Here is a 461,373-nt window from a genome sequence, read left to right on the forward strand (position 1 = left end):
AATATAACTTTTTATCTCAGCATTATTCGCTAATTACTTAAGTCTGATAAACCCCGCCTTCTCTATCAATTGTTGTCCCTGACTTGTTAATAACCAATTGGCATAGGCTTTTCCTGCTTGCTCGTCTATTTGACCATTTTGCTTCACAATCACAAATAGATTACGGGTAATTGGATAGTCGCCACTACGAAAAACGGCAGTATTTAACTGGTTACGCTTATTAGGGCATTCTGATTTAGGTATATATGGTTCCTGATATGGAACGATAAATCGTTGACTATCACGACCTATTGGTAGCGTTTTTATATCACATTGAGGTATTACCTCTGGTGCAGAAGCATAATAAATAGCACCATCAATTTGAGCTACTTTTCTTAAGGCTTCTGTAGTTGTGTCTATATAGCTAATATTTTTACCGAAACTGGTATTTTCCAATACATTCTCGATAAAAAACTCTACTGTACCCCCGGCAGCTTGACTGCGAGTGATGGGAGTAATTGGTAAATTTGGGCCGCCAACTTCTTGCCAATTAGTAATTTTACCTGTGTAAATACCTTGAATTTGGTTAATAGTTAAACCTGGAATATTCAGTTTGAGATTAACTGCAATTACAATGCCATCAATTGCTACAGGAATTTCTTGCAAGCCAAAACCTCTGTTTTTGGCTGCTACATTTTCTTCACCTTTAACTGAACGCGAAGATTGAGAAAAAGCTAGCTGATTAGCAATTAACATCTTAATTCCAGTTCCCGATCCTGGCTTTTCTGTTGCTGGCTGAACATAACGTAAAACAAAGCGAGGGCAAGTTTGTTGTAATACAGAGTCTACATCTTTACGAATAGGAGCCCAGGTGGTACTACCACCATAATTAAAGGTTCCTTCGATTGAAATATCACATTTGCTTGGTAATGACTGATTATCAATATTGTTAGCGTTGCTAACAGTTGATTTAGGTTGCCATATATCTCTAAAAAACCACAAACCACTAAAGATTAAACAAACTGGGATAATAATTGCTAAAAAAAGGATAAGAGTTTCATTCTTTTGAGACATATTATCTACTAATCCCAAAATTTTTTACATAATCCGAGATAGGAATTGATAAATCAGACGAAATAGGGCTGTAGCAGCGATCGCTATCAAAGCAGCAACTAGAGAAATAAAAATAACTTGTGGTACAACAATATCGGGAATAAATAAAACAATACCAAAACTAGTTGCGGCAATAATTAATAAATTTAATTTTGTTAGCCAACGTTTTGTTTGAGCAAATATCAATAAGCTCAAAAAGCAGGTGGCAAGAATAAAAGAAATTATGGGTGATTTAATCAGACTGAACAGGGCGATCGCAATTAATCCTCCCTCAAAACCACTAAACGCTGCACCAATCAATAATTCTCCAATAGAAAAGGCACTTTGAGTCTTGCTAATACTTGCGCCTGGATGAGAAATTGAGGTGGGAATGATTGTTGGCGGTGTTAAATATTGACCAAGAGCATCCAGCACCTGATCGGCTGATTGAAAACGCTCATTAACAGCAGGTAGAAGCATCTTGTCTAGGATGTAGCGCAAACTTGGATTAATGTTAACTTTTTTCCACCATGTCCATTTATTCATGTATGGATCAAAAAGTTCGCTAGGGTCTTCACCTGATAATAAGTTGAGAACAGTTGCAGCTAAGGCGTAGATGTCGGTAGCAGGAAAGACTCGATTGCCTGATATTTGTTCAGGTGCGGCATACCCAACTGTATAAATCCCAGTGGTAGGGCCAGAAGAAATAGAAGCGGCTGCAACTTGTTTAACTGCACCAAAATCGAGAAGAAACAGTATGCCATCTTGACGACGCATAATATTAGAGGGTTTGATATCTCGATGAATAATTCCTTTGTCATGGATAAACTTAAGAATTTTCAGAACTTCCTGCATGACTTCTAGAACTTCTTGTTCAGAGAATTTCCCCTTATTGACTAATTCCTCTTCTAAATTCTGCCCTTCGATGTATTCCTGCACTAAATAAAAAAACTGGTCTGTTTGTCCTGATTGCTGGCTAGAAACCAGTATGGGAAAATAAGCAAACAATTCAGGTATTTGCTTGTGTTCTTTACCTATATAAGCTAAAACTTCTGCTTCTGTTTCAAATAGTCTTTCTGCTGTTTTGAGTTGATCTGGTGTTAAATTGCCAGCAGGTTGTAACTGTTTGACCACGCAAAGAGGCATCCCTGGAATGCGGCGATCGCGTGCCAGGAAAGCTGCTCCAAAACCACCCCTTTTAAGTAAATCGATAGGCACGTATCGACCATCCAGCAACAATGGCATACCGCAGCTAGTGCAGTATTTTTGCGGCGTTGTCTTCAGCGTTGCCATATCATCCAAATCAGGACAATTGTTATTTGGACGCGCACAGCGTGGACGAGTACAGTAAACTTTCATTTTAGTTTTTAGTTCATAGTCATTAGTCAATAGCCGATAGTTCAATAGTGCATAGTTTTTAACTAATGACCCTTACGGGTGCTGCTTTGAAAGTCGCTAGAGCCAGTTGCGTTCTATGTCAGAGTAATACCAACTTGGAAGCAACCCTGCTCTCTTAGCTTCTGTAAAATAAGAAGGCGATTGCTCACTAATGACTAATGACCAAAAATTTAGATGTCGTCTACAGTTTCAGGTATGGCTGCATCTAGTACGTTTACTAGGAGTTTCTTTTGTGCCAATTTTAACACATCCTCATTCCACTCAGGCGTGGCGAATTGGGGTAATATTTCTTGGCTAAAAGCTTCTGCTGCTTTGGAGCGATAACGATTGGGGTTGAAAATTAGCCATAGCGTTCGTTTGACAACTACGCCTTCGATGGGAGTACAGTGGAGGACACCCATTTGCAATTCTTTGGCGATCGCACTTGTAGAAACAAAAGCTGCTCCTAAGCCTGACTGCACAGCATTTTTAATCGCTTCAATGGAATTTAATTCCATTTCAATTTTAAAACGCCTAGTATCAATCTCGCAGCGAGATAGGACTTGATCGATAACTTTGCGTATGGTGGATTGAGAATCTAAAGCAATGAATTGGAGTTTGTATAAGTCTTCTTTTTGAATTGTTTCCTGTTTAGCGAAGGGATGAAATACGGGCAGAATTAGGGCTAGTTCATCTTCGGCGTAGGGAATAATCTCTAAAGATTCTGTCAGTTCACCGGGAATTTCCCCACCAATGATTGCCAAGTCCACCTGTCCGTTAGCCACACTCCAAGCTGTACGCCGAGTTGAGTGTACGTGCAGTTGTACAGCGACATCGGGGTATTTTTGGCGGAACATGCCGATCATTCTGGGTAGTAAGTATGTGCCGGTAGTTTGAGATGCACCGACAATTAAAGTACCTCCTTGCAGATTTTGTAAGTCCTCAATCGCGCGGCAAGTTTCTTGACATAAACTGAGGATTTTTTCACCGTAACTGAGTAGTAGATGTCCAGCTTCGGTTAATTGAGCGCGACGGCCGCCACGGTCAAATAACGGGACATCTAACTGCCGTTCTAGGTTCTGCACTTGCAAACTTACGGCAGGTTGGGAGACATAAAGACTATCAGCAGCGCGCTTGAAGCTCCCTTCTACAGCGATCGCTTTGAGGATACGTAACTGATCTAAAGTGAAAGGAAGGTCAGACATAATGGCTCAACCCACAAATGAAAGGAGCAACGTTAGCAATAAATCATGTGACATAGCTTTGACATTAAGAATGATTTCTTGCATCTTAAACTGGAAGGCTTGAATCGAAAAAGACAGTACCACAACATGGGGGAAAGTCAACATTCAAGCAACGAGACTATGCAGATGTAAAGGGTGCAGGCGGGTAAGGGTTTCGATTTACCCCATACCCTTCCCTATACAATTACAAAAACCTTTAAATTTTCATTACTCATGCGTCAACCCTAAAGGTCTCTGTTGAATACTTTGTGGTATTGGTTGTATGGAATTAACTTTTCTTTAAATTACTTCACCTGTGTTTATGATGCTGAATCCTTGGTTGACTCCGAGCCATTTTGTCATGCTGGGGTTACAATTAACTTTCGCGATCGCCCATAGTGGCGGTGCGGCACTGCGCCCTTGGGCAGAAAAGTACATTGGGCCAAGGCTTTATCGCATTGTTTTTGCATTAGTCAGTTTACCTTTGGCTGTCATATTGATTGTTTACTTTTTTAATCACCGTTATGATGGCTTACGACTATGGCAGGTACAGGAAGTACCGGGTGTAAAAGAAGTAGTTTGGTTGCTCTCAGCGATTTCGTTTTTATTTTTGTACCCTGCCACTTTCAATCTACTAGAAATTGCTGCCATTCAAAAGCCCCAAGTACACTTGTATGAGACGGGAATTATACGCATTACCCGCCATCCCCAAATGGTCGGGCAGGTTATTTGGTGTGTTGCTCATACTCTGTGGCTAGGTACAAGCTTTACCCTGGTGACATCTTTAGGGTTGATTCTGCACCATATATTTGGTGTTTGGCATGGCGATCGCCGTTTAAGTAACCGTTATGGCGAAGCCTTTGAAATTGTCAAACAACGCACATCAATCATTCCCTTTGCAGCAGTTATTGATGGTCGTCAATCTCTCAAATGGCAGGAATTTCTTCGTCCTGCTTATTTAGGCGTGGCTATCTTTGTCGCTTTATTATGGTGGGCGCACCCTCTGTTACTTGTAGCGACTAGTAGGCTAGACTGGTAGTTTTGCATGATCCCCACTATCACAAGAAAATCCTAACTCAATGAAAATTTCTACTTATCAATTGCTACAAATCAATGTAGGATAAATGGAAACAGCTGTTAGTGGGGGTGTGCTGATCCGTTTTTAAACTTTTATAGTGGTATGTTACCAAGCAATAAAATCTCTTGGGGAGTATTCGCCAAGCAGTCAAAATACTCTCTCCAGCAGAAATAATTGCGAGGCTAACCGCCTAAAATCAATTTTTAGAATCTCCTACTTTTTTCCCAATTAAAAGCAAAGTTGAAAGACAGCAGCTATAAAACCTTAACTAGCTTGCTAACTTCTTCTGCTGATAGCTAGTTTGATAGTAAAACCCTATAGGTCTAGAAGCGTCATGGTGTTGTCGGTTAGTGAGCGGACATTTACTCAAGAAGTTTTAGAATCTCCAGTTCCGGTTTTAGTAAATTTTGAAGCGCCTTGGTGTGGGTTGTGTCGCATTATCCACCCCCTGTTACTTCAGTTTCAGTCTCAATGCGGCGAACAAATTAAATTAGTTAGGATCAACGCTGACGAAAATTTTAAACTTTCTAATACCTATCGCCTAAAGTCCTTGCCCACACTACTTTTGATTGAAAATGGCATAGTTCGCCATCGTCTAGAAGGATTTCGTGGCAGAGACGACCTCAGGTTGGCTTTAGAAGAAATCAAACTCAGCTATACCAACCGTCCCAAAGCTTACAGTAGTTCTAAAGCAGCAGATTTAGAATGTCAGACTGTGTAATGGGAAGTTGGGGACTAGGGAGTGGGTACTGGGTTAAATTGTTTCTCAGTTCCTACTGCCTACTCCTTGTTTCTTATTCCTCAAATCTAAAACCATGCTTAATACCCCACCCAATTGTTATCGGGTGGGGTATTTTATCCTCAAGGGTGTGTGTCACAATTATTAACAGTTCCGACAAGTTAGTCAAGAATCCTAAAAGTACCCGTCAGTGATGGAAGTAATCTATGAATATGCCTGGCTAATTCCAGTATTGCCGCTTTTAGGGGCGATGCTGGTCGGTGTCGGCTTAATTTCGTTCAATCAGACGACAAACCGCCTGCGGCAGCTCAACGCTGTTTTAATCATTTCCCTCATGGGTGCAGCCTTGGGTTTGTCGTCGGCCTTGCTGTGGAGTCAACTCCAAGGACATCCAACTTATCTCCGCACTTTAGAATGGGCCGCAGCAGGCAATTTTCACCTGAGTATGGGCTATACCGTTGATAATCTCACAGCTTTAATGCTGGTGATTGTCACATCGGTAGCATTCCTAGTCATGGTTTATACCGATGGCTACATGGCTCATGACCCAGGCTACGTCAGATTTTATGCCTATCTGAGCTTGTTTGGCTCCTCAATGTTGGGTTTAGTAGTCAGCCCTAACCTAGTCCAGATTTATATTTTCTGGGAATTGGTGGGGATGTGTTCTTACCTACTGGTGGGCTTCTGGTACGATCGCAAATCAGCAGCAGATGCAGCCCAAAAAGCCTTTGTGACCAACCGTGTAGGTGACTTTGGGCTACTGCTGGGTATATTGGGGCTGTATTGGGCAACAGGCAGCTTCGAGTTCAACATAATGGGCGATCGCCTAGCCGAACTCGTACAGACAGGTTCTATCAGCAATTTCCTAGCTGTACTGTTTGCCATTTTGGTCTTCCTCGGCCCAGTGGCTAAATCTGCTCAATTTCCCCTCCATGTCTGGCTACCAGACGCGATGGAAGGCCCTACTCCCATTTCTGCCTTAATCCACGCGGCAACAATGGTGGCGGCTGGGGTTTTCCTCGTTGCCCGGATGTACCCAGTATTTGAACACGTTCCTGCCGCCATGAACGTGATTGCCTTTACAGGGGCATTTACGGCATTTTTGGGCGCTACCATTGCGATTACCCAAAACGACATCAAGAAAGGCTTGGCTTACTCCACCATCTCCCAGCTAGGTTACATGGTGATGGCAATGGGAGTAGGCGCTTACAGTGCAGGATTATTCCACCTCATGACCCACGCCTATTTCAAGGCGATGCTGTTCTTGGGTTCCGGTTCTGTAATTCATGGCATGGAAGCAGTTGTGGGTCACGACCCGGCTTTAGCGCAGGATATGCGCTTGATGGGCGGCTTGCGTAAGTATATGCCTGTAACTGGATTGACATTCTTGATTGGTTGCTTGGCAATTGCCGGGATTCCTCCCTTTGCTGGTTTCTGGTCAAAAGATGAAATTCTCGGTGCTGCGTATGCCTCTAATCCATTTCTGTGGTTTATTGGTTGGGTAACTGCTGGAATCACTGCTTTCTATATGTTTAGAATGTATTTCTCAACATTTGAAGGCAAATTCCGGGGTACTGACGAGAAAATCAAGAACAAGCTGCTAAAAGCTAAATCAACCCTTCTCGAAATAGATACGCCAGAACTCGCGCCAACTTTTGGCCCTGGAGCAATGAAGAAAGGCGAATTAGCTGCTACCGATGGTCATCATGATGGTCACGGTCATCACAGCAGTTCTCCCCATGAGTCGCCCTGGACTATGGCTTTACCGTTGGTAGTTTTGGCGATACCTTCAATTTTTATTGGTTTGGTAGGTACACCCTACAACAATTATTTTGAAAGGTTCATCTATTCGCCTACTGAAAGCCTGGCGGAAGTTGTAGAAAAAGCGGCTGAATTTGATCCCCATGAGTTTTACATCATGGCGGGTAGTTCAGTTGGTGTTTCCTTAATTGGGATTACCTTAGCTTCCTTGATGTATCTACTGCGGAAGATTGATCCGGCGGCGATCGCAGACAAAATCAAGCCACTCTACGAACTATCACTCAACAAGTGGTATTTCGATGACATTTACCATCGTGTATTTGTGCTTGGTTTACGCCGTCTTGCTAGACAAGTTATGGAAGTTGACTTCCGGGTAGTTGATGGTGCTGTTAACTTGACAGGCTTCTTCACCCTCGTCAGTGGTGAAGGTCTGAAATATCTGGAAAATGGTCGGGTTCAATTCTACGCCTTGATTGTATTTGGGGCGGTTTTGGGCTTAGTTATCTTTTTCGGTGTTACCTGATTTTTAATAGTAAGGGGTGGGCGCTTGTCTGCCCCTAAGTTTTTTTAAGAGTCTAAATTTAGACTCATTTTTTTTCTTAAAAATTTATTTACAAAGTAAAAATAAAATTCCGGTAGGGTGTGTTAGGCGCGTATGTCGAGATGATTTGTTATGAAAAACAGCATCTAAACGCCTAACGCACCTTTTATATGGCGGTTCTACTTACTGAATATTTATGTTATAAATGATTTTTCCTATCACAGTAATTCAATATTTAAGTCTTCGTTTGTATCATCGAGCGGCTTAAACACAATACTGATTTGAAAAATAAATGTGATCAATGGATAGAGAATATCCAAATACCAATAAGCTGTTTCTATCTTCAAGCCTAAAATCCAAAATAGAAAATATCAAAACTTCCCTTGAGAATAGTTTGACATAAAAATTTAGAGTTTAAATTTTATAAGAAATCAAAAATATGAATGAGGAATCTGGATTTTCAGTTAGTAAGCCCGTTAAGTTTTGGAACAAGAGTATTAATGCTGATTTTAAAGAATTATTTAAGTCTCTAGGTAAAGCTGGAATAGATGGCGTTTTAGGTAACTGGGCAGAGGTAGCTAAAGGTTTTTTAGAAGCTACAGCAGCACTTGGACTAGCAGATAAACTTGAAGAAATCGCTTGGTTATTGATTTATCGTTCTTTAACACAGGCACTATTTGATTTAGTAGAAGGTAACAAAGAGCTATTAATTCAACAACCAAATCCGAGCGATTTTGAATTATTATGTGACACACTCAACGAAACTTTAGAATCTAAAGAAGTACGTATTGATCAACAATTTTTTAGTAATCCCAAAAATTTATCTATCATTCAATATATACAAACAGCTTTAATTGATTGGCTAAAATATTTTATTGTTAACGAAAATCAAGCAACAACGATAAGTTATCGTCTGCCCACATATTTTATTTTCTCTCTACATAAAGAATGGTCAAAGCATCCAGACAAGTATGCTTGTTTAAAAGAAGAAATAAACACACCATTTACTAAAGCTGCTGAAAAAGAACAAGCATGGCAGCTTTATTTAGCATGGTTACAAAAGCAGGTAGAAGAACCTATATTTGATGAAGCATTTGGATTAAAACAAGTTTATGTCCCCCTACGCGCCTACTATCAGCGACGAATTGAAGCTAAAAGAGATGATGATTTAGCTTCGAGGGACAGAGATGATCATAACTATGAACGAATAGTTATTGATTTAGAACATGAATTAACAACTTGGTTAGAAAAAACTGATTATGATGATGCTATTCGAGTAATTAGTGGTGGGCCTGGTAGCGGTAAATCTTCCTTTGCTAAAATCTTTGCTGCTAATCAAGCTGAAAAAGAACAACCAGTATTATTCGTACCCTTACATCAATTTGAACCATCTGATGATTTAGTCGATGCTGTGGGTAAATTTGTTCGTGATGATGGGTTTCTTCGCTATAATCCACTAGAAAAAGATAAATCAGAACCAGAGTTATTAATTATCTTTGATGGTTTAGATGAATTAGCTATGCAAGGCAAAATTGCAAGTGAAACTGCTCAACAATTTATTCGGGAAGTACAGAGAAAAGTAGAGCGATTTAATGATCGTGGTGAAACTCGCTTAAAGGTATTAATTAGTGGTAGAGAATTGGTCATCCAAACCAATAGCAGCGACTTTCGCAAACCGCAACAAATTTTACATATTCTCCCCTATTTTGTGAATGAACAAGAGAGAAATAATTATATTGATAAGCAAAACTTGTTAGAGAAAGATCAAAGGCAGGATTGGTGGCAAAAATATGGCATGGCTAGTGGTCGGCAATATTCTGGTTTACCCGAAGAATTGAATAAAACAAATCTCACAGAAATTACTACCCAACCTTTGCTTAATTATTTAGTTGCTTTGAGTTATGTAAGAGGGAGAGTCGATTTTTCTCAAGAAGATAGTAACCTCAATCTTATTTATGAAGATTTGTTGAAAGCAGTATATGAGCGTGGTTGGGAACGACATAAGCATCGAACACTACAAGGCATTGAGGAGAAAGATTTCATCCGAATTTTAGAAGAAATTGCTCTTGCTTCCTGGCATGGAAATGGACGTACTACCACGGTGAGGGAAATTGAAACTCATTGTAACAGTGGTGGTTTAAAAAATCTGTTAGAAAATTTTCAAGAAGGAGCGAAATTAGGTGTAACTCGTCTTTTAGCTGCTTTTTATTTCCGTCAAAGTGGCACTAATATTCAAGGAGATAAAACTTTTGAATTTACTCATAAGAGTTTTGGTGAATATTTGACAGCGAAACGTATTGTTAGGGAAGTTAAACTTATCCATAAAAAACTGGAAGACCGCAAATATGATCCCGATGAAGGATGGGATGACAAAGATGCTTTAACGCGCTGGGCAATTCTTTGTGGTGCATCTCCTATGGATGAGTACATTTTTAAGTTTATACTTGATGAAGTACGTTTACAAAATATATCTGATGTGGGGAGATGGCAAGAGAATTTATCTCACCTGATTGGTGTTATGTTGCGTCACGGAATGCCAATGGAGCGGTTGAGTCCTAGACCTGATTTTCAGGAAGAAAACCAACAGGCTCGAAATGCAGAAGAAGCATTGTTAGTAGTCTTGAATGCTTGTGCGAGAGTAACAGAAAAAGTGTCAACAATTAAATGGGATTTTACAGATACTTTTGGAACATGGATTTCCAAAATTCAAGGACAAAGAATAGGCCCTGAAAATGCGCTCATCATGAGTTGTCTTAGCTTCTTAAATTTGTCAGAATGTATTTTGCATATAAAAGACTTTTATAGGGCGAATCTTGAAAATACAAATTGTTGTAATACAGGTCTTGTTTTTGCAAATTTTTGCTTTGCTAAATTGAGAAAAATAAATTTACAAAAGGCAGATATTCAAGAGGCAAATCTTCAACGGGCAAATCTTCAAGAGGCAAATCTTCAACGGGCAAATCTTCAAGGCGCAAATCTTCAACGGGCAAACCTTCAAGACGCAAATCTTCAAGGCGCAAATCTTCAATGGGCAAATCTTCAAGGCGCAAATCTTCAAGGCGCAAATCTTAAAGAAACAATACTTGAAGGTAAAGATTTAACACATTTGACTCATGATAAAGATTCAGACTCAAGTGATAGCAACTCTCAGCCTTAATGTCTCAATTAGCCAAAGTCTAACTCCCTTCCAGTCAAAGATTAATATAAATTTCCTTCTTTGCTTCTTTGCGACTTTGCGTGAGCATAAAAATTATTTTTTAATATCATCCCAAAGTTCTGAAACTGGGAAAGTTTATCCTACTTTTGCTTGTCTCACGGACTCTTGCAAATAAGCTAATATTTGTGGTTTAGGCTCTTGTTCATCAATTCAAGCTAAACTGCTAAATTCATCAGAGTTAACAGAACTTACCAACTGTTGCCAAAGTTCTATAGGCACAAGTACATCTGTTGTCTCTCCGTCTGCATTAGTAACATAACGAATCTGACTTTTCATTTGTGCCATCATCTCCTGTCATGCTTTTTTGACAACTACCCAATAGCATGATGTATTCTAGTAATGCCTGGGTTGTAATAGGCGATCGCATCAGTACAATTTTCCTTCAACAGCTTTCTTTAGAGATTATTTTTAAATTACATTTTGTAACAGGTATTTGACCTCGCTACAGAACCCGCCGTTTATAGAAATAGAGGGCTAAAAACCCTCGCTCGAAAATACCAATTTGATTAAATCAACCTAACAATAAATGCCAAATCGTCAAAAAGCTGCTAGTTAATAAGCTAGTGGCTTTTTGGCAAACATGAATTTAATAGCAGACGAATTGTGATGAATACAGCTAATTTCCCGTGGCTGACGACGATTATTTTATTCCCAATAGCCGCGTCGCTACTGACTCCCATTATTCCCGATAAGGACGGTAAAACCATCCGTTGGTACGCCCTTATCGTCGGGTTAATTGACTTCGCCCTGATTGTTTACGCATTTTCTACCCAATACGACTTCAACAATCCAAACTTGCAATTGGTGGAAAGTTACCCTTGGGTTCCACAATTGGATTTGAACTGGTCTGTGGGGGCAGATGGCTTGTCTATGCCCCTAATTCTTTTGACTGGGTTCATCACTACCCTAGCCACCTTAGCAGCCTGGCCTGTGACCTTAAAGCCCAGGCTATTTTACTTTTTACTGCTGGCTATGTATGGCGGTCAAATAGCAGTGTTTGCTGTACAGGATATGCTGCTGTTTTTCTTGGTGTGGGAATTGGAACTTATTCCCGTTTACCTGCTGCTGGCAATTTGGGGTGGTAAAAAGCGGCAATATGCAGCCACAAAGTTTATTTTGTATACGGCTGGCGGTTCGCTGTTTATTTTAATCGGCGCTTTGACAATGGCATTTTATGGCGATACAGTCACCTTTGATATGCGATCGCTTGCAGTCAAAGATTACGCCTTGAATTTCCAATTGTTAGTGTACGCTGGTTTCCTCGTTGCTTACGCTGTCAAGTTACCAATCATTCCCCTACACACTTGGCTACCAGATGCCCACGGTGAAGCTACAGCCCCCGTACACATGTTGCTGGCTGGTATTCTGCTGAAAATGGGTGGTTATGCCCTAATTCGCATGAATGCAGGCATATTACCTGATGCCCATGCTTTATTTGCACCTGTACTGGTGATTTTGGGTGTAGTGAATATTATCTACGCCGCCTTAACATCCTTTGCCCAGCGTAACCTGAAGCGGAAGATTGCCTACTCCTCAATTTCCCACATGGGATTCGTGGTCATTGGCTTTGCCTCCTTCACCGATTTAGGATTAAGTGGGGCAGTGTTACAAATGGTATCCCACGGCTTAATCGGGGCGAGTTTGTTCTTCCTTGTCGGTGCAACCTATGACCGTACACACACCTTGATGTTAGATGAAATGGGTGGTGTCGGTAAGCGGATGCAGAAGATTTTTGCTATGTTCACTACTTGTTCAATGGCTTCCTTAGCATTGCCAGGTATGAGTGGTTTCGTAGCAGAATTGATGATATTTGTCGGCTTTGCTACCAGCGATGCTTATAGCCCTACATTTAAGGTCATCGTGGTATTTTTAATGGCAGTTGGGGTGATTTTAACTCCCATTTACCTGCTGTCAATGTTGCGGGAAATATTCTACGGTCAAGAAAACGAAGAATTAGTTTCTCATCAAAAACTAATTGATGCCGAACCCCGCGAAGTCTTCATTATTGCTTGTTTGTTAGTCCCAATTATTGGTATTGGTTTCTATCCCAAACTGCTGACTCAGGTGTATGACTCTACAACAGTACAAATGACAGCAAGGTTGCGTGATTCTGTACCAACTTTGGCGCAGGAAAAACGTCAAGCAGCAGAAGTTTCTTTAAATACACCAGTAATTGGTAATTAACTGGTAGTTAATCATTTTTACCTATATTCTTGTAAGAGTGGGTTACACACCTGCTCTTTTTTACATATTTGTGTACGGAAACAGATTTTTCATAACAGCTACAACTAACTAAAAATAAATAAAATTTTTTATTAAAGTTAAGACAAACGAAAATTATACTTAGAGAATAGAACTTATGTTAAACTACAACCCGTTACACTGTTTACCATCGTCTGAAGAACTAACCGATTCTGATGATACGCCTGTGGATAATGAAATACAAGATTTAATTCCTAGTTTGCTGAAAGCTACGCTGGCTTTAGATTGGTCAGATCGTTGGGATTGGTACTTTGGTGTAGATATGGGTATATACTATGACCCAAATAAGCCAGCTATTGTACCAGATGGTTTTCTCAGCGTTGAGGTTAACCGTTTTATTGATGGAAATTTACGCCTGAGTTATGTACTCTGGGAAGAGAAAAAGCCCCCAGCTTTAGTTTTGGAAGTTGCTTCGCCAAAACATTTAGGAGAATATAGTACTAAGAAAGAATTGTACGCCAAAGAGCTAGGTGTTTTGTACTACGTTGTATACAATCCTTTTCGGCGTAAAAAATCACCTCTAGAAGTTTATCGATTAGAAAATGGGGAATATATCCTCATGTCAGGAAATCCCATTTGGCTACCAGAAATTGGTTTAGGAATTGGGCGAGAACGAGGGATTTATCAAGGTATAGCGCGGGAATGGTTGTACTGGTATAACGAGGAAGGGGAAAAGTTGCTTACCCCCGAAGAACGTATTGTAGAAGCAGAACAACTAGCAATGCAGGAAGCGCAGCGTCGTCTAGAAGCTGAAGCACAAGTGCAAGTATTGAGGGAACGGTTGAAATCTTTGGGTTATGAACCTGAAACCATAGTATAAAAAACTGCCAAAAATGTTAATTGGTTTGCTGATAAGGGAATTATGTAAATAAACTAACCCTTTCATAGTACATTCTCTGTGTGACGGACACTTTGCTCAAGTCGGCAGAGCCGCCCACGCAAGTGTCCTCCTCTGTGTCTCTGTGGTGAAAAACCTTTAAACACACAGGCTCAGAGAATTATATTTTTCGGTGAAAGGGCGAGTTCTCTAAATTTTTATCTTCAAACCAAGCATGGATGTAAAATTAGGATTCGGCTCTATCCCCAAGCCTCAATATGTTTTTGTTAGCAGAGAAACTGACCATTGTTGGTATATGCTCTCAGATGATGCTAAATCAATTCCTATTTATGACCGTGCTTTAACAGGCGTAATTACCGGAATTGAGGTTAATAAGAAAATTGAAACTTCTTATGGGGAAGCTGGAAAAACTGATTTGCATATATTAGCGGATAAACCTTATGTCATCCGTTCAGGTAGCGAGTCTTATTTTTCTAAAAGTTTATTACTAGCACTTGATGTCATTACATGGGAGCAGTTGCGTCATCCTTTAACTATTGCAGTAAGTCCTGGCGAGAAAACAATTGTTTTTTGTACAATTTATAATCCTGTTACTTACCGTTCTGTAGATATTAGTTGGGATGGACACAAGGAAATAGATTGGCAAGTTTTGGGACAAAAGGTTAGTCTGAAGATTAATGGGATTCAGAGTGTAAATCAAGTGTCTGAAAATAGAGATGTTTTTATTGCTCAAACTGACACGTATTTAGCTCAATTAAATTGGAGTCCAGAAAAGGGGAAGGAATTTTTACAGCAAAAATATGGTAAAAAATCGCGTCAACTTCTCTCTGATACTGAATTGGTGGAGTTTACTAATTATTTGCGATCGCAATTATCTAGGAGTTAGTTTTAAAACGCGGAGGAGCGCAGAGGTTAGCGCGGAGGTACGCGGAGGATTTACCCACTAAGGTTGTCTGTTGAGACTGGGTGTAAGGGTTTTGAAGACTTACACCCTTTACCCTTATACCCTTCTCATAGGTTTAGGTAGTTGTGAACGATGTTTAATATACGTTCGGCTGCGTGTCCGTCACCAAAAGGGTTTATGGCATTAGCCATTGTATTGTAAGCTACGGGATTACTTAGGAGTTCACTGGCAGCAGAGGCGATGGTTTGGCTGTCAGTACCAACGAGTTTGGCTGTACCTGCTGTAACGGCTTCTGGTCTTTCTGTGGTTTCCCTTAATACTAGTACTGGTTTACCCAGGCTTGGGGCTTCTTCTTGTAAGCCACCAGAATCAGTTAGTAAGAAATGCGATCGCCCAATCGCACCTACTAATTCACCATAATCTAGGGGTTCTGTTAAAAATACCCGTGGATGATTGCCTAATAATGCTTGCAGGGGTTCGCGGACTGTGGGGTTACGGTGTAAGGGTAAGAGTAAGGCTGTGTCAGGAAATTTATCTAATATTTGTAGGAAGCCTTGGGCGATAGCTTGTAGTGGTTCGCCCCAATTTTCCCGACGATGCACGGTAGCGAGTAGTACACGATATTCATTCCAGTTTAAACCAGTTACATTACAAGCTGGGGCATTAGCGGCTACGTATAATAAAGCATCTATAACGGTATTACCAGTTAAGTGAATTTCCCCTAAAACACCGGAACGCTGTAAGTTTTCTACCGCCAAGGTTGTTGGTGCAAAATGTAGTTGGGTGATTTGCGAAATTAACCGTCGGTTTGCTTCTTCGGGATAAGGGTTAAATAAATCATCGGTTCTTAACCCAGCTTCTACATGACCTACAGGAATTTTTTGGTAAAAGGCTGCTAAACTTGCCGCAAAGGCGGTTGTTGTATCTCCTTGTACTAGAATTAAATCCGGCTTACTTTTGATAAATAATTCTTCCAAACCTCGTAAACTGCGACAAGTAATATCACTCAGAGATTGTTGAGGCTGCATAATCTCTAGGTCATAATCTGCCTTGAGGTTAAATAACTGCATCACCTGTTCAACCATCTCACGGTGTTGTCCAGTGAGAATCACTTGTAAATCAAAGTCTGGAGATTTTTGAAAGGCTTGTATTACCGGAGCTAGTTTAATTGCTTCCGGGCGGGTTCCTAAGATGATGCAAACTCGTTTTTTAGTCATTAGTCATTAGTCATTAATCATTGGTAAGTATCATAACTAATGACTGATAATGTCACCAATTGATAGTTGATAATTGATAATTGACAATTATTTTATTCAAGGTTTAAAACCTTTGTTTTCAAAGAGAAAAAATAAAAAAGTTCCTATTCTCCAATTTTCTCACTTCTAACGAGAGGTAATTGTCAATTGTCAATTGTTAATTGTCCATTGTTGACAGTCCTAACTCTTCAGGAAAACCCAGCATGATGTTGAGGTTTTGAACGGCTGCACCTGATGCGCCTTTGCCTAAATTGTCGAGACGCGCAATTAGTAGGGCTTCTTTGGTGTTGTCGTTAGCAAAGACGAAGATTTGCACAATATTAGTGCCGTTAACTGCGATAGCATCTAAAAATGTCCCGTCACGTAACAGGCTAGCATCTTTAAAGGGAGCTACTTGGACAAATTTTTCCCCTTGGTAATATTGGGCGATCGCTTGATAAATTTCCTCACCTGAAGGCGGATGATCTAATGTCCACAGGGGTAAGGGTATTTGTACCAACATTCCCTGCTCAAAGTCACCCACAGCAGGGACAAACAATGGCGGTGATGCTAATCCAGAATGCTGGTGCATCTCTTTAACGTGTTTATGCCCAAACTGTAAACCATAGATACCCAAAGGATAATCTGAGGTTACTGCTTTTTGCTGCTCATGAAAGCTATCATATTTCCGAATCAGATTCTTACCACCACCAGAATAGCCAGACACCGCATTAATTGTTACAGGAAAGTTAGCAGGAAGAATACCTTGAGTGATTAATGGACGGATACAAGCTAAAAATCCTGTAGGATAACATCCTGGATTGCTGACAAATTGAGCATTAGCGATTTTCTCACGCTGTCCTGGGTTGAGTTCTGGAAAACCATATACCCAACCTTCAGCCGTGCGGTAGGCTGTACTCGCATCTAGAATCTTTACCCCATCACTGTTAACCAAGCTAACAGCTTCCCGCGCAGCATCATCGGGTAAACAAAGTATGGCTAAATCAACAGAATTAAGTAATTTTGCCCTTTCTTCCGCATCCTTGCGCTTTGATGCTTCGATACTAACTAGCTCAATATCACCTCGTTGGCTGAGGCGGGAGTAAATCTGTAAGCCTGTAGTTCCCGATTCCCCATCAATAAAAATCTTTGGTTTATTCATAATGGCTTCAGCATTCGTATACTGAATTTTAACTTACTCTGCTTCATCCTCTGGCACTTGAACGTCTGCCAATAGTTCATAACTCATCGTCTAATTCATTTACATAATAATGCTCTGTACAGTTTTCAAGAACGCAGTCCTTGCTGTTGTAATATTTCTTTTGCCCAGATAGTATCACTTTCTCGCAGGGGTGGGACTGGCTCACGAGTATAATCTATCGCTAAATCAAAGCCGGCGCGATCGTATACGCCATGTATTAATCCTTGTAAGTCTACGACTGGTTCTGTATCACCCCGACGTAAAGGTAATAAAAAAGCTGGTATCGGTTCCGGTAATTGAAAAGGGTAAAGCTCTGCTTGAGGACGATAATTGCTACGACTGACTAAAATCCGGTAATCAGACTCTATTTGCTTACCTAAAATCGGCATAGGTTCACCAGTACGTAACAAGTCAATTTCTACCAAATGCGTCAAGCTACCTAATACCTGCTGACGTTTGCTTTCATAAGCTTTTCTTCCCTCACCAGGACGCTTGTTTTTTGGAGAAAGCACTTCAATTGCCGTGACAACTTCCCCTGTTCCCACTTCTCGCACCTCTAAATATCCCTCGCGTACTTCCTCTGGTATGGGAAGGTTAACAGTAAGGGGTTTCGCTGGTGGTGAAGCAACAGCAATATTTAAAGCTTCTGGTTGTGTATTTGCTAGAGAACGTCCTATGACAACATCCGGTATCCCAACTAAAACAGAATTTTCATCTGTCATTTGATACACTCGTTTCTCTACTGCTACTCGGTATTTTGGACGCAGTTGAGGAATTAATAATTCCGCAATTGCCGTAATTATCCAATGATGAACTTCAGGCCAAAGATCAGGATTTTCAAAGTAGGGATTCATCCCTGGAAACGGTGAGGGCATAGGAAAAAAATGATGGAATGCTTATTGCTAATCCTAGCAATCTACTATGCCTTACAATTTTGCTTATAAAAACTATATTGTTATTCTTAGCATGCGCAATGCACAAACTTGGTATATTGTCAAGCGTAATATTGGTAATTGCGAAATTATCCCCGGTGAAGAAGTTGGGGAAGGTAATTCAGATGTGGTTGAACAGTGGGGGCCTTTTGATTCACGAGAGGAGGCGATCGCTCGTCGCATCGGGTTAATTAGATCGGGCAAGTGCCAACCGCAGTAATATTGGTGAGTAGAAATCTCAGTTATCAGATGATGTTAACTGATAACTGATAACTGATTGACCTACTTTTTCTCAGCCGTTGGTGTACCCTTAGCAGCAATCTGTTTACCCAAGACCTCTACTGCTTTAGCAAATTGCTGATCCTCTAGTGTACCGAGTTTGTCGCGATCGCGCAGCCATAGTTGTTGGCGTTGGGCATCAGTTAATTCCACTTTCACATCTGGATCGATGCCATGCTTGTTAATATCTCTATCGTTGGGTGTGAGGTATTTAGCGATTGTTACAGCCAAGCCTGAACCATCATCTAGAGGACGGACTGATTGCACCAAACCCTTACCAAAGGTTTGAGTACCCACAATAACAGCACGCTTGTTATCCTGGAGTGCGCCGGAAAGAATTTCACTTGCACTGGCTGAACCTTTATCTACCAAAATTACTAACGGCTTTTCGGTCAAGGCACGTCCATTTGCTACTTCACGTTCTCGCACGCCTTGACGGTCAACAGTGGAAACGATTGTACCTTTATCGATCCACATACGGGCAATCTCTACGCTGGAGAAAAGTAAGCCACCAGGATTACCACGTAAATCGAGGACATAACCAGCTACTTGTTTCTTTTCTAAATTGCTGATGGCATCCTGCATCTCTTTGCTAGCATTAGCGCTGAACTGGTTGAGACGAATGTAGCCAAGTTTGCCAACAGGAGTTTGCTTCTCAGAATAACGAACCGGATGAATTTCAATCCGCGCCCGTGTAATTTTAAACTGTTTTTCTTGATTGTTGCGCTGAATTGTCAAGGTTACTTGTGAGCCAGCTGCACCTCGGATTAAAGATACTGCTTGGTTAGTATCCATCCCTTTGGTGCTTTTGCCATCAATTTGGAGGATGACATCCTTAGCTAATATTCCGGCTTTAAAAGCTGGTGTATCTTCAATGGGGGCAATTACGACTAATTGCTTAGTTTTTTCATCTTGGCTAATGGTGATACCGATACCTGTAAGTTCTCCAGAGGTATCCACCTGCATATTCTTAAATTCCTCTGGGTCCATAAACCGGGTATACGGATCATTTAGCTTCTTCAGCATTTCCCGTATGGACTTATAAGCTTCCTGCTGATTACTGTAGGACTTATTCAAGTATTCCTTACGAACAGCCTGCCAATCCACTTGGTTAAAAGTACCGTCTACGTATTGGCGCTGAACGATTTGCCAAACTTCATCTACTAATTCCTTGGGACTTGCTTTAAATAAAGCTTGACCGCGAGAGTGAATGCCAAGGCTAGTAACTGCGATCGTAGAGAGTGTTACTGCCGTAGCACCCAAAACAAGCCTACTTTTTGTAATCACCATATAATGACAGTTGCGTCAGAGGAAAAAATTTATAGTCGGTATGCTCAATCTAACACAGGGTAAACTGTAAAGACCGAGTATGTAGTCCTAACTTCATCAAAATACCTCAGAATCCGGTGAGGTAGCTGATTGTTGTTTACAGAAAGTTTATTAAGGGGAGTGGGGGGGAGAGAAGATAGTAAGGGGAGTAGGGGGAGATGAGGGAGATAATAATTTACTTATGCCTCCTGCTTTCTCTAAGGGTCTACCCAACGGCCGTCTGCCTTAATTAAGTCAATCAACTCTTCTACGCCTTTGTCTTCTGGGACTTTTTTGATTTCTTCTCTGCCACGGTATAAAGAGATGAAGCCTGGGGTTTTGCCTACGTAACCATAGTCAGCATCAGCCATTTCTCCAGGGCCATTAACAATACAACCCATAACGGCAATATCTAATCCAGTGAGGTGCTTGGTGGCCTCTCGGACTTTGTGTAATACTTCCTCTAAGTTAAATAAGGTGCGTCCACAGGAAGGACAAGCTACGTATTCCACCATTGTTTTCCGCAAACCTAAAGCTTGCAGAATGCTGTAACAGACCGGGATTTCTTTTTCTGGTGCTTCTGTTAAGGAAACTCGGATGGTATCCCCAATACCATCTGCTAATAATGTGGCAATACCGGCTGTGGATTTAATTCTGCCATATTCGCCATCGCCTGCTTCTGTGACTCCCAAGTGTAAGGGGTAGTCCATGCCTAAATCATCCATACGTTTGGCCATGAGGCGATAGGCGGCTACCATTACGGGAACTCGTGAGGCTTTCATGGAGATGACGATATTACGGAAGTCTAGAGATTCACAGATGCGAATAAATTCTAAGGCGGACTCTACCATTCCTTCTGGAGTATCGCCGTAGGTAAATAACATTCTCTCAGCTAGGGAACCGTGATTGACACCAATACGCATCGCTTTACCTTGGTCGCGTAAGGAAATTACCAATGGTGCTAGAGTTTCGCGGATTTTTTCGCCAATTTCTTCAAATTCGGCTTGAGTATATTCGGTTCTATTAGGGTTTGGTTTTTCAAATACGTATAAACCCGGATTAATCCGTACTTTTTCTATGTGCTTGGCAACTTCTAATGCAATTTTCATGCCGTTGTGATGCACGTCAGCAACAATCGGTACATCTTGGTAAGTCTTGATGAGTTTTTGTTTAATTTCTCCCAAGGCTACCGCATGAGCGATACTAGGTACTGTCACTCGGACGATTTCACAGCCAACTTCGTGTAAACGTCGAATAGCCGCTACAGAACCATCAATATCTAGGGTGTCTTCGTTGATCATCGATTGCACCACTACAGGATAGCCACCGCCGATGGTGACATTTCCTACTTTGACTGGACGGGTTTTACGGCGTTTGATTTTGGTGTCAAAGGTGGGCTGACTTGTTGTGTTAGTCGAGGTTGAAGGATTCGGCAGGGTTTGCATAACCTTATAAGTGAATTTGCTGTCGTTAAAGTATGAAATTTAAAAGTGTCTGTTTTTCAGATTGCCACAGTCAGGGCTTTTTTGAACGATATGATGAAAAAAATAAGATGAAGCAAGGTTAACAAGCTCAACTATGGTGCTTTTGTTGATTCCTTACTCCACAATTATTCAATAAATTTGCCTCTAAGTTGTAATTTATATAAACAAGAACTCAATGGTACTGATTGAGTGAAGGCAATAAATATTTCGATATATTTTGTTAATCTATAGGCGAAGTGGGCGATCGCCCACTTCGTTGGTTACATTAGAGCGGAAATTAGGCTAGCCGATGCCTGTACTAATCATATAGATGTAATATGAGCAATCAAATAACGGTGCAATCATCTACTATACCGCCTTACTTTAACCCTGCCAAAGTCGGCGAAGTCTGGCGCGTACCTTATCAAGAACGAGCAGCCGAAGCAGAAGCATGGGCAAAAGAACATAATGTTCCACCAGCCGCTTTTGATCAAAAGCGCATTTGTCTATTGTTAATAGATGTGCAGAACACTTTCTGCATCCCTGGATTTGAATTATTTGTTGGTGGTCAATCGGGTAATGGTGCAGTAGATGATAACCGCCGAATATGTGAGTTTATTTATCGTAATTTAAACACGATTACTAAAATTATTCCTACGCTCGATACTCACACTACCATGCAGATTTTTCATCCAATATTTTGGGTGAATCATTTAGGTGAACATCCCACACCATCAGCTACTAGTATTAGTCTAGCAGATGTAGAAAAACGGATTTGGAAAGTTAATCCAGATGTAGCGAATAGTTTGACTGGTGGCAATTATGAATTATTAGAAAAACACGCTTATCATTATGTCAAGCAACTTAGTCAAGATGGTAAATATCCTTTAATTATTTGGCCTTATCACTCAATGTTGGGTGGTATTGGTCATGCTTTAGTTGCTTCAGTTGAAGAAGCAATATTTTTCCATTGTATTGCCCGTCAAAGTCAAACTCAATTTGAAATTAAAGGTGATAATCCTTTTACAGAAAATTATTCTATTCTGCGTCCAGAAGTCTTGGTTAGTTTTGATAACAATCCTTTAGCTCATAAAAATCATCAGTTGATTCAGCAACTTTTAGAATATGATACTGTAATTATTGGTGGTCAAGCTAAAAGTCATTGTGTAGCCTGGACAATTGATGATTTACTAACAGAAATTAAACAGGTAGATGCTGCACTTGCCCAAAAAGTCTATCTACTAGAAGATTGTACTTCGCCTGTTGTTGTGCCGGGGGTTGTAGATTACACACAACAAGCCAATGAAGCGTTTACTAGATTTCAAGCAGCAGGAATGCACATTGTTAAATCTACTGAATTGATTGAAAATTGGCTAATCTAAGACTTCTATCTGCATCAAAGCTTGAAACTCATCTGTATGACGTATTATATCAAAGTCAGGGTCATTTTCGGCTGCGGCAATGAAGGTAGCATCACCAAAATTTATAGCTTGTTGTAAGTTTTTTATAGCCGACTCTACATGACCTTGTAAGGCATAACAGCAGGCTATATTATAAAATGTATCAGCGTCATTAGGGTTGACTTCTAAAGCTTGGTTGTAACTAGCGATCGCTTCCTCATAAAGAGCTAATTCATGTAAAATAATGCTGCGGTTTTGCCATGCAGCGAATTTGTCATCTAAAAGTGTAATTGCTTGTTCGCAAGAGTTAAGAGCTTCTTCTATTCGACCAAAATGAATTAATACCCTAGCCCATTCGTACCAAGCAACTTCACCTTTATTGTTACACTTAAGGGCATTTTCGTGACTGGCGATCGCTGCTGTTATATTGCCTATTTGCTCTAAAGCTTCCCCTTTATATGACCAAATTTCACAGGCATCTGGTTTAAGTTCCAATGCTTTTTCATAACTAGTAATTGCTTCAGAATAACAGGTTAAACTTTCTAATACCTTGCCGCGTTCACGCCAACTGATATAATCTTCAGGGTTAATTTCTAGCAACTTTTCATAACTTGCTAGAGCTTCATCATAACAACCCATCTCAAATAACATGCCACTTCGTTCATGCCATACTGCACAACTATTAGGGTCAATTTCTAAAGTTTTATTGTAGCTGGCAAGGGCTTCCTCATAGTGACCTAATTGATATAAGGCAAAGCTTCTATCCCACCAAACATCGTAATCATCAGGTTTGATATTTAAGGCTTGTTGAAAACTCAACAAAGACCCATCATAATCACTGAAACGTTCTAACTGAACTTGTCCCAAACGATGCCAAGCTGAGAAATTATTAGGTTCAATTTTTAAAGCATTGTCAAAGCTAGTAAGTGCGGCGGCTGTGGCTTCCGCATTGTCTAACAAAAAGAAATTCCAGCCGCGCTCAGTCCAAGCATCTGAGGAATCTGGTTGTATTTCTAAAACTTGATTAAAGCAGGCGATCGCTTGTTCGTATTCTCCAGTTTGGGTATGCTGTAACCCCTGATTAAATAAAAATTCAACTTCTGAATTGATGCTTTGGCTCATAAAATTTTTTAACTATCCCCTGTCTCATTATTTAAGCGATCGCCTAACTTTGTTATGGTTTCAAATAATCTTTAGGATTTTCTGCCACCCATCCTAAAGATGAACTAGTACGCACTTCAAAATGGAGATGGGGTTGTTTGCTTGTTGGTTGTCCAGTAGTGCCAACAGTCCCCAAAACTTGACCTTTCTTGACTAGCTGACCGACTTTAACATTTATGCTGTCAAGATGGGCGTAGCGGCTTTGTAGCCCGCCATCGTGGTTGATAATGACCAAATTACCGTAAGTACCCTGTTCCTTAGCAAAAACTACCTTACCAGATGCGATCGCTACAACAGGCGTTCCCACAGCTGCTAACAAGTCCACCCCACTGTGGAAGAATACTTCACCTGTATTTGGGTTAATTTGCCAGCCATAAGGCAACCCTATTTCCGCAGCTTGAGAAAAAGGATAGCCAGCTAACCTAACAGCAGCAGTTGCAGTAGAAGGTCTAGGAGACTGAGTAAAGGAACCGTTAGGCGACCAATTAACCCCAGGCACAAAGACTATTCTGGGGTTGCTTTGACAGCCGTTAACTTCAAATAAAGTATCAGGACGAACCTTAAATTTTGTCGCTACTTGTCGCCAAGTTTGACCTTGAGGTACTTCCACTACAACCCCATTGTAGGGAGGAATTTGTAGTTCACTGCCGACAGTCGGGGAAGAACCATCGTGGAGAGATGGGTTCATCCCAATCAGCGTTTCCGGGCTGAGGTTGTAGCGTTGAGCTATTGTGACCAACGTATCACCACGAACTACTTTATGGCGCTTGAATCGAGATAAAGCCGAAACCGGACAAACCGCCTCAGCAGCATTAACTCTGTTCAATTTGGGCAGGATGGTGGTCAGTCCAATAGTGCTGACTAAACTACAGAGTAAAAGCAGACGGTAGGAAACTGTCATGTTTACAAGTTCTGAAAACCTTAATTCTAGATTTTAGTTTGGGAATTGGGGAATGGTGAGGAGATGGGGGAGATGAGGGAGAGTAACTATGGACTGTTGACTAATGACTAATGACTAATGACCAATAACTAATGACTATTGTTAAATTTACCTGTCCAGTTGCAGATTGCTTGACTACACTTAGAAATTAGCAACTGCATTGCTGTCCTTGAGTGTAGTCATTATGAATTTATCCCTAAAGCAACTGGCCGTTTATCTGTCTCTACTTGTAGTTGGAGGTAGTGCAGGTTTGTTAGGCAGTCGCTATCTACTTCCTCAAAATCGCTCGTTCCAACAACTGAGAAATGTTACGACGGCTTTGCCCTCAGAATCTGTTGCGCCTAATCCTGTAACTGGTTCTGTGGCGAATGCTGGGGGAGATAATGTAAATTTTATTGCTAGTGCGGTACAAAAAGTTGGGCCGGCTGTGGTGCGGATTAATGCCACCCGTAGAGTCGCCAATCCTATTTCTGAGGCGTTAAAAAATCCTCTTTTGCGGCGTTTTTTTGGTGAAGATGAAGAACCACTTCCTCAAGAACGAATCGAACGGGGTACAGGTTCAGGATTTATTTTAAGCGCCAACGGGCAATTGTTAACTAATGCCCATGTAGTAGCTGATACAGATACTGTACAAGTAACTCTCAAGGATGGTCGGACTTATGAGGGGAAGGTTGTAGGGGTTGATACTGTTACAGATGTGGCTGTGGTGAAAATTCCTGGAGAAAATTTACCTACGGTGAAGTTGGGTAATTCTCAAAATTTGATTCCGGGACAGTGGGCGATCGCTATTGGCAATCCTCTAGGTTTAGATAATACTGTAACTATCGGTATTATCAGCGCTACAGACCGCACCAGCGCCCAAGTTGGTGTGCCTGATAAACGAGTTAGCTTTATTCAAACTGATGCCGCAATTAATCCTGGTAACTCTGGTGGGCCTTTATTAAATGCTCAAGGGGAAGTAATTGGCATTAATACGGCTATTCGTGCTGATGCTCAAGGGCTTGGTTTTGCTATTCCCATTGAAACAGCCGCCCGTGTTGCTAATGAGCTTTTTACTAAGGGGCGTGTGGAACATCCCTTTTTGGGTATTGAGATGACGGACTTATCTCCCACCAAAAAGCAGCAAATCAATACTGAAAATCAGTTAAATATTCAACAAGACACTGGCGTTGTCATTAAAAGTGTCCTGGATGATTCCCCAGCCAAAAAAGCAGGGCTGCTCCCTGGTGATGTGATTCAGAAAATTAATGGTAAAACTGTTAAAACCTCAGCCCAGGTGCAAAAATTAGTAGAAGCCAGCACAGTTGGAGATATTCTTGCCGTTGAGGTTAACCGCAGTGGCAAAATTATCAGTTTGAAGGTGCAGTCGGGGGTTTATCCGAAACGGTAGTCAGTTGACAGTTGACCGTACTAATTTTAGATTTTAGATTTTAAATTTTGGATTATTTTTGGTTCAAGCCCTGCCCCTAGTGGGCAGAACAAATCGCGCTGCTTCGTCAATCCAAAATCTCCAAGCTGCATCGCCTTGTGGGTGCAGTCAATCCAAAATCGTCAATCCAAAATCTAAAATTGTTTGACAGTTGACATTAGCCCGTAGTTAATGGGCTAATGTCAACTATGGACTATGGACTATTGACTGTTGACTATTAACCGTTGGATAAATGGTCTAGCTGCATTCTTTGTTCCATTTGGCGTAGGAAGTAACCAGTCATCATTGCTGATGCTAATAGACCCGCTAGGTTTTCTTTGTCTGTGGTAATTTGGACATTGAAATTCTCGGCGGGGAGCATTCCCACTAACCCTTGGACGTTTTGGGAAATAATCTGTTTAATTTCCGGGCTGACAGACTGAGCGACGCGGGCTAGAACTTCTGGAGACTGATGTTGTAGATAATTAAGTAACTGATTTGGGTTTTCCCCAAAGTTATCAGAAAGAAGTTGGTTAGGGTGTTCTTCGGAATTGTCGTTTAAGAAGTCAGGATCAAACACCATTGGCAATTTTTTTTAGCTTAGTTGCTAATTCTACTTTAAACCATAGTACAAGGGTAGTGCTTGAGTCGGTTGACAGTTGACAATTGACAATTGACAGTTGACAGTTATCAAAATTATTTCCACTGTTCACTGTTCACTGTTCACTGCCCCTACGGCTAGGTCTAGTTCTAGTTGCTGTTCTTTTTGTTCACTGTCGAGGAGTTGGGGAAGTTGTTCTATTTGGAAGTATTGATGAAATTTTGGTGTTACTTGTAGTGAATAGGAACGAGATTCATTATCGCGGCGTTTGCGGACGAAGCCGAGTTCGACTAGTTCGGGAACGTGTTGATATACACCAGAACCTCGCAGGTTAATTAAATCGCTTTGCAGGATGGGGCTGTTGAGGGCGATCGCAGCTAGTGTCCGCAATGCTCCTAGTCCTAATTCTACGGGAATCAGCGTTTGCACTAAATCTTGGAAGTCTGTGCGCAGTTGCAGGCTGTAACCATCGGGGGTTTCTACAACTTCCAAGGCGCTATCTCGCCGGGCATAGCTGTCCATTAGTTCGATGATGCCTTCTTCAACGGTAGCGCGATCGCAGGCGGCATACTCGGCAATTTCCCCGGCTGATAAGGGTTTACCCTTCAAATAGAGAATTGCTTCTATCTTAGTCGCTGTGGCTATGGTCATAATTCAAATTCAAAATACCCTGCGGGAAGCTAAAGCTACAAAATTCAAACTTGAAATTTTGAATTTCCCTCTTGAATTTCCCATGAGATTGGATAAAGGATACTTAATAAATGTGTGGGATTATACACGTTTAATTAAGATAAGTCAAGTAGATAATTTTTGTCCCTACTTTCTACTGCTAAGGATAAATTCAGCGATCGCCAAATCTTGAGGAGTGGTAATTTTTAAATTTGTTTCCTCACCTTCCACAATTCGCACTTCGATACCGCACTTCTCAAATAAAGCAGCATCGTCTGTCACTTCCCAACTTTGGCGAACACCTTCAGCGTGGCATTGTTTGAGCAATTCAACGTTAAATCCTTGGGGGGTTTGTGCTGCCCAAAGATTGCGTCGGTCTGGTGTACTTTGAATTATGCCACTTTCTTCCACAACTTTAATCGTGTCTTTTACCGGGACAGCCGCAATTAAACCAGAACATTGACGAATGGCTTGGGCGCAGGAGTTGAGTAAATTTGGTGTTACCAAACATCTAGCGCCATCGTGAATTAAAACTTGCTCTGCGGTGGCTGGTAGCGCCTGTAAGCCGTTGTAAACAGATTCTTGTCTAGTGGAACCGCCAATAATCAATTCAACTGGCTTAGTGAGGCGTAAATTAGCGAGAATAGATTTAAAATCTGGCCAATCAATGGGTTGAGAGATAATGCCAATCCAGGTGATTTCGTCGGCTGCTTGTGCAGATAGGAGAGTCCAAGCGAGAATGGTTTGCGATCGCACTTTCAGTAAAAGTTTATTGCGATCGCTCCCCATTCTTTTGCCAACTCCGGCGGCGGGGATGAGTAAATACACTGTGTTTTAATGTCAAACTAGGGAATGAATACAGGAAACCTTAGCTATCCTCCAATTCAAAATTATGGATTGAAAATGACTAAGTTTTGAATTGTGAATTTTGAATTTCCCGTATTCCCCTAAAATAAGGAGCGATAAGCGTCAATAAATATTATGCGAGTAGTAGCCCTTGTACCTGGCGGAATTGGCGATCAAATTCTGTTTTTTCCGACTCTAGACGATCTGAAGCGCTATTACCCAAAAGCGCAGTTGGATGTTGTTGTGGAACCCCGGTCAAAGGCTGCCTACCGGGTGAGTAAGTCAGTCAATGATATACTGACCTTCGATTACAAAGACCGAAACAGCCTAGCCGATTGGGGAAATCTGGTCGGCACGATGCGCGATCGCGAGTATGATGTGGCGATCGTTGCTGCACAAAGCTGGTTAGTGGGTTTAATGCTCTGGTTGACGGGTATTCCCACACGTATCGGCTACCAAGGCAAAGGTGCGTCATTCCTTACCAAAACTGTACTACCGAAATCTTCTCAGTATGGGGCGACAGTTTACCACGATTTACTTAAACCAATCGACATCACAACCCCTACGCCGGAGTTAGCGGTAAATGTGCCGAAACCTGATATTGAATGGGCAAACAACGAGCAAAAGCGCCTGGGACTTAATGATACAGGTTACGTTCTGATTCATGGCGGCTCTAGCTGGACATCTCAGTCTAAGACTTTGGATACAGTTTACCCTGTGGGAAAATGGCAAGAAATCATACAAGATTTTCGCCAAAAGCAGCCAGATTTACCTGTAGTGGTGATACAAGGCCCTGATGATGAGCAATTTGTGCGATCGCTGCGAGATTCTTCGTTAGAAATTAAGGTTATATCTCCTGATAATGTCGGTAAACTAACGGCGATAATTGCAGGAGCTAACTTAATGCTGACTACCGATAGTGCGCCACTACATTTAAGTGTGGCAGTACAAACCTATACCATTGCATTGTTAGGCTCAACAGAACCTACAAAATTGCTACCAAACAGCGATAAATTTTTAGGAATTAAATCTCCTACAGGTAGGGTAGCTGATATTGCACCCAAGACTGTGTTAGAGAAAGTTTGGGGAGGTTAAGGGGGAGATAGGGGAGATGAGGGAGACAAAGGAGATAAAAATTCTCTACTCAGCACTCATTTCTCCCTATCTAAAACATTTCAAAAAACGCATCATCTAATTCGTAACCTAGCATTTGTGCCATAGATTTAAGGCGTGATTGCCAGGGTATATCTTGTTGTTTTAACCAATCGCTTAAAATAAAGATTTTGTGCATCAAAAAGATTTCTAATGCTTCGGGGTTGTACTGAATGCCCTCCTTGGCGCTGAATTGATGCGGTACAAGCATGGCGGCGTAACGTCCCAATTCGCCTGCTTTCCAGTCTAGTAAAAATGGCAACCAAGGATATTTAGCATCTAAGCGGATAAACCACAGCCTTAATTCGGGAATTTCTGGCAATTCACGGGGATCGCCAGGTTCTAGGGGATAGTCAATAGCAAAATTTAACTGCTGTTCGTGGGAAGCGATGGTTCCATCTAGCAGCAGTGGCTTAATCACCGTATGGGCTGGTGATAAATCAAGGGTATTAACAGCGTCAGTATTGATTGCGATCGTAATTGTCATGGACTCATCAGCTACTTTTTTATGCTCAGTAGTATGCTTGACAATCAACATTATCAGCTTTCTGCTACTGACGCTACGTTTTATTAGTGGGGAATAAGAAAAATTTTTGAGTAGTGCTGAGTAATTATTTTCTCCTCCGCTCCTCTGCTTCCTCATTTCCCCAACTTCAAAGCAGCTATCTGTTGTAATTCCTGACGATTAACTTTACCTTGGGCATTACGTGGTAAGTTATCTATGGAAATCCAATGTTTAGGTATTTTAAATCTACTGAGTTGATGAGAGAGGATAGTTTTGATTTCATCAGCAGATGTGTTGTTATCCTTGGGAATATAAATTGCTGTTAATGCTTGTCCCCATTGTTTATCAGGTATGCCAAGTACACAAACATCAACAACCATTTGTGTAGCGCGTATCACTGATTCTATTTCTATAGGATAAATATTTTCTCCACCTGTAATTATTTTATCGCTGTTTCTACCAACAATATTTAGATAACCTTGCTCATCTAAAAAACCTATATCATCTACCTGTAAATAATTCTTTTCTTCAATATTTGGATAATAACCAAGTGATAAAGATTGAGCCTGAATTGTAACATTACCTATTTGATTGGCTGGTAAAATTATCCCATGTTGATTACAAATTTTTACTTGAGCATGAGGCAGTATTTGACCACTGTTAATTTTACCATTTAAAAAATCATCTGGTTTAAGAGTAGCTACTTGAGAGGCGGTTTCTGTCATGCCGTAGGTAGGCGCTAATCTAATATTGTAGTATTTGGCTTTTTCTAATAATTCTTTCCAAGCAGGCGCACCACCTAAAAGCACAGTTTTAAATTTAGATAACCATGCAGTTAATTCGGCGTTTTCTAGTAGCCTTTGTAGTTGTGTTGGTACTAAAGATATAAAAAAATCTGTAGGTTCAATTTGGTATATTTGATATTTTTCTAATGCTTTGAAAGGTAAAATAGCTAATTTACCATCTGTGGTAAAAGAACGCATAAACTGCATTAAGCCACTCACATGGTATAGCGGTAAAACACAAAATGAGTTAACTTGCGCAAGTTGAAAATATTCTTTAAATCCTTGCACAGAAGCTATTAGTGTTTCCCATGTGTGGATAGCAAATTTAATTTGTCCTGATGAACCACCTGTGGGAATCATGATTGATGGAGAGTGGAAAGTGGGGAGTAACTCACCCCTAACCCCTCCCAGGAGGGGAACAGAAAGATATGAGGTGAGATTTCTATATTTTGAATTGATTTGTCCCCAAATAATATCTGGTTGTACTAAATTAAATACTTGATGCCATTCTTGTTCACCCCAGTCTGGATTACAGAGAAAAATATGGCAGTTAGCAGCACAGGCAGCAATAAAACTTGCTAGAAATCTAATAGGTTGATTTTCAGATATGATAATTTTTGGTGATGTATTCCTTGCTGATAATTGTGTAAGTTCTTTATATAGTTGTGTGGCTAGTTGATGAAGTTCACGGCTGTCATAACCAATCAGCCAATCATCATAATTTTGGTGGTTAAGATAGGCTAAAGGTTGTTTCATAAATCTAGAATAGTTAGTAATTCGTAATTCGTAATTATTAAAATAGTTATTGTGATTGTTAGAATAAGACGTTATTTTCACATTCTTCTGCGAAAAAGTGATTAACGCCAAAACCAACTGCCCTTTTGTAACGAGATAATTCTGCTGCTAGTTTTAAGGCTGCTTGTCTGGCGATCGCAGTTTCAAATACAGATGAGAATACCGCATCAATTTCATGCTGTTGACAAAACTGTCGCAGGCGTGAGGGTGAACCAATAATGGCTGGTTTGATCACAAATACATCCCGCCAACCTTTCTCATAACAATCAGCAAGTTGCTTGAGGGTAGCCACAGATTCATCTAAAGCGATCGCAGTGCTATAAGCTTCACTCAATACCAACATTTGAGAAAATTTATCCACTGACAATGGCTGTTCGATAAATTCGATTTTTATGGGTAAATTATCACAAGCCTGTAGCCATGTGTGAGCTTGGTGATAACCAAGTCCACCATTTGCATCTAGCCGCAGTTTCGCTGTTGTAGGTAAACTTTGGATCAATAATTCAAAAATCTTCAATTCTTGGGCTATCTCACCCACGCCAATTTTCCATTTAAACGTGCGATATCCCTCGTTCCATAAGCTATGCCATTGATCTAGTGCTGCTTCTCCTGCGGGGAGTAAAGCGCTATAGGTGAGGTGGGGAGGTGGGGAAGATGTAGCTTTAGCTTCCCGCAGGGTGGGAGATGAGGAGAAATTATTTAATTTTGAATTTTGAATTTTGAATTTTGAATTTTCTATCGCTGATTCAAAGCCAAATTGACAAGCTGGTAAACTATCGGGAATTGAGTAAATGATTTCTTGGGTGATTTCTTGGGGTAGTTGGTGACAGAAATCCAACGCCTGTTCTAAAGTCTCAGAACCAAACCAGCTAATAGGTGCAATTTCTCCCCAACTAACGTTACCGTTTGTATCTGTAAGACGAAGAATAATTGCCTCGCGTACTTCCCAAATACCATGACTAGTAACTAGCGATCGCAAAAATTTTCTAGCTATGGGGCGAAATTCAAACTGATAAGCCATAGGTTAGTTGACAGCTGACAATTGAAAATTGACAGTTGACAGTTGACAGTTATCAGTTATTCTCCCCTGCTTCCTCATCTCCCCCCACTCCCAACTCCCAACTCCCAACTCCCCACTTAGCACTCTCACACTCCCGCAATTACAAACCCCAAACCCAACAACAAGCAAGCCCAGAAATGCACGGCTACGGCGATGAATTTACAGTTGCTAACTTTTTCTGGTTGGTTGTGGTTTTGATGAACGTGGCGACATAGCTTGAAGGCGTAGGGTAGACTCAGCCAACTCAACAATGTCCATACGGGGAAAAATCCCAACAGCACAAACAGTAGGGTGAAGGGATAAATGCTGGCTGTGAACCAAATGAGGACTTTTGCACCATTAGCTGTACCTAAACGGACAATGGGCGATCGCTTGCCGGCGGCAATATCATCTTTAACTTGGTGGAAGTGTGAGCAAAATAAAATTAGGCTGGTGACAATACCGACAATTACTGAGGCTGCTAAACTCGATATTGACCAAGTTGGGGTTTGGCTGTAATAGCCTGCGGATACTGCTAAAGGCCCGAAAGCAAAGAAGCAGAGGATTTCCCCTAAACCCTGATATCCTAGACGAAAGGGAGGGCCTTGGTACATATAGCCCAAAGCACAACACAGCAAAATTATACCGATGACTGTCGGGTCTTTTTGCCAAATGGCGATCGCTACAATTCCCAGTAAGCCAGAAATTAAACACAAATTTCCTAACCAAAATACTAAGGTCTTCTTACCTGTTAAATTCACCAGAGAATGATGCTTATTTATATCAATTCCTGTTTCGGAATCGAATACATCATTACTGATATTTTCCCAAGCCAGAATTAAGATTGCGGCGGCTATAAAAGTAGCAAATATTGTTAAATTAAATACTTTTTTATCTGTAAAAGCTACTGCACTTCCTACCCAAATGGGCATGATGGCAACACTATACATAGGCGGCTTAATTGCCGCCATCCATAACTTACTTTTGGGACGGGAAATTTGCTTTGTAGTCATTGGTCTTGGTAAAGATTTAAAATGGCAATTAAATACAATACTTCAATCAAATCTTAACGATTTCGGTTTAACATAAATGTGGTTTTTCATGCTGTTTCAATAGTAAACCTCCTAATAAATATTTTTACACTCTCTGCTGACTGCACACAACTAGCTATGGTTTATGAGCGTTCAGGAACACCGCCAACAAGGGAAACCATACTCTGGTGAAATGGTGACTGAATATGTTACCTGTAGAAATACGACCATGATTAATTACACTTTGGAAGATAACTTAAAAAAAATTTACTATTTTTAGATCCATGACAGTTTCACCATGTCGTCGTAACTCCTTTGTTGAATACAAAGATATATATAAATTTTTGTTAAATGTTCAAGAAAATTGCCTAAAAAATGATTGTAGGCAGATTGTGAGTATCTCCCTAGAAATTGACTGGGTTGATCCTCTAGCTGTATTAGATAAATTAGCGCAAGAAAATGCAATAAATTTTTACTTTGAGAACAGAGGTAAAGGGGAAGCGATCGCTGGCATTGATGCAGTCACAAAGTTACAAATAAATGGACAAGAACGCTTCCTTAAAGCCGAGTATTTTATTAAGACAAATTTAAAAAATATCATTAGTTTTGGCAGCACTAATCAAGCTTTTGCGGGGCCGCATTTTTTTTGTTACTTTAGTTTTTTTTCAGAAAACACTCAGATAGAATACCCCTTTCCTTCTGCTACTGTTTTTTTACCACGTTGGCAAATATCTGTAAAGAATCAGTGCTGTACATTAGTGATGAATACAGTCATTAACTCTAGTGTTAACATTCAGATATTATTACAAAATTTACGTAACAAAATAGAGTTTATCAATTCTTTAGAACCATATTCTTCAAATGTTGATTATTTACCTGCTAACCTGAGTAAAAAATTTGTTGCGAATGGACAACGATATAAAAGCTCAGTAGCATCAGCATTAAAGAAAATTGAGACTAATGAATTAAGTAAGGTAGTGTTGGCAGATATTTTAGATGTGAAATCTAATCAGCACTTTAACTTATTTCAATCATTAAATAATCTCCGAAAAATTCATCCTAACTGTTATGTATTCTCTACCAGCAATGGTAAAGGGCAAAACTTTATTGGTGCTAGTCCAGAAAGATTAATTACCATTCATAATCAACAGTTAATTACTGATGCTTTAGCTGGTTCCGCGCCGCGAGGAAAAACCCCGGCTGAAGATGCAGCTAATGCAAATCGCTTACTCAACAGCGAAAAGGAAAGGCACGAACATTTGTTAGTAATGGACTTCATTACTCAACGCCTCACCCAACTAGGGTTGTTACCCCAGGTATTACCACCGCGTCTGCGACAATTATCTAATATTCAGCATTTGTGGACACCAATTAACGCGATCGTACCCGCTAATGTCCACCCGTTAAAAATTGTCGCCCAACTGCACCCAACACCAGCCGTAGCAGGTGCAGCCAGGGATGTTGCCTGTGAAGAAATTCGCCGCTATGAGCCATTTGAGAGAGGCTTATATGCTGCGCCTCTGGGTTGGATAGATTCTCAAGGTAACTGTGAGTTTATTGTCGGGATTCGTTCAGCACTAATAGATGGCGATCGCGCTAGACTTTACGCAGGCGCAGGTATAGTCGCCGGTTCCGATCCTGAGCGAGAATTTGCGGAAGTGCAACTTAAACTTCAAGCCTTACTCAAAGCATTAATTTAAACTCTGTGTCTCTGTGGTAAAAAAACACAGAGACACAGAGGAAACTCTACCACTTGTATTTAATCCAGTCGTAAATCTCTAGATATTCTGCACCTGGATGATTCCATGAATAGTCATAGTTCATCCCTTGAATCGCCAATTTTTGGAAATCTTCAGGAGATTTGTACCATAAATCAATTGCCCGATTCATAGCAGATTCTAAAGCGGGTTTATCAGATTGATAGAATACGTAACCATTGCGTTTTTCTGGCGGGAGATTCTCATCATAATCTCTATCAAATACTGTATTTACCAGCCCACCAACACCGCGCACAATGGGAACAGTACCGTATTTCAAACCAATCATTTGGGTTAAACCGCAGGGTTCATAATTGCTGGGAACAACAATCATATCTGCCCCGGCATAAATTAGATGGGATAATTCTTCATTAAATCCCAGTTCTAAATGCACATCTCGGTTGGTATGTAAAAATCCTTTTTCATGGTGGAAATGAGCATTAATTCCGGCTTCTGTGGCGGAACCAAGTAATACGAATTGTGCGCCTTTATTCAAAGCATGATAAATGGCATGATGGACAAGGTGAACACCTTTTTGAGCATCTAAACGTCCGATATAAGCAATGATTGGTTTATCAGAAGCTTGAAGTGATAAACGCTCGCGTAAAGCTTTTTTGTTATATTGTTTTTGTTCAAAATCTTCTTGACTGTAGTTGTGGGGAATGTAACGATCAACTTCTGGATTCCAGAAATCGTAATCGATACCGTTGAGAACCCCTTTAAATTTGTCTTTGTGCAGATACAGCGTATGACCTAAACCACTGCCCACATCTGTATACTGGGCTTCTAAGGCGTGGTTAGGTGAAACTGTCGTCACCGCATTGGCGTAAACAATTCCCCCTTTCATGTAGTTGATAGCGAAGGGGTTAAAGTTATCCTTGAGTTTATCGTCTTGGAAGTAATAATCCTCTCTATTTAAGCCTGTCGCCCAGAGAGTTTTAGCACCACCAATTCCCTGATGCTTAAAGTTGTGGATGGTGTAGCAAACCCGTTGCGTATCCATGCCATGATATTTATAAATCTCATACAGCATTACAGGAACTAAACCTGTTTGCCAGTCATGACAATGGATAATTTCAGGACGCTTATTGCTTTGGTGGAGAAATTCTAAAGCGGCTTTGCTAAAGAAGGCAAAGCGCATATCGTCGTCATCACAACCGTAATAGCAGCCACGATTAAAGAAATTGTCTTCAGAATGGGGTTCGATGAAGAAACACACCCGTCCATGAACCCAGCCGCAGTACACAGAACAATGAATTGCTGCACCAAACCAGGGAACCCAAAGGTTTAAGTAAGCCTCATGTAGCCCCCAAATATGGTCGTAGCGCATACAATCATACTTGGGTAAAATTAGCTCGACGCAGTTACCCCGAATCTCTAACTCCCTACTTAGCCCGTAAACGACATCCCCTAAACCCCCTGCCTTGATTACTGGGGCGCATTCCGAGGCAATCTGTACAATGTACATCTGTAGTCCTCGCTTCACAAAAGTTTATGTTTACTATATTAATGGGTACATGAAATATGTACTCATTGACAAGTGACTTAGGGAATGTTACGCCAGATTTTGACTTAAAACCTTGATTTAGGGAATATCTATTCAGGATTTCGTGACTTTCTGGAGTTAAATTTTGGCAAAATCTTCTAAGGGTGCGATCGCGTATCTCCCCTGTTCATCCTGACTAACCAAACCTAAAGCTAGTAAATCTCTATCAATAAATAACTTAGTGGCTTTACCGCCTGCGTCGATTTTGGCGTTAATTAGCTGCATAGCGTAGCAAATCGTATCGTAAACCCGTTGAGGATTTATCGCTGTGGTTATAGGCTGATACCTACCTACAGACTCACACAACCGATATACACCATGTGTTGGCGACTGGGAATAACCATAGTGTTTGACAGCACGTTCTAAAAAATAACCAGCCGTGATTGGTTTTTCTCCTGAAGGACGCACACAAGTATAACTGCAATTACCTGGTGTATCGGCTGCAAAACTCCCAGGCATAAATCGTAGAATATTAAAGTTGAGAAAATCAGGGTTACATTCTTCTAAACCAAAGCGAATTGCACTTAAATCATCTGCTAATGTTGTGGGTTCGTAGCCTATGATTTCAGTTTTATCAGTATTTAACTTGGCTTTTGGTAGCCCTAAAATTAAAAAATAACTACTGGGTAATCCAGCTTTATTCATATCTTGAAATACTTGTTTAATTTTCGCTGGATAATCCAATGCTTGTTTAATTTGACTTTGAATAGAGCCATTAAATTTATGATTGGCTAATGAAACTTCTGGTAAGGTATGTTCAACCCCAAAAAACATATACACACATTTATGCTTGACTAGATAGCACATCTGTTCATAATCAATCTTGTCTATTCTGGTATTGGAACCCCAAACAAAACCCTCTTGCTGAAGAATTTCCGCCTCTTTTTTAGCTGCTGTTGGGTGGGCTGTAAAAGTATCAACATCAAGGTATATTGCTTCATATCCACGCTGTTTTAATTGTCGGAGTTGCCGACGGAATGAAGTTTCACTTAATCTGACAACGTGATTATTTTCCTGGCTTTTATTACAGAAACCACAACCCCAAGGACAACCCCTTTGGGTAAACATCTGTGCTGTTTTTAATTGTCTACCATCTTTAGTTTTAAAAATGTCCATATTATGGACTTTAGGAATATGTCTTAACCCAAAGTTCTGGTCTATTTCATCAAAATTAGTAACTCTAGATGCGGTAGAGCGATAGAAATTAGCAAGTTTGTTATTATCAGTATTAGCACAGTAAAATCCTTGGTTTATTTGGGTAAAACATAATCCAGGCAATTGTTTCATATTTCTATGAAAATTCCCTTTGGCAACTGCATGGGCAATTTCTACAATTGAATTTTCACCCTCACCGTCGCAAAATGCTGTTATCCAAGGGGTAATACTAGCTATATCTTCAACGCTTTTGGTAGCATAACCACCTACTAAAATTGGTACATTTTGTCTACCATATTCCATCAATGTGGCGAATATTTTCTTACTATGTGCATCAATTTCCTGCCACTGGGTGGTTAGACAACCTGCGAAAATAATTAAATCAGCATTTTGAACTTCCAGCAGAACATCATTAATAGACAAATCATCACGTTCTAAGTCTAGTTGCACAACTTGATTGAATCCGGCGTTCACTAAACTAGAAGCTAATACAGGTAAAGCCTTATTTGCTCCGTTAAAAGTTCTATGTTTAATATATTCTCCAATGAGAATTATTTTGATAAAATAATAATGGTTTGTCAAAGCTTGTTTTAATGTTAATGGTAGTGAAAAAAGTTTTTGCGTATCTACCATACTTTGCACAAAGCCAAATAATTGAATAAATTTGTTTTGTTGATAAGATAAATTTAAAACCACTGGTTACACCTACCTTAATAATTTTTATAGGTGGTGATGCACTTCTGTCTTAAATGAATGATAAAAATTGCACATTGAATAAATAACCATAAATATTCCCTCATACTCATATATCTATAGAACTATTTAAAAGTCTTAATCTATTGATTTATGTATAAAAAAGTTATCTCCCCGTTTTGATATAGAACGAGGAGATAGTTTCGGTACTACTTAAGTTTTTTCTACTGCACCCAACATTTTTAATGAGGCTTTCTCAGCATCGGTGATACCTCTGATATCAGTGATGTCCATATCTTCATATAAGCGAGGGGATTTTAGCGATCGCAATAGGCTACGATTTTGCATATCCCACAGTTGAACCATTTCATCCTCACTACCACTAGCAAGTAATTTGCCATCAGAACTAAATGCAACAGTGCGGATGGCGGCTGTATGTCGATGCTGGAGGGTATCAATACATTCACCTGTGCTGACTTCCCACAATTTCACAGTAGTATCGGCGCTACCACTGGCTAAAAACTGCCCATCAGGACTAAAGGCGACTGAGTGAACCTGTTGCTTATGTTCTGTTAGGGTATGGACACAGGTAAATGTCTTAAGATTCCATAACTTAATGGTTTTGTCTTCGCTACCACTAGCCAAATACTGCCCATCTGGACTAAATGCTACTGACCAAATCATGCCCTGATGGTCTGTCAAGATTTGTAGACATTCACCACTAGCAACATCCCAAATCCTAATTTCACTTTCCGCACTACCACTAGCTAGGGTACGCCCATCTGGACTAAAAGCAACTGTCCACACCCAATGGCTATGTCCTTTAAATTTTCGGAGACATTCACCTGTAGTAATGTCCCACAAGCGGATAGTGCGGTCTTCGCTACTGCTGGCAAGGGTGTTTTTATCAGGGCTAAATACTACCGTCCACACCCAATTACTATGTCCTGGCAGGGTGCGGATAAGTTTATGACGACGAATGTCTGTCACATACCACAGCTTGATAGTATTATCCGCGCTACCACTGGCGAGTATTTGCCCATCAGGATGAAAGGCTACAGAACGAATACGTCCTTGATGGCCGCGCACAGAGTAAGAGTTGTCAGCTTTTGTACTTAAGTCCCATAAGACAATAGTGTGGTCATCTCGACCACTAGCGAGAATGCGGCTATCTGGACTAAAGGCGACTGAATAGACACCACGGGTATAACCTTGGAGGATGTTCAAGGGTTTACCTGTGGCTACATCCCAAAGCCTAGCTGTTTGGTCATCACTACAGCTAACTAGTGTAAGTCCGTCAGGACTAAATGCGATCGCCCAAACTTGACTAGTATGTCCTTTGAGGATGTGGAGGCATTCACCCTGTGCAGTATCCCAAAGCCTAATTGTTCTATCTTCGCCACAACTAGCCAAGGTTTTCCCATCTGGACTAAAGCGGACAGAATAAATATTTTTGCTATGTCCTAATAAAGTTTGCTGACATTTACCCGTTTTCACATCCCAAAGTTTAATAGTGCTGTCTTCGCTACTACTAGCTAGAGTTTTTCCATCAGCGCTAAAGTGGACGGAATAAACTTCTTGAGTGTGACCTTGTAAATTCCAACATTTACCAGTCGATATATCCCACAGTTTGATCAGACTATCAGCGCCACTACTAACGAGTAGTAAAGATTTATCATCAGCTGTAAATGGTCGGAAGGTGACTGACCACACCCAGTCATCATGACCAACAAGGGTGTTTTGACAAGTTCTTGTTGTCATATCCCACAACTTAATGGTTTTGTCTTCACCAGCACTCGCTAAAATTTTGCCGTCGGGACTGAAGGCGACTGAATAAACTTTATTGGTGTGACCTTTGAGAGTTTCTAAACACTCTCCTGTTTCCACATCCCAAAGTCTGATTGTGTAATCTGCGCTACCACTAGCTAAGATTTTATTATCTGGACTGAAGGCAAATGCCCACACCCAAGCTGTATGACCTTTATATATACGTAGTTGTTTATTATCAGCAGTTTGCCACAGGCGAATTTCCCCATTCATCAAACCAGTAGCGAAGTATCGACCATCAGGGCTGAATCTGACTGATACTACACTAGACATGGTTTCTTTAAATAGAGAACTACTCAGGTCAGAATAGGCAAAGATAGTTTTCCGTAGCTTGACATCTTGAAAATAAGCTTGCCAAATAGTTAAACCAGAAAAATCACGGCGACTTAAATCAACTGAAGTATCGTGGGGAAAATGATTAATCTGTAGTTGACGTAAAAGATTAATTAAATTTCCAGCAGCATAACCCTTTTTGGAAAGAGGGTCTTTTTGTAAACCCTTGAGAATTTGTACTAGATGAGTTTCTAGTTGAGTGCCAAAAATATTCAGTAACTTTTGCTTGACTGGTTCTAAAATCAACCTTTCTTGTGTTTGGCGGATTTCATCACGAGATCGCGCTTTCATCAAAGGATAGGTATTGATAAAATCAAGTTTATTATTCTGGTCAATTTTATTATTCTCACCGATTTCCTCTGACGCTTGTTCTATTATCTGTTCATTGACATATTCCATTACCACAGATTGCAAGCCAAATTTGCTGGCATCTGCTTTCTTCTCTATTAGAGAACGCCTTAATAAAGACTCTAAAACTTCTAAAATTTTAATTGCCGATTCTGTTGATGTTAAATCTTCCCTAAGTTGATGAAAATAAATAAAGTCCCGATTAATTGCTAGCCAGTACATTACTTGTTTTTCTAGTTCAGACAAACGATTAAATTGTTGTTCTAATAAAATGCGAATGTCACCATAAACAGCACTTTCTTGGTCGATCTGACTTAAAAAATCTTGAACTTTATTATTAAACAAATCATAAAGGGTAGTGGCAACAATCTTTAAAGCCAAAGGATTGCCTGAATACCTATCTACTAATTTTTTTAACTCGGCATCAGTGCAATTACAACCCTTATCTGATAGTATTTCTCTAGCTGCAGTTAAATGCAAACTAGAAAGCTGTAACACCTTGACAGGTAAATTTTTACCTTCTAAAGCTGCAACTTCTTTCGGTTTTTCTCGGCTAGTTAATATTAAACAACTATCATGGGCGGCTTCTGCTACTTTTTTAAATAAGTAACCGTAATTTTTATATTCTAGTTGATACTCACCAGCCCATTCTTGAGTTTTACCTTCACCACTACGTAGAATTGATTCCACATTATCTAAAATGATGAGGCATCTGTGCTTTTTTAAAATTTCTATCAGCCGGAGTATTTTGTTATTTTCGCCATCTGGTAAATAATCTTCATTATCATTTGGTAAAAATCGCAAAATCTGTGTGAGAATATCCTCTAACTGTGGAGCATTACGCAGCGATCGCCAAATTAAATAATCAAATTTTGGCTGTACCTTTTTTGCCACCATCGCTGCTAAAACAGTCTTACCAATTCCCCCCATACCTAACAAGGTGACTAACCGACAAGGGTTATTACCAGTTATCCATTCTTCTACATTTAAAAGTTCTTCTTCCCTTCCCCGAAATCCCTCTACATCAACAGCTTCCCCCCAATCTTGATGAGATGGGTAATTTTTAGGAACAGCATAATATTGCTGAGACAATTTCTGCCTTAGTTCATAAATTTTCTTATTATAAGTACCTGTGATACCCAATTTGCGGTAGCTTTCACCTAATCTTTTTCTCACAGCAGGTTGAGAAATTCTCAGCTTATCGGCAATCTCTGCACCAGAATGATTATGTAACGCCAAAATTAAAGCATCTAATTCTGTTGGCGTTACACCATATTTATTTGCTACGTCGGTAATGAAATCATCTGGAGGCTGGAACATATCAGCGCTCATCATTTCATTCTTAACTCCACGTAAGATATTTATAGCTATGTGAGATAACCTTTATAGCACTGTCAAGTGATTTGGAAAAGGGTATTTATACATGTTTCGCAAGAAATACATAAATATAATGGTTAATTTTAGCTAAGTTTCACATAACTAATTTTTGTCAAAGTTCATTCCCTGTATTTGAAGCTATTTTTATACTTTATCCATGTATTAACACGTAGTAAATCTGCATTATATATAGCTGATTCACAAAAGTGCCAAAGAAAATGCTGATAAATACTTGCGCTTTTCCCATCTTTATCTTATACCTAAATATAGATATGTGAGATAGGCGGTACATATAAATATCAACAGTCAACCTCACGGAGCATCTACATATGGATCAATTCTTCTCAGACTTCATCAAGGGTACTAAATCTATCACCATACAATTGAAGATAGAAGATAAACCCTGTAAAGCCTTACCCACAAATAAGCTAGAGAACGGAGGAAATCAAAAACTCTATCTACCATACAAGACAGTTGAGTTACCGCCTGTGTTTTCTCACATGAATTTCCGGTTGATGGAAATTTTATCAGCTACTAGACATGGAGAGTTTGTTACTCGTAGCAAACAGGCTAATTACGAAACTATCGTAGAACTGGGTGGATATATTAATCACCGCTACGGTTTGACTCAACAAGAAGTAGAGGAAATCAACAAGACATACAACAAAATTATAGAAATGTGCATAGCGTGGAGGTTGGCGAACAAAAAAAGTTAATTAGATAAGCCCTCCATAGCTGCTTTTGGGTAGAGAAGATAGGTAACTATGTGAGATGACGATTACAACTAAATAACCATAACTTTCGATACATTTGGCTTTCGATAAATGAGAAGTTTACAAGCCGGGGGTGTAATTTTACACTGACCGGCTTTTTGCGTAAATATGTTTTCTCGGGAGGAAAAGAAATGAAATCTAATTTCGACAACAACAAAAATCCCCTCTTAATTTGGGCTGGAAAAGGGCTGAAATACTTCCTACTCATGCTGGTTGGTTTAGCGATCGCCTTCGTTATCTCACATACCTTTAAAGTCATCCTCATACTGGCGCTACTGCAATCCCCAGATGTATGGCTGTGGATTGCGCGGATGGCGATTACGCTATTTTGCTTATTTGCGATCGCCATGATATTTGAATCTTGGAGTTGATTTTGCCCCTCGATTCCACATGAATTTGAACTTACCGCCTTTGGCTCACTTTCCCCAGCCAAAGGCTTCACAATACTAGGAGGTATAAGCATGACAAACAACTTCAAAAATGACACACTCTCACCCGTATTAATTATCTTAGTTGCAGGGTCAATTTCTCTAGCGATCATCAACAAAGAAAACCACCAAGCGTACTTCGACATCGTAAAAATAGCTATGGCTTACAGCTTTGGCTCACTTAAATCTCACAACCAATCTAAACCGTCTCATAACCACGAAGATACAGACACAGACCTAAAATAAAATTAGCCAAACTCACATTAGGTTAATCTAAGTGGTAAAGCAGCAAATTAAGGATATAAGTAAAAGCCGTCTTGTTTCACCCCATCGGGTAAAGTAATGCACACTCAACAAATATACCAAGACCTTTGCTATATACCTTAATTACGTAGGCGCAAGCCTTCTCTACGAGACGCTACGCGATGTCACAGACTATTACGAACTACGAATTACCCATGTCCCAGGTATTAGAACAATCAATTGAAATTAACGCCACAGCCAGCGCGGTAGAACGCTGTCTTACCGATTTAACCCTAATGCACCGTTGGTTAAATCCCGTACTACGCTGCGAACCAGTAGGAGAAAGATGGAGTACAGATATTGGTAGTAAAAGCCGCTTCATCATCCAAATTCCCATAATGCAACCAACCCTTAACAGCGTTGTAGTAGAACGCCAACCAGGGTTAGTAGTATGGGAATTTAAAGGATTTTTCCAAGGACGCGATCGCTGGGAATGTCAACCCCAACAAAAGGGAACGCTGCTACTCAATCGCTTTGAATTTGACATCCCTAATCCCATAGTTAGCTGGGGCTTCAACACCTTCGCCGCCACCTGGACAAAACAAGACATGGAAACACAACTCAGACGACTAAAAAGGGTAGCGGAAGAGAGTCAATAATTAGTTGACAGTTGACAGTTGACAGTTGACAGTTATGATTAGGTTCTCTTCCCCACTCCCCACTCCCTTACTTCATCTCTCCCAACAAACGCCGGATAGTGGCTGTATCTTCGGCGTTGGGTACATTTGCTAGATAGGTTTCTAGGTCATTGGTAGCCTGTGGATAATAACCTAGTTGGTAATAGAGTAAACCGCGATCGCGCAATTCTGAAGTTGCTTCAGGAAATAGCAATAAAATTCTCTCAACGACACTTAAGCTTTTTTCTATATCTTGCTTTCTCAGGTAAATATATTTCAGATTAGTCAGCATTCTTGCCAAAAATTGGCGCTTGCTGATAGTCGCTAAAAATTCTGGTCGTAAAGTTACCGACTGCTGAAACATCTGATTTAGCTTATCCTGACAATCCTGAGCGAACAACACCTCACCGCGATTGAACGCATCAACAAAAATCTCCATATCAGAGATAGCTGGACGAATTAAGAAATGTCCAGGTAAACCTACCCCCTCCATCGGAAAATCACTCCTCTTGGCAATTTCCAGGTAAACCAAAGCTAAAGTAATCGGAATACCCACTCGGCGGTCAATTACTTCATTCAGAAAACTATTGCGTGGGTCATAATAATCTTGTTGATTCCCCGCAAACCCCAAATCATCGTAGAGATATTGATTAATAGCCTGTATCACCCGTAACGGATACCGTGAAGATGGTAAACGCTCCTCAACCTCCATCGCCATAGTATCCAGAGTGTTGAGATACTCATCCGTATCCAATCTAGGATATTCTTCCTGAGCAATATACAAAGCTGCCCTAGCTAGGTCAATATCCTCCTCAGATTTCTGAACCTCTTGATAAAAATATTGTCGTGCTGAGGAGAAATTCATAAACCAAGCCTCACTGAATTAAGTTAAACCTCTGCGCCCCTCCGCGCTAACCTCCGCGACCCTCCGCGTTTAAAATTCCCACCAAAAGACACAGAGAACAAAAAAGAGGTCTAATAGACCCCTTCCCTAACTTAACTATAATAATTTTTGACCTATAGAAATTAAGACAACCCAGTATTAGCGCCTTGTTTACCAGTTGCCAATTCCACTTTGATAATTTTGCCCCCTGCTTTTTGGATACGCTGTTGTTCGCGGAACCAGTTTTCATAAGGAACTAGCTTGGTGAAATAGGTGTTTTGTAGTTCGCGTTGGGTACGAGTTCTGCTTAGGCTAGGAACAAGAGCTGTAATTTTAAACAAACGGGACATTTGAAAATCTCCTAATCAGTATTTTGGGAAAAATTCTTTATCTCAAAAATTTTGAGCGTTAATTATTAATTAATTATTCCAAGTCTGGAAATCAAGCATCAATACTAGACCGCTAATACTCATCAATCTAAGCAATAGAACGTCCTAGCACTCACGATTGATTTCCAGACCTCATCAAGCCGCACCTAAACCATTAAGTGCGCAACTGCTCTTAGCTCAAGCCAGAGGAGATGTAGTCTAGGTAAACACCCATTTCTTTACCAGCGTCAGCACCAACTAAGCTAGCGGTTACTTCTTTGATAGCTTGAATAGCTTGTACGGTAGCGCCGATGGGTACACCCAAGGAGTTGTAGGTTTCTTTCAAACCGTTTAATACACGCTCGTCGAGGATGGAAGGATCGCCAGCTAACATAGCGTAGGTAGCGTAACGCAAGTAGTAATCCAAGTCACGGATACAAGCAGCGTAACGGCGGGTGGTGTACATGTTACCACCGGGACGGGTGATATCAGAGTACAACAAAGATTTAGCTACAGCTTCTTTAACGATCGCAGCAGCGTTAGCGCTGATGGTTGTAGCAGCACGAACACGCAGTTCACCAGTGGAGAAGTAAGCTTTTAGCTTTTCTAAAGCTGCGGTATCGAGGTACTTGCCTTGCACGTCAGCAGAGTTAATGACGGCGGTGATTGCATCTTGAGCCATTGTTGTTAATTCCTTATTTCCAACCTTATTGCAATATTCCAGTTCCAGCAGGGAAACTAACGACTATGACAACGCGCCTACTACGTAGTCAAAGTAAGAGCCTGCTTCAGCTGCATCTTCAGCAGAAAGAAGGGAAGAAGCAGCATTTTTCAATGCACGTACACCTTCACCAACTGCTTCGATAGGAGTACCGAGAGATTTGTACATCTCACGAACACCGATTACACCGATTTCTTCAATAGGAGTAACGTCGCCAGCAACAATTCCGTAGGTAACAAGACGGAGGTAGTAGTCGAGGTCACGCAGACAGGTAGCTGTCAATTCTTGACCGTAAGCGTTACCACCAGGAGAAACAACATCAGGGCGCTTTTGGAACAATTGATCGCCAGCTTGCTTTACCAAACGTTCGCGGTTGTCGGTCAAAGCTTGCGCGATGCGGAGACGTTGTTGACCACCAGCAACAAAGCTTTTGATCCGATCTAATTCGCCAGGGCTGAGGTAGCGGGCTTCTGCATCAGCATTCACGATGGACTTCGTGACGATACTCATTAATGGATTCCTCCAGTACGAAATGAAACCAGAATTTGATTAAACTGGTGCGATTTTAAATTTGGGTGACTGAGATTAATCTCTTGTCTTGTACGCACAGCAGTAAAAGAAGTGACTGTAGTGATTACATTACAAGTTTGCTTGAGTTAATACAACTACACAAGCTTTAAAACTCAGCTACCTTACGCAAAATATTGTCCGGCATTATGTTGAGCATTTATGACTGCTCTTAATACTTTGTAATATTTGTTTCAGATTTGCTATGTTCGCAACAATAGACACAGCAAAGCGAGGGATTGGATATTGTTTCTTTTACCCAGTCCCTCATTTTCTTAGAGCTTGTTTTCAAACTACTCGTAGCGACATCAAGTATTTTTAGACCCCCCTAAATCTCCCTTAAAAAGGAGGACTTTAAGACGCTGTTAGCCCCCCTTTTTAAGGGGGGTTGGGGGGATCATAGTATTTGAAAACGTACCCTAGCTTTGCAAATTAGCGATCGCTACCTCTACCAGTGAGTGTAGATGGCGACAAGCTAGACCAAGATTGTTTCACCAAGTCGGCTGCTGCTTGCACACTACCCAGGTAGTTACCTGCGGGTAGCGATGGGTAACGTGGGTAAGGAACCACATCTTCACCAAAGTAGCGGCTGTATTCAGCACTTTCAACAATTGCTTCCACAGCAGCACGCAAACCGTTATCAGCTAACAGCTTGTTGTACTGACGAATTTCGCCTTGGGTAGCTGGCGCACGTCCCAACAGGTGACGGAATAAGAACTCAATTACCTTGGTGTTGGGATATGGGGTGTAGAAGCGTTTGCGGTAGATTTCCGAACTAGCCAATTCCCGCACGAACTCACGTACAGAAATTTCTCCGTTACGCAGTTTGCTATCTAGTTCTGTGCGGCGGTAATAGTCGGGTACTTGTCCGCTAAATACATCCAGCACTTGACGGTAAATAGCGTTAATTACCAACTGTCTTTCTGCTTGGGTAGTACCATCAGTCAGACGGTAAATACGCGCAGGTTTACGGCGTGTTGTACCGACACCCACTTCCACAGACTGTCCGCGACCATCGTTATAGGAACGACCCAATTCAATAAACAAGGGCTTAGTCTTGTCGATTTGTCTGGCTTGGGCGGCTAAATCTGCGATCGCCTTCGCTAAGATTGGGGTCTTATCAGAAGGTATCCGCGTTTCTACAGGCTTAAAGCTGGGGATAACCACATCATTATTTTGCTTAGTCAGTTGGTTATACAGCTTCTGGGTATTGGGGAAGTTCGCCGCAGGTAAGGTTGGGAAGCGTCTGTAAGGAACAGTATCTTCACCAAACACCTCACGGTACTCCTGAGAGTTCACCAAAGCATTGATGAAAGCACGAATCCCTTGGGTAGCCAAAATTTGGTTATACTTGCGGATTTCTGCTTGATCAATTGGTGCGCGTCCCAGGAAGTGCTTAGTTCCCAGTTCAATTACCTTGGTGTTGGGGTATGGGGTGTAGAACTCCTTCAGGTAGAGGTTAGAGTAACCCAGACCTTCAATAAATTCCTTGACGGTAATTTCACCGTTACCCAGTTTGCTTTCCCATGCGGAAAATTCGTTCTGAGCAATGTATGGTGCAATATCACGCTCAAAAATTTGCCGATAAGCAGCACTAATTACAGTTTGGACAGCCGCTTTATCGTTGTTACCAGCTACCAGCTTGAATATCTTGGTTTGTTCACGCTGCTTAGTAACACCTTGGTTGATGCGGAAGTCAATATCTGGCTGAGTCCGGTTTTCCTTAACAGTACCCAGTTCTACAAAGCGTGGTGTTTCTTGTTTTTCAACTTTCGCACCTACATCTTCGCGGATACTACCAACCCGTAACTGTCTAAGGGCGACACCCGCAGGAGTCAGATAACGTTCGTAAGGAACTGTATCCTCACCAAAAGCTTCGGTGTACTCTAAGCTGTCAATAATTGCATCGACAACAGCGTAAAAGCCCTTCTTAGAAGCGATATCGAAGTACTTGTTGTTTTCTTGACGACCGTAGGTAGGACGACCTAGCAAGCGACGGTGGATGTATTCAATCGCTTTACAAACATACAACTTTGTCCAGTAAAGGTTACGGAATAGATCCGACTTCGCCAAGGCTCTGACAAACTCCCGTACAGAAATTTCGCCGTTTTCCAGCTTAATTTCTTGTACTTTTAGTCGTTGACCTTCGTACACATCCCGACCGATTACTTGCAAGTAAATAGCTCTAATTACAGCTTGAGTGCTGCTTTCAGAGAACTTGACACTTGCACCCTTAGCTGCCTTTCTGCCGATAGTACCTGGTAGTTGATCCAACTTGAACACTTTAGGTCCAAGAGAACCAGGAGCGACACCTCTAGCACCGGGGTTACTAACTTGGTTGTTAATACCAGGGCCTTGGTGAATTAAGATCCGTCTGGTGTCCTTACCAAAAGGTGCAGGGCTGGTGCTGGGGTTGCGAGTTTCTTTCGGGAAAATCGCCCCAAACTGAATTTCTAATGGGTCGTTACCGGAACCGTAGGGGTGTTGATCTGGTAATGGGCGATCGTAAGCCGCGAATGTGGTAATAAACTGAGGTACTTTCCTAAAAGGCGCACTGTAATTAAACAGGTCTTGCTGTGGCCCCCAGTTGCGACATTCTTGAGCTTCTTGACCCAGACCGCGCAAGTATGGTACTGTTTCTTCCCCAAAGTAATCGCTGTACTCAGCCGAATCTACTAAAGCATCAACTAAAGCTGGTAGACCACCGTTAGAAACAATCGAGAAATATTTTTGTACTTCTTCACGGCTACTTGGCCCCCGTCCCAAAATGTGACGGAAAGCTAGTTCAATAACACGGCTGTTAATAAAAGGTTGGTAAAACTGTTTTTGGTAAAGGGGAGATTTAGCCAAACGACGGACGAACTCTTTCATCGAGATGTCGCCGTTTTTAACTTTGGATTCCAAATCAGAAACCGACAAGCTGTAAGCACGGGTAATATCGCGCTCAAAGATTTGCCGATAAGCTGCTTTAACGACCTCATTTTTTTCTGTAGCTGACAACCCAGTCTTCATGACAAACTTGGGTCTTCTTTCAGCAGCATTAAAGTAAATTTGGGGTAGTTGTAACCCTTGTTGGTCGCCAGAGGGACGTTGACGTACTTTATTAGAAGGTGTGGGTGCTTTGAACTCAGTGATCAAAACATCCATGTACTGGTTAACAATCTCTGCTGCTTGGGTGTCTTTGCGGAAATAGGAAAGTGAGGCTGCTTTGATTTCCTGCAAAGCGACGATAGTAGCTTCACCAGAGCAAGCATTTTCAATAATTTCTCGCAGACCCCTGGTATTGACAACAATAATGTTGGGGTCGCCAGCCACGATCGCATAAGTAGCATAGCGTAAGAACCAGGACAAGTCCCGTAAGCTCTTAGCCATGTTGCTGGGGCCGTAACGAGCAATGTTAATTGGTCTAAACCCTGGCGGGGTTGGGCCACTGGGAGAGGAATTAAAGATGGAACGTAAGTTTTCTAGGAAGCCACCACGAGTTTCTACATAGGTGACAGTTCCTAACTTCATCCCTTCTGTGACATTTCCAGCAGTAGCACCAGCCATTGCTAGTTCTTGTTCTCTGGGCTTTTCTAAGAAAGCCATCGGTGAACCACCCACAAATATGCGGTTAGCTGCACGAGAAACAATAATTTCTGAATTTTCTGTGAGAATTTGGGCAATTTCTAGACGTTTTGCACCAGATGCAAAATAACTTGCTAATTCATCTAGTTCACCCCTACCCAAAAAGCGGTCTTGCTGCTCCGCTTGGGTAATTGTTGCCACAGCTAGAGTTTGATATAGTTGCGGGCGCGCAACCGAGCTTCCACCACTCGCCTTAACACTCATCGGATTTGTAAAACTCCCATCATAATTATTTATGTGTTAAGTCTGGGTCGCTTTGAGGCTTGACACATCGGTATACCTATGCTCTATGAGTAACGCCTTCAAAACTGCCAGTAAATTTAACCCAGTCAGCTTTTAGATTAGAACGTTTTGCGTTTACGCTGGTGATTTATTAAGAACTATGTAGATTTTGTTGCTGAGATCCATGTATTTCAAGTAGCACATACTATTTCTGGGTTAACATAAAATCTAATTTTTGTTACGGTTCTTAACAAAAACTCACCACCGTTTAATTTGCTTAAGTCTCTAACTTTTATTTGAACATAAAAAATAAGGGAGCTAGGAGTGGGGGAGAATTTATTGTTACCTTGTCTCACATCCTACCTGAAGCCAAAGTCACATCACTCTCATCCTCCTAGTCAGAAAGCAGGAGGTATAAGGCAGAATTTCTTAATTTTGGATTTTGCGGAAAGTTGCGGTGCGGGGGTTCCTCCCGTTGAGCAAACTTTCCAAGACGAATTTTGAATTGATTACTCCCTCATCCCTGTCTCACATAAGCATTCTCCGTGAAAACAGGTACACAATTGCTGATATTGTAAGCTGCGGCGATTTCCACGTCTGACTCATACCCTTTCTCAATCAGTTCTTTACCAGAACTGCATCGCTGCAAATAACAGAGTAAATCCTTTTGGAAAGCCTGGAATGTTGTTACAGCAACTTCAGCCTCCGGTGATAAACTACCTTGTAAATAACTGAGAATTGCCCCAGCACCTAGCAAATCTTCAAAAGCAGGACGTAGGCTGTTGTCATCTTTCCACCTTTCCCCAGCCGGAATCACAGCAATTTTCCTACCATAACTTTGAGCAACCCTAGCTACAGCTTCGCAATTACGTAAACACCCAGCCAAGGTTGGTGTAGTTCCAGTTTGCAAGGTAAGAAAAGAACCATTCGGTGAAGGTAAAACTAACCGAGTTCCAGCCGGAATCTCAAGTAAAGATTGAGGCGATAGAGAGTAACCAGTTATTGTCCAACGTTGTCGATAACTAGCTAATTCTGCTTGTATTGACTTGGCATAATCAACAACTGATTCATCCTTCATTGGGTATGGAAAAATGATTGCACCGTTATTAGTAGCAACCTCTACACAAGTAGAAAAAGAGAGAACATCAACTATCACAACTACATCACTAATAGGCGCAAGTTGAGCAACACCTTGTATCCCCCACTCACAGCGCAAATCAAACTCAGACTGATCGTAAATCATAAGTAATCATAAGTGTGATCGCCCAAAACAATATCCAAGTTTGTAGTCAGCCCTAAACTGCTACTCCAAGGGCTAAAGCTCTTACTGCGAACTAATATCAAGGTATAATTTAACAATAGTTACAAATACTGATACCAACTTTCATTATTCCCCTTCCCAATCTTCAATCTCTAATCCTTTAACTCGACTAAATTCTCTAACATTGTGAGTAACTAAAATTATTTTGTTTGCTAAAGCAATAGAAGCAATTTGTATATCATTTGAACTTATAGGAGTTCCAATTTTTGATAAATCAGCCCGAATATTGCCATAAATTTCAGCACAGCAATCATCAAAAGGTAAAGAAACAAACTGTTCTACAAACATCTTTTGCAGAGTCACAGCTTTTTGAGGATTATTACTACGCATAGAACCATAAAATAACTCAGCCTTGACTACTGAACAAACCACCACTTTTTCAGGTTCTAAATTATCAAGATGATGATTAATACTAGAAGATTTTCCCTTGAGATACATGATACATACATTAGTATCTAGTAAATAGATTAAAGAACTATTCATCAAAGACACCAATTAAATCATCATCTGTTTCAGGAGAAATACCTAATTCATCCGTTGCAAAATCAATATCAGCACAAGTACCATACAAATTAAGTAAGCCTGACGAATGCAAAATATTTTTTTGTTTCAAAAAATCCTTAAGTTCAGCATCAGAAGCAAAATTTAGTAACTCGTTCAGTTCATCAAAATTAATTAATCCTTCTCGAAATGCTTCTAACACAAGATTATTGATAATTGTTTGCGGTAAGTTCCCCCATTTATTGATAAGTTTCTCTGTTAATTTATCTGGTAAATCAATTGTTACTTGCATAACTTTTAAATCTCCCAATTCTAGTTTTCTAACTATTTTATTCTCAATTAGTCGTTGTCAATGTTAATTATTATTTATCTTTTATAGTAAACATTAAATTGTAGTTGCGTGGCAAGGCTAAAATATTGCCAGAAATGTGGAAGAAATTAAGCACCGATAAACACCTTATCCATTGATAACCGTTGGCGTAGCCTCTCGTAGAGAAGTAATGAGCAAGATGAGCGATTTTTCGCTAACGCACCCTACAGATACTTTGAGGAATAAAGTCCTCACTACGAACTAATGTCAGCAGTTATAATTAACATAACGATTAAATGATAAAAATATGATGAATTTAACTATCCAAACTTATCCTAAAAATACTGCATCCAAGTTAACCTATGATATTTTAATTGAAAACGAACCAGATGGCACAGTGAAAGCAACATTGTTAGGTTTACCAGATTATCAATGTTTTGGTGATAATCAAGAAGAAGCTTTATCTAATCTTATTAAACTTTTTGAGGAACGAAACCCTAAAATATTTATTTTAGAAGAAATCAACTCTGCTAAAATTGAATATCCTTTAATAGAAGTTGCGGAAACGTTCAAAGTTGAGGGTAATGCTTGGGATGTACTAGAGGCATTAACCGGAACAATTGAAGCCCCAAGTGATTGGTCAAGTCAACATAATTACTATTTGTATGGTATGCCTAAAAATACTGATGAGATAAGAGAATGAGTCAAGAAAGATTATTTTTAGATACAGTATTTATTCAGGCTCTACTAAACAAAAATGACCAATATCATCATCAAGCTAAAGCATTATTTCCAAGAGTGAGAAATGCTTATGAAGTATTGGTGACAGAAGCAGTTTTGATAGAAGTTGGTAATGCTCTAAGTGCAGTGAACCGGACAGCATCAGTTCAGTTTATTAATCAGTGTTATCAAACAGATAATATTAAGGTTGTTAGTGTAGATACACAGCTTCTCATGCGTGCGCTAGAACTTTATCACAGTCGTCAAGATAAAAGTTGGGGTTTGACAGATTGTATATCATTTATTGTTATGAAGGAGCAGAGTTTAATTTATGCAGTCACGGCTGATATTCATTTTGTACAAGCTGGGTTTGTAGCCTTATTAATGTCAAAATAAAATTTACAATTTTTTGTTTATGGGTATAATCAATATTTAACTTAAAGGTTAAAAATATCATGAGTTTATCTAGAAAAATAACGGTTAAGAAGACAGCACCTCAGTTAAATTATGATGTGTTAATTGAAAATCAACCAGATGGTAGAGTGAAAGCCACATTATTGGGTTTACCATACTATCAAAGTGTTGGGGCAACTGAAGAAGAAGCTTTAAATAATCTCATTCAGATTGTTCAACAACGGAAACCAGAAATAGTTACATTAGAAATTGAACACGCCGAAGAAGCTGAACATCCTTGGATGAAATTTGCGGGAATGTTCAAAGATGATCCTCAACTTGATGAAGTGATGAAACACATAGAAGAATATCGACGTGAATTAGATGCAGAAATGGAGGATTATTATCAACAAATTGATGAATATAATAAACAAATTGATGCTGATATAGATGAACACGCAAAGTTTACAGGAGGAGATCGTAATCATGCTCTTGTTAGGAAGGCTGTTTTTGACAGTATGAAGGCAAATAAAAATGTAGAGGATAAAATACAGTGAATAAGTTGTGGATATTAGATACAGATCATCTATCACTTTTTCAACAAGGACATCCAGAAGTTACACAGCGTATAAAAATAAAAAGACCTGAAAATCTTGCTGTTACTGTGATTACATTGGAGGAAAAACTTCGCGGAAGGCTTAAAAATATTAATGAATATAACAATAAACCATTGAAATCAGATAAATTGATAGCAGCTTATAAAAGATTGGCAGATGAAATTGAATTTTTCAAAAATATCAGAGTTCTTGATTTTGATAATCGTGCTTTTGAAAAGTATGAGTTATTAGTTAAGGAAAAACGTCTAAGAAGTGGTATACAAGATTTACGCATTGCTGCAATTGCAGAATCAGTTAATGGGATTTTAGTAACCAGAAATACTCAGGATTTTGAAAAAGCATACTTACTTTTAGAAGATTGGACTGTTAAGCTGCTTACATAAAAAATGTCTTAGTATTTTATTTTCTGCATTTTAAACAATAAATGCTATATTTTATGATAATAGATTTTTATGGGTTTGCATTATCCTATCTCTTACTTCTTGGTATTGAGTAAATGAAGTTACTGAAACTTGCAATTCTGAACAAGAAAAAAGAATCTTCCAACCTCTTCCTCCATTGTATTCCCAAATTCCACTAAGAGTCAAAACCCCACCATTTCCCCAAACCAAACCAATCGGCAAGTGGCCTTCAGGTGCTATTATATCAAAAGTTAAGTCGCCATAGTAATACAACCAGAAATTCTTAGGTATCCATCCAACCTTTTTTCCAAATTCAATCCATATTTTGTGATCTTCGTCGTTTGTTCCTCCCAAACTCTGATAAATACGCTTCTGTACAGAAAATCCAAAGCGACCATTACTATACTTAACCCATAAATTGTCAATAATATGGATATCTTCACAAGGAAAACTATCAACAAATTCAAGATATAAACGCCCTCTTACTGTCTTTTTGATTACTGCAAGCATTGCCAATGTTGTAAATTCGTTTGCTTCTTTCCATTTACCCTCAGCAAGTAAATCTCGTAGCTTAGTATAATCCATACCTGAAGATGATCTAAATTCCCCATCTTGTATGTAGCTGAATATATTTTGAATCACTACAACTGTTAAAAATCCTCCAGCAGCTTGCAAAAAACCCCGCCGGGAAACTCCTGACAAATTTGCAGGCTGATTAGTTTGTGATAATTGGGATTGGGTTTGCTTAACTGAAGATGAATTATTTGTAGTAGTAGATGTGGCAGTTGGTTGACTTATTACAGCTTGATTCTGAGGTTTAGAAAATGCTGATTGTGAAACCTGATATTGAGTTTGTTGAACTGGCATTCTATTGATAGATGTCCCAGCTTGCCATATCTTGATAGTCCCGTCATCACTCCCACTGGCAAGAGTTTGACCATCGGGGCTGTATATTACAGAAGTAACCCACCTAGAATGAGCAGTCAGAGTTTGGAGTAGCTCTCCTGTAGTTACATTCCATATCTTGATACTTTTATCTCCACTTCCACTAGCAATAGTGTGACCATCCGGGCTGAATGCTACAGAATTAACTGAGTGAGAATGATCAGTGAGGCTTTGCAGTAGTTTTCCTGTAGTGACATTCCACAGTTTGATTGTTTCGTCCTGACTCCCACTAGCAAGGGTTTGACCATCGGGGCTGAATGCTACATAACGAACCCAGTTAGAATGACCAGTGAGGGTTTGCAGTAAGTTTCCCCTGTTCACATCCCACAGTTTGACAGTGTTGTCATCACTTCCACTAGCCAAGGTTTGACCATTGGGGCTGAATGCTACATAACGAACCCAGTTAGAATGACCTGAAAAACTCTGAAGCAAGCTTCCTGTACTGACATTCCATATCTTGATAGTGTTGTCATAACTTCCACTAGCAACAGTGTGACCATCCGGGCTGAATACTACAGAATTAACTGAGTGAGAATGATCAGTGAGGCTTTGCAGTAACTTTCCTGTAGTGAGATTCCAAAGCTTGATCGTTTTGTCCTGACTTCCACTAGCAAGGGTTTGACCATCGGGGCTGAATGCTACAGAACTAACATATTTAGAATGACCAGTGAGGGTTTGCAGTAGCCTTCCTGTACTGACATTCCATATCTTAATAGTCTCGTCCCCGCTCCCGCTAGCAAGGGTTTGACCATCGGGGCTGAATGCTACAGAACTAACATATTTAGAATGACCAGTGAGGGTTTGTAGTAGCTTTCCTATTACGTCATTGTTAATAACTGACGGTTGTGATGTTGATTCCACAACAGCAGATGCTTTTGCTTTAACAACACCTGGAAAAATATCAATACCAAGCTTTGTAGAGCGATCGCACCAATAACATTTAAGTAAGTCGTGGAGAAAATTTATAAGTATGTAACAAAGAATTAAGCAGAAGAATAAGAGTTAAATTTTACACGTTGCGTACTGTAGTTTCCCTTTTCTCCTCTATTTTGAACTCCATCAATGACAGCATAGGCAAGGTCTAATTCATCCTCAAAACTTTGAGAAGCTAGTTCATTTTTTTTCAGGTGTTGCCACTCCAATTCAATTGGATTCATCTCTGAGCAATATTTAGGTAAAAAGAAGATGTACAAACCCATCTCTTCCCACTTTGTCCATAATTGCTGAACTTCTTTGCACCGATGTATCGGGCCGTTGTCCTGAACGATGACTCTGATACGACCTGCTTTTTGGGCTTCAAGTGCTTCAAGCTCCATCATTTGAATATAGGATTTGCGTGAAACGCCACCAATCACTAGACCGTACACAAAACTAATTAGGGGTTGAAGAAACCCAATAATACTTAACCTTCGACCCCGACGCTTACTCTGCTCCAGGCGTTTTTGCTGACCTCGGAAGTAGTAACTGTAACTGGGTTCACTCCAGGCACAAAACCCTGATTCATCCATATACTTTAAATCGATTTCTCCAGCAGCAGCAGATAATTCCAACATCTCTAAGTCTGCCTGTTTGATTTGCTGCAATACTTTGTCTTGCTTTCCTTTGTGGCTTTTTCTAGTTCGCTTCCAAATGACCCCCTTTTTTTGAGTACCTGCCTTAACCAGTCAGGACTCAATTTCACGGAGCGTTCTTGCTCTAATTTTTGGGCTAATTGAACACTATTATATGTACGTGGTTCTTGCTCCAAGCATTTTTCTAAGAACGCCATGTCAGCTTCTGCCCACCTTGATTTTCCTCCCCGCCCTGCTTTCTCCCACAGTCCTTCTAGACCTTGTTTTTCCCATCTATGCAAAACTTCTCTTACTGTTTGGGCAGTCCAGTCAAAGTGATCTGCTATCTTCTCTACGTACCAACCATGTGCGCTTAATCTGATCACTTCGGCTCGGTCTTTCACTTTCTGGGGTACATCTGCCGTTCTCAGGTTGAACAAAATTTTATCTTGCTTAGGAGTCAGAAATACCCTTAAACGGCTGCCCATATCCCTGTTACCTTGGTAGACACATTTATGTATTTACTTATCTTTACACACTTTGGTTTTTTCACCTTGTTCTACTTACTATAAGTTCGGCTATAGTAGTGACTGTCTACCCTGCCACATATAGTTAAGCTCTCATTCCCTACTTTTAACGCTTCTAACCACTCTTTAGCAGTAGGGCGTAAATGAGGATGTTTATGTCCATCGTTAAAGCATCTGAGAAAACATTGCTGAATCTCTGGATGAACAATTGCGAAAGAAATTGTTCTCTCTACAGGTTTAATTAAACTATTTGGTGAATACAGCCATAAACCATGACGGATAAGTTCGTTAGGTTGTGGTGTTTCCCCCGCACCCGTCCATTTTCCCTGAAATGGAGTTTCACCAGGAAATAACAATTGATAGATAATTACTGCTAACCGAAATCTATCATGTATTTCCGTTTGTTCAAGGCTATAAAAATCTTTACCAATCAATTCTGGTGGTGTATATCCTTCCGAACCTACTAAACAACGATAAACTTTACCATTTTTAGGATTTTTAACCTGAAAAGAATCTGTATCAATAATTGAGGCTAAAGCTCGATTATTAACCAGAATATTTTGTTGTTTAATATCACCCAATACATAACCAGCTTCATGAAGTGCAGCAATAATTGAGGAAATATTTAGAGCCGTTGTATGTAGAAAACGCCAATCAATATCTAGTTTTAACGCCTTTCGGCGCTGGGGATTATAAATATCAATCAGTTCTTTTCCACCTTTAACTTCTGGCATTAAAAAGCCCTTAATATCACCTTGAGCATTTCTCAAAGCTGACTTAGGCCAAGAGAAAGAAATATGATGAAGGTGAGCATTTGGTTCTGTGGGTGGATTTGCTATCATCAACCCTAATTTTTGCAACCGTTCAGGTGTTGGTGAATGATAAATTTTAGCTAAATAACCGTTTTCACTAGTACGGTAAACCTTAGCTTCACCACTATTAGCTATTTCATTCAACAGAGTAATTGATTTTCCCGTACTACTACAGATGAGAAGCGTCATGGAATTTTACTCTCTTTCCCAACGACACAAAAGCAAAGTTTTATCATCATCAGTGCGAGTATTTAAACGTTCAGAGTTGAGAAAATTGATTACATATTCAGCTTCTTCTTCTGGGTTTGAGGTTAGCTTTAAGTATTCTTCAAAAGGTTTAAAAAAAGGCGAGAAGGCTTTCCAATCTTGAAAGCGAATGGCGACTTTTTCTAGTCCATCAGTAGAAGCACAAATAAACTCTTGCTCTCCTAATATGACATCCACCTGCATTTCGTGTAGTACATTCTCTGAAGTTATAAAAGTTGTTTCATTGGCAAACTCACCTTTATCTGGATGAAATAATAATTGATATTCTTCAGAGTTTTTAGAACGCAAAACAATAAAACCATCGCCAATTTGCATAGCTGCCAACCAGTTAGGAGTAGCTATAAAAACCAAAAGAGTACAAGCTAATTCATTAACAGAGTAATGTTCCTCTGAGGCTTTTTTGCTTAATTCTGTAAAAACTAGGTTAACAATTTCAGCAAACAGTTTTTCAACTTCCAATTTAGATAATGGTTGCGATAATTTTCTGTCTGTTTCTCCCTGCTTATCAGGAGATTCATTAACATCATCAAACAATTCTAGTACAGTTTCTACCGCTAACTTAGAACCAACATCAGCATACTTAGCACTACCAGCACCATCAGCAACAGCGCCAACAATTACATCATCTTTAAAGAGGCGATAATGACCGTAATCTTGACAAGGTATTCCTTGGTTTAGATGACTCGTTCCTATCTCATAACGAGCAATTGCTTTCCAACCCACAATAAATAAATCCTTAAAATCTAGGTTGTAATTTGACCCCATCCCACAGGCGGTAATGCTACAACTTCGCCTACTTTGCCACTAGAAACCCGTTTCATGGACGAAGAAAGCCAAATAAATAGAGATCGAAAATCTAAACCATTCAGCATCATCGGTGAACGTTGAGGAGGTGCAATTTGTCTAAGCTTGTTCATATCCGCACCCTGAACAGCGACGGTAAAGAATGACAGCCTACTACTTTCTTCCGCTTCCCTCACTCTTTGCGCTGCACCTTCCCAAAAATCAGTCGGCGCACCATCAGTAATTAAAAATACCCAAGGACGATAGTAGAGAACACCGTTATCCTTATAGGTCTGTTTGCGATTTTCCAACAAATCTAAAGCGTACTCTATTGCCTTACCCATTGGTGTTACACCATCCGCTTCTAACCTGGGTGCTATAAACTGATCGATAGTTACAAAATCTTGTATGAGTCGCACAACCGAGCCAAAGGTAACAATAGCAACCTCAACACTAAGAGAGGCTTGAGCATCTTTCAGCACATCCTCCTTAAAAGCCGCCAACCCTCGATTTAACTCTTGTATTGGCTGACCTGACATAGAGCCAGAGGTATCAACTAAAAGAACAACCGGGCAACGATTTTCTGGGTTTTCTACAAATTCAGGCAGTCCTATCGACATTCACTACTCCTGATTGAGGTAAATTTTAATACTAAATATATAAATTTATTCTATTAATTTACTGATACTCGAACAATGGTGTTTTTACTGGGGAGTTAATATTGCTATTCTTTCTGGCTGAGAATATCAACGCTTTGCCCTAATTACCCCTATCCGCTAAACTCAGAAATGCTGCGTTGTGCCTCATCATGTCTGACTCTCAAGCTGTAAGTAGTGCTGTAGCCAAACTCTACGATACATACCCATTCCCGCCAGAACCCATCCTTGATGAACCGCCACCCGGTTACAACTGGCGCTGGAATTGGCTAGCGGCTTACAGTTTTTGTACAGGACGCAAACCAGCAAAGCAAGATATCCGCATTTTGGATGCTGGTTGTGGTTCAGGTGTGGGGACAGAATATTTAGTACACCTCAACCCGCAAGCGCAAGTAGTAGGAATTGATTTAAGTGCAGGTACTTTAGCCGTCGCCAAAGAACGTTGTCAGCGTTCCGGTGCTGACCGTGTGGAGTTTCATCACCTGAGTTTGTACGATGTGGAACAGTTACCGGGTGAGTTTGATTTAATTAACTGCGTGGGTGTGTTACATCACTTACCTGACCCAATTCGGGGTATTCAAGCTTTGGCGAAAAAATTAGCTCCCGGTGGGTTGATGCACATTTTTGTGTATGGGGAGATAGGACGCTGGGAAATTCAACTGATGCAAAAAGCGATCGCACTCCTGCAAAATGAAAAGCGGGGCGACTATCGTGATGGTGTACAAGTCGGTCGACAAATATTCGCTTCTTTACCAGAAAACAATCGTCTTGTCAAACGTGAAAAAGAGCGTTGGGCGATGGAAAATCAACAGGATGAATGCTTTGCGGATATGTACGTTCATCCCCAAGAGGTTGACTACAATGTTGATACTTTGTTTGAATTAATTGACGCTTCAGGATTAGAGTTTATTGGTTTTTCTAATCCCGGTTTTTGGAATTTAGATAGGCTATTGGGGAAAGCACCAGAGTTAATCCAAAGGGCGGGAGAGTTGAGCGATCGCCAACGTTACCGTTTAATAGAATTACTCGACCCAGAAGTCACCCATTACGAATTTTTCCTTGGTCGTCCACCCATCACCAAAGCCGACTGGTCAGATGATAACGCTTTACTACAAGCAATTCCTGAACTAAATCCTTGTACTGATGGATTTCCTAGTCAGGTGTTATTTAATTACGATTACCAAGTTGTGAACCTATCAACGGCAGAATTTGAATTTTTACAGAAATGTGGTGGTAATTCCACAGTGACAGATATATTATCAACTGTGCAAATAAGCTTAGATGAGGTTAGAAACCTAATTAAACAACAGCTAATCATCCTAACACCAGCTTAATTGTGCTTTAACCAAGCAGTATCAAGGTTATGTAGAAACTAAAACCCCTACACCCTCCTAAAAAACGTTCGATGACTTCTCCGTGTCGGAAAAGAGTTTAAATACGCTGTAACGGCGAACAAAAAATAAAGGTTTTAAAGCCTCTCTCCTTGCAGGGGATAGGTTTGGAGAGGGGTTTGTTTATTCATCGAACTTGCGTGAAAAATAACGATGGGCGATGGCGTAAACGCCCAGCTTCCCTACGGGACTCTCCGCGAACGCTGATCGCCTACAACCCGTTTTCCTAAATCTCATGTAAAGTAGAAGTGTGTCTAGTAGTTGCCAAGCCAACTGGGGATGTAAAACTCTACAAGTCGGAGTTGATGAAAATTTAGCATTAGTGTGATTTCGCCTCGAACACTAGCTGATTTTATAAACTCTGGCTCCATCAGCACTCGCTAGACCTTACGTAATAAAGATTGGAGGATAGTTAATCATCAAAATTAGGCAAATCTGGGATTTTCAGGAAACATGAGAGGCTAGAAAAAATAGTCTGTATAAAATGGGACAATAATGCCATGCAAGCCTCTACCTCAAACTGCTAGCTCCTAGCCTCTAACCTCTAGCCTCTCCCTATGACCTTGAAAAAGAAGTTAATTGTTTTTTTCTAAAGTATTGTTACCGGATCGTGATATGATTCAGCTGACTGAATGTGCAGTCATAATAAGTTAGCTGTACTGGTTTCAAGTCCCGTGAGCTTGTCAGAAGAACCAATTGCACCCACTCCGACAACACGACAAGAGACTCAAGCTGGTTTTGAGGACACAGAACCAGCAAACTCTTCTATGCAGGAGTTTTATCAACTCTACCAAGAGTTGTTGTTAATCACGCTTGTTTTAACAGGGGTTGTCTTTGTCTCTGTGTGGATTTTTTACTCCTTGAACATTGCCCTGAATTATTTATTAGGTGCGTGTACAGGTGTGGTTTACTTGAGGATGTTGGCAAAAGATGTTGAGCGTTTAGGTAGAGAAAAACAGTCGCTGAGTAAAACTCGGTTGGCGTTATTGATAGTGCTGATTTTGCTGGCATCGCGGTGGAATCAACTGCAAATAATGCCCATATTTTTGGGATTTCTCACTTACAAAGCAACGCTCATTATCTATGTAGTTAGGGTGGCGTTTATCTCTGACCCGCCAAAGCTCCGGCAACCTTAAAAGGCTCCTATTCTCCGGTTAATATTAACTTGGAGAAGCAATCGAAATGGAAGGAAAATGTTGAATTTTCTGAACTTTTACTCTGTTCCACTTGCCGAATTGGAAGTGGGAAAACATCTGTACTGGCAAATAGGAAACTTAAAATTGCACGGTCAGGTATTTCTCACGTCCTGGTTTGTTATTGGCGTGCTAGTTATAGCTTCTTTGGCTGCAAGCAGTAACATTAAACGGATTCCTGGTGGCATACAGAACCTCATGGAGTATGCACTGGAATTTATTCGGGATTTGGCAAAAAACCAGATTGGCGAAAAAGAATATCGCCCCTGGGTGCCTTTCGTTGGCACTTTGTTTTTGTTCATTTTTGTGTCAAATTGGTCTGGAGCGTTAGTTCCCTTCAAGCTAATTCATTTGCCAGAAGGAGAATTAACAGCACCGACAAGCGACATCAATACAACTGTTGCATTAGCATTGTTGACATCTTTAGCATACTTTTATGCGGGATTCAGCAAGAAAGGATTGGGGTATTTTGGCAACTACGTTCAGCCCGTATCGTTCATGTTGCCCTTCAAAATTATTGAAGATTTCACCAAGCCCCTGTCCCTAAGTTTCCGTTTATTCGGTAACATTTTAGCTGATGAACTTGTAGTCGGCGTACTGGTATTACTAGTGCCTTTATTTGTACCTCTGCCAGTAATGGCTTTGGGGCTATTTACTAGCGCTATCCAGGCACTAATTTTTGCTACTTTAGCTGCTGCTTACATCGGTGAAGCGATGGAAGATCATCATGGCGAAGAGCATGAGGGACATCATTAGCATTTGTCATTAGTCATTGGTCATTAGTAATTTGTAAATGGCATCGACAACTGACAACTGACAACTAACAACTGACAAAACCATTCGTTTCATTAAAGTAAGGAAAGAATATCATGGATCCATTAGTTTCTGCTGCTTCCGTTTTAGCTGCTGCTCTAGCTGTTGGTTTGGCTGCGATCGGCCCTGGTATTGGTCAAGGTAATGCAGCAGGACAAGCTGTAGAAGGTATTGCTCGTCAGCCCGAAGCAGAAGGTAAAATTCGCGGTACATTACTACTCAGCTTGGCGTTCATGGAAGCGCTAACCATCTACGGTCTAGTAGTTGCTCTAGTATTGTTGTTTGCTAACCCCTTCGCGTAATTCAGTACTGAGTGCTGAGTAAATAGTTAGGAGTTAAGAGTTAAGCGTTTAACTCTAACTCATAACTTACAACTCAGACTCAGGGCTAACATAGTAGATAGGAACAAGCAAACATGATACATTGGATCACCTTATTGGCGGTGGAAGAGGTTGCAAAGGAAGGTGGGCTGTTTGATTTAGATGCTACCTTACCTTTGATGGCAATCCAGTTTCTAGTGTTAGCTCTGATATTAAATGCTACTCTCTACAAACCTCTGGGTAATGCTATTGATGGACGGAATGAGTATGTCCGTAACAATCAATTAGAAGCCCAAGAGCGTTTATCCAAAGCTCAGAAATTGGCAGAGTCATATGAGCAAGAGTTAGCAGGAGCTAGACGGCAAGCACAAACAATTATTGCTGACGCTCAAGCTGAAGCCCAAAAAATCGCTGCACAAAAAATAGCAGCTGCTCAACAAGAAGCTCAAGCACAAAGAGAACAAGCTGCTAGTGAAATTGAGCAGCAAAAACAGCAAGCTCTAGCTTCTTTAGAGCAACAAGTGGATGCGCTAAGTCGCCAAATCCTAGAAAAGCTTTTAGGAGCCGATCTAGTAAACCAGCGCTAACTCAATACATTTAGTTATTAGTCATTGGTCATTAGTCATTTGTTAAATGATGAAGGATGAATGACAGAAACCGACAGCGCAGTTGTGGATGAAAAATCATGGGGACTTTTTTACTGTTGATGGCGGAAGCCAGCGCCGTTGGAGGTGAATTGGCAGAGGGTGCGGCTGAAGGTGGTTTTGGTTTAAATACCAATATTCTCGACACCAACCTGATTAACCTGGCCATTATTATTACTGTGCTGTTTGTTTTTGGTCGGAAAGTGCTGGGTACTACCCTGAAAACTCGCCGCGAAAACATTGAAGCAGCAATTAAAAATGCAGAACAACGTGCCGCAGATGCAGCAAAGCAACTGAAAGAGGCGCAACAAAAGCTAGAGCAAGCACAAGCGGAAGCTGAAAGAATTAAAACAGCCGCCCAAGAAAATGCTCAAGCTGCCAGCAAAGCTATCATCGATCAAGCTGCTGTAGATATTGAACGCTTGCAACAAGCAGGCGCAGCAGATTTGAATGCAGACCTAGATAAAGCGATCGCCCAGTTGCGGCAACGAGTAGTTGCTTTAGCACTGCAAAAGGTCGAGGCGGAACTGCAAGGCGGTATTAGTGGTGATGCTCAAAAAACTTTAATTGACCGTAGCATCGCACAAATGGGAGGCGAAGTATGACAAGTAATGTAGCAAACACTGAGGTAGCCCAACCTTACGCACAAGCACTGTTGTCAATCGCTAAATCCAAAAACTTGACGGAAGAGTTCGGCGAAGATGCGCGTACTTTGCTGAACTTGCTTTCGGGAAATCAACAGCTACGAAACTTTATTGACAACCCCTTTATTGTGGCTGAGAACAAAAAAGCTCTCATCACGCAAATATTGGGTGAAGGTGCTAGCCCTTACCTACGTAACTTTTTGCTGTTGTTGGTAGACAAACGACGCATTTTCTATTTGGAACAGATTCTCAAGCAGTATTTGGCGTTATTACGGCAATTGAATCAAACCGTATTAGCGGAAGTCACTTCTGCTGTGGAATTAACCGAAGAGCAACAACAAGCAGTTAAAGAAAAGGTACTGGCAATCACCAAGGCTCGTCAAGTAGAACTGGAAACAAAGGTAGACAGTGACCTGATTGGTGGTGTGATCATTAAAGTAGGCTCTCAAGTAATTGACTCTAGTATCCGGGGTCAGCTACGTCGCCTTTCCTTGCGCCTCAGCAATAGCTAGAAAGTTCAGAGGATTAAGCTAGTATCGCATTAGCTTTAACACCTCCAACTAAATGCAGACGCGACAAGTAATATCGCGTCTATTCAATATGTTCCGTCTCGCAAGAAAAAAAAGATACACACATGAGCATATCAATTAGACCTGACGAAATCAGCAGTATTATTCAACAGCAAATCGAGCAATACGACCAAGATGTCAAAGTTGCTAACGTTGGTACTGTATTACAAGTTGGAGACGGTATCGCCCGGATCTATGGTCTAGAAAAGGCTATGGCTGGCGAACTTCTAGAGTTTGAAGACGGCACAGTTGGTATCGCCCAAAACTTAGAAGAAGATAACGTAGGTGCGGTATTAATGGGTGAAGGCCGCGAAATTCAAGAAGGTAGCACCGTTACCGCTACTGGAAGAATTGCTCAGATTGGTGTAGGTGAAGCCCTAATCGGTCGCGTTGTCGATGCTTTGGGTCGCGCTATCGATGGTAAAGGTGATATCAAAGCCAGCGAAAGCCGTTTGATTGAATCTCCAGCACCCGGTATTATTGCCCGTCGTTCTGTACATGAACCAATGCAAACCGGTATCACCGCTATTGACTCGATGATTCCCATCGGTCGCGGTCAACGGGAATTGATCATTGGCGACCGTCAAACAGGTAAAACTGCGATCGCCATTGATACCATCATCAACCAAAAAGGCGAAGATGTAGTTTGTGTTTACGTGGCGATCGGTCAAAAAGCTTCTACCGTTGCTAACGTAGTCCAAACCTTACAAGAAAAAGGTGCAATGGACTACACAGTAGTAGTTGCTGCTAGTGCCAGTGAACCCGCTACCCTGCAATTCTTAGCGCCCTACACCGGTGCGACCATTGCTGAGTACTTCATGTACAAAGGCAAAGCTACCCTAGTAATTTACGACGACTTATCTAAGCAAGCACAAGCTTATCGCCAAATGTCCTTGCTGCTACGTCGTCCACCCGGTCGGGAAGCTTACCCCGGAGACGTATTCTACATCCACTCCCGCTTGTTGGAACGTGCTGCTAAACTCAGCGACGAATTGGGTAAAGGTAGCATGACCGCGTTACCAATTATCGAAACCCAAGCTGGTGACGTTTCCGCATACATTCCTACCAACGTAATTTCTATTACAGACGGTCAGATATTCTTATCTTCTGACTTATTTAATGCTGGTATTCGTCCGGCTGTAAACCCTGGTATCTCCGTATCCCGTGTGGGTTCTGCGGCACAAACCAAGGCGATGAAAAAAGTTGCTGGTAAAATCAAACTTGAACTGGCACAGTTTGACGACCTCCAAGCCTTCGCACAATTTGCTTCCGACCTAGATAAAGCTACCCAAGACCAGTTAGCACGGGGTCAACGCCTACGGGAACTCCTCAAACAGTCCCAAAACCAACCCCTTTCTGTAGCTGAACAAGTAGCTATTCTTTACGCTGGTATCAACGGTTACTTAGATGATATCCCAGTTGATAAAGTCACCACCTTCACCAAAGGCTTTAGAGATTACTTGAAGTCAGGCACTAACTCCTACTATCAAGACGTACAGTCTAAGAAAGTATTAGGTGATGACGAAGAAAAAGCATTGAAGGCTGCTTTAGACGAATACAAAAAGACCTTCAAAGCTACAGCTTAGTCATTAGTCATGGGCTTCGCCGTGAGCGTCAGCCGAAAGGTCATTAGTCATTAGTTAATAACTTAATGGCTTTTGACTTTGGACTATTAACTATTGACTATTGACTCGGAACTTAATACTATGCCTAATCTCAAATCAATACGCGATCGCATTCAGTCGGTCAAAAACACCAAAAAAATTACAGAAGCCATGCGGCTGGTAGCGGCGGCGCGTGTACGTCGCGCACAAGAACAGGTAATCGCTACCCGTCCCTTCGCTGACCGTTTGGCACAAGTATTGTATGGCTTGCAAACTCGTCTGCGGTTTGAAGATGCAGACCTACCACTACTGAAAAAACGTGATGTGAAATCAGTAGGGTTGTTGGTAATTTCAGGCGATCGCGGTTTGTGCGGCGGTTACAATACCAACGTCATCCGCCGTGCTGAAAACCGCGCCAAGGAACTCAAAGCCGAAGGTGTAAATTACACATTTGTCATTGTTGGGCGGAAAGCTGAACAATACTTTAGACGGCGTGAGCAACCAATTTCAGCTTTTTATACTGGCTTGGAACAAATCCCCACTGCCGATGAAGCTAATAAAATTGCTGATGAGTTGCTGTCCTTGTTCCTTTCAGAAAAAGTAGACCGCATCGAGTTAGTTTACACCCGCTTCGTCTCCTTGGTAAGTTCTCGTCCTGTAATTCAAACCCTGCTACCTCTCGACCCCCAAGGTTTAGAAGCAGCAGATGACGAAATCTTCCGCCTGACAACCCGTGGCGGTCAATTTGAAGTCGAACGGCAAACCGTGACTAGCCAAGTCCGTCCTTTGCCCCGCGACATGATTTTCGAGCAAGACCCCGTACAAATTCTCGATTCGTTGTTACCCTTGTACTTGAGCAACCAGCTACTACGGGCGCTACAAGAGTCAGCCGCTAGTGAATTAGCTGCGCGGATGACAGCAATGAGTAACGCCAGCGATAACGCCGGTGAGTTAATCAAGTCTTTATCGCTGTCCTATAACAAAGCCCGTCAAGCCGCCATTACCCAAGAACTGCTTGAGGTCGTCGGCGGTGCGGAAGCGTTGACTTAGGAACAACTCAATTGTTAACTATAACAAATAGCTAATTGCTGGTAGATTTCAAGCCTAGCAATTAGCTATTTTGCTTTTGAGAATTTCACGACAGCTTGATCGATGAATAAATTTTGTTGAGTGGACAAGTACATAGAAAAGTTATAATTATTAGCCTAGTATCTAAGTATATTTCTACACACAAGGTATGGAGAATCAAATAGTTCTTTATATATATTCCTTTCCTTCATACCTGGGGGAAAAGCCACAAGTTAAAATAGGCAGGACTTCTGGAAGTATTTCTGCTGAACCTACAGAATTAGCATTACAGCGCATACGTACACAAATAAAAACCTCGCATCCAGAACCACCTCAACTATTAGGTGCAGTCAAAATACCAGGCAATTGGGTAGAAACAACAATTCATTCGCAATTGAAAATTCAGGGATATCACATTGCAGATGCACCTGGAAGTGAGTGGTTTCAATTTCCAGATCGAAAAAAATTACAAGATTTTCTAGATAAACTTTATCGAGCTGTAATCATTGATGATTTCTCAGAATTAGGCGGGGGACGCAGTGATATTCAGGGAGACTCTTTCGAGTCTATTGTTGCTGCATTTGGTGTGAGGAAGCTGAACGGTAGAGATTTTAGGCATGAAAGCGAACTAATCAAAGTTCTTGTTGAAGAATTATCTCCGCTTTATCCAGGCTTTCCTAAATGGTTTGATAAGACAATGAACAGTTTAGACACTGTGTTCAACGTAGCTTATAGAGATAGCCAAGCTATTGGTGTTGCTATTTGGAAGCCAAAGGGAAACGGAATAGTTAAACTATCAACTCTTTTTGTTACTGAGGATTATCGACGTAGTGGTATCGGCAGAAATTTAATCTTAACTTGTTTTGAACAATGGAAATCAGAGCGAATTAGGAGAGCTTTTGTTACTACAGCTAAAACTTATCTCATTGCATTTTTTGAGCGTTACGGTTTCTGGGTAGAAGGTATCGGGAGGGAAATCTATGAGCGTGAAGCTCATCAACCAGAATGGTTTTTAACAAAACTATTCTTTTATGAATCTGATGAGAGTATTTTGAATACAATCAACAAAGCAAAAATTCTATTCCCCTCAATAATATCAACTTCTCAAAATCCGGCAGGTAGAGAAGAAGTAGAACAAATTCAAGTTAATGATGCAACAGTTCAGCTAATAAGTTCTAATGGTAATCTCATTAACAAGTTTTCTCTACATTCTTGGCTCAACTTGACTTATCCAGCAGAGTCAGTGTACACTCCACCAACGGCTTACGTGATACCAATTCGTCCTCAATTCTTGATTCAGATATTTCAAGCTGGCAAGACAATATACTACGGACGACCTGTTTGTATACGAGATGATATGAGAGGAGCATCAATATTATTTTATGCTAGTAGTCCTATATCAGGTGTTGTAGCCACTGCCAGAATTGTTGCCCGATACATGGGTACACCTACTGAGCTTTACAGCAGTCTGGGTATGAAGGGTGTTCTTACATTACAACAAGTTGGTACTGAAGGACAACGACGACAAGCTGTAGAGTTTGATTATTTAATGCCACTTCGTGAAGTAGTTTCTATGGATAATTTACGCAGCAATGGTGTTCTTAATGGGCCACCACAAACAATGCACAGCCTATCTTTAGAACGTTATAAAAAAGCAGTTGAACTTGGAGGTATTTATGCAGGCTAAATATATTAAAGCTCTAAGTATTAAACGGATTTATGCTGAACGTATCATTCATGGTAGTAAAAAAATTGAATTGCGTAAGCGTTCAATTGGAATGGAATTAGGTGATCTTATTCTCTTGTATGAAACTACACCAGATTCTATCATACGAGGAGGCTTTATAGCGGATAAAACTATATCCTTACCTGTTTCTAAGATGTGGAGCAAGTATCACGATATTATGGGAGTAGAGAAAGATTTCTATGACACATATTTTGAGAATTGTGAATTTGCTTACGGTACTTTCGTATATGAAAGTTTTGCTTTTCCTTCAATTTCTCTGATACAACTAAACGAACTGTGTCCTAAATTTACACCACCGCAAGCTACAATTAATTGGCGTGAGAACTGGTATGTTCAGCCTGAATGGACTGATGCACTTAAAAAGGGAAGAAATCAGCTAATGCAGGAAGGTAAACTAGGTCAACAGTTGAGTCTATTTGTATTTTAATAGAATCTATTTATATTATTGTAAGCGATCGCACCCATCATCTTGTTGAGTAAAATCGGTGACAATAGGATGATAGTTTAGGTAGTGCGATCGCATCCTGGAAAGTGATTGCAGTTTCTACGACAAAGATTAAGCAGACTGTCAATCAGAATAGTGGTAACGGCAAGCAATAATCGTTAAGTACTGATCATCCACCGCATAAACTAACCGATTAGTATCATCAATGCGCCGCGACCAAAAGCTAGCTAGGTTTTCTTTCAAGGCTTCTGGCTTACCTATCCCCTCAAACGGTAGTCGCATTGTCGCCTCAATCAGCTTGTTAATTCGTTTTAATGTTTTCTTGTCTTGCTCTTGCCAATATAAATAATCGCTCCAAGCCTCATCTGTCCATACTAACTTTCTACTCATCTAACAATTTGCGCTCCACCACTTTCCCCTGCTTAAACTGAGTAATAGAACGCTCCAAATGAGCAGCATTAGCGGGTGACTTGAGTAAATGAACAGTCTCCAGCAAACTATTAAATAACTCTAGCGACATCACAACAGCATCCTCCGCATCCCGTCTAGTAATGATGGTATAGTCTGCATCTTCCACCACTTGGTCTAAAACAGCCTTGAGGTTATTTCTCGCTTCGCTAAAAGAGACAACTTTCATTTACTTTACACTTGTACTGTTTATTGTATAAGTATAGCCCACCAAATCGATATTAAACAATAGAACAACTTTATTGTCAGGACAATGTGTGTATGGTAGCTTAGGTATAGAGTCTAAAATCTATATACGTTGAAATTATGAGCCACTCACCAGAGTCTAGAACTGAACGGATAGATATTCGCACAAGTCCTAGTGTGAAAAAACTATTGCAACAAGCTGCGGCTGCAAGTCATAAAAACGTCAGTGAGTTTCTGTTAGAACAAGGTTTAATTGCTGCTCAAAATGCTTTGACAAATCGTAAAGTTTTTGCACTAGATGATGAGCAATGGCAAGCTTTCCAAAATGCCCTTGATACTCCCACAACAGAAAAGCCTCGTTTGCGTCGTCTATTAACTGAGCCGAGTGTATTTGAGTAATTACCTTGAATAATCTATATATTGAGAAACTATCAACTACTCACAATGTTCAAGACTTTGACTGTGGGAAACCTGCTTTAAATAATTTTTTAATTAATTACGCCTTACAAAATCAACAATCCGATAGTTCAAAAACTTATGTAGCTTGCATAGATAATAATTTAATTGCTTACTATACTTTGACTGTAGCCTCTGTTATTCATCAAGATGCGCCACCTCGAATTATCAAAGGATTACCAAAATATCCTGTACCTGTAGCTCTTTTAGCACGTTTAGCAGTTAGCAAAGATTATCAAGGTCAGAGAATAGGGAGTGGTTTATTAAAAGATTGTCTCAAACGAGTTAATGCAGCAGCAGATATTTTAGGAATCCGTGCTTTACTAGTTCATGCTAAAGATGAGCAAGCAAGAACATGGTATGAAAATTTTGATTTTGAACCTAGTCCGACTGACCCTTTACATCTATTTTTAATGTTGAAGGATATTCGAAAAATCTTGGAATAACTGCACCTGAGCAAGTTTGAATTGATGGTATGCTATCTGTCATCTTTTAAGTAAAATCGGTGACAACAGGATGATAGTTTAGGTGGTGCGCTGCCTGCGGCGAGGCGTAGCTGATCGCTTTTGTTTAAGAGGGCTACGCTTACACTGTTTATATAATCTGTCACTCAGATAAAAAACTTTATATCTTCTCATTAATGAAAGTTTAAGATTTCTTTGTCATCACGTAACACATTTCCCCAACAGAGAATTATAATAGTGATATATCGCAAGGGTCCGTAACGGTTTCGACAGGTTGGCGAACGCTACTCTGTGATTCAGGTCGAGAGTGAGTCTCCTCTCGAAAATCAAAGGCTCAAAAAAAAGTAAATGCGAATAACATCGTAAAATTTGCTCGTAAGGACGCTCTAGTAGCTGCCTAATAGCCTCTTATAGGTTCGAGCGTCTTCGGTTTGACTCCGTTAAGGACTGAAGACCAACCCCCAACGGATGCTCTAGCAAGTGTTCTCTGGTTGGCTTGCTAGCTAAGATTTAATCAGAGCATCCTACGTTCGGGATAATGAACGATTCCCGCCTTGAGGGTCAGAAAGGCTAAACCTGTGAATGAGCGGGGGGTCAATACCCAATTTGGACAGCAGTTCGACTCTGCTCGGATCCACTAAACATACTTAACAAGCCCATCTTTAATAAGGTGGGCTTTGTTTTTTAATATATTTACTTGCTCAAAGGCAAGACCTAAGTTATTTAGGAGAAATATCTGTGGCAAAAGAAAAATTATTCTATATCACCACATAAGTTAGAATAATTTGTCAACATATCATGAATAATAGGAAAAGCAGAGATCATTTTTTATAAATTAAGGTATGATTTTGAGTTAGTTTCTCAGTGTTAAAAGAAACATTGAAAAATGTTGCATATTTGCTTTAAAGCATTAAAGCTTGTTATGACTGGCACAAGTTTTAACAGACAACGCAGGAAGACAAATTACAAAAATGTGTTCTATTCACTGTAGTATGTAGAAGTTCTATAAATATTAGTGAAAAGCTCATTATTGTGGATAATTTGAATATATATTATGGAGGGTTGTACAGAATTGAATAGCATTGCAAATGTTGAAAATTACAGAAAAAATTGAATACAAGCTCAACTATATTGCTAAGTAACAAAATTATAGATAGCTAGATTTGAAGTTTTTAAACTAAGATTTAGGCTGTTATTAAAGCATTAAAATTACAGGTTTTTATATTAATACTTTATCTCAACGCATGTATAAAGTATTTGTTTAATAGCCTGAAATTTTTGTGTGCCTATTAAAGTATTAATGAATAGCAAATATTTTTGTTATTTTGAGTAGGTTTTCTGAGATGATTTAGAATCTCTAATCAAACTAGAAACTAAGTTGATTAATGCTGCAATTAAGGAATAAAAATAATGAGACTGATAATTCTTATAGCTAAAGTAGTTACCTCTTCTGCATTAGGTTTGATATTTCTTTCTAATTTTGTACTTGCACAAGAAGCTCAAACTTCTCCAAGGAAAAACACTATACAGAAGATTTGCTCCTTAGATCCAGTAGAGAACTTGCTACCTCCATTACCAGGGCAGAAAATAACTGGTAATAAACTTTCATATCTTGCAGAACAAGGCTTCACACAAAGCGAAGATGGCTCTTGGGTATGCTATGTGAATGACTCCAAAAAGGAAGGACGCTACTATACTTTATTTAAGGTTCAAGAAGTTAATGGCAAGCTAATTGGTAGCTCTTTCCTAGATGGTGGCAGCTTAATTGCTGGACAAGACAGTCGTAGTCTGAACTTCTTTATGACTCTGATTGAACGCCATACCAATATCAATCCAGAGAATCTTCAAAGTATACGTAGATATTTAGCAGCCTTTATTGATTTAGTAGGAGAAGGCAAAATACAACCTTCTCGTCGTGGTTTTATTTTCGATCAGCCTAACCGTGCATTAGTTATATATCACAAACTGACGGCTGGCGAACTTAAAGGTACTGCTATCACACTAAATTTACAAGGACTAAATAACAACACTTCTCAACAAAATCGTCTACCAGCCTCTCTACAAAATATTTTGAAATCAAATCAATAATTAATTACATCTGCAAGATGATTTTTTTGCCTAATTAGTTTTGTGTCGTCTACCAAGCGTTTATGAAATTTATCCAGAATATTTTCATTCTATTGTCATCTATGGCAACAGTAATAACTGTATGCCAGACTGCAAGTGCAGGTAAAGTAGGACTTAATGTTGGTGATAGGAGAATTACACCAGGGTTAGAAAAAAATTACCTCGAATACCAGATACAAAATAACAGTAATGGTAACAAACCAATATTCGTTATTCCCGATAACTGTATTGTAGGATTTGGTTTGCGCTGTAATAAAACAGGCACAGTTCTTGAGAAAATCCTTGAATCTCAAGGTGGGCCTACCTACCAGCAAATGTTAATAAGAGCGGCTGGTGGGGAGAATAATTATCGCCAGTGGGAGACATTTTTAGGCAATCGCAGCGATAACAACCTATATCCATATATGTCCGTCTGGAGAAATTATTCTTCCAAATATCTAGATGCGGCTCAATATAGTTTGGGACGAACTCTAGACCGTAATCCTGTGCCGGGTTTAAGTGATGTAACTAAAAATTTCTTATGGCAACCTTTCCGTGGTGACAATCTACGCGATAGCTTTGTAAATTTTAAATTGTCTTACGGTCGTTTGCTATTACAGGAAATATCAAAAATACCGAATATTCGACAAGAAATCCTTAAACTTCCCATAGGGGAAAGTATGAAAGCTTTTTATGAAAAGCGGGTTTTGAGTGGTTTAGATGCTTTAGAAAGCGGAGATAATAGACGACTTCAACATGAGATTTTTGAAATACTCTCTCATCCCTACAATTCTGCATTACCAGATGATAATCCTTTCCAAGGACGTAACGTAGCCACGATTGAATCAATGCTTCAATCTGGGGAAATACAGTTAGGAGAAGGTTCTATTATGAAAGATGGTTTATTTTTAGGGGGGGGATCGGAGTTTGAAAATGCTATCTCGATTGCACAAGGCACTGAAATACTCTCTGCACCTTCGGAAGGCTTTCCTGGCTACTTAATAGCAGCTCCATTGTTATTGTTAGTCATCTTGTTCTTGGATGGTAATGGCTCAAATGGCTCATTTAACAGCTCATCTTTAAGAACACCAAGTCTGCCAAATCCATCAACTACTCCTCCTCTTGACAATTCCTGTGATTTTCTTAACCCTGGTACACCAACAAATGGAGGATTTTGTGAAGCACCTATTACTCCTCCAACACAAGTAAGCAGAGTAAGCGAACCATCAAGTGTAAAAGGTCTGTTGATACTGACTCTGATATTATGCTTAGTCCGTTATAAATATAGACGCGCTCAAGTAAGGTATTAAACCAGTTATTAGTTATCAGGTTATGTTTACTGTTTCCTGGTTACTGGTCACTATTAAACTCACAATAAAATAACTTGTTTAATATGCTGATTTATTCAGATACTAAAGAGAACTCTAATGTATGAGTTGCAGCTAAAGTTCATGGATATACATATATAACATTTTATTGGACATTGGGCGGAGCGATCGCGTAACCGTCCATCCAGCATAGCTGATCGCGCTAGTATTAGCTAGTTATTGTCAGTTGGATGATGTTTGTTGCGCCCATGAAGGGGGAATTTGCAACGTAGTTGACCAGTTTAGAAGTCTGTGCAGAGGTTTTTAGAGTTGAATTGAGTGTGGTGTATTTAGTTGAAATTTTTATTCACATCTATTAATTTTACTCATATAACTAATATAAATAGTATTGAGTTATGTTAAGATCAAATGATGAATCTTGCGCTGTAGAAAAGGCAATATTAGAAAGCTTTAATCGTCAGTCTCTACTATCAAACGACAATTCAGATTGGAGTGGCATCCGCTTTCAGTTTACTTATAGCAGAAGTGCTAGTGCCTTACCAGAGGAAATTATCTTTCCAGAAAATGCAATTCATATTTATACAGATGTACCTTTTGATTATGCAGTGGAATCGCGGATTAATGGGAGATTACAAAAAAGTTCTCTGGTCACAGGTCATAGTCTAGTTATTCCACGCGGTACAACTTATTGGCAATCAGATAACCATGAAAGTAAAGGTATTACTTTAGGGTTTCACTCCAGTTTTATTGCTAATACGCTGCGTGAATCAATGGGCTTATGTTGTCTTGAACTCCATCCTCAATTTCCAATATTTGACCCACTAATTTATCAAATTGGTCTGGCATTGAAAGCTGAACTAGAAAAAAATCGGTATTCCAGCCGTTTATATGCAGAATCTGCTGCGATATTTCTTCTGACTCATCTTTATCAGAATTACGCTTTTAGCAAACAAAAGGAACAAATCGTAACAAGCGGTTTACCCAAATACAAATTACAACAAATTATTGATTATATTCATGCCAACCTTGACTGTAATATTGGCTTGACTCAATTAGCTGATTTATCTCAAATAAGTTTGTCTCATTTCTCTCGATTATTTAAACAATCAACAGGATACTCTCCCCATCAGTTTGTCATTAAGTGCCGGGTTGAGCGTGCTAAAGAACTTCTCCTGAAAAATGAGGAATCAATTACTGATATCACTTATAAAGTCGGTTTTGCCAATCAAGGGCATTTCACCAGTCATTTTAAACGTTTAGTTGGAGTTACGCCAAAAGTTTTTCGAGATAAATAGTAGAAATCTGTAAAAAAAGCACAAATTTGTAAGACTGATTCAAAGTATGACCGCTAAGTTGGAAGCTAAGATGTAGCGCAAATAGCACCTGTTTGCTTGCTAGATATTGGAAATAACTCTTGTATTCATCGAGATTTGACCTAGATAGTATTCACACTATAAATTGAACATCCAAGAGGAGATACTGTATGATTACAAAATTCACTGGCAGTTGTCTGTGCGGCTCTGTCCGCTATGAATGTTCAGCCCCGCCTATTGCGATGGGAAATTGCCACTGTCGAGATTGTCAAAGGGCAACTGGAAGTGCCTACGCCTCTGCTGTTCTCGTACCTCAAAATGCAGTTACTATCATTGGAGATGTGAAATATCATGAGGTGATTGGTGATAGCGGAAGCATTGTTGGTCGAGGTTTTTGCCCAAATTGTGGTTCCCGATTATTTAGCAAGCCCCCCATCCCTGAACTTATGGGCATTATGGCTGGGAGCCTTGATGACCCAAGTTGGTTTTCCCCAACAATGGATATTTATACAGCCAGTTCTCAACCGTGGGATTACATGAATCCAAATCTATCCAAATTCACCAAAATGCCACCTATGTCGTAGTTATACCAATTCAAAATTCAAAATTCAAAATTAAGGAAGTGAGACATAACACAGCGTTACTGGTTTACATCTGTATCATATTTTTTGTGAAATGGTATCAGAGACATAACCTCTATCAGCAAAAATTTTACTAAATAGATTACTTTCCTTATTCCTAACTGAGGTTAAGTAGCTTGAAAATAAAAATCTCTCAGCCGTTCACTGAGAGATGTTACTTTTTAATACTTTTCACATGAAATATATCCCACCCTTACAGCATATCTATACTTTTAAAAGTGAGTGTGCCAAAATGCCTAATTGTTATGTGTCCGTGAAAATAGTATGACTAAGCTCATTGAATACGACCAAGCTAGTGCAGAAGTAAAGGCAGTGTACGACGATATCCGCGCTATTCGTCAGACTGAGTATATCAATAATTTCTGGAAAGCGATCGCTAACCACCCTCCCACCTTAAAACGAACATGGGAAACCATCAAAGAAGTGATGGCTAGTCCTGGGGAAATTGATCCACTAATGCGAGAGTTGATTTATATTGCTGTCAGCGTCACTAACGGCTGTGATTATTGTATTTCATCCCATACAGCCGCAGCCCGTGGCAAAGGCATGAGTGATGCTATGTTTGGTGAACTACTAGGAATTATCGCCACGGCTAACACAACTAACCGCCTCGCCAATGGCTACCAAATTCCTGTCGATGAGATATTTAAAAGTTAGTTTAGTAAATTAACTCTCTTTTTCTCTGTTTCTGCTCTAATGGTATGGGTGAGACAGGCAAATCTTACTCCAAAACAGGCAAATTTTTATTTAACAACTCATTAACCCGAAATTGCAATCGTTGTTGAAATTGTTTAGCACGCTGATAAACTACTTTACGTTCTTGAGAATCACTGCTCAATTGGGTTTCCATAGGCTGAATAAAATAACGTAGACGAGTTCTCATCGCCCAAACACCCATAGAAGGGAACAGAATCAAAGCAAACATTAAAGGTGATATCGGACAAAATGGTAATTTAGTAAGTTTTTGTAATCCTTTGAGATTAATAGTCCAAGGATGCAGATTTTCACTGCCAATACAGACAACTGGGAGAATGGGAATATGATAGCGATCGCTCAACTGTAAAAAACTTACATTAAACTTTTGTAGTTGGTAGCGTTTGCGCCAACCTTTAAGCGGCCCCCGTAACCCTTCTGGTGCATATAACAGAATTTTACCCTGTGCCACGGCTGCTTCAAAATCGCTAAACTCTGCCCGGACTGCACCTAAAACCTGCGACCATTTAGGAGGTAGCCACCAAACCATCCAAGGATGTTCAAATAATGACCCCTCGGCTATGGGATGGGCTACCCATCCTCTTGTTTCACCGAGTAAATACCCCAAACTAATAAAATCCCACGGAAAAGACATCCCTGCATGATTCATCGCCACAATCATCGGCCCAGTTGAGGGTAAATTCTCAACTTGTTGCAACTCTCCACGAAAATAATGCTGCACAATTGGGGCGAGAATTTCTGCACGAAAAGCCTGTTGATAGCTAGGGTTAAATTCTGTAGCTTCTATTCTGGGTGAACGACAACCCAGACGTAACCATCGACTCAAAAATGCTAGATAAAATCCACCAGGAATTAAAAATAAAAGATATTCTAACCAATTCCAACCATCTGGGTCTTGATGATAATGTTGCCAATGACGGTTAAATAAAATTAACCAGCCTGGGGGATACCACAAGCAAAACCAATCAAACCAATTAAATTTATACCCTTGGTTTACAGTTGGCTCTGAGTGTGAATTTATCAAAGTTTCAGATTGTTGATTAATCACAAATATTTAATATAGGGGATGAAAATATTATTAAAGAAATATCCTAGCTTGTTAAATTTAGCATTAGTATCTGACTAGAGACGTAAAATTTACTACAGTATTTTAAAATTTTGAGTTTGTAACTTTGAGCTTGCTGAGTATTTAAAAATCTCTCTATAACCTCTGTGGCTCTGTGGTAGAAAATAATTTATTCGATTATCTAAACACAGAGAGAAATACACTAAGATATGTTCCCCTCATCAAACAAAAACGATCGCCCTAAAATAAGAGCGATCGCATAATTCACTTGCTTAGTTTACGCTGGATAAATCCGTAAACGGCGATTTGGTTCTTCCCCAAAACTATGGGACTTGAGCCGATAGTGTTCTACTAACTCATGTTGCATTTTGCGGACTTGTGGAGAACGGGGTAATAACTCCACAGGCTGTCCTTTGGGAATGACGATTTGCTCAACAGCTAGTCTTGCTTCTTCTAAAGCATCCATTTCGTCGTCACTACCATTATGCAGGAACAGTTGCAGTTCTTTGTCATCGGCCATATCTGGATCATCGATATTCAACAACCGCCGCAACCCACGGGTAATTTGCGGGATAGTGCTGGACTTGATTACATGGATGGGTACGTGACGCGCCTTGGCCATTTGCCTTAATTTGGCGTGATTTTTGACATGCGATCGCAATGCCAAAATTGCATCAGCACTATCAATATCTTTTGTCAATACTACAGGCAAAGTCAGCACACTAATTACCTGCTCCAGTTGATGTCTACTGACACCATAGGGGTAAATGTGCATCGGCAAATCTTCCCCATTCGGCCCTGGTTGTCTGGGGCTGCTGAAATCAACAACTTCTGGGTAGTTGAAAGACTCATCTAGCAAGCGGTCAAATTCGCTTTGTCCAGCAACTCTTTCCCGCTCTACAGTTAACGATGGTACTGCTAACATCTGACCTGATGAGCGCCAACCATTTGCTTGTCTAGCGGGTGCAAAGGACTCCTCCTGCGTTGCCAATTGTCCACCACGACCATTAACAACAGCTAACTGCCGTGTAATCGAGACTTTACCTTGGTCATCTACAGTGCGTGTTTGTGGACTAGCCTGACGACCGCGTAACAGTGTATCGACAGTATCCGCGACGCTTTCATGTACTACCCACCGTTGCCGTTCTAACATTTCTACAGCAATCTCGAAGGTAGGAGGCGCTTTCCGTTCCAGAACGGTTTTTTGGCTACCTCTGCGTCTTGCTTCATCGTCTCCCAGTGTCACAGCTTGGATACCCCCAACCAAGTCAGACAGTGTGGGGTTCTTGATGAGGTTTTCTATCTGGTTGCCGTGGGCAGTACCTACTAACTGCACACCCCGCTCGGCAATGGTACGGGCGGCTAAGGCTTCCAGTTCTGTACCAATTTCATCAATGACGATGACTTCAGGCATATGGTTTTCCACTGCCTCAATCATCACTTGATGCTGCTGTTCTGGATGAGCTACCTGCATCCGCCTAGCACGACCAATGGCAGGGTGAGCCACATCGCCATCCCCAGCAATTTCGTTAGAGGTGTCGATAATGACCACACGTTTATTCAATTCATCAGCTAGGACGCGGGCAATTTCTCTTAAGGCTGTGGTTTTGCCTACGCCTGGACGGCCTAGCATGAGAATTGATTTACCAGTTTCTACCAAATCGCGGATCATGCCAATAGTACCGAATACCGCTCGACCAACGCGACAGGTAAGACCGATTATCTTACCAGTGCGGTTGCGGATAGCACTGATCCGGTGCAAAGTTTGCTCAATTCCTGCCCGATTATCTCCACCAAAGTTTCCAACTCGCTGAATGCAATCATCTATTTGTGCTTGAGTAACAGGGGTTTCGCTCAGATACTCGGCTCCTTTAGGAAAGCGAGCTTCTGGGCGACGACCCAAATCCAAGACCACTTCTACTAAACTATCTCGCTGAGGATGATTCTCTAGTACTTGTCGCAGGTCTTGGGGCAAAATGTCTAATAACTTTTGGAGATCGTCTGTAATCGTCATGCTTTCTATGGTGACGTTTTGAGAGATAACGAAGAGCGATTAGCGCTCGTGCTGTGACTTGAGCTGAGAGACGAGAGAATGTGCAAGCTCTACAGCTTGCCAGAGCAATTGGGGTTCTTCTTCCAGGCGAATTGCCTTAACACTGTTACTATTTACCTCCTTTTCTAACTGTTCAATAATCGGTGACAGCATCACACGGGCGTAGCTACCGTAGGCAACTCCGGCAATTTTGGATTTTGGATTTTGGATTTTGGATTTTAAATTGGCTTCTTCTAATCCAAAATCTAAAATCGGCAATCTAAAATTCTTCAGTAGTCCCATTGCCTTTAACTTAGCAACTGTGTAGCTGTTAGTGCCACCTGCTAGCTGTACATATCCTGGTAATTTAGCTGCCAAAACCCTCTGCCCTAGTTTCACGGCTGCTAAAGTTGTACCGTCTCCAATATCACCGCTCATGGGGCGGCCGTCTGTTTGCCAGATTAAGGTGGTACGGAGTGGTGATATTAGCTCATAAATCGATTGGAGATACTCAACTAAATCTTTGCCATCGGGGCAACTGATAGCTAATACTTTCAATTGCTCTGCCCACGGTGAAATTACTTGCCATAATTGCTTGAACTGAGTCAAACGTCCTACTTTTGTATGGATTTCTACGGCATCTATCCCTGCTGACATAACCAAAGGCGCGATCGCCTCTGGTTTGGACATATACGAATTTGTATAAATTATATCATAAGGACAAACTGGCAGACAACGCCCACAACCGTAACATTTCTGAGATTCTACCCCAGAAAAATTATTTTTTTTATGGTTAAAAACAATTGCCTGAGCAGGGCAAATTTTTTCACAAGGTCTAGGACAATCTTCAGGACATTGACTAGCATCAAATTCAGCTTTGCGAAAATGAGGGTCTTCGCCATCATTTAAGCTCACCATTAATAAAGGTGCATCACCTTGATAATGCAATCCTCGCGCTTGGGCTTGCTTTACCAGACTTCTGGCTACTTCTATTGCTTCTTGAGCATCTCTAATCACCGCCGGATCAGCTGCGACATCTATGCAGTCAGCACCTGCCAAGGTATAGGCCAATGTTAAACTTCTGACAGCAGGTAGGTGCTGGAAACTAGCTCCGCAGATGAGCTTGAACCAGTGACCTTGCTCTAAAGATTGTAAAGGGGCTAACAGATCACTCACTCTTCTATTATGCTTTTTTGTCACAGAAAATAGTAGTCTCTGTTGGATAAAAATCGTGATTTCTTGATTATTGTTTTCAGGGGAGCAGGGGAAGATTATTAACTCCTAACTTCTGGCTCCTGCCTTTTGACTATGGACTAATGACTAATGACTCTGCTCAATAGGAATTGTGATCACAAACTCTGCCCCTTGACCTGATGATGAGGAACAGCTAATTTGCCCTTGATGTTTCTGCACTATTATTTGATAGCTAATTGATAGCCCTAAACCACTACCTTTGCCTACTGTTTTTGTGGTGAAAAATGGGTCAAACAGGCAGGAGTGACATGATTCATCTATACCAACGCCATTATCGGCGATCGCAATTTTCGCAGTCTTTGCATCTAGCATCTCTGTACTGATCCGAATTTGCGGGTTTTGGGTTGCAGTTTCTTTCCTGACTCTAAGTAATCCTGATGGCTGTAAATTCGCAGTGGCTTGACGAGATGTTAACCAAAGCGGATCTACTCGGCTAGTTTGTAGGCGAAATTTGGGACTAACTCGCACTAGTTGAGAATTATTTTCTTCACTTATCTCTAAAGCATCTATAGCATTATTTAACAAGTGCATAAAGACTTGGTTTAATTCGCTCGGATAACAAGCTATCAAAGGCAAATTTCCATATTCTTTGACTACATCAATTTCGGGACGATGTGGTGTTGCTTTGAGCCGATGCTGTAACATCAGCAGAGTACTATCTATCCCCTGATGAATATTTACTAGCTTCATTTGGGCTTCATCATGGCGAGAAAAGTTTTGTAGTGCTAAGACAATTTCCCTAATGCGATCAGAGCCTCTGTACATTGCACCCATTAAATTTTCCAAATCTTGCATGACAAAATTCAAGTCCGTATCTTTAACTATTTGTTGAATCTTGGGTGTTGGCTCTGGATACTCTTGTTGATAGGCTTCAATAATCTTGACTAAATCTTGGATGTACTGATTAGCATATTGCAAATTACCATAGATAAAGCTGATGGGGTTATTGACTTCATGGGCAATTCCAGCAACTAATTGTCCTAACGCTGCCATTTTTTCATTTTGAATTTGTTGGACTTGGGATTTCTTAAGATTATTGAGAGTATCTTGCAATAAAAAATTCTTTTCTTTGAGTTTTAGCTGTAAAGAACGTAAATTGATTTGATTTTCAATCCGAATGATTACCTCTGCGCCATGAAATGGTTTAGTAATATAGTCCACACCGCCAACATCAAAAGCTTTGACTTTATCTAGTACATCATCGAACGCACTAATAAAGATTACAGGTACATCACAGGTGTGGGCATCAGCTTTAAGTTGCTGACAAACCTGATAGCCATCCATGTCTGGCATACTAATATCAAGTAAAATGACATCAGGTAAAACCATCTGACATGCAGTCAGTGCCATTTTACCGTTTAAAGCTTTGCGGACTTCAAAACCTTGGGCAGTTAACATGGCTGACAATAACCGCAGATTATCCGGTGTATCATCTACTACTAAAATATTAGCTTTATAATTATTATCTAAAATCATTACAATTTAAAATTTTTCTTTCTTATAAGAAATATATTAAATTGTATCCTCATATATACAAATAAATATTTAATAAACTCAGCAAAATAATTTTGTTAACTTCCATCTTTAATAATGGCTCAAAAATAAACAACCATTATAAATTTTTGATTAATAAAATGTGAATACTGTAAAGAATTACCATTGAATTTTTGATGTAATAAAATCCATTACTAAGTTTTGGGGAATTGGTTTAGAAAACAAATATCCTTGAGCAAATTCACATTTTAAACTTTTCAATTGTTCAAGTTGTGCTTCGGTTTCTACACCTTCTGCGATCGCAGTCATTCCCATAGATGCAGCAATGCTAATCATCGCTGGGACTAAACCCATATTTGCTTGGTTATCTAACATACGACTGACAAAAGACTTGTCAATTTTTAAGGCATTAAAAGGAAATATATGTAAGTAACTTAATGATGAATAACCTGTACCGAAGTCATCCATAATCAGTTTGATTTTTCGTTCTTTTAATTGCTGAAGAATTGTTTTAATCTCATTACTATTTTTCATAATTACAGTTTCTGTAATTTCTAGTTCTAAACTAGAGGGATTTATTTGAGTTTCTGCAATAACTTTATCAATCTGTGATAAAAAATTAGATTGTAGAAATAATTTTGCACTTAAATTAACACTAATAGTAATATCTTTTGGTGTTGCTGGATGAGATTGCCAAATGCAGAGTTGCTTGCAAGCTGAATGTAATACCCAGAGGTTAATGACATTGATTAAACCAGTTTCTTCTGCTACAGGAATAAAGTCTATGGGAGGAATTAAACCCTTGATGGGATGCTGCCAACGCACAAGCGCTTCAAATCCCGAAATTTTGCCTGTAGTTAAGGAAATAATTGGTTGATAATAGACGACAAATTCTTGTCTTTCAACAGCCCGACGTAAATCATTTTCTATTTCTAAAGTTTTGATGACTTCCTGGTGCATTTGAGGATCAAAAAGATGATATCTAGCTTTACCTAAGTCCTTGGCACGGTACATGGCTGTATCAGCATCTCGCAACAAATATTCTGGTTTTTCATAGTCTTTATGTCCCCAACTAATACCAATACTAACGTTTATAAAAACTTCGTATCTAGATAACTTAAAAGGCATTGATAGTTGATGCAAAATATGATCAGCAACATAAATTGAGGCGCGAATATCTTCTATATTTTCCAACAAAATCCCAAATTCATCGCCACCTAATCTTGCCATTGTGGCATCTGGTGTGAGGCAAGATTGTAAACGGTGAGCCACAGCAATGAGTAATTCATCACCGACTAAATGCCCTAAAGAATCATTAATAAATTTGAAGCGATCGCAATCTAAAAACAATACAGCAAACTGATAGCCATCTTCCTGTTTAGCACGATTTAAAGCTTTCTCTAATCGTTTGATAAACATGATTCGGTTTGGTAAACCAGTAAGCGCATCGTGCAACGCCATCTCTAGTAATTTATTTTGTAGTTTTTGACGCGCATTAACTTCAATTTGCAATTTTTCTAAAGCCTTTTCTAATTCCCAAGTGCGCTGTTTCACCCTTTGTTCTAATTCAGCGTTGAGAGTAAGTATCTCTAGTTTTGCTGCACGTAGTTCCATTTGGTTTTGTACGCGCACCAGTACTTCTGCCAAATCAAAAGGTTTTGTGATGTAATCTACTCCACCAACTTGAAAAGCCTTAACTTTGTCAAAAACATCATCTAAAGCACTAATAAAAATTATGGGAATATCAGCAGTAAGTTCCCATGCTTTGAATCGTTGGCAAACTTCATAACCATCAACATCTGGCATCATGATATCTAGTAATATCAAGTCTGGCAATAATGTTTGACAAGCAGTATAGGCCATTTGCCAGTTTAAAGCTTTGCGTACATTGTATCCTTGGTTAGTAAGAATTGATGACAAAACACGCAAATTATCGGCCATATCATCGATAATCAAAATGTCTTTTCTGTATGGATTTAATTGCTGATAATTCATTCTGGATTGATTTATTGATTACCCTGAGCTTTTTAGATTGATTGTTAATCGCCAGATACTTAAAAATAGAGAAAATATAGCTTTTTCTTAAGAAACATATTGTATTAAATCTATAATGACTAGCCAAAAAGTCTTATAAGAAAAAATAATGCAAACTGGCTATGACAAAGTTCTTGTTAATTTAGCAATAGCAAGACTTGTTTGTAACAACTTTTCTTAAACATCTTCAAGACACTAACTATATATCAGCCACCTTAAAATCAAAGATGAGTATTGTCTACAATATCAGAAATCATCAAGCAAGTAGCTGACACCAGTATAAAGTACTACTTTTTTATCAAAGTCCATATTAATGGGCTATGTATTGCCAATCTAAAGGGTTAAACTTTTTTATAACACCATAATTTGTCTAATTTCATCTGACAATACACGAATATGTATTATTGGATAAGCACAGTAACATATTCACCCTCAGTAACCAAAAGCTTTTTCATACTATAATTTAGTGCTAATTAGCTCGTAAAATCATCATATTGTCGTAGTAGTTGTAAAAAAGCGTTTTGGGTAAATTTTTAACTGTTGGCGCATAGATCAGGTAAAGCAAAAATTCATTACAGAAGAAAGTTATGAGACTTGCGCATGACAACGAAAAATTAAGGGTTTAGACAAAGGTATAAGGGTAGATGAGTATGAATCTTTCAAACCTTTACACCTACTCTCAACAGATAACCTTGGTGCGTAAGTCCTAGTTAATGCCTTCAGATGGCATAGAAATGCTTACAGGTTTTTCTAATTCAAATCCAGCGTAAATTCTACTTTGTCCCCTATTTTGATCAGTTTCCCTGTTTCTGAACTAGGTAATTGTGTATTGACGCTTAAACTATAAAAATGCTTAAACCGAGATGAAGCAACCCATTGCGGTAAAGTTGCTTGTCGCTTTTGAATAAAGATTTTCTGAAAATTTGAATAAGCCTCACCTGAGCGGGAATCTCTTGTAGGGACTACACAACGCTGACAGGGGTTTACTCCGAAAAATTGTACATCTCCGATCCGAAAAGAAAGTAAATCACCTGATTCGCTGAATAATTGGTCTTCCCAAAATGCAGGTACACCACCAATTTCCAGATTTGCACGCATTCGACGACGCATTTCATCGACAGTTACATCAGGAAACCAAGAAGCCACCTCTGTTAAGGTGGCGGTGCTAATTATGGTTGGGCCTGGTGATTTTAAATCATCAGGAAAGCCGACTACAGAGTTTTGCTGTAGCGTTACAGCAAACCCAAAAAAATCACTCAAAATGTTTGTTAGTGCTTGTCTTTCTTGGTCTAAATGAAATACAGTCGTTGATTCTTGGCCAGGAAGTTGTAGCGAGATAGTTCGTTGGGGGATGCTAAATTGCGAGTGCAATTGATGAATTGATGAATAACGCTTGCCATTCACTACCTTAGACTTTTCATCAAATAACGCAAATTCGCGGTCATGTTCTAATGCGCCACTAGCAAGAACTCGCCCTTGCTCTAGTTCTACCCCATCTAATGATTTAATGGGGTAGATGAAAATTTTGGCTAGGTAAGGCATTGTATTTTTAGTCATTAGTCATTAGTCCAAAGTTTATAACTCATAGACTAAGATTTATATGATATGACTGTAGCAATTTTGAGATCCGCAAATTTTAGATGTGTGGATTTGTTTTTCATTACCAACCCAGTTAATCTAAAATCTAAAATTCAAAATTGATTGACTACTACCTGATTCTAGTCTTTCACTGTGGATATAACGGTGATTTATCGATTCCACCTACGTTGTTAAGCGGCCAGAAGCGAAGCACTGCACGACCAATAATATTTTTACGAGGAACGACACCCCAGCAACGGCTGTCGTAGCTACTATTACGATTATCTCCTAGCACTAAGTAAGAATCTGGAGGTATTGTTTGAGGTTTTGCTAAGAAAGCTGGTTGCTGACCTGATGTACAAACATCAATTACTGTAGTTTGTTTAGCACTAAGATAATTTTTTTCGTTTAAAGGCTTTTTGTTGATATATACCTTACCGTCTCTTAGTTCTACTGTTTCTCCTGGTAAGCCAATGATTCTTTTGATAAAAGCATCTTGATATTGTTCTTTTTGTAATTCTTCTGTAGGTGAGAAAACTACAATATCTCCCCTGTGGGGTTGAGCAAATCTATACTTCAACTTATCTACAATAATCTTGTCTGCTTCCCACTGGTTTGGAGTACCGTGGAGAGTGGGTTCCATAGAACCAGAAGGAATCCATCGTGCTTCAGCCACAAAGGTACGAATACCCAAGGCAAGAACAATACTTAATACAACTGTTCTACCCAACTCTCCGATCCAAGAGTTATCAGGTTGTTTACTAGAATTATTTTCAGACACTTGATTTTGCATGAAATTAGTGAAGTAATAAATAGTGTAAGTAATTAACTCGCTCAGAGAGACTATATTCTTTAATCTTAGCGAGAGGAGTAGACTAGTTCATTGACTTAAAACCTTTATTTTTGACAATTAACTTGGGCAACTAGGCTGATTCATAAGTTAAAAATAAACTTTTTTTTCACATAGTGCAAAAAATTATTACAAATACTGCTGACTACATTGCCCTAAAAGCATAGTTTTTTATAGTCTATAGCCCCGGCTGGGAAAAGTGTTAGCCTTATGTCATCTCCACAAAGTTTACTAATTCGTCGCGCTCGCATCATTCTACCGAATGGTGAGTTTTTAGTTGGGGATGTGTTGACACGCGATCGCCAAATCGTGGAAGTAGCGCCAACAATTGCCAACAATACGCCAGCTACAGAAATTGACGCGGAAGGACTGACTTTGTTGCCGGGAGTCATCGACCCCCAGGTACATTTCCGCGAGCCAGGTCTAGAACACAAGGAAGACCTATTCACAGCTAGTTGTGCCTGTGCAAAAGGAGGCGTAACTTCTTTTTTAGAAATGCCCAACACACGCCCCCTGACAACTAATCAGGAAGCTTTAAATGACAAGTTACAACGTGCTGCCCAAAAAAGCTTAGTCAATTATGGCTTTTTTATTGGGGCAACGGGCGAAAATACCCCAGATTTAATCTCGGCACATCCCACACCAGGAATTAAAATTTTTATGGGGTCAATGCACGGTCAATTGCTGGTTGACCAAGAAACTATACTCGATTCCATATTTGCTCAAGGTCAGCGCCTAATTGCCGTTCATGCGGAAGACCAAGCCAGAATTAACCAGCGCCGTCAACAATTCGCAGGCATTCAAGACCCAGCCATTCACTCACAAATTCAAGACAACCAAGCTGCACTTTTAGCCACTCAATTGGCATTAAAACTTTCTAAAAAATATCAGCGTCGGTTACATATTCTGCATATGTCTACAGCCGACGAAGCTGAGTTATTGCGTCAAGATAAACCTAGTTGGGTGACAGCAGAGGTCACACCCCAACATTTAGTATTGAATACTAGTGCTTATGAGCGTATCGGTACATTAGCACAAATGAATCCGCCATTGCGATCGCCCCACGATAATGAAGTTTTGTGGCAAGCCTTGCGGGATGGGGTAATTGACTTCATTGCTACAGACCACGCTCCCCATACTTTAGAAGAAAAAGCACAAACTTATCCCAATAGCCCATCTGGGATGCCTGGGGTAGAAACATCCTTGGCGGTAATGTTAACGGCGGCGATGGAGGGGAAATGTAGTGTTGCCCAAGTTGCCAATTGGATGTCTACATCTGTCGCTAAAGCCTATGGTATCCCCAATAAAGGAGCGATCGCTCCTGGTTATGATGCTGACTTAGTGCTTGTCGATTTGCATACATACCGCCCCGTCCTGAGAGAAGAACTATTGACCAAATGTCGCTGGAGTCCCTTTGAAGGTTGGAACCTTACAGGATGGGCTGTCACGACTATAGTTGGCGGTGAAATTGTCTATGACAAAGGCAAGTTAAATACTCAAGTACGGGGTCAAGCTTTAAATTTTGTGTAGCTAATAATATTCTCATTTTACGTAGAGTAAAACTGTGGGTGAATGTTGAGGCGCGGTAGAGAAGCGTTGAAATTGCCATATTTGTGGAAAACTATGATTCTTTCTCTGCTTCTCTAAGCTGTTAAACCTTTAATTTGCATAATAAGGGCGTTCATAATGCCTACTCCACAAGAGTTTGATTTAATTACCCTATGCAAACTAGATACTTTTCCGCTTACCTCTGCCTTAGCCTTTCAACTTCCAGTGCTGAATCTACCCTGAGAAAACTACAATGGCCTTTAAAATTTTGAGTTTGGATGGTGGCGGTATACGCGGTGTTATTACAGCAAGCATTTTAGAAGAAGTAGAACGACAGATTCAACAGCGTCATGGTAAATCTTTACACGAATATTTTGATTTAATTGCTGGCACTTCCACAGGATCAATATTAACAGCCGGAATCGCCACTAAAAAAAATAGTAGTGAGCTAATTAAACTCTATAAAGAACAAGGTAAACGAATATTTCCCATTCATCGCAAAGAGCGTTATCAACCTATTCCGTCGCCTTTGCCGCAATTTATGGAAGTAGTCTCACCACCTAAATATTTACACCAAGGACTAACTAAAGTCTTAAAAAATGTTTTAGGCGACAGCAAAATTAAAGACATTGAAAGCCCAATAATCTTGATTTTGGCTTATGATACTCTCTACCGTAACACTACATTTTTTACTAATTGCCATCCAGATATAGGTGATAGATGGTATGACGATTGTTATTTATGGGAAATTTGCGCCGCCTCAGCCTCAGCACCTACCTACTTTCCACCATATAAATTAGAGCCTGTCAATAAAGAAAAATATGGCAATTGGGTATTCCCTCATATTGATGGAGGCGTTGCTGCAAATAACCCAGCTTTAGCTGCACTTAGCTTAGTCATGCGGTTATCTCAATCTTCAATTTCTCCAGAAATCAAACAAAAATACAATTTAGACTCTGTTAAAAGTTTAGAAGACATCGCCATCTTGTCTATTGGTACTGGTCAAACCGGTGAACCATATGAATTTGAGCAGATAAAAGACTGGCGTGGGGTGAACTGGGCGCAGCACCTTGTTGATATATTTATGGAACCGACATCTGAAGTTAGCAGTACTATCTGCCGTCATCTTATGGGTGGCTATAACTCTCAAAGATATTTGCGTCTTCAGTTTGATTTGAATGAGAAATTCCGAGCTAAAAAAAATGAAACATATAAAGATACTCGTGAACTTCTTAAACCAGAGGAGAGAGTCAACAAATTTACAAAAACTCAACTCAGTGAAGAGATGGATAACGCCAGGGAGAGAACTTTGCAGAGTTTAATTGATGCTACGTCAAAGTTTATTGAGTATGGGTATGCTTTTCAAACCAGAAATGATTGCGGATCTCAAGTGAAAGAGGCGATCGCTGCTTTTATTCAAGCTAATTAATCGTCTCATCAGGAAACTTCTGTCAAATTAAAACTTTAGATTGTTTTAAACAAGTCCTTTTCTGGCTCTTATAACGAAAAATCAAAGGTTTTGCTTAGGGTGTAGGTGTTCAAAGCGCTTACACTCTCAGATTATTCATCGGTGTCAACTCAAATCTAGGCGAAGAAAATATTATCTATCATAAGATAGACTTTAATTTTACTCTTATATATTAAGTTCTACTTATAGCTTCATAATTAGTAACCCTACGGGTATATATCCAAAATTTTTTTGGGAATACTTAAGTACCAGGATAGATTAAGCAACTAGTACGGAAAGTAGTAAGCCTTTTACTTACCCCTATGAGCTTTTTGCATTTAACTATCCGGATTTTTTAGCACATAACTGTAGAGAAAATTAGGGTTAAGTAAACGGGTCAATTTTCATGAAAACAATGTTTTATACATATAAAAATTTTATATTCACTTAAATTGTACGTTCTAAAAACTTATTTCTGACATCTCTGCTTGTTTAATGCTGCGAAACGTTTGACTGCTAAGGATATTCATATTACTTAGCAAAACATAGATAGAAACACTAAATCAGTATTTGTTCTTGCATAATTAAGCACAAATTTTACAGAGATAATCTAGGAATAGGTAAACAAGAACAATGATAGTGCAAAAAAATAAAAAGAATTTTCCAGTATTGACTGATTTATCAAATGTCTGTTGTAAGCCTGATTAGATAAATAATTCGTTAAAGGAACAGTTTATGTCAATGTTAAAACCAATTTAATTTTCACCAAAAGTATTCAAGAAATCTTGCAACTCGCCAGATATTACTTGTACACAAACTTTGAAAACACTTAGATTTCAGTTTTCATCCATCTACAGAAAGATTAATTCAGAGCATACGCAATCTTAGCTAACCTCAATCAATAAATCAGTAGATGGCATCCATAGATAGCAAATGCAATCAAATTTTTTGTTGAAGAGTAATTCACCAATTTTACAAATATGAAGGCAATTATGTTAGTGAATTTCTGTGATGAGCGCGGTAGTGGTAGATAGCATGAGTAAAATATTCTTCCTCATCTATCGGTAAAAATTTTGTCTTAAATAATGTGGAGATTAATTAGGTATGGCGCTGATATACTGTGGAATTTAGGATAATTCTCATGTGATTTGGGGTAAATTTTTACCGTCTTAGCCAGTGCTAAACATCCCTAATATTAATCAAGTGCTAGGCAGTGTTTTTACCTAATTTGAGCTAAAGCTGTTCAGATAGTAGTAATAGACTCGCTGATAGTGCAATTGAAAGGTATAATCTCGGCTTGACGACTGCCCTCATCGCCATAAGTTAAAAGCACATCAATATAAGAACTTGGCTTGTAGGGCATCCGTTCTGACCACTCGATCGCTACAATACCCGGAATTACCTCAATACCTTCCCAGTAAGTTTCTAGGTTTAAATTGACAACTTCTTGCGGATCTAAGCGATATAAATCTAAATGGTAAAGGGGGATACGTCCTTCAGTATATTCATTGATCAGCGTGAAAGTAGGACTGACAATGGGTTCAGTAATATCTAAACCTTTACCTAAACCTTGTACTAAAGTAGTTTTACCCGCACCTAAATCACCAGCCAGTAAAATTACAGTACCGGTTGTTAAAGTTTGCCCTAGAAAAATCCCCAAATTTAATGTTGCTTGTGTATCTACAAGGTGAATTTTCATTGTTTGGTCATTAGTCATTAGTCATTAGTTTTTCCTGACTCCCTCATCTCCCCTCACTCCCTACTTCCCATGATGTGCGCCACTGTACCATTTCAATAGGACTTTAGCTAACTTTTGGGGATTGTGACGCACGAAGCCTGTTTCGTCTTCGTATAAGACATTAGCTAAAACTATTCTTCTTCCAAGTTGGGCTACATCTTCCCTATCTAAAAATACAGGATGGGAATTTTGTTGTGCGTAACGGATGAGTGACTGGGCTGAGGGTGATTTTTTGTGTACTAGTACAGCATCAAATAACCTTCTGCCATCACAAGCCGCATCAATGGCACGGATGTGGTCAGCAACAGTGTACCCTTGAGTTTCTCCTGGTTGAGTCATGACATTGCAGACATAAATACTTGGGGCTTGAGATGCGGCGATCGCATCTGCAATGTCTGATACTAATAAGTTAGGAATTAAACTGGTGTAAAGGCTACCAGGGCCAATAATAATATAGTCAGCTTCTTTGATAGCTTTAATCGCGGCTGGCAAAGCTGGAGGGTTGGCAGGAATGCAACCAATCTTGACAATTTTACCGCCAGCCTTGGGAATACTCGATTCACCCTCAATGATGCGGCCATCGGCTAATTCTGCCCAGAGACGAACATCGCTGAGAGTAGCAGGCAAAACTTGCCCTCGCACCGCCAGAACTTTAGAACTAGCAGCAACAGCTCGTTCCAAATCTCCGGTGATATCGCTCATAGCAGTTAAGAACAAATTACCAAAACTGTGACCAGTCAAACCATCCCCAGCCCGAAAACGATATTGAAATAACTCTGTTAATAACTTTTCTTCATCTGCCAAAGCTGCCAAACAGTTGCGAATATCCCCTGGTGGTAAGACACCAAATTCTTGACGCAACCTACCAGAAGAACCACCATCATCAGCCACAGTGACGATCGCGCTAATATTAGCACTGTAAGTTTTTAACCCTCTAAGCAAAGTAGATAGCCCAGTCCCACCACCAATAACAACTATTTTCGGCCCCCGATACAAGCGACGATGGGCTAACAGTACATCAATCAGTTCTTCTTCCGCACCTGGTCTTAAAACCTGAGTAATTGAGCCAACAGTGCGAGTCTGACCCCAAAGCAGCAATAACAAGCCGCCCAAAATTACCAAAGGGCCACTGATATAGTTGGGTAAAATGTTGGCTATGGCTCCTAAAAAACCTCTAATCAACTCCATCAACCAAAAAATGGGGGTTAGCTTAACCCAAATAGCTAACCCCAGCATCGACAGTAGAACACCCCCAACACTAATTAGCAGCCAACGTTTGATCGAAAGTCCAGGGGATAACCATTTGAACCACTGGTTCACCCGATGGGACGTTCGACTAGGCGACTGCTTTTGCAGCGCGTTAAGAGCTTGTCTGAGAAAACCGATTGACATACCTAATTCGGAGCCGTGGTACAAACAATAATTAACAGAAAATGTACACTAACTGGTTTTAACACCAAGTAAGAAATTATGGAAACTTTTTTCTACTTGGTTATTAGTCATTGGTCATTAGTCATTAGTCCATAGTCAACAGTCAACAGTCAACCATCAACAGTTAATGGAAAAACGCATTTTAGGATTAGACCCAGGATTGGCTATTTTAGGCTTTGGTGCAATTACTTGCAAACAAAGTCCCACCCAAATTCAAGATACGATGGTGAATATCTTGGATTTTGGCGTGATTAGAACTTCGGCAGATGTGGATGTAGGACAACGCTTGTGTACTTTGTTCGATGATTTGCACACCGTGATTGACCAGTTACAACCTGATTTGGTTGCAGTGGAAAAATTGTTCTTCTATCGTATGTCAAGTACCATCCTTGTGGCACAAGCTAGAGGTGTAGTTATGTTAGCATTGGCACAGCACCATTTGCCTTATGTAGAGTTTACCCCAGCCCAAATTAAACAAACTTTAACAGGCTATGGCAACGCTGATAAATCTGAAGTACAAGAAGCGGTAGCACGAGAATTAGATTTAGAGGAAATTCCTAAACCGGACGATGCTTCCGATGCTTTAGCAGTTGCTTTAACAGCCTACATGTTGACAGTTGATTAAATCATGAGAGATATAGCACTGATATTTGATTGATGAAATATACGTAGGGCGTTTTAGTATTAGCGTAACGCGCCTCGCTCCATGCTTTAGGTGCGTTATGGCTTAAGCCTAGTACAGCCTACATAATACTGATATTTTTCCAGCAATAAAATCTAATTCCTGTATCAAACTGAAAACATTAAGTAAATTTGAATTTATTAGTAAATTTGAATTTATTAATTTTGAGTTGTTATAGCAGTAGCCACAATTGTTAGGACATTTCTCTGTTCCCTGTTCCCCGTTCCCTATTCCCTTGAGAGCAAAATATGATGTCCTAACCAATATGTCCGTTGCTATAAAAAATAATCTCCAAATGCTTCATAGCATACTGGAGAGATATTTATAAATATGTACTTTAATCCAATTTATTACAAATGCAACCTAACTCAGTTCGGTCTATTAGATTTCAAATCTAGGACTACTTGACATTTTGTAGCTTTTTGTTGCGCTGGTAAAGGAAGATACTACCCACCGCTAGCATCCCTAAAGTAACACCAGGTTCTGGAGTAGATTGGAACGCCCCACTACCAATCTGAAATGTGTGGTTATCAGATTCAAATCCACCGCCTCCAACTTGGGAAAGCCTGATTTCATCAAAGTTGTCATCGAAACCCTGAGATAAAAACTCATAAAAACCATTCTTTTCGCCGTTCTGGTTAGTACCCACAACCTTTGCAACTGCGTTTAAAGCAATGTAATCCCATGAGCCAACTACTGTACCTCCCTTGAGTAATTCAAAGGTATTACCACCGCTTAAAGCACCTGCGTTAATACCAAAATAATTAAAAACACCTCCATTCTTAGCTTTAATGCTGACAGAGTTACCATCAAATACTGCTAAATAATTGCTCTGATTTACTTCTCCTTTAACACTAGCAGGAGCCCATTGATCATTAAAAATACCTGTACTTCCAGGAGTAGTTGAATAGCTGCCTCCAGAGAAGGTGTATTGTACTAGATCGTTGCCCTTAAAGCTATTGTCAGTTATGCCATTGAAATCGATGGTAACAAAATTCTTATTGTTGACATTTTCAGAGAAAGCACCTTCATTCTTAACATTTTGGTTACGGTAAGCACCAGCACTGTAAGTCATCTTAACAGCATGGGCAGAACCAGCGTAAGCAACAGAAGTAACTACGGATGCGGAAAGAACTGTAAAACAAGCAAGTTTTTTAAGAGATAGCATTTAACTTTTCGATTCGTAAGTTTTGTAAGTCAATTTTGTAACTAATCTCTACTAAAAAAAATGATGTAATTACTAGATTTTGATAAGAGCATCAAAAATAAAATTCTGTAGTGTTTTTAGCAATGCTTGAAGATGAAAATACTGTGATTACAGAAAAAAATATGAAATTTATATTCTTTCTTAATGAAGAATGTAAAATTGCTGATGAAGTAATTTATGGTAAATAAAAATATTGTGTTTAAGATAGCAGTAAAGTAAAGAGCAGATGAAATTGGTAACGCTGAGGTAGTTGTAAATATTCGGAAGCATTTACTTTATTGAGTAAAGTAGCTGTAGCTTAGAGATGTGCAGAAGTCAGGGAAGTTTTGAGTAGTGCGATCGCCCCTGGTAAAATCATAGAAGCGATCGCCACCATTAACTACACCTCAATAGGATTTTTGGTTGTTTGATGCTGTGCTGTAGCAATTAACCATTTACCACCGGAGGGTGCTAAGGTAACACCACGGCGGATAGGTTTAACTGGATAGTTATCAACTAATGCTAAATCCAGATTTTTTAATACTGTTGCCAACACCAATTTCATCTCATACAAGGCAAAAGCCATACCTACGCAGCGCCGATTACTGCCACCGAATGGTAGATACTCATATAATGAATACTGCTTTTCTAAAAACCGTTCTGGGTTGAACTCTTGCGGTTGGGGATATAAATCTGGTCTGATGACTTCTTTGGTAATATTAGTAATGATATCGCCGTAGGCTCTCATGCGATCACCATGAAAAGGCGGCGTTAATAACTTGCGCTGGCGTTGGTGAGTTTCCCCAGACAGCAATAGTAAAGAGTTTTCACCCAATAAAGGTTGGAGAATTTGGGCTGATGCTTTAGCGTCTAACTGTTCTAAAGGAAGAGAAAAAAGTTGCTGCACTGCTTGAGGATTACTTAAAAACACCATTGGCTGTTTATTTGTGAGCCATAGTGTAAAAAAATCACCGTGAGCTTTGGCAGATGCTTCCATCAATTGCAATGGCTGATAAATCCACTGCAATAACTGCATGAATTTGGGTATCTGTGGACTATCTGGAAGTTTCATGACAAATGCTCCTATTAGCACTATCTTCACTAAGCTAACAGAAGTAGAAAAAACTGGAAGAAAACTTTATAAAATCTATCCCTAGATATTTTATACAAATCAGCGATCGCCACTAGAATAACTGAGAAGATTTATTTTTTTATACATAATTTATATGGTAGACAGTTATGTTGTTGAACTATTTGTAATTGGTCTACTTTTGCTAGCTGTTACATTAGGTTCGGGTTGGATATCGCGTTTACCTCTATCATTCGCACTGATATATTTATTTGTAGGTGTAATTCTTGGCCCTTACGGCTTTAATTTGATTAAATTACGGCAAGATGATGTATTTAATGCCGCATTACTTGAGAGAATCACAGAATTTGTAGTTATTGTTTCCGTCTTTAGCTGTGGATTAAAAATTATAAATCCATTTAGACGTGGTGTTTGGGATATTACAAGCCGTCTCATCGGCTTTTTAATGCCTATTTCAATTGTTGGCATAGCCCTTGTAAGTAAATTTTTATTAGGCATGGGTTGGGGAGAAGCTATTTTATTAGGAGCCATTCTTGCCCCTACTGACCCAGTGTTAGCCTCGGAAGTTCAACTAACAGATATCAATGACAAAGATGAATTACGTTTCGGTTTAACTTCCGAAGGTGGACTAAATGATGCTTTAGCTTTTCCCTTTGTTTATTTTGGACTTTTTGCCATTAAAGATAACAATTGGAATAACTGGTTTAAACAATGGGTAGCAGTTGATTTAATTTGGGCGATTGCTTCTGCTTTGGTAATGGGTTTTGTTGTAGGTAAAGCCATAGTTTGGATTGATCAAAAAGTGCAAAATCGCCTTTCTGCTGATGCCTTGATGGAAGATTTTGTTGCTATTAGTGCAATTTTATTAACTTATTCTTTGACAGAATTTGTTAATGGTTATGGATTTTTAGCGGTATTTATTGCTGGTTTAGTCGTCCAAGATAGTTATAGCAACCCTGAAAGACCAATAACACAATTAGAATTTGTTGAACGATTAGAAAGACTCTTAGAAATTGGTACAATTTTATTATTAGGTTCAATATTGCTATGGAAACCAATAGTTGATTATGCCTATCAATCATTTATTATCGTCATTTTCCTATTCTTAATTATTAGGCCTGTAGGAGCCTGGATTAGCACCATTGGCAAACGTCCTTTAGACTCCCACCGCCGCAACTTCCATCCGGGAACCCGTTGGTTATTTGGCTGGTTTGGTATTCGTGGTGTTGGTTCTTTATATTATCTTGCCTACGCTTTAGGTAATGGTTTAAAAAATGAAGCGGGCGAACAAATTGCTTGGATCACTTACACCACTGTTGTAGTTTCTGTGATTATACATGGCATATCTACTACACCCTTAATGAATTGGTACGAACGCAGCATTTCTAAAGAACAGAAAGCATCTGCGCCGGAAACTTTGAGTGAGGTTGAGTAGGAGAATCAATTCAAAATTCAAAATTCAAAATTCGTCTTGAAAAGTTTCCTACGGCGGGAAACCCGCCTACAGAACTTTTCGCAAAATTAAGAATTTTTAATACTCCTGACTCAGCACTCATTTACTCAGCTTGGATGATTTCCTCGTCTACAGAGAAATCTATTTCGGCTTTATCGCGTCCATTTACTAAATAATCATTTTCATAAGCATAAGCTAATCCAGAAATTAAATCATATTGGGGTTGCCAATTTAACTGAGTTTGTGCTTTATTTACTGATGCAAAAAAATGTTGCACCCGCATGGGAAAGGCTTTGCGTTTGCCAAAGTCGAACTTTTTCGGGTCGTAATGGATAATTTTAATGTCATCTGGCGCTTTACCTACGGCTTGGGCGCAAGCACGGGCTAAACCATCAAAGGTGACATAGCGATCGCCAGAAACATTATAAACTTGTCCAATCGCCTGCTGATTCCCAATCACCTGCGACATTGCCGTGGCTAAGTCTTTGACATGACCTAGTTGAGTGATATGTAAGCCATTACCGGGAATAGGAATCGGGCGATCGCGTACAATGCGATCAAAGAACCAGCTTTCTAAATCGTTATAGTTACGCGGCCCGTAAATGTATGTAGGACGAATCGAAGTAAAGGGTAATCCTTTTTCTTGTAAATAGGCTTCGGTTTCATGTTTACCCTTATGGCGGCTTTTGGGGTCTACTTTATCCCCCTCAATGTGGGGTAACTGGTCAGATTTGAGATAAACCCCCGCAGAACTCATATAAACAAAATGCTGCACCCTATCTTGAAAAATTTCTGCCAGTGGTTGAGTATCACTTAACTCTCGCCCGTTATTGTCAAAAACGACATCAAAATTTTCTTGTGACAATTTATCTTTAAGCTGCGTGGCATCCGTGCGATCGCCTATAATTTGTCCTACTCCCTGTAAAGCTGGTAGCGGTCGATTACCACGATTAAAAAGGACTACTTCATGTCCTTGTTCCACCAGAATTTGAGTTAGATAAACCCCAATGAACCTAGTACCACCAATAATCAAAATTCGCATACGTTACCATCCCTGTGTTTTTTAGAGGCAGTTGACAGTTGACAGTTGACAGTTGACAGGCTAAATTCACTGTCCACTGTCAATTGTCAATTGTCCATTGTCCACTCCCTACTCCCTAGCCTCTGATTTGAGGTTATCAGGTTGCTGTATCCCTCTGGAACATCTTGTGAAAGAATTACGTCTTAAGGTTTTATCTGGGGGCTTCCTATGTCTTCGTTACAAAGGGAAACTTTGCAGTTAACCTCACACATTGCTTAAGTTATCTTCTACATCTTAAAGTTAGCTGTGCCCTTGAAATATGCTCTTGTTCATGAGTGGCTGACACCAAAAGCCACTGGCGGTTCAGAACTCGTGGTGCGAGAAATCCTGAATCATATTGATGCCGATTTATACGCCCTCATTGACTTTGAGTCTCAAAATCCTGAAAGTTACTTATATCAACGTCAGATTGGCAAAACTTTTCTCCAACACTTGCCATTCGCTCGTAATGGTATCCAAAAGTACTTGCCATTTTTACCTTTGGCTATTGAACAATTGGATTTACGCCAGTATGACGTAATTTTATCTTCATCCCATGCCGTAGCTAAAGGAGTTTTAACTACTGCTGACCAATTACATATTTGTTACTGTCATAGTCCTATGCGTTACGCCTGGGACTTAACCTTCGATTATTTACGGTATAGCAAATTAGGGAGTGGTGTAGCTGGTTGTATAACCCGATATTTGCTGCATCGCCTCCGCCAATGGGATGTGTTAAGTGCAAATCGGGTAGACTACTTCATCGCCAATTCCCATTACACAGCTCAAAGGATCTGGCGTTGCTATCGGCGGGAAGCCACAGTTATTTATCCCCCCGTAAATGTCGCAGAATTTCCTTTTATACCCCAAAAAGAGGATTTTTATCTGACAGTTTCCCGGTTAGTAAGTTATAAACAAGTATCTCTCATTGTTAAGGCGTTTAATAAATTACAAAGACCATTAGTAATTATCGGTACAGGTGCGGAAATGCAAGAGATTCGCCAGCTAGCTAACTCTAATATTCAAATTTTGGGATGGCAACCTGATGATGTAGTTAAAAAATACATGGCAACAGCCAAAGCCTTTGTCTATGCTGCCCGTGAGGATTTTGGCATAGCTTTGGTGGAAGCACAAGCTTGTGGGACTCCAGTAATTGCTTATGGCATGGGGGGTGCCACGGAAACTGTAAGAGATGTACGATCCTATAAAGATACAGGAACAGGTATATTTTTTAAAATGCAAACAGAAGCAGCTTTGGTGGAGGCAGTGGAAAAATTTGAAATGTATCAAGATGCTCTTGACCCTGAGTATATGCGATCGCACGCTGCGGAGTTTTCCCCACAAAACTTTGCCAAGCGCTATCTAGATTTTGTAGACCAGTGTTATCAAAAAAAGCCTAATTTAGCCAGTTAGGCAAAATTTTTTGTAATTGTTTTGTATGCTTTTGGCAATTTAACCCCAGATGCGCCTCCTTTTGGCTTTAAGATTGGGACTATGTGTGGTGTGGATTATTAAGGAGTATGATGACTGCCCAGAGTTCACTCCTCTCCGGCAAACGACGCTTACAGCAAAATGCTAGCTCGTCTATGCGTTCTACTGTCAAGCGTGGTCAAAAAACAAAGACACCTAAAATCAAACCCAAAGGTTTGTCTTTGCAAGGTATAAACGGAGAGTTTGCGAAAAGACTTTTCGATATCGTATTTTCGTTGTTGGTGTTGATTCTGTTCTCACCAGTCTACTTAATTTTGGCCTTGCTGATTGCTTTAAGCTCAGAAGGCCCAATTTTTTATGTCCAAGAAAGAATTGGTCAAAACTACAAACCCTTTAACTGCATTAAATTCCGAACGATGGTTACTAATGCTGACGAGATTCTCGTACAGATGATGGAAACATCGCCTCAGTTGCGGCAGGAATTTGAAAGCAGCTTTAAGCTCAAAAAAGACCCCAGAATTACTAAGATTGGCAGATTTTTGCGAATTACTAGTTTGGATGAATTTCCACAATTCTGGAACGTTTTAAAAGGGGATATGAGCGTTGTTGGCCCCCGTCCTCTAGTCGCAGAAGAACTACCAAAATATGGTCATCATATTGAGCAAGTTTTGACAATAAAACCAGGCATTACTGGGTTATGGCAAGTTTCTGGACGTAATGACATTCCCTATCCCCGGAGAGTGCAAATAGATTTACATTATGTTAAATCTAGAACTCTTTGGTTGGATCTATGGATAATATTGAAAACAATTGATGTAGTAATCATGCCCAAAAATAACGGAGCGTACTAACAAAAACGTTTCTTTTAGTTAGGGGCATTACTTGCCCCTTAATCAAAATATCTTTTGCACTTTAGATGATTGGTAATAAATTAATAATTTACCTATTAAACATTAATTAGAAGATATATAAATCAAACAAAATCTAATCTTGTTATCTAGCTCTAAAATTCAAGACAATAGCTCTTTCTCTAAAAACAAGGTTAGTATAATTAATTTTCGCTTAATAAAACTACCATCAGTATAAAGTTTTGACAAAGAAAATATTCATCAAATCTTTAAGAACATGGCTAAAAAGCCCTAAATAACTTGATTTGTCAACCTCAAGGTTTCATTTTTCGGGAAAACTTACACTTTGTTAAGTATATTTATTTACGATACAATCCACCTGTTCATTAAAACACGTAAGTTTACCGTTAGGTAATTGAGAGATTACCTGCTAGGTTGTATCAATTGACCTGGAAAATTTCATAACAGAAAAAGGAAATAGACAAAGCATGAGCCAAAATAAGCGTGCATTAATCACAGGGATTACTGGTCAAGATGGTTCATATCTAAGCGAATTTTTATTAGAACAAGGTTATGAAGTACATGGTATTATTCGCAGGACTTCTACCTTTAACACAGATCGCATCGATCACATTTATGAAGACCCCCATAAAGAAGGGGTGAGGTTATTTCTACACTACGGTGATTTAACCGACGGCACGACGCTACGCCGGATTTTAGAAGAAGTTCAACCTACAGAAATTTATAACTTAGGCGCTCAATCCCATGTGCGAGTCAGCTTTGATTCACCAGAGTATACAGTAGATGCTGTAGGCATGGGGACGCTACGGTTATTAGAAGCCATTCGTGACTACCAGCACCGTACAGGCACTGAAGTACGCTTTTACCAAGCTGGTTCTTCAGAAATGTATGGTTTAGTACAAGCTGTACCTCAAAGCGAAACCACACCATTTTACCCACGCAGTCCCTACGCTTGTGCAAAAGTTTACGCTCACTGGCAAACAGTAAATTACCGTGAATCTTACAATTTGTTTGCTTGTAACGGTATTCTTTTTAACCATGAATCTCCTCGGCGTGGAGAAACTTTTGTTACCCGGAAAATTACTAGAGCAGTTGCCCGTATTGTTGCCGGCAAACAGAAGAACATCTATATGGGTAATCTTGATGCCAAGCGAGACTGGGGTTACGCAAAGGATTACGTCCGGGCGATGTGGTTAATGTTACAGCAAGAGCAACCAGATGATTATGTGATTGCTACAGGCGAAACCCACTCTGTACGCGAATTTTTAGAGTTGGCGTTTAATCATGTAAATCTCAACTGGGAAGAATATGTAGAGTTTGATGAGCGTTATCTGCGCCCCGCAGAAGTAGATTTATTAATTGGTGATCCTACTAAAGCAAAACAAAAATTGGGCTGGAAACCTTCTGTCACCTTTGAGGAACTGGTGGCATTAATGGTAGAAGCAGACTTACAAGCCCTTGGTCAGACTTCACCCAACGGTAATGGTTCACTGCTACCACAGGATCTTGCTACTATTCGGCAAGAACTGGGCGTACTCCACTTCTGATTAATCTGCCAAGGATGAAAATATGACTTCCTTAGAACTGAACAATAAACGGATTCTCGTCACTGGTGGGGCAGGGTTTTTAGGTCGTCAGGTGATAGATCAGCTGTGTCAGGCTGGGGCTGATACGGAAAAGATTACTGTACCGCGATCGCGTGATTTAGATTTGCGTGTGTGGGAAAACTGCCAACGTGCAGTAGATCAACAAGATGTCATTATCCACTTAGCAGCCCATGTCGGCGGTATTGGACTTAATCGGGAAAAACCCGCCGAGTTGTTCTACGATAACTTGATCATGGGAACTCAGTTAATCCATGCAGCCCATCAAGCTGGAGTAGAAAAATTTGTGTGTGTAGGTACAATTTGTGCCTATCCCAAATTTACCCCAGTACCATTTAAAGAGGATGACCTATGGAATGGTTATCCAGAAGAAACTAATGCCCCATATGGAGTTGCGAAAAAAGCGCTTCTAGTGCAGTTGCAATCTTATCGTCAGCAGTATGACTTTAACGGTATTTATTTGCTGCCAGTAAATTTATATGGGCCGGAAGATAACTTTGACCCTGGCAGTTCTCATGTCATCCCAGCCTTAATTCGGAAAGTTTACGAAGCCCAAGTCAGAGGTGATAAACAACTTCCTGTCTGGGGTGATGGCAGTCCTACCCGCGAGTTTCTCTATTCTGAAGATGCAGCGCGGGGTATTGTCATGGGAACTCAGTTCTACAATGAGTCTGAACCCGTAAACTTGGGAACAGGTTACGAAATTTCCATCCGCGATTTAGTTACTCTTATCTGCGAATTGATGGAATTTAACGGTGAAATTGTTTGGGAAACCGATAAACCCAATGGTCAACCCCGTCGCTGCTTGGATACCGAACGGGCAAAGCAAGCCTTTAATTTCACTGCCCAAGTAGACTTTAGGCAGGGATTGAAGAATACTATTGATTGGTATCGGCAAAACGCTAACTAGGAAGTGGGGAGTGGACAATGGACAGTGGACAATGGACAGTGAAATTAACCTGTCAACTGTCAACTGTCAACTGTCAACTGTCAACTGTCAATTGCCTCCTACCTCCAATACGGAAAATTGAACCAAGCAAGTAACTATCAAAAAACTAAAGTTGAACTACGCCGGGATTTAATTAAAACTCGGCGGTCTTTTTCTGTTGGGGAATGGCGAGAAAAAAGCGATCGCATTTGTACTCTGTTGCAATCTTCCCCTCTTTTTACTCAAGCAAAAACTATTCTTGCTTATTTCAGCTTTCGTCAAGAACCAGACCTCAGTCCTTTATATGCCATTACTACACACCGTTGGGGTTTTCCTCGCTGCGTTGGTGAATCCCTACACTGGCATAGTTGGACACCTGAAGCACCTTTATTTACTAATGCTTACGGTATCAAAGAACCATCACCGCAAGCGCCAATTATTAATTCTGCTGAAGTTGATTTAATTCTCGTTCCCAGTGTTGCTTGTGACTACCAAGGATACCGTTTGGGGTATGGCGGTGGATATTATGACCGCTTGTTGAGTTCTCCAGAATGGTTAAACAAGCCTACTATTGGGGTTATTTTTGATTTCGCCTATGTACCCCAACTGCCTGTAGAAAGTTGGGATCAGCCTTTGCAAGGGGTCATAACGGAAAATCAGCTAAGGCTAACACAAATTCAACACAGATAATTTAACCTTCACAAAAGACTACCCGTGTTAACATCCTTACGGGATAAAAATTTTATTGCCATCAAAATCTCTCAATTTCTGTTTCAACCGAAGAACTCGGATTTGAAGCCTGGAAGTTAAGGGATATCATTCCTACACGGAGTACCATTCAATGAGTAATCCACCTATATCTACGACTGAACAGGAAGCATTGACTGATGAGGTGCTAGCAAGTAGCTTGCAATCTCAAATGCAAAATGGCCCAGACTTACGGCAAATTCATACTAAAAGTCATGGTCTGATTTGGGGAGAGTTTATCATCGAACCCAATCTTCCTGAAAATCTACAAGTAGGTTTGTTTAAAACACCACAAACCTACCCAGTTTGGATTCGCTTTTCTAGTGGTGGTGCGCCAGAAAAGCGTGGTAAGCTACGTTCTGATAGCCAGCCTGATGTCCGGGGTATTGCCATCAAGGTGATGAATGTAGATGGTGTCAAGGTGTTGGATGATGAAGAAAAAACCCAAGACTTCATCCTTAATAGTTTCCCTACCTTCTTTACCAAAGACATTCGTGACTACGCCGATATTTTTAAAGCTGGTAGTGGGTTGCTTAGTCCAGAACGGACACAAGAACTTGCTTATGCTTTTGCTACTTTACAAAAAGTTGTCAGCAGAAAAGTTGCTAATCCCTTGTTGACTCAATATTGGAGTATGTCTCCCTTTAAGTTTGGAGAACGCATTGTCAAATTTTCTGTGAAACCGCAAGAACCCGAACAACCGCCAGCCACACTACCAGAAGCAGAAAATTATTTGCGGGAAGCAATAGTTAAGTATTTGACTGAAGAAAAACGAGAGGCATATTTTGATTTTCTCATTCAGTTTTATGTAGATGAGGAAAAAACACCGATTGAAAATCTCGTTCAAGAGTGGCAAGAAAGCGACTCACCTTTTATTAAAGTGGCAACAGTGCGTATTCCTAGCCAGACGTTTGATTTTGAGGAACGCAAACGCTTAGATGAGGGTCTGTTATTCTCTCCTTGGCATACAATACCAGAACATGAGCCTGTAGGTAGCGTAAATTTGTCTCGCAAAAAGCTCTACAGTGAGTTGGCGAAAGTTAGACGCGAACAAGTAGCGCAACGCTTACGGGAACCACAACCTTATGATGTAGTTCAAGACCAGCCACTATAATTATCAATTCAAAATTCAAAATTAAAGACATATTCAGACGGGATTAAAATCCGGTCTGAATATGATAATACGATACTACGTGTAGATTTAGCGCAAAATAAGAGTGCCGGAAGTCGGCGCTCTTACTTTGTAGGAAGGGGTATTAAATCCTTTGATTTGCGATAATTAACTTGTTATAAAACTAGTTAAACTTGGTTGATTGGCTTGGTAATTTCGATGGCAGGGAAGCTGATGAATTGGAAAATGCAAAACTCAAGGTGGCGAATCCTGGTAATGTATGGGTTATTAGGTACGATCGCCTTACTCACTCTTTTCCCTCTACTGTGGCTCATCAGCACTGCTTTAAAGTCGCCTACAGAAAATATTTTTCAGTCTCCACCCCAATTATTACCACTGCAACCCACTCTAGATAACTTTCTTAAGGTGTGGAATGCTTTACCCTTTGCTCAATACTTATATAACAGTACCTTAGTAGCGGTGCTGACTGTAGGCTTAAATCTGTTATTTTCTGCTTTAGCGGCTTACCCCTTAGCACGACTATCATTTCCGGGGAGAGATTGGATTTTTATTGCGATCGTTTCTACGATTATGATTCCCTTCCAAATAGTCATGATCCCACTGTATATTTTGACGGTGCAGTTGGGATTACGTAACACTTATTTGGGAATGATTTTTCCTAGCTTGGCTTCTGCTTTTGGTATTTTCCTTTTAAGGCAAGCTTTTATGAGTGTCCCTAAAGAAATAGAAGAAGCTGCCAGAATGGATGGAAGTTCGGAGTTAGGGTTGTGGTGGCACATTATGTTACCAGCCGTCAGACCAGCTTTGGTAACTTTAGCGATTTTTGTATTTATCGGTTCATGGAGTGACTTTTTGTGGCCTTTAATTGTCATTCAAGATGAGAACTTGTATACCTTACCTTTAGGTGTAGCAAAATTAGCGGGGACGTTCTCTCTTGACTGGCGGTTAGTGGCGGCTGGTTCAGTAATTGCGATCGCACCTGTGCTAATACTATTTCTAATCTTGCAGCGTTACATTGTAGAAACAGATATTGGCAGTGGTGTTAAAGGTTAACTAACAAGCACCGCTTTTTTTTATCACTACCCAGACTGTTTTAAGTATCAAATTTAAATCATAAGTTATAGACCATTTACGTTGATAATCTAAATCCATCTGTACAATAGTTTCAAAATCCTTGATATTAGAACGACCTTTAGTTTGCCATTCTCCAGTCATCCCTGGCTTAACTCGTAATCTTTGCCAATGGTGCGGTGCATAATGAATCACTTCATCAGGCGTAGGTGGCCGAGTTCCTACTAAACTCATATCCCCCAGCAAAACATTCCAGAATTGGGGAAACTCATCTAAACTAGTACATCGCAGAAATTTACCTATAGGTGTGATACGTGGGTCGTTCACCGATTTAAAGATGTGACCTTGAGCTTGATTTTTGACTAAATGCTTCATCTTATCGGCATTTACCACCATAGAACGGAATTTCCAAATGCGGAATTGTTTACCGTTTAAACCACAACGAACTTGCGAGTAAAATATTGGGCCGGGGTTACTAATAATTGTCAATATGGCTATAGGAATTGTAATTATAGCTGTAATCAAAAGTCCTATAATAGCGCCTAAAATATCAATTAATCTTTTAGTAATACTAAGACTGGAAGGGTGTAAAGGTTGTTGTCCAAACCTTACACTCATCTGATAATTCACAACAGCTAATCCATCTACAGCAAAACTTTTGGATGTAGGATGAGAATCATGTACAGACATAACTGTATGTTAAATCTTACTATTTTTTCGACGGTTAAGATAACTTTATCTTAAGTGTCAATATACCCCGAAAAGTTTCTTTTATTAAAAAGGTACTCTAAGGAGTTCATACAATCTTTTAATTTAATTGAGACAGTTTAAGTTTTGATGATGTTTTAGTGAAGCTTGGAGAAAAAATCTTGTAGGCCTGGCGATCGCCAGAATTAGAAGAGTGGGGTGAAATAGCTATATTCAGGCTGGCATATTGATGAGTATTAGTCAAAATAACCTAAATAAACTGAGTCAGTTTAGATAAGTCGTTACCTCAAAAGAAAAATATTGAGTGAAAGTCAGGGGCTTTTGCTATCTATAGAGTCAACATTCATTGTAATGTTGATAAGGCTAGTTTTATTTTCTGCGGCTACTACTGATACCTTTACAAGCTGTTGCTAACAGAATATATTGATTTACTGTTGACTAATCGTTACTCACAAGGTTAAAGTATCAGCTTTAATTCCTTGAGTTTGCAGTGGAACTATCTGAATCTGTGAACGTCTCGATGTCAGAAAATAGCCTCAACTATCACTTTCCTACAACATTTCCGGAACAATTAAAAAACGCCGGGAAATATGTCAAATCATCTTGTAGCTCCTCACAACTCACACGCATGAAGTCACCTTTTCTCTTACTCGGTCTTGTCAGCACAATTCTTTTATCTACTCCAGCAAATGCAGCTCGCTTAGAATCATGGAAGTTTGACCCAACACAGAATCAACTCAATATCACCACTGACTCAGAGGTCAAACCAACAGCGTTTTTGATTAATAATCCAGACAGAATTGTTATTGACCTTCCGGGTACAAGCTTCTCAACCAACACTCAACGTCGGAACTTTGGAGCCGCAGTACGAGAAATTCGGTTAGGTAAAGTTGAAAATAATACTACAAGAATTGTTGTTGAGTTAGCACCTGGTTATACAACTACCCCCGATAAATTAGTCATTAAAGGTGATTCCGCCTCACATTGGATTATCAGCTTCTCCGCTATTAAACAAGAAGCAGATAATACAGCATCAAGCGAAGAAAAAATTAATATACCTGTAAGCCAGAATCTAGATTTTGCGGGAGTTGTGCCTTTAAGTAGAGAAATATCCCAACTAGATTCGCAAATTAAACAATTGATGAATCGCTATAGTTCTCTATCACCCGGTATGTTTTTCTTAGATATGGAAACGGGTGAATATTTAGACATTAATGGCGAAAAAACTTTTGCCGCAGCCAGCACAATCAAGTTTCCGATTCTGATTGCTTTGTTCCAAGAAATTGAGGCTGGTAGAATTAACCCGAATGAAACTCTAGTGATGAGACGTGACTTAATGGCTGGTGGTTCGGGAACCATGCAATATAGCAAAGCAGGCGCTAAATACAGCCTGATGGAAACTGTCAACAAAATGATGATTATCAGCGATAATACCGCCACAAACATGATTATTGATCGCTTGGGTGGTAAAAATGTATTGAACCAAAGATTCCGTAGTTGGGGATTACAAAATACTGTCATTCGCAATTTATTGGGAGACTTCAAGGGAACTAACAAAACCAGTCCTAAAGATTTAGTCCGGTTAGCAGCTTTGATATCTAACAACAAGTTGATCAGTTCTACCAGTAACGCTCAAGTTATGGATATTATGAGCCGTTGTCATAACAGAAGTTTGTTACCTGTTGGTCTTGGTAAAGGCGCAACAATTGCACATAAAACAGGAACTTTAGGAAGAGTTTTAGCAGATGCAGGAATTATCCAAACAGCTTCTGGTAAGCGTTATTTAGCAGGTATTATGGTAGCTAGACCTTTCGGTGATGCTAGAGCCAAGACTTTTATCAATCAAGTTTCTCGCTTAGTATATAGCTATATTGACCAACCAAAATCAGCCAGCAATTTTTAATAAACTGTTTTACTCGATAAGTTCGGAGTAAAGACTTTAGTCTGTATGACTAAATAAAATTTAGAAGTTAAAAGCCAAGAATCAGAAAGTTTCAACTATGATTCTTGGCTTACTCATTTTAGTTTTTACTTCACAATTGATAGTGAGGCACAAGCAGACTATGGAGAAAGGAAAAGGATAGTAAAACTACAAACCCTATGATAAGCGTTCTTTTTCCAAAGTCTGAAGTAATTTACTTACATATATTTCCAACTCAGAATTGCGTCGTTGTGGCGACTCAATTATCGGTAGACTATCGGGTAAATTAATAACATAGCCACCTAATTTAATTCCTAATGGTTTTAAATGACCACCTGCTAAATTATTTTGTAAATCTGCTGGGGGTTTTTTGAAGGTATTAATAAACCACTCACAAGTTGATTTTGCAAGCTTGTCTGATTTAAAACTAACTAATCCCAGGAGATTAAAAAGATTGGTAGCCTGAATTAAAGCGAAAGTTTCTTGAGGACTAGGTTTAACTCCTAACCCTAACTTATCAATAAACTTGGCTAAAAATTTAGGAATCGCACTATCAGTCCCACTATTAACAGGAGCTAAAAGTATTGATATCTGACCTTTAATGAAGAGGTTTTTGAAGTAAGTTCTATCGATATTTGGGTCTTCTATTCTGTCCCAGTAAGTATCTTGCTCTTTGCCAAGATAGTACTTAATTAATTGAGTAGCTCTAGCGCGTCTTTGTTTAAGGTCATTAATTAATGATTCTAGGTTTTGAACGATAGTTTGAATCTTACGTTCATTTTTGGCAGTTGCCGATGGATTTGATGTTTTGGTGACTATATCTCGAATAACAGCTTCTAGTTGTTCGGGTTCTCTAGGTAAGGCTGAAAAGGCTTCTAACAGAGTAACATACTTGCAGCCAATACTATGACCAATCCATGAGAAATTGCGATCGCTTAAATAAGCGTCATAATCATAACCGGCAAACTTTGCCCTTCTGACTAGCTCTGGAATAATTTCGTATTCTTCTTTGAGGAGGAAACCAGATTCTACATAATGATCAAAGGTAAAGTTAAAGGGCAAAAGAATAATAGTATAGCCATTATCAAACAAATATCTGAGCAAATAGCGATAGAATAGCATGGGGCCAAAAGTACCAAAGAAAGCCCCACCAATAAATTGAATGACACCTTTGGGTTTTGGATGTAAAGCAACCCAACTATGAGATACAGGTTGAAATCTTAGTTTTGTTTTCATAATTGTTAATACCTGATAAATGTCACAAATTGAAGTCATTCTCAATCTTGAGAAGACAATGATATTGAACTATTTACAACTACTTCTGGAATCCTCAAACTAATAGCTATGCCAAGATTTTTGGTTACTAAAAACTATTAATCCAGAAGTAAAATATTTATGTTTGGCTGAAAATGTGCTGATCAAGTCATACTTGAGACTAAGTAAAAATGCCAATTATTCGTGATTATTATTTACAATTTCTCAGTAGTTACCCTTGGCACATAGCCCAAATCATATGTAAAGCTTAATAAGCCTTGAAAATTTATGCTTTTATTGATGTTGATATCGCCTGATTCAGCTTGTAATTTTTATACCGATGCGAAAATTCGTATCAGATTACAAGCGGCGATTTCTCTGATTTTCCCTAACTCCTGATAAAATTTATTTACGGACAAGTGGTTATACAGAAGCAGAATCACCTTTTCCAGAAATTTATCCAATTAACTAAGTAGAATTTTTCTCATTCTCTACGTGAGGTTGCGCTAGTTTAAAGAGAATAGGCCATAAAAACATCTGTTTGCTAATAAATACTGACAGAATATCCATTTACTTGTAAGTGATAATTTTGGATATTTAGCATCTCTACTAATTTTTTATTAGATAGATTAGTAATCCTTAATTAAAGATAAATAAATATTTATATTATGTTCAGTAGATGATTAAAAATGACATTTATATGTGTTTTTAAACAATTAGCTTAAAATAAGTTAATTCAAATTTGATTCTGGGAACAATAAATTTGGGTGGATACGAGAATCTTTACTTGTTGATAAATAACTATTGAGTTTTGGAGATTAGAGATGACAACAGGAATTAGTCAAGTTCCCTGTATTAACGGCTATGAACTAAGAAAGAAAATTTATCAGGGGTACAAGACAGAAGTTTATCGAGCCATTAGACTTGCAGATCAGCAAGGCGTTGTCATCAAATTATTACAGCTTGAATTTCCTACTTTCAACGAACTGCTACAATTTCGCAATCAATATACTATTGCCAAAAATCTTCATCATCCTAATATTGTCAAGCTTTTAAGCTTAGAACCTTATGGCAATAGCTATGCACTAGTGATGGAAGATTATGGGGGAATTTCCCTTCAAGAATATACTAAGACTAACCAATTAAGTTCATTAGAGTTTCTCAAAATAGCCCTGCAATTAACGGATAGTCTCGATTATCTCTATCAAAGTTGTGTTATCCATAAAGACATAAAGCCTGGAAATATTCTTATTCATCCAGAAACTAAAAAAGTCCAACTTATAGATTTTAGTATAGCTTCTTTACTGCCAAAACAGACTCAAACAATTGTCAGCCCCAACGTTTTAGAAGGAACTCTGACTTATTTATCTCCTGAACAAACTGGACGCATGAACAGAGGAATAGATTATCGCAGTGATTTCTATTCCTTGGGTGTGACTTTTTTTGAACTACTAACAGGACAATTACCATTTGTTTCCTCTGAACCGATGGAGTTGGTACATTGCCATATTGCTAAACATCCGCCTGCGATGAATGAGATTAACTCTGCAATACCCGAAGTTTTGGGTGATATTGTGAGTAAATTAATGGCTAAAAATGCCGAAGACAGATATCAAAGTAGTTTAGGTTTAAAATATGATTTACAAAAATGTCTATCTCAGTTAGAGACCACAGGAAGGATTACCTATTTTGAAATTGCTAAAAGGGATATTTGCGATCGCTTCATTATCCCCGAAAAGCTCTACGGTAGGGAAGCAGAAGCCAAAGCTTTACTTGCAGCTTTTGACCGCGTTGCCGATGGTAGCACAGAATTAATGTTAGTGGCTGGTTTCTCCGGTACTGGTAAAACGGCTGTAGTCAATGAAATCCACAAACCCATTGTGCGGCAACATGGGTATTTTATTAAAGGGAAATTTGACCAGTTTAACCGAAATATTCCTTTCTCGGCTTTTGTCCAAGCCTTCCGGGAATTGATGGGACAGCTACTTAGTGAAAGTGATACTCAATTACAATACTGGAAAACGCAAATCCTGACAGCTTTGGGTAATAATGCACAAGTAATTATTGACGTTATTCCTGAATTAGAACAAATTATCGGTTCACAACCTCCAGTTCCAGAATTGTCTGGTAATGCGGCTCAAAACCGCTTTAACTTGCTGTTTCAAAAATTTATTGCCACTTTCACAACCCCAGAACATCCTCTAGTTATTTTCCTAGATGACTTGCAATGGGCAGATTTAGCTTCCTTAAAATTGATGCAGTTATTGATGAGTGAAGCCAATGGAGGCTATTTATTAATTATTGGCGCTTATCGAGATAACGAAGTTTCTGCTACTCATCCTTTAATTTTCACTTGTGATGAGATAACAAAAACAGGGGCGACTGTCAACACAATTACCCTAACAGCACTCCATAAATTAGACATTAACCAATTAATAGCTGATACCCTTAGTTGTCCTGGATTAGTTGCTTTACCTTTAACGGATTTAGTGTATCAAAAAACCAAAGGTAATCCATTTTTCAATAATCAGTTTCTCAAAACATTATATCAAGAGGGATTAATTACATTTAATTTTGAATTAGGTTATTGGCAGTGTGATATTGCGGAAATTAGCACTCTAGCCCTGACTGATGATGTAGTTGAATTTATGGCAATTCAGTTGCAGAAATTGCCAAAGCCCACCCAAGATATTTTGAAATTAGCCGCTTGTATTGGCAACCGATTTGATTTAGAAACTTTAACTATTATCTGTCAACATTCACGCATTGAAGTGGCAGCCGATTTATGGAGTGCTTTACGGGAAGGTCTAATTTTACCTACTAGCGAAGTTTATAAGTTTTACCAAGGTTATGGAGATGATGCCAACTATAACAATTTTACCGATGCTGATTCACAAATTGCCAATTATAGATTTCTACATGATCGTGTACAGCAAGCAGCTTACTCTCTAATTCCTGAACACAAAAAACAAGCAACTCACTTAAATATTGGCTATTTACTACTAAATAATACAGATGGGCGAGAACTTGAACATCGTATATTTAATATTGTCAATCAGCTAAATTTAGGGATTGATTTAATTAAAGAACAAGGTCAGAAATATCAATTAGCTCAACTGAACCTCATAGCAGGTTCTAGAGCAAAATCAGCTACTGCTTATGCGGCTGCTGTTAGTTATTTTGATCTTGGCATGAAGTTGTTAGCGGCTAATAGTTGGGAGCAGGAATATGAACTAACTTTAGCACTTTACGAATCCGCCGCAGAATCAGAATATCTCAATACTAACTTTGATGCTTCCCAAAAATTGATAGACTTGACTCTACAAAAAGCCAGAACAGCTTTAGAGAAAGTCAAAGTCTACGAAATTCAAATTCAATCTTACACAGCCCAAAATAGATTTATCGAAGCAATAGAGGCTGGTAGAGAAGCTTTGAGTTTATTAGGTGTAACTTTACCGAAAGACTGCGATCGCCAAACTACCATCAATGAACATGAGCAAGTCAAGCTCCTACTAGGCGATCGCGTAATTCAAGATTTAGCCAATTTACCAGAACTCAAGGAGCCTAATCAACGGTTTGCTTTACAAATCCTCTCAGGTTTGTTTGCACCAGTTTACATCGCCCAACCGGCTTTGTTACCCTTGAAGATTTTCACAATGGTAAAAATATGTATTCAATCTGGTAACTCTCCCCAAGCTGCGATCGCTTATAGTCTTTATGGCTTATTGTTATGCGGTATGGGCGATATTGAAACTGGCTACCAATTTGGTGACTTAGCTGTAAAAATGTTAGAGCGTTTTTCTGCTAAAGAACTAAAAAGTAGAGTTTACCTTACGTATAGTTTATTCATTAAGCATTGGAAAGACCCCATTAAATCTGCTTTAAAATTGTTCCAAGAGGGGTTAGAAAGTGGTTTAGAGACTGGTAATTTAGAATATGTTGGTTATTGTGCTAACTGCTATTGTCAGTTTTTATTCTGGTCAGGTGAATATTTAGAATTTGCCGAATCGGAAGCACAAAAATATTGTAAGTTAATGGCAGATATTAAACAGGAAGTTTCTTTAGTTTGGGGAAATATTTGGCGACAAACAGTTTTGAACTTGCAAGGTAGCGTTGATGAACCAACGATTCTTTCTGGTACTAGCTTTGATGAAACAGAAGATTTAGCAGGATTAATTGCTAATAGAAATATTAACGGTATTTGTTATGTCTATTTAGCTAAAACTTTACTATCGTACTTCTTTGAAAAATACCAAGACGCTGCTGAGTTTGCCAGCAAGTTTGAAGAGTACGAACAAGGTGCAACTGGCTTAGTGATTATTCCTTTGAGAAATTTCTATCAATCTTTGAGTTTACTGGCGCTTTGTGACATAGCTGATGATGTCGAAAGACAAGAATATCTGCAAAAAGTATCAGCCAATCAACAACAGATGCAGAAATGGTCAGAGTTTGCCCCAGCTAACTATCTACACAAGTACAATTTAGTAGAAGCAGAATTGCAACGGGTTTTAACACAGAACTTTGCAGCTTTTAACTTGTATGATACTGCGATCGCCCAAGCTAAAGAAAACGGTTACATTCAAGAATTAGCTCTCGCCAACGAACTCGCAGCCAAGTTCTACCTCAACTCTGGTAAAGAACAAGTCGCCCAAGGCTATATGCAGGAAGCTTACTACGGTTATGCTCGTTGGGGAGCTAAAGCCAAGACAGATGATTTAGAGAAGCATTATTTACAACTACTTCAACCTATCTTGCAACAACAAGAACACCGTTTCCGTCCGTTTACAGAAACTCTCTCAACTATAGGCTTTTCAGGAACTTCCGCATCTACGCACACTTCCAGCAGTAGTATTTCTGAGGCGCTAGATTTTACCTCTGTTCTCAAAGCTGCTCAAGCAATTTCCAGTTCCATCGAAATTGATGAACTTATTGCCAACCTGACTCAAATTATTTTAGAAACTTCGGGGGCGAAAAAATCTGTACTGATGCTTCCTCAAAATGATGTTTGGCAAGTCAGAGCAATTACTTTCATTGATAAGCAGGAAACTTCTCAAACTCAAGTACGAACTATCCTGGAATCACAAACAATAGATGAGTGTCAAGAAATCCCTAAAAAAGTCATCTATTATGTGAAAAATACTCAACAAACAATCGTCATAGACAACTCACAAACTGACATTCCTGGGGTAATTGGGGAATATATGTTAACCCATCAACCCAAGAGTATTATTTGTACACCAATTATCAATCAAGGGCATTTAGTAGGCATTCTCTATTTAGAAAATAAACTTACTCAAGGGGTGTTTACTAATGACCGCCTACAAGTCATCAATCTATTATCTTCGCAAGCTGCTATCTCATTAGAGAATGCCAGGATGTATCAGCAAGCTCAACAAGCATTGCAAGATTTACAACAAGCTCAATTGCAAATAGTTCAAAGCGAAAAAATGTCTGCACTGGGTAACTTAGTAGCAGGGGTAGCCCATGAAATGAACAATCCCTTGGGTTTTATTTCTGCTAGTTTGGAGCAAGCTCAACCAACAATTACTGATATAGTCGACCACTTGAGATTGTATCAACAAAGCTTCCCCAATCCAGGAGATGAAGTTATCGACCATGCCGAAGAAGTTGACTTGGAATATAGTTTAGAAGACTTGCCTAAGATAGTTGATGCAATGATGATAGCTTGCGATCGCTTGAAGAATATCAGCACTAGTTTAAGAACTTTCTCCCGCGCCGACAAAGATTATAAAGTCAAGTTTGATATTCATGAAGGCTTTGACAGCACAATCTTAATTCTCAAACATCGTCTCAAAGCTAACGAACAACGCCCAGAAATTGAAGTCATCAAAAACTATGGTGATATACCTGCAATTGAATGTTTTCCTGGACAATTGAATCAAGTATTTATGAATATTCTTGCCAATGCAATTGATGCCTTAGAAGAATCAAACGCAGGACGAAGTTTTAAAGATATTCAAGCAAAACCCAACCGCATCACCATTACAACATCAATGGAGGACTTAAATGTCAAAATCATCATCGCTGACAATGGTACAGGCATGAGCGAAGCAGTCAGACAAAAGATTTTTGACCATTTATTTACTACTAAAGGTATAGGTAAAGGCACAGGTTTAGGACTAGCGATCGCCAGACAAATCGTTGAAGAAGTTCACAGTGGTAAATTAAGTTGTATTTCTGCACTTGGTGAAGGAACACAGTTTATTATTAATCTGCCTGTTTAGTCATTAGTCATTAGTCAACAGTCCATAGTCAAAAGGCAGGAGGCAAAACTCTTTAATTTTAAATTTTGAATTGGTATCAATCTTTTAAGATAAAAGTACATAGGAAGATAACTTTCCTCTGTACTTTTTATAATAGGCCTGGGGTAATGGTGCGCTTAAAAGTGTGGCAGTGGGTGGTATTGGCAATGCCGATCGCCTCAATCGTGATTTTCTTGCTAGTATCCGCAGGAATGCAGATTCATGAGTGGGGAATCAATTGGATTTGGGGTGTCTTCACTCTGATATTTGTGCTTTGGCGTTGGTTGCTGGTGAAGTGGACAAAACCAGCCATTCAACAAGTAGAAGCTGCATTAGCAGATGTTCAAGAAGAACTGCAATCTGCCGCACAGACTACCACACCAAGCATAAGTAGTGAGACGACACAACAAGTAGAAACTGCATTGCAAGAAGTCCTGACAGCCGCGCAAAGCGATCGCCCAATTTGGGAAGATTGGACAACATTTTGGCAACGTTGTCAAGATTTAGTGCGAGCGATTGCCCTCATCTATTACCCGGAGGCGCAGTATCCCCTACTGAATATCTATGTTCCCCAAGCTTACGGATTGATTCGGGGAACGGTAGATGACTTAGATCAATGGATGCAGAAGTTATCACCAGCACTCAATCAGGTGACGATTGGGCAAGCATACCAAGCTTATGAAGTCTACCGCAAGCTAGAACCATCAGCAAGGAAAGTATTACGTGCTTGGAACTGGGCGCAGTGGTTTTTAAATCCTGTGGCGGCGGTGGCTAACCGGGCTACTAAGGGAACGAGTAGTCAAGCCAATCAGCAATTATTGGTGAATCTTGGGCAATTGTTACGGGAAGCGGCTTTAAAAAACTTGTGTCGGCAGGCGATCGCACTTTACAGTGGCACTACACCACCTATTCCCACAGCCACCGTTTCCACCCCAACCTTACCTAAAACCAAAACTCAAACCCTAGAAAGTATTCTCACCCAAGCCAAACCTGTTGAAAAAGTAGAACAGAAGCCAGTCAATATTTTACTAGCAGGAAGAACAGGGGCAGGAAAAAGCAGTTTAATTAACACCATCTTCCAAAGTCATCTGGCAGAAGTGGATGTGTTACCCAGCACCGCAGAAATTCAAAATTACCACTGGCAAACCCAAGATGGCGAAACCTTAAATTTGCTGGATACACCAGGGTATGAACAAGTTAAACGAGGAGATTTACGAGATTTAGTCCTCAAATACGCCACAGAAGCCGACTTATTACTGCTAGTCACCCCTGTACTTGACCCTGCTTTGCAAATGGATGTGGACTTTTTGCAAGAAATCAAAGCCACAGTTGCAGACATTCCGGCGATCGCAGTTGTTACTCAAGTAGACCGTTTGCGTCCCATCCGTGAATGGCAACCGCCTTATGATTGGCAAGAAGGTAATAAACCAAAGGAAATTGCCATCCGAGAAGCTACAGAGTACCGTGAGAACTTGCTGGGAGACTTTTGTAATTTAGTTCTGCCCGTTGTCACCAGCGATCGCCAAACGGGTAGACTTGCTTGGGGAATCGAGGCTTTATCCTTGGGATTAATAGAGGCGATCGCACCAGCAAAACAGCTAAGACTTGCCCGTTTCTTACGTAACCTAGAAGCGCGTACCGTAGCAGCCGCCAAAATTATCGACCACTACACCTTGCAAATGGCCACAACCCAAGGACTGACAGCATTACTTAAAAGTCCTGTGCTTCAGTTCATCTCTACCATTTCCACTGGTTCCCCAACCTTGGCTTACCTGTTAGCAGAACAAATCCCGGTAGAAAAGTTACCTATTGTCATCGGTAAACTGCAAATGGCTTACGATTTATTCTCACTGTTAAAAACAGAAGACTCCAACAATGTCAACTTTGATTTATTATCTCTATGGCCGCTACTGTTAGAAAACCCAACTACCCCAGACCGCAACGCTTGGGCTTTTGGTCACGCCATTGTAGAATACTGGACGCAGAATTTGACGGTTGAGCAATTGCGTCAGCGTTTCGACTACTATTTACAGCAAGTTTAAGGATAGGCTAAAGTTAGCGATCGCTGTAATGATAACGAGCTTGAATAAAAGATTAGGTTACATTTATCAGCGTGTATCGACGGTTAATTTTATCCAAATCTATTGCCATATTTTAGCCTTGCCACGCCACTACTTCAGAGTTACTCTCTAGTAATATACGTTTGAATTACCGTAATTATACTTAAAGATTAAATGATAAACCTTTAACCCTTGATGAGCTACACCGTAAATTTACTAAAACTCTGTCAAAAAATTAAGATAGCTTTGAATAAAGTGATTGATACTGGGGTTTATTGAGGGTAAGCTAGCAGTACAGTCAAAACAAGTCTCTGGTCTTGATAATTTCCATGACCACAAATAGTTTTCTTAGCATTATTGAAAATCAAGATACTTTTACAGGCAAGTCTTCAGAGTCAAGTTTACAAGCTGTACAAGAGAGCCTTTACAGCTTTTTGATGCAGCTAGTAAGCATATATCCTCCCGATGAGGCTTTAATAGAATTTAAACAGTTATTTATCAAATGTCTGGAGCATGGCGATTTATGTGCTGTGCCAGTCATCCAGAAAATTGTAGAGTTCAATAATCAAGAGGAGTTTTACTATACTCTCAAACGTTCTTGCTATATTTTAATTAATAATTGGGCGACAAGAAGAAAATATAAATATATTCAAGAGTTAATAGATTTATTTACGGAATTACCTGTAAATAATATAGGATATAATTCCCAAGAATTAATTACGTATCAAATATGGCTAGAGAATTTTGTTCATAGCCAAGATTACGAAGAACTCAAAAAATTTACTTATACAAATACTACTAGAAGCAAAGAGCATTGGAGCGATCGCTATACTAATTATCTACTAGTTGCTCAATCTTTAGATCCAGATAAACCCAAGGAGCAACAAGAAGCAGCACATAAGCTGTTCAAGCAAATGAAGGACAAGTATAAGTTTGAGTTAGCAATGTATATTGCTCGTTCTCAGTCTGCTGCTTCCAGTCCCACACGCTATAAAAATCCTAGCATTTTCGGCGATGAGGTGCTGCGCCTCATTAAAATGATTGTAGTCAAAAAAGGTCAATTCAGTTATGAGAATGTAGCGCATATATTCCTGAAACAAACTGAAGATCAAACCATCAAGCAATTTAAAAAAAGTGTAAAAACATATTTATTCTTTTCTGTAACCAATCAAGCGATCGCAGAAATGCTCGGTAAAATCTTAACCGAGAAACTTTTATCTTGGAAAATCGAAAAGGATAATTTAACCTTAAATAAAGATTTGTTATTAAGGATTTGTAAGCAATTAATTAATTTCCTCACTACAGAAAATCGCCAGGAGCCTTCAGAGTTATTTACTTTGTTACTTTCACATGGGCATCCTTTAACTTTAGTAATTCTCCTCCTCAAGATTATCTATATTTGTAACAACGCCCGTAGCCATTTAGAAAGTCGAATTGCTGACTTAATCAACTTTTATAAAGATAAATCAGAGGATGAATGTCAATGGGTAATTAATTTTATCGAGTTTTATAACATTACCTTTGCCATTTATGCAGAAGACGTAGAATATAATTTACTAAAAATGGCAGAAGCAGATAGTAATTCACAAATGAATTTAGATACTTATCGTGTGTTCTCTCAGGTGAAAGCAGATAGAAATAAACTAGATTAAATTTTTGCTTGAATACTGGTATCGTTGGTAGAGGTTGGTAATTGGTAATTGGTAATAAACAATTATTGCCAAGATAATCATTTAGCTAGACCTTCATCTAACGCAGCTAAACCAGCGCCGGCTGTTTCCGCAATAATGCTAATTAGACGATATAAGGCGATCGCACTAATGACAGCCGCCGAAGGAAAGCGACTTTGCAAAAGAGCGATCGCTGTTGCTTCAAACACACCTAAACCTCCAGGCGCACCGGGAACCAAAAACCCTAACAACCAAGAAAAACTAAAAGTCCCTAATAATAAAGGAACTTGGCTCATATTCACAGGCATCAAAGCAAACAGAGTCAAAATAAAACCTATCCCGCGTATTAATAAAAATCCCAACTCGCCTAATAATGGTCGTAGGGGATAGCGTTCCACACTAAAAGCCGCTTCTGATTGAGTAGCAGATTTTTTAGCCCTTAATTTATATACAAATTTAATAACTGGATTCAAAAATCGCGGATGTATGCTGACAAGTATAATTACCAAACTGAGTAATTGTAATATGCGTACTGACCAACTATTCGTATTAATAGCAAATCTTCTACCAAATACCACAACAGTAATTAAAGCCGCAGCCGCCAAGAGTAATGCTTCTAACAGCACACTCAGAGTAGCCGCACCAGTGGCAACATTGGCATTTTTTAACGCCAAAATCCGCCGATAGTGATGCCAAACATTTCCAGGTAAATACTTAGCAATATTAGTTTTGAGATACACCACAATAAATTCAGCAGTTGGAATTGGTTGATTGAGATCCCGTAAAATCCAAGTCCAAATCCAACCCGCCCAAGTATGCGCGAGTAAAGTTACACCTGTGGCGATCGCTAAAATTGCCCATCCCACTTTATCAATGCGGATAGCCGTCACTCCCAACCAGTTAGACTTGAGAGCATTAGCTAAAAAAATTAGCGTTATCCCTAAAATTACCCAACGTAAAATTTGCTTCAATTTTATCTTCATTCAACAGCTATCACACCCAAAGCTGAATATCTCAAATCTTATGCTACATCAGCTACAGACCATAATTTTACAAAAATTTCCATACAGAGAAAAGATATATGTTTTCCTCTAAAAATTAATATTAGATGTCCATTTTTACACATTATTTGAACTGAGTAGATTTATTAGTATTTAAGCTAATTTAAAATACAGTAACTGCAAAATTTTACTATCTTTCTTAGGACAGATATACATTCACTTAATATTTAATTAACTTAGTAATTTATTAAGAATTTTCATCATCTAAAAAACGTTAAGCAATATTAAGGTTTCTCTCTCTGTAGTTAGATAACAATGACACATTCTAGCTCTAATTAATGTGACTTACGCTAGATGTAAAGCATTTTTTTAATCCTTAATATTAAAAACTGTTGGGTGAATAATTAGTCACCCCAGAAGAACACAAAACTTTCGCTTGTCTCAAAAATATTCAGCGAAAGAAATTCTTATGAATAATAAGGAGGAACTAGTGAACCATTTAATTAATGTATGGAAAAGACTAAGACTGCGCCAGATTTTAACTGTATTTCTTGCTGGTCTATTGTTAATAGTTAGTACCGCATGTACTCAGGCTAATGCTCAAGGAGCTAATCCAAAAAACCCTGCCGTACAAGCTGGTGGAGCTAACAATCCTTATAAGAATGGTGGAGACGGATACGTTAATTCTCAGTTTTCTACCGACCCCAAAATTACTAACCCTGGCAGTAGAAAAAACCGCGATCAAGCAAACTTACCCAGCAATTCAAACGTATTGATTGCTGTGAATAGTAACAGAGATTCAGAAATCCTCTACCCAGGTGCAGAAACCCCAGCCGGGAGAATCGAGAAAGAAAACGAACTTCCCATCATTAGAGAAGAAGACTTCCAAAAGCCTGAACCCGGTGGTTTGATTCAACGTGAACCAAATGTAGGAACTCGGATTAAAGAGCGTCTGGAGACTGTAACAGAAAACGTTAAAGAAGCTTCTAAGTTCATCCCTGAAAAAGCCGATGAAGCCAGCGCTAGACCAGAATTACAAAAGAATCCTGCTGTTGGTAGATAGGTTTTTGTAGCTTCATTAAAAGTTTCATCGCGTAACAAAAAACAAGGAGTAGCATTATGAAAAAAGTCATTAATTGGCTAAAAAATCTTCGTCCTGTGAAGATTGTCTCAGTCTTTGCATTAGGATTCATCCTATTGTTCACCCAAGCTTGTTCAGGAGCAACTGCTGCACAACCACCACAGCAAAAAGCTGAATCAGCATATATTCAAAGAAACGACCCCACCAAAGAATATCCCCTCAATGCCCCTAGAGGTGGAATGAACAACTTTAGCGATGTAGATCCTAGAGGCGAAGCAGGCGAAAAAACCGCCGAAACCAGAGCTAAAGCTTTGCGTGACAACTCTAAAAGAAATATTGACGAAAAAGGTATCGACAGCACAGAACAATATAGTCGCAATTACCGCCAAGGTACACCTTTGCCAGAGAGAGTCAAAAACTTAGGCGAAGACATTGGTAGTTCTACAGAAGAACTAACAAAAGGTGTTGTCAAAGGAACTCAACGTGGTATTGACAATATCAAAGACAATGCCAGCAATGCAGGTGATGACTTGGCTAGAAAAGGTAGAGAAACCACTCAAAACGCATACCCTAATAAGTAATCTAGCATTGCTGAATTAATAGATAATTCCTGTAGGGTAGGCATCTTGCCTGCCCTATAAATGTAAACTAGGACGGGCATCTTGCCCATCCCACGGGAGAATTTATTTTTAGGGAATCCCTGACGAATTATGTTCATGCCAACGCTGCAATGCCAATTGCTGAACTTCCCGCCAGGGAATTTTGTGTTTACGGGCTAATTCTGCACAATCTTCGTATTCTGGCTGCGCGTTGGCAATAACTTTTTCTGTTGATTGTCCTAGCCATGCTACTTTAATTCGCACTGTGCCGTATTTTGTTTCTACTTGTTGAAATTCTCGTTGTAGGGTGGTGCGTTGCTGAGTAGTGCGGCGGATTCCCAAGGTTGTAGTTTCGCGGAATAACACAGCTTCGCAATCAGATAGCCTTTCTGGATGGCAAATAACAGTGAGGAGAATCCCAGGACGGGATTTTTTCATGCCTATAGGCTGGGTGAAGACATCCAACGCACCCACAGCAAACAATGCCTCAAAAACATAACCGATCGCCTGCGGATTTAAATCATCAATTTGCGTTTCTAGTACAGAGATTGTCTCTAAATTTTGATGATTTGCCGCAGAATCCGTAACATTAAGCCTTGTAGCCGCACTTTCACCCAGCCAGAGGCGTAGTATATTAGGTATAGGTAGATTAATAGTACCAGCACCCAATCCTACCTTGTTAATTGTTATGGGTGGTGGGCTGCCAAAATCTCTGGCTAAGGTAGTGGCGATCGCCGCTCCTGTGGGTGTCACCAATTCCCTATCTATACCGTTGCTATAAACTGGACAACCCCGCATTTCCCACAATTTTAAAACAGCTGGTACTGGCACTGCCATTTGTCCGTGGGCAGCGCGTACAGTTCCCCCACCAGTAGGAAAAGCCGAGCAATATAGCAAAGGAAATCCAGCATCATCACTATCAATTCCCAGCCAATCCAAGCCTAAACAAGTGCCAACGATGTCTACAATCGCATCCACCGCACCCACTTCATGAAAATGAACCTTTTCAGGAGCAATCCCATGCACAGCCCCTTCAGCTACAGCTAATTGCCTGAATACAGCCAAACTCCAAGCCTCAGCCCTTGGCGGTAAACTAGCTTGCAAAATCATCTGCTCAATTTCTGGCAAGTGTCGCCCGTGGTGATGATGGTGTTCATGATGATCATGATGATGATGGTCTAATAAATCCACATGAACTTTAGTAGCTTCTTGAGCGTTCCGTTGTACCAACTCTGCACTTAACTTATATTCCTTGGCAATCCCTAAATTATTAAGTTTCTCTGTTAGGTAATCCACAGGCACACCAAGACTAACTAAGGCTCCCAGGCACATATCACCCGAAATACCCGTCGGACATTGAAGGTAGACAATTTTGTTCATAATTCGTAATTCGTAATTGGGATACTCTGCGGGTAGGCGCAAGTCTACGTAATTCATCATTAACACTGCTAAGTAAGTATTACGCATTCGTATTATTAACTACGAATTATGTGACTTACCAGTAAAAATATGTATCTACAGTTTAAGCAATTGCTTCTGTATGTAAATATATGCAACGCTTAATTGTACATAAACTCGATAGATAAGAGGTAGAGAGTTAGGGGAGATGAGATTCACCAACTGGGGGATGAGGGAGAAAATTTTACTCAGCATTCCTCACTCCCCACTCCCTACTCCCTACTCCCCACTCCCCAACATTCCGTAACCCAAACTTCTATGGCAAAAATTATCCCTGTCCATCCTGATAATCCCCAGACTCGCAGAATAGAAGAAATAAGGTCAGCGCTTGCTAGTGGCGCGGTGATGCTTTATCCGACTGATACAGTTTATGCGATCGGTTGTGATCTAAATGTCAAGTCTGCGGTGGAGAAAGTGCGACATATCAAGCAGTTAGCCAATGATAAACCACTGACGTTTTTATGCCCTTCACTGTCAAATGTAGCTACTTATGCCTTTGTCAGTGATACGGCTTACAGGATCATGAAGCGGCTAATACCAGGAACTTACACGTTCTTGCTACCGGCGACTAAGTTAGTGCCGAGATTAGTCCAAAGTCCTAAACGTAAAACTACTGGTATTCGCGTACCAAATCATACCGTATGTTTGGCGCTACTAGAAGCTCTGGGAAATCCGATTATTTCGACTTCTGCCCACCTGCCACCAGATGAAGCAGATAATGGCAAAGTCGGAATCATTTCTGAATCCATAACCTCAAGGGCTGAATTGTTTGACCGCGTGGATAAATTAGTCGATGTGATTGTAGACACGGAACAGGAACCAACTTATGAGGTGTCTACAATTGTAGATTTAACGGGAGATGAACCAATGATTACTAGGCGGGGGTTAGGCTGGGAAGCAGTTACAGCTTGGGTATAATAAGAAGCAGATGGATTGATAGAAGCTAGATGTATTAATAAATTTTCAATCCAAAATCTAAAATCTAAAATCCAAAATGGTATATGCTTCACATCCTTCCTTATCGGTTTCGCAAGATGACTGCAAAAAAGCTCCACTTTCATCAGCGTCATACGTAAGTGTAGCGTGAGTGGATTTGACGAAACGCCTGTATTGCTTAACACATTAAGCTTTTTAGCATTTTGGCAGGCAAAGCTAATAGGTGTGTGTTAACCTCGATTTGGTTGCGGATAGAAAAAGCGACACAATAGCTTATCTGTAACTTTTTTTGATTGCGTACAGTCTTATATATAAGCAGTGCTTGTATTAGGCCTTGTGGATGAATGGTTTATTCTCCTGTGAAGCCTGGTTGCAAGTGCTGTTTGTGCATTGTATTTAAGGTGCAAGACCAAACCCAGGAAAATACATGAAAGTAAACCTTGCAAATCTACCAACCTCTACATCTGCTTTTGCTAGCAATGTTGTTGCTGCGGAATTACCAGCTACAGATGCAGTAATGCAATTTTTATTTCAAGAAATGCAGGCTCAAGTCAAAGCATCGCCCAATTGTATACAAGCTGTAGCTCTTCGTATTGCTAAAGAAGTAAATCGTATATGCGATAAAAGTTCTCGCATTCAAACATCTGGGGAGGTTCACTCTTGGCAATTGAATCTATGTCGTCATCGTCTGCAAAAGTGCCTACATTACTATCAATTAGGTTCCAGGCGCGGAAGGGTAGAGTTACATAGTAGTTTGGGCGCTATGGTTTACCGTCATGTAACAATAGCAGGTTCAGATTTGGGTTTTGACGGTCGTTACAGTTTAATTGAAGATTTTTTACAAGCGTTTTATATTGAGGCTATTAAAGCTTTCCGGCGAGAAAATGAACTGCCTGAAGATTATACGCCACGCACTCAGTTACAACTAGCAGAGTATATGGCGTTTACTGAACAATATGCCAAGCGGCGGATTAATTTACCTGGGGGAAATAATCAACAATTAATTATATTACGCGCTCAAGGTTTTGCCCGTCGTCAGCCTCAAGAGACAACTGTAGATATTGAAATGGCAGTAGAATCTGCCAAAAGTGAGGAAGCAGAATCTTACCAGCGTAACTCGGCGGTACAACAAATCCGATCGCAGATGACTGCTCAAGCTAATTTTGATCCCTCAGAAGAATCAGAGCGCGATCGCATCATTGCCGAATTAGTTAAATATCTCGAATCCCAAGGACAATCCGACTGCATCGACTATCTTACCCTCAAGCTGCAAGACCTTTCCGCACCAGAAATCGACCAAATTCTTGGACTCACCAGCCGTCAGCGCGACTACCTGCAACAGCGTTTTAAATATCATGTACAGAAGTTCGCTAAACAGCACCAATGGCAATTAGTCCATCAATGGTTAGGTGCAGGTTTAGAACAGAAATTAGGCTTATCCGCCCAGCAGTGGGAAACGTTGATGAGTACAATTTCTCCCCAACAGCAACAACTTCTAAAATTAAAGCTTGAGGGACAAAATGATCAGGCGATCGCTAAAACCTTAAAATGCACACCCAAGCAATTACAAAAACGCTGGACTGAACTATTAGATATAGCTTGGGCTATCCGCAATGGCAATAATGAAATGCAAACAGGCTGACAATTCAAAATTCAAAATTATGGTTTTTGAACCTCTTCCTGGCCTCCCTTGTCCCCTCACTCCCCCATAATTTAAAACACAATTGTCCAACCTTGCTTCTGTGCCTGTTTTCTGGTGTAGGAGACACCATGAATCTTGATGCCTTTGTCATCTAGGAGGGTAATAATACCACCATTGTTGTCTAGTTGGATACTATCGCTATCAATAGTTACTCTGAGGACTTCGCCTGGATTAATTGCACCCTCTAAAGGTTGTTTACGCTTGGCTCTATCTGCTAGGAACCAACCATTCAAATCTACTGTTTGCTGTGAAATATTAATTAAACTAACAATACCTTAGCCAATTTACGAGGGTTCAACGCCTGTAGAAACGTTATGAATACGTCCCAAAGAAGTAAGTTTGGCAAAAATCTGAGTTAATAAAATAGGCTCAGGTATTTCGGGAAGCATTTTTAAAATTTCACGGACATATCGAAAACCACGATAGTGAGCCTTAAGGTCAAGGATGCCGGAGTCGGGATTAAGGAGACGAAAATCCGCGAGAAGATGATGGGATAAGTTGACCATAAAGAATGCTAGATTAGCAGCATTAGTTACAGCAGTTTGACTTAAGTTCATAAAATCTTCCAATCCCCAAAATTGCTTGGCATCTCGAAAATTGAATTCGATCTGAAAGCGTAGCTTGTAGTAGTCAATTATTTTTTCAGATGACAATTTTAGATCACTAGAAAATAGAATTACATGACTACGAGCATGAGTTTTAAGATTGGTTTTGACGAGAATAACTACATTTAGAGATTGGGCAAATTCTTTGTGAAGTAATGTAACTTGATAAACGTCAGTTTGGATATCATCATCAACGGTACTTTGACATAAATACTTCTTAGGTATGTTGTTGTAGTCAATTTTGTCTCCGTATTTACGACGAGAGCGACTATTGGGGTCAGGGTGTTGATAAGGTATATATAATGCTGAATCAGAGCGAAGCTTAGAAATTATATGCAAGTTAACTTGACGAGCCATCTGCAAGGCATTATTATTCCCAAAGTGTCCATCCAATACTAAGTAAGTAAGGGGAATAAATTTAGCTAATAACTTAAATAGCGACTTAATCATCTTCTGAATTCTGAGTAATTCAGATGTGAGAACTACCTGGGTTTTATTCTTGTTTTTACTTCCCTTTGGTCGCCCACGCCCACGTTTTTCTTGCGGTTTTATTTCTTTGGTTGGTGACGAGCTACTTTTTTCTATATCGCTCTTTATCACCTGTTCTATCTGAATCGGAAACGAGTGCCTTTGCTCAACACTGACTAATGATAATGTAAAAAAAGATAGCCCTGATATGGGTTTACCAGCCAGGCTAGAAAAAAATCTATCCAGTCCATAAGTTTGTTTTCCTGATTTACTTATCACAACTTCATCTCCCGCTAGCAAATATATCTCATTCGGACGAAATAAATGCTTGTGAAAGAATAACCAAAACAATGTCGCCCAAGGTATTACCGTATGAAAGAATCTCAACATCGTTCGATAACTGCCACCACTACCTGTCCAACGAGAAATTCCCAACATCGTCACTCGGCCACTCATTGCTAACATGGCCAGGATTATCTGGTTCAATTGCCGCATCGTCGTAGCGTTTATCTGCGGCAGGAGGCATTGCAGGAGTGATAAGATATCGGGCATGGGTTGATTGTGGCTTTTGAGTTGTCGTTTGGGAAGACAATAACTCTACTACATCAGCCCTCTCTCTTCACCCTCTTATTTTGGCTAAGGTATTGAACTAACTGTCTCTTTATTTACATATTCTCCTGGCGGATTCACTAATGCCGCCACAATCTGAACTGCCCCAGTGGTAACAACTGATGTGATGATATCTGTGTCATCTATTCTGTTGCCTGTAACATCGTCTGTGTGGAATGCTTGAGATTGGAATGCTAGGAATATACCTACCCATTGATTTCTGGTTGGGTAGTAAATAAGTAGTCCACCATCTTGCCAAATGCCATTATCCCTTTGAAATTGGGCGGCGTTACCCTGGTTCATGTGGATGTCGTGAATACCATTACCTGGGAGAAATCCAAAATATTTGTCTTTAACATCAATTTCTGGCCCCCATCGTTCCCCAAAAGAATAGAGGACTGCATCGGTGGAGGCGATCGCTCTGGCAATATATAATTCTAGTAATTCATTCAAATCGTTGTCAGGCCCAGGCACATTATAAGGCAAAGGCCTCATCTGTTTAGGGTCAAACAAATTTCCCCGGATATAATCTAAAGCAATTCCCCCCGGCTGGCGTGGTAACTCATAAAAGCCAAAATCTAACTCTAGCAATTCTTTAGTCATGGGATGGGAGAAATTTTCATCCACAAGATACAGCAATTCTGAAGGGCTTTGCTGCGACTTAACATTGATAGCAATTCGGTGCTTTTGCTTGTTGTCGGTTACAAGTACTTGGTAATGAGGACTAGAGCCTTCACCCAACTTACGATTTAGCGCACGGCTTTTCAATACACCGTAATTCTTTAAGGGCATTTTCTCTCCTAGTTTTCTGAGTATGAAACGCGACAACAGGTTAATTGCTGGTTAAGTTAGATAATTACTATATATAGCTATATAGCTTGAATTTGCTAGTATCCTGTAGGATGATATTTGAAATTCGTCAATTAGTAATACATAGCCCTAGCCAATGGGGATACGCATAAGAATCTGTAGCAAGTAACTTTAATTTTTCATAAATATTGAATACTGTGTTGGCTGTCGCTTGCAGATTTGCCATTACTCTGTCATCCTCACCATTGGCTTCTAAAGCTAGACTCCACCAAGGCTCATTTTGAATATGCAATTGGGTAACTTCCAAACTGCAACCATTATCAATACACTCTTCATTAGTAGGTTGTACTGAGAAATCAGTAAAAACTTGATAAAGCTGCAAATACCGTACTTTCTGTACTCTTACCCAAGAAGTTGTGCCTAACACTATTGCTGGTTGAAAAGCTTCTCCTGTGGCATCATTACAAGACCACTTAGTCCATTTTTCAGCTTTTCCGCTTACAAATTCCCCAAAACTGACTATCCCCAGTTCTGCTGTTCGCCATTTAATTTCCAAACTACCTTCTCGAAGCTTGATTCCCAAAAAATCAGATCCTGGAATGTAGAGATACACATCTTCTCTTTGTTGTGGTAATTGCTCGTGGTCAATTAAACAATACTCATCAAACCAAACTTTGATACCATCCGGTATCCTACCAGGATAAAACCAACGTAATTCGTTACTTATAAGCATAATTTAAAGTGCTGTTAGCGGTAGCGGCGCGTTTAGCGCGTGCTGAGTGCTGAGTTAATAATTTCTCCCTTATCTCCCCCATCCCCCTCTCCTTTTCTAGCCATGCGTTCCAGTTGATGGGACAATGAAAATGAGAAATCATGCTTACTTAAATATTGCTTCCAGCCTAAAGGAATCTGTAAAGATGTGGAAAAAGATTTTATTCATGTTGCTGTTGGTGTTGAGTTTTAGCCTCAGTAATCCTAATGTAGCCCAGGCGGCTGGATTCAAAAGCTTTGTAGATACTGCTGATGGCTATGAGTTTTTATACCCTAATGGCTGGTTGCAAGTAAAAGTTGCTAACGGTCCCGATGTGGTATTTCACGATTTAATCGAAATTTCTGAAAATGTCTCTGTAGTAATTAGTCCAGTTCCAGACAACAAAACTTTAAAGGAATTGGGTACGCCCACAGAGGTAGGTTATAAACTAGGAAAAGCAGCCTTAGCACCTCCAGATTCTGGTCGTAAGGCTGAACTAGTTAACGCCTCCGAAAAAGAAACAGAAGGTAAAACTTACTACAAGCTTGAGTATTTAGTAAAACTTCCCAATCAGAAAGAACGTCATAACATTGCTAGTGTAGCTGTTAGTCGTGGTAAGGTTTTCACCTTTAACGCTTCCATTCCTGAAAAACGTTGGGGTAAAGTTAAACGGGCGATGGAAGAAGTTGTAAATTCTTTTACCGTATATTGACCAAATAATTCGTAATTCGTAATTCGTAATTAAAGAGGGTTTGAGCCAACACTAAATCATTTGACACGTTCCGCGTTCGCGTAAGCGTCTTGTAGAGAACGTAGAGAAGATTTGGTGATGCTTGTGAGTGGTGGGTTTCAGCTAACACTGATTGTAACTACGAATTACGAATTATCAATTACGAATTATGTTGATGTATAAGCAAAATGTGCAACTGTTTATGACAACTCCGCAATTCGTACTAGCCTCTGCTTCTCCAGCACGTCGTCGTCTGCTGCAATCTGTTGGTATTGAACCGATAGTTAGCCCTAGTGATTTTGATGAGTCGCAAATCCAAGAGACTGAAGTTGAACAGTTGGTGCAAATTCTCGCTAAATGTAAGGCGGAGACTGTAGCACCACAGTTTCCCTCAGCTTTGGTGATGGGTTGCGATTCGGTATTAGCTATTGATGGTAAGATTCATGGTAAGCCAACCGATGCTAATGAAGCGATCGCTCGTTGGCAAATGATGCGCGGTAATATTGGCGACCTCTATACTGGTCATGTTTTAATTGATAATGTACAAAACCTGACTATAGTCAAGCCTCAAGTTACAAGAGTTTACTTTGCCAATATTAGCGATCGCACCATTCAAGCCTATGTCGCCACAGGCGAACCCCTCAAGTGTGCAGGTGCGTTTGCTTTAGAAGGTTTCGGTAGTTTATTTATAGAAAAAATAGCAGGTTGCCACAGCAATGTAATTGGGTTGAGCTTACCCTTGCTGCGGCAAATGCTAGAAGAATTAAATTATGATGTCACTGATTTTTGGAAAATTAGTCATTAGTCAACAGTCCATAGTCAAAAGGCAGGAAGCAGGGACAAGGTAGGAAATACTTCTTTACTCACTCAACACTTCCCACTCCCTACTCCCTACTCCCCACTCAGCACTCTCTAACTTACTCTTTCGATTGACGCTGTGATTGCCTAAATGCTTGATACATATCTGGTAAGCGGCTATAAATACCAGCTATTTTCAGATAGAGTTTGTGCGGCATAGCTGGAGAACCGGAAACAATCTCTCCTGGCGCAACATCGTTGGCGATACCAGCTTGTGCGGAAGCGATCGCACCATCACCAATTTTCGCTTTATTGGCGATTCCTGTTTGTCCGGCTAAGATGACGCGCTTGCCTAATTTTACCCCTCCAGCCATACCAGCTTGACCTGCGATCGCACAACCGGACCCAATCTGACAGCCGTGACCGATTTGTACTAAGTTATCAATTATAGTATTGCTTCCTATGCGTGTTTCTCCTACAGCTGGACGATCAATAGCTGTATTACAACCTACTTCTACCTTATCCTCTAATACAGTGTAGCCAGATTGTTCAACTTTGTACCAACCAGTACGAGTAGGAACAAAACCAAAACCTTCTGCACCGATGACAGCACCACTATGAATGACGCAATCTGCACCTATTTGGCTGCGTTCGTGGATGGTGCAGTTGGCGTGTAAAGTAGTGCAATCGCCTATTTTGACATCGGGATAAATGACTACATTGGGATGAATAATCGCATTATTACCAATTTCTACGCCTTGCTGAATTACTGCATGGGGGCCAATGTAAACATCATTGCCAATTTTAGCGGTAGGGTGAATAACAGCACTGGGATGAATTTCTGGGGCGGGGCGATATGGTTGGTAGAATAAAGCGATCGCCTGAGCAAACAGTAATTTCGGGTCTGGTGTCGTAATCCAAGGCAGACCTACTTCTTGAACTTGAGCTTGGATTGCTTCATTTATTGGCAAAATTAAAGCACTAGCATTTGTCTGGCTGATAAAGAAGGCAAATTTCTCGTTTTCTACATAACTGAGAGTCCCACTGATAGCTTCATCAATAGCTGCCATCCCTGTAATTTCCGGGTCTTGATTTGGATTTTGAATCAGGCTATGGTCAGCAATGTTATCATTTAATTGATTAAGAATTTCGCTAAACTTCATGTTTAAGTGTGTTCCGCTCTACCAAGATTTAAGCATAGAGAAGCATCATAGAACACAATTGGTCACATTTTTCTGTTCTTTGCATCTTTGGGATTCATACTTGATTTTGAAATAGACGTAGGGGCCACTGCATTGGGCAGGTTAAGCGATAATCTTGCAAGTGGTAATCCAATCAATTATGTTTTTCTACCAAAGTATAGATGCAAAAAATTATAGTAAACTTTTTTACACACATTAATAAAAATTTAATTTTTTATCCTCTTTTTATTGTATATGAGCGTTTATCAGAGACTATTTATAAAGTAAATCTTAAGTTGGGTGCATTATGGCTTCAGCCTAACGCACCGTTAGATCAGATGGTGCGTTAGGCGCTTCTATCAGATTTTTTATGAGAACCTATAGTCAAAGTCTGCGCCTAACACACCCTACAAGAATTTTATTTCTACTTTATAAATAACCTCTAAATATATTTTTCACCTATTAGCAAAATAGGTACTTAAACTTCATGAGCTTTTTATATTTTTTATTTCATGGGGTTATAGAATGAGCTTTCTGGTAGGTATAACTTATATTCTATGGCAACTATAAACCATAGTGATTTTAAATATAAATGATTTGTTTAAACTCAGACTAACATTGTTATTTGCTATGACTATTAGCAGCTTTTTTGGTATTATTGAATAGAATTTTTAATAGGATTAATGATCGGTCTTTTCAAAAGATAGTTCATTCTAAAAAATATTTTGATAGGAGAAAGAATATTAATTGAAAAGTTGATTAACTATAATTTAAAACTCAAGAAAACTGTTTAGGAATGAAACTATATTTTCATTTATGCAGGCGAATTGGCTGGCTTAGGTAAAAATCGAATAGTTTAAATCAATAAACCTGTATTTGGCATATAAGTTTAAGGTTGTGATGATTTGTTAGGATGATAGTATATTATTTTTTTAACGTTTAATAATGTTTTTACCTGACAGTGAAAGCCAACGTTTAGAAGCGCTATATCAATATCACATGTTAGATACACCACCAGAGGAAGTGTTTGATGAACTGGTAAGTTTGACTGCTGATACCTACAATACACCAATTGCTTTCATCAGTCTGTTAGATTCACAAAGAGAATGGTTGAAAGCAAAAGTAGGAATTAGTGAATCAGAGATAACACGCGATATTTGTTTTGCTAACCATACAATCTGGCAAAATGACATCTTAATGATTCCTGATACTTGGCAAGATGAGCGATTTGCCGAAAATCCCCTTGTAAGAGCGCAACCATACTATCGTTTCTATGCAGGAGTTCCCTTAATTAACGCCGATGGTTTTGCCTTGGGTTGTTTATCTGTCATGGATTTTATTCCCCGTAGCTTAACGTCAAGGGAGCAAAGGATACTAAAACACTTAGCACGTCAAGTAGTTAGACAATTAGAGTTACACCGACAGCAACGTAGTCCTGAGAACAGTTTGAATGCTCATCTTTTATTTGCAAAAAATTCTCGTCCCATGTGGATATGTGAACGGCAAACATGGCAAATTTTGGATGTAAATCAAGCTGCTGTGACTCAATATGGCTATTCGCAACAAGAGTTTCTGCAAATGCAGATGACACAAGTTTTTTTGCCTGAGTTTTCGTTAACAGGAGAGATACAGCAAGCAAACTTTGATTTTCCATTACTTGTAGAATGTCAACATCGCCTGAAAAATGGCACAGTTATAGATGTAGAAGTGGCGATAAATAATATAGAATATGCTGGTCAATTAGCTTGTTTAGTAGATGCTGTAGATATTACAGAACATATGCAGATAGAGAAAAATCTGCAAAAAAGTGAAACTAGATTGAGAACAATTCTTGAGTCAATTCCTGTACCCTTATTTATATCTCGCGTTGATGATGGGTTAATTTTATATACAAACTCGGATTTTTGGCAAACCTTCCAATTATCTGCGAGAAATTTAGCTAATCTCAATATTACTGATTTATACCAAAATCCCGAAGATAAACAACAAGTATTAGTAGCTCTAAGTCAACATGGAGCGCTACAAAATTATGATATTCAATTTAAAAGGAGTGATGGTAGTTCCTTTTGGGCGATCGCTTCAATTCAATACTTAAATTTCAATAATGAATACGCCATTTTAACTGCTCTCTACGATATTACAGAACGTAAAAATGCCGAAACTAGACTCCAAGAACAAAATACTCTCTTAGAAAATATTTTCACAGGCATACCTTTGATGATTGCCCTAATTAGTCCCGAAGGAAAGGTGCAATGGATCAATCAAGAATTAGAGCGTCTTTTAGGTTGGAGTTTGCGAGATTATCAAACCTTAGATATTTTTGCTCAGTTATATCCTCAGCCGGAAGACCGTCAACTCGTGATTGATTTTATGCAGGATACAGAAGGCGTGTGGAGCGATTTTAGAACTCACACACGACAAGGACAGGTAATAGATACTGCTTGGACAAATTCCAAACTGCCAACTGGGCAAATTATTACTATCGGCAAAGAAATCACATCCCGTAAGCAAACAGAGCGTGCTTTAAAGGCACAGTTAGAGCGAGAACAGTTAATGCGTGCTGTAGCTCAAAGGATTCGTCAATCGTTGAATTTGCAAGATATTCTTGATGCTACAGTCAAAGAAATCAAAGACTTACTTAGGGTTGATCGGGTTTTAGTTTATCAGTTTGCCTCAGATATGAGCGGTAAAATTGTCGCAGAATCGGTAGAGCCTGGCTGGAGAATTGCTTTAGGTGCAGAGATTGAGGATACCTGTTTTCAACAAGGATATGGAGCCGATTATCTTCAAGGGCGTAAAAGAGCGATCGCTAACATCTATACAGCCGGACTAACTGATTGTCATCAACAATTATTAGAACAGTTTCAAGTTAAAGCTAACCTGATTGTACCGATTTTGTTAGAAGTGAGTGAAGTTCATGCTGTACCGCAACTTTGGGGTTTATTAGTAGCACATCAATGTTCCGCTCCACGGGATTGGGAAGACCACGAATTAGACTGGCTTGATCAATTAGCTGTACCAATTGCGATCGCCATTCAACAATCGAGTATCTTTCAACAAGCCCAGAATGAATTAGCAGAACGGCAAAAGGCAGAAGTTAAATTAAGAAGTGCTTTAGCAGAGAAAGAAGTTTTACTCAAAGAAGTTCACCATCGAGTAAAAAACAATTTACAAATTGTTTCTGGGCTATTACTGCTCCACTCTCAAACACTCAAAGACCCAGAATTGATTAGAACTCTCCGAGAAAGCCAAAATCGTGTTGAGTCCATCTCTTTAATTCACAAAAATTTATATACTTCTCCTAACATTGGGCAGCTAGATGTTGCTGAGTATATCAATAATTTAGCCAGTAACATTATGATGTCCTATCAAGTAGAACAGGGCAGAATAAATTTAGAAACTAACATTAGTCAAATTACCTTGAATGTTGACCAAGCTATTGCCTGTGGCTTAATTATCAATGAATTACTAACTAATTCCCTGAAACACGCTTTCCCCCAGCGAAAAGGCAAAATCAAAATTGACTTACAAAAGGTAGATGAAAATATTGAGATGACAATTCAAGATAATGGTGTCGGTTTACCAGATAATTTAGATTGGCGTTATACAGATTCTTTAGGTCTTTCGCTAGTTTATGACCTAGTAACAGAGCAACTAGAAGGTACTGTAAGCGTCGTCAGGCAACCAGGAACTACATTTAAGATTCAATTTCCGCATTAATTTGGGCAATCGTAAATTAACAATGGAGCAAGTCAAGATTTTAGTTGTTGAAGATGAAGTGATTGTAGCTAGAACTATTGCTAGTCAACTTAATCAATTAGGATACACTGTTGTAGGAACAGCTTCCTCTGGTAGAGTAGCGATCGCTAAAGCATTAGAAACTAAACCAGACTTAGTTTTTATGGATATTATCCTCAAAGGCGAGATGGATGGTATCACAACGGCTAGTTACATTCGGGAACATTTAGATATTCCCGTCATCTTCTTAACTGCTTATGGTGATGACAACACTTTACAACGGGCGAAATTAACACAGCCATTTGGATATATTGTCAAACCATTCACCTCCAAAGATTTACGTATTGCCGTAGAAATTGCTTTACTCAAACATCGTTTAGAGCGAGACATTAGAGAAAATCGCGATCGGTTAGCAACACTATTAAACTCAATTAGTGATGCTGTGATTGCCACTGATGAGACTGGCAACGTTACATTTATGAACCCAGCCGCCGAAGTGCTGACTGGCTGGCCGCAAGTAGATGCTATGGGACGTGACATATCTCAAATTTTTCATCTTGTTGATGAAGTCACAGAAACGACCATAGAAAACCCAGTCACAAAAGTTCTCAGAGAACAAAAAGTTGTTTATTTGCAGGAATACACATCTTTAATTACTAAAGATGGTAAAAGAGTACCGATTGGTGATAGTGCTTCCCCAATCATGGCAGTTCCTAACCAAATTAACGGGGTAGTAATTGTTTTTTGGGATTTGAGCGAACGGCGACAAACAGAACTTTTAGAACAAGCACTGCAAAAAGAACGCGAACTCAACAATCTCAAATCGCTATTTATTTCCACTGTTTCTCACGAATTTCGCAATCCCCTAAGTGTGATTCAAACAGCAATAGAACTTATAGAACTACATGGAGAAAATTTAACAGAAGTCAAAAGAAATACATATATTAGAAGAATTAAAGGTGCAGTGCAATCCATGAAGTTACTCATGGAAGACGTATTATTTATAGGTAAAGCAGAAGCAGGAAGACTTGAATCTCAGCCGACATTATTGAATTTGAAAGAATTTTGTCAAGAGTTAATAGAAGACTTCACAACTGTAGAAATTAGCGGACATGAAATTATTTTTAATTGTTACGGCGACACTACAGATGCTTACATGGATGAGCGGTTATTACATTATATACTTGTGAACTTACTTTCTAACGCTATTAAATATTCACCCCACAAGGAAACTATTAGGGTTGAATTAAGTTGCGATCAAACTCAAGGCATAGCAATTTTTCAAATTCAAGATGAAGGTATAGGCATTCCCGAAGCAGACCAAGCCCATCTATTTGAATCATTTTATCGAGCTTCTAATTCCCAATCAATTCAAGGCACTGGGCTAGGTTTGGTAATAGTTAAAAGATGTGTTGAAGCTCACAATGGGCAAATTTCTTTTACATCTCAAGAAGGAGTTGGGACGAAATTTACTGTGACGTTGCCTTTAAATTGTCAGTAGTCAAAAGGCAGTTGACAGTTGACAGTTGTTTTTTCTCCTCATCTCCCTCATCTCCCCCCACTCCCTCATCTTTCCAAAACTACCGACTCACCCCACCCACAACTGGTCTAACATCAGAAAATGGATCTGCGCCGCCATTCCAATTAAAGTCACTAATGCGGATGCTTAATGCACCGAGTCCTAGTACTGGGTTGTAGCGTAGCGTCAGACCGTAGGTGCGTCGGCTATATTCAAGCAGGTAGTCGGTGCTGCTTTCTTCCCCAGTATCTAAGTTAATTGATGTTTGAAAGCCTATACGCAAAGGGCCGTAAATTTGTTGTGAAATACCAGCACTTAATACTTGGGTATCTACGTAGCGGTCGAATAAAAAGGGTGAAAGTCCACTGGTAAGAGCTTGAGAGTAACTAACATTAAAAGCGGTATAGTCTAGGAAGGGGCGGGAAAAGTGACCAAACTGACCGACTAAACCAACTGTACCAGTAAGGCTGCTTTGGTTATCGCCACTGGTGTAGTAACTGGAAGTACCAGTAACACCTGCAAACGCCTGTAAGTAGGGAACTACAGGTGTGGGTGTGTATCTCAAACCTTGTGTGGCGGTGGGTGGTAGTGGTTTACCTTGCCACAGTAAGAAGCCCCTACTCAGGGCGGCGCTACCTTGGAAACGACCGAGGGAAACTCGATCATTGGAGCGAATTGGGTCTAGCAAGTCTTGGCGGTCGGTATTGGCGTTAATATATTGTGCGCCTGCTTGATAGCTGAGATTAATGCCACTATTTCCTAGAGGAATGTTTGGGGAAATAAGTACACCACCCAAACTGCTTTGGACTGTTTGATAGCCAAGGGTTCCGTTGTAGAGACGATCGCGGTAGCTATATTCCCAGTTAATTATATGCGGATTGCGATCGGCTAAAGCTTGGCGTAAACGCAAACTTGCTTTTAGGTTATCCTCTACATCGTCAAAATTAAAACTAGTGAGGTCTGCTTTACCTTGCAGCACTGAACGAGAACTCAACACAGAATTTAATCTACCCCTGACACCGAATAATGCTGATACATCATCACCCCCTTCTATGGCTCTCTGGACATAAAACTGGGGTGTAATCTGCAAATTAGTACTGTCTGTTCTAATGGGTGTAAAACTGCGCTCAATATAAAAGCCACCCCGTTTATCATCGTCGAAGCCAGGGGAGACAATAAACGGTGAAGTATCCCGTTCTCTGCGATCAATTGTCTGCTGATTTACGGGAATAGGTAAAGTCAAGCCTTGGTCAAATACTAAGCGCTGTCTTTGTGTGGTTACGCGATCAACTAAGGGTGCTTCCCGCACTGAAGTGACTGTATCTGCCCGTAATTCCAGTTCTGGAGGAGAAAATGGATCATTTGTGAGGCGAACATTTCGGGCTTGCCAACCACGGGGGTAGAAATTAATTTCTCTAGCTTCAAACCTGACACGCTTCACCTCACCCCCACTTTTTGGGGGAGGAAGATTACTCGCACCGCTTGTACCTCCCACTGTAACATTAATGCCACCAGGACTACTGACGTTACCAAGTGGTTGGTTGGCACGAATGTTATCGCTTGGCAGTTGCTGTGGTACACCACCGGCTGTCACATCACTAGGTAAGAAAGCAAAATCTTGCGAGGCCGTGGGTATATTTATCTCGCCCCTACCGTTTTCTAATACCCCATTGTCTTGGACTAAATTATAGGTAAAGCGTTGTCCGCGTAATATTTGGTCGCCCCTAGTTAAGACTACATTCCCATCCCCAGCCGCAATCAAATTATTCAAGTTTACTTGCACGCGATCGGCATCAAGTATCGCCCCATCAAATCGCACTATGACATTACCTTCAGCAGTGATGATGCGTCTTTGCTCATCATAATCTTGTCTATCTGAAGTCACTTCGACAATTCGAGGTTGGGTTGGCGGTGTATTGTTGGGTGTAGGTTGTGATTGAGTTGGTATTTGTAACTGTGCCTGTGCAGTAACAGATGATGGTTTAATTGTTACTGAAAACTTCTCTGCTGAGTTACGTGACCTAAACTCAATCAGATTTTGAGTTTTTTGATTAGTAGTTACCTTGTCACTACTCGATACAGAAGAGATGTTAATGTTAATGCCAGCTTGTTGTAGAGTAACTTTGTCTTTCTGCTCTTGCTGAGTTGCAACTGGGATAGTTGATGTTTTTTGAGAGTCTAAATTTTCGGTATCTGTCACCGCCGTCGGGAAAACTTGAGGATTAGTGTTTGTTTCGTTCTCAATTGATAATCCTACTGCCTGGGGTTTTCCTAAATTAACAGCGCTACTAGAAGCATTAATAGGAGAAAATTCTGACGTAAAAGTTTCTGGTGTACTAGGCTTAGTTAAAACAGGAGTAGCAATTAAATTATCTGTCTTATCACTAATAGAATTTGCTAACTGCGAAGAATCTTCTGTTTTCTCTACAGTCGAGTCTGGAAACTGCTTCTGCGCCAATTTAATACCTTGCTTTTTTTGGCTGGGGATATCAATCTCGCCAAAAGAAGGAAGTTGACTGTCACTAGTAGATGGGGCGGAATTTGCAGGTTGTAGGGGTTCAACAAGGGGAGGCGGTGCAGGCGGCAGAACTGGATGAAGCATATTTCGGACACAATCAACCTAACAAATAGCCAATTAATAGCCGGAATGAATCCACCTTTGCTTGAGTAATCTCCCTGAAGGGAGACACTACACTGCAAAATCAGTTATCAGTTAGTACACCAATTGCTGGTTGACGATAGTGGTGGTTGTCAATCTTCCACTATACGCCTGATAACCGTTGACTGTTGACTGTTGACTGATTTTACAAGTAGTGCTTTTGGAATTTGGTGTTTTCTGGCTTCCGGCAGTCACAGATAAATTGTCTGGCTTTTACTCTAAATCCCGACGACCGGGGTTACGAGCTGGGTCATTAGACAAAAATCCGAAGACAAAGATCGCCAAAAAGAAAGCAACAACAATATAAACAGCGATTTTTAAAGTGAGCATCTGCGATATCTCCAAAGGGTAGAGCTTCGTTCTCAGTATCTGCCATGCAGAAAAGGTAGCTTCTTTATATTACCTGTATCTAGTTCTTTTTTGAGAGGGCTATAGCAGTGTTTGAGACTATCTTATTGTCAACTTCGTCAGCTTTAGCTGTGAGATAGTTGGGTTTCCTCACTAATGCTCATTTTTTGACAAATCTTGTAGATGACCCTGACCCAATTGTTGTTGACCAGTTCATTCTGTGACGTTTTTTTTCAGGCAGAAGTTTCCAGAAATTAGCATTAGTTATAGTTCACTGCTTCCTTGTCTCCCCCAGCCCCTAATCCCCAGATGCGACTAAACTTTGAGCAATACGGCTTTTGATGACTCGTGCAGGTGTACCTACAGCTACAGAGAATGGCGGAATATCTTTAGTAACTACTGCGCCTGCACCAATGACACTGCCTTTACCGATAGTCACGCCATCTACTACTGTCACTCCATGTCCTAACCAACAATCATCTTCAATCACAATGCCTTTGCAAGTTACACCTTGATATTTAATTGGCAACGTAGGATCTATAAAAATGTGATTGTTTGCATATATACCTGAATGAGCCGCAATCATACAACGCTTACCAATTCTGATATCCCCAGGCCCAGTAATACAAACATTGGTTGCGATGAAGGTTTCCTCATCAATGTGAATACGAGTATTTTCCAAACAACCTATATCAACATTGCGCTCAATCACTACTCCATCTGCTAAATAGATTTTATTATTTGGATGTCCTTTGGCATCTAAACGAACATCCTTAAATAGATATACACCATCGCTAATTTCAATATTACAAGCGTTGACAAATTCAACTCCATGTTGGATATATACTGAGTTACCTAAGTGTGCAAAAATTGTTTTATATATAAAATTTCTTAACTTTGCCCCTAGTAATAGTGCGGGAATATTGCCAAACACGGTAATTAGGGCAAGTTCTTGAAATCTCTGAATTTTTGCAGAATATCTCTGATTATTCATAATTAAACTATCTGATGAATGGTATGACAACTTTTGCTGACGCTTTGAAGATGTATCGTGTATTTTGTAGTGCCAATCATCCTGATATTTATCCAGCATTAAGTTTCATGGGTATTGATATATAAAAATACTCATGTTTCTGGATATATTTAAAAATCTTTTCGAGTTGGAATTTAGGTTAATCGCATCTGTAATACTTCAGGCAAATGACAAAATTAATATGCAGTTTCTCTGCATGACAATTTTGTTAGCTATGTTTTAGTAAAGATACCTCTTAATAGGAATCACCTATCAATTTTGGCAAGGTATCATTTCCACTGAGTTAGCTAATACAGAAGCTCTGAAGTAATTGCAGCGTCTAACCTGAGACTATTTAATTTTGAATTTGGGTGCTGAAGATAGACAAATGTAACTATTGTGAGCTAATAGCAACAGCTCACAGTATTACTGTTTAGTCTGGTATACGCTTGATAGCGAATTATTTTTAAACAACCAAATTTAACAAGCTTCTATCAACAAAACTACATCTTGTACAGGCTAATCCCCATCGCATCAAAGAATTTGCCTCTACACAAATAAAAGTGTAATTTATGTTGAGTGATACTTGGTATTTTCCATTCAATACAACCAAGTTATGGTGGAGTATCTCCAACTTCAGCCATTACATTAAAATTTACCATTGGTGCAAACAAGTAAGCACTTCCTCGATTGCTATGGCGACTTTCCGACAATGAATTTTTAGAGTATGCTGCTCTCATCATGTTGCACACTGATGATTTACGAACCAACCCAATCATGCTTATAGTCACATGAAGGTAATTTGACATTAATTGCTCACCAGCATAACACATTTTATTTTTCGTATCTCAGTCTTGAGAAGTAGTTTATTTAATATTGTTGATAGCGGATAAATGTAATGTGTAATCAACAACAAAAATAATATTTTATGCAAATAATTTTATACATTTATAAATGAATTGTCACCCAGTATTACTTTTAGTATAAGTGTTTCATTGATGACGCGATCGCTCCTATACTCTCAACAAAAAATCAAGCGTCTACTTTTTAACTAAATAAATCAATATATTATTTTTTCAAGGTTTTCTAGGCTACTTCAGGAACATCAAACCCAACCCTATTAGATCCTCAGAATAATTTCTGTAGCTATCACTGCTAACTATTTTCAACAGATATCTGTTGACTGGTAAAATATACTCACCAAATTATGAGTATATTGTCATGACTGCTGAAGGTAATGTAGTAAATTCTGAAACTAAAGGTGCTGATGCTATTGATGAAGCGATCGCTCAAGGCATCGATTTTGATGGTACACCGATTCCCCCTGCAAAGCTAGAACTTTATACCAAAGTCATGGCATTGGAAGCCAATAGACAGCGTAGTGGTGTATCTAATACTATGCGATCGCGCATTGTGCGGATTGGCGCAAAACACATCCCTCAACCAGAACTCGATAAATTACTAGAGGAAGCAGGCTTCGCACCCCTGAAAGAAAAAGAGATTGCCTTTTTCTACGGCGGTAAATAATTTTGTGCGTAGGCCTAGCCTACGCATCAATTGAGCTATATTCTACTAATAATCCTTCATGCGTCGGGATTCAATTTTTTATAAACTATTCCAACAATCTCCTGCTTTATTATTTGAACTTTTAGCAGATCCTCCAGCAAACGCGGGTGGATACAAATTTGACTCGGTAGCTGTCAAGGAACCGAAATTTGAAATTGATGGGGTATTTTTACCACCAGACAATGAAAGTCCGGGTACTGTGTATTTCTGTGAGGTGCAGTTTCAGAAAGACGAAAAGCTCTATGAGAGAGTATTTGCGGAATCTTCACTCTATTTCTACCGCAACCGTGACAGATTTAGCGATTGGCAAGCTGTAATCATTTATCCATCACGTAGTATTGAACAAGGTAATATTTACCCGCATCAAACGCTACTCAACGGCAACCAAGTACATCGGATATATTTGGATGAGTTGGGTGACATTCGCGCCTTACCCTTGTGGGTGGCGGTGATGGTTTTAGCTACTTTAGAAGAAGAACAAGCACCCTCACAAGCTCGGTATTTATTAGCCAGAGCTAGTCAAGAAGCTTCTTTACCAGAACGTCGTGCGATAATTGAAATCATCACGACAATCATAAGTTATCGATTTGAGCAACTGAGTCGAGCGGAGGTGGAGTCAATGTTGGACATCACACTTAAGGAAACGAGAATTTATCGAGAAATTAAAGAGGAAGGAAGAGAGGAAGGAAGAGAGGAAGGAAGAGAGGCAACAGCTAATTTTATTATTCGACTGTTGACTAAGCGGTTGGGAGAACTGCCCCAAGATGTCCGTTCTTCGGTGGCGGGTTTGCCATTGTCAAGGCTGGAGGAATTGGGTGAAGCATTGCTGGATTTTACCAGTTTGGCTGAGTTACAGGCTTGGTTGCAAGCGCGAATTAATTAACCTACTGTCTGTGACCAGAGTAGGCGATCGCCTATAATATCTACAAAGTCCTGACAGTTAAAACCTGTGGTGGTGTAGAATCTGGTGGATAAATTACATCTACCTGCAAATTACGCTTAGTAGATGGTGGCATGACAAACTGTACCAACGGTTCTAACACCTGTCCTGTTCTATGCCATAGATGCACGTAACGAATTTTTTCTTTTCCTTGGTCATCAAAGTAACGTAGTCTAACTGTACCCCGGAAAAAGGGAAAGTCTAGGGACGGTTTACGGAAGCGCACACCACCTTGAGAAAGCTTATCTTCCTTCAATGGAGTTTCTAAAGTTACTGTCACTTTTTGAGTTTGGTTAGTATTATTTTTTAAAGGCAAACTGAGTTTATACTCCACCCCATAATTACCATGCGCTTCATATGCCGTATCAGGGTATCGTACTAGCATCTTGGCGGTTTGGTTTTGTTCTGTACCTAAACGACCACCCCGTAAGGTAACTATCGGATACGAAATACCCTTGCCAGCTTGTGGTATTGTGAGAGTGGTAGTTTTAGGGTTATCTGTGAGGGTGGCTTGCCATTGGGAACCTTGCGAAACACCAGCTACACGCCCATAAATCAAAGCCCCACCAGTAGCATTCGGTGGAGTCGGTGTTTTATCCCTTGGCCCAGCAAAGTTACCATCGTTGAGTAAAGCTTGCCATTCAGCTATTGTAGGCGCACGGTCAGAACCATCAGCGTTTTTCTTAGCAAACATTGCTAGGCTGGCTGCATATACTTTATCGCTACTCCGCAAACGCAGAAAACTAGAGCGACCATTGATAGGCTTTTCCAAATTGCGTACAGGAATGGGATGATTGAGTACCATCCGGCTTTGTCCTGGGGGAATAACTAACTTGGCGGGAAAATCGGCTTGTCGCACACCCCGCAGCACATCAGCTACAGCCCTCGCCCCTGGCCCGGAATAGACTTTACCATCATTGTTTTCTAAATAAGGGGGTAAGGTGACAAAGGGTGCATCCTGCATCAAATAACTAGCACCTTGCAACACTTCAACTGTAACTGGTTTTTTTCCAGGGTTATTGATAATTACCCCCAGATATAAGGTTTGTAAATCTTTGGGGGTGTGGGTGTAGTGGTGGGCAAATAAATCAAACCGACCTTGAAAGGGAAAATTGAGGTGTGCTGTTGGTGTTTTTTTACCGTTTGTTGGGAAGGTAGAAAGTAAAATGCCCTCAGTTTTAATCCATTCTGGGCTATTACTGTTAAAAACGGGAATGTTATCTAACTTTCCTGGTAAAGCCCTAATTTCTCCAGGTTGAACAATAATTTGGGGTTCCGTTTTGGGTGGTGTTTGGGCTAATGCAGAATCATTTTGCTGCTGAGTACCACCAACGGTTTGAGTTAGGGTGAGTCCTAATAAAAATATAAATAAAGATGATGATAGTTGATTTGGCATGGAAAATGCAGTGTGGAAAGTCACCTATACTAACTACACCTTCAGTTATGATGATTTCTGAGGACGATGACCTCCGGTCGGTCGTAGACCAACGCTATTTTACTCATAAAATAAATTAGCCTTAAATCATCACTATGAGAATACTCAATTCTCTACATTTATAAGTTAAATTTGAAGTTAGTTTAGGGTTTCATACCTGTAATTAGATAAATGGAAATACTTATTGAGTCAACAAAAGAATTTGAGCAAGATTTAGAAAGTTTTAACAATAAAAATAAATTTAAAATAATTAAGAAATTAAATCGATATGTAGAGTTATTATCAAAACACAAAAACTTTTTAGAAAATCAAGCTTTTAAATTAAAAGATATAAAACTCAGTGCAGATTATGAATCTTCTCTATATGCTTTGATTATTGATAAAGATATCAGATTAATAATTACTATTGACGATGACCCAATATTTGATGCAACGGTAATTACTTTATTTAGAGTAGTCCATACTGAAGATGCGGCAAAAGCCTACGCTTCAGTAGCAGAATCTCTCTACCAAGATTTTAGTCCACAAAATCAAGAACTTGAGGTTCGCTCTAACTAATGCCACGGATTAAACCACTTTTGGATGAACATGGTGTGATCCATGAAGCTATGGATATCTTACCTGATCATTTAAAAATTGATTTTTTAGAAGCTTTGGCTGAACTAGAAGATAATGAGTGTCATAGAACTAGGAGTTTTCCTAAAACAAGACTTCGGAAAGTTAAAGGGATTAAGCAGGCAATTTACCGCGCTGATATTGATAAGTTATCAGGCTGGCGGATTCACCTTCAATATATAGATGGTAAGATACATTTAAAAGATATTATTGATGGTCAACGTCATGATGACGTTATTGAAGTAATTAAATCTAAAAAACATCGGTACGATTAATAATAGAAATAAATATAGTAGGGGATCGATTAATATTAAGAATTTTCGTTAGATATCGCTTTGAGTTTTGAGGTGAAAGACTCAGAGCGATCGCTTGTTTGGGGGGTAAACTGGCCGATAGGCGGATGAGTCACTGATATAGGTAACAGTTTTGTTGATAGATCAGAGTCTAGTGATAGATGCTCTGCATAATTCTCATGCTGCTTTAAACTGACCTCAACACTAGCAGCCACACTTACCAGCGCCAACTCCTTTTCATCTGGCTGTTCTTCTTCTGGGCTAATTGGTTCCTGTTGTGGGAAACTCAGCAATTGTATAGACTGATTATTATTGATCCCCGGTTCTTCATCAATCGGCTTAGATACAGGAGGCAAAGCTGGTGCAGCCATTGCAGTCAAGGTTTCTGGGAATTTGCTACAAATCAGACGTTCAAATTCCATGTTGAAATGATATATCTCCTGACCCCGCCTTTGCCAAAACGCCAAGATTTGCTGCACAGAAATACCCTTGTAGCGACCTTGATATAGGGCTTCAATGACAGCTAAATGCAGCCAGTGGCTAGGATAATACTTTTGCCAACGGTTAACTAACTCATCGGCATTGTAACCACTGAGGTCAAAACTATAGTGAACTAGTAGGGCTTTTGCCAGTTTGGCACAAGTGTTTGGTACTGATGTTGACATAAGACCTTTGGCTGCTGGCAATAGGTTAAAATCATCGACCCATCGCATATAGCCTAGCGCGTTTTTGGCTGTAGGATTTATCACCAAGAGTTTCCCGCCTGAAAAGCAGTGTTTCTCATTTTACTAGGTCAATTGCTGAGTGTCGAAATAATATAGGGTGAGTTAATACTTGGCGCTCTTTGGATGGCGGCTAAGGCTTGATAAACCATTGCGGCTACTTCGGCCCTTGTGGCTTCCCTCGTTGGCGCAAGCTGTTTTGGCTCTGGATAGTTGACAACAATTCTTTGTTGTGTGGCTGTTACCACAGCTTTTTTAGCATATTCAGGAATATTATTATTGTCAGTGTACGGGAGTACATTATTGCTATCAACTGTCGGTAGGGCTAGTCCGTTGACTAGAGAAACGATGACCTGTAGCCTTTGGACATTTTGATCGGGGCGAAAGGTGCGATCGCTAAATCCACTCACAAAGCCCCCACTAGCAGCAATTTGTAAAGCCCTATATGCCCAGAAATCCTTGGGAACGTCTACAAAATCCGTGGCTGGGCGTTTGGCGGGGGGGTTAAACGCTACCGCCACCATCGCTGCGTATTGGGCGCGAGTCATAGGTTTATTAGGTTGATAGCTACCATCAGCAAAACCATTAGTGATCCCCATGCTGGCTAAACCGCGTATAAATGGTTCTGCCCAATGTCCTGCTAAATCAGTGAAGGCAGGAACATCAACTTCGGCGCTGACTATATATGGTGAGGCGATCGCTTTTTCTTGTCCAGTTGTCACTAAAGCCTGATAAATTAAGGCTGCAATTTCAGCACGAGTAATATCCCGTAGTGGTTCAAGTCTATCTGTTTGGGGATAGTTCACCACCAAACTCTGCTGCGTCGCAATAGCAAGAGGATTTGTGGCATAACTGGGAATTTGGGCGCGATCGCGGTATACACTCAACAAATTCGGGCTACCTCCGCTTAGTTTTAAACCATTGACAACCGAAACTATGGCTTGAACTTTGGTTAAGTTCTGCGCGGGGCGAAACGTCCCATCAGGAAAACCGCTAATAAATCCCATTTGGGCTGCTTTGGTAATGGCGGCTGCCGCCCAAAAATCTGGCTTAAGATCAGCGAATTTAGGTGGTTGATTATTTGTAGGTAACTGAAAAGCCTTGGCAATTACCGCCGCATATTGAGCGCGGGTGATGGGTGCATCAGGGGCGAATGTGCCATCGGGAAAGCCACTCAGGAAACCCTTATTAACTAATGCTTCCACAAAAGCGGCTGCCCAATGCCCAGGTAAATCAACAAAATTAGTGTTAGCAACAGGATTTTCTATCGTCGCCGCCGGCAAGTCCACCTGTCCCTTAACTTGAGTGGGGTTTAATTGGTTGCCTACAGAAATTAATTGCTGTGTTGTGGCATTTTGAATATCAAACTCGCCATTTTTACTAAAAATATTGCCAGCCGCATCTTGCGCGTTACCCAAATCAGGCACGGCGCTTTCATTGACCAACAAGCCACCTTGGGTATTTTTGAAGATAAAATTATTCCGTAATACAGGACGAGCATTGCGAGAGAGAGCGATCGCTGTCCGATTTTCAGATAACTTGTTATTAGCAATTAAAGGTGCAGCAAAATCACTAATAGCTATCCCCAAAGGATTCTTCTGAAAAATATTCCGCAGCACTTCCCCTTTACTGTTGCGTGCCATAAATAAACCACTAGCTGCATTCTGCACAAACACATTATCTAAAATCGCAGGTTTGGCAGTACCGCTAGTAAATACACCTTCTCGACCACAATTAGTAAAAGTATTGTTAGCTATAGTAGGGGCTGTTGATTCAATCCACACACCACTACCCTTAGCTACAGGATTAGTTACAGTCACGCCCCTAAGACTAGCTTTGTTGAGTACAACTAACGTGACATTCTGCACGCTAAAACTGGGGCTTTGGTACTCGCCACCCCCAGAAATTAAAATTCCTGCGCCTTTATTAGCTTCATTACCTACCACTATTACCCCTTCTGGGATAACCAAGGGAAACACTTCTTGATTTGCAGCGTTATAAGTTCCCGCAGCTAAATAAATAATTGCTGGGGGAGTTGTTTTTAAAGCACGAGTGAGGGTTTTGAACGGACTCTGGCTGGAACCCGTATTAGCATCATTCCCACTTGCGGGATTAACATAGACTGTGGTAACGGGCGTAGTGTTCACCATTAATGATTAAGCAGCAATTATGGAAATTACGTCCATCATAAGACAACACTACTTATAGCAAATCGAAACTCCCATATCGCCCGTTTTGGCAAAAAAATCACAAATTTTGTATCAGCCGCTAGAAATGACCATATAAGTGTTGCACTTTAAATGCTAAATCATAAATTTTTCTCTCCTGAAATTGATGATAAGACGGTGTAGATTGATGTGGGTTTTGGGTGATGTGACGTACAATCTTTTATCTCTAAAAAATTATTCAATATACAAATTAATTGAGATAATTATTGAATATTACATAACAAACTTTAATATTGCGATTGCAGTTCTTCTAAATATTCTCAAAACCTTGAATATATTATTTCAATTATTGATAACATTTCTTAATAAATAAGCAAAATATTCTACACTGTAGAGACTAGCCATGTCTCTAGATCATTTATTTGGTGTAATTTCATAGAGAATTAGTATAAGTTAGAAATAAAATATTGTTCTTTGTGGCACTTTGCCTTTGTGGTAAAAACCACACAGACACAGAAAAAACTATGACTTCTAGACGTGAGATTGTTACAATCCAGTTATCCTCGTAAACACTCACGCAGAACGTCAGCAAACACGCGATCGCTATGCTTCAGTATCCCAGTCTCGAACAGGCGCTAAAATATCACTTCGGTTACGATAACTTTCGCCCTGGACAACGCCAAGTAATCGAAGATGCCTTACAAAATCGAGATTTGATGGTAGTGATGCCGACTGGTGGGGGAAAGTCTTTGTGCTTTCAATTACCTGCACTGATCAAGCAGGGATTAACAGTGGTGGTATCACCTTTAATTGCTTTGATGCAAGACCAAGTAGAAGCACTGCGTAATAATAATATCTCTGCAACCTTTCTTAATAGTAGTTTGAATGCCTATCAGGTGCGATCGCGGGAAGAAGCCATCCTCAATGGTAGGGTAAGATTACTCTACGTCGCCCCGGAACGCCTCCTGAGTGAAAGGTTTCTGCCATTTCTCGATTTAGTTAATGAAAAAGTTGGCATATCTATATTTGCAATTGACGAAGCCCATTGTGTTTCTGAGTGGGGACATGATTTCCGTCCAGAATATCGTCAGTTAAAATCTCTGCGCAAACGTTACCCTAATATTCCCGTCCTCGCCCTTACCGCCACAGCTACAGACCGGGTTCGTGCTGATATCATTCAACAATTGGGGTTAAAACAACCAAGTATTCACCTTGCTAGTTTTAATCGCCAAAATCTTTATTACGAAGTTCGTCCTAAAACTAAACAAGCTTACGCTGAAGTATTAGAGTTACTGCGAGAAACTGAAGGTTCAGCAATTATTTATTGTTTAACTCGTAAAAAGGTTGAAGAACTAACATTTAAACTACAAAAAGATAAGATTGTTGCCTTACCTTATCATGCGGGATTACCTGATGATGAACGGAGTAAAAATCAAACGCGATTTATTCGAGATGATGTGCGGGTAATTGTCGCCACAATTGCCTTTGGTATGGGCATTAATAAGCCAGATGTGCGCTTAGTTGTCCATTTTGATATTCCTCGCAATTTGGAAAGTTACTATCAGGAGTCAGGTAGGGCTGGTAGAGATGGGGAACCATCACGCTGTACACTGTTTTTCAGTTTTGGTGATATTAAAACTATTGAATGGAGTATAGACCAAAAAACTGACCCCCAAGAACAGTTGATTGCCAAACAACAACTGCGACAGGTAATAGATTACGCTGAAGGAACAGACTGTCGCCGCACAATTCAACTGGGTTATTTTGGCGAAAGATTTCCAGGTAATTGTGATAACTGTGATAATTGCCGTTATCCCAAACCGATGCAAGATTGGACTATTGAAGCGATGAAGTTCCTTTCTTGTGTGGCGCGGTGTAAAGAAAGATTTGGGATGCTACATATAATTGATGTGTTGCGGGGGGCAAAAAAAGACAAAATTATTCAATACGAACACGATAAACTTTCGACTTACGGCATAGGTAAAGATAGGAGTTTAGATGAGTGGCGAATGTTGGGAAGGTCGCTTCTACATCAAGGTTTACTCGAACAAACTAGCGATGGTTATTCTGTCCTCAAATTAAACGCTCACAGTTGGGAAGTGATGCGGCGACAACGCCAAGTATTTCTGTCTGTTCCTGTAGTCCAGAAAGTAAGTGCAATACAGGAAAGCCCCAAATTTGAAGAAGCAGAAGCATTGTTGCACAAATTGCGATCGCTACGTAAGCAACTCGCCGATGAGCAGTCTGTACCACCATACGTTATCTTCCATGATTCCACCTTAAAGTTAATGGTACAGGCGCAACCCCAAAATTTACTGGAATTTTCCAAACTTTCTGGCGTTGGTAGCCACAAATTAGCCCAGTATGGTGAAAAATTTATCGCTGAAATTCGCGCCTATCGCCAAGAAAAATCCTCTCAAGAGAAACCTGCTTACCTCACACCTTCTGCAAGCATAGTTTCGGATACTGAATTACAGACATTGCATTTACATCAACAAGGCTTAAGTATTGCCGAAATTGCCCGTAAACGTAAACTTAGTCCCGCCACAATTTCTACTCATTTAGAAAAATTAATTGAAAAAAATCAACCAGTAGACTTAAGTATATTGGTTCCTTTAGAACATCAACAAAAAATCTGGCAAGTCTTAGAAGTACTGGGTGATATTGCGTTGACACCCATCAAAGAACAGTTGGGTGAAGGCTATACCTTTGAGCAAATTCGCCTAGTGAGAGAAAAATGGCGAAGACAAAATAAGAAGTAATCTATATTACAGTTATTTTTTCTTTTGTTCTACACCCGAAGACGCTAAAACTATATCTTCTTCATTCCCCAATTCTCTACTTTCTACTTCCCAACTATCATTTTCAGGTGACGTATCTAGATAGTCGTTAATAGTAGAATCTGCTGATTTTGGTGCAACACTTTGAGGTTTTTTCTTATTAAAAATTACAGATAAGAGCCTTGGTAAAGCGATACAGATAATAGTGCTTACTAGAGTCAAAATGATGCTGTCTATTAATCTCATAATACACCTACCTACCCTGACAATTTTTTATGTTCTTATACCTAGTGTGAAACACTATTGGTCTGATTGATTACATTAGATAATTTGAATTTCTTTTGCAATGGATAAGATTATTCTATATGTATTTTTGTTAAGCAAAATTTTCTAGTTTTCTATGCCAAAAGGTAGAGTCAGAAATCCTTTTTATGTTAAGTTCTCTTAATATTAAAGGAACAATTATATCTAGTAGCGATCGCGTTTTTAGAGTCAGACAATTGCCAATATAATCAAAAAAAGCTTTCGATCAGATAAAAAACATCCAACCAAAAGCTTTTAGAAACTGTAAACTTATAGCTAATTAAATTCCCCGTAAATATTGATAGGAGAGAGGAAAGACAAAAGTTAATCGAATTGATGTAAGGAACAATCAAGCTTGAAGTATACAAAAACTACAAGTTGAAAAATCATCAATTTGCAGAACATTTAGCACAGAAATGAGGACTGAACTTACAGTATTGGCTGCCGGTTAAAGAATAAGTAGTACAGTAGGGAAAACTGGTAATTCCAACACTGCTTGGTAACGATGCTAAACCCTGAGATACTCTGTATTTACTTTTAGGAGGAGAAAGAAGCCAGGAGAGAAGTTTCGGCATTGCCAAACAAGCGCTAACATTAATCAGCGTTAGTAGGAAAGCATCTAGTAAACCCATAGGTAATCACCGCCATTACATAATCAGGTGGTCTCTTGTGGTTTCTGCTAATTGAATGCAGTAACTCATTAACCCAAACCATCAAGTTTAAGTTATATAAATTAACTTTAGCATAAGTTTTTATCAATATAACCGTGGAGGTCAGGAAACTGTATATACCAATGTGGTGTAGATAAGGAAAAGCGATATTCTAACGTAATAGCAGATGCAATTAAGAAAAAGAAAATTGTTCAATTTGAAGGAATTGTGATGACAAACAGCCAACAGGATGATTTTTTACTAGCTGATATTACAAAAGAACAAAGTAAAGAAATACAACGCTTAGTAGATTATACAAATATCGAATCTTTACCAGAAATTTGGCCGATCGCAGCGAAACGATTCGGTGATACTGTCGCCTTACACAATCCCCACGCTAAACCAGCAGTAGAAATTACTTATCAGCAATTAGCCGAGAAGATACAACTATTTGCATCTGGTTTGCAAGCATTGGGAGTCAAAGGAGGCGATCGCATTTCCTTAATAGCCGATAATAGTCCTAATTGGTTCATTGCCGACCAAGGGATTATGACGGCTGGCGCAGTTGATGCGGTGCGTAGTTCCCAAGCCGAGAAGGAAGAATTACTATATATTGTTAGTCATAGTGGTAGTACTGCCTTAGTAGTCGAAGACTTGAAGACATTTAATAAGCTACAAGATAGACTCCCAGATTTACCAATTGAATTTGTAGTCCTACTCACCAAAGAAGCTCCACCGACAGAATCAAGTCTCAAAGTATTAAACTTTCCTCAGTTGATGGAACTAGGACAAAATCATACTTTTGTTCCAGCGCCACAGAAACGCGAGAATTTAGCAACATTAATTTATACTTCAGGAACTACAGGAAAACCTAAAGGTGTAATGCTCAGTTACAGCAATCTCTTACACCAAGTCACAAACTTCCGTGTAGTAGTACAACCACATGTAGGCGATACTGTTTTGAGTATTCTACCTACCTGGCACAGCTACGAACGGACAGTAGAGTATTATTTATTATCTCAAGGTTGCACTCAATTTTATACCAACTTGCGTTCGGTTAAAGCCGACCTGAAGCAATATAAACCCAATTACATGGTTGCTGTACCGCGTCTGTGGGAATCAATTTATGAAGGTGTGCAGAAACAGTTCCGCGAACAACCAGCAAATAAGCAACGCCTAATTAAGTTCTTATTGGGCATGAGTGAAAAATATATTCAAGCCAAACGCATCGCTGAAGGTACAAGTTTAGACCATCTCCACGCTTCATCTGTCCAGAGATTAACAGCTAAGGCAATAGCATCTACTTTATTTCCCTTCCATGCACTAGGCGAAAAATTAGTTTACGGTAAAGTGCGGGAAGCCACAGGCGGAAGATTTAAACAAGTAATTAGCGGTGGCGGCGCACTACCAAGACACATAGATACATTTTTTGAAATTATTGGCGTACAGATTTTACAAGGTTATGGTTTAACAGAAACATCACCTGTAACTAACGTGCGTCGTCCTTGGCGGAATTTTATTGGCACATCTGGACAACCAATTCCCGGAACAGAAGTTAAAATCGTAGACCCTGAGACTCGCCAGCCTTTACCCGTTGGACAACGAGGCTTGGTGTTATTGAAAGGGCCACAAATCATGCAAGGCTATTACCAAAACCCAGAAGCAACAGCCAAAGCCATCGACCCCCAAGGTTGGTTTGATAGCGGTGATTTGGGTTGGGTAACACCAGATAAAGAACTAGTGCTGACTGGTAGGGCAAAAGATACAATCGTTTTGACCAATGGGGAAAATATCGAACCACAACCAATTGAGGATGCGTGTTTGCGATCGCCCTACATCGACCAGATAATGCTAGTAGGACAAGACCAGCGTAGCCTCGGCGCTTTAATTGTCCCCAATATCGAAGCCTTAGAAAAGTGGGCAGAAAGCCAAAACCTCGTCTTGAGTCTTGAGAACAATAATTTAACCTCCGCGTCCGGTGAAAAAATAAACCTGGAGAGTACAATAATCCAGGGTTTATTCCGGCAAGAATTGAATCGGGAAGTGCAGAACCGTCCAGGTTATCGCCCAGATGACCGCATTGGGCCGTTTAAACTAATTCTGGAGCCATTTTCCATTGAAAACGGCTTATTGACACAAACGCTGAAACTGCGGCGACACGTTGTCACAGAACGCTACCGCGATATTATCAACGCCATGTTTGCCTGATAATTCCACACCAACCTATTTAGAGTGAACGCGAATTTTTATGACAGATGTCTCCAACCCTCAAATGCTTTTGAAGCGTGCCGTTAACGTCAAAGTTATCGTTACCCCCCTGTGGAAAGAGGAAGTGCAACAGCAATTGCAAGCACAAATTAACCAAATTGACCAACAATTACAACAATTAGACCTAGAAGGGCAAAGAGCAATTTCTGCCATTCAAAAGCAAAGTCTTCAGCCACCAGGCCCCCAAACCCTGCAACAAATCGACAACATCCAACTACAAGTAAATCAAAAGAAAAGCGAATTTCTCGAACAAAAAAATCAAATGCTGCAAAACCTCCAGCAAGTACAATTACTAGAGTTGGATCAAGAAGTCAATCAATTTCAACTTGAAGGCTTTTTCCGCGTCGAACGGGGCGATAACTTGATTAGCAAAATGCAGGTAGAAATCGTCATCCGCGATGGTGTTGTGGAAGATATTCGTGGCGACATTTAAACGTTGCGCTGAGTATTAACTTTTAATTCCTCACACTACACTGTTAATACATCTAATCACAACGTTGATTTAAATGATCTAAGGGTTGGTTGCCATTTCGACAAGATATTTGGGAACCAACCCAAACTATTTGCCAGATAGGGGGAGAACTGGCAAAGAGCGATCGCCCAAAACTGTTCATTTCTAACCGATATTTAATTTCCTCAGATGTATCCTTGCTTTTTAGGATTTGCGTCACCGTGACCAAAGCTTGATTCTGTTGGGGATAAGCTACCACTACCTTACGCTTACCGCTAACTGTGGTAAAGTCATCTAAAAAATTTAAAGCCAAAGTTTTCGGGTCGCTACCTTGAAGTGGAGAATTGATACTTTCTAAAGGTATATTTTTATATTGAATCCGTTCTGGATCATACAAAACTTCCTGAGAGTTTTTCACAACAGCCAATTGCTGTGGCTGGCTATTGCTGTTATCTATAACTAATGTAGGAGGATGGAACTGGTGGAGATAAACACCAGCACCCGCAGCGCCAAAAAGACTAAGCAGCAAAACTAAAAACAACTTCAATTTTCCTGACATAGAATTAACAATTATTGCAACAACACTAAATTCTCTATCCGGGTACTTAATTGAACTGAAACTCCTATACCCTATCATCTACCTTGGGATAGCACCTGTGTAATATTGATGAGTTATCAGCAACACAAATACACATATCCTAGACTTTAACTTGGGTGTGAAGTTCCAGGGCAGAGGATGAGGGGGATGAGGGAGATGAGGAAGATGAGGGAGATGAGGGGGATGAGAGAGTTGTATCTTTAGATTTCCCCAGGGTGAGAGATAAGGGGATATAGCTTAATTTCCTTCAGAGTCAAAGACAGAATACCTAGAAATTCTCCCCCCACTCCCCCTACTCCCCCCACTCCCCAATCCCCATTACCAAAAACCCTCGTACCAAGATACAATTCGATCTGGCAAAAGCTGTTAAATTCCTTAAACCCATTGATTCTGAAACCACCCTATGAGCATTCACGAAATATTCATGCCGGCGCTGAGTTCCACCATGACCGAAGGCAAAATTGTCTCCTGGGTGAAATCGCCAGGCGATAAAGTGGAAAAAGGCGAAACAGTGGTGGTTGTCGAGTCAGACAAGGCAGATATGGATGTAGAAACCTTTTATGAAGGATATCTTGCCCATATCATTGTAGAAGCTGGTGATAGCGCCCCTGTAGGAGCTGCGATCGCCTACGTAGCTGAAACCGAAGCTGAAATCGAAGCCGCCAAGTCTTTAGGTAGTTCTGGTGGCGCTGCGGCTACCACCACATCTGCCCCTGAACCAGTTGCCGCCACTGCCGCCGTAGGCGCACCAGCCACCGCTTCACAAAATGGTTCTAACCACCGTGAGGGAAGGCTTGTAGCTTCACCCCGCGCCCGTAAGTTGGCGAAAGAATTGAAAGTCGATTTGACAAGTCTCAAAGGTAGCGGCCCCTACGGTCGCATTGTTGCCGATGATATTGAAGCGGCTGTAGGCAAAGTTAAGCAACCAACCACCGCACCTACTGCACCTACACCAACAGTTACCCCAGTCGCGCCTCCACCAGTACCCAGAACTCCCGCGCCAGCACCAGCACCAGTAGCAGCTGCACCTGGGCAAGTTGTCCCATTCAACACCCTGCAAAACGCCGTAATTCGCAACATGGTGGCCAGCCTGGATGTGCCTGTGTTCCGTGTAGGTTACACAATTACCACCGATGGTTTAGACAAACTTTACAAACAAATTAAATCCAAAGGCGTAACTATGACAGCGCTACTAGCGAAAGCTGTAGCTGTGGCATTACAAAAACACCCATTATTAAACGCCAGATACTCAGACCAAGGACTCGTCTACAATCCCGACATTAACATTGCTGTAGCTGTGGCAATGGATGATGGCGGTTTAATTACCCCAGTATTAAAAAATGCCGATAAGGTAGATATTTACTCACTATCACGCACCTGGAAATCTCTTGTAGATAGAGCCAGAAGCAAACAACTGCAACCAGATGAATACACTGGCGGTAACTTCACCCTGTCCAACTTGGGAATGTTCGGTGTAGATACATTTGATGCCATCTTACCCCCAGGACAAGGTTCAATTTTAGCGATCGGTGCATCTCGTCCGCAATTGGTAGCCACCGCCGATGGCTCGTTTGGTATTAAACAGCAAATGCAGGTCAATATTACATCCGATCACCGGATTATCTACGGTGCTGACGCAGCAGCATTTTTACAAGACCTAGCTAAGTTAATTGAGACTGACGCTCATTCTTTGACGCTCTAAATCAGTTATCAGTGAACAGTTATCAGTGAACATCACCTGTCAACTGATAACTGTCAACTGCTTTATCATAAGTATTATTACTTCAGATAATTGAGAGACTAGGGCGATGAAGCAAACAAACCAGATGGAAACAAGATTTGTTCAACCTCTTAGTTGTTTAGCACTGAGTGTCATCACATCCATTGGTATATTGCCTCCTGTAATAGCACAAGAATCATCGCCAGCTAAATTAGCCTGTGAGGCAACTTTAAGTAACGCACAACAAAAACCTCGCCAAAAACAGGCACAAAAAATAGCACAGTTTGCTGATCCTCAACAAGAGCGATCGCAACTTATTCAACAAGCTAATGCCCAATTCAGTCAAGGCGATTTACAAGGTGCGGAAGAAAACCTCTGTAAATTCGTAAAAAAGTACTCTGATGATGCTTTTGGAAACTTCCAATTAGGCAATGTCTTCTTCCGTAGCAAAAAATTTGAACCAGCAATCAGTGCTTATCGTGAAGCCATCCGCCTCAGACCACAGTATGCTGTAGCTCATAATGCAGTTGGTATGGTGTATGCTAGTCAAAATCGCTGGAGTGAAGCGATCACGGAATATCAAAAAGCCTTAGAAATTAATCGTGATTATGGCGATGCACTAACAAATTTAGCTTTAGCACTTTGGCAGACAAATAAAAAAGATGAAGCACTAGCGTCATTAGAAAAAGCTATCAATATTTTCAAAAAACAGAATAGGAACGAAAAAGCTAATCAAGTCGAGCAATTAATGCAGAGAATCAAAAACTCTGGCGATAATCTTTCATAACTGAGAATAATCAGTCCATAGTCCAGAGTCCATAGTCCAGAGTTTTGTACTAATGACTATGGACTATGGACTAATGACTAATAAGTAATATTTATATAATTTCTTGTGAAACATAGCTGCGGATTTGCTAGTCATCCAGTATAGTTTGGCAGGGGTTTTTAACCAGATATCTGCTAAATCACCCCATATACCCAATTAATCATCAGCAAATCACAGAAGCTTAAAATGACACATCAGGGGTTTAACTTTTCTTCATTAAGAAATTTATTCTCAGTTTTATCCTTACCAACGGGAATCACAGCTTTATTAATTGCTTCTAGCGGGTTCATGCTAGTACCCAATGCAGTCAAAGCAGGTGCAGCACCCACGTTAACAGCGCAAGTACCCACCACAGCACCAGTAATTTATGTCAACCCAACAACGGGTGCAGATACATCTGGTGCTGGTGCGACAGCCGCAACACCCTATAAAACTATTGCCTTTGCCCTGAACCAAGCGCAAGCGGGAACGGTTATTCAATTAGCACCAGGAAACTATAGTACACAAACAGGTGAACAATTCCCCTTGATTCTCAAACCAGGGGTAACACTGCGGGGTGATGAATCAGCCAGAGGGGAAGGTATTTTAATTACAGGCGGCGGTTTTTATACCAGTCGGACTTTTGCTCGTCAAGATGTTACCATTTTGGCTACTAATGATACAACGATCGCTGGTATCACTGCCACAAATCCTAATCAACGTGGCACGGCTGTATGGGTAGAATCAAGCAATCCGACAATTAGAAACAATACTTTTACCAATAGTGTCAGAGATGGGGTTTTTGTCACAGGTACAGGAAATCCCATCATTGAAGGTAATATCTTCGTCCAAAACAAAGGCAATGGCGTTTCCGTAGCCAGAGCCGCTAGAGGTGAAATTCGCAACAACTTATTCCAAGATACTGGATTTGGGATTGCGATCGGCGGAACTTCAACACCGTTAGTCACAGAAAACCAGATTGTCCAAAACCAAGACGGTTTATACATCTCAGAAACAGCCAAGCCTGTTTTACGTAAGAATGTCATTCAAAACAATAAGCGGGATGGCGTAGTTGCTACTATTGGTGCAGAACCAGATTTAGGTACTAATGAAAATCCCGGTGGTAATTTAATTCGCAATAACACTCGTTTTGATGTCAACAATGCCACTAAAACAGTCCGCATCTTAGCTGTTGGCAATGATATAGATCAGAAAAAGATTTCCGGTCAGGTAGATTTCGTAGCTGCTAGTGTTACTCCACCCTCTGGAGGAGGTACAGCCTTTACAGATGTATCTACAAATTACTGGGCAAAGGGTTATATTGAAGCCTTGGCTTCCCAAAATATTATTGCTGGTTTCCCTGATGGTACATTTAAACCGAACGAGCCTGTAACCCGCGCTCAATTCGCTACTATCATTACCAAAGCCTTAACGCCAGCAGCTAAACGCAACTCCATCGATTTCCGAGATGTTAGCAGAAACTTCTGGGCTTATGCCGCAATTCAATCTGCTTATCGGAGTCAATTTGTTTCTGGTTATCCTGATGGCACATTCAAACCACAACAGGAAATTCCTAGAGTCCAAGCGTTGGTATCCTTAGCAAATGGACTTGGCTTAACTGCCGATAATCAGAATGTAATTTCCATCTATTCTGATGCTAATCAAATTCCTAGTTATGCAGTTGGGCCAGTAGCAGCAGCTACGACAAGGCAATTAGTAATTAACTATCCGACAGTTAATCAACTTAATCCTAATCGTCCAGCAACCAGAGCAGAAATTGCTGCCTTTGTTTACCAAGCATTGGTGAACGCCGGACGCGCTCAAGCACTTCCATCATCTTACTTGGTTCAAGCTCGGTAGTACAAACTAGAAACAGCAGGGGAAAGCGATTAAGTGTCATTTCTCCTGCTGTCTGTGACTGGGTAATTACTAATTCGTAATTAATGGTATGGTTCCTTCAATTTTAAGTTCTGTTTTTAAAAAATAGGTCTAAGATATCTGACTTCTGCTCTATGCTCAAATGCAGCTTTTCAGATTCTAAATTGATTTTATAACCATAACTTAAAGGAATTTTGACTGTATCATCACAGCTAGCACTTGGTTTTCGATAGTTAAGCAAACTTTTTAGTTTATCTCTGGTTACTGTTGGTAAATAGCGATAATTATTATTTAAGAAAAAATCAAAACTTAGACTACCTAAACGAATGCGATCGCCATCTTTGAGTTTCACTGGCTGATATACTTGCTCACTATTCACAAATGAACCATTTTCGCTATTGAAATCAATTAAAAAAAATCCTTCACCTTCTACATATTGAATTGCTGCGTGATGAGAAGATAATAGTTGATCTTGAAGGCAGATACCATTGCTGCGATCGCGTCCTATTGTCCAAATATGCTGAGGTTGTTGTAAGGTTTGTGTTTGATTACTACATAAGTTAGTAGTGATATAAATAGCTGACTCATCTACCACGCCTTGCAAATGATATGGTTTTGTAGCAATCCGCAATCGCTGAGATAAATTATCTAATTGCAGAATATTATTAAGTAAATCTCTATGATGCTCATACAAAGAAACAAATACCTGATATAAACTTAAACGCTGTTCTATATCCTGACTTTTTAGCTGAACTATCATGTCATTATCTTTGATGTTTAACATGGGATTTTTAAGGAATTTGTTCAGTTTCCTGCACAGTCATTGAGATAATTTTTCTCTTACTTAACCACTAGTGAATATTCAGCTTATAGTTGAATAATTACAAAACTCAAATGCAGGAAAATATGTTTAAATCGCCAGCCTACTATCTAGTCTGCTGAACCTCGCTTATAAGCTTTTAAATTACTACTACATCCGCAACAGTATTAGTAGCGCTTTTAGAGCTAATTAAATTTTATTTTAATTACGAAATTTTTAAGGAAAATTTAATAATCTTGCTTCTCATAATAATTGAGAAATTTCCCTGAAATATAATATTTAATATTTTCTTTATAAATTTATTGACAATAGTAAAGTATGTACCTAATGTTTAATAGGTATCTATTTCATATCTTTATGTAAAGAGTAACAAATATACGTAGAATCACCCCCTAACTAATCAACAGTGTAGATAGCGGGATTTAAGTCTTGCAAAAATTTAAATCTTAGAGAATGGGTAAGTAAAAATAAAATTACCGTAGGGTGTGTTAGGCGCACATAGGGAGATGATGTCTGACGAAAAGAACAACTTAAGCGCCTAACGCACCGCTAAATCATACGGTGTGTTAGGCTAACGCCTTAACGCACCTTACTTCAGAATCCCAAATGCAAAAATTACAATAAACCTCTTTTGCCGTTGGGGCGTATAGTCATCCAGTTGGTTTTGGCTAATGCTATTTGCTCATCAGTAATCTTTGCACCAGTGAGATTAGCACCACACAAATTCGCTCCCCGGAGATTAGCATTGCTGAGATAAGCATGACTGAGGTCTGCACCACGTAGGTCTGCACCTTCTAAATCAGCCTGATTAAAATAAGCTTTACTTAAATTAGCGTCTCGGAGATTGGCACGAGTCAAACTTGCTTTGCCAAAATCACTGTTATGAAGATTAGCACCTTGGAGATTTGCATTTTGTAGTTGAGCAGAATGGAAATTTGTGTCTGACAAATCAACACCTTGGAGGTTAAGCAGGTTTAAATTGTGTAGGGCAAAATCTCGTCTTCCTTTCTGATAGGCTTTAATTAAAGTTTCGCTATCTAACCTACGTATAACCTTAGATTGTGAAGTGGGCGAAGCATGGGTATGACTGTGACTATTAGGTAATGATGATTTGGCGGCTGCATCTTTAGCTCTTCTAGCACGGATGGCTGCTGCTACCTGTGCTACACCTGTAGCCCCGACGGAAGGGTGGCTAGTTAGAAGTACAGAATCTTCTACACGGTTAGATGTCGGCTCTTTATCTGATTTAACTAATAAACCCTGAGCTAAACTTTCCAAGTATGGCTCAATTTCTAAAGCTTTTAATACATCTTTTGCCGTCTGGTAGCGACTGCGGACTGAGACTTCCAACATTTTCCGCAGTACACCAATTAAGTGGTCACTTACATGCACCAAATGTTCCCACATGACTTCGCCAGTTGTGGGATTGTATTCTAGGTCTTTGGGAGTTTTCCCTGTGAGTAGATAAATACAAGTAACGCCTAATGCGTAAATATCACTGGCGTATACTGGGCGCATGGCCATTTGTTCTGGTGGTGCAAAACCAGGAGTACCAATTGCATAAGCCGTGAATGCTGTGTGTGCTGATTGGTTAGCGGCGACTTGGGTAACTTGGTTTTTGACTGCACCAAAGTCAATCAATACCATTCTGGCATCTTGAGAACGGCGAATTAAGTTGGCTGGCTTGATATCACGATGAATTACTTTGTGTTCGTGGATATATTGCAGCAACGGCAAAGTTTCACTGAGAAATTGTTTGACCCCTGTTTCGCCAAAAGTACCGTTAAGTTTAACTTCCTGTTGGAGTGTGGAACCGCTAATATATTCCTGAACTAAATAGAATTGTTCTTTTTCTTCAAAGAAATCTAAAAGTCTAGGGATTTGGGGATGATTGCCAATTCTACCTAGTGTTTTGGCTTCCCGCTCAAACAATTCTCGCGCCATCTGCAAAACTTGTGGTGAAGTTCCTGAAGGCCGCAGCTGTTTGATGACACAGCTTGGTTCCCCTGGCAAAATTTGGTCGTGGGCTAGAAAAGTTGCACCGAAACCTCCCTGTCCGAGTAGTTTCATCACTCGATAGCGATCGCGCAACAGCAACTGTGAACCGCAAGCAGCACACCTTTGGCTAAATGCTATATTTTCTGGATTTGGACAGATAGGATTTAAGCAGTAGCTCATGCACTGTCAACTCGCTGCTCGAATAAATAAGTAATAAAAAGCGTGATGCTCTGTTTCAATTATTGAGATATGAAATCGACTTCCACTAGGTTAGTTTCGCTGGAACTCGCATAAAGACTTGCTAAAGTTGCACCGGGTTTATGTGCAGGGATTCTCATAATTGAATAACTTATTATACTGACGCTTACTAACAGTGTCGAGGTGAGACATTTGCCACTGTGGCGTGATTCCGCCCCACTTCTCTCAGTTTGCGGAGCGTGTCGTAGATAGACGCTACGCGAACGCTAACGCCAATTTGTCTACGTAAGTGTATATAAAGCTTGCTGCAAGATTATTTTAAATTCTCAATGTTTTCTGTACATACGTATAGGCGTATACATTGTTCCCTAATGCGATCGCCTGTTAGTTACATTTCATAAACTAATACTTGAATATCTGTTCAGATATTATATTGTAATCACAACTAAATACGGAGAAAACAATTATGACAACCGTAACTCAACTAAAATGCGCTTGTGATACTTGCTTGTGTGTCGTTTCTACAGACAATGCTATTGAAAAAGACGGTAAATATTACTGCTCTGAAGGCTGTGCTGAAGGTCACGTAACCATTAAAGGCTGTCAGCATAAAGGTTGTGGCTGCTGAAAAGGGATGAGTGCTGAGTTGCGAGTGCTGAGTTATCAAACTCACTCAGCACTCAGCATTCATGACTTAGATACTAGATAGAACCTCACGGGCAATGGCGATCGTTTGGTCAATATCTTCGTCAGTGTGAGCCAAAGATGTAAACCCAGCCTCAAATTGAGAAGGCGCTAAGTAAACACCATGCTCTAACATACCGCGATGGAACCGTCCAAACTTAGCAGTGTCAGATTTTTTGGCATCCTCATAATTATGAACGGGGCCAGAAGTGAAGAATAAGCCAAACATGGCGCTGATGTTACCACCACAAGCAGCATGACCAGTTTCTTGAGCTACTTGCAGTAAACCATCTGCTAACTTCTTAGTAATCCGCTCTAGGTAATCATAAGCACCAGGCTTTTGCAATAACTCCAGAGTTTTAATCCCGGCTGTCATTGCTAGAGGATTACCAGAAAGAGTTCCAGCTTGGTATACAGGCCCGGCTGGTGCAATCATTGACATGATATCTCGACGACCGCCATAAGCCCCCACAGGCAAGCCACCACCAATGACTTTACCCATAGTTGTCAAGTCAGGTGTAATGCCAAACTTTTCTTGAGCGCCACCGTAAGCAATGCGGAAACCCGTCATCACTTCATCAAACACGAGTAAAGCACCATGCTCGTGAGTCAGTTCCCGCAAACCTTCTAAAAAGCCAGCATCAGGGGTGATAAACCCAGCATTACCTACAACTGGCTCCAGAATTACACCAGCAATTTGATCGCGGTTTTCCTCAAACAAAGCCTTAACAGCTTCTAAGTCATTGTATGGGGCTGTGAGAGTGCTGCTAGTTGCAGACTTTGGTACACCTGGGGAATCAGGTAAACCTAGTGTAGCTACACCAGAGCCAGCTTTCACCAGGAACATATCAGCGTGTCCGTGGTAACAGCCTTCAAACTTGATGACTTTCTCCCGGCCAGTGAAAGCCCGCATCAACCGCAATACGGCCATACAAGCTTCTGTTCCTGAGTTGACAAATCTTACCATTTCGATACTAGGAACAGCAGCAATCACCATTTCTGCCAACACATTTTCTAAATATGAAGGCGCACCGAAACTAGTACCTTTTTCCAAAGCTTCATGCAACGCACTGATTACTTCGGGATGAGCATGACCGCAAATAGCCGGCCCCCATGTTCCCACGTAATCGATGTATTGGTTGCCATCAACATCCCAAATGTATGCACCTTTTACACGGTCAAAGACGATGGGTTGACCGCCTACAGATTTAAAAGCGCGTACTGGAGAACTAACGCCACCCGGCATGAGATTTTGAGCAGCAGCAAAAATTTCTTGTGATTTGGTGGTTTTAATAGTCGTATTTACCAAGGGTCTCTCCTAACAGTGGGCAACTAATCAAAAGCTCTATCTTGGGATAGGGTCAAAAATTGTCTAGAACTTCTATCGTATAAAATAAGCTGACCAAAAAAAATAACGATATGTTATACAAGTCCAACGAAGACTTGCCTTTAGAAATCCGCGCTCAACTGCCAGAAGAGCATTTAGACTTATACCGAGCCGCCTATAACTCGGCTATACACTGGTATGGTAACGTAGCAAAGGCCCATCATGTAGCCATGAGTGCGGTGAGAATGCAATCAGCAATGGGCAGAACTGCTGTTTTACAAGGATGAGCCAATACAAGTGGCAAAATTCCTATCGGCTGTACTGTTCAGGATGGTATCGTGAAACTACGAATCATTCTTATTCAATTTAGCTGGTATGTCTTTCACCGATTCACTCACACCGCAAAATGTTATCCCCGTGGAAAAAATTCGCTACGATGAACGGGGTCTAGTGCCAGCCATTGTGCAAGACTACTTGGATGGTACAGTCTTAATGATGGCGTGGATGAATCGAGAATCACTGCAAAAAACTATAGATACAGGGGAAACATGGTTCTGGAGTCGATCCCGACAAGAGTTATGGCATAAAGGCGGGACTTCTGGACATACCCAAAAAATACAAAGCATTCGTTACGATTGTGATAGTGATGCACTACTGATTGGTGTAGAGCAAGTTGGAGATATTGCTTGCCACACTGGAGAACGTAGTTGTTTCCATCAAGTGGAAGGAAAAATAGTCCCACCGCCAGGAGATACTTTGTCTCAGGTATTCCAAGTAATTTGCGATCGCCGAGATAACCCTGTAGAAACTTCCTACACCTGTAAGCTATTAGCAGGCGGTGATAACAGGATTTTGAAGAAGATAGGCGAGGAATCGGCTGAAGTCGTCATGGCATTTAAAGATGATGACCCACAAGCGATCGCAGGCGAAGTTGCAGATTTGCTATATCATACTTTGGTCGCTTTAGCCCACCATCAAGTAGATTTGAAGGATGTTTATAGGAAGTTGCAAGAACGGCGGAGGTAGGGATTGGAGGAGATGAGGGAGTAGGGGGAGATGGGAAATTTATTACTTAGCACTCATCACTACATCACGCGCTAAACGCACCGCTACCGCTAACAGCACTCACTACTCCCCACTCCCCACTCCCAACTCCCCACTTCCTAAAACCCTACCAAGGAGTTGCAAGATAGTAATGGCGATCGCTACGCTGAAGACGAAGCCTAGCCAGAGATTTTGGGCGATAATTTGGGGTTGGTCTAATGCCCAGCCGCCTAAAGGGGAACCGATAAATGAACCAGCAGCCCAGCAAAGGGAGTTAATGGAAAAATATACGCCGCGTTGGGATTCTGGGGCTAAATCGGTGACTAGAGAGGCAGCAGAGGGGGTGTATGCAACGTTTGCTATGGCGAATATACTCAAGGCTAAAGTTGCCCAAATCAACTGATGCGATGAGGTGGTGCTGGTAATCCAAACTAGGCTAAAGCCAATAGCCCAAAGTACAGCAGAGATTGTCAGCGCTAAGGTGTGGGAAAAGCGTTTAAGAAGACTGGTAACGGGCATCTGCCATATAATTGCCATGACAAGATGCCAAGCAAACAAGGTGCTGATTGTACTTTCATTGAAGCCTTGCATAGTTTCACCCACTTGGAAAGAGTTTTTGAAGTAGAGGGGGAGAATACTATGTATTTGCGAAATATAAATGGTGAAGAAGATATTGACTGCTATATATGTGAGGAAAATGCGATCGCTTAATGCCCCAAACCAAGCAGTAAGCTGTTGTGGTTTTTGTTCTGGCTGAGTTGGCGGTGAGTCGGGTTCTGTGATGGCGAAATAAGCCACTACGAAGAACACAGCAAAAGAAATGGCATCAATGACAAATAACCAACGGTAATTTTGGGTAATTGTAACTAATATTCCTGCCAATACTAAACCTATAGCTAATCCCAAATGATCAGCTAGTCGAGTTAGTGCAAAAGCCTCTCGACGATGTTCTACTTGGCTATTGTCAGCAATTATCGCTTCTGTTGCTGGCCAATAAAAACCGATGCCTAAACCATGAATTAAACTACCAATTACCAAAGTAGCAAAATTACTAGTGGTCGCTAAAACTAAAGACCCCATTGCCGAGATTGCCATTGCTAACAACAAGGTGCGGCGACGACCCCAACCCACAGTATCAGTAAGAGTACCACCCAAAACTCTTCCCAAAAAGCCAGAGGTAGCGGCGCTTGCCAAACCAATACCCACAGATGTGGCAGATAGACCCACTTGGTTAACAAAGAAGATGGGGGCGTAAAATGCTGTAAAACCTGACCCAACTTCAGATAAGAATCGGGCGATCGCCAAAACCCAAATTTGAGGATGTATCGCAGATAACCATGTTACTAACGGGGATGGCAAGGCAAGTTTCATGGGATTAATTGTTATCAAAAGATAATGTTTTTGTAATTCTTATCATTTGGTGGGATTTTCCTCACCGATTCCACAAGATTTCCACAGGAATTTTAGCAGTTTTCCACAGCCTCTCCACGAGGCAATAGGCTGTTGCCGTCTTACTGGGGATTTTCTATTTGGGTAAACAAGAATCAGTAAGGGCTGAGTTTTTGTTAAGTAATGTAACAATAATAGGCTTATAATCCTGATTCTTACGTCCGAGTCTGTTTTTTATACAATCGTTTTTAACAATTCGCAGCATTGACAAACCCACCCCCTGATACCGCACAATAATTCGACCTGGGTTTATAGTTTGTTGGTTGAAATCAAAATTCCACAGCTATGTATGTCCGATTATTATCGGCATCTAGTTGACTACAAATAATCTATCCCCTTGACTGAGCTTACAGAAGGAAAATGTTATGAACTCAACAGTCAGTATTTTTACTGAAATACCTGAAACTCTGCACGAATCTCTAAAAAATTACTTAGAAACACATCCCGATTGGGATCAAAATCGTGTATTGACCGCAGCGTTATCATTATTTTTACTGCAAAACGGAGATAGCGATCGCCGTGCTGCCCGTGTGTACTTAGAAACTTTATTTCACCACTGCTAAAGAGAAATGTTCCGTACCGATTTGCCACAAATAGCTAATGTACCAGTCATGCTCAAGTGCTGGTACGCACGGTACTCTCCCCACCTAATTCGCTCTATGTAGGTGGGCATTGCCCAACCTACCTATACTTAAATACTTGGTAAATGCCCATAAAAATATCGCTCATGTACTAAATTGACTGCAAGTCTTTGAGCGATTTGACTAATTTTATTTTTTATTTGCATACAATAAATAATTAGTCAAGGTTGAGATGCTGATTTCGGCACAACCTAGACTAGACCCTCAAGGGTATGAAAATCATTCTGTCTTAGCCTTACTCAAGCATTGGCTTCTACTTGGCTAGGGCATTCAAATTTATACCCTACACCCCGCACAGTCTGAATTAATGCTGGTTGGCTAGCATCTATTTCAATTTTCTTGCGGATTTGACCGATATGTACATCAACAACTCGTTGATCGCCAACATATTCATAGTCCCATACCTCCTGAATTAGTTCGGCTCGTCGCCATACTCGACCAGGATGACTGGCTAAGAAATGTAACAGGTCAAATTCTAAAGCAGTTAAGGGTACAGGTTGGCTATTCAATGTCACCTCACGCCGTACAGGATCAATCATCAGTTTTTCAAACGATAAGCGTTTTTGTTCTGCGGGATTGATAACGCGCTGTCTTCTTAAAATTGCTCCGACTCTGACTTCTAATTCTCCCAGACCGAAGGGTTTGGTGAGATAGTCATCAGCACCTTTAGCAAAGCCGCGAATCTTGTCAGCTTCATCCGCACGGCTAGTCAGCATCAGAACAAAAACACCATTACGGCTTTGCATTTCTTGGCAGAGGTTAAACCCAATCACATCTGGTAAGTTGACATCCAAAATTACCAAATCTGGGTTAAATTGCTCGAATAGAGACAAGGCTGTCTTTCCGTCTTCGGCAGCCTCTACCTGATAGTTTTGTTTTATTAAAAAGCGTTGGATTAAATTCCGAACCGCAGGGTCGTCATCCACTACAAGAATCTTGGCAGGAGCCATGACCATCTCTTTGCACAAAAATTATAAGATTAACAGCAGTATGGCGTAAAAACGCAGTTCCCATTCGGGATTTTTGAAAAAGTATAACAACCAGGAGTAAATCCCTTGATGATCCACATAATAGTGGAATCACAATACATAATAACCGCACCAGGAAGACTTTAGTAATTGTTCCTACATTTATATGTAGGGATTATAATTATCAACTTGATGTTCCGTTATTTCAGGGATTACGCCACGGCAGTTTTTTAACTAACGAGCGTATTTGCTTCTCAAGTTTAGTCTAAATTTAAAACTTTTCAATTTTAAATCTTTACCTGAATTGAGACTACTACCTAATTTACTCGCTCAAAGGTGAAAATGTCTTTAGGGTACTGTAAATTGCCAAACCTGGAAGATAAAAGTTATTTTTTTCATAAAATAGCTCTTAAGTATCCTTAGCTTAAATTCTAGAGTAGAGCCAGAATTAATCAACGACATGGGGGGATACACGGAGTTATAGCTATATGTTAAAGTTGCTATAGTTAAAATTTAAGGCTTAATCTAACTAACCCGTGTTAATATCCTGGTAGGGCATAAAATGCGGTCGGTACTTTTGTATTCGATCAAAATAAAACCTAAAATAGTTTCCTTAGATTAAAGTCTGCCCCCGACTAAGGCTGAAGTATAAACTCCCATGAGCGATCAAAGTCCCTACGAAAAACTTGGGGTATCGGAAGATGCTAGCTTTGATGAAATTCAGGACGCTCGCAATCGCCTATTTGAAAAATATAGTGGCGATAGCAAGAGTGTAGAAATCATTGAAGCTGCTTACGATGCAATATTAATGGATCGTTTAAGGATGCGCCAAGAAGGTAAAATCAAGGTTCCTGAACGTATCCGCTTTCCAGAATTGAGAGTGCAATCGCCTCCTAAAGAAAACATCAAGCCCCGTGAGCAGTCGCCTGCATGGCTGCAAAAAATTTTGGATCAGCCTTCAGGGACAGATGTGCTTTTACCAGGGGCTTGGTTTTTGGGTTTGAGCGCTATTAGCGTTTTTTACCCAGCAGCAGGCGATCAGGTTTTGCAGTTGACGTTGGTATTTGGGGTAGTAGTTAGTATTTTCTTTCTTAATCGTAAAGAAGGTAGATTTGGTCGAGCAGTGTTGTTTACTCTGGTAGGTCTAATCATCGGCTTAATTAGCGGTGGATTAATCGCCAGCTTGCTCTTACCGCAAATCCCCGCTCTCACACTCACCGCAAACCAGTTATCGACTGTACTAACTTTTATATTGTTGTGGTTGGTTAGCAGTTTTTTACGTTAGGTCAACCAATTTTAGATTTTAGATTTGCGATTTTGGATCAACCCCGACCACGTTAGCGTAGCGGGACAAAGTACGGGTACGAAAAATCCAAAATCCACAAGGTTGATTTAAGTTTAAAAGCAATACAACTAAAATATGAAGAAATTTAGCCCCTACCTATCGAGGAAGGGGTTTTTAGTTTAGTCAATAGTCAATAGTCAACAGCTATCTGATGGCAACAGATGACACAGGCACAGATGTTTTTGATTGGAAGATGATGTCTACAGCTGTACTCAAGTTTGGCACGATTAAATCTGGTTGATATAGTTTTAGTTGAGTGCGATCGCGGATACCTGATTCGACAGCAATCATTTTAATACCATGCCTTTTGGCTGCGGTAATATCCGCTTCAGTGTCTCCCACCATCCAAGTATCGGCTGCGGGTGGTAACTCTGCCAATGCTCTCTTCATTAACAAAGGCTTATCGTCAATATCGCGGGTTTTTATGTAGTCGTTGCTGAGACAATAACAACGATTTTCTGGAAAGAACTTTCCTAAATCATACCGTTCAAAAGCATAGTCTAACTCCCAAACGCGGCGCATTGTCATGACAACTAAATCAATCCCAGCTTGTTGCACTTTTGTCAACACATCCAACGCGCCGGGGATGGGTTTGTCGTACTGGAAATAAGGTTCGGTATGTACTGTTTTACGCCGCAATTGGGAAAATTCTTGTGCTTGAGCTTCATCTAAACCAGAACGGAGGGCGATGTCTCTTTCGGGAAGATGCGATCGCTTCATTTGCCAAAATTCTGCTTTAGATAGTTGCCGTACTGGCTGGCCTGGACGTTTGGTCTTTTCTAAGCAGAATAGGTACACCTGGTAGTACCTTTCTGAAACATCCATAATCGGCCCGTCAAAGTCAGTAATCAGTCTCAGCATCGCGCAACTAAATATTAATTATTATTAATATTATTTTACCTCTTGTGATGAACCGAAATCTGACTACAAAGAAATAAAAGTAATAAGTCATTAATAATTAACTATTAAGAAATGCCTATACCTTGAGGATTTAGTTCTGTGTCTTTCTAAGAACTTAAGTTCTGACTACAAACCTGTACAAGCCTTATGGTAGGTTTAAGTTACATTTATATATTGCGAAATATTACTTTACCCTCATGACTGGAGAGCATCACCTTGGGAATAGAACTACGCAGTTTCGTATTTCTCGACAGCCTGCAACCACAACACGCAGCCTATATAGGAACAGTAGCCCAAGGTTTCTTGCCATTACCTGGAGATACATCATTGTGGATTGAAATCTCACCGGGTATCGAGATTAATAAAATTACCGATATAGCCCTCAAAGCGGCTTCTGTCCGCCCTGGAGTGCAAGTAGTTGAGAGGTTATATGGTCTATTGGAAGTACATTCAGGCTCTCAAGGAGAAACGAGGGCTGCTGGTCAAGCAATTTTGGCAGCGCTAGGAGTCAAACGAGAGGAATGTCTCAAACCCCGCGTTGTTTCTAGTCAGATTATCCGCAATATAGACGCTTACCAAACCCAACTAATCAACCGGACAAGGCGAGGACAGCTATTACTAGCAGGGCAAACTCTATACGTGTTAGAAGTTGAGCCTGCCGCTTATGCGGCCTTAGCAGCTAACGAAGCCGAGAAAGCAGCCTCAATCAACATTTTAGAAGTTCAGGCTGTAGGTAGCTTCGGCAGATTGTACTTAGGTGGGCAAGAAAGAGATATTCTTGCGGGTGCGGCGGGAGCGCGAGCAGCCATAGAGAGTGTAGCCGGACGGAGTAATTCTCCGTTTGGTCGCCAGGAATAAAGGAGAGACAATGGCAAATTCAGAGCATCTAGCTTTATTACAAGCTGGTGCAGTGAGATGGACGGAGTGGAGACAAACAAATCCGCAAATTGCACCAGACCTCAGCACCGCTAACTTACAACAAAATAATCTCAGAGGTGCAAACCTCCAAGGGGCTAACTTGAGTCGGGTAGATTTAAGCTATGCTTTGCTTGTACGCGCTAACCTTAGTCGTGCTGACTTAAGTAGTGCGAATCTACATCAAGCTAAACTTAGTGATGCTAACCTCAGTTCAGCTAATTTTAGTGTGGCTAACTTGAGCCAAGCTGTGCTGATACAGGCAGATTTGAGCCATGTTAATCTGATTGGTTCTGATTTGAGTGGAGCAAAACTCAGAGGCGCTATTTTGGCAAAAGCAAACTTGATTGGTACTGACTTGAGCGGTGCTGATTTGAGAGATGCTGATTTAGGTGAAGGAAAACTCATTCGCTCTAATCTCAGTTTTGCCAATCTTATTTCTGCACATCTGAGTACGGCTGATTTCAGCGAGGCGAATTTATATGAAGCAGAAATTATAGGCGCTTATCTCTACAAAGCCAACTTCTACAAAGCTAATTTACATAAAGCTCATTTAGGTAGTGCATACCTATTTCGAGCTAACTTAACCGAAGCTGACTTGAGAGGCGCTGACCTATCATGGGCTAACCTTGTCAACGCTAATTTAGGAGGGGCTAATCTAAGTGGCGCTAACCTCAGAGGTGCTAAATTAAACGGTGCTAACCTCAATGGAGCGAATCTTCAAGATGCGATTATGCCTAGTTTAGAAGTATGCAAATGAGTTAAATTTTGATGAAAATAGAAAAGAGTTTCTCCAATTTTATTCTTGTGATTTTTCTCCAACCTCTTCAGCAAAATCATCTTTTTTTAAGAGAATTACTAGGCAAATATAAGTAATAACCAATTTAAATAAGCTCAATGATTGACTTTTTAAAATAATAAAACTTCCTAATCCCATTAAGACGAAGGGTATAACTTGGCTACTGTAGCGAGTTAGGATATTGGCTATAGTTTTTTGGTAAGCTAATTTATATGCTATGTAGCACCAAATACCTAAAAGTATAATAAATGAGCAGATAATTACAAAAAAATCTACTAGATTACTGTTGGCAAATAAGGGCAAATATACACTCACATTATCACTGCCGTTGGCAATAGTTATAGCAGCTACACCATAGGCTTGAGGAGTTAGTACTTCAGCAAGTGTCGCGGGTTTAGATGGTGTTATATCTGGCTGAAATTCTTCTGTAGCTTCTTCTCGATTTACTAAAGTGCTAATACCTATGATAATAGGTATTAAACCTAATAATCCAATCCAACGTGGTGGTAAAACTATGCCTCCCAAAAATCCCGGAAGACTAAAAAATATTAACGCTGTAAAACCTAGATACTGACCAGCTACTATTTGCCAAGGACGAAAGTTAGCATTTACTTGAGAAAAAAACAACAATAGAATGACAATATCATCAATATTTGTGGCAATGAACGCAACTATTCCTGTACTAAAGGCAGTGAATAATTCATTCATCTTTGTTTATCCTAAATTAATTGATCTTTAGTTATGCTATTAATTTATATTTTCATTTAAATTGATTCTTAAATTTATTAATTTAATGAGTAGGGCATTTTCATTTTACATAATTTGGTTATCTTTAGATAAGAGAACTCATCCTCTTATTTAGTCTTCAGCAAGACAAATACTACCGCCTTTTTGCAATTTCGATAATCTAGCATGAATCAGTTAGTAACGGCTTTTACGGAAAGTCTGGTTGCCTTCGCAGTCACAAATATTGATGACATTCTTATTTTACTGCTACTTTTCTCACAAGTAGATATTAATTTCCGTCGTCGTCATATTTGGCTTGGTCAGTTTCTTGGTTTTACGATCATCATTTTAGCCAGTCTTCCAGGATTTTTTGGTGGCTTATTTATTCAAAGAGAATTAATAGGTTTATTAGGAATATTACCAATAATTATAGGTATCAAACAGTTAGTTAAACCAGACAATGAGAATACACAAATACAAGCAGTAACTACTGAGTTTAAAGAGTCTTATCCTGCTAATCCTGTGTTGTCATTTATATTGAGTATTTTGCATCCTCATACTTATAAAGTAGCTGCGGTGACAGTTGCTAATGGTGGCGATAATATCAGCATTTATATTCCTTTATTTGCTGGTCAAAATTTGATCAGATTAGGAGTAATCTTAGGCGTGTTTTTTGTCATGGTGGCTGTGTGGTGCGCCATTGCTGACTTGTTGAGTCGTCAAACTGCGATCGCTTATATTTTAAGCCTTCATGGTAAAAATTTTGTTCCCTTTATTTTGATAGGTTTGGGGCTATTTATCATGTATGAAAGAGGTACATTTACTTGGCTGCTTAACCTGAAGCTTTGAGCCATATTTAATTTACACCTGATAAACTAACTTCCAACTAACCATCATTAAAATTGCATAAATGATAAATCTTAGAGGGCGTTGAGGTGTAATTTGACATACTTTTGCACCTAGTAATACCCCAGGAACAGAACCTAGCCAAATAGGCAATACTAAACTCCAATCAACTGTTCCCAAACTGAGATGTCCTAGCGATGTGAACAACAATAAAATTGCTGCTTGAGAAATGTCAGTTCCTACTAATTTACGAGCATCAAGACGGAAAAATCCAATTAGCACTAGAGCAAATAATGAGCCTGAAGAAACGCTAGTTAAACCAACTACGCATCCTAAAACGGCTCCTATAGTGATAGTAAAAATGCGACCCCAAGTAGTAGTTAAATCAAATTTTGGTAGTTCGGGTAAACTAAATTTAGGAAAGAAAGTCATTAGCAACAATTGTACTAACGCTAACAACGTTATTAATAGAATTGTTACCCCAAGTAAACGTAGCAAAATATGATCTAAATTATGTTCACCAGTATGTTTAATTAGATGCAGAATTGCTACACCAGATAGTGAACCTGGAACGCTTCCTAACGCTAGCCATTTTACAGCTTCTTTGTCTAGGGTTTCTTGTTGCCAATGCTTAACACTACCTACTACTTTCATTAAAGTAGCAGCTACAACATCGGAACTAACGGCAATTGAAGGCGGTACTTGAAAGATAAAAATCAACATCGGAGTAATTAAAGAGGCTCCACCAATACCCGTTAACCCCACGATAATGCCAACTAAGAAGCTTAAAAATGGTAGCAACAAATAATCCATACCTCTATTCCAGAAACAGCGTTTTCAAGACAATTAGCTCAAGACAGTAGTCGATTAAAGACAAAACTACGGCTCGATGGTAGACAAAAGCTCCTAGTAGCAATTTTGTAAATGCAAAACCAATTGAGAGATTTTTCAGAGCTTTACGGCAGAAATATCGATAGATAGCCTTTAGTAAGTATTTTTTAAGGCTTTCTTCTGTTAAGCTCATTTTTTGGTCAGTTATGGCAATTATACACACAAATTACGGTAATCTCATCGCCTTACCGTATTTTATCCATAATCCCGATCAAACGTCTAGAGTATTTTTTGGCGATCGCAATTTAACGTAAGTTCGACAAGTTTTTTTGACCTCTCCCTAATCCCTCTCGTGGTAGGCTATCCATTACCTACATCTTTCTTAACAATCAAAAACGAGAGTTAACATTACAAGGAAAGGCTTGATGGGTAGAGCAAACAGGACTTACGCACCAAAATAAGCTACTGATAGCATTTTGATTTCGTACGATCACCGTTAGCGATCGCACTCTTACTTCCATCACTCACTTTCTATTTATTCGGTGGAATAAGTCAATTTCTCATTTAGCTTCTTTTCAAAAATAAAAGCGATCGCCGACAGTGAAGGGAACGCCATCTCTGTCAGCTCGCTCGAAAATACCAAAGCTAATCATAGTTAAGATTAATTAATAAAATAACATACTTCTTTATAAAACTTAAGTAAAATTAGTAAAAAATAGATGAAATATCCTCAAACCCTCTCAGAGTAGGGATCAGAGTGAGATGCAGCAACTTCATCTATAAGCAGAAACCGCACAGCTTTGGGAACGAGCAGGTGCGGGAAGTGAAGAATCGCTGTGTGATTAAGGATTATGGGAAGGTGAATATTTTGGCAAATTCTACTCTTGTGGCGATGATGTTCCGCCCAGCGTAGCTGATCGCATCCTCTCAAAAACCTGATTAATCTCTAAAAGACGGGTATGAGTCTTCCCTTATATTCATTATTGATAAACTCTTTAACACTGGGATGAACAAGTAACTGGTTTAACTTTTGAATCTTAGGTTCGTTTTCTCTGCCCTGTAATGTAACTAATGCTAAAGCGTATTTCTTATCCTTCGCTGTTTCTTTGCCCATAGAATTAGGTTCTATGCCTGCAAGTGCCACAGTCTGAGCCGAGGACACGATAAAATCTACATCATTAATAGCACGTACAACTTGTACACCTTCAACTTCTTTAATTCGTAAATTTTTCGGATTAGCTGCAATATCTCGTTGGGTAACAAATTGTGGAGCATTTTCCTTTAGTTTAATTAAACCGTTAGCTGCTAATAAGCGTAAACCTCGGTCATTATTAATCACATCATTAGCAATAGTTACAGTGGCATTTTGGGGAATTTCATTAATTGACTTAAACTTTTTAGAAAAAAGTCCTAATGTGTTTAAATAAATTGTATTTAATGGAACTAAATTTATTTTGAGTTCTTTAACAGCATTATTCATGAAAGGTCTGTGCTGGAAAAAGTTAGCGTCTATAACTTGATCGCGCAAGGCTGTATTGGGTTGTATCCAATCGTTAAAAGTGACAACTTGAATTTCTAAGCCTTCTTTTTCAGCTAAATTTTTATTGACAAATTTCAAAATATCCTGAGAAATTATACCAGTCACCCCAACTTTAATTACTTCTTTCTGCTCCTTCTGGCTAATGGTTTGTGTATTGTTAGTGGGAGTTTGAGCAGATTGCTGGCTACAACTTGCAAAGATGAAAGAAGCAGTAAGAGAACCTAAAGCTGTTAGGAAAAATCTGCGTGTATTCATAATACTTATAATCAATATACTAAATTTATAGGGTTTTTTATTTTTAAATTGCTTCAACTTCCAGCGTTTGTTCAACGCTTTCTCATCCGTTGGGCAATTAAATCACCTAAAAATTGAATAATTTGTACTAGTGCAATCAAAACCACAATGGTGGAAAACATTACTCCTACATCGAAGCGTTGGTAGCCGTATTGAATTGCCAAATTACCTAATCCACCGCCACCAACAGCACCAGCCATTGCAGAAGAATTAAGTAAACTCACAACCAAAATAGTCATGCCTAATATCAATGAGGGTAAAGCTTCGGGAATCAAAACTTTAAGCACGATTTGCCAATAATTACACCCTATTGCTTGGGCAGCTTCTATTAGTCCCTTATCAACTTCTAAAATACTAGTTTCAGCAATACGTCCAAAAAATGGGATGGCGGCGAGAGTGAGGGGAACTAAAGCCGCAGTGCTACCAATGGAAGTACCAACAATTAGACGGGTGAGTGGTGTTAAAACGACAAGCAAAATAATAAAAGGAAACGATCGCCCAGTGTTGACGATCGCACCCAGCACTTTATGCAGTTGGGGAAAGTCCAATAAGTTACCTGGGCCTGTCATTACTAGGAATAAACCCAAAGGTAAGCCTAAAAATATGGCAACTAAAGCAGAGATACCTACCATGTAAAAGGTTTCGCCAGTTGCAAGCAACAAACTATCTATTAATTCTTGTCCTTCCATTTATATAGTTCTCAGATTTGAAGTGCAAAACTGCTAAACAATCCTCACGTTGGTAGTGGATTCAAAGCCTGAGTCCAGCTTGTTTGAGTAGTGGGAGAACATGCTTGCCAAATAAATCTAAATCTGGCTCAAAATCGTAGAAAGCAAGTTGAAAGCCATCAACACCAGCTTGATTTAGTTGCAGGAGTTGTTCGGCAATTTGTTCAGGGGAACCGATTAGCTGCACATTACCACCGATCGCACTGCCAACACCATGACGCAAATTTCCCTTCTGATGTCCTCTCCAAGCGTGGGCATCGCTACTGACGCGAGAACGGCCAGCTATTGACTCACGATCTGCATGGTCAATGATTGCTTGAGCATATTCTTCGGCCTCTTTTTCCGTTTCACGCACGACGATGAGCGGATTTAAGAGGGTGCGAATTTGTCTACCATTGGCGATCGCCGATTCTTTCACACGGGCAGTATGAGCGGGTAAGGAAGACAAGGCGCTTTCTAAATCTCCACCTGCTGGACTGGTGATGAAGACGATATCAGAATGGCGGCCAGCAAACTTAATCCCCGCATCCGAACCAGTGGCATTCACGAGGATGGGACGACCATAAAGCGGACGGGGGCTGATGTAGGCATCTTTGAACTGCCAAGAACTCTGACTCTTGTAAGAGAAATTCTCTGTTTCCGACCACAACCGTTTGAGGATGGTGACAAATTCGTCGGCGAGTTCATAACGGCGATCGTGTTCGATTTGACTCCAGCCGAACAGTTCATGCTCATAAGCCCTATGTCCGGTGACGACATTTATTCCCCAGCGACCTTGAGAAATGTGGTCAAGTGTCGCCCCAAATTTGGCTAGATGAATAGGATGCCAAGGCCCGTAGAGGACATGAATTGTGGAAATTAACAAAATACGTGAGGTAATGCTGGCAAGAGAAGCCGTAGCAATGAAGGCATCTAAACCAACTTCTGTGCGAGTCGGCCCCTGTCCGCCCTTTGGCTGCCATGTGGAGTAACCGAAGACTAAATCAAAACCTAACTCCTCAGCTTTTTTTGTCAACTTGGCATTGTAATCAAACGACCAGTCGGTAGTACGCGGTAGGGTTGATGAACTCCAACCACCATGATGAATTGGTAAGAATAATCCCAAAAGCACTGGCTGCTGGAGAGCCTGGGATAGAGGGCTTTCGGGATAGTCTGTAGGACTAGCGATCGCCTCTTGACTTGTTGTAAAAGAAGTAGTGTCAATTACACTCATAGTTCTCTCTACAGTTTTGCTTGACTGTAATTCCTAACTTCTCAAATACCCAAAGCACCTTATAAGAAGTCGGGAATCTGAACAAATTAGAAAAATCCTCGCTGTGGCAGTGGTGTACCGTTAATTTCGTAGTCCCCAATCGCACGAGCTTTAAAGTGATTTGGGTTGTGGGAGGATAAGGTACGGGCATTGCGCCAGTGACGGTCAAAGTTAGAGCTTTTCTTAGTTGTGGAAGCTCCACCAACTTCAAACAACAAGGTGGCTGAACGTAGAGCCAATTCATCAACAATCAATTTGGCTTTGGATGCACTCAGAGAAGTTGCAAGTGCCGCAGCCGTCTCTGCTTCCTCACCCTGAGCTTGAGCAGCAGGGAGGCGGTCAAGTCCATCTGCTGCGGCTAAGACAATCGCTTCGGCTGCAAAGGCGTTGGCCGCAATCTGCCCAACAGTCTGTTGCAATATGGGGTCATTTGCTGCTTGCTCGGCTACAGCATGGTAGAAAGTCCGGGGTCGTGTACGGATGAGGGTTTTGGCATCACGTAGAACGCTACGAATAATCCCAGCATTAATTGCTGTGAGGAATAATTGCGGGACGATGTTGTAGGGGAGGTTGTCTTTATCTGTGTCTGTATCTCGGATTACTTCATCCGCCTCTACACGAACATTTGTAAAGGTAGTTGTCCCCGTACCTGTAAGCCTTTGCCCGAAGCCATCCCAGTCATCGACTAGGGTAATTCCCTGACGGTTAGTAGGTATGAGAATAAAAGCTGTAGTATCTTCTGGTGTTAACACACGCACAAAAATCAAATCTGCATAAAGGCTGCCTGTACTGTAATACTTCGTCCCATTCAGACGATAACCATCTCCATCGGGTGTTAATTTCGTATTTACGACTTGACCACCGCCAGCACGCTTCACTTCCAGTTCGGTGGAAGCAAGTCCAATAATTGCCCCATCGACGACCGCCTTGAGCCATCGCTGATTCCTCTCGGTACGCTCAGAACGCAAAATTCGCTCGGTAACAGAGAAATGATTCCGTACAATGTGAGCAACATTAGGGTCAGCATCCCCCAAGCGAATCACAACCTCAAATAGTTCCCGCGCAGTGATACCAGCGCCACCTTCGGCAACGGGGATTCTCAACGCACCCAACCGAGAACGACGAATTAGTTCCACCACATCAAAAGGGAGGATACGATCGCGATCGCGCTCACTTGCCCCCAGAGCGATATAGTCGAAAAGCTGCTGGAGTTCCGGCGAGTTAGCCGTGACCGGAGCCGAAAACTGGATTGTCGTATCTGCAAGTTTCTCTGGACTCTTTATCATTTTCCTATCTCCAAATTTCCTTTTTTGAGAAAAGTTCTTTTAGTTCAGTGATGAGGCAATCTCTAGTTTTCGGCAGTGCATGGCATAACAAATGCTCCCAGAGATGAGGCGCTTACCTCTGGTAACAAATTCAAATCAATGACAATAAAGTACTAAAACTCGACCGAAATATCGTAGATTGATAGTCGCAAATTTTCTATAAGTTGTCAATCTCTTGTAAAGTCTTTTTGCAAAGGTTAAGAGACTTTAGGCGATGGGCTGCTTGCTATTGGCGATCGCACATTGCTTACAGTCCCAATCAGACAAGTTTTACAGCCAAGGATGTAAAGAAGTACTGGCCTTTTTACTCATCACTCAGATACTAACGTTTTTGATTAACCCATAACTGGACAGATGGGCGTTGCCATTGAGTTTTGGCGTATGTCACTAAATTATCTGGTACTGAATCGCCGTGTAAAATTAGACGATTGAGAGTTAGAGCCAAATCGACATCAGCGATAGACCACTGACCAAAGAGGTTTTCGGTGTTAGCAGCAAGTAGTAACTCGGCGGCAGAAAACAACTTTTCGGCTGCTCTTTGCGCCTTTGGTGAAAGCGGTGGCTGTTTTTCCCCCAGGAAGACAACTTCCGTAGGACGCTCTTGTTTTAAGGCTGTGAGATCGCTACGCAGCCAAGCTTGCACCTGACGCGCTCTTGCTCGACTTTGTGGTTCAGTGGGATATAAAAGTGTACCAGGAAAAACCTCATCAATGTATTCTGCGATCGCCGAAGACTCAGACAAAGAAAATCCATCATGAATTAAAGTCGGTACACGCCGAGTCAAGGACTTAGCTGCAAAGTCTGGCTCATGTTGGGCTTTAGCAGCAAGGTCAAGAGTCTGGATATCAAATTGCAATGCTTTTTCATGCAGAGCCACAAAAGCCGACAGCGCATAAGGGCTGATGTATTGGGCATCGACATAAAGAATAAGAGATGTAGATGACAAAATGTGTTCTCCTGTTAGAAATATTAACTGCTAACTGTTAACTGTTAACTGTTGACTGTTGACCAATGACCAATGACCAATGACTAATGACTAACTACTTCCAACTTCTCAGACTGGAAGAAACGGTTAGCAGGACGGGGGAGTCCGAGATTTTCGCGTAGGGTTTTGCCCTCGTATTCTTTGCGGAAAATACCGCGTCGTTGGAGTTCTGGGATTACTTTGTCTACGAAATCGTTCAACCCTTCCGGCACAAATGGGAACATAATGTTGAAGCCGTCAGACCCTTCCTCAACTAGCCATTGCTCCATCTCATCGGCGATAGTTTCGGGTGTACCAACAAAAGCTAGTCCGCCGTAACTGCCGATACGTTGAGCTAACTGGCGAATAGTCAGGTTTTCGCGTTGTGCCAGGGCTACTATCCGCTCGCGGGAGCTGCGTCCGGCGTTAGTTTCGGGAATTTCTGGCAAATGCCCGTCCGGGTCGAAGCTAGAAACATCGTAGCCAAGCGCACTATTGAGACTAGCAATTCCACTGTCATAATGTACTAAGCTATCCAAATGTTCGCGCTTGGCAATTGCTTCTGCCACACTTTCACCGACAACTACCAAAGCCCCTGGCAGAATTTTGATACTATCTGGGTCGCGTCCTATCGTCTGCGCTCTACCCTTAATGTCTGCAAATAGAGCCTTACCTGCCTCTAGATTACCAGCCGGTGCAAACACAGCCTCGGCAGTTTCGGCAGCTAATTGTCGTCCTGCTTCAGATGCACCCGCCTGAACAATGACTGGCCAGCCTTGGACTGGTCTAGCGATGTTCAACGGCCCCCGCACTGAGAGATACTTCCCTTTATGGTTAAGGACGTGCAGCTTTTCTGGGTCGAAATAAATCCCTGCTTCCACATCACGAATAAACGCATCATCAGCGAAGGAATCCCACAGACCTGTGACGACATCATAAAATTCTCTAGCTCGGCGGTAGCGTTCATCATGCTCGATTTCTTCTTCTAGACCAAAGTTGAGTGCAGCATCGGGATTAGCTGTGGTGACAATATTCCAGCCAGCCCGACCGCCACTAATATGGTCGAGAGAGGCGAAACGGCGAGCAATGTGGAAAGGTGCATCATAGGTTGTGGAAGCTGTGGCTACCAGTCCGATGTTTTCAGTGACGCTGGCGAGGGCAGAAAGTAAAGTGAAAGGCTCAAAAGAGGTGACGGTGTGGCTACGCTTGAGTGCGTTGATGGGCATATTCAACACCGCTAAGTGGTCAGCCATAAAGAATGCGTCAAACTTGCCCTGTTCTAGTTTCTGAATCAATCGTTTCAGTGTTGGGAAGTTGAAGTTAGCATCAGGTATAGCCCCAGGATAGCGCCAAGCCCCAGTATGTATACTAACGGGACGCATGAAAGCACCTAGTTTTAATTGTTTTGAGCTACTCATTAAACCTCCGGTTCATTGTTCTAAAATGTGCAACTCTGCGTTCCAATGGAATGAGTTGATGGATAGATATAGATATTAGAACACGGCGGCAATTGTGCCTTTAAATTTAGTATTAATGAAATCTTTTAGTTTGGGATCGACAAGCAATTGATTGAGTTTTTGGATATTTGGGTCATTTACTTTATCTTTCATAGTTGCTAAACCAACTGCATAGTTTTTGTTAGCCATGCCAACCTCATCTATCACAATTGGGGTGAGAGACACTTTAGCTTGAACAAGAAAGGTTGCAGATGTCACGGCTAAATCTAAATCCTCCAAAGCTCTGACTATGGCGTAGTTATCTAATTCCTTAATTTGGAGTTTTTTCGGATGGGGAAGGACATCTTTGAGGCTGTAATACTCACTAGATTTATCTTTTAAATTAATTAAGTCGATGTGTTTGAGAAATTTTAAGGCGCGGTCTTGATTGCTATCATCGTTAGAAATAGCAATAGTCGCTCCTACAGGAATTTCTGCAACTGATTTAATTTTTAATCGTTTTGAATAAAGTCCACTTAGGGTAGTATAACTGCGATTGAGCATCACAAAATCTGCATTGAGGCGCTTGGCGGCTTGCTTCATGAATGGTTCGTGCTGGAAAACATTAGCGTCAATTTCTCCATTTTTAAGAGCATCGTTAATCTTGACGGAATCAGCGATGGTGACAATCTCAAAGTCAAAACCTTAGCTAGGAGCTATTTCAGTTTTAATATATCTTAAAACATCCTCTGTTGTAGTATTTCGAGAACCTACTTTGAGTAATTTTGTCTTAACTGTTTGGGTAGTTGCTTGGCTAACTAATTGACTAGTTGATGAGTTTTGGTTTTGTGTACAACTGGCAAATAAAACAGATGCGATCGCCCACCCTGTTGTTAAGAGAAAATAGCGTCGATTTCTTTTTATATAAAACATGATAATAATTCGTAATTCTTAATTCGTAATTACCAGACTTAATTTAATGGACTTCTACCTCAAACTCTTCATCATGTAAATATTTCAAAGCTTGAGTGACTTTTTGACCTTTTAGTTCGATGTGGAATTGACCAACTCGGCGATCGCCTACTGTCTCTACACTGCCACTAAGGATATTCACATCCACATCAAAATTACGGGCGAGGGTGGCGAAAATTGGTTGACTGGCTTGTTCTCCAGCAAAGGCGATCGTGGCAAGAACAGCCCCAGGTTTGGGTTTATAACCATTACGGCGGGGAAAGACTTCCTGGGCAAGAAATGATTCCGGCTTGGTAATTAAGTCGGTAACATAACCCTTTTCCACAATTTTGCCAGCATTGAGTACAGCAACACTATCGCAAATTTGTTTGACTACACCCATCTCATGAGTAATTAACAAAATTGTCAAACCCATACGCTTATTCAAGTTACGCAATAAGTCGAGAATTGATCTTGTAGTTTGGGGATCAAGTGCTGATGTAGCCTCATCAGAAAGTAGCACTTTTGGTTCTCCAGCCAAAGCCCTAGCAATACCTACCCGTTGCTTTTGTCCACCAGAAAGCTGTGCCGGATAAGCATCTGCCTTACCTTGTAACCCCACCAATGAAATTAATTCTTCCACTTTGGCGCGGCGTTTAAGTCTGCTATAACCCATCACTTCCAAAGGAAAAGCAATATTTTCTGCAACAGTTCGGCAACTAAGTAAATTGAAGTGTTGAAAAATCATGCCAATATGTTGACGGGCGCGGCGTAACTGATTACCAGTAAGTTTGGTCATTTCCTCTCCATCAACTAAAACTGAACCCGATGTAGGTTTTTCTAGTTGATTGACACAACGAATTAATGTACTTTTGCCAGCACCACTTTGACCTAAAACACCAAAAATTTCCCCTGGTTTGACATGAAGACTCACGCCATCTAATGCCACAACTTTTTGTGTTCCTTGGTTGTAAACTTTGCGGACATCGGTAAATGTGATCATTTAGAAGTTCCTCCACAACAAAAGTTTTGTAGCAGTAAGAAGAGGATTTTTATCTATGGGATAGGAATAACTGCACCTTGATATTTTTCTTTAATGAACTGCTTAACCTTATCGTCAAGCAACAACTTATACAATTTTTGAATCCTGGGGTCGTTTTCTTTACCTTTTAATGTAGTGACAGTAACAGCATAAATTGGGTCTTTACCTGTCTCTAATGCCAAAGCATCTTTATCGGTTTTTAATCCAGCTTGGACAATCCAATTACCTGTAACTCCAGCTAAGTCAACATCAGGAAGGCTAGGAATTGCTTGCGCTCCTGGTATTTCTTTAATTTGGATGTTTTTGGGATTATCGATAATATCTTTTGGACTAGCAGGGCTAACATTTGGCTTGAGTTTAATTAAACCTGATTCTTCTAATACTTTTAAAGCACGATGGGCGTTACTAGGGTCATCAGGAATTGTCACAAGTGCTTTATTAGGGACTTCTTTAAGAGATTTATGCTTTTTGGAAAAAAGTCCTACTGGATTCAAATGAATTTGCGGGGTAAAAGCGTACATCTCGAAGTTATGTTTCTTGCCATAATCCTGCATAAAAGGAATATGTTGAAAGTAATTGGCATCAATTACCCCATCTTTTAAGGCAGTATTATTCTGTACAAAGTCATTGAAAGTAACTATTTCGATATCGAGTCCAGCTTCAGGCGCTAAATTCTTTTTGACAAACTCTAAAATCTCTCCGGCTGGTACTGGGGTTACACCAACTTTGATTTTTTCTTTGGTTCCAGTTGTGGTTGTGTTTGCTGCTGGGGTTGCTGATGGATTTGTGGTTGTATTAGTAGCTGAATTATTCTGAGGTGAACTACAGCTAGAGAAGATTGTAGAAGCTGTAAATGAGGTAAGGGCTATTAAGAAGAATCGACGGTTAAGATTGATGGGTAATTTCATGCGATCGCCTATTTTAATCAACTACAAAAACTTTACGATTATTTGTCATAAACCCAGTTATATTTCGGGTCACTGACATCTATTTTCTTGGGAATAACTTTGAGTTCATAAAAGGCATCAGCCATGCGTTGTAAACCTGCCAAAACTTCCCCGGTTACAGGTAGTACTTTACGTTCTCCACCACGTTCTTCGACAATCTCCATCGTCTTGATATCGGCTTTGTAGAGTTTGGATAGCAGTTGTGCCGAATCTTTGTAGTTGTTTTTAGACCAAACCCCAGCCTTTTCTATCTCCTCCAAGACAATCTTGACAATATCTGGATAGTCTCGGACAAACTCTGGAGCAGCATAATAAAATGCAGGACTTTCCGTTGCTGCTTTATCACCAAATACAGTAGTGTTATCTGCTAATAGACGAGTGGGAAGTTTACGTTCTGCTTCGGCGGTGTAAGGGTCCCAAATTACCCACGCATCAAAATCTCCCCGTTCAAAGGCGGGTAAAGCTTCTGCTGGTGTGAGAAACACGGGTGTAATGTCACTATATTTCAAGCCAGCCTTTTCTAAAGCACGCACAATCATATATTGGGAACTCGCGCCTTTAGCAAAAGCAACTTTTTTTCCTTTTAAGTCTGCAAGTGTTTTGATTGGTGAGTTTTCCAAAACCAGAATAGCGGAACTCCTGGTGCTACTGGTACTCGCCGCTACTCTAACAAAAGGTTTATCTCCAGCTTGAGCAAAGACACTACCAGTACCGCCACCACCACCAAACACAATCGCACCTACACCCATCCCCTCAAGTAAGGGTGCAGTCGAGGAAAATTCATTCCAAGTTACGGAAATTCCTTGAGGTTGCAAGCGTTTCTCTAAGCTTCTTTGCGCTTTGACAATATTTAGTAACGCCATTCCCTTTTGATGTCCCATTTTCAGCACTGTCAGCTGAGGAACTTGGGGTTTTTGTGCTGGCGCATCGGCTGAGTTACTAGGAGCGCAAGAGGCGATCGCCACACTCAAACCAACACCAAACACAAACAATAAGCCAAAGCTTTTTAGCCTTTGACCTCTACTTTTCAATACAGATAAAAATTGATTTATCAAGCGAGTCAACATTTTTTAACCCTTCGCCTTATGGCAGATTGTCTCAATTTAATTTCCGGTTCTTGTTAATATTTAATTTTTAATTCTTTACGTCAATTAACAGATAATTTTTCTACGCCAAAACTTTAAAATCGCTTTGCAGAAATTTTTCTTCCTATTAGATAGGTTATGATATAACTATTGCTTACAAAATTATTGTGTTCATGAGAACTAAATTTTAAAAATTGTCATATCGACAAATAAAATATTAGTTAACAGCAAAAACTATCACTAATCGTTAAGGTAATTAGTGATAGTTTTTACATGGCAAAATTTCACCTATCTTTATAGGTAGAGTTTATTTATTAATAGAAGTTAGTTGAGGATTGGGAATATCTAACAAGTAAGAAAGTACTTCTTTACGCCAAGAATCATATACTGGTTCAATACCTTGGGTATTAGCACCATTAAACTTTTCTGCATCCTGCCAACGTTGTTTGATATAAGCTGCGCGTCGCTGTTGGAGTTCTTCGTCCAATTCTAATAATTGTCCTGCAAGTTCCGCCCTTTCATTGGGTGAAGCTTGCTCAAACTTTTTCCGCCACCAATTGGCAATAGTTATACGATGAATAGCTTCATCATCGCTAAATCTCTCACTACTTTGTTCTGCTAAGACAGCATCACCAATTCGTGAGGTTAATTTATTAATCCAAACTTGGGGCAGAATATGATGTTCATAATGTAATTCCCAAGCCAAGAAACCTAACCAATTCCGGTAGGGTAAATCTTCTAAAAACTCCCAATGGAGTTGAGCTTCCTTACGAATATCATCAATCGGGTCGCGTCCGGTTAGGGCAATCACTCTTTCTCGAAATGCGATCGCATGAGCGCCGTCATCACCAATTTGTCTACTCAAAATTAAATGCAAATCAGGGTCAGCAATCAACCAAATAGCCTTACTAGCTGCTTGTACAATAGATAAGTCATGACCACCAGTAGCGGCCCAATACTGATAAAAACCTTCTTTTTCTTCTTCTGTAATTGGGGGAAGACTAGCGTGTTCACGAGTCAACGGCACATGAGGCGCGTGTTTACTAATTAGTTTTTCCAGATTTTCTTTTTCAAACTCTACAGTCCATTCACGGGTTAAAGTTGCACTCACGCTGCTTTGCTCCAAATTTAAAATTGGGTAGTAAATATGAGCTAATTATTTTCCAGACCCTAATCATTCACACTCACAAGCTTGGGCAGTTTAGATACAGGAATATCCAAGAAGTAAGATAGAACTTCTTTCCGCCAAGTATCATAAAGAACTGGCAAATCATCAACTTCAATCCCAATAGCTTTTTTGCTCAATTGCCAATGATCCCGGAGGTAAGGGTTGCGCCGACGTTGACCTTCTTCATCAACTTCTAGGACTTGTGCGATTAAATCCTCCTTCTCGGCTGGGGAGGCTTGATCAAATATGCGTTGCCACCAATCTACAACGCCTAAGCGGTGAACTGCTTCATCTGGTAAGATTCTTGCTGCCGCAAACTTAGCTGAGTCTGGGTCGTTGATTTTGCTGGTACGGCTATTAATAAATAACAAAGCCACTATATGAAGCTCATAATGCAACTCAAAAGCCAAAAAGCCTTGCCAATTACGAATAGGTAAGTCACCCATATAATCCCAATGCTTCTGTACTTGCTTTTGGATATCATCAATGGGGTCGCGTCCAGATATTGCTTGCGCTCTTAAACGAGTATTTTGAGCGTGTGCGCCATCATCACCCAATTGACGACTTAAAAATAGCTGTAATTCTGGATCAGGAATTTGGTCAATTATTTTGGCACAGACTTGCACAATAAATAGATCATGGGCTGCACCAGCTACACGGAAGCGATAGAAATTTTCTTTTTCTTCTTCAGTCTGCGGTGGTCTGGGTTCTTCTAAGCGCTTTTTCGGCAAATGGGGAGCGTGTTTATCCAACAGTTTGTCGAAAATTTCTAGTTCTAAATCAGTAGTCCAAGCTGGACGAGTTAATGTTGCGGTCATAGTTGATTCCTGTGTGGTTGGATATTTCGGAACTATGGCTGACTTAGCTGCCAATCTTTGATTTCAAAGTCAGATTTCCACAATTTTTGGTCAGCAAAGAGGAGAATAACTTTTGACTATGGACTATAGACTAATGACTAGCGATCGCTTCACTTTCTACTGTTAACTTCCGCACTCTTGGTATAATCTCCGCAGAAAAGCGTTCCATTTCTGTGGCAAAGGGTAGGAATTGCAACATGAACGTATCAATTCCTACCTTAGTAAATTCGGCAATACGATGAGCCACTGTGTCATAACTACCAACTAAGCCAGCAGCAGTACCACCGTTACTACCAACGCCAGGGTATTTAGCCATATTCTTAAACATGACGACTTCTGAATCTACGCCTTTGAGTAGTTCTGTGCGATCGTCTTGTGCCAGTACCATTGCTCTGAGGTTTTCATATTCTGCTTCCGCCTCTTGGTCTGTTGGTCGAGCAATGACAAAAGCTGACATAGCAAAGCCTAGAGGTTGAGAACGATGGTGAGCTTTTTGTCTGACCTGAGTAATAGTTTCTCGAATAACTTCAATCGGACGACCGTTAAGGAAAAATGTATGCGCTTCTTTAGCTGCTAGTTCGTGCGCCGGTTCTGACTCCCCACCCACATATACACGCGGATGTGGTTTGGCTATAGGTGCTGGACTCAACTTTAAATTATTGATGTGAAAATAATCGCCTTGGAAGTTAACTTTTTCTGCACTCCATAAGGCTTTTACCACCCTAATCCATTCATCAGAATATCGATAACGTTCATCATGAGATAGGAAATTGATCCCTGGTTTTTCCATCTCTGGCTTGAACCAAGCACTGACTAAGTTAATCGCAAAACGTCCACCACTGATAGCATCGATACCTAAAGCCATCTTGGCTAAGACGGCTGGATGAAACAATAAAGGTTTGACAGCTGCAATAATCTCAATCGAACTTGTTGCTTCGGCAAGTGCTGCTGCTGCTGTCCAGGTTTCTAACTGGTCAAGTTCTTGGTTCCTGGGATTGATGATATGTTGCGCTATTAAAGTTGTGGTAAATCCGCACCTTTCAGCCAACCGAATCAAATTCTTGGCTCGTGAGTAACTAGCATCACGAGGTTCAAGCGGATGGTTCATCACGCCGCAGTTGCCGTAGACAGGTATCCAAATCCCGTAGCGTGGCTCAGACATAGCTTTCTAGAACCCTTATAATAGGCGCTAATAGTAAATTTTGCACCAATACAAACTACGGTAAATTAGTCGATTTACTGTAGTATATTAAGAGGGTTGCACAGATAAGCGTAAAAAACAAGGGGGTGGGGAGAAATCAATTCAAAATTCAAAATTAAAGAGTTATGCCTGGTTGGTGAGCGCAGTCGAACCACTGTCTTTTCAACATGGACTGTTGACTATTGACTAATGACCAATGACTAAGTATGTCATTTTGCTAACACCTATTGCTTTTTTTAAGTAACTATGAGATTTTTTTCTCAGACAAACTACTGTTACTCGACCGATTTATCGTAGTTAAAATCTTGGAGAGCCAATTTATTGTAGTAATTTACCCTCTGCTATTGCACATAACAGTGGTAGCCAAGATGTGACTTGGTAAGGAATACATATCTTCATGAGACAAATACATCTAGCTGGTTTCCTGCTTGCTTCGCAGGTTGTTCACTCTCATGCGGTTTGGCGGCATCCCAGGACTGAACTAGGCTTTCTGGAGGCTGAATATTATCAAAATATTGCTCGTATTCTAGAGCGAGGCAAGTTTGATTTAGTCTTCTTCGCAGATTCTTTGACAATGCCTGATACTTACGGAGGGAGTTTTGCCGAGAGTCTCAAGTATGGCGCACAAGGAGCAGTAAGGCTAGACCCGTTATTACTTGCTACTACGATGGCAGTTGTTACCAAGCATATCGGCGTTGGTGTTACCCGTTCTACCACCTATTATCAACCTTATGATTTAGCCAGAGGATTTGCGACTCTTGACCACCTCAGCCGAGGAAGGGCAGCTTGGAACGTAGTGACATCAAGTAGGGCTAGTGAGGCGGGAAATTTTGGTTTTGACCAGCATCTAGAACATGATTTACGCTACGATCGCGCTGATGAATTTCTTGAAGTAGCCTTTAAACTTTGGGGTAGTTGGGAAGAAGGAGCCTTAGTTTTAGATAGAGAAAATGGCATCTTTGCCGACCCCACAAAAGTTAACTACGTCCACCATGTAGGGCAATGGTTGAAAGTGCGGGGGCCTTTGACTGTTCCCCGTTCTCCCCAAGGGCGACCACTAATTATTCAAGCTGGTGCTTCTAATAAAGGTAGAGAGTTTGCGGCTAAATGGGCAGAGTTAATTTTTGAAATTAGTCCCAATCTCACAGCCATGAAATCCTACTATCAGGATGTGAAAACTCGCATGGCTAAGTATGGACGCGATCCTGATAACTGTAAGATTTTACCTGCGGTCATGCCTTTTGTGGGAGAGACAGAAACCATCGCCAAAGAAAAGCAAACCTTTCACAATGAGTTAGTGCATCCAATGGCTGGATTACTAACTCTATCAAATCATGCAGGTATTGACCTATCACAATACTCTCTAGACCAACCCATAGAAAAAATTGATGTGCAAAGCTCGCACGGAGTGTTTGCCGTAGCGCAAAAACTAGGTGTAGAGCAAGGTTTAACTCTTAGAGAATTAGGCAAGATTTATGGGAGAGGCTTAGTTGTACCGCAATTAGTTGGTACTCCTACCCAAATTGCCGACCAACTAGAAGACATCTTTCATCAAGAAGGCGGAGACGGTTTCATCATTTCCCCCGCCTATCTCCCTGGAGCCTTTGAAGACTTTGTTGATTTAGTCGTTCCCGAACTACAAAAACGCGGACTGTTCCGCAAAGAATATACAGGAAATACACTCAGAGAAAATTTGGGTTTGGTCAATAGTCATTAGTCATTAGTCATTAGTCATTAGTCATTAGTCATTAGTCATTAATCATTAGTTCATCTCCCCACACTCCCCACAAAACTTGAGGTAAAAATGTCAGAACCACGCTACGGTATATGGGCCCCTGTTGGCGGTAACTTTGGCCCCCTGAATGCGCCAGATGAACCAATTGATGCTAGTTATGAGCGCACGCGATCGCTAGTATTAGAAGCAGAGCGTTTAGGATATGTCACCACCTTAGTAGCACAGCATCTTGCTAACCCGCGTAGTCTAGATTTAGACCAGTTGGAAACTTGGACAGCTTGCGCAGCTTTGGCTGAGGCTACGGAAAGTATAGAAATTATTGCAGCCATTAAACCTTTACTATTTCATCCAGCCGTCTTAGCGAAGATGGCTTTGGGAATTGATGCTATCAGTCAGGGACGTTTTGCTATCAATCTTATTAGTGCTTGGTTTCGTCCAGAAATGGAGCGGACTAATATTCCCTTCCCTCCCCATGATGAACGTTATCGCTATTCTGGTGAATGGTTACAGGTTGTCAGAGCCTTGTGGAGTGGAGAGCGAGTTAACTTTGAAGGTGAATATTTCAAAATTCAAGACTTGAGCCTGCGACCTTTTTCTGTCGCTCAACCCTATCCTCGGATTTATTTAGGAGGAGCATCAGACCCAGCGCAGATTTTAGCATCTCAACAAGCTGATGTTTACTTCATTAACGGTCAACCGATTGAAGATGTACGCAAAGTAATTAAGCAAGTTTTAAACCGTCCTCGTCCCTTACCCCAAGCAGTGCGCTTTGGTCTATCAGCTTTTGTTATCGCTCGTCCCACAGACGAAGAAGCACAAGCAGAATTAGAACGATTGATGGGACGGCAAAAGCTGGAAGAACAATATAAATTAAGTGTTGCTAAAGGTGTTGACCCAGAAGCGGCGATGTTTAAACTTTTTGCCAAAAATCCGGCTGTTGGCGGTAATGGTGGCACAGCCGCAGGGTTAGTAGGCAGTTACGATACTGTAGCAACTCGCGTTGCAGCTTTCGTTGATGCAGGTATCGATACTTTCATGCTGCAATTCAATCCTTTCGTCCAAGAGATGACACGCTTTGCTCAAGAAGTTATACCTCGCGTGCGACACTTACAAAAAGTGGCTTAAAGCGAAACTTGCAGGGTAAGCGCAAACAAACAAAGTAGTTTTGTGGATTAAATTCTCCCGCTACAATGCTTTAGCGTTGTAGCGGTGGTCAATAAAGAACCCTGGATTTTTAGTAAAACAGGGTTCTTTGTTGTTGAAGTTTTATTTTAGACGCTTGGGTGTAATTGCCTCATATATTTGAGTCGAAAGAAGTGCATCCCTGATGTTTATCTTGCGAGGAATGATTTTTTCTTGAAAATAGAAATCAGCTACTTTTTGTTGTTCAGTAATTATAGAAGGTGATAATCTTCTTAATCTAAATGTGCGTCGCCGCGCCACTTTTTCTAAAACTGTTACTTCTAATTTCAATTCAGGAGCAAAAGCTTTAGCAACTTCAGTAGGATTTTTTTCCGCCCATTCGCCCACCTTGTCGGCTTCTTCTAAAAACACTCGCACTAATTCGGGATTTTGATTCACAAATGCACGTCTACCCAGATAAAATCCGCCCAAAGTGTTAATTCTTGCCGCATTCCTTAAGTTACGGATAGGAATAATTTTTTCTACCAAAGCCAAAAATGGATCACTAGCCACCCAAACTTCCACTTTATTTTGGATAAAAGCATCGCGGGCTTCCGATGGAGTTAATCCCACAACTTGCACATCACTAATTTTTAATCCTACTTCTTGTAGAGCTTTTGCCAGTAGATAATGTGCATTTGAACCCCTTTGAAAGGCAATTTTCTTACCTTTAAGGTCAGCTACTTTTTTAATAGGAGAATTAGCTCTAACTACGATACCTTGGTTTTCTCCTCTGCTGGGTGTACGTCCTGCAATGTATATAACTTCTGTAATACCTGCGGCTTGAGAAAATATTGGTGGTGTCTCTCCCACATTACCAATATCAACTTTTCCTGCATTCATTGCTTCTATTAGTTGTGGCCCGGCTGGGAAAGGCCCTACCCAATTCACTTTCACTCCCAAAGCTTGAAAACGTGGTTCTACAACTTTTCTGACTTTAACGATATCTCCAGAAGTTTGATAAGCCAAGTTAATTACTTTAGAAGTAAATCCAGGTTTTGATTGAGCTTGAGTGCTTTGTACTAAACCACCTACTAAGGGAGTTGATAGAGCAAATAATCCTACTGTTGAATATTGAATGATGCGTTTGAAAAATGTGCGGCGTTGAGAAAAAAATGGTATCTTCATGGCTATTGATAATTGATAATTTAGAATTGACAATTGTTTCATTCAAGGTTTAGAAACTTTCTTTTCAAAGAGAAAGAATAAAATAGTTCCTCTTCCCAATCCTCTTATTTCCTCTAGGGGGGGTAATTGTCAATTGTCAACTGTTAATTGTCCATTTATCGGCTGCTAATACGCTGAGGCGTAATTGCTGCATATTGTTGAGAAGTCAACAATGCCTGTCTTATATCAATTTGTTTAGGTATTATTTTATTTGCGTAAAATAAATCTGCGATTCTCTGTTGTTCAGCAATTAGAGAGGGAGTTAGCCTTCTTAAGCCAAAGGTGCGTCGGCGGACAACAGTTTCTAAAAGTGATGGTTCGAGTTTGAGTTCAGGTGCTAGCAGTTTTACCACTTCTTTGGGGTTACTTTCTGCCCATTGTCCTAGTTTGTCTATCTCATCTAATATTACTTTCACTACTTCAGGATTTTGGACAGCAAATTCACGCCGAGCTAAATAAAATCCACCTTGAGTTGCAATTCTAGCCGCATTTCTTAAAGTACGAGCGCCAGCATTTTTTTGTACAAAAGCATAGAATGGGTCCCAAGTTACCCAAGCATCAATTTTCCCTTGTAGAAATGCGTCACGAGCTTCTGCTGGAGTTAAACTAATGGGCTGAATATCACTAAATTTTAATCCTGCTTCTTTTAAGGCAGCCAGAAGTAAATAATGTGAAGCTGAACCTTTTTGAAAGACTATTTTCTGTCCTTTCAAATCTGCAACTTTCTTGATAGGAGAATCTTTTCTGACTACGATCGCACTACCTTCACCCTTACTAGGTTTGCGTCCTGCAATATATACTAATGGTGCGCCAGCTGCTTGAGCAAATATTGGGGGAGTCTCACCCACTGAACCAATATCAACCCTACCTACGTTCATTGCTTCTAGTAGTTGTGGCCCAGCCGGGAATGGGGCCCACTCTACATTTACACCAATTTCTTTTAGTCTTGGTTCCAAAACTCCTTTAATTTTCACTAAATCCCCAGAAGTTTGATAACCAACTCGTACTACCTTGGTATTAACTCCAGAACGTCTTGCTTGCTGTTGAGCTTGAGCTTGTAATATATCTCCCAGAACCGGAGCAGTAAAACCAGACAATCCCAAAGCTGAATATGTTACTAAACCCTGTAAAAATCTTCGGCGTTGTGGTTGAAATTGTTGACTCATAAAATGCGCTTTTCTTCCTAGTTTTTAGATTTGGTATCTTACTTAGAAATCTGCGTAAGATTTAGGTAGATAGACATAGCTATTGGTGAGATGACTGGAATTTGATTGCTACCCATCATTTTGCAGATTTTGGGTTAGCTTATAGTCAGCCCTCATTTGGTTATATCTACTTATCAGAAGTTAGTAAATAACTTCCTAAAACACCAATTCATAGATAGCATTATGCTAATAATTCTATACCCAAGATTGGAGATATGCTTTGGTATATCTTGAGGTATTGTATTAGTGATAGTTGAAAAATTGATGTTTTAGGGATTTATTCAAAACTCGTCATTGAAAAACAACTCTAATATAGGAATCTGCTTTGATTCGTGAAGTTACTCGTGACAGACGGAAGGGAACAGGGAACAAAAATTGTACTGAGACTATTTCAGAAATCAAATATTAATCCTATGGAAAAGTGTAAATTTTATTGAGTGTGAAAATGTAAAATAAAATTTTATTCGACTCCATCTCTTTGTATATGCAATGTCATATTTTAACTGTTTGCATATATAAATAAAGTGTTGACAAACACAAATTATTAATAATATAATCAATTATTACTATATATTTATTTTAATGATTCAAGTTGAGTGAAATAAAAATATAAGCCTAATTAATTATTTATAAAAAGAAAAAGGAGTGGGTTTTCTCCACTCCAATTTAAAGCACGCGGTAGTTAAAATTGAATATTTAAAGTCTAAAAAGGCAAGTTTTTCTAGGCAGCAAGTTAACTCTGATAAGGACGGGGTAGTTGACGCAATTTGTGAGCAGTATCCTGTTCACTGTTGTTTTTTCTGCCATATCCCCAACCCAAGATGCGGCGATATTCGCCCATAATGCCGCTAGCAATTAACTCATCCTCATTGACTTGAATTTCGGTATGAGACTCAGGTGCAACATAGAGCGCATCCGCAGGGCAATATGCTTCACACATAAAACAAGTTTGACAGTCTTCCTTACGAGCGATCGCAGGTGGTTGATCGGGAACTGCATCAAAGACGTTAGTAGGACAGACTTGGACGCATAGATTGCAGTTGATACAGAGTTTATGGCTGACAAGCTCAATCATGATATGCTCCGGCTAGGACTTGGATACAGAGGGTGCGGTTTGGGTGCTTAAGACTGGTGGTGTAGCAATGGATTCCGTAATCCAATCGCGTCTTACCCACAACTTATCTAAACCGCCTGTGGCTTGGTAATAACGCTGATTCGGGTCGGTTTCAGGATAGTCCACACGGATATGTTCGCTACGGCTTTCTTTGCGATGTAAGGCGCTAAAGTATGCCCATCGTGCTACAGCCGTCAGCGCCGCAGATCGACGAGAAAATTCCACATCACGCACAGTATCTTGTTTTGGCTTCCCTTTCACTTGCTGCCACAGGGTTTCTAATTTGGCGAGGGAATCCAAAAGCCCTTGTTCAGAACGCAAGTAATTCTTCTCCAATGGGAACATCTGCGCTTGTACACCACGCGCGATCGCCTCATTATCGTAGGTTTCTGAGGAGGAAGAACGTAATCCCACCTGACCAGTAGGATGGGCAACCCGTTCATTGGCATGAGCGCCTAAACTCTTGGCAAAGGCTGCTGCCCCTTCTCCTGCCCATTGCCCTGTGGAGATTGCCCAGGCGGCATTGGGGCCGCCACCCCCAGAGGCTAACCCGGCTAAAAATTCCCGCGATGCTGCATCACCAGCAGCATACAAACCAGGAACTTTAGTAGCACAAGTTTCATCGATAATCCGAATCCCACCAGTACCCCGGACTGTACCTTCCAAAACCAGGGTGACAGGTACTCGTTCTGTATAGGGGTCAATGCCTGCTTTTTTATAGGGTAAAAAGGCTATGAAGTGAGACTTTTCAATCACTGCCTTGACTTGCGGCGTGGCTTTATCCAGACGAGCATAAACGGAGCCTTTCATCAAGGAATTAGGCAGGAATGCGGGGTCACGACGACCATTGATATAACCACCTAAATCATTGCCTGCTTCATCGCTATAACTAGCCCAGCCAAAGGGAACGCCTCTTGTCACCGTCGCATTGAAAGCGGTGGAGATGGCATAGTGATTAGACGCTTCCATACTAGAGAGTTCGCCGCCAGCCTCTACAGCCATCAACATGCCATCGCCTGTATTGGTATTGCAACCCAAGGCTTTACTCAAGAAGGCACAACCACCATTCGCCATAACTACCGCAGATGCACGCACAGTATAGGCGCGATGATGTTGCCTCTGTATACCTCTAGCTCCAGCTACAGAACCATCATCCGCTAATAAAAGCTCTAACGCCGGACTTTGATCGAGAATCTGCACACCTACACGCAAAAGGTTTTTACGCATTACCCGCATATATTCGGGGCCATAATAACTCTGACGCACAGATTCGCCATTTTCTTTAGGGAAACGATAGCCCCAACTTTCCACTAAAGGCAAACTCAACCAGGTTTTCTCAATAACCCGCTCAATCCAACGTAAACTAGCGAGGTTTTTGCCTGCACGATAACGCTCCCATAAAACCTTATCCCAATTCTCTGGAGAAGGAGCCATGATGCCATTACCACTGGCAGCCGCAGCACCGCTTGTACCTAAAAAACCTTTATCAGCAATGATGACTTTAACTCCTTGTGCGGCGGCCGCCCAAGCTGCCCAAGCTGCGGCAGGGCCACCACCAATTACTAATACATCAGTAGTTAGTTGTAATTCATCTTCTTTATATGCTGTTACCAATTCTCTTTCCTCCTTATACCTTGCATTATCGATATAATTTTTTTATGGTTTAGTTATTAGTCCACTGCTAATTAGGAGAATCTCAGCATGGCAGCCTTACAAATCGTGGACAAAAAGTTTTCACAAGTTCCCATAATTGATATTAGTGATCTGGTTTTTCAAACTAAAAATCCTGATGATAAAACACTAAAAGGTTGTGAGCTAGTTGCAGACAAAATTAGACAAGCATGTCAAGATTACGGCTTTTTCTATATTATTGGACATGGAGTTAATGAACAATTACAACAGCAATTAGAACATCTCAGTCAACAATTTTTTCAACAGGATTTGGCAACTAAATTGAAAATACGTATGGCTCATGGTGGTAGAGCTTGGCGAGGATATTTCCCTGTAGGGAACGAGTTAACATCAGGTAAACCAGACTTAAAAGAAGGTATTTACTTCGGTGCTGAACTAGCAGAAGAACACCCATTAGTAAAAGCTGGTACACCAATGCACGGTCGCAATCTTTTTCCATCGAATATTCATCAATTTAGAGAAATAGTGCTGGCATATTTGGATGCAATGACTCAACTCGGACACATCCTCATGGCAGGTATTGCTCTGAGTTTAGGATTAGAAGAATTCTATTTTGCCAACCGTTATACAAAAGACCCTTTGATATTATTTCGTATTTTTAATTACCCTCCTAATTCATCGTTATCTGGTTCTGAATGGGGTGTTGGTGAACATACAGATTATGGAGTTTTGACTATTCTCAAACAAGATAATATTGGCGGATTACAAGTCAAATCAAAATCTGGTTGGATAGATGCACCCCCTATTCCTAATTCCTTTGTCTGCAACATCGGCGATATGCTCGATCGCATGACTCAAGGACTTTATCGCTCAACACCCCATCGCGTTAAAAACCTCTCAACAAGCGATCGCCTTTCCTTCCCCTTCTTCTTTGATCCCAATTTCCATGTTGAAGTCAAACCCATTGAACTAAAGAATGTAGTAGTCAATGATGATAAAAGCGATCGCTGGGATAAAGCCAGTGTCCACGAATTTCAAGGCACATACGGCGACTACTTGTTAAACAAAGTGTCTAAAGTCTTCCCAGAACTCCGGCAAACAGTGCTTGAGAGTGGGGAGTAGGGAGTAGGGAGTAGGGAGTAGGGGAGCAGAGAAGAAAAAACAACTGTCAAGGTTGGTGAGCGTAGTCGAACCACTGTCAATTGTCAATTGCTCCTAATACACCGATGTCAACAGCCTATCTATCGCCGCGCGGAATGCTGTGGCTGCACCAGCACTCATATCACGAGGCGCACAGATGCGATTTCTGAGATAGGCAAAAGTAATCGCCCCCACAGCAGCGAAGATAGGATCAATATTGCTATTTTTACCACCAGTGCGACCACCCGGTAAATTTTCGCCATTGCCATGAATCAGGTAATCAGCCAGTTGTCGGAGGTGAAAATCAACGGACTCTTTAACTGTGGTAAAGTCACCGTCTGCTGCTAATGCTTGGACTCCAGAATTTTTGATAATATCTGCGATCGCAACTTCTCGGTTATCGCTGAGTCTCTCGGCTGCTTCGGCTCGGTATTGAATATTTTCGCTATCGGCTGCATCTAGAGGTAAGGGATTACCAATCGGTTCTACACCCCAGCGACGACGCAATAGTAAATTGTTAGTAATATTATCAGATTTGACTCTGTGATAAGCAGGGCGTTGATTCAGTGTCTCAAACCAAGCATTAATCCGAGGAAAGCGGGGATTTCCTTTGAGGTGATAGCCTCGATATACAGGTAAGTTAGCTGCCAACCTATCTAAATGAGGGCTATACATAATGTCTACTAAGCTAAATGTACTGACGAAGAAGGGGCCAGGGTACTTAGCTAAAGCTTGCTCAAGTTCATCTAACTTGGCTTCAAATGCTGCTTGTAATTTTGCCAACTCATCAGCGTCGATGGGTGCTTCTCGCAAGAATTTATAGGCAATATCTCTAAAACCGTTAGTCTCTGCTTCATCTACTAACTTTCTAGCAACGGCATTTTCTTCTGGATTTTCTGGTAATAATGCAGGTTGAGGAAAACTTGCTTCTAAAGCTAAAAGAATATCTTTGGATTCATATATTAAGTTCCCCTCAATTCTGGCAGCCGGGACAAGAGTTGTGGGAACTAAGTCTGTGTACCATTTGGGTTTATTACTTAAATCAATAAACTCTGTGGCAAAGGGAATTTCTTTTTCTTCTAGAGCAAACCAAACTCGCTCACAAAAGGGACACCAAGAATTAGTATCGCGGTAAAGCAAAACTGATGGTTCTGTGTTTGCTGGGAGTTTGTGTAAACTGCTGGGTATTGGTGCAGTAGAAGGAGCTTGTCCTGGTCTTTTTACTCTACGTGCAGGAGTATGATTTCTCGCAGTTTCTAATAATTCTTCCCAACTTGATAGTGTATGAATAGACATTTTTACCTCGCTCTATTCGGAACGCCAGAAAACACAAATAATTGTTGCTCTTTGGGTTGAGGTAAGTTTTCACCTTGATATCGATGAATACCTACTCCCATATCTCCTGTAGCTGTGAGTTTAAAATTTACTTCTGCAAATTCAGATGCACTTAAAATTCTGCGTACAGTGTCAGAATGAGCTATACCCTGAGAATGTCCGCGAGTCCAAATAACAAAAGCACCTTGTTTACTCAAAAATCTCAAGTTATCTAGCAAGCGGCTGAGTTGTGCTTCATCTGTTAGGTTGCCAAAAACACCGCAAACAATCACAATATCTGCTGGAACTGCACCAACATAGTTAGATGCGATCGTTGCATCACCATTAACGAACTCTATTTGTTTGGCTAAACCCAAGGATTCTATAGTTGCTCGTCCACGTTCTACTAGTTGGGGGTTTAGTTCTACCAGTCTGGCATAAACATCCTTGGCGCGGGGATGATTTTTTAAGGTTCCTAGTAAATCTCGTCCATCTCCAGCACAAACACTTACTACGCGAATAGTGCCATCTGGTGACGCATTTAAGCTATGGGTAATAAATTCCTGCACGATTTCTAGACGCTGCTGCAACCTTGGCTCAGTCTTGTAGAGGTCGTGCCATTCATACCAATCTTTTGGCATAAGCGGTGATTTCCATTTGATGCACGCTGTGTATCCATAAAATACGGTTAATCAATCAAGAAACTGTAGTTTAAGGATGAAGGCAGAGTATCACAGATATTTGTATAAAATCAAGGCTAATTCAGTTGACAGTTGACAGTTGACAGTTGACAGGAGGTTAAATACTTTTACTCAGCACTCATGACTCAGGACTCAGCAAATGATTTAACTGATAACTGATAACTGTTAAATCAATCTACTTTTTGCAGTTGTGCAACTCTAGGATCGATAATCTTCTGCCCCAAACTAGCGAACTTAATCGCCACAGATAGTTTATTACCTGCACCAAAAACGTGTGTTATTTCTCCAATACCGAAGGTTTTGTGTAAAACTCTATCGCCTACTTGCCAATCGTTAGCAGATGTTTGTTTACCATTGCTTGTTGAGGCTGATTTAGTATAAGCTTGGCGGACTTTGTGTTGCGTTGTTAATAATTCTGCGGGTAGTTCGTCGAGAAATTGCGATCGCAATGCGGGTTCTCTGGAACCATACAAGCGGCGTTCACGGGCAAAGGATAGATATAAGCGTTCTTGGGCGCGGGTAATGCCCACATAACACAGGCGGCGTTCTTCTTCCAAAGCTGCGGGATCATTCATAGAACGGTAGTTGGGGAATAGTCCCTGTTCTAAACCTACTAGGAAGACTACAGGAAACTCCAAACCTTTAGAAGCGTGCAGAGTCATGAGAGAAACGGCTGTTTGTCCTTCCTTGAGGTTATCTAAATCGGAACTGAGGGCTGTACTTTGCAAGAAGGCTGTTAAAGAAACATCTTCGTTTTCTTCTTGAAATTGCAATACGGCGTTGTAAAGTTCCTGCACGTTTTGGATTCTGTCTTCGGCTTCGTCTGTTCCCTGGCTTTGTAAATCCTGCACATAGCTAGAATCTTCTAAAATCCCCATAACTATCTCTGTAACTGGGGTTGTGGCGATTTGTTCTTGCCAACGTCCAATCATTTGGGCAAAACCATTCACAGATTTAGCCGAACGTCCAGCTAAGGTATTAACTGAGGTTTCATCACTCAATATTTCCCAGAGAGTTGTGCCTAATTGTTGAGAAGCGTTGATTAAATTATCGATGGTGGCTTTACCAATACCACGCCTTGGTGTATTTATGACTCGTAATAGACTAACTGTATCAGATGGATTAGCGATCGCTCTTAAATAAGCTATGACATCTTTGATTTCTTTACGGTCATAAAACTTCATCCCACCCACAACTGTATAGGGAATTTGATTTCTGACTAACAATTCTTCAAAGGGGCGAGACTGGGCGTTAGTACGATAAAGAATTGCAAAACTACCCCAGTTCAATTCAGGGTTTTGATGTTCTAATGTACGAATTTGCCTAATAACAAAATCAGCTTCTTCTAATTCATCATCTGCCTTGTGACAATAAATTTCTTCCCCAGCCCCCCGCGTTGCTTTGAGGATTTTATCTATTCTCTGGGTATTATTTTCAATTAGTTCGTTCGCCGCTTGGAGAATGTTTTCACAAGAACGATAGTTTTCTTCTAACTTCACCATCGTCCGCGTATCTTCATCTGGCAAACCATCACCGAAATCATTTTGAAATTCCAACAAGATGGTAAAATCTGCCATTCTAAAACTATAAATAGATTGGTCAGCATCACCCACAACAAATGCTGAACGATTTTGCCAATTCCATTCACTCTTTCTATCTTCACCGTTTGTTACTAACAGACGAATTAAATCGTATTGAGTACGGTTAGTATCTTGATATTCATCCACAAGGATATGGCAGAACTTGCGATGCCAATAACCTAAAACTTGCTCATTTTGTTGAAATAAGCGAGTAGGAATTAAAATTAAATCATCAAAATCTAGGGCATTATTTTCTGCCAGTTTATCTTGATAACGATTATAAACATCCGCAATTACTCTACCCCGATAATTAGGTTGGTCTTTTTCAAACTCTTGGGGTGAAAGACCTTGGTTTTTGGCATTACTAATGGCATAGCGTACAGAACGGGGTTCAAATTTCTTATCGTCTAAATTTAATTGCTTTGTAACGATTTCTTTAATAATACCCTGCACATCAGATTCATCAAAAATAGAAAAGTTGCGATTCCATTGTCGTCCTTTTTCATCTTGATATTTTTCAATATCAAAGCGGAGAATCCGAGAGAATAGACTGTGGAAAGTACCACACCATAAGTCTTTGATGATATCTTTGTAAACGCGCGATCGCAGTTTAGTTTGGTCATATTCTGGCAACAAATCTAACCGCGTCCCATGTTCTGACAGCGCCAACTGTTCAGCAAATAAACGTTGAATACGTTCTTTCATTTCCCGCGCAGCTTTATTGGTAAAAGTCACCGCCAGGATATTGTCCGGCGCGACGCGATGCTTGAGAATTAAATTAGCAATGCGGTAAGTCAGCGCTCGTGTTTTACCAGAACCAGCGCCAGCAACAACTAACAATGGGCCGCAATAATGTTCGACGGCTTGGCGTTGGCTGGGGTTAAGATGGCTGAGAAAGTCAGTAGTCACATTAGTCATTAGTCAATAGTCCATAGTCATTAGTTAGGAGGCAGGAGGTAGAAGGCAGAATAACATCTGACTCAGCACTCTGCACTCAACACTCCCTCATCTCCCTCATCTCCCCCACTCCCCACCTTTAACCATGCTCCTGGAGTGGTAAATAAACAGTGAAAGTAGAGCCAACTCCTAGTTGACTGTTGACGAGAATTTCGCCTCCCATCATGTTACAGAAATGACGGCTAATTGCTAAACCTAAACCCGTACCGCCATATTTTTTTGTAGTTGAGGTGTCGCCTTGAGTAAAGGGTTGGAATAACTGTTGTTGTTGAGATAGGGACATCCCAATACCTGTGTCCTTGACTGTGAATGTAATTACGCCAAGGGAAGCTGCTGAGGGGTCTTGTTTATCTATTTTGACAGTCAGTATTATTCTACCGTTTGTGGTAAACTTAGCAGCATTACTTAACAAGTTTAACAATACTTGCCGCATCCTGGTCTGATCTGCGTACATTTTACCCAGGTTCTTATCACAGTATATTTCTAAAATGTTGCCATTTTTTTCTATGGCAGGTTTGACTGTTAAGACAACATTATGAATAAGTGTGGCAATCTCAAATGTCTCTGGATAAAGCGTCATTTTACCCGCTTCAATCTTCGACAAGTCGAGGATATCGTTAATTAATTCCAGTAGATGTCTACCAGCAGAGTTGATGGTTTCTAAATCTCCTATGAAGTCTTCTGATAAATTGATATCGGCTGCATCGTCTTTGAGAAGTTGGCTTAAGCCAATCACCGCGTTTAAGGGTGTACGTAGTTCATGACTGACATTGGCGAGAAAGATACTTTTTGCCTTGCTGGCGGCTTCGGCTAGTTCTTTGGCTTGTTCTAATTCTTTGGTACGTTCAGATACACGCTCAATCAAACGATTGAGGGACTTTGCTAATAAACCAATTTCGTCTTCTGTGGTAACGGGGGCGCGTAAGTCAAAGTTATGTTTGCGGGCTACTTGTTCGGCTACTTGGGTGACAGTAATTACTGGTTCAGCGATCGCACGACTGGTGCGCCATGCGACAATGGCAGCGATCGCCACTGATACCAACATACTCGCCATCACGATTAATCTTTCAACGCTTTTAGCTTCCTCAACATCCTTTTGCCGGATACTTTCTCTTAACTCAGCAGTTTGTAAGATGTTGGATAACTTTCTCGATAGCTCATCTAAGCGTGTGGCTGTGTCACCACGCATTATCTCTAGTAATCTTCCCCGGACTTGGGCTGCTTGTTGGGGTGGTACAGGCTGCTGAATATCTATTAAAATATCATCTATTTGCTTGACGTAAGATTCCAAATAAAATCTGTAGTCCTGTAATAACGCCTGTAAATTGGAACTAGTTGCAGCTAAGTCCTTTGGTCTGCTATCAATAAATTTAAAGATTTTTGGCTCTAATGCCTTAGCTCTATCTACATTCTTGATGAACTCTGCTTTTTTAATTGGTAGACGTTGCGGATCGTCTAAAAAAGCCACAATGTTAGAACTATGCAGTTGCGCCCCGACAACAGCATCTTTGTAATCGTTTAATAACTGTCTTTGTTCTTGAGCTTGATTAAATATCCTGACTTCTCTACCTCGGTAGTAGTTAGCAATTACCAAGCCAGTTAGAGAGCCAAAAAAGCCAATCCCAATTGCCACAAAATATCCGTACCCGATTTTTTGATGGATACGCCAAGAACTTGCCTTGAGTTTCCCGCGTGAGGGAAATTCTATCGTTGGGAGTTCGTCTGTTGATGTTGATGGCTCTTCTAGTGACACTTCTTTGCTGTCTGAACTGCTGTCAACAGGGATTGGCTGTTGAGTTTGCATTCCTCAATTCTCCTTACCCTCCCGCAAGAATTACTAAATAAACTCCATTTGTATAAATACTACAAATGTGGATAAACACTTATATTAGCTTATCTAATAAAAATATAAGTAATAGCCTTTAGATAATTCTCATGACTTGATTGAATTTGTGTAGTTTTGATATGAATGTTTACATGGTGAGTGAACACCAAATAACAAACATTTCGTCTATTGCGTAGTAGTTTCCCTGATTGCAGATCAGAGTCTAGTTAGTGTAGCGGGGCGTTAGCCAATGCTAAACAAAGAACACTAATTGCTAGTCTCTAACTCGTAACATATTTTTTATAGGCGACGCTGGAGAAAAATTTTCAGCGATCGGTTTCTATTCTAGATGACAAACCAGTGTAATAACCAGTAATTTAGTGAAAGTGTTAAGTAAGGTTAGCCGTATTACTTAAACCCCTCTGGTACACCCACCGATGACAAGCCAGCGATCGCTCGTAAATTTTGGCAACGAATCAACGCGATAAAATCCAAGCTGGAACGCCCCTCTATTTTAGCTACAGCCTCAGTCGCCGATAATAAATGCCCTGCTGCTTCAGCTTCAGAATAACCACGGCGTTGAGCGACTTTAAGGGCGACTGTATCAGCGTTGAGTTCAGCATCTTGAGATTTGTTGCTACGCCAAATCCGCAATAGAGCAAGTGTACTTAGTCCGCCTGCGATCGCCACACCCACCACATCAGACTGGGCTGACTCTACCAGTCCACCCAAAAGCCCAGCTAACACCACACCCTGATAGATATCTGGTTTAAACCACTTGACTCCTGTTAACCAAGCCACTTTTTGCAGTATCAATAAATCTCGTTGGGGTTTTGTCAACCGCCCCCATAAATCAAAGTTGATATATATTAACTGTTCCTGATTCCAGGGTAAAGGAAAAACAGTCTCAATTATCTGAGCTTGTTCTGGTTTGCTGACAATTTTAATCGTCATTCTCCCAGAAGCAGGCATTACCTCAAATAAACGGCGGATTTCAAGATTTGGCTCCATAAATCAAAACCTAAGCTTCTGGTTCAACGCCGAGCGATCGCAATTGTGCAATCAGGCGATCGTTTCTTTGACGCTCCTGTTCAGCCCGCTGATGCTCCTGTTCTGCTCTTTCTTCTCCTGTCAGCAACAAATTACCCTGCAAATCCCACCAGCGTAACCACGGTAAATCCATATTCTGGTATTGTCCCTGCCATATACCTAACTCAACACCTAAAGGATGTATAGGATAGTGTCCGCGTTCATTTGCTGCCAATAATTGATACTGTCCATCAATGAGGTGATAAACTTCTACACTGGCTTTGTTGACTTCATAAATGCCATAAAAAGCCGGATGAATTACTTGTTCATAAATCCAAAATTTACCCTTCAAAGGGGTTTTGTCTCTTTCTTCACTACCATCACCAGAGACAAATTCTAAAGCAATTAATGGGGAAATAAACTCTCGCCACAACACATAAGACCTGCGAGTTTGCCCATCAAGCAAGGGCGGTACATTTGGTACATAAAACCAGTCTGGTGCTTCTGCGCCTTTTTCTGGGGGGTCAGTTAAACGCCAGTAGATACCGCTATCCTGACCTATGCAGTATTGTCCATCGGGATGGCGTTGTTGCAATACTGGTTTGATAGAGTCCGTGAGTAAAACGCTTTGGGGATGTTCCTGAAAGTTTTTCACAAATGTACCATCCGACTCTGGTAGCTGCGTATGGTCGGGGAATGGGATGAGGTCGGTTGCGGGGTTGGTTGCAGAGGTCATAAGACTACCTTTGCAGGGTAATGGGTTGTTTTTTAGTTTAGCAATGAAAGTGAAGAGGGGCGAGTAAATTCTTTGTACTAAGTTTTATATTTCACAGTAGGAAGATGACGACCAATATAGCCAATAATTACTTTTCCTGGTTCTTTTGGAAAGAAGTGAATTCGCCAGTTACAAAATTTTAATTTAATATGTCTCTCAAATAAACGTTGTTCACCATCTGGACAAAGAAATATTCTTTCATTTTTATATTTATTAAGAGTTGCTTCACTTTCTCCAGACTCATCAAGAGCATAATCTTTTAAACTAAATGATCCAGTTTTCCAGTTCTCTGTACATTGTTGAAGCTCACGCAATGTTTTTAAGATAGGCTGAAGCTCTAACTGTCTAGTGCGAATATTCTTTAACTGCTTCCCCAGAACCTCACAAAATTCTAAGTTGGGAAATAATTCTTTTTTCCGATCCCACATATCTTCGCCATCAAGAACGATGTCACGAATACGCTTTTGTATCCATTCTTTATGTTCATTAGCATGATGGCTGTAGCTAGAGTGTAGAATCTCTAAAATTTCATGAACTATTTCCTCATTTTCATTAAGTTGTATTGTATCAATTTCTATATTGCTACAATTCCAGCATTGTTCTGAGTTAAAACTTATTGCTATGGTATCAAGCAAATGAGCAATACCAAGTCCAATTGCTAGTTCTCCCTGATAATAAAATTCGCATAAGCCAGTATTATTTTCAACATCTTTAATATCAGAATTGTCTATATCTATCGATAAGGGAGCTTTTGTTGCAAGAGCTTTTATAAAACCTCCTTCTCTTTGATCAGCATCCTTAAACCAACGAGCTACAGGGTAATTAGGTGCAAGCATGATTGTATGAAACTTATCTTTAGAGCGAAGGTTAACCTTAACACCCTGTGCCGTAAAAGCTTTAATAGTATTAATTAATTCAGACATCCATTGTTGTGCTATTCGCTCATTTGGTGCTAGATGTCGTAGGGATAGTTCATTTAATATTAAATCAAGCTCCACACACTAATCTCCGGCAGCAGGTTCTAACAAAGCATCTAGACTTTTTTCCCATTCATCAAAAAATCCATCAGGCCATCGGTCAATTCTACCGTCTCGATCAATACGTGGTGAAACTACTTTTGTGTATACCTGTCCCTGTTTTTCTTCACGTTGAAGGTAATGTAATTGCACGTCTTCTGGTTTAAGCTTACCATCATGAACAGCAAGACGAATCCCATTTAAAACATGATCACTATGAGTTTCTATCACCACTTGAACACCGCAACTAGCAGCAATTGCTAACAATTCGCCCATTTTAGCTTGTCCTCTGGGATGAAGATGAGCCTCTGGGTTTTCAACTAGAATTAGTGTATCAGGTTCAGAAGCGAGTACTGCCACAATGATTGGCAAAGTATAAGTAATACCAAAACCAACATTAGTCGCACGGTAAGGGTTACTATCTCCATACGCGCATTGCAAATTTATCAAATCCATATCTGGGTTTGATTTTATCCTGATGCGTGTACCTGGGCTAATTTCTCCCATCCACGCTTCCACTTGATCTATTAAAGCTAGTGATTTTTCTTCTGGATCGTCGTCTTGTGGCTGTGAACTTTTTACCTCCGGGTGACTTAATTTTTGATTAGCAATAGGTTTCTTCTCATTAACTGCAAGAAAATTTAATGTATATTCACATCTAGCGCCCAGTGTTCCGAGTAATTGAACTTTGTCATATGACATTTGATTAAATGCTCTTGGCCCTATACGCTCTGCCTCAATATAATGAAAATTTTGATTAAAAAGACTGGACAATTCATATACTTTATCATCTACAAACTCTGAAGTAAGATGTAAAAAATTTGCTCCTATATCTTCTTCTTCATTTTTAAATTTCCATATACTTTTCGTGCCATTTTTCCAATAAATTTCAAATACTAACTCATCTTGTTTAGATGCACCCTCAAAAATAGCATCTTTAGCTGTACCAATATTAATTAAATCACCATTAAGTACCAAACCTTTTTCTAATAACGAGCCTTTTTGATAAGACTGCCTTAATAATAATAATGCTTGTAAAACAGAAGATTTGCCTGTGCTGTTAAGTCCAGATAAAAGGGTGAGTGGTCTGAATATAAGAGATTGATTTTGAAAAGGTTTAAAATTTGTGATCGTCAGGGAATCAATCATAAAAGTACCTTCTGAATAATTGTCTCTATAGTACTAAATCTATACTGTACTCTTTCTGCTGCCTGAGATATGGATTCTAGAAATAATTTATCATTACTTACATATTCTTTAAATATATTGATTAATTCTTCCTTTTTGTCTATCAAAACTTGAATTTCTTCGTCACTCAAGTTACTCAAAATTACTGACCAAGATTCAAATAGAGCTTTATTTATAGGAAACTGCTTCTTTTGGGAATTAGATATTTTACGAAAGGCATTTTTACCAAATATGTTCCAAGCAGCTACCATTGTTCTTCTAAAATTATCTTCAATTTTATTTAACTCTGCTTCAGAGAGTTTATTTGTTTTAGATAGTGCTTTCCTTAAAAAAGTATCTCTATTGCCAGCATAATTTTTATAAGGAGTCAAAGTAAAGGCTAGGAAACCTAGTATAAACTCCCGATCATCCATACGCATTTTTCGGTCATTTCCAAGCTTAACTACCTGCTGAAATTTTGAATCTGCCGCCAGGCGAGTTAAAAATTTTGTTCCTTTACCAGGATTAAGTGCATGACGTAATTCTTGAGGAGATAAAGCAAGACCTCCTGTATTAATTCGTTTAAAAATATTATATTTAATTTCTGGAGGTGTCCCTTTTTCGATCAAATATACCGTCAGTTGAGTTTCTTCAAGACGGCGTTGGTATCTGCGCTCAATTTGATCGAAAGTTTTATCTTCCAGATTGGTAAGATACTCTAATCCAGATAGTTTGAGTTTCTTGTCGAGAATAAAGCGCTTGAGTGCAAACAGACGCTGTAATCCATCGACTACTAACCATTTATCTTCATTCGTAGCATCTATATAAAATGCTGGTATGGGGATGCGGATAATAATAGATTCTATTAGTCTACTTTGAGCATCTTCTTTCCATACATTCGCATGACGTTGGAAATCAGGTGCTAAATCAAGGGCTTCTTCATTGATTCTTTTTAGCAATAACTCTATTGTAGGTTCCCTGGTTACAATATTAATTTTTTCAGGATCATACTGGAAAGTAATTTTTTCCTCTTGCTCTTCATCATTTTCTTCTTCTTCTAAAATTTCTTCATCAGCTAATTCTGGATTTTGGTTATTAAAATCTGCCATTTGGCTTACTCCTTAGAATGAACATATATTTATTCAGCTAATATCGATTTTTGGTATTATTACATCAACAAATGGGGATTTTTAACTTAGCTGTTTCCATTTTACTATCTCCCTAAATGGTAGAGACGCAAAATTTTACGCCTCTACCTAGCTAGTCTGTTACTGGCTTACCTGACCAACACCTGATTAACAGGCGCAACACCAGCCAAGTCTAAAATTTGGGGAATCAAATCTTCCCGCTTGACAGCCATCATGTGGACACCATGACACAATTGACGCGCTGTCTGTACTTGTTCGGCGGCAATTTTGACACCTTCTTCTAATGGGTCTTTGGCTTTTGCTAATCTATTAATAATGTGTTCGGGTATATTGACACCCGGAACGCACCTATTAATAAATTGGGCATTTTTTGCCGATTTTAATAAGAAAATTCCTGCCAAAATCGGCTTATTATAGGCAGAAGCTATCTTATCCATGAACTTTTCTAGTTTTTCAAAATCAGTGATTAATTGACTTTGAAAAAATTGCGCTCCGGCTTCTATTTTGCGTTCAAATCGGCTTTGTAAACCTGACCAACTCCCACATTGCGGATCTACCGCCGCACCGACAAATAAATCGGTAGCGCCATCGGTCAAAGGTTTATCGTTGCAATCAACACCTTGATTCATTTTGCGAATCAGTTGTAATAGTCGCACGGCTTCCAAATCAAAGACGGCTTTAGCTTCGGGATGGTCGCCTGCTTTTACTGGGTCGCCAGTCAAAGCTAAAATATTACGAATACCCAAGGCATGAGCGCCCATGAGGTCGGCTTGTAATGCAATACGGTTGCGATCGCGGCAAGCAATCTGACAAATTGGTTCAATACCCTGTTGCAGCAAAATCGCCGATGCTACCAATGAAGACATCCGTAACACCGCACGGCTACCATCGGTAATATTGACAGCATGAACTCTCCCCTTAAGAGTCGCCGCCATTTCAATCATGTGAGTAGGATTTCCCCCTTTCGGTGGTGCTACCTCGGCGGTAACTAGAAATTCCCCCGCTTGCGCGGCTTTACTGAAATAATTCAAAGCAGTATAGCTATGGTTATTGTCCATAACGTGATTTTGTTTGTTCTTTCTAAGGGTATAACGAATGACACATGAAAGAACAAGGGGGAGAGTGGGGAGATGATGGCTTTAAAGGGCAGGTTTTTTGAAGTAAGCAGATGTTAAGATAAACGATCATGGCAAAAAGCATGTCATGAGCAAAGATTTGGGATTTAACAGTTGGATTGCGATCGCTAGCCAAAAACTACCTCACCTAAGTCAAACAATTTTAGATTTTGGATTGACGATTTTGGATTTACTGCACCCACAAGGGGATGCAGCTTGGAAATTTTGGATTGACGATTGCGCGATTTGTTCCGCCACGCCACTTCTCTCAAGTCGGGAAACCCGCCCACGAGAGTGGCTCCACCAGGGGCTGGGCTTGAACCAAAAATAATCCAAAATCCAAAATTTAAAATCTAAAATTAGTACGGTCAACTACAAGCGAAAGTTTTGGCAATGTGGAGTTTTGGGATAGGAATGATGCAATCAACAGGTCTAACAAAAGTAGCAGTGTTTTTAGCACAACTGCTAAGTGAACAAGAAAACACAGTCCGGTAGAGATGACGAGAATGGTATCGAGATGCAAAGGATAAAAAAGGTAGTCAAGGACAACAAATAGATGTGACAAAGTGCTTTGCACCCTTATTAGCCTTTTTTATTAAAGTTGACAAAATCAAAGAATTAAGTAACAATTAGAAATTGTCGATATGCAAACCGCAAGCGGAACTGGCGGAATTGGCAGACGCGCTAGATTCAGGTTCTAGTGCCGCAAGGCTTCCGGGTTCAAGTCCCGGGTTCCGCATGTATCAGTGTTGAGTAATGAGTTCTGGGTGCTGAGTTTTTCAAAATTTAGGACTCAGGGAGAGAAATGGACATCTCCAAAATAGTGTATTTTGTGGTAAAAGAACATCAGGGTAAGTTTTTTAACACAAAAAGATGAGTGAGATACTGAAGTACATTGAAGAAAATTCTAAAGAAACACGAGGTTAATAGGTCTAGAATTTTCTGCTATATTACCTATTACTAACAAAGTAACCGTATCACAGGCAATTAGCCTCAATTGATATGGTAATAATATCAATTTTTAGTTAGCGATCGCCCACCTAACATAAGGTCGAGAAGTAGCTACAGTTTTATAAGTAATTTGCCTTCCGGGTTCAGTCATATTCCGTAAATCTACACGGAAATACGCTTTTTTATTCTTAAACTCTACATTGTAGAATCTATATTGCGGTGAGCGTGCTTGACCAACACAAGAAGCATAATTACTGCGTAAAGGCGCAACAAATTCTACAAAACGCTGATCAGTTGATGCAACTAGCTGTGCTTTATCTGCAAAGGCTGTAGTATTTGCCACTACTGTATGTTCTGCACCACCTTCATAGGGTAAACCTATCCACCATAGTCCAACTGTTTGCGGACAGCTTCCACTGGTGCGCTGCACTTGAAGGTTGATATTGGGCGAAAATTGCGGCCCTGGTGCTGGCTGTGCTGTAGCAGTGATACTATAGGCGATCGCACCTACGCTAAATATTGGGGCTAAAATCTTGCCCATTTTAATTGATTGCACCCAGTTTTTCATGTACTTTAGTCTAGCCAAATCATTCTTATAATATTGACTTTGCTAGTTGTATAAAAGTGTCCAAAAGTCAGAGATAAAAAGTCCTGTAATTTCTTAGAAAAATAAATCTAAAAGCCTTTACCAAACAATAAAACATTCTGCTAGATAGCGAATTATCTATTAAAACCTCTGCGTCCCTCTGCGCTAACCTCCGCGCCCCTCTGCGTTAAAAAAATATCTCATCTAACTTAAGAAACAAAAGGAATCAAGCGCCCAAAATATGAAACAGGCTTAGGCGGAGTTGGATTTTCAGATGGTGGAATACCATAGAAAAATAGGAATAATACCAGCACAAAAGCTGCAAACGCCCCAGTAGCTTTAATAGAACTTTTATTTAAAGGTACTTGTGCTTCTAATCCCAAAGTCCCAGCAAATAAATAACCTGCTACTCCCGCAAATGAGGCAGCTAAAAACCTGACTATTGCTAGAGTACCGGATTCCATCGCTCTGGGGTAGAGTACAAGAATAACAAACACCAGCAAAACTACTAAAGCCATACCCAGCGCTATACCTCGTTCAGCAGGTGAGTGTTGTGGCGATGGTTTGGGTGGTTCTGGTTGTGGTGGTGGTTCGCTCATAGGATTTTCCGGGGTATGGGGTTTACGTCGTCGTTCTCGCTCTGCTGCTGATTCTATGCCATCTAAAAGTTCTTTAACACTGATTTTTTGCGGATTCGGGCCGGGGGGAATGAAGCTAGTTTCGCCTAAATCTTCCAATTTTCGCAAATATTCATAGTCCACCACTATATTTGGTTGGTTGGGGAGGGGTACTACCTCTTTTGCGTTTAACCCTTTGATTGTTTTATGAATAGCATCAAACTGAGAACGAATCATTGCTAATAGTTCCCTTCTTGTAGAGAGGGAACCATCAATGGAGATGAAAATTTTCCGGTCTTCTCTATCACTTTTGATTAACGCACGGTTGTCTTGATATCTCAATACAATACCACTACGCCACCAAGTTCTTTGAGAGTGGTGGTGCATCCGTACAATAAAGCGCGAGATAATACTGGTGGGCAATACATTGTAATGATACTGGAAGGCTAAAACATCTTTCCACTTACCTGTATCAAGTTCTTCCTTGGGTAGCAAGTCGGGGATAAGAAATCTACCATCCTCCAAGGGAAAACAAAGTTCAAACTTCTGCATCATATCGACGATGAACAATTGCTTTTTTTGGGGATAGCGGGGGTCATTAAGAATACGGTTTAGTTCAGCACTATCCATCATGCCTTGATGCTTGGTTAGCAGTCGATTATCGTTGAGGATTTTATAGACAGCGTTTGTCATCCATTCTGGATTTAACACTCCCATCTCTGCTAAACGGCGATCGTCGGAAAAGTTGAGAATAATACCCAGTCGATGTAGAAGTTCAATTAGGGTAGTTTGACTAGTAGTATTAGCAATTTTTTCATCCTCACACAACTTTTCGTAATCACTGTAGGGAATATAATCTTTTTTTAGTTGTTCTAGGTGGGTTTTAACTTGAAACCAACTTTTGGGCAGTGGATCGTGAATATGTTCTAAATCAGCAATTTGTTCGGTGATAGCTGACCGCAATTTATCCAGTCCTCTGCCATCTTGACAAGAGACAGGGACAATATCTTTAATGTTAGGGTATTTTTTACCTAGTCCGGCTTGGTCGAGGTCTAGGGGATGTTGGTCAATCTTATTACCAACAATAATGATAGGGGAATCGCCTCCAAAACTTTGAATAATTTGTAGCCAGTATTCGAGTTCATTTTGCCGTTCATCTATACGTGCATCAATTACTAACAAGTAAAGGCTACGTTTGGTCAGAAAAAACTGATGAGTGGCGTGCATAATTTCCTGTCCACCAAAGTCCCACATATTGAGGCGGATAGACTGGTCATTGACGGAAATCTGCCAGTTTTTAATATTGATACCTTCGGTTTTGCGCTCTTGGGAGTCGTAACTATTTTCAATCAGTCGCTTAACAAGAGAGGTTTTGCCTACACTGCCTTGTCCTACCAGCAGTACCTTAGCTTCATTGAGGGGCTGTTGCTCCTCCGCTTGCAGAGAGAAATAGTAGTTGAGAATATTGGATGGTTCACCTAAGTTATCCCATGAACTTCCTAAAATTTCCGGTGGTATCTGCAAGTTAGCATTGCCATCACCGCGCAAATCTAACTTTTTGAGTTTAGTTAGTAGCTGTATTTGCGACGGCAGATTCATCAATTGATTATTTTCGAGATCCAGGGTTTCTAGATTGGTAAGTTGACCAATCACTGCTGGCAGCGTTATCAGTTGATTATTGCTGAGGGAAAGCTCGTTGAGATTGGAAAGTTGACCAATCACTGCTGGCAGCGTTGTCAGTTGATTGTCTCTGAGGTCAAGCCACCAGAGGCTGGTAAGTTGACCAATCTCTGCTGGCAGTGTCGTCAGTTGATTGCCACTGAGGTCAAGCCCTCTGAGGTTGGTAAGTTGACCAATTACTGCTGGCAGTGTCGTCAGTTGATTGCCACTGAGGTCAAGCCCTCTGAGGTTGGTAAGTTGACCAATTACTGCTGGCAGCGTTGTCAGTTGATTGTCTCTGAGGTCAAGCGTGCTGAGGTTGGTAAGTTGACCAATCTCTGCTGGCAGCGTTGTCAGTTGATTGCCACGGAGGTCAAGGCTGCTGAGGTTGGTAAGTTGACCAATCTCTGCTGGCAGCGTTGTCAGTTGATTGCCACGGAGGTCAAGGCTGCTGAGGTTGGTAAGTTGACCAATCTCTGCTGGCAGCGTTGTCAGTTGATTGCCACGGAGGTCAAGCCTGCTGAGGTTGGTAAGTTGACCAATCTCTGCTGGCAGCGTTGTCAGTTTATTTTCACTGAGGTCAAGGCTGCTGAGGTTGGTAAGTTGACCAATCTCTGCTGGCAGCGTTGTTAAGCCTTTGCCAGAAAGGTCTAATGTTGTGGCGTTGTCTCTGGCGGCTTGTTTGATGATTTGCAGCAGTTCTTCGTTGGTCATAGGTAGGGTTCCCAGCCAGTTAATGTCTGAGGCACAGATGATGATGCGTATTTACACCACCAAGAGATAGAGTTATTGAATAATTTAGCGTATATTAGCGGTTGCGTTATATCGATATGGAATATCTCAATAATTCAAGTTCTGAACAGTAAAATTGCAGGTAAAAACAGATAAGGTTAGTTGGGGAAAAATGAGCGGACTAATTAATATCCCCAAATCTTCTCAAAAGTCAGGGATACAATTTTTCATCTGTTAAGCCCAGTTACGCACGACAACAATTTTTAGACTGCATTTTTCAGAAAAATCATCATCTAGAGAACCAAAACGCTATCAACCCAACTCTCGTAAATCTCGTACACCAGCAAAGTTATCATCAGGAATAACGCCAAACCATTGACAATTTTCTTGATTCTGCAAAAATAAGTGCGTTTAGTATTAACCATGATTAGGGGATAAACCTCCCAAAATTTACTGATTCGTTACCATAGTTTTACGGCAGTTTTTCATTGTGAAGAGTTAGTTTTGTAACCAATGAGTTTATTACCTAATTTGCCAGAATCTACCAATGTTTCCCGGCGCACCCTACTTAAAGTGTTTGGAGTTGGTGCAGTTGCAGGAGTAACTGGATACTCCAGGTTTAGCAAGCCAAAACCAACCGTATTTCAAAAAGATACCTTAAATTTGCCACGGTTACTGAATCAAGCAAAAAGTGTTGTCGTGATTGGAGGAGGTTTGGCGGGTTTAGCTTGCGCGTATGAATTGAGTCAACGGGGGTTTGCAGTCACATTAGTAGAAAAGTCTCCCCAACTGGGTGGAAAAATCGCCAGTTGGCAAATAGAAGCTGCTGGCGAAACTTTCATGATGGAACATGGCTTTCATGGTTTTTTTCCCCAATACTACAACTTGAAAAGTATAGTTGCAGAACTGGGAATAAAAGAGAATTTTCAATCACTCAACTTTTATTCGGTGGTTTATCGTGGAGACAAGTACAAACCAGAAGTATTTCGTCCCAGCCATTCCGCCTTCCCTTGGAATATTGTAGACTTAGCGATCGCTTCTCCCAACCGCTTCCAATGGGGGATTAATTTAACTAAAATCAAGCACTTACAAGTATTTCAAGCCATCACAGGTTTTCAGCGCGACAAGAACTATCAACGCTTTGACAATATTTCTGTTGCTGACTGGGTGGAAACGGAATTTCCCCAAGGTTTATATGACTTATATTTTCTCCCCTTTGCTAAATCCAGCTTGAATGCACCAGATGTTATGAGTGTAGGGGAACTCATGCAGTTCTTCCATTTTTACTTTTTTGGCAACCCAGAAGGACTAGCTTTTAATGGTACGAAAGATGATATGGGTACAAGTTTAGTCCAACCCATTGCTATGAGTGTGAAAGATAACGGTGGTAAAATTATCACCGATGCTACAGTCAGCGAAATTATCGCTGAAGATGGAAAAATTAAAGGCTTAAAATATTATGTCGGTAGTAATCAAAATGATGTACCTTTTTGGGTAAAACGTAACTCAGTTATTACCGACACAAAAACAGAATACTTTGGAGCAGCAGATGAAGTATTCGCTTTAGAATCTGGTAACGAAACAGCAGTTTCTTTAACTTGTACTCATCAAGGTTGTACTGTCAAAAAATCAGCAAATGGTAACTTCCTTTGTCCTTGTCATGGGGCAGAATTTACTGCTGATGGTAAAGTCATAAAAGGCCCAGCCAAGCGCGATTTACAAAAGTTGCAAGTTGTACAGAAACAGCATGATGAATTACAACTAGTAGCTACAACTAATAATGCACCTTTACCTGAGACAATTAGCGCAGATTATTATGTATTTGCAACTGATGTGCCTGGGGTACAACAGTTATTTAAGCAGATGAATGGTGATGTAGATTCTACAGTGCGATCGCAAGTCGAAAAGTTAAGCATTGCTGATCCTTTTGCTGTGTGTCGTTTCTGGTTTGATCAAGATTTTGAGTGGGAACAAAGTAATTTTACTTCCCTGTCAGGCTATCAATTAACTGACAGTATCACCTTATATCATCGCATTCAACAACAATTTATCGACTGGTCAAAACGCACTGGTGGTAGTGTGGTAGAGTTACACGCTTATTGTTATAAAGAGAAACAATTCCCCACTCAAGAGGCTTTGTTAACCACCTTTGAAAATGAACTATATGATATAGTTCCTGACTTGAAACATGCAACACTATTACATCGAGAATTGGTGAATCAACATAACTTCTCTGGTTATCCACCAAATAGCTATGAAGAACGCCCCCAAACCAGTACAGCTATTTCTAACTTATTGTTTGCTGGTGATTGGGTAAAAATGCCATTCCCTTGCGGTTTAATGGAACGCGCTGTTAGTAGCGGTTTATTAGCAGCCAATGAAATTATACACCGCGAAGGTTTGCAGAGGCGATCGCTTTTCTCGGTGAATCCAGAGGGACTGTTACAAATTTAGCGAACTTATCCCTAATAGCATTTTACTTTGGGGTGTAGGGGTTTACGAATGATAGACTGATATTAAGTTGCGTTCAGACATAATTCTTACTCCCTACTCCCAGCCCAAGTTATTACCTTTGACTGCAACTCAGTATGAACTAATGGCTAAAAACAAAGTTTTAACCTGCACGTTTTTTGCATTATCATCTGGTTTTTTTGGCGGTTATATCGGTAGCCAAATGACTTTAATGCTGCATAGCCAGAGGTGTCAAAATCAACCTTGGGCAATGAAAGAATTATGCAATCTCTGGATAACCCCTGGAGCGACATGGCAAGGTAGTACAACTGGAATTTGGGTAGGTACAATATTAGGAGCGTTTGCAGGTGGTTTAGTTATCCGAGAAAAGCGCTATTAATTTGTTTAGCTGTTAACAGTTAACAGTCAACCGTCAACAGATAACAATTCTGCCAAAACTGCAACTAACCTTTCTATATGTGCTTCTTGATGAGTTGCCATTAAGGATATTCTGATGCGACTTGTTGGGACTGTGGGAGGACGAATAGCCGGGGCAAAAATTCCCGCTTCTTTTAGTTGTTTGCCGACTTGTAGCGCTTCAGTTGCAGTAGGTAACTGAAAACATAGTATTGGCGATGCTGATGGCAGTAATTTCAGGCTGGGTAATTCCTGTAATAATTTTTTTAAGTAATTAACGTTATGCCACAACTGTATCCGGTGTTGTGGTTCTTGTTTAACTATATTAATAGCTGCTAAAGCTGCGGCTGTATCTGCGGGTGATAAGGCTGTGGTGTAAATCCAGCTTGGGGCGCGATTACGTAAATAGTCAATTAAGGTATGGCTTCCAGCTACATATCCGCCCAAACTACCAAGGGCTTTACTCAAAGTACCGACTTGAATTAATTGTCTACCTGTACAACCAAAATGTTCTACGCACCCAGCGCCCGTTTTACCCATGACTCCAGTAGCATGAGCTTCATCAACTAGCAGCATACAGCTAAATTCTTCAGCCAAATCCAACAGTTCTGGCAAAGGGCATAAATCCCCATCCATACTGAAGACGGTATCTGTCAAAATTAAACAACGTCGATAGTTTTGTCGTTGCTGAAGCAATTGGTTTCTCAGTTGGGTGACATCACAGTGGGCATATTCGATAATTGTCGCGCCACTGAGAATTGCCCCATTTTTTAAACTCGAATGATTATATTGATCGGAGAATATTAAATCGCGCTTACCAACTAAAGCGGCGATCGCACCAATATTTGCTAAATACCCAGAACTAAACACTACCGCATCTTGGGTTTGTTTTAAAGATGCGATCGCTCTTTCTAAATCTCTATGTAATTCCCTATGTCCACTGAGTAATCTTGAACCAGTGCTACCAGTTCCAAATTCTTGAGTAGCTGCTACAGCCGCCCCTATCAGTCGTTCATCCCCAGCCAATCCCAAGTAATCGTTACTAGCAAAATTAATTACCTCCTGCCCCGCTAAAAATACAGTTGCCCCTGGACGACCATGTATTGTTTGCACTGAACGATACCAGTCTGCCCGATGAATGGTTAAAAGTGAATTTTGTAACCAAGCATAGGGGTCTGTCATAATAATTCAAAATTCAAAATTCAAAATTTTTAGAGAGTGGGAGGAAAGTAACTGTTGACTATGGACTGTTGACTATGGACTAACTTGCTCACTACTGCTGAGATGTGCGATCGCTTGTTTGATCCAATCTTCTACATAGGCATCTTTGGGTAATCCGATATCTTCGCTGACGACGTGTAGGGCGTGGCTGACTTCATGGGCGGTGTATCCCAAGGCAAATAGGGTCATTTGCACTTCTTCGAGAATACCAGGGGCAGGGCCTTCTGTGGCTACGAAGAAACCTGCTGATTTGCGCCATTCGATGAGTTTGGCTTTGAGTTCCAAACAGATGCGTTCAGCAATTTTTTTGCCTACGCCTGGGGCTTGAATGAGGATTTGGATGTTAGCCGCGATGATGGCTTGGACTAAATCTGGTAGTTCCAGAGTGTCTAAGAGGGCGATCGCTAAAGATGCACCTACACCACTAACGGACAATAGATGACGGAATAAATCACGCTCGGCTGGGGAGGAGAAACCATACAGTAAGGGTACTTCTTCCCGGACTTGGTAATGGGTGAAGATTTGGACTAAATCTCCAGTTGTAGGTAATTGCTTGGCTAGGCGTTGGGGAACTTGCAAATCGTACCCCATCCCGTTCACTTCTAAAGTGAGGATAACGCGATTTGTGCCTACGTTTTGAATACCGGCGACGATACCTTTAAGATAGCTAATCATTCTAGAAAACCAAAGTATTGTAAGCCTTCAATAATTCCACCTGCACAAAAGTTTTTTGCCAGGTAGCGATGGTCTGCGGGATACTCACTGTGCCACTGAAGCAACTCTGGTCGGGCATTCCCGACTATGATCCCCCTTTCGTTGCCCACAGCGAACAAAGCAATATCATTACCTGAATCACCACAGACAACTGTTCTTTCTGCTGCAAATTCCCACTTTTGACGAAGAAACTGCATTGCCTGACCTTTATCGCTGTTTAATGGTACAATGTCAAGGTCTATACCGCTACTATAAATTAACTTTATATTTAGTTCATATTTTTGTAATTCTGCTTCAAGTTTAGGTAGAATGCGGAATGCAGCCTCTTCATGCAGAAAAAAGCTCGCTTTAAAAGGGCGTTGTTCTGATTCTGGTTGCATAACTAATTCAGGAAATTGCCTAGTTACTGATAACACTATTTCCTGATTCCAACCATCAGCAAGAATTTCTGACCATCCAGAATCCGGGTTTCCACTACCATCAAGATAAATCTCCGTACCTACAGACAGGACTAAAGCATCCGGTTCTATGAGATTTTTTGCCTCTTGAAGCTCTTTATAGAGAACAGGCGATCGCCCAGTAGCATAAACTATCTTCGTGCCGTATTCTTGGCGATGCTGCGTCAGTAATTGGCTCAGTTGGACTAAGGCTGCATCATTACCCACCAAAGTATGATCCAAGTCAGTGACAAAAAGAAATGGTTTCATAATCGCGTTCCCAAGTTAGTAATCCTGAGTTCCGAGTTAATCTACCAGATTTTGGCTGCTATGTATTCTCACCAGTGCAAGAATTTTCGTAAATGTATCAAGACTCTACACTCTACATAACTTCTTACTTTTCTTCGTGTCTGTTACACAGCGATGAAAATCTAATCTGCGAAGCTATACCCATTGAGCGACAACAGCAACTCAGGCATCATTTAAAATGCAAGTGATTTCAGCAGATCAGGGATATGAATCTAAAACTTGCATTATGGTTAGTCTGGGGTGCATTTATCTCCTATGTTTTATTTCTAGCGCCGCCCTTCCACTTAGATGCAACGCTAACGCTGTTAAAAAATATATTGACTTTTCAGTGGGCTGAAGTTAATCCTATTATTCTGGCAATATTTTCTTTAGTAGGTATTTGGTTATTAATTTACAGTGGCTTATTATTTATTGATGGCAGGATGCAAAAGATTCCTTTTTGGCCTTTCGCTATAGCATCAGTGGGTTCAGGCGTACTGGGATTCATACCCTACTTGGCTTTGCGTGAACCTAATCAACAATTTTCGGGACAGAAGGATAGTTGTTTGGAGCTACTAGATTCACGTATTTACGGTGTTATTTTAGCATTTAGTAGTGTGATTATACTTACCTACGGTTTTACTGGTGATTGGGGAGATTACTTACAGCAATTCTTGAGCGATCGCTTTATTAATGGCATGAGTTTGGCATTTTACCTATTTTATCTCTTATTCCCCACAATTATTACTGACGATATGGTGCGTCGGCGCTGGACTAATCCGCAGATATTCTTAGCAGTCGTGCTTGTGCCTTTACTTGGTTCTCTGGCTTACCTTTGCCTACGTCCACAATTACAAACATCAACTGTTCGCCAAGAATCATTTTCAAGCTAACCCAAACTTAGTTTGCTATCAAGTCCAGTTAATTACTTACAATACGGTTGGTTTAGTCGGTAATAGGTTGAGCTTCATTGGTAATTCTCTTTTACCATTACCAATTACCAATCTCCACGATAAGATAAGTATTTAAGCGGACATGATATTACTCATCACTCAAAGTTTCAATTAACAAATCTACCTGTTGCTGTCGCTGTTGTAAAAAAGTCTCGCATTGGCGCAAATATTGGACAGCATTAGCAAATTCGTTAAAAACTGTTTCTAATTCTAATTCTCCTGATTCGATGCGAGTAATTATTGCTTCTATTTCTGCAACCTTCGTTTCATAATTCCAATCGGTCTCACCATCAGGATTAGAAGCATTTTTACGTTTCACCATTAATCTTTCTGTGTCCTTATGTGCAAACTGTGGGGCTGGAATTTTTTGTCTTTAATAATTCTATTTACAACTGCTTGTAATCTCAAGGATATTGAGATATGTTACCAATAACACGTTGCTAGTTCCATGATCAAGTCAACTATTATTAATTGATTAATCAAAACTATTCCCAGCTTTTAAATTTACTGGTTAGATATTGTGAATTTTCCTGCTAGTGTTAGCAATTAGTCATGGCACAACCGCTAACTGTTTTAATTATTGATGATTGTGTTGAAGACCGCGTAGCTTATCGCCGCTATCTCCAGCAAGACCAAAAGTATCGCTATACCATTTTGGAGCAAGAAACAGGGGAGAAAGCACTACAGTTATGTGGGCAGTGTCAGCCTGATGTAATTTTACTAGATTTTTTGCTACCAGACCTAGATGGACTAGAATTTTTGACTGAGTTACAAAAGCTCGTAAAAGGAGCTATGCCAGCTATAGTCATGCTAACTGGTTATGGGAACGAAGCGATCGCCGTTCAAGCGATGAAAAGCGGTGTCTACGACTATTTGGTCAAGGGCGAGACAACAGCAGAACGTTTACGCTCAACTATTTCCTCAGCAATTGTACAAGGGCAATTACGCCAAGAACTCTATCGTAGTGAGGAGAAATTACGAGAAACCCAGAAATTTATTGAGCGTATTGCCGAAACAACGCCAGGGATTTTATACGTTTATGACTTGCTAGAGCAGTGTAATGTTTATCTTAACGGTCAGGTTAATAAGCTATTAGGTTACAGTGCCGAAGCAATCCAAGCTTTGGGAAACAAATTTCTCGTCCAGTTAATGCACCCTGATGATTTTATTAAGCTACCCCAATTATTTCAACAATTTAACTCAGCTAAAGATGAAGATATTATAGAGCATGAGTATAGGATGCGACACGCCAATGGTAAGTGGTGTTGGTTTAGCAGTCGTAATTCTGTATTCGTGAGAAATGATGATGGTTCACCACGCCAAATAGTGGGTACGGCTTTTGATATCACCTCTCGCAAGCAGACGGAGGAAGAACTGCGATCTAGTAATGAGCGTTTCCGACTAGCCGCAGCCGCCGTTAATGCAATGATTTATGAATTGGATCTGGAAACAAATACAGTCGCCAGAACAGAGGGATTGATACGGATTTTAGGCTACTCTCCAGAGGAAGTTCCAGCAAATTTAGAATGGTGGCAAGAGCAAATCCATCCTGAAGATAAAGAAACTTTGATTCAGCAATTCCATAATCTTCCAGTGAATCAAAATTTTTATACTTTTGAGTATCGAGTCCGTCACAAAAATAATCAGTATATCTATGTATTAGATCAAGGAGTAATTACTAAAAATCAACATGGGCAACCAGTGCGGATAATTGGCAGTACAACAGATATCACCGAACAGCAACTAGCACTGCGCGATCGCCAACTTGCGGAAGTAGCACTGCGTCAAAGTGAAGCTAAATTCCGTCGCATTGTAGACTCTAACATCGTTGGCATTTATTTTGGTGACGCTAGCGGTCAGATATACGAAGCAAACGATGCTTTTTTGGCAATGATGGGTTATTCTCGCTCTGAATTAGAAGCTGGCGTTTTGCGTTGGGATTTGATGTCGCCACCAGAATACCAAGACCTAGATCAGAACAAAATTCACGAATTACTAACTTACGGAGCTTGTACCCCTTTCGAGAAGGAGTATTTGCACAAAGATGGCTATCGGATACCTATTTTATTAGGACTGGCCGAAATTGAAGGTAAGGAGGAGAAAGGTTACGCAGCCTGCTTTGTCCTGGACTTAACTCAAAGCAAAAGTGCCGAAGCAGCCTTACGCCAAAGTGAAGAACGCTACCGTCATTTATCCAACGTCATACCGCAACTTGTTTGGATTAAAAACAATCAAGGTGAATGCGAATACGTCAATCAAAGATGGTGTGAATATACTGGGCTAACTCAAGAGCAAGCCATTGGCCTTGGCTGGCAACAAGTCATTCATCCAGATGATATCGCCGCCATTCAACAAGCTTGGATGCAGGGGATGAAGACTGAACAACCTTATGAACAAGAAATACGTTGTCGTAAACATGATGGCAGTTATCGCTGGCATTTAGCCAGAGCCGTTCCCATTACAGATGAGACAGGAAGGATTTTGCGATGGTTCGGCACAAGTACAGATATTAATGATCGCAAGCAATTAGAAGCGGAACGGAATCGCCTATTGCAACTAGAAAAAGCCGCCCGTGCAGAAGCGGAAGCCGCCAACCGCACAAAAGATGAGTTTGTCGCTATGGTATCTCATGATTTGCGATCGCCACTCAATTCTATTTTAGGTTGGTCACAATTGCTACGCACCCGCCAGTTTGATGAAGCCACATTCACCCGTGCATTAGAAACCATCGAACGCAACGCCCAATCACAATCAAAACTCCTAGAAGACTTACTAGATATGTCTCGTCTTCTCAGGGGTAAGTTGAAGTTAGAATGTAATCAAGTAGACCTAGCTGCCATTATAAATGTAGCAATTGAGACGGCTTATCCTTCAGCCCAAGCAAAAAATATTCATTTAGAATCAGTAATAGACGAATCAGTTCCCCTAATTTCTGGGGATATCAACCGTTTATTACAAGTTTTAGGTAACTTGCTATCAAATGCTATCAAGTTTACCCCTGCTAAGGGACAAATTACCGTTAAGCTACTACAAGCAAACACTGACACACAAATTACTGTTACTGATACAGGTATTGGTATTAGCCCAGATTTTTTACCTTACGTTTTTGAACGTTACCGCCAAGCAGACAGGCAAAATCAACAAGGCGGTTTAGGGCTGGGCTTAACGATCGCTCGTTATCTTGTCGAATTACACGGTGGTACAATTCATGTCACCAGCCCAGGTGAAGGGGAAGGTACTACTTTTATAATTAAGTTGCCGTTGTGTAGGTCATAGGGATGAGGGAATGGGGGAGATGAGGGAGCAGGGGAGAAAAACAAACTGTCAACTATCAACTGTCAACTGACTCATCACTCCTGGATCAGCTTTTAATTTCACCCAGGCAAAGAAGGGAATGGCTAAAAGTTGGGTTGCAGATGAGAAAATAATCAGTGTCATGAGGGAATGGTCGTACAAAATACCCATTAAAGCGCTACCCAAAAACCAAGATAAACCATAACCAGTGCTGAAAATGCCGTAAGCGGTGGCGCGTTTATTCATGGGAACCATACCTGCGATCGCCGCCTTTAAAATCGACTCTTGCGCCCCCATACCAATACCCCAAAATGCTATGCCTAAAAGTGCTAGTTGGCTATTTCCTAAAAATACTAATGGGGCGAATAGACATGAGAGAAATGCCGCGATAATTAAAATGGAAATGCCTAGCCTGTCGAATAAATAGCCGAAAATTAAAGCTGCGATCGCATCTACACCCATAGCTAAGGCATAAAACAGAGGTATAGTCTGTCCTGTAGCAATGTTTGATTTTTGAAAATGGAAAGCAATGAGCGGGAAATCTGCATATCCAGCCGCAATAATTGCCACTGCACCTAAATAAATCCAAAATATCCGGGGTAAACCTTCTTGTTGTTTCTGTTCGTCAGTTTCCTCTTCAAAATCACTGGGATTCGGATACAGAAATTGTAGTACTAACAACACTATCAACCCCAAGACGGCAGGTACAATCAAAATCGTAAAGCTGTGACGATACTCTCCCTGAAAATAAACCATTGCAGCCACAGCCAAAGGCCCCATAACTGCACCAGTTTGATCCATTGCCTCATGTAAACCAAAGCCAAAGCCTCTGCCAATTTGACTGACACCGTGGGAAAGCAGCGCATCTCTGGGGGGAGTACGTATAGCTTTACCAGTACGTTCCGCCATCATCAATCCTGCGGCTGCTTCCCATCTTCCAGCAAAAGCTAAAAGCGGTACAACGGCAGTGTTCAAGATGTAACCTAATGTTGTAATTCCCCAATACTTGCGTGATTGGTCGCTGAGATAACCAATGACTAAACGCAAACCATAGCCAATTAACTCACCAAAACCAGCAACTAACCCGACCACAGTGCCGCTAGCGCCTAAAACTTGTAAATAAGCCCCTGTAATACTCCGCGCCCCTTCATAAGTAGCATCGGCACAAAGACTTACAAAACCTAATAAAATTACAAACCTCAAAGCGGCTGATTTCTGTGGCATACCATTTCTTGTCATTTACGGCTTTCATATTGAAGCACAGGATGGCAAAAATTAGTTTTTGGTGAACAGTTATCAGTTATCAGTTAAATCAATTTGCTCACTGTCCACTGTTACCTGATTTATATAAGCATTAATGCTCATCAAAATTTTATAAACCCTACTCATTATTAAGTTCTTGATAATATTTTGTTGCTTTGCTGCGAAAAAATGATGTTTTTCGCAGGTTGATAGGGCTAGTCTTTATCAAAATTTAGTATTTTTAAAGATTAAATTGATTAATTGCTTAAACCAGTCAAAACAAAGCATAATAGCTAAACTAAGCTTTTTAATATCAAGAGTAACCAAACTACATACATTAAGTCACTCTGATACGTGTATCTAATTAGTTAAAATGCAAAAATCTCCCTGGTTTTTCTTCAGCAGAATTGCAGTTTCTGTATTCTTTGCTGAGTCATTTATCATGCTGTCTTTTCTGGTTTTACCAAAGATTCCAGATATAGTCGAGACATTGTTGGATGCCACTCTTTTAACATTAATGATTACGCCATCGTTATATTTTTTCTGCTATCTTCCTTTATCTAAAGAAATATCTAAACGGGCGATTATAGAAAAGGAGTTACGAAATTCAGAAAATTATTTAAAACAAAGAACTCAAAAGCTAGAACAAACTATGCAGCAACTTCAGCAAGCACCCAAACTGTTATTAGCAGAAAAAATTTCTGGACTTGGGCAAGTTGTTGCAGGTGTGGCTCATGAAATTAATAATCCGATTAATTTTATCTATGCTAACCTCCCGCATGTTCGTGAATATGGTGAATCTCTTGTAGATATAATTCAACTTTACCAAAGAATTTACCCCCAAGTAGATAATGAAATAGCTAGTTCAGTAGCGGAATCTGACCTGGATTTTACTATCCAAGACCTGCCAAAACTTTTATCATCTATGCAGGCAGGAGCAGACCGTATTCGCAAAATTGTATTAGCATTACGTAATTTTTCCCGCTTTGATGAAGCTAAAGTAAAAGCTGTAAATATTCATGATGGGATTGATAGTACTATATTATTACTCCAGTATAGGCTCAAATCTAAAATAGGAAATTCTCAAATTAAAATTGTCAAAAATTACAGTAAATTGCCGTTGGTGAAATGCGAACCAGGGCAATTAAACCAAGTTTTTATGAATATTATTAATAATGCGATTGATGTTTTACAACAAGAAAATGCAAATGTAGATATTTCAGAATTAGAAAATCATGTTGGTATCATTACAATATCTACCCAAAGAGTAGATCAAGATTGGGTACAAATTAGTATTAAAGACAACGGCCCCGGTATTACTGAAGAAAATAGAGCGCATTTATTTGAGCCGTTCTTTACCACAAAACCAGTAGGGCAAGGAATTGGACTGGGATTATCTATCAGCTACCAAATTATTACTCATCATCATGGAGGTAGATTAGAGTGTGTTTCCCAACCGGGGAGAGGAGCAGAATTTATTATTCAGATGCCATTGTCTTCATTAACATCAAGCTTAGAGGATCTAGATGCACGTACCAAGGAAATTGTTGGTCTTTAATAGTTAGCCATTTTTCCTTAAATACTTCTGCTTGTAAATAATAATCTTGGGAGCTATTTGCTGGGGAATGAAGTTTTAAAAATAGTGTCATCCGGTGGGGAGTTTCACTTGTTTGCGTTAACCAACAGGGAAAGGTATTCTCTTGGTTGATATTCTTGGTAAAAGTAATTTGATGGGCGCGAATACCGACATGAGATAGTCCTTTTGGAATAGGTTCTATCACTTTGAGTTTGCAACCCCAATCAATGGCTTCTATCTCTTGTGTTGAATGGATAACTGCACTAGAAAAATTTTTACATCCGGTAATTTGAGCAACACTTACAGTAGCAGGATGCTCAAAAATGTCATATTTAGAACCATAATGCACTGGGCTACCATCTTCTAACACTAATAAATTCGGGCAAATGCGGTAGGCTTCTTCCATGTTATGGGTGACGAATAAAGAAGCGCCTTGATACTCTGCCAAGGTTTGGGTCATTTGCTGTTCTAATTGACTACGCAGGTGGGTATCAAGGGCAGAAAATGGCTCATCCAAAAGTAAAGCTTCTGGTTGACTAGCTAATGCCCTAGCTAATGCTACCCTTTGTTGTTGTCCGCCAGAAAGTTGGTGCGGATAGCGATCGCCTAATCCCTGTAACTGCATGGCCACAAGTTGCTGTTCTACCTGCATTCGTATACTGTTAGTTGATAGGCCTTTAGGTAAGCCAAAAGCAATGTTTTGTGCCACCGTCATGTGGGGAAATAAGGCATAGTTCTGTACCAAAAAACCAATGCGGCGATCGCGACTGGGTAAGTTAATTCCCTGTTCTGCATCAAACAATACCCTACCATTCAATACTATCCGCCCTTTTGTCGGTGTTTCAATCCCCGCAATACACCGCAAAATCATACTTTTACCTGCGCCTGAACCACCCAACAACCCCAAAGGTTGCTCATCAGTAGTAAAAGCCACTTTTAAATGAAAACTCGGCAGGCACTTTTCAATATCCACCAACAATTCCGCCCCAGAAGCCGACTCAGATAACAAAGCCACCTCATCCCCTGCTCCCTTGCTCCCCTGCTCTCCTGCTCTCCTACTCTCTTGTTTCCCTTGCCCCCTGTTAGCCCTTAATTCTTGCCAAAAGTTAACAGCTAAAATCCCCGATAAGGAAATAGCCATAATCACAATCGACCAAAACCATGCCTCGTCAGTTGCCCCTGCTTCTACAGCGAAATAAATCGCCATTGGGATTGTTTGCGTTTGTCCAGGGATATTACCCGCCAGCATCAAGGTTGCACCAAATTCACCCAAAGCACGGGCAAAAGCTAAAGTTGTCGCAGCTACAATTCCTGGGAATGCCAAAGGTAAACTGATACGCCAAAAGATAATTAATTCGTTTGCTCCAAGGGTTCTCGCTACCCGTAGCAAATTACTATCAATTTGTTCAAAAGCTCCCAGAGCAGTTTTATACATCAGGGGAAAAGAAACAACTGTCGCTGCGATCGCTGCCCCATACCATGTAAAAACTATAGTCAAGTCAAAAGGCTGCATTAGTTTGCCGACTGGGCCATTTTTCCCAAAAAACAGCAGTAGCAAAAAGCCGACAACTGTAGGTGGTAAAATCAAAGGTGCGACAAAGATACCCTCAATCAATGATTTGCCCTTGCCCCGATAACTCAGCATCCAATATGCAGCAGCAATTCCTAAAAAGAAGGTGATGAATGTGGCAAGTAAAGATGTTTTGAGTGATATCCACAGGGGCGACAAATCAAATGGCATAGTAGGTAAAATTTGTAATTCGTAATTCGTAATTACCACTGAGTGAGGGTTTGATAAATTGTCAATAGATGGTTTCGATTTTTATGCTTTTAAATCACATCATTACTCGTTAGGTTAGTTGAGTGTTGATTATTGACTTTGAATTTTCAACACCAAAAGTTTTACAAAAATTAATAATTACTTTTTTGCTCTAAATAATAATCTACCAACTTTTTATCAGAAAGGTTGGTAGATTACAATAGATTACCTGTCAAGGTTTATTGATATAGATTTTTGACCACAAACACATTTGTTGTTGTGTGTAGTTACTTACTCTTCAAAAAATTACGAATTATTTTGGTTTTTATAACTAGCAACAGCTTCTCGAAGATTTCCTTGATGGTCTGATAAAAGTTGATTACCTGCGTCTTTATCTAAGCCTGTCCAGTGCATAACAAGCGCCAGTTTTACCCACTTACCACTACGTTCTAACAAGTAACCTGCTGCTTCCCGACTTAGCCCAGTGAGGTCTTGTAAAATGCGTAAAGCGCGATCGCGTAATTTTTGATTTGTGACTGCTACATCCACCATGCGATTGCCATAAACTTTACCCAGTTTGACCATTACGCCAGTAGATAAAATATTTAAAGTTAGTTTGGTGACAGTACCAGCTTTAAGACGAGTGGAACCTGCCAATATTTCTGGCCCTGTTAACAAACGAATATCAATATCAGCCGTAAAATCTACTTGCTCTACAGGTACACAAGCGATGAAAATTGTCAAGGCTCCGCGTTGACGAGCGGCGTTAATTGCACCGTGAACAAAAGGAGTAGTTCCACCAGCCGTAATCCCGACGACGACATCAAGTTGGGTGATATGACGTTGTGCGATCGCCGCGTCGCCATCTTCCGCACGGTCTTCTAAATCCTCAGAACTACGTATAAGTGCGCCAGCCCCACCAGCAATAATTCCTTGCACCAACTCTGGTGGTGTACAAAAAGTTGGTGGACACTCAGCAGCATCTAATACGCCTAACCTACCACTTGTACCAGCACCAATGTAAAACAAGCGTCCTCCCTGACGCAAGCGATCAGCTGTTCGTTCAATAGCCTCAGCAATCTCTGCCTTAGCCGCCGCCACCGCCGCCACTGCCTTTTGGTCTTCATTATTAAACAACTCCACCAACTCTAAAGCACTGAGTTGGTCTAAGTTCAGGCTGAGTGGATTGACTTGTTCCGTCAGTAAATGCCCGCGTTCCTGCAAATTTGCCATGTATTTGATGTTAAGTGCCATGAAGTAGTTTAGTCAAAAATCCTAACCTCTAGCCGATAGTTTAATTCTTGACTAATGACTAATGACTAATGACTAATAACTAAACGACTAAGTTACAACAATCCTTCCAGTTTGCGCCGAATCTTCTCTAATTCAGCAGCAGAAAATTCAGTTTCTTGTGCCGGTGGTACTTGGTCAGCCTCGAAAATTTCGTCGTCAGTATCCTCGTCATCATACTGACCATCAGGTTGCCAGTCAGTATCTTCCACATTAATTTCCGGGGGAAGTATTAAGTCGCTGTTTTCAGGAATAAACTCCCAATCATAACCAGCACTTTCACAAAACGCCTTAATTTCCTCAGCGTCAATTGCTTCTACCGTGGGAGTAGGGAAGTCTTGGGCTTCCAACATCAGGGCAAAACGAACAGCATCATCTTGAGATTCAAACATGAGAATTTTATTGCGTAGCTTGCCGCCGGAGGCATCGGCCACACGAACCGTATGAATACCTTCGTTTTCCGTATTAGCGTTAAAAATTAAAACAAAAACCCGCATTGGCGTAATCATTTATCCTTATGTTCGGAGGTCTATTAATTAATTAAACTTCTAGACCGTGTACCTGGGAAAGTCACAGCAATAATTTCACTTTACCAAGATTAGTCATTAGTCCATAGTCCATAGTCTATAGTCCACAGTCCCAGGTTATTTTCCCCTGCTTCCTCATCTCCCCACTCTCTAGTTAATTTCACTCACCGAGTTGATCCGAATGCCAAAAATTCATATTGCTTTGTATCCTGGTATTGGCATACTACAGACAGATGCCAAATAGTGCTAGCAGTGCGCCAACCACCTCCAGCAATAAAAAATAAAGATATGATTAAGTCTTCTAAGCAAAACCCCAGCCCAAAAATCCTTCGTAGGAATCTATGGTTGCTGATTTTGACTCGCGGTGGTATTGCCATAGGCGGACTGTTAATCGTCGCTTTGATGGGGGGGATTTGGCGATTAAGGACTTTTGTACAAAAAGAGTTAACACCATTAGCGCAAGAGAGTCTGACTACAACCCTCAACCGTCCGGTAAAACTGGGGAGAGTTACGGGCTTTTCTCTGACAGGCGTACAGTTTGCGGCTTCATCTATCCCCGCCACACCCACAGATCCAGATAAGGTAAAAGTCGATGCTGTGGAAGTAGATTTTAATCCATTGCTGTTAGTGTTTAATCGCCAGCTAAAACTAAATGTAACTTTAATTAATCCTGATGTTTACGTTGAGCAAGATGAGAGAGGACGCTGGCTGACTACGAAGATAGCGCCACCAAGTCAACAGGCAGCGATTAAAACCGATTTAGATAATATTTATTTCCGCAATGGTAAGTTGATGCTATTGCCCCAAGTAAGGACTTTAGCAGTGGGAAGTGGGGAGCCGGGAGTAGGAAATGTACAAGCTAAATCTCCCTCATCTCCCTCATCTCTCCCATCACCTCTACCCCCCATAGGTTACTCACAAGTAAATGGCTCTGCTAAATTACTAGAAAAAAACCAGCTAATTAATTTCAAAGCCATAGGTATAGCTGATAGTGGCGGCAAAATAGACGTTGAGGGACTAATGCGTCTTAAAACGATTGCGACTAATATGCAGTTGCGAGGGCAGGAATTGTTAGCTGCTGATGTTACTCGCTTAGTGAAGATACCTCTACGTTTAGAGACGGGTAGAGTTAATGGCGATTTGCGCATCCAGTTTACACCAGGCGAAAAGGCTTTATTGTACGGCAGTGCTGATTTGCAAAAGGTAACACTGTACATTCCCCGTACACCACAGGCGTTTAACAATACTCAAGGCAATCTTTACTTTCAAGGAACGGAAGTAAAATTAGAGAATATTTTTACCAACTACGGCAGCATTCCTGTAGTTGCGGCGGGAATTATCGATACTCAAGCAGGCTTTAGTTTAACAGGGCGTGTTAATGCAGTGAGTGTTGCTGATGCTCAAAAAACACTTAAGCTCAAACTGCCTTTCCCCGTAGCTGGACAATTGCAAGCTAACTTGCAAGTAGTCGGTGCAGCAAATAATCCCATTCTTTCAGGTACAGTCAGTACGATAAATACTGCTCGGATTGATAAAGTTGATTTTCAAAGTGTTAGTAGTAAATTTGAGTTTTCGCCACAGGAACGCTTAGTTACTTTAAGCGATATTCAAGGGAAAACTACGGTAGGCGGAGTGGTTACAGGTGGCGGTAAAGTCTTGCTTGGGGAAAATCCGCAAGTGAATTTGAGTCTTACAGCGAGGAATATAGCTGGGGATGCGATCGCCAAACTCTACAATACAAATACCTCTGTTAAAATTGGTACTGTCGCCGCTACCGCCCAAGTCATAGGTGTGCCGACAAATGTAAAAACTTTTGTCAACTTTACAGCCCCTCAAGCAGCTTATCCCGCAACTGGTGAAGTAATTGTCAGTGCTAATCGTAATTTTAACTTCCGTAATGTTACTCTGAGTGTCGGTGGTGGTACGGTACAGGGTTATGGCAGTTTTGCTAATGAACGTTGGCAAGCTGTAGCCCAAGCTAGTCGTGTGAGTTTAACACCTTTTGTTAACCAAAATCAGCTACAAAATATCTCCTTAGCTGGGGCGCAATTTAACGGACGTTTAATTCTGTCGGGTACGGCTACACCCTTTCAAGTTGCCAGTATTCGCACACAAGGCGCAGGGGTACAAATTGGCGGTGGGACAGTTGCCGTCTCCAACATTCAACTGCAAGATAAAGCCTTCGCTGCTAAGTTGGTTGCCAGTAATGTCAAACTGGCACGTATCTTAAAAAATGCGCCGCCAGCTTTGGCTAATCCCATCGCTGGAACATTCCAAGTGGCAGGGAATAGAGAAAACTTTAGTCTGAAAACCTTACAAGCTGTGGGTGATGCCCGTTTGAGTGTGGGTAAGGGAAATGTTAGCGCCTCAAATATTCAATTAGCGAATGGAGTGTATCAGGCACAAGTCCAAGCAAATAATGTACCTGTACAACGCCTGACAACCTTACCGCGTCAGTTCCAAGGCAATTTAACAGGGAAGTTTGCTGTGACTGGTTCTACTGAGTCCTTCAGTCCCCAATCAATTCAAGCAAGCGGTCAAGGGCGTTTAAATGTAGGCAGTGGTACTATCACAGCCGCCAATATTCAATTAGCGAATGGTCGTTATCAGGCGCAATTGCAAGCAAATAACGTACCTATACAACGTTTAGCTGCTGTACCTCCCAAATTTCAGGGTAATTTGACTGGGCAATTCAATGTAGCTGGTTCTACTGCATCCTTCAGCCCCAAAACTATCCAAGCAAGCGGTCAAGGACGGCTGGATATTGGTAGTGGTACGATTACCGCTACTAATATCCAATTAGCTAACGGTAACTATCAGGCGCAAGTCCAGGCGAATAACGTACCCGTGCAACGTTTAGCCACCGTACCACCACAGTTGCAAGGTAATTTAACTGGGCAATTAAATTTAGCGGGTTCTGCAACATCTTTTAGTCCCAAATCAATTCAAGGTAGTGGGCAAGGACGGTTAGATATTGGTAATGGTACGATTACCGCTACCAATATCCGATTAGCTAACGGTAACTATCAGGCGCAAGTCCAAGCGAATAACATACCTGTGCAACGTTTAGCTACTGTACCACCCCAATTGCAGGGTAACTTGACTGGGCAATTAAATGTTGCTGGTTCTCTTACCTCCTTCAACCCCCAAAGCATCCAAGCTAGGGGTCAAGGGCAATTAAATATAGCAGGTGGAGGTGTAATTAATGCGTCGAATATCCAACTAGCCAAAGGTAGTTATCAGGCTGTAGTGGCGGCGGCTGGTGTGCAGTTAAACCAGTTTAATCAACGGTTGCGGGGTTTGTTTGGCGGTCAATTGCAACTAGCGGGTAATTTGGGTTCGACGCGACTAGCTGATGTGCGTGCGGCTGGTCAGGTACAATTATCACAAGGGCTTCCAGGTGTTGAGCGTCCTTTGAATGCTGCGATCGCCTGGAATGGTGAAAGGTTAACTATCCAACAAGCTACAGCCCCAGGTTTAAGTGTTAGTGGTAATATCCTTGCCAATGCCAATAGACCAGGTATCCCCACAATTACCGCCCTTAATCTCAACGTCCAAGCCCAGGACTTTAACCTGCAACAGTTACCCTTCACCTTACCAAATCAGGTTGCTGTCGCGGGTAGGGTAGATTTTAACGGTCAGGTAACAGGTAGATTACCCCAACCCAACGTCAACGGGCAATTTCTCCTCAAAGACTTAGTAGTAGAAAATATTGCTTTTGAACCATTGTTAACTGGCTATATTCAGTCAGCCCCAGGACAGGGCTTGAATTTTAATTTAGCAGGAAAAAGCGATCGCCTAGCTCTCAATTTAGATAGGAATAATCGCCCCCAATCCTTCCTGGTACAATGGCGAGAAGCATTAGCATCAGGTCAAGTACGGGGTGATGATTGGGCTGTGAAGGTTGCTAACTTCCCCCTACAAATTTTGAACTTGTCGCCACCGCCAAATCTGCGTTTGGGTTCTGGTAAAGTAGCTGGGGTAGCTACAGGGAATTTGCAGTTTAACCCACGTACCTTTGCTAGTACAGGAAATATTGCGATCGCTAATCCAGAAATTGGCAGACTTAAAGGCAATAGTTTAGCTGCCCAGTTCCGCTACGGTAATGGTACTGCCACAATCTCTAATAGTGAATTTACCAAAGGCAAAAGTCGTTATGTCTTAGCTGGTAGCTTTGGGCAAACTCCTCAAGGCCCCCGCATCCAAGGTAAACTGAACGTTTCTCAAGGGGAAATTCAAGATGTACTCACAGTAGCGCAAATATTTGACTTGCAAGATTTTCAGCCTAATGGCGCTGAACCTAGCTATGGCAGTGCATCGGATCTCAAAACCTATCCTCAAGGTCTTCCTAACCAGCCTTTATACGATCAAATTGACCGTTTTTCCGAAATTAACGCCTTAAATGATAAGCGTGAACAAGAACGGAATGCTTCGCCCATACCAGAATTAGCAGATTTGCGCGGAACCTTTAACGCAGAAGTGGCTGTAGACAATACCACTGCCAACGGTTTAGCAGCACAATTCAATTTAAAAGGGCAGAACTTCACCTGGGGTAAGGAAAATGAACAAAACCGTTTTTACCGTGCCGAAAATATCATTGCTGAAGGTAGTTTTGCCAATGGCGTTTTGCAATTACGACCTGTACGCATTGAATTACAGGATAATAGTCTATTAGCTTTCACAGGTAATATTGGTGGGAATGAACAATCTGGTCAACTACGGGTTAATAATTTCCCCATAGAGTTACTCAACAACTTTGTTAACCTGCCAATTGGCATCACAGGAAAACTCAGTGGTTCAGCAGCTTTGGCTGGTAGTCCTGCTAACCCCCAAGCCAAAGGAGAATGGCAAATCACCGATGGCACACTCAACCAGAAACCCATCGAATCAGCCATAGCTAGTTTCAGTTATAGCAATGCTCGTTTAAACTTCGGTAGTACGGTAGCCATTGCTGGGCCGAAACCTGTGAATATTACAGGTAGTATTCCTTATCAGTTGCCTTTTGCCTCCGTCCCACCTGAGAGTGAGAATATTAGTTTGGATGTCAAAGTTGAGAATGAGGGACTAGCACTGTTAAACCTGTTAACCAATCAGGTAGCTTTTGAAGGAGGTCAGGGTGAGGTAGACTTAACGGTACGGGGAACTAGACAGCAACCGGAAGTCAATGGTATTGCCACTGTTAAAGATGCCACATTCTCGGCTCAAGCTCTACCAGAAAAAATCCAAAATGTGACAGGTAAGGTGCTGTTTAATTTTGACCAAATTTTAGTAGACAGTCTGCAAGGCAAATTTAGCCGTGGACAGGTGCAAGCATCTGGAGAGATTCCTATTTTTAATAGCGATCGCCTAGCTGAAAACAATCCCCTTACAGTCAACCTTGACCAATTAAAATTAAACCTCAAAGGCTTGTATCAAGGTGGTGCTAGTGGCAACCTCCAAATTACTGGTTCTGCCCTCAACCCCAAAATTGGCGGTAAGGTAAATTTATATGATGGTCAGGTATTACTTGCAGAATCTAGGGATAATCAACCTGCAAATACAGTTTCTAGTATCTCCCTAACAAAATTTGATAAACAGAATACCAAAACCAGCCCCAATGCCAATACTAGTTTTAGTAATCTAGAACTGGAATTAGGTAATAATGTCCAAATTACCCGTCCACCCCTGCTCAGTTTCACCGCTAAAGGTAATCTGAGAGTTAACGGTTCTTTTGCCGACCCCATCCCTGTGGGTACAATCCAATTAACAAAAGGTGGGGTAAATTTATTTACAACTCAGTTTAACTTGGCTCGTGGCTATGAGCATACCGCCACTTTTAGAGCCAATCAACCCCGTGATCCAGATTTAGATATCCAGTTACTGGCTAAAGTGCTAGAGGTTATCCCCAGCAATGATTTAAACCGAAATAATGCAGTAGGTTTGGGTGCTTTAGAAACTGTGCGAGTTGAAGCCAATATTAAAGGCCCAGCCAGTAGACTTAATGAAACTTTGGAATTGAGAAGTAGTCCATCACGTAGTCAAACTGAATTAGTAGCGCTTTTAGGTGGTGGATTTGTCGATACTCAAGGACGAGGAGATAGTACATTAGGTTTAATTAATATTGCTGGTTCAGCAGTTTTCGGTAACTTTCAATCTGCCTTTAACCAAATTGGTAATGCTTTTGGTTTAAGTGAACTCAGAGTATTCCCCACCGTTATTTCTGATAACCCAGATGCCAGTAACAACAGTGGTAGAAACAGTTCCAGTATAGAATTAGCAGCCGAAGCTGGCGTAGATATTTCTAACAAATTATCTATTTCTAGTATTAAAATCTTAACAGCAAATGACCCCTTCCAGTGGGGGATTAATTACCGCATCAATGATAAATTCCGTGTACGTGCTTCAACTAATTTAGAAGATGATAGTCGTGCAGTAGTTGAGTTTCAAAGCAGATTTTAAAATTGGTAATTGGTAATTGATCTAAAACAATTACCAATTTGCCATTACCTATTACTAAATAAAGCAAGCATATTATCAGTAATTAGCCGAACTTGGTATTAAGCCTTAGCGTATCTCTCAATTACCTGAGCGAAATCTGGTACAGCTTCCTCTACGTGTTGCTTGGCTGAACCACGAAATTTATCATAAGTTCCCCGCACAAGCTGGCGTTTTGAGTCTTTAACTCTGGCATCGGTGATGCTGAGTAATGCGTCAGCTGTGCGAGAACGATTCTCAACTAAATGCCCCACGGGGTCGCCTTTCTGTACACCCTCACTCCATATAGGATCAAGCGCTTCAAAGCACTGTGGTAGGAGTTGTTCTACTACATTGGGGATATATCCAGGCTTGATTCCCTTTAAGGCTGCAAAGGCAGTTTTTAAGGCCATTCCACTTAGACCTGACTTAGAAGCAAGCTGTCCATCTATCATACGGCAGCAATCATCTACAACCAAAGCCTTTTTCGCTGGGTTCAAGAGTCCATCACTAAGTCCCATGTCACTCCTCTTTTGTATCAAAGTACTTGTACTTGATTTCCATACAATTATTTTTCCTGGTCAGCAGGAAATTACACAAAATAGTATCAGAAGTCATTAGTCATTAGTCCATATCAACAGTCAACAGTCAACTATACGTAAGCGGATTTTCTCAAGCGATTCGCATGAAATTTACTGTCCTGATCGCCCTTTTGGTAATGTGAAAGCTTGACTCTCAGCTAACACCCGGTATTCATCTGTGTCAGAAATCACTTGCTTAACCCCAGGAAATTTGCCAGAATATATCAGATTCCCCACCTCCAAGCTTAAAATATGCTAACGCCTGGTGTTATTCTGCGTAACCGCTATAAAATTATCTACATCCTGGGTAGTGGGGGATTTGGCGACACCTATTTAGCAGTAGATTTAGACTTACCTAATCAACCCAAATGTGTAGTTAAACACCTCAAACCCAACCTTGACCCCGCCGTATTACAAGTAGTTAGAAGATTATTTGACAGCGAAGCCCAAGTTTTATATCGGTTAGGCAATGATAGCGACCAAATACCCAGACTACTTGCCCACTTTGAAGAACAAGGCGAATTTTATCTAGTCCAAGAATTTGTAGATGGGGCAGACTTAAGCAAAGAAATCATACCCGGTAAAAAGTTAACCGAGCAAGAAGTTACGAAGCTATTACAAGAAATCCTAGCAATATTAGCAGTAGTTCACAAAAAGAACATCATCCACCGCGACATCAAACCGCAGAATATCATGCGTCGCCATCAAGACAGCAAGATAGTCCTGATTGACTTTGGTGCAGTGAAAGAAATTAATACTTTGATGGTAAATAGCCAAGGTCAAACCAGTGTTAGTGTTGTCATTGGCACACATGGTTATATGCCAAGTGAACAAGCAGTTGGACAACCAAAGCTATGCAGCGATGTCTATGCAGTAGGGATGTTAGCAATTTCTGCCTTGACAGGAATCCAACCCCACGAACTACCAAAAGATCCTACTAATGGCGAGGTAATTTGGCTCAATTGGGCAAAGGTCAGCAAAAAACTGGCAGATATTTTAAATAAGATGGTGGCTTATGACTTTCGGGATAGATATTTTTCAGCCGAGGAAGCGTTACAAGCAATTAAACCACCACAACGAGGACAAGCACCACTAAGAATTTTTAATACCCCCTCTTCGGTTTCTACTGATAACTTACAAACCTTTCAATTTGAAACGGTGACAATAGATGCAAGAGGAAATATTACTAACCGCCGCAATCAGGAAGCAAAATATTTTGTCCAAGACTTAGGGAATGGTGTCACCTTGGAAATGGTAAAGATACCAGGGGGAACATTTACAATGGGTTCACCGGAAGGGGAAGCGGGACGGGGCACAAATGAAAGTCCCCAGCATCGGGTTACAGTTCCCGGTTTCTTCATAGGAAAATATGCAGTTACCCAAGCACAGTATCAAGCAATTATGGGGACAAATCCTGCTTATTTTAAAGGTGAAAAGCGACCTGTAGAAACAGTCAGTTGGGATGATGCGGTCAAGTTTTGCAAAAGATTGAGTCAGAAGGCAAAAAAAACCTACAGCTTACCTAGCGAAGCCGAATGGGAATATGCTTGTCGTGCAGGAACAAGCACACCGTTTTATTTTGGTGAAACCATTACCACAGATTTAATTAACTACGACAGTAATTTACCTTATGGTGCTACACCCAAAGGTAAATATCGTCAGCAAACAACAGATGTAGGGAATTTTCCACCTAACGCTTTCGGTTTATACGATATGTGTGGCAATATATGGGAATGGTGTCAAGATGTCTATAATGAGAGTTACCAAAGCGCACCTATAGATGGTAGTGCGTGGCTAACTGGTAAAGATAATAACGTAAAGCTACTACGTGGCGGTAGTTGGAACAATATTACTTGGAATTGTCGTTCTGCCAATAGAAATAGGCTTGCGAACGCGGTTCGTAGCTATAGCGTTGGATTCCGCCTGGTGGCTATGGATATTTTAATTTTAAACCCCCCTTTTTAAGCGAGGAAAACTTCTTAAAATACCCCTTAAAAAGGTCGATTTAGGTGGATATAAAAGTATTTGGTACATTATTAAGGACTTTTCAAACATCCTGTAAATCCTGAATTAAGCGCACAAAAAATTCTTATAAGCTAGGATAAACATAAATCAGCAGTTAATTTTAATAGTTGCATTAGTACAAAATCGCAATATAGGAGAAAGAGCGTGCAAGCCATTCTTTTAAGCAGCGAAGAAGTCTGCAAACGAGCCAAAGCATTATATGACAATAACATTCGTCAGCAGGTAGAGACAGAAGAAAATATCGGTAAAATAGTAATTATCGACATAGAAACAGGTGAATATGCAGTTGATAAAACAGGTATAGAATCAGCCCGCTATTTACGTCAAAAAAAACCATTAGCTAGACTTTATGGGCTTCGCATTGGTTATAAATTCGCTGTTTCTTTCTGTGGTGATATGGAGCGTGATGATCGGTGATAACTGATATTGATTTTGAGTAGCTTCAGTAATATAACGATTTGCAGACACACCCAAATTCCATATTATTCAACTTGGTTTTGAGTTAGTGATGAATTTCTAATCATCCGATTTACTAAACTCAGATAATCATCTAATTCTTCATATTCATCTAATTCTTTTACTTCCTCTGAACTAAGTGTAGATTCTTTTTGCTTAATTAATAATGCTTCAATTCGCCCTTGTACTAAACTGGAAGCTCAAAATATCGGCACTCCTTCTACTAATTCAATGCGGACAGCAGCATCTAATGGTAAACTATTAGATAAATGTGACAATTTCATCAGTAAATTGGTTGTCATAGTAATTTAATTTAAAATATACAGGATTTATTTTTTTAAATAAAAGCTCTAGCTCAAGTAGATTAGGTTTCCTTACCTCAACCCAACCTACTTATTAAATATCAAAACTGCTGGCAACTCATGAGTAGAATCGCTCATAATCATCATGACTGCCTATCCAAAACCACGTAACTGTATCACCTTCAACAATTCCCAGAGCGCGATAGCTGCGTGTTACACGAACCGCCCAAATTGCCTCATCACTGTTGATACATTTAAAATGTAACGATGGATGAAATGGATTCTCTGCCCAAAGCTGATATGCTTTACGTGCTGCCTCTTTTACAGGATTGCTCAGTTGCCGATACTCATTCCAAAATGATGGCAGCGTTGCCGACTTCATAATTGTTCATAATCCATTGGCACAGACTGACCCTCGGCAATTTCTTGTTTGGCGCGCCGCGCTGCTGCAATGAGACTACCCTGCGTTTTTTGAAAGGAAGACTCCCATCGTGCTTCATCTTCTAAATCGGCAATAAACTCACGAAGATGCTCTGCAACAAGCTCTTGCAATTCATCAGGCAGAGACTCAACCATCTTGATGATTGTGGAAATAGTAGGTGAAGGCATATAATGAGCCGGGAATAACTTTTTTACAATTTTCCTGCTTGGTAGAACTATCAAAAACTTTCTTTACAATCTAGTTTTCTTGATAGCAATTTAATTCTAAACTACATCTAACTCAAATTACTCTGCGCTTTCCTCTGCGTTTAAAAACATTAAACCTCTTGCATAAATACTTTGGTGTAGATGACTATATTGTTTTAAAGCTCACGCAAAGGCGCAGAGGCGCAAAGAAGAACGCAAAATAGGATTTTTTTAAGTTATGTATTTTGAGTGATTAGTAATGATAGAGACATTGCATGGCAACGTCTCTACAACATGGTTAGCAATTACTCACCTAAATTAATTGCTGGGTTACGAGTGAAAAAGCCTCTGGGAGATAGTTTAAACCCAAGTTTGTGAACAGGCATCACAGGCCAATCTTCTGGCTTGGGTACATGAGTAATACCCATCGTGTACCACAAAACCACATCTTGATTAATCAAAGATTCATCATCGGCAATATATTCGGGTAAACCTTTTGCTGATGTCGCTTGGTTGGGATAATCACCACCAGCATATAATTCACCAGCTTTGTATTTAGTTACCCACACATGATGAGTTGCAAACTCCGCCTTCTGCCTAATCTTTGCACCCTCCACCGGGAAAAATACTGTGTTACCTCCTGACATCAGCATATATGCAGGCGCAACTCCTAAAGCATTCTTTTTCTCTGCACTGGCTATCATCCATTCTCGACTGTGTTTGATATCCAAATCACGCACAGCCGCTTTTTCAGTATTGAGTGACGTATCTTGCACTGTTATTGCATTGCCTATTGGGTTATCCTTACCCATCGGCAAGCTTTGCACATTCATCTCCATCACATTATTAGCTTGTCCGTCAACATCCATATCTAAGCGATAGTTAAAGAAGTGCTGATGATTGACACCAAAAAGGTTTTTAGCTAACAACCTTCCATAAGCATCATCTTTAGATTGGGTTTGTGCCTGGGTTCCTTGTGCTAAGACAATACCTGTTAAGTCATTCTCTACTTCTAAAGTCCCATCTTGGTGGAAAATCCAGTTAATGCCGTAATCATAGTTATCAACCGCAGCCGTGATGGTAATGACTAACTCTCGGTTACGCCGTACATCGTTGCGTTGAGTTTTATATTCATAATGTTTCCAGAGTATGCCGTTATCGCGTTCGTAAATACCGACAACCCCAGACATAGTATAGGGTTCTCCGTCTTCATTGGCAAATACGGCATCAAGTAATACCCCATTTTGGGGAACTTCTTTACCTAACTCCATTGTGCTGGCTAACAAACCCAGGTTATATTCACCTACATCAAAGGCATTCCTAAATGACCAAGTTGGATCAGGGTCGCCGTAAGGTACTACCATTTCCGACAAGCTACCGCGATACAATATTGGTCGGATATTTTCACCATCTTTGTAAGTTACTTGATACAGTACCAACCCATCGCGCGGGTGCATGAGATAACGAAACTTCCAACCTTGCCAGCTTATTTCATTGCCTTTGATTTGGAAACTCTTGCCTTTTGGTTGCAAGATTTGCAGAAATTTCGGCGGTGCAAGTAATTTACCCAAAGATTGTAAATCATAGTCCCAATTCTCTTTGGAGATGGGAACTATACCTTGATCAATAAAATTGGTGACTTTACCTTTATTCAAATCAACTGTTGCTATTACTCCCTCGATGGGACTACCGTAATGATTCCAGCTTTCGCCGCTATAAAATAATAAAGTCCGACACAAACGGCTACCCGTGGCTTCTTCTTCTTGACTTAAAATTCCTGCTCCCCAGCAACTAACTACCACTTTGTCAAAATCCTTAATTCCCCGCTTCTTCATAGCTTCCTGCCATCGGGGATCTGAGGTGACTACCTGCCGTGCTAACCTATACTCTGCGTTGAAAATAGCTGGTTGGACATTGGGCTTTTCTTGCCAGGAGACGATTTTTTGCGTTTTCAGGTCAACAATAGCCTCATATGTTTTATTTTGCGATCGCTCATACACTACCAAAAAAGCCTTACGCTCGAATGGTTGACCTTGTGTAAAATTTATAACTTCTTGTTTATTAGGTTCCGCCAAAGCAATTAAGGGAAAAGCCGCCATATCAGTTAAAGCCTTTTCCTTTTTAATCAAAGCAACAGCCGTTTTAATTTCTGTCTCAGTCAAAGCTGTCAGAGGGTGGGAAATAGATGGCTGCTGTGCTGTGGCTGTTCCTATAAATCTAAATGAAATAACAAAGCCAATAGTGATAATGATAGCTAACAAAAAAAATAGTTTTAACCGCTTCATCATGCTTAAGAATCTGCAAATAAATTTATTATTTATTTCCTGAGATTAGATATAAAACCGAATTAAAGCTAAATGTCATTAGTTATTAGTCCATAGTCAACAGTCAACAGACACACACAAAAAAACCCCCAGAGGGGGGCTGAATTGTTATGTTGTCCGCGTGGAGTGAACAACTATATAAGTAATACCTACAGTATGTACAGTAATCCGAATAAAATAATCCAGATTACGTCTACGAAGTGCCAGTATATTTCCGCAGCTTCGATACCAAAGCGTTTTTCCTTGCTATAGTGACCAGGAGTACGCGATCGCCACAGTACAGCCAAAATCGCTAAAACGCCGATGGTTACGTGCAAACCGTGAAAACCAGTCAATACATAAAAGGCACTGGCAAATAAATTAGTAGTTAGTCCAAATTCTAAATGTGTATATTCATACACCTGACCAACCAAGAATATTGCACCCATTGCCGCAGTAATTGCCAGCCAAGTACGCATACCCTTAGTATCATTCTTCTTAATTGCTGTATCAGCATTGTGCATGACAAAGCTACTAGCAATTAGATTGACGGTGTTTACACCAGGAAGCAACAATTCTAACTCTGGTGTACCTGCTGGCGGCCATACGGGTAAAGTTGAACGGAAAGCGAGATAAGCTCCGAACAAGCCCAAGAATATCATTCCCTCTGCGACAAGGAAGACAAATAATCCAAATAGCCGATGATCTGGATGTTCTTCATGATGACCAGATGCTTCGGCGGCGTGGTGGTGATTTAGTTGCGTTTTCGCTGGGTCAATAGTTTGACTTTGCATGAATCTTAAAAATTGTGAGTGGGGAATGGGGATTAGATTGAGTTACTAACCTCTAGGGGGTGTTTTCCAACTATTCGTTGTGCCACTTGACCTTTTAGATCCCCCTAAATCCCCCTTCAAAAGGGGGACTTTGAGCTAAATTTCCCCCCTTTTGAAGGGAGGGGGGGATCATAAGACTTTGAAAACAAGCCCTAGCCTCTACCCTCTATGGTGGGGTATGGCTCATCAGGGGCAGCCCTTAGCACTGAGTTGGGGCCGCCAGATAAAACTGGATTAGGATCGGATAAGGGTACACCTTCTTTAGCCTTTTCCAAACCGTAATCATAAGGGCCTGTAACTAAGACTGGAAGTGCATCAAAATTCTCAATCGCTGGTGGTGAGGTGGTCATCCACTCTAGGGTAAGTCCGCGCCAAGGATTATTGCCAGCTTTCTCACCGTACAACCAACTCCAAATTGCATTGAAGATGAAGGGGAAAGTGGAAACTGCCAGGATGTAAGCCCCGTATGTGCAAATTTCATTCAAAAATGTAAATTTGGGGTCGTATTGAGCAACACGGCGGTTCATCCCCATCATGCCTAGCTTGTGCATGGGTAGGAATGCCATGTTTAGACCAACAATAGTTAAGACAAAGTGAACATTACCCCAAAATTCATTCATCATCCGTCCCGTCATTTTCGGGAACCAATGATAAATGGCGGCGAAAATACCCAGTACGCTACCACCAAATAAGACGTAGTGCAGGTGAGCAACGACAAAATAGGTATCATGGACGTGGATATCAAAAGGCACGGCTGCCAACATTACACCACTGACACCACCTATTACGAATGTACCGACGAAGCCCATCGCAAATAGCATAGGGGGGTTGAACTGGATTTTACCGCCCCACATCGTACCCAACCAGCTAAAAATTTTGATCCCTGTGGGTACGGCGATGATCATCGTTGTGATCATGAAGAACATCCGCAACCAACCAGGGATACCACTGGTAAACATGTGGTGCGCCCAGACGATTAACCCTAAGAAACTGATGGCTAAGGATGAGTAGGCGATCGCTTTATAACCAAAAATCGGTTTGCGCGAATGTACCGGGATAATCTCAGATATTGTCCCAAAGAAGGGCAAAATCATGATATAAACCGCCGGGTGGGAGTAAAACCAGAACATATGCTGGTAAACCACCGGGTCGCCGCCACCTGTAGGATTGAAAAATGTCGTCCCTGCCAACAAGTCAAAAGCCAGCAGAATCAAACCTGCGGCTAACACTGGTGTAGAAAGTAAAACCAGTGCGGAAGTAGCAAACATAGCCCAGCAGAACAAAGGCATTTGATGGAATCCCATACTGGGGATACGCATCTTATAAATGGTGACGAGGAAATTAATCGCCCCCAAAATCGATGACGTACCCAACAGCAGGACACTGATAATCCAGATCGCCTCACCTACTTGTCCTGTTACCAAGCTCAAAGGAGGGTAGGAAGTCCAGCCTGCATCAGGTGCATCCCCTACAACTAAACTAGAAATCAGCAACAGTCCAGCCGGGGGAATCATCCAAAAAGCTACAGCATTTAATCTAGGAAATGCCATATCTTTAGCCCCAATCATCAGGGGAATGAGATAGTTAGCAAATCCCGCACCAGCCGGCACAATCCACAAGAAAATCATGATTGTGGCGTGCAGTGTAAATAAGCTGTTGTAAACTTCCGGCGTAACAAAGTCAACTTCTGGCGTGCGTAGTTCTGTACGCACCAAGTCAGCCATCACGCCGCCAATGCAGTAAAAAATGAACGAGGTGACAAGGTATTGAATCCCGATCACCTTATGGTCGGTATTAAAACTAAAGTAGTCTCGCCAATGTCTTTCCCCAGGCTCGTCAATACGAGCGGGGATATTGGCTGTTTCTTGTAACTGGGCTTGTGTCATAGTTATTTGTCAATAGTCATTAGTCAATAGTCATTAGTCAATAGTCATTAGTCATTGGTTATAGCTGTGGACTTTGGACTATGGACTTTGGACTAAAAACTATTTGTGCATGTGGTGTAACATTTCGGGTTTGATTCCCAATTCCTTCGTATAAGGAGCGAGAAATTCGTCAGGAGTGAGGTTTGCGGGATTAACAGCTACGGCTTGATTGAGGGTTTCTGTGTTAGCTGCTACCTGTTCCTGCATCCATTTGTTAAATGCTTCTTCAGGTTCCACTACTACCTGAGTTCTCATCGCGCCGTGGTAGGGGCCGCAGAGTTCGGCACAGATAAGAGTATAGTCACCAGCTTTGTTTGGGGTGAAGCGGATTTCACTTTGTCTACCGGGGATCGCGTCTTGTTTGAGACGAAATTCAGGAACCCAAAAGGCATGGATGACATCGTTGGCTGTCATATTGATTTCCACCTCGCGCCCAATAGGAACGTGCAGTTCGCCAGTGGTTATGCCTGTTTCTGGATAAGTGAAAATCCAAGCGTATTGTAGCCCTGTAACATTGACTTTTAGTCCAGGTGCTTGACCGACTTTATCAGGACTTGTGCCAAGGGTGGGAGCAACACTACCGACACCGGGAGCATCTTGTTTCTGGGGGATTTGGTCGGCGTTGCGGACTGCGGCTGTGGCTGGGTCTTGCATCGCCTCATCAGATTTTTCTTGATTGCGGTTAGGCGTAGTGTTGGGGGGAGTATCGTTGAGAGTAGCTGCGATCGCCGCCCCAGGCATTGTCATGGAACTCTGAGTTATTGGCGCTTCGTGGACTGCGTGGGGATCAAAGCCACCGATGTCATTATAAACTTCAAAGCTATAGACAGAAATACCGATAACTATAATTGCGGGGATCGCTGTCCAGAGTATTTCTAATGGGACATTACCCTCGACTGGGGGGCCGTCTTCATTATCACCAGCCCGCCGACGATATTTAATTGCACAGTAAATTAATACACCTTCAACAAGCAAAAATATACCTGTAGAAACGGTCATCATCGTATTAAAAAGACCGTCAACTAAATCGGCTTCATCAGAAGCAGCAACTGGTAATAATCCATGATTTTGACCATACCAAAGGCTTGCCAGGGTTAGCCCGATGCCTATTAGTAATGTCCAGATTGAACTTGGAATTTTCACGGCTCACTCAATTGAATTGGTTACTTTATTTTGAAGCATCTCACTTACTAAGGTAATCTAGGCTATTAAATATGGAGCCGAATGGTCTGAAATCTTTATTAATTTTTTCGACTACATTAGGAATTTTGAGTAAAAGAGATTTATTAGATACTTCCCAGAGTAGATGCCAATAATTAGAAAAATTTAAGGAAAATTTAGCAATTGAAAATTAATAAAGTCTAAACCATTTATGACAACTTAAAAAATACCTAAGGCTTGAGGCAAACAAGCAATGTAGTAGTTAAAAGTAATAAGTAAACGCCATCAATAAATCCAGTTGTATAAGCTAGGGTGGAGATGGGTCGGTATTGAAAAAAAGAAATTTAAGCAGCTCTACCAAGGGCGGGCAGAAGGTATTGTTAATGAGTGAATTTGTTCTAGAACAACAAAATGAAACGGTAGCAGAGCAACGAAAGCCCAAGGATATGATTCGGGGCTTGGTGTGGAAGATGGCTATAGCCACCTTGATTCTCATGGCTATAGGTTCTGCCACCCGCGTGATGAATGCTGGGCTTGCTTGTCCAGACTGGCCCCTCTGCTACGGCGAACTAGTGCCAGCCAAGCAAATGAATTTACAAGTTTTCTTGGAATGGTTTCACCGACTAGATGCAGCTTTGATTGGCATCAGTGCGATCGCCTTATTTGGTTTATCCTGGTGGCATCGGCGTAATTTACCTTCCTGGCTGCCTTGGGCATCAACTTTTGCCCTATTCCTCATCGTCTTTCAAGGCATCCTGGGAGGACTCACTGTCACCCAATTATTACGATTTGATATCGTTACCGCCCACTTGGGAACAGCACTGCTGTTTTTCACTACTCTACTAATCATCGGCATCGCTCTCACTCCCTATCAAGGCACAGGTAACGTCGGTAAGCTGCCTTGGGTGGGTTTAGTCGCTGCGATTTTAGTTTATGTACAAAGTCTTTTAGGTGCATTAGTCGGCTCTCGCTGGGCGCTACATCAATGCTTCGCAGGTTCTCAACTTTGCGGCGTGATGTACACCCACATCTTTGGCTTAGTACCGCCCACAGTAGCAACCTTGGCAGTGGTTTTAATTTCCTGGCGGACACCAGCGTTACATCCTGCTTTGCGACGATTAGCTAATATGGCGGGAGGATTGTTAATTCTGCAAATCCTCGTGGGATTTGCCACTTTCCGTCTCCACCTGCAAGTCGAACCCCTAACCGTGTCTCACCAAGCGATAGGAGCTACATTGCTCGGTACTTTAGTAGCTTTTACCGTTTTTGCCCTCCGCGACTGGACAGCCAGCCGGGAAATCAACACCTACCCAGTTGGTTTAGCAGCAACCGCTACAAATACGCAAACACAATGAGGGAGTGGGGAAAGAACAGAGCAGGGGGAGTAGGGGAGGTAAAAACTCTCTCTCCCAGCCTCCCCAGCCTCCTCATCTTCCTCAGCCCTTCTTCTCCCTCATCCCTCCCACGATAGTTACCACCATTACTTACAACTCGCTATTAGTTGGGCTGCAACTAAGTTGTTGAAAATAAGGAATTATACTCAAAATGATTGAGACTAATGTCTCTCGTCGCCACCACGAAACGTTTCTCCAGGTAATTCAAAGCTATTACCAGCTAACTAAACCTCGGATTATTCCGTTGTTGTTGATTACTACAGCTGGGAGTATGTGGATTGCTGCTCAGGGACAAGTAGACCCTGTGTTATTGTTAGTCACTATGGCTGGTGGTACTTTAGCTGCTGCTAGCGCCCAAACGATTAACTGCATTTATGACCGGGATATTGATTATGATATGGAACGGACTCGGCATCGTCCTATGCCATCCGGTAAAGTGCAACCTCGTGATGCGCTAATTTTTGCGATCGCTCTTGCCGTTCTATCTTTTACTCTACTAACAGTATTTGCTAATCTTCTTGCCGCTTTACTCGCATTCTCAGGCATTATTTTTTACGTTTTGGTCTATACCCATTGGTTAAAACGTCATAGTACCCAAAATATTGTCATTGGTGGTGCGGCTGGGGCAATTCCCGCTTTAGTTGGTTGGGCAGCCGTTACAGGTACACTCAGCTGGAGTGCATGGTTAATTTTTGCCATCGTCTTTTTATGGACACCTCCCCATTTCTGGGCTTTGGCTTTAATGATTCGTGATGACTATGCCAAAGTTGGCATCCCTATGTTACCTGTAGTTGAAGGTAATCAGGCAACAGTTAAGCAAATCTGGTACTACACACTGATTACAGTGGCCGCTACTTTATTGTTGGTTTATCCTCTGCATTCTAGCGGTATTGTTTATGCTGCGATCGCCTTATCTTTAGGGGCAATATTCATTCGCAAATCTTGGCGCTTGCTGCATAACCCAGAGGATCGCACTACAGCCAGAGAATTGTTTCTCTTCTCTATCTCCTACATGATGCTGTTGTGTTTGGGAATGGTAGTTGATAGCCTCCCCCTCACCCATCATTTAGTTAATGCTGTTATCAGTCAGTTGCATCTAGTTAGTTAAAACATGGATTCTCAAGCGATCGCGCTGGTATTATATTGTGGCGCGATCGTATTTTTCAATATTAAAAAAACTATATTTACTAGTCAGTATCAACTAATAACCGATTTTGGGTTAATCCTATATTAGGTTTTAACATCTAACTAATCAAACCTTGATTCCAGCACTTGAGACAGCAGCCATAGAGGCTAAGTGAAGTGTGGCATAAAATAAACTAAATTCATGTGTCTAAATCAGTCTTTACCGAGAGATACAATCGATTTCGCCAATTACTAATCAAAGCTCGCCAAGTAGCCAGGCTTACTCAATCTGAGCTATCAACAAAGCTTTCGCGTCCACAGTCATACGTCTCGAAGTATGAACGTGGTGAACGCCGTTTGGATGTAATTGAATTTTTAGAAGTAGCGGAAGCTCTTGATATTGAACCAGAAACATTTATAAAAACATTGCTTGAAGAAACACAGGAGAAGTAATTATTATTATTCAATTTTCAGATTTTAACGATGCTGATAATATTATCAACACACAATATCAAGCTGAATGGAACGAAATTAGTAGTAGTCTGACTCAAATGCCTTTGCATATCAAGCCTTCTGATCAGGCAAAGAAGCAAGGTAATCCTATTTTCGATCCAGTAGGAAGCAATCAACATATAAAAAACTCATTGGTCAAGCAAGGATGGCATAGTAATATCTTAATTCCAGCAGCATACAGGTTTTTAGGAAAAGACGTTGATTTTGGGAAATCAGGTATCATTCTAGAAAGCCAGTTTTCTAACTATCCATTTCTTTTAAACAATCTATTACGCTCAGAGCTGTTTTTTAAAGCTAGTATTCATTTTGCAGGCAACGCTACAAAGCTATTAGTTATTATTACAAAAGCTCAAATGTTCCCTGCTTCTAATAGTACGCTCTATTATGAACAAGCTGTTCAGCAATTAACTGCTTTAATTGAAAATAATGTCTTTGATGTACCAATTAGACTTATTGGATTATTTGAGCAGCCAAATGTAACTATATCAGCTATTTATACTGTATATCAAAGTACAAGATACTCTAGAATCGCTAATACGCGAATTGAGTGTAGTTGTCAAATAAGTCCTAGCAGACCAAGAAGTAAGCGTTATAAAATTCAAATAATTTAACCAAAAAATTAGAATAACTCTAACTGAATCTGTTGATTTTTTTGACTTTTATCTGAGTTTTGTTTACCATTTCCATTGAGATTTGGATCTACAGGAATATCTTCACCTTGTAAAGTAGCTGAAAAAGCTGCTTCCTCATAAAGCAATCGCTCATACATTTCCTGCAAATGGTACTCTTCAGGATATATTTTTGCCTTACTTCTATCTGATGCCTTTTCTCCTACTTGCAAATCAAATCTAAATTTTTCGATTGGCTGACCTGTAAGCTCAACGTAATCTCGTAAAGTTTTTAGATTTGGAAAACAGCCTTTTTCATCAGGTTTTCCACTGAGCCGCCGAAGAGCTACTTGATGATATTTTGAATCTATTTCCGTACCTATAAAGTCTCGGTTGTGGTTTTTGCACACAACTGCTACTGTGCCAGATCCCATATACGGATCAAAAACTAAATTACCTGCTTGAGTTGTAGCTAATACAATTCTGGCGACTAAATCTTCTGGAAATTGGCAAGGATGTATCGTTTGTTCCTCATGATTATGTTTCACGTTTCGGAATAACCAAATGTCTCCAGGATTTTTACCATCTGGATTACATGATAGTTCTCCCTTACGATTCCCTCGATAATGTTTTTTATTTTGATATTTTTGCGGAACCCTTATGGTATCTAAGTTGAATGTATATTCATTTGTTTTAGTAAACCAAAGAATTGTCTCGTGTCTACAAGAAAATTTCTTTTGAGCATGAAGTCCATGCTGTCTAGCCCAGATAATTCGATTTCTAGGCAACAAACCCAATGATTCTAATATTGGGAAAAAGCGGACATCAAGAGGTATAATTGTACCTTTATCAGAAAAAGCGCCTATCTGCCAAAATAGTGAACCTGTTTTTTTTAGAATACGGCTGCACTCTCGCAGTACAATTTTTTGTTCTTCTAAATAAATATCAAGAGCTTGTCTTGCTTCGTATTCCTTACCTAAATTGTACGGAGGTGAAGATATAATCAAATCAACACATTCATCTGGCAAATTTTTTAATAGTGTTATGCAATCTCCTAAAATAATTTGATTTATTGGTAGTGTTTGTTTTTCACTCTTCAATGCTATACCTACCTTTTACAAAAAAAATAGATTTCTTGCAAAACTCCCAAGTTATTAATAATTAACCGCCGATATAGACGTTCGCGGTAGCGTCTGTCTACGACACTCTCCACGAACGTAGAGAAGTATTCCCGTAGCGTACGCCGATAAACGCCTATGAAGAATACTTATGCAAGATGTCTAATAACTGAGTTATTGAATATAATAACCCAAAATAGGTTATTATACAAGCTAAACTATGCGCCGAAATTCGTTGCTTAGTTGTTTCTTACGTCTGCTCAATTCCCTAAAATAAGCTAAATCACGTCACAAGCAATGGTGAATCAACATCTAAAAGCCAATTTTCATCAACAAATTCTAGATTTTCATTATAAACAAGAACCAATTCACCAAGTTTTTGAGCTTTACTACTTACAGTTTTTGTATTATCACCAGCATCAGCCATGAGTAAAAACTTTAGTTGTAAAAAACGTTATTTGTGAGTAACGCCGATAGAACTGCTAATTAATTCAGCTTGTAGGGTACGAGGTAAGGTGATTGTTTCATAATATTAATCTTGGTCATCCCAGTAGCCACACACTTGATACTCACATTGTTCTAAATGTTCTTGAACAAGTGTATTAGCATCAATAAACTTGAACAAGGTATGAGTTTCCTACTTCATAACAGAGGAGATAACCAGAGTATTAAGCTAGTTCCTAAAACACAGATAATTCCTGCAACCCCAGCTATGGGTTTTTGATTTTTACCCGTCCACCATTCGGAGACTTTACCAGTGTAAGTGACTAACTGGGCTGTATCTATAGTAGCGATCGCCCATACCAAAGCTGAATGTAATCCCCACGCTATTCCTAAACTACTGCGATCGCTTATCCTCGCCAACACTAGCATCATTCCTAATAACCATAACCCCGGTATTTGAGGTAAAGTTTCCCGTTGTTCCCAAACTAAATGTAAAACAGCAAATATCAGGCTGGAAATTATCGCTGCTGTCCATAATGGATAGTCTCGTGCTAATTCCGTCAACAGGAACCCACGAAAAACTAATTCTTCTATTCCTCCCACCAATAACGCTATCAATAAGATAGGAAATGAGACAGATGCTAATTGCTTGATATTTAACTCTTTAAAATAGCACCAACCTAAGCAGAATTGACAGGTAAATAAAATAACTATACTTACACTCCCCAAGCCAAAACCCAAGGCTAAGGAACTCAAAAAGGCAAAACTACTTACGAAGCCGTAATTTGCAAAAGAGCCATTAGTAAACCAAATTACTCCCCAAAGCACCAGAGGCGCTAATAAGTACAGAGACACCATCAATGGTAATTTCTGCTCTGGTTGTAACGGTTTTGTAGGTTGCCAATTTAATAATTTTAACGATATTGCGGCAATTGGCAACCAGCACCCTAACCAACTAATAAAAAACGCCATCACAACAATTATTGCTGAAGCATCTTTCATCAATGCCAGCAGATTGTTAATAGATGGCGTAAGCAAATTTATCAAATTTAACACAAAAACCACAACAGACTGTTTGCAGAATAAATTTTGGCTGATTAATTAAGCCTCTACTAAGAGTAGCTACTTCTGCAAGGATTTAATCGGATTTTTGCGATCGCTATGATTAATTATTCAGGGATAGGGTAAAAACATAACTTTAACTTATCCCTTACTCATGAAAGTGACATCAATTCTTCAAAATTCAACAGCAAATCGAAATTCAGGAACTCTGAATAAATTTGGCTCTCTTAATGCTGAATTTTGTAGCTTGCGGCAAGCAGGCTATTTTAAATTGATATTACTCCTCATCGTCTTCTAAATCCTCATCAGATTCATCAATATCTAAATCTGGGGAAAGTTTTTTATCAGTTTCACCCAGTTGAATCAAATGAATGTGTTTATATCCCAGTCTGATTTCAAATTCATCACCAGGTTTTAGTCCCATTGCTTTGGTGTAAGTAGCACCAATGACAATTTGACCGTTTTGATGCACGCTAACACGATATGTCGGTTCACGACCACGGCCATCTTTGGGTGCTTCTGGACTTAGAGGAATACCTCTAGCAGATAGCAAAGCATCATAAAAATCTGTGAGGTTAACCCGGACTTGGTTGTTCTTAGTAACGGTATAATAACCGCACTGTTTAGCTCTTTCTCGTCGTGGTAAATTAGAAAGTTCTTTTACCTTAGCTAGTAGTGCTTTTCCAGTTAAAGGGGCGGTTGCAGTTTCAGTCATTACGCTCAAATTTTCCTTACTCTCTCCAAACTGATAAATTATGTCATCATATGCCAGTACTCAACTTCTTAGCATCCGCTAAAAGCTACTGGAGACATTAAATGTCAAGGGTGAATTTTGCTGACAATAGCCTCAAATACCTCTATTGTGTTTAATCACAACACCCTATGAGGTCATGAGTTTCAGAGGCGCTAATTCCAGTGATTTTAAGGCACTTTTAACCATAATTCGCCATTGGAAATGCAATTTTTTTCTCTTTTGGTACTACTGTTGTGGTGTAACTTTGCACCACATTAACAAATTGTGTAGGTTCTACTACAAACTAGTCGTAGACCAAAGAAATTGCAGGTTTTCCATATTTGATGCTTGCCTTTGTTGCTTTTGAGTTATCAGGTTTTACCTAATTTTGCTCTTGGGCTTTAGACAGCATGGCCTTTGAATATGGTCTGGACATACACCCTTTTTTGCTGTGTCCTGCCTGTAGAGACAAGAAGTTTCATGTCTCTATGTTACGAAGAAACCGAGCAGTAGTAGCAGCAGTAATACAGCTGTTGATTCTGGTTTTGTTACTTCGTAATTTTATATTAAATACTAGCATGGACTAATAATAGCAAAATAGTTGTTTATTTTTAAATATAACTTGCAAATAAATTTTCAGTTAAAGCCCAAGAGGATGAAAATAAAAAGCAGAGGCAATTTTATTTAGGGTTTATGAGCTAGAGTGATGATTACACTATGGCTTTTATAAAAATTAATTTAAATTAAGATGAGTAGTTTTGACGAGAGAGTTATATCTTGAGATTCTCTCGATTGAGAAAAAACAAAAATTCTGGAGTATGAAAAGCCTAGTATATTCTCCCCTCGCAAAAACTCTTGTGTTTTCTGTACGTCTGTCTGTGGGAAGAAATCGTTGTATATCCATCTAGCACTATCTTGCCACCACTAGATGTTTATTATCAGCTTTAACGCTTCCATATAATAAAATGGCATTTTAGTGATGGAGATGAAAGTAGGGAGTAGGAGGTAGGGTAAAGGGAAAAGAAATTTTTTACTTTGAAGTCACAGTTAATGTGGAAAAGAGGCTATACATTAGGGAAGAAGGATAATTTTCCTTATGTGTGCCAGAAGTTAATGAATGGCTGAGTAGAAAGTGCGGATGTTAGCAGCTAGCGCTTATTACAAAGTATATAAGTGAGTAAAGCAGAATAAAAGCCTACTCTCATATACCACTTCATAATGGCTATATTAAGTTAAATTTTTTGGCTCACCACTCTTGCAGATGTTGACATCAAGATTTATCAAGAATCATTAAAGCGCTGATCTGGGATATTTTTCCTAAAAAGCAGACGAAGCTGGAGCTAGTATGCAGTGAAACCATCAAGCGCATGTGTTTAATTAGAAGCACACAATTAACTTTTGTGCATTCAGGTAGTGAGAATCCCCAAAATATCATCTATCGTACTACTGCAATTAAAATTTTAATGGTTATGCTGGAACTAGAATCAGTTACTCTTTGACCAAGGGCTGTTAATACTAGACTGGGAACTGAGAGTGACAAGAGTATAGCTCAATTTTTGCAACTGCCAACCTTGGCTGAAAATTTTCCAGGTTGGTGAAATAATTTAAGATTTTGGTTGGTGAAATGGAAGTTCTATTTAAAATTATTCGACAAAAACAAAATTCTGCTCCTATTGTGCAAACCTATGTGGTAGAGACAGAACCAGGTAATACAATTTTGGATTGTCTCAATCGGATTAAATGGGAGCAAGATGGCACTCTGGCATTTCGTAAAAATTGCCGTAATACCATTTGTGGTAGCTGTGCTATGCGAATTAATGGACGTTCGGCTTTAGCTTGTAAAGAAAATGTTGGTAGTGAACTTGCAAGATTAGCAAAAATCTCATCTTCAACAAATACTATTCCCGAAATTACGATCGCTCCTTTAGGCAATATGCCAGTAATTAAGGATTTAGTCGTAGATATGAATAGTTTCTGGAATAATTTAGAAGCTGTAGCACCTTATGTTAGTACAGCAGCACGTCAAGTACCAGAACGCGAATTTTTACAAACACCAGACGAGCGATCGCGCCTCGATCAAACTGGTAATTGTATTATGTGCGGTGCTTGCTACTCAGAATGCAACGCCCGTGAAGTTAACCCCGATTTCGTCGGCCCCCACGCCTTAGCCAAAGCCTACCGCATGGTTGCAGACTCCCGCGACACTAACACCACCCAACGTCTAGAAAACTATAACGAAGGCACTAAAGGCGTTTGGGGTTGTACCCGTTGCTTATACTGCGATTCAGTTTGCCCAATGGAAGTAGCCCCATTAGAGCAAATCACCAAAATTAAACAGGAAATTCTTGACCAAGAACAAGTCAAAGACAGCCGTTCCATCCGCCACCGCAAAGTCTTAGTAGAGTTAGTCAAAGAGGGTGGCTGGATTGATGAAAGACAATTTGGTCTACAAGTAGTTGGTAACTATTTCAAAGACATTAGAGGCTTACTAGGTATCGCCCCACTAGGTTTGCGAATGCTTGCCAGAGGTAAATTCCCCCTATCATTTGAACCATCCGAAGGCGTAGCCGAAGTGCGATCGCTCATTGAAGCAGTGCAAAAAGTGAGTAGGGAGTAGGGAAAGATGAGGAAGTGGGGGGAGATAGGGGAGTAAAGAAAAGGTATATTAAATTTTCTCTCCCTCATCCCCTTCATCCCCCTCATCCCCCTCATCTCCCTCATCTCCCCCTACTCCCCACTCTCTTACCTTGGATCTTGCGGCACATTCACAGGTTGCCCGGAACGGTCATAAACTAAAATATCCCACTGCCCATTATTGCTAGACTCAAAAGCAATTGTTGTGCCATCGGCGCTAATGGTGGGGTTGCGGACTTCCGCTTGTAAGTTATTTGTTAAATTTCGTGATTGTCGCGTTTCCCGATCATAAAGAAAAATAGCCGATCGCCCTTGACGACTAGCCGCAAACACAACGTAACGCCCATCCTGGGAAACACTGGGATGAGAGGCGATAGTATCTAGCGCATTTAACCCAGGTAAATCCACCAAATTCTGCGTCAGGGTATCGAACAGGTACACATCCTGACTACCCCGGCGATCGCTGGTAAACACAATATACCTCCCCGAACTCTGGGGATTCTGTTCTGAAGCCAGACTATTCAGACTCCTCCCCCCCGGATCAAAAGGATAACTCACCAACCGAGGATAGCCAAAACAGCCAGTTAAACCTAAACAAGCAATTATAGGAATAAAACGTTTGGTCATTGGTCATTAGTCATTAGTCATTAGTCATTAGTCCATAGTCCATAGTTGTTCTCCTCTGCTCCCTCATCTTCCCCCACTCCCCACTCCCTACTCCCCACTCCCTACTGTCGCCCCATTGGGTATATCTAACTCAATATTCGGCCCCCTATCTAGAACTTCAACATCCCATTGACCACGGGCGGCGGTTTCAAATACGACATAACGCCCATCTGGGCTGATGCTGGGGTTGCGTACCCAGCCGCGATAGGTGGGTGTAACGATTTGTGACTGTTGAATGGCGCGATCGTAGAGTGCTACTACTGGTCTACCTTGGTCACTGGTCATGTAAACAATGTAGCGTCCGGTGTAGCTTAAACTCGGACTTTCGGTAATTGTCTCTGGTCGGTTTAACCCTGGTGTGCGAATAAAACTTTGCTGTTGTAAATCGTATACCAGTAATTGGTGGACACCATTGCGATTAGAAATAAACGCCAAAAAGCGACCATTGCCACTCAAGGCTGGTTGCTCTTCTGTGTAGCGACTATTAAGGGAAGTAGGCCCAAGAGGAATATCACCAGAGCCACAAGAGCCAAGCAAACTTGCCAAGCCAAAAATAAGGCTCCAATGTATTGTAGTTTGGAGCCGAAACTGAGAAGTAAATTTTTTCACCTCAGATGTTTACTTGTTTCTATCCGCCTATAAGCTTACATCTATAGTGCTTTAAACATCATCAAAATTTGTGGAGCTACCTAAATCCTCATCTGACTCATCTAGAGGTTTATAAGGGACATAATCAGTTGGGATAGCCTCATCATCTTGAATGTCTCTCCGAGAGGAGCTTGTATCCGCAGGTGGGCGGCGTTTTCTTGGTCTGCGTGGTGGGGTATCGTCTTCTACTTCTGGGCGAGGGGAACCGTTGTTACTGCGGCGGGGTTTTCTTACTTCAGTGCTACTAGAACTTTCCCAATCATCTACTGGCTTAGAAGGTGAACCCCAGTCTTCTTGTTCATAACTTTCCGAAGTCCTGTTGGTTGTTCGGTTCGTAGGACGGCGGCGTGGTTTATCTGTTGATTCTGTTCTATCAGTTGTGCTACGGCGTTCCCTGCGGGGTGGTTGTTCCTCGTAATAGTTATCACGGGAGGAACGTTCATCTTTACCGGGACGAATCCTAGCACGTACTGGACGTTCTTCTTCTTCCTCTTCTTCATAAGGTAGAGGCGCATAATCATCTTCTACCTCAGCCTCATACTTTCTTCTGCTGCTATAAGAATAGTTTTTGCTGACTGGTCGCTCATCATCCACAATCGGAGTGTTGCGTTTCGCTTGTTGGGTGGCGATACTCCGCAGACGAATACTTTCAACCGCGAAAAATACCGTTGTCCCGACCAAAAGCAACTGACCAAATTGCAAAATCGGATCTAACCGCCATCCTTGGAAAATAAGAATAAAACCACACAGCAAGCCAACGGCTGCAAAAAATATATCTTGATCTCTTGACAGTTCTGGGCGCACAGTGCGGAGAAAATACAGCGCTGCCCCAGCCACAGCCAGGAAAATTCCTAGAATACTGGCTGAGTTCGTTCCAAAATTTACCTGAGCCAGAACACTGGCTGAGTTCAGCCCAAAATTTAGCATTGTTCTTTTCCCAATATCAAATCTATGTTAGCGAGTCACACTTAAAATCACTACTGTAAACATCACAATATAATATTTAAGCTTCAAAGCATCTGACAAAGAAGCTTTGAAGCTATTAATCAAAAGCTAAAAAAGCTTAGTCTGTCAGCTTAGTATATCCTGTATCCCGCTATAGGAGAGCAGGCGATGCCTTCGGAGGGCTTCTCTACGAGACGCTGCGCGAACGCCTACGCTGACAGACCAATATAACTAAAGAGTGGAAATAACTCCCACAAAAACTATGAACGCTGGATTTTGTCTTTTTGGCTGATGAAAATCAAACCAACGGTAGCGGGTACAACGACAATCAAAGTACCCCAACCCAGACTCCAAAGGAAATTTGATAAAGAAGGTGTCATGGAACTATACCTTTTTTTACACTCTTAATCATAATTCTAATGGTGTATTACATCCTTGAGAAGTCATTTGTTAGTTGTCATTGGTCATTGGTCATTAGTCATTAGTCATTAGTCCATAGTCAACAGTCAATAGTCCATAGTCGTTATTTCTTCTCCGCATCTCCCTCATCTCCCCCACTCCTACTCACTACTCCCTACTCCCCAGCAATTAAGTGTCAGCATTTGGTTAGAATTAAAGAGAAGATACTTTACAAAGCTTAAAGTTTTCTGCTTCTAGTTGCTGTTTTTGTTCGTTTATAAATAGAGCTTAGATCGATGAATGGTGTTGACCTAACTATTTGGATTCTCGGCCCTGTGTTGGGAGTGATGACATTTCTGTTTATTTTCCGCATCATCCTTACCTGGTATCCGCAAGTCGATCTCAACCGTTTACCCTGGAATTCAATTTCCTGGCCTACTGAACCATTTCTCATTCCTCTACGCAAACTAGTACCACCCATCGGCGGGGTTGACATTACCCCTATTATCTGGGTGGGTATCTTTAGTCTGCTTAGAGAAGTTCTTTTAGGTCAGCAAGGATTGTTAACGATGTTGACTCGGATGAGTTAGATGATTGGTAATTGGTAATTGGTAATTTGTCTTTTAAAAACCATTTATCGATTACCTATTAGCCATTACCCTTACCCTATTGATTCATCTCTTGCACAAAACTGGTAGACACATGACCCTCTAAGAATTGGGGGTTTTCCATGATTCTTTGATGAAACCCGATAGTTGTAGGTAATCCAGTAATGGCACACTCTCTGAGGGCGCGTTTCATGCGGTTAATAGCAGTCTTGCGATCTGGCCCCCAGACGATTAATTTACCAATCAGGGAATCGTAGTAAGGGGGAATTTGGTAATCAGTATAAACGTGGGAATCAATCCGCACACCAGGGCCGCCTGGGGGAAGATAACCACTGATACGTCCGGGGGCTGGGCGGAAATCATGGTCTGGGTCTTCCGCATTAATACGGCATTCGATCGCATGACCTCTTAATACAACTTGGTCTTGAGTCAAGCCCAATCTTTCCCCTTGGGCAATTCTAATTTGTTCAACTAGCAAGTCCACCCCTGTAACCATCTCTGTTACAGGATGCTCCACTTGAATCCGGGTGTTCATTTCCATAAAGTAAAAGTTACCGGATTTATCTAAAAGAAACTCAATTGTCCCCGCCCCAGTATAGTTAATGAACTGGGCAGCTTTCACCGCAGCTTCCCCCATTCTTTTGCGCAAGTCTGAGTCTAAAGCAGGGCTGGGGGCTTCTTCTAGTAATTTTTGGTTACGGCGTTGAATTGAACAATCTCGTTCCCCTAAGTGAATGACGTTGCCGTAATTGTCTGCCAAAATTTGAAACTCAATGTGGCGGGGTCGTTCAATAAATTTTTCGATGTAAACGCCAGCGTTACCAAAGGCTGCACCCGCTTCACCTTGGGCGGCTAAGAATAGTTTGACAAATTCATCAGGTGATCGCACTAATCGCATACCCCGGCCGCCACCACCAGCCGTAGCTTTAATCATCACTGGATAACCGATATCTTTCGCCAGTGTCAAACCTTCTTGCTCAGTTTCCACCAACCCATCACTCCCAGGAACCGTTGGTACACCAGCTTTTTGCATGGTTTCCTTAGCAGTGGATTTATCCCCCATCAAGCGGATAGCTTCTGGGGTGGGGCCAATAAAGGCAATATCATGAGCGGCACAGATTTCAGCAAACTTGGCATTTTCTGACAAAAAGCCGTAACCAGGATGGATGGCACTAGCATTGCGTGTCAACGCCGCAGCAATAATGTTAGGAATATTTAAATAGCTTTTGGCGCTTGCAGGCTCGCCAATACAAACAGCTTCATCAGCAAGTTGGACATGAAGCGCATTTCGGTCAACAGTTGAGTGAACTGCGATCGTCGCAATACCCATCTCCTCACAGGCGCGGAGAATGCGAAGCGCAATTTCTCCCCGATTGGCAATCAATATTTTGTCAAACTTCATTTTCTAGTTTTCGATATCAGTACCAGTAGATAAAAATTGTCTCCCATCCCAGTGGCTTTTAGCGCGTTGGCACAGCCCGTATCATCTCAAATTATGACAGGAGAAACCCCAAGCTCATCTTTTAAAGTAGTCATTAGTCCATAGTCCATAGTCCATAGTCCATAGTCCATAGTCATTAGTCCACAGCTATTTTCTCTCACTCCTCCATCTTCCCCATCTCCCCCCACTCCCTCATCTCCCCTCTTAATATCTCCTGTGGTGATACTACATTTCTGTAAGTCTGGTATCCTCCTTCGGGAATTTGTGACGCGACAACATTAAATTTTTAGTTAAATTTAATAAATCAAGTTTTACATTGCTTTATCCCTAATTTCTGTGTTACCATGATTTACTGTACAACTCGCGCGGATGTGGCGGAATTGGTATACGCGCACGCTTGAGGTGCGTGTGGCTTTGCCTTGCGAGTTCGAGTCTCGCCATCCGCATTTTTTAGTCAGTACATTTAAAGGTCAATAGTCAAGGCATTTGCTTTTGGCTGTTGACCTTTTAAAGTATTGGAGATGCGCAACTGAAAAGATGAGGAAGTAGTCCAGAAAAACTAATTATCCATTACCAATCACCCATTACCAACGACCAATTATTTATGCTTTCATAGAGATAGGTGAACTTTTGTAAAGAACATTGACTGTAATTTCTACCACAACTAACAACTCAACACTGCCGGCCGGATGGCATAGCCTCACTCCTATTTGGCAAGGTGGGGAGGAAATAATTAAACATAGCTTGCCTCACACTCAGCTTGCGCCGACTTGGCAATTACTACTTTTAGGTGATGGCTCACCCACTAGGCATTTAGAATTACTCACGGGTGAACCGACAGAGGTCGATGTTATCGATATGTCGTTAATTGGCATGGACTCAGATAACGCACCGAATTTAATCCAATCTGTGCCAGGGCCAAGGCTGCGGCGGCAAGTGTGGCTAAGAACTGCTTCTGGTCAGCGATTAGCTTATGCAACTTCTTGGTGGGAAGCTAGCCATGTAGATGAGTATTTGCAAAATCGTTCACTGCCAATTTGGGCAAGTCTAGCACGTCTCCGCACAGAGTTATATCGGGATGTGCGTGGTGTTTATTATGGATACTCAGAGGCTTTACAATCAGGCTTTGGCGTGGATGGGCCTTTTTGGGGTCGTCATTACCTGTTTTGGCATCATGGAAAACCTTTAACCTTGATCTATGAAGTTTTTTCGCCTTATTTAACTAAATACTTGGGGCCGATGCAGCTAAGTTCTAGCAATGGCAAAGTATAGTAGGTGACAGGGAATAGGTACTCCACAGGTTACTAATCTCAGGCTTTTACCATTTATGTATATCCGAGCTTATCTAGTTACTACCTTATAAAAATTCAATGGATTAAACAAACATAGAAAGTAAATAACTAAGAAAGGACAATTAACGTCTAAATTCCTTCGACATCAGACTGCTTATTATTCAACGGGTATAGATTAAAAAATCATTGCTCAAGTTTATATTGGAATGAGTAATCTATTTCAGTGATATGCAGTAAAAATATAACAACTTCAACAGTAAGTATGCTGATAAAAAATGCAATTTTTTGATGTTGACTAAGCCTGAACTACAGCAATTGCTGGATTTTCACCCTCTTTAATTTGTCAATTAAAAAAAAGTAAGGACAGATTGTAAAAATTAAATATAATATATGGCTTGGATCTGGCAATAAACAAGAACTGTAAAACAAGACACTAATGACTTGTAGCTTTTTGTTGTTAGTTTGATTCTCAAAGTGATTATAATGACCAATTTGTCACACATACTTTGCTAGGGTAAGTACCCATGCGAGGATAATGTGCTGAAAAATTTAATCGATAAATGCTAAAAAAGTTAACAAAGTATATATTAACAGAAAAATCTTTTAGCCTAATTAACCATTCAAGTAAGTAAAAAATTTGCTACTAAGAGGTGTAGGGTTTGATGACACCGCCTATTTTGTCTGTTCCCATGAAAAAACTCAAGAAACCATCCTTAACGCTGACACTCTCGGCTGCTGGGTTATTAATTGGTGGTGGTGCGGTAGCTTATTGGTTGTTTAACCAAGCACAACCATTCTCCAGAAACTTATTAGTAGGTGCAAATATTATTCCGCAAGATGCTTTATTTGCAGTTTCTTTGACTACAGATAGCAAACAATGGCAGAAATTGCAGGAATTTGGCACAAAAGAGACTCAAACTTTAGTTAATGAAAATTTAATCCAGTTACGCGATCGCTTTCTCACTAGTCATGGTTACACCTTTGAAAAAGACATTCAACCGTGGGTAGGGAATGAAGTTACCTTGGCTATTCTCACTCCAGATATCAGTAAATCCGCCGCCAGACCAGTATCGATAAATGCACAAGCAATAAGTAGTCAACAGTCGATGGTCATGGTTTTACCAGTGGATAATTTAGAAAAAGCCAAGAGTATTTTGACGCAACCAAAACCATCCAACTTAGGTAAATGGAGCGAATATAATTATCAAGGTATTACTATCAGACAAAGCCAAGGACAAACTGCGGAAAATTTCTCCGCAGCCTTGATAGATAATCGTTTCCTAATAATTACAGATAGTCCTAAAGTTGCAGAAAAAACTATAGATGCCTATAAAAGTAAAACAACATTGGCAAATACGGGAGGTTTTGCCGATAATTTTACCAAAATTGCCAGCTATCAGCCACTAGCTCAGTTTTACTTAAATGTTCCCGACGCTGCCAAAATAGCATCTGTCGCACCGAACCGCGCCTTACCAGCACAAGTTTTAGCCCAACTACAAAACAACCAAGGTTTAGCAGGGAGCGTAACTTTAGAATCAGAAGGAATACGCATCAAAGGAGTTTCTTGGCTTAACCCCCGCAGCCAACGTGTATTAGCGGTAGAAAATGATGCTGGGAGTATGCAAAATCGCGTTCCCGTAGGAACAATCATGATGCTGTCTGGTGCGAATTTACAACGTCTGTGGAGTGATTATGTTCTCACCGCCCAAAACAACCCTCTAGCACCCATTCCGCCAGAACAACTGCGTAGTGGGGTAAAATCTCTGACTAATCTGGATTTAGAACAAGATTTACTCAAATGGATGAAGGGAGAATTTGCTATCTCCCTCATTCCTGGTAGTCCTAAACCAAATTCCCCAGATAATTTTCGGGCGGCTTTAGTCTTAATGATTCAAGCCAAAGATCGGCAACAGGCTGAAGCATCAATCAAACAGCTAGATGATGTGATGAAAAATCAATATCAATTCCAGATTCAACCTGCAACAGTAGCAGGTAAACCCGTCGTCAACTGGATTAGCCCCTTTGGAACTCTAACCGCCACTCGTGGCTGGTTAGATAATGATGTTGCTTTCTTATCAATAGGCGCACCCATCACCGATAAAATTCTGCCCAAACCCAACAACACACTCGCGGATAGTTCTGCTTTTCAACAAACAGTACCAGCCGAACCCAATCCTACAAATGGTCAATTTTATTTAGATGTAGAACAGACAGCGAAAAACTTTCCTCTGCCAAGCTTAATACCTCAGCAACAAACTTTATTACAAGCAACACGTTCTATAGGAGTAACATCAGCCGTCAGCGACAATCGCAGCACCCGTTATGATATTTTTCTAGCACTGAAGAAAAATGGTAACTCGGCTGCTATACCTGGTGCGAAGTGAGGAAGATTCAATCAGTGAACAGTGGAAATAACCTGACAACTGTCAACTGTCAACTGTCAACTGTCAACTGTTCACTGATTCATGCGTGATGGCTCACTAAGCAGATAGGATCAATAAAGTCAGAATAATAATTTTCAAAAATCCACTGCGGAGAACACTTTATGAATCTGGTTTTACTCCAGAATTGGTTGGATAATGCTTCCTTTGCCGTCTTGTTCCTGACGATGCTGCTTTATTGGATAGGAGCGGCGTTTCCTGGTTTGCCAGCAATTAATGCGTTGGGAACAGCTGGAATGGTGATCGCAAATTTGTCCATTGCTACTCTACTGGGCGCACGTTGGATAGAAGCTGGCTATTTTCCTTTGAGTAATTTGTATGAATCTCTATTCTTCCTGGTTTGGGGAATTACCACAGTTCATCTCATCGCCGAAAATTCTAGCCGCAGTCGCTTAGTAGGTGTATTTACTTCTCCTGTGGCTATGGGAATTGTTGCCTTTGCTACCTTGACTTTGCCATCTGAGATGCAGATAGCAGAACCTCTAGTGCCTGCGCTGAAGTCTAACTGGCTGATGATGCACGTTAGCGTCATGATGTTGAGTTATGCAGCTTTGATGGTGGGTTCATTGCTGGCGATCGCATTTCTGGTTGTTACCCGTGGGAATAACATACAATTACAAGGCAGTTCTGTAGGTAATGGTGGCTATCGCACTAACGGCTACCGCTTGCTAAAAGCTGGAGAATTAGTTACTCAACCAACAACATCACCAGTAGAAAGTAATGGTTTTGCTCGTATAGAAAGCCAAAACAACGGCAACGGTAACACAGCCGTATTAAACTTAGCCACTACATCCCAAGCCTCAACCTTAACATCCACCGAAACCCTTTCACCCCAACGCCTCAGCCTTGCCGAAACCCTAGACAATATCAGCTATCGCATCATTGGTTTAGGGTTTCCTCTGCTGACAATTGGCATTATTGCTGGCGCAGTTTGGGCAAACGAAGCGTGGGGTTCTTACTGGAGCTGGGACCCTAAAGAAACCTGGGCTTTGATTACTTGGTTAGTATTTGCTGCTTACCTCCACGCCAGAATCACTCGTGGTTGGCAAGGTCGTCGTCCAGCAATTTTAGCCGCTAGTGGCTTCGTTGTAGTCTGGATTTGTTACTTAGGAGTCAATCTGTTGGGTAAAGGTTTACATTCCTACGGGTGGTTTTTTTAAATAACTTACCCGTTAGTCTCCTCTTCATTTTCAAAGAGGAGAACAATACAATTTGTAATTCGTAATTCCTTTCGGGTTCGCCGTAGCGTTGCGTAGCAAAGATCAGGCTTGCGCCAAGTGACAACCTACTAATGGTTTTTGCAATCTCAAATGATCGCCCCATCCAAAGTGTTATCACACTTCTTGCTTGAGATGCTCAGAATACCAAGCTAATGTCCTGGCAATTCCAGCTTCTAGAGGTGTCGCATGATTGCCAAAAGCTTGCACATACTTGTTGTGATTGACGACAAAGGGTTCATCAAATTCGTACATCATTTCAACAGTTTCTCTGGCTCCGGGAATAAATAATCCACCTAAGCGCATCATGAATTTTCCCATTCCATTCATCTTGGGTGGATGTCCGGCTTGTTGGAATGCAAGCGTGATAAATTGTCGAGTAGTCACCGTTTCAGCATTGGGAATATGCCAAATTTGCCCTAATGCTTTTTCCTGTTCGCCCAGAATCACTAATGCTTTGCCAAAGTCATCAATAAAGGTATAGGTGTGCAGTGTATCTAGATCGCCAACACTCTCAGCAGTTGTGCCTGCCAAGATTGCTGGAAAGATGCGATCGCCCATGACAGAATTCAACACCCCAGGCCCATAAAAGTCAGAACCTCGCGCGATCGCTACTTGAATCAATCCCTGGTGATGTGCCTTGAGCAACGCTTCTGACATCTGGGCGCGAGTGCGTCCTTTCCGAGTTGTTGCAGCATTAGGTAAGTCTTCGTGCATGGAACCTTTGACTAGTCCATACATATAGAGATTGTCACCGACAATTAGCTTGGCTCCACTAGCTGCTACACCTTTGACAATGCTGTCTTGTAGTTTTGGAAACAATGTAGGCCACTGAGTATAGTCTGGTTGAGTACATTGATAAACGACAGTTGCTCCCTGCGTCACAGCTTCAACACTCTTTGGATCATAAGCATCGGCAGCCACAATCTCAACAGACTCAGGCACAATCGCCTCACCTCTGCGGTTAACCATCCGAATTTGCACATTGCGCGTCAGCAATTCTCGCATCACAGACTGTCCCAGCGCTCCTGTCCCTAAAATAACGTGAAGTTGTTTATGAGTCTTCATTGCAGTTGCTCTCCAAATTAATAGTAAGTTCAGTGGTTTACAAGTTAATGCTTGAGTTAGTTCCGGTTTCGTAAGATCGCAATGCCCATCATCAAAAACCAAAGTTGTAAAACGCTCACGGAGATCGCAATAAATGCGCCAAGATCGACTCCAAATAACTCCGCTAATTGCATTGCTAATAGAGTTGCCGATACCAGTCCAAAGAAACCAAGCCATCGAGGCAATGTTCTGGTTTTCAGAATTTTCCCAGACACTATCGCCAGCCAAAGTGTCGTAAATAAGCTAACACCAAGGACTTCGCCCACAGACCCAGCATAGTCATTGAGTACCCGATAAACGACAGCGATCGCCTCGCGGGTAGAAGTCGATAAAGTTGGACTTGTATACAAAGTTGCTAATGCCGGCATGGCTACAAGCCAACGAATGATACCTAGACACCGCGCGATCATGGACGCTAGACCAAACCCTGCCGCAATTCGCAGCCCATTGGAAGTCGATTCTCCCTGACTTAAAACCCGCACAATCAGGAGCGCCACCACAAAAAAGAGAATCGAGTAAGTCAGATAGAATAGGTAGCCAGTCCTTACTGCTGACTCGTTTTGGGCTAAAAGCGGCAGCATTGCATCGGCTGGATCGCCCAAACTTTTGGGCCAGTTAATCGCAGATCCCAAAATGGCCACCGGGACAAAGCCAAGTAAGCTTTCGGCAATCAGCAGCCAGCCAGTCAAAGTGTGGAAAGATGTTTTAGCGGACAAGTTGATGTTTGACACAATGATTACGCTTGATGCGTGAACGAATCGACTGTGCAAACTGTAGAGTCTGACATAGTGTGAGAGTCAAGTAGCCAAATTTCAGCGCATTTTGTCAACAGGCTGAAGCGGATCGAAGCTTGCACGTTGTCTGGCGACGATCGGGATTTGCAGTTCTAGCACTACGGTTTGATCCTTCACCCTTTTCGTCTCTGGCCCAAACAAATGAATTTCTCGAATTGCTCCGCTACTGATGTATCCATTCGTGCCAATCCAGCTAAATAGGGCAGCGATCGCCTGGGTGACATCCCTAACCATACCGTCATGAAAAACGCTGGCAACCTGAGCCGCAGCCAGTTGCCTGACGATGATTGAAGTTTGTCCCGTATCGGCAATGGGTTTAGTGGGTTCTGGAATAGCGATCGCAAACTCCATATCAATATCCGCCTCGGCATACTCTGAAATGTGATACAGCACAATCTCACAGCCAACGGGCGTAATCTTGTGTTGAGACAGCCATCTATAGAGTTGTTCAATCAATATTCCTCGACATTTGGGCATATCACTGGCAACTGGAACAATGTGACGGGCAGAGGCAATGTGACAAGCTGGAACAGATTTCACGATGACATCGTAGACCGAGGTCTGTCCCTCAAGTTCCAGTTGATATAGCCGAGCCGACAGACGATCTAGCCGCGCTTGAGCCTCTTGCATCTGTTGATGTAACTCTGTTTGTTTTGATCGCAATAAGTCCTGTAGTGGCTCTAATGGCAGATCGTGCTGAAGTAATTCAGCAATCTTCTCTAAAGATAGTCCCAAGTCTTTGAGCGCTAGAATCCGATTCAGTCGCGGCAGTTGCTCGATGGTATAGTAGCGATAATCCGTCCATTGATCCACATGAGACGGTTTAAGCAAACCTAAGTCATCATAATGTCTGAGCATTCGCACAGACACTTGCCCTAATCTAGAAAAGTCTCCAATCTTAAACATAAGTAAGTTGATGTCATCGCTCCGTTCCCGTTCAAACCCATCTATTTATATCAGTTGTTACTAAATCTGCAAAATCAAGATTTATTGCGGATGAAGCATGATATCTGTGAAAAGAAACGATAGATTTAGTGATAGGAGTTTCTTATGGGAGATGGATTTGAGAGACTAAACCATGATGAAGTTGTATCTATAGAACCGGATACATTTAATAAATTAGATGTTGCTAAAACTTTTAAAGTTCGTGATTTGATTACAGCAATTAAAGAATATATTGGTGCAGATGGCACACCTGAAGCAAATTTATATACTCAAGGTATAAATTGTGAAGTGTTAAAATTTACGGCTCAAGGATGGAAAAAAGGAAAAGTGAGACTGGCTTTAGAATTTTCTCCTGATGAACCCGAATCACCATTAGAAGAAATTAGCGAAAAATTAACACAGTTCGACATTCTGTGATGTTGTAATATTGGCACTTCCATGACAACACTAAAATGGTATGGACTAACCTTCATGCAAAAATACATCGTACTATCCGATCGCGGCTGTTATTTGAGCGTGGGCAACGGTTGTTAGTAGCGGTTTCTGGTGGGCAAGATTCTCTGTGTTTGATGAAATTATTGTTAGATTTACAACCGAAGTGGGAGTGGGAATTAGGTATTGCCCATTGTGATCATTGCTGGCGTGATGATTCCCAAGCTAATGCTCATCATGTCGAAAAATTAGCCCAAAGTTGGGGTGTATCTTTTTATTTAGAAATAGCAAGTAAGCCTGTAAATACTGAAGCTACAGCCCGTGATTGGCGCTATCAAGCCTTAAGTGCGATCGCTCAAGCCCACAATTACCAATATATAGTTACAGGACACACAGCTAGCGATCGCGCCGAAACTCTTTTATATAACTTAATGCGTGGTACTGGTGCTGATGGCTTACAAGCTTTGACTTGGCAACGTCCACTCACTCAAAATATTTTGTTAGTGCGTCCATTATTAGAGATTACCCGTAAACAAACAGAGCAATTCTGCCAAGATTTTCAACTACCAATCTGGGAAGACTCTACCAACCAAGACTTAAAATACGCCCGTAATCGCATTCGTCAAGAATTAATCCCTTACTTACAAGCAAATTTTAACCCCCAAGTGGAGTTAGCCATAGCTCAAACTGCCGAATTATTGCAAGCTGAGGTTGAGTATTTAGAACAACAAGCGCAGCAGTTGAAGGAAGAAGCTAAGGAGTGGGGAGTGGGGAGTGGGGAGTGGGGAGTGGGGGGAGATATAAAAAGTAAAATATCTCCCTCATTCCCCTCATCTCCAGTTCGTCTCAACCGTCGGGTATTGCAAAAAGCGCCATTGGCATTGCAACGGCGCGTGATGCGGCAAGTATTACAAGAAATACTGCCTGATGCTCCTAATTTTGAGCATATCGAGAAATTAACAGCATTAATTACCGCACCCAACCTTTCACAAACTGATCCGTTTCCTGGTGGTGCGATCGCTCAAGTCCAAGGCGACTGGTTGACACTTACTGCCTTAAAAGCGCAGTGATTCTTGGGCTAAATACTGTCTTCATTAAGCAAGCTTAATTTTGGTATTACAGACATCCATTTTTTTGATAAATCAAAGTCCTAAGTAATAATATTAAATTTCAGTACTATTACTGAAATAGTCCTCAAAAATATTTGCAATTTATTTAACAAGATTATATAGCAGCTTTACTTAATCAAGCTTAATGCTTCTTAAACTAGGTTGTATGTTTAGTGACTAAATAGCGCTTGATACTGAATCTGACTTTTAAGCCTATATGTAAATTGCTAAAAGTTCAGTTCTCAATCAAGCTATCCAAATCCTACAAGCATCAAAAGTATAAAGGCATACTACCTAATTTAGGAAATTATCAATGAAAAAGATTTGTCAGAGAGTTGTGCTTGGTGCTTCAATAGCTGCTGGTATGAGTGCGATCGCCACTATTCCAGCACAAGCAGCTAGCCTCACCGATGTGACAATTGGTGGTTCAGCAGCCGATGATTATATAGTTTATGGTGTTCAGGGTAATAATACAGTACGTATTACCAGCAACTTGACAAACGTACAGCAAGTTTTAGATGGCAATGTTCAAAACCCTACTGGTAACGTAGAGTTACGCGCCACCAGCGAACAATCTAATTTTAATTTTTCCCAAAACACCACCTTATCAGGAACAATTAACGGTGAAATCTTAACTCTCAGTAGTCTGACAGCATTTGATTGGTTTGGCACAGGGACATCAATAAACACTACCTATGGGGCTAACACTTTAGCAACAAGGTGGTTTAATGATTTTTTAGTTAATGCGGGTAAAGGTAGCTTAGTAGGAACTTCTTCAGCTACTAGTGCCTTCAATTTATTTGCACAGCTTAGGGGTTTTCAGCGTACTAGCGACCCTAATATCTCTTACGTTAACCAAGATGATACAACTGGCTTCATCACAATTGGGTTAGCAGGTCACTTCGATTTAAAAGCTTACTACAGTAGACCCGATTCAGGATTCGCTATATTTGCCAGCCTGTTACCTAATGGATTCCAAGCAAGTGAAGTTGTTAAGTACACCTATAATGGAGTTACTGACTATCTGTATGGTTTTAAAGCTACAAACAGTGGATTAACTGCCTCGGTTGGAACAGATACTCTATCTCACAGTGGTAACTATGAAGTGGGATTCCAAGGTATAGCTCCAACCCCAACACCAACACCAACCCCAACCCCAACGCCAACCCCAACCCCAACCCCAACCCCAACACCAACCCCAACCCCAACCCCAACCCCAACACCAACCCCAACCCCAACACCAACCCCAACGCCTGAACCAACACCAACCCCAACACCAACCCCAACACCAACGCCTGAACCTACTCCAACACCAACCCCAACACCAACGCCAACACCAACGCCAACCCCAACACCAACGCCTGAATCTACTCCAACACCAACGCCAACACCAACGCCTGAATCTACTCCAACACCAACGCCTGAACCTACTCCAACGCCAACCCCAACACCAACGCCTGAACCTACTCCAACGCCAACCCCAACCCCAACACCAACGCCTGAACCTACTCCAACGCCAACACCAACACCAACACCTACCCCAACCCCAACATCTGAACCAATTCCACCCGCACCAATTCCACCAGTACAGTCAACTCCTCAACCCCCTGTAAAATCAACTCCTGAACCTTCTGTTGTTCTTGGCCTTACAGGTGTTGTCGGTTTCCTTGTTACAAAACGCAAGTTTAAAAAAATCTCTCGTTAAGAGCCAAATTTGAATACAAAACAATAGCTAATACTAAAGGAGTTAATTACTCCTTTTTTTTAAGCTTTTTCGCATGGTTTATGGCGATCGCCAAATAGATTACTATAGCTGTAGTCACATAAATTAGGACAACAATGCTATTGAAAGCTCAAAATCTTTCACTACCAAATTTAGGACTCAGCATTCGGCTCAATACTCCGCTAAAACTAATAGACTATACCAAACTAGTCATGAGATGCAGATACCAAAAAATTCTTCCGTCTGTCTCTGCTTAATACTATTAACTTTTAAAATTCATCAGTATAATTACGTTAATTCTTGTAGAATGAAAAAAAATAAGAAAAACTTTATTTTAATTGATATTAAGTAATTAAATAAATTGATTTTTATTTTGCATAATCTCATGTACTAAAATAAAATTGATTAGAGTTTTAACTCTAATACATCAGTAAGTAAATATTTTTAGTTCCCAACCTTAATGTATATGTAAAATGACAGTACATCTACTGAAAGAACACCAGCAATGTCATGTTCCCTCTCTAAAACGCATTTTAATTGTTGAAGATAATGATATCAATAGGATGTTATTGAGTGATTATTTAAGCTACAGTGGTTACAATGTTCAAAGTTTAGCAACTGGTTCATTTTTTTTTATAAAAATACAACAGTTTAAACCAGATTTAATATTATTAGATTTAAAATTGCCAGATATTGATGGATACTCTCTACTACAGCAAATCAAGCAACAGCAAGATTTTACCAAAATACCAGTAATTGTTGTCTCAGGCTTTGCTTTTAAATCTGACCAAGAAAGAGCTGTTGATTTAGGCGCTTGTGGTTATTTTGTAAAACCTGTGAATCTAAATAAATTACTTGGAAAGATTTCGGAAGAATTAGTTATTAGAAATATGTAATTTTTCAATTTATTCCTTCTTTTCTTGAGCAATAACATTTTCAAAATTATCATTTATATTCTGTACACAATTACCAATAGTATAAATTTTACGTTGTGCTTGTTCTAATAGCAAAACAGCAGATTGAAGTTCATTTAGTGCTTCAGCCATAGCATCTCGGTAATAAGTTTCAAAATCTTTAATATTCATGCAGGTAAGCTAATCAAAATAATATTAACAATTATATTTATATTATTATAAATATAATTAAATATGTGAATCCGTTAATTTGCTTAATTTTAAAATCACGCATATTTAGTTGATAGATAAATATTTAATTACAAGACATGATGAGATGAGAAGCATTTTTTTATTCTATAAAAAATTAAAATAGTTGAACTTATAGTAATACTTGAAGCTCTAAAAATTACTGTATAGTAAGGGTTGTAAGCAAATACTATCTAAAATTATTATTGTTTTTATCTCTATGATTGTCTAAAAAATAGGTAATTCATCCTATACAATGCTAGATTTTATGTGATTAGTATCAATAGTTGTAGCTCTTGTTTATTAAAGAAATAAAAAGTTTAAAATAAAAGAATAAAAAGGATTAGTCAAAAAAACTGAGTATAAATATAAACATAAGATAAAAAGAAGCTCGCTTAATATTTGCTTGATAAAAATCTGTAGAATAGGCACAAAGCAGCTATTTTTCTTAAAATAGATATAGGTAAATTTGTGAGATTACCTATTTGCAATTGTGACAACATCTGCTCAAATACTATCACTGGTTAAAGATCCAGAGCGCTTGGAAGCTCGTCTTAAAGAGATTCCGCCGGAACCAGGCGTTTATTTCATGCGGGACGGAAGCGATCGCATCATTTATATTGGGAAATCACGCAAGTTGCGATCGCGGGTACGTTCCTATTTCCGCGACGGTTACAACAAAACGGAACGCATAGCCACAATGGTGAAGCAGGTAACGGAGATTGAGTTCATCGTCACCGATACCGAAGCTGAAGCCTTGGCGCTGGAAGCTAACCTGATTAAGCAGCACCAGCCATACTTTAACGTATTACTCAAAGATGATAAAAAATATCCTTACGTCTGTATTACATGGTCAGAAGACTATCCTCGCATTTTCATTACTCGTAAACGACAACTAGGCAAAGAAAAAGATAAATATTACGGGCCTTATACGGATTCAGGCTTGTTAAGAGAAATTTTACGTATATCTAAGCGGATATTTGCTCTTAAACAACGCCCACAACCACTATTTAAAGACCGTCCTTGCTTAAATTATGATTTAGGTCGGTGTCCTGGTGTGTGTCAACAATTGATTTCACCGGAAGAATACCGCAAAACTGTCCAGAAAGTAGCGATGGTGTTTCAAGGACGGACTCAGGAATTGATTGATATCCTGAGTGAACAGATGAACAAAGCTGCGGAAGCGTTGAACTTTGAAGTGGCGGCGCGGATTCGTGATCAAATAGGTGGGTTAAAATCCCTAACGGCGGAACAGAAGGTTTCCTTACCAGATGATACTGTTTCACGGGATGCGATCGCCTTAGCCGCAGATGAACAACACGCCTGCATCCAATTATTTCAGATTCGCGCTGGGCAATTGGTAGGACGTTTGGCTTTCGTTGCTGATTCTCATGCTGAACCTGGAGCGATTTTACAACGGGTACTAGAAGAACATTATCAAACGGCGGAATCTGTAGAAATCCCCGCAGAAATTCTAGTCCAGCATGATTTACCTGATACGGAAATATTAGCCGATGTCTTAACCCAGCGTAAGGGTCGAAAAATTACTATCTTTACCCCCCAGCGCCAAGTTAAGGCAGAATTAATTGAGATGGTAGAGCGTAATGCTCAATATGAACTGCAAAGAATGCAGAAAATGGGCGATCGCAATCATCAAGCCACCCAAGATTTAGCTGATATTCTCGATTTACCTGACTTACCCCATCGCATCGAAGGCTACGATATCTCCCACATCCAAGGTTCTAATGCGGTAGCTTCTCAAGTCGTGTTCATCGATGGATTACCAGCCAAGCAAAATTATCGTCACTACAAAATTAAAAATCCTACTGTTACCATAGGACACTCAGACGATTTTGCCAGCTTGGCGGAAGTTATCCAACGGCGCTTTCGCAAGTATGCAGAAGATCCAAAATTACAACGGGTGGGTAATCCTGACTGGCCTGATTTAGTGATGATTGATGGTGGTAAAGGTCAGTTATCATCGGTGGTAGCTGTTTTGCAAGAGATGAACCTGCTAGAAGATTTACGGGTGATCAGTTTAGCCAAGCGGCGCGAAGAAATTTTCTTACCAGGTGAATCCCAACCTTTAGAAACCGATGCAGAACAACCAGGGGTACAATTGTTGCGACGACTGCGGGATGAAGCACACCGATTTGCTGTGAGTTTCCATCGTCAGCAGCGTAGTGATAAATTGAAGCGATCGCGCTTAGATGAAATTCCCGGTTTAGGACACCATCGTCAAAAGCAACTTCTCGCTCACTTTCGCTCAGTTGACTATATTCGTCAAGCCACACCTTCACAAATAGCAGAAGTTTCCGGTATCGGCCCACGTCTAGCTCAAGCTATTTACGATTACTTCCATCCCTAAGTCTCTAGTTATAGGCAATAAATAAACAAGATACCGTTATTTATTGCCTATTTCTCATTACAGCTATAAAAAAGGGATGTAAAAATTTGTTGAACTTACTTTAAATTCTCTCTTAAGGAGATTGTCTTTTAAACCTTAAGCAAATCTTAAGAAAAATATTTTGTGACTAAATATACAGTATTTTCTCGATTTTAAATTTTGAATACAAAGATACCTTTCTCTTCGTTTCTGATAGATATTCCCGACTTATCTCAAAGCATTAGCATTGGGGATCAGCCGATATCGATGAAACACTGCCTGAATAGATTAGCTCAATATATCCCAAGTAAGATGGTGAAACTAGGAAAATGCTAGGATAATGATTTAAGTGATTAAACTTGTCAAATGTAAAAACTTAGTTAAATAAACAGCCTAAGTTAACTTTGCTTGTTAATTTAGACAAACCGAAACATTTTTTAGTTTCCTTTAGTAAATATTCTGTAAATAGTTAAAACCAGGGATTTTTCAATGCAAATAACACAAAAAATTTACTGCCCTAATTGTGGTAGTAATGCTGAACGTTATTATCTATCTGAAAGTGAATTAACAAGGACACAATGCCGTAGTTGTGATTACTTAATGATCAATTGCACCCGCACAGGCAGAGTCATTGAAGCTTACGCGCCTGGTATTCATGCACATCGTTAAAAATTAAACTTTGTCTTTTCATAGTTGCAAAGGTGTTGTTATCTTAAGTAGTGCAGAGATTTAATAATTAATAATCTCTTGATGTGGTTAAGTTATTTTATTTGGTGTGAAGAGTTTAACCATCTAGTCTGACTTTTACTTCCCTCAATCAATAACTTTATATTTTCTGTGCCTCTGTGTTTTAAATCTTTTTGATTTCATCACGGAGGCACAAAACTTTAAAAAACTACCAAATTAAACTAAAAAAGCGGTTGCCGGGTTTCGACTGCGCTCAACCCTCGTCTTCTCTGGGAACGAGCATTGAGCGTAGTCGAAATGCGTCTTCTAAATAATTGTGTCCACCTACTTATCAAACTTATTGAAGATTGAAAGATTGCACAGATGAATTAAATTATCAATAATATTGATAATTAGGAATTAATTTTATTGAATAAAAATATCAATTACTAAATATTAACTGTATTATTAATGACAAATTTATAATTGGTAGATGTTGTTATTGCACACTTAAATAATTTGTATATACCATATACTAAAATAGCTAGAGAAGATACATTATAAAACGTTTATTTTTGCTATCCAAACTATTTTCATAAAATGTTGTAATTACTTTTGACAACTACTAAAAAAATCCTTAAGCTAATAAATAGGTCTCACCAAATAGCCGGACAGCAGCCATTTTGTTAGGTAAATTAAAAATCGCTGTTGCAGCGTATCAGCATGAACAAATAAATTAAGCTCAATCATTGACTATAAATAATAGCTTCATCTAAGTTGTTGAGAAAAAGGCTGATACTGGAGTGACCGGCCTTCGCCACGTACATCTAATAAATAAGAAGGAAAAAAGTAAGAAGAGACAGGGATTAACAGACTATTAGATACAAACTCTTTCCCCTAACCCTTTCTCTTTCCTCTTCTTTATAAATTCCGGTCATGAGTGGCTGCATATATTTGATGTGATTACTGCCGATTATTAATGTTTAGCTACGGTGCAGTAGATATGTCTAGGAGAGGATAATGCTTGATTTTCTTACATCTTTGAACGACCATAATTTACCATATCCAGATACGATACATCCCATTGTTGTTCACTTCGTAATTGCGATGGTGGTGTTTGCTTTTGCTTGTGATGTTATTGGTTATTTCACTGGTAAAACTCGCTTATTTGAGGTGAGTTGGTGGAATATGTTTGTGGCAACGATCGCCATTTTTATTGCCATTATCTTTGGTCAATTTGAAGCTGGCTTGGCGAAACCTTACGAAGTAGCTAAATCAGTCTTGAATCTGCATACCTTACTTGGCTGGTCACTGTCGGGAATTATCGCTACCCTCACAGCTTGGCGCTATGTTCTGCGTCTACGCAACCCCCAAAAAATTCCCTTTTATTATTTGGGTGCTGGGTTGTTATTAACCATAATTGTTGGCTTGCAAGTATATCTCGGTGATGAACTGGTGTGGGTATATGGACTGCACACCGTACCAGTTGTTGAAGCGGTAAAAGAAGGAATTTTGCCATGAACCCAGAATTAATTGACCAATTAAATGTCCAACTTGGGCCTAACGGTCTACCTTACACAATCCCCATTCATCCAAACCTAGTTCATTTAACCTTGGGTTTATTCATCATTGGCATCACCTTTGATATCATCGGTGTACTTTTCCCTTGGCAGAAATGGGTTTTTAAATTTTTGGCGATTACTGTAGAACGGGATAACTTCTTTGATGTTGGTTGGTACAACATGGTAGGTTCCACCATCATCACCTTTTTCACAGTAGCAGCCGGCTTTTATGAAATGTTCCTAGCCGCGCCAGCACCAGATATTAAAAGTGACTGGGGACTACAAGCCATGCAAACCATGATGTGGCATGGCGTAGGTGGAGTATTTCTTTTAGGTTTAATTGCTGTGATGACCCTATGGCGGGCCTGGCAACGCTACGTCTGGTCTCCAGGTGAAGACAGACAAGTCCAGTTGCCCTATTTACTAGCTGGTATAGCGATCATGTTTATCATGTATCTCCACGGCACACTAGGAGCGCAATTAGCGGCTGAATTTGGCGTACATAACACAGCAGATAGCTTGTTGCGCTTAGGTGAAGACCTCAACACCATGCTGAAGTAATTCGTAGTTCGTAATTACGGAAGTTGTATTTTGAGAATTTTTAACCCATGACCAATGACCAGTGACTAATGACTAGTGACTAATAATCATGATGATCCGTAATTTCTTCAACATTTTGGCATTGATAATAGGCGCGATCGCTGTGACTATTACCAGTTTTTGGATAGGTCAACAGTCCTATTCTTGGCTACCTCCTCAAGCTGCTGCCGAATCTCGCTTAATTGATGATTTGTTTAGCTTCTTAGTAACTCTGGGTTCATTCATCTTTCTTGGTGTGACAGCCGTTTTGTTATATTCCTTGCTGTTCCATCGGGCGGCTCAATATGACTACAGCGACGGCCCCCACATTGAAGGTAATATCGCCCTAGAAGTAGTTTGGACAGCTATTCCCATCCTCTTGGTATTTTGGATTGCTAACTATAGCTACCAAGTTTATGAACAAATGGGTATCCAAGGGCCTACAGCATTGGTACACCTACATAATCCAATGGGAATGGAATCAGCTTATGCAGCCACAAATGATGCTTTAGCTGAACCTGAAGAAAAAATTGATGTGATTGCTAAACAATGGGCGTGGGTATTTCGCTATCCCGAAAAGAATGTTACCAGTACAGAACTGCATTTACCAAGCGATCGCCGTGTAAAATTGGCGCTACATTCTGAAGATGTACTACACGGCTTCTATATTCCCGCTTTTCGCCTCAAGCAAGACATCATCCCCAACCACACAATTGACTTTGAATTTACCCCCATCCGCGAAGGTAAATATCACCTCACCGATTCTCAATATAGCGGTACATACTTCGCCACCATGCAGGCAAATGTTGTTGTGGAGTCACCCGAAGATTATCACAAATGGTTAGCCAAAGTAGCCAACCATAAACCAGGCGCTGCCCACAACCAAGCTGCTACCGAATACGCCCAAAGCCTCATTCAGCCAGTAAAAACTGGTTGGCCAACAGTTGCACCCGCCCCAGCACCTTTGGTTAATTACCCAGGTTAAAAGGAACCCACCCATGACAAACATCCCCATAGATAGGCTGAATCTCCCTGTGGAGAAGCCTCAACATGAATTCCCTGGAGGCTGGAAGCGATATTTCGGCTTTAGCACCGACCACAAGGTAATCGGTATCCAATACCTTGTAACCTCTTTTATCTTCTTTCTCGTTGGCGGTATTTTCGCCATGATATTGCGGGGAGAACTCATCACTCCCGAATCAGACCTAATTGACCGCACCGTATATAACGGTATGTTCACCATGCACGGCACTGTGATGCTGTTCTTGTGGACATTCCCTTCCCTTGTGGGACTAGCTAACTACCTAGTACCCCTGATGATTGGGGCGCGAGATATGGCTTTCCCTCGCCTCAACGCTGCCGCCTTCTGGATGGTTCCCGTCGTGGGGATTCTCTTGATGAGTAGCTTCTTTGTTCCCGGTGGCCCAGCTCAAGCTGGTTGGTGGGCTTATCCTCCAGTCAGTTTGCAAAACCCCACAGGTAACTTAATCAATGGGCAAGTCATCTGGCTATTGGCAGTAGCTATTTCCGGTGTGTCCTCAATTATGGGGGCAGTCAACTTCGTTACCACCATCGTCAAGATGCGTGCGCCAGGAATGGGCTTCTTTCGGATGCCTCTATTTGTTTGGGCAGTATTTAGCGCCCAGATTATTCAATTGTTTGGTTTACCAGCCTTAACAGCAGGCGCAGTCATGCTGTTACTCGACTTGACTGTGGGGACTAGCTTTTTTGACCCCAGCAGAGGCGGAAATCCAGTTATGTTCCAACACTATTTCTGGTTCTACTCCCACCCTGCTGTTTACGTCATCATTCTTCCTATCTTCGGTATCTTCTCCGAAATCTTCCCCGTCTACTCTCGTAAACCTCTATTTGGTTACAAAGTAGTTGCTATTTCCTCCCTCTTAATTGCTGTAGTCAGCGCCATTGTTTGGGTACACCACTTATACGTCAGTGGTACTCCTGCTTGGATGCGGATGTTCTTCATGCTGACAACAATGTTAGTATCCGTTCCCACAGGTATTAAAGTGTTTGCATGGGTAGCAACTATTTGGGGCGGAAAAATCCGACTCAACACCCCCATGTTGTTCGCCTTGGGTGGGCTGATTTTATTCGTCTTCGCGGGTATCGTCGGCATCATGCTTTCTTCTGTACCTATTGATGTCCACGTTAACAACACCTATTTTGTAGTCGGACACTTCCACTACGTCTTATTTGGAACCGTAACAATGGGTATGTATGCCGCCCTCTATCACTGGTTCCCCAAAATGACGGGCAGAATGTACTACGAAGGCTGGGGTAAATTGCACTTCTGGTTAACATTCATCGGTACTAACCTCAACTTCTTCCCCATGCACCCGTTAGGCTTACAAGGGATGCTACGCCGAGTTTCTTCCTACCCACCAGAGTTTGAGGGTTGGAATATCGTTGCCAGTCTTGGTGCATTCCTCTTAGGTATGTCCACCCTACCCTTCATCTTCAATATGGTGGTTTCCTGGATGCACGGTGAGAAAGCACCTGATAACCCTTGGCGGGCAATTGGTTTGGAGTGGTTAGTATCTTCTCCCCCACCTGTAGAAAACTTTGAAGAAATCCCCGTTGTGATTTCTGAACCCTACGGCTACGGCAAATCAGAACCACTAATCGCTGAAGCCAAAACTCATCATTAATTAGTTAGTAGTAAGGACTTTAGTCCTTATTTTTTCAGCACTAAAGCACTTACTACAAACAATTCTCCAGTAAGTTTACACAATCAAAGTTTCACCGATGGATAGTTATATCGTTCCAGAAGAATTAGAACAACCTCATCATGATGCTGGCGAACATGGTCATGATGAAGAAGGCAATAAAATGTTTGGTTTTATTGTCTTCTTATTATCTGAAAGCGTTATTTTCTTAAGCTTTTTCGCTGGCTACATAGTCTACAAAACAACTACTCCTAACTGGCTACCTGTTGGTGTTGAAGGTTTAGAAGTACAAGCTCCAGCTATTAATACAGTTGTATTGGTTGCTAGTAGTTTCGTGATTTATTTCGCAGAAGTCGCTCTCAAACGCAATAATCTTTCGGGATTCCGTGGCTTTTTATTAGCAACAATGGCTATGGGTAGCTACTTCTTGCTAGGACAAGCTATGGAATGGAAGAGCCTAAAGTTTGGCTTTACTGATGGTGTGTATGGAGGAATGTTCTATTTGTTGACGGGATTCCACGGTTTGCACGTTTTGACCGGTATCTTGTTACAGTTGATTATTTTCTTGCGATCGTTCATTCCGCATAACTACGATACAGGTCACTTCGGCGTTAATGCCACTTCCTTGTTTTGGCACTTCGTAGATGTCATCTGGATTGTGTTGTTTATCCTGATTTACGTCTGGCAGTAGTACCAAAATATCTTGCTAGTTAGCAAATCAACTATTTGGCTAGCGATTCATTAAGCGATCGCTTTTCCACAAAACGCTGAGGCGATCGCTACCCGTTATACGGTACTACTTTTCTTAATTTTTATACTCTAATTATTGCTATTTTGTGAAATAACTACAATCTCTTTTCCTTAACTATATTTATATACTTAGTTAAATAAATCACTCAATTAAGCAATTTCCGCAAACTTTACAAAAAACTTATAAAAAATTTAAAAAATTGCTTTTTCTTTACATTAAAAACAAACTTGCTGCTTGATATACGTATTAAACTGATTTTTAGTTTAGAAGTAATAAATGATATCCATAAGATATATGAAATAAATTGTTAAGATAATACTATTACTAATTTAAGTTTTTCCAATCTGTACAAAAAAGTTTTTAATTAAAAATTTAAACATTATGAAAAGTTTATCTTTTGTGTTTATTTTATATAAAAAACAGCACTGAATTAATTAAAAACAAATGTTCAAAAAATTAACAAAGGTAAATTACCACAAAAATAACTTTTCTCAGTCAATAGAGATTCAAGGAGTAACCACTACTAGAATTTCTACTCTGCTTATTCTTCAAAATTTGAGAAAGTTTTATGAAAGAGCGCTTGCATAGTCATAAAGGCAAGTTATACTGGGATATTCTACTTAAATTTACAATATATACTACCTATTCAACTGTAATATTTACAGCTAGTATTGTAATTGTTAAATGTTTATTTTTTTATATCAATTCTATTGCTAAACCAAGTTATCCTACTTCAGTTCCTTGGATTAATAGTCAAGAAGAATGTGAATATACAGGTCGAATATGGAACCGCGACCAGTGCTGGGATAAAGAACACAACCCTTGGTTTTAATTGTTTTTATGGCATTAACTAGATTGTCGCCAATGTATTGGTATTTCAAAACTATCAGGTAAGCGAGTGCTGCGATCGCCAAATGCCAAGCTAATCTGTTCTGATTTTAAATTTTTCACTCCTGTAAGAATCGCTCCAGCCAATTTAACATCACAAAAGTTAGCATTTGCTAGGTTAGCACCTACAAGATTGACTTGAGAAAGATTTGCTTGATAAAGACTTGTTCTTTGTAAATTTGCTCCCATCAAATTGGCTTTATACAAATCTGCTTCTGTCAAACTAGCTTCAGTAAAATCAGCAAATAAAACTTCTGCTTGTTGTAACTTAGCTGCATTCAAATTTGCACCAGACAGATTTACACCGTTAAGATTTGCACCATTAAGATTTGCACCGATTAAACCGCAAAGCGACAAATTTGCTTTACCTAGTTTTGCTCCCTGCATATTAGCCAAAAACAACTTAGCACCAGATAGATTTGCTAATTTTAGTATTGCTTGTTGTAAATTAACTTTATAAAGATTTGCTCCCTGCAAGGTAGCTGCACGTAGACTAGCACCCATAAGATTAGCACCCCGTAAATTCGCACCACTTAGATCAGCACGATTTAAGTTTGCGCCTTGTATATCGGCTCCTTGTAAATTCGCTTTTAAAAAAATAGCCTCAAACAAAATAGCACCTGCAAGTTTGACACTATCAAGGTTCGCGCCACTAAAATCACAACCGCGCAAATCTGCTCCCCGCAAATCACAACCACGCAAGTCTGCTTTTTGTAAATTAGCTCCCAAAAGTTCTACTCGTCTGAGATTGACATTACGCAAATCGATTCTTTTATTGTCCTCATCTTGTAAATAATTACGACGACCAATAACAGTCAAGGCTACTTGAACGTCTGAGCGAATTTTTGCAGATTCTTCATTTTGATGCAGGTATTGTTGTAGTTTTTGACGCTCTGCCTGCTTGTACCTATTTAGGGATGTTGGCTGTGAATCATCTTCCTCTAGTACTTCTACTTCTCTAGCAGGAGCGTTCTCGCGGACAAAAGCTGTGAGGATTTCCATAACTGTCCAGTGTTCTTGCGGAAAATCCTGTGCAACTTTTTCTAAAACATAAATTGCACCCGTTCGGGTTTCGATTTTCTCGTGTCCCAGTTGGGTAATAGCCGTCATCAAACGCTCTGAAATTAAACGATTCTCTGATAACTTGGCATTTTGAACATTAATTTCGACATTTTTTTCAGCAGCTAAGGCACTTTTATGTATCGCATCTATACGCTTTGCTGCATAGTAAGCATTAATTATTACTCCCAACCCTAAAAAAAGGATAGCAGTGGTTATTAAAGCTTGATTTCTAAACTGTATTTTTTGTTGAATTGCTAAACCTGGAGAATTAGATGATACAAATAGAATCACAGTTATGGTAACGGCAAATATAACGGTTATTCCAATCAACCAACGCCATAACTTATCTGTTTTATTAGCAGGCATAATCGTATCATTCCTTACCACACCCAATTGCATACTTATGTATTCTTAAAGGATGATACACTATTTAGCCCTAAATTTGAATAACTTACTGATGATATAAATTAATGCTTTAATGACAAAAAATATAAAGATTGATAATTATTTCCTGATTCAGGAGTGAGAGATAAAAATTAAGTTGAGTTTGAGAAAATTAATAAATTGTGTCTGGTTCATTATGACTTGTAGAGTCTGGATACTGGATGTTTAGCGAGTTATTATTGCTAGTATCAGGAGTTGTAAATTTTACCTCCCTTAAATTCGCTCTATTAAATTTTGTCTCATATAAAATTGTTTCTCGCAAATCAGCTAAATATAAATTTGCTTCAGTAAAATTAGCTCCAGTCAGGTTGGCAGCACTGAGGTTGGCAGCACTGAGAATTGCACCAGATAAATTTGCCCCAGCAAGGTTAGCACCAGCAAGGTTAGCGGCTGTGAGAATTGAGCCACAAAGATTAGCTTCAGATAAGTCTGCGCCAGAAAGATCAACTCGATAGAGGTTCGCTCCTTCTAAGTGAGCTTTTCTTAGATTTACTCCTCTGATATCCGTGTTACTCAAATCTAATTGTTGATTTTCTACGTTAAGTTTGATATTGCTTCTAGTAATAACATTTAAAGCAGTTTGAACTGCAAGTTTTGAACGATAGTCTAAGTTTGATGAAGAAATGCCAGAAGCATAATGACGTATAAAATGACAAAGAGCTTCTATAATTAGCCAGTGATATTGAGGATAATTATCAGCAATTTGTTCTAACTCATAAACAGCACTGAGTCTGATTCCTATTGCTTGATGCTGTAAATCTTTGATAATTACTTTTAAGCTTTGATTGGTAACATTACTTTTTCCATAAGAGTTTATTTGTTTACTAAACGAAATTTTTTGATCGGTGCTACTAACCATCAAATCACTGTATTGCATTTTTTTTAAAACGTTTTGATAAATATTAAAGACTATAGTTAACATAGAGATACTAAGAATTAATAGATTAGTTGTGCTTTGTTATTTTGCATATGTTTCTATATTTTGTATAGTCGTAAATATAATGATAATTAATTAAAGGGACAAAACAAATTTGACTTATAATCTGAGCGTATATCAATTAAAACAATCATCAATTCCTACTGAGTAACTAAATACTTGTAAGATTTGAAGACTTAATATTCACATTACTAAGTAAGTAAATGTAAATATTCCTTCTAGAGAAACAATTAAGTAAAATCCAGCTATATAAAAATTGATAGTGTTACAATTAAGCGAAGTATAAAACTTTAAATTATTGAAATATTTACAAGTAATGGAAGAATAACTTATTCAAACCATGAGATAGATGCAGCAAAATTTACAGCGACTTCATCATAGCTTAGTGCTAGTTGGGGGTGGTCACAGTCATGCCATTATATTAAAAATGTTGGGGATGAAACCTCTACCTGAAGTACGTCTAACTTTAGTTTCCCCTGCTTCAGATACACCATACTCTGGAATGTTACCAGGACATATTGCTGGTGTTTATGGGCGTGATGAATGCCATATCAACTTGCAAAAATTAGCTAACTTTGCTCAAGCACAATTTTGTATAGATAAAGTAGTTGACCTAGATTTAATTAACCGCAAAGTTATTTGTGCTAACCATCCTGCGGTAGATTTCGATTTCCTGTCTATCGATATTGGCAGTACACCTGCCACACTGTCTGTATCCGGTGCAGCAGAATATGCAGTTCCTGCTAAACCAGTATCACAATTACTAGAGCATTGGTATCGGGTGGTGGACAGCGTAACTCAAAATCCTCACATTAAGATAAATATTGCGATCGCCGGCGGTGGTGCTGGTGGCGTAGAATTAGCCCTATCAATGCAAGCACATCTACAACGCATATTAAAACAAGCCCAACAACCCCTAAGTAATCTGGAAATTCATTTATTCCATCGCCGTCCTGAACTAATGTCTCACCATCACCCATCAGTACAGCGTCAGATTAAGCAAGTTTTAATTCAACGCGGTGTCAAGTTACACTTAGAGCAAACAGTGTGTGAAATTACACCAGTTTCAGAATCATTAGAAATAAAATGTGAATCTGGCTTAACAATAAAATGCAACAAAATTTTCTGGGTAACACAAGCCTCAGCCCCCCAATGGGTAGAAACAACAGGTTTAGCCACCGATGAGCGAGGCTTTATTTTAGTTAACGACACACTCCAGTCACTCACACACCCAGAGGTTTTTGCAGCCGGGGACATCGCCACCATGATTAATCATCCTCGTCCCAAAGCTGGAGTATTTGCTGTACGCCAAGGTAAACCGTTATATGAAAACCTGAAGCGGATGGTACAGGGACAACCTCTCAAACCTTACATACCCCAGCAACAATACTTAAGTTTAATCGGTACTGGTGACGGAAAAGCGATCGCCACCAGAGGTAGTATCACCCTACCACCCCACCCATTACTCTGGCAGTGGAAAGACTGGCTTGACAGGCGGTTTATGCAGCAATTTGAGGGGCTAGGGAGATGAGGGAGAATAACTATTAACAACTGTCAACTATCAACTGAATAATTCTCCAAAACTACCCCAATTAGGTAGTGATTGGGTTACGATCTTACCATCATTACTTTTTAATTTAAGAATCCCTAATAGTAGAATTTTCTGGCTAAAATAGTATATCTGTTCTACTCAACTCCAAACCCCACACACCTTAAATCCATATACTTTAGAGGCAGGAATGGCTATCAATACCGATAATTCTGGCAAGCAAAAAGCGCTAACTATGGTACTCAACCAGATAGAGCGCAGCTTCGGTAAAGGAACAATCATGCGCCTGGGTGATGCTACCCGGATGCGGGTAGAAACAATTTCTACCGGAGCGCTTACCTTGGATTTAGCACTGGGTGGCGGTTTACCCAAGGGACGGGTGATTGAGATTTATGGGCCGGAAAGTTCCGGTAAAACTACCGTAGCACTCCATGCGATCGCAGAAGTGCAGAAAGAAGGTGGCATTGCTGCTTTTGTGGATGCTGAACACGCCCTTGATCCTACATATGCCGCAGCCTTGGGCGTAGATATCGCAAATTTGCTGGTTTCCCAACCTGACACCGGCGAATCAGCTTTAGAAATTGTCGATCAGCTGGTGCGTTCCGCAGCAGTTGACATCGTAGTTATTGACTCAGTAGCAGCTTTGGTTCCCCGCGCAGAAATCGAAGGTGACATGGGTGATGCCCACGTCGGCTTACAAGCAAGATTAATGAGCCAAGCTCTACGTAAAATTACTGGTAACATCGGTAAATCTGGTTGTACAGTAATTTTCATTAACCAGTTGCGGCAAAAAATTGGTGTTACCTACGGTAGCCCAGAAACTACAACTGGTGGTAATGCTTTGAAATTCTATGCTTCAGTACGCTTGGACATTCGCCGGATTCAAACCTTGAAAAAAGGTACAGATGAATTTGGTAATAGAGTCAAAGTCAAAGTTGCTAAAAATAAAGTTGCACCGCCTTTTAGAATTGCGGAATTTGACATTATTTTTGGTAAAGGTGTTTCTACACTAGGTTGTTTAGTAGACTTGGCTGAAGAAACTGGTGTCCTCATCCGTAAAGGTGCATGGTACAGTTACAACGGCGATAACATTTCTCAAGGTCGAGATAATGCGATTAAATATCTAGAAGAAAAGCCAGAATTTGCTGAACAAATTAAGCAACAAGTACGGGAGAAATTAGACAAAGGCGCTGTAGTTTCTGCCAACTCTGTAGCTAAAGTTAGTGAAGAAGATGAAGAAGATGTTGATTTAGAGGAAGAAGAATAACATTAATGGTGTGATGAACGAGGTAAAAATTAGCTCAACAAACAGTAATCACACCAACGCAATTTGTAAATAATTACATAATGCTCATATTCATCAGAAGATTACTCCTAATAGGGGTAATCTTTTAATTTAGTTATTGGTCATTAATCAAAAGTTGACTTTTTATATAGCAATTCCCAAGCACATGAAATACACCCCACCCGCGCGATAGCGCACCCTCCCCTTGCCAAGGGGAGGGTTGGGGAGGGGTGATTTTGTGCCTCATCAGAATGGGAAACGCTATACCCATTCCCCGTATAAGTTACTATCTTTGACTGCAATTCCGTATAAGTTGTATATTCTCAACCCCTTCCCTTGATTTGAAAGGGTTGGGGTTAAGTTTCCTGCAACTCACGTTAAGATAAGCCCTCTTTATTACAGGCATCCACTATTTCCTGTCAAGTCCTATTGACATTTTGTAACAATATTGTTAAATTTGTTTACATAGAGTAACAAAACAGAGAAAAAACTATGTACACCACTATTAACGAAGACGGTATTCTTAATAACTACGCAACTGAACCAAAACTCTACTACGCTGAGTATCCCAACCAAGAGCAGCAAAATTTATACAAAATTCAAGGTGCGATCGCTACTTTGGTTTTGGCTTTAGTCGTATTGGTTGCCTTTGGCGTTAGCTAAAATTTTTAGACTTCTATATCGCTGTATCTGATTGTCATTTGTATTTCTTCCACCCCGGTTGTTCAAGCCGGGGTTTTTTGTTATTGGGTGTTAAGCGATCGCCCATAACCGAGTTAAAATAATTCCCCTCGCATGACTGTAACTGCTTGACCTGCCAGAAAAACGCGATCGCCTCCTTGATAACGCACCTTCACCACACCTCCACGACTAGAGGCTTGATAAGCTAAGAACTCATCTTTATGTAAGCGATCGCGCCAGTAAGCCGCCAAGCAGCAATGAGCAGCCCCCGTCACAGGGTCTTCGTTTATACCTAAGCTTGGGGCAAAGAAGCGAGAGACAAAATCGTATTGAGAATTACGATGGGTTTTGCTAGTAACTATGACATCCGGCACTGGCAAAGTTTTCAGTAGTTGAAAATTCGGCTGTAATTGCCGCACTAAATCTTCAGAGTCCAACTCTACCAAATAACCCAAAGTATTTTGATATAAAGATTTGTAAGCAACACCCAAAGCTTCTGCAAGTGTTGGCGGTGCGATTGCTTCGTGTGATTGATTTACAGGAAAATTTAACTCAATCCAATCACCTTGTAGCTTGGCAATTAATAAGCCACTTTTGGTATAAAAACGAGCAATTTCATTAGTTAATAAATGCCCTTGCGACCATAAAACATGAGCGCTGGCTAAAGTTGCATGACCACAAAGCGGCACTTCTACAGTAGGTGTAAACCAACGCAGATTAAAACCATCCTCTTGCTTAATTAAAAAAGCAGTCTCCGATAAATTCATTTCCTGGGCGATATTCTGCAACCAAGCATCATCTTGAGGAGAAGATAAAACACACACAGCCGCAGGGTTTCCGGCAAAGGGTTTATCGGTAAAGGCATCTACTTGAGTAATAATTTGTCCCATGTATAATTCGTAATTAGAAACTATTTATAAAGTAAAGCTTAAGTAGGGTGTGTTAAGGCGTTAGCCTAACGCACCGTATTATTTAGGGGTACGTTAGGCGCTTAAGTTATTCTTTTCGTGAGACATGATCTTTCAATGTGCGCCTAACACACCCAACAGTAATTTTATTTATACTTTATAAATAACCTCTTAAAACTAGTACCTTAGAGATTAGTAAACTATTTCTAGAAACCTGAGTCAATGTATAACGCAAAAGGTAATTTGCAACGCAACGTCATCAGAAGTATCTTTGCAGCCTTACATACAGGATTAATTTTTATAGGTTTAGTTGGTTGTAATGCTGAAGAAAAAGTGCCATCAGTACCTACAGAAGTAAAACCGCCTACGGTACAACCTGAAGTACCGAACAAGCAAAAAGACGATGATAAAGAGAAAGAGAATGATGATAAGGAAGACGATAAAGAAGATAAAGATTAAAAACGCTGTGAAATCGATACGCTGAAATTAAATCCTCTGTGCGTGAAATAAATCATTCCTAACAATGCAATACCAGACCAAATAATCACTATGAGTTCCCTAGCTGATACTTTACGCGATCGCCGTCAAAAACTAGCCAGCTTGATTGATTTTCCGGTAATTCTCTGGTCTGGTAGCGACACACCACGCAACTTTCCTGCCAATATTTACCCATTTCGTGCCAGCAGTCACTTCCTCTATTTTGCTGGCTTACCCCTACCTAACGCCGCCATTCGCCTAGAAGGTGGCAAGTTAGAACTATTTATTGATGATCCTGCACCCAGTAGCGCTCTTTGGCATGGAGAAATGCCCAAGCGTGAAGAAATCGCTGCACAAATTGGCGCAGAATCCGCCAGAACCTTGTCTGAGTTAAAACATCGGGGAAGTAATGCCGCATCAATCCCCGTCCAAAATTATCGAACGACCCTTGTACAATCACAAGTGTTGCAAAGAAACATATCCTCACCCTATGACTTGGATGGCATAGATAGAGAATTAGCTAGGGCAATTGTGACTTTACGCCTCAGCCACGATGCAGGCGCATTAGCCGAGTTACGCAAAGCGGCGGCTGTGAGTGTAGCCGCCCACAAAGCTGGTATGGCAGCCACCCCCAACGCCAAAATTGAGGCAGAAGTTCGGGCAGCAATGGAAAGCGTTTTCATCGCCCACAACATGACAACCGCATACAACAGCATTGTCACAGTCCACGGCGAAGTTCTGCACAACGAACAATATCACCACCCTTTGCAACCAGGAGATTTATTATTAGTCGATGTTGGTGGCGAAACCCCAACAGGTTGGGCAGCAGATATTACCCGTACTTGGCCTGTTTCTGGTAAATTTTCCCCAACGCAACGCGACATTTATGATGTGGTACTTGCAGCCCATGATGCCTGCATTGCTAAAATTCGCCCTGGTGTGGAATATAGGGATATTCATCTATTGGCGGCGACAGTTATCGCTGAGGGTTTAGTTGATTTAGGCATATTACAAGGCAACCCCCAAGATTTAGTAGAAATTGATGCCCATGCCTTATTTTTCCCCCACGGTATCGGTCATCTGTTGGGGTTAGATGTGCATGATATGGAAGATTTGGGAGATTTGGCAGGGTATGAGGAAGGCAGGAGTAGAAGCGATCGCTTTGGTTTAGGCTACCTGCGTTTAAATCGTCCTTTACAATCAGGAATGTTAGTCACCATCGAACCCGGATTTTATCAGGTTCCCCCAATTTTAAACAATGCCAGCGATCGCGCTAAATATCAAGATGTAGTTAATTGGGAACGCCTAGCCCAATTTGCTGATGTGCGCGGTATCCGCATTGAAGACGATGTATTAGTAACAGATACAGGTAGTGAAGTTTTAACAACTACCTTACCAAATGATGCTGAAACCATAGAAAATTTAGTCAATGAGGGTTGAAGCGGTAAGTTGCCATAATCAATACTTGAATATTTGTTTTACCTTCTCAAACACCCAATCAATCCCATACTTATCCCAAAACCATTCTCCTTCTACTATCCAAGTAGTCACACAAGGATACTTATGTCAACACTAGATTACTTGCCTTCGGAGCAAATATATACACTCTCATCTTTAAAAGGTCTAGAAGATAAACCAACTACAGTACCTGCTTATTATCTCAGAAGTACAGCAACAATTAATGTTGAAGATTTATATGTAGGTCAAACAGAGGATCTCAATAAACTTGAATTAAAAAAAATTGCCCAATACCTCATTAATATTGAACAACCAGAATTAGTACTACACATACATGGTTATGCTAATTCAGAACGAGATGCGATTAATCGCTATCAGCGAACTGATAATTATATAAATTCCACAGAAGCTAACTTTAAGCCTAACAATTATGTATTTATTGGCTATCGCTGGCCGGCGGAAAACCCTATGCAAGATGCCCCAGCATCTGCAAATAGTAAGCCAATATCGTTTGTAGATAAAATTGTCTATTCCCTACAATCTTTACCAAATTTACCTTTAGCAATTTTAATTACTACACTATTTTTTGGTTTAGTTGGTATCATACTATCTCTATGGACAAATGCAGCAGCGAATTTTCTTTTAACTTCTCTGCTAATTATTAGCTTTGCATCTGTAGTAGGAATTGGGCTAACGAACATAGCACTAGCAACCAAATTTTTACCTATTATTCCTAATGGATTAATTATGGTAGTAGTGGGTTTGGCAGTTGGCGCGATCGCTACTTTACCTCCTATTGCCAAAAATCCTAATTTATTGTTTGTACCTATTACAGTTATTTCTATATTTATAGTTGGGATTATATTAGCATTAATTGCCTTACGCCTATCAGCTTATCCGCGCGATCGCTTTCGTGCGAGTAATTATGGTGTACTAGATTTAGTCAGGTTCTTCCAAGATTTACAAAAAGAAATTTTGGAAGAATGCAAAACACAAAATTTGCAGTCTGTAAAATGGAAGCTGATTGAAGAACGAGAAAGCCAAAGCGATAAAATTAGAATCAAAATCTCTTTTATTGCTCATAGTTTAGGTTGTGAGGTAGCAACTCAAACAATTCGTATCCTCTCAGATGTATTTGATCCTGATGCCATAGTAGATAAACCCTCACCTGAAATTGGCGATGTCTTTAGTTTAGGAAGATTAGTACTTGTTGCACCAGATATTCCCCTAGAATCGATTTTAACTTCTAGGGCTAATTTTCTTAGACCTTCACTAAAACGTTGTGAGGAAGCCTATGTATTTTGCAATGAGGCTGATTTAGCATTACGCTTGGCTTCAACAGCTGCTAATTATTTTAGTTTCCCATCAAGAACTCGATTTAGGGGTTACAAGCTAGGTAACATAACAGTTAACCGTCAAGCATTTAAAGAAAATCTCCAATTGAGTAACTATGGTATTCTCAACAGTGAAAATGACAATTTTACCGATCCTATTAACCCTCTTGAATGCCTAGAAATTCGAGCATCATCAATTGAACGTCAGATGTTAAATGGACAGAGTTTTCAAGCTCAAGATAACGGTATTAATATAGGAGATTTTTTTACATATTTCGATTGTACCGATTATCAAGAAATACCCAATCAAGGACTACTGAGTTTTGCTAAAGGACAACCAGCCCTAAATTTATTGGACTATATTCAAATACTACTTGCCTATTTTTTCAGTTTCCCCAAATATATCAACGTTCACGGGGGATACTTTGACGGCAAATTCTGTGAAAATCTCATTAATGAACTTGCTTTTTTGGGTTACAAAGGACTACTTCTAAGATATTTAGACTCTACATCCCCACATAGAGACTCAACTCAATTTGATAGACTTTCACCTGATGAGAAAAACAACCTCTTTCTAAAATTTTCTCAAGATTGCCAGAATAAATACATTCAAGTTATTCTGGCTTCTCAGGATGTGCCTAATGCAGTTTCCAGAAGGGTTCATAATTCATAGGAGTAGAGGAGATGAGGGGGTTGAGGGAGACAAGATGGTTAAAACTTATTCCTTTACTTCCCCTACTTGCTGCATTTAAGTCTTCATATTTATCCCAAGTTTCCGCCCCCTTGCGGAGAATTGGTAGTGTTTAACTTTATATTTAACGTAAAAATATTGTCCAGAAAGGAACTTAACTTCCTGGCGGCTAACTTAAGTTGACACCAATGGCTATCCCCCTGCTCAAGTCGGGAGAAAAACTACTAAGCTGGTAAATAGCACATTATAAAAATTTCTGAATCGCACTTATTCGCTGATTCGGACATCCCCATTGGCTCAATAACTGTAACTAAGATATGTTTGACGCATTAGCCGACCGTTTAGAATCCGCCTGGAAAAAACTGCGCGGACAAGATAAAATTTCCGACTCTAATATTCAAGATGCTTTGCGGGAAGTGCGCCGCGCCCTGTTGGAAGCAGATGTTAACCTGCAAGTAGTCAAAGATTTTATTAGCGAAGTTGAAGCCAAAGCGCAGGGAGCCGAAGTCGTAAAAGGCGTGCGTCCTGACCAGCAGTTCATCAAGATAGTTTACGATGAGCTAGTGCAGGTGATGGGGGAAGAAAACGTTCCCCTGGCGGAAACTGAAGAAAAGCCCACAATTGTATTAATGGCTGGGTTACAAGGTACTGGTAAAACCACAGCTACAGCTAAATTAGCCTTACATTTACGCAAATTAGAGCGCAGTTGCTTGTTGGTAGCCACAGACGTATATCGTCCAGCCGCTATTGACCAGTTGATTACCTTGGGTAAACAAATTGACGTACCCGTATTTGAGTTGGGAAGCGATGCCGACCCAGTAGAAATTGCCCGTCAAGGTGTGGAACGTGCCAAAGCCGAAGGTGTAAACACAGTCATTATTGATACGGCTGGTCGTCTGCAAATAGACGAAGATATGATGGCGGAATTAGCCCAGATCAAAGCCACCGTCCAACCCCACGAGACCCTATTGGTTGTGGACTCAATGACGGGTCAAGAAGCCGCCAACCTCACCCGCACCTTCCACGAGCAAATAGGCATCACAGGCGCAATTCTCACCAAAATGGATGGTGATAGCCGGGGTGGTGCGGCGTTATCAGTACGTCAGATTTCCGGCGCACCAATTAAATTTGTCGGTGTAGGCGAAAAAGTCGAAGCCCTACAACCCTTTTATCCAGACCGCATGGCTTCCCGGATCTTGGGTATGGGTGACGTTTTGACCTTGGTAGAAAAAGCCCAAGAAGAATTTGACCTAGCTGATGCGGAGAAAATGCAGGAGAAAATCCTGTCAGCGAAATTTGACTTTACCGACTTCGTGAAACAGCTACGGCTGTTAAAGAATATGGGGTCTCTGGGGGGTATCCTTAAAATGATTCCAGGGATGGGTAAGCTTTCTGATGACCAGTTAAAGCAAGGAGAAACCCAACTTAAGCGGTGCGAGTCCATGATTAATTCCATGACCTTGCAAGAACGCCGCGACCCTGATTTACTAGCCAGTTCCCCCAGCCGCCGCAAAAGAATTGCTACTGGCTCCGGTTATAAAGAGTCAGATGTGAATAAATTGGTGGCAGATTTCCAAAAAATGCGATCGCTCATGCAGCAAATGGGTCAAGGTAACTTCCCCGGAATGCCTGGAATGTTTGGCGGTGGCGGTATGGGTAACGCCTTTGCTGGCGCTGGTCGTTCCGCCGCCCCCGGCTGGCGAGGCTACAACGGCGGTGGCGGCGCAGGCGCAAAGAAGAAAAAACCCAAAGACAAAAAGAAAAAAGGTTTTGGAAATCTTTAGTCATTAGTCATTAGTCATTAGTCATTAGTCCATAGTTAAAATTATTGTGCTGACCATTGACCGTTGACTGTTGACTGTTGACTGTTGACTATTGACAACCGACCACTGATCAATATGTTAAAATTGGCATTTCAGTAAACTAACAGGAGAACGTTTCTTCAATCATGATCAAACTGCGCTTGAAGCGATTCGGTAAAAAGCGGGAAGCAAGTTACCGCATTGTTGCTGCCAACGACCTCTCACGCCGTGATGGCCGCCCCTTGGAAGAATTAGGTTTCTACAACCCCAGAACCGATGAAGTGCGATTGGATGTTCCTGGCATCGTTAAGCGACTACAACAAGGCGCTCAACCCACAGACACCGTACGCCGCATCTTAGAAAAACAAAATGTTTTTGAACAGGTCAGAGCAACAGCAGCCGAATCATAGTCTGACGGCTAACTCACAAACAGCTAGTCCCAATTACGTGGGGCTGGTCAAGTTTTTGATGCAGCCGTTTTTAGAAGCCCCAGAGTCTTTAAGCGTCGATTGTGAAATTTCTTCCACCCTAAAACGGGCTTGGATTCGCATCGCCTTTGAAAGTGCCGATAAGGGAAAAGTGTTTGGTAGAGGGGGACGCAATATTCAGGCGATTCGGACAGTGCTTGCTGCTGCGGCAGAACTTACTGGACAATCAGTTTATCTGGATATATACGGTAGCACCACTCCAGGGCGAGAAGGGATGTCTGTTGAAGACGACCAACAAGAACGTAGACCTCCGCCAAGATCACGAGAAAGTAGTGGCAATGCACCGCGACCAATTGTGAAACCGCGCACTCGCTAGTACTGGTACACGAAAATCAAAATGCAAAAAGCTCATAAACAAGCTTTTCATATATTTTGAATAATTGATTGATTAAATCTGTGCGGTACTAGGTTAAAAATAAATAAGAAGCCTGAGCGGTTTTAATTCATCCCGCTCAGAACCTTCGATTAAAACTACCAACTGTATTCAGTTAATGATGTTTATGCACAACTACTGTGAGAATCTCTGCCAGGAGGTGAATCCAGGGAGTGGCTGAAATTCGTTTGGGTGAAAATGAGTCTATTGACTCGGCAATTAGACGTTTTAAAAAGAAAATTCAAAAAGCCGGGATTTTATCCGAAGTTAAACGTCGGGAGAGATACGAGAAACCTAGTCTGCGTCGCAAGCGCAAAGCAGAAGCAGCACGCAAGGGTGGTCGCTACTAAATCAAAGCATTTTCTTTGATTAGGGTAGTTGAAGATAGAGAGTTATTTTTAACTCAAACCGCAGTCAAGTAGAGATGCTACAGCGTCTCTACTTCAGAAATATAAAAAATAATTAGTTACAAATTATAAAAAATTTTACTAGTAAATTTATACAAAACCTTCCTATAATCTAGAATTATCAAGGTTTTTTATTATAAAATAGTATAAATACTGACTTGTTTAAAGTGAGATAAAACACTCAAAAAGATACTATTCAACAATGGACAATGGACAATTAACAATTGACTTTTTCCCTCTCCCTGGAAGTGAGAGGATTGGAGACAAGGATTTATTTTTTGATTTTTTCTCCTGAAAAGGAGAGGTCTTAAACCTTGAATGAAACAATTGTCAATTATCAATTGATAAACTTAATAAATATATCCATTTTTTTGGGGGTGGATATTTTGTCAGCAATCAGTATTTTAAATGGATAACTCAAAAGCGACACTTCGACAAGCTCAGTGCAAAGCTGACAACTGACAACTAACACATAAAACAAATTAAAAAATACCTATGGCAGATGCCTTGATAATTCAGCTGCCTAACATTACCAGTACGATCGCACTTGCGGGTGATAGAGAAGAAAATCTCAAAATTCTCTCCCGGCAAACAGGAGCGAATTTAGTGCTGCGTGGGCAAGAGTTACATATTTTCGGCACAGAACAACAAAGAGACTTAGCCGCAAAATTAGTGCGATCGCTAGAAAATATTTGGGTTCAGGGCAATACTATTTCTAGTGCTGATATATTAACAGCCCGTCAAGCTCTAGACACTCACCGCGAAGACGAACTCAAAGAATTACAGCGCGATGTATTAGCCAGAACTCGCCGGGGTGATGAAGTCCGCGCCAAAACCTTCAGACAGCGCCAGTACATCGAAGCCATCCGTAAACGTGACCTGACTTTCTGCGTCGGCCCGGCTGGGACTGGTAAGACATACCTCGCCGTAGTCGTCGCCGTGCAAGCACTCCTCGCCAATCAAGTAGAAAAGCTGATTTTGACCCGTCCGGCTGTAGAAGCTGGGGAAAGATTGGGCTTTTTACCAGGAGATTTACAGCAGAAAATTAACCCCTATCTGCGTCCCCTTTACGATGCAATTTACGAATTTATCGACCAAGAGAAAGTCCCCAACCTCATAGAACGGGGCATTATTGAAGTCGCACCCCTCGCCTATATGCGCGGACGCACCCTCAATCACGCTTTTGTCATAGTCGATGAAGCCCAAAACACCACACCCGCCCAAATGAAGATGGTTTTAACCCGCTTGGGCTTCCGTTCGCGTATGGTGATTACAGGCGACACCACACAAACCGACTTACCAATGAATCAGCAATCAGGTTTAACGGTAGCATTACAAGTGTTAAAGCATGTAGAAGGTATTGCCGTTTGTGAATTTACCCAAAAAGATGTCGTACGTCATCCTTTAGTACAGCGCATCGTCAGCGCCTACGAACAGTATGAGAGTTAGTTAACAGTCATCAGTTAACAGTTAACAGTTAACAGTCAACGCTGAAAAGGGGAATGTATGAGTGCTGATTTGAGAGAGTTTTTAGAAGCTTGTGAAAATTTAGGAACTTTGCGCTTAATTGTTACTAGCAGTGCGGCGGTATTAGAAGCGCGGGGGAAAATTGAAAAGCTATTTTATGCAGAATTGGCTAAAGGTAAATATGCCAATATGCACACCGAAGGCTTTGAATTTCACTTGAATATGGACAAAATAACTCAAGTTAAATTTGAAACTGGAGAAGCAAAACGCGGTAATTTTCCAACTTACGCCATCCGCTTTTTAGATGATAAACAAGAGTCGGCTTTAAGCATATTTTTACAATGGGGTAAACCCGGAGAATATGAACCAGGACAAGTAGAAGCTTGGCAAACATTAAAAGAAAAGTACGGCGAAATTTGGCAACCTTTGCCAGTACAACTCTAAAAATTTTAGTAGTAAGGGCTTTAGCCCTCTTTTATCTAAATAGAAGGGCTTTGACCCTTATTAAAAACATTTCAAAATGAAATTCACACTTACTTTGAGAATTATTTGTAATTTTTGCTTAATTATTATCTTGTTATTAGGATGGAGTAAACAAGCAAGCGCAGGTGAATTATCAGAACGTTTAGCATATTTTCCCCAGTGGGAAAAACTAACTTCTGTACAGCCTGCTAAGGGAGATTTGATTTATCCTGAATGGATGGCGGGAACTTGGGAAGTTAAAAGCACTTTGGTAGATTTAGCTGCACCGTTAGCACCAGATATTGTCACACCTGGATTTGAAGGAAATCGCCGACAATTAAATCAGCCTGTGAGTTTTTTAGTACGGTTTGTGAAAGAGCGATTTTCTAAAACGAACGCTGCGCGATCACCTACGGCGGGCGGAACGCCATCGCCTTTCACTAGTTTAAAATTAACTCCTCAGACCATATCAACAAACATAGTAGCCGATAGAGCATTTAATAGTTTGAATCTAGCTAAGTCTTACTTAGGTGATGAAGCAGTATTATCAGTCAAAGTAGACCCCGATTCGCCTAATCGTCAAATTACATTTTTACGCGGGGAACGCCAATTAGTTTCTATCGTCACAGCACGGGCTACAGAAACTACTCCAGACGGTAAATTTATTACCGCAGAAGTCTTTCAACAATTATTTAAAGGTGGTTCACGCCCTTACTTCAACTCAGTGGAATCTACCACCGCCTACCATCAACTTTCTACATCATCCCCAACAATTGAAGCCGATCAAGTAACGGCTGTCTACCTCTCACCCCAAGATCCAGATTACTTCACCGCAGGTTCTCGCCCAGTCGCCCTTTATCGCTATCGCCTAGAGTTTTTCCCCAATAACATCAATCCGCAAAAAAATCGAGCAAGCCAAATAAACTGATAATTTCTCAATTGCAAATTAGCAGAACTAGCAAACTTATACTATTACACAAAAAATACCATACAGATGCAAACGCCCAAACCTTTGCTAAGTATCACTTTTTCAATTTTGAATTAATCTCACCCATTCGGGTGATTTCATGATTTAGCTATTGACTACATCTGTAATATACATGTAGCATAAAAGCTCCAAGTTAAAGCTCGCACTCTTGGGCAGTGTGCATCATGGCTAAATTTAGAGATATTGTCAATTATTTTCGTGACGATTGGAAGCTGGGTATCTTGAGTATTGCAGCGTCCAGCATTTACGAGATTGTGGATTTAGTTGTTCCCTATGCGATTGGACAAATTTTAAACGTTTTGTCCAATCAACCGTTAGATAAACCTTTAGAAAGTGCGATCGCAAATGTCTCCCAATTAACTAATTACCCAGTTAACAAACATCTATCTTTAGGCGTACTACTGGGTTTAATTTTTCTAGTCACCGTAGTTAGAGCGCCGACACAACCTTGGTTAACCAGTTGGTTCCACTGGGATATAGCCTTAAGGACTCGTCGGGATAATAGCAAGTTAGCAATTGAGAAAATTCTGACACTTCCCGTAGAATTTTATGATGTTAATAATCCCGGACGAATTGCTGGACGTTTAGGTCGAGGTATTTCTAATCACACTTGGACATATCCAGAAATTGCCGGACAATTAATTCCTAAACTGCTGCGGGTGCTAGGAATTTTCCTATTTATTCTCGTGATTGAGTGGCGAATTGCCCTACTATATCTGATTTCTTTCGTGATTATTCTTGCCTTTAGCTTACGAAAGTTACAGCAAATAATTCGGCACGAAGGTCTTCTAGATAAATACATGGAAAATACCGAAAGCCGTACATCTGAGTTAATTACTAACATCAAAACAGTAAAAGCTTTTGCCACAGAAGCCAAAGAACTGAAGCGACAAAAACAACGTTTAGACAGGGAGTTAACAGTAGTTGATTACAGAGTTCACAAGAATTACGTGATCCTGCTAACTTGGCAAAAGACATTTATTCAGTTTTGTGTGTTCGCTATTTTAGGATTAACTTTAGCTGCAACGGTAAACGGTAAAATTTCCCTTGGTCATTTTGTCATGACTTTAACCCTCTCCAGCATGGCTTATGCAGAGTTGGAACCAATTAGCACACTAGCAGAAATTTTTGCACGGCGCTATTCTTCCATGCTGCGGTTCCATGAGTTTATGCAAGAACCCACTGGATACGATGCGGCTACTGTGTTGGCAGAAGATGATACATCTTTACCCTACAAATTTACTGGCAAAGTTGAATTTGCTCATCTCAGTTTTGGCTATGATATTAACCGCAAAGTCCTGCAAGATATCAACTTATTGATTGAACCATACCAAACAGTGGCTTTAGTTGGTCGCTCTGGTTCTGGTAAGTCCACCTTGGTAAAACTCCTACTGCGTTATTTTGAACCACAAGATGGGCAAATTCTCATTGATGGTGAAGATATTCGCACTTTGAATGTATCTAAGTATAGACGCAGGCTGGCGATCGTTCATCAAGAAGTAGACGTGTTCAACGGTACGATTTTGGATAACCTCACCTACGGTAGACCAGACGCAACCCTTGAGCAAGTCAGAGAAGCCTGTAGAATTGCCAGAGTTGACGAAGTAGTACAGCATCTACCCCAAGGTTACTACACAGTTGTTGGAGAGCGTGGCGTGAGGCTTTCTGGTGGACAAAGACAGCGTTTAGGAATTGCTAGAGCCTTGCTAGTAGAACCTGATGTACTGATTTTTGACGAAGCCACCTCTAGTCTAGATTACGAGTCTGAACGCTCTATTCAATTAGCGATGCGATCGATTCAGGGAACTTGTACAACAATCATCATTGCTCACCGCCTGAGTACAGTGCGGGAAGCAGACAAGATTGTAGTTCTAGATCAGGGAAAGATTGTGGAAGTTGGTAGCCACGACGAACTCTTGCGTCATGAGGGGATATACAGCCGCTTGCACTCACTGCAAGAGACGGGTGAACTCTTAGATTAGGTTTGTAGCCAAATACATGATGTAGAGACGTTGCCTGCAACGTCTCTACAGTGAGAATACCGCTCTCGAAAAAATTTTCCTCTTTCCCTTGCCATTTCTAAAATTTGCTGCTATTATTGTAAATCGTGGGACATACGGGTCGGTGTCCGAGTGGTTAATGGAGACGGACTGTAAATCCGTTGGTTTACGCCTACGCTGGTTCAAATCCAGCCCGGCCCACCTTCAAGATTAGATTTTGGATTATAATATAATTCAAAATCTAATTAAATAAATTTCGCCCGTGTGGCTCAGTGGTAGAGCACACCCTTGGTAAGGGTGAGGTCACGAGTTCAATCCTCGTCACGGGCTTTTTGATTACATAACCTCTATACAACGTAACTACCTCTTGCTAGAGGAGGTAGAAAGTGTTTAACTTAGCTGCGATCGCTACAAGTTTAGCTATTAATTTTTAGCAAAGTTAAGTAGGTGGACACAATTATTTATAAGACGCATTTCGACTACGCTCAATGCTCGTTAACCTTATTAGAAGAGGGTTGAGCGCAGTCGAAACCCGGCGCTATCAAGTTAAGTTTAATTTAGTCCTTCTACTTACAGAAATCAATAATACCACATGGGCATAGTTCTCTTCATTCCAACTGCTGAAATAAGCTTTGAATCAAAGTTCCCTATCCAAAATTAAAAATCTAAAATCCAAAATTGAATAGCGGTAGTAATAACCCTACCTACTTGCTCGGCATACCCTATTTAGCGCATATTGCTAATTTTGTTGCAATAAAGTTATATTTATTTACATAAATTCACAAAAATTATAGGAAGAAATTAACGATGGCTATATTATTCGCAGTGTTAGTTTTAGGTTGGGTTGCAGCTTCTGTTTTAGGTTCTTTAGCTTACTTTCTGGGAGAACAAAAAAAGCCTATCCATGAACGTAACTGGCGTTCTGCATCTTTTGAGAAGTTAGCTAAATCTATAACTGGTATGGATATAGATTACATTGAGCGCACCCCAGCGTATGCGATAGATGCGTATACCAGCCGGACTCTACCCCAATAGCAGTAGAAAATCCGCAATTGAGACAAACAAAACCCCCAGCACTGATTACTGGGGGTTTTGCTTATAAGTGATAAAAAAAGATGGTTAGGGTTAGGAAGAAGCAGAGGGGTATCAGTACTTAACACTCACTACTCCCAACCCCCAACTCCCCACTCCCCTTGATTACAAAGGACGATAAACACGATAGTTAATATTGGGGAAGATATTATCCATTAACTCGACTTTTTCTAACCAACCACTGTCAAATTTGCCGATTTTGGCATCTTCATAGAGTTTATTAAAACGCATGAGGTGCGATCGCGTGCGTCTCACAGCATAAGGAACCATTGTTCCTGTCCGCATAATAAACGCCCAGTCGGAAGATTGCGCTAATAGTAATTCTCTCGCAGCTTGGTTAAGCGATCGCCATCCCAATTCATCTTCCGGTTCCAGTGTAGAGATTTCAATCATGCGTTCAGCCGCTTTGTGTAAATGCGGATAAATCCAAGCGTTGGTTTCATTCAACCAATACTCATGGAAACCCTTATAACCCCAACTCGACTGAGAAGGACGACAAACTTGTTGTGTAGGTTCAGCCCGTAAATAGTCCGCCAAATGGGTCATAGTGTAGGTTCCTTGGTCATACCAGGACTTGCGGAATAGGTAATCAATAAACCAAGGGCCTTCATACCACCAGTGACCGAACAACTCAGCATCATAGGGGGAAACGATAATTGGCGGACGCTGCATAATTCCATACAAATGCTCTGCTTGGCGTTCGCGGTTATACATGAAATTGGCGGCGTGTTCTGCTGCTTTCTCCCGCGCCCAGTAAGGGTCGTACAGTGCTTTTTCTGATAATCCTAAACCGCGTCCAGTAATTTTATGATACTTAATACCTGTATTTTTTCTCTGACCATTGGGCATGATGTAGGGCTTGATGTATTCATACTCAGCCTCCCAACCCAAATCTTTATAAAATTCCCGATATTCAGCCGCACCAGGATAACCAACCTCAGAAGACCACACTTGTTGAGAAGACTCATGATCTCGACCAAAGGCTGCAACCCCAGTTTCGGTAAAAATTGGCGCGTAAGTACCAAAGCGAGGACGAGGACGAGCGTATAAAATACCATGTCCATCAGTTAGGAAGTAACGTAAACCAGCATCCGCCAGCATTCGTTCCAAACCTTCATAATAGGCGCATTCTGGCAACCAAATACCTCTAGGTGGACGACCAAAAGTTTCTTCATAATGTTCGCAAGCCACCTGAATTTGCGCCCACACAGCTTGAGGATACATCTTCATCAATGGCAAATAGCCATGAGTAGCGCCACAAGTGATAATTTCTAAGTTATTACTATCTTGGAATTGCTTAAAAGCCGTAACTAAATCGCCGTTGTAGCGCTCCCACATCTGACGCGCTTCGTTAAACTCAGTGGCGTAGTGTTCGGCTAAGTAACGGATGTGTCCGTTGTTGGCATTATGCTCAATTTCCAGTTCCGTCAGTTCTTCAAGTTTGGCTAAGTGTGCATCATAGCGTTCTTGCAACAAAGGATCACGCAGCATCGACACAAGCGGCGGTGTCATACTCATCGTTATTTTAAAGTCGATGCCGTCTCTCTTTAAGCCTTCAAATACTTTCAATAAGGGAATATATGTTTCGGTAATGGCTTCATATAACCATTCCTCCTCTAATACGTAGTCACTCTCTGGGTGACGAACGAAGGGCAGATGTGCGTGAAGTACGAGCGCGACGTAGCCAATAGCCATAGTGTTCTGGGGTGATACTTGTTAAAGTGAAGGTCGAGGATTAGGCGGAAATTAACAATATTTTAAGACCTTCTGGGGATCGTAGTAGTCCTGTAAACTAAAGTCATTGGTTATTAGTCATTGGTCATTAGTCCATAGTCCATAGTCCACAGTCAAAAAGTAGAAGAGACTAGGGAGAGGATTTTTCCCCCTGCCCCCTCCTGCCTCTTTCTCTTCCCCACTCCCCACTCTCTACTCCCCTTCATCTTGATACAAATCTTGTAGTGCCTGTACTTGCGTGCGGCGAGAGGTGCGACGATATTTTTTACTTTCTAGTTTGGGTTCGTATTGACTTTGACCTTTGCCTTTGGTTTTGACTTTTAATGTCGATTCAGGATCGGCTTGTTGGTTAAGTTGAGTTTGTCGAGCGATCGCATCTGCTAAAAATTCTAAATAATGTTCGTACCTTTCCCAATCTCCGCGCACTGCACATTCTGGTTCATCACGATGTAAACAGTCGTTAAAGCGACAGCCACCCATAGCTAAACGCTCTCTAGCTTCTGGGAAGTAATAGATTAGTTCTTCTGGAGTAAAATCTACATCAGGTTGATTAAACCCTGGCGTATCTGCCAACAAACCACCATCTGGTAATTCAAATAACTCTACATGGCGGGTGGTATGACGACCACGAGCTAGTTTACCGGAAACCTCTCCCACTCGCAGGTTAATGTCGGGAATCAGTGCATTAATCAAGCTGGATTTACCCACACCCGAAGGCCCGGCAACTACAGTAATTTTATTGCTGAGATATTTGCCTACTTTATCAATATTGATTTGATTTTCGACGCTGATAAATACTGGTTGATAACCCCAAGCAAACAAGCGATCGCTTATTTGTTGCTGTTCCTCTGGACTAACTAAATCGCTCTTATTCAAGCATAAAACCACATCCAGTTCAGTAGATTCAGCTTTAACTAAAAATTTACTTAGTTGATAAGGTTCCAATGGAGGGTCAGACACCGCAAAAACCAGCATAATTTGGTTCGCATTGGCGATTGGTGGTCTGTCTAACTGAGTTTGCCGCTCTAATACCTCCGCGATCGCCCCACGCTCTCCAGCCCAATCTGGTTCCTCTATCACAACGCGATCGCCCACCATCACCTGCTGTCCGATTTTCTTCAACCGAGTTCTACGAGTACATAACAGGAAGGCAGGAAGACAGAGGGAAGAAAGTGTTTTTGGTTCCCCTTCTTCTCCGTCCAATAGTTCATTAATTTTGAATTTTGAATTTTGAATTTTGAATTGATTTTCGTCTAGCTGTACTTTATAAAAATTTGCTTGCACGGCTAACACCGTACCCCATAACTTACCAGTGGAGATAACTTTCATCAGGCAGTTATGGGACGGCGGATTAATAAGGAGAAATAGCCTGTGCAATCTGTAATTTGCTCTACCTGATAACCTGCCATTGTCAGGCTATCAGGAACTTGCTCAATTGGCTCTCCTGGGTCTAACCAGACTTCTAGTAACCCTCCTGGTGGCATTTTTTCCAGACGGAGTTTTGTACGCACAAAATTAAGGGGGCAAGGAGTGCCACGTAAATCAAGTTGAGCATCAGGAGTTGATAAAGAAGAGAGCGTCATTACTTAAACAAATTTCCCAAAAAACCTTCTAGACCACCTTTACCAGTACGGTCTCCCTTAATTTTAGCCAGCTTCTCTAGCAATTCTCTCTCGTCTGGGGTGATTTTAGTAGGAATATCAATTAACACCGTTAATAGATGATCCCCACGACTCACAGGATTACCCAAACGCGGTACACCATGATTTTCTAGTTTCATGACTGTATTCGGTTGCGTGCCGGCGGGAATAATCAATTCCACAGGCCCATCTACAGTATTCACCTCCAATCGGCAACCTAAAATTGCTTGCAAGTAGCTAACTTTGATTTCTGAGAGAACATTAATGCCATCGCGTTGAAATTCTTCGTCTTCGTTGACGAATAAGTAGACGTATAAATCTCCAGGCGGGCCACCACGCTGACCTGCATCGCCTTCTTGAGAAATACGTAAGCGCGTACCGTTGTCTACCCCAGCAGGAACAGTGATTTTCAGTTTCTTGGTAACTTGGTTTGTGCCTTTACCATCACATGTACCACATTTGTCTTCAATTACCATGCCTGTGCCATTGCAGGTAGGACAAGTGGAGACTTGAGTAAAACTACCGAATGGTGTTCTGGTAACACGGCGGACTTGACCCGAACCACTACAAGTCGAACAAGTACGGGGACGAGTTCCCGGTTTTGCACCCGTACCAGTACAGGTTTCACAGGTTTCTAGATGGGAAATCCGAATTTCTTTTTCCCCGCCAAATACTGCTTCCCGAAAGTCTAACTTCAGGTCTAGCCGTAAATCATCACCCCGCGCTGGGCCACTGCGTCGCCTTTGCTGGGTTGGGCCACCCATACCACCAGCAAAACCACTGAAAATACTTTCAAAGATATCGGCAAAACCACCCATATCGCCCACATCTTGAAAACCAACACCAGCCCCAGAAACACCTTCAGGCCCGAAGCGATCGTAACGCGCACGGGTTTCCGGCTCAGAAAGCACTTCGTAGGCACGGTTAATTTCCTTAAAGCGCTCTTCTGCTCCCGGTTCTTTATTCACATCAGGGTGATATTTCCGGGCTAGACGGCGGTAGGCTTGTTTGATTTCTTCTTTGTCAGCGTCACGAGCAACGCCTAAAATCTCATAATAGTCGCGGGCCATATAGCAAAGGTAAAAGTTAGGAGGAAGAGGGCAATATAGGCAGTAGACACCACATGGGCAACTTGCCAGAGGTTAGATAGAAGGCAAAGTAAAATTATGTTAATAACTGATTTTACCTTTTACCCTTAACAAAAATCATCAACAAGTAAAGTAATAGGTAGTTTCCTCGTAAAACTAGCAAAAGCTACCAATAACTAGGAGCAGAAAAAGTATAACCTATGGCTCTTGTTACCAAGATGGCTGTCTCTTTTACAATTGTGCTACGTACTACGAGGAAACCCCCTCATCAAGCAGAGGGGCTATCCGCACCCTTTAGTGTGGAAAACCCCCCATGTAATTTAGTGCTGAGTCCTGAGTAATGAGTTTTTATTCTTAGATTCTACTGATTCAGCACTACTCAAACTCTAATCTATCGCTTCATAATCAGCTTGTGCTGTACCTTCTTCATCAAAATCAAAATTAAATTGTGGTATTAGAGTTCCACTAGGTGGGGATGGGTTGTCTGAAGACAAGGAAATATGAGACATATCATAAATTGCTTCTGTTTCATCTCCATTTTGAGTACCAGCTCGATTGTACACATCTGCACCGATAGAAAATAGAGTTTGTTGGAAATCATCCAAACATTGTTGAAACTCTTTAATGGAAATGGCGGGGTTAGTCATTAAACTTTGAACCAGACTAGCTTTTTCCCCAGCGAGAACTTTCATTTGTTCGCCAATCAATTCGCCATTATCCTTCAAAGTCGATTCATAAATGATCAACAAATTATCTGCTTGGTTTTTGAGTTCCACCAATTCTTTGCGTCTTTTATCTTCTTCAGCAAAAACTTCTGCTTCTTGGCGCATCCGTTCTACTTCGTTGCTGCTTAGTCCACCTGTATTGGTAATGCGAATACTTTGTTCTCTACCTGTGCCTTTATCTTGGGCAGCAACTTTAAGTATACCGTTGACATCAATTTCAAAGGAAACTTCGATTTGCGGTACTCCACGGGGCGCTGGGGGTATGCCTGTTAAGAGAAATTTACCCAGGCTTTTGTTATCCCTGGCCATTGCCCGTTCACCTTGGAGAACGTGGATTTCTACTGAGGTTTGTCCGTCAACGGCTGTGGAAAATACTTGAGATTTGCTGGTAGGAATTGTAGTGTTACGTTCGATGATTTTGGTGAAGACTTCGCCCAAAGTTTCAATCCCCAAAGATAGGGGTGTGACATCCAATAGCAGTAAATTATCAACTTCCCCACCTAGCACTCCAGCTTGGATAGCTGCACCTAATGCTACAGCTTCATCAGGATTAACCGAACGGTCTGGGGTCTTACCATTAAAAAACTTAATTAAGGCATTCTGCACCGCCGGAATACGGGTAGAACCACCGACCAAAATAATTTTGTCTATATCTTGTGGTTTTAGGTCTGCATCTTTGAGGGCTTGAATCATCGGTTCGATGGTAGCTTCGATTAAATGCCCTACCAACTCCTCAAACTTAGAACGATTAAGTTCCATTTCTAAATGCTTCGGCCCAGTTTCATCAGCTGTAATAAAAGGCAAGTTAATTGAGGTACTTGCCATATTGGAAAGTTCAATTTTAGCTTTTTCGGCTGCTTCTCGGAGACGTTGCAGCGCCATTTTATCTTGGGCAAGATCAATTTTTTCGTGTTGTTGGAAGCGTTCAATCATCCAACGCACAATACAGCCATCAAAGTCATCGCCGCCTAGTTGGTTATTACCACTAGTAGCTTTGACTTCAAATACTCCATCCCCCAACTGGAGGATCGAGACATCGAATGTCCCGCCACCTAAGTCAAAAACTAAAATTAGCTGCTCTTGGTCTTGTTTATCCAACCCGAAGGCTAAAGCAGCAGCCGTAGGTTCATTAATAATTCGTAAAACTTCTAGTCCGGCAATTGTACCCGCATCTTTAGTAGCTTGTCTTTGGGCATCAGTAAAATACGCAGGTACGGTAATTACTGCTTGGGAGACTGCTTCACCCAGAAAATCTTCCGCATCTTGTTTGAGCTTTTGCAGAACCATTGCGGATATTTCTTGGGGCGTGTAATTGCGTCCACGAATCTGTACATCTACAGTTTCATCTCGACCTTTGACACAGCTATAAGGTACACGATCGCGTTCTGTTTGCGTATCATCCCAACGACGACCGATAAACCGCTTAATACTAAAAATAGTATTTTCTGCATTGGTTACAGCTTGTCTTTTTGCCAGCTGACCGATTAAGCGATCGCCACTTTTTCCAAATCCGACAATACTCGGTGTAGTGCGTCCACCTTCAGAATTAGCGATCACTATCGGTTGACCACCTTCCAAAACCGCAACACAACTATTAGTTGTGCCTAAGTCGATCCCAATAACTTTTCCCATACGTAAATATATTTACTGAGTGCTGTAGCCCGGACTAACTTTTTTTGGGTATAAACTTAGGCGGAAGGCTATTCAATTTTGGATTTTGGATTTTGGATTTGCGATTTTAAATTAATTCAATCTAAAATCCGTCTTGAAAAGTTGAGCCACTGCGTTGGACGGGTTTCCCGGCTTATAGCAAGTGGCGTTCCTACGGCGGGAAACCCGCCTACAGAACTTTCCGCAAAATCTAAAATCTCCAATCCTTAACAATGCTCGCCTCTACTATGACCTCAGCACTATCGGTCAGTGAGGCGAGCTGATACAGGTTAACTGTCGGCTGGACTCGACTGATTGTCTGGTGCTGGCGGTGCATCTTCCTTTGGAGCAGCCACCTTGACCATAGAATGGCGTAGCACGCGATCGCCCAAGTAATATCCGCGCACTAACTCTTCTAACACTGTTCCTTCTGGATGTTCATCCGTAGGTTCCCGCATTACTGCTTCATGGAGATTAGGATCGAAGTCTTGTCCTTCAGGACGCATTGGTGATACACCTAAGCGTTTGAGCGAATCTACTAGTTGTTTATAAACTCCTTGATAACTTTTGTGAATTGTCATTTCGCCATCAGTTTGTGGCTTGAGATGCGATCGCGCCCGCTCAAAATTATCAACCACAGGCAACAATTCTAAGATTGTGTTTCTTTTTACCTGTAGGTCTAGTTCTTCTTTTTCTTTTTGAGTGCGTTTGCGGTAATTTTCAAAATCTGCCGCAATCCGCATATATTGCGTACTACGTTCTTCTAACTGTGCTTTGAGAGAATCGATTTGTTGAGACAGTTCAGCCAAAGCGGCTGTATTGGTTTCCTGTGTCTGTGTAGCCGCGAAGTTGTCTTGTGTACTTGTAGTTTCTCCCCCGACATTAGTTGGGGTGGTCACTTGTTCTGTAACTTCGCTTCCAGAGTCATTAGTGTTAATTTGGGCAGGGGATTCACTCATAATTGCTTGCTTTACCTCTGTTGATTCACCCAATTGCTGGCTTGTATTGTTTACCTGTTTATTTTCGTCGATCATTGTCCAAGTCTACTCATCCCAAATGTGATTTAGGGCAGTATTTCACCACAATGAACAAACCTGGTAGTTGATGGCTGTACACTGAGACTGATTTTTGCCAGATTTTTTAGGAAATGATCTGACCGCCATCCTATTTTTACAAATGGTGAACAGATTAGGGTCAATCTTCTCAGGGCGGTATTCCGAACGAGGAGCGGAGACAAGGGAGCAGGGGAAGCAGAGGAGCAGAGGAGCAGAGGAGAATAACTTTTGACTATGGACTAATGACTAATGACCAATGACTAATGACCAATGACTAATGACTAATGACCAAATGAAAAGATTTTACTAAGTATCAATGAAAATTTTGTGTCCTGAGCTGGGAATACTCTAAACAGAGGTTTTCCTACTCATTGCTCACCTATGACTCAATCGTCACCACAACGGCGCAGCACCGCTCTAACTACGAGAACAGAGTTTTCACCTTTCGGTACTAAATTAGTACAATCTGGCTACGTTAATACCGAACAGATGAGACAAGCGCTGATTGAAAGTCGCAAGTCTGGTAGACCCTTAACAGAAGTTTTGGAGTCTATCACTGGACGACAGCTATCACCTGAGTTCCTCAGACAATATAAGAAACAGCAATTATTTGAATTAAAAATCCTATACGGTGTTGAATCTCTCGATCCAGAGGTCAACAGTGTTGGTAACACGATGGTGGGTAATTTAATTGAAACCCTCATCCCAGTGGATATCTGCCGCCGTCACCGTTTAGTACCATTATCTAGAAATGATGAACATAACCCGCCCTATGTGTTAGTGGCGATGGTTTCTCCAGATAATTTGGAAGCGTCGGATGACTTAAACCGCATCTTGCGCCCTCAAGGTTTATCATTACAGCGTATGGTAATTACCCAGGAAGATTACCAACAGCTAATTAACCAATATTTGGATGAAATGGCTGTACGGCAAAAGCACCTGGAACAAGAAAAATTTACAGATATTAATCAGGATTTAGAAAATCTCGGCAATCTCGACCTAGAAGATGCGCCAGACGAGATGGAAGCTGATTTAGGTTCAGCAATGAAAGGTGCGGAAGATGCGCCGGTCATTAATCTTGTCAATAGAATTTTGGCAAAAGCATTGCACGAGAAGGTTTCTGATATCCATGTGGAACCGCAAGAAGAAAATATGCGTATTCGCTTCCGCAAGGATGGTGTACTAAGGGAGGCTTTTCCACCTCTACCGAAAAAAATTATCCCTGCGGTAACGGCGAGATTTAAAATTATTTCTAACTTAGATATTGCCGAGCGACGCTTACCCCAAGATGGACGTATTCGCCGGATGTTTGAAGGACGTAAGGTAGACTTCCGAGTAAATACCTTACCTAGCCGCTATGGAGAAAAGGTTTGTCTGCGGATTTTGGACAACTCTTCTACCCAATTGGGCTTAGATAAGTTGATTACTGACCCAGAAACTTTAAATATTGTTAAAGATATGGTCAGTAAGCCCTTCGGCTTGATTCTGGTAACGGGGCCGACTGGTTCAGGTAAGACGACTTCGCTTTATTCAGCGCTATCGGAGAAGAACTCTCCAGGGATTAACATTAGTACGGTAGAAGACCCGATTGAATATAGTTTGCCAGGTATTACCCAGGTACAGGTAATTCGGGAAAAGGGTCTGGATTTTGCTACGGCGTTACGAGCATTTTTGCGACAAGACCCGGATGTACTACTGGTGGGTGAAACGCGAGATAAGGAAACAGCGAAAACAGCCATTGAAGCGGCTTTAACGGGTCACTTGGTATTAACTACATTACATACCAACGATGCCCCTGGCGCGATCGCTCGTTTGGGAGAAATGGGTATTGAACCATTCATGGTTTCCAGTTCTCTGATTGGGGTATTGGCACAACGTCTCATGCGGCGTGTATGTGGTGAGTGTAAGATTGCTTACAACCCCACACCCGAAGAACTTGCCCGTTATGGGATGACTGCTTCTGGTGAAGTGTCGGTTACATTCTATAAGGCTAACACCGTACCATCAGAAGCGATCGCTGAAGCTAAAGCCAAAAATGAGCTTTGCCCAGCTTGCAATGGTGCTGGCTACAGAGGACGTTGCGGTGTTTATGAAGTCATGAAGATTTCCGAAAATCTGCAAACTCTCATCAACGAAGAAGCACCTACAGAACGTATCAAAGAAGTAGCTGTAGAAGAAGGGATGAAAACCTTGTTGGCTTATAGCTTAGACCTAGTGCGCCAAGGTTCCACCACCTTAGAAGAAGTAGAACGGGTGACATTCACAGACACAGGTTTAGAAGCTGAGTTAAAAGCCAAACGCAAGAGTGGTCTTACCTGTCGAACTTGTACTGCCCAACTACAACCAGAATGGCTAGATTGTCCCTACTGTATGACACCGAGATTTCAAGATTAGTCAATAAAGCCGAAATTTGCATTTAGCACTTTTTGAATTTTGAATTTTGAATTTTGAACTGGAGCGAAGCGACCCTATGGAAATGATGATAGAAGATTTGATGGAGCAAATGATTGAAATGGGTGGTTCGGATCTACACCTATCCGCAGGTTTACCGCCTTATTTCCGCATTAGTGGGAAGCTTACACCAATAGGTGAAGAAGTACTCACTGCTGACCAATGCCAAAGGCTGATTTTTAGTATGCTCAATAACAGCCAACGCAAAACCTTAGAACAAACTTGGGAGTTAGATTGTTCTTATGGTGTCAAGGGTTTGGCTCGCTTCCGGGTGAATGTGTATAAAGAGCGTGGTGCTTACGCAGCTTGTTTACGGGCGCTGAGTTCTAAAATTCCTAACTTTGAAAAATTGGGTTTGCCTGATGTAGTACGGGAAATGTGCGACAAACCTAGAGGTTTGATTCTCGTAACCGGGCCAACAGGTTCTGGTAAAACGACCACTCTAGCGGCAATGATTGATTTAATTAACCGCACTAAAGCAGAGCATATTCTTACTGTAGAAGACCCCATTGAATTTGTTTACGAACCAATTAAAAGCTTAGTTCACCAACGTCAATTAGGTGAAGATACAAAAAGTTTTGCTAATGCTTTAAAAGCCGCGTTACGGGAAGATCCAGATATTATTCTGGTGGGTGAAATGCGTGATTTGGAAACAATTTCCTTGGCAATTTCCGCAGCAGAAACCGGACACTTAGTCTTTGGGACACTACACACCAGTTCCGCCTCGCAAACTGTTGACCGGATTATTGACGTTTTCCCTCATGAAAGACAAACTCAAGTGCGTGTGCAATTATCTAACTCTTTAGTAGCGGTATTTAGCCAAACTTTAGTACCTAAGAAAAACCCCAAACCGGGTGAATATGGTCGCATCATGGCGCAGGAAATTATGATTGTTACCCCTGCTATTTCTAACCTAATTCGTGAAGGGAAAACGTCTCAAATTTACTCAGCAATTCAAACTGGTGGTAAGTTGGGGATGCAAACTTTAGAGAAGGTTTTAGCTGATTATTACAAAGCAGGAATTATCTCTTTTGAAGCTGCGATGTCTAAAACCTCTAAACCAGATGAAATTCAACGTCTCATTGGTGGTTCTGCTCCACCACCCGCCGCAGGAGCTAAACCCGGAGCAGTCAAAGCGCACTAAAAAAATAGTCAATAGTTCAAAAATCTTTTGACTATTGACTAATGACTATTGACTAATGACTATTGACTAATAATATATGCCAACATTTATTGCTCGTGTTCGGGATACACAAGGAAAAACCAGAAGTCAGAGAGTTGTTGCTGAATCTATCGCACAAGCTCGTACGAATTTAAGAGATCAGGGATTAGTAGTTCAAGACCTTAAACAGTCAATTAATTTTGATTTTGAAAAATTTAAAAATTCTTTCGTTAAGGTATCAGTAAAAGAGAAGGCTGTGTTCTCTCGACAACTTGCCACTCTGGTAAATGCTGGGGTTGCAATTGTTAGAGGGCTGGGTGTATTGGGTGATCAATGTACTAATAAAAAAATGAAACAGGCGCTGCTGGACATTAGTAATGATGTTCAAAGTGGGGTAAATCTTTCTGATGCCATGCGTAAGCATCCTGATTGCTTTGATGGTTTATATGTCAGTATGATTCAAGCCGGAGAAGTCGGCGGTGTTCTAGATGAGGTGTTAAATCGTTTAGCTAAATTATTAGAAGATACGGCACGATTACAAAACCAAATTAAATCAGCAATGGCTTATCCAACGGTTGTAGGCTTTTTGGCAACCAGTATTTTCGTTGGGATGACAGTTTTTCTGATTCCTATTTTTGCCAAAATTTTTATCGAAATAGGAACAGAATTACCAGCCTTAACTCAATTTTTGATGGATTGTAGCACCATATTAAGAAGTCCTGCTTCAGTATTTATTTTTGGTGGTTTTGCAGGAGTTAAATTTGCTTTTAACCAATATTATAAAACTCGTGTTGGCAAGGAAACTATTGACCGTCTTTCCCTCAAATTGCCATTGTTTGGTGATTTAATTCAAAAAACCGCAGTTGCCCGCTTTAGTCGTACCTTTGGTTCTTTAACTCGTTCTGGTGTACCCATTCTGACATCTTTAGAAATTGTCCGAGATACTTCGGGAAATCAAGTGGTTGCTAATGCTATAGATGCCGCAAGAGCCGAAATTCAACAAGGGGGTATGATTAGTATCGCCCTACAAAAAGAGCAAGTTTTTCCAGCGATGGCAATTCAAATGATTAGTATCGGTGAAGAAACTGGTGAATTAGATGCAATGCTAATGAAAATTGCTGACTTTTATGAGGATGAGGTGGAACAGGCGGTAAAAGCATTAACTAGCGTTTTAGAACCAATTATGATTTTGGTTTTAGGGGGTATGGTGGGAACGATTTTGTTAGCAATGTATTTACCACTATTTAAGGTATTTGAAAAATTGGGATAATATCAGTGCAAAAATCTGACTATGAAGCGATTTTGGCAGAGTATAGTAATCATGAGGCGGCGATCGCACTCCTAAAACAGTACCGACCATATCTAGAAATGATTCCTAGTTTGCGTCGTCCTGATGAAAGTACAATTATTATCCCTCTGCCTATTGTTCGTTTACGTAATACCGTAGCTGCAACCACACAAGCAACCAGTTTACCTTGTGATGCAGCAATATTAATGTGCGACCCCGAATGGAAAATCAAAACGGGAGCGGAAATTCTCTTATTTATTCAACGTCCCTATGAGGACTTTTCTGATTTACTGGGACGCTGGCGACAAACCCAAGTTTTACTAGACCAAGACTATGAATGGTTAATGCCTCTGCGTCACAGTCATATATTAAGTGAAGGAGCTGATACTGTATATCCGTTGTTTGTGGTTTTTAGTGAAGAATCCGAACGCATTCAACGCGGTTTGATCGGTGCAGAATTACCATTTGTAATTCAAACATCTTCTTCTTTCATAGATGAAGAAAGAGATGAGGAGAGGCTAACCTCTGAACACTAGAACGTGTTTTCTCAAAAGTCCCTCATTCTTTCTTTGATTTACTTCTCTTACGTAGTTCAAACTCGCAAAATTAACTTGAGTGTTATCCAGGTAATTGCTTTTTCAACGCATTTAACCCAGCCCAACGCTTATCAATTGCTTGGTTTGAACTTTCAGCACTGTCATTAGCTAAAATACCCGGACAATTGATATCACACAATTGACGCTGGGGTGTAGCTAAACACATTTGTTCATACAACCATTCACTGGGATAAAAATAACCATTAGGGGATAAGGTTTCTACCAAATCCTCCATAGCCACTTCTCGTTCTAAAGGTAAGTCTTGCTCTTGCTCGACAGCATCATCTAACCAGATAACTTCTTGAGTATCCACTGCCAATCGGTGATTATACTGCTGTAAGCAGCGATTGCAGGTACAAGTAATAATTGTTTCTACCTGAGCCGAAACTTGTAAATAATTACCCTGATGCTGTACGCAGACGAGACCGCGAACTGGTGTCAATGTTTCTAGTCCAGGCAAAAACTCTTTAACTTGAACTTCCTCTGTCCGCTCCGGGGCTTTAGTTAGCTGCGGAATAAAGATTGCGTCCATTAGGATCTGTAAAACATCATTACAAAAATTTATGAAGATCATCAGCACAATTGCTGATAATCCATTTTAAGTTTAGCTTCTAGAAAGAATAAATATTAATAGGACTGGAAATTGATTAAAATTTCTCTTCTCTAAGCTCTAGCCCTTCATCATCCACAGCCGGACGAACAACTAAATGGCGATGGGGTTCTTTACCTCGGCTAAAGGTTTCTAAATCACCAAAGTCCTCCAAGAAAGTATGCACTAAACGCCGTTCCGCAGAACTAAGTGATTTAATTTCCACTTCTTGCCCTGTAGAACGTACTTGTTCGGCGGCTATTTGGGCTATTTCTTGAATCTCTGCTTGTCTTTTAACTCGATAACCGTTCAACTCCACAGTGTAGGAAGCTTGTCCTTCTTGGGGTTGGTTAATGTTAAGAGTAGAATTAGCTAAATATTGAATGGCATCTAATACAGAACCATCAGCACCTATGAGAGTGCGAATTTGCTCTGGGGTTAAATTGGTTTCATCAATTGTCAACCAATAACCGTCTGTGGCTTGGGAATCATCGTCGTGAGATTGGGAAGCTTCTAAACTACCGTGAATCTCAGCTGATATCCCAGTGAGTAGCAGCAGTGATTGTAGCCACTGCTGACCTCGCTGCATGGGATTGTTGCTCATCTATCAACCTGTGGTCTTTTTCTTGGAACTTTTTGGCTCAAAAGGTAATGTCTTTTGTTCAGCCACCGCTTGTTTATCCTGAGTCTCTACAATTTTTTGTAGTTCCTCTGGTAAAGGTTCGCGGGAGAGGATATAAGTTTGTAAAGTCTGGAAGACGTTACCAATCACCATGTACATGAGTACACCAGCTGGCAAGGGGAAAAACAAAAACATCCCGGAAAAGATGACAGGGGTGATTTTGTTGACTGTATCTTGTTGAGGGTTGCCACCGCTTGAGTTCTGCCCGGAAAGCACTTGGCTAACGTAAAGGCTGATACCAAAGAAGACAATCATGGCGACAATATCCCAGTGGACTGTGTTATCGGGATCAATCGCGCCGACTCTACCTAAAGCATCAATGAACAAGAAGCCTTTATCTGCGGCTAAACCAGGGATTGTCCCTTGTATGGTGACATCACCGGGCTGTAAGGCTTCTATGTTGCCCTCAGCGTCGATTTTAATTCTGTCTTCACCCTTGGTAATTTTCCATTCAGGATAAAGTTTACTGTCTGGGTGTTCTGCTAGGAGGACGGAGAATGGTTTGCCTTCTAAAGTTTGATATTGAATTTTAGTTTTTTCGCCTACAGCTAACTTATTACCACTAGGGAGGATGGCTGTAACTTTGGTATGTTCTCCATCGGCAATGTAAATGTTTTGCGGAGGAGTGGCGAAAGCTTGGGGTTGAATCCTTTCGATCTGTTCGGAGGGGAAGATTTGCAGGTTAACGGAGTAGTTAACCCCAGCAAAAGGTGAACCCCGTAAGGTGGCAAACAGCGCCAACAGAACTGGCATTTGCAGCAGTAATGGTAAACATCCGGCTAAGGGGTTGCCAAACTCCTTCTGCACGTTCATCATTTCTTCTTGCTGCTTCTGCGGATCGTCTTTGTAGCGCTCTTTAATTTCTGCCATCCGCTTTTGCATCAGAGGTTGCACAATTCGCATTTTCCGCATATTGCGAATTTGACCAGCACTCAGGGGATAGAGCGCGAAGCGGATTATCAATGTTAAAGCAACGATCGCCAATCCATAGCTCGGCACTACGCTATAGAAAAAGTCTATGATCGGCAACATTACGTTGTTCGAGAGAAACCCGATACCAAAATCCATTATTGTGACTTCAACCTGAGCTACTGTAAATTGAACTGAATCTAATTTATCTAAATCGTGATAACTATGGGACTATCCTATGCTACGGATAGCCGCACTAGATAGAGAGATGGGGGAGTGGGGGAAGATGGGGAAGTAGAAGACATATAGATAAAGTATTAGTATTTATCTTGTCTCCCTCATCTCCCTCATCCCCCTCATCTCCTCATCTCTACTTAGCGCTATATTGAGGATTTCTCGCAGCGACTTTTTCGTTAATGTAGTCATAAACTTGACGGAAATTGGGAACAGCTCGCATTTCCAAACGACTACCGTTTCTTAAAGTAACTACCATATCTCCCCAGATACCAATACCACGGGGAACTATCACAACCTTAGTTATTTCTGAGTAAATTATGTCTGAGCGATCGCGTCCCATCCAACCACCTGTTACAGATATTCTGCGATCGGTAATGCGATAACGTAACCATAATGCTCGGACGATTGCCCCAACTGTTAAGGGAATGCCTACAACAGTTAGTCCAACTAGTATATTCAAAATTAAGTCCCCAACGTGGGGGCCGCCTTCATAATAAACTTCTTCACGAATGCCCATTGAATACCTCAGTTTGTGCCAACAACTGCTCTAATTCTTGCAGAAATTGTTGGCTTACGCACTTAGTTTCTGCGGCTTTTGGCTTAACAATTACCACTAATTTCCATCCTGGTGCTAATTTCGGCAATAATTGCCCAATCGCCGCAGTTATTTGCCTTTTGAGCCGATTACGTACCACAGCTTTCTTGCTGACTTTAGTACTAATCGAAACACCAATAAGCGTACTCGTTTGGGTTTTGGGGGCAGTATCCAAAGAAGAACTGTTAGCAGAGGACGGTTTTAATGCACGCAATGTAAAATTGGCACTATGTCGTCTCAGCCCTTCTCGGAAAACTGCCTGAAAATCTTGCCGGGATCTTAATCGGTTTGCTTTGGGCAATGCCACAGCTACTCTTTGCGCCTAAAATACCCTACACACTTAAACGATAACGTCCTCTCTTTCTTCTGGCTCTGATGACGTTTCTGCCATCTGGAGTCCGCATTCTGGCACGAAACCCAGAAGTCCTTTTTCTCTTACGGTTAGTCCCTCCAAGGGTTCTCTGCATAGTCTTGTCCTCTTAGGCAATTTTATAAAAAGTCACAATCTATAATTTTATCACCAAATAATAGCATTGGAAATCCATCTTGTAACTTAAGACTCATGAAGTATTGACCAAAATATTTGGTCAAGTTAACTTCTATTCATAGATATATGGGTATGTATTAACAGCTTAGTCAATTGATCACAGAGTGCTGAATTACGGTCTAGATTTGGATGTTTTTTTGCTCTAAATACGTTGTCTAAAGCACAAATTCTCTTCTTCAGCTATTTGCTGTATTACATAAATGACGTTTATAACTAAATTCAGAAGAATTTTTCACACGGTTGTAGCTGGTACAGCAACTACAATCTTGGTTGCTAGTGGCTCAAGTGCTGCGCAAGCAGCTATTTTTACGTATAACTATGAAGGTTATGTTACCGAACTCTATGGAGCGGGTGAGCTTTTACCACCTAATTCTGACCTGAGAGGCGTTGAAGTAGGTGATAGGATTAGCGGTAGCTATAGCTATGATGATGAGGTGTTATCACCATTTCAGCCTAACTCTGCTGTTTTAACTGACTTCATCTACACAATAGAAGCAAGTGATGGTAATACTTATGTTGAAACTCTAGGCAATTTTCTTGGAGTTAGAGCTAATGGGATTGTAAATCTAGATACTGCTGATATTACAGTAGGTATTAACAGTCCTGTACCGATTTATGGAGCAATTTCCTCTAGCGAAGGTAGCTTGTTTTACTCTGTGCGAAACACTGCTATTATTTCTACATTCGAGCTACTTGTTGGTTCGGCTCCCCAATCTGTGCCAGAGTATTCTTCAACGTTGGCATTACTAGCTCTAACTATAGCTCCAATATTTTTGCGTTCTCGCCGCACATAGTAGGAGACAGAGTATAGGCTCAAAAAGTGCTTGTTATAAACAGCGATCGCTATATTTGCAATAATTGGGATTAATAGTCAATAGTCAAAAGCTCAAATTTGATGTTTTCGACTACGGACTATTGACTATTAACTAATTGACACTGATAATCCAAGTTCCCAAGTATCGTAGTAAAGGGACATCTCCGGGTGAAAGGATTTGGCAGTTGAAATAATATGTGCCACCGAATGCTGGATTACGTACATTAGAAAGAACTAATTCTACTCTGCTACCTGCTGGTACTGGCTCTTCAGGAAAGATTTCTAGTATTCGAGCTTCTCTATCCCATTTGACTTCGGATATGGGAACTTTTTTACCTTTAACCTGGATCTCAATATCTTTGGTATCAAAAGTTCCTTTATAGTAGTCTGGATAAGTAATGGAAAATTGAGCGGCTGCCAATTTCATTTTCTGGGCAGGAATCCTTAACCTATATCTATCCCAGCCATTAGATTGTCCACCATAATCTAAGCGGAAGGGCAGTTGATTTTCGCTTTTTACACCACTAAATAGTGTAAAACCTGGTAAACTCTGTGCCAAGCTGACAGTTGGTACAGCAGCTATTACACATCCAGTCACTGCTAAAGCTGAAAGTAAACGTCTCATAGTTAGGCTCCTCCACCAAATATTGTTTCTGTTATACATATCACAAGACTTACAGACAAAAGCGTTAGATTAAGGTTTTAAGTAGGGTTGCAGTTAGATTTAGCTTGTGTGATACACATTAGACGTTCAGTGGAGGCAAAAAGTGCCATTTTTTTTGCAATCACAATTGTTAGTAAAAATACTGGAGCTTAATGTCAATAGAAACACAGTGCGTAGATGATTTTATTGCTAAATATGTACAAGTGTATCTTAATTTAGGTTGTTTGTTATAAAAATTGAGCTATCTGATGAGCGATCGCCTGTTAAGTTGAGATAGATTGATAAAAATAAGCTCAAATCACATCAATAATCATTTCAAACTAGAGTAGGAAACTTGTCATCAAATCATTCATCTGTTTTGTCAGTGGTCAGTAGTCAAGTGGTAAGAATGTTTAACAACAGCCAACAACAAATGATAACTGACAAATGACATGCGCCAGCGTCACAAATTAGCTGATGATTGCAATATATAAGAGAAAAGTAATGTAAAAATTTTGCAATCCCGAAAATAAGCTAAAGACTAAAGATATAAATTGGGGTATCAAAATAGAATTTGCAGTATGTAAGCGATTGTCAACTATTGGGAAGTGGAACATTTGCCAGATGTACAGTCAGGCTTTGTCTGCTGCATTGCCATCAAAATTCAAGTTTTATTGAAAAAGGAAAATCAATTTTTATAGTTCTACGCAAGGGCTATAAATTAGTGAATTTCCTTATGAGAAAGTCGCAGTTCTTGCAGAGATTAGGTATTTATCTTCAGGAGATTTCATGAGAATAGCAGTTGCTAAAGAAATAGAAGTAGGTGAACGGCGGGTAGCCTTAAATCCTGACACTGTTGCTCGGTTAGTAAAGCAAGGTTTAGAAGTTTGGGTAGAAACAGGTGCGGGAGAACGATCATTTTTTGATGATGCCGCCTATGCAGCAGCAGGAGCGGTAATTATTGGTGATCCCGATAAATTATGGGGCGAAACAGATGTTTTGTTAAAAGTTAGTCCACCGCAAGAACGGGAAGATGGACGTTCGGAAATTGAATTGTTGCGTGAAGGGGCGGTATTAATTAGCTTCCTCAATCCTCTAGGAAATCCTACAGTGGCGCAGCAATTGGCGCATCGGCAAGTCACAGCCTTAAGTATGGAACTGATCCCCAGAAGTACCAGGGCGCAATCGATGGATGCGTTATCTTCTCAAGCATCACTGGCGGGTTACAAAGCAGTATTAATTGCCGCAGCCGCATTACCGAAATATTTCCCAATGCTGACAACTGCTGCCGGCACAATTGCCCCAGCTAAGGTATTTATTATGGGAGCTGGTGTGGCGGGATTGCAAGCGATCGCCACCGCCAGACGTTTGGGTGCAGTGGTAGAAGCCTTCGATATTCGTCCGGCTGTGAAAGAAGAAGTGCAAAGTTTAGGGGCGAAGTTTGTCGAAGTCAAACTGGAAGAAGAAACCACAGCCCAAGGTGGCTATGCAAAAGAAATTTCTGAAGCCAGCAAACAACGTACCCAAGAAGTTGTCGCCGAACACGTAAAAAATTCTGATGTAGTCATTACAACTGCCCAAGTACCAGGAAGAAAAGCACCATTGTTAGTGACGGCAGAAATGGTTGCACAGATGAAACCCGGTTCAGTAATTGTAGACTTAGCCGCAGAACAAGGCGGTAACTGTGCCTGCACCGATCCCGGTAAAGATATTGTCTGGAATGGCGTGACAATTATTGGCCCCATTAATCTCCCTTCATCAATGCCAGTCCACGCCAGCCAATTGTATTCCAAGAACCTCACGTCTTTGCTGCAACTACTAATTAAAGACAAAGCGCTACAAGTAGATTTTACAGACGACATCATCGATGCCGCCTGCATTACCCACGCTGGAGAAATTCGCAATCAACGGGTGAAGGATGCGTTACAAGCTGCGGTGGTTCGGTAACAGTTGACAGTTGACAATTGACAATTGACAGTTGACACCGCCTGATAACTGTTAACTGTAATAAATAAGGAGTTTTTCATGACAGAGGCATTACTTGCTGCTTTGTTTGTGTTTGTTTTAGCATCGTTCATCGGCTTTGAAGTTATTAACAAAATACCGCCTACTCTACATACACCACTCATGTCAGGTTCCAATGCGATTTCTGGCATTGCCGTGATTGGGGCGATATTAGCAGCCGGTGAAAGAAACACTAATTTATCGGTAATTCTCGGTTTGATTGCCGTTGTGCTGGCAACAGTTAACGTAGTTGGCGGCTTCCTCGTCACTGACAGAATGCTGCAAATGTTTAAGAAAAAAGAGGTTAAAGCATGAGCGACTTTTTACCAACTGGAATACAGCTGACGTACTTAGTCGCTGCATCCTTATTTATTTTGGGTTTAAAAAAATTAGGTTCTCCAGCGACGGCGCGTAATGGGAATGTAGTTGCGGCTGTGGGGATGTTGCTGGCAATTGTGGCGACGATGTTGGATCAGCATGTCCTCAATTATGAAATGATTTTGATAGGCTTGGCGATTGGTTCGGCACTGGGTGCGATCGCAGCTTACAAAGTGCAGATGACACAAATGCCCCAAATGGTGGGTTTACTTAACGGTTTAGGTGGTGCGGCTTCAGCTTTAGTTGCTGTGGCTGAGTTCTGGCGGTTATTAGATGCTGGTGCGTCTGTACCTCTAGATGTCAACATTTCCATGTTATTGGATGTGTTAATTGGTGGTGTCACCTTCACAGGTAGTTTTCTCGCCTTCGCAAAGTTGCAAGGATTAATTAGCGGTTCGCCAATTACCTTTCCTTTGCAACAACCATTTAACTTGTTGCTTTTGGGCGCTTATGTCGCCGGAAGTGCGTACTTAATTGTCAACCCCCATAGCTTACCAGTCTTTTTGGCAGTCGTTGCCGTCTCCTTAGTCTTGGGTGTGATGTTTGTCATCCCCATCGGTGGGGGAGATATGCCCGTGGTAATTTCGCTGTTAAACTCCTTGTCAGGGGTAGCGGCGGCGGCGGCGGGTTTCGTGGTGATGAACAATATGTTAATCATCGCCGGTGCATTGGTAGGGGCTTCCGGTATCATCCTTACCGAAATCATGTGTAAAGCCATGAACCGTTCCCTCCTCAGCGTGTTGTTTAGCGCGTTTGGTTCTGGGGGAAATGCTGCTGCTGGTGCGGCGGCGGCTGGTGCAACAAATCAAGCAGTCCACAGCATTGATCCCGAAGAAGGGGCGATGATGTTGGGTTATGCCCGTTCTGTGGTAATTGTTCCTGGTTACGGGATGGCTGTAGCCCAAGCACAGCATAGTATCCGCGAATTGGCAGATCAATTAGAACGGATGGGTGTTGATGTTAAGTATGCCATTCACCCTGTTGCTGGAAGAATGCCCGGACACATGAATGTGTTGTTGGCTGAGGCGAATGTGCCATATACCCAGTTGTATGACATGGAAGATATTAATCCCCAATTTGAGCAAGCGGATGTAGCTTTAGTAGTTGGGGCTAATGATGTAGTTAACCCTGCGGCACGTAGCGATCGCAATAGTCCAATTTACGGGATGCCAATTTTGGAAGTAGATAGGGCAAAGCACACTATTGTGATTAAGCGTGGGATGAGTGCGGGTTTTGCTGGTGTGGATAATGAGTTGTTCTACAAAGATAAAACCACCATGCTTTTTGGTAGTGCTAAGGATATGGTGGCGAAATTAGTTTCTGAGGTGAAGCAGCTTTAGGGTATTAAGAATTTTAATGGTTTGCTTGCCTTGGGGGTTTGTTGCTTCTGGGGCAAGTTTTTTATTTGTCTGGATCGAACGCAGATGAGTAAGATGTTAGTTGAAGTTGTTTCGCGGTTGAATAAACAAGAGTGCGATCGCATTGACCACGGGGAATCATAACATCAGATTCATCCGGGTAAACATCCTATGACCTATCAAAACATCACAGCTTCTCTTTCTGCTGAAGATGTCAAAGAAATTAAAGCAGCAATGGCGACAATTCAAGCTAAGTTACCGTTTCTCATTACTTTGAGCGTGGAGGAACGACGCAAATTATTTAAGATGGGCGATAAAAGCCTAGCCTTTGTCAACAATAGCCTGACTGCTGCCCAGTCGAACCGAGACATTTTACCAGCCAGTTTTAATGTAGAAGAATTTGTGCGAGATTATCAACTAGCCGCTAACCTCACCGAATTGTTGATTGCACTGCGACAACTAACAGAACAGGTAGATGATACCTTATTGGCAGTTGGTAGCGAAGCAATGGGTAGCAGTTTAACAGTGTATGATTACGTCAAGACTGCGGCCAAGAAAACTCCGGGGTTAAAAACTCTAGCAGTACAGTTGGGCGAACGGTTTAAGGCTATTAAAAGTAAACCAGCAAAAGCGGCTTCTGGCTCATAGGTTGTAATTCAACGTCAAAGATAAGATCCCCGACTTCTTGGAGAAGTTGGGGATCTGGCATTTAAGCGCAATTTTCATCTTTCAGTGCAATATGTAAATGAATCAGTCTTTGATACTCGCTCACGAGTCTTTGATACTAGCGTGAGAGTGTTTGATACTCGCTCACGAGTCTTTGATACTGGCACGAGAGTGTTTAATACTCGCTCACGAGTCTTTGATACTAGCGTGAGAGTGTTTGATACTCGCTCACGAGTCTTTGATACTGGCACGAGAGTGTTTGATACTCGCTCACGAGTCTTTGATACTGGCACGAGAGTGTTTAATACTCGCTCACGAGTCTTTGATACTCGCTTACGAGTATTAGAATTTCAACAATGAATCTTTAATACTCATCTACAAGTATTAGTTAAAGTAGAGTAAGTTAGCATGATTGATTAACGCATTTATTATCTATTAAGCGATACCTTAAACTTAACGCCGTCAAGTTCTCTACACCTAATAATAATGAGCTTCATTGTATCAACATATATAAACCAAAATTAAACTAATATCTTTAATTACAAATTAGGAATTACCACTTATCAGCTTGATAGTATACGTGTAAACCTGTGCCATCTGCCACCTTGCTTAAGATATGCTGTCAAGTCTTTGCCGTATCGGCAGGTTCTCCCCTTTTATTCTTTATCCTTTAGCTTTCATCCTTTCCTTCCTCCTCTGCCTGACTTGGGCAAGTGCCAAAGAACAACCCAAGCCCCAGCCGGAAGTGTGGCAAATTAACGGTATCGTAGCAGCCCTAAAAGACCCAATACCGGAAGTTAGGGCTAAAGCAACGGGAAATTTACAAGAGTATCAGCTAAATAACCCTAAACTTCAGATCAAAAAATATGATGAACTTGTAAAACAGTTTACTCAACAGTTGCAGGACAAAGATTCAGCCGTTTCCCGGAGTACAGCAGCACAGGCACTAGGGCAGATGCAAGTCAAGGAACAAGCACCACAACTTGTCCTGCTGCTCAAAGATTCTGACAGTAGTGTCCGTTATACAGCAGCACAGGCACTAGGGCAGATGCAGGCCAAGGAACAAGCACCACAACTTGTCCTGCTGCTCAAAGATTCTGACAGTAATGTCCGTAGTGCAGCAGTAGAGGCACTAGGGCAGGTGCAAGCCAAGGAACAAATTCCACAACTTGTCCTGCTGCTCAAAGATTCTGACAATAATGTCCGTTATGCAGCAATACAGGCGCTAGGGCAGATGCAGGCCAAGGAACAAGTTCCACAACTTGTCCTGCTGCTCAAAGATTCTGACGCTAATGTCCGTTATGCAGCAATACAGGCGCTAGGGCAGATGCAGGCCAAGGAACAAGTTCCACAACTTGTCCTGTTACTCAAAAATGCTGACAGTAATATCCGTAGTGCAGCAGTACAAGCGCTAGGGCAGATGCAGGCTAAGGAACAAGCACCACAACTTGTCCTGCTGCTCAAAGATTCTGAATTTAGTGTTAGTTACGCAGCAGCAGAGGCACTAGGGAAGATGCAAGCCAAGGAGCAAATTCCACAACTTGTCCTTCTGCTCAAAGATCCTAACTACTTTGTCCGTTATGCAGCAGTACAAGCGCTAGGGCAAATGCAAGCTAAGGAACAAATTCCACAACTTGTCCTGCTGCTCAAAGATTCTAACTACTTTATCCGTTATGCAGCAGTACAAGCGCTAGGGCAGATGCAAGTCAAGGAACAAGTTCCACAACTTGTCCTGCTGCTCAAAGATTCTAACTACCTTGTCCGTAGTGCAGTAGTACAGGCACTTGGGCAGATGCAGGCCAAGGAACAAGTTCCACAACTTGTCCTGCTACTCAAAGATTCTGACACTAATGTCCGTAGTGCAGCAGCAGAGGCACTCATCAAACTAGGGCAACAAGATTTGCCTGTTATTATGCAGATTCTAGATTCAGTTCATTATTATCCATCTGAGATTGGTCAACTCAGGTTTTTAGCTCATTTTTTGGCAGCTGGTAAACCACAAGTAGAAACTCTTATGCAATGGGTTGGTAAACCGAAAGCGCCACCAGAAAAACTGACCCATGACGAGGGAGTACAAGCAATGGAAGCTTTTAAGGAAGCGTGGAAAGATTGTGATTCTCTGATAGAACTGCGAAGAGAACTAGCACAGCAAATTTCTGAAGTTGCAGCCAACAAACAAATTATTTGGAAAGCCCAGGATATTCAATTACTGGAATATCACCGCGAAAACCTCAAACACGTTAAGTCCACTTACGCCGATGCACTACAGTCAGTAATTAATAATGTGGAATATTGGCAGTGGTTTTTCAAAGCTCAAAACACCATCATCGCTCACATAACCTTTTGGCTTGCCCTCATTTTTGCTTATCCTAAATTTCCCCAAGTCCAAGCCATCTTCTTCTGGAACCCTTGGGTACGCCGCATCTTAGGCGTGGGCTACGTCGGCTTTCTCCTCACCTGGGTTCCCTTTTTCCGTCGCAAATTATTTGAACCTTTCAAGCCTTCCCTCTCAGCCGATGCTGGGTTAGATAACTTTTATGAGCAATCATATTTCCCCCAGTCTAAAGTCAAAGTTCCCGTTACAGGAGAAATTCTCCCTGTCACCGCAGCCCTACCCAAAATTCAAGGACAAATTATCTTAGAAGGTGATTCCGGCTTAGGCAAGTCGATGTTTTTGCGCCATCTTTTAAAAAAATCTCAGCGTATTGTCGTTTTCCTCCCCGCTCATAAATGTGATCAAGGCGTAATAGAAGCCATTCAAGAAAAGCTACATGGGCAAGCCCAAGATGCAAACTTCCTCAAAAACCTCATTTACAGTGGTGCAATAGATATCTGCATCGATGGACTCAACGAAGTCACCGCCGATACTAGGGCGAAAATCTGCCAGTTTGTCGAAAGCTATTTTCGCGGCAACATTATTATGACTACTCAGTCCCTAGAGTGGACACCACCTTCAACAGCAAAAACATATTACTTGCAGCCCCTTGAACAAACCCAAATTGAAGAGTTTTTGCACTCCCGTCAACGGCGAATCCCTAAAGATGCCAAAATTCAAGGAGCTGATTACCAAAAAGCCTGCTCCTGCTACCTCACACAAGCCCTCGATTCCCAGCAACCAAAGGAAGAATTAGAAGCAGCCAGCCGTATTCTTTCTAATCCAATGGATCTGACGCTGGTAGCTTTGATGCTATCACAAGGTGAATATCCCAACTTATTCCGCCTTCAAGAACAGCAATACAAACTGATGGCGGACGAATACCTCAATGAATGGAAACAAGAATTTCCCTTAAAGAAATTCTCCGCCGCCGTCTACCAAATGCGAATCCAAGACAAACGAGCTTTACCTGTGGATGAGTTTTACCAAGTAGTCATGTGTCTAGAAAGTGAGAAATACAAAATGGTAGTCAGCCGTCAATGGTTAGACGAAAAAGGCGAAGCTAAGAAAGAATGGTATTTCCGTCACGATAAAATTATGGACTTCTTCTTAGTGCAGAACTTTCTCGGCGAAAGTGATGAAGCGGAAGCACTATTAGTAGATAGAATGGGTGATCCGCGTTTTCGTGGTGTTTACTTCTTGTTAGCAACTTTACTTCCGTTAGATGCAGCTAAGGAATTGCGGGAAAAGTTGATTCAATATGCTGCGGATACTAAGGATAATACGGTGAGTAATACTTTTGTCCAGTTATTGAGGACTAGGTAGGGAGAGGTTTTTTTAACGCGGAGGGGCGCGGAGGTTAGCGCGGAGGAACGCAGAGGCTTTATTCAGGTGAATAATGTTCTTACCTCTCTGTGTTCTCTGTGCCTCTGTAGTTCAAATATTATTGAGCTATAAAGTCACACAGCTAACAGAGAGATAAGCAAGGATATTCTCCCTCAACCCTAATTAACTAAACTGTTCACCTACATCTAGGTTGAACAACATTTGCAGGGTTTGCATACAGCGTCTTCTCGCTTCTACATCCTGCTGCGCTCGTAACTGCACCATTGGATCGTGTAAAATTTTGTTAACGATACCCCTTGTTAAGGCTTCGATCACTTCTTGGTGTTTGTCGCCAAATTCTGAACCTAGTCTTGACAAGGCTTTTTCTAGTTCTTGTTCGCGGATGGTTTCGATTTTGCTGCGGAGGCTGCTAATTGTAGAAACAGTTTCCAAACTGCGCCACCAAACGTCAAAAGCTTCGATTTCCTCTTCTAATAGACGTTCAGCTTCTTGAGCCATCTTTCTGCGGCTTTCGTAGTTTTGGGCTACTACAGCCTTTAAATCATCCACGTTGAAGGCTTTGACATGTACGAGTTCGTTCACATCCACATGGACGTTACGGGGTACGGAAATGTCAAACAGCATGAGAGGCTGGTTTGGCGCTAAAACCATTTCTAATTTTGCGCGGTCAAGTATTGGCTCTGTAGCCGAGGTGCTGGTGAAGACAATATCTGCTTCGGCAATTACCGTCATCATCTCGGACATCAAATGTGTGCGGATGGGATGTTCGGAAAACTGCTGTGCCAATTCTTGGGCGCGATCGCGTGAGCGATTGACTATACTAATTTGTGTAGCACCCTTAGAAACTAAGTGTTGTACTAACAGCCTAGACATTTTACCAGCACCAAGGATTGCTACTCGGCAAGCTGCTAAATTTTGGGCTTTTATCTGCGCTAACTCAACGGCTGCGGAACTGATCGAAACTGCACCAGTACCAATGCTAGTTTCGGTACGCACTCGCTTACCTGCTGTAATTGCTTGTTTAAATAATCGATTCAGAATTGTTTTTATACCGTTATATTGCTGCCCCAGTTTGTGAGTATTTTTCACCTGAGCCAGAATTTGTCCCTCACCAAGTACGAGGCTATCTAATCCAGCCGCTACCCGCATAACGTGCATGACTGCATCTTCGTGTAACAACACGAACAAGTGTTGACGTAAAGAATGCACAGGCAATTTACTGTGTTCGGAAAGAAACTGAGTTACTTCCCGAATCCCATGATCTGTTTCTTCAGCAACGATGTAAATTTCTAACCTGTTACAAGTGCTGAGAATGGCGACTTCATCAATATGGGGATAGCTAGTGAGTTGTGCGATCGCACTTTCTGTTTGTGGTTCTGGAATACTCAGCTTTTCCCGAATTTCAACTGGGGCTGTTTTATGGCTTAACCCCACCACTGCAATATTCATTTCTTATCGGTAGTTTAGTAATGGGTTATTTAATGGGGAGTGGGGAGTCGGGAGTTGGGAGTGGGGAAGATGAGGGAAAGAGTGAAAGGGAAAGGGAAAAGAGTAAAGATTAAAGGCTTTACCCTCTGCTACCCTGCTACCCTAATCCTCTGCTACCCTACTCCCTACTCCCTACTCCCTACTCCCTAACTCTTAGTGCAGTTGCACAGTCTTAGGCTGTCCAGCCATGTGAATGGTGTCCACAAAGCGAGCAGTTTGAGACTGACTGGAAATAACCAAGCTTTGAGTTCTAGCACCGCCTTGGAAGAAGCGTACACCTTGCATGAGATTACCAGAGGTAATACCGCAAGCTGCGAAGAGAACGGTTTCTCCTGATGCGAGTTCATGAGCATCGTAAACTTTATCAGGGTCATTGATACCCATAGATGTCAATCGGTCAATGTTGGCTTGTTTGCTTTCCCCAATTAAGCCCGTCTTGACTATTTCTGGATCATAGATCAATTGACCTTGGAAGTGTCCGCCTAAAGCACGCATGGCGGCTGCGGAAATCACACCTTCGGGTGCTGCACCAATACCCATGAGCGCATGAACATTAGTACCAGCAAAACCACAAGATATTGCTGCACCTACGTCACCGTCGGAAATCAGCTGTACTCTTGCACCCGCATCACGGATTTCTTTGATTAAATCGTTATGGCGATCGCGCTTCATGACGATTACTACTAGTTCGTCAATCGCCCGGTCTAGACACTCAGAAAGAATCTTGAGGTTTTCCGTTGCTGATTTGTTGATGTCTACTTTGCCTTTAGCTGCTGGTGGTGCTGCTAATTTCTTCATGTAGAAGTCGGGTGCTGCAAATAAACCACCTTTTTCGGAAATAGCCAGAACAGCCATTGAGCCTGGTTGACCGTAAGCTACAAGGTTTGTACCTTCGCAGGGGTCAACAGCGATGTCAATTTCGACTAATTCATCGGGGTTACATAATTCTGTAGCATTTTCTTGGGTACAGATACCGACTTCTTCACCGATGTACAGCATGGGCGCGTCGTCGCGTTCCCCTTCACCGATGACAATGCGACCGCGCATGTAAATTTTGTTCATGCGTTCGCGCATTGCTTCTACTGCTACCTGGTCAGCAGTATTCTTTTCGCCTTTACCCATCCACTTCGCAGATGCGATCGCGGCTTGCTCAACTACCTCAATAATCTCTAATCCAAGTGTATTTTCCACAGAGTCGCCCTCTCAACTGCTTGACTTTGCGTCATTTTTTCAAGCCATTTCAGTTTTTAAGTCTACCAAAGGGCGGATACCTGTGGAAAATAGTGTTTGCTTGCATCTGTGTTAAGTTTTGCTTCTAAAGAAGATAAACTAAGTTCAAATAGTTCCTATGTACTATTGTAACGCCCTCTAAGTCATTCCCCAGTCACTTGCAAAAATACAGTCCTTTTACGTGGCCCATCTAAGTCAAAGAACAATACAGATTGCCAAGTTCCTAAACCTAATTGCCCCTCTACTACAGGAATAATTTCACTATTGTTCAGCATCATTGCCATCAAGTGAGAATGAGCATTTATTGGCTCATCTTCTGGCACAACTCTTAAATGTAAATCGTTGTGTAGATAGCGGTCTGATTCTGGTGCTAGTTTGCGTAAGAACACTTTTATATCTTCTAATAATCTCACTTCATCTTCATTAATTGCTAAGGCAGTTGTAGTATGCCGAGAAAATACTAAAACCTGCCCATTTTGAATTTGAGTATCAGCTAAAAAATATTTAATTTGGGGTGTGATGTTGTAAATATTAATTCCTGGCTCTGTTTCAATTTCCAGGATTTTATGAATAATAGGCATAGAAATTTTCAGCTTTAAATACTTCAATTATTCTCTCATTATTAAGTACCAACAATTGTTTTCAATCCTTGTACTAATCTGTCAATACCTTCTGTTACCGTATCTTTTTGCAATGCACCATAGGCTACCCGCAAATAACAACCATTCTCCATTCCAAAAGTTGTCCCAGGAATAACAGCCACTTTATATTCTTGAATTAGGCGTTTAACTAATTCAAAAGCATCAATGTTTGTATGCACTTTCAAAAAGAAGTAAAAAGCACCATTGGCTGGTGTAATAGTACATAAACCTTGGAGTTGTTTGAGGTAGTAAATTACTACTTCTCGGACTTGAGCAATCGCACCAATATGCTCTTGTAAATACTCTGGCTTTGCTTGCAATGCGCCTAAAGCCGCATACTGGGAAACTACAGGTGGACAAATCAAAATTGTGTCCTGGACTTTTTTAATCGCCACAAGCAGATGTTTGGGGATCACCATGTAACCAATTCGCCAACTGGCAAAACCGTAGGCTTTAGAAAGACTGTAGAGAGAAATCGTGTATTCACTATTACCCGCAAACGATGCCGGAGAAACGTGTTTTACACCATCGTAAGTAAAGTATTCGTAGGCTTCATCGCTAATGTGATAGATGCCATAATCCGCGCAAACTTGGTTTACATGGCGTAATAAATCTTCAGAATAAACAACGCCTGTGGGATTATTTGGGGAGATAGTCACTACAGCCCGTGTTTTAGGTGTAATGGCTTGAGCGATCGCCTCTGGACGCAATTGATAATTTTCATCGGTTTCTACCAACACAGCACAACAACCAGCCATTGCGATCGCCATCTCATGATTGAAGTAGTAAGGCGTATTGAGAATAATTTCATCGCCAGGAGAAGTAATTGCGAGGATAGCGTTCACATACGCCATATTACTTCCAGCCGTTACCACGATGCAGTTATTGTTAGTAATGTCAACCCCATTAAATCTTGACAATTTTTCTGTCAAAGCATTTAAAAGAGGAGGAATACCCTCAACAGCTTTATATAAATTATTTGCAGGATCACTCAAGAATTGAGGTAAAAGCTCAACAGCTTCCGGTGGTGGACTATAAGAAACCACACCCTGTCCCAAAGAAATAGTCCCAGGTGAGTTTTTAATCAACTCACCCACAACAGGAATAATCGGCGACTGTACCGCCTGCATTCGAGTAGTCATTAGTCCATAGTCATTAGTCATTAGTCAACAGTCCATAGTCATTAGTCCATAGTTACGCTTCCTCAGCACTCAAGCTGACAAAGGCGGAGGGAAGCGGATATCAGCACTAAAGTTATTCACGTTAGCGCTGTGGTGAATTGGTAAAGCATATTCTAAGTTTTCGTGGGGGCGGGGGATGATGTGATGAGAAAGTAATTCACCGCCATTGACTCGCTGCACAGATTCTAGTCCGGCTGTGACGGCTACATTTACCTCGCCTACTTCGCCGCGAATTAATACGGTAATTCTTCCCAAGTCTGTATTTTCGTAGCCTACCAAAGTTACACGGGCAGCTTTACACATCGCATCCCCTACTTCTATGGCTGTGGGAACACCGTAAACTTCAACCATGCCTAACGCCAATGTCATAAATAACTCAGTTTAGTCATTAGTCATTAGTCCACAGTCCATAGTCCATAGTCAACAGTTAATAGTTACTCTCCCTCATCTTTCCCATCCCTTTTTACAGCTATTACACAGTCGCCATAATGCGAGACTCTTTAGGAGCGCGTTTTTCTGTAATCATCATCTTGACACCACGGGCTGGTGCTAAGGTTACTCCCCGACGACGAGGTAGTTCTGGTTGACTATCAGCTATTGCAAGCTGGTAGTTTGTTAAGATAGTCGCTAATACAAGCTTCATTTCAAATACAGCCAAAGCTTCACCTAAACAGCGTCGAACACCGCCACCAAAGGGGATAAATTCGTAAGGTGAATATTGACGTTCTAGAAAACGTTCTGGTTTAAATTGCTTGGCTTGGGGATATATATCTTCTCTTTGGTGGACTAGATATATACAACCACAAAGGATTGTACCTGGTTCTAAGCTATGTCCCAACATTTCCACTGGTTCTTGGACTACGCGCGGAAATGTTAACATTGCCACGGGACGGAAACGCAAGGTTTCATTACATACAGCCGTGAGATAAGGTAAGCGGAAAATAGTCATTGGATCTGGTGATTCACCAAGGGTATCTAATTCTGCTAGTAGTTTTTCTAGAACTTGGGGGTTTTGGTGAATTAGATATAATGCCCAAGCCATTGCTGTTGCTGTGGTTTCATAGCCAGCAAACAATAGTGTCATCAACTCATCCCGCAACTCTTGATCTGTCATGGGATTACCGGCTTCATCCTGTGATGACATGAGTAAGGAAAGAATATCAATCCGATTTGGGTTATTTTCTCCTCGACGTTCAGCAATTTCTGCGTAGATTAATTGATCAAGTTGCTGGCGATCGCGGATAAACTTACCCCAAGGACTCCAAGCACCTAAATCTTTTTGTAAAGCCGGGAAAAACAAAAAACTAGAAGTATAGGGTGAACGAAATAAATCAGCCATCACAGACATTTTTTGCTTCAGTTGTTGGCTTTTTTCTCCCTCATGTACACCAAATACAGTCTGTAAGATGACTTGTAAGGAAATATCTTGGGTGACGTTACGTGCAGTAAATACTTGATTTGTGGGTAATTGCTCCCAAACTTTTTTTGTAATATTGCGGATTAAGTCGCCATAACTCCGCATCCGATCGCCGTGAAAAGATGGCATAACTAATTGCCGCCGTTTTCTATGGCGATCGCCTTCAAGCATAATGACAGAACGCTCTCCTATCAATGGTTCTAAAATTCTATTTTCTTCACCAAGAGCTGCGAACTTTTTGCGATCGTTAGTTAAAATCTCTTGTATTGTTTGAGGATGGTTGACAAAGGCAAGCTGATTCCCAAAACCAATAATCTGAGCAGTAAAAATATCAGGATATTGCTGTGCTGCACTCTCCATATATCCTACAGGGTCAAGCACCCATTGGAGTCTTTGCAGAAAAGTGGGTTTATTAAGTAAGTTAGGTAGTAGCTGCATTTTATTTTTGATTCTGCAATTAAGTTAGCCTTTCACTTAATATGCAGTGTAGCTTGTCATTATCACAAATGCTTCAGCTTGCTTTTTGGGTTTTCATATATTTATAGATAGCAGCAATATTACGAGCGTCATCTATGCCCCGATGGTGTGTACCTATCAGTTCCATTCCCAGATGATTAAGTGCTTGTGCCATACCAAACCTTTTTGATACGCCTAGATATTCTGAAAATTCTTTCTTGATATTTATGTGTTCTGATGTAAAAGGATATGGTACATGATGAAACTTGCAATCTTGGATAAATTGATTTTTATCATAATCTCCCCAAGAGCAAAATATATGATTATTAAATGATGGATATATCCACTTCTGAAAACGAGAAATTGCTTCTACAAATATTGGTGCTTTGTCAACATCTTCTTGACGAATACTAGTTAATTCCGTACAAAATTTCGTGAGTTGCGGATTTCTGACTGGTTGAATAAATTGCTGAAATTCTGCATCAATTACCCATGTTTTTCTATTGAGCATCACTGCACCAATTTCTATAATTTCCATTTCGTGCCGAGGAATGCTACCATCATCTGAGCAAGTTGCTTCTAAATCAACAATTAAATAATATGATGTTGGTTCAGCGTTCATATCTTTCATCGAAAACTACTATATACTACATTGTAGTGTATAGTAGTTTAGAATGTGAAGTTTAGCTTGACAGGAAAGATTTTACCCAGCCGAGTTGTATAGAAATATCAGAGGATGTTTTAAAAGTCGAAGCGGGTCAAAAATTATGCGAGTCGCTTAACCATAATACGTATCATCGCAATATAAATAAAAATAATTTAATTTTTTCTACTAGCGGCTTGATGCGATCGCTTTTGGATTTAATGTCTACAATCAAGTCGGGTACTAGCTCAACAAAATCTCTTTTACTAATTTTTGATTTCTCCGCACGCACAAAGGATACATCAGGAGCGCGGAGATTAAGCTTTTCTACATCAGCTTCATTGTCTTCCGTTTCCAGTCTTGGCAGAATAAAACCAGCGCTAGAACCAGTTACTCGTCCTAACTTACATAGACGAACCCAGTTTTTTAGCAATCGAATTAACTTAGCGCCTATTTATTCTGAAATATAATCGGATGGCCCTATAACCAGGATATTACCGTCCACTAGTTCCATCTGCCATTCTGGATGTTCAGCTTGTAGCTGCTCTAAATCTGAGATTGTGAACATAAGAATAGAAGCAATCTATTTACATCCATGTTCCTACAAGCTGATCACAACAGTTATACCAATTCAAAATTCAAAATTCAAAATTCAAAAAACAGATGTTATGAGTGTTTTGGAATTTGCATCTGTTGTTGAATTTTGCAGAATTGGTATTAGCCGTATTTAGTCACTGACTAATGACTAAGAAGCAGACTCTCTAGCAGCAGGTGAACCTAACTTGGGATTAGCTGGTGTAACGGAAGATTCACGACGGCTACCACCGCGTAACTTTGGTTTGGGAGTACCGCGTCTTTCTTCGTCACCGTTATTTTCTGATTTGTTCCAGTTGCGGCCTCTGTCACCAGATTCACTACGACGCTTCGTGAGTTTGGGTTTGGGGCTAGATACAACTTCTTCGGGAACGTCGATTTCGGTGCTTAACCAAGCGGGACGAGTTTGATCGTAAGCGATTTGCAGGGCGGCGGCGGCGATCGCTTGAGCATCATATTTCTCAATCAATTCGCTGACTATAGGTAAGAACGAAGCTAAACGTTCACCTGCTAAAGCTTCTCTGACTTGTTCTTGCAGTTTCAAAATGTGGCGTGCTTCGATTTGCGCCCTTGTGGGGATGGAAAGCAATTGCCAATTTTGACGAACGTGGCGTTCAAAGATTTGCTGTTTGCGACGCTCAAAGGGTTGTACTAAGGTGATTGCTGTACCTTCTTTACCAGCGCGACCAGTACGACCAATTCTGTGAACGTAGGTTTCGACGCTATCAGGTAAGTCGTAGTTGATAACGTGAGATAGTTGGTCAACGTCCAAACCACGCGCTGCGATGTCTGTTGCTACTACCCAGCGTACTTGACGATTACGGAAGCGAGTTAATAACCGTTCCCTTGCTTGTTGGGACAAGTCGCCGTGATATTCATCTACACTGTGACCAGCTGCTTGTAGTTGACTGGTGAGTTCGGCTGCTGTGCGTCTGGTACGAACAAAGATTAAAGCTGTTTCTGGGTCTTCCATTTCCAGAATTGGCTGTAAGGCTTTGGCTTTTGTCCAGTGACGGGGGATGAGATAAGCTACTTGATTGATTTTATTGGGTGTAGCTTTGGGTTGCTCAACGGTGACAGTAACGGGCGATCGCAAAAACTTGTTGACCAACATCCGAATTGATGGTGGCATGGTAGCAGAGAACAAAGCTGTCTGTCTGTCTTGGGGTGCTTGAGAGAGAATTTTCTCTACATCGTCGATAAAGCCCATGCTTAACATTTCATCGGCTTCATCCAGTACGAACCATTTAACTTGGTCTAGCTTCAGACAACCCCGTTCTAGTAAGTCAATTACCCGTCCTGGTGTACCAACTACGAGTTGCACGCCGCGCTTGAGTTGTAAGATTTGGCGGTCAATTGATTGACCTCCGTAAATTGCCAACGCTCGTAATCCACTGTTACCAACAAATTGCGCCATTGCGTCGTGAACCTGAATCGCTAATTCACGGGTTGGGGTTAAAACTATGGCTTGTACTGCTTTTTGGTTAACGTCTAACCGTTCTAATATTGGCAGTGAGAACGCGGCTGTTTTCCCTGTACCAGTTTGTGATTGACCTACTACATCACGCCCTGACAACAGTTGAGGAATAGCTTGGGCTTGAATGTTTGTCGGTGCGGTAAAACCTAGTTTTTCTAAGTGTTCTACACGGTCTTGGGAAATTCCTAGTTCTTGAAACGTAAAATTCATCAATTCTCCTAGATTTTGTTTTCTTGTTTTAAGATTTGTAAATTGAAACTTGCGTGTGGATTAGTCGTCAGTTTTGACTGACTTGACCAAATAGGTCATACTCATCCGCGCTGTGAATCTTCACAGGGACGATAGTTCCTAACTTCGCCACGCCATCAATGTAGACCTGACCATCAACTTCTGGGGAAAATCTACCGGAACGACCGATTAATTTCCCATTTTCAGGATTTTCTTGTTCAATCAGGACTTCAACGGTTTTGCCGACTTCCTGCTGGTTTTTGCGCCAAGAAATAGGTTGCTGGAGTGCCATGAGGCGATCGCGGCGTTCATCCATCACCTCTTGGGGCAGTTGGTCGGGTAGCTTGTAAGCGGGGGTTCCTTCTTCTCTTGAGAAGGTAAACACGCCCACATGGTCAAACTCATGCCGTTGGACGAACTGTAGTAAATGCTCAAATTGTGCTTCTGTTTCTCCAGGGAAGCCTACTATAAATGTTGTCCGTAACACAGCACCTGGAATGGCTATCTTGAGGCGCTCGATAATTTCATCGTTGACTCGCCCTTGCCAGGGACGGTTCATGGAACGGAGAACTTCGGGATGAGAATGTTGTAGGGGCAAATCTAGATATGGTAACACATTCGGCGTTTCTTGAATTGCCGCTATGACATCCGGGGTTAATCCCGTGGGATAGGCGTAGTGCATCCTGATCCAGGGTACATTAACTTTCCCTAAAGCCCGCAGTAATTCGGCTAGTTTCGGCTTACCATATATATCCAAACCATAGTTTGTGGTGATTTGGGAAATGAGAATAATCTCTTGTACCCCTTGAGCAACTAGCTGCTCTGCTTCAGCCACTATAGATTCTATTGTACGCGATCGCTGGTTCCCGCGTAAGTGGGGAATTATGCAAAATGCACAACGGTAATCACACCCTTCGGCTACTCGCAGGTAAGCAACACCTTCGGTAGTAGTCCGGTAGCGGGGTGTAGTTTCATCAGCAATATAAGTAGGTTCGGCACTAACTAGCGTTAAGCGCTCGCCTTGCTCTGCTCTTTCAATTACGTTAACTATCTTATGGTAGTCCCCTGTGCCAACTACTGCAACTGCTTCTGGCAATTCTTCCAATAATTGCGCTTGGAAGTGCTGCGCCATACAGCCTGTAATGACAATTTTTTTATTGGCTTCAGCCAGTTCTACTAAAGTTCTAACAGATTCTTCTCTAGCGGCTTCAATAAAACTACACGTATTGACAATTACGTAATCGGCTAACTCTTCATTTGTATCTACACCATAGCCTGCTTGTACTAGCAGCCCTAACATGTGTTCGGTATCAATTCGATTTTTCTCACAGCCCAAGTGAGAAATTGCTATTGTTGGCTTTTCACCCATATTTTGAAAAAAACTTCTAGTTTTTTCTTGTTATTAAACACAAAGTCCGATAATTTCGCTCTTTGTTATTTCGCACCCTCCGTTGGCAGGTGTTTTGTGGGTTTATCCACTGTCAACAACTGCCTAAACCTCGAACCTGACTATTTCCAGTCATGTTATGATGTTTTTATTAATTTGTTTCCCAGGGTAAATTTTAGTGTCTTTAGATAAATCTGACACTTTTTAATATTTATTAACAATTCGCCTGTTGGTATTTTACATTACCGTTGCAGCGTATGCTTTTTTAATTTACCCATCGGGAAGCCGCCCCCCAAAGGGCTGGTTGTGAGAAGTCGCTACCCTCCGGGAAATCGCTCTTGCGACTACGCCCAAAGCAGTAATGCTACCCTGAAGTTCAGGCTTGACCTACGACGGAACGCAGGAACCCTGCCGAAATTACGGGAAGCCGCCTTGCGTGTTGTGAGTGGCAAACTCCTCATTGTAGTCAAGTTTTATCTTAACATATCTTATGGTTTGTTTTATGCCAAATTCTCTCGTCAGGAGGAGGCAGTAAAATAGGGGGCTGGGGAGTAGGGAGTGGGGAGTGGAGAGAGATGAGGAAGGTGAGGGAGATGAGGGAGAATGTTTTTGAATACCCAATTCCCAATTTCTAATTCCCAATCTCCAATCTACAGTACCCAGTACCCAATTTCTGACAATAGTTAAAAGACGTGGACTTATATCAACTATTTAAAACTCGAACACCGATAATTGGCGTGGTGCATCTGCTCCCACTGCCGACTTCTGCCCGTTGGGGAGGTAGCCTCAAAGCAGTGATTGACCGCGCAGAACAAGAGGCAACAGCACTTGCTAGTGGCGGAGTTGACGGTATTATTGTAGAAAATTTTTTTGATGCACCGTTTACAAAAAATCAGGTAGACCCGGCAGTTGTGAGTGCCATGACTGTGGTAGTGCAACGGATACAGAATTTGGTGACGTTGCCCATAGGATTAAATGTATTGCGGAATGATGGCAAAAGTGCAATGGCGATCGCCAGTTGTGTCCGCGCTCAATTTATTCGCGTCAACGTCCTGACAGGAGTGATGGCGACAGACCAAGGATTAATCGAGGGAGAAGCGCATCAATTACTTCGCTATCGCCGAGAATTGGGTAGCGATGTGAAAATTCTCGCTGATGTGTTAGTTAAACATGCTCGCCCTTTGAGTTCGCCTAATCTCACTGTTGCGGTGAAGGATACGATTGAAAGGGGTTTAGCCGATGCGGTGATTTTATCCGGCTGGGCTACGGGTAGCCCTCCCAATCAAGAAGATTTAGAACTAGCTTGTGGTGCAGCCAATGGCACACCTGTATTTATTGGTAGTGGGGCTAATTGGGAAAATGTAGGTACACTGTTGCAGGCTGCTAATGGTGTAATTGTTTCCAGTTCCCTCAAGCGCCAAGGTAAAATCGAGCAACCAATTGACCCGATTCGCGTCAGCCAATTTGTGGAAGCTGCACGCCGCAATTGGAACTCTAAAGGTGAGAGTAAATCTATTTCCTCAGTGACTATACATTCTTAGGATGTGGGGAGTAGGGAGTAAAGAGTAGAGAGTGGGGGGAGATGAGGAAGTAGGGGAAGTGAGAGGAGTAAGATAAAAATTTGTATACATCTTATCTACCCTTTCCTCCTCATCTCCCTCATCCCCTATCCTTACGGGAAGCAAGCTACATCTCCCTTATCCCCCTGATCTCTCCTATCCCTAATCAGCAATACCCTATTTCACAACTTATGATTCGTCGCCGTTCTACTCCTTGGATTCATAAATGGTCGCGTCCAATAATTGCCGCGATCGCCGGTCTGGGCGCTCTCAATACTGGCTACTTAACTATCGAAAAGTTAACAGGAGGGAGTCCTGCTTGTGTGGCGCAAGCTGGGGCTAAAGGGTGTACAGATGTACTCTCTAGCCCTTGGGCTACGGTTTTTGGACAGCCTTTAGCCTTGTTTGGGTTTTTGGCATATACCGGAATGTTAATTTTGGCTCTAGCGCCTCTTGTCTTGAAAGGTGGAGAAAATAATAAAGATAAGCGGCTAGAGAATCTGACATGGTGGCTACTTTTGGTGGGTGCGATCGCTATGTCGGTCTTTAGTGGCTACTTAATGTATCTGCTAACATTCCAAATCAAAGCAGTTTGTCTTTATTGTATTAGTTCGGCTTTATTCTCCCTGAGCCTTTTGGTATTAACAATTGTCGGGCGCTCTTGGGAAGATGTAGGGCAAATCTTCTTTACTGCGTTGATTGTCGGGATGGTAACGCTGATTGGGACTTTAGGTATCTACTCTGGTTTGAATAAACCGGATGTTACCACCACCATACCGCCTGGACAACTGCCTGCATTTGTGCCTCAAACTAATCCAAACCCGGAATTTGGCTGGGAAATTGCTACTACTTCTGGTGAGGCAGAGATTGCCCTAGCACAACACTTAGTTAAGATAGGTGCTAAAGAGTACGTTGCCTATTGGTGTCCTCATTGCCATGAGCAGAAATTACTCTTTGGTAAAGAAGCTTATCAAATTATCAGTGACAATATTAAGGTAGAGTGTGCTGCTGATAGCCCCAAAGCAAAAGTAGACTTATGCAAAGCCGCTAATATTCAAAGCTTCCCTACTTGGATTATCAACGGTCAAAGCTATAGCGGAGTAAGAAATCTGACAGAACTGGCAAAAATTACAGGTTATACAGGCCCAAGCAATTTCAAGTATTTTAAATAAAATTTCTAATGTCTGACGACTTCGCCAGACCACAAAAATATTACTGAATCAATAGTCAATAGGTAGGCTAGTGGAAGTTATTACCTGTTGACTTTTTTATTTCATGATTTACGGGTCACAATTATCTGTTTAGACTGGATGTCGGTTTTTTACGTTGTGTCTCAGTAACATGGTTTTAGAGTGTATAAGTGTATGGCTTTAACCAGTATGTTAACTTAAGTAAATAGTTGTTTCTCTATGTTGCTGGGATATAAATAATGATACGAGTTGTGTATAAAAGTATGGCAATTATAACTCAGTGAAAATATACTATTCATAAACACTACTTAAAGGATGCTTTGAAGTGTTTGATTAAACTTTTCAATTCTAGTAAGAAAATATAGTCAGTCCAAGATTCAAAATTGGATATAAATTTCTATGGTTTCTAATTTCTAAATTGTGAGTTTTGAAATTACTTTTTATAAGTAAGATGTAATATTTCTCCCTTAGGTATTGGGAATGAATAAGCAACTAAACAAGCATTTTATCAAGTTAATTCAAGAAATAAAAAAAAGTCTTAGTCGAGTGCCAAGAGAATTAATAACTGCCTCGATCATTTTTTTTTGTGTCCTTTTGTTGCGCTATTTAGGTTTATTACAATCCGTAGAGTTAGCTGCATTGGATCAATTTTTTCGTATTCGTCCCTATGAACAAGTTGATAATCGGATTACTATTGTCGCTATTGATGAGAAATCGTTGCGTTATGGTTTTCCCATTCCTGATAGTATTATTGCTAATTTATTAAAAAAATTACAAGCTAACCAACCTCGTGCTATTGGCTTAGATATATACAGAAATTTACCACCTAAAGATGGTAACGAAATTTTGATAAATACTTATAAATCAATGCCTAATTTGATCGGCACACAACTCTTGGCAAATAATCAAAATTACCATGTTCCTCCACCAATAGGATTAAATAGTGAGCAAGTAGGTTTTAATAATTTAATCAATGATATTGATGGAAAAATAAGGCGTAGTTTATTGTATTGGCATGTTGATAATCAGCCATATGAGAGTTTTGCTTTAAAGTTGGCTTTGTTGTACTTGAAGTCAGAGAATGTTTTTCCGACTAAAGGAGTTATCAACCCAGAGTTTTTGCGGTTAGGAAAAACTGAATTTATCCGATTTGAAGAAAATGATGGTGCGTATGTAAAAGCCGATGATAGAGGCTATCAAATTTTGTCTAATTTTCCTAAACCACGCTGTCATGATTCTGATGTAGATTTCTGTGGTTTCCGAAAGGTAAGTATGGTAGATGTGCTGGATAATAAAGTACCAAAAAACTGGATTCAAGACCGGATTGTTTTGATCGGTTTTACCGCTCCTAGTACTCAAGATTTTGTATTTATTCCCTATTCTAGCGATCTGATGAAAGAAGCGAAGCCTGTACCTGGAATTGAAGTACAAGCTTATTTTGTGAGTCAGTTAATTTCTGCTGCTTTGGATGAAAGACCATTATTGCAAGTTTGGTCTAAGTTTTGGGAGTCTTTATGGATTTTTAGCTGGTCTTATTTAGGTGCGGTAACTACATGGCGGATACGTCGAGCAGCTTCAATTATTTTGGCTATATTTGTTGGTTGTGGCTTAATTTTTTTAGTTGCTTATTTTGCTTTTTTATTAGGATGGTGGATACCTTTAATTCCATCATCAATAAGTTTTGTTTGTTCAGCAATTTGGATTATTAACTATCTGGCTCACATGCAGGATGAGTTAAAGCGTTCTAAAGAATTTTTGCAGCAAGTTATTAATACAATTCCTGATCCTATTTTCGTCAAAAATGAAAAGCATCAATGGATAATTTTAAATGATGCTTACTGTAGATTTATTGGTTATCCTGATACTGTGTTAGTGGAAAAATCAGAATTTGAGTTTTTTCCCAAACATGAAGCGGAGATTTTTAGGGAGCAAGATGAGTTGGTGTTTCAAAGCCAAATACCTCAAGAACATGAGGAAGAATTTACTAATGCTTATGGAAAAACTCATCTAATTGCCACTAAGCGATCGCTTCATCAAGATGCAGCTGGTAATGTCTTTCTAGTTGGTGTAATCCGCGATATCACTCAACGCAAGTTGATGGAGGAGGAACTGAAGCGCACAGCCGCAGAATTATTTCGCTCTAATAATGAATTGAAACTTAAAGAAGACCATTTGCGTTATTTAGCTTATCACGACTCCTTAACAGGTCTGCCGAATCGTAAGTACTTTGCTGAACAACTTTGCGAATCTGTGAACTGGGCAAAAGATCACAATCTTTTACTTGGACTGCTATTTATTGATTTGGATGGCTTTAAGCAAGTGAATGATAACCTGGGTCACGAAATAGGCGATCGCTTATTATTGATAATAGCTCAACGACTGAGCAATTCTCTGCGTACCAGTGACATTGTGGCGCGTTTAGGTGGCGACGAGTTTACCATAATTTTACGGGCGATACCCAATGTACAGGTAGCTGCTAAAGTCGCTGAAAAAATTCTCGTAAATATCACTGAGCCAATTGTCTTTAACGGACGTAGTACTAAGGTATCCGCTAGTATTGGCATTAGTATTTACCCAGATAACAGTTTAGATGCCGATACACTGATCAAACAGGCAGATGCTGCTATGTATCGAGCCAAACATTTAGGAAAAAATCGTTTTGAATTTGCTTAAAGCATCAGTTGGCTGAAGTCACAGCTATACAAACAATTTGTCGGATACCCTATCTGTTCGCGCCGCGTCTCGTAAAGAGCGCCAATTCCCTATGCAGCGACTGGGCTGCTCTGGCAAAATTAAGCCCATCACGAATTGCCATAACACTAGTTTACTGAGTATAGATGAGCGGATTTACGTATTTATGAATCATCAATGTGTCATGGAGATTATAAGAGCGGGCTTTTTTAAAGTAATTTTAATATTAAAAATCTATACAAAATATTTATTACTTATGTCAATTTACAGATGTATATGCCTATTTTGTACTTAGAACGGTAAAAGTCTTCACATCAACATTAAATATTTGTAAAAATTTACTGAAAGTGATATAAATAATCTTTACAAAGAATTAATAAAGTAGATATCTTCTACTTAACCATTACATATTAGTTACAAACTATGATTTCAAAAAACGCATTTTTCTTACGTAATAGTACGCAAATAAATACTATCAGTGTGAGTATATACACTTGCAAATATTAAGAAATAGTTAAAAAAACATGAGGGCTATATTTCTCCTGTGGTAATTAATGAATATATCTAACTCTAGATTGAGAAATAGTTATAACCACAGGTAGGTGTTTATAATCTGCTATCGGTTATATTGCTTAATTATGGCCAGCGTTATGAGGGCAAATTCTTTAAAGAATCCGACTTCTAAACGTGATCGTAGTTAAGTTTTTCTTTCGCAGTCGAACCATAAATTCACCGAAAATTTAATTTTTAGGAAATCTCGGTTTTGCTTTTGTAAATAATTAATGATCTTTTAATAAACCAGAATTTTAAAAATTTATGAAAACTAACTTGACGGTCATCGGAGTCTTGATATTTTGCATTAGTGCCAGCGTAATTATTCCCAAGGTGGCAGATGCTACTGGAAATACAAAATCTTCGCTATCATCAGATGTTTCTAGCGATCGCCAAGCAATTAAACAAAGCTCTGGGCAAATAGCCATAAATTCACGGGAAGTATATGTCCCTCCAAATTATGGTGGGCCAGATAGCCAGCATGGAAGCGGCACTCGCTAAGTACTTTATTATTTAAAGTATGTTTTTCAGGTTTTTAATCAAATCAAGTTATGAAATCTTAGTGCCAAAGCCGGAACAGATATTTAGTCAACGGCTTCATTTACTTGAGGATTCCATGAAGACATTAACTTCAGTTAGGGATTACTGAAGCTGAGTATGATGTTATAGAAGCGCTTTCTCATCTACAAGGTAGTATATGGAAAATAAACTCTTAGTTGAACATACTTAAGTATTATTTAAGATTTTATAATCTGGGATTTCTGCCATCGGTATTTCTGCACTACTGTATGAACTTGCCACTCAGGATTGGGTTGGGGATAGTCTAAACGATAGTGTCCGCCACGGCTTTCCGTTCTAAAAGCAGCGCTTTGGAGAATTAAATAAGCAATATCGAGTAAGTTGCCAGTTTCTGCCCACAGCCGCAATTGGTGATCGATATCAGAAAAATTAAACCTGACTTGCTCGTTAGGTTGTAAAGATAAAAGAAACTGACTTAAAGGTAAATTGGCAAAATCTTCCTGCCACGATTCTACAGTAGCGATCGCCGCAGATAACGCAGACTGTTCTCGACAAATACCCGCACTTTGCCAGACTAGACGAGGTAGCTTCTCTCTGAGTGTGGCTAACTGTGCTTGCTGATGTTGCCACTCGCGCTCATCAAGGTTAAATTCTTGCGTAGGTAGGGCTGGTGTTGCTGATGGTAACTTTACATCAGCCAACTTGATATTTGCTAACTGCGCTCCAAATACAATACATTCCAATAGTGAATTACTGGCTAAACGATTAGCTCCGTGTACACCCGTACTTGCAGTTTCTCCCACTGCATACAACCCTGGTATATTGGTTTGATTCTGCAAATCGGTAGCAATTCCCCCCATCCAATAATGGGCGGCTGGGGCTACGGGAATTGGTTCATGAAAAACATCTATGCCCCAACGCTGACACACTTTAACGATGTTGGGAAAACGATGACGAATCTGATCTTCGGGAATAGGGCGCATATCTAGCCACACATGGGCCGTAGCTGGATCAACTGCTGTACGTTGTAAATGACTAAAGATGGCTCGACTCACTACATCTCTGGGCGCTAATTCTCCAGCCGGATGATAATCAAAAGCAAATCGCCGCCCTTCATTGTCTACTAGATGTGCGCCTTCGCCGCGAACAGCTTCACTGATGAGGAAACGGTCTGCACCAGGTTTAGTTAGGGCTGTAGGGTGAAATTGCACAAACTCCAAATCGCGGAGAATTGCCCCAGCCCGCCAAGCAATGGCGACTCCATCACCTGTACTCACGGCCGGGTTAGTAGTTTGGGCGAATACCTGACCGCCGCCACCTGTTGCTAAGACCACAGCCCCAGCCCTAATCCAGCTAATAGCACCTTGATAAAATAGACTAATTCCCTGACAATGACCAGTTTGGGGTTCTAGCCATAAACTCAAAGCCAAAGCTTGTTGAATTACTTGAATATTTTCACGGCGTAATACTTGGGCTGCGAGAGTGGTTGTTACTTCTCTTCCTGTAGTGTCGGCGGCGTGGAGAACACGGTTACGGGAATGGGCTGCTTCTAATGTTAATGCTAAAGCTTGTCCATGACGGTCAAAAGCAACGCCTAAATTCACTAAAGATTTGATACAACTAGGAGCATGTTCCGCTAAAAACCTGACGGCTGCAACATCACACAAACCCGCCCCCGCCTGGAGTGTATCTTCAATATGTAATGCTGGTGAATCATCTGGGGCGATCGCAGCTGCTATACCACCCTGCGCCCAATCACTAGCAGATAACGCAACCGTTTCTTTGGTAATCAAACCAACTCGTAAGGATTCTGGCAAACACAATGCTGTATATAGTCCAGCCGCACCAGCACCGACTACTAAAACATCAAATTGGCTAGGAATATCTATCTTGGACAATGTTAGGGAGTAGGGAGTAGGGAGTAGGGAGTAGGGAGTAGGTAATTACGAATTACGAATTACGAATTACCCATCCCCTTCTTTAATAATAAGACTCCCACCCTCTGAGATAGAGAGTGGGTGAGTCTTGTTAACAGTAAATACAAAAGCAATTATCTGTAAATACCGTTGTTCAAGCGATCATCACCTTCGTTGAAGGCTGGTTCATAATCTGTAACTGTGAAGTTATCAAAATTAGCTTGTAAGATTTGTTTTTGGCGATCGCTCAATCCTGGCAGATCCAATACATCCTCTACTTTAGAGTAGGGAGCGTTTTGGATAATTTTCTTAGCCAGAGTGGGATATAAACCTGGATATTGTTGAAAAGCTCTGATATTGGTATTGTTCAAATCGACTTTTTTACCAAATTCAGTTGCTAGTTTTGCATCTGCCCGATTTAATCTTTCAGATTCAACTGCCAAAACTGGCACTTGAGGAACCAAAAAACTTTGTAAACTAGCAGCTTGGGCATTCTGAGTTGTTCCCAACCATCCCCAGCAGCCCAGCAACAAACTAAATACTGTTAATAAACGCACCAATCCTTTCACGATTTTTTCACCTCTTTCCATCAAACTGAAAATAACAGCTTTAACAGTTATCAGTTAACAGTTATCAGTTAGCAGTTAAATTCTTGGGGGAAACACCCATTGCTGGTAGGCGTTGGTAGTTGGTGAAGCACCATACCATGTACCCTTGCTGACTGTTCACTGTTCACTGTTCACTGATCTGGCTCATTCAACACACAGCAGCCATCAGAAACTAATATACAGCTTATTAATGGCCACAATATTTGGTGTTTGTCAGTTGATAGTTGTCATTAGTCATTAGTCCACAGTCAAAAGGTAAAAGACAGGAGTTAATATCATCTCCCCTTACTTCCTACTCCCTACTCCCCACTCACCTCGTATTATGCTGTCAAGGCGGCTATTAAAAATAGGCTGTCTACCAAGATTGTGCTTAAAACTGCGCCACCAAAGGCATACCAGTGTCGCTGCTTTTGATTTAAGGGGATAGTTCCGGCTATGAGTAGTCCTAAACCCAGAATAACTGCCCAGCCTATACCCCAAGGTGTTTGCACTTGAGCAACAGCTGATTGTAAAATCGGTGATACATTTGCAGGTTCTACTAACATGATTTGCCGCCAATAGGGCATTAAATCTACTACATAAAAATATACATCTGTTAATACTGTGCCGAGTAAGGAACCTAGATAAAACCAATTGCCTACTTTGCCCCAATTACGGTACAAACACCAACAGGCAAAAGGCAAACCTATAGATTCTACTGGTAAATGCCACAAGGGTTCCCAGCGTAGCCAACCCCAGTAAATTCCGCCAGCCAGCCAACTCCAGCTAAAGCCGAAAAGCAAGTCACCCCAAACATAGGTGGCTGGACGAGACATTAATTTAAAACTGAGCCATATCCAAAAGCCTGTCATCGCTAAACTAACAGCAGGTAGCGATCGCACTAATGGTGCTTCTATAAATACAGGCACTGATACCAGAAATACTGCTGCTGCAAACACTAGCCATGTTTGCCGAGAAACTAAGGCTAAGGGCAAAGAAGGAGAGGCTTCTAATGTAGATTCCAAATCTCTAATATTATTTTTCTGCCCAGCGTCGCTTTGCTGTAATTCTGTAATATCTGTTGTGGTAGAAGCTGCGTAAGATGCCAATGTATTATTAATCAAAGTTTTAATAATTGTTACTAATCTTTATATTACTCAAAATAACATACTCAATAATCCCCCCTGGGGGCATATTTATAATACCACGATTAAAGTGGGGAGTGGGGGAGGTGGGGAAGATGAGGGAGTGGGGGGAGATGGGGAGATGAGGAGGAAAAGCCACTGACAACTTAACTAATGACTATTAACTAATGACTATTGACTAATGACTATTGACTATGGACTAATGACTAATGTGTTATTTTCCTGGGAGCTTATCTAGTTAGCTGTTTGTTTATTTAATTGTTTGTAGATTACAGCGATCGCAGGTAAAGTAATGACTTTATTCAAACGTCAGTGGTTCGTGCTAGTTAGTGTAGTATCGGCGGTTTTGTCGATAGTTGTGTTTCCTTTAGAGGTTTTTAGCGCCCCTCCTGGTTCGGTAGATACTGGGGTGCAGCAGATGAATGTTTTCCAGGCGATTGTTTTGGGTTTTGTCCAGGGAATCACCGAGTTCTTACCAATTAGTAGTACAGCGCACCTCAAAGTCGTGCCTGTTGCCTTGGGTTGGGGTGATCCGGGGGTAGCTTTCACAGCTATTATCCAGTTGGGGAGTATTGCGGCTGTGCTGTGGTATTTTTGGGGGGATTTGACAAAGTTAATCGGCGGAGCCACAAGAGCGATCGCCTCCAAAAATTACGAAGATTATGATTTGCGTCTATCTTTAGGCATAATTTTGGGAACGATACCTATCGTATTTTTCGGATTATTAATTAAAAAATTTATCCCCGATTTTGATAATTCACCCATTAGAAGTTTAAGTGCGATCGCTATTGCCTCAATAGGAATGTCATTATTATTGGGGGTGGCAGAAAAATTAGGCAAACGTGAGCGAGATTTTGAACATCTGACAATGCAAGATGGGTTGTTAATGGGTTTAGCCCAATCACTGGCTTTAATTCCCGGTGTCTCTCGTTCTGGTTCCACCCTCACAAGTGGTTTATTTATGGGTTTACAACGGGAAACAGCCGCCAGATTCTCGTTTTTGCTAGGGATACCCGCTATTACTTTGGCTGGGTTAGTAGAGTTAAAAGACGTTGTAGGAGAAGGTATAGGCGATGGGGGATTACTGCCGCTAATTGTTGGCGTGATTTCTGCCACCATTTTTTCTTATATTGCGATCGCTGGCTTACTCCGCTTTCTCAAAACTCAAAGTACCTGGGTGTTCATTTGGTATCGATTAGCCTTTGGCATAGCCATCTTAAGCGCAATTAATGCTGGGGTTTTGCAGAATAGGTAGGGACTCAATCAGTTGACAGTTGACAGTTTACAGTTATTTCCATTGTGGGCTGTTGACCGTACTAATTTTAGATTTTAGATTTTAAATTTTGGATTATTTTTGGTTCAAGCCCTGCCCCTAGTGGGCAGAACAAATCGCGCTGCTTCGTCAATCCAAAATCTCCAAGCTGCATCCCCTTGTGGGTGCAGTCAATCCAAAATCGTCAATCCAAAATCTAAAATTGTTTGACTGTGGACTATTGACTATTGACTGTTGACTGAGACTTCTAATCATCATTTATGTTCTAAATCCTACTGCCATTAGTCTATATTCATAAGTAGTGACTACTTATGAAGACTTGGCTTTTGACTCATGGCTGGCATTCTTCCTGCCCGTATTACTAAAGTTTTACCCGATTCGATCGCTGCTGAAATTGGCTTTGAGGCGGGGGATGCGATTGTAGCTATTAATGGTACACCCCCGCGCGATTTAATTGATTATAAATTTTTATGCTCTGATGAGTTTCTAGAATTAGAAGTTTTGGATGCCTCCGGCAAAACTCATCATATAGAAATTGAGAAGGAATATGACGAAGACCTGGGGTTAGAATTTGAAACTGCGTTGTTTGATGGTCTGATTCAGTGCAATAATCGCTGTCCGTTTTGTTTTATTGACCAGCAGCCCCCAGGTAAGCGTTCCAGTCTGTATTTAAAAGATGATGACTATCGGTTGAGCTTTTTGTATGGCTCTTACTTAACTCTTACCAATTTACCCCAAAGCGAATGGCGCAGGATTGAACAGATGCGCCTGTCTCCCTTGTATGTATCCGTTCATGCTACGGAACCGGATGTGAGAGTGAGGCTATTAAAAAATCCCCGTGCGGCGCAAATATCGGATCAGTTGCGATGGTTCCAAGAAAGAAGGTTGCAAATCCATGCCCAAGTAGTAGTTTGTCCTGGTATAAATGATAGCAAACATTTGGAACAAACACTACGGGATTTAACGTCATTTCATGATGGGGATGTGCCTACCGTTGCTTCAGTTGCAGTTGTACCAGTCGGGTTAACTAGATTTCGTCCCGCAGAAGACGAACTCGTACCTGTGACTAGGGAAAAAGCCCAAGAAGTGATTGCCCAAGTGCGATCGCTTACTCAAGAATTTCGCCAAAAATTTGGTTCTAACGTAGCTTGGTTGGCAGACGAATGGTTTTTGATTGCAGGTGAGGAATTACCCAGCGAAGCCGAGTACGAAGAATATCCACAAATTGATAATGGCGTAGGTTCCATTCGGTTATTTCTCAAACAATTTGCGGAAACTGCAACACAATTATTACCAGCAAAAATTGACGAGCCAAAAAAGTTAACTTGGGTGGTTGGTAATGCTGTAGAAAAAGCTTTTCAACCAATTCTCGCCAGATTAAATGCTGTAGAAGGATTGGAAGTAAGTATGAAAGCTTTATCTAGTGATTACTGGGGACAAGCTATTAGTGTTACCGGATTAATTACAGGTCATGATTTACTGTTAAATCTCAAAGGTCAAGATTTAGGTGCAGGAATTTTGCTACCTAAAGTCATGCTCAAACATGGAGAACTAGTTTTTTTAGATGATACGACTGTTGAGGAAGTAGCCCAACAATTACAAACTAAAATTTTTCCAGTAGCCGGAGTAGAAGAACTTATAAATACTTGCATTACTGATAGTGTAAGCATTTAAAACTTCAAACTCAGTCTTTTCGCCGATGTAAATTGCTATTAATTTACTTCATAAATAATAGGAAAACATTAATTAGCAGGGGATATATATAGTGAAGAATCGCCAGAAAATCAATACAGTAGATTACAAAGTATTAATTAAAAAAACAGGATTCTTCCTTTTTCCTCTGCAAATAATTATTCTTAATTGTGTTGATATTTTGACAGTCAAGGCAGCAGAAAAACCTGTTTTAAGTGTAGTGCAAAGTCAAGAAAATGCCCAGCATTGGACAGGAATTACCAAGCGTTTACAAAGTATAAATGTAGACTATTGCGTCATTTCTTTGACAAGTGTCAAGAGTGCAGCAGATTGGGGCGATCGCAGCATATTATTCTTACCAAATATCGAAACTTTAACACCAACCCAAGCTCTCACCTTAGAAGAATGGAAAAGTAAAGGCGGGAACCTCATTGCAAGCGGCCCTGCTGGTAGCCTCTCTACCCCAGGTGTTCGTCAATTATTAAAAACCCTCTTGGGTGGTTATTGGGGATTTAGCCTTAAAGATAAACAACCGCTCAAACCCCCAACCAAAGTTAATTATTCCTGGGTGAATAATAAGGGATTATTTGGTAATGTACATGGTGGCGTTTTAATACCCAATAACACTACTAGCCAAGCTGTTGCGATGTGGAATGGCGCAGGTAATTTTGCCGCCGTCGTCTCAACTGAGCGCACCACATTTTTGGGCTGGCGTTGGGGAGTCGATACAGCATCCACAACAGAATTAGATAGTGCTTGGTTAAAAGCTGCACTAAACCGTTACTCATCATCCAAAAACACAAAAAAAATAGCTGGTGCTTCCTCCAGTTGCACAACATCAGTAGCTTCTGTACCCAGTGAGCAGAGGAGCAGGCGAGCAAACGCACAGATAAATAATAATTCTTCTCCCTCCCGTGTTGCTGCCATCGCCCCTACTCCTTCAGTTTCTCCTATGCCTTCCCCTAAGCCACCTAAAGCAGAGGAAGCAATAGATCAACTAGAACAACAAGTACGCTGGAATGTTGCCCCTAATTCTAATGCACCGATCGCACCTAGTGAAGCGATCTCTATGCAGCAAGAGATAGAAAATCTCATTGGACGAGTAGAAAGTTCCCATTTAGCGGCATTAGTGAATGATGGTAATACCTTAAACTCTCAGTCTACAAAAGCAGAAGTCACCCAAAACCCCAACACTCCAACTTCCATCTCTAACAAAGAGCAAGTTGTAGCACAAGCAAGAACAGTCGCCAAAAACTTACCTCAGTTGATTGCCAATAAAAATTATGCGTTGGCTCGTCAACAATGGCTCGCAATCAAAACAAATCTGTGGAAGCAATTTCCTATAGATCGCAGATTAGCACCAGCCGAAATTCGCGCAGTATGGTTTGATAGGGGAACAATTGTCCGTGCTGGTAGTGAAGAAGAATTAGCCAAAATTTTTGACCGTTTGGCGCAAGCTGGCATCAATACTATCTTTTTTGAAACAGTCAACGCTGGCTATACAATCTACCCCAGTAAGGTTGCACCACAGCAAAATCCCTTAATTCGCGGTTGGAACCCCTTAGCCTCAGCAGTGAAATTAGCCCATGAGCGAGGAATGGAAATACACGCTTGGGTTTGGACATTCGCGGCTGGAAATCAGCGTCATAATCAATTACTCAAAATTGACCCAAATTATCCTGGCCCAGTCCTAGCGGCTCATCCTGATTGGGCAAACTACGACCAGCAAGGCAAAATGATTCCCTCCGGTCAAACTAAGCCGTTCTACGATCCTGCCAATCCTGAGTTACGTCAGTATTTACTCAAACTTTACGAGGAAATTGTCACTGAATATCAGGTGGATGGGTTACAGCTAGATTACATTCGCTATCCTTTCCAAGACCCAGCCGCAGGACACAGTTATGGCTATGGTAAAGCAGCCATAACCCAGTTTCAACAATTGACAGGTGTAGATCCGATGAAGATTACTCCAAGTCAAACACAATTGTGGCAGGAATGGACAAAATTTCGTACCCAACAAGTTGATACTTTTGTTAGTCAAGTTTCCCAAATGTTGCGTCAGCAACACCGCAACTTGATTTTATCTGTGGCTGTTTTCCCTCTTCCAGAATACGAGCGTATCCAAAAAATTCAACAGCACTGGGAAGCTTGGGCTAGACAGGGGGATGTAGATTTAGTTGTGCCTATGACCTATGCCCAAGATACGGTACGTTTCCAAACTCTCGCAAAACCTTGGATAGCTTCAACACAATTAGGTTCTGCTTTGCTCGTACCCGGTATCCGCTTGCTTTCCTTATCAACATTAGGTACATTTGACCAACTGCAATTAGTGCGCGATTTACCAGTAAGTGGTTATGCCTTGTTCGCAGCCGAAAATTTCAATCAAGATTTGCATAGGCTTTTCAGTAATACTCAAGGACGACTACAATCTCCCATTACTGAACCTCTGCCTCATCGTCAACCTTTCCAAAGCGCCTTAAATCGTTATATTGCTTTGAGACGAGAATGGCAGTTGACGCTACAAACTGACAAGCAACAAACAACAGAGAAAGGCATTGGCGACTTTTACAGCCAAGCAGAAATTATCCAGAATGCTTTAACTCAACTAGCCAGCACACCCTCGGCTAGTAAATTAGCGACAGCAAAAGCCAATTTGAATCGTTTTCAATCACTATTTCGAGTCTGGATGCGTCAACAACAGATAGAAAATAGCTATCAAATTAAAGCTTGGGAAAACCGTCTGATAAGTATAGAAAGACTATTAAACTACGGTGAAAAGCAATTAGATTCCAATTCTCAGCAGGGGGCTAATACGATAGGAAAATAGTTTATTTAAACGTATACAAGAGCGTTTAAAGATAAGCTTACGCTTATCATGAGATATATCAAATCCCTCTCCAAACCTCTCCCCTGCAAGGCTGTGGTGTATACACAAGTCTCATAATAGTTGAGCAATATTGTTTTACCCCTCTCCTTGCAAAGGATACGGTGTACACACAAATGAATTAATCACTTCCAATCTCGTTTTGTAGTTTTGTAGGGTGTGTTATCGCGCCAGCGTAACGCACCGTAAATCTGGGGATACAAGCCTCCCATACCTACGTTACATTCCGTTTTCAAGTTGGTGTTAATTACTATTATCGTAGGTGAACAGAGTCTATTACGAATTACGATAAGTTGTTGTATTTCTTCATAGGAAATTTATAGTATTTATACCCCAGACCTTATTATTTATTTAATATCAAAATATTAGAAGAGATTTAAAGCATTAGCTTTAGATAAGAATTATCGTATGCTAACCATAATCATGCTCTATGTCATTTATCCTTCACCATCTCTGGCTACGATATTTAAACTCAATTATTAACATTTCGCCACTGACGGTTGAGCCGGAAACATCTTTGTCAGAAGCAATTTCACAAATGGCTAGTCAAGGTGCGGATATTGTTGTAGCTGCCAATTCTCAAGTATTAGGCTATTTGTCAGCAAAGGATGTAGTCAAGCTGGTAGCCTTGGGTGTTGATTGGCAAACTACTAAAGTTTCTGAAGTGATGAATACCGTGGAGAGCGTTTTTCATATTTCACAGTTTCAGGATCTAGCTACAACTATTTCTATATTAGGTAAACATCAATCAAGTTGCTTGTTGGTGGTTGATGAACAAGAGCAGTTAATGGGAATAATTACTGCTGAAAGCATTTGTCAAGGGTTAGGCGTAGTAATTGAGTTGAATTATCAAGAACAAGTACAAACTTCCGAGGAACATTTAAACTTATTAGATTCAGCAATAGTTCACACAAATGATGCTCCAGCCAGTGAAGATAGTCTTTGGCGTATTGCTGATACCAAACCTGTATTAATTTGGATGTCTAGCACAGATACTCGATGTAATTTCTTTAACGAAAATTGGTTAGAATTTACGGGCAGCACTTTAGAAAAAGAAATAGGTAAAAGTTGGGCAGAATTACTGCATCCAGAAGATTTACAAAAGTTTTTAAATATTTATTTATCTGCCTTTCATGCTCGTGAGTGTTTCTCTGTAGAATATCGGCTACGACGAGTTAACGGAGAATACCATTGGTTTTTAAATACTGGTGTTCCCAAAGTGGCTACTGATGGTAGTTTTGAGGGTTATATTAGTTACTGTATAGATATTGATGAACATAAACGCGCTGTTGCGCAGTTAGAACATAGTAAAACTCGCTTTAAGTTGGTGTTAGAAGCAACGCATACCATATATTGGGAGCGAAACCTGAGTAATGAACAAATATCACTTCTCAATCTTGTTGACGAGTTAGGAGCAACTAGACAATTAAATCATCATGAAGCTCTTAGTTGTATCTATGCAGATGATAGAGCAAAAGTAGAGATGGCTGTTGAAGATGCGATCGCCAATTGTAGTTTCTTAGAAGTAGAGCATCGGATACTAATCGCAGAGGAAGCATCTGAGTATAAATGGTTTCTCTCAAGAGGTACAGTAATCACCGACGCAACAGGAAAACCCACTCGTATGACTGGCTTTTCGATGGATATTACCGACCGTGTGCAGGCACAAGCCGCGCTACAACAAGCGAACCAAGAGTTAGAACGGCGAGTTACAGAGCGTACTCTAGCCTTGGAGGAAGCAAATAGACAACTTTTGGCAGAAATTAGCGATCGCCAAATTGCCCAGGAACAACTGCGACAATCTCAACAAATGTTGCAGTTAATTATGGATACAATTCCCCAATGTATCTTTTGGAAAGATAACAATTCCGTCTTCATGGGCTGTAATCGTAACTTTGCCAAAATTTTAGGTTTTGAGCATCCAGAAAATATCGTCGGTAAAACCGACTATGATTTTCTCCCCAATCGACATAACGCCGACTTTTACCGCCAATGCGATGCTAGGGTGATGGAAAATAATCAGCCTGAGTATCACATCATTGAATCCTTACTGAAACCAGATGGTCAACAAATTTGGCTAGAAACAAATAAAGTTCCTCTCCATGATATCGAAGGTAATGTTGTTGGTATTCTTGGTACATTTGAAGATATTACTGAACGCAAGCTGGTACAAGAAGCTTTAGAAAAAAGTGAAGAACGTTTTCGCTTCTTAGCAGAATCTATTCCTCAACAGGTGTGGATAGCTCGACCAGACGGTTACATTGAATATGTGAACCAACGCACTCTAGAATACTTTGACTGTAAACCAGAAGCTATACTAGGCTGGCAGTGGTCACAATGGATACATCCTGATGACAGTCCCCGTTGCTTGGCAGCATGGGATCATTGTGTAGCTACTGGTGAACCTCTAGACCTTGAATTTCGCTGGTTCAGGGTGAAAGACCAAGCCTATCGCTGGCATTTAGGACGTGCGGTAGCCTTGCGTAATCAACAAGGCAATATTATTAATTGGTTTGGGACAAATACTGATATAGATGATCGCAAACGTACCGAACAAGCCTTAAGAGATAGCGAAGAAAGGTTCCGTAACTTAGTGGAAGCTAGCAGTGATTGGGTATGGGAAGTTGATGAGAACCTGGTTTATACATACGCCAGTCCAAAAATTAGAGATATTTTAGGTTACGAACCAGAGGAAATATTGGGCAGAACGCCGTTTGACCTCATGACACCAACAGAGGTGGAGCGTATCAAGATGATTGTTGCCCCAATTTATGCAGCAAAACAGCCATTAAAATGCTTAGAAAACTTTAATCTGCATAAAGATGGTTATTCAGTCGTTCTTGAAAGCAGTGCAGTGCCGGTTTTTGATACCACAGGTAAATTTTGTGGTTATCGAGGCATAGATCGAGATATCACTTTTCGTAAACAAGTAGAAAAAAATTTATATCAAACTCAACAGCAGTTACAAGCAATTTTGGATAACTCCTCGGCGTGTATTTATGTCATGGATAGCCAAAATAGATTTGTACTAATTAACCGACGGTATGAACAGTTATTTCATACGACCCAAGCAGAAATTATAGGCAAGAGTTTATACGAAACTTGGCCCCATGATATTGCTGATGGATTTGCAGTCAACAATAGAAAAGTGTTTACCGATGGTATTGCGGTAGAAGTGGAAGAAATTGTTAACCAAGAAGATGGTTTACATACTTACTTTAGTATTAAATTTCCTTTGAAAGACCAAAATGGTGTCACGTATGGTGTCTGTGGTATTTCTACAGATATGACAGATCGCAAGTTAGCAGAAAATTCTTTGTTACGTTTTCGCAAAGCAATGGAAAGCACAAGTGACGCTATTCACTTTAGTGATATTTTTGATAATAGTATTTATATTAACCCAGCCTTTCAAGAATTATACGGTTATAGTCTAGAGGAACTACAAACGGATGGGGGAGTATGTACAGTTTTTCAACAGCCTCAAGAACGGCAAACAATATTTGATACTGTTATTAAAGGCAATTCTTGGCGGGGTGAAGTGATAATGCGATCGCGCGATGGTCGTCTATTAAAAGTTGATGTCAGGTCTGATGCCCTGAAAGATAGTGATGGTAAAATTACGGGGATAGTATGTATTCATACAGATGTGACTCAACATCAGCAAATAGAGGAAGGCTTACGATTACGCGATCGGGCGATCGATGCTAGCAGTAACGGCATTATTATCGCTGATGCTACCACCCCCAACGGGCCAATTATCTATGTTAACCCTGCTTTTGAGCGCATGACTGGCTATACTTCAGAGGAAGTGATAGGGCAGAACTTCCGTATATTCCAAAGTGCGGATATCGACCAACCAGGATTACGGGAACTTAGCACTGCAATGCAGGCAGGAAAAGCTTGCACTGTAGTTTTGCGTAATTATCGTAAAGACGGCAGTTTGTTGTGGAACGAGTTAAATATCTCCCCTGTTTATGACCAAGCTGGTCAACTTACTCACTACATCAGCATCCAAACGGATATTACAGAACGCAAACAAACAGAAACAGCACTACTTGTTAGTCAACAGCGCCTACAATATTTACTAACTTCCAGCCCGGCTGTGATTTATACCAGTCAAACCTTTGGGGAATTTGCCAAACTATTTATTAGCGACAATGTGACCGCAATGACTGGCTATGAAGCAAGGGAATTTACAGAAAATCCTGGTTTTTGGGCTAGTCATATCCATCCAGATGACAAACCATCAGTCTTTCATCGACTATCTAACGTCTTGGAACGGAAAAGCTATAAGTTAGAATATCGTTTTTTACACAAAGATGGTAGCTATCATTGGATTTATGACCAAGGACGAGTGGTGCAAGATGACATAGATAATCCCATAGAAATGGTTGGTCATATAGTAGATATTACAGAACGCAAACAACTAGAAGAATACTTAAAGATAGCACTAGAGAAAGAGAAAGAATTAAGTGAACTGAAATCTCGATTTGTCTCGATGACTTCCCACGAATTTCGGACACCGTTGAGTACAATTCTGTCTTCATCTGAGTTATTAGAACACTACCGCCACAAATGGCCAGAGGAAAAACAACTCACTCACCTCCGGCGTATTCAAAATGCGGTGAAGCGAATGACAGAAATGTTAAATGACATTTTAATCATTGGTAAGGCAGAAGCAGGGAAACTAGAGTTTGTTCCTAAATCATTTGATGTTGTGGCATATTGCCGCACACTAGTAGAAGAAATTCAATTAAACCTGACTAATCAGCAAGTTGGTTTCATCACTGAATATGAATCTATGCCATGTTACATGGATGACAAACTTTTAGGACATATTCTTAGCAACTTAATTTCTAATGCTCTGAAATATTCGGCTTTTGATGGTCATGTGCAAGTTAAATTCTCTTGTCGAGATGATTACGCAATCTTTGAAGTTCAAGATTGGGGTATTGGTATTCCCCCAGAAGATATTACCCACTTATTTGAGTCATTTTATCGGGCAAAAAATGTGGGCAATATATTAGGTACTGGTTTAGGATTAGCAATTGTTAAAAAATGTATTGATATTTGTAAAGGTCAAATATTTGTCTCAAGTACCGTGGGTGTTGGTACAGTATTTACAGTGAATCTTCCTTTAAATAATCAAATATAAAAAGAGGTTAATAATGATTAAAATTTTAGTTATCGAAGATGAAGATTCAGTTAGGGAAAATATTTTAGATTTGTTACAAGCAGAAGATTTTGATACTGTGTCTGCTGCTAATGGACGAATTGGCATAGATTTAGCACTATCAGAATTTCCTGATTTAGTCTTGTGCGATATGATGATGCCTGAAGTTGACGGTTATGGTGTCTTATCAGCATTACGTCAAGAACCATTAACGGCAACCATTCCTTTTATCTTCCTGACAGCAAAATCTGCCAAAGCCGATTTCCGCCAAGGTATGGATATGGGCGCAGATGATTATCTCACTAAGCCATTTACTAGGGCGGAATTACTCAGTGCGATCATGAATCGCTTAGAAAGACAAGCTACTTTAAAAAAGCACTTAATCAATCAAACTGGATTAAAAATTTCATCTCCGAAAACACAGTTATTGGAGATGAGTTTACATAAAGTGGTCAAGCAAGAGAAGTTTCAAGAGTTTGAGATACAATACCAACCCATAGTTGATATCACTTCAGGAAAAATCATTGCTACAGAGAGCCTTTTACGTTGGCAAAGTCCAGAATTAGGTGCTATTTCTCCTTCAGAGTTCATTCCCTTAGCAGAATCTACGGGTTTAATTGTACCTATTGGTCAGTGGGTAATAGCTAAAGTTTGTCAACAAGCTAAAGCTTGGTATGATTCTGGTATAAATTGTTTGACCATTTCTATAAATTTATCTGCAGTTGAATTTAACAGACCAGATTTGATTCAAAAGATTACTGAAGCTTTAAAAATTAATAATCTAGATCCGCGTTGTCTGGAGCTAGAGCTTACTGAAAGTATGATCATGCAGGACTTAAATAATGCTATTTTTACAATGAATGAATTGCAATCTTTAGGGGTGAGAATAGCAATTGATGATTTTGGTACAGGTTACTCTTCTTTAATTTATCTGAAAAATCTACCAGTTAATACACTGAAAATCGACAGATATTTTATTCATAATGTGGCTAACGATAGGCAGAAATCAGCTATTACTAAAGCTTTAATTGAGATGTCACATAATATGAATATGCGTGTCATTGCTGAAGGTGTAGAAACAGAATCAGAATTATATTTTTTAAAACAAAATCAATGTGATGCTGTACAAGGTCTTTTCTTTAGTCGTTCTTTACCAGCAGTGGAGTTAGAAAATTTCTTATGGAATAACAAACATTTGTCTGTGTAAAAAATATTAAGTTTTTACCATTTATTTAAGTCAAATGCCATGATTACTGATATTGGTAATTGATGCTGACAGCGAAACAATTACCATCAGTTCTAATCTAAATAATTTTTACAAATTAATTGTAATTAAATAGTTTTTATTAATTAAACTAATATGAGTAAAATTCTTGTCATTGAAGATGATATTAATGTCAGACAAAATATATTAGATTTATTAGAAAATGAAGGATTTAATTTAATTGAAGCGCATAATGGGCTTCTTGGTGTGCAATTAGCTCAAGAAGAAATCCCAAATTTGATTATCTGCGATGTAATGATGCCTGAATTAGACGGTTATGGAGTGTTAAAAGCATTACGTCAAAGTCCAGAAACAGCAACAATTCCTTTAATTTTTTTAACTGCTAAGTCTGATAAAACTGACTTCCGTCAAGGAATGGAAATGGGAGCGGATGATTATATAGTTAAACCGTTTACAAGGAAAGAGTTATTGGCAGCGATCGCCTGTAGATTAGAGAAGAATAATATCATAAAAAATGAAAATCAAAGAAGGTTAGATAACTTACGTAATAGTATTGCTTTATCTCTACCCCATGAAATGCGGACACCTTTAAATGGGATATTAGGCTTTTCCCAAATTTTAATGGAAGAAAGTGATAATCTTGATTCGACTACAATTAAGGAAATGGCAGAATCAATTTATTTATCTGGGGAAAGGTTATTTGAATTGATTCAAAAATTTCTGATGTATGCAGAGTTAGAAATTACTAAAAATGACCCAGAACAAATTGAGTTTTTACAAAGCCAAACTACTACATTTCCTAATTTAACAATACTTGGTATTATTAAAGATAAAGCCAAAAAAGTAGACAGAGAAGCAGATTTGCAATTAGAACTGTATCCATGTCAAGTAAATATTGCTACTTCAAAAGTAGCAAAGATTGTAGAAGAGTTGCTTGACAATGCTTTTAAGTTTTCTTCTAAAGGCAGTATAGTTCAAATTAAAAGTCAGATTATTAACGGTGAATTAACTTTATCCTTTATTGATCATGGTCGCGGCATCACAGCAGCACAAATTGCCGAATTGGGTGCTTATCAACAATTTGAGCGTAAACTTTATGAACAGCAAGGTTCAGGCTTAGGTTTAATGATTGCCAAAAGTATAGCTGAAATACATGGAGGTAAGTTAAAAATTATAAGCAAACCACACCAAAATACCGTTGTACAAGTAATGCTACCTTGTAATCAAATTATAGAAAATACTCATGAAATTATTGGCTGTAAAAAATCGTCAAATTTCGTTTAGTTAAGCGTTATGAAAAGGCGAATACTTTTTAGCTAGTTATATATAGAAACCATAAATATTCATCTATCATGTAAAGAGTCTGTCTTTAAAGAATTTACATAATAAATAATTTATTTTTTAGATAAATCTATATTAATATAGCCATAGCCACATAAGATTAGGAGACTCTCAAAGCTTGAATGCAAGGAATAGTAAGACTTTATCTCCTGCTTCTCGTTATAACACAAGCTTGATTGCAATCTTTCTTTACAGTTTCCTATGTTTTAAGTAAAAGCTTAAGCATTGCTCAAAATCAGATTGCTCTATGGGCAATGCTCTAAGCTAGTTGGGTATGTAGATTTGGCTGACTCAAATTCTATTATCTACAATCGATGTTTGCGATCGCACTATAGTTTTGTATAACTTGATGTCTGAGTTGTATATTTTGTCTGTAAATGGGCAAACTACTAAAGTAGTTTACTGGTATTGTAATGAGCAAGCGATCGCTCCAAGCATCTGCTGAGGGTATTAGAAAAGCAAAGCAAGCTTTTAAACGTAAGGGATGGACTCAAGAATATTTGGCGGCGGAAGTGGGTTTAGAAACGCGCCAGTCTATATGGAAATTTTTTACTGGTAAACCTATTGACCGTCATGTATTCAATGATATCTGCTCTGCGCTAGAACTAGACACTTTAGAAATTTCTCAACAGCCAGATGTAGGTAATTTATCTTTAGAACGTCATGAATCTAACCCACTTGATATTGAACATTTGGTGCAGAAGCTGCGCTCTGTTTGTGAGAATAGAATCCAAGCTCAATGTAGTATATTACATCTTTTAGATATTGCTCGACCTATTTATCTTCATGATATTTATGTCGATATCGATGTCTGCGAAGAAATTACTCATAAACAATGGTTAAAAATTGAAGATTTACAAAAGCTAGATTTTGATAATATTTCTGCTTCTTTCAGAGAAAAATATCAAAAAAAAATTGGGGGTATAGAGGCGATTACAAAATATACCAAAATTATTTTATTGGGAAAAATAGGTGCTGGTAAAACCACATTTTTACAATCAATTGCTTTAAGTTGCGTTCAGGGAAACCTTCAAGCAGACTACTTACCTATTTTTATCAACCTTAAGAGCTTTGCTGAAGATGTTAAGGATGCTCGTCAGCTTAGTTTATTTCAATATATACATAATTATTGGCTGAACTATGAAATTTTAGAAACAGAGCTAAGTACAGTCTTGTCGCATGGTAGAGCCTTAGTTTTGTTAGATGGTTTAGATGAAATTGTAGGAGAAAATTATGATAAGGTTTTTAATAAAATTCGTAGTTTTATAAATAAGTTTTATAAGAATAAAATAATTATTAGTTGTCGTTCAGCTTTACATGATTATAGTTTTCATAGTTTCACGGAATTAGAAATTGCTGATTTTAATAAACTAAAAATTGCTGAATTTGTAAATAAATGGTTTTTGTCTGTAGCACAAAATTCTCCATCTACTTCACAAATATTGGCAAATAAATTTATGCACAAGCTGGATTTACTAGAAAATATATATATTTTAGAATTATGCAGAACTCCTCTTCTATTAATTTTCTGTTGTTCCCTATTTCAGTCAACAACAGATTTTTCCAGCCATAATTTTGAAATTTATAAGCAAGCATTAGATATTTTACTTGTACGCTGGGATGAAATCAAAGGAATACCAGATAGGCAATTTGTTCCTAACTTATCTTTGTTAGACAAAGTTAAAATACTTAGCAGAATAGCAGCGAGTAGTTTTTATCAAGGTGATAATTTCATCACAGGAAGCAAATTGCAACAAATTATAACTGATTATTTATTTAATCAATCAAACATAACTACTGATGCAGATGCCTTAGAGATAGATAGTAAAAAAATTATTAAAATAATTGAACTACAACATGGATTGTTAGTTGAAAGAGCAAGAGGAATTTACTCTTTTTCTCATTTAATATTTCAAGAGTATTTTACAGCTAGAGAAATAGTTGCTCGTGCTGATAGTCAAACGTTGCAGCATCTTGTCATTCATCTTTGCGATCATCGGTGGTTTCAAGTATTTTTGATCAGTATGTCTATGCTCAAGTCAGCAGATGATTTATTAAAATTAATTAAACAAAAGATTGATTATTTAGCTGTTAGTAATATTAAGCTATATCATTTTTTGAAATGGGTAGAACACAAATCTTCACAGGTAAGTTCTATTTATCAGCGTGCTAGTGTGCGTGCTTTTTATTTTACTATTGCTTTACCCCCAGAGCATCCCTTAGCTTGTAATCAAGATTTAGCTATTACTTTAGAGCATCAGTTTACTGGTGGCTTGTCTATAGAATTAGCAATAGATTTAGCTTTAACTCATGCACTAGCTGTAAGTTTGACAATGACTGCTGATATTTTATTTGCTAGGTTATCTGCCTTAAATTTAGCTCTTGATTTAAAACATTTGTTAATAGATGATTTATCTTTACATAGTTCACTGCAATATTTAAAACAACAGTTACCTTCTGCTACCCAAGGTAAGGAAAGTTTAAAAAATTGGTGGTTAGCTCATGGACAAGCTTGGACTGACGAGTTAAGAAGTCTAATGATTAATGCTCGTCAAATTGGCTTAAATTGGCATTTCAATCAACAGGATTTACAGGATTTACAGCAATATTGGAATGCAAATAAGTTACTGATAGACTGTCTCAAGTGTACCAAAGATATTTCACCTAACTTACGTTCTCATCTAGAAACCACTTTATTTTTAACTAAAGTGGTTGAATTAGATGAAAAATAAATTTTCGTTTAAACGTGTTTAGATTCACTTAAACCAACAATAACTACTTCAATTAAAGAATATTTTTTTATTATAACAATAATTTATGTATTAAAAACGACTTTTATTTTTTAAATAAATACTGTGTGTTTACAGATATATCCTTAATTTGTAACACATTGAACGATAAGTATAATTATATTCAGTTACATAAATCACGCATAATTTTTCTTTGGTACAGCATTTTGTCAGGGGCTTAAAGGCGATCGCCGTAAAAAATCAGACAAAATTCTGGTAAGGTGAAAGGCATAGATAAAAACTAGTCTGACTTTTAAAGTCATTCCTTGTTTTTAGTGACTAGAAACTACTAACTACTGCTGAATTTACTCGCTCATCATGATTTTGTTAAGGGTGTTTTTTGCTTGATCACACCTTCTAATGTTTCATGTTGTAATAGTTAATTTTGAGGAATACTCAAAGCGAATGAAAGCAAATGTTCCCTTGGTTTCAGTTATTATCCCCGCCTATAATGCAGAAAAATTTATAGGTAGAACATTGCAGTCAGTTTTATCTCAAACTTATAGAAACATCGAAGTTTTAGTTGTTGATGATGGTTCTCAGGATAAAACGGCTGAAATAGTCGCATCTATGGCTCGGATAGACAATCGTGTTAGATTACTAAAGCAGTCAAATCAAGGAGTAGCGATCGCACGTAACTTGGCAATAAATAATTCTCTAGGAGAGTACATTGCGCCGATTGATGCTGATGATATTTGGTATGCTCAAAAAATAGAAAAACAGGTGCAATGCCTAGAAAATGCAGACTCATCTGTAGGATTTGTATATGCTTGGACTGCATTAATTGATGAAGATGACAATATTATTGGTAAGTATAATTCTTGGTATTATTCACACATACATAGTGTAGAGGGAGATGTTTATAAACATCTCTTATACACCAACTTTATTGGCAATGCTAGTGTGCCGTTAATTCGTCGCGTCTGTTTTGATCAAGTTGGTGGTTTTAATAGCGAACTAAAAAAACAAAATGCTCAAGGATGTGAAGATTGGGATATATATTTACGAATAGCTGAATATTATCAATTCTCTGTGGTACGAGAATTTTTAGTGGGCTATCGTCAAGTTAGTGGCAGTATGTCGAGGTCATATATATCGATGGCAAAATCCTATGATTTAATGATGCTTGACTTTCGACGAAAACATCCAGAAATGCCCACTTATATTTTTAACTGGTCTGCTAGTTATTTTCGCTACTATTTAGCATTACAAAGTCTTAAATGTGATGACTATCGACAAACTCTAATTTGGTTATACAAAGCAGTTAGGTTGGATTTTATATTACTTTGGCATACAGGTATATATAAGTGTATATTGCAGATGCTCATGCAAATAAGCAAGAAGATAATCAACAACAATTCTCTGGATTTTTCTCGGTTAAGTGATGACGCTAAATATTCTCAGCACAAGCATGATGTTACACAAATCAAAATTCAGGATCAAGAACCAAGACCTTGGAAGATATATGATATTGTCTTATCTCAAAGATGGTCTAATTTAGGGCAAAATTAGAATTAACTTGTTTTGACAACAAGCTACAAAAAATAGCAGAGCTATTTTAAACTAAACAACATGAAGAAAAATAATATATATAGAAATATATTATCTATTTTAAAGTTTTATCCTTGGGCAATTCCTGTAATTGTTATTCTAGGGACACTATCCTCTTTTTTTGAAGGCATAGGCATCAGTTTATTTATACCTTTGCTGCAAAGTCTGGACAATTCTGCTTTGACGACAGGTAACAACAACTTTTTAGTTGTTGCTCTTAATCAAATATTTGTTCATGTTTCTTCTAGTAACCGTTTAATAATTATTGCTATTGCCATCGTTGCCAGTATTCTGCTTAAAAATTTGTTGATATATGGTAATAGTATTTTATTTGCATGGTTCAATTCGCGCATTGGTCATGACCTACGCGCCAAGATTTATCACCAGCTTTTAAGCATTAGCTACAGTTTTTTAGAAGGCAATGAATCAGGTAAACTGATGAATACTTTGGCTTCGGAAACTTGGCGGACTGGTCAGGCTTTATCAGCATTTGTTAACTTAATCACTACTTGTTGCACAATCTCCGTATTCACTATTTTGTTGTTATTGCTTTCTTGGCAATTAACTGTATTAGTGGCTATTCTCATGGCACTAATATCTACTAGTATTCAGCTAGTGACAAGGCGAGTAAAATATTTAGGACAACAAGCAGTCGAAAGCAATTCCGCTTTAGCAACCAGAATGTGGGAAGGGTTAGCGGGAATGAAGGTAATTCGTGCTTTTGGGCGTGAAGATTATGAGCAAGAACGTTTCGATAGAGTTTCTAAAAAGGTACGTAGTACATTTTTTAAACTTGATGTTCTTTCTGCCAGCGTTACCCCCATATCTGAGGTTTTATCAGCAGTTTTATTAGTGTGTATTTTAGTTATTACATTACTACAAGATAGAAGTTCTCTACCACGGCTGTTAACTTTTATTTTTATCCTCTACCGCTTACAACCACAGGTAAAACAACTAGATGCTGCACGGGTAAGTTTAATTACTTTATCGAGTGCAGTAGATGATGTTATGTCTCTCTTGGATGATGCTGATAAACCTTATATTCGTTCTGGCAATTTTAGTTTAAAAAAAATCCAAAAAGGCATATATTTTCAATCTGTAAGCTTTGCTTACAATGCTACAGACAAGCCTGCTGTTCAAGATATTTCTCTTTTCATTCCTCAAGGTAAAACGACAGCTATAGTAGGGCCTTCCGGTGCGGGTAAATCCACAATTATCGGCTTGATATGTCGATTTTATAATTTAGAAATAGGGGAAATCTATATTGATGACTATCCTCTCAAAGAACTAAATTTACATGATTGGCGTGAGCAAATTGCTATTGTTAGCCAAGATGTGCATATGTTTAGTACGACAATTTTAGAAAATATTGCTTATGGTCGTTTAGACGCAACAGAAGCGGAAATTATCGCAGCAGCCAAGCTGGCAAATGCCCATCAATTTATTAGTGAATTACCTCAAGGATATGATACCAAAGTAGGCGATCGCGGTGTGCGCCTATCGGGTGGCCAGAGACAACGCATCGCCCTAGCACGGGCCATAGTCCGCAACCCGGAGATTTTGATTCTCGATGAAGCCACAAATGCTCTTGACAGTATTTCCGAACATTTAATTCAAGAAGCACTTAATACCCTTAGTGACAATCGTACCGTCATTGTAATTGCCCATCGCCTCGCCACTATCGAACAAGCAGACAAAATCATTGTGTTAAATTCTGGAAAAGTCGTTGAACAAGGTAATTTACAAGATTTACTCAAGCTAAACGGGTTATTCACGCAACTTTATAATTTACAACATCGTAATGCTCATATATAGTTATGCCCTATAAAATTAAAGAAATAGAATTAACAAAACCTTTGCCTGATATCTCCTTATCTCCAGATGAAACAGGTATGGCTCTAATTGTGCGGCGTAATGATAAACCTGTTGGGTTTGTGATCCAGCAATTTCCGGTAAAAAGTTTGATTTATAGCGAGGAAATAGCTCAACTAATTGCTAAAGAAATTGGCAGTAAACTAATTCAAGAATATTTACAAGAAGAAATAAAGCCAATTATTAACTTAGCTCTCTTTCCCTCACTTACTATTGCTATTTGTACTAAAGACAGACCTGATAATTTAGCGCGGTGTTTACATTCTTTAAAGGAATTATTACAACAAGCCCTAGAATTAGACGTATTAGTTATAGATAATGCCCCTTCTGACGATCGCACACAAAAATTAGTCGGTTCATTACCTTGGGTGCGTTACGTTCGAGAACCAAAACCAGGATTAGATTTTGCTAGAAATAAAGCTCTACAATCAGCCAAGGGAGAATTTCTCGCTTTTCTTGATGATGATGTAGTTGTAGATAGGAGATGGTTAACAGGATTAATCACAGCTTGGCAGGAAAATCCTGATGCGGCGGCGTTTACAGGTTTAGTTTTACCTTATGAATTAGAGACAGAAGCGCAAATCCTGTTTGAACAAAGAGGAGGGTTTCGCCGTGGGTTTCAAAAAATTCGTTACGGGCAAATTTTACCAGGAAATCCTCTACATCCCTGTGGCGCGGGTATATTTGGTGCAGGATGTAATATGGCATTTCGGCGGGAAGTTTTATTAAAAATCGGCGGATTTGATGAAGCTTTAGACACAGGCGCACCCTTACCCGGCGGTGGAGATTTGGATATTTTTTATCGGGTAATTCGCGCAGGTTATACCCTAGTGTATGAGCCTGAATATTTGGTATTTCATCAACATCGGCGGGAATATGAAAAGCTACAACGTCAATACTGGAGTTGGGGTTTAGGATTCATGGCTTTTGTGATCAAAGCTTATCAAACAGACCCACCACAACGTTCTAAGTTACGCGCTCTCATCTGGTGGTGGGTGAAGTATCAACTCAAGCAATTAAGAGATAGTTGGCGAGGAAATCATGTCTTACCAATAAACATGATTTTGGCAGAAATGTGGGGTGGTATTGTTGGCTTTTTTGGAGAATATCCTCGTTCCATGAAACGAATTGAAACGATTCGGAGGCAATTTTCATGAGTAATTTTGCTCCTTGGAAAATATTACATATTGACTTGAGTGAAGATATTCCCGAACTCAATCTTGAACCTCATTATCAAGGGATATATGCTGTTTTTTGGTGGCGCGGTATCCCTCTTGGCGATCGCCAAATTTTCGCTTCCCAGTTACCCTTACCCGCCAGCGCACTACGGAATCTCGCTATAGAAGCCATCACCCCAGCTATTGGCGATCGCCTCCTCGAAAACGGCTTCAAAGCACCTTTACCCGTGGTTTATCCTGATCCTGCATGGGATAAGCCACCAGATTTGCAGGCTTTGTTGGCTTTGCAGCAACCCCTGCAACAACTCCAACAAACCTACGCGCAACCAGTTAATAATTCTATATCTATAGTCATTTGTACACGTAATCGACCAGAACAACTAGCACGATGTTTGCGATCGCTACTTAATTTATCTCAACCACCACAACAAATTATCGTCGTTGATAATGCACCACAAGACGAAACCACACGAGGGATAGTTGCACAAATACCCCAAGTGCAGTATATACTAGAACCCACACCAGGACTAAGCAGAGCGCGGAATACAGGTATTCGTCACGCTACTGGAGAGATTATTGCTTTTACAGATGATGATGTAGAAGTCCACCCAGACTGGTGTGTGCGTTTACAGCAAGCCTTTATCAATCCCCAAGTCTTAGCAGTCACAGGACTGATGCTCCCGGCTGAACTGGAGACAGAAGCACAATACATCTTCCATCAAGGCTCAGGCGGTTCAGCTTGGGATTACCGCGCCATCAATTATGATAGGCAGTTTTTTGCCAATATGCAGCATCGCGGTGTTCCGGTGTGGCGCATTGGAGCTGGTGCAAACATGGCTTTTCGCCGTCAAGCATTTGAATTAGTCGGGTACTTCGACGAACGACTAGGCGCAGGCGCATCTGGATGTAGTGAGGATTCGGAAATGTGGTACAGAATCTTGGCTGAAGGTGGGATTTGTCGTTATGAACCCACATCTGTAGTTTTTCATTACCATCGCCGTGACATTACAGCTTTTAAATCCCAAGCTTATCAATATATGCGTGGTCATGTGGCAGCTTTATTAATACAGTTTGCTAACTACCAACACTGGGGGAATTTGCGGCGGTTGTGTCTCACCTTGCCTAAATATTATGTTGCCTCAATTTTGCGATCGCTCAAACATGGTTTTGCACCGCGATATAGTTCTGTGTTTACAGAGATATTAGGTTGTGTATCGGGAATCCAGTTTTATCTCAACAATAGAAAAAAGCCGGCATGGTCAATTCCTGTGAATAATTCCCAATCCCCTACACAAAGCAATCTACAAAATTCACAATTAATCACCTCATCGATAAAGCCAGGTAATTAAATATGGATAAACTCATATCTATTGACTTAATTATTTGCACTTACAACAACGCTGGCTTACTCGATCAAGTTTTAAATAAAATTGCTCAACAACAGGTTCCAGCTAATGTAAAATGGACAGTTTTAGTTGTCAATAATAACTGCACTGATGCAACCCCAGCCGTTGTAGAAAAATACATCCAATCTTACAGCATACCTCAATTATCTATGGTTTTAGAGCCGAAACAAGGCTTGAATCATGCTCGTGCTTGCGGTATTCAAAATACTACCGGAGATTGGTTTGCCTTTGTTGATGATGATTGTATGTTAGATTCTGATTGGGTAGCGCAAGCCGCTAAATTTGCTGCTATGAATCCAGATTGTGGTGCATTTGGTGGCAAAGTAATTTTAGATTGGGAAACGCCGCCACCTGCTTATGTATTAAAGTATGGTTATTCTTTTGCCCAACAAGACCACGGCATGGATATTATGCAGCCTACTTGTTTAGTTGGTGCAGGATTAATTATTAGTAGAAAAGCCATTTTAGATACTAACTGGCTGAACGAGCAATTTTTAAGCGATCGCGTAGGTAAAAAGTTAGTTTCTGGCGGTGATGTCGAAATTGTTTTACGCATCCGCAGCGCCGGGTACGCTATTTGGTACAATCCCGCCTGCAAATTACTACACTATATTCCCGCCAGACGTACCGAACATCAATACATAGTTAATATCAATTACGGTTTAGGAATTAGTCAGTTAATGGGGGATAGCTTAACTTGGAGTGATTCCTATAAACAACTGATTCTAGAATCTATTTATTCAACCTTCATAGCTACAGTTGAAATTGCTAAACAAGCGCTAAAAGTTAGGTTAAAGCGCGGTTATCTAGAAGTCGCAGAAATTCCTATTGTTTGGGGTTTTATTCGCGGCAAATGGACGGGGATATTAAGACTAGTCAAAATGAATCAAGAAGAACGTCAAAAATTGATAGGTTCTGCAAAATTAGTTCATGTAAATAATTAGATAATATGGTTACTTTATCTGTTAAACCCAATCATTTCAAACTACCTTTAGAGGAATTTTTAGCTGGCAATCCTTTTCCCGAACCATTAACTCAGGGCTTCTTTTATCGGGAAAAAATGCGTGCTATTCATCATATCGCCCCTGATCAAGAATTACCAAAAATTCTCGAAGTCGGTGGTGGGCAAAGTGGCTTAACAGCTTTACTTTATCCCCAAGCCAAAATCACCAATATAGACTTTAATCCTGAATATGCCAAAGCACCTTGTAATCAACAAGAACGAGTCAATTTCGTTTGTGGTGATGCGACATCTTTACCCTTTGCAGATGCCTCCTTTGATGCGGTGACAATGTTCGATTTATTAGAACACGTACCAGATGATCAAAAAGCCATATCAGAGGCTTTAAGAGTATTACGTCCACAAGGATTTTTGTTAATTAGTACCCCCAACGAAAACTGGCGCTTTCCCTATTACAAATTTATGCAATATATTTGTCCTAACGAAGCTGAAGTAATGGCAGAATGGGGTCATGTCAGACGAGGTTACACCTTAGCAGAACTTCAAGCTTTAATAAAATTACCTTGTGAGAAATATGCTACTTTCATCAATCCATTAACTGTTCTAGGTCATGATATAGCATTTTCTAAATTATCCCATCGCCAGCGTCGCATTTTATGTAAGATTCTCAGCCCTGTAACCTGGGCTAGTTATTACCTGCACAAGCCGCAAGCATTAGGCACAGAAACAGCTTCAGTTTGGCAAAAAGCCTAAAATTGGAATCATGAAAAATAGCCGTTCCTTTTATCTATTAATAGCCATATTGATGGTAGCAGCTATACTGCGGCTTCAACACATCAATCAGCCATTTGATGATGCTTTTAGTTGGCGACAGTCTAGTACGGCGATGATGGCAGAAAATTTCTATCGTCGAAACTGGAATATTTTTTACCCGGAAGTAAGTTGGCACGGGCCAGGGCCTAGTTACAATGGACGGGAATTTCAAACAGTAAGTTATATAGCTGCACTTTTATATATTCCCTTTGGTCAACAGGACTGGATAAGTCGTTTAATTCCAGTCATATTTGGTTTATGGGGGATATTTGCTTTATATCAACTCGTCCGTCGTGTGTGGGATGAAGAACACGCGCTGGCGAGTGCGACAATGATGGCGATTTTACCTGGAAGTATTTTTATTGAAAGGTCGTTTCTCCCCGACCCGGCAATGGTTTCACTGGTGACGACTAGTTTTTGGATGCTAGTAGTATATGTGCAAACCGAACGCTTTCGCTATCTGATGCTGGCAAGTGCGATCGCCACTTGGGGTTTATTAACCAAAATTCCCGGCTTAATTGTCGGTATACCAATGCTTTACGCAGTTCTCACAATCCTCGCCAGTAGGAGAACTCTCAATTACAAAAAGTTAGTGATCATCGGTCTGGCGGGTGTAATCACCTTCTTACCAATATTAGTTTATTATCTTTGGGCGAGACATCTTGCCCTTTCCTATCCGCCTTATCATTTTGCTGGTTCAGGTAACTGGCTTTGGCATCAAGGTTTACAGACATGGTGGGAGCATAAAATTTTTTTTCCTCTTCTCAGCCAGCGTTTTCGTGGTTGGATGTGGACTTTACCAATCATCATTCTGGTTGTATTCGGTCTTTTGTGTAAACCTCCAGGGAAAGGAGATAAATACAAAGCACCCTGGTTATTTCACTGGTGGTTACTAGCAGGCGTTCTTTACTACATCATTGGAGCCAAGGAACTTGTTGATAATCCTTGGAATTTCCATATTATCAATCCTGCTGGTGCGGCACTGGCAGGTCATGGAATCGTTGTCATTACCTCTTTTGCTTCCCGTATTTTTGGCTCACCCACCTCATTATTATTAGCAGGATTAATTATCTTGCTCATTGCTAAGGTCGGAATTAATAGCCTGACCTATATGTATTTGCCATATGCCAACCATAGTTACAAACTAGGGTTAGCCTTACGCCAACTTAGCCAACCTAGTGAATTAGTGATCACTATGGCTAATGATTTAGGTGATCCTATTCCTATCTACTATAGTCGGCGGAGAGGTTGGGTATTTCCGCCAGCGCAAAAAGACCAATCTTGGGCTGAATTACCTCAAGATGACAATCAATCCATTCAACTATTTGAGAATCTGCGTGTTGAGGGTGCTGATTGGTTTGGAGTTGTCAACAATCAGTTGCAAGAACTTCGGCAAAACCATCTTAAATTCTTGCAATACATCGAGCGTACTTGTCAACGTGAACAAGAAAATGGAGAGTTTGTAATTTATCGCATCCTCAAGCAAAAATAATCTTCAGCTCATGAGTAACCAACCATACACCATAGCCCTTTTACATTGGGGCGATTTAATTGAAGATTTTTTAGACACCATTGGCGTGAACTTTGAGGGTTTTTGCAACGAAATGTCCGGCGGCTGGATGTTTGGGTACATCGAGGCGTTAAAGTTAGCCAATGTGCGGACGGTACTTTTTTGTATTTCCGCGCGGGTGAATGAACCTGTGCGTCACACACACAAGCCGACAGGTGCAACTATCTGTGTACTACCTGCACCTAAACTTTATCAAGTTGTGCGCCGTCCCATGTTGCAGCCTTACGGCTGGACTATCAAAGAGGTATTTGGTGATGTGTCGGGTATCCGTCGTCATTTGTTAGCAGTGCTGAGAGACGCTGCACCTTATCTAGCCACCCCAATCTTACATCTTGCCCGTGAACTGCGGCGTGAAGGATGCCAAGCTATTTTGTGTCAAGAATATGAATATGGGCGGTTTGATGTTTGCGTATTGTTGGGGCGATTAATTAACTTACCTGTATTTGCCACTTTTCAAGGCGGAGACTTTCAACTTTCGCGCTGGGAACGTTTTTTACGTCCCCTGACACTCTCAGCTTGTGCTGGTTTAGTTGTAGCCACCCAAACCGAAGCCCAGAGGTTACAGTCTCACTACAATTTCCCATCTGCAAAGATAGCTAGGATTTTTAACCCGATGGATGTAGCGCATTGGCATAAACATGATTTTACTCAAGCCAGAACAACTTTAAATATTCCCTTAGATGCCCAGGTTGTAGTTTACCACGGGCGGATAGAAATCTATCGTAAAGGGCTAGATATCCTCATGGATGCTTGGCAACATATCTGTCAACAGCGTCCTGATAGAGATTTAAGGTTACTACTTGTAGGTACTGGTTCTGACGCAGAAAAGTTAGCTCAATTAATTGCTGAGAAGCAGCTACCTGGGGTGATTTGGAAAAATGAATATATCCGCGATCGCCATACTATCCAACTCTATTTATCGGCTGCTGATGTCTACACCTTGCCTTCGCGTCACGAAGGTTTCCCTGTCGCCCCCATCGAAGCCATGTCTTGCAGCTTACCAATAGTAGCCACAAATGCCCCTGGTGTACCTGATATTTTGCCAAACGGGGAATTATCAGGAGGAATTATTGTACCCCGTGAAGATAGCACAGCCTTAGCTCAAGCCCTTGGTTTCATCTTAGACAACCCAACTTGGGGGCAGGAACTAGGTAAACGCGCCCGAGATCGCGCCGAAACAGCCTTTTCTCTAGAAGCGATTGGCCAGCAACTACGAGAATTTTTATCTATACAAATTGATTCTGGTAAAGATTATGAGCGAATCAGTTAATAATGAAATATTATCAAAATCAACAAATATTTTACCTTTAGTATCAGTAATTATCCCCGCCTATAATGCAGCAAATTTTATAGAAAGAACTTTAAATTCTGTTATTAATCAGACTTATACCAACATCGAAGTCATAGTTGTAGATGATGGCTCTCAAGACGGAACATCTGCGATCGTCCAATCAATGATGCAAAAAGATCAGCGTATTCAATTATTATATCAAACTAATGCCGGAGTAGCTGCGGCTCGAAACTTAGCAATCAAACAGGCGCAAGGAGAATTTATTGCCCCAATCGATGCTGATGATATTTGGTATCCGCAAAATTTAGCAAAGCAAGTACAACGTTTCCAAGAATCAGATTCATCTGTAGGATTAGTTTACTCTTGGTCAGTTGTTATTGATAGTGAAGATAATCCTAGTGGTGATTTTCATATTTCTGAGTATGAGGGTGACGTTTATATTGCCCTTTTATATAAAAACTTTCTAGGAAATGCTAGTTCTACCTTAGTTCGCCGTAGTTGTTTTGACATAGTAGGTTTGTATGATTGCGAATTTAAAGCCAAAGGTTGTCAAGGTTGTGAAGATTGGGATCTTTATTTACGAATTGCCGAACATTATCAAGTCAGAATAGTCAAAGAATTTCTAGTTGGCTACCGCCAGACTACGAGTAGTATGTCCCATAATTATAGTTCGATGGTAAATTCCCAGCAATCTGTATTAGCGTTAATTCAGAAAAAGCATCCTGAAATTCCTCACGTTATTTATCGATGGTCTTGTAGTCTTTTTTATATCTATATAGCACGTAAAAGTAGTGTATCTGGCAAAAACATTGAAACTTTACTTTGCTTATATAAAGCATTAAAATTAGATTTTTCTATGACATTACTTAGACACGATTTGTATATACAACCTATTAAAATTTTTCTCAATTCATTTACCAGGACATTTGAGTTTTTATTTCCCAATAACTCTAAATTTTTAATCAAAAATCAAGATAACTATCCTCAAAATCTAAAGATTGAGAATGTGGAGAAAATAATAAAATTAAAGAGGATTTTACCCGCCAAGATATATGAAAATTGGCGGATTAATTGGTTATCTAAGAAAATAGCGGTTCAAAAATATAGAGTCACAGGGTGATACTGTAGTAGATAGCGATCGCCTATATTTTGTAGCCTTTGGTTTTTGAGAAAAATTAACTATTAACTATTTGTTGGCTAAATAATTCCCACCTGAGCAGATTTGAAAACTCAGGTAGGAATCATATAGTTATAAGTATGCTTATCAATAATCAAGTGATGACTACATCTACTCCTATCCCAGGCTCATCGCTAACGAAACGCGATCCTCAAGTAATTGAATCATTAATGCCGATTTGGGAATGGTTTTACCGTTACTACTTTCGAGTTCAAACTGATGGATGGCATCATATCCCAACAGAGGGTAAAGTCCTGCTGGTTGGTTCTCATAATGGCGGCATGGCTTCCCCTGACCTTGTAATGATGATGTATGATTGGTTTTCTAGATTTGGCACTCAACGTTCAGTATATGGACTAATGCACCCCTACGCTTGGAGGGTGAGTCCACAAATAGCCAACCTAGCACAGAAAGTTGGAGCCATTACTGCCCATCCCAAAGTAGCAAGTGCTGCATTTGACACAGGTGCAAGCGTTCTCGTTTACCCTGGAGGACAATATGATATGTTTCGTCCCCATAGTCAACGCTATAAAATTAATTTTGCAGGTCATCGCGGTTTTATCAAACTGGCTTTAAAAAAAGAAGTTCCTATTATTCCCGTCATATCAGTAGGCGCTCACGATACTTTAATTGTTTTAGGTGATTGCTACGATTTAGTCAAACAATTGCATCAATGGGGCTTACCCTGGTTATATCGAGTAGATCCAGGCGTTTTTCCTATATATTTAGGTTTACCTTGGGGTGTAGCTATTGGGCCTCTACCAAATATTCCCTTACCTGTGCAAATTCATACTCGTGTTTGTCCTCCCATCATTTTTGAAAATTATGGCAAAGATGCGGCAAGAAATCGTAAATATGTAGATGAGTGTTATCAATTAGTCCATACTCAAATGCAACAAGAATTAGACAATTTAGCGCAGACAGCAACAAATCGTGAGTGCTGAGTTATGAGTGCTGTTAGCGGAAGCGGGGCGTTCAGCCCGTGCTGAGTGCCGAGTGCTGAGTTGTAAGTAAGAATTTCTCCCTCATCTCCTCCATTTCATAACCAACACTCTGCGTAATCCTCAATATACTGTCGTATTGTGATTGGTGAACGATTAAGCAATTGTTCTGTATCCGATGTAATCAAACCTGCTAATCCTAATCGAGCAGTGGTGTAGATTGCTACCATCACGAAAATAAAATCTATTGGCAAACCCGATGAGTGCGTTTGCTGTACAAACTTTAGTAGAGAAGGATTGTAGCGTATCGGTTTACCTAAAACTGATGTGAAGATATCCGCGACATCATAATAAGTCAAAGCTTCTTTACCTGTAAGCGTATAGGCGCGTGATTGATGCCCATCTTCAATTAAAGTCCGAACTGCAACAGCCGCAATATCTCGCACATCTATAAAACTGGTTTTGCCGTTACCTGTCGGCATCAGCAATTCACCACGAGTTTTAATATCTTCGCGGTGAGTAGTGTTGAGATTTTGCATAAAGAAACTGCACCGTAAAAAAGTTGCAGGTATACCCAATTGATCAATATAACGTTCAATTTTTGAGTGCGGTACAAAAGAGTTGCGTTCAGCGCCTAATAACGAAAGAAACACAATATGCTCAACTCCTGCAAGTTTTGCGGCATTTAGTGCTGGGGCAATTTGTTGGCGAACATTAGCAAGAGCCGGTGGACGCACTAGAAACAGTTTATCAACTTCTTTAAAAGCTTTTGTAAAGGTGTCGGGGTTGGTAAAGTCAAAGGGGATACATTGGACATTACTACCTAATATCTGTTTAGCTTTTAGGGGATTCCTCACTCCTGCACAGACATGACAATTTTGCAATAGCAGCAAGTGAACAACTTCTTGGCCGACATTTCCTGTCGCACCCGTCACTAAAATTTTCTGCATCATTAACAATTCCTGTTACAGCTTTGGCTTGTGGCTGTACCAAGCTTGAGAAACTTCTTAACAGATGCTACGCCCCCATTTAGACGATCGCATCTACATAGAGTTAGGTATATTACTCATTCTTCGCTGATTAAGGTAAACTCACCCAACACTAACGAGACTACCACCTCAGACGAATCCTCATTCTCTACTTGAATTAACCAGCGTTGGTTTGCTGGACTATCTGAGTTGGACTCTCGACCACGAACTACCCCATATTTTCCAGCTACATAGGCAGGGCTTAAAATCAGGACTCTATCTCCTACTTGAATACGCGCTGAGTTTTCCAAAAACACTCCTGACACTATGGGCTTTGGTGATGATTAAGTTCATTTACACAACGTATAATTTTAACTAAAAATGACTTATTTAATAATCTTTTCTTAATCTAGCTAGTGTATATAACTCTTGCTTGGGGTAACTTCCTCGCCAAAACCCAAATAGTGTTATCATCCATTCCAGGTATGCCGACTGAAAAAGCTAATTAATTTTCCCAATAGTTAAACTTGGCTTGTAGCAAATATCACCAATTTTGTGATAAACCCGTTTGCATGAGGTAATCTCAAACCTATGCTACGTATTACTTTTTGAATAGTGTAATCCGGTTGTAAGTAAGTCGGTGGGAAAAAACAAAGCTAAGTTAAGAAAGGTAAACAAGGCTATAACCCTCTTCCCTCCTGCCTTCTGCCTCCTGCCTTGCCATAGCGATAATTTTTAACACTGAGCTACTTAATTCGCTATAATTTACTCCCCATTGCCATCATGATGACAACAACGATCGCCTACTTCCGGCACAGGATCATAACCACCTGGATGGAAGGGATGACAGCGTAAGATGCGGCGAGTTGCCATCCAGCCACCACGGAACACACCAAATCTTTCAATGGCTTGGATAGCATACATTGAACAAGTGGGTTGAAACCGACAAGTCGGGGGAAACAAGGGAGAAATAAACATTCTGTATCCCTTAATCAACCAAATAAATATTTGCTTCATGAGCGTCACCTAAATCTTATAAATTGTAAGAAAGGTCAAAACCGTCTATCTTGTATTATCTTTGTTAACTCTAGTTCCTCAATTAATCTCCGATCCGCCTTTGTGGCTGCAAATTACCATTGTTGCAGCTTGGGTATTTTTCATTCTAGCGATCGCTGGCTTGGTAAAACGCTTTACCACTAACGACTCGGAAATCATTCGGAAAATTGTCCATATAGGCGCGGGTCATGTTATTCTGCTGGCTTGGTGGTTAGATATTCCCGCTAGTGTGGGCATTGGCGCTTCCATTGTTGCGAGTATCGTGACTCTGCTGTCTTATATCTTCCCCATCCTCCCAGGTATCAACAGCGTGGGACGACAAAGCTTAGGCACATTCTTTTATGCTGTCAGCGTTGGCGTTTTAGTCGGGTGGTTCTGGCATATCCAACAACCCCAATATGCGGCGATCGGCATGATGGTCATGGCCTGGGGTGATGGGTTAGCCGCATTGATTGGACAGCGCTTTGGTAAGCATAAATACACGCTTCTAGGCTCACATAAAAGCTGGGAAGGCTCCTTAACTATGGCTTTAGCCAGTTATTTGGTGTGTAGTTTAATTCTACTAGGCGTAATTGGCAATGTCTGGCAAACCTGGACAGTATCACTAGTAGTTGCTTTCGTCGCCACTAGCTTAGAAGCTTTCTCCTTCTTGGGTATTGATAATCTGACCGTTCCTATAGGCAGTGCAGCCGTAGCATTTGCACTCATTCAGTTCTGGTTAGCTTCATAGAAAGGAGGTAGGGTAAAAGTCAACTCTCAGTTAAATTTCAGATTTTTTTTCCCAACTACTTGACATTACCCATATACAGACTGCTATATTAATAAAGTCGAAAGCTTTGGGGCGTCGCCAAGTGGTAAGGCATCGGGTTTTGGTCCCGACATCCCTAGGTTCGAATCCTAGCGCCCCAGTTAACTAAAATATAAAACAATCCATACTTTATAAGATTTATTATCTTACCTCTATGAAAAAAGAAGGGGTAGTGTGATACAAATCTTATTCTGAAAAAAGCTAAGTGATGAAAGTTTGTATTTGCTAGTAGTAATATTTTATTTAAGCAAGGCAAACTAAACCAAGCTTATCTCTCTGCTAAGGGACTTCCAACTAAAAAATATCCTATCACTGTGTAGGTAGGGAGAAGAAACAGTTGCGTTGAGTTCAAAAATTATTGGCATAATTTATTTCCTGGATTTTCCTAAGCTCAAAACCAAAAGCTTAGGCTTTTTTGTGGAGATTCTTAACCATTTGCTTACGTTAAAAATAGCATCAAAATATATGTTATTGTGCGACTTTACCTAATATCTTGTCTAGCAACTATAATACTAGATACAAGTACGATTTATAATAAATACCCTGCTAATATTTATGAAATATTTAGGTTATCTACTGCTGGCTCTATTTAATTTAGCACTGTTACTAAGAGCAGATAATGCTAACTGTATTGCAGCTGAAAAAATAGTTTTTCGCTATGGTTTATTAGAAGAGTCCTTACCTGTGTCTGACTTACGAAATTATGCACAGAAACAAGAGGTTTCTTCTGATTTGCAGTTTTTACTCAATTTTTTCAATCAGGAACAGAAGAAAGAATTACATCAGGCGCTACAAGTAAACATGATGCTTGATTTAGGAACTTTAGATAAATTATTAAATACAGATTTAGTTAAAGACAATTTAGCTATTGTTTCTCAAGGTATAGATCGTTCTGATGCAGCCGGAGTACAAGCACTTAACGCAGCTATTATACTGGGGGCTAATTCACCAAAAGGTTTAGGAATTGTTAGCTTTTTAGAAGCTTACCCCAGTCAACGAATAGTAATTGATATACCTAAAATATTAGAGATAGGTAATAATTTGAATTTATCTCCCAGCGAAACGCACCCTCAAGATAATTTAGCTTCCACATCTTCATGGCAGATTCAAGTTAAATATCAACAACTTGCTACTCAAAATAAAGAGTTTTCTACTTGCTTATTTGGAGATTCAGTGACGGCTGAGTTGGGTAATACATTAGGGAAAGGCACTTTTAATTTTGCGTTAAATGGTCTAAGTGGAATTTCCTTAGCTGAACAACTAAAAATTTTAATTACTAGTAAAGTTAGATGTAGGAAAGTTGTAATTGCTATTGGTGGTAATGATGCTTGGTATGGATTTAGTGATGAATTTTTTGCTAATAAACTTCAAGAATCTATTTCTCTGGTACAAGAATTAGGCGCGGATAAAATCTTTTTAATTCCTGGTTTTTATTCAACAATTGTAGCTAGTAAAAATCCCAAAATTTCAGCGACAAATGCTAGAGTCAAGCAGATTAATAATGTCATGCAGCAAGTAGCAATTAAAAATAATTTACCTTATGAAATGGAAGCAGTAGAAATCTTCAACCAAAATGATGCGTTAAAAGACAGTTTGAGTTCAGAAGATGGCGCTCATTTAAATGATGAAGGTGTAAATATTTATCGGCAAGCATTATTAAAAATAATTGCTAAATGAATTTAACTTGCAACCTCAACTTCTCCTACTTTCCCATTGTTTTCTAGAGAAGGAATATTTTTGAGTTGAAAGACTCCTGCGCCATGCTTCCATGTAAGTATAGATTACAGGAGTTAAATAAAGTGTCAGAACTTGCGAAAACAACAATCCACCAACAATAGCAATACCTAAAGGACGACGGGCTTCTGAACCAGAACCCGTTCCTAAAGCAATCGGTAATGTGCCAATTAATGCTGCCATTGTTGTCATCATAATTGGACGAAAGCGGACTAAACAAGCTTCGTAAATAGCATCAAAGGGGCTTTTTCCTTCATTCCTGCGCTTTTCGATTGCGAAATCTACAAGCATGATGCCATTTTTCTTGACGATGCCCACCAGCAAAATCATACCGATAAAGGAGTAGAGATTTAACTCCACCTGAAAAATGTACAGCGTCAGTAACGCACCAAAACCCGCCGAGGGTAAACCAGAAAGAATTGTGATGGGGTGAATAAAATCTTCGTAGAGAATGCCAAGTATTAAATAAATTACCAGAATAGATATTAGCAATAGCCAGCCTAAATCATTGAAGGACTGATTGAAAACCTGAGCAGAACCTTGAAAGCTGGGTGTAATTGTTGCAGGTAAAATCTCCCGTGCAACTTGCTTTATTGCTTCCGTCGCCTGACTTAAAGATACTCCTGGTAAGGTATCAAAGGAAATAGTTGCGGAAGGGAGTTGAGCAAGGTGAGTGACAGTGAGGGGGCCGACTGTTTGCGTGATATTAGCGATCGCACCGAGAGGAACTATTTGTCCATTAGGCGATCGGATATATAATTTGCCTAAAGCTGTAGGGTCGCGTTGATACTCTGGTTTCAGCTCTAAAATGACGTAAAACTGATCGTTCTGGGTATAAATTGTAGAAACCTGACTGGAACCGTAGGCATAACTAAGAGTTTTCTCAACTTGTTGAGCTGTAATTCCCAAAGTTGCGGCTTTCGCATGGTCAACCTGCACCTGTAGTTGGGGAGTGCTGAGTTGCAAATCACTATCAACACCCCGCAATCCTGGTATAGTTCTGACTTTATCTAACAATTTGGGTACATATTGGCGCAGGTCTTGGAGATTTAAACTCTGCAAAGTAAATTGATATTGGGAGTTAGTTTGTTGTCCACCAATAGGAATGGCAGCCGGAGCGCGGATAAAAGCTTGAATACCCGGTATGCGTCGTAACTTGGGCGTGAGTTCGGCTATAATCTGCTCTGCGCTGAGTTGACGTTGCTCACGGGGCTTTAAGCGGATAGTAATTCGTCCTGAATTGACGGAAGCATTGGGGCCACTCGCACCCACAGTTGAGTTAATAGCGTCAATATTGGGATCTTTGCGGATGATCTCGACTATTTTTTGTTGATGAAGCAACATATCATTAAAAGAAATATCCTGCGCTGCTTTCGTGTTTACCATTAGTTGTCCGGTGTCTTCAGTAGGAATGAAGCCTTTAGGAACAAGAGTGAATAAATAGAAAGTGAGTAATAGCAGCAAGCCAGAACTAATCAAAGTCATCAAGTGGTATTTCAAAACAATTTTCAGCGTCGACTCATAACCCCGCAGTAGTAAATCAAAGCCGTTCTCAGAAAATTTATACAAACGAGACAGAAACGTTTTGCGGGTTCTTGATTCTTGGTGGAATGAACGCAGAAAACGGCTGCATAACATCGGTGTGAGGCTCAGAGAAACAAAGCCAGAAATGAGAATTGCCACGCTAATAGTAATGGCAAATTCATGAAATAGCCTGCCGATTAACCCACCCATGAAGATGATAGGGATGAACACTGCTACTAGGGAAAGTGTCATCGAGATAATTGTGAAGCCGACCTCCTGGGAACCCTTCAATGCAGCAGCTAATGGTGCTTCGCCCATTTCTAGATAACGGACGATATTTTCTAACACGACGATCGCATCGTCAACCACAAAGCCGACAGAAAGCGTCAACGCCATCAAAGAAAGATTATCTAGGGAAAAACCCAATAAATACATCGCCGCAAAAGTGCCGATAATAGCCACAGGTAAAGCTAAACTGGGAATGATTGTGGCTGGCAAATCACGCAGAAACAAGAAGATTACCAAAACTACCAAGCCAACCGATAGCAATAAACTAAATTTGACATCGGCAATAGATGCGCGAATCGATTGGGAGCGATCGTAGAGAATACCCATTTCAATCGATTGTGGAACTTGTTGGCGCAAGGTGGGCAGAAGTTTTTTGACTGCATCGACAATTTCCACCGTATTCGCGCCTGGTTGTGGTTGCACAGCCAAAACCACAGCCGGACGATTGGAGACTTGGCGATCGCTGTAGCGGTTGGAGACTTTATTATTTTGTGTATCATCAATTACTTGCCCCAAATCTTCGAGCCGCACCACTGCCCCATTTTGATTAGTCACAATCAGTTGACGATAAGCAGCCGCATCCGTTAGTTGCCCATTGGCATCAATCAAATAGTTTTTATACTTGTCTGAAAGGCTACCTGTAGGTAGTTTGACATTTCCCGCCGTAATTGCAGCTCTTACCTGGTCGAGTCCAATGCCTCTGGAAGCGACGGCTTGCGGATCGATTTGCACCCGCACGGCATATTGCTTCTGTCCATAAACCTGTACTTGGGAAACGCCATTCAAGGACGAAATGGGCTGACCGATTGTCACTTCTGCATATTCGTCTACCGTAGAAATGGGTAGGGTTTCTGAATAGAGGTATAAAAATATTATTGGTGAAACTGAAGGATTGAGCTTACGATAAGTAGGCGGTTTGGGCATTCCTGCGGGTAATTGTCCAGCCGCCGCAGAAATGGCTGCTTGTACATCTTTAGCGGCTGAAGCGACAGTGCGGCTAAAGTCGAATTGTAAGGAAATATTGGTGCTACCAGTGGAGCTAGTAGAGTTAAAAGAATTGAGTCCCGCTATTTCTGTGAATTGTCTTTCTAAAGGTGCTGCTACCGACGAGGCCATTGTTTCCGGTGTTGCGCCAGGAAGACTAGCAGAAACACTAATAAAAGGATATTCAACACTGGGTAAGGCGCTAATGGGTAGAAGGGTATAACTCATCAGACCAAAAATGACGATACCCATCATTACCAGAGTGGTCATAACTGGACGACGGATAAAGATTTCTGATATGTTCATGAGTTCTTTCTCCCAATCAACATTTGATACCAATTCAAAATTCGTCTTGGAAAGTTTGCTCAACGGGGGAACCCCCGCACGCAACTTTCCGCAAAATTCAAAAAATCAGATATTACAAAGGTTTCATGGTTGGTATCTGTTGCTGAATTTTAGAGAATTGGTATAAGGAGAGTATTACTACTCTCCTCATTTAATAAGAGCAAAAATTTAACAATTAGCGGTCATAAGCTCGGCGTTCACGCAATTCACGGAAGCGGCGCTCACGGGCTTGGCGTTCACGCAATTCACGGAAACGGCGCTCACGGGCTTGACGTTCACGCAATTCACGGAAGCGTTGCTCGCGGGCTTGGCGTTCACGTAATTCATGGAAGCGTTGCTCGCGGGCTTCGCGTCTATCAAAAGCAACACGATTAAAATTATCATGCCGATATTGAACTTCAGCCGCATTAGCATTGTACGAAAATGCTGTTATTGATGCTGCTGCTAATATACCGCCAAGTAATATTGATTTAAATCTATTCACATATCCTCCAATTAGCCTATATTATTTAATTTGGCTGTTATTAATTTAGTTGGTGTATCTATGAATACGCCCGTGAGAAAGGTCATATTCAAACAATTACTTTTGTCACTAATTTCCTAATTTCTAACTATAGAAAGAGGTATAGCTTTTCTTACCCCAGGAAGGTACACGTAGGAATAATTGAACGCAGATGAATTTTTACCTCAGCAGAAGAGGAAACGCTATATTAATATTAATTATTACCATTAGTTAATTTTAATTTCTTACTTTTAAATTTTCCTGGCTGTAGGTTGAATATTGTCAACTTAAGTATCTTTCTAACTCTTAACTATTGACTCACTAACTTTGATTTTTTTCCCTGAAAACGCAGTTCTTTCCGCCACGCTTCTATGTATATATAGAATACAGGCGTTAAATACAAAGTTAAAATCTGCGAGAAAATCAACCCGCCCACAACTGCAATACCCAAAGGACGACGAGATTCAGAACCAGCACCAAATCCTAAAGCTATGGGTAAAGTTCCCATCAATGCCGCCATAGTTGTCATCATAATTGGCCGAAATCTGACTAAACAGGCTTGATATATTGCCTGTGCTGGTCTTTTTCCGGCTTCGCGTTGGGCTTCAATCGCAAAGTCCACCATCATAATTCCATTCTTTTTGACAATACCAACCAATAACATAATGCCAATGAAAGAATAAACATTGAGTTCCACATTGAATAACATTAAGGTGAGTAAAGCCCCGAATCCGGCTGAGGGTAAACCCGAAAGAATTGTTAAGGGATGGATAAAATCTTCGTAGAGAATACCCAGAATTAAATATATTACTAAAATAGCAATTAATAGTAATAGCAATAAACCGGGCAATGAACTTTGAAATACCTGACTTGCACCCTGAAAACTTGTGCTAATGCTATCAGGAATTACTTGATTTATGATTTTATTGATTTTCTCATTGGCTGTACCTAATGCTACACCCGGCGCAAGATTATAAGAAATGGTTGCCGCATTCATCCGCCCCGCATGATTGACCATTAATGGTGCTATGCCTTGCTCAATCGTGGCTATGGTTTTTAAGGGAACTGGTTGTCCAGTGCTGGAATTAATATATAAACTCAGTAGAGAATTAGTATCTTGCTGATACTCAGGTTCTAATTCTAGAATTACCTGATATTCATTACTAGCAGCATAAATTGTAGATACTTGATAACTACCGTAGGCATTTCTTAAAGTGTTCTCAATTTGCTGGGCGGTAATATTATGTATGCTAGCTTTATCCCGGTTAATGTTGATTTTCACCTGGGAGGTCATTTGTAAATCGCTGTTGACATCCTGGAGTTCTGGTAGTGCTTTTAGCTGTTCTACCAGTTGCGGTACATATTGTTGTAAGGCTTGGACATCAGTACTAGAAAGCGCCAGTTGATATAGCCCCGTGCTTTGCTGCGTGCCAATGGGAATTGCTGGGGGATTTTGTAAAAATACTTGGATACCGGGAACCTTAGCAAGTTGCGATCGCAAATTCTGCACTATCTCTTCGGCACTATCTGAACGTTGATTCCGTGGTTTCAAGCGAATAAACAAGCTACCAGTATTATCTGCTACCGCCGCCGAGCTACCACTAGCACTAGAACCAGGGCCGATATTCGAGTTGACTGCATCCACATCAGGGTTTTGTCTAATTAAATTAGCTACCGTCTGCTGGTGACTGACTAAGTTATCAAAGGAAGCATCCTCAGCAGCTTGGGTAATTCCGGTAATGCGTCCCGTATCTTCGCTAGGAATAAAGCCTTTGGGTACTACTACAAATAACCCAATAGTTACTACCAACATCACAGCCGATAAAATCATCGTTGTTCGGTGAAATTTGAGAGCTTTTCTCAAACTCCAATCGTACAAACTCAGAAACCAATCAAATACAGCTTCGGAAGATTGATATAACCGTTCTAGCCAAGAGGATGAAGAAGTATTTACCCCACTTTTTCCTTTGTCATGATTTATGGGGCGGAGAAACCGACTACATAACATTGGTGTCAGACTCAAAGACACAAAACCAGATACCAGAATAGAAACGGCGATCGTCACGGCAAATTCATGAAATAATCGTCCTAATAAATCACCCATGAACAACATGGGAATAAAGACTGCAACCAAAGAAAGGGTCATGGAAAGAATGGTAAAGCCGATTTCTTTTGAGCCATTCAACGCAGCTTCTAGGGGAGATTCACCCATTTCTAAATGACGGACGATATTTTCTAACATAACGATCGCATCATCCACCACAAACCCCACCGACAAGGTTAATGCCATCAGTGATAAGTTATCTAGAGAGTAGTTGAGCTGGTGCATGACTGCAAACGTACCAATCAGCGAAACAGGTAACGCCAAACTGGGTATAACCGTTGCTGAAAGGTTGCGTAAGAACAGGAAAATTACCAACACTACTAAACCAATTGTCAAAACCAGTGTAAATTGCACATCTGCAACTGACTCTCTAATTGACTGAGCAGCATCATAGAGAATCCCAACTTCTACAGAAGCGGGAATTTGGCTTTGTAACTGGGGCAGCAATTTTTTCATCGTATCGACAACCTGCACTGTATTCGTTCCTGGTTGCCTTTGAATACTGATAATAATGGCGCGGGTATCGTTATACCAACTGGCTACTTTAGTATTTTCTACACTATCAATTACTCGCCCTAGCTGTTCCAAGTAGACTGGTGCGCCATTTTTATAAGCCACAATCAGTTGGCGATAAGCAGCCGCGTCTCGCAGTTGTCCGTTAGTTTGAACTGTAAAGTTTTTATGCTCCCCGGAAAGGCTACCAGTAGGTAGGTTGACATTTCCCTGTTGTATGGCAGTTTGTACCTGATCTAAGCTTATTTGCCGCACCGCTAATGCTTGGGGATCGAGTTGAATCCGCGCCGCATACTTTTGGGAACCGTAAACCTGTACCTGCGCTACACCACTAATTGTAGATAGCTTCTGTGCTAAATAGGTTTGGGCATAGTTATCTACTTGGGAAAGGGGTAAGGTAGGAGATTTGAGGTAAAGGTAGAGAATTGGTTGATCGGCGGGGTTGACTTTGCTATAGGTAGGCGGATTTGGTAAATCATTGGGAATTTGTCCTGATACAGAAGCGATCGCAGCTTCTACATCTTGAGCAGCATCGTCAATATCCCTACTTAAATCAAATTGGAGAGTAATTTGAGTTTTGCCAAAGGTGCTGGTAGAGTTGAGGGAATCGAGTCCGGCAATACTAGAAAACTGTTTTTCTAGAGGTCTAGCGACTGAGGAAGCCATTGTTTCGGGATTAGCCCCTGGTCTAGCTGCACTCACCTGAATTGTCGGATAATCAACGCTTGGCAAATCACTGATGGGTAAGGAGCGATAACTCATCAAACCAAAAATTAAAATGCCTGCCATCACCAAAGTTGTCATAATGGGACGGCGGATAAATATTTCAGAAATATTCATGAGTCACCTCCTGCTGACTGGCGGCGGTGTCTTTGCGGTTGTGCAGAGTTGCCCATATCATTACCGCTACCTAAATTACCAGCCGTTCTCGCACGGATTTTACTACCAGTCACCAGATTTGCTTGCCCATCGGTAACGACTTTATCCCCTGGTTGCACTCCTTTTTCAATCACATCTAAACCATCAATGGTGCTGCTGACTGTGACTGGGGTGTTTTGTACTGTCATATCTGGCTTGACAACAAACACAAATTGTCCGTCTGGGCCATTTTGTACTGCTTGGGCTGGGACGACGGTGGCATTTGCTATCTGGGTGAGGGTCAGCGTTGCGTTGACAAATTGACCAGGAAACAAGCGTCCGTCAGCATTATCAAAAGTACCGATTAGCTGAATTGTCCCTGTAGAATTGTCAACTGTATTATTGATAAAAGTTAAAATACCGGGTATAGAATTATTCTTGTCGGGAAAAGTAACATCAACTTTCAACTTGCCATTTGATACATACTTTTGTACCTGGGGGAGATTGTCTTCCGGGATAGAAAAGGAAACTTGAATCGGATGAATTTTGACGATAGTTACGAGGGGATTTGTACTATTCGCCTGCACCACATTACCCAAATCCACCAGGATATTACCAGCACGACCATCTATAGGCGAGTAAATCTTAGTATAGGATGATTGGACTTTGACATTATCCAATGCACCTTGGTCACTACTTTTGACAGACTGTGCATTCTGGATAGCTGCTTGATCGCCCTTAAGCACTGCTTGAGCATTAGCGATCGCCACTATATCGCCTTTCACAACTTGTTGGGCATTTTCAATGGCTACTTTATCACCTTGCACTACTGCTTGAGCATTAGCGATCGCTTCTTTATCTGCTTGTAGTGTCGCCCCAGATGCTTGACTATTTGTAGAGTATTGTTGAGCTTGATCCTGGCTAATAGCACCTTCTTTGTATAGTTGATTGTAGCGATCGCTCTGTGCCTGAGCGTATTTTGCTTGGGCTGCATCTTTGGCTAAATTTGCCTGAGCCTGCCTGACTGCCCCTTGGTCTTTAGCTAAGGTGGACTTGGCTTGTTCTATCGCTCCTTGGTCTTTAGCTAAGGTAGCTCTAGCTTGTTCTACTGCTCCTTGGTCTTTAGTTAAGGTAGCTCTGGCTTGTTCTATTTGTGCTTCGTCTTTGGATACTACGCCTGCGGCTTGTTGGATAGTAGCATTTTGGATGCGGTCATCAAGAGTAAATAAAAGCTGTCCTTTTTTAACGTTTTGACCTTTCTGGAAATAAACACCGATAATCCGCCCACTGGCTTGGGGTGTAATTGATACTGTAGAGCCAGATTGCACATTACCAATCGCCTGTATTTGTACGGGTACTGTTTTTTGTGTAGCCTGTGCTAATGTCACTGGCGTTATTTGGTTCCTACCGCCATATTTGCTAGCTTTGTCTGGCTTTGCAGCACCCGCATGGATACTAAAAAAACCCATCCCTGCCAGAAATATCAACCCTAAAACAGTCAAAATCGTCCGTTTTTTTGGGCGAGGTAACTGTGGTTCTGGTTCCACAATATCCGTGAAACTCTTGTCATCAATACCCTGGCTCATCAGCACCTCCAAATTATTTTTTAGCAATCCACTTTAAATATGGTTGGGTATATCTGCACTCCTAGAAGCTGTTATCTTGGCGGAAATAATTATTCTGCTTTCTGTTTTGATTCCTGAAATCATTTGTGTAGATAGGCAGGGAACAGGGAACATTCCCTCCTGCCTCCTGCTCTACTTACCGCCCACGCTCTAAACCAACATGATTGGTACTTCCTGTACGAATCAATTGACTGAGATTATTGATAGCAGTGGCATATTGGGGATCTGCTAATGTGTTGAGGGAGTGATTTTCTACTAATGCTTTCTGTTGCGCCTGGGTTAAGCTGACGGTAATATCTGGATTAATACCCACATGATTAATATCTCGACCTTTGGGTGTGTAATATTTGGCTACAGTTAGTTTGAGTCCAGAGCCATCTTCTAAAGGCTGTACAGATTGAACCAAACCCTTACCAAAAGTGCGAGTTCCCACCAAAGTAGCGCGCTTATCATCTTGCAGCGCACCAGCTAGAATTTCGCTGGCACTGGCAGATCCTTGATCAACAAGTACAACTAAAGGTTTGTCAGTCAGGCGATGTCCCGTTGCATTGTAGCTTTGCTTAATTTGGTCACGATTGACTAAAGAAACGATCGCATCTTTATCTAACCACATACTGGCAATATCCAAACTGGCATCTAGCAACCCACCCGGATCGGAGCGCAAATCTAATACATAACCTTGTACTGATTGTTGCTCTAGAGCCTGAATTGCTTGCCGCATCTTCATGGCTGAGTTTTCTGTAAATTCTGATAAACGGATATAACCAATTTTGGCGGCGGAAGTTGTGTCAACCTTAGAAGTTACAGGATTAAGAGTAATTTTAGCGCGTGTCAATTGAAAAGTTTTAACTTGTTCACCTCGTTGAATTGTTAGTGATACCTTAGTTCCGGCTGGCCCAAGAATCCGCTTGACAGCATCATCTATTTTCATTCCTTTAGTTGATTGATTATCGATGCGGATAATGACATCGTTCGGTAAGATACCTGCTTTAGAAGCTGGCGTTGCTTCTATGGGTGCAACCACAGTTAAGGCTTTGGTTTTTTCATTTTCTGCCAGTTCTAAGCCGACACCGTTGAGAGTACCAGAAAGATCGTTACTAAGTGACTTAAATTCTTCAGGGTCGTAAAACTCGGTGTAGCGATCGCCTAATTTCGCTACCATTTCTTTAATTTTTGTGTATGCCTGCTGTTTAGAAGTATATTCCTGTCCCAAATACTGCTTGTGAATTGCTTGCCAATCTTGATGATTAAAGCTGCCATCAACATAATCTTGATTGACGATTTGCCACACTTCATCCACCAGTTTTTGTGGACTATATCTTGCTTGCCCTAATACTTTTCCCCCGTAGAGACTACTTCCTGCTACGAATACTGTTAGTAAAGCAAGTTTTATTTTAGCGCTCAATTTTGGCGATAGCATACTTTAAAGGCTAGGTCTAGGTTTACAAATAATCAAGCATAACATGACTGAAACCCATCTAAGAAAATGCGCTCATAGTGAGTACTAAGTTGGCATTTTTCCATAACTATTTGTTAAGCTTATTGTAATTCTCCTTTGCAAAATTGCTAATCAACAGTTGTCATAAAAACTAGATTTAGATAACAAAAAAACACTAGGAATTATTTTTTAGTTATACCAATTTGAAAAAAGAAGGTGGCAGATACACATTCCTCAAGTCTTGTTCTGTATGGATTCTTAATTTTGCATTGGTATTACCTTTGACGTTGAGTATAGTTGCTTTTCAAAATACTCTGTATTTTAGTCTTTTGTTCGTCACTCAGATTCAGACTATACAAAGCCTTACGCATTCTTTCGCCCTGTTGCAATTTCTCTTGTAACTGTTTTACCTGATCTGGTGTTAGTACCGCTTCAATTTGTTTGCGGACTTCTTCCCGTCTCTGCGTGCTAGCCACTCTATCTGTTTGAGAAGAATTTGCTTCGGGTACGCTAGTTTGAGAGGCATCTGTTCCCGATGTTTCTGTAGTAGATGCGTCCGATGATTTAGGACTAGAACAACTAGTTATTCCACCCAGCAATATAGTTGATAAAAGAATTGTGACTATAGTCAGATGTTTTTTCATCATTTTTGTGTGTTTGATTACAATCAGTTGTTGCTTTTTCTCTAATTAAAAAATTATTTTTTAACACCTCAAAGTAACTAAGAGTGAAAAAGCTATACATCAGTTGATTTTAAAGATAACGATAAATTAAAACATCAACTAAACCTCCTATCTTAACTAGGAAAAAAGTCACTGTATTACCATGACTTTTTTCCTAGTACTAAATTAAGTTCCATTGAACAATTAGATAAATTGTTACCAATGCCCAAACCCTGCAAGCTGTGGCGTTAATCGTGGGGGGTGAACCAACACACAGGCGATCGCCAAAAATCCTCAGACAAAAAACAATTAGACCCCACTGCAAAATCTCAAATTTCCTCAGCACTGAGTCCGTAACTATAAGTATTTAACTTATACATTTCTTATAGAATTTGATGGATTGAGAATTGCCACTAAAATCTGCATTAGTTCTTGTAAATCTGTGGGAATGCAATATAGTATTAAATCCTGATAAATTTACTAAGTATTTAGTTAGGATTTGTTTGTAAAATTTTGCAGCTAGCAGTTTTGTACCAAGAAGTCTGAGGGGTTAACTTGGGTGCGTTTGCTGTAAGTACTATATTGCCCCTACTATCAATAACCCAACCCTGCGCTTCTACAATTGGCGTAGGTTTAAAGCTCATCACATTAATAGGAACTCTTACATCAGAGTGTTGATCAACTTTTGGGTTAATAGTAATTAAATCTACCTGTACTGCATCAGTGTTGAGAGCTTCGCCGGGGTTAGGTGGTAAGCCGCCGCGACCAGTAATACTAAATTGGCAGCTTGAGATTGATTAACAAACAATCTGACTGGGTATTTCAGTGAATCCTAAACCAATTGGTACACTGCTGGTCAATAAAGGTGAGGGTGAGTTAGTGGCTCTAAAGTTTGTACCATCAGCAAACTTTAAAATATTTGCTGTACTTGCTAAGAATGAACCTTTGATATCTAATCGAGCATTCTTACCAAAGATAATTCCATGAGGATTAATCAAAAACAGATTAGCTGTACCATTGGTACGAATCAACCCATCAATATTAGAGACTGAGCCACCAGTTACTCGACTGAAAATATTTTGAACATCAACAGCATTATTAAAGGAAGCGCTCCCATCAATAGGGACAGAAAACTCGTTAAAGCTGTGAAACAAGTTTCTACCTGCTTGCGTTCCGCCAGTGATATTGAAATTGTTATCCTCCCTCGTAACGTTCGAGTTATTGGGTAAAGTGTTATCGGGGGTAATTTGAGCGATCGCATAGTTCATCGTACCAAAGCTGATACCTATGGTGGTCATGAAAACGCCCCAACAAGTAACACTCAAACTGAACATTGCAAGTCTCTAAAAATAGCAACAAGTTCAGTTAAGCACAAATGATGTTATTAACAATCTACTTCTTAACAACAAGTCATAGCCTTGTGACGCTATAGCAATTTTTAAGTAAGTGAGATACAGAGTTATTCTTTTTAAACACAGAGACAAGTATAAGCACCGAAAGCCAGTGGGAGAAGCTACGCGAACGGTAGGAGCGCGGAGTATATCAATTGTGTCGGCGGGAAATTGCTTTAGCTGAACCCCAAAGGCTAACAACTAATAACCCAATTATCAAGGAAGGTTCTGGTATCGGAGCTATTCTACGAAACTCTACAGGTGTAGCAAATAACAACTTACCATTAGATGCAAAAATTTGATCTAAAGAGTTAATGGAATTTGGGAAAATTGTGACACTAGAAACCACTTTGCCATTAGAACTAGTAGGGCAACCATTGGGAGCATTATTCCCTATGTAGCTATTCTGTTGCCAAAAAAGGTTTAACTCACAGCTTGTTTGCAATACCTGGCTATAATCAATAATCTGTTGTGATTGAGGTCGATTGCATAAACCACTATAAAGGCTGCTGGACTCAAAGCTACGAATGCTAAGATTTACTGACGAAGTTCCTGGCGAAAAAGAGTAAAGGCGAAAGCGATTAATACTTTTTTGCTCTAAATAAATGTTCTCTATCTCAGAGGTAGGGTTGGCATTTGTCAAGTCTACACTACAGCTTGATAAAGTAATTAATGGTATGGAAGGGTTGTTGGCTACTTGTTGAGAATTATCGAACAAACCTGTAAACCACTGTGCTACTTGTTTAACTTGTGTCTTTAATGGTGGCGCACTAATAGCATTAACTCGCGTGACCGGAGCAATTGTTAATACTGGAATTAGTGCTGTTAACGTATAGGCTTTATTTATATTCATAGTTAATCAAATCCTGGCAGTTTAAAATTATTTAACCATCTTTTAAATGTATTAATGCCGAAAAGAATGTTCAATTTACCTTCTTCTATAGGATTCCTACTTGATTTTCGAACAGATACGTAGATACGTAGGGTGTGTTAGCGACAGCGTAACGCACCTACCACCAAGGCTTTTGGTGCGTTACTTTATTTATATTCATAGTTAATCAAATCCTGGCAGTTTAAAATTATTTAACCATCTTTTAAATGTATTAATGCCGAAAAGAATGTTCAATTTACCTTCTATAACAAGTATGAAAGTATGTTCATGAGTTTGCTTACATTAGAGTGAGAGTTTTTTGCTAAAACTATTTTTAATGTTCTTTGAAACTGAACTTAGGCTGTTGCCTTGTGGTAAAAATCTTTCATTTGTGTCAACCATAAAGCGCGTGATTCATCCCAAGTGTAAAACATATGCCCTCCTGGAAAGGATTTTATTGTGATATTAGGACGAATTTGAGAATTTAATTTCATCAAATCCACTAGATGTTTAGAGGCAAAATAAGGTGTAACCAAATCGAAGAATCCATGAACGATGTAAACCTGCATGTAGGGGTTCAAAGTCATTCCTACACGTAGATCATCCACTGAGCCTAAAAAGCCCTGTTTGAACTCGCCTTTAAGATCAAATTTCCAAGCTTTAAATGTTTCCAAATTCAACAGACGGTAAGACAAGTCGGTTTCAACACCTAATGTATCCCGTAGGTGACTATTGATTGCCCCTGCAAACAGACGATCCAAACCATCAAGGGTAGGGTCACTGCCTTCATAACTCACACGAGAGGGGAAAGGATCTATTGCCGTAATTGAAGCGTCGTAAAGTCCGACAATTCTCTGTTGATCCCGTAGTAATTCTCTGGCAAAGATTTCAATGCCGACCCTTCCTTGTTGTCTCTCAACAACTGTTACAGGCAAGCCGATCAATCCTGCCATTTGCTCATAGGCAATCTGGCGCTCATCGCCTGTTACTACATCTCCCATTGCCAGAAGTGGAATTAGGGTTGTGCGTGCAAATTGTTCTGCTGCTGCTATGTGAGCTTGTAAATTACCTTCTTGCGCTGCCCATTGAACACGGTGATGATGCGCGGCGGCGGCGGCGAACGAAGGCATTACTGTTGCCCAAGCTGTCAGGTTGTAATCGCTACCCGCCAGCAGACTGAACTCTAAAGCAGGAGAAATCAAAATAGCTCCACAAAGACCAATACCAAATTCCTGTTGCAGCTTGCGGGCTAACCTAGCAACTCGAAAACCGCCGTAACTTTCTCCGGCAATAAAGATAGGGGATAACCATCGCTTATGACGAGAGAGAAATTGCCCAATAAATTCTCCTAGTGCTTTTAGGTCTCGCTCAACTTCCCAAAATTCTGTCTCCTTGGGTGTGTCCGTTTCCGAAGAATCGTCTTTATCGTTGTGTTTAATATCTTTATTTTGAGGTAAAATACGGCTAAAACCTGTGCCAATCGGATCTATGAATACTAGGTCTGTAAAGCTTAACCAACTTTCAGCATTATCTACTACCCGAACTGGAGGTTTGGGCAAGTTTCCACAATTATCAAAATAAACGCGCTTTGGGCCTAAAGCTCCCATGTGCAAGTATGCCGATGCTGCTCCTGGGCCACCATTGAAAACGAAAGTAAGCGGTCGTAGCGTTCCTTCTTCAACCTCGGCTATGTAAGCCACATGAAACATTTCGGCAACAGGTTTTTCATCTTCAAACAAGGTTTGCCATTGGGCCGTAGCAGTGTAGCGGATTTGTTGCCCATCAAGTAAGAGCGTTTGTTTAGTAATACTGGGCTTACGGTTTACGGGTGAGTTAGGAGTATCAACCATTTTGTCGTAGTTTGGTAACGGGTAGTGCAAACTGGCAATAGTGTAAAACTTTTCTGGATAAGCTATTTATGAGCAAAGCTAAATTAAAATTTTACTCGTTTTATTGTGTTTTCTAACATCAAAAATTTATTCATAATTTTTATGAGAATTTGCAATTTTTTGAATAAGTTAGAGATGCTCATTAATTCTTATTAATCAATTTATAACTTTACATCAGAGCGGATTGAGATTTTGGAGATAAACTTAACTTAAGGATTTAATGAATCTTGCATACGATTAATTACACAATGGATAACTTTAATCTCATTCACAATTCGCTCTAGTTCTATGGATAGGGGTGTTTGTTCTCGCACAGCTTGTAATGTGGAAGTGGAAGTATGGGGATTGATCCTTATTTGGGATAAACGAGCAGTATGTAAATTTTCAATTTGGTTGTGAATTACTTCTAGATACTCATTGAGTGCTGGGAACGGTTGGGGTGGCTGTCCCTTTTGGAGCGAATTTGCTAAATCTTCCAAAACTTGAATCATTGCGTTTGTAAGTTGCTGTAGTTCAATCAATTGATACCCACCGCTAAATTCTTGCAGATGTTCTGCCAGGGTTGTGACTGAACCAAAAAAGCCACGAATGTAGAGTATCAATGTCATGACAGGTTCAATTTCCCCTTGAATATGCCGGGGTTCACTGAATAATCTTTGGGCGGCGGCGGTAGCGTTAACGTTTTCTAGTGCTGCTTGATGGCGTAAGCTATTGATCATCGCCAAGGCATTATGTTGTGGCTCAAGGTAATTAGCGATAACTTGTTGAAAGTATGCAAGATTAGCTCGAATAGTCTTTTCTAGTTGCGTGGGAAGTTGCTGTCGTTCCCAACGAGGGAACAGAAAATAACTCCCAACTAGTGCTAAGAATCCTCCAGCTAGGCTATCCACAATACGCAATATTCCTACTTGCCATCCGCCTGCACTAATGAGGCTGAGTAGTAAGATGATGGCGGGGGTGAGCAAGATGGTAAATATGCTGTAGCTTAATGGACGTACCGACATGGCAATAAACACTAACAATAGCAAACATAGGGCGATCGCAATTTGATTTTTAACTAAAACAACCAGAACAATACCAATAATCCCACCCAAAATAGTACCGATAACTCTTTGCACCGTTGTCTGGTAAGTCCCGCCAAAGTTGGGTTTGAGTGCAACTAAGGCTGTTAGAGTTATCCAGTAACCTCTGGGTAGTTGTAATACTGAGGCGAGAAATTCCGCCAATGTTGTCATCAGTGCTAGGCGTAGCGCGTGACGAAAAATAACTGAATCAAAAGTTAAGTTATTTCGCAATAACTCCATAATTTGCCAACACATTAATCCAGGTTGAGGAGGAATATCTTCCTGAACAAGGCGGCGTTGTTTTCCTTGTCTTAAATCTGTAATGATCTCTGCATCAGTATGAATTTGCCCTGCCAAATTTACCAAACTGCTGGTAATTTTTCTTAAATGAATTAGATGACTATAGTCATCTGTCTGAGGGTAGGTTGTTTTGAGAACATGAGAGCGCAAAACTTGCCACTGATGTTGCAGTGCTTCAACGTTGCGGTCTAAATCCCCTAAATGAACTGAGTTTTTTCCTTGAGCGATCGCTTTTGAGATGATTTTTAGAGCGATCGCCAACTGTTCCATCACTTGTAGAATTTCTCTATGCAACTGAAAAAATAATTGGTGTTTAGAGGCGATCGCCAAAAGTTCCGTTAGGGCAACAATAGAATTAGCGATTTGATTGGCATCCTCAATTAACACCAGTAAATTTTGCCCCTGCTGGTTCGCACCTTTCTTTACAGTCCACATTGCTGTCCAGACACTACGGGCAGATGTCAAATTTTGAATTGCAGTATCATAAGCTTGTAAAAATTGTTCTGACCACTCCTGCTGATCTTGTGGATTTAAGACACTCTCCCTAGTCAAGTCTATAAGTTTACTTAACGAGACATAACACTTAGCTACTCCCTCCATGACAGGAGCCTGTGGACGCATCACCCAGGTTCCTAGTGATAATATAGTTGTCCATGTTCCCCCAGCTAGACATAGCGCACAGTGTTGCACAAGTGTTGAGAAATTAGTAAATGTAGCAAATTTAGCCAGTGCAATCACAAACATAATGGAAGTAACCAAGCTGACAGATGAGGCTACATTACCAAAAAGACCAGCTAAACCTGCAATAAATATCACAATAAATGTCGTCGGTACTGCTAACCACAGATGCCCACTCACTAGACTGGCAATTAAAAATACCGTAGTCACAGCAATAGTAGCTGCAATCATCGCCGTTAATTGCTGACGATATGTACCGTCAACATTTACCATACCAACAAACCAAGCCGCCATAGTAGCGATCGCACTTGCTGCTGCATTACCAGTTATGATCCCAATCCCAATAGGAACACCCAATATTAACAAGCTACGAAATCCATTAAGAATTGCAGGTTTACCCGGTTGGAGTTGAAACTGCTGCAATAACCAACTAAAAGGGCGTTTATCTGTAAATGGCATTTGTCTGAGGATTAGGGGCTAACAAAGCAGGAAGTACGGAACGAGAAAGAATAACTGTGGGGTTTTGACTAATGACTAATAACCAATCTATTTTCTAAGAATGAGAGCATCTAAGGAATATGCCCCAAGGTTTATAATTGATTTAGCGCTGCTGCTCCAATCAGATCAATGTCATAATTCTCTGAGTTAGAGCGCACACTTATAATACCGTCTACTTTCCAGGTCGCTATAGCTGTGGCTGAAACTACAGTGATTACTACTTTATTTTTTTATACTTTTAAATCAACATAAATATTTGATTTAACTCCAATACATTTCAATAGCGAATTTGCTAGGAGATATTCTTGTCAAAAATCAACTCTTGTTTATCTATCAAGTTAAAACTTCACCGTATGGTTATTGGAAGCATACTACTCATGTTGTCCATCACAGCCTGCAATCACTCGGCCAATTCACAAACATCATTCGCCAATCATCCATCGGTGGCAAATTCCTCAGTTGAGTCCAATTCTACTTCACCACCTGTTTCTGCCACTCAAAACCCTACAGATACCAACTCCCTGCAACAACAAGCAGTCCAAGTCATTCATGAGTATTATAATGCGATCGCTGCTCAAGACTATCAAAAAGCCTACTTGATTTGGGATGGGAATGGATCGGCTAGTAAACAATCTTTTGAGCAGTTCAAGCAAGGTTTTGCTGACACCGCATCAGTTGCTGAAGAAATTGGAAAACCAAGTCAAATCCAAGGCGGGGCTGGTTCTTGATATATTGAAATTCCTGTTACTATTACCTCTGTAACTACCAATGGAACTCCGCAGCGATTTTCAGGAACTTATTCGCTGCGACGAGTCAATAATGTTCCTGGCTCAACTGAACAGCAGCGTAGATGGCATATCTACTCGGCGAATATCTCTCCGGTTAAATAATAGGAAAAGTTGGTTAACTTTGGGGATGGGTGTCAACTCTATTAGGTGCGTAGGGAGCAGGAAATCTAATGCTACCGGGAAATTTTTCGGCTCACTGTGTGAGGATTTATCAGCAAACTGACTCCAACTGTCCAACCCAATGATACCATCCATCCTGCTAGTACATCAGAAGGATAGTGGACTCCCAAATATAACCGCGTCCATCCAATAACTAAAACAAACATAGTTCCCACAATTACAACGAACCAACGCCAACGACTATTCCAACTTAAAATTACCAAAGCAACTACAAAGGTCATACTAGCCATTGCATGACCACTGGGAAAACCATAATCTAATTCAGGTGCAGGTGAAGTCCAAAGATGAGGTCGTACTCGGTGCAACAATAACTTAGTGCTGCGATTCAGAATCCCACTACCAACCAAGGTAAACAGAAAAAATTCTAATGCACGCCACCTGCGTCGAAATATTAACAATAGTATAGTTACAATTGATGCCGGAACTACGCCCCAAAAAACTCCCAGATTTGTTAAATATGACACAAAAACATCTAGTTGAGGTCGAGCAGTACGGTGAATAGCTAAAAGAATAGGGACATCAAAGAAAAATCCCTGTTCCTCCCAGACATCTTCTGCCAAGTCTCCAAATATCACAAAAGGAACAATTACGCCAACTAATAACAGAACTACCGCCTGACGACGGGGCGTTAATTGTTGTTGAAGCCAAGAAAACAATGATTGCAATTGGATTAAGTGTGTAGATTAAAATAATCTTGGGGTATCGCTTGTTTTATCTGCCAAGTACAAGTAAATATTGTAAACCAGAGCCACCAGTCGCTGCTCTTGGGCGAAGTGATCTCTTAATGGTGTCAATTAGTCGAACTCACGTTAATTGCTAAAAAAACTAGCAGCGCAAAGTTTGCCATTCTAGAAAAAAAAGACGGGTTTGACCCCGCCTAAATAGCTTGAAAGTGGCAATACACCTTGGAATTTAGAAAATAGGTTAATAAATTTAATAAATTGCCAACAACGGTTATCTAACCGTGCTGAGGATATAAAAATATCAATCCTGGCAATTTCTACAAAAGTATCACAGGCGATTTCGGCAAAGTTGCCAAAATGCCCAAACTTAAGAAGCATTATTGATTCTCATCTATTTTTATACACGAATAGACATTGATCAGGGTTTGACTGTTTATACTGGTTCAAAAAATCTTTGCAAAACATTCATTATCTGTAGGGGCTTAAGCCCTGACTACAAACCTTTAATTTGTAATAGCTTCTTGCATTGCTGCCAAATCTAATTTCATTTTTAAAGATATACCACCTACTCGGTTAACAGTTTCACTACCAGGAATGATTTGCCAACCCAAGCGTTGATATAAACGCAAAGCTGGGTTTGATTTTCTGCTACTTAACGATATGGAAGGATGAACAACTTTAGCGGCTGCAATTAAATGGGTAATTAATTTTGTTCCTATACCTTGATTTCTATATTCTGGCAGAACGGCGATCGCTAGTTCGGGTGTTTGGTCATCAATATAACCATACCCTTGATTGTTTTTGGTGAACAAGCGCAACCATGCAGCCCCTACAGATACATCACTATTAACTAAGGTAGCAGCAAAACCTATGTCACCCGGCAAACCCCAATTTTCTACATACTTGAGTAACTCAGGATGATTCATCGCATCCTGCACCGTCAAATTACTTTCTTCTGCTAGATGTGCTGCTTCATAAAGCATCTGCCACAAAAAAGGTTCGTCTTGTTGTGTCAGTGGATGAATTACATAGTTCAGATTTTCCACAACCATTGCTCAAGTAAGAGAAACATCAGACTTCAGTTTGGCAAGAATATCTCTAGCCCTCGTCCAAAGAATTGAACCCCCTTGTTGAGGATCTACAATATGTGAAACATTGGGTAGGCGTAACGCCAAGGTTGCACCAAAATCAGGGGAGTGAACCGTACTGGTATCTAAAGCACCATACCACAAATCTACAGGAACATTGATATCCTCTAGTTTTATCGGCCAGTGACTCAGGGCATTTACAAGGTCGCGTGCGTATCCGTTTGCACCCTGAGCAAAACCTTCCTGCAAAGCTTGTTGGTATGCTTGAGCGAATATATCACTTTGGTATATTAGCCCATCGCATTCTGCACTCATACTAATAATTAACTGCCACAGTCCATCTGCTGTAGCTATCTGTGCAAATTGCCGCTCGAACTCTACAGGATCTTGTTGAATAGCGGTAACTATTCTAGCAACATCAGGATGCAGAAGCGGTTTTAAGCTTGGGTGGGAAAGTTCATCTTGTCCTGACACAATTGCTATAGCTTTTACTAGTCCGCATCCAGCCAGAGTGAAAGCAAACGGTGCGCCTTGAGAAAAACCAACGGCGAGAACATTATCGAGATGATGAGCTTGAATAAACTCTTGTATGTCATCTGCCCAAGAGGATAAAGTTTTTTGAGGATGAGGAGTAGACAAACCCAAGCCAGGGCGATCGATGGCAATAAGCTTCAAGCCTAATTCTGAGAGATAGCTAGCACCAAAACCCAGCCATCCGCTCATTCCTGCCCCTGTACAAAACAGAACGGGAACTCCATCAACAGGCCCCCATTCAGACCACGCCAACTTACGACCATCGTTAAGCTGCATCGCTGTTTGTCTTTCGGGCGGTGTGACAAAGTTATTCATGCTTTGATGGCAAATTTACTGAATTTAATGTTATTTCTATGCACAATTGAAACACAATTCAGTTACACTGTTGCCGTAATTGTTGAATTTGAGCAAGTAGTTTACTTTGTTGTTTGGGGCTAAATACTGCCGACATGAACACATCATTGCCACAACCTTTTCAAGCAAGTATTTATCAAACACTCCTACCTAGTTTACAAATTAGAAGTGTCAATCCCCGTGATCCAATTGAAGTTTGCTATGTTCCCCAGCCTTGGCAGCTACTAGGTAGAGGAAATTATGCAGCAGTATTCTATCATCCTGATTACCCTAACTATGTAGTAAAAATTTATGCTCCTAGACGACCAGGCTATGAAGAAGAAGTAGAAGTCTACCGCCGTCTAGGTTCTCATCCAGCATTTTCTGAGTGTTTGTATGCTAAAGATGGCTTTTTGGTTTTGAAGCGGCTTTATGGAACCACACTTTACGATTGTATGCACTTAGGTTTACCAATTCCTCAGCAAGTAATACGGGATATTGATGAAGCCCTGAACTACGCCAAAAAGCAAGGACTCTATCCCCATGATGTCCACGGACGTAATGTGATGATGCACGAAGGACGAGGATTGGTTGTAGACGTTTCCGATTTTCTGCACCAAGAATCTTGTTCAAAATGGGTCAACCTCAAAAGGGCTTATTACTGGTTTTATCTCCCTGTGTTACGCCCTCTGCGATTACGTGTACCATACTCGGCTTTAGATGGAGTGCGCAAATCTTATCGTTTCATAACTAATTGCATACACTTGTTGAATCAACTAGTCTTAAAAGTAAACTTTTTCAAATATTTAAAGCTTTAGTAGTTTTATATCCCTAATGGCAGAAATGATTCCATAATTAGCTTGTATAATAGTAAGAAGAGCTAAATATATGATATTCAAAAATTATTTATTAATCACTAAATCTGTTAGTAAAGAAAATCTCCATAACACAATAATTCTAAATAAAACTGCATGGAGTATTGATCACCAATGAAATTACGAATACCATTCATTATTCTCGCCATAGGCTTAGGAATTTATGCTTCTGGAAAGGCTAACGCTGATCAGATATCTCAAAATCAACAGTACTTATACCAACAAACAAGACCCTTGAATCAACAATCAACTTCTCAAAAATTATGGGAGAGTTTTAGACAACAGCAAGACCAATATAGATTACAACAGCAACAGCGACTCGATCAATTTCGTTTCCAGGATCAAATCAGGCAACAGCAAAATGTGCCAATGGGGATGGATCAATTAAGACAACAGCAAAATCAACAGATGGACACTTTGAGATTACAACAACAACTACAGCAAAGATAGCCGCCAAGATTAACGCTTCTGTGCGATACGTTTTTGAAAGAGTACAACCAGAAGTAATAATGCACCACGAAGCACAAGCTGCCACCAAGGGGTAATAGTTCCCTCAAGATTTAAGAGATTGTACATCATTCCTAGTAAGAGTACACCGATGAGCGTCGGGAATACACTACCCTGACCTCCTGAGAGAAATGTTCCACCCATAACAGTGGCAGCGATCGCATCTGTTTCCCAACCAAAGCCAGCCACGGGTTGAGCCGCCCCTAAACGACCTGCCAGCACCACACCAGCCAATCCCGACAGCAACCCGCTAAATGTGTAAACTACCAGTTTCACTCGGTTTGGGTTCACCCCCATAAGTCGAGAAGCTTCCTCATTATTACCAATAGCGAATATGTGCAGACCTAAGCGGCTTCTGTACAGTATAAACCAAGTGGCAAAATATAAAAGTGCAACTATCAGCACTGGGACAGGAAACCAACTTATAAAGCCCCTGCCGAGCCACACCAACCCCGATGCGGTCGAGGATATAGCAATCGACCTCTCTTGAGTAAGGCTTAACGCTAGTCCTCTGGCCGCACTAGCAGTAAATAACGTGACAACAAATGGTTGCAGCCGTGCGCGGGACACCAAAAGACCATTGACCGCTCCCAGTAGCGCAGTGCTGGCAATGCCGCAGGCGATCGCTACAAAGCTTCCTTGTCCAGCCAACATGGCCGCAACTACACCACCCAAAGCCGCCAGCGAACCTACAGACAAATCAATTCCCTCGCTGAGAATCACCACAGTCATACCCAGCGCTACCAATGCCAGCATACTGTTTTGGCGCATGATGTTCATTAGATTGAGCGGTGTGAGGAAGGTTTCATAACGAAACGATGCAAACACAGCCAAACTCAGAAGAATGATTAGCACACCTTGGGAGCTAAGAAGCTTGCCAAAACGCTGCAACAACCGCCAACCCGCAAGTGAGACAGACCTAGTAGTAGTCATGACCTGTTATATCTCCTCATAGCTTTTTTATCATCTGTTTAGTCATCGAAAATGCGGGGGCTAATAAATGCGTATTAATGCTACTGCGAGACAATCGCTTGCTAATTGAAGGGTCAATTATTGATGGAAAACAACCCTAACACCTTGGCAATGCAACTCAATTTTAGGCGAAGGTACAGAGTTTATTATTCAAATTCCTATGTTATTAAACATCAGTTTCAGGTAAAACAATTCTAATGCCATACTCAGGAGCTATTGCTAATATTCTGTCAATCACTTCCTGAGTTATAGGTAACGGAGAAGCTGATGAGTTTTCTACTTTTACGCCCACTCTAGCGAAAAATTTTTCTAGTCCGCCTGGCGCAATCAGTATGAGCATTTTAGCTGGTACTGAACCAATATTTCTAAAACTATGCAGTTGACCTTTAGGAGAATTTAAAAATGTTCCAGGGGTAGCCACAATTGTTTGGTCATCTAGACTAAACTCGATTGAGCCTTCTTGAATATAGAATGCTTCATCCTCTCGGCTATGAATATGAGGAGGAGGCCCTGCCTGTGGAGCAACTACTACTTCAAACAGTGCATACTTGCCATTCGTTTGTTCACTATTAGCTTTAACAGTGACTACATCACCAGCTACAGAATAAGAATCACCTTCACCTGAGTATGATAAAATACCATGCGCTAATGTCATCCTTGTACTCTCCTGATTAATCTATTTAACAGGTTATACCTCTTACTCAAATAAGAAACACAAAACAAGGGCATAATTAACACTTTTAAATTATCAATCGATTTTGTAAAGCTAATCTGTAAATTACATTCTAAGCTCAAATTTTTATTAGAAATAAAAAACTGCCATGCTCTTTGATTTTTAATAGACCACTTCAAGAGCATGGCTCATAATAATTCCTTCTGTTCATAGGCATCGCCAAACCATTCGGTCTATTGACATTAAGCCGTGCTTACTAATTTCCATAAGAATTAATAGGATAAAAAGTATTCTATATAGGAATCCGATTTGATTTCTGTATCCCTTACGGGAGCGTAGCCATAAAAATCTCAGTATTTGTAGGATGGGCAATGCCCACCGTATCATATCTTTGGCGCTGCATTGCCCAACGCCACTTGCTTTATGTCGGGAAACCCGCCCAACGCAGTGGCTCCCCTACGTATATTTCAAAAATCAAGTATTAGTCCTATGTCTTTAAATTGATATTCTGATGTTTGCCAAAAAGTGGTATTAATACTAAGTTGCGTTCAGAAATAGTATTCCTACTCCCCACTCCCTACTCCCTACTCCCAGCCCAAGTTACTATCTTTGATTGCAACTTGGTATAAGTTAGGTTTAATTTAGGGGCTAAATATTTTCCTACTTAATTCACCTCAAAACTTATGAATAAAGTCATACCGGAATCATGACTTTATTCCTTTGGATCTAAGCAGTTACTATTTTAAAGTAATAACAACAGAGCAAAAACAGATAATTTATTGTAAGAACAACACTTACTTTAATTCTCTAAATTATGTAAGGCAAAATGTTCATCAATAATTAATCAATGCTCTCAATACTACAGGCAAATCAATTGGAAGGGATTTGAATATGAAACGTTTTTTATTAGGTACGCTGCTGGCTTTGCCATTTGCAATTTCTGCATTACCATCACAGGTATCAGCAGCACAAGTTATTGTCCGACCAGAGGTTCGTAGAGCTACTGTTATACGTAAACCCGTTGTTGCCAGATTTCAACGTAAGTTAATTCCTGCTCATTGGGAAACTGTTCGGCGTGGTAATAGATGGGTTAGAGTTCGAGTTCCCGCTCGTTATGTGAATATCAGAGTTTAATTTTTAAATAAATTTAGACTAACAATTATACTAAAATTGTTAGTTCCAAACAGCCTTTAAAGGCAAAAAAGAAGAAGGAATGCTATTCCTTCTTCTCTTTTATAAAGGCACAAGTCCATAAAGTCGATTTCCTAACAACTTGATTGGCAATTACAAGATGTCAAGCAAAACTTAACTTACTTGGATTTGTTCTAAAGCGAATGTCCATCTTTTTAAAAGTACACCTTTTAGAGAAGTTTTTCTTAATTCCCATACCAACTCAGCCACCCCCAACACACTACCCTAACTAGATTTAATCTTAACAAGCGTGCCATTCCGCTCTAAATCCACAATAAAGTTACCCAAGTTTTTATCCCAACAATCCCATCTGCTTGCAAACCTTTGGATGTTTGAAAACTAATAACGGCCGTTCTAACTTGCTCAGAGAAATGCCCATCAACAGCATCAGTATATAACCCAATATCTGTAAGTTGCTGTTGTAATTGCTTGACTCTTAATCCAGAATCACCTTGTTGCAATTCTTTAAACCTATTTAGATCGGCTTTACCACTAAGTAGAACAAGGTGAAAAAACCAAAGTGTGTAAAGATAAGTAAATACATAAATGTGTCTACCAAGGTAACAGGGATATGGGCAGCCGTTTAAGGGTATTTCTGACTCCTAAGCAAGATAAAATTTTGTTCAACCTGAGAACGGCAGATGTACCCCAGAAAGTGAAAGACCGAGCCGAAGTGATCAGATTAAGCGCACATGGTTGGTACGTAGAGAAGATAGCAGATCACTTTGACTGGACTGCCCAAACAGTAAGAGAAGTTTTGCATAGATGGGAAAAACAAGGTCTAGAAGGACTGTGGGAGAAAGCAGGGCGGGGAGGAAAATCAAGGTGGGCAGAAGCTGACATGGCGTTCTTAGAAAAATGCTTGGAGCAAGAACCACGTACATATAATAGTGTTCAATTAGCCCAAAAATTAGAGCAAGAACGCTCCGTGAAATTGAGTCCTGACTGGTTAAGGCAGGTACTCAAAAAAAGGGGGTCATTTGGAAGCGAACTAGAAAAAGCCACAAAGGAAAGCAAGACAAAGTATTGCAGCAAATCAAACAGGCAGACTTAGAGATGTTGGAATTATCTGCTGCTGCTGGAGAAATCGATTTAAAGTATATGGATGAATCAGGGTTTTGTGCCTGGAGTGAACCCAGTTACAGTTACTACTTCCGAGGTCAGCAAAAACGCCTGGAGCAGAGTAAGCGTCGGGGTCGAAGGTTAAGTATTATTGGGTTTCTTCAACCCCTAATTAGTTTTGTGTACGGTCTAGTGATTGGTGGCGTTTCACGCAAATCCTATATTCAAATGATGGAGCTTGAAGCACTTGAAGCCCAAAAAGCAGGTCGTATCAGAGTCATCGTTCAGGACAACGGCCCGATACATCGGTGCAAAGAAGTTCAGCAATTATGGACAAAGTGGGAAGAGATGGGTTTGTACATCTTCTTTTTACCTAAATATTGCTCAGAGATGAATCCAATTGAATTGGAGTGGCAACACCTGAAAAAAAATGAACTAGCTTCTCAAAGTTTTGAGGATGAATTAGACCTTGCCTATGCTGTCATTGATGGAGTTCAAAATAGAGGAGAAAAGGGAAACTACAGTACGCAACGTGTAAAATTTAACTCTTATTCTTCTGCTTAATTCTTTGTTACATACTTATAAATTTTCTCCACGACTTACTTAACACCAGGTACGCCAGGTACATTCTCTTGAAATTGATGGATAAGATAATCTCCTTGCCAAGGGCTAGGAATTTTTGGAGACTGAGTTGTGTAATGTGCAATCCATAGTTGGTAAGCAGCAAAATCAGAAGGATTACCAAGTTCTTCCCAAAAGCCAGGGTATGTATAAATAATGGGTTTGATTATTTTCCCTGTCTGTTGTTTTAGTTCATTTTCTACTTCTGTTAACCATTGCTTCGCTGCATTAATTACAGTTTTTCGATCTACTCCATCATTTATCTCTATATCTAACACTGGTGGCAAGTCTCCAGTTTCCAAATTACCCACAGTGTTTAAAAATTCATGTGCTTGTTTAACAGGGTCAGATGTATGTGGGTGAAAGAAATGATAGGCCCCGCGAATAACACCAGCAGCTTTCATATTTTGCCAGTTATGAGCAAATGCAGGGTCTTTGACAGTAACACCTTCTGTCGCTTTGACAAAGGCAAAAGTCTTACCAGAATTTCTGACTGCTGTCCAATCTACTTTGCCGTCTTGGCCCGCTACATCAATACCAAACATAAAATTCCTCTTGTTTTTTCAAAAATTAACTCTTCAATGATAAAAATATGCCGCAAAAGCAGGAGTTTTGAACCTGATTCCGGGTAATGCCTCTATTTTGGTCAAGCCCTCTATTGCGATCGCAATGCTAGGGATTTGCAATTTTTCTTTGGTCAGTTCAAGCATAATACTAAGTGCAGTACATCCTGACACCAATACAAATTTTTGGTGATAGGTGGTGTGAAGGCAGAGTATTTGAAGTTCGGGAGGGTTGAGCAGTTAAATTTGATTTAAGTAAGGATTATGATTTTGTTTACGAGTCTGCTCTTGGAAAATTGCATAAACAGCTTTTTTCGTAAATATGTATAACGGCTGACATATTTTTACACATTATGGTAGATGCCAAATTTCGCTATTTTCATGTAAATTCTTAAATTTAAAAGCCATAGTAAATAAACTTCTGAAGCCAATTTATCAATCATCTAAGTAGTAAAATTTTTGATATTATTTTTGGCTGAAATCGTTAGATATATTTTACTTGGATTACCACTGATAACGTCTAAAAATTCGTTATTCATAGCAAAAATTACTGATCGGAACTTTATTTATGTATGTAGCTGTCTGGCCAGGGAATGTATATCCTTTAGGCGCAACTTGGGATGGAAAAGGCACAAATTTTGCTTTGTTTTCAGAGAATGCTACAGGTGTAGAACTTTGTTTATTTGATAGTCATGGTCATGAAAACCGCGTACCTTTAACAGAAAAAAACAACTTTGTTTGGCACGCTTATCTACCAGGAGTAGGCCCAGGACAGCGTTACGGGTTTAGGGTTCATGGAGCTTGGGTTCCTGAAGTTGGTCATCGTTTTAACGCTAATAAACTACTAATTGACCCCTATGCCAAAGCTATTGAAGGTGAAATTCACGATCACCCAGCTATTTTCAGCTATTGTTTAGATGCCCCAGAAACAGACCTGACTTTTTCCGATTTAGATAGCGCTCAAATGATGCCCAAGTGTATTGTTATCGATGAATCCTTTGATTGGGGAGATGACACACTACTGCGTAGACCGTGGCACGAAACCATTATTTACGAAACTCACGTTAGAGGCTTTACTCAGCTACACCCAGACATTCCTGAACAGCTACGCGGTACTTATGCCGGACTGGCTCATCCTGCGGCAATTCAATATCTGCAACAACTAGGAATAACGGCTGTAGAATTGATGCCTGTACATCACTTTTTATCCCGCCCCGGTTTTTTAGTTGATAAAGGACTCAAAAATTATTGGGGTTACGATTCCATCAATTATTTCACTCCCTACTCTGGTTATAGTGCTAGTGGTACTCTAGGGCAGCAAGTAACCGAGTTCAAGCAGATGGTCAAGGATTTACACTCTGCTGGAATTGAGGTGATTTTAGATGTCGTCTACAACCATACTGGTGAAGGCAATCATTTAGGCCCCTCACTATCGCTACGAGGTATTGACAATAGCGTGTACTACCGCTTAGTCAGAGATGATCCTCGCTACTACATGGACTTTACTGGTTGTGGTAATTCTCTGAACGTGCGTCATTCCCAAGTTCTCAAATTAATTATGGATAGCCTGCGCTATTGGGTAATAGAGATGCACGTTGATGGTTTTCGCTTTGATTTGGCTTCAGCATTAGCGCGAGAACTGTATGAAGTAGATAACTTAGCCGCTTTCTTTGATATTATTCATCAAGACCCAGTATTAGCAGATGTCAAGCTGATTGCTGAACCTTGGGACTTGGGAGAAGGCGGCTATCAGGTAGGTAATTTTCCCTTACGCTGGTCTGAGTGGAATGGCAGATATCGTGATACTGTGCGCGATTTTTGGCGTGGTGAAGATGATAGCCTGGGACAATTTGCTTACTGTTTTACTGGTAGTCCTGATCTGTATCAAACTAACGGACGCAATCCCCATGCCAGTATTAATTTTATCACTGCCCACGATGGTTTTACTCTCAACGATTTGGTCAGTTACAACCAAAAGCATAACGAGGCGAACGGCGAAGATAACCGAGATGGAGAAAGCCACAACAGGTCTTGGAATTGTGGTATGGAAGGGGAAACTGATGACTTAGAGGTAGTTCGCTTGCGCGATCGCCAGCGACGCAACTTATTGGCAACTCTGATGCTGTCTCAAGGTGTTCCCATGCTCTTAGCCGGGGATGAAGTTGGGCGTTCTCAGAAGGGTAACAATAACGTATACTGCCAAGACAATGAAATTTCCTGGCTTGACTGGAGTTTACAAAATTCCAATGCCGAACTCTTAAACTTTACTCGTGAACTCATCTATTTTCGTCATCAGCATCCAGTATTTAGACGGCGAAAGTGGTTTCAAGGTAGACCAATTCATGGTTTCGGCATCAGTGATATTGGTTGGTTCAATGCTGATGGTACGGAAATGACCGAAAAGCAGTGGCTAGTTAGTTATGCCAAGGTCATGCAAATTTTCTTGAATGGCGAGGGTATTATCACTCCAGGTTCCCGTGGCGAACGTATTATTGATGAAAGTTTTTTGCTCTTGTTTAACGCTCACTACGAGATGATTGACTTTACCTTACCCAATGTTTTCCAAGATAGAGAATGGGAAATGGTGATTAATACTAACGAAGCTCGATTTATTGAACCAGGAAAATTTATTCTAAGTGAGCAAAGCATACCAGTGACAGAGCGCTCAATTATAGTTTTGCGCCGTCTCACTTAACAAATAAGAAAGTTAGGACTTACGCATGAGAAAAATCAAGGGTTTCTTCCCCCTGATCCTTGCTCCCCTGCCTACAAAGTGATGGGATATTTTTTTAGTGGGAAGTCCCTTACCTCGGTGCGTAAGTCCTATTAGCTTGTCTTTTTACTCCAGAGATACGCCTATCAATTTGAGATTGTCTACCCTGAAAAGGGTAATATCTAGGCTCAGGATATGGCAAACTTCACTATTGGCGACTAAGTAGAGGCAGTTTACAGTTTCATAGCTCATTTTCTGATTGAGTAATTCTTTGGAAAAGATAGCCAGTACCTCTGGTTGTCAAAATAAATTCTGGATTATTGGGGTCAGTTTCTAACTTCGAGCGTAATCTGGATATATGCACATCCACGACACGAGTATCCGCATGTTGTTCTGCGCCGTATCCCCATATCTGCTGTAAAATCTCTCCACGGGAAAATGATTTTCCATTGTGACTCACCAGTAACTCTAACAGGCTGTACTCTAATCCTGTGAGTCTAATGCGTTCATTACCTCTGTAAACTTGTCGTTTATTCGTGTAAATTTTGAGATTGTCTATTTCGATTATGCCTGAGTCGGGAATCCCGTCACTAGTTGTCTTTCTAGAGCGTCGCCTCAATATTGAGCGAATCCTTGACTCTAATTCTTTTGGAGAAAAGGGTTTGGCAATGTAATCATCTGCTCCTAATTCCAAACCTGTGATCCTGTCTGCAACGTCTGACAAGGCTGTAAGCATGATAATCGGCACATCCGATTCTTTACGTAATTCCTGACAAACACCGTAGCCGTCTAATTTAGGCATCATGACATCAAGAACTACTAAGTCTGGAGAAGAAGCACGAAAAGTTGTTAACGCTTCTTCCCCATCAGAGGCTGTTACTACATCGTAGCCAATCATTAAAAGCCGCGTCTCTAAAATCCGGCGAATGCTTGCTTCGTCGTCTACCACCAGAATTTTTTCTGCACTACTTTCCAACTTCAGGAGCGCTCCAAGGAGATGAAAAATTAACTCATTTCTATCATGTCCGAACTAATAAATTTTGCCACTGTTGCTGCAACATATCTTATTTATGGTTTCACTTGGCTGGTTGATTCAAGTGTATACCTCTAGGCTTATTAAAACTCACTAAAAACGTGTCAGCGCTCGTAAATTCCCACCAGCCGCGCCTGTTCAATCACATTGTCTGCGATCGCATCAAGCAGTTCCTCACGGTTCATCTTTGGCTTTATGACGATTTAACTGGTTGGTCGCTAACTTCTGCAATTGACTGACTATATTGGTTTTCCATGCTTGTGATTACTTGTTAGCTGATCCTGGCTCAGTCAATTGACGGTGCTGTTCGGCATTAACGGTATCGGGTAATACCTTAACGTGAGTTCGACGGAGCTAAAAAATGGCAGGAGGTAGAGCAGGCAAGTCTTTTGGATAAATATCAATAGATGGTTTTTTAGGCAAATAAGTATAAGCTGCCAAGCCTGCCATTAAATTAACCAAAAAGTTAAGTGGACTACGATGTCGAGAGTGTTCTATTTGACAAATATTTTTGAGATGGTCATTCACTGATTCAATGACTGCTCGTTTACGTAACAAAATTTTATCAAGCAACTTGACCAAGCGATTTTTCATGTTTTTCTTGGATTTAGTAATTAGCTCTAAACCTCGTTCGTATAACTCTTCAAATAATTTTTGTGAAACATATCCTCGGTCACCAAACAGTTTGCCAATCAAATCCTCAGTCATTTCTGGCACTGGCTTGCGGTCATCTACGTTGGCAGAAGTTAATTTAAATGCCAACAATTCACCTTGGTCATTAATTATCAAATGAAGTTTGAATCCGAAGTGCCAACCGACCGAGTTTTTGCCCCAATTTACTAATCCTTTAAATACTTTATGTGCATGGGCGCGGCAATTATGGCACACATTAATAGGCGTTGAATCAATAAAACTAATTCCCGTAATTTCTCCTGTCCTTGTATGCAAAAAGCAGCACAACAGCATTAAGCACCACGGCATCAATTCTACAAATCTGTTGTAGCTCACCAAGTTGGGAAATGCCCCACGCCAACCAGGTAGTACGTGCAATGTATAAAATTCCTTAAATGTTCGATATCCACTACCATGAAAGGCAATGACTATTGTCATCACTTCCGATATGCTCATCCTTGAGCGACTACGACGTTCTCCTGTTATCGATGGTAGCTGTGGGATCACTTGCCATAACTGTTCCCACTGTTTACAGAAATCATCTACATCACAGAATACTTGTGTAATATCGAGGCGAGATACAATAGTAGACATAGCCGAGACCCTGATTTTGTAATGATATTTTTTAGTCTCGGTCTTTTTTTATGTTTTTTTCACCCTCTTGCCATAAATTTTACTGTTCTTTGATTTCCTTGTTCGCCAATTCCTTTTTATACTAGCTTTCTGGCTTTCTTCTCTCATCGAACTCACGTTACCTTACTGATTCCTAGCTCCTTAAAAGCTCCAACCACTTGATTGATGCTAGATCCGGTAGCAGTGACGAGCAAATCAAAGCCATTTTGCGCAAACTGTTTAGCGAGTTCGTAGCCAATACCATTAGATGCTCCCGTGACAACAGCCAAGGGACGGGTAAGTGAATTATTCATAATTGTCAAAATTCCTACGTAACTGCTTGATGCTTACTTATGTTGTGTTATCAGAAGTTTTGAGCCGATAACAAGCTTTCAACCCTTACCATCCTAAAGAAGCACTTAGATAATCACTTCTACCTAGTGAGGGATATAGCAATTTCCAAGCGCATGAAATAACCCCCACCCGCACTATCGCGCACCATAGCTTTGGAAAGGCAAGGGTTGGAGAGGGGTGATTTTGTACCTCACCAGAATGAGAAAGGCTATAAATATTATTCTTTGTTTGCTAATATTTCTATTGAAGTACCATCAATATCAATTTCTACTTTTGTTGCTGCTAAATCTAGATTATTTATTTCATTTAATTCCCCAGACCGCCAACTATCAGCTATGTCCTTAATAAAGCTGGCTGTGGGGATAGCAATTAATAAACCTAAAACACCTCCCAACTTAGCACCTAATAATAAAGAAATCACGACCCAAACGGGATTTAGACCTGTTAAATTACCTAAAATACGTGGAGCTACAAAGTTAGAATTTACTTGGTCAATGGCAACAGCTACACCCAAAACTTCTACACCTAACCAAAAGTTTTGTAATGCCACCAAAAGACTGACTATAGCAATACCGATACCTGTACCAAAGGGAAATAGAGAAAATAAACCAATTGCTAAACCAAACAGTAAAGCCAAAGGAACACGCAGGGCTAAAAATGCCAATGTAATAGTCAATCCTAGTACAGCCCCCAAGGTGGCTTGACCGATGAAATAATTGTGAAAATCCTCGCGCAGTATTTGCCGTACCTTAGAACCTATATGCGTGGGGAACCATTGGTAAAGACCATCCCATAAGCGATCGCCATTTAATACCAAGTAGATAGTCAACACCACTGTCAGCAGCACATTGACGACAACACCGATAGTATCAAAAGCCAAACCCAAAATTCTCCCAGTTACCGACTGCAACTGACTAGAAACCCTCTCCAAAATTTGCGTCACTAACCCACTTAAGTTTACAGGTAACTGTTGGGTAGCCGCCCACTTTTGGAAAGCATCAAGCTGTTGACCTCCAGAATCCACCCAATAAGGCAGAATATTCACCAACTCGTTAATCTGTTGTATAATTAATGGCACTAAAGTCAGACCTAACCCGACTAAAATCACCACAGCTAACAGTAATACTCCCCCAATAGCCAGGTTACGCTTCACTCCCCTTTCCTGGAAAAATTGAATTGGGTAGTCCAAAACAAAAGCCAACAGCACAGCCGCCGCAATAACATTTACTAAAGGTTGGAAATACTGCACTACCTGAAGCAATAGCCAACCATTAAGAGTGGCGATAGGAAACGCCAAGCCTAAAGTTAACCATCTGGGCAATTGTCTTACTGATTGCATGAGAGGTAACTCCATGTGAGGGAGTGGGAAGTGGGGAGTAGGGGGAGACAAGGGAGAAGATGTTGACTGTTGACTGTTGACTATTGACTATTGACTCTTTTCCATAAACTCCAATAAAATTTGCTGTGCTACTGATCCTAGAGGTTTTTCAGATCCGGCGTTGGCTGAATAAAATTTACCTTTACGAATATCATCTGGTGTTAACAAGCCCATGTCCCAACCTTCATTTAACACCAGTTGATTAAATTCTACTAATAGTGGGGCATGAAACACATGACGCACCACTGTTTGGTCTGGGTAACAACCAAATTTGGTAATCTGGGGGAGAGTATAGCCAATTTCTTCTAGAATTTCTCGCTGTACTGCGATCTCTGGTGTTTCCCCTGGTTCGATGTGACCACCAAATAAAGCCCAATGTGCAGGATAGGGAATAGTGGGGATATCATCCCGTAACTGCATAAGATACTGATTATTTTGGTAAAGGATGGCGATCGCTACCTGTACTTGTTCTTTACTCATAAAATTAAACTAGAAGTTTCTGTTACCAGTATTACTCCTCTATTAAATAAACTTCCCCAAACTCTTGACCAGCTATAGGAATGCTTTCGTAGCGAATTTTACCTTTAAAAACTGCCGACTCCCCCACTTTGAGACGATCTTGCTTACTCACCACCCAGATTGTGCCAGTAGAATCATTAACTTGATACACCCGCCCCTGCAATAGAGGAACTTGTTCTTCTACCTTCCCTTGTACGGAAACTGTAGCTTGTTGGTTTTGTGTTGGTTTAATATCCCGTATCGGCGTAACATTGCGACCAAAAGTAAGATTACCGTTCTCCAATCCTGAAATCCTCAAGTTATCGCAACCCCACAACCCCACCACCAATAGCAGCATCAATGTCAAATTGTTCATCCTTACACACTCCTGTTAGTCATTAGTCAATAGTCATTAGTCAACAGTCCATAGTCCATAGTCAAAAGTTATTCTCCCTCATCTCCCCCTACTCCCTCATCTCCCCCACTCCCCACTTCCATTATGCGAAGATAAACACTGCGGACACTGAAATTTGCACAGAAGGCGCATCTTCTGGGGGTTGTTATGGAAACAAAAACTGCCAAAATTCTTGATGGTAAGGCTTTAGCTGAAAAAATCTACAAAGAACTTACGGCTCAAATAACTGAGTTACAAGCGAAAATTGGTCGCCCTCCTGGGTTAGCTGTGTTGATGGTGGGAGATAACCCAGCCTCAGCAGCCTATGTAGGTAATAAGGAAAAAGCCTGCGCGAAGGTAGGTATTGCTTCTTTTGGTAAGCATTTCCCAACAGAGACTACCGAAGCGGAATTAGAAGATGTCATCGCTGCGCTTAACCAAGATGAACAAGTCGATGGTATTCTCGTACAGCTACCCCTCCCCCCGCACTTGGATGCGGTGAAACTACTGCACCAAATAGAACCAGATAAAGATGCTGATGGACTGCATCCGGTAAATTTGGGGCGTTTGGTGCGTGGGGAAAGGGGTTTACGCAGTTGTACACCAGCCGGAGTTATGCGACTGTTGGCAGAATATGAAATTTCTCTGCGCGGAAAGCAGGCTGTGGTGGTGGGACGTAGTATTTTAGTAGGTAAGCCAATGGCTTTGATGCTCTTAGAAGCTGATGCTACGGTGACTATTGCTCATTCGCGATCGCAAGACCTCAAATCCATTACCCAAAATGCCGATGTTCTCATTGCTGCGGCTGGTTTGCCAGGATTAATTAATGCTGACATGGTGAAACCAGGGGCGGTTGTGGTAGATGTGGGGATGAATCGCGTCACTGGTGCTAATGGCAAGAGTCGCTTAGTAGGCGATATCGATTATGCAGCTATTGCTGGAGTGGCAGAATATATTACCCCGGTTCCTGGTGGTGTTGGGCCTATGACTGTCGCTTTGTTATTACAAAATACAGTCGCCAGCTATTTACAAACAGCCAAAGAAAGCGGAGTCTTGAATGTTAAATGAAAAATTACGAATCGTAACATAAAGCATCATTTATCATTCATCTTTAATGATTAAAGACGCAACAGTTAATCTTTTGGCTCCAGAGCATCTTAAAATTGTGACGTGTATGATAAACAGCCAAAAGCCAAAAATTTAAGGAATTGTGAGAATGGTAGCAGCTGATAACCTTCAGAAGATGTCAGAGGAAGCCAAATTTAACTTAGTAGCTTATCTCAAAGAACGGCAAAAACTTTGTGAAGCAGCTTTAGATGAGGCTATACCCGTCATTTATCCAGAAAAAATTTATGAGTCGATGCGCTACTCACTGTTAGCTGGAGGTAAGCGCCTGCGTCCCATTCTCTGTTTAGCTACCTGTGAAATGATGGGCGGCACAATTGAAATGGCTATGCCTACAGCTTGTGCTGTGGAAATGATTCACACCATGTCTTTGATTCACGATGACCTACCAGCGATGGATAATGATGATTACCGTCGCGGTATGCTCACAAATCACAAAGTTTATGGTGAAGATATCGCAATTCTAGCGGGAGATGGCTTACTCGCTTATGCTTTTGAGTTGGTAGCTATCCGCACTCCTGAAATTGTGCCTAGAGACAAAGTTTTACAGGTAATAGCCCGTTTAGGACGCGCCTTGGGGGCAGCTGGCTTAGTTGGGGGTCAAGTAGTTGACCTAGAATCAGAAGGAAAATCTGATATTTCCCTAGAAACCCTCAATTTCATCCACAATCACAAAACAGCCGCCCTCTTAGAAGCCTGTGTTGTCTGTGGCGGTATTTTGGCTAGCGCCTCACTAGAAGATATCCAAAGACTCACACGCTACTCGCAAAATATTGGGTTAGCATTCCAAATCATTGATGATATTCTCGATATCACCTCTACTCAAGAGCAACTAGGTAAAACTGCGGGTAAAGACCTCCTAGCCCAGAAAGTCACCTATCCCAGCTTGTGGGGCATTGAACAATCAAAAGTCAAAGCCCAAGAGCTAATAGAAGCCGCGTGTGCAGAACTAGAACCATTTGGAGAACGCGCACAGCCTTTAGTTGCGATCGCTCACTTTATCACCAGCCGCAACCACTAACAAGCACGGGAGTAGAGGAGAATAACTGTCAACTGTCAACTGTCAACTACTGCTAACATTGACTAATCAAACCAAAATACCATGCAGGACATAGGCGCAATTTTAGACAACCGGGTGCTGCTGGTTGCTCTGGTAGCTTGTTTTGTTGCTCAAGCTTTGAAGCTATTTATTGAGCTAATTAAAAATCGTAAACTGAATGTGCGCGTTTTAGTAACAACTGGCGGTATGCCCAGCGCCCATTCAGCATTAGTAACAGCCCTTGCAGCCGGTGTCGGGCAAACTCTGGGCTGGGCATCACCTGACTTTGCCTTGGCTGCGGTTTTCGCCATCATTGTTATGTACGATGCCGCCGGAGTTCGCCAAGCTGCCGGTAAGCAAGCACGTATCCTCAATCAGATGATTGATGAATTATTTCATGAAAAGCCCGATTTTAGCCAAGACAGGCTCAAAGAATTGCTGGGACACACACCCGTACAAGTAATAGCCGGGTCAGCTTTAGGTATAACTATTTCTTGGCTGGCTAGGGCTTTATTTATAGTTAATGGTCAATAGTCCATAGTCAACAGTCAACCGTAAACAGTCAACAAAATATCACCGCACAACCGATCGCAGTAAAATGACATTACGGCTATCTACTAACACAGCAAAAAAACCTCGTTCATTGAGTCTTTGTAGTGTGTTGTAGGCCTCTTGTTGGTTAGTAGTGTAAACTGCCAACAAGTAAGGGCGTTGTCCGTAGGAAGCCAAACCTACATTACCGCCTACGGTTTGTTGTACGCTAGTGACTATTTCTGGACGGTTGTAATAATCAACCAACACAGCATATCCCTGACCTAAAGCTTGGGGATTATATGTCACTCTAGGAGCAGAGGCTTGTTGAACTGGTGCTTCTCCAGGCCGTGTAGTGATGATGGCAGATAAGCCAACTATAGTGTTGATGTATCTAGCCCAACGGTTAGCATCATCAATACTTTTAAACCCGCCTATTCGCGTCACCGTATCATTCAAATATTGACAGGTAGTAGTTTTAATTTCATTTGGTAAAGCATTACGTAACTGAGTTCTATTTTCTGCTGTGGGGCTAACTACCAACAAAAGATACTCGCCAGCACCTGGAGGTTGACACACAGGAACAGAAGACTGGGCGTTTGCAGAAGTTATGCTACCCATTAACCCCGCACTTGCGATCGCCAATCCTACCACACTAGGTAAAGTTGCAAATTTCTGCACAGAATTTAATACTTATAAATAGTGAATACCTAAAAGATTCTATTTAGTTATTAGTCAATAGTCCATAGTCAATAGTCCAAAGTTTATGACTATTGACCAAGGACTACATTGACTAAGAAACTGTAGCTAAAGATGCCAAAGGATCAGGAATAGTTTCCGAAGGGGCAGAAAATTCTCCTGTAATAACGTACTCCAACCGGAGTTTGAGCCAAGTAATGAATTGAGGATTAGTAGAAATAATCGCGGCGGCTGGCTGAGGACACTTCGCTTTAATTTCTGCAAATTCTGGTGTTTCTAAAAATGCAGGTTGGGGAACCAACCAAAAATCAATTTCTTTTTCTTGTTCGTGGTAATGGCGAGTACGTTCTTTCAGCACTTCCTCCATAGGTTCTTCTTGTAGTAAAAAGCGTCGGCTAGCCAAAACGTAATAATATGTTTGCATTGTCATCCTCTGTTTACTAATAGTTTTAGGGTACAGTATTCAGGGGTATAGAGGTGTAGGAGTACATGGGTATAGGGATGAATATTTATTTCTTAGGTATTTTGTAGAAATAAATATTCATTTTGTGGGGTGGGCATCTTGCCCTACCAGACTCTAGGACAGGCAAGATGCTATCCTACAAGAAAAATATAGAATATTTTTTGATTTAGCAGTCCTTCACATCCCTAACCCCCTAAACTAACTCTTGCCAGATTTTTTAAACCAAGAACCAAAAGGACAGCCACTTCCTTTGGTTTCACTATTTGTTTGTTTACCACCAGCTGTCAACTTATCTAAGAACAGCGTGTTATCAAAATAGTGTTCCAAGGAAATAATCTTTAAGTCATCAGTAACGTGAGCTACACTCAAACCTATGATTTCTACTGTCTCCCCAGTGGGCGCATAATCTTTATATGCACCGCGAAAATGGCCCCAGTGTCGCCATTTGAATGTTACAGTTGGTGGCCCTGAGTAGACTTCCAACACCTCCCAAGGGAAACCTTGAGGAAATGTAGTATGGAAAAGTTTAGCGGATGATTCAAAGCTTTCTTGAGATGCTTTGTAATGTTCAGAATCCGCCATAAATAAATTGTAAGTACCTTGGGCAGATAAATCTTCGGCTGTGTACTCCGCCCCGCCATTAGTACTTACACGAAACTTGTCATTAACAATTGACAACCACTGCTGCGGGTTAGCTTTGAAAGAAACCTCCATTTCAAAGGTTCTAACTAAGTTCTGGACGATCGCTTCCAGTGTACCCTCTAAGTGATTGCGTGTACTCTCTTTGGCAAGATTTTCTTTGGAACGAGAATAATCTGGAGGAGTCTGATAGCGCCATTGAACATCAGTGCTTTCAGCAATCACCTGATCCCTGTCCTGCACCCAAAGCGGTAGGTTATTAGATTGTGTTGCGCTCATAGAAGTCTTTCAAAATACCACAGATTTTCCAGATTTCGCAGCAATTCCCCTCTAGAGGCAGGAGGTAGTTGACAGTTGACAGTTGACAGTTATCAGTTGTTCTCCCCTGCTCCCTCATCTCCCGGTTGGTGAGCGTAGCCGAACCACATCTCTCCCCACTCACCTACTCCCCTCTAATAGCCTGCTTCATCTCCCGAACTGCCCTTTCTATCCCTACCAAAGCTGCCCGGCTGATGATGGTATGACCAATGTTGAGTTCTTCCATACCTGGGAGTGCAGCCACGAGGTAAACGTTCCAGTAGGTGAGGCCATGACCAGCATTAACTCGCAGCCCGGATTTAATCGCTTGTTCACACCCTGCGGCTAAAAATGCTAACTCGTGGTGGCGGCTAGTTTCATCGGTTGCTTCGGCATACCTGCCAGTGTGCAGTTCAATAAACTTTGCTTGTACCTTGACAGATGCCTCAATTTGTGCAGGTTCAGCATCAATAAATAAACTCACAGGAATGCCAGCACTCTGCAACTTACTAACTACCTCACCTATTCTAACAATTTGCCCGACAATATCTAAACCACCTTCTGTAGTTACCTCTTCTCTTTTCTCTGGAACTAGCGTCACATAATCTGGTTTGATGTCAAGGGCTATTCCCACCATTTCATCTGTAGCCGCCATTTCTAAATTGAGGTGTGTACGCACAGTTTGACGCAACAGTCGCACATCACGGTCTTGAATATGCCGACGGTCTTCCCGTAAATGTACAGTGATACCATCTGCCCCGCCTAATTCTGCCAGTACAGCCGCCGCCACAGGGTCAGGTTCTACCGTCCGTCGCGCTTGCCGGATGGTCGCAATATGGTCTATGTTCACTCCAAGAGTAGCCAAGCCAAGTATCTCCCTATCCACAGTTCTCAGAGTATTAATCTTACCTGAGATTGTCTGACGATAAACCAAGTAATTATAGGTTTCAAAGCAGAGCTAGCTTGTAAATACATCCATCACCGAGCAGCACGCACTGGAAGTATATATACTTATAGATAATAAAAATTATAGTGTTAAATTGATTGGGTAAATGTCATAGCAATGATTACTATACTTAACAAATACAATAAATCTCATAACAGTAGCTACTTTAATTTTGGAAAAAATTATAATTCGTTGTAGTATTTGTAGGCAATATCCAGCTTATTATAGTTTTGTAAGGCACATTTTTGCCTACACATTTCTTAAACAACCGAATAATTTTTATAAAATATCAGTATTTTAAACTCATGTTTAAATAGATTATTCAATTAACTAAATATTGTTCACAATATAATATTTTTTTTTGGAAAAACTTGTCTTTTGTTCAAAAATATAGATTCAATAACTTAGGTATTTATTCACAGCAATATGTCAGAATTATGGACTTATTTTTCTAATTCATCCCCATTTATTCCACATGGTCATTGCTATCTATGGAAGACAGACTTAGTTTGGTTACACATTATATCTGATGGATTAATTGCATTAGCTTACTATTCTATTCCTGCTACACTTTTTTACTTTGTTCGTAGACGGCAGGATTTACCGTTTTATTGGATGTTCCTGTTGTTTAGCGGATTTATTGTGGCTTGTGGTACAACCCACATTATGGAAATATGGACACTTTGGTATCCTACTTATTGGACATCCGGTTTTTTAAAGGCAGCAACAGCACTAATATCTGTATTTACAGCATTAGCATTAATACCTTTAGTACCTCAAGCTTTAGCACTTCCTAGCCCGGCTCAACTAGAAAGAGCTAATCAAGACCTACAAAATGAAATATTAGAGCGATTAAAGGTAGAGGTAGAACTAAGAAAATATCAAAATCATTTAGAAGAAATAGTTACTTTACGCACAAATGAAATTAGTAAGGCCAACGAGAAATTACAGCAAGAAATTCATGAACGTCAGCGTATTTTAGAAATTCTCAAAGAGAGTGAAGAACGCTATCGTTATCTAGCAGAAGCCATTCCTCAAATTGTCTGGACAGCTAATGCCAACGGTGAGTGTGATTATTTTAATGAAAACTGGTGTAATTATACTGGGTTAACTTTAGAGGAGTCTTTAGGTTCTGGATGGTTAGCAGCACTGCATCCTGATGATGTAGAACGGAGTCATGAAGTATGGTTAAAAGCTGTAGAAACTGGGTCTTTATACGAGAATGAATACCGTTTTAAACGTGCAGTTGATAGTTCCTATCACTGGCAACTAGGACGGGGATTTCCACTTAAAGACCACCAAGGTAAAGTAGTTAAATGGTTTGGAACATGTACGGATATTCATGAGCAAAAACAAATTTTGGAAGAAAGAGCGCGGCTTTTAGAGTTAGAGCAAACAGCCAGAGCCGAAGCAGAAACAGCTAACCGCATTAAAGATGAATTTTTAGCAGTTCTCTCTCATGAGTTACGTACCCCTTTGAACGCAATTCTAGGTTGGTCTAAATTGTTGCAAGAGCGTCAGCTTAACCCCGCGAGGACATCACAAGCTTTAGCAACAATTGAACGTAATGCCACTTTACAAGTACAACTGATCGAAGATTTACTAGATATCTCCAGAATATTACAAGGTAAGTTAGTAATAAACGTTACTAAAGTTAATTTAGTAATTGTGATATTAACAGCGCTGGAAACCATGCGTCTTGCCGCCGAAACTAAGTCAATTGAGATAACGACAAGATTTGCACCCAAAATTGGACAGGTTATGGGTGACTCGGCGCGTTTGCAGCAAGTAGTCTGGAATTTACTTTCTAATGCAGTTAAATTCACGCCCAACGGTGGCAAGATAGAAGTACGCCTAGAAAAAGTTAATGGCTATGCTCAAATTGTAATTAGTGATACAGGCAAAGGCATTAGCCTAGAGTTTTTACCTTATGTGTTTGATTACTTCCGCCAAGCAGACAGCAGTTCTACCAGAAAATTTGGTGGACTAGGGTTAGGGCTGGCTATTGTACGGAAAATTGTGGAAATTCATGGTGGTATTGTGACTGCTCAAAGCCTTGGGGAAGAACAGGGTGCAACTTTCACCGTGAGATTACCAATGCTTCCAGAAGAGGATGTGAGTGTGAATTATGAGGAATATCACTCTGCATCATTACAAAATAATTCTTTGCAACTTTCGGGTATTAAAACCTTGGTAGTTGATGACGATGCAGATTCACGAGATTTCTTAGCCTTTATTCTAGAGCAAGAAGGAGCCGAAGTGAGCTTGGCGACTTCAGCATTGGAAGCATTGGAGCTATTGCCAAAAATTAAACCAGATGTTTTGGTGAGTGACATTAGTATGCCAGATATGAATGGCTATACATTAATGCAACAAGTAAGGACATGGACAAAAGAACAAGGGGGAGAAATTCCGGCGATCGCCTTAACAGCCTTCGCGCGACAATATGATCGAGAACAAGCACTCCAAGCTGGATATCAGCTACATCTCCCCAAACCACTCAACGCTGATGAATTAATTGCGGCTGTTGTTAAGTTGGTCATTAGTCCATAGTCAATAATCCATAATCAATTCTTCTCCCTTGTCAATTATCAATTGTCAATTGTCCCCATTCTCCTTTTCCGCATACTCTCGTAGCTGCTTTAATAACTTTTCTTGAGATGATGCGATCGTTTTTGGTTGAGGCTGGTTATCCGCAGTTGTTACGGTGTCGGGTGAAGAATTAGCGGTGAGAGTGGGTATTACTGCGGGTTTGGTAGCGGCTACTTTCATCGACTCTAGGGTGGTGGCTAACTTTGCTTGCTGTTCCATCTGGTCTGTAGAAGATACCAAATTACTCAGACCATTTACCAATTGCCTGAGATTTTTGCGGAAGTTAGGATCACCCGTTAATTCATCTAAATCTGATGTAATTTTTTGTGTATTTTCAAAGGTTAGTCTGGCTGAGTCCAAAGTCTGTTGTAGCAGCACGGCATTTTTTGGATCATTTAAACTTTGGGTGGCATTACGCAGATTAGCCGAGGCTTCAGCTGCGTTTGCCGAGAGTGTTTCTAAATTTTTGATTAACTCTCCTTGAGTCAACCGATTCAGACTTGGTGATAAATTACTGACAGTCAAACGTAGTTGATTGCTAGTTTCTGTAATGTTATTCAAAGCGCCGACTAAAGTTGAGCGATTGGTATTTAATAAACTATCCAAATCACTCAATAAACGACTGGCTTGAGTTGCTGTTGTGTTGAATTGGCCTGCTGTTACACCAAGCTGATCAACAGTTTTAGTAGTAGAAGCTGTCAGTTGGTTAGTTGCTTTTTGTACAGTAGTAGCAGTTGTAGTAAAAGTATTTAATTGTCCTTGAAAATTCTTAGTCAAACCGCGAAAATCTTGAGTCAATGCGGCTACACCAGTCGCAGCTTGTGAGGAAGTTTCCAGAAGTTTATTCACCCTCTGATAAAATTCTGGGTTGTTGTAGGTACTGGCTAACTCAGTACTACTACGAATCAAATCATCAAGACTTATACCTATTTGTCCCTTTAAGCGGGCATTATTACAAATGATGAGGCTGGCATTACAATTTTGGTCTAAGGGTTTAGTCAGATTTTGTCCAGTAGGTAGTGATGATTTAGGTGTAATATCGATGATACTTTCACTAATTAATCCGCTTTGATTCGCTTCAATCACTACATCACGAGGAATAATTAGATCAGGTTGAGCAATTTCGATTTCTACTTCTACAGCATTTGGCCCTGGTTGAATCTGAGAAATACGTCCTACCTTTACACCACGATAACGAACTGATGCGCCTCTTTGCATCCCGCCTGCGTTAGCAAATTCTACAATTGCCTTGTATGTACTACGAGCAGCAGTATACCTATTCAACCATAGGAGAACAACACCAAAGGTTGCTAATCCAAATAGGAATAACAACCCCACTGAACCTTCTCTTAGTGTACGTTGCGACGTAAAACGATGAGTAAAAAAATCTCGCATATCAACAATACCAATTTAAAATTCAAAATTTATAAAGCTATACATAATAAAAGTTTGAGAGGCGCGGCTTTCATTGTCTTGTTTTAAATTGCACTATTCATATCTCAGCACTTGTTTAACCAACTACCTGAATTGGACCTTGGACGCTTCCACTGATGAACTGTTTGATTAGGGGGTGGTCGGTGTTATCAATATCACTAACTGTTCCCTCCCACTGCACTTTACCTTGATAGAGAAACACTAGTCTATCAGCTGTGCGTCTAATCGTACTATCTTGGTGAGTAACGATCGCATAAGTACCACAAACTCCATGTGTAGATTGCAACTCGCGGATTAAATCTTCTATCACAGTAGAAGCGATGGGATCAAGTCCGGCTGTTGGTTCGTCGTAGAGTAAAACTTCTGGTCCTTCTGCGGCATTATCAGGGTTAGACATAATCGCGCGGGCAAAACTCACCCGTTTTCGCATCCCTCCAGAAAGTTCTGATGGGTAAAGATCACTGATACCATGTAAACCAACCATGTCTAATTTTTCATGGACTAACTCCCGAATGCGCGATCGCGGTAACTTAGAATGCTGATAAAGTAAAAATCCCACATTCTCTTCCACCGTCAAAGAATCAAATAATGCCGCTTGCTGAAACACCATGCCAATACCAACAGGATCTTGACTATCTTCAATCAACCCTTCCCTTTTTACTCCTTGCACATAAACTTCCCCAGTATCAGGAGTAATTAAGCCAGCAATTACACGCAAAATAGTTGATTTCCCAGTACCAGAAGGCCCAATAATTCCTAAAGCTTCACCCCGGTAAATCGTCAAATCTACATGGTCTAAAACCTGATGATCACCAAAAGATTTAGAAACGCCTTTGAGTTCAATTAGTGGTTGTGTCATTTGTCAGTTGTCATTGGTCATTAGTCATTAGTCATTAGTCAACAGTCAACAGTCCATAGTTATTCTCCCTCATCTCCCTCATCTCCCAAACCGATATGACCTCCCCACTCCCAACTACCAACTCCCCACTCCCCACTCCCCCACTTGATGCCATAGTTATCGGTAGCGGTATCGGCGGTTTATGCGCGGCTGGGTTGTTAGCGCGTTATGGTAAACGGGTCGTTGTGTGTGAAAGTCATACAATTGCTGGTGGTGCAGCCCATAGCTTTAGACGGCGCGGATTTGAATTTGATTCTGGCCCCTCCTTTTACTGTGGTTTGGCGGATAGTCAAAGTTTAAATCCTGTTAAACAGATTCTTGATGTCTTAGGTGAGTCACTCCAAGTTATACCCTATGATCCTCTAGGAAAATACCATTTTCCTGAAGGAACTGTTGCAGTATACAGCAACACTGAAAAATACCTTCATGAAGTACAGCAAATAACTTTCCAAGGTGCGGAAGAACTCCAGCGATTTATAGAACGCTTGTTGGGGTTATATGAAGCTATGAAAGGTATTCCCACCTTAGCATTGCGGTCAGACTGGCAGGTAATTTTGGTTTTACTGCAACGTTACTTACCATCTTTGGCGCAAATGTTACCTTACTTACCCTTGGTTCAGTCTTCTGTAGGGAATGTGATGGATACCACGGTTAACCACCCTTGGGTAAGAAGACTGATTGATTTAGAATGTTTTCTCCTATCTGGCTTAAAAGCACATGGCACAATTGCCCCAGAGGTGGCTTTTATGTTGGGAGAACGTTCCCGCGCTGGAGTTGAGTATCCTGTAGGGGGTAGTGCGGCAATTGTCAATGCTTTGGTGCGTGGGTTGGAACGTTGGGGTGGTAAATTACGTTTGGGATGTCACGTTGAGCAAATTTTGGTAGAAGCTGGTAAAGCTGTAGGTGTAAGGTTACAAAATGGGGAAATTCTCAACGCGCCTATAGTCATTTCTAATGCCACAATTTGGGATACTTACAATCATCTATTACGACCTGAAGATTTACCTGCGGCTTACCGTCAAAATGCTTTAGATACGCCAGCCGTAGACAGTTTTATGCACTTGCATTTAGGCATTAGGGCAGATGGATTAGAAAATTTGACAGGGCATCATGTAGTAGTTCATGATTCTCAGCAAGATATTACTATCTCAGGTAATACCTGCATGATTTCGATCCCCAGTGTGTGGGATGCAACTCTCGCACCAGAAGGACATCATGTCGTCCATGCTTACACCCTCGAACCTCACGCCGGATGGGAACGCGGTGATGGGTATGCAGTGAAGAAAAAGGAGAAAGCAGAGTCTTTATACCGTGCTTTAGAGCGCATTATCCCTGATATTAGAGAACGTGTGGTATTGGAACTCATCGGTACACCGTTAACTCACTCCTATTACCTACGCCGCCATCAGGGAACCTACGGCCCAGCTATTGCTGCTGGTAAGGGGATGTTTCCGAGTACGCATACGCCTATTCAGGGTTTGTATCGCGTGGGTGATAGTACAATGCCAGGAATTGGTGTCCCGGCGGTAGCGGCTTCTGGGATTTTATGCGCGAATAGTTTAGTAGAGCGATCGCAAATAGTAGAGTTATTGAAAGTTATTGCTCATTAGTCTACCGTTAACAGTTTTTACAATTTACAAATTGCCTTTAAAACTTGTAGCAATTCAATTGCACGCGGGGGTTCCATCAAATTTAAGGATGGCAAAAGGTGATAAATAGGGGGATTTCCCTGTTCAATATAAAAGAACTGGTAATTTCTCCCATTGGTTGTCAAACCCCAAACTGATTTTTGATTATCTATGCCTTTATAAGCGTAAGTTAGTAATTGAGGAAATCCCGTTGATATATCAACTTGGCTATTTTTAGATTCTATTATTAGTACCCAAAAGTATGCTGAGTTTTTTGTATATTTAGCTTTATTAATAGCTAAAATATCAAATCTGCCTTTAATGAGAATATCTTCATCTTCAACTTCTATATCGGCAATATTTTCTTCTAAACGAATCTCAATCGGATAGTGATAAAAACCAGCTAATCTCAGCAAGGGCGCGACTACAAGAAACTTTACTTGACCTTCTGATACTTTACCTGTTGTTAGATATCTATCAAAGTCTTCGTAAATTTGTTGTAATTCCTGCTGTTCTGTTTCAGTAAGTGGTTCCAGAGATAATAAGTTGGAAAATGAGTTATTGAATTGTTTTTGAAAGCCAAACAGCCGATGAACTTCTTCTAAAGATAAATTACTAGCATTAAGAATGGTCATAAATTCAAGTTTTATGTAACTAAGAACTACTTACATTTATTTTAGATAATTAATATCAAAATTAGGATTTTATAGGGCAGAGGACTAGGAATTAATACTTTTCCCCGTCCTCAATCCCTATTTTCCAACAAACAGCCGATCCCACTCAGGAATTGCTTCCTGTTGAGCGATTAACAATTGCTGAATGCCTTTTTCAGCGCAATCTAATAACTGATTTAATTGGGTACGGCTAAAACTGCCTTCTTCTGCTGTTCCTTGGACTTCAATAATTCCCAATTGTTGATTCATTACTACATTAAAATCTACCGTTGCAGCTACATCTTCTATATAGTTCAAATCTAAATATGCTTCTTCTTCTAATAAACCCACGGAGACGGCTGCTACTTGCCCGCATAAAGGCGATCGCTCTAATACCCCGCGCTGCAATAATTGAGAAATAGCCCCAGCTAAAGCCACAAACCCGCCTGTAATCGCTGCGGTTCTCGTACCTGCGTCGGCTTGTAGCACATCCGCATCTACAGTTAAAGTTCTTTCTCCTAACGCCTCAAAATCTATTGTTGCGCGTAAGCTACGCCCAATCAAACGCTGTATTTCTTGCGTCCGTCCAGATAATTTTAATAATTCTCGTTCTTGCCGTTGCTGTGTAGCTGATGGTAGCATTCGATACTCAGCCGTTAACCAACCTTTGCCACTACCTACAAGAAACCTGGGTACGCCTTCGGCCACGCTAACTGTACACAGTACCTTAGTCTCACCACATATTGTCAGCACTGAACCAGGAGCAAAGCGGGTAAACCCCGTGTGAAACTCAACAGGACGGAGTTCATAGGGTTTTCTACCGTCGGGACGCTGCCAAACCATGAGAGTTGCCTCTAACTTTTATTGTAGAATACCGCCTTAAAGTTACCTTAATTGAGTAATTTATCTAAGTACTGTATCGTAGGGTAAGCATCTCATAAATTAATTCAAAATTCAAAATTCAAAATTCAAAACTCAAAACTTTTACTCCTGCCTGAAAGCATGACAAATATTGTGCAGTACACTGCAACCAATCACAGAAAATTTTAAGTTTATTAAAGGAGTTTAGGTAACGGAAAGTAGATTGAGAACGCTTTGGGAGACTAATTCTGGTGGCTGATCACCGTTAATCGTCAACAAACGACGGCGACGGTCATAGTACTCTAAAATAGGAACAGTGCGATCGTAAAAGATTTCTACCCGACGCTGCACTATTTCTGGTTGGTCATCTGGTAAAGAACGTCCCAAAGAACGATTGACCATAACAGCTTCCGGTACTTGTAAATAAACTGCCCAATCTAACTTCTGTCCCAACTCCTCCAGCAAAAAATCTAACTCTTCAGCTTGGAAAGCAGTACGCGGATAACCTTCTAAAATCCAACCCTCACTTACATCATCCTGCTTCAGCCGCAATCGAATTAATTCAATAATCATTTCATCAGGAACTAGCTCCCCTTTAGCTACATATGGGTGGGCATGGCGACCCAATTCACTAACATGGGAAATAGCATCCCGTAAAATTTCACCCGTAGAAATCTGAGGAATTTCTAAGTGACTGCAAAGCCTTTGGGCTTGAGTACTTTTCCCAGATCCTGAGCCTCCCAGAATCACTAATCTCACAAAAATTCACTCCTCAACCAGTAACATTTAAAACATAATAAATTTGTTTTGCCCAACCTCGCTGCAAATCTAACATTTAGCTAGGAGGCACGGAAGATGCAGGAGATGAGGGAGAGAAAACTTATAACCTTCTGTGTTCTCTCCTTCCCCAACTAAACCCTTGACTTGAGACAGACGTAGTGTTTGACTTATAAAGCAGATTGCCAGACATATAACGCTGAATCAAAATCAGATTGATTATACAGGTAGATTTTCTAAATGAATCCCTGCAAGACCTATTTTATTTATCGTGATTTTTTGAAATTTCTCTTATGGTTGCCCAGTTAGAAACACCCAGTGCCAATTCGTCCCTTAGCTTACCATACCCAATTGAAGGGCTAGTGCAAGTTTTCACTAGTTCACACCGTAACTTTTTTACCAGCGTCATGGGGCAAGCCCTGAGAATTGCTGGACAAGGTACACCAGTCTTAATTGTCCAGTTTCTCAAAGGTGGGATCAATCAAGGACAAGACCAACCAATTCAATTAGGTCAAAATTTAGATTGGCTACGCTGTGATTTGCCACGCTGTATCGATACGCCTCATTTAGATGAAGCAGAAAACCAAGCTTTACAAAAGTTATGGCTACATACACAAAAGGTAGTGTACGAAAACAAGTATTCTCTTGTGCTTCTAGATGAGTTAAGTTTAGCGATTCACTTTGGGCTGATAAGCGAAGGTGATGTTTTAGCCTTTTTAGCTAAACGTCCTCCCCATGTCGATGTTATTTTTACGGGTACAGAAATGCCGCAGTCTATTTTAGATGTGGCTGACCAAATTACCGAAATCAGACGTAGCCATCGCCCGTAAAAAAGTTCTAAAATCCAGATACTTCTGTTGCTGCTCTAGCAACAGAGGTAGGATTTGTTAAAAATAAAGCAGCTTTTTTCACTGTTAATTCAGATAAATCAATTTGTTTGAAAGTTACTAAACCTTCTTGAACGAAAGAATCTCTAACTAACGCTTTCTCACCACTGTTAAAAGAGGTTTCGTAAAATACTTCCTTAATTCCTGCGGAAATAATTAACTTTAAACAAGATAAACAAGGCTCTAGAGTCACATAAATACTTGCACCATCTGTTGATATTCCATGTTTTGCTGCTTGAGCGATCGCATTAGCTTCTGCGTGTACAGCCCTAGATGGTAAAGTTTTACTAGCATCACAACTATTCAACCCAGGATAACAATAACCTTGAGTAGTACAGTGAGCCGAACCTGATGGTGAACCATTATAACCAGTCGCCACCACTTGTTTATTTTTCACAATCACAGCCCCTACTGGAAACGCTAAACAAGTTGAGCGAGTAGCAGCAAGTTTAGCCAACATCAAAAAATATTCATCCCATGTTGGTCTTTGATGCTGTTCATCATTTAAAGGCATATTTTGTTAATTTATCAATTGCAATATTTATTTTAAGGTTCTGGCGGCAAAGAAAACTTTTTTTTCTCTTGTTCCCATTTCAATAAAACATTTTTAAGCTGGCTTAAAGCGTCTTCATGTTCATTAAACTGAATCTCAGCAATTACAGTAGGGATGCCGCGTGGAAATCTTGATATGCGCTTACCAGTTTCGTATAAAAGAATTATAGGAATTTTGTTTGTCTCGGCATAAGCTAACTCCATACCAACACCAAAAGAGCGCGAGCCTAAGTAAGCAATAACTAAATCTGATGTGCTAACTAGATGTTTATCTTGCTCAAAAACTTCACGAGGGCTAATGTCAGGATTATTTATTGGATCAGTTTGTTTGTGTGGAACATAAGCTTGAAAACCCAGTTCTTGGCAAAGACAACCAATTTCTTCATAAAGTGCTTTGCATTGTACTAGATTTTTCACATCCGTCAAAGCCCCTGAAATATATACTTTGTTCATATTTATTACTGCATATTCAAAAAACTATGAGTTACTATAGAGAAATTCAGAGTATAATTCCTCATTTGAAATATTTACTGTTAATTATTTCTCGAATTTCGAGTAAATTCTGATACTGCTGTATAAGCAACAGGAATAATAGCAATAATTAACTCATTGTTAACTTTATTATTACGATGGAAATAAAATAACATGAGTAAAGAAACTACTATAGGAGCAGCCCATCTATTCAAAATAGTCTTCATGCGGTAGCTTGTAGTTTCCTGTAAACGATTTCTCTTTACTTCTTGATATTCTTGAGATTCTTCTAATGTTTTTTTCAATATGCTTGTATCGCCAGTTCTCCATGTATTTTTACTATCGTGAATCCATTCATTTAGCGGTTGTGGTACATTATCAGGAAAATCGTTGAGTCTACCTGATTTATGTTCTGCAACAATAGATAAACTTCTCGAACTCAACTTATGAAATCTCAAGTATGCAATTACTTCATTAACGTACACCTTATTCTTATCAGTTGATAGGTTATGAATAGGTATAGACAATATACCTGACCAACCTGGGTTTACTTTAGTACCTATGTGGCTTAATCCTCTTGACACTATTAATACTTTAGAATGTATAGTACCACAATAAAAATCATTCAATGCTATACATTCGTTTGTAAATATTAAGACTGTATCTCGTTCATCTATCTCAAAATAAGACCTATTTGAATCTACATCAGTTTCAATTTTTAAAAGAGATTTATTTTTAATGGAGTAAGCACACTTACTTGCTGTTAAACCAAGAACAGAACCTTTCAACCTCTCTTTATTAAATGGATAAAACAGTAGATTACCACGTACTAACTCATCGATAATATCTCTATCACTTAAGACCGACATGCAAAGACTCCTTAATTTCACAAAACACCAGAACTTCTTACAATATTAACTAGCATGGCTATATAGCTATGCAGTAAAATTATTGCGTATAATTTTCTATAATTTATCTAACTGTATTGTTTAAAACGCCACCTTGAATATACGTAATTTAATACGGTAACTAAAGTATGAAAAAAGCACGTTAATTTTTAACTAATCAGTATCTATTCTAAGTTTGCTATCTATTGAGATAGATAACACTTTTGAGGCTTACTGATCCTGAATGTAAGGCTTACCAAGTTTCATCGATTGACTAGCCTTTTGTAATTCCAGACCTAAGTAACCTGCGTGTTCTGGCTGAATAGCTGGCGACTCAGCACAAATTTCTCTAAGTAAATTAAGAGGATTTTTTCCTCGATAAGATTTGACTACTTCACCACTACCTGATGTGGTTTGAGTCACGACAATTTCCAGATTATCGACTTCAATTAAAAAGTTTCCTGAAGGGTCATTATAATTACGCTGCTTAAGAATTGAAGCATATTGATTGGTAATTAGTCTGTCTGCATTTTCCCAAGTATCATCATATATGTGAGCCGACTGACTGATAGTAATCAATGGCCCCATCTTTAAATCATATTCAGAAATTTCCGCAATTTTATCTCTAATATGTTGTTGTAAAGCCCTGAGTCCCATTGCATTTGCAGGCCAAGCAGCAAACATATCATTACTTCTTAATGTAGCAGTTAGTGATAACTCATTATCAACAACTCTCAACCAAATATGATTCAGACATGGACTACCGCCTTTTTCATGGTCTTTCACATCCCATAAGCTCATGACAGCAGAAGCCGCGTCAATTTCTCCGATTAATTTATGAATAACTTGCTCAATTTGATCACGACCAAACCAAGAACGCAATCGTTGACCATAAGTATATTTCAAACCTTCACGGTATGGAGCATCATCTAGAATTTGTGAGATATATTCTTGTAAAAAATTGTGGTCAATTGGCAGATAATTAGGCTCAGGAAAATAAAAATCGGCAGGCTCATCAGTAATTACCGCCATTAAGTCAATCAGTTCTTGCCATTGTCCATCATAACCAGTGGGGCGAATTGTTCCGGTTGTTTTGATGCGATGAATAATTTTTACCCATGTTTCGGCTATAGTTTTACCTTCTATTCTGTGTCCGTATCTTGGCCCTGGTAGAACAGTCGGTTCAACAGTAGTCATGGGAAATTCTAATGGCGTTCCCCAAGGAGTAACTGCTTCCTCTTGTGCATAGGATTTAATTAAACTAACAGCTTCACTTATAGATTTTGCTTCACTATACTTTATTGACTGCCGCAGATGTTCCAACGCATCGGCATCTACTTCTATATCTATATAACCAGGAATAGCAGAGCGAATTACCCAACAACTAAGTCCAGTATCAGATACACCCTCTGTAAAACCATGACGGAAAAATTCTAGTAAGCACTCTCCTGCACCGGAATTTTTATCTTCCTTAGTGGCGTTAAGCACAACTAAATAACGCACATGAGGATTCCAAAGTAAATTACGAATCAGTAAACTGATGCCTCTGGTAGGTGAGTACAACTGCCCAATTACAGCATATTCTTGCGGTTCTATGTGTTTGGCGATCGCACTTTTTACAGTCCATCCTGTAATCACTGCTACTTGCCCATTGCCATAAATCAGTTGATTTGGCTTGTACAGTGCCTTGTACTCAAATTGGGTGGCTTTACCCGCTAGTGTCATGGTAGTTTGACTAGGTTTCAAAAATCAAGCGTTCTAATGTATCATTCTGTGGCTATGTGAGTAAATGGTTTATAAAAATATGATACAGATTGTGGAAATTAGTCTATAAAGAATTTTGCTTACCATACAACTGTAAATTAACTCTTAGGAACCGCAGCACAAGTTAAAGTCTGCACATTTGTAGAAGATGAGGTGGCGATTAACTCAATTTTACCCTGAGCGTTACGATACCAAGAAGTGGCTTGTGTGAGAGTTTCCGGTGATGTAGGTGCTTGGGTAGTCAAGTTGCCGGATTTGCGGAATACACTGATGTCGCGGGTATCAGACCAAGTGCGATCGCTCCCAATTTGTTGTTGGGGATTTTGTGGTATTCCACCCCTTCCTGTAGCGACAAAACTACTAGCTTGATTATTTGCACAGCCTGTAGAAATTTGCTGCGATGGATCTGTGACATTTGCAGGTAGTTCAACTAAGCCAGAGTTGGGATCAAGTCCAATGTTATTGATTTGCACCTCTCCACTAACTCCAAATTGAGAACTAGCAGTGATATCGTTTTCTGGAGTAAGTTGAGGACGATACTCTAAACCAAAGATACTTTTGGTAGTGAGTTGAATTTTCCCGCCATTCCCTTGGAAGGCATTAGCGATAATGTCGCTATTTTCTAGACCAATAATAAAGGGTGCATCAATAGTCAGATTGCCCCCATTACCTGTACCGCCTGCTTCGGTTGATATCAGGCTGCTCTGTCGCATAACTATAGTATTTTGCACCTGCAAGTTGAGATTACCACCCTCACCAGACTGCGCCGAAGCTGTAATCCTACCACGATTGTTGAGAAAAATAGAGCCAGCGTTGATGCGTAACGCCCCAGCATTACCGCTTCCCTCATTCTGGACATTGATTAATGCACCATCGCTAACAGTTAATTTACTTGTATTAATTGTTAGGCTACCAGAGTCTCCAGAGGGTGCAGGTGGAAGTTTAAAGCGTTGACGGAATGATTCATCTAAAATATTGGCAGAGGAACTAATTAGGCTGGGATTGCGGGAACCTGGCACAGTACCCATGACTTCAATAGAGTCAGTAGCATTAATTACTAAATTACCACCTTTGCCACTAGCAACAGTAGAGGAATCAACTCTGCCTCCATTGCTGAGGATGAGTCTATTAGTATCTACTTGTACATTGCCAGCATTGCCAGCAGAAAGAGCAGGAGAACTAATCGAACTAGGGATAAATAATCCCGGCATAAATCCATTTAATTCTATTAACTCAGTTGCCTTGACAGTCACATTCCCCGCCGCACCACTACCAAGGCTGGCAGCGCTAATTGCCCCACCATTTACAGCAGTTAACTGTCTAGTGGAAATGTGGATATCTCCAGCCGAACCAACACCGTAGGTTCCAGTAGAAATAGAGCTTGGATTGGGGTAAATGGGTGTAAAACCGATTAATTTCAATGAATCATCAACTTTTAGGGTAATATTGCTAGATTTACCCGAACCATAGGTGTAAGAATTAATTCTTCCGCCCTGCTCTAATACTAACTGTCTAGTCGTAACTGCAATCTCTCCATTATTACCAGTAGCCAAGGTTTCATTCCGCAAACCGCTAGGTATGAGACTATTGGCATCAACACCTATACCCTCGAACAATTCAGCAGCTCGGATGTTAATACCTTCAGAGGATTGTGACCCCAAGTTTTGGATGAGAGCAACTGACCCATCAATGAAACTAACCTGCACTCCTTGGATTTGAATTGCTCCCCCACCAAGACCACTAGCATCAGCTAAGGCTTTTTGAGAAAAGTGAATATCTCGGAAACTCTGCACATTGTCATAGTTAAATTTCCCACCCTCAAAGCTGACCATTCCAGCACCAACGCTGCCTAACTCGATACGTCCGTCCGTCGCTTTGAGAGTACCACCGACTAAACTAATATCCCCACCGATCAGGGCTAAGGTCTTTCCTGGCTTAACTTCTAGCTGTATTCCTGTGACATGGCTTTGTGGATTAATGGGTGAGTTACCTGGATTGGCTGAATTGAGTAGTTGTAATTGATGTCCTGTACCCTCAACCTGAATTGGTTTTGGGGTTGTGCCAAACTGTAAGCCAATGGGTACGGCTAGGGTGAGTAGTGGTGTGCCGGAAGTAGGTGTAACGACAAATTCTGCACCATCGGCAAACTTGATGCTATTGGCTGTGCTACCCACAAACGAGCCACCGATATCTAACTTGGCATGGGAACGAAACAGGATACCAGCCGGATTGAGTAAAAAGAGATTAGCGCTGCCATTAGCTTGAATTAAGCCATCAATGTCAGATATGTTACCGCCTGTGACACGGCTGAAGATGTTTTGAATATCTGTGGCGTTGTTGAAGACTGCCGAGCCGTTGCTGGGAACAGAGAATTGGCTGAAGCTGTGGAAGAGATTATTCCCGACACGAGTACCATCGGTAATGATAAATTTAGTGCCACTTTGGGTAACGGTAGTATTTAGCGTACCATCAGAGATAACATCGGCTTTGGCATAGTCATACCATATAAGCATCATTCCTAACGATAGCAATAAGCAATTGCTCAATATGCCTAAGTCATTAAACAAACCCAATAAAGTAGGGGGTTTTTGCATCTCCCATTCTCCGCATATATCCAATACTTAGTCTTCCCATAAATGACTTTATATTTAACACAAACTAATTATCTTAATTCTGGGCTTAAAGGCTTTGTTTATTTTCTACATTGGTAGTTGTATTTTCTACAAAAATTAGTTAATTTTTATTATTTTATCAGTGTTTTTTAATCAATTGTCTTAATTTATTATTTTTTAGATTAAAAATTACTTAGCCACAGTAATTAATTGGTAGAATAATAGTAAACTGTGTCCCATCACCGAGTGTTGAGTTACAATTAATATTTCCATGATGTTTATTAACAATAATTTCGTGACTAATAGCTAATCCTAAACCTGTACCTTTTCCTACAGGTTTAGTTGTAAAAGATTGTTCAAAAATTCTCGCTTGCACTTCCAACGGCATACCACATCCGTTATCTCGAATTGAAATTATGACATTTTCTCGCTGAGAATCAACTGATGTGATGATATGGATAGTGGGTTGGCTAGATGTCTGTTGAAAATATTGGTGGTCAGTTTCATCAAAAGCATCAACAGCATTGGCAATGATATTCATGAATACTTGATTAAGTTGTCCAGGATAGCAACTAATTGGCGGCAAATTTCCATATTCTGTAACAACTTTAATTTCTGTGCGGTTCCCACTACCTTTTAAACGATGCTTTAATAGCATCAAAGTACTATCAATCCCTTCGTGAATTTGAAACTCTACTTGAGATGAAATATCTGCACGAGCAAAGGTTCTTAGGGATAAACTAATATCTTTAAGACGGTTAATTCCCTGGCTCATTGATTTAATTAATTTAGGTAAATCCTCATGAATATACTCCAGGTCAATTTCTGCAATTAAATCCTCAATTTCTGGGTCTGAATCTGGGAATTTCTGTTGTTGTAAACTTATTAAACTGAGCAGACTATTTGTATATTCTTCTATATGAGATAAGCTACCAGCAATAAAACCAATGGGGTTATTAATTTCATGCCCAATTCCTGCTACTAGTTGTCCAAGAATGGACATTTTTTCGCTTTGGATTAGTTGTAATTGTGTTTGTTGTAAATTATGTAAAGATTGGGTTAATTCTGCGGTACGCTTTTGTACGGATTCTTCTAATGTGCGAGTAAGATGGGAGATTTTTAAATGTAATTTTAATCGTGCAATAACTTCTTCCTGTTGGAAAGGTTTGGTGATATAGTCAACTGCGCCAATTTCTAATCCCTTTACCTTGTCTTTAGCATCAGCCAGCGCAGTCATAAAAATAATAGGGATATTTTCTGTAATTGGATTTGCTTTTAACCGCCGACAAGTTTCAAATCCATCAATACCCGGCATCATCACATCAAGAAGAATAAGATCGGGAATGGCATATTCTGTCTGCTCGATCGCCGATTCTCCATCTGTGGCCATCAGTGCTTTCCAGCCATACCCTTGAATTGCTTCTGATAGCACCTTGAGATTATTAGGATTATCATCTACTAAGAGGATATGTACTGGCCTAGTCATTGGCGTAACTCCATTGTGATAAACGATTTAAGGAACTTACGGATTTTTGCTGTTTGAAAATCAGCAGCCAATTTGCTCAACTGGGTTGCAAAAGGAGTTAGTTGAGAGTTTGTTTGAGTTAGTTCTTTTATAATTCCCTCGATCGCCTGAATATCTCCCATCATGGCCAAGTGATATAGTTGCTGCAAAATCTCTTGGGATGGCACAACTAATTCACTATCAGATATCGCCTCAGATTGAGGAAGCGACGGTTGCGGTGTGGATGGAGCATCATCAATCCAGTCAAATTTCAACACAGAATGTATGGTATTGAGTAGTTCATCTGCGTGCAGAGGTTTTGGTACAAATGCGGTGGCTCCTGCTTGGATACTACGCTGACGATTTTCTTCAAAGACGTTAGCACTAGAAACAATGATGGGAATATTATTGGTTTGTGGCTGCTTTTGTAGATGAACGATAAACTCAAACCCATCCATATTCGGCATAGCTAAATCTAGCAGAATCATATCTGGATGGTGTGCGATCGCCATTTTTAACCCCTGTTCACCGTCGTTAGCTTCTACGGTGCGACAGCCAACTTCTTGCAACAGACGACTGAGGATAGCACGATGGTTATCATCATCATCGACAATCAAAATTTGTGGAGTATTACCTTGAATACCGATAATTTTTTGGTTGCTGGGGAATGGCGAAGCACCTACATTCTGCCAGTCATGGGAAAGAGGAATTGGTAGTTGTAAATCTAGCCAAAATAAACTACCTTCCCCTGGTTGACTCTGTACTTGAATTTCGCTGCCCATCAAAGCTGCTATTTTTTGACTGATAGCCAAGCCTAAGCCTGTACCTTCAGAACGTTGCTGTGCTGAACCAACTTGCTCGAACGGTAAGAATATTTTTTCTATTTGCTGTGCAGACATACCAATTCCGGTGTCCTCGATTTGGAAGCGGATTTTGGCAATGGAGTGTGGAGTGGGGGATGGGGATTGTTCGTTTTCTAGTAGCTCTACTTTTAGTGTGACACCGCCGTTATCAGTGAACTTGATGGCGTTACCTAATAAGTTGATTAAGACTTGGCGGAGGCGCTTCTCGTCTACTTCAACGACTGATGGTAGACTATCGCTTACGGAAATCTGGAAGTTAATACTTTTTTCTTTGGCTCGAATACCGCATATTTCCGTAATTCCGTGGAGAAAATTAGGTAAATAGACAACTGTAGTTACTAACTCTAATTTACGAGCTTCTATTTTTGACAAATCGAGAATGTCATTAATCAACATGAGGAGGTGTGAACCGCTTTGGTTGATAATTTTCACTCCTTGCAGATTTTTCTCGCTCATGTCTGGTGATATTTCTAATACCTGGGCAAAACCCAAGATGGCATTAAGTGGTGTTCTTAGTTCGTGACTCATATTAGCTAGGAACTCGCTCTTGGCTTGGTTAGCAGCATCAGCAGCTTGTTTAGCTTCCATTAGTTCGTGGGTGCGTTCCTGAACTTTTAACTCTAGGGTTTTGGAATAATCTAGTAATTGAGCGTTGGCAATTTCTAATTCTTGATTTGCTGCTTCTAATTTCTTTTGTTTATGGGCGTTAGTTGTGGCGATAACGCTACTCAAAAAAGCGGCTAAGGCTGGAGTAATTGGTATTAAAACACCACCTAAAAATAACCCATAACTAGCTCCCAGGAAGCCCCCAGTGATGCTAACGCTAGCCCAAAAAATGTTACCACCGGGAATTTGACGTTTGTAACGGGTACTACCTAAGCACCAACTACCTACCGAACCAATAACAGCCCACAAAACAATCCAGTATGAAGTATAAAGCCCAGAAATACCATTTAGGTTAGTTTTGCCAGTTTTTGCACCCTGTACCAGTTGCAAGGCGATATTAGCGTGAATCACCACACCAGGAGTTGGCTTTTGGGCATTTAGCCCGGACGAAAAAGGTGTGCTGAAGAAATCGTTAGTGCTGGAGGCGGTGGAGCCAATAAATACCATGCGATCGCGCATAAAATCGCTCTTAATTTTACCTGCCAATACATTACGCATGGGAACTGTGCGGAAGGCTGTTTCTGAACCATGCCAATTGAGGAGAATTTGATAGCCACCTAAATCAGCTTCTGTATAACCTGCATCTTGATGTTTGAGGGGAACGTAGATGGCTTTACCCAAACGGAATTTCTGTTGCTTTTCATCAACAGATTCTAAGCTAATTTTTTCTGCTTCTAGATATTTAAGTGCGACTAAAGTTGCCAATCCAGCTTTGATTTTACCTTGGTCTTTGACATCTTCCGCCGTTAGTAAAGCACGACGCACAAAGCGATCGCCATCTAACACTAAATCAGCTAATCCTACTTGCTCAAGTTTTTTCAGTTCCGGTGGGGGATTGACGCGCTCACCAGTAATTTTCTCAACTCCGATTAAATTGGGAGTAGTCCGAAAAACTTGCACCAGCTTTTCATATCCCTGACTTTCTGGCAAATCCCTATATAAATCTAAACCGATAGCTCTGGGTTTCTGTTGTTTAATTTTGGTTAGTAATTCTGCTAATGACCAATCTGGAATCGGCCATTTACCCACTGTTTGAATATCTTTTTCATCAATTGTGACAATGACAATTTCATCAGCGATTTCCTCAGATACGTGCTGACGTACCCATTGATCGCGTAGTTTCCATTCCAGTAAATTAAACAGTCCCAATGATTGCCCGACAATCACTATCACGGCCACACTAGGAGTAATAATCAAAATGCTGCGAGTGCGATTGATGAAGGATTTAAGTTTACGCCACATAGAGCAGAGAATAGAGAACGGAGGACAGGGAACAGAAAAGAAAATTTTTTGGAGTAAGGATTTTATTATTAGTTAATGTCTGATTTATCTAGGGCTTGCTGAAAAAGTCATTTCAAAGGAAGAGAAAAATTGATTAAGTAGTCAGTCCAGAAAAAAGATAAGTTTTTGTTGTTTAAGGTTTAATGAAATATCAGTTTCGATAATAGAAGAAGTAAAAAAAGACTCAGTTTTGAAAAATAGGCAAAAAAATACACAAAAAAGCCGTAATAGCAGAGTAGAAAGATTCATAACTAAAAAAGTTATGGCAATAGCGGTGAAAGAAGTATGAGGAAGTTTAGCCATAACTCTACCAAGGCTAAATCTTCGTTTACCTTGTCCAAACTTGCCCTCAATACAATTACGAATCCTTTCGTCATAAGCGGCTTGTTTCTTCTTTTCAGGGCTGACATTTTGGGGGGGTCTACCTAGTGGTGGGCCACTAATTCTAATTCCCCTTTCTTGACACCAAGCTCGATTCTCCCTCGTCCGATAAATCTTATCAACATGAACTGATTCAGGATAATATCCGGTGTAGTTTTTGTATGCTTCTACTTGTGATTTTAAGTCTCCTGATTCGTTAAAGTTGTCCCAACTAATATGGTCTAAAAATACATAGCCATCATAGTAACTAGCTGAAAACTTAGCCCCAAACTCTACTGTTCTCCCGGCTTTACCTCGGATAATCGGACGAATGTGTGGTTGGTTTAAACTGACAATGCGGTCTTGTATACTAATTTTTTGATTTTCATATAACCATAACTGTTGACGATAAACTTCTGCTACTACTAGCAACATCTTATATTGACTGTTGCTCAGTTTTAATAGTGACGCACCTAAATTTATTAGCTGCTGAATATGAGTTAAATTTCTGTTGATATATTGCAGTTGCTTTCTGATAGCTTTCCTTCTTTCTTTAACTGTTGGTTTTCTTTTCTTGGCTACTGCTAAATAATCCTTTCTTGCTTTGTTTCTGTAGGTTCTTGGTTTGTTGATATTTCTTACTAATAAGGACTTATATAATGTATCTATGATTGTTTCTGTTTGCTTTCTGGCTTGATTTAATAATCCTAAATCTGTCGGATAACTTATGTCTGCTGGCGCACAACTAGCATCTAATATTAATTTTCCTCTATTGGCTGGCTTACTTTTTGAATCCTCGACCTCTGGCTTTTTTGCTCTTACTTCTACCTCCTGTTTATTTTCTAACATCTTCCTGACTATTTCTTGATTGATTTTATTGACTAATTCTATATCTATCCTTTCTCTAAAATGAACTAGCATTGACGGGTCAAATGCAGATTCATTACTATATGCTGACATTCCTATAAAGTATTGCAGATACGGGTTCTCCCGAATTTGTTCTACTGTCTCTCTGTCACTTATTCCTAATTTTTCTTTAATTATTAATGCTCCCAACGCCATTCTAAATGTTTTGGCTGGCGCTCCCATTCTTGCTGAAAATATTTCTGCGTACTCTGCTTCAAATTTTGACCAAGGTATCATGTTCGCCATGATTACCCATCGGTTATCTGACGCTAGTTTTCCCCCAAAGGGTAGTTCAAAGTTTTCTGCTGCTTTTTCTTGCTTTTGCGCTCTTCGATACATTTTAACGCAACTTGCTACAAGGATTTTTACTTATCTTACCCTTTTTCTTTTCACCTTATTTTTCTTTCCTGACCCTGAAACTCTTCATTCTGCTATCTTTCGCCCTTATTCAGCCAGCCCTATCTAAAATATTGGTGACTATATTTGCGCCACCGAGTGATGTTATAAGTAAGCGTTGGTGAGGAACTAACTCACCAACACCTGAAAAATGTAGATTAAAAATTAGTATTAGTTTGCTGATGCTACTAGAGGCACAGTGGCAATATCCTTCAAGCTAACGGAGGAAAGTAATTCTTGCCATTGCTTGGTGATAGTTGCGTTGTGAGGCTGGGCAGACTGAACTGCTGCTAGTGTGGCTACACAGTCATACCAAATCCCATTTTTACCTAAAGCAGTTGCTAGCTTGAGCGCATCTTTTTGCTGCATAGCTGTAGTTACTTCCGCATTAGGCTGGATACGTTGAATCCAACCATCTACGTAAGGTGTACTGGGGCTGAGTTGTCCATCCACTTTCAAGGCTAAAAACCATTGGTAGTTTTTGCCAACAGCTAATGCAGGTGCATCAGCAGGCAATTTAACAGCAATCACTCCTGATTTTCCAGTCACAGGAATGGTCATTTTGTACTGAATATTACCTGCTTCATCCTTGATACTAAATGCAGCTTCTTCTGCATTAGTAGCTGGGATATACACCATGATTGTGGGACGTTCGGCAACTGTTGTGCCATAGAAACTCTGTGGCAAAAGAGCGATGAGGGCGGCTGGCCCTACAGATGCTACAGTCCCAGGATCTAGTTCGTAAGTGCCAGTGCGAGAAGCACCGCCTGCGGCTTGTCTGGGGGCGCTATTATTTTTCGCTGGGGTAAAGAGGTTGCCACGGGAAGCCCCACCAGCTGCTTGTCTAGGCGCACTATTGCCCCTAGCTGGGGTAAAGATATTGCCACGAGAAGCACCACCAGTGGCTTGTCTAGGCGCACTATTTCCTTTGGGTGGATTAAAGATATTGCCACGGGAAGCCCCGCCAGTGGCTTGTTTAGGCGCACTGTTGTTAGTAGGTGGCGTAAATATTACTGCATGGGCAGTAGTCCAAGTACTACTAGCCATCAGAGCTACGACACTCAAGATTGTAGCTAGGTAACGATGTTTCATTTTTAGGTTAGTCGTAATAACAAATACATTGTTAAAAGTGTGTTCAACAACTCTGGAACCAATTGCTAATTGAGCCATGAAAGGTGACACATATTAGCTTTTATAAACAAAATCTGCCATAAATACTATAAAGAAAATGACTTTTTTTCTTTATAAGCTCAGTAATATTACGTATTAAATCCAATTGCCAACCAGAACAAAAGCAGACCAGAAAAATGGGTCTTGAAAGTCAGTTTGCCGAATCAGACTAATTTGTGCTTGTCGTAATGCTTCAGCTTTAGTCATGTTGGGTTGGCGTAATTGGTCGTAGAAGCGAGTCATCAGCATTTCAGCTGCCTTATCTTTAACTGGCCAGAGGGTGGCGATGGTGGAACGTGCGCCAGATTTGACAGCTAAACCCGCTAATCCCAGGACAGCACGGTCATCGCCTGTGGCTGTATCGCAAGCACTCAGTACTAATAGTTCAATTGCTTTTGCGGAATTACCGCCACGATTTTTGAGGAGTTCGGATAGTTCTTTGACGTTGACTTGTCCATCCCAAGTAAGTAGATAGGTATCTTCAAGGCGGGAGCTAAATTGCCCGTGGGTGGCTAGGTGAACAACATTGGCATTACTAGATTTTATGCGATCGCTAAGAGCTTGATTTGTAAATTTCTGATTAAGTAACATCGAAGATTGTACTTTTTGAGAAATCTGCTTTACTTCTAATTCCACCGCAGGTAAAGCACTAAACCCAGAGCGGGATTGACTGATACCAGCAATGATCGCCTTAATTTTGTTTTGCCGCAATGATTGGGCAGCCATTAATTGCAATCCTGGCGACAAGGCGACGGCATACTTCTCAATCAGATATTGCTTACCGTCATATAAAGCTGCCATCGGGATGTTACGCAACTTCCCATCTAAGACAAAAACTAAGGTTTTGCTATCTTTAAAAGCTTGATCAATTTCCCCAGGATGAATTAGCCAGTCATAAATCTGTTGAGAAGATCGCTGTCTGTCTTTAGCGTCAGAAACTGGGTTGATAGCCACTAGTAAGTCATCTAAAGTTTGGTCAATTTGGTTTGATGATACTTGGGTGACATAATAGCGTAAGGGTTTTCCAGCTTGGGAGAGAATCACCGCTAGGCGATCGCTTAACATGATGGGATAGATCACCGTGGCATTGGGGTCAACTTGGTCAATTTGTGTGGTTTTATCTAAACAGGCTTCACGAAAGAAGTTATCGAGTTCGGCGACTTGCAGAGATTCGATTAATTCACGAGCCTGCACTAATTCAGCTTGAGTTGGATTATTATCTAGCAGTAAACCTACTAATTCTCGATATACAGGCTCTACACTTTCCCGAAAAGAGAATTGGACATCGGAGTTAACTGCAACTAAATCAGAACGCAATGCTTTTAAGGCTTTGACGGCTTCTTTATAAGCAGCAATGGCTTTTGAGCGCTCGCCCTGTTGTCGATACAATTGTCCTACCTGCCATGCCGATTGAGCGATAATATCGTGGGCTGTAATTTGCCGAGCAATATTCAAGGATTTTTTAGCTAATTCTTCGGCTTCTGTCCACTGTTGAGTGCGCTGATAAAGTTTTCCCCACTGATGCAGGGCATAGGCTTCGGCGGCTGCATCTTGAATCTGTTGTGCAGATTGGACTGTAGCCGCCATGAGTTGTGCTTGCTCTTTTATGGGGAGAATTTGCCTAGAGTTGCCATAACGATTGAGAGTTGCAACAAAATTTATGGCTGTGTAGAGGGAATCATGACTGGGGGGTAATACTTGTAGTTGTTGCAATAATTGGGGCGCAAGGGGTGCAGCATGTTCTGGTTTGTTGTAGTCGAGAAATAGTTGAAACCGAGCCAATCGCCCTTGTAAACTATCGCTGGGATTGGTAGCGACTTGTTCAGCCTGTTCAAAGTAATCTAGGGCTGCTTCTGGGTCTTGCGAATTACTGGCATTTTTGCCTAAACTGAGTAAAATAGAACTTAATTGAGGTTTAGCATCGATTTTTTTAGCTATAGCCAAACTTTGATTTAATATCTTTTGACTTTGAGGATCGCCAATCATTTGTAATGCTAAACCAAGCGATCGCAAACTACTAATTTTGACTTCCGAATCAGGCATTGCTGCCAATTTTTGGGTTAACGCTTGTAATTGTTGTTGAGAACGGCGATAAAATCCCAAATTTTGTAAAGCTTGTGCTTGGTTAATCTGAGTTCCCAAACTACCGATTGTATCACCCGCTTGTTCATAGAATTTTTGCGCTTTTTGCCAATTGGTTAGGGCAGTTTCGGCATTGCCAAGATGTAGTTGTAACCTAGCTTGAGTATTGAGTACCTGCGCCCAAATAATGGCATCAGCAGGTTGATTGGTTTGCAAAAGTTCTAAACTGTGTTCAATGGACTGCTTGGCGCTTTCCCATTGATTGAGTTCTTGTTGTGCTAGTGAGAGGTAGTTTAAACTGAGGGCTTCACTCTGGCGATCGCCTTGGTTACGGTAATACTGTACAGCCGCTTGCCAAGCTGTGGCTGCTTCTGTAAACCGTCCTGAATGATACAGGTTTCTTCCCTGTTCTAATAAGTTACTAGCTTGGGCAATTAATGTTGGCGCGTTCAAGGTGTCTGTAGGTAATTGCACAGATCCTTTTGCTGGTGTCATTGTCACAGATAGACACAAACTGAAAATACTCAAACTCACATACAGCCAACGGTGGTGTTTAATCAAGAAATTCATAAATAATTAAAAGGGTATAGGAGTGTATGTGTTCTCAGCCGTCAATGGCAATTAAAAGGGTGTATAGCGTATAGAAAAATACAGCCCATTTTCCTGGAGCGATCGCTTATCTCCTTCTACTGAGGTCAAGGGAATCCCCCAATCCAACCTAGCCGAGAAGTTATCACCCTGCCTCCACAATAGTCCTAAGCCTGTTCCTACTAAGGTGTCCTGCGATGGGTTTTTGCCATTGTTATTCCAACCTTTACCCACATCAATAAACGGCGTAAGTTGAAGTACACCACCAAGTTTCGTGGCACGGACTATAGGCAACCGAAATTCTGCTGAAAGAAGTACCCCGTTATCTGTGAGTAATACATCTTGACGGTAGCCGCGTACACTTAGCTGTCCTCCTAAACCAAATTGTTCTAGAGGTACTAATGAATCATTGGCTAGTTGTATGTCACCCCGTGTTAAAAATAGGGTTTCTGGGGCTAGTTGGCGTACCCATTGCGTCTGTCCTCGCCAAGCAAAAAAGCGGCTATCTGGTTGATCACTGCTGATATTGGCATCAAACCAACTCAAACCCCAGCTAAATTGCGATCGCGCGGCAAATACTTGTTGTTGACTACGTTGGGTGTACTCTTGAAAAAAGCGCAGGGCAGAAATTCTCGTTGAACCATTAGCATCTGCACCGGGTGAGAGGCGAAACGGGCCGATATTATCGATACCTAACTCGGTTTGGCTTTCCTGACGCGAAAAGGATAGTCCTATCGCCAATTCTTGAGTTGGTTTTTGCAATAACGGTTGTCGATATCCTAGTTCGTAGGAGTGGGTATTTGATTGAATATCCAAAACACTAAATGGTTCTTCAATCACATGATTCCACCCTTGGTTAAAACCAAAAAATACAGTACCGTTACGGGCATTAACTGGTAATATGTAATTGAGGTTAACGGTATTACTGCCATCAGTATTGGCATAATCGACGCTGAGGGTATCGCCTAAACCGAGTAAGTTGGCTTCTTGGATGTCTATTCCCCGGCGAAAACTACCTACACTGGGCGATCGCCCATTATCTAGAGATGCTGTTAATTTGAATGTATCTGCTTCTTGTACTTCAACTTGCAAAACGTTAGTCCCAGGAGTGACACCAGATTGCAATTCGGCTGATAAGTTTTGAATACGCGGGTCGAGGCGTAGCAGTTGTAAGCTTTCTAGTAAGTGTGGTATGTTGAGGGGTCTAGTTGCACCTAATTGTATGCGATCGCGAATGTAGTTACTTCGTAATCGCCTATTGCCAGTAATTTTGATTTCTTGTAGGCTACCTTCAATAACTTGAATCTTCACAACACCAGCTTCTAATATTTGCGGTGCAACTAATGCCCCTGTTGTGGCATAACCTTTATCTGTATAAAGTTTTGTAATTGCATCTCTGACTTTTAACAAATCTGCAAAGGTAATTTCTCGCTTAATATACGGGCTTGTAATTGCTGCAAACTGTTCTGGTGTGAAAACTGTACTACCAATAACTTCAATCCGCTCAACTTGGAATTTCGCTTGAGGATCATCTTGCCCTGAATCTGGCTGATTTGGTAGTTGAGGTGGAGGTAGTAATTGCTCTTGGGTTGATGGTGGCGGTGTTATTTCTGATGGTAAAGGATTAACAGGAACGTCATTAAATCTATCTGGTGGTAAGTCCTGTGGATTCTGGTTTTGGGCAATTACTCTGTTATTAGTTTCGGCACAAAATGCGGATTGATTATTCTGAAATAATACTGTTAATAGGGATATTAATAATAAAGGTTTTAATCCACAAATAAGATTCAATGACCTTTTCATAATTATGAATATAAAATATAATTGCTGTGAGAATAATTATCTAAAAAACAATTAAATAAGTGAGTCTATATTCATGAACTCCTACTCGCCAGAAGTACAAATTTACCTGTATCCATTAGAGTTAATCCTTGTCTGTTTGTTTTTAATAGAAATCGTTATATTAAAATAATTACAACTAGGTTTAATAACATAAATATTTGCACCCCGATACATCTTACTGATACTATGACTGCATAGTAATCAGATAATATACTGTTATTTTTATAATCATTAATAACTTTCTCAGTAAATACCGTATAGTCAGATTCAAATAATATTTAAGTAGCCATAAAAGCCGATATAATTTTATTATCTCAACATAAAAAAATCCCCTAATAAAAAATTAAGGGATTTTCTGATTGTAATAATGTCTTTTAATCTATTTAACATCTGCTGGGAGTGCAGAACCCTTCTCCTGAAAGGGTGGCAGCCCGAATGGCTTCTATGGGGAACTTGGGAGTGCGATCGCTATATAACAGCCCGTTCGCTTCTTGGAATGTGTCGGTAAATTGTGTGTAACAGAATCCACTGAATAGTTCAATACTATTTACCGTTTCTAGTAGGGCAGAGTATTTCATTTCTAATTCCGATACACTCCAACAACGCTCATATCCCCAGGCTTTATCTGCATTCGGCTCATCTTCTGGGGCATAGGCAATGCCACCGAACTCTGTCAGCATCACTGGTTGCCCTTGATGGGGGTAGTTGTCAAGGGTGAGGATACGTCCACCTGGGCGTTTATGATTAAGCATATCCGATAATTTCATCTCTGGCCCGTAACGCCGCAGTAGTTGCAGGGGCTTGGTGTCATAATCATGAATTGCCAGAATATCTGTATCTGTACTTTCCCAGCCATCGTTACCAATTACTGGACGAGTAGGGTCGAGGGTTTTAGTTAAGTGATACATTGCCAAAACATAGTTGCGGTGCGCGGCTGTCTCAACTAAATTTGGCACTCCCCATGATTCATTAAAAGGAACCCAAGCCACAATACATGGATGGCTGGAATCTCGTTTGATGACTTCCGTCCATTCATGGGTCATGCGTTCTACTGCTTTGCGAGTGAAGCGGTAAGCACTGGGCATTTCTTCCCACACCAATAAACCTAAAACATCTGCCCAATATAAAAATCGTGGGTCTTCTATTTTTTGGTGTTTGCGGACTCCGTTGAAACCCATTGCTTTGATGAGTTCTACATCACGCCGCAAAGCTTCATCACTGGGTGGAGTCATCAAAGTATCCGGCCAATAGCCTTGGTCGAGGACGAGGCGTAAATAGTAGGGACGACCATTGAGCATAAAGCGATCGCGCTGTATACTTACCATCCGCATTGCAGTGTAAGATTTTACTTCATCGAGTAGTCGGTCATTATCCCACACTTCAATTTCTGCATCAATTAGCGTCGGCTTTTCTGGACTCCACAATAATTCGTTACGGAAATCGTCAATTCCTGGGTCGCCAAGGGCTATACGGCGGTTGATTTCTCCGTTCAATACGTCGTAACTATCATTCGCCAACACCTTATCGCCAATGCTCAATTTCATCCTGATTTGTACGCCATCAGTAGGTAAATCACCCGCCAACGCTGCTTCAAAAGCCACTTCCCAACGCTCAAAATCACAATGCCAACACAAATGACCGAGATAAGTCTTACCTACTCGCTCAACCCAGACTGTCTGCCAAATACCGCTAGTGCGGGGATACCAAATACTGTGAGGTTTCAATTGCCAATCCTGCTTACCACGAGGCTTGGCCAGGTCTTGCGGATCATCGTGCGCCCAAACTGTAACTTTTGTTGTGCCACTGTCATTTAAGGCATGGGTAATATCAAGGGAGAAGTTGGTGTGTCCGCCTTCGTGTTCACCTATGTATATATCATTCACCCACACACGCGCCCGGTAATCTACCGCGCCGAAGTGTAGTAACAATCTCCCATCACCTTCTGGTGTGGCAAATTCTCGCTCATACCAACAATTAGGATGAAAATTTGTGTCACCAATCCCACTTCTAGTTGATTCTGGGGCAAAGGGGACTTCTATTAAATGCGTCCATTGCTTGAGGTCGCTTGGTTGCATACATTTGCCTTCGTCATCAAAGGCAAACTTCCATAAACCATTGAGA

At 40.6% G+C, this 461,373-nt stretch carries 383 protein-coding genes, 5 tRNA genes, 1 other RNA gene and 5 pseudogenes (1 of these 394 only partly in view); 182 read left to right on the plus strand and 212 right to left on the minus strand.

All coding sequences use genetic code 11. The features are described from left to right. Positions 1-33: 33 nt before the first annotated feature. The 3 genes from NSMS1_RS19310 to NSMS1_RS19320 form a co-directional block, all read right to left on the minus strand. Positions 34-1,053, minus strand: coding sequence for a PstS family phosphate ABC transporter substrate-binding protein (locus tag NSMS1_RS19310; protein ID WP_224086388.1), 1,020 nt, complete (start codon positions 1,051-1,053; stop codon positions 34-36). Between the two features lie 24 nt (positions 1,054-1,077). Then, complete coding sequence (locus NSMS1_RS19315; protein WP_224086389.1) at positions 1,078-2,430, minus strand: serine/threonine-protein kinase; 1,353 nt, start codon at positions 2,428-2,430, stop codon at positions 1,078-1,080. A 209-nt stretch (positions 2,431-2,639) separates the two neighbouring features. Then, positions 2,640-3,653: a LysR family transcriptional regulator gene (locus NSMS1_RS19320; protein ID WP_224086390.1), complete on the minus strand. Its 1,014-nt coding sequence runs from the start codon at positions 3,651-3,653 to the stop codon at positions 2,640-2,642. A gap of 340 nt (positions 3,654-3,993) precedes the next feature. Here NSMS1_RS19320 and NSMS1_RS19325 point away from each other — a divergent pair, with 340 nt between their 5' ends. From NSMS1_RS19325 to NSMS1_RS19340, 4 genes and pseudogenes are all read left to right on the plus strand, one after another. Beyond that, positions 3,994-4,710 (plus strand): NnrU family protein, encoded by a 717-nt coding sequence (locus NSMS1_RS19325; RefSeq protein WP_224086391.1) that lies wholly within the window; start codon positions 3,994-3,996, stop codon positions 4,708-4,710. 373 nt (positions 4,711-5,083) lie between these two features. Continuing rightward, positions 5,084-5,470 carry a thioredoxin family protein gene (locus NSMS1_RS19330; RefSeq protein ID WP_224086392.1) on the plus strand — a complete coding sequence of 129 codons (387 nt, stop codon included), beginning with the start codon at positions 5,084-5,086 and terminating at the stop codon, positions 5,468-5,470. A 211-nt stretch (positions 5,471-5,681) separates the two neighbouring features. Next, complete coding sequence (locus NSMS1_RS19335; RefSeq protein WP_224086393.1) at positions 5,682-7,772, plus strand: NAD(P)H-quinone oxidoreductase subunit 5; 2,091 nt, start codon at positions 5,682-5,684, stop codon at positions 7,770-7,772. 457 nt (positions 7,773-8,229) lie between these two features. Further along, a pseudogene (locus tag NSMS1_RS19340) lies at positions 8,230-10,731 on the plus strand (pentapeptide repeat-containing protein); the annotation flags it as partial. On the opposite strand, the gene NSMS1_RS35475 reads toward NSMS1_RS19340, so the two are convergent. Then, positions 10,678-10,803 (minus strand): hypothetical protein, encoded by a 126-nt coding sequence (locus NSMS1_RS35475; RefSeq protein ID WP_411908691.1) that lies wholly within the window; start codon positions 10,801-10,803, stop codon positions 10,678-10,680. The pseudogene NSMS1_RS19340 and the gene NSMS1_RS35475 overlap by 54 nt on opposite strands. Here NSMS1_RS35475 and NSMS1_RS35480 point away from each other — a divergent pair. Then, positions 10,744-10,947 (plus strand): annotated as a pseudogene (locus NSMS1_RS35480) (pentapeptide repeat-containing protein); the annotation flags it as partial. The gene NSMS1_RS35475 and the pseudogene NSMS1_RS35480 sit on opposite strands and share 60 nt — an antisense overlap. A 210-nt stretch (positions 10,948-11,157) precedes the next feature. Here the strand turns inward: NSMS1_RS35480 and NSMS1_RS35150 are convergent. Further along, a complete protein-coding gene (locus NSMS1_RS35150) occupies positions 11,158-11,283 on the minus strand; it encodes a hypothetical protein (RefSeq protein ID WP_263432523.1) in 126 nt (41 codons plus the stop codon). Positions 11,284-11,613: 330 nt separating this feature from the next. Between NSMS1_RS35150 and ndhD1 the strand changes: the two genes are divergently transcribed. From ndhD1 to NSMS1_RS19355, 3 genes are all read left to right on the plus strand, one after another. After that, a complete protein-coding gene (gene ndhD1, locus NSMS1_RS19345; RefSeq protein ID WP_224086395.1) occupies positions 11,614-13,191 on the plus strand; it encodes a photosynthetic/respiratory NAD(P)H-quinone oxidoreductase subunit D1 in 1,578 nt (525 codons plus the stop codon). Between the two features lie 175 nt (positions 13,192-13,366). Further along, positions 13,367-14,089: a Uma2 family endonuclease gene (locus NSMS1_RS19350; RefSeq protein WP_224086396.1), complete on the plus strand. Its 723-nt coding sequence runs from the start codon at positions 13,367-13,369 to the stop codon at positions 14,087-14,089. Between the two features lie 232 nt (positions 14,090-14,321). Next, positions 14,322-14,993 (plus strand): hypothetical protein, encoded by a 672-nt coding sequence (locus tag NSMS1_RS19355; protein ID WP_224086397.1) that lies wholly within the window; start codon positions 14,322-14,324, stop codon positions 14,991-14,993. A 125-nt stretch (positions 14,994-15,118) separates the two neighbouring features. On the opposite strand, the gene wecB is transcribed toward NSMS1_RS19355, so the two are convergent. The 3 genes from wecB to NSMS1_RS19370 all read right to left on the minus strand — a co-directional run bounded on the left by wecB (position 15,119) and on the right by NSMS1_RS19370 (position 18,322). Next, on the minus strand, positions 15,119-16,228 hold the full coding sequence (gene wecB, locus NSMS1_RS19360) for a non-hydrolyzing UDP-N-acetylglucosamine 2-epimerase (RefSeq protein WP_224086398.1): 1,110 nt from the start codon (positions 16,226-16,228) through the stop codon (positions 15,119-15,121). 196 nt (positions 16,229-16,424) lie between these two features. Then, a complete protein-coding gene (argC, locus tag NSMS1_RS19365) occupies positions 16,425-17,408 on the minus strand; it encodes an N-acetyl-gamma-glutamyl-phosphate reductase (protein WP_224086399.1) in 984 nt (327 codons plus the stop codon). 125 nt (positions 17,409-17,533) lie between these two features. Further along, entirely contained in the window at positions 17,534-18,322 is a 789-nt protein-coding gene (locus NSMS1_RS19370; protein WP_224086400.1) for a DUF4058 family protein, read from the minus strand. A 91-nt stretch (positions 18,323-18,413) separates the two neighbouring features. Here NSMS1_RS19370 and NSMS1_RS19375 point away from each other — a divergent pair, with 91 nt between their 5' ends. Then, entirely contained in the window at positions 18,414-18,599 is a 186-nt protein-coding gene (locus tag NSMS1_RS19375; protein WP_224086401.1) for a DDE transposase family protein, read from the plus strand. Positions 18,600-18,661: 62 nt separating this feature from the next. Here NSMS1_RS19375 and ctpC read toward each other — a convergent pair whose 3' ends face one another. Both ctpC and ispG read right to left on the minus strand, forming a co-directional pair. After that, positions 18,662-19,948: a carboxyl-terminal processing protease CtpC gene (ctpC, locus tag NSMS1_RS19380; protein ID WP_224086402.1), complete on the minus strand. Its 1,287-nt coding sequence runs from the start codon at positions 19,946-19,948 to the stop codon at positions 18,662-18,664. 236 nt (positions 19,949-20,184) lie between these two features. Beyond that, on the minus strand, positions 20,185-21,411 hold the full coding sequence (ispG, locus tag NSMS1_RS19385; protein ID WP_224086403.1) for a (E)-4-hydroxy-3-methylbut-2-enyl-diphosphate synthase: 1,227 nt from the start codon (positions 21,409-21,411) through the stop codon (positions 20,185-20,187). A 356-nt stretch (positions 21,412-21,767) separates the two neighbouring features. On the opposite strand from ispG, the gene NSMS1_RS19390 reads away from it, so the two are divergent. Continuing rightward, entirely contained in the window at positions 21,768-22,811 is a 1,044-nt protein-coding gene (locus NSMS1_RS19390; RefSeq protein WP_224086404.1) for an isochorismatase, read from the plus strand. Here the strand turns inward: NSMS1_RS19390 and NSMS1_RS19395 are convergent. Both NSMS1_RS19395 and NSMS1_RS19400 read right to left on the minus strand, forming a co-directional pair. Further along, positions 22,803-23,951 (minus strand): tetratricopeptide repeat protein, encoded by a 1,149-nt coding sequence (locus NSMS1_RS19395; RefSeq protein WP_224086405.1) that lies wholly within the window; start codon positions 23,949-23,951, stop codon positions 22,803-22,805. The genes NSMS1_RS19390 and NSMS1_RS19395 overlap by 9 nt on opposite strands. 52 nt (positions 23,952-24,003) lie before the next feature. Beyond that, positions 24,004-24,891 carry a LysM peptidoglycan-binding domain-containing M23 family metallopeptidase gene (locus NSMS1_RS19400; RefSeq protein WP_224086406.1) on the minus strand — a complete coding sequence of 296 codons (888 nt, stop codon included), beginning with the start codon at positions 24,889-24,891 and terminating at the stop codon, positions 24,004-24,006. A 223-nt stretch (positions 24,892-25,114) separates the two neighbouring features. Here NSMS1_RS19400 and NSMS1_RS19405 point away from each other — a divergent pair, with 223 nt between their 5' ends. Further along, the gene (locus NSMS1_RS19405; RefSeq protein WP_224086407.1) at positions 25,115-26,320 is read left to right on the plus strand and encodes an HhoA/HhoB/HtrA family serine endopeptidase; all 1,206 of its coding nucleotides are present in this window, start codon (positions 25,115-25,117) and stop codon (positions 26,318-26,320) included. A 256-nt stretch (positions 26,321-26,576) separates the two neighbouring features. Here NSMS1_RS19405 and NSMS1_RS19410 read toward each other — a convergent pair whose 3' ends face one another. The 3 genes from NSMS1_RS19410 to ispD form a co-directional block, all read right to left on the minus strand. Then, complete coding sequence (locus NSMS1_RS19410; protein ID WP_224086408.1) at positions 26,577-26,921, minus strand: DUF760 domain-containing protein; 345 nt, start codon at positions 26,919-26,921, stop codon at positions 26,577-26,579. A 126-nt stretch (positions 26,922-27,047) separates the two neighbouring features. Then, entirely contained in the window at positions 27,048-27,590 is a 543-nt protein-coding gene (gene scpB / locus NSMS1_RS19415) for an SMC-Scp complex subunit ScpB (protein ID WP_224086409.1), read from the minus strand. A gap of 165 nt (positions 27,591-27,755) precedes the next feature. After that, a complete protein-coding gene (gene ispD, locus NSMS1_RS19420; protein WP_224086410.1) occupies positions 27,756-28,436 on the minus strand; it encodes a 2-C-methyl-D-erythritol 4-phosphate cytidylyltransferase in 681 nt (226 codons plus the stop codon). 153 nt (positions 28,437-28,589) lie between these two features. Between ispD and NSMS1_RS19425 the strand changes: the two genes are divergently transcribed. Further along, on the plus strand, positions 28,590-29,549 hold the full coding sequence (locus NSMS1_RS19425; protein WP_224086411.1) for a glycosyltransferase family 9 protein: 960 nt from the start codon (positions 28,590-28,592) through the stop codon (positions 29,547-29,549). Positions 29,550-29,619: 70 nt separating this feature from the next. Here NSMS1_RS19425 and NSMS1_RS19430 read toward each other — a convergent pair whose 3' ends face one another. The 4 genes from NSMS1_RS19430 to menA form a co-directional block, all read right to left on the minus strand. After that, positions 29,620-30,093, minus strand: coding sequence for a CRR6 family NdhI maturation factor (locus tag NSMS1_RS19430; RefSeq protein ID WP_224095281.1), 474 nt, complete (start codon positions 30,091-30,093; stop codon positions 29,620-29,622). Positions 30,094-30,245: 152 nt separating this feature from the next. After that, positions 30,246-31,652 carry a 2-succinylbenzoate--CoA ligase gene (locus NSMS1_RS19435; protein WP_224086412.1) on the minus strand — a complete coding sequence of 469 codons (1,407 nt, stop codon included), beginning with the start codon at positions 31,650-31,652 and terminating at the stop codon, positions 30,246-30,248. 58 nt (positions 31,653-31,710) lie between these two features. Further along, a complete protein-coding gene (locus tag NSMS1_RS19440; RefSeq protein WP_224086413.1) occupies positions 31,711-32,712 on the minus strand; it encodes an o-succinylbenzoate synthase in 1,002 nt (333 codons plus the stop codon). Between the two features lie 125 nt (positions 32,713-32,837). Next, a complete protein-coding gene (gene menA, locus NSMS1_RS19445) occupies positions 32,838-33,743 on the minus strand; it encodes a 2-carboxy-1,4-naphthoquinone phytyltransferase (RefSeq protein ID WP_224086414.1) in 906 nt (301 codons plus the stop codon). 302 nt (positions 33,744-34,045) lie between these two features. On the opposite strand from menA, the gene NSMS1_RS19450 reads away from it, so the two are divergent. After that, entirely contained in the window at positions 34,046-35,461 is a 1,416-nt protein-coding gene (locus tag NSMS1_RS19450) for an isochorismate synthase MenF (protein ID WP_224086415.1), read from the plus strand. Between the two features lie 46 nt (positions 35,462-35,507). On the opposite strand, the gene glgA is transcribed toward NSMS1_RS19450, so the two are convergent. The 3 genes from glgA to NSMS1_RS19465 all read right to left on the minus strand — a co-directional run bounded on the left by glgA (position 35,508) and on the right by NSMS1_RS19465 (position 42,755). After that, positions 35,508-36,986: a glycogen synthase GlgA gene (gene glgA, locus NSMS1_RS19455; RefSeq protein WP_224086416.1), complete on the minus strand. Its 1,479-nt coding sequence runs from the start codon at positions 36,984-36,986 to the stop codon at positions 35,508-35,510. Between the two features lie 156 nt (positions 36,987-37,142). After that, entirely contained in the window at positions 37,143-38,915 is a 1,773-nt protein-coding gene (locus NSMS1_RS19460; protein ID WP_224086417.1) for a B12-binding domain-containing radical SAM protein, read from the minus strand. Between the two features lie 210 nt (positions 38,916-39,125). Then, positions 39,126-42,755 carry an NB-ARC domain-containing protein gene (locus tag NSMS1_RS19465; protein ID WP_224086418.1) on the minus strand — a complete coding sequence of 1,210 codons (3,630 nt, stop codon included), beginning with the start codon at positions 42,753-42,755 and terminating at the stop codon, positions 39,126-39,128. Between the two features lie 371 nt (positions 42,756-43,126). On the opposite strand from NSMS1_RS19465, the gene NSMS1_RS19470 reads away from it, so the two are divergent. From NSMS1_RS19470 to NSMS1_RS19485, 4 genes are all read left to right on the plus strand, one after another. Beyond that, on the plus strand, positions 43,127-43,513 hold the full coding sequence (locus NSMS1_RS19470) for a hypothetical protein (RefSeq protein ID WP_224086419.1): 387 nt from the start codon (positions 43,127-43,129) through the stop codon (positions 43,511-43,513). A gap of 188 nt (positions 43,514-43,701) precedes the next feature. Continuing rightward, positions 43,702-43,941, plus strand: a complete 240-nt coding sequence (locus NSMS1_RS19475) for a hypothetical protein (RefSeq protein ID WP_224086420.1) — start codon at positions 43,702-43,704, stop codon at positions 43,939-43,941. Positions 43,942-44,031: 90 nt separating this feature from the next. Next, positions 44,032-44,244, plus strand: coding sequence for a hypothetical protein (locus NSMS1_RS19480; RefSeq protein ID WP_224086421.1), 213 nt, complete (start codon positions 44,032-44,034; stop codon positions 44,242-44,244). Between the two features lie 212 nt (positions 44,245-44,456). Then, positions 44,457-44,900 (plus strand): SRPBCC family protein, encoded by a 444-nt coding sequence (locus NSMS1_RS19485; protein ID WP_224095282.1) that lies wholly within the window; start codon positions 44,457-44,459, stop codon positions 44,898-44,900. 67 nt (positions 44,901-44,967) lie between these two features. On the opposite strand, the gene NSMS1_RS19490 is transcribed toward NSMS1_RS19485, so the two are convergent. The 8 genes from NSMS1_RS19490 to NSMS1_RS19525 all read right to left on the minus strand — a co-directional run bounded on the left by NSMS1_RS19490 (position 44,968) and on the right by NSMS1_RS19525 (position 53,420). Continuing rightward, positions 44,968-45,783 (minus strand): SirB1 family protein, encoded by an 816-nt coding sequence (locus tag NSMS1_RS19490; protein ID WP_224086422.1) that lies wholly within the window; start codon positions 45,781-45,783, stop codon positions 44,968-44,970. 161 nt (positions 45,784-45,944) lie between these two features. Beyond that, a complete protein-coding gene (locus NSMS1_RS19495) occupies positions 45,945-46,151 on the minus strand; it encodes a phycobilisome linker polypeptide (RefSeq protein ID WP_224086423.1) in 207 nt (68 codons plus the stop codon). 211 nt (positions 46,152-46,362) lie between these two features. Next, positions 46,363-46,851, minus strand: a complete 489-nt coding sequence (apcB, locus tag NSMS1_RS19500) for an allophycocyanin subunit beta (RefSeq protein WP_067765574.1) — start codon at positions 46,849-46,851, stop codon at positions 46,363-46,365. 63 nt (positions 46,852-46,914) lie between these two features. Continuing rightward, a complete protein-coding gene (gene apcA, locus NSMS1_RS19505; protein ID WP_224086424.1) occupies positions 46,915-47,400 on the minus strand; it encodes an allophycocyanin subunit alpha in 486 nt (161 codons plus the stop codon). Between the two features lie 489 nt (positions 47,401-47,889). Further along, positions 47,890-51,288, minus strand: coding sequence for a phycobilisome rod-core linker polypeptide (locus tag NSMS1_RS19510; protein WP_224086425.1), 3,399 nt, complete (start codon positions 51,286-51,288; stop codon positions 47,890-47,892). Positions 51,289-51,823: 535 nt separating this feature from the next. Next, entirely contained in the window at positions 51,824-52,549 is a 726-nt protein-coding gene (locus NSMS1_RS19515; RefSeq protein WP_224086426.1) for a 2-phosphosulfolactate phosphatase, read from the minus strand. Between the two features lie 144 nt (positions 52,550-52,693). Continuing rightward, on the minus strand, positions 52,694-53,113 hold the full coding sequence (gene vapC, locus NSMS1_RS19520; RefSeq protein WP_224086427.1) for a type II toxin-antitoxin system tRNA(fMet)-specific endonuclease VapC: 420 nt from the start codon (positions 53,111-53,113) through the stop codon (positions 52,694-52,696). Next, positions 53,103-53,420 carry a hypothetical protein gene (locus NSMS1_RS19525; RefSeq protein ID WP_224086428.1) on the minus strand — a complete coding sequence of 106 codons (318 nt, stop codon included), beginning with the start codon at positions 53,418-53,420 and terminating at the stop codon, positions 53,103-53,105. Before NSMS1_RS19525 ends, vapC begins: the two co-directional genes overlap by 11 nt. A gap of 325 nt (positions 53,421-53,745) precedes the next feature. Between NSMS1_RS19525 and NSMS1_RS19530 the strand changes: the two genes are divergently transcribed. Genes NSMS1_RS19530 through NSMS1_RS19545 form a run of 4 tightly spaced genes read left to right on the plus strand, consistent with a single transcriptional unit; the run spans position 53,746 to position 55,551 of the window. Beyond that, positions 53,746-54,141: a hypothetical protein gene (locus NSMS1_RS19530; RefSeq protein WP_224086429.1), complete on the plus strand. Its 396-nt coding sequence runs from the start codon at positions 53,746-53,748 to the stop codon at positions 54,139-54,141. Next, positions 54,138-54,554 (plus strand): type II toxin-antitoxin system VapC family toxin, encoded by a 417-nt coding sequence (locus tag NSMS1_RS19535; RefSeq protein WP_224086430.1) that lies wholly within the window; start codon positions 54,138-54,140, stop codon positions 54,552-54,554. Before NSMS1_RS19530 ends, NSMS1_RS19535 begins: the two co-directional genes overlap by 4 nt. A 59-nt stretch (positions 54,555-54,613) precedes the next feature. Next, positions 54,614-55,108, plus strand: a complete 495-nt coding sequence (locus NSMS1_RS19540) for a type II toxin-antitoxin system HicB family antitoxin (protein ID WP_224086431.1) — start codon at positions 54,614-54,616, stop codon at positions 55,106-55,108. Next, positions 55,105-55,551: a type II toxin-antitoxin system VapC family toxin gene (locus NSMS1_RS19545; RefSeq protein WP_224086432.1), complete on the plus strand. Its 447-nt coding sequence runs from the start codon at positions 55,105-55,107 to the stop codon at positions 55,549-55,551. The genes NSMS1_RS19540 and NSMS1_RS19545 overlap by 4 nt, the downstream gene beginning before the upstream one ends. A 51-nt stretch (positions 55,552-55,602) precedes the next feature. Here NSMS1_RS19545 and NSMS1_RS19550 read toward each other — a convergent pair. The 5 genes and pseudogenes from NSMS1_RS19550 to NSMS1_RS19570 all read right to left on the minus strand — a co-directional run. Further along, positions 55,603-57,336, minus strand: a pseudogene (locus tag NSMS1_RS19550) (GUN4 domain-containing protein); the annotation flags it as partial. Between the two features lie 161 nt (positions 57,337-57,497). Beyond that, positions 57,498-58,552 (minus strand): IS630 family transposase gene (locus NSMS1_RS19555; RefSeq protein ID WP_224085966.1). Its coding sequence is split into 2 segments (ribosomal slippage): positions 57,498-58,157 and positions 58,160-58,552, totalling 1,053 coding nucleotides; the frame shifts between segments, so codons are not numbered across the junction. A gap of 71 nt (positions 58,553-58,623) precedes the next feature. Next, positions 58,624-59,592, minus strand: coding sequence for a helix-hairpin-helix domain-containing protein (locus NSMS1_RS19560; protein ID WP_224086433.1), 969 nt, complete (start codon positions 59,590-59,592; stop codon positions 58,624-58,626). A 6-nt stretch (positions 59,593-59,598) separates the two neighbouring features. Then, entirely contained in the window at positions 59,599-60,393 is a 795-nt protein-coding gene (locus NSMS1_RS19565) for a PP2C family serine/threonine-protein phosphatase (protein ID WP_224086434.1), read from the minus strand. Positions 60,394-60,413: 20 nt separating this feature from the next. After that, on the minus strand, positions 60,414-61,073 hold the full coding sequence (locus tag NSMS1_RS19570; protein ID WP_224086435.1) for a vWA domain-containing protein: 660 nt from the start codon (positions 61,071-61,073) through the stop codon (positions 60,414-60,416). Positions 61,074-61,261: 188 nt separating this feature from the next. Here NSMS1_RS19570 and NSMS1_RS19575 point away from each other — a divergent pair, with 188 nt between their 5' ends. From NSMS1_RS19575 to NSMS1_RS19625, 11 genes are all read left to right on the plus strand, one after another. After that, positions 61,262-62,443, plus strand: coding sequence for a class I SAM-dependent methyltransferase (locus tag NSMS1_RS19575; protein ID WP_224086436.1), 1,182 nt, complete (start codon positions 61,262-61,264; stop codon positions 62,441-62,443). Between the two features lie 731 nt (positions 62,444-63,174). Beyond that, complete coding sequence (locus tag NSMS1_RS19580) at positions 63,175-63,636, plus strand: ATP synthase subunit I (protein ID WP_224086437.1); 462 nt, start codon at positions 63,175-63,177, stop codon at positions 63,634-63,636. A 57-nt stretch (positions 63,637-63,693) separates the two neighbouring features. Further along, entirely contained in the window at positions 63,694-64,449 is a 756-nt protein-coding gene (gene atpB / locus NSMS1_RS19585) for a F0F1 ATP synthase subunit A (protein WP_224086438.1), read from the plus strand. 113 nt (positions 64,450-64,562) lie between these two features. Further along, on the plus strand, positions 64,563-64,808 hold the full coding sequence (atpE, locus tag NSMS1_RS19590) for an ATP synthase F0 subunit C (protein ID WP_010994186.1): 246 nt from the start codon (positions 64,563-64,565) through the stop codon (positions 64,806-64,808). Between the two features lie 113 nt (positions 64,809-64,921). Next, entirely contained in the window at positions 64,922-65,413 is a 492-nt protein-coding gene (locus NSMS1_RS19595; protein WP_224086439.1) for a F0F1 ATP synthase subunit B', read from the plus strand. Between the two features lie 98 nt (positions 65,414-65,511). Next, positions 65,512-66,075, plus strand: coding sequence for a F0F1 ATP synthase subunit B (locus NSMS1_RS19600; RefSeq protein WP_224086440.1), 564 nt, complete (start codon positions 65,512-65,514; stop codon positions 66,073-66,075). Further along, positions 66,072-66,626: an ATP synthase F1 subunit delta gene (gene atpH, locus NSMS1_RS19605; RefSeq protein WP_224086441.1), complete on the plus strand. Its 555-nt coding sequence runs from the start codon at positions 66,072-66,074 to the stop codon at positions 66,624-66,626. Before NSMS1_RS19600 ends, atpH begins: the two co-directional genes overlap by 4 nt. Positions 66,627-66,748: 122 nt before the next feature. Then, entirely contained in the window at positions 66,749-68,269 is a 1,521-nt protein-coding gene (gene atpA / locus NSMS1_RS19610) for a F0F1 ATP synthase subunit alpha (protein WP_224086442.1), read from the plus strand. 120 nt (positions 68,270-68,389) lie between these two features. Continuing rightward, on the plus strand, positions 68,390-69,337 hold the full coding sequence (locus tag NSMS1_RS19615; RefSeq protein ID WP_224095283.1) for a F0F1 ATP synthase subunit gamma: 948 nt from the start codon (positions 68,390-68,392) through the stop codon (positions 69,335-69,337). Between the two features lie 187 nt (positions 69,338-69,524). Then, entirely contained in the window at positions 69,525-71,042 is a 1,518-nt protein-coding gene (locus NSMS1_RS19620; RefSeq protein ID WP_224086443.1) for a GNAT family N-acetyltransferase, read from the plus strand. Beyond that, complete coding sequence (locus NSMS1_RS19625; protein WP_224086444.1) at positions 71,032-71,529, plus strand: DUF3850 domain-containing protein; 498 nt, start codon at positions 71,032-71,034, stop codon at positions 71,527-71,529. The genes NSMS1_RS19620 and NSMS1_RS19625 overlap by 11 nt, the downstream gene beginning before the upstream one ends. A gap of 141 nt (positions 71,530-71,670) precedes the next feature. Here NSMS1_RS19625 and NSMS1_RS19630 read toward each other — a convergent pair whose 3' ends face one another. Both NSMS1_RS19630 and NSMS1_RS19635 read right to left on the minus strand, forming a co-directional pair. Continuing rightward, positions 71,671-71,937, minus strand: a complete 267-nt coding sequence (locus tag NSMS1_RS19630) for a Txe/YoeB family addiction module toxin (RefSeq protein WP_224086445.1) — start codon at positions 71,935-71,937, stop codon at positions 71,671-71,673. Further along, on the minus strand, positions 71,930-72,184 hold the full coding sequence (locus tag NSMS1_RS19635) for a type II toxin-antitoxin system Phd/YefM family antitoxin (RefSeq protein ID WP_224086446.1): 255 nt from the start codon (positions 72,182-72,184) through the stop codon (positions 71,930-71,932). The genes NSMS1_RS19630 and NSMS1_RS19635 overlap by 8 nt, the downstream gene beginning before the upstream one ends. Before the next feature lie 137 nt (positions 72,185-72,321). On the opposite strand from NSMS1_RS19635, the gene NSMS1_RS19640 reads away from it, so the two are divergent. The 8 genes from NSMS1_RS19640 (at position 72,322) to NSMS1_RS19675 (ending at position 79,166) form a co-directional block, all read left to right on the plus strand. Further along, positions 72,322-72,600: a DUF1778 domain-containing protein gene (locus tag NSMS1_RS19640; RefSeq protein WP_224086447.1), complete on the plus strand. Its 279-nt coding sequence runs from the start codon at positions 72,322-72,324 to the stop codon at positions 72,598-72,600. Positions 72,601-72,605: 5 nt separating this feature from the next. Continuing rightward, a complete protein-coding gene (locus tag NSMS1_RS19645; RefSeq protein WP_224086448.1) occupies positions 72,606-73,103 on the plus strand; it encodes a GNAT family N-acetyltransferase in 498 nt (165 codons plus the stop codon). A 269-nt stretch (positions 73,104-73,372) separates the two neighbouring features. Beyond that, positions 73,373-73,761: a transfer-messenger RNA gene (gene ssrA / locus NSMS1_RS19650) on the plus strand. 770 nt (positions 73,762-74,531) lie between these two features. Further along, complete coding sequence (locus NSMS1_RS19655; protein ID WP_224086449.1) at positions 74,532-75,209, plus strand: hypothetical protein; 678 nt, start codon at positions 74,532-74,534, stop codon at positions 75,207-75,209. Between the two features lie 101 nt (positions 75,210-75,310). Then, a complete protein-coding gene (locus tag NSMS1_RS19660; protein WP_224086450.1) occupies positions 75,311-76,537 on the plus strand; it encodes a hypothetical protein in 1,227 nt (408 codons plus the stop codon). A 413-nt stretch (positions 76,538-76,950) separates the two neighbouring features. After that, the gene (locus NSMS1_RS19665) at positions 76,951-77,850 is read left to right on the plus strand and encodes an AraC family transcriptional regulator (RefSeq protein WP_224086451.1); all 900 of its coding nucleotides are present in this window, start codon (positions 76,951-76,953) and stop codon (positions 77,848-77,850) included. Between the two features lie 188 nt (positions 77,851-78,038). Continuing rightward, on the plus strand, positions 78,039-78,452 hold the full coding sequence (locus NSMS1_RS19670; RefSeq protein ID WP_224086452.1) for a GFA family protein: 414 nt from the start codon (positions 78,039-78,041) through the stop codon (positions 78,450-78,452). 321 nt (positions 78,453-78,773) lie between these two features. Then, positions 78,774-79,166, plus strand: coding sequence for a carboxymuconolactone decarboxylase family protein (locus NSMS1_RS19675; protein ID WP_224086453.1), 393 nt, complete (start codon positions 78,774-78,776; stop codon positions 79,164-79,166). 64 nt (positions 79,167-79,230) lie between these two features. Here the strand turns inward: NSMS1_RS19675 and NSMS1_RS19680 are convergent, their stop codons facing one another. The 7 genes from NSMS1_RS19680 to lepB all read right to left on the minus strand — a co-directional run bounded on the left by NSMS1_RS19680 (position 79,231) and on the right by lepB (position 89,474). Next, positions 79,231-80,271 carry a lysophospholipid acyltransferase family protein gene (locus tag NSMS1_RS19680; protein WP_224086454.1) on the minus strand — a complete coding sequence of 347 codons (1,041 nt, stop codon included), beginning with the start codon at positions 80,269-80,271 and terminating at the stop codon, positions 79,231-79,233. A 295-nt stretch (positions 80,272-80,566) separates the two neighbouring features. Further along, positions 80,567-82,303, minus strand: coding sequence for a R3H domain-containing nucleic acid-binding protein (locus NSMS1_RS19685; RefSeq protein ID WP_224086455.1), 1,737 nt, complete (start codon positions 82,301-82,303; stop codon positions 80,567-80,569). Positions 82,304-82,342: 39 nt separating this feature from the next. Beyond that, positions 82,343-83,497, minus strand: coding sequence for a circadian clock protein LdpA (gene ldpA / locus NSMS1_RS19690; protein ID WP_224086456.1), 1,155 nt, complete (start codon positions 83,495-83,497; stop codon positions 82,343-82,345). Positions 83,498-83,641: 144 nt separating this feature from the next. After that, complete coding sequence (locus NSMS1_RS19695) at positions 83,642-85,051, minus strand: response regulator (protein ID WP_224086457.1); 1,410 nt, start codon at positions 85,049-85,051, stop codon at positions 83,642-83,644. 177 nt (positions 85,052-85,228) lie between these two features. Continuing rightward, a complete protein-coding gene (locus NSMS1_RS19700) occupies positions 85,229-87,064 on the minus strand; it encodes an EAL domain-containing protein (RefSeq protein ID WP_224086458.1) in 1,836 nt (611 codons plus the stop codon). Positions 87,065-87,853: 789 nt separating this feature from the next. Then, positions 87,854-88,645, minus strand: coding sequence for an MOSC domain-containing protein (locus NSMS1_RS19705; RefSeq protein ID WP_224095284.1), 792 nt, complete (start codon positions 88,643-88,645; stop codon positions 87,854-87,856). Positions 88,646-88,829: 184 nt separating this feature from the next. Then, on the minus strand, positions 88,830-89,474 hold the full coding sequence (lepB, locus tag NSMS1_RS19710; protein WP_224086459.1) for a signal peptidase I: 645 nt from the start codon (positions 89,472-89,474) through the stop codon (positions 88,830-88,832). Positions 89,475-89,741: 267 nt separating this feature from the next. Between lepB and NSMS1_RS19715 the strand changes: the two genes are divergently transcribed. Next, a complete protein-coding gene (locus NSMS1_RS19715) occupies positions 89,742-91,061 on the plus strand; it encodes a dihydroorotase (protein ID WP_224086460.1) in 1,320 nt (439 codons plus the stop codon). A 271-nt stretch (positions 91,062-91,332) separates the two neighbouring features. Further along, entirely contained in the window at positions 91,333-92,508 is a 1,176-nt protein-coding gene (locus tag NSMS1_RS19720) for a patatin-like phospholipase family protein (RefSeq protein WP_224086461.1), read from the plus strand. 1,261 nt (positions 92,509-93,769) lie between these two features. Here NSMS1_RS19720 and tsaE read toward each other — a convergent pair. Beyond that, positions 93,770-94,225 (minus strand): tRNA (adenosine(37)-N6)-threonylcarbamoyltransferase complex ATPase subunit type 1 TsaE, encoded by a 456-nt coding sequence (tsaE, locus tag NSMS1_RS19725; protein ID WP_224095285.1) that lies wholly within the window; start codon positions 94,223-94,225, stop codon positions 93,770-93,772. Positions 94,226-94,285: 60 nt separating this feature from the next. After that, on the minus strand, positions 94,286-95,656 hold the full coding sequence (locus NSMS1_RS19730; RefSeq protein WP_224086462.1) for a uridine diphosphate-N-acetylglucosamine-binding protein YvcK: 1,371 nt from the start codon (positions 95,654-95,656) through the stop codon (positions 94,286-94,288). Positions 95,657-95,822: 166 nt separating this feature from the next. Between NSMS1_RS19730 and ruvC the strand changes: the two genes are divergently transcribed. After that, on the plus strand, positions 95,823-96,320 hold the full coding sequence (gene ruvC / locus NSMS1_RS19735) for a crossover junction endodeoxyribonuclease RuvC (RefSeq protein WP_224086463.1): 498 nt from the start codon (positions 95,823-95,825) through the stop codon (positions 96,318-96,320). 457 nt (positions 96,321-96,777) lie between these two features. On the opposite strand, the gene NSMS1_RS19740 is transcribed toward ruvC, so the two are convergent. Further along, positions 96,778-97,545 carry a PEP-CTERM sorting domain-containing protein gene (locus tag NSMS1_RS19740; protein ID WP_224086464.1) on the minus strand — a complete coding sequence of 256 codons (768 nt, stop codon included), beginning with the start codon at positions 97,543-97,545 and terminating at the stop codon, positions 96,778-96,780. Positions 97,546-97,963: 418 nt separating this feature from the next. Next, positions 97,964-98,635, minus strand: a complete 672-nt coding sequence (locus tag NSMS1_RS19745) for a cytochrome P450 (protein WP_224086465.1) — start codon at positions 98,633-98,635, stop codon at positions 97,964-97,966. A 154-nt stretch (positions 98,636-98,789) separates the two neighbouring features. On the opposite strand from NSMS1_RS19745, the gene NSMS1_RS19750 reads away from it, so the two are divergent. Further along, complete coding sequence (locus tag NSMS1_RS19750) at positions 98,790-100,088, plus strand: cation:proton antiporter (RefSeq protein ID WP_224086466.1); 1,299 nt, start codon at positions 98,790-98,792, stop codon at positions 100,086-100,088. Positions 100,089-100,209: 121 nt separating this feature from the next. Here the strand turns inward: NSMS1_RS19750 and NSMS1_RS19755 are convergent, their stop codons facing one another. Further along, on the minus strand, positions 100,210-101,148 hold the full coding sequence (locus NSMS1_RS19755; protein ID WP_224086467.1) for an NAD-dependent epimerase/dehydratase family protein: 939 nt from the start codon (positions 101,146-101,148) through the stop codon (positions 100,210-100,212). 285 nt (positions 101,149-101,433) lie between these two features. Here NSMS1_RS19755 and NSMS1_RS19760 point away from each other — a divergent pair, with 285 nt between their 5' ends. The 7 genes from NSMS1_RS19760 to NSMS1_RS19790 all read left to right on the plus strand — a co-directional run bounded on the left by NSMS1_RS19760 (position 101,434) and on the right by NSMS1_RS19790 (position 108,930). Next, the gene (locus tag NSMS1_RS19760; RefSeq protein WP_224086468.1) at positions 101,434-102,579 is read left to right on the plus strand and encodes a glycosyltransferase; all 1,146 of its coding nucleotides are present in this window, start codon (positions 101,434-101,436) and stop codon (positions 102,577-102,579) included. Between the two features lie 110 nt (positions 102,580-102,689). Beyond that, complete coding sequence (locus NSMS1_RS19765) at positions 102,690-103,448, plus strand: sugar transferase (protein ID WP_224095286.1); 759 nt, start codon at positions 102,690-102,692, stop codon at positions 103,446-103,448. 485 nt (positions 103,449-103,933) lie between these two features. Further along, positions 103,934-105,013 (plus strand): GDP-mannose 4,6-dehydratase, encoded by a 1,080-nt coding sequence (gene gmd, locus NSMS1_RS19770; protein WP_224086469.1) that lies wholly within the window; start codon positions 103,934-103,936, stop codon positions 105,011-105,013. Between the two features lie 22 nt (positions 105,014-105,035). Beyond that, positions 105,036-105,980, plus strand: coding sequence for a GDP-L-fucose synthase family protein (locus NSMS1_RS19775; RefSeq protein WP_224086470.1), 945 nt, complete (start codon positions 105,036-105,038; stop codon positions 105,978-105,980). A 117-nt stretch (positions 105,981-106,097) separates the two neighbouring features. Continuing rightward, positions 106,098-106,688 carry a 5-formyltetrahydrofolate cyclo-ligase gene (locus tag NSMS1_RS19780; protein WP_224086471.1) on the plus strand — a complete coding sequence of 197 codons (591 nt, stop codon included), beginning with the start codon at positions 106,098-106,100 and terminating at the stop codon, positions 106,686-106,688. A 151-nt stretch (positions 106,689-106,839) separates the two neighbouring features. Beyond that, positions 106,840-107,859, plus strand: coding sequence for a catalase family protein (locus tag NSMS1_RS19785; protein WP_224086472.1), 1,020 nt, complete (start codon positions 106,840-106,842; stop codon positions 107,857-107,859). 231 nt (positions 107,860-108,090) lie between these two features. Then, complete coding sequence (locus NSMS1_RS19790; RefSeq protein WP_224095287.1) at positions 108,091-108,930, plus strand: carbohydrate ABC transporter permease; 840 nt, start codon at positions 108,091-108,093, stop codon at positions 108,928-108,930. Here the strand turns inward: NSMS1_RS19790 and NSMS1_RS19795 are convergent, their stop codons facing one another. Beyond that, entirely contained in the window at positions 108,931-109,566 is a 636-nt protein-coding gene (locus NSMS1_RS19795; RefSeq protein WP_411908692.1) for a sugar transferase, read from the minus strand. Positions 109,567-110,284: 718 nt separating this feature from the next. On the opposite strand from NSMS1_RS19795, the gene NSMS1_RS19800 reads away from it, so the two are divergent. Further along, positions 110,285-111,559, plus strand: coding sequence for a serine hydrolase (locus NSMS1_RS19800; protein WP_224095288.1), 1,275 nt, complete (start codon positions 110,285-110,287; stop codon positions 111,557-111,559). Positions 111,560-111,754: 195 nt separating this feature from the next. Here the strand turns inward: NSMS1_RS19800 and NSMS1_RS19805 are convergent, their stop codons facing one another. Further along, on the minus strand, positions 111,755-112,813 hold the full coding sequence (locus tag NSMS1_RS19805) for a DUF1350 family protein (protein ID WP_224086474.1): 1,059 nt from the start codon (positions 112,811-112,813) through the stop codon (positions 111,755-111,757). Between the two features lie 842 nt (positions 112,814-113,655). Between NSMS1_RS19805 and NSMS1_RS19810 the strand changes: the two genes are divergently transcribed. From NSMS1_RS19810 to NSMS1_RS19820, 3 genes are all read left to right on the plus strand, one after another. Continuing rightward, positions 113,656-119,076, plus strand: a complete 5,421-nt coding sequence (locus tag NSMS1_RS19810) for an ATP-binding sensor histidine kinase (protein ID WP_224086475.1) — start codon at positions 113,656-113,658, stop codon at positions 119,074-119,076. A 146-nt stretch (positions 119,077-119,222) separates the two neighbouring features. Next, positions 119,223-121,136, plus strand: coding sequence for a GTPase family protein (locus NSMS1_RS19815; protein WP_224086476.1), 1,914 nt, complete (start codon positions 119,223-119,225; stop codon positions 121,134-121,136). Positions 121,137-121,483: 347 nt separating this feature from the next. After that, entirely contained in the window at positions 121,484-122,806 is a 1,323-nt protein-coding gene (locus NSMS1_RS19820) for a hypothetical protein (protein WP_224086477.1), read from the plus strand. Between the two features lie 77 nt (positions 122,807-122,883). Here NSMS1_RS19820 and NSMS1_RS19825 read toward each other — a convergent pair whose 3' ends face one another. Beyond that, a complete protein-coding gene (locus NSMS1_RS19825; protein ID WP_224086478.1) occupies positions 122,884-123,807 on the minus strand; it encodes a YbhN family protein in 924 nt (307 codons plus the stop codon). A 508-nt stretch (positions 123,808-124,315) separates the two neighbouring features. On the opposite strand from NSMS1_RS19825, the gene NSMS1_RS19830 reads away from it, so the two are divergent. Together NSMS1_RS19830 and NSMS1_RS19835 are read left to right on the plus strand one after the other, a co-directional pair. After that, the gene (locus tag NSMS1_RS19830; protein WP_224086479.1) at positions 124,316-124,888 is read left to right on the plus strand and encodes a DUF6658 family protein; all 573 of its coding nucleotides are present in this window, start codon (positions 124,316-124,318) and stop codon (positions 124,886-124,888) included. Positions 124,889-124,944: 56 nt separating this feature from the next. After that, positions 124,945-125,487 carry a hypothetical protein gene (locus NSMS1_RS19835; RefSeq protein WP_224086480.1) on the plus strand — a complete coding sequence of 181 codons (543 nt, stop codon included), beginning with the start codon at positions 124,945-124,947 and terminating at the stop codon, positions 125,485-125,487. A 108-nt stretch (positions 125,488-125,595) separates the two neighbouring features. On the opposite strand, the gene larC is transcribed toward NSMS1_RS19835, so the two are convergent. Further along, positions 125,596-126,885 carry a nickel pincer cofactor biosynthesis protein LarC gene (larC, locus tag NSMS1_RS19840; protein ID WP_224095289.1) on the minus strand — a complete coding sequence of 430 codons (1,290 nt, stop codon included), beginning with the start codon at positions 126,883-126,885 and terminating at the stop codon, positions 125,596-125,598. A gap of 336 nt (positions 126,886-127,221) precedes the next feature. Here larC and NSMS1_RS19845 point away from each other — a divergent pair, with 336 nt between their 5' ends. Next, positions 127,222-127,881 carry an L-threonylcarbamoyladenylate synthase gene (locus NSMS1_RS19845; protein WP_224086481.1) on the plus strand — a complete coding sequence of 220 codons (660 nt, stop codon included), beginning with the start codon at positions 127,222-127,224 and terminating at the stop codon, positions 127,879-127,881. Positions 127,882-128,326: 445 nt separating this feature from the next. Then, positions 128,327-129,541 carry a HetZ-related protein gene (locus tag NSMS1_RS19850; RefSeq protein WP_224086482.1) on the plus strand — a complete coding sequence of 405 codons (1,215 nt, stop codon included), beginning with the start codon at positions 128,327-128,329 and terminating at the stop codon, positions 129,539-129,541. Between the two features lie 71 nt (positions 129,542-129,612). Here NSMS1_RS19850 and NSMS1_RS19855 read toward each other — a convergent pair whose 3' ends face one another. The 5 genes from NSMS1_RS19855 to NSMS1_RS19875 form a co-directional block, all read right to left on the minus strand. After that, positions 129,613-129,834 (minus strand): hypothetical protein, encoded by a 222-nt coding sequence (locus tag NSMS1_RS19855; protein ID WP_224086483.1) that lies wholly within the window; start codon positions 129,832-129,834, stop codon positions 129,613-129,615. Positions 129,835-129,885: 51 nt separating this feature from the next. Further along, positions 129,886-131,226, minus strand: coding sequence for a transposase (locus NSMS1_RS19860; protein WP_224086359.1), 1,341 nt, complete (start codon positions 131,224-131,226; stop codon positions 129,886-129,888). A gap of 84 nt (positions 131,227-131,310) precedes the next feature. Next, complete coding sequence (locus NSMS1_RS19865; RefSeq protein WP_224086484.1) at positions 131,311-132,075, minus strand: DUF2278 family protein; 765 nt, start codon at positions 132,073-132,075, stop codon at positions 131,311-131,313. A 127-nt stretch (positions 132,076-132,202) separates the two neighbouring features. Then, positions 132,203-132,826, minus strand: a complete 624-nt coding sequence (locus NSMS1_RS19870) for a hypothetical protein (protein ID WP_224086485.1) — start codon at positions 132,824-132,826, stop codon at positions 132,203-132,205. After that, positions 132,813-132,968, minus strand: coding sequence for a hypothetical protein (locus NSMS1_RS19875; protein ID WP_224086486.1), 156 nt, complete (start codon positions 132,966-132,968; stop codon positions 132,813-132,815). Before NSMS1_RS19875 ends, NSMS1_RS19870 begins: the two co-directional genes overlap by 14 nt. Before the next feature lie 42 nt (positions 132,969-133,010). Here NSMS1_RS19875 and psbP point away from each other — a divergent pair, with 42 nt between their 5' ends. Beyond that, positions 133,011-133,556: a photosystem II reaction center PsbP gene (psbP, locus tag NSMS1_RS19880; RefSeq protein WP_224086487.1), complete on the plus strand. Its 546-nt coding sequence runs from the start codon at positions 133,011-133,013 to the stop codon at positions 133,554-133,556. A gap of 220 nt (positions 133,557-133,776) precedes the next feature. After that, positions 133,777-134,379, plus strand: a complete 603-nt coding sequence (locus tag NSMS1_RS19885; RefSeq protein WP_224086488.1) for a Maf family protein — start codon at positions 133,777-133,779, stop codon at positions 134,377-134,379. A gap of 112 nt (positions 134,380-134,491) precedes the next feature. Here NSMS1_RS19885 and lpxD read toward each other — a convergent pair whose 3' ends face one another. Next, complete coding sequence (gene lpxD / locus NSMS1_RS19890; protein WP_224086489.1) at positions 134,492-135,535, minus strand: UDP-3-O-(3-hydroxymyristoyl)glucosamine N-acyltransferase; 1,044 nt, start codon at positions 135,533-135,535, stop codon at positions 134,492-134,494. 963 nt (positions 135,536-136,498) lie between these two features. Between lpxD and NSMS1_RS19895 the strand changes: the two genes are divergently transcribed. Together NSMS1_RS19895 and NSMS1_RS19900 are read left to right on the plus strand one after the other, a co-directional pair. Further along, positions 136,499-139,273 (plus strand): PAS domain S-box protein, encoded by a 2,775-nt coding sequence (locus NSMS1_RS19895; RefSeq protein ID WP_224086490.1) that lies wholly within the window; start codon positions 136,499-136,501, stop codon positions 139,271-139,273. 22 nt (positions 139,274-139,295) lie between these two features. Beyond that, positions 139,296-140,792, plus strand: a complete 1,497-nt coding sequence (locus NSMS1_RS19900; protein WP_224086491.1) for an ATP-binding protein — start codon at positions 139,296-139,298, stop codon at positions 140,790-140,792. A gap of 79 nt (positions 140,793-140,871) precedes the next feature. Here the strand turns inward: NSMS1_RS19900 and NSMS1_RS19905 are convergent, their stop codons facing one another. From NSMS1_RS19905 to NSMS1_RS19920, 4 genes are all read right to left on the minus strand, one after another. Next, on the minus strand, positions 140,872-143,412 hold the full coding sequence (locus NSMS1_RS19905; RefSeq protein WP_224086492.1) for a DUF3769 domain-containing protein: 2,541 nt from the start codon (positions 143,410-143,412) through the stop codon (positions 140,872-140,874). Between the two features lie 111 nt (positions 143,413-143,523). Further along, positions 143,524-143,664 carry a hypothetical protein gene (locus tag NSMS1_RS19910; RefSeq protein WP_224086493.1) on the minus strand — a complete coding sequence of 47 codons (141 nt, stop codon included), beginning with the start codon at positions 143,662-143,664 and terminating at the stop codon, positions 143,524-143,526. 18 nt (positions 143,665-143,682) lie between these two features. Further along, positions 143,683-143,799: a photosystem II reaction center protein I gene (locus NSMS1_RS19915; protein WP_082727331.1), complete on the minus strand. Its 117-nt coding sequence runs from the start codon at positions 143,797-143,799 to the stop codon at positions 143,683-143,685. A gap of 316 nt (positions 143,800-144,115) precedes the next feature. After that, positions 144,116-144,811 (minus strand): acyltransferase, encoded by a 696-nt coding sequence (locus NSMS1_RS19920; RefSeq protein ID WP_224086494.1) that lies wholly within the window; start codon positions 144,809-144,811, stop codon positions 144,116-144,118. A 1,239-nt stretch (positions 144,812-146,050) separates the two neighbouring features. On the opposite strand from NSMS1_RS19920, the gene NSMS1_RS19925 reads away from it, so the two are divergent. Further along, positions 146,051-146,356 carry a DUF4090 family protein gene (locus NSMS1_RS19925; RefSeq protein WP_224086495.1) on the plus strand — a complete coding sequence of 102 codons (306 nt, stop codon included), beginning with the start codon at positions 146,051-146,053 and terminating at the stop codon, positions 146,354-146,356. Positions 146,357-146,414: 58 nt separating this feature from the next. Then, the gene (locus tag NSMS1_RS19930; protein ID WP_224086496.1) at positions 146,415-147,278 is read left to right on the plus strand and encodes an Rpn family recombination-promoting nuclease/putative transposase; all 864 of its coding nucleotides are present in this window, start codon (positions 146,415-146,417) and stop codon (positions 147,276-147,278) included. Between the two features lie 40 nt (positions 147,279-147,318). Here NSMS1_RS19930 and NSMS1_RS19935 read toward each other — a convergent pair whose 3' ends face one another. Continuing rightward, positions 147,319-148,731 carry a DUF3370 domain-containing protein gene (locus tag NSMS1_RS19935; RefSeq protein ID WP_224086497.1) on the minus strand — a complete coding sequence of 471 codons (1,413 nt, stop codon included), beginning with the start codon at positions 148,729-148,731 and terminating at the stop codon, positions 147,319-147,321. A gap of 210 nt (positions 148,732-148,941) precedes the next feature. On the opposite strand from NSMS1_RS19935, the gene NSMS1_RS19940 reads away from it, so the two are divergent. Both NSMS1_RS19940 and NSMS1_RS19945 read left to right on the plus strand, forming a co-directional pair. Further along, complete coding sequence (locus tag NSMS1_RS19940) at positions 148,942-149,328, plus strand: hypothetical protein (RefSeq protein ID WP_224086498.1); 387 nt, start codon at positions 148,942-148,944, stop codon at positions 149,326-149,328. After that, positions 149,328-149,660: a hypothetical protein gene (locus NSMS1_RS19945; RefSeq protein ID WP_224086499.1), complete on the plus strand. Its 333-nt coding sequence runs from the start codon at positions 149,328-149,330 to the stop codon at positions 149,658-149,660. The genes NSMS1_RS19940 and NSMS1_RS19945 overlap by 1 nt, the downstream gene beginning before the upstream one ends. 35 nt (positions 149,661-149,695) lie before the next feature. Here NSMS1_RS19945 and NSMS1_RS19950 read toward each other — a convergent pair whose 3' ends face one another. Together NSMS1_RS19950 and NSMS1_RS19955 are read right to left on the minus strand one after the other, a co-directional pair. Further along, positions 149,696-150,343 (minus strand): hypothetical protein, encoded by a 648-nt coding sequence (locus NSMS1_RS19950; RefSeq protein WP_224086500.1) that lies wholly within the window; start codon positions 150,341-150,343, stop codon positions 149,696-149,698. A gap of 128 nt (positions 150,344-150,471) precedes the next feature. Then, positions 150,472-152,550 carry a DUF1565 domain-containing protein gene (locus NSMS1_RS19955; protein WP_224086501.1) on the minus strand — a complete coding sequence of 693 codons (2,079 nt, stop codon included), beginning with the start codon at positions 152,548-152,550 and terminating at the stop codon, positions 150,472-150,474. A 623-nt stretch (positions 152,551-153,173) separates the two neighbouring features. Here NSMS1_RS19955 and recQ point away from each other — a divergent pair. Further along, positions 153,174-155,330, plus strand: coding sequence for a DNA helicase RecQ (gene recQ, locus NSMS1_RS19960; RefSeq protein ID WP_224086502.1), 2,157 nt, complete (start codon positions 153,174-153,176; stop codon positions 155,328-155,330). 12 nt (positions 155,331-155,342) lie between these two features. On the opposite strand, the gene NSMS1_RS19965 is transcribed toward recQ, so the two are convergent. Next, a complete protein-coding gene (locus NSMS1_RS19965) occupies positions 155,343-155,594 on the minus strand; it encodes a hypothetical protein (protein WP_224086503.1) in 252 nt (83 codons plus the stop codon). Positions 155,595-156,532: 938 nt separating this feature from the next. Between NSMS1_RS19965 and NSMS1_RS19970 the strand changes: the two genes are divergently transcribed. Both NSMS1_RS19970 and NSMS1_RS19975 read left to right on the plus strand, forming a co-directional pair. Then, entirely contained in the window at positions 156,533-158,509 is a 1,977-nt protein-coding gene (locus NSMS1_RS19970) for an AMP-dependent synthetase/ligase (protein WP_224086504.1), read from the plus strand. A gap of 40 nt (positions 158,510-158,549) precedes the next feature. After that, entirely contained in the window at positions 158,550-159,002 is a 453-nt protein-coding gene (locus tag NSMS1_RS19975) for a YlqD family protein (RefSeq protein WP_224086505.1), read from the plus strand. Positions 159,003-159,054: 52 nt separating this feature from the next. On the opposite strand, the gene NSMS1_RS19980 is transcribed toward NSMS1_RS19975, so the two are convergent. Then, a complete protein-coding gene (locus NSMS1_RS19980; RefSeq protein WP_224086506.1) occupies positions 159,055-159,579 on the minus strand; it encodes a hypothetical protein in 525 nt (174 codons plus the stop codon). Between the two features lie 442 nt (positions 159,580-160,021). On the opposite strand from NSMS1_RS19980, the gene NSMS1_RS19985 reads away from it, so the two are divergent. The 3 genes from NSMS1_RS19985 (at position 160,022) to NSMS1_RS19995 (ending at position 164,003) form a co-directional block, all read left to right on the plus strand. Further along, positions 160,022-161,320 (plus strand): dihydrolipoamide acetyltransferase family protein, encoded by a 1,299-nt coding sequence (locus tag NSMS1_RS19985; RefSeq protein ID WP_224086507.1) that lies wholly within the window; start codon positions 160,022-160,024, stop codon positions 161,318-161,320. Between the two features lie 106 nt (positions 161,321-161,426). Continuing rightward, the gene (locus tag NSMS1_RS19990; RefSeq protein WP_224086508.1) at positions 161,427-162,125 is read left to right on the plus strand and encodes a tetratricopeptide repeat protein; all 699 of its coding nucleotides are present in this window, start codon (positions 161,427-161,429) and stop codon (positions 162,123-162,125) included. Between the two features lie 225 nt (positions 162,126-162,350). Further along, complete coding sequence (locus NSMS1_RS19995; RefSeq protein WP_224086509.1) at positions 162,351-164,003, plus strand: DUF1565 domain-containing protein; 1,653 nt, start codon at positions 162,351-162,353, stop codon at positions 164,001-164,003. A 103-nt stretch (positions 164,004-164,106) separates the two neighbouring features. On the opposite strand, the gene NSMS1_RS20000 is transcribed toward NSMS1_RS19995, so the two are convergent. Continuing rightward, positions 164,107-164,805 carry an FHA domain-containing protein gene (locus NSMS1_RS20000; RefSeq protein ID WP_224086510.1) on the minus strand — a complete coding sequence of 233 codons (699 nt, stop codon included), beginning with the start codon at positions 164,803-164,805 and terminating at the stop codon, positions 164,107-164,109. Positions 164,806-165,456: 651 nt separating this feature from the next. Then, positions 165,457-167,019 (minus strand): serine/threonine-protein kinase, encoded by a 1,563-nt coding sequence (locus NSMS1_RS20005; RefSeq protein WP_224086511.1) that lies wholly within the window; start codon positions 167,017-167,019, stop codon positions 165,457-165,459. 484 nt (positions 167,020-167,503) lie between these two features. Here NSMS1_RS20005 and NSMS1_RS20010 point away from each other — a divergent pair, with 484 nt between their 5' ends. Then, positions 167,504-167,665: a metallothionein gene (locus NSMS1_RS20010; RefSeq protein WP_224086512.1), complete on the plus strand. Its 162-nt coding sequence runs from the start codon at positions 167,504-167,506 to the stop codon at positions 167,663-167,665. Positions 167,666-167,731: 66 nt separating this feature from the next. On the opposite strand, the gene hemL is transcribed toward NSMS1_RS20010, so the two are convergent. Then, positions 167,732-169,030 (minus strand): glutamate-1-semialdehyde 2,1-aminomutase, encoded by a 1,299-nt coding sequence (hemL, locus tag NSMS1_RS20015; RefSeq protein WP_224086513.1) that lies wholly within the window; start codon positions 169,028-169,030, stop codon positions 167,732-167,734. Between the two features lie 110 nt (positions 169,031-169,140). Here hemL and NSMS1_RS20020 point away from each other — a divergent pair, with 110 nt between their 5' ends. Together NSMS1_RS20020 and hisIE are read left to right on the plus strand one after the other, a co-directional pair. Further along, on the plus strand, positions 169,141-169,335 hold the full coding sequence (locus NSMS1_RS20020) for a ChaB family protein (RefSeq protein ID WP_224086514.1): 195 nt from the start codon (positions 169,141-169,143) through the stop codon (positions 169,333-169,335). Between the two features lie 88 nt (positions 169,336-169,423). Then, positions 169,424-170,074 (plus strand): bifunctional phosphoribosyl-AMP cyclohydrolase/phosphoribosyl-ATP diphosphatase HisIE, encoded by a 651-nt coding sequence (gene hisIE / locus NSMS1_RS20025; protein WP_224086515.1) that lies wholly within the window; start codon positions 169,424-169,426, stop codon positions 170,072-170,074. Positions 170,075-170,176: 102 nt separating this feature from the next. Here hisIE and NSMS1_RS20030 read toward each other — a convergent pair whose 3' ends face one another. Beyond that, on the minus strand, positions 170,177-171,463 hold the full coding sequence (locus tag NSMS1_RS20030; RefSeq protein ID WP_224086516.1) for an MFS transporter: 1,287 nt from the start codon (positions 171,461-171,463) through the stop codon (positions 170,177-170,179). Positions 171,464-171,906: 443 nt separating this feature from the next. On the opposite strand from NSMS1_RS20030, the gene NSMS1_RS20035 reads away from it, so the two are divergent. Beyond that, positions 171,907-172,104: a DUF2811 domain-containing protein gene (locus NSMS1_RS20035; RefSeq protein ID WP_067763520.1), complete on the plus strand. Its 198-nt coding sequence runs from the start codon at positions 171,907-171,909 to the stop codon at positions 172,102-172,104. A gap of 317 nt (positions 172,105-172,421) precedes the next feature. On the opposite strand, the gene NSMS1_RS20040 is transcribed toward NSMS1_RS20035, so the two are convergent. Beyond that, the gene (locus NSMS1_RS20040) at positions 172,422-173,132 is read right to left on the minus strand and encodes a response regulator transcription factor (RefSeq protein WP_067763518.1); all 711 of its coding nucleotides are present in this window, start codon (positions 173,130-173,132) and stop codon (positions 172,422-172,424) included. Between the two features lie 676 nt (positions 173,133-173,808). On the opposite strand from NSMS1_RS20040, the gene NSMS1_RS20045 reads away from it, so the two are divergent. Next, positions 173,809-174,435 carry a CPP1-like family protein gene (locus NSMS1_RS20045; protein ID WP_224086517.1) on the plus strand — a complete coding sequence of 209 codons (627 nt, stop codon included), beginning with the start codon at positions 173,809-173,811 and terminating at the stop codon, positions 174,433-174,435. Positions 174,436-174,639: 204 nt separating this feature from the next. Here NSMS1_RS20045 and NSMS1_RS20050 read toward each other — a convergent pair whose 3' ends face one another. Beyond that, positions 174,640-175,356, minus strand: coding sequence for an HAD family hydrolase (locus NSMS1_RS20050; RefSeq protein WP_224086518.1), 717 nt, complete (start codon positions 175,354-175,356; stop codon positions 174,640-174,642). A gap of 255 nt (positions 175,357-175,611) precedes the next feature. Here NSMS1_RS20050 and NSMS1_RS20055 point away from each other — a divergent pair, with 255 nt between their 5' ends. Further along, entirely contained in the window at positions 175,612-176,253 is a 642-nt protein-coding gene (locus NSMS1_RS20055) for a hypothetical protein (protein WP_067763512.1), read from the plus strand. 10 nt (positions 176,254-176,263) lie between these two features. After that, the gene (locus tag NSMS1_RS20060) at positions 176,264-177,070 is read left to right on the plus strand and encodes a pentapeptide repeat-containing protein (RefSeq protein WP_224086519.1); all 807 of its coding nucleotides are present in this window, start codon (positions 176,264-176,266) and stop codon (positions 177,068-177,070) included. 39 nt (positions 177,071-177,109) lie between these two features. Here NSMS1_RS20060 and NSMS1_RS20065 read toward each other — a convergent pair whose 3' ends face one another. After that, entirely contained in the window at positions 177,110-177,817 is a 708-nt protein-coding gene (locus NSMS1_RS20065) for a cadmium resistance transporter (RefSeq protein WP_224086520.1), read from the minus strand. Between the two features lie 204 nt (positions 177,818-178,021). Here NSMS1_RS20065 and NSMS1_RS20070 point away from each other — a divergent pair, with 204 nt between their 5' ends. After that, positions 178,022-178,684 carry a cadmium resistance transporter gene (locus NSMS1_RS20070; protein ID WP_224086521.1) on the plus strand — a complete coding sequence of 221 codons (663 nt, stop codon included), beginning with the start codon at positions 178,022-178,024 and terminating at the stop codon, positions 178,682-178,684. Positions 178,685-178,696: 12 nt separating this feature from the next. Here the strand turns inward: NSMS1_RS20070 and NSMS1_RS20075 are convergent, their stop codons facing one another. The 16 genes from NSMS1_RS20075 to NSMS1_RS20150 form a co-directional block, all read right to left on the minus strand. Continuing rightward, on the minus strand, positions 178,697-179,494 hold the full coding sequence (locus NSMS1_RS20075; protein ID WP_224086522.1) for a sulfite exporter TauE/SafE family protein: 798 nt from the start codon (positions 179,492-179,494) through the stop codon (positions 178,697-178,699). 4 nt (positions 179,495-179,498) lie between these two features. After that, positions 179,499-179,705, minus strand: coding sequence for a hypothetical protein (locus tag NSMS1_RS20080; protein ID WP_224086523.1), 207 nt, complete (start codon positions 179,703-179,705; stop codon positions 179,499-179,501). Between the two features lie 753 nt (positions 179,706-180,458). Then, a complete protein-coding gene (locus NSMS1_RS20085) occupies positions 180,459-181,382 on the minus strand; it encodes a MetQ/NlpA family ABC transporter substrate-binding protein (RefSeq protein ID WP_224086524.1) in 924 nt (307 codons plus the stop codon). Then, entirely contained in the window at positions 181,379-182,035 is a 657-nt protein-coding gene (locus NSMS1_RS20090) for a methionine ABC transporter permease (protein WP_224086525.1), read from the minus strand. Before NSMS1_RS20090 ends, NSMS1_RS20085 begins: the two co-directional genes overlap by 4 nt. Positions 182,036-182,096: 61 nt before the next feature. Further along, positions 182,097-183,287 carry an LLM class flavin-dependent oxidoreductase gene (locus tag NSMS1_RS20095; protein ID WP_224086526.1) on the minus strand — a complete coding sequence of 397 codons (1,191 nt, stop codon included), beginning with the start codon at positions 183,285-183,287 and terminating at the stop codon, positions 182,097-182,099. Positions 183,288-183,373: 86 nt separating this feature from the next. After that, positions 183,374-184,612 (minus strand): acyl-CoA dehydrogenase family protein, encoded by a 1,239-nt coding sequence (locus NSMS1_RS20100; protein WP_224086527.1) that lies wholly within the window; start codon positions 184,610-184,612, stop codon positions 183,374-183,376. Positions 184,613-184,973: 361 nt separating this feature from the next. Further along, positions 184,974-185,597 (minus strand): glutathione transferase, encoded by a 624-nt coding sequence (gene yfcF, locus NSMS1_RS20105; protein ID WP_224086528.1) that lies wholly within the window; start codon positions 185,595-185,597, stop codon positions 184,974-184,976. Between the two features lie 83 nt (positions 185,598-185,680). Further along, positions 185,681-187,033, minus strand: a complete 1,353-nt coding sequence (locus tag NSMS1_RS20110) for an LLM class flavin-dependent oxidoreductase (protein WP_224086529.1) — start codon at positions 187,031-187,033, stop codon at positions 185,681-185,683. A 75-nt stretch (positions 187,034-187,108) separates the two neighbouring features. After that, positions 187,109-187,741 (minus strand): MetQ/NlpA family ABC transporter substrate-binding protein, encoded by a 633-nt coding sequence (locus NSMS1_RS20115; RefSeq protein ID WP_224095290.1) that lies wholly within the window; start codon positions 187,739-187,741, stop codon positions 187,109-187,111. A gap of 15 nt (positions 187,742-187,756) precedes the next feature. Next, positions 187,757-187,984: a hypothetical protein gene (locus NSMS1_RS20120; protein WP_224086530.1), complete on the minus strand. Its 228-nt coding sequence runs from the start codon at positions 187,982-187,984 to the stop codon at positions 187,757-187,759. A gap of 43 nt (positions 187,985-188,027) precedes the next feature. Continuing rightward, positions 188,028-189,005 (minus strand): methionine ABC transporter ATP-binding protein, encoded by a 978-nt coding sequence (locus tag NSMS1_RS20125; protein ID WP_224086531.1) that lies wholly within the window; start codon positions 189,003-189,005, stop codon positions 188,028-188,030. A gap of 53 nt (positions 189,006-189,058) precedes the next feature. Then, complete coding sequence (locus tag NSMS1_RS20130) at positions 189,059-189,952, minus strand: MetQ/NlpA family ABC transporter substrate-binding protein (RefSeq protein ID WP_224086532.1); 894 nt, start codon at positions 189,950-189,952, stop codon at positions 189,059-189,061. A gap of 38 nt (positions 189,953-189,990) precedes the next feature. Next, positions 189,991-191,058: an aliphatic sulfonate ABC transporter substrate-binding protein gene (locus NSMS1_RS20135; RefSeq protein ID WP_224086533.1), complete on the minus strand. Its 1,068-nt coding sequence runs from the start codon at positions 191,056-191,058 to the stop codon at positions 189,991-189,993. A 325-nt stretch (positions 191,059-191,383) separates the two neighbouring features. Further along, positions 191,384-192,187, minus strand: coding sequence for a hypothetical protein (locus tag NSMS1_RS20140; RefSeq protein ID WP_224086534.1), 804 nt, complete (start codon positions 192,185-192,187; stop codon positions 191,384-191,386). A gap of 59 nt (positions 192,188-192,246) precedes the next feature. Beyond that, on the minus strand, positions 192,247-193,062 hold the full coding sequence (locus tag NSMS1_RS20145; protein ID WP_224086535.1) for a hypothetical protein: 816 nt from the start codon (positions 193,060-193,062) through the stop codon (positions 192,247-192,249). A gap of 130 nt (positions 193,063-193,192) precedes the next feature. Next, complete coding sequence (locus NSMS1_RS20150) at positions 193,193-194,263, minus strand: LLM class flavin-dependent oxidoreductase (RefSeq protein WP_224086536.1); 1,071 nt, start codon at positions 194,261-194,263, stop codon at positions 193,193-193,195. A 436-nt stretch (positions 194,264-194,699) separates the two neighbouring features. Here NSMS1_RS20150 and NSMS1_RS20155 point away from each other — a divergent pair, with 436 nt between their 5' ends. Next, entirely contained in the window at positions 194,700-196,019 is a 1,320-nt protein-coding gene (locus tag NSMS1_RS20155; RefSeq protein ID WP_224086537.1) for an LLM class flavin-dependent oxidoreductase, read from the plus strand. A gap of 87 nt (positions 196,020-196,106) precedes the next feature. After that, complete coding sequence (locus tag NSMS1_RS20160) at positions 196,107-197,162, plus strand: LLM class flavin-dependent oxidoreductase (protein WP_224086538.1); 1,056 nt, start codon at positions 196,107-196,109, stop codon at positions 197,160-197,162. Positions 197,163-197,303: 141 nt separating this feature from the next. On the opposite strand, the gene NSMS1_RS20165 is transcribed toward NSMS1_RS20160, so the two are convergent. The 4 genes from NSMS1_RS20165 to NSMS1_RS20180 form a co-directional block, all read right to left on the minus strand. Further along, entirely contained in the window at positions 197,304-198,347 is a 1,044-nt protein-coding gene (locus tag NSMS1_RS20165) for an aliphatic sulfonate ABC transporter substrate-binding protein (protein ID WP_224086539.1), read from the minus strand. A gap of 155 nt (positions 198,348-198,502) precedes the next feature. Further along, positions 198,503-199,552 carry a sulfonate ABC transporter substrate-binding protein gene (locus tag NSMS1_RS20170; protein WP_224086540.1) on the minus strand — a complete coding sequence of 350 codons (1,050 nt, stop codon included), beginning with the start codon at positions 199,550-199,552 and terminating at the stop codon, positions 198,503-198,505. Between the two features lie 772 nt (positions 199,553-200,324). Then, positions 200,325-200,666: a 4Fe-4S binding protein gene (locus NSMS1_RS20175; protein WP_067774188.1), complete on the minus strand. Its 342-nt coding sequence runs from the start codon at positions 200,664-200,666 to the stop codon at positions 200,325-200,327. Between the two features lie 12 nt (positions 200,667-200,678). Beyond that, positions 200,679-202,319, minus strand: coding sequence for an FAD-binding protein (locus NSMS1_RS20180; protein ID WP_224086541.1), 1,641 nt, complete (start codon positions 202,317-202,319; stop codon positions 200,679-200,681). 87 nt (positions 202,320-202,406) lie between these two features. Between NSMS1_RS20180 and NSMS1_RS20185 the strand changes: the two genes are divergently transcribed. Continuing rightward, on the plus strand, positions 202,407-203,459 hold the full coding sequence (locus NSMS1_RS20185) for an isopenicillin N synthase family dioxygenase (protein ID WP_224086542.1): 1,053 nt from the start codon (positions 202,407-202,409) through the stop codon (positions 203,457-203,459). A gap of 93 nt (positions 203,460-203,552) precedes the next feature. Here the strand turns inward: NSMS1_RS20185 and NSMS1_RS20190 are convergent, their stop codons facing one another. The 10 genes from NSMS1_RS20190 to NSMS1_RS20235 all read right to left on the minus strand — a co-directional run bounded on the left by NSMS1_RS20190 (position 203,553) and on the right by NSMS1_RS20235 (position 216,047). Beyond that, positions 203,553-204,773: a glutathione S-transferase family protein gene (locus NSMS1_RS20190; protein ID WP_224086543.1), complete on the minus strand. Its 1,221-nt coding sequence runs from the start codon at positions 204,771-204,773 to the stop codon at positions 203,553-203,555. Positions 204,774-204,775: 2 nt separating this feature from the next. Continuing rightward, the gene (locus tag NSMS1_RS20195) at positions 204,776-205,432 is read right to left on the minus strand and encodes a class I SAM-dependent methyltransferase family protein (protein WP_224086544.1); all 657 of its coding nucleotides are present in this window, start codon (positions 205,430-205,432) and stop codon (positions 204,776-204,778) included. 230 nt (positions 205,433-205,662) lie between these two features. Further along, positions 205,663-207,990 carry a DNA helicase PcrA gene (pcrA, locus tag NSMS1_RS20200; RefSeq protein ID WP_224086545.1) on the minus strand — a complete coding sequence of 776 codons (2,328 nt, stop codon included), beginning with the start codon at positions 207,988-207,990 and terminating at the stop codon, positions 205,663-205,665. Positions 207,991-208,108: 118 nt separating this feature from the next. After that, positions 208,109-209,833, minus strand: coding sequence for an ATP-binding protein (locus tag NSMS1_RS20205; protein ID WP_224086546.1), 1,725 nt, complete (start codon positions 209,831-209,833; stop codon positions 208,109-208,111). 429 nt (positions 209,834-210,262) lie between these two features. Beyond that, positions 210,263-210,865, minus strand: coding sequence for a DUF3318 domain-containing protein (locus NSMS1_RS20210; protein WP_224086547.1), 603 nt, complete (start codon positions 210,863-210,865; stop codon positions 210,263-210,265). Between the two features lie 10 nt (positions 210,866-210,875). Then, positions 210,876-211,619, minus strand: coding sequence for a Uma2 family endonuclease (locus NSMS1_RS20215; RefSeq protein ID WP_224086548.1), 744 nt, complete (start codon positions 211,617-211,619; stop codon positions 210,876-210,878). 77 nt (positions 211,620-211,696) lie between these two features. Continuing rightward, positions 211,697-212,656: a hypothetical protein gene (locus NSMS1_RS20220; RefSeq protein WP_224086549.1), complete on the minus strand. Its 960-nt coding sequence runs from the start codon at positions 212,654-212,656 to the stop codon at positions 211,697-211,699. Positions 212,657-212,659: 3 nt separating this feature from the next. Continuing rightward, a complete protein-coding gene (locus NSMS1_RS20225; RefSeq protein ID WP_224086550.1) occupies positions 212,660-213,823 on the minus strand; it encodes a DUF3696 domain-containing protein in 1,164 nt (387 codons plus the stop codon). Next, positions 213,820-214,950 carry a DUF262 domain-containing protein gene (locus tag NSMS1_RS20230; protein WP_224086551.1) on the minus strand — a complete coding sequence of 377 codons (1,131 nt, stop codon included), beginning with the start codon at positions 214,948-214,950 and terminating at the stop codon, positions 213,820-213,822. The genes NSMS1_RS20225 and NSMS1_RS20230 overlap by 4 nt, the downstream gene beginning before the upstream one ends. A 167-nt stretch (positions 214,951-215,117) precedes the next feature. Further along, entirely contained in the window at positions 215,118-216,047 is a 930-nt protein-coding gene (locus tag NSMS1_RS20235) for a methylenetetrahydrofolate reductase (protein ID WP_224086552.1), read from the minus strand. Positions 216,048-216,192: 145 nt separating this feature from the next. Between NSMS1_RS20235 and NSMS1_RS20240 the strand changes: the two genes are divergently transcribed. Further along, positions 216,193-216,435: a hypothetical protein gene (locus tag NSMS1_RS20240; RefSeq protein ID WP_224086553.1), complete on the plus strand. Its 243-nt coding sequence runs from the start codon at positions 216,193-216,195 to the stop codon at positions 216,433-216,435. A gap of 326 nt (positions 216,436-216,761) precedes the next feature. Beyond that, positions 216,762-216,843, plus strand: a tRNA-Leu gene (locus NSMS1_RS20245). 282 nt (positions 216,844-217,125) lie between these two features. Here the strand turns inward: NSMS1_RS20245 and NSMS1_RS20250 are convergent. Beyond that, a complete protein-coding gene (locus tag NSMS1_RS20250; RefSeq protein WP_224086554.1) occupies positions 217,126-217,623 on the minus strand; it encodes a hypothetical protein in 498 nt (165 codons plus the stop codon). A 227-nt stretch (positions 217,624-217,850) separates the two neighbouring features. Next, positions 217,851-220,631: a COR domain-containing protein gene (locus tag NSMS1_RS20255; protein WP_224086555.1), complete on the minus strand. Its 2,781-nt coding sequence runs from the start codon at positions 220,629-220,631 to the stop codon at positions 217,851-217,853. 531 nt (positions 220,632-221,162) lie between these two features. On the opposite strand from NSMS1_RS20255, the gene NSMS1_RS20260 reads away from it, so the two are divergent. Both NSMS1_RS20260 and NSMS1_RS20265 read left to right on the plus strand, forming a co-directional pair. After that, complete coding sequence (locus tag NSMS1_RS20260; protein ID WP_224086556.1) at positions 221,163-223,103, plus strand: FAD-dependent oxidoreductase; 1,941 nt, start codon at positions 221,163-221,165, stop codon at positions 223,101-223,103. A gap of 142 nt (positions 223,104-223,245) precedes the next feature. Next, the gene (locus NSMS1_RS20265) at positions 223,246-223,500 is read left to right on the plus strand and encodes a hypothetical protein (RefSeq protein ID WP_224086557.1); all 255 of its coding nucleotides are present in this window, start codon (positions 223,246-223,248) and stop codon (positions 223,498-223,500) included. A gap of 26 nt (positions 223,501-223,526) precedes the next feature. Here the strand turns inward: NSMS1_RS20265 and bioF are convergent, their stop codons facing one another. The 3 genes from bioF to NSMS1_RS20280 all read right to left on the minus strand — a co-directional run bounded on the left by bioF (position 223,527) and on the right by NSMS1_RS20280 (position 226,159). Then, complete coding sequence (gene bioF, locus NSMS1_RS20270) at positions 223,527-224,699, minus strand: 8-amino-7-oxononanoate synthase (RefSeq protein ID WP_224086558.1); 1,173 nt, start codon at positions 224,697-224,699, stop codon at positions 223,527-223,529. Positions 224,700-224,771: 72 nt separating this feature from the next. Further along, a complete protein-coding gene (ruvA, locus tag NSMS1_RS20275; RefSeq protein ID WP_224086559.1) occupies positions 224,772-225,413 on the minus strand; it encodes a Holliday junction branch migration protein RuvA in 642 nt (213 codons plus the stop codon). Beyond that, on the minus strand, positions 225,410-226,159 hold the full coding sequence (locus NSMS1_RS20280) for a sucrose-phosphate phosphatase (RefSeq protein WP_224086560.1): 750 nt from the start codon (positions 226,157-226,159) through the stop codon (positions 225,410-225,412). Before NSMS1_RS20280 ends, ruvA begins: the two co-directional genes overlap by 4 nt. Before the next feature lie 245 nt (positions 226,160-226,404). Between NSMS1_RS20280 and NSMS1_RS20285 the strand changes: the two genes are divergently transcribed. Then, on the plus strand, positions 226,405-227,070 hold the full coding sequence (locus NSMS1_RS20285; RefSeq protein ID WP_224086561.1) for a hypothetical protein: 666 nt from the start codon (positions 226,405-226,407) through the stop codon (positions 227,068-227,070). A gap of 148 nt (positions 227,071-227,218) precedes the next feature. Here NSMS1_RS20285 and xseB read toward each other — a convergent pair whose 3' ends face one another. Next, positions 227,219-227,452 carry an exodeoxyribonuclease VII small subunit gene (gene xseB, locus NSMS1_RS20290; RefSeq protein ID WP_224086562.1) on the minus strand — a complete coding sequence of 78 codons (234 nt, stop codon included), beginning with the start codon at positions 227,450-227,452 and terminating at the stop codon, positions 227,219-227,221. A 230-nt stretch (positions 227,453-227,682) separates the two neighbouring features. On the opposite strand from xseB, the gene NSMS1_RS20295 reads away from it, so the two are divergent. After that, positions 227,683-230,406 (plus strand): PAS domain-containing protein, encoded by a 2,724-nt coding sequence (locus NSMS1_RS20295; RefSeq protein WP_224086563.1) that lies wholly within the window; start codon positions 227,683-227,685, stop codon positions 230,404-230,406. 48 nt (positions 230,407-230,454) lie between these two features. On the opposite strand, the gene NSMS1_RS20300 is transcribed toward NSMS1_RS20295, so the two are convergent. Further along, positions 230,455-231,648 (minus strand): MFS transporter, encoded by a 1,194-nt coding sequence (locus NSMS1_RS20300; RefSeq protein WP_224095291.1) that lies wholly within the window; start codon positions 231,646-231,648, stop codon positions 230,455-230,457. Between the two features lie 391 nt (positions 231,649-232,039). On the opposite strand from NSMS1_RS20300, the gene NSMS1_RS20305 reads away from it, so the two are divergent. Beyond that, the gene (locus NSMS1_RS20305) at positions 232,040-233,224 is read left to right on the plus strand and encodes a sensor histidine kinase (protein ID WP_224086564.1); all 1,185 of its coding nucleotides are present in this window, start codon (positions 232,040-232,042) and stop codon (positions 233,222-233,224) included. On the opposite strand, the gene modB is transcribed toward NSMS1_RS20305, so the two are convergent. From modB to NSMS1_RS20320, 3 genes are all read right to left on the minus strand, one after another. Further along, on the minus strand, positions 233,145-234,983 hold the full coding sequence (modB, locus tag NSMS1_RS20310) for a molybdate ABC transporter permease subunit (RefSeq protein WP_224095292.1): 1,839 nt from the start codon (positions 234,981-234,983) through the stop codon (positions 233,145-233,147). The genes NSMS1_RS20305 and modB overlap by 80 nt on opposite strands. Before the next feature lie 324 nt (positions 234,984-235,307). Next, the gene (gene murQ / locus NSMS1_RS20315; RefSeq protein ID WP_224095293.1) at positions 235,308-236,234 is read right to left on the minus strand and encodes an N-acetylmuramic acid 6-phosphate etherase; all 927 of its coding nucleotides are present in this window, start codon (positions 236,232-236,234) and stop codon (positions 235,308-235,310) included. Between the two features lie 113 nt (positions 236,235-236,347). Further along, entirely contained in the window at positions 236,348-236,800 is a 453-nt protein-coding gene (locus NSMS1_RS20320) for a DUF3110 domain-containing protein (RefSeq protein WP_224086565.1), read from the minus strand. A 306-nt stretch (positions 236,801-237,106) separates the two neighbouring features. Between NSMS1_RS20320 and NSMS1_RS20325 the strand changes: the two genes are divergently transcribed. Continuing rightward, a complete protein-coding gene (locus NSMS1_RS20325; protein ID WP_224086566.1) occupies positions 237,107-243,256 on the plus strand; it encodes a translocation/assembly module TamB domain-containing protein in 6,150 nt (2,049 codons plus the stop codon). Between the two features lie 98 nt (positions 243,257-243,354). Here NSMS1_RS20325 and NSMS1_RS20330 read toward each other — a convergent pair whose 3' ends face one another. Next, complete coding sequence (locus tag NSMS1_RS20330) at positions 243,355-243,792, minus strand: DUF6918 family protein (protein WP_224086567.1); 438 nt, start codon at positions 243,790-243,792, stop codon at positions 243,355-243,357. 312 nt (positions 243,793-244,104) lie between these two features. Between NSMS1_RS20330 and NSMS1_RS20335 the strand changes: the two genes are divergently transcribed. Both NSMS1_RS20335 and NSMS1_RS20340 read left to right on the plus strand, forming a co-directional pair. Beyond that, positions 244,105-245,817, plus strand: a complete 1,713-nt coding sequence (locus NSMS1_RS20335) for a bifunctional serine/threonine-protein kinase/formylglycine-generating enzyme family protein (protein WP_224086568.1) — start codon at positions 244,105-244,107, stop codon at positions 245,815-245,817. Positions 245,818-246,021: 204 nt separating this feature from the next. Continuing rightward, positions 246,022-246,294 carry a hypothetical protein gene (locus NSMS1_RS20340; protein WP_224086569.1) on the plus strand — a complete coding sequence of 91 codons (273 nt, stop codon included), beginning with the start codon at positions 246,022-246,024 and terminating at the stop codon, positions 246,292-246,294. A 459-nt stretch (positions 246,295-246,753) separates the two neighbouring features. Here the strand turns inward: NSMS1_RS20340 and NSMS1_RS20350 are convergent, their stop codons facing one another. From NSMS1_RS20350 to NSMS1_RS20375, 6 genes are all read right to left on the minus strand, one after another. Next, positions 246,754-247,017 carry a hypothetical protein gene (locus NSMS1_RS20350; RefSeq protein ID WP_224086570.1) on the minus strand — a complete coding sequence of 88 codons (264 nt, stop codon included), beginning with the start codon at positions 247,015-247,017 and terminating at the stop codon, positions 246,754-246,756. Next, on the minus strand, positions 247,014-247,244 hold the full coding sequence (locus tag NSMS1_RS20355; protein ID WP_224086571.1) for a hypothetical protein: 231 nt from the start codon (positions 247,242-247,244) through the stop codon (positions 247,014-247,016). The genes NSMS1_RS20350 and NSMS1_RS20355 overlap by 4 nt, the downstream gene beginning before the upstream one ends. Positions 247,245-247,567: 323 nt before the next feature. Further along, complete coding sequence (locus NSMS1_RS20360) at positions 247,568-249,550, minus strand: primary-amine oxidase (protein WP_224086572.1); 1,983 nt, start codon at positions 249,548-249,550, stop codon at positions 247,568-247,570. A gap of 185 nt (positions 249,551-249,735) precedes the next feature. Beyond that, complete coding sequence (locus NSMS1_RS20365) at positions 249,736-250,359, minus strand: heme-copper oxidase subunit III (protein WP_224086573.1); 624 nt, start codon at positions 250,357-250,359, stop codon at positions 249,736-249,738. Positions 250,360-250,550: 191 nt separating this feature from the next. Beyond that, the gene (gene ctaD / locus NSMS1_RS20370) at positions 250,551-252,284 is read right to left on the minus strand and encodes a cytochrome c oxidase subunit I (protein WP_224086574.1); all 1,734 of its coding nucleotides are present in this window, start codon (positions 252,282-252,284) and stop codon (positions 250,551-250,553) included. A 99-nt stretch (positions 252,285-252,383) separates the two neighbouring features. After that, a complete protein-coding gene (locus NSMS1_RS20375; protein WP_224086575.1) occupies positions 252,384-253,466 on the minus strand; it encodes a cytochrome c oxidase subunit II in 1,083 nt (360 codons plus the stop codon). A 401-nt stretch (positions 253,467-253,867) separates the two neighbouring features. Here NSMS1_RS20375 and NSMS1_RS20380 point away from each other — a divergent pair, with 401 nt between their 5' ends. From NSMS1_RS20380 to NSMS1_RS20395, 4 genes are all read left to right on the plus strand, one after another. Next, the gene (locus NSMS1_RS20380; protein ID WP_224086576.1) at positions 253,868-254,839 is read left to right on the plus strand and encodes a COX15/CtaA family protein; all 972 of its coding nucleotides are present in this window, start codon (positions 253,868-253,870) and stop codon (positions 254,837-254,839) included. 190 nt (positions 254,840-255,029) lie between these two features. Then, positions 255,030-255,986, plus strand: coding sequence for a heme o synthase (locus NSMS1_RS20385; RefSeq protein WP_224086577.1), 957 nt, complete (start codon positions 255,030-255,032; stop codon positions 255,984-255,986). 221 nt (positions 255,987-256,207) lie between these two features. Continuing rightward, on the plus strand, positions 256,208-256,456 hold the full coding sequence (locus tag NSMS1_RS20390; RefSeq protein ID WP_224086578.1) for a multiprotein-bridging factor 1 family protein: 249 nt from the start codon (positions 256,208-256,210) through the stop codon (positions 256,454-256,456). A gap of 44 nt (positions 256,457-256,500) precedes the next feature. Beyond that, on the plus strand, positions 256,501-257,127 hold the full coding sequence (locus NSMS1_RS20395; protein ID WP_411908693.1) for a restriction endonuclease: 627 nt from the start codon (positions 256,501-256,503) through the stop codon (positions 257,125-257,127). 8 nt (positions 257,128-257,135) lie between these two features. On the opposite strand, the gene NSMS1_RS20400 is transcribed toward NSMS1_RS20395, so the two are convergent. The 4 genes from NSMS1_RS20400 to NSMS1_RS20415 all read right to left on the minus strand — a co-directional run bounded on the left by NSMS1_RS20400 (position 257,136) and on the right by NSMS1_RS20415 (position 260,463). Continuing rightward, on the minus strand, positions 257,136-258,224 hold the full coding sequence (locus tag NSMS1_RS20400; RefSeq protein ID WP_224086580.1) for a DNA-methyltransferase: 1,089 nt from the start codon (positions 258,222-258,224) through the stop codon (positions 257,136-257,138). 301 nt (positions 258,225-258,525) lie between these two features. Beyond that, the gene (locus NSMS1_RS35350; RefSeq protein WP_317986522.1) at positions 258,526-258,669 is read right to left on the minus strand and encodes a hypothetical protein; all 144 of its coding nucleotides are present in this window, start codon (positions 258,667-258,669) and stop codon (positions 258,526-258,528) included. A 215-nt stretch (positions 258,670-258,884) separates the two neighbouring features. Continuing rightward, positions 258,885-259,688 carry a CPBP family intramembrane glutamic endopeptidase gene (locus tag NSMS1_RS20410; protein ID WP_224086581.1) on the minus strand — a complete coding sequence of 268 codons (804 nt, stop codon included), beginning with the start codon at positions 259,686-259,688 and terminating at the stop codon, positions 258,885-258,887. A gap of 337 nt (positions 259,689-260,025) precedes the next feature. After that, the gene (locus NSMS1_RS20415; RefSeq protein WP_224086582.1) at positions 260,026-260,463 is read right to left on the minus strand and encodes an AbrB family transcriptional regulator; all 438 of its coding nucleotides are present in this window, start codon (positions 260,461-260,463) and stop codon (positions 260,026-260,028) included. Positions 260,464-262,105: 1,642 nt separating this feature from the next. Between NSMS1_RS20415 and NSMS1_RS20420 the strand changes: the two genes are divergently transcribed. Next, positions 262,106-263,098, plus strand: coding sequence for a succinate dehydrogenase/fumarate reductase iron-sulfur subunit (locus NSMS1_RS20420; RefSeq protein ID WP_224086583.1), 993 nt, complete (start codon positions 262,106-262,108; stop codon positions 263,096-263,098). A 125-nt stretch (positions 263,099-263,223) separates the two neighbouring features. Here NSMS1_RS20420 and NSMS1_RS20425 read toward each other — a convergent pair whose 3' ends face one another. The 4 genes from NSMS1_RS20425 to psbX all read right to left on the minus strand — a co-directional run bounded on the left by NSMS1_RS20425 (position 263,224) and on the right by psbX (position 265,754). Beyond that, a complete protein-coding gene (locus NSMS1_RS20425; RefSeq protein ID WP_224086584.1) occupies positions 263,224-263,742 on the minus strand; it encodes a TolB family protein in 519 nt (172 codons plus the stop codon). Positions 263,743-263,829: 87 nt separating this feature from the next. Beyond that, complete coding sequence (locus NSMS1_RS20430) at positions 263,830-264,390, minus strand: hypothetical protein (protein WP_224086585.1); 561 nt, start codon at positions 264,388-264,390, stop codon at positions 263,830-263,832. A gap of 51 nt (positions 264,391-264,441) precedes the next feature. Continuing rightward, positions 264,442-265,356 carry a Ycf66 family protein gene (locus NSMS1_RS20435; protein ID WP_224086586.1) on the minus strand — a complete coding sequence of 305 codons (915 nt, stop codon included), beginning with the start codon at positions 265,354-265,356 and terminating at the stop codon, positions 264,442-264,444. 278 nt (positions 265,357-265,634) lie between these two features. Next, positions 265,635-265,754: a photosystem II reaction center X protein gene (gene psbX, locus NSMS1_RS20440; protein ID WP_224086587.1), complete on the minus strand. Its 120-nt coding sequence runs from the start codon at positions 265,752-265,754 to the stop codon at positions 265,635-265,637. Positions 265,755-266,069: 315 nt separating this feature from the next. On the opposite strand from psbX, the gene NSMS1_RS20445 reads away from it, so the two are divergent. After that, positions 266,070-266,363, plus strand: coding sequence for a YggT family protein (locus tag NSMS1_RS20445; protein ID WP_224086588.1), 294 nt, complete (start codon positions 266,070-266,072; stop codon positions 266,361-266,363). 76 nt (positions 266,364-266,439) lie between these two features. On the opposite strand, the gene accC is transcribed toward NSMS1_RS20445, so the two are convergent. After that, positions 266,440-267,783 carry an acetyl-CoA carboxylase biotin carboxylase subunit gene (gene accC, locus NSMS1_RS20450; RefSeq protein ID WP_224086589.1) on the minus strand — a complete coding sequence of 448 codons (1,344 nt, stop codon included), beginning with the start codon at positions 267,781-267,783 and terminating at the stop codon, positions 266,440-266,442. Positions 267,784-268,187: 404 nt separating this feature from the next. Between accC and NSMS1_RS20455 the strand changes: the two genes are divergently transcribed. The 4 genes from NSMS1_RS20455 to ccsB all read left to right on the plus strand — a co-directional run bounded on the left by NSMS1_RS20455 (position 268,188) and on the right by ccsB (position 272,715). Continuing rightward, positions 268,188-268,268 (plus strand) — tRNA-Leu (locus NSMS1_RS20455). Between the two features lie 196 nt (positions 268,269-268,464). Then, the gene (locus tag NSMS1_RS20460; RefSeq protein ID WP_224086590.1) at positions 268,465-269,094 is read left to right on the plus strand and encodes a chorismate lyase; all 630 of its coding nucleotides are present in this window, start codon (positions 268,465-268,467) and stop codon (positions 269,092-269,094) included. Between the two features lie 682 nt (positions 269,095-269,776). Continuing rightward, positions 269,777-271,498 carry a DUF3352 domain-containing protein gene (locus NSMS1_RS20465; RefSeq protein WP_224086591.1) on the plus strand — a complete coding sequence of 574 codons (1,722 nt, stop codon included), beginning with the start codon at positions 269,777-269,779 and terminating at the stop codon, positions 271,496-271,498. A gap of 161 nt (positions 271,499-271,659) precedes the next feature. After that, a complete protein-coding gene (ccsB, locus tag NSMS1_RS20470) occupies positions 271,660-272,715 on the plus strand; it encodes a c-type cytochrome biogenesis protein CcsB (RefSeq protein ID WP_224086592.1) in 1,056 nt (351 codons plus the stop codon). Between the two features lie 174 nt (positions 272,716-272,889). Here ccsB and NSMS1_RS20475 read toward each other — a convergent pair whose 3' ends face one another. The 3 genes from NSMS1_RS20475 to NSMS1_RS20485 all read right to left on the minus strand — a co-directional run bounded on the left by NSMS1_RS20475 (position 272,890) and on the right by NSMS1_RS20485 (position 275,579). Further along, complete coding sequence (locus NSMS1_RS20475; protein ID WP_224086593.1) at positions 272,890-273,840, minus strand: SDR family oxidoreductase; 951 nt, start codon at positions 273,838-273,840, stop codon at positions 272,890-272,892. A 56-nt stretch (positions 273,841-273,896) separates the two neighbouring features. Next, entirely contained in the window at positions 273,897-274,511 is a 615-nt protein-coding gene (locus NSMS1_RS20480; RefSeq protein ID WP_263432525.1) for a DUF4386 domain-containing protein, read from the minus strand. A gap of 180 nt (positions 274,512-274,691) precedes the next feature. Further along, on the minus strand, positions 274,692-275,579 hold the full coding sequence (locus tag NSMS1_RS20485; RefSeq protein ID WP_224086594.1) for a MerR family transcriptional regulator: 888 nt from the start codon (positions 275,577-275,579) through the stop codon (positions 274,692-274,694). 144 nt (positions 275,580-275,723) lie between these two features. Here NSMS1_RS20485 and NSMS1_RS20490 point away from each other — a divergent pair, with 144 nt between their 5' ends. From NSMS1_RS20490 to NSMS1_RS20505, 4 genes are all read left to right on the plus strand, one after another. After that, entirely contained in the window at positions 275,724-276,035 is a 312-nt protein-coding gene (locus NSMS1_RS20490) for a KGK domain-containing protein (protein ID WP_224086595.1), read from the plus strand. Positions 276,036-276,070: 35 nt separating this feature from the next. Further along, positions 276,071-277,120, plus strand: coding sequence for a tRNA lysidine(34) synthetase TilS (tilS, locus tag NSMS1_RS20495; RefSeq protein ID WP_224086596.1), 1,050 nt, complete (start codon positions 276,071-276,073; stop codon positions 277,118-277,120). A 352-nt stretch (positions 277,121-277,472) separates the two neighbouring features. After that, positions 277,473-278,864, plus strand: a complete 1,392-nt coding sequence (locus tag NSMS1_RS20500) for an NF038130 family PEP-CTERM protein (protein ID WP_224086597.1) — start codon at positions 277,473-277,475, stop codon at positions 278,862-278,864. 491 nt (positions 278,865-279,355) lie between these two features. After that, positions 279,356-279,778 (plus strand): response regulator, encoded by a 423-nt coding sequence (locus NSMS1_RS20505; protein WP_224086598.1) that lies wholly within the window; start codon positions 279,356-279,358, stop codon positions 279,776-279,778. Between the two features lie 9 nt (positions 279,779-279,787). On the opposite strand, the gene NSMS1_RS20510 is transcribed toward NSMS1_RS20505, so the two are convergent. Beyond that, positions 279,788-279,967, minus strand: a complete 180-nt coding sequence (locus NSMS1_RS20510) for a hypothetical protein (RefSeq protein WP_224086599.1) — start codon at positions 279,965-279,967, stop codon at positions 279,788-279,790. Positions 279,968-280,517: 550 nt separating this feature from the next. Between NSMS1_RS20510 and uvrC the strand changes: the two genes are divergently transcribed. The 8 genes from uvrC (at position 280,518) to NSMS1_RS20550 (ending at position 289,484) form a co-directional block, all read left to right on the plus strand. Continuing rightward, entirely contained in the window at positions 280,518-282,392 is a 1,875-nt protein-coding gene (gene uvrC, locus NSMS1_RS20515) for an excinuclease ABC subunit UvrC (protein ID WP_224086600.1), read from the plus strand. Positions 282,393-282,899: 507 nt separating this feature from the next. Next, positions 282,900-283,079 carry a replication restart DNA helicase PriA gene (locus NSMS1_RS20520; protein WP_067764282.1) on the plus strand — a complete coding sequence of 60 codons (180 nt, stop codon included), beginning with the start codon at positions 282,900-282,902 and terminating at the stop codon, positions 283,077-283,079. A gap of 1,017 nt (positions 283,080-284,096) precedes the next feature. Continuing rightward, a complete protein-coding gene (locus NSMS1_RS20525) occupies positions 284,097-284,597 on the plus strand; it encodes a DUF2231 domain-containing protein (RefSeq protein ID WP_224086601.1) in 501 nt (166 codons plus the stop codon). Continuing rightward, complete coding sequence (locus NSMS1_RS20530; protein WP_224086602.1) at positions 284,594-285,199, plus strand: DUF2231 domain-containing protein; 606 nt, start codon at positions 284,594-284,596, stop codon at positions 285,197-285,199. The genes NSMS1_RS20525 and NSMS1_RS20530 overlap by 4 nt, the downstream gene beginning before the upstream one ends. Positions 285,200-285,287: 88 nt before the next feature. After that, on the plus strand, positions 285,288-286,202 hold the full coding sequence (locus NSMS1_RS20535) for a cytochrome c oxidase subunit II (RefSeq protein ID WP_224086603.1): 915 nt from the start codon (positions 285,288-285,290) through the stop codon (positions 286,200-286,202). 13 nt (positions 286,203-286,215) lie between these two features. Further along, positions 286,216-287,883 carry a cytochrome c oxidase subunit I gene (gene ctaD, locus NSMS1_RS20540; protein WP_224086604.1) on the plus strand — a complete coding sequence of 556 codons (1,668 nt, stop codon included), beginning with the start codon at positions 286,216-286,218 and terminating at the stop codon, positions 287,881-287,883. 97 nt (positions 287,884-287,980) lie between these two features. Further along, on the plus strand, positions 287,981-288,592 hold the full coding sequence (locus NSMS1_RS20545; protein ID WP_224086605.1) for a heme-copper oxidase subunit III: 612 nt from the start codon (positions 287,981-287,983) through the stop codon (positions 288,590-288,592). Positions 288,593-289,220: 628 nt separating this feature from the next. Further along, on the plus strand, positions 289,221-289,484 hold the full coding sequence (locus tag NSMS1_RS20550; RefSeq protein ID WP_224086606.1) for a hypothetical protein: 264 nt from the start codon (positions 289,221-289,223) through the stop codon (positions 289,482-289,484). A gap of 14 nt (positions 289,485-289,498) precedes the next feature. On the opposite strand, the gene NSMS1_RS20555 is transcribed toward NSMS1_RS20550, so the two are convergent. Continuing rightward, the gene (locus tag NSMS1_RS20555) at positions 289,499-290,968 is read right to left on the minus strand and encodes a pentapeptide repeat-containing protein (protein ID WP_224086607.1); all 1,470 of its coding nucleotides are present in this window, start codon (positions 290,966-290,968) and stop codon (positions 289,499-289,501) included. 190 nt (positions 290,969-291,158) lie between these two features. After that, the gene (locus NSMS1_RS20560; protein ID WP_224086608.1) at positions 291,159-291,923 is read right to left on the minus strand and encodes a pentapeptide repeat-containing protein; all 765 of its coding nucleotides are present in this window, start codon (positions 291,921-291,923) and stop codon (positions 291,159-291,161) included. A gap of 409 nt (positions 291,924-292,332) precedes the next feature. On the opposite strand from NSMS1_RS20560, the gene NSMS1_RS20565 reads away from it, so the two are divergent. The 3 genes from NSMS1_RS20565 to psb34 all read left to right on the plus strand — a co-directional run bounded on the left by NSMS1_RS20565 (position 292,333) and on the right by psb34 (position 295,480). Next, positions 292,333-293,514 (plus strand): FAD-dependent oxidoreductase, encoded by a 1,182-nt coding sequence (locus tag NSMS1_RS20565; RefSeq protein ID WP_224086609.1) that lies wholly within the window; start codon positions 292,333-292,335, stop codon positions 293,512-293,514. A gap of 208 nt (positions 293,515-293,722) precedes the next feature. After that, positions 293,723-294,799, plus strand: a complete 1,077-nt coding sequence (gene recA, locus NSMS1_RS20570; RefSeq protein WP_224086610.1) for a recombinase RecA — start codon at positions 293,723-293,725, stop codon at positions 294,797-294,799. A 510-nt stretch (positions 294,800-295,309) separates the two neighbouring features. After that, positions 295,310-295,480 carry a photosystem II assembly protein Psb34 gene (psb34, locus tag NSMS1_RS20575; protein WP_224086611.1) on the plus strand — a complete coding sequence of 57 codons (171 nt, stop codon included), beginning with the start codon at positions 295,310-295,312 and terminating at the stop codon, positions 295,478-295,480. 113 nt (positions 295,481-295,593) lie between these two features. On the opposite strand, the gene NSMS1_RS20580 is transcribed toward psb34, so the two are convergent. Next, positions 295,594-296,388: a PhzF family phenazine biosynthesis protein gene (locus tag NSMS1_RS20580; protein ID WP_224086612.1), complete on the minus strand. Its 795-nt coding sequence runs from the start codon at positions 296,386-296,388 to the stop codon at positions 295,594-295,596. Positions 296,389-296,628: 240 nt separating this feature from the next. On the opposite strand from NSMS1_RS20580, the gene NSMS1_RS20585 reads away from it, so the two are divergent. The 14 genes from NSMS1_RS20585 to NSMS1_RS20650 all read left to right on the plus strand — a co-directional run bounded on the left by NSMS1_RS20585 (position 296,629) and on the right by NSMS1_RS20650 (position 309,388). Beyond that, positions 296,629-296,865: a hypothetical protein gene (locus tag NSMS1_RS20585; protein ID WP_224086613.1), complete on the plus strand. Its 237-nt coding sequence runs from the start codon at positions 296,629-296,631 to the stop codon at positions 296,863-296,865. Positions 296,866-296,955: 90 nt separating this feature from the next. Further along, positions 296,956-298,323: an aminopeptidase P family protein gene (locus tag NSMS1_RS20590; RefSeq protein WP_224086614.1), complete on the plus strand. Its 1,368-nt coding sequence runs from the start codon at positions 296,956-296,958 to the stop codon at positions 298,321-298,323. Positions 298,324-298,446: 123 nt separating this feature from the next. Then, entirely contained in the window at positions 298,447-300,348 is a 1,902-nt protein-coding gene (locus tag NSMS1_RS20595; RefSeq protein ID WP_224086615.1) for an alpha/beta hydrolase, read from the plus strand. A 335-nt stretch (positions 300,349-300,683) separates the two neighbouring features. Beyond that, a complete protein-coding gene (gene ffh, locus NSMS1_RS20600) occupies positions 300,684-302,150 on the plus strand; it encodes a signal recognition particle protein (protein ID WP_224086616.1) in 1,467 nt (488 codons plus the stop codon). Positions 302,151-302,314: 164 nt separating this feature from the next. Beyond that, entirely contained in the window at positions 302,315-302,578 is a 264-nt protein-coding gene (rpsP, locus tag NSMS1_RS20605) for a 30S ribosomal protein S16 (protein ID WP_067774036.1), read from the plus strand. Next, positions 302,538-302,972, plus strand: coding sequence for a KH domain-containing protein (locus NSMS1_RS20610; RefSeq protein WP_224086617.1), 435 nt, complete (start codon positions 302,538-302,540; stop codon positions 302,970-302,972). Before rpsP ends, NSMS1_RS20610 begins: the two co-directional genes overlap by 41 nt. Before the next feature lie 230 nt (positions 302,973-303,202). Further along, complete coding sequence (gene rpsU / locus NSMS1_RS20615; protein ID WP_224086618.1) at positions 303,203-303,379, plus strand: 30S ribosomal protein S21; 177 nt, start codon at positions 303,203-303,205, stop codon at positions 303,377-303,379. A 552-nt stretch (positions 303,380-303,931) separates the two neighbouring features. Then, complete coding sequence (locus tag NSMS1_RS20620; RefSeq protein ID WP_224086619.1) at positions 303,932-304,885, plus strand: PhoH family protein; 954 nt, start codon at positions 303,932-303,934, stop codon at positions 304,883-304,885. A 57-nt stretch (positions 304,886-304,942) separates the two neighbouring features. Beyond that, on the plus strand, positions 304,943-305,347 hold the full coding sequence (locus NSMS1_RS20625) for a ChuX/HutX family heme-like substrate-binding protein (protein WP_224086620.1): 405 nt from the start codon (positions 304,943-304,945) through the stop codon (positions 305,345-305,347). Between the two features lie 76 nt (positions 305,348-305,423). Continuing rightward, complete coding sequence (locus NSMS1_RS20630) at positions 305,424-306,293, plus strand: DUF6816 family protein (RefSeq protein ID WP_224086621.1); 870 nt, start codon at positions 305,424-305,426, stop codon at positions 306,291-306,293. Positions 306,294-306,517: 224 nt separating this feature from the next. After that, positions 306,518-308,335: an ABC transporter ATP-binding protein gene (locus NSMS1_RS20635; protein ID WP_224086622.1), complete on the plus strand. Its 1,818-nt coding sequence runs from the start codon at positions 306,518-306,520 to the stop codon at positions 308,333-308,335. A 136-nt stretch (positions 308,336-308,471) separates the two neighbouring features. Next, positions 308,472-308,554 (plus strand) — tRNA-Tyr (locus NSMS1_RS20640). Positions 308,555-308,611: 57 nt separating this feature from the next. Then, positions 308,612-308,683 (plus strand) — tRNA-Thr (locus NSMS1_RS20645). A gap of 477 nt (positions 308,684-309,160) precedes the next feature. Then, complete coding sequence (locus NSMS1_RS20650; protein WP_224086623.1) at positions 309,161-309,388, plus strand: photosystem II protein, Psb35-related; 228 nt, start codon at positions 309,161-309,163, stop codon at positions 309,386-309,388. A 162-nt stretch (positions 309,389-309,550) separates the two neighbouring features. On the opposite strand, the gene NSMS1_RS20655 is transcribed toward NSMS1_RS20650, so the two are convergent. From NSMS1_RS20655 to grpE, 6 genes are all read right to left on the minus strand, one after another. After that, positions 309,551-311,140, minus strand: a complete 1,590-nt coding sequence (locus tag NSMS1_RS20655) for a glycoside hydrolase family 57 protein (RefSeq protein WP_224086624.1) — start codon at positions 311,138-311,140, stop codon at positions 309,551-309,553. Between the two features lie 231 nt (positions 311,141-311,371). Next, positions 311,372-312,508: a small ribosomal subunit biogenesis GTPase RsgA gene (gene rsgA / locus NSMS1_RS20660; RefSeq protein ID WP_224086625.1), complete on the minus strand. Its 1,137-nt coding sequence runs from the start codon at positions 312,506-312,508 to the stop codon at positions 311,372-311,374. After that, positions 312,508-312,762, minus strand: coding sequence for a sulfurtransferase TusA family protein (locus NSMS1_RS20665; protein WP_224086626.1), 255 nt, complete (start codon positions 312,760-312,762; stop codon positions 312,508-312,510). The genes rsgA and NSMS1_RS20665 overlap by 1 nt, the downstream gene beginning before the upstream one ends. Continuing rightward, positions 312,762-313,889 carry a molecular chaperone DnaJ gene (gene dnaJ, locus NSMS1_RS20670; RefSeq protein ID WP_224086627.1) on the minus strand — a complete coding sequence of 376 codons (1,128 nt, stop codon included), beginning with the start codon at positions 313,887-313,889 and terminating at the stop codon, positions 312,762-312,764. Before dnaJ ends, NSMS1_RS20665 begins: the two co-directional genes overlap by 1 nt. A 404-nt stretch (positions 313,890-314,293) precedes the next feature. Then, positions 314,294-316,264, minus strand: coding sequence for a molecular chaperone DnaK (gene dnaK / locus NSMS1_RS20675; protein WP_224086628.1), 1,971 nt, complete (start codon positions 316,262-316,264; stop codon positions 314,294-314,296). A 308-nt stretch (positions 316,265-316,572) separates the two neighbouring features. Continuing rightward, a complete protein-coding gene (grpE, locus tag NSMS1_RS20680) occupies positions 316,573-317,316 on the minus strand; it encodes a nucleotide exchange factor GrpE (protein WP_224086629.1) in 744 nt (247 codons plus the stop codon). Positions 317,317-317,718: 402 nt separating this feature from the next. On the opposite strand from grpE, the gene NSMS1_RS20685 reads away from it, so the two are divergent. From NSMS1_RS20685 to NSMS1_RS20700, 4 genes are all read left to right on the plus strand, one after another. Further along, a complete protein-coding gene (locus tag NSMS1_RS20685) occupies positions 317,719-319,731 on the plus strand; it encodes a GspE/PulE family protein (RefSeq protein ID WP_224086630.1) in 2,013 nt (670 codons plus the stop codon). A gap of 76 nt (positions 319,732-319,807) precedes the next feature. Beyond that, positions 319,808-320,932 (plus strand): type IV pilus twitching motility protein PilT, encoded by a 1,125-nt coding sequence (locus NSMS1_RS20690; protein ID WP_224095295.1) that lies wholly within the window; start codon positions 319,808-319,810, stop codon positions 320,930-320,932. Between the two features lie 76 nt (positions 320,933-321,008). Beyond that, positions 321,009-322,220, plus strand: coding sequence for a type II secretion system F family protein (locus NSMS1_RS20695; protein ID WP_224086631.1), 1,212 nt, complete (start codon positions 321,009-321,011; stop codon positions 322,218-322,220). Beyond that, the gene (locus NSMS1_RS20700; RefSeq protein ID WP_224095296.1) at positions 322,220-322,774 is read left to right on the plus strand and encodes a hypothetical protein; all 555 of its coding nucleotides are present in this window, start codon (positions 322,220-322,222) and stop codon (positions 322,772-322,774) included. The genes NSMS1_RS20695 and NSMS1_RS20700 overlap by 1 nt, the downstream gene beginning before the upstream one ends. An 82-nt stretch (positions 322,775-322,856) precedes the next feature. Here the strand turns inward: NSMS1_RS20700 and NSMS1_RS20705 are convergent, their stop codons facing one another. From NSMS1_RS20705 to rpmH, 6 genes are all read right to left on the minus strand, one after another. Beyond that, positions 322,857-323,366, minus strand: coding sequence for a YceD family protein (locus NSMS1_RS20705; RefSeq protein ID WP_224086632.1), 510 nt, complete (start codon positions 323,364-323,366; stop codon positions 322,857-322,859). Positions 323,367-323,481: 115 nt separating this feature from the next. Continuing rightward, positions 323,482-324,027: a protein jag gene (locus NSMS1_RS20710; protein WP_224086633.1), complete on the minus strand. Its 546-nt coding sequence runs from the start codon at positions 324,025-324,027 to the stop codon at positions 323,482-323,484. A gap of 3 nt (positions 324,028-324,030) precedes the next feature. After that, a complete protein-coding gene (gene yidC, locus NSMS1_RS20715; protein ID WP_224086634.1) occupies positions 324,031-325,173 on the minus strand; it encodes a membrane protein insertase YidC in 1,143 nt (380 codons plus the stop codon). Positions 325,174-325,384: 211 nt separating this feature from the next. Continuing rightward, positions 325,385-325,768 (minus strand): PH domain-containing protein, encoded by a 384-nt coding sequence (locus tag NSMS1_RS20720; RefSeq protein ID WP_224086635.1) that lies wholly within the window; start codon positions 325,766-325,768, stop codon positions 325,385-325,387. Then, the gene (gene rnpA, locus NSMS1_RS20725) at positions 325,755-326,153 is read right to left on the minus strand and encodes a ribonuclease P protein component (RefSeq protein WP_224086636.1); all 399 of its coding nucleotides are present in this window, start codon (positions 326,151-326,153) and stop codon (positions 325,755-325,757) included. Before rnpA ends, NSMS1_RS20720 begins: the two co-directional genes overlap by 14 nt. Positions 326,154-326,178: 25 nt before the next feature. Continuing rightward, complete coding sequence (gene rpmH, locus NSMS1_RS20730; protein WP_082727323.1) at positions 326,179-326,313, minus strand: 50S ribosomal protein L34; 135 nt, start codon at positions 326,311-326,313, stop codon at positions 326,179-326,181. A gap of 280 nt (positions 326,314-326,593) precedes the next feature. Between rpmH and NSMS1_RS20735 the strand changes: the two genes are divergently transcribed. Continuing rightward, positions 326,594-327,187 carry a hypothetical protein gene (locus NSMS1_RS20735; protein WP_224086637.1) on the plus strand — a complete coding sequence of 198 codons (594 nt, stop codon included), beginning with the start codon at positions 326,594-326,596 and terminating at the stop codon, positions 327,185-327,187. A gap of 132 nt (positions 327,188-327,319) precedes the next feature. Here the strand turns inward: NSMS1_RS20735 and NSMS1_RS20740 are convergent, their stop codons facing one another. Next, positions 327,320-327,832, minus strand: coding sequence for a DUF2808 domain-containing protein (locus NSMS1_RS20740; RefSeq protein ID WP_224086638.1), 513 nt, complete (start codon positions 327,830-327,832; stop codon positions 327,320-327,322). An 807-nt stretch (positions 327,833-328,639) separates the two neighbouring features. Between NSMS1_RS20740 and NSMS1_RS20745 the strand changes: the two genes are divergently transcribed. The 6 genes from NSMS1_RS20745 (at position 328,640) to NSMS1_RS20770 (ending at position 335,956) form a co-directional block, all read left to right on the plus strand. Further along, positions 328,640-329,797, plus strand: a complete 1,158-nt coding sequence (locus tag NSMS1_RS20745) for a Re/Si-specific NAD(P)(+) transhydrogenase subunit alpha (protein WP_224086639.1) — start codon at positions 328,640-328,642, stop codon at positions 329,795-329,797. A 78-nt stretch (positions 329,798-329,875) separates the two neighbouring features. Continuing rightward, complete coding sequence (locus NSMS1_RS20750; RefSeq protein ID WP_067776201.1) at positions 329,876-330,169, plus strand: NAD(P) transhydrogenase subunit alpha; 294 nt, start codon at positions 329,876-329,878, stop codon at positions 330,167-330,169. Beyond that, positions 330,166-331,572: an NAD(P)(+) transhydrogenase (Re/Si-specific) subunit beta gene (locus NSMS1_RS20755; protein ID WP_224086640.1), complete on the plus strand. Its 1,407-nt coding sequence runs from the start codon at positions 330,166-330,168 to the stop codon at positions 331,570-331,572. The genes NSMS1_RS20750 and NSMS1_RS20755 overlap by 4 nt, the downstream gene beginning before the upstream one ends. A gap of 189 nt (positions 331,573-331,761) precedes the next feature. Next, the gene (locus NSMS1_RS20760; protein ID WP_224086641.1) at positions 331,762-332,238 is read left to right on the plus strand and encodes a hypothetical protein; all 477 of its coding nucleotides are present in this window, start codon (positions 331,762-331,764) and stop codon (positions 332,236-332,238) included. An 84-nt stretch (positions 332,239-332,322) separates the two neighbouring features. Continuing rightward, on the plus strand, positions 332,323-332,616 hold the full coding sequence (locus tag NSMS1_RS20765) for a hypothetical protein (RefSeq protein WP_224086642.1): 294 nt from the start codon (positions 332,323-332,325) through the stop codon (positions 332,614-332,616). 256 nt (positions 332,617-332,872) lie between these two features. After that, positions 332,873-335,956 (plus strand): sister chromatid cohesion protein PDS5, encoded by a 3,084-nt coding sequence (locus tag NSMS1_RS20770; protein ID WP_224086643.1) that lies wholly within the window; start codon positions 332,873-332,875, stop codon positions 335,954-335,956. 183 nt (positions 335,957-336,139) lie between these two features. On the opposite strand, the gene NSMS1_RS20775 is transcribed toward NSMS1_RS20770, so the two are convergent. From NSMS1_RS20775 to rimO, 10 genes and pseudogenes are all read right to left on the minus strand, one after another. Next, positions 336,140-337,426 (minus strand): glutamyl-tRNA reductase, encoded by a 1,287-nt coding sequence (locus tag NSMS1_RS20775; protein ID WP_224086644.1) that lies wholly within the window; start codon positions 337,424-337,426, stop codon positions 336,140-336,142. A gap of 192 nt (positions 337,427-337,618) precedes the next feature. After that, positions 337,619-338,656, minus strand: a complete 1,038-nt coding sequence (gene glpX / locus NSMS1_RS20780) for a class II fructose-bisphosphatase (protein ID WP_224086645.1) — start codon at positions 338,654-338,656, stop codon at positions 337,619-337,621. Between the two features lie 182 nt (positions 338,657-338,838). Next, positions 338,839-339,276, minus strand: a complete 438-nt coding sequence (locus tag NSMS1_RS20785) for a secondary thiamine-phosphate synthase enzyme YjbQ (protein ID WP_224086646.1) — start codon at positions 339,274-339,276, stop codon at positions 338,839-338,841. Positions 339,277-339,317: 41 nt separating this feature from the next. Next, positions 339,318-340,499, minus strand: coding sequence for a pyridoxal phosphate-dependent aminotransferase (locus NSMS1_RS20790; protein ID WP_224086647.1), 1,182 nt, complete (start codon positions 340,497-340,499; stop codon positions 339,318-339,320). A 48-nt stretch (positions 340,500-340,547) separates the two neighbouring features. Continuing rightward, entirely contained in the window at positions 340,548-340,886 is a 339-nt protein-coding gene (locus tag NSMS1_RS20795) for a carbon dioxide-concentrating mechanism protein CcmK (protein ID WP_224086648.1), read from the minus strand. 103 nt (positions 340,887-340,989) lie between these two features. Next, a complete protein-coding gene (locus tag NSMS1_RS20800) occupies positions 340,990-342,372 on the minus strand; it encodes a cytochrome P450 (protein WP_224086649.1) in 1,383 nt (460 codons plus the stop codon). A gap of 73 nt (positions 342,373-342,445) precedes the next feature. After that, positions 342,446-343,021, minus strand: a complete 576-nt coding sequence (locus NSMS1_RS20805; RefSeq protein ID WP_224086650.1) for a 3'-5' exonuclease — start codon at positions 343,019-343,021, stop codon at positions 342,446-342,448. A gap of 178 nt (positions 343,022-343,199) precedes the next feature. Continuing rightward, positions 343,200-343,487 (minus strand): annotated as a pseudogene (locus NSMS1_RS20810) (Uma2 family endonuclease); the annotation flags it as partial. A 291-nt stretch (positions 343,488-343,778) separates the two neighbouring features. Further along, complete coding sequence (locus NSMS1_RS20815; protein ID WP_224086651.1) at positions 343,779-345,314, minus strand: DEAD/DEAH box helicase; 1,536 nt, start codon at positions 345,312-345,314, stop codon at positions 343,779-343,781. Between the two features lie 67 nt (positions 345,315-345,381). Continuing rightward, on the minus strand, positions 345,382-346,701 hold the full coding sequence (gene rimO, locus NSMS1_RS20820) for a 30S ribosomal protein S12 methylthiotransferase RimO (RefSeq protein ID WP_224086652.1): 1,320 nt from the start codon (positions 346,699-346,701) through the stop codon (positions 345,382-345,384). Between the two features lie 324 nt (positions 346,702-347,025). Here rimO and NSMS1_RS20825 point away from each other — a divergent pair, with 324 nt between their 5' ends. The 5 genes from NSMS1_RS20825 (at position 347,026) to NSMS1_RS20845 (ending at position 353,212) form a co-directional block, all read left to right on the plus strand. Next, positions 347,026-347,259, plus strand: coding sequence for a hypothetical protein (locus NSMS1_RS20825; RefSeq protein WP_224086653.1), 234 nt, complete (start codon positions 347,026-347,028; stop codon positions 347,257-347,259). A gap of 152 nt (positions 347,260-347,411) precedes the next feature. Continuing rightward, positions 347,412-348,260 carry a photosystem I biogenesis protein BtpA gene (gene btpA, locus NSMS1_RS20830; protein ID WP_224086654.1) on the plus strand — a complete coding sequence of 283 codons (849 nt, stop codon included), beginning with the start codon at positions 347,412-347,414 and terminating at the stop codon, positions 348,258-348,260. Positions 348,261-348,469: 209 nt separating this feature from the next. Then, entirely contained in the window at positions 348,470-349,450 is a 981-nt protein-coding gene (locus NSMS1_RS20835) for a vitamin K epoxide reductase family protein (RefSeq protein ID WP_224095297.1), read from the plus strand. 498 nt (positions 349,451-349,948) lie between these two features. Continuing rightward, positions 349,949-352,141 carry a CHASE2 domain-containing protein gene (locus NSMS1_RS20840; protein ID WP_224086655.1) on the plus strand — a complete coding sequence of 731 codons (2,193 nt, stop codon included), beginning with the start codon at positions 349,949-349,951 and terminating at the stop codon, positions 352,139-352,141. 834 nt (positions 352,142-352,975) lie between these two features. Further along, the gene (locus tag NSMS1_RS20845; RefSeq protein ID WP_224086656.1) at positions 352,976-353,212 is read left to right on the plus strand and encodes a hypothetical protein; all 237 of its coding nucleotides are present in this window, start codon (positions 352,976-352,978) and stop codon (positions 353,210-353,212) included. 236 nt (positions 353,213-353,448) lie between these two features. Here the strand turns inward: NSMS1_RS20845 and nadB are convergent, their stop codons facing one another. The 3 genes from nadB to NSMS1_RS20860 form a co-directional block, all read right to left on the minus strand. After that, on the minus strand, positions 353,449-355,128 hold the full coding sequence (gene nadB / locus NSMS1_RS20850; protein WP_224086657.1) for an L-aspartate oxidase: 1,680 nt from the start codon (positions 355,126-355,128) through the stop codon (positions 353,449-353,451). Positions 355,129-355,280: 152 nt separating this feature from the next. Further along, positions 355,281-355,715, minus strand: a complete 435-nt coding sequence (gene psbU, locus NSMS1_RS20855; RefSeq protein ID WP_224086658.1) for a photosystem II complex extrinsic protein PsbU — start codon at positions 355,713-355,715, stop codon at positions 355,281-355,283. Positions 355,716-356,074: 359 nt separating this feature from the next. Next, complete coding sequence (locus tag NSMS1_RS20860; protein WP_224086659.1) at positions 356,075-356,857, minus strand: DUF3120 domain-containing protein; 783 nt, start codon at positions 356,855-356,857, stop codon at positions 356,075-356,077. A 313-nt stretch (positions 356,858-357,170) separates the two neighbouring features. On the opposite strand from NSMS1_RS20860, the gene NSMS1_RS20865 reads away from it, so the two are divergent. The 17 genes from NSMS1_RS20865 to NSMS1_RS20945 all read left to right on the plus strand — a co-directional run bounded on the left by NSMS1_RS20865 (position 357,171) and on the right by NSMS1_RS20945 (position 386,018). Then, positions 357,171-358,133, plus strand: coding sequence for an undecaprenyl-diphosphate phosphatase (locus NSMS1_RS20865; protein ID WP_224086660.1), 963 nt, complete (start codon positions 357,171-357,173; stop codon positions 358,131-358,133). 351 nt (positions 358,134-358,484) lie between these two features. Then, on the plus strand, positions 358,485-359,825 hold the full coding sequence (locus NSMS1_RS20870) for a TIGR03279 family radical SAM protein (protein WP_224086661.1): 1,341 nt from the start codon (positions 358,485-358,487) through the stop codon (positions 359,823-359,825). 91 nt (positions 359,826-359,916) lie between these two features. After that, positions 359,917-362,670 carry a glycoside hydrolase family 10 protein gene (locus tag NSMS1_RS20875; RefSeq protein ID WP_224086662.1) on the plus strand — a complete coding sequence of 918 codons (2,754 nt, stop codon included), beginning with the start codon at positions 359,917-359,919 and terminating at the stop codon, positions 362,668-362,670. Between the two features lie 487 nt (positions 362,671-363,157). Next, complete coding sequence (locus NSMS1_RS20880) at positions 363,158-367,882, plus strand: PAS domain S-box protein (protein ID WP_224086663.1); 4,725 nt, start codon at positions 363,158-363,160, stop codon at positions 367,880-367,882. Between the two features lie 13 nt (positions 367,883-367,895). Next, a complete protein-coding gene (locus NSMS1_RS20885) occupies positions 367,896-369,107 on the plus strand; it encodes an EAL domain-containing response regulator (RefSeq protein ID WP_224086664.1) in 1,212 nt (403 codons plus the stop codon). A gap of 153 nt (positions 369,108-369,260) precedes the next feature. Further along, on the plus strand, positions 369,261-370,409 hold the full coding sequence (locus NSMS1_RS20890; RefSeq protein ID WP_224086665.1) for a response regulator: 1,149 nt from the start codon (positions 369,261-369,263) through the stop codon (positions 370,407-370,409). 557 nt (positions 370,410-370,966) lie between these two features. Then, complete coding sequence (locus tag NSMS1_RS20895; protein WP_317986523.1) at positions 370,967-373,198, plus strand: NACHT domain-containing NTPase; 2,232 nt, start codon at positions 370,967-370,969, stop codon at positions 373,196-373,198. A 462-nt stretch (positions 373,199-373,660) separates the two neighbouring features. Further along, positions 373,661-374,767: a glycosyltransferase family 2 protein gene (locus tag NSMS1_RS20900; RefSeq protein WP_224086667.1), complete on the plus strand. Its 1,107-nt coding sequence runs from the start codon at positions 373,661-373,663 to the stop codon at positions 374,765-374,767. 60 nt (positions 374,768-374,827) lie between these two features. Continuing rightward, positions 374,828-376,621 carry an ABC transporter ATP-binding protein gene (locus NSMS1_RS20905; protein WP_224086668.1) on the plus strand — a complete coding sequence of 598 codons (1,794 nt, stop codon included), beginning with the start codon at positions 374,828-374,830 and terminating at the stop codon, positions 376,619-376,621. Positions 376,622-376,623: 2 nt separating this feature from the next. Continuing rightward, the gene (locus NSMS1_RS20910) at positions 376,624-377,835 is read left to right on the plus strand and encodes a glycosyltransferase family 2 protein (RefSeq protein WP_224086669.1); all 1,212 of its coding nucleotides are present in this window, start codon (positions 376,624-376,626) and stop codon (positions 377,833-377,835) included. Continuing rightward, positions 377,832-379,205, plus strand: a complete 1,374-nt coding sequence (locus NSMS1_RS20915) for a glycosyltransferase family 2 protein (protein ID WP_224086670.1) — start codon at positions 377,832-377,834, stop codon at positions 379,203-379,205. Before NSMS1_RS20910 ends, NSMS1_RS20915 begins: the two co-directional genes overlap by 4 nt. Before the next feature lie 2 nt (positions 379,206-379,207). Further along, positions 379,208-380,206, plus strand: a complete 999-nt coding sequence (locus NSMS1_RS20920) for a glycosyltransferase (RefSeq protein WP_224086671.1) — start codon at positions 379,208-379,210, stop codon at positions 380,204-380,206. Between the two features lie 5 nt (positions 380,207-380,211). After that, positions 380,212-380,976, plus strand: a complete 765-nt coding sequence (locus tag NSMS1_RS20925; protein ID WP_224086672.1) for a class I SAM-dependent methyltransferase — start codon at positions 380,212-380,214, stop codon at positions 380,974-380,976. Positions 380,977-380,986: 10 nt separating this feature from the next. Then, positions 380,987-382,528 carry an ArnT family glycosyltransferase gene (locus tag NSMS1_RS20930; RefSeq protein WP_224086673.1) on the plus strand — a complete coding sequence of 514 codons (1,542 nt, stop codon included), beginning with the start codon at positions 380,987-380,989 and terminating at the stop codon, positions 382,526-382,528. Between the two features lie 10 nt (positions 382,529-382,538). Next, positions 382,539-383,876 (plus strand): glycosyltransferase family 4 protein, encoded by a 1,338-nt coding sequence (locus NSMS1_RS20935; RefSeq protein ID WP_224086674.1) that lies wholly within the window; start codon positions 382,539-382,541, stop codon positions 383,874-383,876. Next, positions 383,860-385,017 (plus strand): glycosyltransferase family 2 protein, encoded by a 1,158-nt coding sequence (locus tag NSMS1_RS20940; RefSeq protein ID WP_224086675.1) that lies wholly within the window; start codon positions 383,860-383,862, stop codon positions 385,015-385,017. The genes NSMS1_RS20935 and NSMS1_RS20940 overlap by 17 nt, the downstream gene beginning before the upstream one ends. A 158-nt stretch (positions 385,018-385,175) precedes the next feature. Then, entirely contained in the window at positions 385,176-386,018 is an 843-nt protein-coding gene (locus NSMS1_RS20945; RefSeq protein WP_224086676.1) for a lysophospholipid acyltransferase family protein, read from the plus strand. Between the two features lie 95 nt (positions 386,019-386,113). Here the strand turns inward: NSMS1_RS20945 and NSMS1_RS20950 are convergent, their stop codons facing one another. The 3 genes from NSMS1_RS20950 to yidD form a co-directional block, all read right to left on the minus strand. Continuing rightward, entirely contained in the window at positions 386,114-386,968 is an 855-nt protein-coding gene (locus NSMS1_RS20950) for an SDR family oxidoreductase (RefSeq protein WP_224086677.1), read from the minus strand. Positions 386,969-387,081: 113 nt separating this feature from the next. Further along, positions 387,082-387,300, minus strand: a complete 219-nt coding sequence (locus NSMS1_RS20955; RefSeq protein WP_411908694.1) for a hypothetical protein — start codon at positions 387,298-387,300, stop codon at positions 387,082-387,084. A 448-nt stretch (positions 387,301-387,748) separates the two neighbouring features. Continuing rightward, on the minus strand, positions 387,749-388,000 hold the full coding sequence (gene yidD, locus NSMS1_RS20960) for a membrane protein insertion efficiency factor YidD (protein ID WP_224086679.1): 252 nt from the start codon (positions 387,998-388,000) through the stop codon (positions 387,749-387,751). A gap of 61 nt (positions 388,001-388,061) precedes the next feature. Between yidD and NSMS1_RS20965 the strand changes: the two genes are divergently transcribed. From NSMS1_RS20965 to NSMS1_RS20975, 3 genes are all read left to right on the plus strand, one after another. Next, positions 388,062-388,769, plus strand: coding sequence for a diacylglycerol/polyprenol kinase family protein (locus NSMS1_RS20965; RefSeq protein ID WP_224086680.1), 708 nt, complete (start codon positions 388,062-388,064; stop codon positions 388,767-388,769). 107 nt (positions 388,770-388,876) lie between these two features. Continuing rightward, a tRNA-Gln gene (locus tag NSMS1_RS20970) sits at positions 388,877-388,948 on the plus strand. Between the two features lie 454 nt (positions 388,949-389,402). Continuing rightward, positions 389,403-390,524 carry an alpha/beta hydrolase gene (locus tag NSMS1_RS20975; protein WP_224086681.1) on the plus strand — a complete coding sequence of 374 codons (1,122 nt, stop codon included), beginning with the start codon at positions 389,403-389,405 and terminating at the stop codon, positions 390,522-390,524. A 15-nt stretch (positions 390,525-390,539) separates the two neighbouring features. Here NSMS1_RS20975 and NSMS1_RS20980 read toward each other — a convergent pair whose 3' ends face one another. The 10 genes and pseudogenes from NSMS1_RS20980 to NSMS1_RS21025 all read right to left on the minus strand — a co-directional run bounded on the left by NSMS1_RS20980 (position 390,540) and on the right by NSMS1_RS21025 (position 408,076). Further along, complete coding sequence (locus NSMS1_RS20980; protein WP_224086682.1) at positions 390,540-393,683, minus strand: efflux RND transporter permease subunit; 3,144 nt, start codon at positions 393,681-393,683, stop codon at positions 390,540-390,542. A gap of 214 nt (positions 393,684-393,897) precedes the next feature. Further along, positions 393,898-394,206: a hypothetical protein gene (locus NSMS1_RS20985; protein WP_224086683.1), complete on the minus strand. Its 309-nt coding sequence runs from the start codon at positions 394,204-394,206 to the stop codon at positions 393,898-393,900. A 328-nt stretch (positions 394,207-394,534) separates the two neighbouring features. Further along, complete coding sequence (locus NSMS1_RS20990) at positions 394,535-397,681, minus strand: efflux RND transporter permease subunit (protein WP_224086684.1); 3,147 nt, start codon at positions 397,679-397,681, stop codon at positions 394,535-394,537. Next, on the minus strand, positions 397,678-399,285 hold the full coding sequence (locus tag NSMS1_RS20995; protein WP_224086685.1) for an efflux RND transporter periplasmic adaptor subunit: 1,608 nt from the start codon (positions 399,283-399,285) through the stop codon (positions 397,678-397,680). Before NSMS1_RS20995 ends, NSMS1_RS20990 begins: the two co-directional genes overlap by 4 nt. Before the next feature lie 175 nt (positions 399,286-399,460). After that, positions 399,461-400,744: a S41 family peptidase gene (locus NSMS1_RS21000; RefSeq protein ID WP_411908640.1), complete on the minus strand. Its 1,284-nt coding sequence runs from the start codon at positions 400,742-400,744 to the stop codon at positions 399,461-399,463. A 293-nt stretch (positions 400,745-401,037) separates the two neighbouring features. Beyond that, on the minus strand, positions 401,038-401,409 hold the full coding sequence (locus NSMS1_RS21005) for a hypothetical protein (protein WP_224086687.1): 372 nt from the start codon (positions 401,407-401,409) through the stop codon (positions 401,038-401,040). Positions 401,410-402,251: 842 nt separating this feature from the next. Then, a pseudogene (locus NSMS1_RS21010) lies at positions 402,252-402,722 on the minus strand (filamentous hemagglutinin N-terminal domain-containing protein); the annotation flags it as partial. A gap of 244 nt (positions 402,723-402,966) precedes the next feature. Further along, entirely contained in the window at positions 402,967-403,668 is a 702-nt protein-coding gene (locus tag NSMS1_RS21015; protein ID WP_224086688.1) for a chromophore lyase CpcT/CpeT, read from the minus strand. A 374-nt stretch (positions 403,669-404,042) separates the two neighbouring features. Then, positions 404,043-405,536: a S10 family peptidase gene (locus tag NSMS1_RS21020; RefSeq protein WP_224086689.1), complete on the minus strand. Its 1,494-nt coding sequence runs from the start codon at positions 405,534-405,536 to the stop codon at positions 404,043-404,045. A gap of 248 nt (positions 405,537-405,784) precedes the next feature. Beyond that, the gene (locus NSMS1_RS21025) at positions 405,785-408,076 is read right to left on the minus strand and encodes an FUSC family protein (RefSeq protein ID WP_224086690.1); all 2,292 of its coding nucleotides are present in this window, start codon (positions 408,074-408,076) and stop codon (positions 405,785-405,787) included. A gap of 416 nt (positions 408,077-408,492) precedes the next feature. On the opposite strand from NSMS1_RS21025, the gene NSMS1_RS21030 reads away from it, so the two are divergent. After that, positions 408,493-408,843 (plus strand): hypothetical protein, encoded by a 351-nt coding sequence (locus NSMS1_RS21030; RefSeq protein WP_224086691.1) that lies wholly within the window; start codon positions 408,493-408,495, stop codon positions 408,841-408,843. Between the two features lie 233 nt (positions 408,844-409,076). Here NSMS1_RS21030 and NSMS1_RS21035 read toward each other — a convergent pair whose 3' ends face one another. The 4 genes from NSMS1_RS21035 to NSMS1_RS21050 form a co-directional block, all read right to left on the minus strand. Continuing rightward, positions 409,077-409,748, minus strand: coding sequence for a phosphatase PAP2 family protein (locus NSMS1_RS21035; protein WP_224086692.1), 672 nt, complete (start codon positions 409,746-409,748; stop codon positions 409,077-409,079). A 183-nt stretch (positions 409,749-409,931) separates the two neighbouring features. Next, positions 409,932-410,144 carry a hypothetical protein gene (locus tag NSMS1_RS21040; protein ID WP_224086693.1) on the minus strand — a complete coding sequence of 71 codons (213 nt, stop codon included), beginning with the start codon at positions 410,142-410,144 and terminating at the stop codon, positions 409,932-409,934. Positions 410,145-410,269: 125 nt separating this feature from the next. Beyond that, entirely contained in the window at positions 410,270-410,812 is a 543-nt protein-coding gene (locus NSMS1_RS21045) for a GNAT family N-acetyltransferase (protein ID WP_224086694.1), read from the minus strand. A gap of 9 nt (positions 410,813-410,821) precedes the next feature. Further along, positions 410,822-411,703: an alpha/beta fold hydrolase gene (locus NSMS1_RS21050; RefSeq protein WP_224086695.1), complete on the minus strand. Its 882-nt coding sequence runs from the start codon at positions 411,701-411,703 to the stop codon at positions 410,822-410,824. Positions 411,704-411,837: 134 nt separating this feature from the next. Here NSMS1_RS21050 and NSMS1_RS21055 point away from each other — a divergent pair, with 134 nt between their 5' ends. Both NSMS1_RS21055 and NSMS1_RS21060 read left to right on the plus strand, forming a co-directional pair. Then, a complete protein-coding gene (locus NSMS1_RS21055; protein WP_224086696.1) occupies positions 411,838-412,539 on the plus strand; it encodes a PhoP regulatory network YrbL family protein in 702 nt (233 codons plus the stop codon). A gap of 171 nt (positions 412,540-412,710) precedes the next feature. Beyond that, positions 412,711-413,046 carry a hypothetical protein gene (locus NSMS1_RS21060; protein ID WP_224086697.1) on the plus strand — a complete coding sequence of 112 codons (336 nt, stop codon included), beginning with the start codon at positions 412,711-412,713 and terminating at the stop codon, positions 413,044-413,046. A 9-nt stretch (positions 413,047-413,055) separates the two neighbouring features. Here the strand turns inward: NSMS1_RS21060 and NSMS1_RS21065 are convergent, their stop codons facing one another. Next, complete coding sequence (locus NSMS1_RS21065; protein WP_224086698.1) at positions 413,056-414,036, minus strand: ABC transporter permease; 981 nt, start codon at positions 414,034-414,036, stop codon at positions 413,056-413,058. 205 nt (positions 414,037-414,241) lie between these two features. After that, positions 414,242-414,730 carry a quercetin 2,3-dioxygenase gene (locus tag NSMS1_RS21070; protein ID WP_224086699.1) on the minus strand — a complete coding sequence of 163 codons (489 nt, stop codon included), beginning with the start codon at positions 414,728-414,730 and terminating at the stop codon, positions 414,242-414,244. A gap of 909 nt (positions 414,731-415,639) precedes the next feature. Between NSMS1_RS21070 and NSMS1_RS21075 the strand changes: the two genes are divergently transcribed. Beyond that, entirely contained in the window at positions 415,640-415,882 is a 243-nt protein-coding gene (locus NSMS1_RS21075; protein ID WP_224086700.1) for a hypothetical protein, read from the plus strand. Between the two features lie 320 nt (positions 415,883-416,202). On the opposite strand, the gene NSMS1_RS21080 is transcribed toward NSMS1_RS21075, so the two are convergent. Then, positions 416,203-416,400 (minus strand): peptidoglycan-binding domain-containing protein, encoded by a 198-nt coding sequence (locus NSMS1_RS21080; protein WP_224086701.1) that lies wholly within the window; start codon positions 416,398-416,400, stop codon positions 416,203-416,205. A gap of 110 nt (positions 416,401-416,510) precedes the next feature. Here NSMS1_RS21080 and NSMS1_RS21085 point away from each other — a divergent pair. Beyond that, positions 416,511-417,565, plus strand: a protein-coding gene (locus NSMS1_RS21085; protein WP_224085966.1) for an IS630 family transposase whose coding sequence is annotated in 2 segments (ribosomal slippage) — positions 416,511-416,903 and positions 416,906-417,565 — 1,053 coding nt in all. Because the reading frame shifts where the segments join, the coding sequence is not laid out codon by codon here. Between the two features lie 35 nt (positions 417,566-417,600). Here NSMS1_RS21085 and NSMS1_RS21090 read toward each other — a convergent pair. Then, positions 417,601-418,167: a GH25 family lysozyme gene (locus tag NSMS1_RS21090; protein WP_224086702.1), complete on the minus strand. Its 567-nt coding sequence runs from the start codon at positions 418,165-418,167 to the stop codon at positions 417,601-417,603. Positions 418,168-418,753: 586 nt separating this feature from the next. On the opposite strand from NSMS1_RS21090, the gene glgX reads away from it, so the two are divergent. Then, positions 418,754-420,880: a glycogen debranching protein GlgX gene (gene glgX / locus NSMS1_RS21095; RefSeq protein WP_224086703.1), complete on the plus strand. Its 2,127-nt coding sequence runs from the start codon at positions 418,754-418,756 to the stop codon at positions 420,878-420,880. A 259-nt stretch (positions 420,881-421,139) separates the two neighbouring features. On the opposite strand, the gene rpaB is transcribed toward glgX, so the two are convergent. Next, positions 421,140-421,874, minus strand: a complete 735-nt coding sequence (rpaB, locus tag NSMS1_RS21100) for a response regulator transcription factor RpaB (RefSeq protein ID WP_224086704.1) — start codon at positions 421,872-421,874, stop codon at positions 421,140-421,142. A 158-nt stretch (positions 421,875-422,032) separates the two neighbouring features. Between rpaB and NSMS1_RS21105 the strand changes: the two genes are divergently transcribed. After that, entirely contained in the window at positions 422,033-422,170 is a 138-nt protein-coding gene (locus tag NSMS1_RS21105) for a hypothetical protein (protein WP_224086705.1), read from the plus strand. 115 nt (positions 422,171-422,285) lie between these two features. Here the strand turns inward: NSMS1_RS21105 and NSMS1_RS21110 are convergent, their stop codons facing one another. From NSMS1_RS21110 to NSMS1_RS21130, 5 genes are all read right to left on the minus strand, one after another. After that, a complete protein-coding gene (locus tag NSMS1_RS21110) occupies positions 422,286-423,197 on the minus strand; it encodes an IS982 family transposase (RefSeq protein ID WP_224085629.1) in 912 nt (303 codons plus the stop codon). Positions 423,198-423,349: 152 nt separating this feature from the next. Continuing rightward, positions 423,350-423,529 carry an SDR family NAD(P)-dependent oxidoreductase gene (locus NSMS1_RS21115; RefSeq protein WP_224086706.1) on the minus strand — a complete coding sequence of 60 codons (180 nt, stop codon included), beginning with the start codon at positions 423,527-423,529 and terminating at the stop codon, positions 423,350-423,352. 257 nt (positions 423,530-423,786) lie between these two features. Continuing rightward, positions 423,787-424,908, minus strand: a complete 1,122-nt coding sequence (locus tag NSMS1_RS21120) for an AI-2E family transporter (RefSeq protein WP_224086707.1) — start codon at positions 424,906-424,908, stop codon at positions 423,787-423,789. A gap of 87 nt (positions 424,909-424,995) precedes the next feature. After that, positions 424,996-425,427 carry an NUDIX hydrolase gene (locus NSMS1_RS21125; RefSeq protein WP_224086708.1) on the minus strand — a complete coding sequence of 144 codons (432 nt, stop codon included), beginning with the start codon at positions 425,425-425,427 and terminating at the stop codon, positions 424,996-424,998. Positions 425,428-425,458: 31 nt separating this feature from the next. After that, entirely contained in the window at positions 425,459-425,821 is a 363-nt protein-coding gene (locus tag NSMS1_RS21130) for a hypothetical protein (RefSeq protein ID WP_224086709.1), read from the minus strand. Positions 425,822-426,007: 186 nt separating this feature from the next. Between NSMS1_RS21130 and folD the strand changes: the two genes are divergently transcribed. The 3 genes from folD (at position 426,008) to NSMS1_RS21145 (ending at position 428,537) form a co-directional block, all read left to right on the plus strand. Beyond that, entirely contained in the window at positions 426,008-426,907 is a 900-nt protein-coding gene (gene folD, locus NSMS1_RS21135; RefSeq protein WP_224086710.1) for a bifunctional methylenetetrahydrofolate dehydrogenase/methenyltetrahydrofolate cyclohydrolase FolD, read from the plus strand. A gap of 148 nt (positions 426,908-427,055) precedes the next feature. Beyond that, the gene (gene crtE, locus NSMS1_RS21140; RefSeq protein WP_224086711.1) at positions 427,056-427,985 is read left to right on the plus strand and encodes a geranylgeranyl diphosphate synthase CrtE; all 930 of its coding nucleotides are present in this window, start codon (positions 427,056-427,058) and stop codon (positions 427,983-427,985) included. Between the two features lie 81 nt (positions 427,986-428,066). After that, positions 428,067-428,537 carry a divergent PAP2 family protein gene (locus NSMS1_RS21145; RefSeq protein WP_224086712.1) on the plus strand — a complete coding sequence of 157 codons (471 nt, stop codon included), beginning with the start codon at positions 428,067-428,069 and terminating at the stop codon, positions 428,535-428,537. 39 nt (positions 428,538-428,576) lie between these two features. Here NSMS1_RS21145 and NSMS1_RS21150 read toward each other — a convergent pair whose 3' ends face one another. The 4 genes from NSMS1_RS21150 to NSMS1_RS21165 all read right to left on the minus strand — a co-directional run bounded on the left by NSMS1_RS21150 (position 428,577) and on the right by NSMS1_RS21165 (position 431,497). Further along, a complete protein-coding gene (locus tag NSMS1_RS21150; protein ID WP_224086713.1) occupies positions 428,577-429,215 on the minus strand; it encodes a hypothetical protein in 639 nt (212 codons plus the stop codon). A gap of 112 nt (positions 429,216-429,327) precedes the next feature. Then, positions 429,328-429,657 carry an MgPME-cyclase complex family protein gene (locus NSMS1_RS21155; RefSeq protein ID WP_224086714.1) on the minus strand — a complete coding sequence of 110 codons (330 nt, stop codon included), beginning with the start codon at positions 429,655-429,657 and terminating at the stop codon, positions 429,328-429,330. A 237-nt stretch (positions 429,658-429,894) separates the two neighbouring features. Continuing rightward, positions 429,895-430,614 (minus strand): SnoaL-like polyketide cyclase, encoded by a 720-nt coding sequence (locus tag NSMS1_RS21160; protein WP_224086715.1) that lies wholly within the window; start codon positions 430,612-430,614, stop codon positions 429,895-429,897. 163 nt (positions 430,615-430,777) lie between these two features. Next, positions 430,778-431,497 carry a pyridoxine 5'-phosphate synthase gene (locus NSMS1_RS21165; RefSeq protein WP_224086716.1) on the minus strand — a complete coding sequence of 240 codons (720 nt, stop codon included), beginning with the start codon at positions 431,495-431,497 and terminating at the stop codon, positions 430,778-430,780. Between the two features lie 507 nt (positions 431,498-432,004). Here NSMS1_RS21165 and NSMS1_RS21170 point away from each other — a divergent pair. Beyond that, complete coding sequence (locus NSMS1_RS21170) at positions 432,005-434,131, plus strand: hybrid sensor histidine kinase/response regulator (RefSeq protein WP_224086717.1); 2,127 nt, start codon at positions 432,005-432,007, stop codon at positions 434,129-434,131. A 45-nt stretch (positions 434,132-434,176) separates the two neighbouring features. Here NSMS1_RS21170 and NSMS1_RS21175 read toward each other — a convergent pair whose 3' ends face one another. After that, entirely contained in the window at positions 434,177-435,565 is a 1,389-nt protein-coding gene (locus tag NSMS1_RS21175) for an MlaD family protein (protein WP_224086718.1), read from the minus strand. A gap of 115 nt (positions 435,566-435,680) precedes the next feature. Next, complete coding sequence (locus tag NSMS1_RS21180) at positions 435,681-436,463, minus strand: ABC transporter ATP-binding protein (protein ID WP_224086719.1); 783 nt, start codon at positions 436,461-436,463, stop codon at positions 435,681-435,683. Positions 436,464-436,558: 95 nt separating this feature from the next. Here NSMS1_RS21180 and NSMS1_RS21185 point away from each other — a divergent pair, with 95 nt between their 5' ends. Continuing rightward, complete coding sequence (locus NSMS1_RS21185) at positions 436,559-438,112, plus strand: phytoene desaturase family protein (protein WP_224086720.1); 1,554 nt, start codon at positions 436,559-436,561, stop codon at positions 438,110-438,112. Positions 438,113-438,129: 17 nt separating this feature from the next. On the opposite strand, the gene NSMS1_RS21190 is transcribed toward NSMS1_RS21185, so the two are convergent. From NSMS1_RS21190 to NSMS1_RS21200, 3 genes are all read right to left on the minus strand, one after another. Continuing rightward, complete coding sequence (locus NSMS1_RS21190; protein ID WP_224086721.1) at positions 438,130-438,765, minus strand: restriction endonuclease subunit R; 636 nt, start codon at positions 438,763-438,765, stop codon at positions 438,130-438,132. Positions 438,766-438,882: 117 nt separating this feature from the next. Continuing rightward, positions 438,883-439,626, minus strand: coding sequence for a ribonuclease PH (rph, locus tag NSMS1_RS21195; protein ID WP_224086722.1), 744 nt, complete (start codon positions 439,624-439,626; stop codon positions 438,883-438,885). A 222-nt stretch (positions 439,627-439,848) separates the two neighbouring features. After that, positions 439,849-440,403: an adenylate kinase family protein gene (locus NSMS1_RS21200; protein WP_224086723.1), complete on the minus strand. Its 555-nt coding sequence runs from the start codon at positions 440,401-440,403 to the stop codon at positions 439,849-439,851. A gap of 311 nt (positions 440,404-440,714) precedes the next feature. Here NSMS1_RS21200 and NSMS1_RS21205 point away from each other — a divergent pair, with 311 nt between their 5' ends. Then, complete coding sequence (locus NSMS1_RS21205; RefSeq protein ID WP_224086724.1) at positions 440,715-441,251, plus strand: P-loop NTPase family protein; 537 nt, start codon at positions 440,715-440,717, stop codon at positions 441,249-441,251. Between the two features lie 7 nt (positions 441,252-441,258). Here NSMS1_RS21205 and NSMS1_RS21210 read toward each other — a convergent pair whose 3' ends face one another. From NSMS1_RS21210 to NSMS1_RS21265, 12 genes are all read right to left on the minus strand, one after another. Beyond that, positions 441,259-441,822 (minus strand): deoxycytidylate deaminase, encoded by a 564-nt coding sequence (locus NSMS1_RS21210; protein ID WP_224086725.1) that lies wholly within the window; start codon positions 441,820-441,822, stop codon positions 441,259-441,261. Between the two features lie 32 nt (positions 441,823-441,854). Then, complete coding sequence (locus NSMS1_RS21215; protein WP_224086726.1) at positions 441,855-442,313, minus strand: nucleoside 2-deoxyribosyltransferase; 459 nt, start codon at positions 442,311-442,313, stop codon at positions 441,855-441,857. Between the two features lie 80 nt (positions 442,314-442,393). Continuing rightward, positions 442,394-443,200 carry a dCTP deaminase domain-containing protein gene (locus NSMS1_RS21220; protein ID WP_224086727.1) on the minus strand — a complete coding sequence of 269 codons (807 nt, stop codon included), beginning with the start codon at positions 443,198-443,200 and terminating at the stop codon, positions 442,394-442,396. 249 nt (positions 443,201-443,449) lie between these two features. Beyond that, positions 443,450-444,943 (minus strand): thymidylate synthase, encoded by a 1,494-nt coding sequence (locus tag NSMS1_RS21225; protein WP_224086728.1) that lies wholly within the window; start codon positions 444,941-444,943, stop codon positions 443,450-443,452. A gap of 137 nt (positions 444,944-445,080) precedes the next feature. Further along, positions 445,081-447,576: a beta strand repeat-containing protein gene (locus NSMS1_RS21230; RefSeq protein ID WP_224086729.1), complete on the minus strand. Its 2,496-nt coding sequence runs from the start codon at positions 447,574-447,576 to the stop codon at positions 445,081-445,083. A 211-nt stretch (positions 447,577-447,787) separates the two neighbouring features. Further along, complete coding sequence (locus NSMS1_RS21235; RefSeq protein WP_224086730.1) at positions 447,788-449,080, minus strand: sensor histidine kinase; 1,293 nt, start codon at positions 449,078-449,080, stop codon at positions 447,788-447,790. Continuing rightward, complete coding sequence (locus tag NSMS1_RS21240) at positions 449,077-451,869, minus strand: CHASE2 domain-containing protein (protein WP_224086731.1); 2,793 nt, start codon at positions 451,867-451,869, stop codon at positions 449,077-449,079. Before NSMS1_RS21240 ends, NSMS1_RS21235 begins: the two co-directional genes overlap by 4 nt. Positions 451,870-452,010: 141 nt before the next feature. Next, on the minus strand, positions 452,011-453,513 hold the full coding sequence (locus NSMS1_RS21245; RefSeq protein ID WP_224085439.1) for an IS5 family transposase: 1,503 nt from the start codon (positions 453,511-453,513) through the stop codon (positions 452,011-452,013). 228 nt (positions 453,514-453,741) lie between these two features. Next, positions 453,742-454,662 carry a DUF928 domain-containing protein gene (locus tag NSMS1_RS21250; protein ID WP_224086732.1) on the minus strand — a complete coding sequence of 307 codons (921 nt, stop codon included), beginning with the start codon at positions 454,660-454,662 and terminating at the stop codon, positions 453,742-453,744. A 174-nt stretch (positions 454,663-454,836) separates the two neighbouring features. Next, on the minus strand, positions 454,837-457,392 hold the full coding sequence (locus NSMS1_RS21255) for a CHAT domain-containing protein (RefSeq protein WP_224086733.1): 2,556 nt from the start codon (positions 457,390-457,392) through the stop codon (positions 454,837-454,839). A gap of 51 nt (positions 457,393-457,443) precedes the next feature. Beyond that, positions 457,444-459,213, minus strand: a complete 1,770-nt coding sequence (locus NSMS1_RS21260; RefSeq protein WP_224086734.1) for a ShlB/FhaC/HecB family hemolysin secretion/activation protein — start codon at positions 459,211-459,213, stop codon at positions 457,444-457,446. Positions 459,214-459,635: 422 nt separating this feature from the next. Then, positions 459,636-461,373 carry the 3' portion of a glycoside hydrolase family 2 protein gene (locus NSMS1_RS21265; protein ID WP_224086735.1) on the minus strand. Its footprint extends 125 nt past the window's final position, so the window shows 1,738 of its 1,863 coding nt (coding positions 126-1,863); its start codon lies beyond the right edge, outside the window; it ends in the stop codon at positions 459,636-459,638.

The organism is Nostoc sp. MS1, from assembly GCF_019976755.1.
In the GTDB taxonomy this organism is placed as follows: domain Bacteria; phylum Cyanobacteriota; class Cyanobacteriia; order Cyanobacteriales; family Nostocaceae; genus Trichormus.

Excerpts from the sequence above, each read along its gene's own strand:
- NSMS1_RS20550 (WP_224086606.1), top strand. The coding sequence starts at position 289,221 with ATGAAAGAGCGCTTGCATAGTCATAAAGGCAAGTTATACTGGGATATT.
- NSMS1_RS20205 (WP_224086546.1), bottom strand. The coding sequence starts at position 209,833 with ATGCAAACTCAACAGCCAATCCCTGTTGACAGCAGTTCAGACAGCAAA.
- NSMS1_RS19900 (WP_224086491.1), top strand. The coding sequence starts at position 139,296 with ATGGAGCAAGTCAAGATTTTAGTTGTTGAAGATGAAGTGATTGTAGCT.
- NSMS1_RS21030 (WP_224086691.1), top strand. The coding sequence starts at position 408,493 with ATGTTGTCCATCACAGCCTGCAATCACTCGGCCAATTCACAAACATCA.
- menA (WP_224086414.1), bottom strand. The coding sequence starts at position 33,743 with ATGACTACAAAGCAAATTTCCCGTCCCAAAAGTAAGTTATGGATGGCG.
- NSMS1_RS20020 (WP_224086514.1), top strand. The coding sequence starts at position 169,141 with ATGTTATACAAGTCCAACGAAGACTTGCCTTTAGAAATCCGCGCTCAA.
- NSMS1_RS19410 (WP_224086408.1), bottom strand. The coding sequence starts at position 26,921 with ATGGTGTTTGATCCTGACTTCTTAAACGACAATTCCGAAGAACACCCT.
- NSMS1_RS19535 (WP_224086430.1), top strand. The coding sequence starts at position 54,138 with ATGAGTCAAGAAAGATTATTTTTAGATACAGTATTTATTCAGGCTCTA.
- NSMS1_RS21000 (WP_411908640.1), bottom strand. The coding sequence starts at position 400,744 with ATGCTATCGCCAAAATTGAGCGCTAAAATAAAACTTGCTTTACTAACA.
- NSMS1_RS20760 (WP_224086641.1), top strand. The coding sequence starts at position 331,762 with ATGACCTATCAAAACATCACAGCTTCTCTTTCTGCTGAAGATGTCAAA.
- NSMS1_RS20465 (WP_224086591.1), top strand. The coding sequence starts at position 269,777 with ATGACACCGCCTATTTTGTCTGTTCCCATGAAAAAACTCAAGAAACCA.
- NSMS1_RS20485 (WP_224086594.1), bottom strand. The coding sequence starts at position 275,579 with ATGTTTAAGATTGGAGACTTTTCTAGATTAGGGCAAGTGTCTGTGCGA.
- rpsP (WP_067774036.1), top strand. The coding sequence starts at position 302,315 with ATGATCAAACTGCGCTTGAAGCGATTCGGTAAAAAGCGGGAAGCAAGT.
- NSMS1_RS19485 (WP_224095282.1), top strand. The coding sequence starts at position 44,457 with ATGTCCCAGGTATTAGAACAATCAATTGAAATTAACGCCACAGCCAGC.
- NSMS1_RS20185 (WP_224086542.1), top strand. The coding sequence starts at position 202,407 with ATGGCAGCCTTACAAATCGTGGACAAAAAGTTTTCACAAGTTCCCATA.
- NSMS1_RS20610 (WP_224086617.1), top strand. The coding sequence starts at position 302,538 with ATGTTTTTGAACAGGTCAGAGCAACAGCAGCCGAATCATAGTCTGACG.
- atpB (WP_224086438.1), top strand. The coding sequence starts at position 63,694 with ATGTTGAATTTTCTGAACTTTTACTCTGTTCCACTTGCCGAATTGGAA.
- NSMS1_RS20790 (WP_224086647.1), bottom strand. The coding sequence starts at position 340,499 with ATGACTAATGACTATGGACTAATGACTACTCGAATGCAGGCGGTACAG.
- NSMS1_RS20170 (WP_224086540.1), bottom strand. The coding sequence starts at position 199,552 with ATGAGTCAACAATTTCAACCACAACGCCGAAGATTTTTACAGGGTTTA.
- NSMS1_RS20585 (WP_224086613.1), top strand. The coding sequence starts at position 296,629 with ATGTATAACGCAAAAGGTAATTTGCAACGCAACGTCATCAGAAGTATC.
- NSMS1_RS20355 (WP_224086571.1), bottom strand. The coding sequence starts at position 247,244 with ATGCCTTCACCTACTATTTCCACAATCATCAAGATGGTTGAGTCTCTG.
- NSMS1_RS21025 (WP_224086690.1), bottom strand. The coding sequence starts at position 408,076 with ATGCCATTTACAGATAAACGCCCTTTTAGTTGGTTATTGCAGCAGTTT.
- NSMS1_RS20510 (WP_224086599.1), bottom strand. The coding sequence starts at position 279,967 with ATGAATATTAAAGATTTTGAAACTTATTACCGAGATGCTATGGCTGAA.
- NSMS1_RS21070 (WP_224086699.1), bottom strand. The coding sequence starts at position 414,730 with ATGACATTAGCGCATGGTATTTTATCATACTCAGGTGAAGGTGATTCT.
- NSMS1_RS21210 (WP_224086725.1), bottom strand. The coding sequence starts at position 441,822 with ATGCCTTTAAATGATGAACAGCATCAAAGACCAACATGGGATGAATAT.
- NSMS1_RS21060 (WP_224086697.1), top strand. The coding sequence starts at position 412,711 with ATGAAATTACGAATACCATTCATTATTCTCGCCATAGGCTTAGGAATT.
- NSMS1_RS21250 (WP_224086732.1), bottom strand. The coding sequence starts at position 454,662 with ATGAAACATCGTTACCTAGCTACAATCTTGAGTGTCGTAGCTCTGATG.
- NSMS1_RS19935 (WP_224086497.1), bottom strand. The coding sequence starts at position 148,731 with ATGCCAAATCAACTATCATCATCTTTATTTATATTTTTATTAGGACTC.
- NSMS1_RS21245 (WP_224085439.1), bottom strand. The coding sequence starts at position 453,513 with ATGTATCGAAGAGCGCAAAAGCAAGAAAAAGCAGCAGAAAACTTTGAA.
- NSMS1_RS19595 (WP_224086439.1), top strand. The coding sequence starts at position 64,922 with ATGATACATTGGATCACCTTATTGGCGGTGGAAGAGGTTGCAAAGGAA.
- NSMS1_RS19790 (WP_224095287.1), top strand. The coding sequence starts at position 108,091 with ATGAATTGGAAAATGCAAAACTCAAGGTGGCGAATCCTGGTAATGTAT.
- NSMS1_RS20590 (WP_224086614.1), top strand. The coding sequence starts at position 296,956 with ATGAGTTCCCTAGCTGATACTTTACGCGATCGCCGTCAAAAACTAGCC.
- NSMS1_RS19405 (WP_224086407.1), top strand. The coding sequence starts at position 25,115 with ATGAATTTATCCCTAAAGCAACTGGCCGTTTATCTGTCTCTACTTGTA.
- NSMS1_RS21020 (WP_224086689.1), bottom strand. The coding sequence starts at position 405,536 with ATGGTTGATACTCCTAACTCACCCGTAAACCGTAAGCCCAGTATTACT.
- apcA (WP_224086424.1), bottom strand. The coding sequence starts at position 47,400 with ATGAGTATCGTCACGAAGTCCATCGTGAATGCTGATGCAGAAGCCCGC.
- NSMS1_RS19795 (WP_411908692.1), bottom strand. The coding sequence starts at position 109,566 with ATGAGTGTAAGGTTTGGACAACAACCTTTACACCCTTCCAGTCTTAGT.
- NSMS1_RS19655 (WP_224086449.1), top strand. The coding sequence starts at position 74,532 with ATGAGACTGATAATTCTTATAGCTAAAGTAGTTACCTCTTCTGCATTA.
- NSMS1_RS20900 (WP_224086667.1), top strand. The coding sequence starts at position 373,661 with ATGAAAGCAAATGTTCCCTTGGTTTCAGTTATTATCCCCGCCTATAAT.
- NSMS1_RS19965 (WP_224086503.1), bottom strand. The coding sequence starts at position 155,594 with ATGAGATTAATAGACAGCATCATTTTGACTCTAGTAAGCACTATTATC.
- NSMS1_RS19895 (WP_224086490.1), top strand. The coding sequence starts at position 136,499 with ATGTTTTTACCTGACAGTGAAAGCCAACGTTTAGAAGCGCTATATCAA.
- NSMS1_RS19525 (WP_224086428.1), bottom strand. The coding sequence starts at position 53,420 with ATGCAAGTAACAATTGATTTACCAGATAAATTAACAGAGAAACTTATC.
- NSMS1_RS20320 (WP_224086565.1), bottom strand. The coding sequence starts at position 236,800 with ATGATTACGCCAATGCGGGTTTTTGTTTTAATTTTTAACGCTAATACG.
- NSMS1_RS20775 (WP_224086644.1), bottom strand. The coding sequence starts at position 337,426 with ATGAATATTGCAGTGGTGGGGTTAAGCCATAAAACAGCCCCAGTTGAA.
- NSMS1_RS21215 (WP_224086726.1), bottom strand. The coding sequence starts at position 442,313 with ATGAACAAAGTATATATTTCAGGGGCTTTGACGGATGTGAAAAATCTA.
- NSMS1_RS20250 (WP_224086554.1), bottom strand. The coding sequence starts at position 217,623 with ATGAAAAACTGGGTGCAATCAATTAAAATGGGCAAGATTTTAGCCCCA.
- NSMS1_RS19860 (WP_224086359.1), bottom strand. The coding sequence starts at position 131,226 with ATGCCCGATATCTTATCACTCCTGCAATGCCTCCTGCCGCAGATAAAC.
- NSMS1_RS21055 (WP_224086696.1), top strand. The coding sequence starts at position 411,838 with ATGAACACATCATTGCCACAACCTTTTCAAGCAAGTATTTATCAAACA.
- NSMS1_RS21090 (WP_224086702.1), bottom strand. The coding sequence starts at position 418,167 with ATGTTTGGTATTGATGTAGCGGGCCAAGACGGCAAAGTAGATTGGACA.
- NSMS1_RS20735 (WP_224086637.1), top strand. The coding sequence starts at position 326,594 with ATGACGTTTATAACTAAATTCAGAAGAATTTTTCACACGGTTGTAGCT.
- NSMS1_RS20210 (WP_224086547.1), bottom strand. The coding sequence starts at position 210,865 with ATGGAGCCAAATCTTGAAATCCGCCGTTTATTTGAGGTAATGCCTGCT.
- NSMS1_RS20800 (WP_224086649.1), bottom strand. The coding sequence starts at position 342,372 with ATGCAGCTACTACCTAACTTACTTAATAAACCCACTTTTCTGCAAAGA.
- NSMS1_RS19355 (WP_224086397.1), top strand. The coding sequence starts at position 14,322 with ATGGATGTAAAATTAGGATTCGGCTCTATCCCCAAGCCTCAATATGTT.
- NSMS1_RS20905 (WP_224086668.1), top strand. The coding sequence starts at position 374,828 with ATGAAGAAAAATAATATATATAGAAATATATTATCTATTTTAAAGTTT.
- psbX (WP_224086587.1), bottom strand. The coding sequence starts at position 265,754 with ATGACACCTTCTTTATCAAATTTCCTTTGGAGTCTGGGTTGGGGTACT.
- NSMS1_RS20975 (WP_224086681.1), top strand. The coding sequence starts at position 389,403 with ATGAAATATTTAGGTTATCTACTGCTGGCTCTATTTAATTTAGCACTG.
- NSMS1_RS20040 (WP_067763518.1), bottom strand. The coding sequence starts at position 173,132 with ATGGCTCCTGCCAAGATTCTTGTAGTGGATGACGACCCTGCGGTTCGG.
- NSMS1_RS19805 (WP_224086474.1), bottom strand. The coding sequence starts at position 112,813 with ATGAAAACAAAACTAAGATTTCAACCTGTATCTCATAGTTGGGTTGCT.
- NSMS1_RS20100 (WP_224086527.1), bottom strand. The coding sequence starts at position 184,612 with ATGATAAAGAGTCCAGAGAAACTTGCAGATACGACAATCCAGTTTTCG.
- NSMS1_RS20935 (WP_224086674.1), top strand. The coding sequence starts at position 382,539 with ATGAGTAACCAACCATACACCATAGCCCTTTTACATTGGGGCGATTTA.
- NSMS1_RS19440 (WP_224086413.1), bottom strand. The coding sequence starts at position 32,712 with ATGGCTTATCAGTTTGAATTTCGCCCCATAGCTAGAAAATTTTTGCGA.
- NSMS1_RS20650 (WP_224086623.1), top strand. The coding sequence starts at position 309,161 with ATGGCTATATTATTCGCAGTGTTAGTTTTAGGTTGGGTTGCAGCTTCT.
- NSMS1_RS19875 (WP_224086486.1), bottom strand. The coding sequence starts at position 132,968 with ATGATTTCTCATTTTCATTGTCCCATCAACTGGAACGCATGGCTAGAA.
- NSMS1_RS20075 (WP_224086522.1), bottom strand. The coding sequence starts at position 179,494 with ATGGATTATTTGTTGCTACCATTTTTAAGCTTCTTAGTTGGCATTATC.
- NSMS1_RS20655 (WP_224086624.1), bottom strand. The coding sequence starts at position 311,140 with ATGGCTATTGGCTACGTCGCGCTCGTACTTCACGCACATCTGCCCTTC.
- NSMS1_RS20260 (WP_224086556.1), top strand. The coding sequence starts at position 221,163 with ATGAGTTTATTACCTAATTTGCCAGAATCTACCAATGTTTCCCGGCGC.
- NSMS1_RS21170 (WP_224086717.1), top strand. The coding sequence starts at position 432,005 with ATGTCAGAATTATGGACTTATTTTTCTAATTCATCCCCATTTATTCCA.
- tilS (WP_224086596.1), top strand. The coding sequence starts at position 276,071 with ATGGTATGGACTAACCTTCATGCAAAAATACATCGTACTATCCGATCG.
- NSMS1_RS20065 (WP_224086520.1), bottom strand. The coding sequence starts at position 177,817 with ATGAATGAATTATTCACTGCCTTTAGTACAGGAATAGTTGCGTTCATT.
- NSMS1_RS19730 (WP_224086462.1), bottom strand. The coding sequence starts at position 95,656 with ATGTCAATCGGTTTTCTCAGACAAGCTCTTAACGCGCTGCAAAAGCAG.
- glgA (WP_224086416.1), bottom strand. The coding sequence starts at position 36,986 with ATGTACATTGTACAGATTGCCTCGGAATGCGCCCCAGTAATCAAGGCA.
- NSMS1_RS19995 (WP_224086509.1), top strand. The coding sequence starts at position 162,351 with ATGACACATCAGGGGTTTAACTTTTCTTCATTAAGAAATTTATTCTCA.
- NSMS1_RS20580 (WP_224086612.1), bottom strand. The coding sequence starts at position 296,388 with ATGGGACAAATTATTACTCAAGTAGATGCCTTTACCGATAAACCCTTT.
- NSMS1_RS19310 (WP_224086388.1), bottom strand. The coding sequence starts at position 1,053 with ATGTCTCAAAAGAATGAAACTCTTATCCTTTTTTTAGCAATTATTATC.
- NSMS1_RS19490 (WP_224086422.1), bottom strand. The coding sequence starts at position 45,783 with ATGAATTTCTCCTCAGCACGACAATATTTTTATCAAGAGGTTCAGAAA.
- NSMS1_RS19480 (WP_224086421.1), top strand. The coding sequence starts at position 44,032 with ATGACAAACAACTTCAAAAATGACACACTCTCACCCGTATTAATTATC.
- recA (WP_224086610.1), top strand. The coding sequence starts at position 293,723 with ATGGCTATCAATACCGATAATTCTGGCAAGCAAAAAGCGCTAACTATG.
- NSMS1_RS19755 (WP_224086467.1), bottom strand. The coding sequence starts at position 101,148 with ATGCGAATTTTGATTATTGGTGGTACTAGGTTCATTGGGGTTTATCTA.
- NSMS1_RS19660 (WP_224086450.1), top strand. The coding sequence starts at position 75,311 with ATGGCAACAGTAATAACTGTATGCCAGACTGCAAGTGCAGGTAAAGTA.
- NSMS1_RS19375 (WP_224086401.1), top strand. The coding sequence starts at position 18,414 with ATGCGCAATGCACAAACTTGGTATATTGTCAAGCGTAATATTGGTAAT.
- NSMS1_RS19635 (WP_224086446.1), bottom strand. The coding sequence starts at position 72,184 with ATGAAAGTTGTCTCTTTTAGCGAAGCGAGAAATAACCTCAAGGCTGTT.
- NSMS1_RS19870 (WP_224086485.1), bottom strand. The coding sequence starts at position 132,826 with ATGCTTATAAGTAACGAATTACGTTGGTTTTATCCTGGTAGGATACCG.
- NSMS1_RS20225 (WP_224086550.1), bottom strand. The coding sequence starts at position 213,823 with ATGATTGATTCCCTGACGATCACAAATTTTAAACCTTTTCAAAATCAA.
- NSMS1_RS20060 (WP_224086519.1), top strand. The coding sequence starts at position 176,264 with ATGGCAAATTCAGAGCATCTAGCTTTATTACAAGCTGGTGCAGTGAGA.
- NSMS1_RS19400 (WP_224086406.1), bottom strand. The coding sequence starts at position 24,891 with ATGACAGTTTCCTACCGTCTGCTTTTACTCTGTAGTTTAGTCAGCACT.
- NSMS1_RS21175 (WP_224086718.1), bottom strand. The coding sequence starts at position 435,565 with ATGCGAGATTTTTTTACTCATCGTTTTACGTCGCAACGTACACTAAGA.
- NSMS1_RS20150 (WP_224086536.1), bottom strand. The coding sequence starts at position 194,263 with ATGTCTGAGCCACGCTACGGGATTTGGATACCTGTCTACGGCAACTGC.
- NSMS1_RS20980 (WP_224086682.1), bottom strand. The coding sequence starts at position 393,683 with ATGAACATATCAGAAATCTTTATCCGTCGTCCAGTTATGACCACTCTG.
- yidD (WP_224086679.1), bottom strand. The coding sequence starts at position 388,000 with ATGAAGCAAATATTTATTTGGTTGATTAAGGGATACAGAATGTTTATT.
- NSMS1_RS20815 (WP_224086651.1), bottom strand. The coding sequence starts at position 345,314 with ATGAATTTTACGTTTCAAGAACTAGGAATTTCCCAAGACCGTGTAGAA.
- NSMS1_RS20920 (WP_224086671.1), top strand. The coding sequence starts at position 379,208 with ATGGATAAACTCATATCTATTGACTTAATTATTTGCACTTACAACAAC.
- NSMS1_RS20740 (WP_224086638.1), bottom strand. The coding sequence starts at position 327,832 with ATGAGACGTTTACTTTCAGCTTTAGCAGTGACTGGATGTGTAATAGCT.
- NSMS1_RS19370 (WP_224086400.1), bottom strand. The coding sequence starts at position 18,322 with ATGCCCTCACCGTTTCCAGGGATGAATCCCTACTTTGAAAATCCTGAT.
- ispG (WP_224086403.1), bottom strand. The coding sequence starts at position 21,411 with ATGCAAACCCTGCCGAATCCTTCAACCTCGACTAACACAACAAGTCAG.
- atpH (WP_224086441.1), top strand. The coding sequence starts at position 66,072 with ATGACAAGTAATGTAGCAAACACTGAGGTAGCCCAACCTTACGCACAA.
- NSMS1_RS20265 (WP_224086557.1), top strand. The coding sequence starts at position 223,246 with ATGGCTAAAAACAAAGTTTTAACCTGCACGTTTTTTGCATTATCATCT.
- NSMS1_RS19615 (WP_224095283.1), top strand. The coding sequence starts at position 68,390 with ATGCCTAATCTCAAATCAATACGCGATCGCATTCAGTCGGTCAAAAAC.
- NSMS1_RS19920 (WP_224086494.1), bottom strand. The coding sequence starts at position 144,811 with ATGAATAATCAGAGATATTCTGCAAAAATTCAGAGATTTCAAGAACTT.
- NSMS1_RS20950 (WP_224086677.1), bottom strand. The coding sequence starts at position 386,968 with ATGATGCAGAAAATTTTAGTGACGGGTGCGACAGGAAATGTCGGCCAA.
- NSMS1_RS20635 (WP_224086622.1), top strand. The coding sequence starts at position 306,518 with ATGGCTAAATTTAGAGATATTGTCAATTATTTTCGTGACGATTGGAAG.
- NSMS1_RS19850 (WP_224086482.1), top strand. The coding sequence starts at position 128,327 with ATGAAAGTAAACCTTGCAAATCTACCAACCTCTACATCTGCTTTTGCT.
- NSMS1_RS19570 (WP_224086435.1), bottom strand. The coding sequence starts at position 61,073 with ATGTCGATAGGACTGCCTGAATTTGTAGAAAACCCAGAAAATCGTTGC.
- NSMS1_RS19640 (WP_224086447.1), top strand. The coding sequence starts at position 72,322 with ATGAGCCACTCACCAGAGTCTAGAACTGAACGGATAGATATTCGCACA.
- rsgA (WP_224086625.1), bottom strand. The coding sequence starts at position 312,508 with ATGAAAGTTATCTCCACTGGTAAGTTATGGGGTACGGTGTTAGCCGTG.
- NSMS1_RS19845 (WP_224086481.1), top strand. The coding sequence starts at position 127,222 with ATGGCAAAAATTATCCCTGTCCATCCTGATAATCCCCAGACTCGCAGA.
- NSMS1_RS19715 (WP_224086460.1), top strand. The coding sequence starts at position 89,742 with ATGTCATCTCCACAAAGTTTACTAATTCGTCGCGCTCGCATCATTCTA.
- argC (WP_224086399.1), bottom strand. The coding sequence starts at position 17,408 with ATGAATAAACCAAAGATTTTTATTGATGGGGAATCGGGAACTACAGGC.
- ccsB (WP_224086592.1), top strand. The coding sequence starts at position 271,660 with ATGAATCTGGTTTTACTCCAGAATTGGTTGGATAATGCTTCCTTTGCC.
- NSMS1_RS20880 (WP_224086663.1), top strand. The coding sequence starts at position 363,158 with ATGTCATTTATCCTTCACCATCTCTGGCTACGATATTTAAACTCAATT.
- atpA (WP_224086442.1), top strand. The coding sequence starts at position 66,749 with ATGAGCATATCAATTAGACCTGACGAAATCAGCAGTATTATTCAACAG.
- NSMS1_RS20380 (WP_224086576.1), top strand. The coding sequence starts at position 253,868 with ATGAGTGAATTTGTTCTAGAACAACAAAATGAAACGGTAGCAGAGCAA.
- NSMS1_RS19820 (WP_224086477.1), top strand. The coding sequence starts at position 121,484 with ATGACCACAAATAGTTTTCTTAGCATTATTGAAAATCAAGATACTTTT.
- NSMS1_RS19930 (WP_224086496.1), top strand. The coding sequence starts at position 146,415 with ATGCGTCGGGATTCAATTTTTTATAAACTATTCCAACAATCTCCTGCT.
- NSMS1_RS20160 (WP_224086538.1), top strand. The coding sequence starts at position 196,107 with ATGTCAGAACCACGCTACGGTATATGGGCCCCTGTTGGCGGTAACTTT.
- NSMS1_RS35350 (WP_317986522.1), bottom strand. The coding sequence starts at position 258,669 with ATGGCTGATGCTGGTGATAATACAAAAACTGTAAGTAGTAAAGCTCAA.
- NSMS1_RS20925 (WP_224086672.1), top strand. The coding sequence starts at position 380,212 with ATGGTTACTTTATCTGTTAAACCCAATCATTTCAAACTACCTTTAGAG.
- NSMS1_RS20415 (WP_224086582.1), bottom strand. The coding sequence starts at position 260,463 with ATGACTGAAACTGCAACCGCCCCTTTAACTGGAAAAGCACTACTAGCT.
- NSMS1_RS19785 (WP_224086472.1), top strand. The coding sequence starts at position 106,840 with ATGAGTAATCCACCTATATCTACGACTGAACAGGAAGCATTGACTGAT.
- NSMS1_RS19530 (WP_224086429.1), top strand. The coding sequence starts at position 53,746 with ATGATGAATTTAACTATCCAAACTTATCCTAAAAATACTGCATCCAAG.
- NSMS1_RS20175 (WP_067774188.1), bottom strand. The coding sequence starts at position 200,666 with ATGATTGAGCTTGTCAGCCATAAACTCTGTATCAACTGCAATCTATGC.
- accC (WP_224086589.1), bottom strand. The coding sequence starts at position 267,783 with ATGAAGTTTGACAAAATATTGATTGCCAATCGGGGAGAAATTGCGCTT.
- rph (WP_224086722.1), bottom strand. The coding sequence starts at position 439,626 with ATGGTTTGGCAGCGTCCCGACGGTAGAAAACCCTATGAACTCCGTCCT.
- rpmH (WP_082727323.1), bottom strand. The coding sequence starts at position 326,313 with ATGCAGAGAACCCTTGGAGGGACTAACCGTAAGAGAAAAAGGACTTCT.
- NSMS1_RS21155 (WP_224086714.1), bottom strand. The coding sequence starts at position 429,657 with ATGCAAACATATTATTACGTTTTGGCTAGCCGACGCTTTTTACTACAA.
- NSMS1_RS21160 (WP_224086715.1), bottom strand. The coding sequence starts at position 430,614 with ATGAGCGCAACACAATCTAATAACCTACCGCTTTGGGTGCAGGACAGG.
- gmd (WP_224086469.1), top strand. The coding sequence starts at position 103,934 with ATGAGCCAAAATAAGCGTGCATTAATCACAGGGATTACTGGTCAAGAT.
- NSMS1_RS19825 (WP_224086478.1), bottom strand. The coding sequence starts at position 123,807 with ATGAAGATAAAATTGAAGCAAATTTTACGTTGGGTAATTTTAGGGATA.
- NSMS1_RS20045 (WP_224086517.1), top strand. The coding sequence starts at position 173,809 with ATGAGCGATCAAAGTCCCTACGAAAAACTTGGGGTATCGGAAGATGCT.
- NSMS1_RS19630 (WP_224086445.1), bottom strand. The coding sequence starts at position 71,937 with ATGAGTAGAAAGTTAGTATGGACAGATGAGGCTTGGAGCGATTATTTA.
- tsaE (WP_224095285.1), bottom strand. The coding sequence starts at position 94,225 with ATGAAAATTCACCTTGTAGATACACAAGCAACATTAAATTTGGGGATT.
- modB (WP_224095292.1), bottom strand. The coding sequence starts at position 234,983 with ATGCCATTTGATTTGTCGCCCCTGTGGATATCACTCAAAACATCTTTA.
- NSMS1_RS20125 (WP_224086531.1), bottom strand. The coding sequence starts at position 189,005 with ATGATCACATTTACCGATGTCCGCAAAGTTTACAACCAAGGAACACAA.
- NSMS1_RS20665 (WP_224086626.1), bottom strand. The coding sequence starts at position 312,762 with ATGACGCTCTCTTCTTTATCAACTCCTGATGCTCAACTTGATTTACGT.
- NSMS1_RS20135 (WP_224086533.1), bottom strand. The coding sequence starts at position 191,058 with ATGTTGACTCGCTTGATAAATCAATTTTTATCTGTATTGAAAAGTAGA.
- NSMS1_RS19350 (WP_224086396.1), top strand. The coding sequence starts at position 13,367 with ATGTTAAACTACAACCCGTTACACTGTTTACCATCGTCTGAAGAACTA.
- NSMS1_RS20525 (WP_224086601.1), top strand. The coding sequence starts at position 284,097 with ATGCTTGATTTTCTTACATCTTTGAACGACCATAATTTACCATATCCA.
- NSMS1_RS19810 (WP_224086475.1), top strand. The coding sequence starts at position 113,656 with ATGACAACAGGAATTAGTCAAGTTCCCTGTATTAACGGCTATGAACTA.
- ndhD1 (WP_224086395.1), top strand. The coding sequence starts at position 11,614 with ATGAATACAGCTAATTTCCCGTGGCTGACGACGATTATTTTATTCCCA.
- NSMS1_RS20230 (WP_224086551.1), bottom strand. The coding sequence starts at position 214,950 with ATGGCAGATTTTAATAACCAAAATCCAGAATTAGCTGATGAAGAAATT.
- NSMS1_RS19685 (WP_224086455.1), bottom strand. The coding sequence starts at position 82,303 with ATGACGATTACAGACGATCTCCAAAAGTTATTAGACATTTTGCCCCAA.
- grpE (WP_224086629.1), bottom strand. The coding sequence starts at position 317,316 with ATGATCGACGAAAATAAACAGGTAAACAATACAAGCCAGCAATTGGGT.
- NSMS1_RS19495 (WP_224086423.1), bottom strand. The coding sequence starts at position 46,151 with ATGTCCCGTTTGTTTAAAATTACAGCTCTTGTTCCTAGCCTAAGCAGA.
- folD (WP_224086710.1), top strand. The coding sequence starts at position 426,008 with ATGGAAACAAAAACTGCCAAAATTCTTGATGGTAAGGCTTTAGCTGAA.
- NSMS1_RS19970 (WP_224086504.1), top strand. The coding sequence starts at position 156,533 with ATGACAAACAGCCAACAGGATGATTTTTTACTAGCTGATATTACAAAA.
- dnaJ (WP_224086627.1), bottom strand. The coding sequence starts at position 313,889 with ATGGCCCGCGACTATTATGAGATTTTAGGCGTTGCTCGTGACGCTGAC.
- NSMS1_RS20360 (WP_224086572.1), bottom strand. The coding sequence starts at position 249,550 with ATGATGAAGCGGTTAAAACTATTTTTTTTGTTAGCTATCATTATCACT.
- dnaK (WP_224086628.1), bottom strand. The coding sequence starts at position 316,264 with ATGGGAAAAGTTATTGGGATCGACTTAGGCACAACTAATAGTTGTGTT.
- atpE (WP_010994186.1), top strand. The coding sequence starts at position 64,563 with ATGGATCCATTAGTTTCTGCTGCTTCCGTTTTAGCTGCTGCTCTAGCT.
- NSMS1_RS20720 (WP_224086635.1), bottom strand. The coding sequence starts at position 325,768 with ATGGGCATTCGTGAAGAAGTTTATTATGAAGGCGGCCCCCACGTTGGG.
- NSMS1_RS20530 (WP_224086602.1), top strand. The coding sequence starts at position 284,594 with ATGAACCCAGAATTAATTGACCAATTAAATGTCCAACTTGGGCCTAAC.
- NSMS1_RS20500 (WP_224086597.1), top strand. The coding sequence starts at position 277,473 with ATGAAAAAGATTTGTCAGAGAGTTGTGCTTGGTGCTTCAATAGCTGCT.
- NSMS1_RS20845 (WP_224086656.1), top strand. The coding sequence starts at position 352,976 with ATGAAAACTAACTTGACGGTCATCGGAGTCTTGATATTTTGCATTAGT.
- NSMS1_RS19675 (WP_224086453.1), top strand. The coding sequence starts at position 78,774 with ATGACTAAGCTCATTGAATACGACCAAGCTAGTGCAGAAGTAAAGGCA.
- NSMS1_RS19450 (WP_224086415.1), top strand. The coding sequence starts at position 34,046 with ATGACAGTTTCACCATGTCGTCGTAACTCCTTTGTTGAATACAAAGAT.
- NSMS1_RS19475 (WP_224086420.1), top strand. The coding sequence starts at position 43,702 with ATGAAATCTAATTTCGACAACAACAAAAATCCCCTCTTAATTTGGGCT.
- NSMS1_RS20695 (WP_224086631.1), top strand. The coding sequence starts at position 321,009 with ATGCCAACATTTATTGCTCGTGTTCGGGATACACAAGGAAAAACCAGA.
- NSMS1_RS19670 (WP_224086452.1), top strand. The coding sequence starts at position 78,039 with ATGATTACAAAATTCACTGGCAGTTGTCTGTGCGGCTCTGTCCGCTAT.
- NSMS1_RS20120 (WP_224086530.1), bottom strand. The coding sequence starts at position 187,984 with ATGTTTTATATAAAAAGAAATCGACGCTATTTTCTCTTAACAACAGGG.
- NSMS1_RS19885 (WP_224086488.1), top strand. The coding sequence starts at position 133,777 with ATGACAACTCCGCAATTCGTACTAGCCTCTGCTTCTCCAGCACGTCGT.
- yidC (WP_224086634.1), bottom strand. The coding sequence starts at position 325,173 with ATGGATTTTGGTATCGGGTTTCTCTCGAACAACGTAATGTTGCCGATC.
- NSMS1_RS21050 (WP_224086695.1), bottom strand. The coding sequence starts at position 411,703 with ATGAATAACTTTGTCACACCGCCCGAAAGACAAACAGCGATGCAGCTT.
- NSMS1_RS20910 (WP_224086669.1), top strand. The coding sequence starts at position 376,624 with ATGCCCTATAAAATTAAAGAAATAGAATTAACAAAACCTTTGCCTGAT.
- NSMS1_RS20520 (WP_067764282.1), top strand. The coding sequence starts at position 282,900 with ATGCAAATAACACAAAAAATTTACTGCCCTAATTGTGGTAGTAATGCT.
- NSMS1_RS19390 (WP_224086404.1), top strand. The coding sequence starts at position 21,768 with ATGAGCAATCAAATAACGGTGCAATCATCTACTATACCGCCTTACTTT.
- NSMS1_RS19985 (WP_224086507.1), top strand. The coding sequence starts at position 160,022 with ATGAGCATTCACGAAATATTCATGCCGGCGCTGAGTTCCACCATGACC.
- NSMS1_RS20305 (WP_224086564.1), top strand. The coding sequence starts at position 232,040 with ATGCAAAAATCTCCCTGGTTTTTCTTCAGCAGAATTGCAGTTTCTGTA.
- NSMS1_RS20215 (WP_224086548.1), bottom strand. The coding sequence starts at position 211,619 with ATGACCTCTGCAACCAACCCCGCAACCGACCTCATCCCATTCCCCGAC.
- NSMS1_RS20795 (WP_224086648.1), bottom strand. The coding sequence starts at position 340,886 with ATGACATTGGCGTTAGGCATGGTTGAAGTTTACGGTGTTCCCACAGCC.
- NSMS1_RS20705 (WP_224086632.1), bottom strand. The coding sequence starts at position 323,366 with ATGGACGCAATCTTTATTCCGCAGCTAACTAAAGCCCCGGAGCGGACA.
- NSMS1_RS19575 (WP_224086436.1), top strand. The coding sequence starts at position 61,262 with ATGTCTGACTCTCAAGCTGTAAGTAGTGCTGTAGCCAAACTCTACGAT.
- ctaD (WP_224086604.1), top strand. The coding sequence starts at position 286,216 with ATGACAAACATCCCCATAGATAGGCTGAATCTCCCTGTGGAGAAGCCT.
- NSMS1_RS21180 (WP_224086719.1), bottom strand. The coding sequence starts at position 436,463 with ATGACACAACCACTAATTGAACTCAAAGGCGTTTCTAAATCTTTTGGT.
- NSMS1_RS21115 (WP_224086706.1), bottom strand. The coding sequence starts at position 423,529 with ATGAATAATTCACTTACCCGTCCCTTGGCTGTTGTCACGGGAGCATCT.
- NSMS1_RS19865 (WP_224086484.1), bottom strand. The coding sequence starts at position 132,075 with ATGCCCTTAAAGAATTACGGTGTATTGAAAAGCCGTGCGCTAAATCGT.
- NSMS1_RS19740 (WP_224086464.1), bottom strand. The coding sequence starts at position 97,545 with ATGCTATCTCTTAAAAAACTTGCTTGTTTTACAGTTCTTTCCGCATCC.
- NSMS1_RS21205 (WP_224086724.1), top strand. The coding sequence starts at position 440,715 with ATGGTTGCCCAGTTAGAAACACCCAGTGCCAATTCGTCCCTTAGCTTA.
- NSMS1_RS20990 (WP_224086684.1), bottom strand. The coding sequence starts at position 397,681 with ATGAATATTTCTGAAATATTTATCCGCCGTCCCATTATGACAACTTTG.
- NSMS1_RS20685 (WP_224086630.1), top strand. The coding sequence starts at position 317,719 with ATGACTCAATCGTCACCACAACGGCGCAGCACCGCTCTAACTACGAGA.
- NSMS1_RS20030 (WP_224086516.1), bottom strand. The coding sequence starts at position 171,463 with ATGAAACTTGCCTTGCCATCCCCGTTAGTAACATGGTTATCTGCGATA.
- NSMS1_RS21185 (WP_224086720.1), top strand. The coding sequence starts at position 436,559 with ATGACCTCCCCACTCCCAACTACCAACTCCCCACTCCCCACTCCCCCA.
- crtE (WP_224086711.1), top strand. The coding sequence starts at position 427,056 with ATGGTAGCAGCTGATAACCTTCAGAAGATGTCAGAGGAAGCCAAATTT.
- ruvA (WP_224086559.1), bottom strand. The coding sequence starts at position 225,413 with ATGATTAGCTATCTTAAAGGTATCGTCGCCGGTATTCAAAACGTAGGC.
- NSMS1_RS19335 (WP_224086393.1), top strand. The coding sequence starts at position 5,682 with ATGGAAGTAATCTATGAATATGCCTGGCTAATTCCAGTATTGCCGCTT.
- NSMS1_RS20835 (WP_224095297.1), top strand. The coding sequence starts at position 348,470 with ATGATTCGTCGCCGTTCTACTCCTTGGATTCATAAATGGTCGCGTCCA.
- NSMS1_RS20335 (WP_224086568.1), top strand. The coding sequence starts at position 244,105 with ATGCTAACGCCTGGTGTTATTCTGCGTAACCGCTATAAAATTATCTAC.
- NSMS1_RS20490 (WP_224086595.1), top strand. The coding sequence starts at position 275,724 with ATGGGAGATGGATTTGAGAGACTAAACCATGATGAAGTTGTATCTATA.
- NSMS1_RS20325 (WP_224086566.1), top strand. The coding sequence starts at position 237,107 with ATGATTAAGTCTTCTAAGCAAAACCCCAGCCCAAAAATCCTTCGTAGG.
- rimO (WP_224086652.1), bottom strand. The coding sequence starts at position 346,701 with ATGGGTGAAAAGCCAACAATAGCAATTTCTCACTTGGGCTGTGAGAAA.
- NSMS1_RS20005 (WP_224086511.1), bottom strand. The coding sequence starts at position 167,019 with ATGAGCTACTGCTTAAATCCTATCTGTCCAAATCCAGAAAATATAGCA.
- NSMS1_RS20110 (WP_224086529.1), bottom strand. The coding sequence starts at position 187,033 with ATGAGTAGCTCAAAACAATTAAAACTAGGTGCTTTCATGCGTCCCGTT.
- NSMS1_RS19695 (WP_224086457.1), bottom strand. The coding sequence starts at position 85,051 with ATGATTTTAGATAATAATTATAAAGCTAATATTTTAGTAGTAGATGAT.
- NSMS1_RS20090 (WP_224086525.1), bottom strand. The coding sequence starts at position 182,035 with ATGGAAGGACAAGAATTAATAGATAGTTTGTTGCTTGCAACTGGCGAA.
- NSMS1_RS20235 (WP_224086552.1), bottom strand. The coding sequence starts at position 216,047 with ATGGACAATAACCATAGCTATACTGCTTTGAATTATTTCAGTAAAGCC.
- NSMS1_RS21230 (WP_224086729.1), bottom strand. The coding sequence starts at position 447,576 with ATGCAAAAACCCCCTACTTTATTGGGTTTGTTTAATGACTTAGGCATA.
- NSMS1_RS19620 (WP_224086443.1), top strand. The coding sequence starts at position 69,525 with ATGGAGAATCAAATAGTTCTTTATATATATTCCTTTCCTTCATACCTG.
- NSMS1_RS21120 (WP_224086707.1), bottom strand. The coding sequence starts at position 424,908 with ATGCAATCAGTAAGACAATTGCCCAGATGGTTAACTTTAGGCTTGGCG.
- NSMS1_RS19470 (WP_224086419.1), top strand. The coding sequence starts at position 43,127 with ATGGATCAATTCTTCTCAGACTTCATCAAGGGTACTAAATCTATCACC.
- NSMS1_RS20890 (WP_224086665.1), top strand. The coding sequence starts at position 369,261 with ATGAGTAAAATTCTTGTCATTGAAGATGATATTAATGTCAGACAAAAT.
- bioF (WP_224086558.1), bottom strand. The coding sequence starts at position 224,699 with ATGACAGACCCCTATGCTTGGTTACAAAATTCACTTTTAACCATTCAT.
- NSMS1_RS19515 (WP_224086426.1), bottom strand. The coding sequence starts at position 52,549 with ATGATTTACGATCAGTCTGAGTTTGATTTGCGCTGTGAGTGGGGGATA.
- murQ (WP_224095293.1), bottom strand. The coding sequence starts at position 236,234 with ATGGCAAATTTGCAGGAACGCGGGCATTTACTGACGGAACAAGTCAAT.
- NSMS1_RS19705 (WP_224095284.1), bottom strand. The coding sequence starts at position 88,645 with ATGCCTTACCTAGCCAAAATTTTCATCTACCCCATTAAATCATTAGAT.
- NSMS1_RS20805 (WP_224086650.1), bottom strand. The coding sequence starts at position 343,021 with ATGAAAGATATGAACGCTGAACCAACATCATATTATTTAATTGTTGAT.
- NSMS1_RS20565 (WP_224086609.1), top strand. The coding sequence starts at position 292,333 with ATGCAGCAAAATTTACAGCGACTTCATCATAGCTTAGTGCTAGTTGGG.
- NSMS1_RS20785 (WP_224086646.1), bottom strand. The coding sequence starts at position 339,276 with ATGCCTATTATTCATAAAATCCTGGAAATTGAAACAGAGCCAGGAATT.
- xseB (WP_224086562.1), bottom strand. The coding sequence starts at position 227,452 with ATGGTGAAACGTAAAAATGCTTCTAATCCTGATGGTGAGACCGATTGG.
- NSMS1_RS19720 (WP_224086461.1), top strand. The coding sequence starts at position 91,333 with ATGGCCTTTAAAATTTTGAGTTTGGATGGTGGCGGTATACGCGGTGTT.
- NSMS1_RS20745 (WP_224086639.1), top strand. The coding sequence starts at position 328,640 with ATGAGAATAGCAGTTGCTAAAGAAATAGAAGTAGGTGAACGGCGGGTA.
- hisIE (WP_224086515.1), top strand. The coding sequence starts at position 169,424 with ATGTCTTTCACCGATTCACTCACACCGCAAAATGTTATCCCCGTGGAA.
- NSMS1_RS20625 (WP_224086620.1), top strand. The coding sequence starts at position 304,943 with ATGAGTGCTGATTTGAGAGAGTTTTTAGAAGCTTGTGAAAATTTAGGA.
- NSMS1_RS20620 (WP_224086619.1), top strand. The coding sequence starts at position 303,932 with ATGGCAGATGCCTTGATAATTCAGCTGCCTAACATTACCAGTACGATC.
- NSMS1_RS20195 (WP_224086544.1), bottom strand. The coding sequence starts at position 205,432 with ATGCCAAAAGATTGGTATGAATGGCACGACCTCTACAAGACTGAGCCA.
- NSMS1_RS21040 (WP_224086693.1), bottom strand. The coding sequence starts at position 410,144 with ATGCTTCTTAAGTTTGGGCATTTTGGCAACTTTGCCGAAATCGCCTGT.
- ruvC (WP_224086463.1), top strand. The coding sequence starts at position 95,823 with ATGGAAAAACGCATTTTAGGATTAGACCCAGGATTGGCTATTTTAGGC.
- NSMS1_RS21235 (WP_224086730.1), bottom strand. The coding sequence starts at position 449,080 with ATGACTAGGCCAGTACATATCCTCTTAGTAGATGATAATCCTAATAAT.
- NSMS1_RS20750 (WP_067776201.1), top strand. The coding sequence starts at position 329,876 with ATGACAGAGGCATTACTTGCTGCTTTGTTTGTGTTTGTTTTAGCATCG.
- NSMS1_RS20365 (WP_224086573.1), bottom strand. The coding sequence starts at position 250,359 with ATGCAAAGTCAAACTATTGACCCAGCGAAAACGCAACTAAATCACCAC.
- NSMS1_RS20505 (WP_224086598.1), top strand. The coding sequence starts at position 279,356 with ATGACAGTACATCTACTGAAAGAACACCAGCAATGTCATGTTCCCTCT.
- NSMS1_RS19320 (WP_224086390.1), bottom strand. The coding sequence starts at position 3,653 with ATGTCTGACCTTCCTTTCACTTTAGATCAGTTACGTATCCTCAAAGCG.
- NSMS1_RS19955 (WP_224086501.1), bottom strand. The coding sequence starts at position 152,550 with ATGGTGAACACTACGCCCGTTACCACAGTCTATGTTAATCCCGCAAGT.
- NSMS1_RS20945 (WP_224086676.1), top strand. The coding sequence starts at position 385,176 with ATGACTACATCTACTCCTATCCCAGGCTCATCGCTAACGAAACGCGAT.
- NSMS1_RS20280 (WP_224086560.1), bottom strand. The coding sequence starts at position 226,159 with ATGAAACCATTTCTTTTTGTCACTGACTTGGATCATACTTTGGTGGGT.
- NSMS1_RS20930 (WP_224086673.1), top strand. The coding sequence starts at position 380,987 with ATGAAAAATAGCCGTTCCTTTTATCTATTAATAGCCATATTGATGGTA.
- NSMS1_RS19990 (WP_224086508.1), top strand. The coding sequence starts at position 161,427 with ATGAAGCAAACAAACCAGATGGAAACAAGATTTGTTCAACCTCTTAGT.
- NSMS1_RS20545 (WP_224086605.1), top strand. The coding sequence starts at position 287,981 with ATGGATAGTTATATCGTTCCAGAAGAATTAGAACAACCTCATCATGAT.
- NSMS1_RS21075 (WP_224086700.1), top strand. The coding sequence starts at position 415,640 with ATGAAACGTTTTTTATTAGGTACGCTGCTGGCTTTGCCATTTGCAATT.
- NSMS1_RS21065 (WP_224086698.1), bottom strand. The coding sequence starts at position 414,036 with ATGACTACTACTAGGTCTGTCTCACTTGCGGGTTGGCGGTTGTTGCAG.
- NSMS1_RS20165 (WP_224086539.1), bottom strand. The coding sequence starts at position 198,347 with ATGAAGATACCATTTTTTTCTCAACGCCGCACATTTTTCAAACGCATC.
- NSMS1_RS19430 (WP_224095281.1), bottom strand. The coding sequence starts at position 30,093 with ATGACAATTACGATCGCAATCAATACTGACGCTGTTAATACCCTTGAT.
- NSMS1_RS20095 (WP_224086526.1), bottom strand. The coding sequence starts at position 183,287 with ATGAGTGTAATTGACACTACTTCTTTTACAACAAGTCAAGAGGCGATC.
- ctaD (WP_224086574.1), bottom strand. The coding sequence starts at position 252,284 with ATGACACAAGCCCAGTTACAAGAAACAGCCAATATCCCCGCTCGTATT.
- NSMS1_RS20770 (WP_224086643.1), top strand. The coding sequence starts at position 332,873 with ATGCTGTCAAGTCTTTGCCGTATCGGCAGGTTCTCCCCTTTTATTCTT.
- NSMS1_RS19510 (WP_224086425.1), bottom strand. The coding sequence starts at position 51,288 with ATGAGTGTTAAGGCGAGTGGTGGAAGCTCGGTTGCGCGCCCGCAACTA.
- NSMS1_RS35150 (WP_263432523.1), bottom strand. The coding sequence starts at position 11,283 with ATGAAAAGTCAGATTCGTTATGTTACTAATGCAGACGGAGAGACAACA.
- NSMS1_RS19745 (WP_224086465.1), bottom strand. The coding sequence starts at position 98,635 with ATGAAACTTCCAGATAGTCCACAGATACCCAAATTCATGCAGTTATTG.
- NSMS1_RS20915 (WP_224086670.1), top strand. The coding sequence starts at position 377,832 with ATGAGTAATTTTGCTCCTTGGAAAATATTACATATTGACTTGAGTGAA.
- wecB (WP_224086398.1), bottom strand. The coding sequence starts at position 16,228 with ATGACTAAAAAACGAGTTTGCATCATCTTAGGAACCCGCCCGGAAGCA.
- scpB (WP_224086409.1), bottom strand. The coding sequence starts at position 27,590 with ATGACCATAGCCACAGCGACTAAGATAGAAGCAATTCTCTATTTGAAG.
- NSMS1_RS19800 (WP_224095288.1), top strand. The coding sequence starts at position 110,285 with ATGAAGTCACCTTTTCTCTTACTCGGTCTTGTCAGCACAATTCTTTTA.
- NSMS1_RS19540 (WP_224086431.1), top strand. The coding sequence starts at position 54,614 with ATGAGTTTATCTAGAAAAATAACGGTTAAGAAGACAGCACCTCAGTTA.
- pcrA (WP_224086545.1), bottom strand. The coding sequence starts at position 207,990 with ATGACTAATGTGACTACTGACTTTCTCAGCCATCTTAACCCCAGCCAA.
- NSMS1_RS20475 (WP_224086593.1), bottom strand. The coding sequence starts at position 273,840 with ATGAAGACTCATAAACAACTTCACGTTATTTTAGGGACAGGAGCGCTG.
- NSMS1_RS20630 (WP_224086621.1), top strand. The coding sequence starts at position 305,424 with ATGAAATTCACACTTACTTTGAGAATTATTTGTAATTTTTGCTTAATT.
- NSMS1_RS20155 (WP_224086537.1), top strand. The coding sequence starts at position 194,700 with ATGAGACAAATACATCTAGCTGGTTTCCTGCTTGCTTCGCAGGTTGTT.
- NSMS1_RS19325 (WP_224086391.1), top strand. The coding sequence starts at position 3,994 with ATGATGCTGAATCCTTGGTTGACTCCGAGCCATTTTGTCATGCTGGGG.
- NSMS1_RS20070 (WP_224086521.1), top strand. The coding sequence starts at position 178,022 with ATGAATCAGTTAGTAACGGCTTTTACGGAAAGTCTGGTTGCCTTCGCA.
- NSMS1_RS20870 (WP_224086661.1), top strand. The coding sequence starts at position 358,485 with ATGGCTGGCATTCTTCCTGCCCGTATTACTAAAGTTTTACCCGATTCG.
- NSMS1_RS21225 (WP_224086728.1), bottom strand. The coding sequence starts at position 444,943 with ATGACACTAGCGGGTAAAGCCACCCAATTTGAGTACAAGGCACTGTAC.
- NSMS1_RS20130 (WP_224086532.1), bottom strand. The coding sequence starts at position 189,952 with ATGAAATTACCCATCAATCTTAACCGTCGATTCTTCTTAATAGCCCTT.
- NSMS1_RS21255 (WP_224086733.1), bottom strand. The coding sequence starts at position 457,392 with ATGAATTTCTTGATTAAACACCACCGTTGGCTGTATGTGAGTTTGAGT.
- NSMS1_RS20410 (WP_224086581.1), bottom strand. The coding sequence starts at position 259,688 with ATGAAAGATGCTTCAGCAATAATTGTTGTGATGGCGTTTTTTATTAGT.
- NSMS1_RS20995 (WP_224086685.1), bottom strand. The coding sequence starts at position 399,285 with ATGAGCCAGGGTATTGATGACAAGAGTTTCACGGATATTGTGGAACCA.
- NSMS1_RS20690 (WP_224095295.1), top strand. The coding sequence starts at position 319,808 with ATGGAAATGATGATAGAAGATTTGATGGAGCAAATGATTGAAATGGGT.
- NSMS1_RS20300 (WP_224095291.1), bottom strand. The coding sequence starts at position 231,648 with ATGCCACAGAAATCAGCCGCTTTGAGGTTTGTAATTTTATTAGGTTTT.
- NSMS1_RS19700 (WP_224086458.1), bottom strand. The coding sequence starts at position 87,064 with ATGAATTATCAGCAATTAAATCCATACAGAAAAGACATTTTGATTATC.
- NSMS1_RS21015 (WP_224086688.1), bottom strand. The coding sequence starts at position 403,668 with ATGAATATAAATAAAGCCTATACGTTAACAGCACTAATTCCAGTATTA.
- NSMS1_RS20000 (WP_224086510.1), bottom strand. The coding sequence starts at position 164,805 with ATGTTAAACATCAAAGATAATGACATGATAGTTCAGCTAAAAAGTCAG.
- NSMS1_RS20330 (WP_224086567.1), bottom strand. The coding sequence starts at position 243,792 with ATGGGACTTAGTGATGGACTCTTGAACCCAGCGAAAAAGGCTTTGGTT.
- recQ (WP_224086502.1), top strand. The coding sequence starts at position 153,174 with ATGCTTCAGTATCCCAGTCTCGAACAGGCGCTAAAATATCACTTCGGT.
- NSMS1_RS21125 (WP_224086708.1), bottom strand. The coding sequence starts at position 425,427 with ATGAGTAAAGAACAAGTACAGGTAGCGATCGCCATCCTTTACCAAAAT.
- NSMS1_RS21110 (WP_224085629.1), bottom strand. The coding sequence starts at position 423,197 with ATGTCTACTATTGTATCTCGCCTCGATATTACACAAGTATTCTGTGAT.
- NSMS1_RS20255 (WP_224086555.1), bottom strand. The coding sequence starts at position 220,631 with ATGACCAACGAAGAACTGCTGCAAATCATCAAACAAGCCGCCAGAGAC.
- NSMS1_RS19945 (WP_224086499.1), top strand. The coding sequence starts at position 149,328 with ATGCCACGGATTAAACCACTTTTGGATGAACATGGTGTGATCCATGAA.
- glgX (WP_224086703.1), top strand. The coding sequence starts at position 418,754 with ATGTATGTAGCTGTCTGGCCAGGGAATGTATATCCTTTAGGCGCAACT.
- NSMS1_RS21130 (WP_224086709.1), bottom strand. The coding sequence starts at position 425,821 with ATGAACAATTTGACATTGATGCTGCTATTGGTGGTGGGGTTGTGGGGT.
- NSMS1_RS21260 (WP_224086734.1), bottom strand. The coding sequence starts at position 459,213 with ATGAAAAGGTCATTGAATCTTATTTGTGGATTAAAACCTTTATTATTA.
- NSMS1_RS19975 (WP_224086505.1), top strand. The coding sequence starts at position 158,550 with ATGACAGATGTCTCCAACCCTCAAATGCTTTTGAAGCGTGCCGTTAAC.
- NSMS1_RS19435 (WP_224086412.1), bottom strand. The coding sequence starts at position 31,652 with ATGAAACAACCTTTAGCCTATCTTAACCACCAAAATTATGATGATTGG.
- NSMS1_RS20050 (WP_224086518.1), bottom strand. The coding sequence starts at position 175,356 with ATGCTGAGACTGATTACTGACTTTGACGGGCCGATTATGGATGTTTCA.
- NSMS1_RS20560 (WP_224086608.1), bottom strand. The coding sequence starts at position 291,923 with ATGCAATACAGTGATTTGATGGTTAGTAGCACCGATCAAAAAATTTCG.
- NSMS1_RS19465 (WP_224086418.1), bottom strand. The coding sequence starts at position 42,755 with ATGATGAGCGCTGATATGTTCCAGCCTCCAGATGATTTCATTACCGAC.
- NSMS1_RS19665 (WP_224086451.1), top strand. The coding sequence starts at position 76,951 with ATGTTAAGATCAAATGATGAATCTTGCGCTGTAGAAAAGGCAATATTA.
- NSMS1_RS19775 (WP_224086470.1), top strand. The coding sequence starts at position 105,036 with ATGACTTCCTTAGAACTGAACAATAAACGGATTCTCGTCACTGGTGGG.
- NSMS1_RS20840 (WP_224086655.1), top strand. The coding sequence starts at position 349,949 with ATGAATAAGCAACTAAACAAGCATTTTATCAAGTTAATTCAAGAAATA.
- NSMS1_RS19315 (WP_224086389.1), bottom strand. The coding sequence starts at position 2,430 with ATGAAAGTTTACTGTACTCGTCCACGCTGTGCGCGTCCAAATAACAAT.
- NSMS1_RS19950 (WP_224086500.1), bottom strand. The coding sequence starts at position 150,343 with ATGTCAACATCAGTACCAAACACTTGTGCCAAACTGGCAAAAGCCCTA.
- NSMS1_RS20385 (WP_224086577.1), top strand. The coding sequence starts at position 255,030 with ATGATTGAGACTAATGTCTCTCGTCGCCACCACGAAACGTTTCTCCAG.
- NSMS1_RS20145 (WP_224086535.1), bottom strand. The coding sequence starts at position 193,062 with ATGACCGCAACATTAACTCGTCCAGCTTGGACTACTGATTTAGAACTA.
- NSMS1_RS20010 (WP_224086512.1), top strand. The coding sequence starts at position 167,504 with ATGACAACCGTAACTCAACTAAAATGCGCTTGTGATACTTGCTTGTGT.
- ctpC (WP_224086402.1), bottom strand. The coding sequence starts at position 19,948 with ATGGTGATTACAAAAAGTAGGCTTGTTTTGGGTGCTACGGCAGTAACA.
- larC (WP_224095289.1), bottom strand. The coding sequence starts at position 126,885 with ATGAACAAAATTGTCTACCTTCAATGTCCGACGGGTATTTCGGGTGAT.
- NSMS1_RS19560 (WP_224086433.1), bottom strand. The coding sequence starts at position 59,592 with ATGACGCTTCTCATCTGTAGTAGTACGGGAAAATCAATTACTCTGTTG.
- NSMS1_RS21005 (WP_224086687.1), bottom strand. The coding sequence starts at position 401,409 with ATGATGAAAAAACATCTGACTATAGTCACAATTCTTTTATCAACTATA.
- NSMS1_RS20885 (WP_224086664.1), top strand. The coding sequence starts at position 367,896 with ATGATTAAAATTTTAGTTATCGAAGATGAAGATTCAGTTAGGGAAAAT.
- NSMS1_RS20595 (WP_224086615.1), top strand. The coding sequence starts at position 298,447 with ATGTCAACACTAGATTACTTGCCTTCGGAGCAAATATATACACTCTCA.
- NSMS1_RS20295 (WP_224086563.1), top strand. The coding sequence starts at position 227,683 with ATGGCACAACCGCTAACTGTTTTAATTATTGATGATTGTGTTGAAGAC.
- NSMS1_RS19925 (WP_224086495.1), top strand. The coding sequence starts at position 146,051 with ATGACTGCTGAAGGTAATGTAGTAAATTCTGAAACTAAAGGTGCTGAT.
- lepB (WP_224086459.1), bottom strand. The coding sequence starts at position 89,474 with ATGCAAAATCAAGTGTCTGAAAATAATTCTAGTAAACAACCTGATAAC.
- NSMS1_RS19765 (WP_224095286.1), top strand. The coding sequence starts at position 102,690 with ATGACTGCCCAGAGTTCACTCCTCTCCGGCAAACGACGCTTACAGCAA.
- NSMS1_RS20035 (WP_067763520.1), top strand. The coding sequence starts at position 171,907 with ATGAACTCAACAGTCAGTATTTTTACTGAAATACCTGAAACTCTGCAC.
- NSMS1_RS20080 (WP_224086523.1), bottom strand. The coding sequence starts at position 179,705 with ATGAGCTTAACAGAAGAAAGCCTTAAAAAATACTTACTAAAGGCTATC.
- NSMS1_RS20755 (WP_224086640.1), top strand. The coding sequence starts at position 330,166 with ATGAGCGACTTTTTACCAACTGGAATACAGCTGACGTACTTAGTCGCT.
- NSMS1_RS19330 (WP_224086392.1), top strand. The coding sequence starts at position 5,084 with ATGGTGTTGTCGGTTAGTGAGCGGACATTTACTCAAGAAGTTTTAGAA.
- NSMS1_RS19815 (WP_224086476.1), top strand. The coding sequence starts at position 119,223 with ATGGTGCGCTTAAAAGTGTGGCAGTGGGTGGTATTGGCAATGCCGATC.
- NSMS1_RS20190 (WP_224086543.1), bottom strand. The coding sequence starts at position 204,773 with ATGTCTATTCATACACTATCAAGTTGGGAAGAATTATTAGAAACTGCG.
- NSMS1_RS20435 (WP_224086586.1), bottom strand. The coding sequence starts at position 265,356 with ATGCTAAATTTTGGGCTGAACTCAGCCAGTGTTCTGGCTCAGGTAAAT.
- NSMS1_RS20865 (WP_224086660.1), top strand. The coding sequence starts at position 357,171 with ATGACTTTATTCAAACGTCAGTGGTTCGTGCTAGTTAGTGTAGTATCG.
- NSMS1_RS19425 (WP_224086411.1), top strand. The coding sequence starts at position 28,590 with ATGCGAGTAGTAGCCCTTGTACCTGGCGGAATTGGCGATCAAATTCTG.
- NSMS1_RS20285 (WP_224086561.1), top strand. The coding sequence starts at position 226,405 with ATGAATCTAAAACTTGCATTATGGTTAGTCTGGGGTGCATTTATCTCC.
- NSMS1_RS19750 (WP_224086466.1), top strand. The coding sequence starts at position 98,790 with ATGGTAGACAGTTATGTTGTTGAACTATTTGTAATTGGTCTACTTTTG.
- NSMS1_RS19915 (WP_082727331.1), bottom strand. The coding sequence starts at position 143,799 with ATGCTCACTTTAAAAATCGCTGTTTATATTGTTGTTGCTTTCTTTTTG.
- NSMS1_RS20350 (WP_224086570.1), bottom strand. The coding sequence starts at position 247,017 with ATGAAGTCGGCAACGCTGCCATCATTTTGGAATGAGTATCGGCAACTG.
- NSMS1_RS19625 (WP_224086444.1), top strand. The coding sequence starts at position 71,032 with ATGCAGGCTAAATATATTAAAGCTCTAAGTATTAAACGGATTTATGCT.
- psb34 (WP_224086611.1), top strand. The coding sequence starts at position 295,310 with ATGTACACCACTATTAACGAAGACGGTATTCTTAATAACTACGCAACT.
- psbP (WP_224086487.1), top strand. The coding sequence starts at position 133,011 with ATGTGGAAAAAGATTTTATTCATGTTGCTGTTGGTGTTGAGTTTTAGC.
- apcB (WP_067765574.1), bottom strand. The coding sequence starts at position 46,851 with ATGGCTCAAGATGCAATCACCGCCGTCATTAACTCTGCTGACGTGCAA.
- NSMS1_RS19980 (WP_224086506.1), bottom strand. The coding sequence starts at position 159,579 with ATGTCAGGAAAATTGAAGTTGTTTTTAGTTTTGCTGCTTAGTCTTTTT.
- NSMS1_RS20420 (WP_224086583.1), top strand. The coding sequence starts at position 262,106 with ATGGAAGTTCTATTTAAAATTATTCGACAAAAACAAAATTCTGCTCCT.
- NSMS1_RS20240 (WP_224086553.1), top strand. The coding sequence starts at position 216,193 with ATGAGCAAAGATTTGGGATTTAACAGTTGGATTGCGATCGCTAGCCAA.
- NSMS1_RS21190 (WP_224086721.1), bottom strand. The coding sequence starts at position 438,765 with ATGACCATTCTTAATGCTAGTAATTTATCTTTAGAAGAAGTTCATCGG.
- lpxD (WP_224086489.1), bottom strand. The coding sequence starts at position 135,535 with ATGAAGTTTAGCGAAATTCTTAATCAATTAAATGATAACATTGCTGAC.
- NSMS1_RS20940 (WP_224086675.1), top strand. The coding sequence starts at position 383,860 with ATGAGCGAATCAGTTAATAATGAAATATTATCAAAATCAACAAATATT.
- ffh (WP_224086616.1), top strand. The coding sequence starts at position 300,684 with ATGTTTGACGCATTAGCCGACCGTTTAGAATCCGCCTGGAAAAAACTG.
- NSMS1_RS21145 (WP_224086712.1), top strand. The coding sequence starts at position 428,067 with ATGCAGGACATAGGCGCAATTTTAGACAACCGGGTGCTGCTGGTTGCT.
- NSMS1_RS20710 (WP_224086633.1), bottom strand. The coding sequence starts at position 324,027 with ATGAGCAACAATCCCATGCAGCGAGGTCAGCAGTGGCTACAATCACTG.
- NSMS1_RS20535 (WP_224086603.1), top strand. The coding sequence starts at position 285,288 with ATGATGATCCGTAATTTCTTCAACATTTTGGCATTGATAATAGGCGCG.
- NSMS1_RS20445 (WP_224086588.1), top strand. The coding sequence starts at position 266,070 with ATGAATGGTGTTGACCTAACTATTTGGATTCTCGGCCCTGTGTTGGGA.
- NSMS1_RS21220 (WP_224086727.1), bottom strand. The coding sequence starts at position 443,200 with ATGTCGGTCTTAAGTGATAGAGATATTATCGATGAGTTAGTACGTGGT.
- NSMS1_RS19600 (WP_224086440.1), top strand. The coding sequence starts at position 65,512 with ATGGGGACTTTTTTACTGTTGATGGCGGAAGCCAGCGCCGTTGGAGGT.
- NSMS1_RS19835 (WP_224086480.1), top strand. The coding sequence starts at position 124,945 with ATGAAAAAAGTCATTAATTGGCTAAAAAATCTTCGTCCTGTGAAGATT.
- NSMS1_RS21240 (WP_224086731.1), bottom strand. The coding sequence starts at position 451,869 with ATGTGGCGTAAACTTAAATCCTTCATCAATCGCACTCGCAGCATTTTG.
- NSMS1_RS19905 (WP_224086492.1), bottom strand. The coding sequence starts at position 143,412 with ATGCTTCATCCAGTTCTGCCGCCTGCACCGCCTCCCCTTGTTGAACCC.
- NSMS1_RS20555 (WP_224086607.1), bottom strand. The coding sequence starts at position 290,968 with ATGCCTGCTAATAAAACAGATAAGTTATGGCGTTGGTTGATTGGAATA.
- NSMS1_RS19395 (WP_224086405.1), bottom strand. The coding sequence starts at position 23,951 with ATGAGCCAAAGCATCAATTCAGAAGTTGAATTTTTATTTAATCAGGGG.
- NSMS1_RS19940 (WP_224086498.1), top strand. The coding sequence starts at position 148,942 with ATGGAAATACTTATTGAGTCAACAAAAGAATTTGAGCAAGATTTAGAA.
- NSMS1_RS20425 (WP_224086584.1), bottom strand. The coding sequence starts at position 263,742 with ATGACCAAACGTTTTATTCCTATAATTGCTTGTTTAGGTTTAACTGGC.